General features: G+C 72.0%; 310 protein-coding genes, 1 tRNA gene, 1 pseudogene and 1 riboswitch (1 of these 313 running past the window's edge). Of the genes and pseudogenes, 116 read left to right on the top strand and 196 right to left on the bottom strand.

The features are described from left to right. Positions 1-148 precede the first annotated feature (148 nt). The 3 genes from ACZ470_RS10235 to lanL all read right to left on the bottom strand — a co-directional run bounded on the left by ACZ470_RS10235 (position 149) and on the right by lanL (position 5048). Complete coding sequence (locus tag ACZ470_RS10235; protein WP_468426246.1) at positions 149-283, bottom strand: hypothetical protein; 135 nt, start codon at positions 281-283, stop codon at positions 149-151. Between the two features lie 239 nt (positions 284-522). Then, positions 523-2286, bottom strand: a complete 1764-nt coding sequence (locus ACZ470_RS10230) for a S9 family peptidase (RefSeq protein WP_468426245.1) — start codon at positions 2284-2286, stop codon at positions 523-525. Further along, positions 2283-5048, bottom strand: coding sequence for a class IV lanthionine synthetase LanL (gene lanL / locus ACZ470_RS10225; RefSeq protein WP_468426243.1), 2766 nt, complete (start codon positions 5046-5048; stop codon positions 2283-2285). Before lanL ends, ACZ470_RS10230 begins: the two co-directional genes overlap by 4 nt. A 227-nt stretch (positions 5049-5275) precedes the next feature. Between lanL and ACZ470_RS10220 the strand changes: the two genes are divergently transcribed. Beyond that, positions 5276-7882 (top strand): helix-turn-helix transcriptional regulator, encoded by a 2607-nt coding sequence (locus tag ACZ470_RS10220; protein ID WP_468426241.1) that lies wholly within the window; start codon positions 5276-5278, stop codon positions 7880-7882. Positions 7883-7896: 14 nt separating this feature from the next. Here the strand turns inward: ACZ470_RS10220 and ACZ470_RS10215 are convergent, their stop codons facing one another. Further along, positions 7897-8922 (bottom strand): NAD(P)H-dependent flavin oxidoreductase, encoded by a 1026-nt coding sequence (locus tag ACZ470_RS10215; protein WP_468426239.1) that lies wholly within the window; start codon positions 8920-8922, stop codon positions 7897-7899. 133 nt (positions 8923-9055) lie between these two features. Here ACZ470_RS10215 and ACZ470_RS10210 point away from each other — a divergent pair, with 133 nt between their 5' ends. Beyond that, positions 9056-9679, top strand: coding sequence for an SMI1/KNR4 family protein (locus tag ACZ470_RS10210; RefSeq protein WP_468426237.1), 624 nt, complete (start codon positions 9056-9058; stop codon positions 9677-9679). Positions 9680-9728: 49 nt separating this feature from the next. Here ACZ470_RS10210 and ACZ470_RS10205 read toward each other — a convergent pair whose 3' ends face one another. The 4 genes from ACZ470_RS10205 to ACZ470_RS10190 all read right to left on the bottom strand — a co-directional run bounded on the left by ACZ470_RS10205 (position 9729) and on the right by ACZ470_RS10190 (position 15534). Beyond that, on the bottom strand, positions 9729-10922 hold the full coding sequence (locus tag ACZ470_RS10205) for an MBL fold metallo-hydrolase (protein ID WP_468426235.1): 1194 nt from the start codon (positions 10920-10922) through the stop codon (positions 9729-9731). A 93-nt stretch (positions 10923-11015) separates the two neighbouring features. Further along, positions 11016-11801: an SGNH/GDSL hydrolase family protein gene (locus ACZ470_RS10200; RefSeq protein WP_468426319.1), complete on the bottom strand. Its 786-nt coding sequence runs from the start codon at positions 11799-11801 to the stop codon at positions 11016-11018. 205 nt (positions 11802-12006) lie between these two features. After that, positions 12007-12927: a M23 family metallopeptidase gene (locus ACZ470_RS10195; RefSeq protein WP_468426233.1), complete on the bottom strand. Its 921-nt coding sequence runs from the start codon at positions 12925-12927 to the stop codon at positions 12007-12009. A gap of 2 nt (positions 12928-12929) precedes the next feature. Then, a riboswitch (cyclic di-AMP (ydaO/yuaA leader) is annotated at positions 12930-13093 on the bottom strand. Positions 13094-13386: 293 nt separating this feature from the next. Then, positions 13387-15534 carry an alpha-galactosidase gene (locus ACZ470_RS10190; protein ID WP_468426231.1) on the bottom strand — a complete coding sequence of 716 codons (2148 nt, stop codon included), beginning with the start codon at positions 15532-15534 and terminating at the stop codon, positions 13387-13389. Positions 15535-15660: 126 nt separating this feature from the next. Between ACZ470_RS10190 and ACZ470_RS10185 the strand changes: the two genes are divergently transcribed. After that, positions 15661-16458: a tyrosine-protein phosphatase gene (locus tag ACZ470_RS10185; protein WP_468426228.1), complete on the top strand. Its 798-nt coding sequence runs from the start codon at positions 15661-15663 to the stop codon at positions 16456-16458. Positions 16459-16476: 18 nt separating this feature from the next. On the opposite strand, the gene ACZ470_RS10180 is transcribed toward ACZ470_RS10185, so the two are convergent. The 20 genes from ACZ470_RS10180 to ACZ470_RS10085 all read right to left on the bottom strand — a co-directional run bounded on the left by ACZ470_RS10180 (position 16477) and on the right by ACZ470_RS10085 (position 37651). Further along, positions 16477-16605, bottom strand: coding sequence for a DUF6126 family protein (locus ACZ470_RS10180; protein ID WP_468426226.1), 129 nt, complete (start codon positions 16603-16605; stop codon positions 16477-16479). Continuing rightward, positions 16602-17225, bottom strand: a complete 624-nt coding sequence (locus ACZ470_RS10175; RefSeq protein ID WP_468426224.1) for a helix-turn-helix domain-containing protein — start codon at positions 17223-17225, stop codon at positions 16602-16604. The genes ACZ470_RS10180 and ACZ470_RS10175 overlap by 4 nt, the downstream gene beginning before the upstream one ends. A 64-nt stretch (positions 17226-17289) precedes the next feature. Beyond that, positions 17290-18705: an aspartate aminotransferase family protein gene (locus ACZ470_RS10170; protein WP_468426223.1), complete on the bottom strand. Its 1416-nt coding sequence runs from the start codon at positions 18703-18705 to the stop codon at positions 17290-17292. Next, a complete protein-coding gene (gene dxs, locus ACZ470_RS10165) occupies positions 18702-20615 on the bottom strand; it encodes a 1-deoxy-D-xylulose-5-phosphate synthase (protein ID WP_468426222.1) in 1914 nt (637 codons plus the stop codon). Before dxs ends, ACZ470_RS10170 begins: the two co-directional genes overlap by 4 nt. 28 nt (positions 20616-20643) lie before the next feature. Then, on the bottom strand, positions 20644-21801 hold the full coding sequence (ispG, locus tag ACZ470_RS10160) for a flavodoxin-dependent (E)-4-hydroxy-3-methylbut-2-enyl-diphosphate synthase (RefSeq protein ID WP_468426220.1): 1158 nt from the start codon (positions 21799-21801) through the stop codon (positions 20644-20646). 4 nt (positions 21802-21805) lie between these two features. Then, a complete protein-coding gene (gene hpnH / locus ACZ470_RS10155) occupies positions 21806-22828 on the bottom strand; it encodes an adenosyl-hopene transferase HpnH (protein ID WP_468426218.1) in 1023 nt (340 codons plus the stop codon). 5 nt (positions 22829-22833) lie between these two features. Further along, positions 22834-23475 (bottom strand): phosphorylase family protein, encoded by a 642-nt coding sequence (locus ACZ470_RS10150; protein ID WP_468426216.1) that lies wholly within the window; start codon positions 23473-23475, stop codon positions 22834-22836. Beyond that, the gene (gene shc / locus ACZ470_RS10145) at positions 23475-25514 is read right to left on the bottom strand and encodes a squalene--hopene cyclase (RefSeq protein WP_468426214.1); all 2040 of its coding nucleotides are present in this window, start codon (positions 25512-25514) and stop codon (positions 23475-23477) included. The genes ACZ470_RS10150 and shc overlap by 1 nt, the downstream gene beginning before the upstream one ends. Before the next feature lie 117 nt (positions 25515-25631). Beyond that, a complete protein-coding gene (locus tag ACZ470_RS10140; protein ID WP_468426317.1) occupies positions 25632-26696 on the bottom strand; it encodes a polyprenyl synthetase family protein in 1065 nt (354 codons plus the stop codon). Positions 26697-26760: 64 nt separating this feature from the next. Further along, positions 26761-28245 (bottom strand): hydroxysqualene dehydroxylase HpnE, encoded by a 1485-nt coding sequence (gene hpnE / locus ACZ470_RS10135; protein WP_468426212.1) that lies wholly within the window; start codon positions 28243-28245, stop codon positions 26761-26763. Beyond that, the gene (locus tag ACZ470_RS10130; protein ID WP_468426210.1) at positions 28242-28367 is read right to left on the bottom strand and encodes a DUF6380 family protein; all 126 of its coding nucleotides are present in this window, start codon (positions 28365-28367) and stop codon (positions 28242-28244) included. Before ACZ470_RS10130 ends, hpnE begins: the two co-directional genes overlap by 4 nt. Further along, positions 28367-29317: a presqualene diphosphate synthase HpnD gene (hpnD, locus tag ACZ470_RS10125; protein WP_468426208.1), complete on the bottom strand. Its 951-nt coding sequence runs from the start codon at positions 29315-29317 to the stop codon at positions 28367-28369. Before hpnD ends, ACZ470_RS10130 begins: the two co-directional genes overlap by 1 nt. Next, positions 29314-30225 (bottom strand): squalene synthase HpnC, encoded by a 912-nt coding sequence (gene hpnC, locus ACZ470_RS10120; protein ID WP_468426206.1) that lies wholly within the window; start codon positions 30223-30225, stop codon positions 29314-29316. The genes hpnD and hpnC overlap by 4 nt, the downstream gene beginning before the upstream one ends. Positions 30226-30586: 361 nt before the next feature. After that, the gene (locus ACZ470_RS10115) at positions 30587-31363 is read right to left on the bottom strand and encodes an ABC transporter ATP-binding protein (RefSeq protein WP_468426204.1); all 777 of its coding nucleotides are present in this window, start codon (positions 31361-31363) and stop codon (positions 30587-30589) included. Continuing rightward, positions 31356-32291 carry an ABC transporter permease gene (locus ACZ470_RS10110; RefSeq protein ID WP_468426202.1) on the bottom strand — a complete coding sequence of 312 codons (936 nt, stop codon included), beginning with the start codon at positions 32289-32291 and terminating at the stop codon, positions 31356-31358. Before ACZ470_RS10110 ends, ACZ470_RS10115 begins: the two co-directional genes overlap by 8 nt. A gap of 97 nt (positions 32292-32388) precedes the next feature. After that, entirely contained in the window at positions 32389-33261 is an 873-nt protein-coding gene (locus ACZ470_RS10105; RefSeq protein ID WP_468426315.1) for a glycosyltransferase family 2 protein, read from the bottom strand. Between the two features lie 8 nt (positions 33262-33269). Beyond that, positions 33270-34049, bottom strand: a complete 780-nt coding sequence (locus tag ACZ470_RS10100) for a CDP-alcohol phosphatidyltransferase family protein (protein ID WP_468426200.1) — start codon at positions 34047-34049, stop codon at positions 33270-33272. Then, positions 34027-35088: an iron-containing alcohol dehydrogenase family protein gene (locus ACZ470_RS10095; RefSeq protein ID WP_468426199.1), complete on the bottom strand. Its 1062-nt coding sequence runs from the start codon at positions 35086-35088 to the stop codon at positions 34027-34029. Before ACZ470_RS10095 ends, ACZ470_RS10100 begins: the two co-directional genes overlap by 23 nt. Then, positions 35076-35828, bottom strand: a complete 753-nt coding sequence (locus tag ACZ470_RS10090) for a phosphocholine cytidylyltransferase family protein (protein ID WP_468426197.1) — start codon at positions 35826-35828, stop codon at positions 35076-35078. The genes ACZ470_RS10095 and ACZ470_RS10090 overlap by 13 nt, the downstream gene beginning before the upstream one ends. Next, complete coding sequence (locus tag ACZ470_RS10085) at positions 35825-37651, bottom strand: DUF5941 domain-containing protein (protein WP_468426195.1); 1827 nt, start codon at positions 37649-37651, stop codon at positions 35825-35827. The genes ACZ470_RS10090 and ACZ470_RS10085 overlap by 4 nt, the downstream gene beginning before the upstream one ends. A gap of 285 nt (positions 37652-37936) precedes the next feature. On the opposite strand from ACZ470_RS10085, the gene galE reads away from it, so the two are divergent. From galE to idi, 3 genes are all read left to right on the top strand, one after another. Further along, a complete protein-coding gene (gene galE, locus ACZ470_RS10080; RefSeq protein ID WP_468426193.1) occupies positions 37937-38908 on the top strand; it encodes a UDP-glucose 4-epimerase GalE in 972 nt (323 codons plus the stop codon). A gap of 147 nt (positions 38909-39055) precedes the next feature. Further along, positions 39056-39994: a cation diffusion facilitator family transporter gene (locus tag ACZ470_RS10075; protein WP_468426191.1), complete on the top strand. Its 939-nt coding sequence runs from the start codon at positions 39056-39058 to the stop codon at positions 39992-39994. A 156-nt stretch (positions 39995-40150) separates the two neighbouring features. Beyond that, the gene (idi, locus tag ACZ470_RS10070; protein WP_468426189.1) at positions 40151-40744 is read left to right on the top strand and encodes an isopentenyl-diphosphate Delta-isomerase; all 594 of its coding nucleotides are present in this window, start codon (positions 40151-40153) and stop codon (positions 40742-40744) included. A gap of 18 nt (positions 40745-40762) precedes the next feature. Here the strand turns inward: idi and ACZ470_RS10065 are convergent, their stop codons facing one another. Both ACZ470_RS10065 and ACZ470_RS10060 read right to left on the bottom strand, forming a co-directional pair. Further along, a complete protein-coding gene (locus ACZ470_RS10065) occupies positions 40763-41224 on the bottom strand; it encodes an ATP-binding protein (RefSeq protein ID WP_468426187.1) in 462 nt (153 codons plus the stop codon). A 139-nt stretch (positions 41225-41363) separates the two neighbouring features. After that, complete coding sequence (locus ACZ470_RS10060) at positions 41364-42020, bottom strand: HdeD family acid-resistance protein (protein ID WP_468426185.1); 657 nt, start codon at positions 42018-42020, stop codon at positions 41364-41366. Positions 42021-42089: 69 nt separating this feature from the next. Between ACZ470_RS10060 and ACZ470_RS10055 the strand changes: the two genes are divergently transcribed. Next, complete coding sequence (locus ACZ470_RS10055) at positions 42090-42845, top strand: enoyl-CoA hydratase/isomerase family protein (RefSeq protein WP_468426183.1); 756 nt, start codon at positions 42090-42092, stop codon at positions 42843-42845. On the opposite strand, the gene ACZ470_RS10050 is transcribed toward ACZ470_RS10055, so the two are convergent. Then, positions 42832-43467, bottom strand: a complete 636-nt coding sequence (locus tag ACZ470_RS10050; protein ID WP_468426181.1) for a DJ-1/PfpI family protein — start codon at positions 43465-43467, stop codon at positions 42832-42834. The two genes, ACZ470_RS10055 and ACZ470_RS10050, sit on opposite strands and share 14 nt — an antisense overlap. Positions 43468-43477: 10 nt before the next feature. Then, positions 43478-44446 carry a GlxA family transcriptional regulator gene (locus tag ACZ470_RS10045; RefSeq protein WP_468426179.1) on the bottom strand — a complete coding sequence of 323 codons (969 nt, stop codon included), beginning with the start codon at positions 44444-44446 and terminating at the stop codon, positions 43478-43480. 135 nt (positions 44447-44581) lie between these two features. Between ACZ470_RS10045 and ACZ470_RS10040 the strand changes: the two genes are divergently transcribed. Beyond that, complete coding sequence (locus ACZ470_RS10040; RefSeq protein ID WP_468426177.1) at positions 44582-44713, top strand: LPFR motif small protein; 132 nt, start codon at positions 44582-44584, stop codon at positions 44711-44713. A 105-nt stretch (positions 44714-44818) separates the two neighbouring features. Beyond that, the gene (locus tag ACZ470_RS10035; protein ID WP_468426175.1) at positions 44819-47152 is read left to right on the top strand and encodes a Tex family protein; all 2334 of its coding nucleotides are present in this window, start codon (positions 44819-44821) and stop codon (positions 47150-47152) included. Positions 47153-47311: 159 nt separating this feature from the next. On the opposite strand, the gene ACZ470_RS10030 is transcribed toward ACZ470_RS10035, so the two are convergent. Both ACZ470_RS10030 and ACZ470_RS10025 read right to left on the bottom strand, forming a co-directional pair. Then, positions 47312-48958, bottom strand: coding sequence for an ABC-F family ATP-binding cassette domain-containing protein (locus ACZ470_RS10030; RefSeq protein WP_468426174.1), 1647 nt, complete (start codon positions 48956-48958; stop codon positions 47312-47314). Between the two features lie 49 nt (positions 48959-49007). Continuing rightward, positions 49008-50030 carry an oxidoreductase gene (locus ACZ470_RS10025; protein ID WP_468426172.1) on the bottom strand — a complete coding sequence of 341 codons (1023 nt, stop codon included), beginning with the start codon at positions 50028-50030 and terminating at the stop codon, positions 49008-49010. A 67-nt stretch (positions 50031-50097) separates the two neighbouring features. Here ACZ470_RS10025 and ACZ470_RS10020 point away from each other — a divergent pair, with 67 nt between their 5' ends. Then, positions 50098-51051 (top strand): NAD(P)/FAD-dependent oxidoreductase, encoded by a 954-nt coding sequence (locus ACZ470_RS10020; protein ID WP_468426170.1) that lies wholly within the window; start codon positions 50098-50100, stop codon positions 51049-51051. A 269-nt stretch (positions 51052-51320) separates the two neighbouring features. On the opposite strand, the gene ACZ470_RS10015 is transcribed toward ACZ470_RS10020, so the two are convergent. The 4 genes from ACZ470_RS10015 to ACZ470_RS10000 form a co-directional block, all read right to left on the bottom strand. Beyond that, on the bottom strand, positions 51321-53042 hold the full coding sequence (locus ACZ470_RS10015) for a BCCT family transporter (protein ID WP_468426168.1): 1722 nt from the start codon (positions 53040-53042) through the stop codon (positions 51321-51323). Between the two features lie 76 nt (positions 53043-53118). Continuing rightward, positions 53119-55074 (bottom strand): Xaa-Pro dipeptidyl-peptidase, encoded by a 1956-nt coding sequence (locus tag ACZ470_RS10010; protein WP_468426166.1) that lies wholly within the window; start codon positions 55072-55074, stop codon positions 53119-53121. Between the two features lie 138 nt (positions 55075-55212). Continuing rightward, entirely contained in the window at positions 55213-55692 is a 480-nt protein-coding gene (locus ACZ470_RS10005; protein ID WP_468426164.1) for a macro domain-containing protein, read from the bottom strand. Positions 55693-55734: 42 nt separating this feature from the next. Continuing rightward, entirely contained in the window at positions 55735-57201 is a 1467-nt protein-coding gene (locus ACZ470_RS10000; RefSeq protein WP_468426162.1) for an amino acid permease, read from the bottom strand. A 221-nt stretch (positions 57202-57422) separates the two neighbouring features. Between ACZ470_RS10000 and ACZ470_RS09995 the strand changes: the two genes are divergently transcribed. Continuing rightward, on the top strand, positions 57423-58148 hold the full coding sequence (locus ACZ470_RS09995; protein WP_468426161.1) for a MerR family transcriptional regulator: 726 nt from the start codon (positions 57423-57425) through the stop codon (positions 58146-58148). A 6-nt stretch (positions 58149-58154) separates the two neighbouring features. On the opposite strand, the gene ACZ470_RS09990 is transcribed toward ACZ470_RS09995, so the two are convergent. The 4 genes from ACZ470_RS09990 to ACZ470_RS09975 all read right to left on the bottom strand — a co-directional run bounded on the left by ACZ470_RS09990 (position 58155) and on the right by ACZ470_RS09975 (position 63323). Then, positions 58155-60332, bottom strand: coding sequence for a 3-hydroxyacyl-CoA dehydrogenase NAD-binding domain-containing protein (locus ACZ470_RS09990; RefSeq protein ID WP_468426159.1), 2178 nt, complete (start codon positions 60330-60332; stop codon positions 58155-58157). A gap of 47 nt (positions 60333-60379) precedes the next feature. Further along, positions 60380-61594 carry an acetyl-CoA C-acetyltransferase gene (locus tag ACZ470_RS09985; RefSeq protein WP_468426158.1) on the bottom strand — a complete coding sequence of 405 codons (1215 nt, stop codon included), beginning with the start codon at positions 61592-61594 and terminating at the stop codon, positions 60380-60382. Continuing rightward, positions 61591-62802 carry a CaiB/BaiF CoA transferase family protein gene (locus tag ACZ470_RS09980; protein ID WP_468426156.1) on the bottom strand — a complete coding sequence of 404 codons (1212 nt, stop codon included), beginning with the start codon at positions 62800-62802 and terminating at the stop codon, positions 61591-61593. The genes ACZ470_RS09985 and ACZ470_RS09980 overlap by 4 nt, the downstream gene beginning before the upstream one ends. A 140-nt stretch (positions 62803-62942) precedes the next feature. Next, on the bottom strand, positions 62943-63323 hold the full coding sequence (locus ACZ470_RS09975) for an MmcQ/YjbR family DNA-binding protein (protein ID WP_468426154.1): 381 nt from the start codon (positions 63321-63323) through the stop codon (positions 62943-62945). Between the two features lie 90 nt (positions 63324-63413). Here ACZ470_RS09975 and ACZ470_RS09970 point away from each other — a divergent pair, with 90 nt between their 5' ends. Beyond that, positions 63414-64592 (top strand): saccharopine dehydrogenase family protein, encoded by a 1179-nt coding sequence (locus ACZ470_RS09970; protein WP_468426152.1) that lies wholly within the window; start codon positions 63414-63416, stop codon positions 64590-64592. 19 nt (positions 64593-64611) lie between these two features. Here the strand turns inward: ACZ470_RS09970 and mmpA are convergent, their stop codons facing one another. The 4 genes from mmpA to ACZ470_RS09950 all read right to left on the bottom strand — a co-directional run bounded on the left by mmpA (position 64612) and on the right by ACZ470_RS09950 (position 67069). Next, positions 64612-64758 (bottom strand): morphogenic membrane protein MmpA, encoded by a 147-nt coding sequence (gene mmpA / locus ACZ470_RS09965; RefSeq protein WP_468426150.1) that lies wholly within the window; start codon positions 64756-64758, stop codon positions 64612-64614. 58 nt (positions 64759-64816) lie between these two features. Continuing rightward, positions 64817-65539, bottom strand: coding sequence for an endonuclease V (locus ACZ470_RS09960; RefSeq protein WP_468426148.1), 723 nt, complete (start codon positions 65537-65539; stop codon positions 64817-64819). 77 nt (positions 65540-65616) lie between these two features. Next, positions 65617-65940 carry a plasmid stabilization protein gene (locus ACZ470_RS09955; protein ID WP_468426146.1) on the bottom strand — a complete coding sequence of 108 codons (324 nt, stop codon included), beginning with the start codon at positions 65938-65940 and terminating at the stop codon, positions 65617-65619. 70 nt (positions 65941-66010) lie between these two features. Next, positions 66011-67069: a WD40/YVTN/BNR-like repeat-containing protein gene (locus ACZ470_RS09950; RefSeq protein ID WP_468426144.1), complete on the bottom strand. Its 1059-nt coding sequence runs from the start codon at positions 67067-67069 to the stop codon at positions 66011-66013. Between the two features lie 268 nt (positions 67070-67337). On the opposite strand from ACZ470_RS09950, the gene ssgD reads away from it, so the two are divergent. After that, complete coding sequence (gene ssgD / locus ACZ470_RS09945; protein WP_468426142.1) at positions 67338-67751, top strand: spore wall synthesis regulator SsgD; 414 nt, start codon at positions 67338-67340, stop codon at positions 67749-67751. A 472-nt stretch (positions 67752-68223) separates the two neighbouring features. Here ssgD and ACZ470_RS09940 read toward each other — a convergent pair whose 3' ends face one another. Then, on the bottom strand, positions 68224-68874 hold the full coding sequence (locus ACZ470_RS09940) for a GOLPH3/VPS74 family protein (protein ID WP_468426140.1): 651 nt from the start codon (positions 68872-68874) through the stop codon (positions 68224-68226). 313 nt (positions 68875-69187) lie between these two features. Between ACZ470_RS09940 and ACZ470_RS09935 the strand changes: the two genes are divergently transcribed. The 4 genes from ACZ470_RS09935 to ACZ470_RS09920 all read left to right on the top strand — a co-directional run bounded on the left by ACZ470_RS09935 (position 69188) and on the right by ACZ470_RS09920 (position 75205). Continuing rightward, the gene (locus ACZ470_RS09935) at positions 69188-70813 is read left to right on the top strand and encodes an ABC-F family ATP-binding cassette domain-containing protein (RefSeq protein ID WP_468426138.1); all 1626 of its coding nucleotides are present in this window, start codon (positions 69188-69190) and stop codon (positions 70811-70813) included. A gap of 10 nt (positions 70814-70823) precedes the next feature. Then, the gene (locus ACZ470_RS09930; RefSeq protein ID WP_468426136.1) at positions 70824-73085 is read left to right on the top strand and encodes an ATP-binding cassette domain-containing protein; all 2262 of its coding nucleotides are present in this window, start codon (positions 70824-70826) and stop codon (positions 73083-73085) included. Between the two features lie 154 nt (positions 73086-73239). Then, positions 73240-74016, top strand: coding sequence for a dimethylargininase (gene ddaH, locus ACZ470_RS09925; RefSeq protein ID WP_468426134.1), 777 nt, complete (start codon positions 73240-73242; stop codon positions 74014-74016). 211 nt (positions 74017-74227) lie between these two features. Then, on the top strand, positions 74228-75205 hold the full coding sequence (locus ACZ470_RS09920) for an acyl-ACP desaturase (protein WP_468426132.1): 978 nt from the start codon (positions 74228-74230) through the stop codon (positions 75203-75205). Positions 75206-75395: 190 nt separating this feature from the next. On the opposite strand, the gene ACZ470_RS09915 is transcribed toward ACZ470_RS09920, so the two are convergent. The 4 genes from ACZ470_RS09915 to ACZ470_RS09900 form a co-directional block, all read right to left on the bottom strand. Beyond that, positions 75396-75641 (bottom strand): WhiB family transcriptional regulator, encoded by a 246-nt coding sequence (locus ACZ470_RS09915; RefSeq protein ID WP_468426130.1) that lies wholly within the window; start codon positions 75639-75641, stop codon positions 75396-75398. 129 nt (positions 75642-75770) lie between these two features. Then, the gene (locus ACZ470_RS09910; protein WP_468426128.1) at positions 75771-76565 is read right to left on the bottom strand and encodes a VOC family protein; all 795 of its coding nucleotides are present in this window, start codon (positions 76563-76565) and stop codon (positions 75771-75773) included. Between the two features lie 217 nt (positions 76566-76782). Next, entirely contained in the window at positions 76783-77796 is a 1014-nt protein-coding gene (locus ACZ470_RS09905) for a LacI family DNA-binding transcriptional regulator (RefSeq protein WP_468426126.1), read from the bottom strand. A gap of 86 nt (positions 77797-77882) precedes the next feature. Further along, on the bottom strand, positions 77883-78869 hold the full coding sequence (locus ACZ470_RS09900) for a multicopper oxidase domain-containing protein (RefSeq protein WP_468426124.1): 987 nt from the start codon (positions 78867-78869) through the stop codon (positions 77883-77885). A gap of 201 nt (positions 78870-79070) precedes the next feature. On the opposite strand from ACZ470_RS09900, the gene ACZ470_RS09895 reads away from it, so the two are divergent. Both ACZ470_RS09895 and ACZ470_RS09890 read left to right on the top strand, forming a co-directional pair. Next, positions 79071-81581 carry a ThuA domain-containing protein gene (locus ACZ470_RS09895; protein ID WP_468426123.1) on the top strand — a complete coding sequence of 837 codons (2511 nt, stop codon included), beginning with the start codon at positions 79071-79073 and terminating at the stop codon, positions 81579-81581. Positions 81582-81604: 23 nt separating this feature from the next. Then, on the top strand, positions 81605-83800 hold the full coding sequence (locus tag ACZ470_RS09890) for an OmpL47-type beta-barrel domain-containing protein (RefSeq protein ID WP_468426313.1): 2196 nt from the start codon (positions 81605-81607) through the stop codon (positions 83798-83800). A 10-nt stretch (positions 83801-83810) separates the two neighbouring features. On the opposite strand, the gene ligD (ACZ470_RS09885) is transcribed toward ACZ470_RS09890, so the two are convergent. Then, positions 83811-84836: a non-homologous end-joining DNA ligase gene (gene ligD, locus ACZ470_RS09885; RefSeq protein WP_468426122.1), complete on the bottom strand. Its 1026-nt coding sequence runs from the start codon at positions 84834-84836 to the stop codon at positions 83811-83813. A 74-nt stretch (positions 84837-84910) separates the two neighbouring features. Here ligD (ACZ470_RS09885) and ACZ470_RS09880 point away from each other — a divergent pair, with 74 nt between their 5' ends. After that, entirely contained in the window at positions 84911-85978 is a 1068-nt protein-coding gene (locus ACZ470_RS09880; RefSeq protein ID WP_468426120.1) for an ATP-dependent DNA ligase, read from the top strand. A gap of 1 nt (position 85979) precedes the next feature. Here the strand turns inward: ACZ470_RS09880 and ACZ470_RS09875 are convergent, their stop codons facing one another. Continuing rightward, positions 85980-87170, bottom strand: a complete 1191-nt coding sequence (locus ACZ470_RS09875; protein ID WP_468426119.1) for a zinc-dependent alcohol dehydrogenase — start codon at positions 87168-87170, stop codon at positions 85980-85982. Positions 87171-87368: 198 nt separating this feature from the next. Here ACZ470_RS09875 and ACZ470_RS09870 point away from each other — a divergent pair, with 198 nt between their 5' ends. After that, positions 87369-88376 (top strand): DUF3048 domain-containing protein, encoded by a 1008-nt coding sequence (locus ACZ470_RS09870; protein ID WP_468426117.1) that lies wholly within the window; start codon positions 87369-87371, stop codon positions 88374-88376. A 16-nt stretch (positions 88377-88392) separates the two neighbouring features. Here the strand turns inward: ACZ470_RS09870 and ACZ470_RS09865 are convergent, their stop codons facing one another. Next, on the bottom strand, positions 88393-88857 hold the full coding sequence (locus ACZ470_RS09865) for a MarR family winged helix-turn-helix transcriptional regulator (protein ID WP_468426116.1): 465 nt from the start codon (positions 88855-88857) through the stop codon (positions 88393-88395). A 198-nt stretch (positions 88858-89055) separates the two neighbouring features. On the opposite strand from ACZ470_RS09865, the gene ACZ470_RS09860 reads away from it, so the two are divergent. Genes ACZ470_RS09860 through pcaDC form a run of 6 tightly spaced genes read left to right on the top strand, consistent with a single transcriptional unit; the run spans position 89056 to position 94303 of the window. Beyond that, entirely contained in the window at positions 89056-89811 is a 756-nt protein-coding gene (locus ACZ470_RS09860) for a CoA transferase subunit A (protein WP_468426114.1), read from the top strand. Beyond that, positions 89811-90455: a CoA transferase subunit B gene (locus ACZ470_RS09855; protein ID WP_468426112.1), complete on the top strand. Its 645-nt coding sequence runs from the start codon at positions 89811-89813 to the stop codon at positions 90453-90455. The genes ACZ470_RS09860 and ACZ470_RS09855 overlap by 1 nt, the downstream gene beginning before the upstream one ends. Beyond that, complete coding sequence (pcaH, locus tag ACZ470_RS09850) at positions 90452-91231, top strand: protocatechuate 3,4-dioxygenase subunit beta (protein WP_468426110.1); 780 nt, start codon at positions 90452-90454, stop codon at positions 91229-91231. Before ACZ470_RS09855 ends, pcaH begins: the two co-directional genes overlap by 4 nt. Before the next feature lie 5 nt (positions 91232-91236). After that, positions 91237-91842 (top strand): protocatechuate 3,4-dioxygenase subunit alpha, encoded by a 606-nt coding sequence (gene pcaG / locus ACZ470_RS09845; protein WP_468426108.1) that lies wholly within the window; start codon positions 91237-91239, stop codon positions 91840-91842. After that, positions 91839-93170 carry a 3-carboxy-cis,cis-muconate cycloisomerase gene (gene pcaB, locus ACZ470_RS09840; protein WP_468426107.1) on the top strand — a complete coding sequence of 444 codons (1332 nt, stop codon included), beginning with the start codon at positions 91839-91841 and terminating at the stop codon, positions 93168-93170. The genes pcaG and pcaB overlap by 4 nt, the downstream gene beginning before the upstream one ends. Further along, positions 93167-94303, top strand: a complete 1137-nt coding sequence (gene pcaDC / locus ACZ470_RS09835) for a bifunctional 3-oxoadipate enol-lactonase/4-carboxymuconolactone decarboxylase PcaDC (RefSeq protein WP_468426105.1) — start codon at positions 93167-93169, stop codon at positions 94301-94303. The genes pcaB and pcaDC overlap by 4 nt, the downstream gene beginning before the upstream one ends. Before the next feature lie 158 nt (positions 94304-94461). Here the strand turns inward: pcaDC and ACZ470_RS09830 are convergent, their stop codons facing one another. Beyond that, the gene (locus ACZ470_RS09830; protein WP_468426103.1) at positions 94462-97146 is read right to left on the bottom strand and encodes an ATP-binding protein; all 2685 of its coding nucleotides are present in this window, start codon (positions 97144-97146) and stop codon (positions 94462-94464) included. 263 nt (positions 97147-97409) lie between these two features. Here ACZ470_RS09830 and ACZ470_RS09825 point away from each other — a divergent pair, with 263 nt between their 5' ends. Beyond that, positions 97410-98378 carry a DUF2510 domain-containing protein gene (locus ACZ470_RS09825; RefSeq protein WP_468426101.1) on the top strand — a complete coding sequence of 323 codons (969 nt, stop codon included), beginning with the start codon at positions 97410-97412 and terminating at the stop codon, positions 98376-98378. Between the two features lie 139 nt (positions 98379-98517). Here the strand turns inward: ACZ470_RS09825 and ACZ470_RS09820 are convergent, their stop codons facing one another. After that, entirely contained in the window at positions 98518-99132 is a 615-nt protein-coding gene (locus ACZ470_RS09820; protein ID WP_468426099.1) for a TetR/AcrR family transcriptional regulator, read from the bottom strand. A 170-nt stretch (positions 99133-99302) separates the two neighbouring features. Here ACZ470_RS09820 and ACZ470_RS09815 point away from each other — a divergent pair, with 170 nt between their 5' ends. Both ACZ470_RS09815 and ACZ470_RS09810 read left to right on the top strand, forming a co-directional pair. After that, entirely contained in the window at positions 99303-100097 is a 795-nt protein-coding gene (locus tag ACZ470_RS09815; protein WP_468426097.1) for a phosphatase PAP2 family protein, read from the top strand. Continuing rightward, on the top strand, positions 100094-101020 hold the full coding sequence (locus ACZ470_RS09810; protein WP_468426096.1) for a DMT family transporter: 927 nt from the start codon (positions 100094-100096) through the stop codon (positions 101018-101020). The genes ACZ470_RS09815 and ACZ470_RS09810 overlap by 4 nt, the downstream gene beginning before the upstream one ends. Here ACZ470_RS09810 and ACZ470_RS09805 read toward each other — a convergent pair. The 6 genes from ACZ470_RS09805 to ACZ470_RS09780 all read right to left on the bottom strand — a co-directional run bounded on the left by ACZ470_RS09805 (position 101010) and on the right by ACZ470_RS09780 (position 115518). Continuing rightward, positions 101010-103064, bottom strand: a complete 2055-nt coding sequence (locus ACZ470_RS09805; protein ID WP_468426094.1) for a phosphocholine-specific phospholipase C — start codon at positions 103062-103064, stop codon at positions 101010-101012. The genes ACZ470_RS09810 and ACZ470_RS09805 overlap by 11 nt on opposite strands. A 132-nt stretch (positions 103065-103196) precedes the next feature. Further along, positions 103197-104996, bottom strand: coding sequence for a hypothetical protein (locus tag ACZ470_RS09800; RefSeq protein ID WP_468426092.1), 1800 nt, complete (start codon positions 104994-104996; stop codon positions 103197-103199). Further along, on the bottom strand, positions 104993-108475 hold the full coding sequence (locus ACZ470_RS09795) for a vWA domain-containing protein (protein WP_468426090.1): 3483 nt from the start codon (positions 108473-108475) through the stop codon (positions 104993-104995). The genes ACZ470_RS09800 and ACZ470_RS09795 overlap by 4 nt, the downstream gene beginning before the upstream one ends. Before the next feature lie 66 nt (positions 108476-108541). Further along, the gene (locus tag ACZ470_RS09790) at positions 108542-113548 is read right to left on the bottom strand and encodes a DNA-binding protein (RefSeq protein ID WP_468426089.1); all 5007 of its coding nucleotides are present in this window, start codon (positions 113546-113548) and stop codon (positions 108542-108544) included. A gap of 40 nt (positions 113549-113588) precedes the next feature. Continuing rightward, positions 113589-114467, bottom strand: a complete 879-nt coding sequence (locus ACZ470_RS09785; protein ID WP_468426087.1) for a DUF4132 domain-containing protein — start codon at positions 114465-114467, stop codon at positions 113589-113591. Positions 114468-114642: 175 nt separating this feature from the next. Further along, entirely contained in the window at positions 114643-115518 is an 876-nt protein-coding gene (locus ACZ470_RS09780) for a glutathione S-transferase C-terminal domain-containing protein (RefSeq protein ID WP_468426085.1), read from the bottom strand. Between the two features lie 551 nt (positions 115519-116069). Here ACZ470_RS09780 and ACZ470_RS09775 point away from each other — a divergent pair. The 6 genes from ACZ470_RS09775 to ACZ470_RS09750 are packed head-to-tail and all read left to right on the top strand — an operon-like array spanning position 116070 to position 122854. After that, the gene (locus ACZ470_RS09775) at positions 116070-116858 is read left to right on the top strand and encodes a GntR family transcriptional regulator (RefSeq protein ID WP_468426084.1); all 789 of its coding nucleotides are present in this window, start codon (positions 116070-116072) and stop codon (positions 116856-116858) included. A gap of 43 nt (positions 116859-116901) precedes the next feature. After that, positions 116902-117129: a 4Fe-4S dicluster domain-containing protein gene (locus tag ACZ470_RS09770; RefSeq protein WP_055491243.1), complete on the top strand. Its 228-nt coding sequence runs from the start codon at positions 116902-116904 to the stop codon at positions 117127-117129. Positions 117130-117143: 14 nt separating this feature from the next. Beyond that, on the top strand, positions 117144-118493 hold the full coding sequence (locus ACZ470_RS09765; protein WP_468426083.1) for an ABC transporter substrate-binding protein: 1350 nt from the start codon (positions 117144-117146) through the stop codon (positions 118491-118493). Next, the gene (locus tag ACZ470_RS09760; RefSeq protein ID WP_468426082.1) at positions 118490-119353 is read left to right on the top strand and encodes an ABC transporter permease; all 864 of its coding nucleotides are present in this window, start codon (positions 118490-118492) and stop codon (positions 119351-119353) included. The genes ACZ470_RS09765 and ACZ470_RS09760 overlap by 4 nt, the downstream gene beginning before the upstream one ends. After that, entirely contained in the window at positions 119337-120104 is a 768-nt protein-coding gene (locus ACZ470_RS09755; protein ID WP_468426080.1) for an ABC transporter ATP-binding protein, read from the top strand. Before ACZ470_RS09760 ends, ACZ470_RS09755 begins: the two co-directional genes overlap by 17 nt. Then, positions 120101-122854, top strand: coding sequence for a fumarate reductase/succinate dehydrogenase flavoprotein subunit (locus ACZ470_RS09750; protein ID WP_468426078.1), 2754 nt, complete (start codon positions 120101-120103; stop codon positions 122852-122854). Before ACZ470_RS09755 ends, ACZ470_RS09750 begins: the two co-directional genes overlap by 4 nt. 66 nt (positions 122855-122920) lie before the next feature. Here ACZ470_RS09750 and ACZ470_RS09745 read toward each other — a convergent pair whose 3' ends face one another. Genes ACZ470_RS09745 through ACZ470_RS09710 form a run of 8 tightly spaced genes read right to left on the bottom strand, consistent with a single transcriptional unit; the run spans position 122921 to position 131057 of the window. Next, on the bottom strand, positions 122921-124048 hold the full coding sequence (locus tag ACZ470_RS09745) for an LLM class flavin-dependent oxidoreductase (protein ID WP_468426076.1): 1128 nt from the start codon (positions 124046-124048) through the stop codon (positions 122921-122923). 33 nt (positions 124049-124081) lie between these two features. Then, a complete protein-coding gene (locus tag ACZ470_RS09740) occupies positions 124082-125455 on the bottom strand; it encodes an NtaA/DmoA family FMN-dependent monooxygenase (RefSeq protein WP_468426074.1) in 1374 nt (457 codons plus the stop codon). A 21-nt stretch (positions 125456-125476) separates the two neighbouring features. After that, positions 125477-126688, bottom strand: coding sequence for an LLM class flavin-dependent oxidoreductase (locus tag ACZ470_RS09735; protein ID WP_468426072.1), 1212 nt, complete (start codon positions 126686-126688; stop codon positions 125477-125479). A 37-nt stretch (positions 126689-126725) separates the two neighbouring features. Next, the gene (locus tag ACZ470_RS09730) at positions 126726-127709 is read right to left on the bottom strand and encodes an ABC transporter substrate-binding protein (RefSeq protein ID WP_468426070.1); all 984 of its coding nucleotides are present in this window, start codon (positions 127707-127709) and stop codon (positions 126726-126728) included. 39 nt (positions 127710-127748) lie between these two features. Next, entirely contained in the window at positions 127749-128513 is a 765-nt protein-coding gene (locus tag ACZ470_RS09725) for an amino acid ABC transporter ATP-binding protein (protein ID WP_468426068.1), read from the bottom strand. Next, entirely contained in the window at positions 128510-129532 is a 1023-nt protein-coding gene (locus tag ACZ470_RS09720; protein WP_468426067.1) for an amino acid ABC transporter permease, read from the bottom strand. Before ACZ470_RS09720 ends, ACZ470_RS09725 begins: the two co-directional genes overlap by 4 nt. 21 nt (positions 129533-129553) lie before the next feature. Continuing rightward, entirely contained in the window at positions 129554-130510 is a 957-nt protein-coding gene (locus tag ACZ470_RS09715; protein WP_468426065.1) for an ABC transporter substrate-binding protein, read from the bottom strand. 13 nt (positions 130511-130523) lie between these two features. Then, positions 130524-131057 (bottom strand): GNAT family N-acetyltransferase, encoded by a 534-nt coding sequence (locus ACZ470_RS09710; protein ID WP_468426063.1) that lies wholly within the window; start codon positions 131055-131057, stop codon positions 130524-130526. A gap of 589 nt (positions 131058-131646) precedes the next feature. Between ACZ470_RS09710 and ACZ470_RS09705 the strand changes: the two genes are divergently transcribed. Then, a complete protein-coding gene (locus ACZ470_RS09705; protein ID WP_468426061.1) occupies positions 131647-132612 on the top strand; it encodes an amino acid ABC transporter permease in 966 nt (321 codons plus the stop codon). Positions 132613-132705: 93 nt separating this feature from the next. Here the strand turns inward: ACZ470_RS09705 and ACZ470_RS09700 are convergent, their stop codons facing one another. The 13 genes from ACZ470_RS09700 to ACZ470_RS09640 all read right to left on the bottom strand — a co-directional run bounded on the left by ACZ470_RS09700 (position 132706) and on the right by ACZ470_RS09640 (position 147026). Beyond that, a complete protein-coding gene (locus tag ACZ470_RS09700) occupies positions 132706-134871 on the bottom strand; it encodes a discoidin domain-containing protein (protein ID WP_468426059.1) in 2166 nt (721 codons plus the stop codon). 45 nt (positions 134872-134916) lie between these two features. Beyond that, positions 134917-136500, bottom strand: coding sequence for a glycoside hydrolase family 13 protein (locus ACZ470_RS09695; RefSeq protein ID WP_468426057.1), 1584 nt, complete (start codon positions 136498-136500; stop codon positions 134917-134919). 36 nt (positions 136501-136536) lie between these two features. Next, entirely contained in the window at positions 136537-137397 is an 861-nt protein-coding gene (locus ACZ470_RS09690; RefSeq protein ID WP_468426055.1) for a carbohydrate ABC transporter permease, read from the bottom strand. Beyond that, positions 137394-138344 (bottom strand): carbohydrate ABC transporter permease, encoded by a 951-nt coding sequence (locus tag ACZ470_RS09685; RefSeq protein WP_468426053.1) that lies wholly within the window; start codon positions 138342-138344, stop codon positions 137394-137396. The genes ACZ470_RS09690 and ACZ470_RS09685 overlap by 4 nt, the downstream gene beginning before the upstream one ends. A gap of 6 nt (positions 138345-138350) precedes the next feature. After that, positions 138351-139694, bottom strand: a complete 1344-nt coding sequence (locus ACZ470_RS09680; protein ID WP_468426051.1) for an ABC transporter substrate-binding protein — start codon at positions 139692-139694, stop codon at positions 138351-138353. 136 nt (positions 139695-139830) lie between these two features. Continuing rightward, entirely contained in the window at positions 139831-140829 is a 999-nt protein-coding gene (locus ACZ470_RS09675; RefSeq protein ID WP_398784548.1) for a LacI family DNA-binding transcriptional regulator, read from the bottom strand. 57 nt (positions 140830-140886) lie between these two features. Beyond that, positions 140887-141555, bottom strand: a complete 669-nt coding sequence (locus ACZ470_RS09670; RefSeq protein WP_468426048.1) for a GntR family transcriptional regulator — start codon at positions 141553-141555, stop codon at positions 140887-140889. Further along, positions 141552-142553, bottom strand: coding sequence for a proline racemase family protein (locus tag ACZ470_RS09665; protein ID WP_468426046.1), 1002 nt, complete (start codon positions 142551-142553; stop codon positions 141552-141554). The genes ACZ470_RS09670 and ACZ470_RS09665 overlap by 4 nt, the downstream gene beginning before the upstream one ends. 15 nt (positions 142554-142568) lie before the next feature. Continuing rightward, entirely contained in the window at positions 142569-143459 is an 891-nt protein-coding gene (locus ACZ470_RS09660) for a dihydrodipicolinate synthase family protein (RefSeq protein ID WP_468426044.1), read from the bottom strand. Then, entirely contained in the window at positions 143456-144847 is a 1392-nt protein-coding gene (locus ACZ470_RS09655) for an FAD-dependent oxidoreductase (RefSeq protein WP_468426042.1), read from the bottom strand. Before ACZ470_RS09655 ends, ACZ470_RS09660 begins: the two co-directional genes overlap by 4 nt. Continuing rightward, positions 144837-145136 carry a (2Fe-2S)-binding protein gene (locus tag ACZ470_RS09650; RefSeq protein WP_468426040.1) on the bottom strand — a complete coding sequence of 100 codons (300 nt, stop codon included), beginning with the start codon at positions 145134-145136 and terminating at the stop codon, positions 144837-144839. The genes ACZ470_RS09655 and ACZ470_RS09650 overlap by 11 nt, the downstream gene beginning before the upstream one ends. Then, positions 145133-146296, bottom strand: a complete 1164-nt coding sequence (locus ACZ470_RS09645) for an NAD(P)/FAD-dependent oxidoreductase (protein WP_468426038.1) — start codon at positions 146294-146296, stop codon at positions 145133-145135. The genes ACZ470_RS09650 and ACZ470_RS09645 overlap by 4 nt, the downstream gene beginning before the upstream one ends. A gap of 70 nt (positions 146297-146366) precedes the next feature. Continuing rightward, the gene (locus ACZ470_RS09640; protein ID WP_468426036.1) at positions 146367-147026 is read right to left on the bottom strand and encodes an MmyB family transcriptional regulator; all 660 of its coding nucleotides are present in this window, start codon (positions 147024-147026) and stop codon (positions 146367-146369) included. Positions 147027-147249: 223 nt separating this feature from the next. On the opposite strand from ACZ470_RS09640, the gene ACZ470_RS09635 reads away from it, so the two are divergent. The 3 genes from ACZ470_RS09635 (at position 147250) to ACZ470_RS09625 (ending at position 148842) form a co-directional block, all read left to right on the top strand. Beyond that, a complete protein-coding gene (locus ACZ470_RS09635) occupies positions 147250-147906 on the top strand; it encodes a helix-turn-helix domain-containing protein (RefSeq protein ID WP_468426035.1) in 657 nt (218 codons plus the stop codon). A 31-nt stretch (positions 147907-147937) separates the two neighbouring features. Continuing rightward, the gene (locus tag ACZ470_RS09630; protein WP_468426311.1) at positions 147938-148480 is read left to right on the top strand and encodes a toxin-antitoxin system, toxin component; all 543 of its coding nucleotides are present in this window, start codon (positions 147938-147940) and stop codon (positions 148478-148480) included. Positions 148481-148605: 125 nt separating this feature from the next. Next, complete coding sequence (locus tag ACZ470_RS09625; protein ID WP_468426033.1) at positions 148606-148842, top strand: hypothetical protein; 237 nt, start codon at positions 148606-148608, stop codon at positions 148840-148842. A 70-nt stretch (positions 148843-148912) separates the two neighbouring features. Here ACZ470_RS09625 and ACZ470_RS09620 read toward each other — a convergent pair whose 3' ends face one another. Beyond that, positions 148913-149590 (bottom strand): 4'-phosphopantetheinyl transferase family protein, encoded by a 678-nt coding sequence (locus ACZ470_RS09620; RefSeq protein WP_468426031.1) that lies wholly within the window; start codon positions 149588-149590, stop codon positions 148913-148915. After that, positions 149587-150444 carry a metallophosphoesterase family protein gene (locus ACZ470_RS09615; RefSeq protein ID WP_468426029.1) on the bottom strand — a complete coding sequence of 286 codons (858 nt, stop codon included), beginning with the start codon at positions 150442-150444 and terminating at the stop codon, positions 149587-149589. The genes ACZ470_RS09620 and ACZ470_RS09615 overlap by 4 nt, the downstream gene beginning before the upstream one ends. Positions 150445-150684: 240 nt before the next feature. On the opposite strand from ACZ470_RS09615, the gene ACZ470_RS09610 reads away from it, so the two are divergent. Continuing rightward, complete coding sequence (locus tag ACZ470_RS09610) at positions 150685-151818, top strand: ATP-grasp domain-containing protein (protein ID WP_468426027.1); 1134 nt, start codon at positions 150685-150687, stop codon at positions 151816-151818. 176 nt (positions 151819-151994) lie between these two features. Here the strand turns inward: ACZ470_RS09610 and ACZ470_RS09605 are convergent, their stop codons facing one another. After that, positions 151995-153332, bottom strand: a complete 1338-nt coding sequence (locus ACZ470_RS09605) for a 6-phospho-beta-glucosidase (RefSeq protein ID WP_468426025.1) — start codon at positions 153330-153332, stop codon at positions 151995-151997. On the opposite strand from ACZ470_RS09605, the gene ACZ470_RS09600 reads away from it, so the two are divergent. The 5 genes from ACZ470_RS09600 to ACZ470_RS09580 all read left to right on the top strand — a co-directional run bounded on the left by ACZ470_RS09600 (position 153319) and on the right by ACZ470_RS09580 (position 160098). After that, complete coding sequence (locus ACZ470_RS09600; protein WP_468426309.1) at positions 153319-153570, top strand: helix-turn-helix domain-containing protein; 252 nt, start codon at positions 153319-153321, stop codon at positions 153568-153570. The genes ACZ470_RS09605 and ACZ470_RS09600 overlap by 14 nt on opposite strands. Before the next feature lie 765 nt (positions 153571-154335). Beyond that, the gene (locus ACZ470_RS09595) at positions 154336-155532 is read left to right on the top strand and encodes a sensor histidine kinase (RefSeq protein ID WP_468426023.1); all 1197 of its coding nucleotides are present in this window, start codon (positions 154336-154338) and stop codon (positions 155530-155532) included. Beyond that, positions 155529-156200: a response regulator gene (locus tag ACZ470_RS09590; protein WP_468426021.1), complete on the top strand. Its 672-nt coding sequence runs from the start codon at positions 155529-155531 to the stop codon at positions 156198-156200. Before ACZ470_RS09595 ends, ACZ470_RS09590 begins: the two co-directional genes overlap by 4 nt. A gap of 130 nt (positions 156201-156330) precedes the next feature. Next, on the top strand, positions 156331-158439 hold the full coding sequence (locus tag ACZ470_RS09585; protein ID WP_468426019.1) for an MMPL family transporter: 2109 nt from the start codon (positions 156331-156333) through the stop codon (positions 158437-158439). A gap of 252 nt (positions 158440-158691) precedes the next feature. Further along, a complete protein-coding gene (locus ACZ470_RS09580) occupies positions 158692-160098 on the top strand; it encodes a glycoside hydrolase family 16 protein (protein WP_468426018.1) in 1407 nt (468 codons plus the stop codon). An 89-nt stretch (positions 160099-160187) separates the two neighbouring features. On the opposite strand, the gene ACZ470_RS09575 is transcribed toward ACZ470_RS09580, so the two are convergent. Next, on the bottom strand, positions 160188-161102 hold the full coding sequence (locus ACZ470_RS09575) for a helix-turn-helix domain-containing protein (RefSeq protein WP_468426016.1): 915 nt from the start codon (positions 161100-161102) through the stop codon (positions 160188-160190). A gap of 164 nt (positions 161103-161266) precedes the next feature. Here ACZ470_RS09575 and tkt point away from each other — a divergent pair, with 164 nt between their 5' ends. The 8 genes from tkt to ACZ470_RS09535 all read left to right on the top strand — a co-directional run bounded on the left by tkt (position 161267) and on the right by ACZ470_RS09535 (position 173460). After that, entirely contained in the window at positions 161267-163342 is a 2076-nt protein-coding gene (tkt, locus tag ACZ470_RS09570; RefSeq protein WP_468426014.1) for a transketolase, read from the top strand. 19 nt (positions 163343-163361) lie between these two features. After that, positions 163362-164510, top strand: a complete 1149-nt coding sequence (tal, locus tag ACZ470_RS09565; protein WP_468426013.1) for a transaldolase — start codon at positions 163362-163364, stop codon at positions 164508-164510. Further along, complete coding sequence (zwf, locus tag ACZ470_RS09560) at positions 164507-166120, top strand: glucose-6-phosphate dehydrogenase (RefSeq protein ID WP_468426011.1); 1614 nt, start codon at positions 164507-164509, stop codon at positions 166118-166120. The genes tal and zwf overlap by 4 nt, the downstream gene beginning before the upstream one ends. Then, complete coding sequence (gene opcA, locus ACZ470_RS09555; RefSeq protein WP_468426009.1) at positions 166117-167052, top strand: glucose-6-phosphate dehydrogenase assembly protein OpcA; 936 nt, start codon at positions 166117-166119, stop codon at positions 167050-167052. Before zwf ends, opcA begins: the two co-directional genes overlap by 4 nt. Continuing rightward, the gene (gene pgi / locus ACZ470_RS09550) at positions 167045-168688 is read left to right on the top strand and encodes a glucose-6-phosphate isomerase (protein ID WP_468426007.1); all 1644 of its coding nucleotides are present in this window, start codon (positions 167045-167047) and stop codon (positions 168686-168688) included. Before opcA ends, pgi begins: the two co-directional genes overlap by 8 nt. Before the next feature lie 6 nt (positions 168689-168694). Next, a complete protein-coding gene (gnd, locus tag ACZ470_RS09545; RefSeq protein ID WP_468426005.1) occupies positions 168695-169579 on the top strand; it encodes a phosphogluconate dehydrogenase (NAD(+)-dependent, decarboxylating) in 885 nt (294 codons plus the stop codon). Positions 169580-169584: 5 nt separating this feature from the next. Further along, positions 169585-170169, top strand: a complete 585-nt coding sequence (locus tag ACZ470_RS09540; RefSeq protein ID WP_468426003.1) for a histidine phosphatase family protein — start codon at positions 169585-169587, stop codon at positions 170167-170169. An 897-nt stretch (positions 170170-171066) separates the two neighbouring features. Beyond that, a complete protein-coding gene (locus ACZ470_RS09535) occupies positions 171067-173460 on the top strand; it encodes an ATP-binding cassette domain-containing protein (RefSeq protein ID WP_468426001.1) in 2394 nt (797 codons plus the stop codon). 29 nt (positions 173461-173489) lie between these two features. Here the strand turns inward: ACZ470_RS09535 and ACZ470_RS09530 are convergent, their stop codons facing one another. After that, a complete protein-coding gene (locus ACZ470_RS09530; RefSeq protein WP_468425999.1) occupies positions 173490-173936 on the bottom strand; it encodes a PPOX class F420-dependent oxidoreductase in 447 nt (148 codons plus the stop codon). A 123-nt stretch (positions 173937-174059) separates the two neighbouring features. On the opposite strand from ACZ470_RS09530, the gene ACZ470_RS09525 reads away from it, so the two are divergent. Further along, positions 174060-175289 carry a serine hydrolase domain-containing protein gene (locus tag ACZ470_RS09525; protein ID WP_468425998.1) on the top strand — a complete coding sequence of 410 codons (1230 nt, stop codon included), beginning with the start codon at positions 174060-174062 and terminating at the stop codon, positions 175287-175289. Positions 175290-175293: 4 nt separating this feature from the next. Here the strand turns inward: ACZ470_RS09525 and ribA are convergent, their stop codons facing one another. Beyond that, the gene (gene ribA / locus ACZ470_RS09520; protein WP_468425996.1) at positions 175294-175953 is read right to left on the bottom strand and encodes a GTP cyclohydrolase II; all 660 of its coding nucleotides are present in this window, start codon (positions 175951-175953) and stop codon (positions 175294-175296) included. A 41-nt stretch (positions 175954-175994) separates the two neighbouring features. Here ribA and ACZ470_RS09515 point away from each other — a divergent pair, with 41 nt between their 5' ends. Next, positions 175995-176762 (top strand): creatininase family protein, encoded by a 768-nt coding sequence (locus tag ACZ470_RS09515; RefSeq protein WP_468425994.1) that lies wholly within the window; start codon positions 175995-175997, stop codon positions 176760-176762. A 383-nt stretch (positions 176763-177145) separates the two neighbouring features. Here the strand turns inward: ACZ470_RS09515 and ACZ470_RS09510 are convergent. The 5 genes and pseudogenes from ACZ470_RS09510 to ACZ470_RS09490 form a co-directional block, all read right to left on the bottom strand. Beyond that, a pseudogene (locus tag ACZ470_RS09510) lies at positions 177146-178012 on the bottom strand (lysylphosphatidylglycerol synthase transmembrane domain-containing protein); the annotation flags it as partial. Then, positions 178009-179055: a class I SAM-dependent methyltransferase gene (locus ACZ470_RS09505; RefSeq protein WP_468425992.1), complete on the bottom strand. Its 1047-nt coding sequence runs from the start codon at positions 179053-179055 to the stop codon at positions 178009-178011. The gene ACZ470_RS09505 and the pseudogene ACZ470_RS09510, both read right to left, overlap by 4 nt. Next, the gene (locus tag ACZ470_RS09500) at positions 179052-180269 is read right to left on the bottom strand and encodes a glycosyltransferase family 4 protein (RefSeq protein WP_468425990.1); all 1218 of its coding nucleotides are present in this window, start codon (positions 180267-180269) and stop codon (positions 179052-179054) included. The genes ACZ470_RS09505 and ACZ470_RS09500 overlap by 4 nt, the downstream gene beginning before the upstream one ends. A gap of 35 nt (positions 180270-180304) precedes the next feature. After that, positions 180305-180703, bottom strand: a complete 399-nt coding sequence (locus ACZ470_RS09495; RefSeq protein ID WP_468425988.1) for a 6-pyruvoyl trahydropterin synthase family protein — start codon at positions 180701-180703, stop codon at positions 180305-180307. Between the two features lie 143 nt (positions 180704-180846). Then, a complete protein-coding gene (locus ACZ470_RS09490; protein WP_468425986.1) occupies positions 180847-181824 on the bottom strand; it encodes a zinc-dependent alcohol dehydrogenase in 978 nt (325 codons plus the stop codon). A 108-nt stretch (positions 181825-181932) separates the two neighbouring features. Between ACZ470_RS09490 and ACZ470_RS09485 the strand changes: the two genes are divergently transcribed. Continuing rightward, positions 181933-182706, top strand: coding sequence for a CDP-alcohol phosphatidyltransferase family protein (locus ACZ470_RS09485; RefSeq protein WP_468425984.1), 774 nt, complete (start codon positions 181933-181935; stop codon positions 182704-182706). Here the strand turns inward: ACZ470_RS09485 and ACZ470_RS09480 are convergent. After that, a complete protein-coding gene (locus ACZ470_RS09480; RefSeq protein ID WP_468425983.1) occupies positions 182703-183245 on the bottom strand; it encodes a hypothetical protein in 543 nt (180 codons plus the stop codon). The genes ACZ470_RS09485 and ACZ470_RS09480 overlap by 4 nt on opposite strands. Before the next feature lie 307 nt (positions 183246-183552). Between ACZ470_RS09480 and ACZ470_RS09475 the strand changes: the two genes are divergently transcribed. Together ACZ470_RS09475 and ACZ470_RS09470 are read left to right on the top strand one after the other, a co-directional pair. Beyond that, entirely contained in the window at positions 183553-186405 is a 2853-nt protein-coding gene (locus ACZ470_RS09475; protein ID WP_468426307.1) for an ABC transporter substrate-binding protein, read from the top strand. A 28-nt stretch (positions 186406-186433) separates the two neighbouring features. Then, complete coding sequence (locus ACZ470_RS09470) at positions 186434-187123, top strand: HD domain-containing protein (protein WP_468425981.1); 690 nt, start codon at positions 186434-186436, stop codon at positions 187121-187123. On the opposite strand, the gene ACZ470_RS09465 is transcribed toward ACZ470_RS09470, so the two are convergent. The 4 genes from ACZ470_RS09465 to ACZ470_RS09450 form a co-directional block, all read right to left on the bottom strand. Beyond that, positions 187019-189121: an Hsp70 family protein gene (locus tag ACZ470_RS09465; protein ID WP_468425979.1), complete on the bottom strand. Its 2103-nt coding sequence runs from the start codon at positions 189119-189121 to the stop codon at positions 187019-187021. The two genes, ACZ470_RS09470 and ACZ470_RS09465, sit on opposite strands and share 105 nt — an antisense overlap. Next, positions 189118-189741, bottom strand: coding sequence for a hypothetical protein (locus ACZ470_RS09460; RefSeq protein ID WP_468425977.1), 624 nt, complete (start codon positions 189739-189741; stop codon positions 189118-189120). Before ACZ470_RS09460 ends, ACZ470_RS09465 begins: the two co-directional genes overlap by 4 nt. Before the next feature lie 50 nt (positions 189742-189791). Next, complete coding sequence (locus tag ACZ470_RS09455) at positions 189792-191492, bottom strand: hypothetical protein (protein WP_468426305.1); 1701 nt, start codon at positions 191490-191492, stop codon at positions 189792-189794. A 789-nt stretch (positions 191493-192281) separates the two neighbouring features. After that, positions 192282-193508, bottom strand: coding sequence for a DNA sulfur modification protein DndB (locus ACZ470_RS09450; protein WP_468425975.1), 1227 nt, complete (start codon positions 193506-193508; stop codon positions 192282-192284). A 147-nt stretch (positions 193509-193655) separates the two neighbouring features. Here ACZ470_RS09450 and ACZ470_RS09445 point away from each other — a divergent pair, with 147 nt between their 5' ends. From ACZ470_RS09445 to ACZ470_RS09420, 6 genes are all read left to right on the top strand, one after another. Then, positions 193656-195830: an N-6 DNA methylase gene (locus tag ACZ470_RS09445; RefSeq protein ID WP_468425973.1), complete on the top strand. Its 2175-nt coding sequence runs from the start codon at positions 193656-193658 to the stop codon at positions 195828-195830. A gap of 106 nt (positions 195831-195936) precedes the next feature. Continuing rightward, complete coding sequence (locus ACZ470_RS09440; protein ID WP_468425972.1) at positions 195937-197928, top strand: type I restriction-modification system subunit M; 1992 nt, start codon at positions 195937-195939, stop codon at positions 197926-197928. Continuing rightward, complete coding sequence (locus ACZ470_RS09435) at positions 197925-199139, top strand: restriction endonuclease subunit S (RefSeq protein ID WP_468425971.1); 1215 nt, start codon at positions 197925-197927, stop codon at positions 199137-199139. Before ACZ470_RS09440 ends, ACZ470_RS09435 begins: the two co-directional genes overlap by 4 nt. Then, the gene (locus ACZ470_RS09430) at positions 199136-202318 is read left to right on the top strand and encodes a type I restriction endonuclease subunit R (RefSeq protein WP_468425970.1); all 3183 of its coding nucleotides are present in this window, start codon (positions 199136-199138) and stop codon (positions 202316-202318) included. The genes ACZ470_RS09435 and ACZ470_RS09430 overlap by 4 nt, the downstream gene beginning before the upstream one ends. 140 nt (positions 202319-202458) lie before the next feature. Beyond that, complete coding sequence (locus ACZ470_RS09425; protein ID WP_468425968.1) at positions 202459-202905, top strand: ATP-binding protein; 447 nt, start codon at positions 202459-202461, stop codon at positions 202903-202905. A gap of 179 nt (positions 202906-203084) precedes the next feature. Continuing rightward, on the top strand, positions 203085-204626 hold the full coding sequence (locus tag ACZ470_RS09420; RefSeq protein ID WP_468426303.1) for a serine/threonine-protein kinase: 1542 nt from the start codon (positions 203085-203087) through the stop codon (positions 204624-204626). Between the two features lie 54 nt (positions 204627-204680). Here the strand turns inward: ACZ470_RS09420 and ACZ470_RS09415 are convergent, their stop codons facing one another. Then, a complete protein-coding gene (locus ACZ470_RS09415) occupies positions 204681-209078 on the bottom strand; it encodes a hypothetical protein (protein WP_468425967.1) in 4398 nt (1465 codons plus the stop codon). A gap of 156 nt (positions 209079-209234) precedes the next feature. On the opposite strand from ACZ470_RS09415, the gene ACZ470_RS09410 reads away from it, so the two are divergent. The 5 genes from ACZ470_RS09410 to ACZ470_RS09390 all read left to right on the top strand — a co-directional run bounded on the left by ACZ470_RS09410 (position 209235) and on the right by ACZ470_RS09390 (position 219744). Next, positions 209235-210590 (top strand): lipase/acyltransferase domain-containing protein, encoded by a 1356-nt coding sequence (locus ACZ470_RS09410; protein ID WP_468425965.1) that lies wholly within the window; start codon positions 209235-209237, stop codon positions 210588-210590. A 43-nt stretch (positions 210591-210633) separates the two neighbouring features. Beyond that, positions 210634-212808: a UvrD-helicase domain-containing protein gene (locus tag ACZ470_RS09405; RefSeq protein ID WP_468425963.1), complete on the top strand. Its 2175-nt coding sequence runs from the start codon at positions 210634-210636 to the stop codon at positions 212806-212808. Positions 212809-213428: 620 nt separating this feature from the next. Next, a complete protein-coding gene (locus tag ACZ470_RS09400) occupies positions 213429-216212 on the top strand; it encodes a GTPase (RefSeq protein ID WP_468425961.1) in 2784 nt (927 codons plus the stop codon). A gap of 10 nt (positions 216213-216222) precedes the next feature. Then, a complete protein-coding gene (locus ACZ470_RS09395; protein ID WP_468425958.1) occupies positions 216223-217950 on the top strand; it encodes a GTPase in 1728 nt (575 codons plus the stop codon). Positions 217951-218343: 393 nt separating this feature from the next. Further along, positions 218344-219744: an FAD-dependent monooxygenase gene (locus tag ACZ470_RS09390; RefSeq protein WP_468425957.1), complete on the top strand. Its 1401-nt coding sequence runs from the start codon at positions 218344-218346 to the stop codon at positions 219742-219744. Here the strand turns inward: ACZ470_RS09390 and ACZ470_RS09385 are convergent. Beyond that, a complete protein-coding gene (locus tag ACZ470_RS09385; RefSeq protein WP_468425955.1) occupies positions 219710-220723 on the bottom strand; it encodes an AraC-like ligand-binding domain-containing protein in 1014 nt (337 codons plus the stop codon). The two genes, ACZ470_RS09390 and ACZ470_RS09385, sit on opposite strands and share 35 nt — an antisense overlap. A gap of 293 nt (positions 220724-221016) precedes the next feature. On the opposite strand from ACZ470_RS09385, the gene ACZ470_RS09380 reads away from it, so the two are divergent. Then, a complete protein-coding gene (locus ACZ470_RS09380; protein WP_468425953.1) occupies positions 221017-221526 on the top strand; it encodes a peptidoglycan-binding domain-containing protein in 510 nt (169 codons plus the stop codon). 149 nt (positions 221527-221675) lie between these two features. After that, positions 221676-222659 carry an AraC-like ligand-binding domain-containing protein gene (locus ACZ470_RS09375; RefSeq protein WP_468425951.1) on the top strand — a complete coding sequence of 328 codons (984 nt, stop codon included), beginning with the start codon at positions 221676-221678 and terminating at the stop codon, positions 222657-222659. Between the two features lie 127 nt (positions 222660-222786). Here the strand turns inward: ACZ470_RS09375 and ACZ470_RS09370 are convergent, their stop codons facing one another. Continuing rightward, on the bottom strand, positions 222787-224433 hold the full coding sequence (locus ACZ470_RS09370; RefSeq protein ID WP_468425949.1) for a glycoside hydrolase family 27 protein: 1647 nt from the start codon (positions 224431-224433) through the stop codon (positions 222787-222789). Between the two features lie 282 nt (positions 224434-224715). Between ACZ470_RS09370 and ACZ470_RS09365 the strand changes: the two genes are divergently transcribed. Then, the gene (locus ACZ470_RS09365; RefSeq protein ID WP_468425947.1) at positions 224716-226326 is read left to right on the top strand and encodes a glycoside hydrolase family 43 protein; all 1611 of its coding nucleotides are present in this window, start codon (positions 224716-224718) and stop codon (positions 226324-226326) included. A 205-nt stretch (positions 226327-226531) separates the two neighbouring features. Here the strand turns inward: ACZ470_RS09365 and ACZ470_RS09360 are convergent, their stop codons facing one another. Next, positions 226532-227545 (bottom strand): LacI family DNA-binding transcriptional regulator, encoded by a 1014-nt coding sequence (locus ACZ470_RS09360; protein ID WP_468425945.1) that lies wholly within the window; start codon positions 227543-227545, stop codon positions 226532-226534. Between the two features lie 189 nt (positions 227546-227734). On the opposite strand from ACZ470_RS09360, the gene ACZ470_RS09355 reads away from it, so the two are divergent. Then, a complete protein-coding gene (locus tag ACZ470_RS09355; protein ID WP_468425943.1) occupies positions 227735-228718 on the top strand; it encodes a glycoside hydrolase family 6 protein in 984 nt (327 codons plus the stop codon). 244 nt (positions 228719-228962) lie between these two features. Continuing rightward, positions 228963-230036 (top strand): hypothetical protein, encoded by a 1074-nt coding sequence (locus ACZ470_RS09350; RefSeq protein WP_468425941.1) that lies wholly within the window; start codon positions 228963-228965, stop codon positions 230034-230036. Between the two features lie 13 nt (positions 230037-230049). Here the strand turns inward: ACZ470_RS09350 and ACZ470_RS09345 are convergent, their stop codons facing one another. From ACZ470_RS09345 to ACZ470_RS09335, 3 genes are read right to left on the bottom strand one after another with little or no spacing between them, the layout of a single operon-like run. Beyond that, complete coding sequence (locus tag ACZ470_RS09345; protein WP_468425939.1) at positions 230050-230460, bottom strand: hypothetical protein; 411 nt, start codon at positions 230458-230460, stop codon at positions 230050-230052. Then, positions 230457-230927 (bottom strand): hypothetical protein, encoded by a 471-nt coding sequence (locus tag ACZ470_RS09340; protein ID WP_468425937.1) that lies wholly within the window; start codon positions 230925-230927, stop codon positions 230457-230459. Before ACZ470_RS09340 ends, ACZ470_RS09345 begins: the two co-directional genes overlap by 4 nt. A gap of 38 nt (positions 230928-230965) precedes the next feature. Next, entirely contained in the window at positions 230966-232171 is a 1206-nt protein-coding gene (locus ACZ470_RS09335) for an erythromycin esterase family protein (RefSeq protein WP_468425936.1), read from the bottom strand. Positions 232172-232229: 58 nt separating this feature from the next. Here ACZ470_RS09335 and ACZ470_RS09330 point away from each other — a divergent pair, with 58 nt between their 5' ends. Continuing rightward, positions 232230-232997 carry a TioE family transcriptional regulator gene (locus ACZ470_RS09330; RefSeq protein ID WP_468425934.1) on the top strand — a complete coding sequence of 256 codons (768 nt, stop codon included), beginning with the start codon at positions 232230-232232 and terminating at the stop codon, positions 232995-232997. 110 nt (positions 232998-233107) lie between these two features. Next, positions 233108-234169, top strand: a complete 1062-nt coding sequence (locus ACZ470_RS09325) for a hypothetical protein (RefSeq protein WP_468425933.1) — start codon at positions 233108-233110, stop codon at positions 234167-234169. Positions 234170-234181: 12 nt separating this feature from the next. On the opposite strand, the gene ACZ470_RS09320 is transcribed toward ACZ470_RS09325, so the two are convergent. The 6 genes from ACZ470_RS09320 to ACZ470_RS09295 all read right to left on the bottom strand — a co-directional run bounded on the left by ACZ470_RS09320 (position 234182) and on the right by ACZ470_RS09295 (position 243371). After that, entirely contained in the window at positions 234182-235021 is an 840-nt protein-coding gene (locus ACZ470_RS09320) for a hypothetical protein (RefSeq protein ID WP_468425931.1), read from the bottom strand. Between the two features lie 35 nt (positions 235022-235056). Continuing rightward, a complete protein-coding gene (locus ACZ470_RS09315) occupies positions 235057-236121 on the bottom strand; it encodes an alpha/beta hydrolase (RefSeq protein ID WP_468425929.1) in 1065 nt (354 codons plus the stop codon). A 124-nt stretch (positions 236122-236245) separates the two neighbouring features. Beyond that, positions 236246-236644 carry a hypothetical protein gene (locus ACZ470_RS09310; protein ID WP_468425927.1) on the bottom strand — a complete coding sequence of 133 codons (399 nt, stop codon included), beginning with the start codon at positions 236642-236644 and terminating at the stop codon, positions 236246-236248. A gap of 120 nt (positions 236645-236764) precedes the next feature. Further along, the gene (locus ACZ470_RS09305) at positions 236765-238423 is read right to left on the bottom strand and encodes an N-6 DNA methylase (protein ID WP_468425925.1); all 1659 of its coding nucleotides are present in this window, start codon (positions 238421-238423) and stop codon (positions 236765-236767) included. A 59-nt stretch (positions 238424-238482) separates the two neighbouring features. After that, positions 238483-242931 carry a caspase, EACC1-associated type gene (locus ACZ470_RS09300; protein ID WP_468425923.1) on the bottom strand — a complete coding sequence of 1483 codons (4449 nt, stop codon included), beginning with the start codon at positions 242929-242931 and terminating at the stop codon, positions 238483-238485. Then, positions 242928-243371 (bottom strand): effector-associated constant component EACC1, encoded by a 444-nt coding sequence (locus ACZ470_RS09295; RefSeq protein WP_468425921.1) that lies wholly within the window; start codon positions 243369-243371, stop codon positions 242928-242930. The genes ACZ470_RS09300 and ACZ470_RS09295 overlap by 4 nt, the downstream gene beginning before the upstream one ends. 261 nt (positions 243372-243632) lie before the next feature. Here ACZ470_RS09295 and ACZ470_RS09290 point away from each other — a divergent pair, with 261 nt between their 5' ends. The 5 genes from ACZ470_RS09290 to ACZ470_RS09270 are packed head-to-tail and all read left to right on the top strand — an operon-like array spanning position 243633 to position 251035. Beyond that, positions 243633-244154, top strand: coding sequence for a hypothetical protein (locus ACZ470_RS09290; RefSeq protein ID WP_468425919.1), 522 nt, complete (start codon positions 243633-243635; stop codon positions 244152-244154). Then, positions 244154-245545, top strand: a complete 1392-nt coding sequence (locus tag ACZ470_RS09285) for a hypothetical protein (protein ID WP_468425917.1) — start codon at positions 244154-244156, stop codon at positions 245543-245545. The genes ACZ470_RS09290 and ACZ470_RS09285 overlap by 1 nt, the downstream gene beginning before the upstream one ends. Next, positions 245542-246966 carry a vWA domain-containing protein gene (locus tag ACZ470_RS09280; RefSeq protein ID WP_468425915.1) on the top strand — a complete coding sequence of 475 codons (1425 nt, stop codon included), beginning with the start codon at positions 245542-245544 and terminating at the stop codon, positions 246964-246966. The genes ACZ470_RS09285 and ACZ470_RS09280 overlap by 4 nt, the downstream gene beginning before the upstream one ends. Before the next feature lie 47 nt (positions 246967-247013). Further along, positions 247014-248138 carry an ATP-binding protein gene (locus tag ACZ470_RS09275; RefSeq protein WP_468425913.1) on the top strand — a complete coding sequence of 375 codons (1125 nt, stop codon included), beginning with the start codon at positions 247014-247016 and terminating at the stop codon, positions 248136-248138. Then, positions 248135-251035: a DUF5682 family protein gene (locus tag ACZ470_RS09270; protein WP_468425911.1), complete on the top strand. Its 2901-nt coding sequence runs from the start codon at positions 248135-248137 to the stop codon at positions 251033-251035. Before ACZ470_RS09275 ends, ACZ470_RS09270 begins: the two co-directional genes overlap by 4 nt. A 62-nt stretch (positions 251036-251097) precedes the next feature. On the opposite strand, the gene ACZ470_RS09265 is transcribed toward ACZ470_RS09270, so the two are convergent. Beyond that, positions 251098-251262 (bottom strand): hypothetical protein, encoded by a 165-nt coding sequence (locus tag ACZ470_RS09265; protein ID WP_468425909.1) that lies wholly within the window; start codon positions 251260-251262, stop codon positions 251098-251100. 343 nt (positions 251263-251605) lie between these two features. On the opposite strand from ACZ470_RS09265, the gene ACZ470_RS09260 reads away from it, so the two are divergent. Next, on the top strand, positions 251606-252517 hold the full coding sequence (locus ACZ470_RS09260) for a YceI family protein (protein ID WP_468425907.1): 912 nt from the start codon (positions 251606-251608) through the stop codon (positions 252515-252517). 181 nt (positions 252518-252698) lie between these two features. On the opposite strand, the gene ACZ470_RS09255 is transcribed toward ACZ470_RS09260, so the two are convergent. The 8 genes from ACZ470_RS09255 to ACZ470_RS09220 all read right to left on the bottom strand — a co-directional run bounded on the left by ACZ470_RS09255 (position 252699) and on the right by ACZ470_RS09220 (position 264356). Then, entirely contained in the window at positions 252699-254060 is a 1362-nt protein-coding gene (locus ACZ470_RS09255) for a GH1 family beta-glucosidase (RefSeq protein WP_468426301.1), read from the bottom strand. Between the two features lie 32 nt (positions 254061-254092). Then, positions 254093-254932 (bottom strand): carbohydrate ABC transporter permease, encoded by an 840-nt coding sequence (locus tag ACZ470_RS09250; protein ID WP_468426299.1) that lies wholly within the window; start codon positions 254930-254932, stop codon positions 254093-254095. A 49-nt stretch (positions 254933-254981) separates the two neighbouring features. Beyond that, on the bottom strand, positions 254982-255986 hold the full coding sequence (locus ACZ470_RS09245) for a carbohydrate ABC transporter permease (RefSeq protein ID WP_468425905.1): 1005 nt from the start codon (positions 255984-255986) through the stop codon (positions 254982-254984). Between the two features lie 11 nt (positions 255987-255997). Next, positions 255998-257314, bottom strand: coding sequence for an ABC transporter substrate-binding protein (locus ACZ470_RS09240; protein WP_468425903.1), 1317 nt, complete (start codon positions 257312-257314; stop codon positions 255998-256000). 531 nt (positions 257315-257845) lie between these two features. Next, positions 257846-258895, bottom strand: coding sequence for a LacI family DNA-binding transcriptional regulator (locus tag ACZ470_RS09235; protein WP_468425901.1), 1050 nt, complete (start codon positions 258893-258895; stop codon positions 257846-257848). A 65-nt stretch (positions 258896-258960) separates the two neighbouring features. Next, positions 258961-261402 (bottom strand): glycoside hydrolase family 3 C-terminal domain-containing protein, encoded by a 2442-nt coding sequence (locus tag ACZ470_RS09230; protein ID WP_468425899.1) that lies wholly within the window; start codon positions 261400-261402, stop codon positions 258961-258963. Positions 261403-261432: 30 nt separating this feature from the next. Further along, on the bottom strand, positions 261433-263187 hold the full coding sequence (locus tag ACZ470_RS09225) for a discoidin domain-containing protein (protein ID WP_468425897.1): 1755 nt from the start codon (positions 263185-263187) through the stop codon (positions 261433-261435). Positions 263188-263285: 98 nt separating this feature from the next. Beyond that, the gene (locus tag ACZ470_RS09220) at positions 263286-264356 is read right to left on the bottom strand and encodes a DUF1996 domain-containing protein (protein ID WP_468425895.1); all 1071 of its coding nucleotides are present in this window, start codon (positions 264354-264356) and stop codon (positions 263286-263288) included. Between the two features lie 254 nt (positions 264357-264610). Here ACZ470_RS09220 and ACZ470_RS09215 point away from each other — a divergent pair, with 254 nt between their 5' ends. After that, positions 264611-266410 (top strand): coagulation factor 5/8 type domain-containing protein, encoded by a 1800-nt coding sequence (locus ACZ470_RS09215; RefSeq protein WP_468425893.1) that lies wholly within the window; start codon positions 264611-264613, stop codon positions 266408-266410. Positions 266411-266518: 108 nt separating this feature from the next. Here the strand turns inward: ACZ470_RS09215 and fusA are convergent, their stop codons facing one another. Then, positions 266519-268567, bottom strand: coding sequence for an elongation factor G (gene fusA / locus ACZ470_RS09210; RefSeq protein WP_468425892.1), 2049 nt, complete (start codon positions 268565-268567; stop codon positions 266519-266521). 406 nt (positions 268568-268973) lie between these two features. Between fusA and ACZ470_RS09205 the strand changes: the two genes are divergently transcribed. Then, positions 268974-270386 carry an MFS transporter gene (locus ACZ470_RS09205; protein WP_468425890.1) on the top strand — a complete coding sequence of 471 codons (1413 nt, stop codon included), beginning with the start codon at positions 268974-268976 and terminating at the stop codon, positions 270384-270386. Positions 270387-270438: 52 nt separating this feature from the next. Here ACZ470_RS09205 and ACZ470_RS09200 read toward each other — a convergent pair whose 3' ends face one another. The 8 genes from ACZ470_RS09200 to sucC all read right to left on the bottom strand — a co-directional run bounded on the left by ACZ470_RS09200 (position 270439) and on the right by sucC (position 281049). After that, positions 270439-271326 (bottom strand): C40 family peptidase, encoded by an 888-nt coding sequence (locus tag ACZ470_RS09200; RefSeq protein WP_468425888.1) that lies wholly within the window; start codon positions 271324-271326, stop codon positions 270439-270441. Positions 271327-271477: 151 nt separating this feature from the next. Then, positions 271478-275368: an nSTAND1 domain-containing NTPase gene (locus ACZ470_RS09195; RefSeq protein WP_468425886.1), complete on the bottom strand. Its 3891-nt coding sequence runs from the start codon at positions 275366-275368 to the stop codon at positions 271478-271480. A gap of 170 nt (positions 275369-275538) precedes the next feature. Continuing rightward, positions 275539-275988, bottom strand: a complete 450-nt coding sequence (locus tag ACZ470_RS09190) for a peptidase inhibitor family I36 protein (protein WP_468425884.1) — start codon at positions 275986-275988, stop codon at positions 275539-275541. Between the two features lie 72 nt (positions 275989-276060). Then, on the bottom strand, positions 276061-276975 hold the full coding sequence (locus ACZ470_RS09185) for a hypothetical protein (protein WP_468425882.1): 915 nt from the start codon (positions 276973-276975) through the stop codon (positions 276061-276063). A gap of 221 nt (positions 276976-277196) precedes the next feature. Then, positions 277197-277281: transfer RNA gene (locus ACZ470_RS09180), tRNA-Leu, on the bottom strand. Positions 277282-277424: 143 nt separating this feature from the next. Further along, complete coding sequence (locus ACZ470_RS09175) at positions 277425-278966, bottom strand: aldehyde dehydrogenase family protein (protein ID WP_468425881.1); 1542 nt, start codon at positions 278964-278966, stop codon at positions 277425-277427. A gap of 53 nt (positions 278967-279019) precedes the next feature. Beyond that, on the bottom strand, positions 279020-279904 hold the full coding sequence (sucD, locus tag ACZ470_RS09170; protein WP_468425879.1) for a succinate--CoA ligase subunit alpha: 885 nt from the start codon (positions 279902-279904) through the stop codon (positions 279020-279022). 14 nt (positions 279905-279918) lie between these two features. Then, positions 279919-281049, bottom strand: a complete 1131-nt coding sequence (sucC, locus tag ACZ470_RS09165) for an ADP-forming succinate--CoA ligase subunit beta (RefSeq protein WP_468425877.1) — start codon at positions 281047-281049, stop codon at positions 279919-279921. Positions 281050-281240: 191 nt separating this feature from the next. On the opposite strand from sucC, the gene ACZ470_RS09160 reads away from it, so the two are divergent. The 4 genes from ACZ470_RS09160 to ACZ470_RS09145 all read left to right on the top strand — a co-directional run bounded on the left by ACZ470_RS09160 (position 281241) and on the right by ACZ470_RS09145 (position 287822). Next, positions 281241-282923, top strand: coding sequence for a thiamine pyrophosphate-binding protein (locus ACZ470_RS09160; RefSeq protein ID WP_468425875.1), 1683 nt, complete (start codon positions 281241-281243; stop codon positions 282921-282923). Between the two features lie 10 nt (positions 282924-282933). Next, on the top strand, positions 282934-284166 hold the full coding sequence (frc, locus tag ACZ470_RS09155) for a formyl-CoA transferase (protein WP_468425873.1): 1233 nt from the start codon (positions 282934-282936) through the stop codon (positions 284164-284166). Positions 284167-284170: 4 nt separating this feature from the next. Continuing rightward, entirely contained in the window at positions 284171-286315 is a 2145-nt protein-coding gene (locus tag ACZ470_RS09150; protein ID WP_468425872.1) for an acetate--CoA ligase family protein, read from the top strand. 121 nt (positions 286316-286436) lie between these two features. Continuing rightward, positions 286437-287822, top strand: a complete 1386-nt coding sequence (locus ACZ470_RS09145) for an OFA family MFS transporter (protein WP_468425870.1) — start codon at positions 286437-286439, stop codon at positions 287820-287822. A 130-nt stretch (positions 287823-287952) separates the two neighbouring features. On the opposite strand, the gene ACZ470_RS09140 is transcribed toward ACZ470_RS09145, so the two are convergent. The 19 genes from ACZ470_RS09140 to ACZ470_RS09050 form a co-directional block, all read right to left on the bottom strand. Continuing rightward, positions 287953-289149 carry a sugar phosphate isomerase/epimerase family protein gene (locus tag ACZ470_RS09140; protein WP_468425868.1) on the bottom strand — a complete coding sequence of 399 codons (1197 nt, stop codon included), beginning with the start codon at positions 289147-289149 and terminating at the stop codon, positions 287953-287955. 115 nt (positions 289150-289264) lie between these two features. After that, the gene (locus ACZ470_RS09135; RefSeq protein ID WP_468425866.1) at positions 289265-290644 is read right to left on the bottom strand and encodes a nucleotide pyrophosphatase/phosphodiesterase family protein; all 1380 of its coding nucleotides are present in this window, start codon (positions 290642-290644) and stop codon (positions 289265-289267) included. After that, entirely contained in the window at positions 290641-291810 is a 1170-nt protein-coding gene (gene eboE, locus ACZ470_RS09130; protein WP_468425864.1) for a metabolite traffic protein EboE, read from the bottom strand. Before eboE ends, ACZ470_RS09135 begins: the two co-directional genes overlap by 4 nt. A 3-nt stretch (positions 291811-291813) precedes the next feature. Continuing rightward, a complete protein-coding gene (locus tag ACZ470_RS09125; RefSeq protein WP_468425862.1) occupies positions 291814-292704 on the bottom strand; it encodes a TatD family hydrolase in 891 nt (296 codons plus the stop codon). Further along, positions 292704-293444, bottom strand: a complete 741-nt coding sequence (locus tag ACZ470_RS09120; RefSeq protein ID WP_468425860.1) for an EboA domain-containing protein — start codon at positions 293442-293444, stop codon at positions 292704-292706. Before ACZ470_RS09120 ends, ACZ470_RS09125 begins: the two co-directional genes overlap by 1 nt. Further along, complete coding sequence (locus ACZ470_RS09115; protein WP_468426298.1) at positions 293441-294469, bottom strand: sugar phosphate isomerase/epimerase family protein; 1029 nt, start codon at positions 294467-294469, stop codon at positions 293441-293443. The genes ACZ470_RS09120 and ACZ470_RS09115 overlap by 4 nt, the downstream gene beginning before the upstream one ends. Before the next feature lie 158 nt (positions 294470-294627). Next, positions 294628-295602, bottom strand: coding sequence for an SCO3242 family prenyltransferase (locus ACZ470_RS09110; RefSeq protein ID WP_468426296.1), 975 nt, complete (start codon positions 295600-295602; stop codon positions 294628-294630). 248 nt (positions 295603-295850) lie between these two features. Next, a complete protein-coding gene (locus ACZ470_RS09105) occupies positions 295851-297014 on the bottom strand; it encodes an inositol-3-phosphate synthase (protein ID WP_468425858.1) in 1164 nt (387 codons plus the stop codon). Positions 297015-297163: 149 nt separating this feature from the next. Beyond that, the gene (locus tag ACZ470_RS09100; RefSeq protein WP_468425856.1) at positions 297164-300859 is read right to left on the bottom strand and encodes a ThuA domain-containing protein; all 3696 of its coding nucleotides are present in this window, start codon (positions 300857-300859) and stop codon (positions 297164-297166) included. Positions 300860-301126: 267 nt separating this feature from the next. Next, entirely contained in the window at positions 301127-302125 is a 999-nt protein-coding gene (locus ACZ470_RS09095) for a sugar phosphate isomerase/epimerase family protein (protein WP_468425854.1), read from the bottom strand. Between the two features lie 14 nt (positions 302126-302139). Continuing rightward, a complete protein-coding gene (locus ACZ470_RS09090) occupies positions 302140-303348 on the bottom strand; it encodes a Gfo/Idh/MocA family protein (RefSeq protein ID WP_468425853.1) in 1209 nt (402 codons plus the stop codon). Between the two features lie 80 nt (positions 303349-303428). Next, entirely contained in the window at positions 303429-304469 is a 1041-nt protein-coding gene (locus ACZ470_RS09085) for a substrate-binding domain-containing protein (RefSeq protein ID WP_468425851.1), read from the bottom strand. 16 nt (positions 304470-304485) lie between these two features. Beyond that, positions 304486-305505, bottom strand: coding sequence for an ABC transporter permease (locus tag ACZ470_RS09080; protein ID WP_468425849.1), 1020 nt, complete (start codon positions 305503-305505; stop codon positions 304486-304488). Further along, positions 305502-307019 (bottom strand): sugar ABC transporter ATP-binding protein, encoded by a 1518-nt coding sequence (locus ACZ470_RS09075; RefSeq protein ID WP_468425847.1) that lies wholly within the window; start codon positions 307017-307019, stop codon positions 305502-305504. Before ACZ470_RS09075 ends, ACZ470_RS09080 begins: the two co-directional genes overlap by 4 nt. Positions 307020-307188: 169 nt before the next feature. Beyond that, complete coding sequence (locus tag ACZ470_RS09070; RefSeq protein ID WP_468425846.1) at positions 307189-308370, bottom strand: ROK family protein; 1182 nt, start codon at positions 308368-308370, stop codon at positions 307189-307191. A gap of 219 nt (positions 308371-308589) precedes the next feature. Beyond that, positions 308590-309267 (bottom strand): GntR family transcriptional regulator, encoded by a 678-nt coding sequence (locus ACZ470_RS09065; protein WP_468425844.1) that lies wholly within the window; start codon positions 309265-309267, stop codon positions 308590-308592. 159 nt (positions 309268-309426) lie between these two features. After that, positions 309427-310374, bottom strand: a complete 948-nt coding sequence (locus ACZ470_RS09060) for a beta-ketoacyl-ACP synthase III (protein ID WP_468425843.1) — start codon at positions 310372-310374, stop codon at positions 309427-309429. A gap of 156 nt (positions 310375-310530) precedes the next feature. Next, the gene (locus ACZ470_RS09055; RefSeq protein ID WP_468425841.1) at positions 310531-310698 is read right to left on the bottom strand and encodes an MFS transporter small subunit; all 168 of its coding nucleotides are present in this window, start codon (positions 310696-310698) and stop codon (positions 310531-310533) included. Then, positions 310667-312007 carry an OFA family MFS transporter gene (locus ACZ470_RS09050; protein WP_468425839.1) on the bottom strand — a complete coding sequence of 447 codons (1341 nt, stop codon included), beginning with the start codon at positions 312005-312007 and terminating at the stop codon, positions 310667-310669. The genes ACZ470_RS09055 and ACZ470_RS09050 overlap by 32 nt, the downstream gene beginning before the upstream one ends. 180 nt (positions 312008-312187) lie before the next feature. Here ACZ470_RS09050 and ACZ470_RS09045 point away from each other — a divergent pair, with 180 nt between their 5' ends. The 6 genes from ACZ470_RS09045 (at position 312188) to ACZ470_RS09020 (ending at position 320125) form a co-directional block, all read left to right on the top strand. Next, positions 312188-313159, top strand: a complete 972-nt coding sequence (locus tag ACZ470_RS09045; RefSeq protein WP_468425837.1) for a 2-dehydropantoate 2-reductase — start codon at positions 312188-312190, stop codon at positions 313157-313159. Then, positions 313156-315111, top strand: coding sequence for a molybdopterin oxidoreductase family protein (locus tag ACZ470_RS09040; RefSeq protein WP_468425835.1), 1956 nt, complete (start codon positions 313156-313158; stop codon positions 315109-315111). The genes ACZ470_RS09045 and ACZ470_RS09040 overlap by 4 nt, the downstream gene beginning before the upstream one ends. A 6-nt stretch (positions 315112-315117) precedes the next feature. Further along, positions 315118-317040: an NAD(P)H-dependent oxidoreductase subunit E gene (locus ACZ470_RS09035; protein WP_468425833.1), complete on the top strand. Its 1923-nt coding sequence runs from the start codon at positions 315118-315120 to the stop codon at positions 317038-317040. Beyond that, on the top strand, positions 317037-317897 hold the full coding sequence (locus ACZ470_RS09030) for a 2Fe-2S iron-sulfur cluster-binding protein (RefSeq protein WP_468425831.1): 861 nt from the start codon (positions 317037-317039) through the stop codon (positions 317895-317897). The genes ACZ470_RS09035 and ACZ470_RS09030 overlap by 4 nt, the downstream gene beginning before the upstream one ends. Positions 317898-317904: 7 nt before the next feature. After that, a complete protein-coding gene (gene fdhD, locus ACZ470_RS09025; RefSeq protein WP_468425829.1) occupies positions 317905-318753 on the top strand; it encodes a formate dehydrogenase accessory sulfurtransferase FdhD in 849 nt (282 codons plus the stop codon). 139 nt (positions 318754-318892) lie between these two features. Beyond that, positions 318893-320125, top strand: coding sequence for a DUF4185 domain-containing protein (locus ACZ470_RS09020; protein WP_468425826.1), 1233 nt, complete (start codon positions 318893-318895; stop codon positions 320123-320125). On the opposite strand, the gene ACZ470_RS09015 is transcribed toward ACZ470_RS09020, so the two are convergent. Then, positions 320061-321119 carry a bile acid:sodium symporter family protein gene (locus ACZ470_RS09015; protein WP_468425825.1) on the bottom strand — a complete coding sequence of 353 codons (1059 nt, stop codon included), beginning with the start codon at positions 321117-321119 and terminating at the stop codon, positions 320061-320063. The genes ACZ470_RS09020 and ACZ470_RS09015 overlap by 65 nt on opposite strands. A gap of 150 nt (positions 321120-321269) precedes the next feature. Between ACZ470_RS09015 and ACZ470_RS09010 the strand changes: the two genes are divergently transcribed. The 3 genes from ACZ470_RS09010 to ACZ470_RS09000 all read left to right on the top strand — a co-directional run bounded on the left by ACZ470_RS09010 (position 321270) and on the right by ACZ470_RS09000 (position 325184). Next, entirely contained in the window at positions 321270-322142 is an 873-nt protein-coding gene (locus ACZ470_RS09010) for a LysR family transcriptional regulator (protein WP_468425823.1), read from the top strand. Between the two features lie 300 nt (positions 322143-322442). Next, complete coding sequence (locus tag ACZ470_RS09005; RefSeq protein ID WP_468425821.1) at positions 322443-324269, top strand: AMP-dependent synthetase/ligase; 1827 nt, start codon at positions 322443-322445, stop codon at positions 324267-324269. An 84-nt stretch (positions 324270-324353) separates the two neighbouring features. Next, positions 324354-325184, top strand: a complete 831-nt coding sequence (locus tag ACZ470_RS09000; protein ID WP_468425819.1) for an aldo/keto reductase — start codon at positions 324354-324356, stop codon at positions 325182-325184. Positions 325185-325235: 51 nt separating this feature from the next. On the opposite strand, the gene ACZ470_RS08995 is transcribed toward ACZ470_RS09000, so the two are convergent. From ACZ470_RS08995 to ACZ470_RS08985, 3 genes are all read right to left on the bottom strand, one after another. After that, complete coding sequence (locus ACZ470_RS08995; RefSeq protein ID WP_468425817.1) at positions 325236-325937, bottom strand: SDR family oxidoreductase; 702 nt, start codon at positions 325935-325937, stop codon at positions 325236-325238. A 67-nt stretch (positions 325938-326004) separates the two neighbouring features. Further along, positions 326005-326898: a class I SAM-dependent methyltransferase gene (locus ACZ470_RS08990; RefSeq protein ID WP_468425815.1), complete on the bottom strand. Its 894-nt coding sequence runs from the start codon at positions 326896-326898 to the stop codon at positions 326005-326007. Positions 326899-327069: 171 nt separating this feature from the next. Further along, positions 327070-328788, bottom strand: a complete 1719-nt coding sequence (locus ACZ470_RS08985; RefSeq protein ID WP_468425813.1) for a glycoside hydrolase family 6 protein — start codon at positions 328786-328788, stop codon at positions 327070-327072. A gap of 493 nt (positions 328789-329281) precedes the next feature. Between ACZ470_RS08985 and ACZ470_RS08980 the strand changes: the two genes are divergently transcribed. Next, the gene (locus ACZ470_RS08980) at positions 329282-332197 is read left to right on the top strand and encodes a glycoside hydrolase family 48 protein (protein ID WP_468425812.1); all 2916 of its coding nucleotides are present in this window, start codon (positions 329282-329284) and stop codon (positions 332195-332197) included. Between the two features lie 144 nt (positions 332198-332341). Continuing rightward, positions 332342-334996 carry a cellulose binding domain-containing protein gene (locus ACZ470_RS08975; protein WP_468425810.1) on the top strand — a complete coding sequence of 885 codons (2655 nt, stop codon included), beginning with the start codon at positions 332342-332344 and terminating at the stop codon, positions 334994-334996. A 54-nt stretch (positions 334997-335050) separates the two neighbouring features. On the opposite strand, the gene ACZ470_RS08970 is transcribed toward ACZ470_RS08975, so the two are convergent. Genes ACZ470_RS08970 through ACZ470_RS08960 form a run of 3 tightly spaced genes read right to left on the bottom strand, consistent with a single transcriptional unit; the run spans position 335051 to position 338046 of the window. Beyond that, on the bottom strand, positions 335051-336922 hold the full coding sequence (locus tag ACZ470_RS08970) for a rhamnogalacturonan lyase (RefSeq protein WP_468425808.1): 1872 nt from the start codon (positions 336920-336922) through the stop codon (positions 335051-335053). Between the two features lie 36 nt (positions 336923-336958). Then, complete coding sequence (locus ACZ470_RS08965) at positions 336959-337735, bottom strand: class I SAM-dependent methyltransferase (protein ID WP_468425806.1); 777 nt, start codon at positions 337733-337735, stop codon at positions 336959-336961. 5 nt (positions 337736-337740) lie between these two features. Next, positions 337741-338046 (bottom strand): 4a-hydroxytetrahydrobiopterin dehydratase, encoded by a 306-nt coding sequence (locus tag ACZ470_RS08960; RefSeq protein ID WP_468425804.1) that lies wholly within the window; start codon positions 338044-338046, stop codon positions 337741-337743. Between the two features lie 126 nt (positions 338047-338172). On the opposite strand from ACZ470_RS08960, the gene ACZ470_RS08955 reads away from it, so the two are divergent. After that, positions 338173-338991: a helix-turn-helix domain-containing protein gene (locus tag ACZ470_RS08955; RefSeq protein WP_468425802.1), complete on the top strand. Its 819-nt coding sequence runs from the start codon at positions 338173-338175 to the stop codon at positions 338989-338991. Here ACZ470_RS08955 and ACZ470_RS08950 read toward each other — a convergent pair. After that, positions 338973-339398, bottom strand: coding sequence for a hypothetical protein (locus tag ACZ470_RS08950; RefSeq protein ID WP_468425800.1), 426 nt, complete (start codon positions 339396-339398; stop codon positions 338973-338975). The two genes, ACZ470_RS08955 and ACZ470_RS08950, sit on opposite strands and share 19 nt — an antisense overlap. Before the next feature lie 231 nt (positions 339399-339629). Between ACZ470_RS08950 and ACZ470_RS08945 the strand changes: the two genes are divergently transcribed. Beyond that, positions 339630-340493, top strand: coding sequence for a helix-turn-helix domain-containing protein (locus ACZ470_RS08945; protein ID WP_468425798.1), 864 nt, complete (start codon positions 339630-339632; stop codon positions 340491-340493). A gap of 49 nt (positions 340494-340542) precedes the next feature. Next, positions 340543-341358 (top strand): SAM-dependent methyltransferase, encoded by an 816-nt coding sequence (locus tag ACZ470_RS08940; RefSeq protein WP_468425796.1) that lies wholly within the window; start codon positions 340543-340545, stop codon positions 341356-341358. A 15-nt stretch (positions 341359-341373) separates the two neighbouring features. On the opposite strand, the gene dnaK is transcribed toward ACZ470_RS08940, so the two are convergent. The 7 genes from dnaK to ACZ470_RS08905 form a co-directional block, all read right to left on the bottom strand. Further along, a complete protein-coding gene (gene dnaK, locus ACZ470_RS08935) occupies positions 341374-343251 on the bottom strand; it encodes a molecular chaperone DnaK (RefSeq protein WP_468425794.1) in 1878 nt (625 codons plus the stop codon). A gap of 112 nt (positions 343252-343363) precedes the next feature. Next, on the bottom strand, positions 343364-344107 hold the full coding sequence (locus ACZ470_RS08930) for a glycerophosphodiester phosphodiesterase family protein (protein WP_468425792.1): 744 nt from the start codon (positions 344105-344107) through the stop codon (positions 343364-343366). 78 nt (positions 344108-344185) lie between these two features. Continuing rightward, positions 344186-344614, bottom strand: a complete 429-nt coding sequence (locus tag ACZ470_RS08925; RefSeq protein WP_399447319.1) for an OsmC family protein — start codon at positions 344612-344614, stop codon at positions 344186-344188. A 98-nt stretch (positions 344615-344712) separates the two neighbouring features. Further along, the gene (locus ACZ470_RS08920) at positions 344713-346512 is read right to left on the bottom strand and encodes a vWA domain-containing protein (protein ID WP_468425790.1); all 1800 of its coding nucleotides are present in this window, start codon (positions 346510-346512) and stop codon (positions 344713-344715) included. Next, a complete protein-coding gene (locus ACZ470_RS08915) occupies positions 346509-347570 on the bottom strand; it encodes an ATP-binding protein (protein ID WP_468425788.1) in 1062 nt (353 codons plus the stop codon). The genes ACZ470_RS08920 and ACZ470_RS08915 overlap by 4 nt, the downstream gene beginning before the upstream one ends. Before the next feature lie 95 nt (positions 347571-347665). Then, complete coding sequence (locus ACZ470_RS08910; RefSeq protein ID WP_468425787.1) at positions 347666-349744, bottom strand: phage holin family protein; 2079 nt, start codon at positions 349742-349744, stop codon at positions 347666-347668. A 93-nt stretch (positions 349745-349837) separates the two neighbouring features. Further along, a complete protein-coding gene (locus ACZ470_RS08905; RefSeq protein ID WP_468425785.1) occupies positions 349838-350239 on the bottom strand; it encodes a hypothetical protein in 402 nt (133 codons plus the stop codon). Between the two features lie 84 nt (positions 350240-350323). Here ACZ470_RS08905 and ACZ470_RS08900 point away from each other — a divergent pair, with 84 nt between their 5' ends. Together ACZ470_RS08900 and ACZ470_RS08895 are read left to right on the top strand one after the other, a co-directional pair. Continuing rightward, positions 350324-351097 (top strand): MBL fold metallo-hydrolase, encoded by a 774-nt coding sequence (locus ACZ470_RS08900; RefSeq protein ID WP_468425784.1) that lies wholly within the window; start codon positions 350324-350326, stop codon positions 351095-351097. Positions 351098-351144: 47 nt separating this feature from the next. After that, complete coding sequence (locus ACZ470_RS08895) at positions 351145-351768, top strand: DedA family protein (RefSeq protein ID WP_468426294.1); 624 nt, start codon at positions 351145-351147, stop codon at positions 351766-351768. Between the two features lie 28 nt (positions 351769-351796). Here ACZ470_RS08895 and ACZ470_RS08890 read toward each other — a convergent pair whose 3' ends face one another. The 5 genes from ACZ470_RS08890 to ACZ470_RS08870 all read right to left on the bottom strand — a co-directional run bounded on the left by ACZ470_RS08890 (position 351797) and on the right by ACZ470_RS08870 (position 356177). Continuing rightward, on the bottom strand, positions 351797-352849 hold the full coding sequence (locus tag ACZ470_RS08890) for an MBL fold metallo-hydrolase (RefSeq protein ID WP_468425782.1): 1053 nt from the start codon (positions 352847-352849) through the stop codon (positions 351797-351799). Continuing rightward, positions 352846-354096, bottom strand: a complete 1251-nt coding sequence (locus tag ACZ470_RS08885; RefSeq protein ID WP_468425780.1) for an aminotransferase class I/II-fold pyridoxal phosphate-dependent enzyme — start codon at positions 354094-354096, stop codon at positions 352846-352848. Before ACZ470_RS08885 ends, ACZ470_RS08890 begins: the two co-directional genes overlap by 4 nt. A gap of 108 nt (positions 354097-354204) precedes the next feature. After that, positions 354205-354903, bottom strand: coding sequence for a hypothetical protein (locus ACZ470_RS08880; RefSeq protein ID WP_468425778.1), 699 nt, complete (start codon positions 354901-354903; stop codon positions 354205-354207). A 139-nt stretch (positions 354904-355042) separates the two neighbouring features. Further along, a complete protein-coding gene (locus tag ACZ470_RS08875) occupies positions 355043-355840 on the bottom strand; it encodes an RNA polymerase sigma factor SigF (protein ID WP_468425777.1) in 798 nt (265 codons plus the stop codon). Between the two features lie 196 nt (positions 355841-356036). After that, positions 356037-356177, bottom strand: coding sequence for a hypothetical protein (locus ACZ470_RS08870; RefSeq protein ID WP_468425775.1), 141 nt, complete (start codon positions 356175-356177; stop codon positions 356037-356039). 160 nt (positions 356178-356337) lie between these two features. Here ACZ470_RS08870 and ACZ470_RS08865 point away from each other — a divergent pair, with 160 nt between their 5' ends. The 3 genes from ACZ470_RS08865 (at position 356338) to ACZ470_RS08855 (ending at position 357794) form a co-directional block, all read left to right on the top strand. Further along, a complete protein-coding gene (locus ACZ470_RS08865; RefSeq protein ID WP_468425773.1) occupies positions 356338-356730 on the top strand; it encodes a DUF2795 domain-containing protein in 393 nt (130 codons plus the stop codon). Between the two features lie 71 nt (positions 356731-356801). Then, positions 356802-357227, top strand: coding sequence for a CBS domain-containing protein (locus ACZ470_RS08860; protein ID WP_468425771.1), 426 nt, complete (start codon positions 356802-356804; stop codon positions 357225-357227). A gap of 21 nt (positions 357228-357248) precedes the next feature. Beyond that, entirely contained in the window at positions 357249-357794 is a 546-nt protein-coding gene (locus tag ACZ470_RS08855) for a type 1 glutamine amidotransferase domain-containing protein (RefSeq protein WP_468425769.1), read from the top strand. A gap of 25 nt (positions 357795-357819) precedes the next feature. Here the strand turns inward: ACZ470_RS08855 and ACZ470_RS08850 are convergent, their stop codons facing one another. Then, positions 357820-358107, bottom strand: a complete 288-nt coding sequence (locus ACZ470_RS08850; protein WP_468425767.1) for a DUF6158 family protein — start codon at positions 358105-358107, stop codon at positions 357820-357822. A 61-nt stretch (positions 358108-358168) separates the two neighbouring features. Between ACZ470_RS08850 and ACZ470_RS08845 the strand changes: the two genes are divergently transcribed. Beyond that, the gene (locus tag ACZ470_RS08845; protein WP_468425765.1) at positions 358169-359281 is read left to right on the top strand and encodes a baeRF2 domain-containing protein; all 1113 of its coding nucleotides are present in this window, start codon (positions 358169-358171) and stop codon (positions 359279-359281) included. A 40-nt stretch (positions 359282-359321) separates the two neighbouring features. On the opposite strand, the gene ACZ470_RS08840 is transcribed toward ACZ470_RS08845, so the two are convergent. Beyond that, complete coding sequence (locus ACZ470_RS08840) at positions 359322-360944, bottom strand: ABC-F family ATP-binding cassette domain-containing protein (protein WP_468425763.1); 1623 nt, start codon at positions 360942-360944, stop codon at positions 359322-359324. Between the two features lie 139 nt (positions 360945-361083). On the opposite strand from ACZ470_RS08840, the gene ACZ470_RS08835 reads away from it, so the two are divergent. Then, the gene (locus ACZ470_RS08835; protein ID WP_468425761.1) at positions 361084-361905 is read left to right on the top strand and encodes a class I SAM-dependent methyltransferase; all 822 of its coding nucleotides are present in this window, start codon (positions 361084-361086) and stop codon (positions 361903-361905) included. Positions 361906-361947: 42 nt separating this feature from the next. Then, positions 361948-362118: a hydrophobic protein gene (locus tag ACZ470_RS08830; protein ID WP_073931265.1), complete on the top strand. Its 171-nt coding sequence runs from the start codon at positions 361948-361950 to the stop codon at positions 362116-362118. Positions 362119-362164: 46 nt separating this feature from the next. Here the strand turns inward: ACZ470_RS08830 and ACZ470_RS08825 are convergent, their stop codons facing one another. The 13 genes from ACZ470_RS08825 to ACZ470_RS08765 form a co-directional block, all read right to left on the bottom strand. After that, positions 362165-362485 (bottom strand): gas vesicle protein K, encoded by a 321-nt coding sequence (locus ACZ470_RS08825; RefSeq protein ID WP_468425759.1) that lies wholly within the window; start codon positions 362483-362485, stop codon positions 362165-362167. After that, a complete protein-coding gene (locus tag ACZ470_RS08820) occupies positions 362482-362670 on the bottom strand; it encodes a gas vesicle protein (RefSeq protein ID WP_468425757.1) in 189 nt (62 codons plus the stop codon). Before ACZ470_RS08820 ends, ACZ470_RS08825 begins: the two co-directional genes overlap by 4 nt. Beyond that, positions 362667-363446 (bottom strand): GvpL/GvpF family gas vesicle protein, encoded by a 780-nt coding sequence (locus ACZ470_RS08815; RefSeq protein ID WP_468425755.1) that lies wholly within the window; start codon positions 363444-363446, stop codon positions 362667-362669. Before ACZ470_RS08815 ends, ACZ470_RS08820 begins: the two co-directional genes overlap by 4 nt. Then, on the bottom strand, positions 363443-363778 hold the full coding sequence (locus ACZ470_RS08810) for a gas vesicle protein (protein WP_468425754.1): 336 nt from the start codon (positions 363776-363778) through the stop codon (positions 363443-363445). The genes ACZ470_RS08815 and ACZ470_RS08810 overlap by 4 nt, the downstream gene beginning before the upstream one ends. After that, a complete protein-coding gene (locus tag ACZ470_RS08805; protein ID WP_468425753.1) occupies positions 363775-364920 on the bottom strand; it encodes an SRPBCC family protein in 1146 nt (381 codons plus the stop codon). Before ACZ470_RS08805 ends, ACZ470_RS08810 begins: the two co-directional genes overlap by 4 nt. Beyond that, positions 364917-365504 carry a DNA primase gene (locus ACZ470_RS08800; RefSeq protein ID WP_468425752.1) on the bottom strand — a complete coding sequence of 196 codons (588 nt, stop codon included), beginning with the start codon at positions 365502-365504 and terminating at the stop codon, positions 364917-364919. The genes ACZ470_RS08805 and ACZ470_RS08800 overlap by 4 nt, the downstream gene beginning before the upstream one ends. Continuing rightward, positions 365501-365767, bottom strand: coding sequence for a gas vesicle protein GvpG (locus ACZ470_RS08795; protein ID WP_468425750.1), 267 nt, complete (start codon positions 365765-365767; stop codon positions 365501-365503). The genes ACZ470_RS08800 and ACZ470_RS08795 overlap by 4 nt, the downstream gene beginning before the upstream one ends. A gap of 4 nt (positions 365768-365771) precedes the next feature. Further along, positions 365772-366545, bottom strand: a complete 774-nt coding sequence (locus tag ACZ470_RS08790) for a GvpL/GvpF family gas vesicle protein (RefSeq protein WP_468425748.1) — start codon at positions 366543-366545, stop codon at positions 365772-365774. Beyond that, the gene (locus ACZ470_RS08785) at positions 366542-366982 is read right to left on the bottom strand and encodes a gas vesicle structural protein GvpA (protein WP_468425746.1); all 441 of its coding nucleotides are present in this window, start codon (positions 366980-366982) and stop codon (positions 366542-366544) included. Before ACZ470_RS08785 ends, ACZ470_RS08790 begins: the two co-directional genes overlap by 4 nt. Before the next feature lie 47 nt (positions 366983-367029). Next, entirely contained in the window at positions 367030-367395 is a 366-nt protein-coding gene (locus ACZ470_RS08780) for a gas vesicle protein GvpO (RefSeq protein ID WP_468425744.1), read from the bottom strand. Between the two features lie 70 nt (positions 367396-367465). Further along, complete coding sequence (gene ligD, locus ACZ470_RS08775) at positions 367466-368392, bottom strand: non-homologous end-joining DNA ligase (protein ID WP_468425742.1); 927 nt, start codon at positions 368390-368392, stop codon at positions 367466-367468. After that, a complete protein-coding gene (locus ACZ470_RS08770; RefSeq protein ID WP_468425740.1) occupies positions 368389-370245 on the bottom strand; it encodes a transketolase in 1857 nt (618 codons plus the stop codon). The genes ligD (ACZ470_RS08775) and ACZ470_RS08770 overlap by 4 nt, the downstream gene beginning before the upstream one ends. Next, on the bottom strand, positions 370242-371822 hold the full coding sequence (locus tag ACZ470_RS08765; RefSeq protein ID WP_468425739.1) for an NAD(P)/FAD-dependent oxidoreductase: 1581 nt from the start codon (positions 371820-371822) through the stop codon (positions 370242-370244). The genes ACZ470_RS08770 and ACZ470_RS08765 overlap by 4 nt, the downstream gene beginning before the upstream one ends. 143 nt (positions 371823-371965) lie before the next feature. Here ACZ470_RS08765 and ACZ470_RS08760 point away from each other — a divergent pair, with 143 nt between their 5' ends. Next, on the top strand, positions 371966-372928 hold the full coding sequence (locus ACZ470_RS08760; RefSeq protein ID WP_468425737.1) for an LLM class F420-dependent oxidoreductase: 963 nt from the start codon (positions 371966-371968) through the stop codon (positions 372926-372928). Between the two features lie 20 nt (positions 372929-372948). Beyond that, positions 372949-374040, top strand: a complete 1092-nt coding sequence (locus ACZ470_RS08755) for an enolase C-terminal domain-like protein (protein WP_468425735.1) — start codon at positions 372949-372951, stop codon at positions 374038-374040. A gap of 14 nt (positions 374041-374054) precedes the next feature. On the opposite strand, the gene ACZ470_RS08750 is transcribed toward ACZ470_RS08755, so the two are convergent. Further along, positions 374055-374462, bottom strand: coding sequence for a phage holin family protein (locus ACZ470_RS08750; RefSeq protein WP_468425733.1), 408 nt, complete (start codon positions 374460-374462; stop codon positions 374055-374057). 109 nt (positions 374463-374571) lie between these two features. Here ACZ470_RS08750 and ACZ470_RS08745 point away from each other — a divergent pair, with 109 nt between their 5' ends. After that, entirely contained in the window at positions 374572-374919 is a 348-nt protein-coding gene (locus ACZ470_RS08745; protein ID WP_468425731.1) for a VOC family protein, read from the top strand. Between the two features lie 7 nt (positions 374920-374926). On the opposite strand, the gene ACZ470_RS08740 is transcribed toward ACZ470_RS08745, so the two are convergent. From ACZ470_RS08740 to ACZ470_RS08690, 11 genes are all read right to left on the bottom strand, one after another. Next, positions 374927-376885, bottom strand: coding sequence for a DUF5107 domain-containing protein (locus ACZ470_RS08740; RefSeq protein WP_468425729.1), 1959 nt, complete (start codon positions 376883-376885; stop codon positions 374927-374929). A 40-nt stretch (positions 376886-376925) separates the two neighbouring features. Next, on the bottom strand, positions 376926-377825 hold the full coding sequence (locus ACZ470_RS08735) for an arginase family protein (RefSeq protein WP_468425728.1): 900 nt from the start codon (positions 377823-377825) through the stop codon (positions 376926-376928). A 33-nt stretch (positions 377826-377858) separates the two neighbouring features. Then, on the bottom strand, positions 377859-378413 hold the full coding sequence (locus ACZ470_RS08730) for a GNAT family N-acetyltransferase (RefSeq protein WP_468425726.1): 555 nt from the start codon (positions 378411-378413) through the stop codon (positions 377859-377861). Between the two features lie 55 nt (positions 378414-378468). Next, entirely contained in the window at positions 378469-379401 is a 933-nt protein-coding gene (locus ACZ470_RS08725) for a S66 peptidase family protein (protein WP_468425724.1), read from the bottom strand. After that, the gene (locus tag ACZ470_RS08720) at positions 379398-381362 is read right to left on the bottom strand and encodes a prolyl oligopeptidase family serine peptidase (RefSeq protein ID WP_468425722.1); all 1965 of its coding nucleotides are present in this window, start codon (positions 381360-381362) and stop codon (positions 379398-379400) included. The genes ACZ470_RS08725 and ACZ470_RS08720 overlap by 4 nt, the downstream gene beginning before the upstream one ends. Positions 381363-381366: 4 nt before the next feature. Further along, positions 381367-382671, bottom strand: a complete 1305-nt coding sequence (locus ACZ470_RS08715) for a M20/M25/M40 family metallo-hydrolase (protein ID WP_468425720.1) — start codon at positions 382669-382671, stop codon at positions 381367-381369. Further along, on the bottom strand, positions 382664-383497 hold the full coding sequence (locus ACZ470_RS08710) for a M55 family metallopeptidase (protein WP_468425718.1): 834 nt from the start codon (positions 383495-383497) through the stop codon (positions 382664-382666). The genes ACZ470_RS08715 and ACZ470_RS08710 overlap by 8 nt, the downstream gene beginning before the upstream one ends. Positions 383498-383611: 114 nt before the next feature. Then, a complete protein-coding gene (locus ACZ470_RS08705; RefSeq protein WP_468425716.1) occupies positions 383612-384337 on the bottom strand; it encodes a class I SAM-dependent methyltransferase in 726 nt (241 codons plus the stop codon). 183 nt (positions 384338-384520) lie between these two features. Continuing rightward, positions 384521-386974: a SpoIIE family protein phosphatase gene (locus ACZ470_RS08700; RefSeq protein ID WP_468425714.1), complete on the bottom strand. Its 2454-nt coding sequence runs from the start codon at positions 386972-386974 to the stop codon at positions 384521-384523. A gap of 144 nt (positions 386975-387118) precedes the next feature. Further along, on the bottom strand, positions 387119-389518 hold the full coding sequence (locus ACZ470_RS08695) for an MFS transporter (protein WP_468425713.1): 2400 nt from the start codon (positions 389516-389518) through the stop codon (positions 387119-387121). Between the two features lie 165 nt (positions 389519-389683). Further along, positions 389684-390127, bottom strand: a complete 444-nt coding sequence (locus ACZ470_RS08690; protein ID WP_468425711.1) for an SRPBCC family protein — start codon at positions 390125-390127, stop codon at positions 389684-389686. A 159-nt stretch (positions 390128-390286) separates the two neighbouring features. Between ACZ470_RS08690 and ACZ470_RS08685 the strand changes: the two genes are divergently transcribed. Both ACZ470_RS08685 and ACZ470_RS08680 read left to right on the top strand, forming a co-directional pair. Continuing rightward, complete coding sequence (locus tag ACZ470_RS08685) at positions 390287-391333, top strand: Rv2578c family radical SAM protein (RefSeq protein WP_468425709.1); 1047 nt, start codon at positions 390287-390289, stop codon at positions 391331-391333. Positions 391334-391697: 364 nt separating this feature from the next. Then, positions 391698-391758, top strand: partial view of an alpha/beta hydrolase gene (locus ACZ470_RS08680; protein ID WP_468425707.1) — the beginning only. The gene runs 1520 nt beyond the window's last position; 61 of the gene's 1581 nt are visible here — the first part of the coding sequence; its start codon is at positions 391698-391700; its stop codon lies beyond the right edge, outside the window.

Raw genomic sequence — 391758 nt, 5'->3', positions numbered from 1 at the left:
GAACCAGCAGGTCTCCTCGCAGCGGTCCAGACCCGCCGGCTCCTCCTCCGGCAGCTGCTGAAGGGCGTCCAGCTCGAGCTCCAGCTCCACGTTCATGACGATGTTCCTCTCGATGGATGTGATGGTCTGACGGTTCGTCGGGTGGGGATCAGGTGGTCCAGGTGCAGGTGAACCAGCAGGTCTCCTCGCAGCGGTCCAGACCCGCCGGCTCCTCCTCCGGCAGCTGCTGAAGGGCGTCCAGCTCGAGCTCCAGCTCCACGTTCACGACGGTGTTCCTCTCCATGGATGTGATGGATGTGATGGTCTGACGGTTCGTACGGTGGGGGTCAGGTGGTGGTCCAGGCGCAGGTGAACCAGCAGGTCTCCTCGCAGCGGTCCAGGCCTGCGGGCTCCTCCTCGGCGAGCTGCTGCAGCGCGTCCGGCTCCAGGTCGATGTCCATGGCGGTGCCCTCCTCTCTGTCGGATCTGTCGGATGGGTGGGACGTGATGCGCCGTGGTGCGGCGCTCTCCTCCGAAGGGGCGTCAGAACGCGCCGGTGCGGAGGAAGTCGGTGATGGTCTCCCGCACGGCGGGGCCGGTCCTGCCGCCGGGCGGGTAGTGGCCGGCTCCGGGGATCTCGCGGTACGCGAAGTCGATGCCGGGGCGGCGCCCGAGCGCGGTGAGCCGGTCGCGCAGGTCGCGGGACTGGCCGACCGGGACGACGTCGTCGCGGTCGCCGTGCAGGACGAGCAGCGGGGTGCGGAGCCGGTCGGCCAGCCGCCACACGTCACGGCCGGTCGCGCTCTCGCCGCCGACGGGCGCGGCCAGCCGGGCGAGCAGCGCGCGTACGCCCGGGGAGGCGGCGGCGTGCAGCCGGGGGACCGACAGGAACGGTGCGACGACCGCGCAGCGGGCCCAGCGTCGTGGCGTGTCGGCCGCTGCCAGCAGGGCGAGCCACGCTCCGTAGCTGTTGCCGTAGAGCGAGGGCGGTTCCAGGCCGGCGGCGGACCGGTGGTCGGCGAGCCGCCCGCCGACCCGGCGGACGTCCGCCAGGTCGGGTCCGCCCCAGTCGCCGCGGATCGCGTCGCGGTGGGCGGCCCCGTACCCGGTGCTGCCGCGCTGGTTGAGGGCGACGACGGCGATCCCGGCGGCGGCGAGGCCGTGCAGCAGCGGGTCGTACTCCAGGCGCCACGCGGTCTCCGGTCCGCCGTGGAGCGCCAGCACGGTGTGCGGCCAGGTCCACGGGTCGCCGTGCACCACCGCCTCCAGCGGCCCGTCCGCCCCGGCGAACTGCACGGTCCGGACCGCCGGGCGGTCCGCTCGCGGCCCGGTGGCGGGGGCCACGGGCGGGGCGGTGACCGTCGGCACGGTGACCGGGCCGATGGGCCGGTCCGGTGTGGAGCGGATCAGGTGCAGGCCGCTTCCGGTCCAGCGTGCCTGGTCCCCGAGGGTGCAGGCCGGGCCGGGGAGCATGGTCGTACGGTCGGCGTCCAGGTCGTGGACGAGCAGGTCGCTGGCCGCTCCCCGGTCGGACCTGACGGCGAGCCGGCGGCCGTCGGGCGCGAGGGCCAGGGGCCTTACGCTCCCCGGCAGCGCGTTGAGGCCGTCGGGGGACCGGGTCGGCCGGCTGCCGTCGGCGGGCCGCAGGGCGAGCCGGTACCGGCCGTCGGCGGGGACGGCGGTCACCAGCAGGCCCGATCGCGGGCCGGCGAGGAGCAGCCGTTCTCCCGGGACGGAGCCGGGCAGGGCGCCGGTCAGTCCGGTGGCGGTGTCCAGGACGACGCCGCGTGGGCCGTCCTCGCCGTGGAGCACTCCGGCCAGGGCGCCGCCGTGGTCGTCCAGCCACGCGCCGCCGAGCAGTACTCCGGGGAGGCGTGTGACCTCCTCGAGCCGGGGTCCGGGGCCGGTCAGGCGCCACACCGTGGAGCGTCGGGCGGTGTCGGTGCCGACGAGCAGCGCGAGGCCGTCGGGGCCGGGGCCGGGCAGCAGCCGCAGGGCGGGATGGTGAACGGTGCCGAGCCGGCGCACCCCGTCCGGGGCGTTGATCAGCAGCTCGTGCCGGCCGGAGCCGCTGCGGCAGAGCAGCAGCCGCCCGTTGTCGGTGGGCAGGCACTGGGTGCGCGGGCTGTCTCCGTCGCCCGCGGCGGGCAGCGGCAGCCGACGGGGCGTCCCCCCGGTCAGCGACCACAGCTCAGGGGTACCGCGGCCGGCGTCGTCGACGGCGAGGCAGGCGAGGTGGGTGGCATGGGCGGAGAAGGTGAAGCCGAGGCGGGTCCGTACGGCCGCCGGCGGGGCGAGGGTGGTCATCGTCCGGCCTCCAGGCGGGTGCCCGCCGCAGAGGTGAGCGTGTCGCCGTACGGGAGGTCGGGCAGCCAGGGGCGGGGGCCGCCGTACTGGAGCCGGTGCAGGAAGTCGAGGGCGCCCGACGAGCCGGTCTGGTAGTCGGCGACGACCTCGGTGTGGGTCTCGTCCGGGATGAGCTGCCGCCCGTCGCGCACGGTGTGGCGCGCGTCGATGCAGGCGGCCAGTTCCTCCGCCTGTTCGAGGTAGCGGGGCTCGCCCAGCAGATGGGCGAGGTCGAGCAGGAACTGGCCGTTGCCGGCGAGACCGTGGCAGGCCGCGGCGGAGGTCTGCCAGCGGTACCGCAGGACGGCGACCGCCGCCGCCTCGGCCGCTTCGCGGAACCTGGTCTCGCCCGTCGCCGCCCACAGGCGGACCAGGAAGGTACCGATGCCGGAGGAGCCGCTGCACCAGTTGGGCAGGCGGGTGGCGGCGGTGCTCTCCCCGGTGCCCCACCAGGCGGCGTCGCCGTCCCGGTCGGCGGCGGCCAGCAGCGTGTCGCCCGCCTGGACGGCGAGGTGGCACAGGTCGTCGCGTCCGGTGGCGGTCGCGGTGGTGAGCAGGAAGGTGGCGACGCCGGCGGTGCCGTGGGCGAAGCCGTGGTGGGTGACGCCGGCGAGGGCGGAGTCGAAGTCGGCGGGTATCGGCCAGCGCGCCCCGCCGGTGCGGTCGGCGGCCTCGGCGAGGCCGTCCGCGCACCGCTCGGCCCGGGCGAGGAAGTCGCCGTCGCCGGTCGCCCGCCACAGGTGCAGCTGGGCGAGGCCGGCCCCGGCGGCGCCGTGGCAGACATCGGGGTTGGGCCAGTGCGGCGGTACGCGGGCGGCGAGCGCCGCGGCGCGGGCGGCCATCGCGTCGTCGCCGAGGACGCGGGCGGCGTCGTGGAGCGCCCAGGCGGTGCCGGAGCGTCCGAAGTAGAGGCCGGGGAGGACGGTGGGTTCGGCGGGCAGGGTGCGGTCGAGCCATGCGGCGGCGGTCGCGAGGCCCTCCCGGGCCCGGGTGTCACGGACCGCCATGCGGGTCAGCAGGGCGATCGGCCCTGCGGCGCCGTGCTGCACGGCGCAGGGGTCGGTGGTGGCACCGAACGCGCCGGTGGGCCACAGGCGGGGCGCATCCGGCCGCATGGTGGCCAGCAGGTGGTCCAGTCCGTCGGCGAGCAGCCGCTCCCGCCGCTCGGGGGCGATCCGGGCTCCCTCCCCGGGGGCGTCCGCCACCGGCCGGGGGACGGTTTCCGCCCGCCCGGCGCCGGCGAGCGCGGTGCGGACCTCGTCCAGGCCGGGGCGGCGCGCCGGGTCCTCCCGCAGGAGGGCCAGGATCAGGTCCTGGACGCGCCGCACGGCGGGGCTGCGTACGGCGGCGGTCGCGAGCAGCGCCGCCGTACGGGCCTCCAGTGACCGCTCCGGCACGTCGTCGGGGGTGTCGTCCGGGGCGAACACCGGGTCGGCGCCGGTCGTGAGGTGGAACAGGACCGCGCCGAGGCTGAACAGATCGGCCGTCAGGTCCGGGGCGGGCGCCCACCGTTCGGCGGCCATCTGCTCGGGTGCGGCGTATCCGGGTGTGCCGGCCCGGCCGGCCTGGGTGCCGGGGCGGGTGGCGAGCTCCAGGTCGACCAGGCCCACCTCACCCTGCGGGGTGATCATCAGGTTGTTGGGGGTCAGGTCGCGCAGCACCAGACCCTGGGCGTGGACCGCCGCCACCAGGTCGGTGACGGTGCGGCCGAGTGCGGCGAGTTGCCCAAGGGGCAGGCCCGTCAGTCCGGCCTCGCCGGTGAAGCGCTGGGACACCCAGCGGCGCAGCGGAACGCCGGGGACGACGCTCTGGGCCAGGAAGAGGTCCTGCCGGTGGGTGAACAGGGCGATCCCGCGCGGGGCGAGGCCGAGGGGTCCGAGCAGGTCGAGGACGGCGGCCTCGCGGCGCAGCGCGTCGCGGGCGTCCTCCCCGTTGAGCCGGGCGGCGGTGTGCCGGCGGGCCTGCTTGACCACCACCTCGGCGCCGGTGGTGCGGTCGGTGGCGCGGAACACCCCGCCCTTGTTGGCGTGCCGGATCGCGCCCCGTACCAGGAAGCGGTCGGCGAGCAGCAGGGACCGGGACGTCGGGCCGGCCGGGCGGGCGGGCCGCGGGAAGGGGGTCTCGGCCCACGCCGGCGGGGTGTGGGCCGGCCTGCGCTCGTCGCGGACGGCACTGCCGTCCGGGGCGGTCAACCGGATCTCGTAGCTGCCGTCATGGGACAGCACCCGCCGGCCGCGGAACGCGCCGTAGCGGTAGTGCACCAGGCTTCCGGCGCGGTAGGGCCGGTCGGAGAGGATCTCCTGCCCGGGCAGTCCGGCGGTCGCCCGGTCGAGCGCTTCGGCGATCGCCGGCGCGTCCTCGTCGGAGTCGGGGTAGGCGGTGAGGAACTTGCCCGCGCCGGCCCGGTCGTACCGTCCGGAGACCAGCGCCTCGGCCCGCTCCAGGGTGCCGGCGAACTTGAACGCGCAGCCGAGCCGGAACAGTTCCCCGGCGGCGCGGACCAGCACCAGCGGCGCGGACAGCGGGGTCGCCGAGACATGCAGCTTCCAGCCCTGCGGGCGGGGGCGGTGGTCCGGGGGCAGCAGCCGGGTCCAGAACTCCTCTGCCCGCAGCTCCCATCCGGTCACGCCGTCCCGCTCCATGACCAGGCGGACCTGGCCGGCCAGCGGGAACCCGTCCCCGCCGCCGTCCGGTGCGCCCACCCACTCCTTCTGCCCCGCCACGTCGATCGCTCTCCCCCCGTGCCGTTCCGTCGCGAGCACTACGGTGCTCTGCCGGCGCGGCCCGGCACAGAGCAGACTGTTACTCAACGGGGCGCTGCCACCTACTCATCGCCGCCGGCCGACTCCGGCGCGCCGGGCTGTGCGGGGCCCCTGACGCTGCGACCATGCACATGGCACTGATGTCTGAACCGGGGGGACCGATGTCAGCCGAGCACCGGCGTATACCCATGCCCTTTGTCGGGCGCCGCACCGAACTGGCCGGGCTCCGTGCCGGCTTGCGCCGCACGTCCTGCCGGGCGGCGGCCCTCACCGGCCCGCCGGGGGTGGGCAAGAGCCGTGCGGGAGAGGAGTTCCTGCTGGCGGCCGGTGCGGCCGGCCATCGGGTCTGGCGGATCAGGGCGACCGAGGCCGCGGCGTCCGTTCCGCTGCTGGCGCTCGCGCCGCTGCTGCCGCCGACGCCCTCGGACGACCCGATCGAGCTGTTCCGCGAGGTGGCGCGGCGAGTGACCCGCCCGGGCCCGCGGCCGGTGGTCCTCGTCGACGACGTCCACCGGCTCGATCCGACGTCGATGTCCCTGCTCGGTCTGCTGGCCGAGCAGGCCGGTCTGTTCCTGGTCGCCACCCTGCCGGCCGACGCCGATCTGCCGGAGGTGCTGCGGGCCTGGTGGCGGCAGGGCACCCTGCACCACGTCCCGCTGGGCCCGCTGGACGCCGGTGAGAGGGGCGAGTTGCTGCGCGGGGCGCTCGGCGGTCTCGTGGCCGCCCCCGCCCAGCACGCCTTCGGCGAGGCGGGCGGCGGGAATCCGCTGCTGTTACGGGAGTTGCTGCGGACGGCGGTCGGCGCCGGCGCCCTGCGCGAGGTCGGCGGGGTGTGGTGCCTGGACGGCTCGCTCGACCAGCTGACCGTGGACGGTCTGGTCCCGGACCTGCTGCGCACCCTGCCCCGCGACCGGCGCGCCGTGCTGGAGCTGCTCGCCTGCTGCGGCCCGGTCGGCCTGGACGACGCCCTGCGGACCGCCTCGCCCGAGGCGCTGGAGGAACTCGAGGAGCTGGACCTGGTCACCGTCTGGACCGACGACCGCCGGGCCCAGGCCGCCCTCGCGCACGGCTGGCACGCGCCGCTGCTGCGCGCCTGCACCTCGCTCCTGCGCACGCGGTCCCTGCTGCTGGAGCAGGCGGCCCGGGTGCGTGCGCACGGCGCCCGCCGGAGCGGCGACGAACTGGCCCTGGCCTGCTGGGAGCTCGACGCCACCGGCACGGCCGACCCGGGGCTGCTGGTGCGGGCGGCGACCCAGGCGCTGCGCAGTGACGACGTGGCGACCATGTGCCGCCTGGCCAGGGCCGCGCTGGCGCACGGCCCCCACGTGGACGCCGGGCTGATGCTGGGTGAGGCGCTCGGTCAGCAGGGCGACTTCGACGAGGGCGTCCCGATCCTCCGGGACGCCTTCGCGGCGGCCCGGACCGAGCCGGAGGTGCAGGCCGCCGCCGCGACCCTGGCGCAGCACCTGTTCTACGGTCTCGGGCGGCTCGACCAGGCGCTCGCGGTGCTCACGGAGGCAGCGGGGCGGATCGGTGCCCAGCCGTCGCTCGCCGCCTGCGAGGCGGCCCTGCTGTCGGCGGCGGGCCGCACCGGGGAGGCCGCCGAGGTGCTGGCCCGCCGCGTCTCCCGGGACCGTCCGGCGAGTGCCGCCGGCCAGTCCGGGGTGCTGGAGCTCCAGGCGCGGGTCCGGGTGGAGATGGCGTCGGGCCAGGTGGAGGACGCGGTCGCCACCTGCCGCGAGGCGTACGAAGCGCACCGCCGCCTCACCGAGCGCTCCGCCGTGTACTACCCGGCCCGGAACCTCTATCTGCTGGCCGTGGCCCTGCTGGAGAGCGGCCGGCTCCACGAGGGTGAGGAGGCCGCCCGCGAGGGGCAGGCGGCCCTGCTCAGGATGCCGGTTCCGGCGCTCACCGCCTGGTTCCCGTGGGCGCGGGGCCGGATCGCGCTGGAGCGCGGGCGGGTCGCGGCGGCGCTGGAGCACTTCCGCGAGTCCCGCGCGCAGGCGCGGCTGCGCGGGCAGCCGTTCGTCGAGCAGCGCGCCCTGGCCGGACTGGTGCTGGCCGCCGCCCAGCTCGGGCAGATCCCACCGGAGGCCGCCGAGCTGGACGAGGCGGCGGCCGGGCCCGACTCGCCGCTGCGCCAGCAGGACACGGTCCGGGCCCGGGCGTGGGCGACGTCGTGCGCGGGCAATCTGCCGACGGCGGCCGGGATGCTGCGCCGCGCCGTCGACCGGGCGCTCGCGGCTGGCGAGGTGACCGCCGCGGTGGCGATGCTCGACGACCTGGTGCGCTGGGGAGCCGACGGCGATGCCGACCGGCTCGCGGCCGTGGCGGCCCGTATGCAGGGCCCGCACGCGGCGGCGCGGGCGGCCCTCGCCGTCGCCGTGCGCGACGCCCGGCCGGAGGCGATGGAGGCCGCCGCGGGGCGGTTGCGGGAACTGGGCGCCGATCTGCGGGCCGCCGAGGGCTTCGTGTCCGCGGCCCGCGCCTGGCAGGCCGCCGGGCACGGGACCCGGGCGACCCGCGCCTCCCAGCACGCCCTGGCGCTGCGCCGGCTCTGCGAGGGCGCCGTCACCCCGGGGCTGAGCGCGCTGCCCGGCACGGATCCGCTGAGCACCCGGGAGCGGCAGATCGCCCTGATGGCGGCCCGGGGCAGGACCAGCCGGGAGATCGCCGAGGAGTGCGTGCTGTCCACCCGCACGGTGGACAACCACCTCCTGCGGATCTACCGGAAACTGGGCATATCCAGCCGCACCGATCTGCCGGGCATCCTCTTGTCACCCAGCACGGTCTGACCCGGCCGGGGGGTTCACTCGGCGGACGGAACGGGCCCGCCCGCGCCCTCGGCACCGGAGTTCGTCGCCGGCGTCAGGTGGGCGAGGGCGCGCAGCGTCGCCTCCGCCTCGGCGACCAGCCGGTGGACGAGTTCGGCGGCCGGGGCGATGTCGCGGACGAGGCCGGCGGTCTGGCCCGTCAAGGGGATCAGTTCGTGCGCCGTACCGTCGCGCATCGAGGTCATCACCTTGCCGCGCAGCGCCTCGGCCCGGGTGGCGGCCGCTTCGGGGCCGGCGTTCCCCTCCTCGACGAACGGGGTGCGCAGCGACCGGGGGACGGTCGTGTACCCGCCCTCGGTCGGCGGGGGCAGGATGTGCTCGACGAACGCCACCTTGACGGCGTCCTGGCTGGCGGCGGAGACGATGGCCGCCTTCCAGTCGTCGCTGACCCCGCATTCGGCCGAGGCCAGGAAGCGGGTGCCGATGTTCACGCCCTGCGCCCCCAGGGCCAGTGCGGCGGCGATGCCCCGCCCGTCGGCGACGCCGCCGGAGGCGAGTACCGGCAGCGGCCGGACGGCGTCGACGACCTGCGGCACCAGCGCCATCGTGCTGACATCGCCGGAGAACCCGCCGGATTCGGTGCCCTGCGCGCTGATCACGTCGACGCCGGCCTCGGCCGCGCGCACGGCCTGCTCGACCGTCGTCACCTGCTGGAGAAAGACCGCGCCGGCATCGTGGACGCGGGTCACCAGGTCGCCCGGCTCGCCGAGCGCGAAGGAGAACACCGGTGGGGCCTCGGCGATCACCGCGTCGAAGACCTCGGGGTCGAACGGCCGCCGGGTCATGTTCACCGCGAACGGCCGGTCGGTGAGCTCCCGCAGCCGACGCACGTCGTCACGGACCTGCGCCGGCGTGCGCAGCGTGGTGGGGACACTGCCCAGCGCCCCGGCGTCGCCGACCGCCGCGGCGAGCCGCATGCTCTGCTGCCAGGGCCCTCCGAGCGGCCCTTGCACGATCGGCACCTCGATGCCCAGTACTCCGCACACCGGTGTCCGCAGCATCGCGCCTCCATCCCGCAGGCCCCGATAGAGGGATTTTCCGGACATCCAGCCTAGGCGCGACGCCTCCCGGCCACCTGCCGAACCGAGCAGGTCACCCGGCCGCCCGATCCGAAGGGCTCAGTAGGGTGGCGGGATGGGCGATCCGCGGAATGTGGGGACGGCCTGGCGCCGCCTCACGGACTGGCTGAAGGTGAATGCCCCGGTCTCGTACGCCTCACTGCTGCCGCCCGCCCCGGAGCAGGCCATCGAGGCGGCCGACGCCCGGCTGGGGCTTCACCTCGGCTTCGGTCTCCCCGCCGAGCTGGGCGTTCTCTGGCGGCTGTGCGGCGGAGTGGAGCACCAGTACATCGAGGCCAACGAGGAGGAGGGCGAGGTCGGCTCGGGGGCGTTCCTACCCGGCGGGATCCTGCTCGGCCCGGCGGACGCGCTCAGGGTGCGGCTGCCCGAGACCGGCCGCGGTGACGGATGGGGCGCTCCGGTGGTGCCGTTGCTGACCGGCGCCGAAGCAGGCTCCGGGCACTATGTGGGAGCGGACGACGTCGGCCGCTGGTCGCTGCCCGACAACCTGGCCTGCGACAAGACCGCCCATCCGTCGATCGCCGCCTACCTCGATGCCGTGCACCGCACGCTCACCGAAGGGCCGGCCGATGCCATGGGCCCGGAGGTGCCCGGCCTGGTGTGGGGCTGCCTGATCTGGGACGACCCCGAGGCGCCTCTCCTCGACGACGCGCTGGAGCACTGGCACCCCGTCCACTGACCCGTGCCCCGCCCGGAGGCCGGCCTGGAGGACCGGCCCCCGGCCGACGTCACCGCTCGCCCGCGAGGTCGAGATCGTCGCTGCGCGGTTCCGCCGCCGCCTCGGCGAGCCGGGGGCCGCGCCACGGGTGGGGGATCGGGCGGGACACGGCCCGCCACCACGGCTCCTCGGGCACCTTCCCCGCGGGCTCGAACGGCTCGCCGGGACGGGGGAACGCCACCGCCTGGCCGGCCTCCCCGGCCGCGTCCCTCATCCACTCCCCCGGCTCCGCCCACGCGTGCGGTGCCAGGTTGAAGGTGCCCCAGTGGATGGGCAGCAGCACCCCGGCCGCCGCGCCGCCCTGGAGGTCGAGGTGCGCCCGGACGCCCTCCTCGGGCGTCATGTGGATGTCGGGCCAGAAGTCCGAGTACGCGCCGACCTGGATCATCGTGGCGTCGAACGGGCCGTGGTCGGCGCCGATCTCCTTGAAGCCCTCGAAGTAGCCGGTGTCGCCGCTGTGGTAGATCCGGTGTTCCTCGCCCGCGACCGCCCAGGAGGCCCACAGGGTGTGCTGGGTGTTGCGCAGGCCCCGGCCGCAGAAGTGGCGGGCCGGGGTGGCGGTGAGGGTGAGCCCGCCGATCTTCGTCGCCTCGTGCCAGTCCAGCTCGCGCAGCCGCGTGGCGGACACGCCCCAGCGCTCGAGGTGCGCGCCGACGCCGAGGGGCACGGCGAACAGGGTGTCCGTCCCCGCCAGTGCCTTGATCGTGGGCAGGTCCAGGTGGTCGTAGTGGTCGTGGGAGATCACGACGACGTCGACCGGGCCGAGCGCGGCCAGCGGCAGCGGCACGGGGTGCAGCCGCTTGGGCCCGGCGAAGGGGAAGGGCGAACAGCGCTCTCCCCACACGGGGTCGAACAGGACGCGGTGTCCGTCGATCTCCGCGAGCACGCTGGAGTGGCCCATCCAGGTCAGGCGCAGTCCGGTGGCGGGCGGACGGGAGATGTCGGCGAAAGTGGTCGGGTGCACCGGGATGCCGCCCGTCGGGGCGCGGCGGGAGCGGGCGTCCCTGTCGAAGTAGATCTTCGCCAGGTCGCGTGTCGACCCCGAGGGGCGGATCCGGGCGGCGCCCCCGGGGTTCTGGAACACGCCGTTCTTGAAGTGCGGGGATCTGCGGATGCGCGCCATGCGCTCGCCGCTCGGGTCCGCGCCGAAGGCCTCGGGCCGCAGGGCGCTCGGCCCGGAGCGCTGGGAACGGGAACCGGCCACGGTACCTCCAGGTGGAGTCGGTCAGACATTCCATTATGTGCGGCCGGTCCGGTACCGCGGTGCCGGATACGGCTGTGCCGGACGAGGCGGCCGTCACGCCACCGAGGCGATCCGTTCCCTGATGTCGTCCGGGGACAGCGCCCCCTTGGCGGTCACGTGGTCGCCCGACGACTCCCCGCGCAGGCGGCGGCCGATCCACGGCACCAGGTACTCGCGGGCCCAGTGGACGTCGTCCCGGCGGACCTCGAGGGTGCCGCGGGGCGGCAGGGGCGGCCAGGGCTGTTCCGGGTCGGCGGGAATCTCCATGCCGAGGATCTGTCCCGCGCGGAGCGCGACGCGTGTGTGCCCCTCGGGGGAGAGGTGCAGCCGGTCGGCGTCCCAGGCCCTGCGGTCCTGGACGCTCCTGAGGGACCACAGGTCGAGCACGGGGCAGCCGTAGCGGTCGGCGATGGCCCGCACATGTCCGTTGTATGTCGCGATCTTGCCGCGCAGATGCTTCAGCAGGGGGACGCCGCGGGTGTCGAACCCCGTGGTCACCATGACCGTGCCGGACACGGCGGTGAGCGCGGCGACCGCCCGCTCGAAGCGTTCGGCCACTTCGTCCGGGTCGGTGCCGGGACGGATGATGTCGTTGCCGCCCGCGCAGAACGACACCAGGTCGGGGGCGAGTTCGACGGCCCGGGGCAGCTGGTCCGCCACGATCTGGTCCAGCAGCTTTCCGCGCACCGCGAGATTCGTGTACTGGAAGTCGCCTTCGGGCCTGCGGTCGGCGAGAAGGACGGCGAACCGGTCGGCCCAGCCGACGAACGCCCCGTCGGGTCCGGGGTCGCCGACGCCCTCGGTGAAGCTGTCCCCCAGCGCCACGTACGACCCGATCACTGCTCTGCTGTCACTCTTCGAATCGTCTGCCACAGCGATCCATGATTCACCTTGGAATGTGACCTACGCGACCGTAAGGAAGGGTTGACGTGCGGTGAGATAAGACACCCTCAAAATGTTGGCCAACTCCGGAATACGCCGGAGGCCGGACCCGGGGATCGGGGTCCGGCCTTCGGCGCGCGTGTCAGGCAGGTTGTCTCGGGGGTCAGCCGATGGAGACGCCCTTCGAGGAGAGGTACGCGACCGGGTCCACGTCCGAGCCGTAGTTCGGGGTGGTGCGGATCTCGAAGTGCAGGTGCGGGCCGGTCGAGTTGCCGGTGGAGCCGGAGAGGCCGACCTGCTGACCGCCGGTCACCGTCTGGCCGGCCGAGACGGACAGCGAGGACAGGTGGGCGTACTGGGCGTAGTGGCCGTCCTCGAGCTGGATGACGACCTGGTTGCCGTACGCGCCCGCCCAGCCGGCGGAGACGACGGTGCCCGGGCCGACGGCCTTCAGCGAAGTACCGGTCGGGACGGCGAAGTCGACGCCGGTGTGGTAGCCGCTGGACCACATGCTGCCGGCCACCTTGTAGGCGGTGCCGAGGCTGCCGCCGGGCACCGGCGAGGAGTAGCCGGAGGTGCTCGCGGCCTGGTCGGCGGTGGTGGTCTGCGCGGAGGCGTCCGAGGAGGGCTGCTCGGCCTGCTTCTCGGCGGGCTGCTCGGCCTTCGGCTCCGCGGCCTTCGGCGCGGACGACTTCTTCGGCGCGCTCGGGGCGGCCTTGCCGTCGACGGAGAGCTTCAGGCCGGGGTGGATGAGCGACGGGTCGCCACCGATGGCCTCGCGGTTGTCCGCGTAGAGCTTCTTCCAGCCGCCGTCGACGTGCTCCGTCTCGGCGATCTTGGCGAGGTAGTCGCCGGCCTTCACGATGTACGTGCGGCCGTCGTCGCTCTTTTCGGCGGTGGCCTTCTGGCCTGCCACGGAAAGGGACTGGACTGCCTTTTCGGGGGCGGCCTGCGGCGTGGCGGCGTGCGCGCCGGTGGCGCCGAGAAGCGGCAGGGCGAGTGCGGCGCCACCGGTTCCGGCGACGGCGATGGAGCGGGTGAAACGCTGGGCCTTGGTACGGCGGTGCTTACCCTTCGCGGGCATGACGAATTCCTCTCCGGCGCCTACGAGGTGAGCTGTCGGGTTCGGACTGGAGATGCCCGGCCGCGTTTTCGCGCGGCTTAACCCCAAGCCGTTCCGGGAACCGGAACAGGCAGTCGTACCTGTGGGTCCCCCGCTCCTGCCGTGCACGGGTCAGTGTGTGAAGGCTCCGGGCGGCGGCAGGATTAGGCGTCCGTCCGGATCGGTGGCGAACGTAAGCGACCCGGACGCGAAGGGACAAGCGCGAGGTTCACCGCGAACCCGTTTTTCCGTGATCCACAGGGGGAAATGACGTCACCCAGCGTCAACCGGGATTCTGATTCCGCCGTGAATTCCCTTGTCATTCGCCAGAATTACGTGAGCATGGCGACAACACATCGTCACGGATATGACGATGCTCACGCACCCCTTTCCCATCTCCCTTTCTATCGGGGCACGTTATGGCGAAGCCGCCGAAACTCCCTAATCGGACAGAACGCCTGAATCGCCCGGCCGCAGACGTCGCAGCCGGAACACCGCCGCATCCAGATCCCCCCGCAGACCGGTGCGCAGCCCGTGGTGCAGCAATACGGCACCTCGATGGGTTTCGCCGGTTTCGAGGCATTCGTACGAAGCGTCCGGATCGAGGCCGCGCAGCCGGAGCGCCGGGACGGGCTCTCCGAAGTGCTGCGCCTGGAGGCAGGCCAGGACGACGGCCCGGTCGCCGAGGACGTACTGCACCGCGCTCAGCCCGCCCTCCGGAGGGCGCAGCCGGTACAGGTCACCGCGCTGGACGAGGGGCCGGATCTCCTTGTACAGCGCGACCCACTCCCGCGCCTCGGCGAGCTCCTCCCCCGTCCACCGGGTGAGATCACCGCCGATGCCGAGCACCCCGGCCATGGCGCTGACGAACCGGAAACGCAGCGGGCTGACCCGCCCGTTGAGCATCGCGTTCGGACTGTCGGTGACCCAGGCGGCCATGACCCGGGCCGGGTGGAGCTGGCTGAAGCCGTGCTGGATGGCGAGCCGGTCGAGCGGGTCGGTGTTGTCCGAGGTCCACACCTGGTCGGTACGGGAGAGGACACCGAGGTCGATCCGGCCGCCGCCGCCCGAGCAGGACTCGAAGGCCACGCCCGGATGGGCGGCCCGGAGCCGGTCCAGCAGGGCGTACAGGCCGCGCACATGGTCGGTCCACAGCCGCTGCGGATACGGGTCGTCCGGCCAGCCGGCGTCGGTGAAGCAGCGGTTGAAGTCCCATTTCACATAGTCGACGGGGGTGCCGGAGAGCAGCCCGTCGAGCCGCTCCCAGAGGTACTCCCGGACGTCCTCGCGCGCGAGGTTGAGGACCAGCTGGTTGCGGAACTCCGTGCGCCGCCGCCCCGGCTGGAACTGCACCCAGTCCGGGTGCGCCCGGTACAGGTCGCTGTCCGGGTTGACCATCTCCGGCTCGACCCAGATGCCGAACCGCATGCCGAGCCCGTGCACATGATCCGCGAGCGGCTTCAGGCCGCCGGGGAAGCGGTCGGGGTTGGGCGTCCAGTCGCCGAGCCCGGCGCGGTCGCTCGTACGGGCGCCGAACCAGCCGTCGTCGACCACGAACAGTTCGACGCCCATCCCGGCGGCCCGCGCGGCGAGCGCCCGCTGCTGCTCCTCCGAGATGTCGAACCCGGTGGCCTCCCAGGAGTTGAACAGCACCGGCCGGTCCCGGCCCGCGTCGGGGACGACGTACGTCCGCTGGTAGGCGTGCCACGCGCGGCTGGCGCCGCCGAAGCCGCCGTCGCTCCACAGCCCGGCGAAGACCGGTGTGACGTACGTCTCGTCCGTGCCGAGCATCAGCAGGCCGGAGTCGTCGTGTCCCGCGCCGCCGGTGATCTGCACGCGCGCGTCGGGGAGTTGGGCCACCGCGATGCGCCAGGACCCGGACCAGCCCAGGGCGCAGGCGTAGACCTCGCCGCGTTCCTCGGTCGCGTCGGTGTCGAGCGCCACCCAGGGCAGGTGCTGGTGCCCGGTGTGGCCGCGGCGGCTGCCGACGACCTTCTCGCCGTGGATGAGCGGCGCGCGGGTCAGCCGGGACTCGGCGGCCCAGCGGCCGTGCAGCTGGGACAGCCGCCAGTGCTCGCGGTCGGGCAGGGTCCAGGTGGCGGAGTCCGCGCGCAGCAGCTCGACCGCCGGGCCCCGGTTGTTCAGGGTCACCCAGCGCTCGATCACGTCGTCGCGCATCCGGTAGTGCAGGGTCACGGTCAGTCCGTCGTCGCGGAAGCGCAGGCGGAGTTCGCCGTCGACGGCCTCATGGCCCTCGAAGGCCCATTCGGTGCCGCGCCGCCCGTCGGCGGCGCGCACGGACAGGGCGGGCCGGACGAAACGGGGGCCGCCCTCGACCGGGTACTCCTCGCGCCCGTCCAGCCGGGACTCGAACGGCCAGTCGTCCGGCAGCGGGAGCGCGGCCAGGGCCTCCGCGTCGGCGAGCGCGATCCGCGGGCCCCAGTGCAGATGCACCAGCTCGTCGCGGTCCGTGACATGGAGGGCGTAACTGCCGGTCGGCCCCGACAGGAGCCATGTACGACCGTCTTGGGAGACCTGCGTCACACGAACCTCCAACAGACCCGAACAGATGCGACCAGACACCAACATCATCGGGGGCGTGGGGGCGGCCGGGCAATGCCTGTGGACAACTCATTGCCCCAGGCAGGCATGTCGTATCGTCGTGGGGTGCCCGTCGACGAGCCGAGCCGGCGGCGCCGAGTGGGAGGAGTCCCCGTGACGCAGCAGATCCCGTCGACCGAACCCGAGCTGGCCGGAGTACGCAACTTCCGCGATGTGGGCGGACTGCCGACCGTGGACGGTCGGCGGGTGCGGCACGGGGTGCTGTTCCGCAGCGGGCATCTCGCCCACGCGACCGCGGAGGACGCCGTCTTCCTGTCGTCGCTCGGGCTGCACACCGTCTTCGACTTCCGCAACGCGGCCGACCAGAAGCTGGAGGGGCCGGACGTCGAGCTGCCGGGCGTGCGGAACGTGAACCTCCCGCTCAGCGACCCGGCGGACGGCGCCGAGTTCTGGAAGATGGTGCGCGACGGCGACCTGGACCAGCTGCGCTCGATCCTCGACGGCGGCAAGGGCGCGGACCGGATGATCACGTCGTACCGCACGATCATCAAGGAGCGCACCGCCGAGCACTCCCGGGTGCTGCGCGCGCTCGTGGAGGACAGCGTCCCCGCGCTGATGCACTGCGCGGCCGGAAAGGACCGCGCGGGGCTGTCGGTGGCGGTGACGCTGCTCGCCCTGGGCGTCGAGCGGGACGCGATCGTCGACGACTACCTGAAGTCCAACGCCAAGCACCGCCGCTACAAGGTGCAGCGCAGCGGCAGTTCCGCCTCGGCCTACTCCCCCGAGGTCATGGAGCTGCTCAGCCCGCTGTTCGACGCGCGCGCGGAGTATCTGGCGGCGGCCTTCGAGACCGTCGAGGAGACCTGGGGCGGTGTGGACCCGTATCTGGAGCAGGGGCTCGGGCTCACCCCTCAGGACCGGGAGCGGCTGCGCGAGCGCCTGCTCGACTGAGGCGTCCGGCGGCAGGGCCTACTTCTTCGGGGCCATCTCGAAGAGGAAGTAGATGAAGGCCGCGAAGAGGTGTCCCACCACCACGTAGATGAACAGGCGCACCCACAGGGCGCGGGGGAACTTCTCCTCCATGTCTTTGCCGGTCATGGCGCCTCTCCGTGGGTAGGGCCCAGGCACAGCGCGGCCGTGGGACTCTGCAGCAGGGTGTGGACGAACAGCAGCTCGACCCCGTCGGGGTCCTGGGCGGCGATGCGGTGCGGGGTCAGCGAGTCGAAGTGGGCGCTGTCGCCCGGGGCGAGCCGGTGCAGGGTGTCCCCGAGCCGCAGCCGCAGCCGCCCCTTGAGGACGTACAGCCACTCCTCGCCGGGGTGGACGCGCACGATGTCGCCCTGGGAGCCGTGCGGCACATGGACGCGCAGGGCCTGCATGCCGCGCCCGGCGGCACCGGCCTGCCAGTACGTCCAGCCGCCCGCTGCCGTGGGCTCCATGTCGGCGGCGCGCACCACGGCGTCCCGGTCGGCGGCCGACTCGCCGAGCAGCTCGGACACGGTCGTACCGTAGATGCGGGCGAGGGAGAGCAGCATCGGCAGCGAGGGCTGGCGCTGCCCGGTCTCCAGTCGGGAGAGATGGGCGGGCGACAGACCCGCGTCGCGGGCGGCGGCCTCCAGCGTCAGGGAGGCCCGCCGCCGCAGGGCGCGCAGCTGCGGCGCGACCACGGGGAGCGCGCCGGCCGGTTCGGACGGCGGCCCGGTCTCGGAGGAGCTCATGCCTCCATTCAGCCCGAGCTTTGCCCGTGGGGCAATTTTCTTGCCTCAGAGGCAAAAGCCTCCGTCAGCGGTGGGCGACCGCCTGCTTCACCAGCGTCCTGCCGAACTCCCAGACGAGGCCGCCGTCGTGCGCGTCGTCCATCACCGCGGTGAAGGCGTCCACGAACCGGTCCACGTCCCGCTCGTCGATGATCAGCGGCGGGATCAGCTTGATCACCTCCATGTGGTCGCCGGACACCTGGGTGAGGATCCGGTGCCGTTGCAGCAGCGGGACGACCACCATCTGCGCGAAGAGACCCTTGCGGGCGGCCTGGAGCACGGCCCAGCGGGAGCGCAGCTTCAGCGACCGGGGCCGGCCGAACTCGATGCCGATCATCAGCCCCCGGCCGCGGACGTCGGCGAGGAGCTCGTACTTCTCGGTCAGCGCGGTCAGCCGGGTCCGCAGCAGCTCACCGGTCCTCCGGACGTTCGCGACGATCTGCTCGTCCTCCATGACCGACAGCACCGCGAGGCCCGCCGCCATGGCCTGGGCGTTGGCCCCGAAGCTGGCCGAGTGGACCAGCACCCGGTCCATCGACGAGTAGACCTTCTTGAAGATCCAGTCCCTGCCGATGGTGGCGCCCACCGGCACATAGCCGCCGGAGAGCGCCTTGGCCACGCACACCAGGTCCGGTTCGACCCCGTCCTCGTGCTGGTAGGCGTAGAAGTCGCCGGTCCGGCCCAGTCCGGTCTGCACCTCGTCGGCGATCAGCAGCGCCTTGTACCGCCGCAGCAGTTCCTGCGCGGCCCGCAGATAGCCGGGCGGCGCCTCGTGCACGCCCTTGCCCTGGATCGGCTCCACGATCAGCGCGGCCACGTCCCCCTTGCGCAACTCCCGCTCCAGGGCGTCGAGATCCCCGAGCGGTACGGCGGTGTCGGGGAGCAGCGGGGCGAAGCCGTCCCGGAAGCCCGGCTCGCCGTTGACGGAGAGGGAGCCGGTGGTCAGCCCGTGGAAGGCGTGCTCGCAGTACAGGACGCGCGGTCTGCCGGTGACGAACCGGGCGAACTTCAGCGCGCCCTCGACCGCCTCCGTGCCGCTGTTGCCGAAGAACACCCGGTCCAGGTGCGGGCTGTGCGCGAGCAGCTTCTCCGCCAGCAGCCCGGGCAGCGGCTGGCAGTCGAAGCGGGTGAGGTCGGCGAGGGAGGCGTCCAGGACGTCGTGCAGCGCCTTGCGGACCACGGGGTGGTGGCGGCCCAGGCCCATCACCCCGAACCCGGCGAGCATGTCCAGGTGGTCGTTGCCGTCGGCGTCCCAGAAGTGGGCGCCCTCGGCGCGCTCGTAGACCTTGTCGAAGCCGATGGTGTGCAGCATGCGCGGGAGCTGGTGGTTGAGGTACCGGGTGTGCAGCTCGTAGCGCTCGGCTCCGCGTTCGGCCAGCAACGCGCCGAGGTCGAACCCTCCGGCGCGCGACGACTCCTCTGCCGACTCCGCGGTGGTCATGCCTGGTGCTCCTGTGGGTCCTGTGACGGATGGGCGCGCTCTTCCCGGAGGGCCAGACTCGCGCTGACACGTCCGGCGATCTCGACCGGGGTGAGGCCGATGTCGGCGAGCACCTCACCGCGTTTGGCGTGCGCGAGGAACTGCTCCGGGATGCCGAACCGGCGCACGGGCACGTCGACCTCGGCGTCGCCCAGCGCCAGCGCCACCGCGGAACCGACCCCGGCCGCCCGGCTGTTGTCCTCGACGACGGCCACCATACGGTGCTCGGAGGCCAGCGGGGGCAGGGCCGGGTCGACGGGCTTCACCCAGCGGGGGTCGACGACGGTGCACCCGACACCGCGGGCCTCGAGCAGTTCGGCGGCCTGGAGACAGACGGGCGCCATCACGCCGACGGCCACCAGCAGCACCTCGGGATCGTCCGCGCGGTGCAGCACGTCCAGGCCGCCGATCCGGTCGAGCGCCGGGATCGCCGGTCCCACGGACTCCTTCGGGAATCTGAGCAGGGTGGGCGCGTCGTCGACGGCGACCGCCTCGCGCAGCTGGGCGCGCAGCTGGTCGGCGTCCCGGGGCGCGGCGATCCGCAGCCCGGGGACCACCTGGAGGACGGACATGTCCCACATGCCGTTGTGGGAGGGCCCGTCGACACCGGTGACGCCGGCCCGGTCCAGGACGAAGGTCACCCCGCAGCGGTGCAGCGCCACGTCCATCAGCAGCTGGTCGAAGGCGCGGTTGAGGAAGGTGGCGTAGACGGCGACGACCGGGTGCAGGCCGCCGGTCGCCAGGCCCGCCGCGGACACGGCCGCGTGCTGCTCGGCGATGCCGACGTCCCACACCCGGTCCGGGAACCGCTCGGCGAAGGTGCCCAGGCCGACCGGGTGCAGCATGGCGGCGGTTATCGCCACCACGTCCTCGCGCTCCTCGCCGATGCGGACGATCTCCTCACCGAAGACGGAGGTCCAGGACGGGCCGCCGGACGGCGCGAGGGGTTCGCAGGTCAGCGGGTCCATCACGCCGACGGTGTGGAAGTGGTCCTCCTCGTGGGCGAGGGCGGGTTCGTAACCGCGTCCCTTCTCGGTGAGGCAGTGGACCAGGACGGGTCCGTGGAAGCGCTTGGCGCGGCGCAGCGCGGACTCCACGGCCTTGATGTCGTGGCCGTCGATCGGGCCGACGTACTTCAGGCCGAGGTCCTCGAAGAGGCCCTGCGGGGCGAAGGCGTCCTTGAAGCCCTTCTTCGCGCCGTGCAGCGCCTCGTAGACGGGAGGTCCGACCACGGGCGTGCGCTGGAGCACGTCCTTGCCCCAGGCCAGCACCCGTTCGTAGCCGTCGGTGGTGCGCAGGGCCGCGAGGTGGTTGGCGAGCCCGCCGATGGTGGGGGCGTAGGAGCGTTCGTTGTCGTTGACGACGATGATCAGTGGACGGTCCTTGGCGGCGGCGATGTTGTTCAGCGCCTCCCAGGCCATGCCGCCGGTGAGCGCGCCGTCGCCGATCACGGCGACGACATGGCCCTTCTCGCCCTGCACCCGGCGGGCCTTGGCGAGCCCGTCGGCCCAGCCGAGCACCGTGGAGGCGTGGCTGTTCTCGATGACGTCGTGCTCGGACTCCTCGCGCGAGGGATAGCCGGACAGGCCGCCCTTGCCGCGCAGTTTGGAGAAGTCCTGACGTCCCGTCAGGAGTTTGTGCACGTAGCTCTGGTGGCCGGTGTCCCACAGGATGCGGTCGACGGGCGACTCGAAGACCCGGTGCAGGGCCACGGTGAGTTCCACCACCCCCAGGTTGGGTCCGAGATGACCGCCGGTCCTGGCGACCGCGTGCACCAGGAACTCCCTGATCTCGTGGGACAGTTCGCCGAGTTCCGCCTCGGACAGCGCCTTCAGGTCACGCGGTTGCCGGATGTTCTCCAGAATCGTCACGCTCGGGCCCCCTTCGGTTCCGTGTTGTTCAGCTCACGGTGACGGCCGGCTCCCCCGGCGCGATGCCGCCCTTCTCCAGCTCCTCGGCGATCTTCATCGCCTCCTCGATCAGCGTCTCCACGATCTTCGACTCGGGCACGGTCTTGATGACCTCGCCCTTCACGAAGATCTGCCCCTTGCCGTTGCCCGATGCGACGCCGAGGTCGGCCTCGCGGGCCTCACCCGGCCCGTTCACCACACAGCCCATCACGGCCACCCGCAAGGGCACCTCCATGCCGTCCAGGCCGGCGGTGACCTCCTCGGCCAGCTTGTAGACGTCGACCTGGGCGCGCCCGCAGGACGGACAGGACACGATCTCCAGCCGCCGCTGCCTGAGCCCCAGCGACTCCAGGATCTGGATCCCGACCTTGACCTCCTCGACGGGCGGGGCAGACAGGGAGACGCGGATGGTGTCGCCGATGCCCTCGCTGAGCAGCGCGCCGAAGGCGACGGCCGACTTGATCGTGCCCTGGAACGCCGGGCCGGCCTCCGTCACACCGAGGTGCAGCGGGTAGTCGCACTGCTCGGCGAGCATCCGGTAGGCGTTGATCATCACCACCGGGTCGTTGTGCTTCACCGAGATCTTGATGTCCCGGAAGCCGTGCTCCTCGAAGAGGGACGCCTCCCACAGGGCGGACTCGACGAGCGCCTCGGGCGTGGCCCTGCCGTACTTCTGGAGCAGGCGCCGGTCCAGCGATCCGGCGTTGACGCCGATCCGGATGGGGGTGCCGTGGTCCTCGGCGGCCCGCGCGATCTCCTTCACCCGGTCGTCGAACTGCTTGATGTTGCCCGGGTTCACCCGGACCGCCGCGCAGCCCGCCTCGATGGCCGCGAAGACGTACTTGGGCTGGAAGTGGATGTCGGCGATCACCGGGATCTGCGACTTGCGGGCGATCGTCGCCAGCGCGTCGGCGTCGTCCTGCGTGGGACACGCCACCCGGACGATCTGGCAGCCGGACGCGGTCAGCTCGGCGATCTGCTGCAACGTCGCGCCGATGTCGGACGTACGCGTCGTCGTCATCGACTGCACCGACACGGGGGCGTCCCCGCCCACCGCCACCGGTCCCACCTGGATCCGCCGTGACGCGCGACGCCCGGCGAGCGGCGGCAGCGGCACCTCGGGCATGCCGAGGGAGACAGCGGTCATGGCGTCACTCCCGGTTTCCGGAGACGGTCTCGCGCATGGCGCGCAGCGACTCCTTGAGGGATCCCATGGTGGCGAGGACCGCGGTGGGCTCGTAGCCGCAGTGCGCCATGCAGTTGGCGCAGCGCGGGTCCTTGCCGCGGCCGTACTTGTCCCAGTCGGTGTCCTCGATCAGCTCCCGGTACGTCGGGACGTAGCCGTCGCTCATCAGGTAGCAGGGGCGCTGCCAGCCGAACAGCGAGTAGTTGGGGATCGCCCACGCGGTGCACGGGAAGTCGACCTTCCCCTCCAGGAAGTCCAGGAACAGCGGGGAGTGGTTCAGCCGCCAGCGGCGCCGGTTGCCACCCGCGAAGGCCTTCCTGAACAGCTCCCGGGTCTGCTCCACGCCCAGGAAGTGCTCCTGGTCGGGGGCCTTCTCGTAGGCGTAGGCCGGCGAGATCATCATCTCGTCGACCTTGAGGTCGTCGTTGAGGTAGTTGAGCACCTCGACGACGGTCTGCGGGGTGTCGGTGTTGAAGAAGGTCGAGTTGGTGGTGACCCGGAAGCCGCGCCGCTTTGCCTCCTTGATGGCCGCCACGGCCTCGTCGAACACGCCCTCCTTGGCCACGGACTCGTCGTGCCGCTCCCGCAGCCCGTCGATGTGCACGGCGAACGCGAAGTAGGGCGAGGGGGTGAACTTGTCCATCTTCTTGCGCAGCAGCATGGCGTTGGTGCACAGGAAGACGTACTTGCGCTTGGCGACCAGCTGACGCACGATCTCGTCGATCTGGGGGTGCATCAGGGGTTCGCCGCCGGCGATCGACACCATCGGGGCCCCGGACTCCAGTACCGCTCCCACGGCCTGCGCGACGGGCATCCGCTGCTTGAGCACCCCAGCCGGGTGCTGGATCTTGCCGCACCCCTCGCACTTGAGATTGCAGGCGAAGAGCGGTTCCAGTTCGACGATCAGCGGAAACTTGTCCCGCCGACGGAGCTTCTGTTCGGCCAAGTATGTAGCGACCTTGATGGACTGACGCAGCGGCATGGCCATCTGGCTCACCTCCTGGGGAGCAGCAAGGAACGGTGCCATTCATAGAAAGCCGGGAGTACGGAACGAAGAACACGGAAAGCAGATATTCCACCGCGCACCGTGCCGATCCGGACGAGTTCGTGTTCAGGAGCGTCCACCACCACCCGGACGGCCGCAACCGGGCGCTCGCCCACCCGGACGGCGGTCAGCAGCGTGGCCGCCGACTCCATGTCGACCGCGATCGCGCCGGTCGCGAGCAGATCGGACCGTTCGTGACCGCGGACGACATGGTCGGATCCGGTGAGCGGGCCGGTGTGGACGGTGCGCCCGGGTACCGCCCGCACCAGTTCCTTCACCAGCAGTTCCGTCCCGACGCAGGGGACGTTGCCGCGCGGGTCCCGGGTCTCCTCGGCGACGACCAGGTCACCGGGGTGCATCCCGGGGGCGAGCCCCGCGCAGAAGCCCGTGGCCAGGACGGCCGCCTCGCCCAGGGCCGGGTCGCCGAGCACCCGGGTGACGGAGCGCTCGGCCGCCGCCGGGCCCATGCCCGTGCGCAGCACGGTGACCGGCCCGCCCGCGGTGCCGCGCTCACGCCTGCGCAGGGCGAACTGCTCGATGCCGAGCGCGCAGGCGATCAGCAGCGGCGCCGGGGCGGGCTGGGCGCTCATCAGCTTCCCTTCGCCTCGGCGAGCGACTGCTCGGGCCCGGCCTCCGTCACGGCCGGTTTCGCGGTGAAGGGCTCCCCGTGCACGTACCGGCCGAGCGCGGTGAGCGGGAAGACCTGCCGGTAGAGGTGGTAGTTGATGGAGAAGTCCCAGGGGAAGCCGGTGCCGGTGAAGTACGGCTCGTCCCAGGAGCCGTCCTCGCGCTGGGTGGCCGCCAGCCACGCGATGCCGCGTTCGACGGCCCCGGACTCCCTCTCCCCCGCCGCCAGCAGGGCCATCAGCGCCCAGGCCGTCTGCGAGGCGGTCGAGGCGCCCCGGCCGCTCCACTCCCGGACGTACCGGTAGGAGCGCAGGTCCTCGCCCCAGCCGCCGTCCTCGTTCTGCACTCTCTCCAGCCAGGCCACGGCCCGCCGGATCGCGGGGTGCGAGCCGGGGATCCCGGCGGCGGTCAGGGCGGGTACGACGGAGCCGGTGCCGTAGATGTAGTTGACGCCCCAGCGGCCGAACCAGGAGCCGTCCGCCTCCTGTTCGGCGAGCAGCCACTGGATGCCGCGCCGGGTGCGCGGATCGTGGGCGAGCCCCTCGACGGCGAGCATCTCCACGACGTGCGCGGTGACGTCGGCCGACGGCGGGTCGATGACCTCGCCGAAGTCGCAGAACGGCAGCCGGTTGGGGAACGGGCTGGTGTTGTCGACGTCGAACGCGCCCCAGGCGCCGTCGCGCGACTGCATCCCGAGGTTCCAGCGGACCCCGCGCCCGATCGCGCTGTCCAGCCGCTCGGGATCGTGGTGCTTGACCCGACGCAGCGCGAGGACCACCTCGGCGGTGTCGTCGATGTCGGGGTAGTTGTCGTTGTGGAACTCGAACGCCCAGCCCCCGGGGGGCAGATGGGGCCGGCGTACGGACCAGTCGCCGGGCCGCACGATCTGCTCGCCCAGCATCCAGTCGGCGGCCTTGACCAGTTGCGGGTGGTCGGCGGGGAGTCCCGCGTCCGCGAGCGCGATGGTGGCCAGGCAGGTGTCCCACACCGGTGACTGGCAGGCCTCGATCATCCGGGCCCCGTCCTCGCGCCACACCGCGAACCGGTCCAGGGACTCCAGGCCCGCGCGCATCACGGGGTGCCGCAGGTCGTAGCCGAGCAGGTGCAGCGCGATGACCGAGTACACGGCCGGGGGCTGGATGCCGCCCCAGCAGCCGTCGTTCTCCTGCCGCTCGATGATCCAGCGGGCGGCGGTGTTCATGGCCGCCCGGCGCAGCCGGCGCGGTACCGCCCGGCGCAGGGTGTGCAGGGCCTTGTCCAGCCGCTGGAAGGCGCCGTCCCAGGTGTTGGCCGGGGCGAGCGGCCGGGGAGGGTTGGGGCGGTGCGGGTCGGTGTGCAGTTCGTCCAGCGGGAACGGGGCGGGGCGCACCGGCCGTTTGGCGGAGACGATCGTCAGCGGCACGATGGTCTGCCGGGCCCAGCAGCCGAAGTCGTAGATGTTGAGCGGCACCCAGGACGGGAACCAGATCAGCTCCGGCGGGAGTTCGGGCAGGTCCTCCCACTTCCACCAGCCGAACAGGGCGAGCCAGATCCGGGTGAAGACCCGGGAGGCGGCGATGCCGCCCCGTTCGCGGATCCAGGCGGAGGCCTTCGCCATGTGCGGGGCGTCGGGCGGATCGCCGGCCAGGCGCAGCGCGACGTACGCCTCGATGGTGGCGGAGAGTTCGCCGGGTCCGCCGTGGAAGGTGGCCCAGGTGCCGTCCTCGCGCTGCTCGCCGCGGATGAACAGGGCGGCGGCGCGGGTGGTGTCCTCGTCGCGGATGCCGAGGAACTGGCGCAGCAGCAGGTCCTCGGCGTCCATCGTGACGTTGGTCTCGAGGTCGCCCTTCCACCAGCCCTGGTCGTCCTGCCGGGACAGCAGGAAGTCGGTGGCGCGCCGCATGGCGCGGGCGGCGATGTCGGGTACCCCGGCCGCCTCGGGGGTGTCGGTGTCGTTTTCGCTGGCCGCGGTCACGCGGGGAGGCAGGGCCGCCCCGGTGCTTCCGTCGGTCGTCGCTGTCATGGCTTCCCCTTCGTGCAGTCCTGCGAATGGTGTCTGCTGTGGGTCCGCCGTCGGCCGGTGCTGTTCTCCCCGCAACACCGGCCGGCGACTACGCGAGGGCTATTCGACCGATAGTGATCATCTCTTTCGTACGACGACGAAGTCCGCGAGCGCCGCGAACCGTGCCCGTACCTCGTCGGGCATGTCGACGGCGTCGAGGGCCTCGATGGCGATGGTGTGCTGACGGCGTGCCTCGTCGGCGGTCCAGTCGCGGCCGCCGGCCTCCTCGATGAGGGCGGCACGGGCCGCGAACTCCTCCTCGGAGAAGTTCGCGAAGTCGCTGCTCTTGGCGTCGGCGGCGAGGATCTCACCGAGCCGCTCGGAGGCGGGGCCGCCCGCCGCGAGGGCGGCCACGACCGGGAGGGACTTCTTGCGCTGGCGCAGGTCGCTCCAGGTCTGCTTGCCGGTGGCCTCCGGGTCGCCCCAGATGCCGAGAAGGTCGTCGACGGCCTGGAAGGCGAGGCCGAGGTGGTAGCCGTACCTCTCCAGGGCGTCGGCGGTGCGGTCGTCCGCGCCGCCGAGCACCGCGCCGATGGAGCTGGCGCAGGCGAGCAGGGCGCCGGTCTTGTTGCCCTCCATCTCCAGGCACTCCTCGACGCTGACGCGGTCGCGGTGCTCGTAGGAGATGTCCTGGGCCTGGCCGTCGATGAGCGCGCGGCTCGCGGTGGTCAGCCGGCGGGTGGCGCGGCCCGCCTCGACGGTGCCGAGTTCCAGCAGCACCTCGTTGGCCAGGGCGAACAGGGCGTCGCCGACCAGGATGGCCTGGGCGGGGCCGTGCACCTTCCACACGGTGTCGCGGTGCCGGCGCTGTTCGTCGCCGTCCATCAGGTCGTCGTGCAGCAGCGAGAAGTTGTGGACCAGTTCGACGGCGACCGCGCCGGGGACGCCGGTCTCCGGGGCCGCCCCGGTGACCTCGGCGGACAGCACGGCGAGGGCGGGGCGCACGGCCTTGCCGCCGTCGCCGTCCGCGGGCCGGCCCTGGACGTCGATCCAGCCGAAGTGGTAGGCGGCGACCGTGTCCATGGGAGGCGCCAGGCGGTCGACGGCCGCCCGCAGTACCGGCGTGGCCAGGGTCCGGCCGCGCTCCAGGAGCGCGGACACGTCCACCGCGGTCCTTCGAGCGGCCTGCGAGGCCGGGGGCACAGTGGGCACAGTCTCTCCTCTTGTTGCGGTACCGGAGGTGCGGGGCTCGGGAGCGCCGCGTTCCTCAGCGTTCATCGCGCCCCCCTCGCAGAGCGACGCCGGTCCCCTCCGGGAAGCGGGAGTGCGCCGCCTCCTCGAGTGCGAAGAGGTGCCGGGGGCGGGGCCGGCCGAGGGCGCCCAGCGCGGCGTCGGCCGCGCCGACGCCGCTGCGGACCGCACTCTCCATGGTCGCGGGCCACCCGGTGGCGGTCCACGCTCCGGCCAGGTACAGGCCGGGTGCCTTGGTGCGGGCGCCGGGCCTGAGGCGTCCGACGCCGGGGGCGGGAGCGAACGTCGCGGTGCGCTCCCGGGTGACGAAGAAGTCCTCGACCCGGGCCTGACGGGTGCGCGGCAACAGCCGTTCCAGTTCGGGCAGATAGCGCTCGCGCAGCGCGGCGACCGGCCGGTCGATGTCGTCCTGGGCGACCGACTGGGACAGCGCCAGGTACTGACCGCGCTTCAGCCCGGAGGCGTCGGTGCGGTCGAAGACCCACTGCACGGGGGTGCCGAGGGCGGCGAAGAAGGGCCGGGCGAGGACCGTGCGGTCGTAGACGACGTGGATGTTGAGGATGGGCGCGGTGCCGATGCCGAGCAGCCGCTCGGGGGCGTCGAGGGCGCCCGCGGGCAACAGGTCGTACGCCTCCCGCTGCGGTACGGCGAGGACGACCGCGTCGGCCCGGATCGTCTCGCCGGGAACCTGAACGCTCCATCCTCCGTTCCCGTTTACGGAGACGGAGGTGACCCGTGTACGGACCTCGGTACGCACGCCCGCGGAGTCGAGCGCCCTGCGGGCGAGCCGGTCGTGCAGTTCGCCCAGCGGCACTCGGGCCCAGCCGATGTCGGCCGCACCCGGGTCGGACAGCAGACCGGTCTTGAACACCATCGCGGCGAGCGACAGGGACGCGTCGCCCGCGACCGCGTTGAGGGTGGCGACCCCGACCAGGTCCCACAGGGCCTCGACGGCACGCGCCGACTGGCCGTGCGCGGCCAGCCAGCTGCCGAAGTCCTGGGTGTCCAGGGTCGGATCGGCGAGGTCGAGCCCCTTCAGCGCGAGCGCGGCACGGCCCACCCTGGCCCGGTCGGCGAGCGAGAGGTGCGGATAGGTGGCGAGGCTGCGCCCCAGGTGGAGGGGCACGGGCAGCGCGTCGCGCCGCAGCCTGCCGAGACGCCGCCCCTCGGGGCGCGTGACGTCGAGCACGGGCACGTCGAGACGGTCCTGGAGCGGTGCCAGCTCCGCTCCGCCGATCCGGTCGAGGAACCAGCGGTAGGCGGTGCAGCAGCGCAGGTACACGTGCTGGCCGTTGTCGACGGTCAGGTCGCCGCGCTGGAAGGAGAAGGCGAGCCCGCCCAGGCGCGGGCGGCCTTCGAGCAGGGTGACGCCCACCCCGGCGTCGGCGAGCGCGAGCGCGGTGGTCACGCCGGCGAGCCCGCCGCCGACGACGACGGCGTGCCGTCCCGCCGGAACCGGGTCGTCCGTGAGCGGACCCGCGGAGCGTGTGCCGTGGCTCATGCGCCTCCCCCTGTCCGGCCGGAGTGCCGCTCGAACCGTGGACGACCGGCCGTCTCAGTCTGGGACGCGGAGTCGCGGCGGAGGGTTGCCCGCCGTTTGCCGCCGGGGAGCGAGGTCTCCATCAGGCGCGCCTCCTGACGGTCCGCCGGGTCACATGGCGGGTGTCCAGGCCGGACAGCCCACGCACCGCGACGTACGCCTTCTCGCGTCCGGGCAGGGAGACCCGGCCGCGCAGCACGGCCGCGGGGTCGCGCTCGATGCGGTCCAGGAGGCGGCGGTAGATGCCGGCCATGGCGGCGACGCAGGCGCCGCTGCGCCGGTCGAGCATCGGGAGCAGCCGGTAGCCCTCGGCGAAAAGGGCGCGGGCCCTGCGCACTTCGAAGTGCACCAGGCCCGCGAAGTCGGACCCCTCCGGTGGTGTCGGCCCGTCGAACCCGGCCGAGCAGCCGAATTTGGCGAGGTCGTCCGCGGGCAGATAGGTGCGCCCGCCCTCGGCGTCCTCGCGGACGTCCCTGAGGATGTTGGTGAGCTGGAGCGCGAGACCGAGCGTGTCAGCGTACTCGGGTGCGCGTTCGACGCCGCGCGCGCCCGGTTCGGTGCCGAACACGCCGAGCGAGAGCCGGCCGATGGCGCCCGCGACACAGCGGCAGTAGACCTTGAGGTCGTCCCAGGTCTCGTAGGTCTCGCCGCGTACGTCCATCTGGACGCCGTCGATCAGTTCGTCGAGGCCGCCGAGCGGGATCGGGAAGTGCTCGGCGGCGTGGGCGAGGGCGACCGCGACCGGGTCGGTGTCGTCCTCGTCGACCGCGCCCTCGCGGATCCGGGTGAGCAGCGCCCGGGTGTCCTCCAGCCGGGCGACCTTGACGTCGTTGGCCAGCGGGCCGTCGCCGATGTCGTCGACGCGCCGGGAGAACGCGTACAGCGCCGACATCGCGCGCCGCTTGGGCGTCGGCAGCAGCCGGATGCCGTAGGCGAAGTTGCGGGCCTGCTGTCCGGTGACGGCCTCGCAGTAGCTGTAGGCGGCGAGTACCGGTGCGGACGCGGGTGGTTGCGGCTCCACGGCCCGGATCACCCCTCTCCTCGCAGAGTCACGCCCGCCTCGCGCAGCAACTGGACCTTGCCGGGCTTGGGCGGGCCGGGAAGTACGTCGTATTCGGCGGCGGCGATGGCGCGGAGCGCCGCCCTTCCTCCCGCCACGAACCCCGCGAGCAGCAGCTTGAGTCTGCCGTGGACGCTACCCACGAGGGGGGCGCCTTCATTCAGCAGCTCGCGGGCGCGTTCCGCCTGGTACGCCACCAGGGCGCGCACCGATGCGCCGGCGGTGGGCGCGGCGAGGTCCGCCTCCCGGACGTGGAAGCGCTTCATGTCCGTGGCGGGCAGATAGACGCGGTCGCGGCCGAGGTCCTCGGCGACGTCCTGAAGGTGTTCGATGATCTGGAGGGCCGTGCAGATCGCGTCGGAGCGCCGGATCCGCTCGGGGGTCGAGGTGCCGGTGACGGCGAGGACGAGGCGGCCGACGGGATTGGCCGACAGCTCGCAGTAGGCGAGCAGGTCGTCGTAGGTCTCGTACCGCTTGACCAGCTGGTCCTGGCGGTTGGCGGCGATCAGTCCGAGGAAGGGCTCGGGGGTCAGCGCGTGACGGCGGACGGTCGGCCGGAGCCGGCGCAGCAGCGGATGGCCCGGCTCCGGGCCGGCCGGGTCGAACACCCGGTGAAGATCCGCCTCGAAGGCGTCCAGCAGCACCAGCCGGTCGCCGGCGTCCTCCTCGGACACCCCGAGGAGACGGGCGTCGGAACCGCCGGGGGCCAGATCGCCGTCACCGATGTCGTCGACCAGTCGGGCGAAGCCGTACACCGCCATGAGGTCGGCACGCCAGGACCGGGGCAGGAAGAAGGGGGCCACGGGGAAGTTCTCGGCGGCGGCCTTGTCCAGGGTGGCGCGCTCGGGGTCGACGGCAGGTGCCGTGGCCGCCGGCGTCATCGCGGACTGCCATGGGCGGGGACGGCACACGCTGCGCTCAGCCGGGGAGTCTCCGTAGCCATTGCCGTCACATCTCCCGTTCTACACTGCTGACCCAATACACACTATTTCGGACACGCCGCCCAGGCTTTCGCCCGGCGGCATCGTTGGATGGTGTCGGGCATTATGGCCCTGATTGCCGCCTTTCGGGGACCGGTACAGCTTACGTTGTACAACGGCACGTGCACCGGCGGGGGTCACCGCCCCACAGGACAACACACCGTTCGGCGTCAAGATTCCACGGGGCGGCCGGAGTTGACGTTTCCTTTGCAGACGCCGGGCCCCGCCGGACAGTTGCGGCGGGGCCCTGGCGCGTACCGGTCTACTTGCCCGTGAACTTCTCGTACTCCCGGAGCACCTCGTCGGTGGGGCCGTCCATGCGCAGCTCACCGCGCTCCAGCCAGAGCACGCGGTCGCAGGTGTCGCGGATCGACTTGTTGTTGTGGCTGACCAGGAAGACCGTGCCGGCCTGCTTGCGCAGCTCCCGGATGCGGGCCTCGGAACGCTTCTGGAACTTGCGGTCGCCGGTGGCGAGCGCCTCGTCGATCATCAGGACGTCGTGGTCCTTGGCCGCGGCGATGGAGAAGCGCAGCCGGGCCGCCATGCCGGAGGAGTACGTCCGCATCGGCAGCGTGATGAAGTCGCCCTTCTCGTTGATCCCGGAGAAGTCGACGATCTCCTGGTACCGGGCCTTGATCTGCTCGCGGGACATGCCCATGGCGAGCCCGCCCAATATGACGTTCCGTTCGCCCGTCAGGTCGTTCATCAGCGCCGCGTTCACGCCGAGCAGCGAGGGCTGGCCGTCGGTGTAGACCTTGCCCTGCTCGGCGGGCAGCAGTCCGGCGATGGCCCGCAGCAGGGTCGACTTTCCGGAGCCGTTGGAGCCGATCAGGCCGATGGCCTCGCCCCGGTAGGCGACGAACGAGACGCCGCGCACGGCGTGCACCTTGCGCACGCCCCGCTCCTCGCCCCGCTTCACAATGCGGCTGAGCGCCGCCGTGGCGCTGCCCTTGCCGGTCTTCGCACCGTTGACGCGGTAGACGATGTGCAGGTCGTCCGCGATGACCGTGGGAATTCGCTCGTTGGTGGTGTCAGCCACGGCCGTACCGCTCCTCCGCCTTCCAGAAGTACACGAAGCCGACCACACCGGCCAGCAGCGCCCAGCCCACCGCGAAGGCCCAGATGTGCGGGGGCAGGTACGAGGACCCGTACTCGTCGATCATCGCGAAGCGGACCAGGTCCATGTAGACCGCCGCCGGGTTCCACTGGAGGACGTCCGCGAGCCAGCCGGGGACGTCCTTGTCGTGCAGCATCGCCGGGATGCTGAACATCACGCCCGACGCGTACATCCACGTCCGCAGCACGAACGGCATCAGCTGCGCCAGGTCCGGCGTCTTGCTGCCCATCCGCGCGAAGATCAGCGCCAGCCCGGTGTTGAACACGAACTGGAGCAGCAGCGCCGGCACCACGAGCAGCCAGGACAGATCCGGGAAGCTGCGGAACGCCAGCATCACGGCGACGAGGACGATCATCGAGGCCAGCAGTTGCTGGAGCTGCTGGAGCGCGAAGGAGACCGGCAGCGAGGCCCGCGGGAAGTGCAGCGCCCGCACCAGGCCCAGGTTGCCTGAGATGGCCCGCACACCGGCGAGGACCGAGCTCTGCGTGAAGGTGAACACGAACACGCCCGTCACCAGGAACGGCACGTACACGTCCTTCGGGATGCCCCGGTTGGCGCCCAGCAGCAGGCCGAAGATGAAGAAGTACACGGCCGCGTTCAGCAGCGGGGTCGCCACCTGCCACAGCTGCCCGAGCTTGGCCTGGCTGTACTGCGCGGTCAGCTTCGCCCGGGAGAAGGCGAGGATGAAGTGCCGCCGGTCCCAGAGCTGACGGACGTACTCCCTGAGGGACGGCCGGGCGCCGCTGACGGTCAGCCCGTACTTGGCGGCGAGCCGGTCCGCCGTCAGGCCCTCGTCGGGCGACACGGGCGCGCCGACCGCGACCGTGCCGTCGTGCGTGGTCTCACTCACTAGTGGAAAACTTTCGTCCTCGAGATGCGCGGCCCGCGGTGGGCCTGACATGTGCCGGGGAGCCTGGGTCGGCCCCATGTTCCCGGATACGAGCTTGTCAGATGACGGGGGGCCGGCCCAGTCGGGTCAGCCGCCACACCGTACGCCACTTCATGGGCCGGCGGGGACCGCAGGGGGTGGCCCAGCCCTCCCGAAAACCACCGAACCACGCCTTCAGCGCGGGCCGCGAGGGACGGCGCAGCAGAGTGAGGAGCATCCAGACGCCCAGATAGACCGGGACCAGGAGCGCGGGGAGGTTGCGACGGGCCAGCCAGACCCGGTTGCGGGCGACCATGCGGTGGTAGACCGCGTGCCGAGACGGGGCGGTGGTCGGGTGGTACAGCACCATGTCGGACCGGTAGTCGATCAGCCAGCCGGCGTCGAGGGCGCGCCAGGCCAGATCGGTCTCCTCATGGGCGTAGAAGAACTCGTCCGGGAGACCGCCGACCTCGGCGAAGACCTGGGTGCGTACGGCGTTGGCGCCGCCGAGGAAGGTGGTGACGCGGGAGGAGCGCATCGGGTCGGAGGCGCGCAGCCGGGGCACGTGGCGGCGCTGGGTGACGCCGGTCTCCGGGTCGGCGATGCGGAAGCTGATGATGCCGAGCCGGGGGTCGGCCGTGAAGGCCTCGCGGCACAGCTCGGCGGTGTCGTGGCCGGCCAGCAGGCCGTCGTCGTCGAGGAACAGCAGGACGTCGACGTCCCGGCCGCCGGGGCCGAAGGCCTCGATGCCGACGTTGCGGCCGCCGGGGATGCCCAGGTTCTCCGGCAGCTCGACGGTGCGTACGCCCTCGGGGACGTCGGGGACGGGCGAGCCGTTGCCGACGACCACCACCTGGACCGGGTCGCCGTCCTGCTTGGCGACCGAGTCCAGCAGCGCGCGCAGCTCGTCGGGGCGGTTGCCCATGGTGATGATCACCGCGCCGACCTTCATGCCGACGCTCACTTCAGCCTGCTGGAGGCGAGGACGGACACCAGGTGCAGCAGGGTCTGCAGCAGGGCGATGCCGGCCAGGACGGCGGTGCCGAGGCGGGTGAAGAACAGGTCGTCGCGGACCGCGTCCGCTATCGCGAGGACCAGGATCAGCAGGGACGCCTCGATGCCCAGGATGAGCCGGTGGAACTTCAGGGCGGCGGCGGCCCTGCGGGCCAGCGCCATGCCGGAGGAGCGCGGCTCGGACGCGGCCTCCTTGACGGGCGGCAGCCCGCCCTGGTGGCGGGCCACGCCGACGAGGTCGGTCTCCGCCTTGATCAGGATCGCGCCGAGCGCGGCCAGGGTGCCGAGGAAGGCCCACAGCCAGTCGATGCGGCCCGGGCCCCACAGGTCGGCGGCGCGCAGCCCCAGCCCGACCAGGACGGCGGCGTCGCACAGATAGGCGCCCACCCGGTCGAGGTAGACCCCGCCGAGCGAGTACTGCTTCTTCCAGCGGGCGATCTCGCCGTCGACGCAGTCCAGCAGGAGGTACATCTGGACCATGACCACGCCGAGGACGGCCCCCGTGATCCCCGGCACCAGCAGCGCCGGGGCCGCGAGGACGCCGAAGACGGTCATCAGGTACGTGAGCTGGTTGGGCGTGACCCGGGTGTTCACCAGGTAGCGGTCCACCCGCAGGGACACCTCTCGCATGTAGAGGCGCCCCATCCAGTGCTCACCGCTGCGCCGGTCCTTCACCCCCGCGGGGTGCACGACCGGACGGAGTTCAGCTACCGATGGCCTTGACATAGTCGGCGTATACGTCCTTGATCTGTTCGGTCTTCAGGTCGAGATGTTCGAGGATGGTGAAGCGTCCGGGACGGGTCTCCGGGGCGAACTCGACGGCGCGCACGAACTCGTCCGCCGTGAACCCGATCTCCTCCGGCAGCACCGGAAGCCCGTGGCGGCGGAGCACCTCGGCCATGAAGGCCGATTCCTCGTGCGCCCCGCGCAGATACATCGCGAAGGCGGCGCCCAGTCCGCACTGCTCGCCGTGGGCGGCGGCCCGTTTGGGGTAGAGCAGGTCGAAGGCGTGGTTGATCTCGTGGCAGGCGCCGGAGGACGGGCGGGAGTCGCCCGACACGGACATGGCGATGCCGGTGAGGACCAGCGCCTCGGCCAGTACCTGGAGGAAGCCGTCGTCACCGACGCCGCCCGGGTGCCGCAGCACCGCCTCGCCGGCCTGCCGGGCCATGGCGGCGGCGAGGCCGTCCACCTTCTCCCCGTTGACGCGGTGGGCCAGTTCCCAGTCGGCGACGGCGGAGATGTTGGAGATGGCGTCGCCGATGCCGGAGCGGACGAAGCGGACCGGGGCCTCGCGGATGACGTTGAGGTCGATGACGACCGCGATCGGGTTCGGCACGCCGTACGAGCCGCGCCCCGCGTCGTTGTCGAGGGTCGCGACCGGCGAGCAGAGGCCGTCGTGCGCGAGGTTGGTGGCGACGGCGACCAGGGGCAGTCCGACGCGTGCCGCGGCGAACTTGGCGCAGTCGATGATCTTGCCGCCGCCGAGGCCGACGACCGCGTCGTAGTGGCCGGCCTTTATGTCGCTCGCCAGCCGGACCGCGTCGTCGATGGTGCCGCCGCCGACCTCGTACCAGCTGGCGCCGGGCAGCGAGGGCGCGAGCCGCTCGCGCAGCCGGGCGCCGGAGCCGCCGCTGACGGCGATGGCGAGCCGGCCCGACTGCGAGATGCGCTCGTCGGCGAGGACACAGCCCAGGTCGTCGAGGGCACCCGGGCGGATGTCCACGACGACCGGTGAGGGGATGAGCCGGGTCAGTACTGGCACGCGATCTCCCGTCCGCGGGCGAGATCGTCGTGGTTGTCGATCTCCACCCACTTGACGTCGCCGATCGGCGCCACGTCGATCCGGAAGCCGCGGTTCACCAGCTCCTGGTAGCCGTGCTCGTAGAACTGCTGCGGGTCGGTCTCCCACACCGTCCTCAGCGCGTCGGCCAGCTCGGGGGCGGCGTCGCCCTCGATGAGGGTGACGCCGATGTACTCGCCGGTCGCCTCGGCCGGGTCCATCAGCTTGGTGATCCGCGTCATGCCCTTGTCGGGGTCGACGACGACCTTCATCTCCTCGTCGGCGAGGTCCTTCACCGTGTCGAGGGCCAGGATGATCCGCTTGCCCTCGCCCCGCGCGGCGAGCAGGGTCCGCTCGACGGAGACCGGGTGCACGGTGTCGCCGTTGGCGAGGATCACGCCGTCCTTGAGGGCGTCACGGCCGCACCACAGGGAGTAGGCGTTGTTCCACTCCTCGGCCTTGTCGTTGTCGATGAGGGTGAGCTTGAGGCCGTACTTCCGCTCCAGGGCCTCCTTGCGCTCGTACACGGCCTCCTTGCGGTAGCCGACGATGACCGCGACCTCGGTCAGGCCGATCTCGGCGAAGTTGCCGAGGGTGAGGTCGAGAACCGTCGGTTCGCCCTCTATGCCCGCGGGCCCCACCGGCACCAGCGCCTTGGGAAGGCTGTCGGTGTAGGGGCGCAGACGCCGTCCGGCGCCGGCCGCCAGCACGAGGCCGATCATGCGGGTTCTCCTTCATCGTGTACGGCGGGCGCGCCACCCTGGTGGGCGGCCACCCAGAAGCGGATGCTCTCGACGAGCACCACCAGGGCCACGGTCACGGCGAGGACCGTGAGCGCGACCGTGAACTGCGAGGCGGTGAGCAGCGCCGCCAGGACGGCGACCGCGAGCGTGCGGCCCTCGTGCCCCCCGATCACCCGCACCAGCCAGCGCGGGGACGCGCCCGCGTTGCCGCGGATCCGGTAGACCGTGTCGTAGTGATGGTAGGCGACCGCGGCCACCAGCCCGTAGGCCGCCGGAAGCGCTCCGTTCACCTCCGCTTTCGCCGCCAGAGCGAGGACGGTGCCGTACTCGGCGGCGCGGAAGAACGGGGGGACGAGCCAGTCGAGGGCGCCCTTGAGCGGGCGGGCGACGGCGAGGGCCGACGTCAGGACGTGGAGGCAGGCGGCGACGATCGTCCACGGGCCGCCGAAGCCGGTGAACGCGGCCGTGGCGACGACGGCGAGGCCGCCGAGCAGGGCGGCGGCGGGGGCGGTGAAGCCGGGCAGGCGGCGGGCGGGGTTCTTCAGCGGGGCGGCGAGCGCCTGGGCGAGCGGGCCGGAGTCGGCGAGGTCCGCCAGCGCCCCCGCCGCCCGGTCGGTGCGGCGGGCCTTGCGGGTCAGCGAGCGCAGGACGCGGCCGGCCGTGGTGTACGTCGCCGCGAAGGCGCAGCCGATGAGCAGGGCGTAGAAGGTGATCCGGGGGGTGGTGACGGCCGTCAGGACGGCGATCATGGCCCAGCGTTCACCGATCGGCAGGACGATCATGCGGCGCACCCAGACCGTCCAGCCGACGCTGTCCAGCTTGTCGGAGAGGGCGGCGGTGGGGCTCGTGTTGGCGGTGGCGTCGTGGTTGGCCTCGTTGAAGGAGAAGTCGACCACGTGCCGGCAGGTCTGGAGGACCATCGCGCCGAGGGCGAGGGCCCATACGTCGTCACCGCCGCGGGCCGCGCCGAGGGCGAGGCCGGCGTAGTAGGCGTACTCCTTGGCCCGGTCGAAGGTGGCGTCGAGCCAGGCGCCGAGGGTGGAGTACTGGAGGGAGTAGCGGGCGAGCTGGCCGTCGGTGCAGTCCAGCACGAACGAGGCGATGAGCAGCACGCCGGCGGCGACGAAGCCGCCGCGGGTGCCGGTGGCGGCGCAGGCGGCGGCTATGAGCGCGGTGAGCAGGGACGCGGTGGTGACCTGGTTGGGGGTCAGTCCGCGGCGGGCGCACCAGCGGGCGATGTAGCGGGAGTACGGGCTGATGAAGTGGGTGGTGAAGAAGCCGTCGCGGGCCTTGACCGCCGACTTCAGGCGTACGGCCTCGTCGTCGACGGCGGCGACGGCCTGCCGGGCCTCGTTGCGGGCCTGGGGGTCGGCGGGGACGGTGGCGACGAGGCTGCCGAGTTCGGGGCGGTGCACCTCGGCGCCGTCGGCGTCGAGGGCGGTGACGACACGGTCGGCGAGGCTGTCGACGAGGGTCGTGCCGCTCCCGGGTGCCTCCCCGGCGGAGTTCTCGCGGGCCATCGCGCGGGTCAGGGCCTGGCGGCCGGCCGGCTGGGCGGTGACGGCGCCGGGGATCGCGGCGAGCGGGAAGCGGGGGTCGGTGAGGCCGAGGCGCAGCGCGTGCACATGGCCCACGAAGCGGGCGTCGACCACGGCGACCCGGTGCCCGGCGGGGACTCCGGCGAGCAGTGTCTCGGCCTCGGCGGTGCCGGACGCGATCCGTACATCGAAGCCGAGGGAACGCAGATCGCCCTCGAGTGACGAACCGGGGACCGGCGGACCGGTGAGGATGGCGGTCGACAACCGAGCTCACTCCCTGGGTTCCGACGCGTCGACGCCGGTCATGTACACGATGAGGCGCCCGTACGGAGCCTCCGGGCGGCATGTCGGCAGAGGCTATCGGATACCCGGAAGCCCGTGTTCACCGCCTGTTCGACGGATGGATCAACGGGGTTCGCCCGCGTCCCCGCCGCGATCATCATCGGTGATGCGGGGCCCGGCCCACAAACCGCGCTACCAGAACAGGCATTTGTCCCGAATCCGTACACGGGTCGGCCGCCCGGCGTGCCCGGCATAGGGTGGGCGACCATGACATGGCTGATCACCGGCGGGGCCGGTTACATCGGGGCACATGTGGCGCGGGCCATGACCGGTGCCGGGGAGCGGGTCGTCGCGCTGGACGACCTCTCGGCCGGGGTGCCGGCGCGGCTGCCCGCCGACGTGCCGCTGGTCAGGGGCTCCTCGCTGGACGGCGAGCTGGTGCGGCGGGTGTGCGCGGAGCACGGGGTGACGGGTGTGGTGCATCTCGCCGCGCGCAAGCAGCCCGCCGAGTCCGTGGCCCGGCCGACCCGTTACTACCGGGAGAACGTGGGCGGTCTCGCGACGCTCCTGGACGCCGTCGCCGAGGCCGGCGTCGAACGCTTCGTCTTCTCCTCGTCCGCGGCCGTCTACGGGGACCCCGGTGTGGACCTCATCACGGAGGACAGCCCGTGCGCCCCGGCGAACCCCTACGGCGAGACCAAGCTCGCCGGGGAGTGGCTGGTGCGGGCGGCGGGCCGGGCCCACGGCATCGGCACGGTGTGCCTGCGCTACTTCAACGTGGCGGGCGCGGCGGTGCCGGAACTGGCCGACACGGGGGTGTTCAACATCGTGCCGATGGTCTTCGACCGGCTCACCCGCGACGAGGCCCCGCGCATCTTCGGCGACGACTACCCGACGCCGGACGGTACGTGCGTCCGTGACTACATCCACGTGGCCGATCTGGCGGAGGCGCATCTGGCGGCGGCCCGCGGGCTGTCCGGCGGGGACCTCTCGGGGGACCTGACGGTCAACATCGGCCGCGGCGAGGGCGTCTCGGTGCGGGAGCTGATCACCGTCATCGGCGAGGTCACCGGCGACACCCGGGCCCCGCTCGTCGAGGGCCGCCGTCCGGGCGACGCGCCCCGCGCGGTGGCCTCGGCCGCCCGCGCGGCGGAGCGGCTGGGCTGGACGGCCCGGCGCTCGGTGCGGGAGATGATCGAGTCGGCGTGGCAGGGGTGGCTGCTGCACCAGGGCCGCTGAGCGCCGCGCGACGGTTGGTCCATCGTCTGACCTGCGGATGGTTTCCGCAGGTCAGGGCACATGACAACGGTGTTCAGTGCCGCGTTGCGCATACCCCCTCCCCGTAGTTCACTGTGATCCGGACGGGGTCACTGGAAGGGGCCATTCATGGGGGCTGGGCACGACCACGGGCATGCGCACGGCGCGCCCGTCGGCGCCACCGCGAGCGCGCGGTACCGCGGCAGGCTGCGGGCGGCGCTGGCGATCACGCTCGGCGTCATGGTGGTCGAGATCGTCGGCGGGGTGATGGCCGACTCGCTGGCGCTGGTGGCGGACGCCGCCCACATGGCGACGGACGCCCTGGGGCTCGGCATGGCCCTGCTGGCCATCCACGTCGCGAGCCGCCCGCCGAGCGAGCGCCGCACCTTCGGGCTCGCCCGCGCGGAGATCCTGGCCGCGCTGGCCAACTGTCTGCTGCTGCTCGGCGTCGGCGGCTATGTGCTGTACGAGGCGATCGAGCGGTTCGTCACCCCGGCCGGCACCGAGGGCGGTCTGACGATGGTGTTCGGCGCGATCGGCCTGGTCGCCAACATGGTGTCGCTGACGCTGCTGATGCGCGGGCAGAAGGAGAGCCTCAATGTGCGCGGGGCCTTCCTGGAGGTGGCGGCGGACGCGCTCGGCTCGGTCGCGGTGATCCTCGCCGCCCTGGTGATCGTCACCACCGGCTGGACGGCCGCCGACCCGATCGCCTCCCTGGCGATCGCGGTGATGATCGTGCCCCGGACCGTGAAGCTGCTGCGCGAGACCCTGGACGTGCTGCTGGAGGCCGCGCCGAAGGGCGTCGACATGCGGCAGGTGCGGGAGCACATCCTGGGCACGGACGGCGTCGAGGACGTGCACGACCTGCACGCCTGGACGATCACCTCGGGGATGCCGGTGCTCTCGGCGCACGTGGTCGTCAGCTCCGAGGTCCTGAACGCCATCGGGCACGAGAAGATGCTCCACGAGCTGCAGAACTGCCTGGGTGCGCACTTCGACGTGGAGCACTGCACCTTCCAGCTGGAGCCCGGCGGACACGCGGAGCACGAGGCGCGACTCTGCCACTAGCGCCTGTTCGGGCGCGCCGCCGCGCATCGGCGCGCCGGGGAACGCAGCCGTCCGCCCCCGTGTCGGCGTCCTTGGACATGCGGGCGCGCCACAGAGTGCCGGGAGTGCCGGATTCGTGCGGCAGACTGGGGCGCGAAGACCGAGTGAAGGATGGGTATGCCGATCACACCTGCCACCGCGACGAACAGCCCGTCGAACGGCGCCGCCGAGCCGATTTTGCTGGAACTGGTCGACGAGGACGGCGTGACGATCGGCACCTCGGAGAAGGTCGCCGCGCATCAGCCACCGGGACGGCTGCACCGGGCGTTCTCGGTGTTCCTGTTCGACGAGCGGGGGCGGCTGCTGATCCAGCAGCGGGCGCTGGGCAAGTACCACTCCCCCGGCGTGTGGTCCAACACCTGCTGCGGTCACCCCTACCCGGGTGAGGCGCCGTTCGCGGCGGCGGCCCGGCGGACCTACGAGGAGCTGGGCGTGTCCCCGTCGCTGCTCGCCGAGGCCGGCACGGTCCGCTACAACCACCCGGACCCGGCCTCGGGCCTGGTGGAGCAGGAGTACAACCACCTCTTCGTCGGCATGGTGCAGTCGCCGCCGCGGCCGGATCCGGAGGAGGTGGCGTCCACGGCCCTGGTCACCCCGGCGGAGCTGGCGGAGCGCCACGCGAGGGACACCTTCTCGGCCTGGTTCCCGACGGTCCTGGACGCGGCCCGCCCGGCGGTCCGCGAGCTGACGGGCGCGTCGGCGGGCTGGTGACGGGCCGGGGGCACCGGCCTAAGGCAGCCGTGTGGGCTTGAGCGGCAGGGCGGCCCAGATCACCTTGCCGCCGGTCGTGGTGTGCTCGATGTCGCACGCCCCGCCCGCCTCGCGGGTGATCTCGCGCACCAGGAGCAGTCCGCGGCCTCCGGTGCGGCCGTGGTCGGTCTCCAGGGCGGTGGGCCGGTAGGGGTGGTTGTCCTCCACGGACACCCGGACCCACTCGGCGCCGACGGCGACCTCGACCGCGAGCATCGGGGACAGCAGCGCCGCGTGCCGTACGGCGTTGGTGACCAGCTCGGAGACGATCAGCAGCAGCCCCTGCACCACTTCGTCCGCGACCGGCACCCCCTGGCGCATCAGCAGGTCCCGCACGGCGTGGCGGGCCTGGGGGACCGAGGCGTCGACGGCCGGGGCGGTGAACCGCCAGACACCTTCGTACGGCAGCGGATCGCCGCTCTCACGCTCGATTGTCACCACACGTCGAGTGTTGGTACCGCTCGGCTCCGCACCTCGTCGCTGAACAGAAGTCAGCGGATATCGAGCGTTTCCGACCGCCTGCGCATGACCCGGTCGCTCGCGGGACCGTTCCGGTACGCCGCTGTGCCGTTTCGGCGAACTATTCGGGTTGTACGGGTTTGACTGACCGGTGCTCCCCGCCGTGCGGCGTCTCCCCCGCCGTCGGCGCGGTCTCCTCGCCGGCCAGCCGGTCGGAGACCATGCCGACGATCCGGCGTCCCCCGTAGCCGGTGGCGATCAGCCCGAGCCCGTCGAAGAGCAGGGAGAGGGAGAAGAACGTACCGATGACGTACTGGCTGCTGCTCGGCCAGGTGCCCAGCACCAGGACGCCGAGGAGCAGCCCGAAGGCACCCTGCACCAGGGTCCAGCCGAACTGCGGCCCGCGCACCACCAGGCTGCCCACCAGCCGGAACAGCCCGCCGGTGAGGAAGAGCAGCGCGGCGAACATGGTCAGCGCCTCGGCGGCGGCCTCCGGCGTCTTCAGCACCACCACACCGGCCGCGATGTTCAGCGCCGCGACGACCACCCCGAGCCAGAAGAAGTTGGTGTGCCGTGCCTGGACGGCGTGCAGCAGCCCGACCACGCCGCCGATCAGCAGCAGCCAGCCGAACAGCAGCATCGTGGTCAGGGTGGCGACGCCCGTGTAGACGAGACCGATCAGGCCCGCGACGACGAGGACCACCCCGAGCACGGCGAGCCAGCTGAAGCCGCGGCTCAGTTTCGCGGCCTCGCCCCGGGGCTTGGTGGACTTGGCCATGACTGCCTCCTCGCTGCCGTTCCCCCTCCCCCAGTCTCCGCCCCGACCGGGGCGGATAGCATCCGGCGCATGGAGCCCCAGCTGCTGCACACCGTCACCGACCGGGTCGCCACGGTCGTGATCCGCAATCCGGCCAAGCGCAACGCCATGACGGCCGCGATGTGGGGTTCCCTTCCACCCCTGCTGGAAACGCTGGCCGCCGACCCGGACGTACGGGTGCTGGTGCTCACCGGTGAGGGCGGGACCTTCTGCGCCGGCGCCGACATCTCCACGCTCCGGGGGTCGCCGCTGGAGGCGCAGCGGCTGGCCGTGGCGGCGGAGGAGGCGCTCGCCGCCTTCCCCAAGCCGACCCTGGCGGCGGTCCGCGGCCACTGTGTGGGCGGCGGGGCACAGCTGGCGGCGGCCTGCGATCTGCGGTTCGCCGGGGAAGGGGCGCGGTTCGGGGTGACACCGGCGAAGCTCGGCATCGTCTACCCGGCCTCCGCCACCCGGCGGCTGGTCTCCCTGGTCGGCCCGGCCACCGCCAAGTACCTCCTGTTCTCGGGCGAGCTGATCGAGGCCGGGCGGGCGCTGCGCACCGGTCTGGTGGACGAGGTGCTGCCCGAGGACGAACTGGACGAACGGGTCGGGGAGTTCACCCGGATCCTGGCGTCCCGGTCGCTGCTCACGCAGGCCGCGGCGAAGGAGTTCGCGAACGGCCGCACCGACCGGGACGCCCACTGGGAGGAGCGGGCGCGGGAGAACGGCGACACCGCGGAGGGCGTCACCGCGTTCCTGGAGCGCCGGCCGCCCCGCTTCACCTGGAGCGTGTCTACGTCAGGATGAAGCGGCTCTTCGACCGGAACTCCTCGACCAGGTGCGCGGGCGCCTTCTGCGGGGAGCCCGCGTCGTAGGGCGGCTGCGGGTCGTACTCGGTGAGCAGCTGGACCGCCTGGGCGTGCTCGTCGCCGGCGATCCGGCCGAGCAGGGTGAGCCCCATGTCGATGCCGGAGGAGACACCGGCCGCGGTGACGTACTTGCCGTCGGTCACCACCCGCTCCCCGGTCGGCTCGGCGCCGTACCGCTTCAGGTGGTCCAGTGCCAGCCAGTGGGAGGTGGCCCGGCGGCCCCGCAGCAGTCCGGCCGCGGCCAGCAGCAGGGACCCGGTGCACACGGACGTGGTCCAGGTGCTGGACGCGTCGGCGGCGCGCAGCCAGTCCAGCAGGGTCTCGTTCTCCATCTGCGGCGTCTGTCCGGGGCCGCCGGGGACGACGACGATGTCGGGGTCCGGTACGTCGGCCAGGGTCCGGTCCGCGGTGATCGCGAGCGCGCCGGTGTCGGTGCGCACGGGCCCGGTCCGCTCGGCGACGAACACGGTTTCGGCGTCCGGGAGGCGGCCCAGTGTCTCGTACGGGCCCACGGCGTCGAGGGCGGTGAAGCGGTCGAAGAGGACGATGGCGATCTGCATCGGTTGCCTTTCAGGTGTGGGCGGGTGAGGGGGCGGGCCGGAACCGGCGGCGGTACTCCGCCGGTGACACCCCCAGGGTCCGGACGAAGGCGCGCCGCATCGCCTCGGGTGTGCCGTAGCCGCTGGCGCGGGAGATCTCCTCGACGCCGTCGCCGGTGTCCTCCAGCAGCCGCCGGGCGTGTTCGAGCCGTACGCGGTCGACATAGCGGCCCGGTGTCATGCCGGTCTCGGTGTGGAAGGCGCGGGCGAAGTGGCGCGGTGAGAGGGCGGCGCGGGCCGCGAGCGCCTCGACGGTCAGATCGGCGTCGGGGTGCTCGGTGACCCACTGCTGAACCTCGCGCAGCGGCTCGCGCCGCGCGGTCTGGGCGGCGAGCTGGGCGCTGAACTGTGCCTGGTTGCCGGGCCGCCGCAGGAACACCACCAGGTGCCGGGCGACGGTGAGGGCGGCCTCCCTGCCCAGGTCCTCCTCGACCAGGGCGAGGGCGAGGTCGATGCCCGAGGTGACGCCGGCCGAGGTGGCGACGTGGCCGTCCCGGACGTAAATGGGGTCGGGGTCGACCTCGACGGCCGGGTGGTCCTCGGCGAGCCGGTCGCAGTAGGCCCAGTGGGTGGTGGCGCGGCGGCCGTCCAGCAGTCCGGCTCCGGCGAGCAGGGCGGCCCCGGTGCAGACGGAGACCAGCCGCTCGGCACGCAGTCCGTGCCGGCGCAGCCAGTCGGTCAGCGCCGGGTCGGGCCGACGGGTGCCCTGACCGCCGGGCACGAGCAGGGTGTGCGGCTCCGGAGCACCGTCCAGGGCCCGGTCCGGTACGACGGTCAGCCCGCTGGTCGTCCGCACGGGGGCGCCGTCGAGGGAGGCGGTGCACAGACGGTAGGTCCCCGGCGTGTGCCTCTCGGCGCCCGCGAAGACCTCCACGGGGCCGGTGACATCGAGGCTCTGCACGCCGTCGAAGAGGACGACGAGAACGGTTCGCTGCGCCATGCCGTCGATTCTTGGCGGTGCCCGTGACGGCCGCAACGACGAGTTCCCCACCTTTCCTGCCATGCATGTTGAAGCGTTGACGAGGTACCCGTGCCGTACCCGGCCGGGAAGGCCGGGAGAGGAAAGGGGAAACACGTGTTGCGTGCCATCGCAGATGTACTGCGCCAGATAGGCGGCGCCATCGCCACCGTCGTGACGCTGCCGTTCCGGGCACTGGCCCGGCTGTTCGGCGGGGCCTCGTCCTCCGCCCGGGGGCACCGCGCCTGACGCCGCTCGTGCGGTCTTGGGGCGAGTCGCCGCCCTGATCCCCGATTGTCGGCGCCACCTGCCACAATTGCCGCGCAACCTCAGTGGAGAAGGCGGTACGGGAACGTGACGACACCCCTCACAGGGTCCATCGAAGGCAGGATCGCCGAGGAGCTCGGCGTACGGGAGCGGCAGGTCAAGGCCGCGGTGGAACTGCTCGACGGCGGTTCGACCGTGCCCTTCATCGCCCGCTACCGCAAGGAAGCGACCGAGATGCTCGACGACGCGCAGCTGCGCACGCTCGAGGAGCGGCTGCGCTATCTGCGGGAGCTGGAGGAGCGTCGTACGGCGATCCTGGAGTCGGTGCGCGAGCAGGGCAAGCTCACCGACGAGCTGGAGGCGCGGATCAGGGGCGCGGAGACCAAGGCGCGCCTGGAGGACATCTATCTGCCGTTCAAGCCCAAGCGGCGCACCAAGGCGCAGATCGCCCGAGAGGCGGGTCTCGAGCCGCTGGCGGAGGGGCTGCTCGGTGATCCGGGCGTCGAGCCCCTCGCCGCGGCGGCCGCGTTCGTGGACGCGGACAAGGGGGTGGCCGATCCGCAGGCCGCGCTGGACGGCGCGCGGGCCATCCTCACCGAGCGGTTCTCGGAGGACGCCGACCTGATCGGCGAGCTGCGCGAGCGGATGTGGGTGCGCGGGCGGCTGGCCGCGAAGGTCCGGGAGGGCAAGGAGGAGGCGGGCGCGAAGTTCTCCGACTACTTCGACTTCGCCGAGCCGTTCACCGAGCTGCCCTCGCACCGGATCCTGGCCATGCTGCGCGGCGAGAAGGAGGAGGTCCTCGACCTCGTCCTGGAGCCGGAGGAGCCCACCGACGGCCCGTCGTCGTACGAGGGGATCGTCGCCCACCGGTTCGGGATCGCCGACCGGGGGCGCCCGGCGGACAAGTGGCTGGGCGACACCGTCCGCTGGGCCTGGCGCACCCGCATCCTGGTGCACCTCGGCATCGACCTCAGGCTCCGGCTGCGGACCGCGGCCGAGGACGAGGCGGTGCGGGTCTTCGCGGCCAACCTGCGCGACCTGCTGCTCGCCGCCCCGGCGGGTACGCGCGCGACGCTCGGCCTCGACCCCGGTTTCCGTACGGGTGTGAAGGTCGCCGTAGTGGACGCGACCGGCAAGGTCGTGGCCACGGACGTGATCCATCCGCATGTCCCGGCGAACCGGTGGGACGAGGCCATCGCGAAGCTGGCGCGGCTGGCGAAGGAGCACGCGGTCGAGCTGATCGCGATCGGCAACGGCACGGCGTCCCGGGAGACCGACAAGCTCGCGGGTGAACTCATCACCAAGCACCCCGAGTTGAAGCTGACCAAGGTGATGGTGTCCGAGGCGGGCGCCTCCGTGTACTCGGCCTCCGCCTTCGCCTCCCAGGAACTGCCCGACATGGACGTGTCGCTGCGCGGCGCGGTGTCGATCGCGCGCCGGCTCCAGGATCCGCTGGCCGAGCTGGTGAAGATCGACCCGAAGTCGATCGGCGTCGGCCAGTACCAGCACGACCTGTCCGAGGTGAAGCTGTCGCGTTCGCTGGACGCGGTGGTCGAGGACTGTGTGAACGGCGTGGGTGTGGACGTCAACACCGCGTCGGCGCCGCTGCTGGCCCGGGTCTCCGGCATCACCTCCGGGCTCGCCGAGAACATCGTGGCGCACCGGGACTCCAACGGGCCGTTCCGGTCGCGCGGTGAGCTGAAGAAGGTGTCGCGGCTCGGCCCGAAGGCGTACGAGCAGTGCGCGGGCTTCCTGCGGATCCTCGGCGGCGACGACCCTCTGGACGCGTCCAGTGTGCACCCGGAGGCCTATCCCGTGGTGCGGCGCATGGTGAAGACGTCCGGTGAGGAGGTCGCCTCGCTGATCGGCAACACGGCGGTGCTGCGGTCGCTGAGGCCGCAGGACTTCGTGGACGAGACGTTCGGTCTGCCGACGGTCGGCGACATCCTCAAGGAGCTGGAGAAGCCGGGTCGCGACCCGCGACCGGCCTTCAAGACGGCGGTCTTCAAGGAGGGCGTGGAGAAGATCTCCGACCTGTCCTCCGGGATGGTGCTGGAGGGTGTCGTCACCAATGTCGCCGCGTTCGGGGCGTTCGTGGACGTCGGTGTCCACCAGGACGGTCTGGTGCATGTGTCCGCGATGTCGAAGACGTTCGTCAAGGACCCGCGGGACGTGGTGAAGCCGGGTGACATCGTCAAGGTGAAGGTGCTTGATGTGGACATCCCGCGCAAGCGGATCTCGCTGACGCTGCGGCTGGACGACGAGGCTGCGGCGCAGCGCGGGGAGCAGCGGCAGGGGGGTCGGCCGCCCAAGCAGCGGCAGCAGCAGGGGCGGTCCGGGTCCGGAGGGAAGGGGAAGTCTGCGGCTGCTCCCGCGAACGGGGCGATGGCCGACGCGTTGCGGCGGGCCGGGTTGGCGTAGGCGCGGCCCAATTGGGGCTGGGCGGGGGTGGGTGTGCGCGGGCCGGTGCTTACCGGGTGCCGCCCGCGCCCACCCGTGCCGCCCTGGGGGTACCTCCCAGGCCCTCAAGGCACTGGGGGAGGCACGACTGCCCGCGGAGAGGCGGGCGGATGCCCGCAGCTATGCGGACGTCTCCGTCACCTTGCCGTTCGTTACCTCCAGGCGCCTTGTCACCTTTACCGCGTTCAGCATGCGGCGGTCGTGGGTGACCAGGAGCAGGGTGCCCTCGTAGGCGTCGAGGGCCGACTCCAGCTGTTCGATGGCGGGCAGGTCGAGGTGGTTGGTCGGCTCGTCGAGGACCAGGAGGTTGACGCCCCGGCCCTGGAGGAGGGCGAGGGCGGCGCGGGTTCGTTCGCCCGGGGAGAGGGTGGCCGCGGGGCGCACCACGTGGTCCGCCTTGAGGCCGAACTTGGCCAGCAGGGTGCGGATGTCGGCCGGTTCCAGGGCGGGGACCGCCGGGCGGAACGCGTCGAGCAGGGATTCCGGGCCGTGGAACAGCGCGCGGGCCTGGTCGACCTCGCCTAGCAGGACGCCCGAGCCCAGGGCGGCGTGCCCGGCGTCGAGCGGGACGCGGCCCAGCAGGGCGCCGAGCAGCGTGGACTTGCCCGCGCCGTTGGCGCCGGTGACGGCGACCCGGTCCGCCCAGTCGATCTGGAGGGAGACCGGGCCGAGGGTGAAGCCGCCGCGGCGCACCTCGGCGTCCCGCAGGGTGGCGACCACCGCTCCGGAGCGCGGGGCCGACGCGATCTCCATGCGCAGTTCCCACTCCTTGCGGGGCTCCTCGACCACGTCGAGGCGTTCGATCATGCGCTGCGTCTGACGCGCCTTGGCGGCCTGCTTCTCGCTGGCCTCGCTGCGGAACTTGCGGCCGATCTTGTCGTTGTCGTTGCCCGCCTTGCGGCGGGCGTTCTTCACGCCCTTGTCCATCCAGGCGCGCTGCATCTGCGCCCGGTCCTGGAGCGCGGCCCTCTTGTCGGCGTACTCCTCGTACTCGTCGCGGGCGTGCCTGCGGGCCACCTCCCGCTCCTCCAGATAGGCCTCGTAGCCGCCGCCGTAGAGGTTGATCCGCCGCTGGGCGAGGTCGAGTTCGAGGACCTTGGTGACGGTGCGGGTGAGGAACTCGCGGTCGTGGCTGACGACGACCGTCCCGGCGCGCAGCCCGCTCACGAAGCGTTCGAGGCGCTCCAGGCCGTCCAGGTCGAGGTCGTTGGTCGGCTCGTCGAGGAGGAAGACGTCGTAGCGGGAGAGGAGGAGGGAGGCGAGTCCCGCGCGGGCCGCCTGGCCGCCGGAGAGCGAGGTCATCGGCTGGTCCAGGCCGACCTCCAGCCCGAGGGAGCCGGCGACCTCCTCGGCGCGCTCGTCGAGGTCGGCGCCGCCCAGGGACAGCCAGCGCTCCAGACCGGTGGCGTAGGCGTCGTCCGCGCCGGGAGCGCCGTCCACCAGGGCCTGGGTGGCCTCGTCCATGGTGCGCTGGGCCTCGGCGACCCCGGTGCGGCGGGCCAGGAAGGCGCGTACGGTCTCGCCGGGCCGGCGCTCCGGCTCCTGCGGCAGGTGCCCGACGGTCGCGGTGGGCGGGGAGAGGCGCAGCTCGCCCTGCTCCGGTGCGGTGAGTCCGGCGAGCAGGCGCAGCAGCGTGGACTTGCCCGCGCCGTTGGCACCGACCAGGCCGATCACGTCGCCGGGGGCGACGACGAGGTCGAGACCGGAGAACAGGGAGCGGTCGCCGTGCCCGGCGGCGAGGTTCTTGGCGACGAGGGTGGCAGTCATCAGACCGCCGATCCTAACGGCCGGGTGGAGTGCGACGCGCTCCGGTTTCTCACCGCCCCACCTCCGTCACCAGGACCGTCCCGCCGGTGCGGGCCACGAGGAACGCCTCCCCCTTCAGGGCCCTGCCGTCCAGCGGAACGCGGTGGCGGCCGGGCTCCAGGACGCCGTCGAAGAGGTCCTGGGTGTGGGTGCGGGAGAGGCGGTCGATCCGGTACGCGGTGAGGCGCACCCTGCACGACGAGGTGACCTCCAGCTCCGCCCCGTCGGCGGTGGCGACGAGTTCCGTCAGGCGGTGCCGGTCCCGAGGGCCGCGGTCCAGTGCCTGTTCGGTCTGGGCGACGAGCAGCGGAACGACGGGGGCGAGGCCGTCCACACAGGGCACGTCGACGCCGGCGGCGGCGAAGGCGCGGCGGACGGCGTCGCGTTGCCCGTCGCTCACCGACCGGCCGAAGAGCACGGCGCCGTAGCCGCGCAGTTCGTCGGCGGGGACGCCGTCGGCGTCCTGGGCGATGTCGGCGCCGATGCCGATGGTGCGCAGCGCGGCGGCGAGCTTGGCGAGCAGGGCGACACGGGCGCCGATCAGCAGGACCCGGCGACGGCCGCCGGGGGCGGCCCCGTCGAGGAGGGCGGCGAGGGCCGTACGGTACTCGGTGCCGCGGAAGCGGAACGGGCCGATGCCGTGGTAGCCGTTGAGGTCCAGGTCGGCGTGCTCGTCGGTCTGCCAGGCGAAGTCGCGCCAGATGAAGTCCTCGCCGTCCCGTTCGATGACCGCGGTCACCGCGCCGCAGGCGAGGTCCTCGCACTCGGGGCAGCCGTAGACGATGTACCGGCCTGCGGGCAGCGGGGCCTCGGTCTCCAGCAGCAGGCCGCGGACCTGGTCGGTGAAGATGGCGGGCGGGACGTCGGAGGCGAGCGGGGAGACCGCGTCCAGGTCGGAGAGGCGGAAGAGCAGCGGGCGTCCGTCGACGACGAAGTCGACGAAGTCCCGGTGGACTTGGTAGTCACCGTTGGCGAGGAGTCCACCGGCCCTCATCGCCGGTGCCAGGCCGAAGGTCGCGTACTCGGCAGACATGCCGTGAGTATTCCCACCGGGGGACGGACCTGAGCACGGCATGACATATTCCGCTACCGTCCCCCCGATGGGAACCGAACTGGACTGCGATGTGCTGGTGGTCGGCGGTGGCGTCGTCGGGCTGACGACGGCCGTGGTCCTCGCCGAGCGCGGCGTACGGGTACGGCTGTGGACGCGGGACCCGGTCGAGCGGACCACCTCGGCGGTCGCGGGTGCGCTGTGGTGGCCGTACCGGATCGAGCCGGTGGCGTCGGTGCGGGCGTGGGCGCTGCGGTCGCTGGAGGTGTACGAGGAGCTGGCGGCGCGCCCGGGAGCCACCGGCGTACGGATGGTCGAAGGGGTGCTGGGCGAGACGACGCTCGACGACGTCGGTTCGTGGGCCGCCGCCCGTCTGCCGGGGCTGCGCATGGCGACGGCCGGGGAGTATCCCGTCGGGTCGGGCGTGTGGGCCCGGCTGCCGCTCATCGACATGTCGACCCATCTGCCGTGGCTGCGGGAGCAGTTCCTGGCGGCGGGGGGCGCGGTCGAGGCGCGTACGGTGACGGAGCTGGCGGAGGCGGGGGCGCCGGTGGTGGTCAACTGCACGGGGCTGGGGGCGCGGGAGCTGGTGCCGGATCGCTCGGTGCGGCCGGTGCGGGGGCAGTTGGTGGTCGTGGAGAACCCGGGGGTCCGTACGTGGACGGTCTCCACGGGGGCGGACGGGGCGATGGCGTACCTCTTTCCGCAGCCGGGGCGGCTGGTGCTGGGGGGCACGGCGGAGGAGGACGCGTGGTCGATGGAGCCGGACGCGGGGGCGGGCGAGGCGATCGTGCGGCGGTGTGCGGTGTTGTGTCCCGCGGTCACCGGGGCGCGTGTTCTGGAGCACCGGGTGGGGTTGCGGCCCGCCCGGGGCGCGGTGCGGCTGGAGCGGGTCGCGCTGCCGGGCGGGCGGGTGCTGGTGCACAACTACGGTCATGGGGGCGCGGGGGTGACGGTGGCGTGGGGCTGCGCGGAGGAGGCGGCAGCACTTGCCGCCCGCTGAACCCGCCGGGGGCACCGTGGGGTTGACCGGCGCTGGCAAGGTGCCGTCGCGCCCCACCCGTGCGGGAGCAGGCGGCACTACTTGCCGCCCGCTGGACCAGCCCGGGGCCGCGTCCGGCCACCCGGCGCCGGCAAGGTGCCGTCGCGCCCACCCTCCCCCACTCTCGGCTTCGCTCGAGCGGGAGGTACCCCCATCGCCCTGGGGGTACCTCCCAGTCCCTTAAGGCACTGGGGGGCACGACTGCCCGCCGATGGTGAGGCTCCCTGGGGTCAGTGTTTGCCGATGGGGTCGCCTTCTACGTCTGGGCCTCGGCCCGGGCCCACGCGGAGTTCGAATTCGCCGTCGTACTTCTTGTGGCCCTCGATGACCGCGAGTTCCACCGCCTCGGAGCCCATCTCGCCCCGCACGATGAGCGGGTCGCGGCGCAGGTCCCGCATGAGGGCCACGCACATGAAGATCATCACGATGACGAACGGCGCCGCCGCGAGGATCGTGAGGTTCTGGAGGCCGGTGAGCGCGTCGCCCTGCCCGCTGCCGACGAGCAGCATGATCGCCGCCACCGCGCCGGTGACCACGCCCCAGAACACCACCACCCAGCGGGTGGGTTCGAGCGCGCCGTGCTGCGAGAGGGTGCCCATCACGACGGAGGCCGCGTCGGCGCCCGAGACGAAGAAGATGCCGACGAGGATCATCACCAGCAGGCTGGTGACGGTGGCGATCGGGTATTCCTGGAGCACGGCGAAGAGCCGGCCCTCCGGGGTCGTCTCGTCACCGAGCCGGTTCTGCTCCTGGAGCCTCATCGCCGAGCCGCCGAAGATCGCGAACCAGATCAGGCTGACCGTGCTGGGGACGAGGATGACCCCGCCGATGAACTGGCGGATGGTCCGGCCCCGGCTGATCCGGGCGATGAACATGCCGACGAAGGGCGTCCAGGAGATCCACCACGCCCAGTAGAAGACGGTCCAGCTGCCCAGCCAGTCGGCGACGCCCTCGCCGCCGCTGATCTCGGTGCGGCCGGCCAGGTCGGGCAGGTCGCCGAGGTAGGCGAAGACCGAGGTCGGCACCAGGTCGAGGATGAGGATCGTCGGGCCTGCGGCGAACACGAACACGGCGAGGATCAGGGCCAGCACCATGTTGGTGTTGGACAGCCACTGGATGCCCTTCTCCACACCGGAGACGGCGGAGGCCACGAACGCCACGGTCAGCACCGCGATGATGCCGACCAGCAGTCCGGTGCTGACCTTGTCCATCCAGTCGAGCTGCTCCACGCCGGAGCCGATCTGGAGCGCGCCGAGACCCAGCGAGGCGGCCGAGCCGAAGATCGTCGCGATGATGGCGAGCACGTCGATGACCCGGCCGCCGACGCCGCCCGCGTGCCCCGCGCCGATGAGCGGCGTGAACACGGCGCTGATGGTCTGGCGGCGGCGCCTGCGGAAGGTGCTGTAGGCGATGGCGAGGCCGACCACCGCGTAGATCGCCCACGGGTGGAGCGTCCAGTGGAACAGGGTGGTGGCCATGGCCGTCTCCATGCGGTCGCCGGAGTCGGCCGGACTGGTGCCCGGCGGGGGCGTGGTGTAGTGGGCCAGCGGTTCGCTCACGCCCCAGAACATCAGGCCGATGCCCATGCCCGCGCTGAACATCATGGCGATCCACGACACCGTGCGGAACTCCGGCTTCTCGCCCTCGGCGCCGAGGTGGATGCGGCCGTAGCGGCTGGCCGCGAGCCAGAGGGCGAAGACCACGAAGCCGGAGGCGGCCAGCATGAACGCCCAGCCGCCGTTGTGCATCAGCCCGCCGAGCATGCTGCTGGATGCGTCCTCGAGCGAGTCCGTCGCGATCGCGCCCCACAGCACGAACGCGAGGGTGAGGACGGCCGTGACGCCGAACACCACCCGGTCGGTGCGTGGGCGCCCACGGCCCGGCAGGCCCGCTTCGGATCCCGGCAGCGGGCCCGCCGTGTCGTCCTTGTCGCTGTGCTGGTCATGCGTCACAGGCGGCACCTTTCATCAGAGCCGTTGGGCGGAGAGCACTCCTCCCGATACGCCCCTACCACCTTTGGCGCAAAACTCACCTCATTCGCGGGACCCGGTCGACGGTGGCGCCCGGTCGGCTCACCCCCTCCAGGACGGTGGCGGGGTCGGTGGCACGCGATCCGGCGGTGGCACGGGCGAACGCGGCCGTTCCGCCGACGAACGGGACCCGGGCGGAGGTGCGGGCCAGGTCGACGGTGAGCGTCGGGGTGTCGGCCGGGGGGTCGATCAGGCCACGGTCGGTACCGGCGACGATCAGCGCGAGGCGGTGGCCCTCGGGGACGACGTGGTCGGTGGCCGCCAGGTCGAGGGTGATCGTGTACGGCGTGCCGGGGGTGAGCGGCTCGCCCTTGCCGTCGTCGGCGTGGTTGCCGAGGTCGGCCCAGCCGCGGCTGACGATCGTGTACTCGACGTCGGTGGTCCGGGCGCGGGTCTCCCGGTAGCAGGAGCTGTCGCCGGCGGTGCTCGCGCCCCAGCAGGTGCGCTCGGGGAGGGTGGTGATGCCCTCGCCGTCGTCGGCGTAGTCGCGGATGGTGTCGGGGCCGAGGTCCACGAGTACGGCGGAGAGGTGGGCGGTGGGGGTGCTGGGTGTGGCGGTGACGGTGACCTCGGAGGAGCCGGACAGCCGCAGGTCGCGGGTGAGCGGACCCGTGACGAAGCCGGCCTTGTCCGGGGTCGATGTGTCGACATGGGCGGCCCAGTCGGTCTCGCTCAGCCCCGGGTCGTCGGTGAACGCCTCGGTGCCCTTGCCCCGGCTCAGGCCGAGGGTGCCGACGCCGGCCTCGCCGCCCTTGGCGGGGCGCAGGGTCGTGGTGTGCGTGCCGCGCGGCGGCCAGGTCGTCGAGGTGACCCACTGGTCGGGGGCGCGTTCGATGTCGGCCATCGGTTCGCGGTCGATGCCGTTGTCGTAGCCGAGGAGTTCGTGGTCGAACCAGCGGTGCAGGGTCTCGACCCATTCGGCGCGGCGGAAGTCGAAGGGGTCGACGTGGCCGGTCCCGGAGAGCCAGATCTTGCGCTCGACACCGTTCGCGGCGAGGGCGTCCCACCAGGGGCCGACGTGCTGCATGCGCACGTTGAGGTCCTGCGTGCCGTGCACCAGGAAGACGCTGGCCCTCACCTTCTCGGCGGCGCGCACGTAGTCGCGTTCGGTCCACAGCGGGGTCAGGTCGCCGGTGCGCGGGGCGCCCTCGACGAGTTCACGCTGGACGGTGGCGCACTTGGCGCGGGCGTCCGGGCTCTCGACGTACTGGGAGAGCCAGTCGGGGCCGGAGTCGTAGAGCGGGGCACCCCGGGTGAAGTAGTAGTCGTACCAGGAGGAGATGGCGGCGATCGGGACGATGGTCTCCAGGCCCTCGACACCCGTGGCGGCGACGCCGTTGGCGATGGTGCCGTCCCAGCTCTTGCCGATCATTCCGGTGCGGCCGTTGGTCCAGTCGGCCCTGGCGCGTTCGGTGCCGGTGCGGCTGGTGTACGCCGTGCCGCGGCCGTTGAGCCAGTCGACGACAGCCTTCGCGGACTGGATGTCGGAGCGGCCCCCGACGTCCACACAGCCGTCGGACCGGTTGGTTCCGGCGAGGTCGACGCCGACGACGGCGTAGCCGCGCGGCACGAAGTAGTTGTCGTAGAACAGCGGCATGCCCACGATGTCGCCGTTCGCGTCGTATGTCTTCTTCTGGCTCTCGTTGCCGCGCCCGCAGCAGGAGTAGTACGGGCTGGCGTCCATGATGACGGGAACCTTCCGGCCGCGCTGTGCGGGTTCGCGGGGCCGGACGATGTCGACGGCGACCCGGTCGGTCCTGCCGTCCCGGTCCTCGTCGAGTCCGGTGTCCACCCAGACGGCTTCGCGGACGGCGTTGTCGTAGGAGTGGACGGGCCGGCTCTCGCGCGGTGGCGCGGCGTGGGCAGCCGTGGGGGTGAGAAGTGTGGCCGTCAGGGCGGCGGTGGCCGCCGTCGCAAGTGATCTCCAGGTCGTGAAGCGCGTGCGTTTCGGCATGCGCGGGACGGTACATGGGTGAACCCGGGTGCAGTAGAGGGCGATTGACGCCCCGTGAGGTCGCGGGTGGCTGGAATCGCGTGCGGTGGCGCCCGGGGGGACGCGGCGGCTCTCGCGCGGGAGCGGTGACGGGTCCGCTCAGCCCTCGTGGTCGTACACCGTCACCGGTATGCCGTGCCGTACCAGCCGCTCGGTGATCAGCGGCTCGACGCGGGACCATGTGCCGCCGGCCAGGCCGCAGCCGATGCGGGGCATGTGCACCGAGGCGTTCAGCTCGGTCACCCGGTCGGCGAGGCCGCCGAGCGCCGTGTCGATCGCCTCGTAGCGCACGGGCACGCCCTTGCTGCCCGTCCGGGTGCCCCGCTGGCCGACCATGTTGGCCACCCATATGTAGCGCTCGACCTGGACCAGTTGGACCGCGCCCAGCGCGAAGTCGTTGGACGCGCGGGCCCGGTGCCAGGCCCGGTACGCCCGCTCCGGCTCGGGCCAGCGGCGCGACAGCGCGAGGACGAAGCCCTTGCCCCAGCCTCCCATGTCGTTGCAGACATGGGCGATGACCTTGACGCCCTTCACCGACGGCGCGGTGGCGTCACCCCGGACATATGTGATCCCCGACATGACGCCACCGTAGGCCCTGCCACTGACAGTGGCCCCGGCCTGCTACTTCGTCAGTTGCGACAGCTCCCGGTCCGCGTTCCGTGACACCCGGCGGCGGACGCCGAACCAGCCGCCGACCAGCATCGCGGCGATCAGCGGGACGAGCAGCAGCGTCTTGCGGCCGACCTCCGGGTCGTTCCACATGAGGCCGAGGACGGACACCAGGAAGGCGATGGTCACGATCTCGGTGACCGGGCTGCCCGGGAGCCGGAAGGACGGGCGGGCGACCAGTCCGGCGCGGGCGCGGCGGACGAAGACCAGGTGGCAGATCATGATGATCACCCAGGTGCTGATGATGCCGAGCGAGGCGACGTTCAGCACGATCTCGAACGCCTGGGCCGGCATGAGGAAGTTCAGGCCCACACCGAGCACACACACCGCGCAGGTCAGCAGGATGCCGCCGTAGGGCACCTGGCTGCGGTTCATGCGGGCGGTGAACTTCGGGGCGGAGCCCGCCATGGCCATGGAGCGCAGGATGCGGCCGGTGGAGTACAGACCGGAGTTCAGGGACGACATCGCGGCGGTGAGGACGACCAGGTTCATCACGTCACCGGCCGCCGGGACGCCGATCTTCGACAGGACGGTGACGAAGGGGCTCTCACCGGCCGAGTACATCGAGCCGGGCAGCAGCAGGGCGAGCAGCACGACCGAGCCGACGTAGAAGAGGCCGACGCGCCACATGATGGAGTTCACCGCGCGCGGCACGACCTTCTCCGGCTCGGCGGTCTCGCCCGCGGCGACGCCGACCAGCTCCAGCGCGGCGTACGCGAAGATCACGCCCTGCATGACGAGGACGACCGGCAGCACGCCGTGCGGAAGGATGCCGCCGTTGTCGGTGATCATGTTCAGGCCGGGGGTGCCGCCGCCCACCTCGTGCTGGGTGGCGAGGAGGAAGACGCCGACGAACATGAACGCGACGAGGGTGGCGACCTTGACGATCGCGAACCAGAACTCCAGCTCGCCGAAGATCTTCACCGAGATCAGGTTCACCGCCAGGACCACGGCGAGGGCGATCAGCGCGAGCACCCACTGCGGGATGTCGGTGAACGCGCTCCAGTAGTGCGTGTAGAGCGCGATCGCGGTGATGTCGGCGATGCCGGTCGTCGACCAGTTCAGGAAGTACATCCAGCCGGCGACGTACGCGCCCTTCTCGCCGAGGAACTCGCGCGCGTACGACACGAAGGAGCCCGACGACGGCCGGTACAGGACCAGCTCGCCCAGGGCGCGGACGACGAAGAAGGCGAAGACGCCGCAGACCAGGTAGGCAAGCGCGAGCGCCGGGCCCGCGTCGTGCAGGCGTCCTCCGGCGCCCAGGAAGAGTCCGGTGCCGATCGCGCCGCCGATGGCGATCATGTTGACGTGGCGGGCCTTCAGGTCCTTGCTGTAGCCGGCGTCGCCCGCGTCCGCGGGCGCCGGGGCCGCGGCGGTGCCCCCTGCGGCCGTTGCCGTGTTCACGGCGTCCTTGCTCACGAAGTGGTTCCACTCTCTGGTGCGCTCGGGCGGATCGCGCCCGGGTGTCCGTATTGCCTCGGCCGGCGCGCTCGGATCAGGGCACAGACCGAGGGGGCACCTTTCCCGATCCGCGCCGCCGCATGCGATGGCGCACGTCACACCGGGGGACTTCTCACACGGTCCGCCGCACGTGCCGGCTCGGGTGTCACAGCACTGGTGGGACAGCGATACTGCTGCACATGACGACCGAGACCGAGCAGCCGCTCACGATCGACGAACTGGCGGTCCGGGCGGGTGTCACCGTGCGCACGGTCCGCTTCTACGGCACCAAGGGGCTGCTGCCGCCCCCGGTGATCGGGCCCCGGCGGGTCGGTCATTACGGGCGGGAGCACCTGGCCCGGCTGGAGCTCATCGAGGAGTTGCAGAGCCTGGGCATGACGCTGGCGGCCATCGAGCGCTACCTGGGGCAGCTGCCCCCGGATCTGAGCGCCCGGGACCTGGCGGTCCAGCGGGCGGTGGTGGCGTCCTGGGCGCCCGAGGCGGTGGAGACGGTGTCGCGGCGGGAGCTGGAGCGCCGGGCGGGGCGGGCGCTGGACGAGGAGGACCTGGAACGGCTGGCGGCGATGGGCGTCGTCGAGCGGGACGGCGCGTCGGACTCCGGCGGCGGCGAGGGGTTCCGGGTCGACGCCGGGCTGCTGCGGCTGGGCGTGGAGCTGCTGGACGTACCGCTGTCCCGCGAGACGGTCCTCGCCGCCCGTACCGCGCTCGTCGAGCACTCCCGCGCGGCCGCCCACGAGCTGTCGCGGCTGCTGCGCGACGCCGTGGCGGACCAGGACGCGCGGGATGTGCGGTCCCTGTCCGCCCGGATGCATCCGCTCGTGGTGCAGGCGCTGCTCACCACCTTCCAGCGGTCACTGAAGGAGGAGCTGCGGGAGTGGCTCGACGAGGAGGGTCGACCCCGCTGAACGGGGTCAGCGGGCGTCCTTGAACACCTCTCCCCTCTCCGCCTTCTCCACCAGCAGCGCCGGCGGGGCGAAGCGCTCGCCGTAGCGCTCGGCGAGCTCACGCGCGCGGGCCACGAATCCGGGCAGGCCGCCTTCGTAGCCGTTGATGTACTGGAGGACGCCGCCGGTCCAGCCGGGGAAGCCGATGCCGAGGATCGAGCCGATGTTGGCGTCGGCCACGGACGTCAGCACGCCCTCCTCCAGCAGCCGGACGGTGTCCAGCGCCTCGGAGAACAGCATGCGTTCCTGCATGTCGCGGAACGGGATCTCGTGTCCGGGCTTGGTGAAGTGTTCGCGCAGGCCGGGCCACAGGCTGCCGCGCCCGCCGTCCTCGCCGTACTCGTAGAAGCCGGCGCCGCCGCTGCGGCCCGGGCGCCCGAACTCGTCGACCATGCGGTCGATGACCGTCTCGGCCGGGTGCGCGGTCCAGGTTCCGCCCGCCTCCTCGACCGCCCGCTTGGACTCGTTGCGGATCTTGCGCGGGAGGGTGAGGGTCAGCTCGTCCATGAGGGAGAGCACCTTGGCCGGGTAGCCCGCCTGGGCCGCCGCCTGCTCGACGGAGGCGGGCTCGATGCCCTCGCCCACCATGGCGACGCCCTCGTTGATGAAGTGGCCGATGACGCGGGAGGTGAAGAAGCCGCGCGAGTCGTTGACGACGATCGGGGTCTTGTTGATCTGCCGGACCAGGTCGAAGGCGCGGGCCAGCGCCTCGTCACCCGTGCGCTCGCCCTTGATGATCTCGACCAGCGGCATCTTGTCGACGGGCGAGAAGAAGTGCAGTCCGATGAAGTCGCCCTGGCGCTCGACGCCCTCGGCGAGGGCGGTGATGGGCAGGGTGGAGGTGTTGGAGCAGAGCAGCGCGTCGGGGGCGACGACGTGCTGGATCTCCTGGAACACCTTGTGCTTGAGGGAGGTGTCCTCGAAGACGGCCTCGATGACCGCGTCGCAGCCGGCGAGGTCGGCCGCCTCGGCGGTGGGGGTGATGCGGGCGAGCAGCGCGTCGGCCTTCTCCTGGCTGGTGCGGCCCTTGGCGACGGCCTTGGCGCACAGCTTCTCGGAGTAGCCCTTGCCCTTGACGGCGGCCTCCAGGGAGACGTCCTTCAGGACGACCTCGATGCCCGCGCGGGCGCACGAGTACGCGATGCCGGCGCCCATCATCCCGGCGCCGAGGACGGCGACCTTGGTGACCTTGCGCGGTTCGACGCCCTTGGGGCGGTTGGCGCCGGAGTTGACGGCCTGGAGGTCGAAGAAGAACGCCTGGATCATGTTCTTCGAGGTCTGTCCCGCGGCCAGTTCCACGAAGTAGCGGGCCTCGATGACCTGGGCGTTCTCGAAGTCGACCTGGGAGCCCTCGACGGCCGCGGCGAGGATGTTGCGCGGGGCCGGGTAGGGGGCGCCGTTGGTCTGCTTGCGCAGGGTGGCGGGGAAGGCCGGCAGGTTGGCGGCGAACTTCGGGTTGGCCGGGGTGCCGCCGGGGATGCGGTAGCCCGGCCTGTCCCAGGGCTGGGCGGACTCGGGGTTGGCGTCGATGAAGGCGCGGGCCTTGGCGAGCATGTCCTCGCGCGTGTCGGCGACCTCGTCGACCAGGCCGTTCTCCAGGGCGCGGCGCGGGTTGTACTGGGTGCCCTGGAGGAGGACCTTCAGCAGCGCGTCGGCGATGCCGAGCATCCGGACGGTGCGGACGACGCCGCCGCCCCCGGGGAGCAGGCCGAGGGTGACCTCGGGGCAGCCGATCTTGGAGCCGGGGGCGTCGAGCGCGATCCGGTGGTGGCAGGCCAGGGCGAGTTCGTAGCCGCCGCCGAGGGCCGCGCCGTTGATCGCGGCGACGACGGGCTTGCCGAGGGTCTCGATGCGGCGCAGGTGCCGCTTGATGGCCATGCCGCCGTCGAACAGGTCCTGGGCCGTCTCGGGGGTGACCCGGATGAGGTCGCGCAGGTCGCCGCCCGCGAAGAAGGTCTTCTTGGCGGAGGTGACGATGATGCCGCGGATGGTGTCCCGCTCCGCCTCCAGGCGGTCGGTGATCACGGCGAGGGAGTCGCGGAACGCCTGGTTCATGGTGTTCGCGGACTGGCCGGGGTCGTCGAGGACGAGGGTGACGACGCCGGTTCGGTCCTGTTCCCAGCGGATGGTGGTGCTCTCGGTCATGAGGGTGTCTCCGGGTCTTCGGGGAAGTCGGGTGCGGTCGCCGGGATTCAGATGCGCTCGATGACGGTGGCGATGCCCATGCCGCCGCCCACGCACAGCGTGGCGAGGCCGTAGCGCTTGTCCTGGCGCTCGAGTTCGTCGACGAGGGTGCCGAGGATCATCGCGCCGGTGGCGCCGAGCGGGTGGCCGAGGGCGATGGCGCCGCCGTTGACGTTGACCTTGTCCAGGGACAGGCCCATGTCCTTCACGAAGCGCAGTACGACCGCCGCGAAGGCCTCGTTGATCTCGACGAGGTCGATGTCGTCGATGGTCAGGCCGGCCTTGGCGAGGGCCTTGCGGGTGGCGGGGGCGGGACCGGTGAGCATGATGGTGGGCTCGGATCCGGACACGGCGGCGGAGACGATCCGCGCGCGGGGGGTGAGTCCGTAGCGCTCGCCGACCTCCTTGGAGCCGATGGCGACGAGCGCGGCGCCGTCGACGATGCCGGAGGAGTTGCCCGCGTGGTGGACGTGGTCGATCCGCTCGACCCAGTGGTACTTCTGGAGCGCCACGGCGTCGAAGCCGCCCAGCTCGCCGATGTCCGCGAAGGACGGCTTCAGCTTGGCCAGCGAGTCGGCGGTGGTGCCGGGGCGCAGGTGCTCGTCGTGGTCGAGGACGGTGAGGCCGCTGCGGTCCCGCACCGGGACGACGGACCGCTCGAAGCGGTTCTCCTTCCAGGCGGTGGCCGCGCGCTCCTGCGAGAGGGCCGCGTACTCGTCGACGTCGCGCCGGGAGAAGCCCTCGATGGTGGCGATGAGGTCGGCGCCGATGCCCTGCGGCACGAAGTTGACGGCGAGGTTGGTCATCGGGTCGTTGAACCAGGCGCCGCCGTCGGAGGCCATCGGCACCCGGGACATCGACTCGACGCCGCCCGCGAGGACGAGGTCCTCCCAGCCGGACCGCACCTTGGCGGCGGCCATGTTCACCGCTTCGAGCCCGGAGGCACAGAAGCGGTTCTCCTGGACGCCGGCCACCGTGTCGGGCAGCCCGGCGGCGACGGCGGCGATGCGGGCGATGTCGGACCCCTGGTCGCCGACCGGGCCGACGACGCCGAGCACGATGTCGTCCACGGCGGCCGGGTCGAGGTCCGGGAAGCGGTCGCGGATCTCGTGGATGAGGCCGACGACCAGGTCGATGGGCTTGGTCCCGTGCAGGGCGCCGTTCGCCTTGCCGCGCCCGCGCGGGGTGCGGATCGCGTCGTACACATACGCTTCGGTGCTCACGAGGGGGCCTTTCGCTGAGGGTTCGAGGGCTGCGAGGACATCGAGGACTTCGGGGACTTCAGGTGCGGGGACCGCGCGGGTGAGGACAACAGCCGGGGTACGTCCCAGTCACGGGCCACGTCGTCGGTGTCGGCGCCGGGCCGGGCGGGGCCGGTGCGGACGCCGGTGGGGGTCGCGGAGAACCGCGGGGCCGGCGCGGGCTGGGTGATGCCGTCGTGGTCGGTGAAGGTGGAGCGGGCGGCGAGATGCGGGTGGTGCGGGGCCTCGCGCAGGGACAGCACGGGCGCCACGCACGCGTCGGAGCCCTCGAAGACGGCCGTCCACTCGTCGCGGGTGCGGGACTTGAAGCGGGCGGCGACCTGTTCCCTCAGCTCCGGCCAGCGGGTGACGTCGGTGTGGGCGTCTGCGGCGCCGTCGACGCCGAGGAGGCGCAGGAACTCGGCGTAGAACAGCGGCTCCAGCGCGCCGACCGCCATGTACCGGCCGTCGGCGGTCTCGTAGGTGCCGTAGTAGGGACAGCCGCCGTCGAGGAGGTTGGCGGCGCGCCGGTCCTGCCAGGCGCCGGCGGCCAGCATGCCGTGGATCATGGCGGAGAGGTGGGCGGTGCCGTCCACGATGGCGGCGTCGACGACCTGCCCGGTGCCGGTGGCGCGCGCGTGGTGCAGGGCGGCGAGGACGCCGACGACGAGGTAGAGGGAGCCGCCCGCGTAGTCGCCGAGCAGGTTGGCCGGGACGGCCGGGGGCCGGTCCGGGTCGCCGATCATGCCGAGGGTGCCGGTGAGGGCGATGTACGCGATGTCGTGTCCGGCGCGGTCGGCGAGGGGTCCGTGCTGGCCCCAGCCGGTCATCCGGGCGTAGACCAGGCGCGGGTTGCGGGCGTGGCAGTCAGCGGGTCCGACGCCGAGGCGCTCCGCGACGCCGGGGCGGTAGCCCTCGATGAGGACGTCGGCACGTTCGGCGAGGTCGAGGACGCGGGCGGGGCCGTCGGGGGCCTTGAGGTCGACGATCACGGAGCGCTTGTTGCGGTTGGTGACGTCGAGGGCGGGGTCGATCCCGAGGGGCGTGCCGCCCGGGCGGTCCACGCGTACGACGTCGGCGCCCAGGTCGGCGAGGAGCATGGCGGCGAACGGGCCCGGCCCGATCCCGGCCAGCTCGACCACGCGCACGCCGTGCAGCGGTCCGTGTCCCGGCGTCTTCGCCTCCGTCATCGCGCCCCCATCGGCTGTGACACCACTGATGTAACACCAGTGATGTTAAGAACGCGTTCCACCCGACACAAGAGCGGGCGAGCAAGCGCTTAGCCACTCTACGGCGCGGCGGCCGGTTCCGCCCGTGGCCGCGCACCCCTTCAGCGTGCGTCGAGTTCCGCCGCGAGTCGCTTCGGGGCGATGGTGCGGTAGCTCTCCTCCACCCAGTCGCACAGCAATTCGGCGGCCGGGGCTCCCTCGGGTTCCAGCGGGACGCGCACCCAGCCGGCCTTCCCCAGTCCGTACCCAGCGGGTTCCGCGCCCGGGCAGGCCAGCGCGTGGGCATGCGCCGTCTCGTCCCTGAGCTTCACCGTCACCCCCAGGGGGTAGCTGCCGTCGTCGACACCGAGGAAGACGAACACCTTCTTGTTGACCTTGGCGACGGTCTCGCCCCAGGGGTGCTCCTCGGCCGCTCCCGGCAGCCCCAGGGCGTAGTCGCGCACTTTTTCCCACTTCTTCAGGGCGTTCGGGGGCACGGCCATCGGTTTCCTCCGGGCTCGTCGTCGGGCTCCGCACCCCTCACGCTAGCCTCGGCCACCGACAGCGGCGCGGCTGCACGACCAAGGGGTGTCATGAGCAGGCTGAACAGGACGGACCGTCCGTACGACATCGTGCTCTTCGGAGCGACCGGCTTCGTCGGCACGCTGACCGCGGAGTACCTCGCCGCTCATGCCCCCGCCGGGCTGCGCTGGGCGATCGCCGGCCGCGGCACGGAGAAGCTGGAGCGGCTGCGGGAGCGGCTGCCCGGCGGCGCGGAGGTCGGACTGCTGCGGGCGGACGTGTCCGACCCGGCCTCCCTGCGCGCCCTCGCCGAGCACGCGCGCGTGGTCGCCACGACCGTGGGGCCCTATGTGGAGTACGGCGAGGAACTGGTCGCCGCCTGCGCGGACACCGGCACGGACTATGTCGACCTCACGGGTGAGCCCGAGTTCGTGGATCTGATGTACGTCCGGCACGACGCACGCGCGCGGGAGACCGGGGCGCGGCTGGTGCACGCCTGCGGCTTCGACTCGGTGCCGCACGACCTGGGCGCGTACTTCACCGTGCGGCAGCTGCCGGAGGGGGTTCCGCTGACCGTGGACGGCTTCGTCACCGTCGAGGCGGCGTTCTCGGGCGGGACGTTCGCCTCGGCGCTGAACCAGTTCGCCCGGCACCGCGGGCTCCGCGCGGCGGCCCGCGAGCGCAGGCACCACGAACCGCGGCTGGTGGACCGCCGGGTCTCGGCCCCGACGGGAGCGCCGCGCTTCGCCCCGGAGGTCGGCGCGTGGGCCCTCCCCCTGCCGACCATCGACGGCCAGGTCGTACGCCGTTCGGCCAGGGCGCTGGACCGCTACGGCCCCGACTTCCGCTACCGGCACTACGCCGCCGTCCGGCGACTCCCGGTGGCGGTGGGCGGGGTGGCGGCCGTCGGGGCGGTGGCCACGGCGGCGCAGGTCCCGTCGCTGCGGCGCCGGCTCTCGGACCGGCTGAGGCCCGGTGACGGGCCGGGCCCGGAGAAGCGCGCACGGAGCTGGTTCAGCGTCCGCTTCGTCGGCGAGGGCGGCGGGCGGCGGGTGTACACGGAGGTCGCGGGCGGCGACCCGGGCTACGGCGAGACGGCGAAGATGCTGGCCGAGGGAGCCCTCTGTCTGGCCTTCGACGACCTGCCGCCGACGGCGGGTCAGGTCACGACGGCGGTGGCGATGGGCGACGCGCTGACCGGGCGCCTGCGGTCGGCGGGCATCCGCTTCCGCGTCGCCGCGAGGCGCTGACGGCCCGGCCGGCCGGCACCTACAGCGGCCACTCGACCAGGGTGTAGATCATCCCGACGATCCAGCCCAGTCCGGCGAGCACGGCGAGGGTGAGACCGATGATCACGGCCCGCTCGACGGGCCGTCCGTCGGCGGCAACGGGCTTGGGGGCACGGTGCGTTGTCATGCCCACAAGCCTGCCGGGGCGTACGCCGTCCGGGCATCCGTACGCGTACTCAGTACGGCTACTCAGATCGGAGTGCCGGGGACGGGGCCGGGTCGGGGGCGGCCTCGCGCAGTGCCCTGCGGCACAGTGCGTCGGCCCTGCGGGTGGTCTCCGGAAGGCGGTGGGCGGGGGCCAGGGCGAGGGTGTGGTCGCAGGCGTTGTCCAGGCTCACGCGGTGGCCGACCGAGACGAAGACCGGTTTGACGCCGTTCCTGGTGCGCAGGGCGCGGCCGACCTCCTCACGGCCGGCGAGCAGCGGGGAGGTGCTCCCGCGCGGGGTGTCCGGTTCGTCGTGGGTGAAGGTGAAGGGGTTCTTGGCGACGCCGATCGTCGGCAGCCCGGTGAGGACGCCGAGGTGGCTGGCCAGGCCGAAGCGACGGGGGTGGGCCAGGCCGTAGCCGTCGCAGACCACCAGTCCTGGCGGGCACGGCAGTGCCTCGAGGGCCGCGAGGACGGTGGGGATCTCCCGGAAGGCGAGCAGTCCGGGGACGTACGGGAAGGAGATCCGGCCGAGGGCCGTGGACTCGGCGACGACGTCGAGGGTCGCCGCGTCCAGGACGACGGCCGCCGCGGCGACGACGTCCCGCTCGTCGTCGTACGCCACGTCGACGCCCGTGACCCGGCCCGAGCCGGGCGGCGGTCCCGGTTCGTCGAGCACCACCCGCGCGCGGAGCCCGTCCTGGACCGCGCGGGCCTCTTCCTCGGTCACGGGCCAGTCGGCCGGTGTGCGTACGGTCGTCATGGTGCCCCTGAGCCTACGGGGCGGGGGTGCTCCGCGCGGAGGGCGCCTCCCGGCCGCCCCCTCCGCGCGGAGGCGGCTCACTTGCCGAGCGCCCGCTGGAGCTGGCCCTTGTTCATGTTCGAACGGCCCTCGATGCCGCGCTTCCTGGCCTCCTCGTACAGCTGGTCGCGGGTGGGGCCCTGGGAGCCCTTGCCCGACCGCTGGCCGCCCCGCTTGCCGGACGACATGTCCTGCGTGGAGGTGCGGCTCGCCGTCTTCGACTCACCGGAGCGGGCGCGCTCCTTGTTCACCGTCCGGGAGGCGATCTCCTTGGCGCGTCCGGTGCTCTCGCCCCGGTCCTCGGCGCTCTCCTTGATGTGCTCGTACTGACGCTCCCGCTTGGGGCTGGACCCGCGTGGCATGTCGCTCACTTCCTCTCGCGTACGGCACACGGGTACCCACACCGGAGCTCTTAAGGGCGCGCCGTTCGCGTCAGTGCTCCAGACGGGCGGCCCGGCCCTTCTCCCCCGCCGCCCAGCAGCCGTGGTCGGGTGCGCAGTCGACGGTGTCGTACGAGCCGGTGTCGACGGTCCGCCAGGTGCGGCCGGCGTCGGTCGTCAGGTCGGTACCGGTGGGGCCGACCGCGAGGGCGGCGGTGCGGCTGTGCGGGAGCCAGGCGACACCGGAGCGGTAGGCCGGCGGGGAGCCGGCGGCGGGGCGCCAGGTGCGGCCGCCGTCCGAGGTGCGCGCGGCCGCGTCGGGCGAGCCCTGGTCGGGCCGGAAGTCGCCGCCGACGGCGAGTCCGTGGGCGCGGTCGCGGAAGGCGAGGGCGAAGACGCCCCGCGCGGGGTCGCCCCCGGGGATCGAGGTGTCGGTGACCGTCCAGGTGCGGCCCCGGTCGGCGGAGTGCAGCACACGCGCGCGTGCCGCTCCTCCGGTGGCCAGCCAGACGTCCTTCGGCCCGGCGGACACCAGGCACTGGCCGCTCGCCGCGAAGCCGGCCTCACCCTCCAGCGCCGGGGGCATCCCGGTGTCCGGCAGCACCGTCCAGGAACGGCCGCCGTCCCGGGTCGACAGGATGCGGAACCTCCCGTCCACCGGATCGCTCATCGCCAGCCCGTGGCGGTGGTCGAAGAAGGTGAGGCAGTCGTAGAAGGCGCGGGCGTCGGTGTTGCGGAAGGACTCCGTCCAGGTGGCTCCGCCGTCGTCGGTGCGGTACACGCGGGACGCCTCGCCCTCGCCGATGGCCAGCACCACGGCCCGCCGCGCGTCGAACGCCTCGATGTCCCGGAACTGCAACTCCCCCGCGCCCGGCGGGGAGACGTTCCGCCAACTGCCGCCGCCGTCGGTGGTGCGCAGGACGGTGCCGCCGGTGCCGGCCAGCCAGGCGGTGTCGCGGCTGACGGCGGACAGCCCGCGGAACCTGACGTCCGGGGTGCCGGTGTCCTTGAGCTCCCAGTGCGGCGCGGTCCGCCGGTCCGGTCCGTGCGCCTCGGCGGGTACGGCCGTCAGGGCGGCCAGGGCGGCCGCGCACACGGCCGTCGCGGTCACCCGGCGGTGTGTTCGTCTCGTCCGTCTCGTCGGTCGCGTGCTCCCCAAGCGCCTCATGGCGGGCGAAGCTAGCCCACCGACCCGGTGGCGTCCAGAGGGCGTTGGGGCGCGGCGGGCGGGTGAGGAGAGCCGTGTCACTCGGCTGCATGAAGGCGGTGACAGAGGTCACTCGCCTTTCGTGCACGGATTGGCTCATTCCGTCGTCTCTTCCAGTAGCCGACCCGATCCGCCCCCGAAGCCCGTCCAGCCGTCACGAGGGAGCAAGGCGTTGTCCACCGTCATCGAGCAGACCGTCGAGGCCCGTCTCGTCGCCGCCGCGCCGCGGATGCCGAGCATTCCCGCGACCCTTCACTACGACCGCGACGACCCGTTCGCCGTCCGCATGACCTTCCCCGCGCCCGCCACCCTGGAGGGCGTCGAGGTCTGCTGGACCTTCGCCCGTGAGCTGCTGGCCGCGGGCATGGAGGAACCGGAGGGACAGGGCGACGTACGGGTGCGGCCGTACGGTTACGACCGCACCGTGCTGGAGTTCCACGCCCCGGAGGGGACCGCCGTCGTGCATGTCCGCTCGGGCGAGCTGCGCCGGTTCCTGGAGGCCACCGACGAGCTGGTGCCGACCGGTCTCGAGCACCTCCGGCTCGACCTGGACCACGATCTCGCGGAGCTGATGCGCGACGCGTGAGGAGCACGGCTGACGCCCGCCGCCGCTCAGGGCGTTGAGCATGCCGCACACGGGCCCGGGGGCCCGCGTGCGGTGCCTCCCCGTGCCGAGCGGTTCCCGCGCGGCGCGGGCGATGCCACGTGGATGCCGTCGGCGAGCTCCCTCACGGTCTCCGGGTCGACGGCCCCCGGGGGCGAGGATCCCGCCGACACCCGCGTTCATTCACCGGTGGGGTACCGGGCTGCGGAAGGATCGGCGGGCGGCCGGATCGCGGGCCCTGGGGGATGTCCGCAAAGTGGCGTCGTCGCGCCCGGAGGGCGGGCCTCGCGGCGGGAGTGCCGGGCGGACGCCCGCGTACTGGTGGCACCGACACCGCTCACCGGCGCTCGCAGGGTGCCGCTGCGCCCACCCGTGCCGCCCAAGCGGCACGACTGCCCGCAGTTGCGCGGGGCCGTACTCGGGGTGTTCGCCCGGTTGGGGACTCCCTGAGGGCTCAGCCGGCGGTCGGGAGGGGGGACGTCTGGGCGGTGGCGGTCAGGGTGGTCCGGAGTTCGCGGATGATTCCGGCCTGCGCCGGTGTCGCCGCGCGGGCGGCGAGGCGGTCGACGCGGTGCTCCCGGTCGGCGCGGGCGCCGACCGGGAGGAGGGTCCTCAGGCCGGCCGCCGCCCCCAGGGCGACGGCCGTCGCGTCCCGCTCGGGGACGTCCTCGGGCGGCGTCGGCCCGTCGAGGATCTCCCGCGCCTGCCGCCGCAGGGCCCGTACCCGGGCCGCGTCGGCCAGCACGTACTCCACCGAGGGGAAGACCCCCAGGATCCGGTGCTTCTCGGCGCGCAGCACCCCCTCGGCCACCAGCTGCTCCCGGACCGCGTCGAGGGTGTGGCGGGCACGCAGCGTCACCCAGGTGCGCCAGGGGTGCGGGCAGGACTCGCTGACCAGCTCGAGGAGCCCGTCGAGCACCGGGTCACCGGTGCGGGAGTCCAGGTCGAGCGGGGTGACGATGCCGTCGTCGTCGATCAGCAGACCGCTTTGCGCCAGCTCGGCGAGGGCACCGGCCCGTACCAAAGGGGGCGCGATCTCCCCCGGGGCGGTGTCCCAGGCCAGCAGGCAGAGGCGGGCCGGCAGTGAGAGCGGGCCGTTGGGCACGGGGCCTCCTCGGGGCCGTGACGTCGTGCTCCGAAATTCCGTTGACAGCCGTTCCGGGCACTCCTACGGTGTACAGCGGTCCTGTTGCCGTCGATTGGAGAAGGACGTTGCTCGTCTGAGGTTCTGAGACACCGCGTCACACCGCACAGGTGTGTACGTCGCGTGCGACCTCGGCGTTCGAGCCGTCCTTGCGGTCCCTTCGGAACAGGGCTCTTCTCATGCCCAGGCCTTCCCTCCCGGCTGCCGGTCGTCGTCCCGCGGTGTCTCGATACGCGTTTGCCCCTGATCGCCCCGAGCAACCGCGGAGGCCCGCATGTCACCATCCATCACCTGTACGTCCCTCGCCTTCACCTGGTCCGACGGCACCGCCGTCTTCGAGGATCTCGACGTCGCCTTCGGCCCCGGCCGCACCGGGCTCGTCGGCGTCAACGGGTCCGGGAAGTCGACCCTGTTGAAGCTGATCGCCGGGGAGCTCACCCCGGCCGACGGCGCCGTCCGCGTGGCCGGCGAGGTGGGCTACCTGCCGCAGAACGTGACGCTCGACACCGCGCTCCGGGTCGACGAGGCGCTCGGTATCGCCGCCCGGCGGGCCGCGCTGCACGCCATCGAGTCGGGCGACGCCGCCGAGGAGCACTTCGAGGCCGTCGGCGACGACTGGGACGTCGAGGAGCGCGCCCTGGCCACCCTCGGCGAGCTCGGCCTCGGACACATCGGTCTCGACCGCACCGTCGGCGAGGTGTCGGGCGGCGAGTCGGTGCTGCTGCGACTGGCGGCGCTGCTGCTGCGCCGCCCGGAGGTGCTGCTGCTCGACGAGCCCACCAACAACCTCGACCTGTACGCCCGCCGGCGGCTGTACGCGGCCGTCGCGGGCTGGCCGGGCGTCATGGTCGTGGTCAGCCACGACCGTGAACTGCTGGAACTGGTCGACCAGATCGCGGATCTGCGGTCCGGTGAGGTCACCTGGTACGGCGGCAACTTCTCGGCCTACGAGGAGGCCCTGGCCGTCGAACAGGAGGCGGCCGAGCGCATGGTGCGGGTCGCCGAGGCGGACCTGCGCAAACAGAAGCGTGAACTGATCGACGCCCAGGTCAAGTTGGCCCGCAGAAAGCGGTACGGGCAGAAGATGTTCGAGCAGAAGCGCGAGCCGAAGATCGTCATGGGGGCGCGCAAGCGAGCGGCGCAGGTGTCCGCGGGCAAGCACCGCATCATGCACGAGGAGAAGCTGTCCGAGGCCAGGGAACGCCTCGACGACGCGGTGGACGCCGTACGGGACGACGACGAGATCAGGGTCGACCTGCCGTACACGGCCGTGCCGCCGGGCCGGGCCGTGCTCACCCTGCGCGACCTGGAGCTGGTGTACGGCGCCCGCGTGGAGGGGGGTTTCGATCTCCACGGTCCCGAACGGATCGCGCTGATCGGGCGCAACGGCGCGGGCAAGACGACGCTGCTGCGCACGATCGCCGGGGAGCTGGAGCCGGTGTCGGGCGAGGCGACGGCGCATGTTCCGCTGCGGTTCCTGCCGCAGCGGCTCGACGTCCTCGACGCGGAGCTGACCGTCGCCGAGAACGTGGCCCGGTTCGCTCCGGGCGCCACCAACAACCGGATCCGGGCGAGACTCGCCCGCTTCCTGTTCCGGGGCGCACGCGCCGACCAGAAGGCGGCGACGCTCTCCGGCGGCGAGCGGTTCCGGGCGGCGCTGGCCGCGCTGATGCTGGCGGAGCCCGCGCCGCAACTGCTGATGCTGGACGAGCCGACCAACAACCTGGACATGGCGAGCGTCCGGCAGCTGACCACGGCGCTGGAGTCGTACGAGGGTGCCCTGATCGTGGCCAGCCACGATCTGCCGTTCCTGGAGTCGATCGGCATCACCCGATGGCTGTTGCTGGAGGAGGGGGAGCTGAAGGAAATCACGACAGAAGCTGTCGGGTATCCCGCCTAGCGTCGGCGGTATGAGCCAGTCCAGCGAGTACATCACCATCACCCGAGCCGGGGAGAACAACCTCAAGGACGTCACGCTCCGCATCCCGAAGGGCCGGCTGACCGTGTTCACCGGCGTTTCGGGGTCGGGGAAGTCGTCGGTCGTCTTCGACACGATCGCGGTCGAGTCGCAGCGGCAGCTGAACGAGACGTTCACCTGGTTCGTCCGCAACCGCCTGCCGAAGTACGAGCGGCCGCACGCGGAGGCCCTCGAGGACCTCACGCCCGCGATCGTCGTCGACCAGCGGCCCATCGGCGGCCACTCCCGGTCGACGGTCGGCACGATGACGGACGTGTACTCGGTGCTGCGGGTGCTGTTCTCCCGGCACGGCACACCGAGCGCCGGTCCGGCGACGGCGTACTCGTTCAACGACCCGTCGGGCATGTGCCCCGAGTGCGACGGCCTGGGCCGGACCGTACGGCCCGACTGGGACCGCATCCTGGACGCGGACCGCTCCCTCGCCGAGGGGGCGGTCCGCTTCCCGCCGTTCGCCGCCGGGACCTGGCAGGGGCAGGCGTACACCAACAGCGACGACCTGGACCCGGACAAGCCGGTGCGGGAGTTCACCGCCGCCGAGCGGAAGTTCCTGATGCGGGGGCGCCCGGGCAGCAAGGTCACCGTGAACGGCACGGGCGGCACGTGGACCACCGAGTACGAAGGGCTCGCCGACCGCTTCGAACGGCTCTATCTGAAGCGGGACCTGGCGGGGATGAGCCAGAAGACCCGGGACATGGTGCGGGAGTTCCTGGCCGAGGGCGTCTGCCCCGCCTGCCGGGGCGCCAGGCTGAACGAGGCGGCGCTGGCGTCGATGATCGGCGGCCGGTCCATCGCCGACTGCGCAGCGATGCAGGTCACCGATCTCATCGCGGTGCTGCGCGGGATCGACGACCCGGTGGCCGGACCGATCGCCGGGGCCGCCGTCGCCGCGCTGGAGCGGATCGAGACGATCGGCCTCGGCTACCTGAGCCTCGACCGGGAGACGTCCACGCTCTCCGGCGGCGAGGGACAGCGGCTGAAGACGGTCCGGCACCTCGGGTCCAGCCTCACCGGGATGACGTACATCTTCGACGAGCCCAGCGTCGGGCTGCACCCGCGCGACGTCCACCGGCTCGGGGAACTGCTGCTCCGGCTGCGCGACAAGGGCAACACCGTGCTGGTCGTGGAGCACGACCCGGACGTCATCACGCTGGCCGACCACGTCGTCGACATGGGGCCGGGGGCGGGCTCCGAGGGCGGCAGGGTGGTGTTCGAGGGCACGCCGCGGGAGCTGGCCGCCTCGGGCACCCTGACGGGGCGGTGCCTGGGACGGCGTACCGCGGTCAAGGAGGCGGTGCGGGAGCCGACGGGCGAGCTGTGGGTGAAGGGGGCCGACCGGCACAATCTGCGCGAGGTCACCGTGCGGTTCCCGGTCGGTGTGCTCACCGCGGTGACCGGCGTGGCCGGGTCGGGCAAGAGCACGCTGGTCGCCGAGTTCACCGACGCCCACGACGCCGTCGTGGTCGACCAGTCCTCGATCGGCATCTCCGCGCGGTCCACCCCCGCCACGTACCTGGGGATCATGGACACGGTGCGGAAGATCTTCGCGCGGGAGACCGGCGCCGAACCCGGGCTGTTCAGCTTCAACTCCGGCGGCGCCTGCGGGACCTGCGGGGGCCGCGGGATCATGTACACCGATCTGGCCTTCATGGATCCGGTGACGACGACGTGCCCCGCCTGCGAGGGGCGGCGGTTCAAGGACGAGGTGCTGCGGCTGACCGTCGACGGCCGCTCCGTCGCCGATGTGCTGGGGATGACGGCCGAGCAGGCGCTCGGCTTCTTCCACGACACCGGCGTACGGCGCCGGCTGCGCGCGCTGCGGGACGTCGGCCTCACCTACCTCACGCTGGGCCAGCCGCTGTCCACCCTGTCCGGTGGTGAACGGCAGCGGATCAAGCTGGCCACCCGGCTGCACCGTGAGGGGGTGGTGTACGTGCTGGACGAGCCGACGACCGGACTGCACATGGCGGACGTGGACGGCCTCGTCGGTCTCCTGGACCGGCTGGTGGACGCGGGCAACACCGTCGTCGTCGTGGAGCACAACCTCGATGTCGTCGCACGCGCCGACTGGGTGATCGACCTGGGCCCGGGCGGCGGACGGGACGGCGGCCGGGTGGTGTTCGAGGGCACACCGGCCGAGTTGCTCGTCGCCGAGGGGTCCTTCACGGGGGAGCACCTGCGGCGGGCCGGCCGGTGAGGCCGGTTACCGGTGGGTCATTTCCTGGCCGCCGGGGTGGCCCGGCCGGGATTCGCGCTGCATGATGGCTGCGCCGACGTCCGAGGGAACCGGGCCGGCCACGGACGCCCTCGGTGCGGCCGGAACCTGTCCCATCCCATACGGAGTCACGCTCGTGCCCAGCAAGAAGGCCCTCGTCCGCCGCCCCTCCCCCCGTCTGGCCGAGGGGCTGGTGACGCACATCGAGCGGGAGGGCGTCGACGTCGACCGCGCGGTGGAGCAGTGGGAGGCGTACACAGAGGCGCTGCGCGCCCACGGCTGGGAGACGATCGAGGTGGACCCGGCCGACGACTGCCCCGACTCCGTGTTCGTGGAGGACACGGTGGTGATGTACCGGAACGTGGCGCTGATCGCCCGGTCCGGTGCCGAGTCGCGGCGCGCGGAGACCCTCGGCGTCGAGGAGGCCGTGGCGTCCCTGGGCTGCTCGGTGAACTGGGTCTGGGAGCCGGGCACGCTGGACGGCGGCGACGTCCTGAAGATCGGCGACACGGTGTACGTGGGCCGGGGCGGGCGCACCAACGCGGCCGGGGTGCGGCAGGTGCGGGCCGCGTTCGAGCCGCTGGGAGCACGGGTCGTGGCCGTGCCGGTCGCCAAGGTGCTGCATCTGAAGTCCGCGGTCACGGCGCTGCCGGACGGGACGGTCATCGGGCACATCCCGAACATGGACGCGCCGTCGCTGTTCCCCCGCTTCCTGCCGGTGCCTGAGGAGTCCGGGGCGCACGTGGTGCTGCTCGGCGGGGACAAGCTGCTGATGGCGGCGAGCGCGCCGAAGACCGCGGAGCTGTTCGCGGACCTCGGGTACGAGCCGGTGCTGGTGGACATCGGCGAGTTCGAGAAGCTCGAGGGCTGTGTGACATGCCTCTCGGTGCGCCTGCGGGAGCTGTACGCCTGACCGGCGGTCCCCTCACCCGTACGGCGCAACGACCTGCGGCGCCATGCCCGTGCGGGCCGGTACGCCACTCCGGGAGAACCCCGCTGATCAGCGGTCTTTACGGCACTCTTAACCTACGGCTTCGTAACCTACGGGTTCGTAGCCTACGATTCCGTAGGTTCCCGGCCCGCTCGCCGGTCCTTCCGTATGTCACCGTCCCCTGGAGTCACCTGTGTCGATCACTTCTCCCCACCTCGGCAGCCCTTCGGTCTGGACCGACGCCCGGCTGTTGTACGCGCTGGAGGAAGTGGTCGAGAAGGAACTCAACCGGCATCTGAAGGTCGCCAAGGACTGGATGCCGCACGAGTACGTGCCGTTCAGCGACGCCCGTAACTTCCCCGGCTTCTTCGAGGACGGCGAGGCCTGGGACAAGGAGCAGTCGAAGGTCACCGAGGTCGGCCGGATCGCGCTGGTGGTGAACCTGCTGACCGAGGACAACCTCCCCAGCTACCACCACGAGATCGCCACGCTGTTCGGCCGGGACGGCGCCTGGGGCACGTGGGTGCACCGCTGGACGGCCGAGGAGGGCCGGCACGGCATCGTCATGCGGGACTACCTGCTGGCCTCCCGGGCGGTGGACCCGGACAAGCTGGAGCAGTTCCGCATGGCGCACATGAGCGAGGGCTTCGAGTCGGACAACCGGCACTCGATGCTGCACTCGGTCGCCTACGTCGCGTTCCAGGAGCTGGCCACCCGCATCTCGCACCGCAACACCGGTCACCAGTCCGGTGACCCGGTCTGCGACCGCATGCTGACCCGCATCGCGACCGACGAGAACCTGCACATGGTGTTCTACCGGAACCTGCTCAAGGCGGCCTTCGAGATCGCGCCCGACCTCACGATGCAGGCGGTCCGTGACGTCGTCGTGAACTTCCGGATGCCCGGCCACGGCATCCCCGGGTTCGAGCGGGCGGCCGCGCAGATGGCCATCGGCGAGGTGTACAACCTGCGCATCCACCACGACGACGTGCTCCAGCCGGTGCTCCGCTTCCTGAAGATCATGGAGATCGACGGGCTGGGTCCCGAGGGCGTCAAGGCCCAGGAGGAACTGGGCCTGTTCATGGGCGGCCTGGACGCGGAGGCCGCGAAGTTCGACGAGAAGCTGGCGGCCCGCAAGGCACGGATGGCGGCCCGCGGGACGCGCGTCTGAGTCGCGTCGTCCGCCCGGAGGACGCGCCTCGCGGCGCCCGGTGCGAGCTCTGGGGGTCCCCCGACCGAAGGCTGGGGCGAGTGCCGGGCGGACGCCCGCGTACTGGTCGTACTCGGGTGTTCGCCCGGCGCGGCGAGAGGGCGTGCCAGGCTGCCGGGCGTCGCGGGGCCGGCGCCCCTGCGGACACTCCCTAACGGCCCGTGCGGCGCAGTTGCAGGCGTTCCTTTTCCGACAGGCCGCCCCAGACGCCGAAGCGCATGTCGTGGGCCAGGGCGTATTCGAGGCAGGTGGCGCGGATCGGGCAGAGGCCGCAGATGCGCTTGGCGTCGCGGACCGAACTGCCGGGCTCGGGGAAGAAGAAGTCTCCCCCGGTCTGCGCGCACAGCGCGTCCTCCTGCCAGGTCAGGTCGGGCGACGGGAACGTGTCGATGTGCATGACCGGAAGCGTGCCGTACGGCGAAAAACGTTCGATCAACGCCGGATCAACGCAGGACCCGATGGGCCCTCCGTGACCGCATGATGATGACGGCGCGGGATCCGGCGCGCACGGCGGCGCGCCGGTGCGTCATGTCTCGCGCGGATCGCCCCTGAGCACCGCGAAGCGCGCGCCGTACGGATCCTCCAGGCGGGCGAGCCGGCCGACACCGGCGAGCGAGGTGGCGGGCATCCGCACGCCGCCGCCCAGCTCGACGGCCCTGGCGACGACGGCGTCCGGGTCCTCCACCCCGATGTAGGGCAGCCAGTAGGGCTCCCCGGTCCGCGCCTCGACCGGGTCGTCGGCCAGCGGGACCAGCCCGCCGAACATGCCGTCCTCCCCCGTCCCGGCGGGATTGACGGAGGTGTAGACGCCGCCGGGGAAGGTCACCGCCGAGGTCTCCCAGCCGAGGGTGGCGTGGTAGAAGGCGGCGGTGCGGGCGATGTCCGGGGTGTACAGCTCGACCCAGCACAGGGTGCCGGCCTCCCCGGCCGCGTCGAGGCCCTTGCGCCGGGCCGGCTCCCAGATCCCGAAGGAGACGCCCGTCTGGTCGGTGAGGATCGCCGTCCTGCCCTGTTCCATCACGTCCACGGGCGGCATGGCCACGCCGCCGCGGGCCTGCTGGGCGGTCTTCGCGGTGGCGTCCGCGTCGGGGCTCTGGAAGTAGACGGTCCACGCGGGTGGGCCCTGGTCGGGTGTGGTCTGCATTCCGCCCGCCACGATGCGCCCGGCCAGCTCGAAGAAGCCGTAGCCGCCGGCGTCGGGGCCGGCCGAGCGGAACTCCCAGCCGAACAGGCCGCCGTAGAAGGACGCGGCGCCGTCGATGTCCGGGGTGCCGACGTCGATCCAGTTCGGGGCGCCGTTGACAAAGTTGGTGGTGAGCATGGTGCCTCCTCCTCCGGAGAGTCTTCCACCGCCCACTGACAATCGCCGTCCTGAGCACCCGGACGGGTACAGATTTCCTCGCCCCTGGACCCCCGCTCCTCAAACGCCGGAGGGGCTGACTTTCAGCCCCTCCGGCGTTTGAGGAGCGGGGTCCGGGGCGGAGCCCCAGTTTCGGGACGGGAAGGGGCGGCGGGGGCGAATCACCGCCGTGGAACCCTCAAGCGGACGCCCGTCGGATCAGTGTCGTCGGCAGGACGACACTGGAGGGGCCGCCGCGGTCCAGGTCGCGCAGCAGGAGCCGGACCATCAGCCGGCCCATCTCCTCGATGTCCTGGCGGACCGTGGTCAGCGGCGGATCCGTCTGCTCCGCGATCGGCAGCATGTCGTCGAAGCCGACGACCGCCACGTCCTCCGGCACCCGCCGCCCGTGCTCGCGCAGCACCCGCAGGGCGCCCGCCGCCATGAGATCGTTGGCGGCGAACACCGCGTCCAGGTCGGGACGGCGGTCGAGGAGCTCACGCATCGCCCGCTCACCGCTCGCGGGGGTGAAGTCGCCCTCCACGACCAGCCGGGGATCGGTGTCGGTCCTGACGTCCCGGAACCCGTCGAGCCGGTCCACGGCCGAGGTCTGGTCGAGGGCACCGGTGATGTGGGCGACGCGGCTCCGGCCGAGGCCGATCAGATGCCGTACCGCGTCACGCGCGCCGCCCCGGTTGTCGCTGTCGACGTAGACGACACCGCCCCGGCCGCCGTTGAAGTCGGGCCGGCCGCCGAACACGGCCGGCAGCCCGGCCCGCTGGATCAGTTCGGGCAGCGGGTCGTCGATGTGGAGCGAGAACACCAGCGCGCCGTCGACATGGCCGCCGGCGAGGTAGCGGCCGACGCGGGCGTGGTCGTCGCGGTCCTCGGTGAGCAGCAGGACGAGCTGGTTGTCGTGGGCCGTCAGTTCCTTGCTGATGCCGCGCAGTTGCCGGGCGAAGAAGGGGTCGGCGAAGACCCGGGTCTCCGGTTCGGCGACGATGACGGCGATGGCGTCGTGCCGCTTCGTCACCAGGCTGCGGGCGGCCTGGTTGGGGACGTACCCGAGTTCTTCCACCGCCTGCCTCACCCGCTCGGCCAGGGGTGCGCGCACCCCGTCGGAGCCGTTGACCACGCGGGAGACCGTGGCCCGGGAGACCCCCGCCCGGGCGGCCACCGCCTCCAGCGTGGGGCGCGGCACTGTCTCGGTCACTTGGGCGCTCCTCACCTGCGGCTGCGGGAAAGGATAGCCCCGGCCCGCCCACCGGCGAGAGCGCCCGCCGACCATGTCCGGCGCGGTCAGTGCTCGTGCGTCGGCTCCTCCTCGGAGGCGGGTGCGTGAGCGTGCTCGTGCGGGTCGTAGCCTGGGATTGTGCCGTCCGGTTTCTTCACCAGGAACAGGCCGACCATGCCCATGTCGGAGTGGCTCTGGACGTGGCAGTGGTACATCCAGGCGCCCGCTCCGACCCCCTCCCCCGCGATGATCTGGAAGCCGAAGGAGTCGGCCGGGCCGCAGATCTTGTTGTCGATGACCTGGCTCGGGTCGTCGGGGCCGGTGAGCATGCCGGTGCGGTTGTCCGCCCAGCGGTGACCGTGCATGTGGAAGGTGTGGTAGTACTCGCCGTGCGTGATCATGACGATCTCGACGCGATCGCCCACGGTGGCCTCGAAGTTCGGTCCGCTGTGGGCCGGTTTGTTGTTGATCGACATGTCGTTGAAGACGATGGTGTGCGTGGCGTCCGGCAGCACGTCGTCCTTGCGGCGCACGATCACCGGGCCGTACAGCCCGTTGCGGACACCGCCGGTGCCGTGCGCCGTGCCCACGACGTGGTCGTGGTAGTGCCAGTAGCCGGCGCTGCCCGCCCGCCAGGTGCCGTCGGAGCGCCGGCCGGGCTTGTGGGTGCGCCAGGTGTAGGTGCGGGTGGCGCCGGGCTGGACGTCGCTCTTGTTCTGCTTGGTGCCGTCGCTGGAGATCTCGTAGTCCAGGCCGTGGACGTGCAGGCTCACCGGCACGTCCATGGTGTTCTCGAACTCGATGTGCAGCGTGTCGCCCTCGTTGAGCTCGATCAGCGGGCCCGGGATGGACGCCTTGCCCTTCTCGAAGCCGTAGCCCATCTGTCCGCCGTCCAGCCGCTCGGCGTACATCTTGATGCGCCGCACCTCGCCCCCGGCGGGCGCGGTCCTCGCGGGCCTGGCCGCGCTCACGGCCTCGGGCGCGATGGACAACGATGTCGCGACGGCCGCGCCGCCCAGGAGTACCCGCCGGTTGAAACCGCGTCTGTCCATGCCGAACTCCCCACGTGGCTGTCATGAACCTGTGAAACCGTAGCGGCCGCCCGGTCGTTTATCCACACTCAGGACAAAGTTTGGTTCATTGCTGCGATAGGTATTGGCGTCTGGCGCAAAGAGGTCTAGCTTCCTTGACGCTGTTGCTGCGACCGAGGAGGGGTGGGTGGTCACGTGCGGTCCACATCGCATCAAGAACCCATGCGCTTACGAGGGTTGAGCACGAGAAGCACCGCAGGCGCACGAAGGACGAGAACGAGACGACGTGTCTGGGCGGCCACCGTGACCGCCGGTGTCGTCGCCGCCGGACTGCTGTCGGGTCCCGCCGCCAGCGCCCGCACGGCTCCGGATCCGTCCCTGACAACGATGTCCATCAAGTCGCCCCCGGGCGGCGCGAACGTACGTGTGCTGCTGTTCCACGGTTCGGCGGCCGGCGGTGACGAGTCGCCCCTGGTGAACGCCGGGATCGCGGCGATCGAGAGGATAGGGCTGTCCGGCCCGGCGGACCAGCGGTTCGCCGTCACCGCCACCGACGACGCCTCGGTCTTCACCAACGCCAAGAAGCTCGGCCGCTTCAACACCGTCGTGTTCCTGACCGGCGGCGGGGACGTCCTCGACCCGGACCAGGAGGCGGGCCTGGAGGCGTACATGGAGGCCGGCGGCGGTTTCGTCGGTCTGCACGACGCGGCCCGCGCGGAGCCGTACTCGGACTGGTTCACCGGTCTGATCGGCGCCCGCCCGGCCGCCTCGAGCCCCGACAAGGTGCAGCGGGCGACCGTGGAGGTCGGCGACCGGGCGCATCCGGCGACCAAGAGCCTGCCGCAGCAGTGGAAGCGGCTCGACAAGTGGCTCAACTGGGTGGAGAACCCGTCCGGCGACGTGCACACGGTCGCCAGGGTGCGCGAGACCACGTACGCGCCCGGTACGAGCGCCAACGGCTGGGACCATCCGGTCAGTTGGTGTCGTGACTACGACGGCGGCCGGTCCTTCTACACCGGCATGGGCGGCACGGTGTCGTCGTACGACGAGACCGACTTCCGCGACCACCTGCGCGGCGCCCTGCTGTGGACCACCCGGCTGGTGCGGGCCGACTGCAAGGCCACGATCACCGGCAACTACAAGGCGGAGCGGCTGACCCAGCCCAACCAGCCGGGCCAGAACGACCAGATCGGCGAACCGCACGGACTGGTCACCGCCCCGGACGGCCGGGTGTTCTACATCGGCCGGGGCGGCGCCGACGCCTCGCAGCCCGTGGTCACCGACTGGAACGACCCCGATATCGGCAAGGGCAAGGGCGAGATCCACGTCTACGACCCGAAGACCAAGAAGGTCACCCTCGCCGGCGCGCTCACCGTCTTCGGAAACAAGGGCGGCGGCGACGAGCTGAGGAAGGTCGAGGAGGGCCTGCTCGGCATCGAACTCGACCCGGCGTTCGAGGACAACGGGTGGGTGTACCTGCACTACACGCCCCACTCCGAGATCAACCGGGACACCCACATGGCCGAGCGGCGGGTCTCCCGCTTCACGCTCGACCAGGCCACCAACAAGCTGGACCTGGCCGGCGAGAAGGTGCTGCTGAAGTGGCCGGTGCAGATCCACAGCTGCTGCCACGCGGGCGGCGGGATGGCCTGGGACTCCAAGGGCAACCTGTACATCGCCACCGGTGACAACAACTCCAGCGGCTTCAGCGGCGGTTACTCGGGCAACAACCCCGAGCCCAACTTCAAGGGCGTGTCCTTCGCGGACGCGCGCCGCACCGCCGGCAACACCAACAACCTCAACGGCAAGATCCTGCGCATCCACCCCGAGCCGGACGGCACGTACACCCTCCCCGAGGGCAACCTGTTCACCGGCAAGGAGACCGCCGAGGGCGGCGGGAAGACGCGCGGCGAGATCTATGTGATGGGCGTGCGCAACCCGGCGCGCATCTCCGTCGACAAGGAGACCGACGTCCTCTACGCGGGCTGGGTCGGCCCGGACGCCGGCTCCCCGTCGCCCACCTGGGGTCCGGCGAAGTACGACACGTTCGCGGTGATCACCGAGGCGTCCAACCGCGGCTGGCCGTACTGCATGGGCAACAAGCAGCCCTACCGCGACCGCAATCTGCCCGATCCGTCGAAGCCGCTGGGCTGGTACGACTGCGACGCCCCGAAGAACGAGTCGCCGAACAACGACGGTCTGGTCAATCTGCCGCCGGTGACGGGCAACAACATCTGGTACTCGCCGCAGGGCGGCGGCCCCGACTTCCCGCGCGACGAGAACGGCATCCCGTCGTACGAGCAGAGCGAGGCCACGTACCAACTGCCCTGGCTGAAGGGCGGTGGCCAGGCCGCGATGAACGGCCCGGTCTACCGCTACGACGCCGACAGCGCCAGCGACGTCAAGTGGCCGGCGTACTGGGACGGCAAGTGGTTCGTCGGTGACTTCTACGACGCCGACCAGCCGCGCAACGCGGTGCTCATGGACCCGAAGACCCAAGGCGACGGCGGTCTTCCGGTGCACTCGGAGTCCCTGAAGAAGATCGTGCCGGTCGGCAACGACGGCATCAAGAACCTGATGGGCTGGAAGTTCGGCCCGGACGGCGCGCTGTACGTCCTCGACTACGGGCGCGGCTTCTTCACCTCCGACGCCAAGTCCGCGCTGTGGCGGGTCACCTACACGGGCGGCGGGCCCACCCCGGCCGCCGGTCAGCTGGCGAGGAAGGCCGAATGAGACCAGTGATACGGAAACGACGCATGTGGGCCGGCCTGCTGGCCGCCCTGCTGATGGTGCTCGGCCTCCAGACGACGACGTCCGCGGCCGGAGAGTCCGGCTCCACGGCCGGCGAGGCGGCGGCGGAGCAGGTGCTCACCTGGACCGCCGGTGACAGCATCACCGAGTACACGTCCGCGCCGACGACCGCGGTGGCCGGCCCGGCGACCATCGTGTTCGAGAACAGCGCGGCCACCGGCAACACCACCGGAATGCCGCACACGCTGACGTTCGTGACCTCCGACCCGGAGTTCAACAACGACGTCCAGCTGAACATCCTGGCCAATCCGGCCGACGCGCAGGGCGGCCGGCACACCGCCGAGGTGACGCTCACCCCGGGCCGCTACTTCTACCACTGCACCATCCCCGGCCACGGCGAGATGCAGGGCATCCTGACCGTGACCGAGGGCGGCGGTGAGGACACCACGGCGCCCGAGGCCACGGCGAGGGTGACCGGCTCGCAGAACGACAAGGGCGAGTACGTCGGTTCGGCGAGCGTGACCCTCGAGGCCACCGACGAGGGCTCGGGCGTGGACCGGATCGAGTACGCCATCGGGGCCGACGGCGCCTGGCTGCCGTACACCGCCCCGGTCGTCGTCGACCAGGTCGGCGCCCACACGGTGCGCTACCGCGCCCTGGACAAGGCGGGCAACGTCTCGGCGGAGAAGAGCGTCGCCTTCACGGTCGTCCCGCCGCCGACGGACGACACCACCGCGCCGGAGACCTCGGCGACGGTGGACGGCGAGCGGAACGACGACGGTGCCTACATCGACATGGCGACGGTCACCGTCACCGCGTCCGACACCGGTTCCGGCGTCAACACCATCGAGTACGCCATCGGGGCCGACGGTGCCTGGCAGCCGTACACCGGCCCGGTGATGGTGCACGAGGTGGGCACGCACACCGTGCGCTACCGCGCCACCGACAAGGCGGGCAACGCGGCGGCGGAGAAGAGCGTGGAGTTCACGGTCGTCGCCGCTCCCCCGCAGGACACCACCCCGCCGGCGACCGGTGTGACCGTGGAGGGCACCAAGAACTCCGACGGCGCCTACGTCGGTGACGCCACCGTGACCATCAGCGCCGACGACGGACACGGCGGTTCCGGTGTCGCGGGCATCGAGTACTCCCTCGACGGCGGGCCGTACCTGGCCTACACCGGGCCCGTGGTCGTCGACCGGGCGGGCCGGCACACGGTCGCGTACCGGGCGAGCGACAACGCCGGCAACACCTCCGAGCCGCTCACGGTGAGCTTCACGGTCGTGGCGGACGGCGGGGTGCCCGCGCCCAACTGTCCCGAGTACGACGAGCGGTTGACGGTGATCGTCGGCACGGTCGACTCGGGCGTGCCGAACCGGGTCACCAACAACCGCTGCCGGATCGGCGAGCTGATCGAGGACGAGAAGGAATGGACCTCGCAGGCGCTGTTCCTGAAGCACGTGCAGAGCGTGCTGGACGACCTCAAGGCGGAAGGGGTCATCGACCAGCGGGAGTACCGGGCCATCAACAAGGCGGCCCGCCAGTCCGGCATCGGCAGGCCCGGCCAGACCGAGGGCTACCGCAAGATCCTGGACGGCAGCGAGGAGTCGTTCGCCAAGTGGGAGCAGGTGGGCGGCGGTTCGTTCGCGCTGAACCCGGACGGGTCGATCACCTCCGGCACCACCCGGGGCGGGCTCGGCATGCTGTGGTTCCCCGAGCGCAAGTACGGCGACTTCTCGCTGAAGCTCCAGTGGCGTGACGACGCCCCGGGCACGGGCAACGCCAACTCGGGTGTGTTCGTGCGGTTCCCGGAGATCCACGACCACCCGGAGGAGCCCCGGCCGGAGTGGGCCGCCATCAAGTACGGTCACGAGATCCAGGTGTTCGACTCGCCGACCGGCGACATGTACAAGACGGGCTCTGTCTACGGCTTCGACCGGGTGGGCCTGGCCGGCGCGGGCGTGACGCAGAAGGGCACCTGGAACGACTACGAGATCCGCGTGGTGGACCAGCACTACTCGGTCTACCGCAACGGTGTGCTGATCAACGAGTTCGACAACACCGGCGGTCAGCTCTTCGAGCCCCCGCGCTCGGACGACCCGGGCACGGACGGGCGGCGGTTCGCCTCCGGCTACATCGGACTCCAGGTGCACGGCACGACGGACGTCGTCTCCTACCGGGACGTCCGGATCAGGGAGCTGTAGACCCGGCGGGTCAGGAGGCCGAGGGCTTCGGCTTCCTGGCCCGGCTCGGCTGCACCCGGCTGGGCTCCCCCGGCATCTTGGGGTACTCGGGCGGGTACGGCAGATCGCCCAGGCCGTGGTCGTGTTCGTCGCGGCGGGCGAGTTCGAGCAGGGGCTCCAGTGAGAACGCGTGATCGTCCATGTCCGCGTGCACATCGCCGAGTTCGGCGAAGCGCGCGGGCATGGTCGTGATGTCGAAGTCCTGCGGATGCGCCACCCCGACCTCCTCCCAGCGCAGCGGCGCCGAGACGGGGGCGTGCGGGCGGGGGCGTACGGAGTAGGCGGACGCGATGGTGCGGTCGCGGGCGGTCTGGTTGTAGTCGACGAAGATGCGCTCCCCGCGCTCCTCCTTCCACCATTTGATGGTGACCCGGTCCGGCATCCGGCGTTCCAGCTCGCGGCCGACGGCGATCGCGGCCCGCCGCACCTGGGTGAAGGTCCAGCGCGGCTCGATGGGCACGAACACGTGCAGGCCCCGGCCGCCCGAGGTCTTGGGCCAGCCGCGCAGTCCCCCGAACTCGTCGAGCACGGCGCGCAGTTCACCGGCGGCGCGGGCGGCGTCGTCGTAGTCGGTGCCGGGCTGCGGATCGAGGTCGATACGGAGTTCGTCGGGATGGTCGACGTCGTCGCGCCGCACCGGCCAGGGGTGGAAGACGAGCGTGCCGTACTGGGCGGCCCACACCGCGGCGGCCTCCTCGGTGGGGCACATCTCGTCGGCGCTGCGGCCGCTGGGGAAGGTGATGTGCGCGGTGGGGATCCAGTCGGGCATGCCCTTGGGGGCGCGCTTCTGGTAGAACCACTCGCCGGTGATGCCGTCGGGGTAGCGCTGGAGGGTGGTGGGCCGGTTGCGGAGGGCGCGCAGCAGGCCGGGGGCGACGGCCTGGTAGTAGCGGGCCACGTCGAGCTTGGTGTAGCCGCGCTCCGGGAAGAAGACCTTGCCCGGACTGGACAGCCGTACGGTCCGGCCGCCCACTTCCAGTTCCACCGCTTCCGCCATGCGAGCCACGGTAGGCGTACCCGGCACGGCTCGCACTCCGTGCGGCGACGCATGTGAGCGCGCAGAATCGGAGCATGGATCTGCCGGTGATGCCGCCCGTGAAGCCGATGCTCGCCAAGTCCGTGGCGAAGATCCCGCCCGGCATGCTGTACGAGGCGAAGTGGGACGGGTTCCGGGCGATCGTGTTCCGTGACGGGGACGAGGTCGAGCTGGGCAGCCGCACGGGCAAGCCGCTGACCAGGTACTTCCCCGAGCTGGTGGCGGCGGTGCGGGAGCGGCTGCCGGAGCGGTGCGTGATGGACGGGGAGATCGTGATCGCGCGGGAGGGGCATCTGGACTTCGACGCGCTCACCGAGCGCATCCATCCGGCGGACTCGCGGGTGCGGATGCTCGCCGGGCGGACCCCGGCCTCCTTCGTCGCCTTCGATCTCCTCGCGCTGGGGGACGAGTCGCTGCTGGGGGTTCCACAGGGGGATCGGCGGGCACGGCTGGCCGGGGTGCTGGAGGGGGTGCGTCCGCCGGTGCATCTGGCGCCGGCGACGACCGACACCGAGGTGGCGCGGGGGTGGTTCGAGCAGTACGAGGGAGCGGGCCTGGACGGGGTGATCGCCAAGCCGCTGGACCAGCGCTACCGGCAGGACGAACGGGCCATGTTCAAGATCAAGCACGAGCGCACGGCCGATGTGGTCGTCGCCGGGTACCGGTTCCACAAGAGCGGCCCGGTGGTGGGCTCGCTGCTGCTCGGGCTGTACGACGACCGGGGCCGCCTCCAGCACGTCGGCGTGTCCGCGGCCTTCGCGATGAAGCGGCGCGCGGAGCTGGTCGAGGAGCTGGAGCCGCTGCGGATGGACGACGTGGCGGACCATCCGTGGGCCGCGTGGGCGGACGAGGCGGCGCACGAGACGGCGCGATTGCCCGGTGCGCCGAGCCGCTGGTCCGGGCGGAAGGACCTGTCGTGGGTGCCGCTGCGGCCGGAGCGGGTGGCCGAGGTCGCCTACGACCACATGGAGAACGGGCAGCGTTTCCGGCACACCGCCCGTTTCCGCCGGTGGCGGCCGGACCGCACCCCGGAGAGCTGCACCTACGCGCAGTTGGAGGAGCCGGTCCGCTACGACCTGGCCGAGATCCTCGGCAGCCCTTGAGTCAGGGCTGCATCAGTACCTTGACGGCGCCGTCCCGCTTGTTCTGGAACATCTCGTAGGCCTCCGGTGCCTCGGCGAGCGGCATCCGGTGGGTGGCGAAGTCGTCGACACCGAGCGGGTCCTCGTCGGTGAGGTAGGGGATGATCTCGTCGCTCCAGCGGCGTACGTTCGCCTGGCCCATCCGCATCTGGATCTGCTTGTCGAAAAGGGTGAGCATGGGCATCGGGTCGGCCATGCCGCCGTAGACGCCGACGATCGAGATCGTGCCGCCGCGGCGCACCATCTCGATGGCGGTGTGGAGGGCGGCGAGCCGGTCGACGCTGAAGCGTTCCGCCATGGGGCCGCTCAGTTTGCGGGGCAGTACCGCCGAGACGTTCTGCACCATGCGGGCCGCGGCACTGCCGTGCGCCTCGGTGCCGACGGCGTCGATCACGGCGTCGGGGCCGCGGCCGTCGGTCTGGTCGCGGATGGCGGTGACCAGTTCCTTCTCGTCGTCGAAGGACCGCAGGTCGAAGGTCTCGACGCCCCGCTCGCGGGCCCGTTGCAGCCGTTCCGGGACCAGGTCCACTCCGAACACCCTCCCGGCGCCCTTGACCTGGGCGACCCGGCAGGCCATGTCGCCGATGGGGCCGAGTCCGAGGACGGCGACGCTGCCGCCCTGCGGGACGCCGGCGTAGGCGACCGCCTGCCAGGCGGTGGGCAGCACGTCGGAGAGGTAGACGAACCGGTCGTCGGACGGCCCCTCGGGCACCTTGATGGGCCCGTACTGGGCCTGCGGGACCCGCAGGTACTCGGCCTGGGCGCCCGGCACCGCTCCGTAGAGCCTGGTGTAGCCGAACAGGGCCGCGCCCATGCCCTCGGCGCTGATCTGGGTGGTCTCGCACTGGGTGGGCAGTCCGGTCAGGCACATCCAGCAGTTGCCGCAGGCGATCTGGAAGGGCACCACGACCCGGTCGCCGACCTGGAGGTCGGGCACCGCCGCGCCGACCTCCTCGACGATCCCCATCGGCTCGTGGCCGAGGATGTCGCCCGGGGTCATGAACGGGGTGAGCACCTCGTACAGGTGCAGATCGGATCCGCACAGTCCGGTGGAGGTGATGCGGATGACCGCGTCCGTCGGTTCCTCGATCCGTGGGTCGGGCACGTTCTCCACCCGTACGTCCCGCTTCCCCTGCCAGGTCAGTGCCCTCATTGCCGCGCGCTCCCTCCGTGCCGGCCGGTGTGTCGCTCGTGCGGTGGCCGCCCGGGTACCCGAGCGGCCGGATGCCGAACCGCGGGTCGCTGAGCCGATCGGCGGAACATGTCGCGCCGGACCACCGCTGATCAGGTATGGCCAGCGACGATCAGAAAAGCGCACAATCAAGACACCGGATGATATGAGGCAGGCGCGGTGGCAGCGGTGGGCACGGAACGAGGGGCGCGCAGACGGCGTGGCACGGGGGCGCGAGTGGTGCTGGCCGCCGTGCTGGCGGCCGGTCTGGTGGCGGGGTGCACGGTGGCGGACGGCCCCGATGACGACGGGCGCGGAGCGCCCCGGCCGTCTCCGACGGAGTCACGGGAGACCCGGCCGGGCGAGCCGCAGCGCCCTCCGGTGCTCGCCGTGAAGATCGACAACGCCCCTGCCGCGCGGCCCCAGACGGGCCTGGGCGACGCCGACGTGGTGTACGTCGAGCAGGTGGAGGGCGGGCTGAGCCGGCTGATGGCGGTGTACGCCACCCGGCTCCCCGAGTCGGTCGGACCGGTGCGCAGCGCCCGCGAGTCCGATCTGGAACTGCTGCGCCAGTTCGACCGGCCGGTGCTGGCCTTCTCCGGGGCGCAGGGCAGGCTGCTGCCGCGGATCGAGCGGGCACCGCTGGAGGCCGCCACACCCGAGTCGGTGTCCGGTGCGTACGTCCGTGGGACCGGCCGGGCCGCTCCGCACAACCTGTATCTGCGACCGGGACGGATCATGGACGAGGCGCCCGGGGAGGAGTCCCTCACCACCGGCTTCCGCTACGGCCGGCCCCCGGCGGACGGCAGGCCCGAGGACGAGCTCACGGTGCGCTACCCGGCGGCCCGCTTCACCTTCACCTGGTCCGACGCCCGCGACGGCTGGCTGGTCTCGATGGACGGCGCCACGGCACCCACCGGGGAGGGCGAGCGGGCGGCGCCCGCGACGGTGGTCGTGCAGTACGTGACCGTGCGCCGGTCCGGGTTCCGGGACTTCCTCGGCAACAACACCCCGTACACCGAGACGGTGGGCTCCGGACGGGCCACCGTGCTGCGCGACGGACGCGCGTACGAGGCACGCTGGGAGCGTCCGGCCGCCGAGGACGGCACCTCGTTCACCACCGAGCGGGGCCGGCGGATGAACTTCGCGCCCGGTCAGGTGTGGGTGGTGTACGCGAACGCGGACTGAGCACCGGTCGCCCGGATCAGTGCGGGGCGGTCAGGGAGGGGGCGGGGTCGCGCAGCCCCTCGGCGGCGTCCGCCACGCGCCGGATCAGATCGATGAACACCGCCCGCTCCTCGGGGTCGAGCGGGGCGAGGAGGACCTGGTTCATCCGCGCGGTGCGCACGGTGAGCCTGCGGTGCGTGCGCACACCGTCGTCGGTGAGGCGCAGCAGGAAGCGGCGGCCGTCCTGCGGGTCGCGGACCTTGTCCAGCAGTCCGCGCCGGATGAGCCGGCCGATCACCTCGGCGACGGTCGAGCGGTCAAGACCGACCCTCTCCCCCACCGTGCGCTGGTCCAGCCCGGGCTCGGCGACGAGCGCGTTGAGGACCGCGAACTGCGGCGAGGTGATCTCCTCGGAGACCATCGTGTTCCACAGCAGGTAGTGCGCCTGCTGGAGCCGCCGGGCCAGGTGCCCGGGATGGGTGGTGAGGTCCACCGCGGCCATGTGCGCTCCCACGGTCGTTTTCGTTGGTGCACGGAACAGTACCCCGGCCGGCTCGACTCCTTTCCCCATCCGCGAGGTGCGATTTTCCGGGCCATTGACGCTCCCTGTCTCTCGATGGCAGCGTGGGGCCACCTCGTGGAATTACTCAGTGCCCTGACCAACTCGGTCGGGTCGCCTGGAAGGGATGAGGTTCCTCGGATGGACAAGGTGGTCGCCTCGGCTGCGGAGGCGGTGGCTGACGTGCCGGACGGCGCGTCGCTGGCGGTGGGCGGCTTCGGCCTCAGCGGTGTGCCGAACGTACTCATCCAGGCGCTGTACGAGCGGGGCGTCGACGGCCTGTCGGTCGTCTCGAACAACTGCGGGGCCCTGGAGTCCGGGCTCGCGGTGCTGCTGGCGGCCGGCCGGATCGCCCGGGTGACCGGCTCCTACATCGGCGCGAACAAGGAGTTCGCACGGCAGTACCTGGCCGGTGAGCTGGAGGTGGAGCTGATACCGCAGGGCACGCTCGCGGAGCGGCTGCGCGCCGGGGGCGCCGGCATCCCGGCGTTCTACACGCCGGCCGGGGTGGGCACCCAGGTCGCCGAGGGCGGTCTGCCCCGGCGCTACGACGGCTCCGGCGGGGTGGCTCTGGCCTCCCCCGCGAAGGAGGTACGGGAGTTCGACGGCACGGAGTACGTGCTGGAACGCGGCATCCGCACCGACTACGCGCTGGTGCGGGCGGCCAGGGGCGACCGGCACGGCAACCTGGTGTTCGGCAAGTCCGCCCGCAACTTCAACCCCCTGGCCGCGATGGCGGGCCGGGTGACGGTCGCGGAGGTGGAGGAACTGGTCGAGCCCGGCGCGATCGACCCGGACGCGGTGCATCTGCCGGGCGTCTTCGTGCAGCGGGTGGTCGCCCTCACACCCGAGCAGGCGGCGGACAAGCCGATCGAGCGGCGGACGGTGAGCAACTGATGGCCTGGACACGGGAGGAGATGGCGGCGCGGGCGGCCCGGGAACTGAGCGACGGCCAGTACGTCAACCTCGGCATCGGTCTGCCCACCCTCATCCCCAACCACCTCCCGCCCGGTGTCGAGGTGGTGCTGGAGAGCGAGAACGGCATCCTGGGCACCGGTCCCTACCCCACCGAGGACACCGTCGACCCGGACCTGATCAACGCCGGGAAGGAGACCGTCACGGTCCTCCCGGGCGCCTCCTTCTTCGACTCGGCGCTGTCGTTCTCGATGATCCGGGGCGGGCACATCGACGTCGCCGTCCTCGGCGCGATGCAGGTGTCCGGTCGCGGCGACCTGGCCAACTGGGCGGTACCCGGCAGGCTCGTCACCGGCATCGGCGGCGCGATGGACCTGGTCCACGGCGCCCGCACGGTGATCGTGGTGATGACCCACACCGCCAAGGACGGCACGCCGAAGATCGTGCCGGAGTGCACGCTGCCGCTGACCGGCAAGGAGTGCGTGGACCGGATCATCACCGACCTCGGCGTCCTCGAGGTCACCGCCGACGGGCTCGTCCTCGTCGAGACCGCACCCGGCGTCACCGCCCGGGAGATCACCGCCAGGACCGGAGCCGAACTCACCCTCGGGGAGGGCCTGTCGTGACCGACGCTCTGACGCAAGCCGACATCGACCGGGAGATCGCGGCCGAGCACGCGGCGTACGAGAAGCGGGTCGCCGACGGCGCGCCCGTCGAGCACCACCCGCGCCGCGACTACGCGCCGTACCGCTCCTCGGTGCTGCGCCACCCGAAGCAGCCGCCGGTCGCCATCGACGTCACCCAGGACCCCGAGCTGGTGGAGCTGTCCTCCCCCGCCTTCGGGGAACGGGACGTCACCGAGACCGACAACGACCTCACCCGGCAGCACACCGGCGAGCCGATCGGGGAGCGCATCACCGTCTCCGGCCGGCTGCTGGACCGCGACGGCCGGCCCGTGCGCGGGCAGCTGGTGGAGATCTGGCAGGCCAACTCGGCCGGACGGTACGCCCATCGGCGCGAGCAGCACGACGCCCCGCTGGACCCGAACTTCACCGGCGTCGGCCGCACCCTCACCGACGCGGACGGCCGCTACCGCTTCACCACCGTCCAGCCGGGCCCGTACCCGTGGCGCAACCACGTCAACGCCTGGCGCCCGGCCCACATCCACTTCTCCGTCTTCGGTGCGGCGTTCACCCAGCGGCTGGTGACGCAGATGTACTTCCCCAACGACCCGCTCTTCCCGTACGACCCGATCCTGCAGTCCGTGACCGACGACGCGGCACGGCGGCGGCTGGTCGCGACGTACGACCACAGCCTGTCGGTGCCGGAGTTCTCTCTCGGCTACCACTGGGACATCGTGCTGGACGGGCCCCGGGCCACCTGGATCGAGGAAGGGCGCTGACCACGATGACGAGGATCGACACCACCGGCCCGGACGGCGTGCCGCCCACCCCCTCGCACACGGTCGGCCCCTTCTACGGCTACGCGCTGCCGTTCCCCGGCGGCGAGGACATCGCGCCCGCCGGGCACCCGGACACCGTGACCGTGCACGGGTACGTGTACGACGGCGAGGGCCGGCCCCTGCCGGACGCGCTGCTGGAGCTGTGGGGGCCGGACCCCGAGGGGAACGTGCCGACGGCGGACGGTTCGATGCGGCGGGACCCGGCGAGCGGCGGCTTCCTGGGCCGCAACGGCGTGGAGTTCACCGGCTTCGGACGGATCCGGACGGACGCGAACGGCCACTGGTACGCCCGTACCCTGCGCCCGGGGGCGCGCGGCCGGAACGCTCCGTACCTCAGCGTGTGCGTCTTCGCCCGCGGTCTGCTGGTGCACCTGTTCACCCGGATCCATCTGCCGGGCGACGAGGCGGCGCTGGCGGCGGACCCCCTGCTGTCCCGGCTCGACACCGGCCGCCGCGACACGCTGGTCGCGGGCGAGGAGGGCGACGGCACGTACCGTTTCGACATCCGCCTTCAGGGCGAAGGCGAGACGGTCTTCCTGGAGTTCCAGTGACATCAGCCGATTCCGACACCGGTCTGCTCGCCCCCGGGTGGGCCGGTGCCCCGGCCGCCGCCGAGACGACGGACACGGCGGTCCTGCGGGCGCTGCTCGACGCCGAGGCCGCCCTGACCCGGGCCCAGTCCGCACTGGGCCTCGCCCCGGCGGAGGCGGCGACGGCTGTGGGGGAGGCAGCCGATCCGGACCGGTTCGACGTCGCGTCCCTCGCCGAACAGGCCCGGGGCGGCGGAAATCCGGTGATTCCGCTGGTCGCGGGGCTGACCCGGGCGGTGGGCGAGGAGTACGGCCCGTACGTGCATCGGGGGGCGACCAGCCAGGACATCCTGGACACGGCGATGATGCTGGTCGCCCACCGCACGCTCGGCCCGGTCCTCGCCGACCTCGACCGCTGCGGGCGAGCCCTCGCCGGACTGGCCGCCCGGCACCGCGACACCCCCATGCCGGGCCGGACGCTCACCCAGCACGCCGTACCGACGACGTTCGGGCTGAAGGCGGCCGGGTGGCGGTCGCTGGTGCTGGACGCACGGGACCGGGTGAGGGCGGTACGGGACTCCCTGCCCGCACAGCTCGGCGGCGCGGCGGGGACACTGGCGGGGTTCACGGCGTACGGGGCCGGGGACGCGACCGCGCTGCCGGGTGCGTACGCCCGTGAACTGGGCCTCGTGGAACCGCGGTTGCCCTGGCACACGCTCCGGACACCGGTGGCCGATCTCGCCGGTTGTCTCGCCTTCGCCGCCGGTGCCCTGGGAAAGCTCGCGGCGGACGTCCTCACCCTCTCCCGTACCGAGATCGCGGAGGTCGCCGAGGGCAGCGGCGGCGGCTCGTCCGCCATGCCGCACAAGGCGAACCCGGTCCGCTCGACGCTGGTCGCGGCCGCCGCCCGGCGGGCGCCCCAGCTCGCGGCCACGCTGTACGGCTCACTGGTGGCCGAGGACGAACGGCCGGCCGGGGCCTGGCACGCCGAGTGGGAACCGCTGAGGGATCTGCTCCGTCTGGTGGGCGGTGCCGCCCGGGACGCCGCCGAGCTCACCGAGGACCTGCGGGTGCGCCCGGACACCATGCGTGAACACCTGGGCCTCACCCACGGTCTGATCGTCTCCGAGCGGCTCTCGGCCGAGCTGGCGCCGGTCCTCGGCCGTGCCCGGGCCCAGGAGCTGCTGACGTCGCTGGCCCGGCGGGCGCACGAGGAGGGCCGCGAGCTGGGCGAACTGCTCGCCGCCGAAGTCGAGTTGAAGGAGGTCGACGTCTCCTCGCTCATCGACCCCGCCCGTTGCACCGGCTCCGCCGGTGCCCTCACCGACCGTGCCCTGGAGCGACGTTGACCGACACCCTCCTCAACCACCGCGTCGAAGGCCCCGTCTCCGCTCCCCCGCTGCTGCTGGGCCCCTCGCTCGGCACGTCGTACGCCCTCTGGGACAAGGTGGCGCCCGAGCTGTCGACCGCGCACCGGGTGGTCCGGTGGGACCTGCCGGGGCACGGCGGTTCGGCGGCGGGGCTGATCGGTCCCGGTGCGACCGTCGGCGATCTCGCCGATCTGGTGCTCGCGCTCGCCGACTCGCTCGGCATCGAACGGTTCGCGTACGCGGGTGTCTCGCTGGGCGGGGCGGTGGGGCTGCATCTGGCGGTGCACCGTCCGGACCGGCTCTCGTCGCTGGCCGTGATCTGTTCCTCGGCGCACTTCAACGGCGCCGGGCCGTGGGAGAAGCGGGCCGCGCTGGTGCGGCGCGAGGGGCTGGCCGGGCTCGCGGAGAGCGCCGGCGCCCGCTGGTTCACGTCCGGGTTCACCGTGCCGGAGCTGGTCCGGGACCACCGGGAGGCCGACCCGGAGGCGTACGCCGCCTGTTGTGACGCGCTGGCCGCGTTCGATCTGCGGGAGCGGCTCGCCGAGGTCAGCGTGCCGACGTTGCTGGTGGCCGGCCGGGAGGATCCGGCGACGCCCCCCGAGCATCTGCGGGAGATCGCGGACGGCGTGCCGGACGCCACGCTGGTGGAGCTCCCCGGGGCCTCGCACCTGGCGCCGGCCCAGTGCCCGGAGGCGGTGCTGACCGCGTTGCGGACGCACTTCGGCGGGGGCGCCCGGCTCGGCATGGAGGTGCGCCGGGCGGTGCTGGGCGACGCGCACGTGGACCGGGCGCAGGCCCGGCAGACACCGTTCACCGCCCGGTTCCAGGACTTCATCTCCCGGTACGCCTGGGGCGAGATCTGGACCGACCCGACCCTCACCCGTCGCGAACGGAGCATGATCACCCTTACGGCGCTGGTCGCCCACGGTCACTACGACGAGTTCGCCCTGCATGTCCGCGCGGCCCGCCGCAACGGGCTCACCCCCGAGGAGATCGGGGCGGTGCTGCTCCAGACGGCCGTGTACTGCGGGGTTCCGGCGGCGAACTCGGCGTTCGCGACCGCCCAGCGGGTGCTGGCGGAGGAGGACGCGCAGCCGGACCACCGGGCCTAGGGGGTGTCTCGTCGATCAGGCCGGATCAGCGAGCGGCGTCTGGTGCCGTGCATCGCAAGGCGGAGGAGGGAGTCGATGCGGAGCATCGGCGAGTGACGACAACGCGGCGATGCGCGGTGCCAGACGTCGGGAGCCCGGCATGATCGGCGAGACACCCCCTAGCGCGGTCCCACGGTGGTCCCGAGTTCCTCGGCTGCCCTTCTGGCCAGTCCGTCCGCGCCGCAGGAGCGGGCCAGGGCGAGGCCGCGTTCGAGGTCGGGGACGGAGCGGGCGAGGATGCCGTACTCGACGCGGGCCGCCGCGTGTTCGTACTGGCAGGGCGAGGACTCCAGGTAGGTGACCGCCTGGGCGGCGAGGCGGACCGCGCGCTGGCCGGTCTCCAGGGCGGCGGCGACGCGCAGGGCCTCCCCTATGGCGGTGTCCGTGCCGAGGCGTTCGGCCTTCCGGCGGACGTCGACGGCCAGCCGGGCGGCGCGGGCCGGGTCCTCGGTCGCGAGGGCGCGGGCGAGGTCCGCGGCGCAGAAGACGTGCACGGGGTTGTGGTGGCCGCGGGCCGCGGCCGCCTTCTCGGCCGCCTCCAGCTCGTTGACGCCGTCCTTGGTGCGGCCGACGGCCAGCAGCAGCCGGCCGCGCACGGAGCCCGGGTCGGGCAGTACGACGGTGGTCGGGTAGGGCGGTGCGAAGCCGTGCCGTTCGGCCACCTCCCAGGCCTCGTCGACGTGGCCGCGGGCGAGCAGGGTGTCGACCAGGTTGCAGGTGGCCGTCCAGTACAGGGGCAGTCCGCGGCCGACGCGTTCGGCGAGGCGCAGGGACTCGCGCAGGGAGGCCTCCGCCGCCTCCAGCCGGCCCCGCCTGCGGTGGGCGAGACCCACGTAGGCGTGGGCGAGGACCAGGTGGCCCCCGCTCCAGCCGGCCGTCTCGTAGGCGTGCAGGGCCTCGTTGTAGAGGCTCTCGGCGCGGTCGAGGCGGTCCGTGTAGGCGTAGGAGCTCGCCAGCATCAGCAGGAGTTCGACGCCCCACTCGGCGTCGGTCCAGCCAAGGCCCGGCGCGAGGCGGCCGTTGACGAGGGCGCGGTCGCAGACCTCGACGACCTCCTCGGCGTTCTCGCCGCGCATCATGGCGTCGAAGCCGCGCAGGATGAGCAGCGCGCGTTCGGAGTTGTCGCGGCCGGTGCAGGTGGCGGCGAGTTCGGCCAGGCGCTCGGAGCGGCCGGGCGAGCCGGTCTCGCCGGCGATGAGCCCCTCCCACATGAACCGCACCGCCTGGAGCCGCATATGGGCGGGGCCGGGTTCCAGCCGGGCGGCCTCCGCCTCGACGGTGCGGACGGCCTCCTCCATCTGGTCGTTGTGCAGCAGCGCCTGGGAGAGGCGGACCACGGCGTCCACCCGTTGGTCGGCGTCGAGTCCGGGCATGCCGAGGGCGGCCCGCAGATGGCCGATGGTGCGGGCGGGCGCGGTGAGGAAGGTGGCGCAGCCCAGTTCGTACAGGACGTGCGCGTGGACCTCGGGGCGGGGCGGTTCCTCCAGGGCGCGTTCCAGGCAGCGGCGGGCGGCGTCCGGGGCGCCGACGGCGAGGTGTTCGCGGGCGGCCTCGCGCAGTTGCCGGACGAGTTCCTCGTCGTCGTCCGGGTGCACTTCGAGGAGGTGGCGGGCGGCGGTCGCGGCGCCGCGTCCGGAGTCGGTGACGATGCGGGCGGCGATGCCGTGCATGGCGCGGCGCAGGGCGTCGGGGATGGAGTTGTAGACGGCGGTGGCGATGAGGGGGTGGACGAATTCGAGGTCGGCGGCGCCGGTGCGGCCCGTGACGGGTTCGGGGGTGGTGAGGATGCGGGCGCTGCGCAGGAGTTCGGCGCAGCGGGCGGCGTCGTCGTGGGTCAGGGTGGCGAGCCGGGCCACCAGGTCGACGGTGATGTCGTCGCCGAGGATGGCGGCGGCCCAGGCGAACCGGGTGGCGTCTATGCCGAGTTGTTCCAGGCGGGCGACGAGTCCGCCGCCGCGGGCGGAGCGGTTCAGGTCGCGCAGTTCACCGGCGTGGGCCTCGACGGGTTCGAGTTCGCTGTCCTGGACCTTGGCGAGGAGTTCGACCGTCTCGTAGGGGTTGCCGCCGGTGACGGCCCACACCTCGCGGCAGAACGCGGCGTCGGCGTTCTCGCCCAGGGTGGCGCGGGTGAGTCCGGCCGCGGCGTCCGGGGTGAGGGCGCTGAGGGTGGTGACGGGTCCGTCGGCCGCCGCGGCGACGGCGTCGAGGTGCCGGGCGCTCGCTCCGGAGATCTCGCCGGGCCGGCGGGCGACCACGACGAGGACGGAGAGGTCGGCCAGCCGTTCGGCGAAGGAGGCGAGCCAGTACAGGGTCTCCTGGTCGGCCCAGTGGGCGTCGTCGATCAGCAGCACCAGCGGCCAGTCCCGGCGGGCCAGCCGTCGCACGGCGGCGACCAGGCCCTCGCACACGCCCTGCGGGTCGGCGTGCCGGTCACCGGGGTCCGCTATGCCGAGGGCGGGGCCGGCTATGTCGTACCAGTCGCCGAGGTACTCGCGGGCCTCCTCCGGCAGCATCGACACCAGTGCGGGCTGGAGGAGTTGGCGTACGACGTTGAAGGGGACGGAGCGCAGGGTCTCGCCGCCGCGGGCCGACCACACGGTGCAGCCGCGCCGCTCGGCGATCCGCCGGGTCTCGGCGAGCAGGGCGGTCTTGCCGAGCCCGGCCTCGCCCCGGAGCACGAGCAGGCCGCCCGGCGAGGAACGGTCCGCGCACAGGGTGTCGACGGCCCGCGTGATGGCCGCGACTTCCTCGTCACGCTCCCACAGGGCAGCCGAGGGGGCGGCCGGGGGCCGTACCTCCGTCATCCCGCTACCTCCCCGAGTCGCCCGAATGACGTACAGACATCGAGCGTAGCCGCCCGGCCGCCCGAGCGGTGGCCGCTCACGCGACGTGTTGCCGTGACGGGTGACACCGCGCCACCGGGTCGACGCGTTCCACCCCTCACCAGGTCTCTTGATGGTCAACTCCTGTCAAGGGGCGTGGAGATGCGCGTTCCCGGAGCGCGCCGCGCGGACATGTGACGGGGCTCTCTCATACGGCTTTCACCGAGGCCTCATACGGTGGGGGCATGACGCAGGTGACTCCTCCCGGGTGGTACCCCGACCCCGGGCAGACGAATGACGGGCCGGCCACCGAGCGCTGGTGGGACGGCGGGGCCTGGACGGACCAGGTCCGCCCGGCGGGGTCGGCAGCCGCCTGGGTTCCCCCGGCGCCGAGCGGTGCGGCCCACCCGGCCTACCCGGCGTATCCCGCCGCGCCGCCGCCCGGGCGGGGGCGGGGGCTGCGGATCGGGATAGCCGTGGCCGTCGCCGTCGCCGTCCTGGCGAGCATCGGGGTGGGCGTGTTCGCACTGACGGACGACGGCGGGGACGGCGGTACGGCGACCTCGCAGGGGCCGGGCGGGCGGGACCGCGGGCCGGACGGGGGCGGCTCCGGCGGGCAGGACGGCGACTCCGGCGGGTCCGGGGGTGAGGAGTCCGGGCCGGACGGGTCCGAGGCGCCGCGGATCGAGAGCGGGTCCGTGACCGACGGGCTGAGCGGGATCAGTCTGCCCATCCCCGACGGCTGGTACGGCCAGGAGTTGCAGGTGGGGGCCTCGGTGACGTCGGAGGACTCGTACGACTGTCCCGGCGACACCTCCAAGACCTGCACCAAGGGCGGGGCGTACTCGGCCCCGGCCCTGGCGCTCGGCGCCAAGGGCTCCACCGCCGAGGAGGTCGCGAAGGCGGACATCGCCGCCAACGCCGAGGAGAGCTACGGCGGCACCGCCTACGGGAAGATCACCTCGCACGACGTGCTCGCGTCCAAGGCCGTGACCGTGGCCGGGCAGAAGGGCTATCTGGTGCGCTGGAAGGCGGTCACCAGCAAGGGCTCCGACGGGTACGTCCAGTCACTCGCCTTCCCGTCCCCCGGGCAGCCGCAGCAGATGGTCGTGGTCCGCTTCGGGGTCGACACCGACCAGACGGAGGCGGTCCTCGACGAGATCACCGAGGGCATCGAGGTGTCGTCGGGCGGCGGCAACGGCCAGGACGTCTGACCCGGCCCGCGCCTGACGGCCGGGTGGGGCACCCCTCCGCTCAGAGGGTGCCCCACCCCGCCGGGGTGAGCGCCGCCCCCGTCCCCACGGTGCGGCGCCGCCGGGTCGCCGTCCCGTCCCGGGAGCGGCGGCCCGCGTCTCAGTCGAGGCCGAGTGCCGGCAGCACGGCGGCCTCCACGAACCGGAGCAGATAGTCCGGGTCCGCGTTGCGCCCCTCCAGCACGGGCCGGACGCGCAGCACACCGAAGATCTGTGCCGGGATGTACTCCAGCGCCGGATTCCCGGCGGAGACCTCCCCGCGTTCGACACCGCGCCGCAGGATCTCCTCCAGTGCGCTGATCTCCGGGTCGACCAGTGCCTCGCGCAGCGCCTGCGCCAGTTCCCGGTCCTGGGTGACCGCGTGCCCGAGCGCCTGGAGCAGTGTGGCGTCCTTCGGTGACCACTCCCCCGCGCACCGCGCCGCCTCGCGCAGGTCCCCGGCGAGGGTGCCGGTGTCGATGCCGGCGAACCGCGCCTGCCCGCTGGAGCGCAGGGCGGCGGCGACGAACTGGGGCTTGGTCCGCCACTGCCGGTACAGCGTGGACTTGCTGCACCGCGTACTGGCGGCGACGCCTTCCATGGTGACGGCGTCATAGCCGCACTCGCGGATCTGGTGCAGCACGGCGTCGAAGAACTCCCGCTCACGCTCCGGCGTGATCTTGGAGCGGCGCGAGGTTCCGACCTGTCCGGGTCGGTCCGCGTCCTGCGACGTCATCGGCTCGGCTCCTGTCCTTCGAGTGAGGCGTACATCATCGATACGCCAGTGTACCGGTACGCGAACGTATCGGTACACTTCCGTATCGGTACGGCCCCGTATCGATGAGAGTCGGTACCCGCGCGCACCACCGCACACCACCGCACCACCGTCAGCGAAAGGGCCGGGGGATGAATGCCCGCAAGGAGCCTGAACCGGCCGGGTCCGACGCACCGCGCCCGCCACTCGTCCGTGAACTCCTCCTGGTGGCGGGCCTCTTCCTCGTCTACAAGCTCGGCCGGCGGCCGGCCACCGGCCACACCGCCGAGGCGTACCGCAACGGCCACGAGGTGTGGGACCTGGAACGCGCGCTCGGCCTCCCCGGCGAGGGCGCGGTGCAGTCCCTGCTGCTGCACGGCGAGGGGCTCGCGCACACCGCGAACGTCTACTACGCGGCCGTCCACTTCCCGGCCACCGCCGCCTTCCTGATCTGGCTCTACCTGCGCCGCCCGCGCCACTACGTCTGGGCGCGCCGCGTCCTGGCGGCGGTGACCGGCGCCGCGCTGGTGCTGCATCTGCTGTTCCCGCTCGCCCCACCGCGGATGCTCGCCGCCACGGGTCTGGTGGACACCGCGCGGGTGTACGGGCCGTCGGTGTACGGCCCGCCGGAGACCGACGGGCTGTCGAACCAGTTCGCGGCGATGCCCTCGCTGCACTTCGGGTGGGCGCTGATGGTGGCGGTCGGACTGATCGTCGCCACGCGCGCGTGGTGGCGGTGGCTGTGGCTGGCGCATCCGCTGCTGACGCTGCTGGTGATCGTGGGCACGGCGAACCACTTCTGGCTGGACGCGCTCGTGGCGGCGGCGCTGCTGGGTCTCGCCCTCGCGGTGCTGCGCCTGCCGCGGCACACGCCGGCGGGAGCGGGACGCGTCCGGGCCCGTCATGTGTCGGCGAAGGACCGGGCGCTCGTGGGGGCGGGCCGATGAGCGCCGTCCTGGTGGCCGTTCTGCTGTCCCTCGTCTCCGCCGTCGCCTACGCCGCGGCGGCGGTGGCCCAGGAACGGCTCGCCTCCCGGTCCTCCGGTACCGGCCTGCTGCGGCTGCCGGCCGACGGCTCCTGGTGGTGGGCGGTCGCGCTGAACGCCTCGGCCGCGCTGCTGCACGTGGTGGCGCTCAAGTACGGCCCGCTGACCGTGGTCCAGCCGCTCGGCGCGCTCACCCTGGTCGCGGCGGTCCCCATGGGGGCGCGGATCGCGGGGCGGCGGGTGAGCGCGGTCGAGTGGCGGGGTACGGCGTTGACCCTCGCCGGTCTGGCGGTCGTGCTGGTCACGGCGTCCGGACCGGCGCCCGACGACGTGCTGAGCGTGACCGAGGCACTGGTCGTCGCGGGTGGCACGGCGTCCCTGATCGGCCTGTTGGCGTGGCCGGGTTCCCGGCCCGGTCTGCGGCACGCGACCGCGTCGGGCGTCGCCTCCGGGGTGGCCTCGGCGCTCACCCAGACCGTGACGGTCGCGGTGACGGACCGGTCGGGTCCGCTGCTCGACGCGCGGGTGGTCGTGGTGGCGCTGCTGGTGGCCGCGTTCGCGGTAGGCGGTCTGCTCCTGTCGCAGACCGCCTACCGGGCCGGCCTGGGCGCCCCACTCGCGGTGGTCACCCTGACGAACCCGCTGGCAGCCGCGACAATCGGCTTCCTCCTACTCGGCGAACACCTCCGCGGCGGCCCGCCAGGCATCCTCACAGCCCTGACCGGCACAGCCCTGGCCTCCTGGGGCGTACTCCTACTGACCAGAGCAACCCCGCAAACTGCGGGCAGTCGTGCCGCTGGGGCGGCACGGGTGGGCGCAGCGGCACCCCATCAGCGCCGGGCTGCGCAACACCCCCCGCCCGCCCCAACGGCAGTCAGTCCGTGACGATCGCCGGATCGCTGACCCCCACCCTGCCGTTCTCGACGTGCCCCACGAACCGCCGCAGATACCCCGGCTCCGCCGCAGAGGTGACCGTCAGGTCGTACCAACGCCGGCTCCGGCCCAGATCGACGGTGCGGTGCACAGTCGCGCCCCCGCGGATGGTGACGGTCGTGGCCCGCCCCCCGTAACCGTCGGCCAACCGCAGCCGAACCACCCCCGACCCCCCGTTGACGAACGTCAGCCGCACATCGTCGCCGACATGACGCGCGGTGACCTCGCACCCGGCTTCCCCGTTCGGCCCCCGGAAGACACGGAGGAACCCGTTCGGGCCGTGCACGGTCAGGTCGTACGAGCCACCGGAGTACGCCGAGTTCCAGGTGTCCGCGAGCTCCTTCCCGGCCTCGGTCGTATAGGTCCAGGGCCCGTCGGCACGGTTGCCGGACGTGACCAGGAAGGCCGCGCCCGCCCCGGCACCGGAGGCGAAGGTCAGCGTGAACTTCCCGGCCGCCGCGTCGACGGAACCGTCGACCGCCGGGGCGTACTTCAACGGGCGGGCGGGGCGCAGTCCCCGCTCCTGGCGGGGCATGCCGGCGTCGGCCGGGGGCGTGGGCCGGTAGTCGGGGTGGCGGTCGCGGTCCGGCGGCTCGTAGGCGTCGGTGTCCGGAAGCCGGGCCGGCCGGCTGTCCTTGCGGGAGAAGTCGAAGGCGGACGTCAGGTCGCCGCAGATCGCGCGCCGCCACGGCGAGATCTGGGGCTCGCTCACACCGAAGCGGCGCTCCATGAAGCGGATGATCGAGGTGTGGTCGAAGGTCTCGGAGCAGACGAACCCGCCCTTGCTCCAGGGTGAGACGACGAGCATCGGCACGCGCGGGCCGAGCCCGTAGAAGCCCTCGCGGTGGGTGGCGCTGCCCGGGAACACGTCGAGCGAGACATCGACGGTGGACCGGCCCTGCGCGGCCGACTTCGGCGGCAGCGGCGGCACCATGTGGTCGAAGAAGCCGTCGTTCTCGTCGTACGTGATGAACAGCGCGGTCTTCGCCCACACCTCGGGGTTGGACGTGAGCGCGTCCAGGACCTGGGAGATGTACCAGGCGCCGTAGTTCGAAGGCCAGTTGGAGTGCTCGGAGAAGGCCTCGGGAGCGGCGATCCAGGAGATCTGCGGCAGCCGGCCGGCCTTCACGTCGGCGCGGAGCCGGTCGAAGTAGCCGTCGCCGTTCTTGACGTCGGTGCCGGTGCGGGCCTTGTCGTACCAGGGGTCGCCGGGCCGGGCGTCGCGGTACTTGTTGAAGTAGAGCAGGGAGTTGTCGCCGTAGTTGCCGCGGTAGGCGTCGGAGATCCAGCCCCAGTGGCCGGCCGCGTCCAGGCCGTCGCCGATGTCCTGGTAGATCTTCCAGGAGATCCCGGCCTCCTCCAGCCGCTCGGGGTACGTCGTCCAGTCGTAACCGAGTTCGTCGTTGCCGAGGACCGGGCCGCCGCCCTTGCCGTCGTTGCCGGTGTGGCCCGACCACATGTAGTAGCGGTTGGGGTCGGTGGAACCGATGAAGGAGCAGTAGTAGGCGTCGCAGACGGTGAAGGTGTCGGCGAGCGCGTAGTGGAAGGGGATGTCCTCGCGGGTCAGGTACGCCATGGTGGTGGTGCCCTTGGCGGGCAGCCAGCGGTCGTACTTGCCGTTGTGGTAGGCGTCCTGGCCGTCGGACCAGCCGTGCGGCAGTCCTTCCAGGAACTGCATGCCGAGGTCGTCGGCCTCCGGGTGGAAGGGCAGGACCTCCGTGCCGTCGCCCTTGGTCTGGTGCCAGACCGATCTGCCGCCGTCCAGGGTCACCGGGTGCGGGTCGCCGAAGCCCCGGACGCCGCGCAGCCTGCCGAAGTAGTGGTCGAAGGAACGGTTCTCCTGCATCAGGACGACGATGTGCTCGACGTCCTCGATCGATCCCGAGCGGTGGTTCGCCGGGAGCGCGGCGGCTCGCTCGATGCTCGCGGAGAGCGCGCCGAACGCCGTTGTGGCGCCCGCGAGTTGGAGGAATCGGCGCCGGTTGACTTCGGGCATGGGTGAGGCCTCTCGGACGGTGCCGGACGATGACGGGGTGCGCGCGAATGGAGTGTTCCAGGAGCGGCGAACGTGAGGGAAGGGTGCGATGGCGCCCGTGTGAATGTCGTCGGTACGTGACGTTCGAACGGCTCAGCCGCGCCAGCTCCTTCGGCGCAGGGCCGCTTCGGTGCCGGCGAGGTAGACGGCGGTGGTGAGCCATTGGGCCGCGTACCGGTCCTGGTCGTCCTCGGCGAGGCGGCCGAACGCGTCGCGGGTGCGCCGGGCGGCCACCGCGCCGAGCGTGACGAGCAGGTCCGCGCCGGTGGCGAATCCGTTGCGGCGCAGCACGGCCGCATGGCCGTGGATGTCGTCGGCGCGGGCGGGTTCGGCGGCGGACCGTCGCCCGCCCACGACGGCCCGCTCGATCAGGTGCCGGACGCGCCAGAGCGGTGAGTCCTCCGTGGCGGCGGCCGAAGGGTCGGGCGGGAAGGGGAGGTCCGGCGGGAAGTGGCCGTCGTGGAGGTGGTCGTAGCCGAGATCGGCACGGCCCCGCCAGTCCTCCGGGAGGCGCAGGGTCGCCTCGGTGCCGGGTACCGGGGCGACGGCGAGCGGGCGGAGCGTGGTGACCCGGTCGGGGTCGAGGCGTCCGACGACCCGGATCCGCAGCCCCGGATGTGCGCCGAGCCGTCGGAAGTTGGCGGTGTGGGCGAGGGCGGGATGGCGGTGGGCGGGGGCCAGCCGGACCGGCGAGTCGTCGCCCTGGGGCCCCGGCTCCGGCCCCGGCCCCGGCAGTACGCGGATCAGCAGGTCCGCTCCGTCGGTGGCGAGGATCTCCACGTCGCGGACGGTCAGTGGTCCGGTCTGCCCGGCCCCTCCGGGGTCACCGGCGGCGGGCACCGGGAACGGCTCGGTGGCGGACACCGGCGCCGACGCGGTCTCCGGCCAGGGTCGTCCGGCGGCGAACGTGGCACGGACGCCCTTCTCCGGCAGCAGACGGCCGTCCGGCGCGACGACCGCGCCGGAGAGGATCAGGCCCCCGCGGGACAGCCGGAGGTGGTCGCTCAGGAACGACCGGATCGCGACATGGGCGGTACCGGCCCGGAGCGCCCTGGCGGGTCCACCGGGCTTGACGTCGGGGAGCGTGTACCAGCGGCCGTCGTCGTCGACGAGATGGGTGACGACCCCGCCGCGACCGCCCGGCCCGATCACCGGTTCACGGCAGACGCCGTACAGCCGCAGCGGCCCGTCGGGACGGTGGTGGTGGCGGACGTCGCCGATCAGCGCCGGGTCCGGGTCGGCGGCCTTCAACCGGTGGGTGACGAGGAGGAGTTCACCCAGGGCGGCCACCAGTGCGGTCGGGGCGTGGGCCCGGTGCGGGTCCCGCTCGTCACGCAGACAGCGTACGACGCCCAGGGCGGCGGTCTCCGCACGGTGCAGCCCCGCCAGCCGAGCCGTATGGCCGGCGCGCAGCAACTCGGCCTGAAGTACCGCCCCGGCACCGGTTGTTCCGGCGGACAGCACCGCCGCGGCAGCCGACCAGAGTCCGGCGGCGGCTCGGATCTGACCGGCGGAGGGTTCGCGCCGTTCGGGTTCGGCGGGTTCGGAGGTTTCGGGACGTTCGGGCGCGTCGACGGCGGTCGAAGGGGTGGCGACCGGGCAGATGCTCAATATCGCGGCCCGGTGCACGCAGCGGGGCGCCAGCAGGCAGGTGCAGTGGGCCTGTCCGGCGTCGGTGACGATGCCGGACGGGGCGGGTGTCAGCGTCACCCACGCGTCCTCACCGCAGCGCACGCGGAACGTGCCGTCCTCGACGGTGACCGGGGTCGCGGACAGCGCTTCGACGGCCGCGTCCAGCCGGCCGCGCAGCCGCGTGGTCAGGCTCTCCACCGCGGAGGCCGGCACCTCCGGTACGACCGGTGGCAGTGAGGTGTTGGGACAGGAAGGGGTCATCGAGTCGCTCCACGGACGCGTTCGCCCACCCAGCGGGCGAGCGAGAGGGGACTGAGGGCGGCCACCGGCATTCCGGCCGCGACGAGTCGCCGGGCGATCGGCACCGAGTAGCGTGGAGCCCCGCTCCCGTCGAGCGCGGCGCAACCCAGCAGATGGACACCGGAGGAGACCAGGGACCGGACCTCGGTCAGCAGACCGTCGGCCCCGCCGCCTTCCTCGAAGTCGCTGACGACCACCATCAGCGTGCGGTGCGGCACCTTCACGAGCGAGCGGGCGTGCGCGAGGCCGGCCGCGATGTGTGTGCCACCTCCGACCTTCACCTCCAGCAGCAGGGACAGCGGGTCGGTGACCCGGTCGGTGAGGTCGACGACCTGCGTGCTGAACGTGAGGAAGTGGGTGGAGAGCATGGGCACACCGCCGAGTACGGCAGCGGTCAGTGCCGACCAGATGACCGAGGCCTCCATCGACCCGGACACGTCGACGACGAGGATCAGCCGCCAGTCGCTCTGCCGGGAGCTGCGGGTCCGGAAGACCGGCCGCTCAGGGACGATCTCGACCCTGCCGTCCTCCAGCCTGCGGCTGTGGACGAGGTTGGCCCGCAGGGTACGGTCCAGGTCGAGCCGGCCGCCGGGGCGCCGGGTGGGTCGCGGTGTGCTGAGGCCGGTCAGCGTGGGGCGCAGCCGGGTGGCGAGTTCCCGGGTGAGTTCCTCGACCAGGCGTTTGACGAGCCGTCGCAGAGGGGCGATCCGCTCCTCGGGCATCCCGCGGGCCAGCGTCAGCACGGCGGACAGCAGCTCCACGGAAGGCCGTACCGAGTCCGGGTCGAGGTGGGCGATCACATCCGTACGGCCGTTCGCGGCGGCCCGTCCCAGGACCTCCTCCCGGATGTCCGCGCCGAAGAGCGCTTCGAGTTCCTCGGCCCAGTCCCGGACGCTGGGGTAACTCGGGCCCCGGCCACCGGTGAGCTCGTCCGTGTCCTCCTTGCCGTCGTCAGAGGTCGCCACCCCGGCCTCCTCCACGCCGTCCGCGCCCTCGTCCCCGGTCGGCTCCTCCGCTCCGAACAGCTCGTCCAGGGCCCGGGCGTACGGCATCAGGCCCGGGGGGAGCTTCGCCGTCTCACTGCCGAGCAGCAGCCGCCAGCGGTCGGCGGGGCCGAGCCGTCGTGGCTCGCGCTCCGCGTCGTCGGGGCCGGACACCGGCCCGCTCACCGCGCGTCCCGGCCCGTACGGTTCGGGAGTGTCCGTGGGCGCGGGGCTCACCGTCAGGCCCAGCCCGCCCAGCAGGGCGAGCCCCTCGTGGTCCGCCTCGGCCCACCGGCCGACCAGTGCGGCGGGCGCGGTGAGCCGCAGGTCGGGGCGGTCTCCCAGCCGGCCGGTCACGGCCGTCAGCAACCGCCTCCGGCCCTCCCCCGTGAGCGCCCGGAATCCGCCGCGCAGCGCGGGAAGCCGGTCGAGGAAGCGGCGGTCGCTCATCGTCTCGACGCGCTCCAGCAGCGGGTCGAGGGCCGTGGGTACGGACTCGATCAGTGGTCCGGCGGCGACGAGCAGTCCGGTGAGCCGGCGCTCCAGCCGGTGCCGGCTGTCCGGTGTCGTGGCCGAGTCGACCCAGGCGGCCAGCCTTCCGCCCAGCAGGTCCGAGCCGTCGAGGTCGAGCAGCACCCGGGCGGCGAGAGCCGCTCCCTGGACGAGCGGGGACCCGGTGTGCGCGAGGTCGTACAGCTCGCCGTCCAGGCGCAGGCCGAGCCGGTCCTCACCGCTGCGGACGGCCAGGGTCACGATGGCCACGGCGTCCTCCGGCTCGTCGCTGCCGGCCAGCCCGGGGAGGGCGCGCACGGCGGATTCCAGGACGACGTCGGAGAGGGCCGTCGCCCGCTCGCGGATCGGCTCGGTGGTGCCGGGCAGGTGCTCCCGGCGTATCGACTCCAACAGGTCGAGGGCTTCGAGCAGTTCGGGAAGGGTGGCCGCGGCGGGCAGGACCGTCGCGGCCTCCGTGAGGCCGTCGGCGACCAGGTCCGGCAGGGCGCAGCGGGCCGCGGCGCCCACCAGGCCGATGACCCGGGCGGGGGTGGGTCCGCCGGAGGCGGACGCGCGGCGGTGGTTCTCCCGGAGGATGCCGTCGGCCGCCTGGGCGGCGGTGACGCCTCTGACGCCCACCAGGTCGAGCCGGGCGGCGACCGACGGGGTCCAGGCCGCCCGCCAGCGTGTGGTGAGGGCGCTCCCCTCCCCCTCGGCGGATACCTCCACCGGCTCCGCGTAGCCCACCCCGCACTCCTTGAGCCGCTGGAGCAGGATCTCGCGCCGGGCGTCGAGTGAGGAGCGCAGCGGCGAGAGCCGGATCTCCCGGCGGGCGGGACTGGCCGGTCCGGGCAGCCGCAGCGCGGCGAGCTCCGCCTCCACCCAGGGCCCGAGCCCGGAACGGGGGGTACCGGGGGCGAGCTGCCCGCGCTCCGTGCCGACCAGCACCGGTTCCAGGACCTTGCCGAGGGGTTGGCCGTGGCCCAGTACGGACGTCACCGCTTCCAGCAGTTCATCGCGGCCGGGTGCGGGGAAGCCGCGCAGGGTGCCGAGGTCGCAGGCCACGCGCAGGGCCTCGATGGCCTCGCCGGTTCCCGCGGTGTGACCCGAGGCGCGGATCTCCCGGCATATCTCGATGACGACCCGCGCGGCGGCGTCGCGTATCCCGCCCGGATCACCCCCCGCGTCGAGCACCGCCTGCTGCCAACGCGGATCGCGGACGCCGGCCGGGTAGCCGGAGCGGGAGTCCAGCAGGGCGAAGGCGTACGGCACGAGCGACGTGACGACCGACGGGCCAGGGGAGCCGGTGTCGGCGGCGGTGTCCTCCTCCCCCTCGTCCGCCAGGGCGGGAGCGTGGAAGGCACCGATCACCGCGGCCACCCGGCGCTTGCCCGGCGCGGCGACGATCCGCCGCATGTACGCCTCGCGGGCCAGGTCGAGGGGCGTGGGGCCGCCCCGGGCCTGCCGCACCGCCCAGCCGAAGCCGAGGGCGGCCCGGCGCACGGCCTCCGGGGCACCACCGGCGGCCGGCACCTCCACGACGCGGTCCCACAGGTCGGCCGCGTCCGGTCCGGCCGCCGCCGCGCCGGACACGGGACCGGCCGACCACGCCGGGTCCGCGAGGGGCAGATCGCAGCAGATCACCTCCGCGCCGCGGTCCCGTGCCCAGCGGATCGCCGCGAGTTCGGGCGAGAAGTCGGCGAGGGGGTAGAAGTGCAGCCGCCCGTCCTCGTAGGCACCGCTCAGTGCCACCGGCGCGGTGGTGCGCGGATCGGAGAGGTACGGCAGCCACGGCTGGAAGTCGGCCGGCAGTTCGACGCAGACGACCTCGGGGTCCGCCGCGTCCAGCAGCCGGGGTACGGCGACGGCCAGTGCGGGACTGTGGTGCCGTACACCGATCAGATACGGCCGTGTGCGGGCCGCCAGTGCGGCCACCCCGGTGGCCGTCTCTTCTCTTGCGTTCATGGGTCCAGTCGAGCGGTTCGGCGGGGACGGCCGTACGCGACGGCCGTCCCCTCTTCCCGGCGGTACTCAGCGACGGCGCTTCCGCGGTCGCGGCACCTCCAGTTCCTCCAGCTGCGGTCCGTCCCCGTCCTGGACCCGCTGCCAGGCCTCACGGTAGAGACCGGCGACGGGCCGGAGGGGCACCACGACGCCCAGGACGGGCTCCTCACCCTCCAGCAGGTCGTACATCGGCAGCTTCCACCGCTCCAGCGGGAGATGCGGGTTGCTGAGCTGGGTCCAGCCACCGGGCAGGAACAGGGAGCGTCCGGCCTTGGAGCGGTTGCCCTCGATGACGAGGTCGGTGGCGGCGAGTTCGGCACGGGCGGCCCGGAGCCTGGCCGTTCCGCCGCGCTGCCCGCCCCAGCCGGTCCAGCGCGCGGTGTTGCGGTCGGTGGGGTCCGGCAGGGCGAGCAGCATCAGGTAGAGGACGGCGGCGTCCTCGCCGATGCCGTACCGCTTGGCCACGTCCGTGACCAGGTCGGGTACGGACCTGGCGGGGTCCTGCGGCCACCACGTCCCGTCCGTGTCGCGCCCGCCCGCCACCGGGTCGCCGGGGTCGGCCAGCAGCTCGGCGAACGGCCGGTCGTGGACCAGGCGCAGCGCGGTCTCCTGGGCGTTCGGCCGTTCACCCGTGAACAGGGCCGTCAGGTGGGGGTCGTTGCCGGACGCGTCGAGCAGCGCGGGCCGGAGGGCGGGAAGGAACCCTTGCCGCTCCGTGCCCAGGACGACCGCGCCGTAGCGCACGAAGTCCTCACCGGTCTCCGTGGGATCGCCGGCGGCCCGCCGGTACGCCTCCCAGTCGATCCGCCGGTCGAGGGCGATCAGCAGGCCGTCGTGGGCCAGCCGTTCGCGCAGCGCCGTCAGTACGCCGGGCAGGGTGGCGCGAACCGGGTCGCCGGAGGGGAGACGGTGGGCGAGCCACGCGGCCAGGGCCACCGCGCCCTTGAGGACCGTGCCGTCGAAGCCGGGTCCCCCGGTGGATTCGAGGTAGTAGCGGCCGAGGGTCCAGGTCAGGTCCTTGGCCAGATGGGGCTCGGTGGCCATGTCGACGAAGCCCTGCAGTGCCGCGGCCGGTTCCCATCCCGGTGACACCACGGTGCGGACCGCGTCGTGGAGCACCTCCTCGGGTATGGGGGTGCGCCGGCCCAGCCGCTCGTTCCAGACCTCGGCCGCGCGGGCGACGTCGGGGCCGTCCGTCCACAGCCGGGCCGGATCGGCGGGGAGCAGCGCCGCCACGACGGCCTGCCGGGCGCCCGCGTCGAGGGACTTCAGTTCCCCCTTGGCCACGCGCGCGTCGGCCGACTTCACCCCGATCGTCTTCAGCGTCGCGGAGGGCACGGCCTCCCGCTTGTCGTCGATCCTGGGCAGGCCGGCGACGACCAGCCGGGCCATGGTCGGGGTGACCCCGGTGAGCCGCGCGAACTCCTCGGCGGCGGCGGGGAACCAGGGCGCCGGGCCGCGCTCGGCCAGCTCGGCGCGGAAGGCCGCGGCCCAGCCCGCCGGTCGTCGTACCGGCTCCGGCACGAACGGCCCGGCGGCGACCAGGGTGTACGGCGCGGGTGTCTCGAACCGGCCGGACGGATCGTGGAAGACCGCTCCGTAGCGCAGGCCCCTGGGGTCGTCGCCGGTGTCCCATTCACTGAGGTAGCGGAACGGGTGGCTGGGGAAGAGCAGGAACGCGCCGCCGTCGAGGTCCAGCACGGTCGTGTCCGTGTGGCCCTGCACGGCGTCGGGTCCCTCGAACAGGCTCCGGTCCAGCCGCAGTCGCACGCGGCGCCAGTGGTCGGGGTTCAGCTCCGTGAGTTGCTGCGCGTCGAGTTCCTCCAGGAAAGCGTCGAGTGCGTGTCGGTGCTCCTCCAGGACGGCCTCCGAACCGGCCCGCAGCGCGACGATCGCGGGCAGCTCGGGCAGGCCCCGGGCGTCCAGCTTCTCCAGCGACCTCTGTTCGGCCAGCTCGCGGTGGGTGCGGCCCGGGGGAGCCGGCTCGGCCTGGCCCCGCAGCGACCGGCCGAGCAGGTTGGGCAGGTCGTAGAGGGAGTGGTCGTAGCGGTAGTACGAGCTGCGCCAGCCCAGGCCGGTCAGACCGACGCCGTTCAACGCCGCCTCGAGCAGTTCGTCGCCCGCCTTGGGCCGTGGTTCCCGCTGGACGACTCCGGCGATCGCGGCGTCGAGGCGGGCCAGCGCCGCGTCCAGGATGCGCTGCTGCTCGGCGGCGTACCGCACCAGACCGGTGATGCCGGCCCGCAGCGCCTCGTGCCCGACCTCCGGCAGGAGCGTCCGGACCAGTCCGGGCACCAGGTCGGCGCCCTCGGTGCCCTCGGCGTCCTGCCGCGGCTCCGACACGCCGGCGGCCAGCAGTGCGGCCGCCGTGTCCTCGTCGATCCGGCGGAGCGCCGCGGAGCCCTGGAGGTCGCGCGGCCGGAGCAGATGCCAGTAGCGCAGGGGTGGCAGCAGCGGGGTGCCCGCGGTGAAGGGACCGGGCGTCTGGTGCTCCGGCGCCCGGGCGACCACCGTGCCGTCGGTGTCGAGCAGTTCGATGCCGCTCCAGTCCCGGATCACGGCCAGGGGCCGGTCGGCGCCCGGGAACAGCAGGGCGTGCAGCGGGACCCTGTCACGGTGCTCCGGTACGACGACCGAGCGTCCGGCCAGGTCCTCGCCCCGGATCCGGCCGTCGGGCAGCTTGGTCAGACGCCAGCCGAGGAGCCCGTCCACGGGGACGCCCACCGGGCCCGGTTCCGCGCCGGGGGCGGGCCGCAGCCAGGACTTCTCCAGCATCGCGATCTGTGCCGCGGTGTCCGGGTACTCACCCAGCCACTCCGGGAGTCCGGGCTCGCCCACGGTGTCGTCCACCGGGTCGTACGCCCGCCAGGTGGGTCGCCCGTCCTCGGTTTCGGAGGCTTCGGCATGGGCCCACACCCAGTACGACGTCCCGTCACCGATCAGCAGCCCCCTGTTCGGGACGACCGTGCCCCCGCGGCGCACGACGCCGCGGCCGGTGGTCCGGCCGCCGCCGGGCAGGGGCAGGGAGACCGGGTGGACCTCCCCGTCACGCGCGCCCGCCTCGTAGGGGAAGGAACCCCATACGGAGCCTTCGACCGACACGGGTGACGACGAGGTGCCGTCGGTCCAGTAGCCGTCGCCGCTGGACGCGGAGTTCGCGTACCACCAGACGAACAACTCACCGTCGACGTAATGCAGGTTGACGCGCGCGAACCGGTCCGGTGCGGGACGCAGCTCGTGGCTGAGCACCGTGCCCTCGGCGTCGATCACCCGGACCTGGTCGCCGGAGAGGACGACGAGGTGCGGCCAGGCGTCGGCGACCCGGATCTTCCGTGCCTCCTTCGGCGACGCGGGGTTTCCGATCGCCTCTTCCCAGGCGGGCCAGCCGAGTTCGTCGAGGATGCCGGTGCGCAGGGTGCGGGCGAGGGCCGGCGCCATGCCGGTGGCGAGTGCGTCCCGTACCGCGTCCTCGGCGACCGCGAGCACTTCTCCGGGCAGCCAGCTCAGGGTGTTCAGGGCGTTGCGCCAGCCGGACATCCCGGGCAGTTCCGTGGTGAGGTACCTGCGGCTGACCTCGCTCACCCATTCGGCGAGCATGGGCCGCCCACCGGGGGACTTGGCCAGGGTGAGGACGGTCTCCTTGTGGGTGTTCCTGTCGTCCTCGGGGCAGCCGCGCCGGAACGCCGGGCGGAAGCGGGCGTCGGCCTCCAGCGCGACGAGATCGCGCCGGTCGTCGCACGCGGCCCACGCGTTCAGGTCGAGACCGCGCCTGTCGTCGGGCTCCGCCACCGGGATGCGCAGGGAGAGGAGCTGGTCGAGGAGGTTCACGTCGCTGACCGGGGCCGGAAGCGTGTCACCGGAGTCGACCAGTTCGGCACGGAGCGCGTCGGCCATGCGGTCGACGAGCGGACGGAGCCCTTCCGGGGCGAGACGGCCGTGGGCGGCCTTGCACAGCTCGAGGAATCTGCGTGTCCACCCGGCCGTACCGTCGGAGGGCCGCACGTCGGCGGGCAGCGCGGGGTCGCAGAGCCCGGCGGTGGCACCGGACTTCTCCAGCAGGTCCAGCCACTGGGGCAGCTCCGCCCCCTCCCACTCCGCGGGCATGAGGTCCAGCAGGGTGCCGCGGACGGCGGGTTCCTGCTTGGTGAGCTGGACCAGGGCCTGCCGGTGGGCCTTCCACCAGCCGGGCGGTGCCTTGACCGTGCCCGGCAGAGCGAGCATGTCGCGCAGATAGGCCGTCTCCTCCGCCTGCGCGTTCTTGCCCGCGACCGCCTTCGCCAGTTTGCGCAGCTCGGCCGCGCCCGGGCTCGACGGCGGCAGCCCGTGCGCCGCCAGCCGGACGAAGAGCCCCCGCAGGTGCCGGAACGCCGTCGCGGCCGGGACCCGGGAGGTCAGGCCCTTGGCGTAGCTGGAGAGGACCTTCGTCGGTACGGCGTCGGCCAGGGCGAACTCCAGGAAGACGGCGTCCATGCGTGCCTCGTCGAACGGCAGCGCGTGGGCCGTCTCGGCCTTGCGCGCGTTGACGAACATCATGGACGCGTACGCCTTCTCGCCGGCGGCCAGGAACACCCGGCCCGCCTGTTCGTAGAAGGTCGGCAGGAAGTGCGGTACGGAGCCCGCGAGCCGTTCCCCGATCGACTCGTAGGTGGCGCGGGCCCGCTTCGCACGGGATCTCACCGTCCGCGCCACCTTGTCCATCTCCTCCACCAGGGACATGGCCAGGTGGCCGTCCGAGGGGTGGTGGACGAGCACCCAGTCGGGGAAGCCCAGGGCCCGGTGCTGCCCGATGCCGACCTCCACCGGCTCGCCCTCGGGCACGAGTCCCAGGAAGCCGGTGCCCGGCCCCCCGGTGGGGTCCTCGGCGGTGAGGCGTACGACGATCCGGCCGTCCAGGCCCGGATGCCGGTAGGCCTGGGTGAACATGGGCACGGCCCGCTCGCCGCCCCCTGTGGTGCCCGGCGGCAGCACCGCGCCGGCGCGCAGCAGTTCCTCCACGTCCGCCGTCGCCCCGCCCTGTGTCGTCCCGTCGCTCATGATCGTGTGCCTTTCGTGGGTGTGCTGACCGCCGTGCCGTTCACTGGGCGCCCTCCCTGTTCACGGCGCGGCCGGCGTGCAGGGCGGCGGCCATGCGCATGCCCTCGGACCAGGCGACGGGGCCGACCTCGGTCAGCGGGAGGCAGCGGTGTCCGTCCTCGTCGCTCCAGGTCAAATGGCCGGTCCAGGCCTTCTCCTCGGCGTAGGGGTCGCTCATGCCGACCGAGGCGGTGAAGATGCGTCCGGCGTCCCTGATCCGGTCGACGACGGCGCTACCGACGATCTTGTAGCCGAGGGACGTGGCGCGGGCGGAAAGATGGAACCACGAGCGGTACTCGGCCTCGGCGAACTCGGTGATCCTTTTGGCCGCGCCGTCGATCCCCTCGGGCTTGTGCCAGGTGGCGCGGTGGAGCTGCTCGACGCCCTGAACCACTCCCAACTCGGCGGCGAACGCCCGGAGTTCCTCCAGGTCGGGCAGGAGGACCGGGTGGGGCATCGTCACCGTGCGGGGAGCCAGGCGGACGGTCTCGCCGTCCAGGTTCACCACCCGCAGTTCGCCCGAGTCGTCGGCGTCGCGCAGGAAGCCGACCTCGTCGGGGCCGTCACCCACAACAACGATGTCACGCAGCGCCGCCTGCCAGGCCTCGTCGGGCCAGACCCGGGCCAGCAGACCGGTCGGCACCGGCAGCGAGGACACCATCCAGGTGGTGACCTGTGCCGCGCACTCGGCCGTGTGCCGGTCCAGCCACTCGGCGAACCGCTGGAGTTCGATCACTTCGGGACGGTCCCGTATCTCCGCCGGCAGGGCCCTCTCCGGTTTCCGCTCCCCCGGGGACTCCTCTCCCGACGCGGTCCGGGCCACCACCCGGCCGTCCATCAGGGCGACTTCGTATGTGCCGCCCGCTGCCAGCCAACCCATGAGTTCTTCGCCTCTCCCACCACTCGCGTACCGGCACAGCGCCCCCGGCGGCTCCGATCGGCGCGCCCCGCTGCGACGTTGATCGAAAGACTAGGGGCACCCACCGACAATCCCCCGGCGAACGCTTCGGCGTGAAGGCAGGCGTGCGGGTCGGCGTCGACGAACCTCCGTGCGGTCAGCCGGGCTGTCGTGCCGGATCCTGTGCCTCCCGTGGTGCGTACGCGGCCCAGTCCACGATCTGCACCGCCGCGCCGGCGGCCTCCTGGCCCCGGCAGTGGGCGTGATGCCTGCGGGCGATGCCGTCGAGGTCGAGGTGGGAGCCGAAGGCGGGGTGCGCCGCCAGCCGTCGTGCGTACGCCCACAGACGGGGGTGGTCGGTGATCCGGTGCACCGCCGCGGCGTCCAGGTGGTGGCGGTGCACGGTGTCCAGCTGCACCAGCGTCACCCACAACTGCACGTCTGCGAGGGTGAGTTCGTCGCCCAGCACCAGCTCGCCGGAGGCGAGCCGCCACTCCAGCAGGTCCAGTGCGCGCAGCAGGGTGGCCAGCGCGGTCTCGCGAGCCGCGGGGTCACCACCGGGCTGCCCGGCGCGCTGGGCGGTCGCGGTGATGCCCTGCTCGCAGAGCCGGCCCACGGCCTCGATCGCCGCCTCGGCGCCGCGCGGGTGGAGATCGGGACCGTGAACGCCGAACTGCCGGGCCAGGTCCCGCAGGATGTCGGGGGTGTGGGTGCTGACGATCCGCCCGGTCCAGTCGTCGCTGAGGACCGGCGCCACGGCCGGACCGGGGTGCTGGTGGGAACTGGCCTCGTACAGCGGGCGCAGAGCCCTGTGCCCCCCGCCGGGTGCGTCGGGCACGGCGGCCAGCGGCGTCACCGGGAGGACGTCGTCGAGGCCGAGCAGACTGTGCGTGACGGCGATCCGCAGACAGTGCGGACAGGCCGGTGAGAGGTGGAGCCGGTAGCGGTGCGGCGCCGCGTAGTAGCCGCTGCGCGCGTCGCAGCCGATCCTGCTCCGGAAGGACGGCACGGCTGTCGGGGATGTGGCGGACATGCGTCTCCTGGGGTTCTCGGTCCCCGCGTACGGCAGTTGCGGCATGCGGCGGTCACGGCATACGGAGGCCACGGCACGCGGCGGCTTCGGCGCATGCCGGGAGGCGGTGCTGACGCGGGAGGGTCAGGCGTGGGCGCGGGCTCGGCCGCCATCGCTGAGGGAACCCGCCGCGCCGCACACACGCATGAGATCGATGTGGCGGCGGGTCGTCAGCAGGGGCAGCGGCCGGACGGCGACACGGACGGCGTCACTGCCGAGGTCCAGTGCGGCGCGACCCATCATTCCCTACCAATTCACTAGGATTCCTGTAGGGAGTCTCGGGCCGCGTCCCAGTCGCGTCAAGAGGGCCGGTCGCGGGGCGGATCCCGCGGGCGGCGAGCGGCGCGGACCGCGTCATCCGTGAACCGCATGCCACTCCCAGCCCCGGAGCCCTGGCGGATCTCCCCTTCTGCCTACCGAAAGTCCAGGTCAGCGGCGTATCCGGCGGTGTGTCAGGTGGCGCAACAGTTCCGCAACACCACAATCCCTACCGGATGAGTATGGTTTCGGCCATGCCTCCGACCGACCGCATCCGGGACCACGCCGGCCAGGGCGCGACCACCGTCGCGGCCCACCGCGCGCGACGCCGGCTGCGCGCGGACCGGGCGCGCCAGCTCGCCGATCTCCTCCGCCGGCAGATCCTCGTCGGCGGCTTCCCCTCCGGCACCCTCCCCCACGAGTCCACCCTCGCCACCGACTACGGCGCCTCCCGCAACACCGTCCGCGCGGCCCTGGACCTCCTGCGCGCCGAGGGCCTCGTGGAACGCCAGCCCGGCGTCGGCACCGTGGTCGTGGCCCGCAAGTACCCCCACGGGCTCGACCGCCTGATGGGCCTCGCGGAAACCCTCCACGAGCACGGCCGGGTCACCAACGAGGTCCGTACCATGGGCCCGGCCCCGGCGCCCGTCCCCGTCGCCGAGCGCCTCCGCGTGCCACCCGGCACCGACGTCCTCTACATCGAACGTCTGCGCCGCCTGGGCGGCCTCCCCCTGTCCCTCGACCTCACTTACATCCCCCTGGACATCGGCACCGCCCTGCTCGGCTGCGACCTGGAGAACACCGACGTCTTCCGTCTCCTGGAGTCCCTCACCGGCCGGCCTCTCGGCCACGCCGAGATCACCCTGGAGGCGGTCAACGCGGACGCCCACTCCGCCGCCGTGCTCCAGGCTCCGCGCGGCGCGGCCGTCCTCATGCTGGAACGCCTCACCCACCTCGCCGACGGCCGCCCGGTCGACCTGGAGTTCATCCGCTTCCGCGGCGACCGCATCACGATGAGCGGCCTGCTGCACCGCTCCCTCTGACGCACCTCTCCCCTTACCGAGTCCGACCTTCCCGGAGACAGCCATGCCCTTGGCGCCCCAGCGGGCCGATGTGCCCGTGACCATCGACGAGTCGAAGTGCATCGACGGCTGCACGCTCTGCGTGGACATGTGCCCGCTGGACTCCCTCGCCATCGACGTCAGCAGCGGCAAGGCGTACATGCACGTCGACGAGTGCTGGTACTGCGGCCCGTGCGCGGCCCGCTGTCCCACCGGAGCCGTCACGGTCAACATGCCCTACCTGCTCCGATGAGAGGCCCCACCACCATGAAACGCACGGCAGTCGCAGCGTCCGCGGTCGTCCTGCTGCTCCCGCTCAGCGCCTGCGGCGGTGACGCCGAGGCCGGCGACGGCTCCACCGTCACCGTCACCGTCGGCTACCAGTCCAAGACCATCAACACGGTCACGGCCGGCACGCTGCTCCGCTCCCTCGGCTACTTCGAGAAGCAGTTGAACTCGCTCGGCGACGGCGTCACCTACAAGGTCGTCTGGCAGGACTTCGCCACCGGTGCGCCCATCACCGCCCAGATGACCGCCGGGAAGATCGACATCGGCTCGATGGGTGACTTCCCGCTGCTCATCAACGCGGCCCGCGGCAAGCAGCTCGGCCGCCCCACCCATCTGGTCTCGGTCACCGGCTACAACCTGCGCGGCGGCCTGAACACCATCGTCACGGCGCCCGGCTCCGAGCTCTCCTCCCTGGCGGACCTGAAGGGGAAGAAGGTCTCCACGAGCGTCGGCTCCGCCGCCGACGGCACGCTCGTGCGAGCCCTGCAACGCGCCGGCGTCGACCCCGACAAGGACATCGAGAAGCTCAACCAGCAGCCCGCGGTGGGCGCTTCGGCCCTCGCCGCGGGCAGCACCGACGCGCTGTCGCAGTTCGTCGCCTGGCCGGGCCTGCTCGCCCACCAGGGCAAGGCGAAGGCCCTGTACGACGGCGCACAACTGAACCTGCCCACCTTCCACGGTGTCACCGCCCGCGAGGACTTCGCGAAGGAGCGGCCGACCGTGCTGGAGGCCTTCCTCAAGGCGCAGGCACAGGCGACCGACTACCTGAACGAGCGTCCCGTCACCGCCGCCGAGAAGGTCGCGGGGGCCACCGGCCTGCCCGCCGAGGTCGTCTACCTCTACAACGGCGCCCACGGCATCGCCACCTTCGACCCGGCCCTCAAGCCCCGGCTCGTCTCCGCGCTGAAGCAGGACGTGTCGATCCTGGAGTCCGCGAAGCTGACCGGTGGTGTGGACGTGGACGTGGACTCCTTCGTCGACGACCGTTACGTGCGGAAGGCCCTGGGGACGACGTACGCCGAGCGGCTCGCCGCCACGCCCCCGCCCGCCGCGAGCGAGGTGTGGCCGAAGGGCTCCGCGCGGACGCGTACCTTCAAGTCGCCCACCGAGCTGCTGAGTCACGTGTCGGCCAACCAGGACACCGTCCGCGCCGCCTACGTCCCCGACGCCACCACCGGCACCCTGTGGTTCGCGGACCGGGCGGTGTGGGTGGCCGACGGCGAGAAGCTGCTGCCCTTCGTCGCGTCGGCGACCGCGCGGGACTACGTCGACGGTCACGGCGGCGCGCGCGTCGTCACCTATGCCGAGGCGCTGGAGCGGGCGTCGTGACCCGGTATGCGCTGCGCGGGCTGTCCCTGGCCGTCGGCCTCGGCCTCTGGCAGCTGCTGACCAGTCTGAACGTCGACGTCTGGCTGCGCTTCTCGCAGTTCCCCACGGTCACCGACGTGGCCCGCGCCTTCACCGACCGGCTGTCCGGACCCGACTACTGGACCGATCTGACCGACAGCCTCACCCGTATCCTCACCGGTTTCCTGCTGGCCACCGTGCTGGGTGTGGCGACCGGCGTTCTCGTGGCCCGCTCGCGGCTCGCCGAGGACCTGCTCGGCCCGCTGCTGGAAGTCGTCCGCCCCGTCCCGGCCATCGCCCTGGTCCCCGTGGCGATCCTCCTGTTCCCCTCCAATGAACAGGGCATCGTCTTCATCACCTTCACCGCCGCCTACTTCCCGGTCCTGGTCTCCACCCGGCACGCGGTGCGCGCACTGACCCCCGTGTGGGAGGAGGCGGTGCGCACCATGGGCGGCGGCCGGTGGCGGATCCTCGGCTCGGTCGTCCTGCCGGGCGCGCTGCCCGGCATCTTCGGCGGCCTGTCGGTCGGTATCGGCGTCTCGTGGATCTGTGTCATCTCGGCCGAGATGATCTCCGGCCAGTACGGGGTCGGCTACCGCACCTGGCAGGACTACACGATCGTCGACTACCCCGGGGTGTTCGTCGGCATGGTCACGATCGGCGTGCTCGGCTGGGTCACCTCCACGGCCGTCGAGTTGCTGGGCCGCCGGCTGACCCACTGGCTGCCGCGCACGTCGTACGTCCCCGGCGGACGGGCCCCACGCCGGGCGCGCCGCGCCACGGCCCTCGTTCCGGCCGGACCCAGGACCAAGGAGAACGTCTCCCATGACCAGCTCGTCTGACGTGCGTGCCCCGGAACGCAGCGGCGCGGGGCTGGCCCTGCGCGAGGCCACCCTCGGACGGCCCGGCGCGCCCGTGCTCGACGAGGTGGACCTCCACGTGGCGCCCGGCGAGATCCTCACCGTCGTCGGCCCCTCCGGCTGCGGCAAGTCGACGCTGCTGCGCACGCTGGCCGGGCTGTTGTCGCCCTTGGCCGGAGAGGTCACCCAGGACGCGGGCCCCCTGACGGGTCCCTCCGCCGACCGGGCGCTGATCTTCCAGGAGGACGCCCTCCTGCCCTGGCGCACCCTGCGCGCGAATGTCGAACTACCCCTTGCCATCAAGGGGTTGTCCCGCTCCGAACGCCGTACCCAGGCCGAGTCCTGGCTGACCCGCGTCGGGCTGTCCGAACAGTCCCGGCAACTGCCGCACCGCGTCTCCGGCGGCCAACGCCAGCGCGCCCAACTGGCCCGGGCCCTCGCGAGAGCGCCCCGTGCCGTCCTGATGGACGAGCCGTTCGGCGCCCTCGACGCCCAGACCCGCGCCGGCATGCAGGACCTGCTGGTGGAGGTGCTGCACGGCACGGGCGCCACCGTCGTCTTCGTCACCCACGACGTGGACGAGGCCCTCTTCCTCGGCGACCGCGTGGCCCTGCTCGGCGCGGGCCGCCTCATCGCCGTACGGGACGTACCGCGCCCGCGCGAGCGCGCCGCACACGACGATCCCGCGCGGATCGCCCTGCGGCGCGAAGTCCTCACCTCACTCGGTTCTTGAAAGGCACCCTGGTGGACACCCCCCTGGAGATCCCCGCCCTCACCGACGCGGACGAGATCCGCTGCGACGTGCTCGTGATCGGTGGCGGCACCGCCGGCACCATGGCCGCCCTGACCGCCGCCGAGCACGGCGCGGACGTCCTGCTGCTGGAGAAGGCGCACGTCCGCCACTCGGGCGCCCTCGCCATGGGCATGGACGGCGTCAACAACGCCGTCATCCCCGGCCGGGCCGAGCCCGACGAGTACGTCGCCGAGATCACCCGCGCCAACGACGGCATCGTCGACCAGTCCACCGTCCGCCAGACCGCCACCCGAGGGTTCGCGATGGTGCGGCGGCTCGAGTCGTACGGGGTGAAGTTCGAGAAGGACGAGCACGGCGAGTACGCGGTCCGCCGGGTCCACCGCTCCGGCTCGTACGTACTGCCGATGCCGGAGGGCAAGGACGTCAAGAAGGTCCTCTACCGGCAGTTGCGCCGGCGCGAGATGCGCGAGCGGATCCGGATCGAGAACCGGGTGATGCCGGTGCGCGTGCTCACGGTGGAGGGGCGCGCCGTGGGCGCGGTCGGCCTCCACACCCGCACGGGCGCCTTCGTCACCGTCCGCGCGGGCGCCGTCATCCTGGCGACCGGCGCGTGCGGCCGCCTCGGCCTGCCGGCGTCCGGCTACCTGTACGGCACGTACGAGAACCCGACGAACGCGGGTGACGGCTATGCGATGGCGTACCACGCGGGCGCCGAGCTGACCGGCATCGAATGCTTCCAGATCAACCCGCTGATCAAGGACTACAACGGTCCGGCCTGCGCGTACGTCGCCAACCCGTTCGGCGGCTACCAGGTCAACCGGCACGGCGAACGCTTCGTCGACTCCGACTACTGGTCGGGGCAGATGATGGCCGAGTTCGCGGCCGAGGTGGCGAGCGACCGGGGTCCGGTCTACCTGAAGCTGAGCCATCTGCCGGAGGAGTCGATCTCGGCCCTGGAGTCGATCCTGCACTCGACGGAACGCCCGACGCGCGGCACCTTCCACTCGGGCCGCGGCCACGACTACCGCACCCACGACGTCGAGATGCACATTTCCGAGATCGGCCTGTGCGGCGGCCACTCGGCCTCGGGCGTACGGGTCGACGACCACGCCCGTACGACCGTTCCCCGGCTGTACGCCGCCGGGGACCTGGCCTGTGTCCCGCACAACTACATGATCGGCGCGTTCGTCTTCGGGGACCTGGCGGGCGCGGACGCGTCCCGGTACACGCCGTACGAGGGGGAGTTGCCCCTCGACCAGCTCAAGGAGGCGCACGAACTGATCTACCGTCCGCTGCGCAACCCCGAGGGTCCGCCGCAGCCCCAGGTCGAGTACAAGCTGCGGCGCTTCGTGAACGACTACGTGGCCCCGCCGAAGTCCGGCGCCCGTCTCTCCTTGGCCCTGGAGGCGTTCGAGCGGATGCGCGCCGACATCGCCGCGATGGGTGCCCGCACCCCGCACGAGTTGATGCGCTGCGCGGAGGTGAGCTTCATCCGCGACTGCGCGGAGATGGCCGCCCGGGCCTCCCTGGCCCGCACGGAGTCCCGCTGGGGCCTCTACCACGAACGTCTCGACCATCCGCGTCGTGACGACGCGTCCTGGTTCCACCACCTCGATCTGCGCAAGTCTCCCAGTGGTGCGATGGAGTTCACCGCGCGTCCCGTTGCTCCCTATCTGGTCCCTGTCGACGAGTTCAGGCCGGTCGGCGGCCCCTCCCGTCGTCTCGGCGAGGTCCACCCGGAACAGGTGGCGATCGCGGGGGCCCGGGAAGCGGCGCCGGTGGCGATGCGGCAGGAGCCCGCCGTCACCGGCACAAGGGCCCACTCCGGTACCGGCGCGGACGTGCCGGCCTCACCGCGCCTGCTCGAACTCCTCTCCCTCGCGGAGGACGAACCCGCGCTCCCCGCCCTCACGCCCTACCTGACCGACCCCGACCCCACCGTCCGCCGAACGGCCGTCACCGTCCTGACGGAGACGGTGCCGCCCGGCACCGGACCGGCGCTGGCCGCCGCGCTCGCGGACACCGACACCGGCGTCCGCGCCGCCGCTGCCGCCTCACTGAGCGAACTGGTGGAGACGCTGGCCCCCGAACCGGCACTGCGCGACGGTCTCGCCGCCGCCCTGTCCGGCACGGACCCCGTCGCCCGCGCCACCGCACTGGACGCCCTGCGGGTCCTGCGTCTCGGTGACACCGGGCTGTTCGCCAACTCCCTGTCGGACTCCGACATCATCGTCCGTGTCGCGGCGGTGCGCGCGCTGGTGTCGGTCGACGCCGCCGGAGAGCTGGCCCGCGCGGCGACCGCCGACCCGTCCCGCGAGGTCCGCGTCACCATCGCCAAGGCCCTGGCCACCGTCCCCGGAGCGGACGTGGTCCACTCGGCCCTGGCCGGGCTCGTCGACGATCCCGACGCCCTGGTGCGTGCGGCCGCCTACGAAGCACTGGGCACGACCGGCTGCCCGGCTCCCCTGGCCGCACGCGCGCGGGCCGCCTTGTCCGACCCGGCCTGGCAGGTGCGGGCCGGCGCCGCCACCGCGCTGTCCCTCGCCGGCCCCGGCGTCGCGGTCCCCGCCCTCGCCAAGGCCCTCACCGACCCGAACGCCGACGTCCGCAAGGCCGCCGTGGTGGCACTCACCGGCCATCGTGCCACCGAGGACGCCCGGGCGGCCCTGACCACGGCGACGACGGACCCGGACGCGGACGTCAGGGCCTATGCGGCCCGGGCGCTGTGACGCCCGAAGTCGGGGGTGCCGGCCATGAGCCCGGGGACCGTGGCCCCGGGCTGCCGGGCCTCCCCGTCACCTCCGGCTCCACTCCCGCGCGAGCAGCTCGTACGACCTCACCCGGTCGGCGTGGTCGTGGGTGATCGTTGTGATGAGCAACTCGTCGGCGCCGGTGGCCTCTTGGAGCTGCGCCAGGCGGTCGGCCACGCGTCCCGGTGAACCGACGAACCGCGTGTCCACCCGGTCCCGCACCAGCTCCCGGTCCTCGTCGCTCCACTCGAAGGAGCGGGCCTGCTCGGGCGTCGGGTACTCGATGGCGCCCTCGGCTGTGCGGATACTGCGGACCCAGGCCGCGTAGCCGGTGGCGAGCTCGCCGGCCGTCTCGTCGTCCTCCGCCACGACCACGTCGGCCGAGACGCTGACGTACGGCTTGTCGAGGAAGTCGGAGGGCTGGAAGAAGGCCCGATAGCCGTCCACGGCCTCCAGCACGGTGGCGGGGCTGACGTGGTAGTTCGCGGCGAACCTCAGCCCCCGCGCGCCCGCGACCTCGGCGCTCCGGCCGCCGCTGCTGCCCAGGATCCACAGCTCGACGTCGGCGCCCTCGCCCGGCACGGCGTGCGCCTCGACGCCCTCCGGGGAACGGTAGGTGCCGGCCAGCAGGGCGAGGATGTCGTCGATCTGCTCGGCGTAGTCCTGCGACTCGGCACCGGGCAGCAGGAGCAGCTTGCGCTGCAGGGCGACGCGGGGCGAGCCGAGGAGGCGTTCGAAGGAGAAGCGGGGCGGGATCAGCAGGCCGTTCGGGGCCCGGCCGTCCACGACGGGGGTGACGGTCGCGGGGGCCGCGGCCGGCTGTCCCGGCGGGCGGCCGCCCGAGCGGCCCAGGCCGAGGTCGAAGCGGCCGGGATGCAGGGCGTCGATCAGGCCGAACTCCTCGACCGTGCTGAGCGCGGTGCGGTGGCCGAGCTGTACGGCACCGGAGCCGAGCCGGATCGTGGAGGTGGCGGAGGCGGTGAGTGCGAGGACGACCGCGGGGGAGGCACCGGCGACGCCCGGGTTGAGGTGGTGCTCGGCGAACCAGTAGCGGCTGTATCCGAGGCGCTCGGCGTGCTGTGCCAGGTCGATGGAGTTGCGCAGGGCGTCGGCGGCCGTCGAGCCGGACGGTATCGGCACCAGGTCGAGGATGCCGAGGGGGATGTCAGACATGGGCGGGCTCCTCGGTGACGGACAGGACGAACTTCACGACGCCGCCCGTTCCTCGCGGACGGCATCGGGGTGGGCCAGGCCGAGGTGGTCGCGGAGGGTCGGGCCCTCGTACTCCGTGCGGAACACGCCCTGTTCCTGGAGCAGCGGGACGACCTTGTCGGCGAACTCGTCGAGGCCGCCCGGGGTGATGTGCGGGACGAGGATGAAGCCGTCGCTCGCGTCGGCCTGCACGAACGCGTTGATGGTGCGGGCGATCGTCTCCGACGAACCGATGAAGTTCTGCCGGTTGCCCGTCTCGATGACCAGGTCGCGGATCGACCAGTTGTGCGCGGCGGCGAGCTCCCGCCACTCGCGGGCGGTGGCCAGCCGGTCGCGGTACATGCGGACCTGGGCGCGGCCCTGGGAGATGTGGTCGTCACCGGTGTCGGGGTCGATGTCGGGGAGCGGCCCGTCCGGGTCGTAGGAGGACAGGTCCCGGTTCCAGACGAACTCCAGGTGCCTGAGGGCGGTGGCGCCGCTGACCTGCCGGCGGCGCACCAGCCTGGCCAGTTCCTCCGCCTCGGCGTCGGTGTCGGCGAGGGTGAAGGTGGCGGCGGGCAGGATCAGCAGCTGGTCGGGGCGGCGGCCGTACTTGGCGAGGCGCTTCTTGACGTCGGTGTAGAAGGCCCGGCCCGCTTCGAGGGTGGCGTGCCGGCTGAAGATGGCGTCGGCTTCGGAGGCGGCGAACTCGCGGCCCTCCTCGGAGTCGCCGGCCTGGAAGATCACCGGGCGGCCCTGCGGGGAGCGCGGCACGTTGAACTGCCCGTGGATGTCGAAGTGCTGTCCGGTGTGGACGAAGGCGCCGGCCTTGGCGTCCCGCAGGAAGGTGCCGGTCTCCTGGTCGGCGAGGATCTCGTCGCCGTGCCAGGAGTCGAAGAGTTCGTTCGCCGTGGCCAGGAACTCCTTGGCGCGGGAGTAGCGCTCCTCCCGCGGAAGGAAGCCACCGCGGCGGAAGTTCTCGCCGGTGAAGGCGTCCCAGGAGGTGACGACGTTCCAGGCGGACCGCCCGCCGGAGAGGTGGTCGAGGCTGGCGAACTGGCGGGCGACCTCGTAGGGCTCGTTGAAGGTGGAGTTGATGGTGCCGGTCAGTCCGAGGCGGTCGGTGACGGCGGCGAGCGCGGTCAGGACGGTGAAGGTGTCGGGGCGGCCGACGACGTCCAGGTCGTAGATCCTTCCGCCCTGTTCGCGGAGCCTGAGCCCTTCGGCGAGGAACAGGAAGTCGAACTTGGCGCGTTCGGCGGTCTGCGCGAAGTGGACGAAGGAGCTGAACTCGATGTGGCTGCCGGCGCTCGGGTCGCTCCACACGGTGGTGTTGTTGACGCCGGGGAAGTGGGCGGCCAGATGGATCTGCTTCGGCGGCTTGCTCATGGTCGTGGTCGTCCCTCCGGCTCAGGCGGTCGCGATGGCGGAATAGCGGTTGGCGGGGCGTGCCAGGCCCAGCAGGCCGCGCAGGGTGCCGGCCTCGTAGGCGCGGCGGAAGGCGCCCCGGCGCTGGAGTTCGGGGACCAGCCCTCGGGTGATCGCCGGGAGGTCGTGGCCGGTGACGGCGGGGCGCAGTCGGAAGCCGGTCAGTCCGGCGCCGCGCAACTCCTGTAGTAGGTCGGCCAGTTCGGAGGGCGTACCGGTGAAGATGTGGGCGTCACTGGTGTACGGCTGTCCCGCGAGCGCGTCGAGCCGTTCCCGTCGTGCGGTCGCGGTGGCCGGATCGTCGTCGAGGAAGACCACCAGGTCGCCGAAGACATGGAGGGGTTCGGCGGCCCGGCGCGCCGCATGCTGCTCGGCGCGGATCCGGGCGACGATCGCGCGGGCCTCGTCGGTGTCGTGCGGGGTGACGTAACCGATGTCGGCGGCGCGGGCCACGAGCCGGTACGGGACGGTGTCGTGGGCGAGGGCGCTGACGATCGGCTGGCCCTGTGGTGGGCGGGGTGTGATGGAGGGGCCCCTGACGCTGAAGTGCCTGCCCTCGAAGTCGATGTAGTGCAGCTTGTCGCGGTCGATGAAGCGGCCGGTGGCGGCGTCCCGGATCTCGGCGTCGTCCTCCCAGCTGTCCCACAGGCGGCGCACGACCTCCACGTAATCGGCGGCCTCGTCGAAGAGGTCGGCGACCAGTTCCCGGGTGTCCGGGTGGTCGTAGGCCTCGATGCGCGGGATGGTGCGGCGGCCGAAGTGGGCGGCCTCGTTCGGGCGGGCGGTGATCTGCACGCGCAGTCCGGCGCGGCCGGTGCTGATGTGGTCGAGGGTGGCGATGGCCTTGGAGATGTGGAACGGCTCCGTGTGGGTGGAGACCACCGTCGGCACCAGACCTATGTGCCGGGTCAACGGTGCGACGCGGGAGGCGATGAGGACGGCGTCGAGGCGGCCGCGCACCTGGTCGGTCCGCTCGTCCGGGTCAAGGAAGTGGGAGGACTGCGGGCCGAGGCCGTCCTCGATGGTCACGAAGTCGAGCAGACCGTGCTCGGCCTCGGCGACCAGATCGGCCCAGTATCCGGCCGTGAACAGTGCGCGCGGGCGGGCCACCGGCTCGCGCCAGGAGGCGGGATGCCAGCCGGTGCCCTCCAGGGCGACGGCAAGGTGCAAGGGAGAGGGAGGTGTTGGGGACACGGGTGGGTGGCCTTCCTGGAGGTCCGTGACGAGTCGGCTACTTGTTGGTCCTGGGCAGGCCGGGCGGATTGATCTCGGACTTGGTCACGGCCTCGTCGGTCAGTCCCCAGCGCTCCAGTACCTTCGCGTAGGTGCCGTTCTCGATGACGTGGTTGAGGGCGTCGGCGAGCGGCTCGACCAGTCCGCTGTCCTTCTTGGTGGTCGCCGCGATCAGGCCCTGAAGGGTGGCGCCCGCGCCGGAGTGGGTGCCGACGACCTCGGTCCTGCCGGTGGTGGCCGCGTGATACGCGGCGGTCGGGTTGGGGCCCAGGTAGAGGTCGATCCGGCCGGACTGGAGGGCGAGGTAGGTGTCGCTGTCGTTCTGGTAGTACTTGACGTCCACCGGCTTCCGGCCGGCCTTCTCGTTCTCCTCGCTCCATTCGACCAGCAACTTCTCCTGGTTGGTGCCGCTGCTCACGGCGACCGTCCGGCCGGCCACGTCCTCGGGGCCGGTGATCCTCAGCCCGCTGCCCTTCTTCGCCTCGAAGGCCAGGTTGTCCTCGCGGTAGGTGGCGAAGTCGTACTTCTCCTTGCGTTCCTCGGTGACGGTGATGTTGCTGAAGCCGACGTCGTACTTGGCGCTGTCGAGGCCGACGAAGATGTTCTCCCAGGAGACCGGGTTGATGTGCAGCTCGAGGCCCAGGACGTCGGCCACCAGAGAGGCGATGTCGGGTTCGACACCGATGACGGTCCTGTTGTCGGTGGCGTAGAAGGTCAGCGGCGCGGCGGAGCCGGACGAGTCGACGACCTCCAGGGTGCCTCTCTCGCGGATCTCCCGCGGTACCTCCGCCGCTATGGAGTCGACCTTTTCGGTGGTGACGCGGTTCTGGTCAGGGGTCAGGTTGATCTTCGTCCTGCTGCCCGACGTCGCCGCCACCTCGGTCGTGCCGCCGTCGTCGGGGTTGCCGCACGCGGCGAGGACGAGGGCGGCGGTCAGTCCCAGCGCGGCCGCGGTGGTGCGGCGGGTGATCGAGGTGGACATGGTCGTGCTCCTTGCTCGTGGAAAGGGGTGCGGGGTTGGTCAGAGGACCTTGGAGAGGAAGGCGCGGGTGCGCCGATGCCGCGGGTTGTCCAGGACGGCCGTGGGCGGGCCCTGCTCCACGACGACGCCGTCGTCCATGAACACCACGGTGTCGGCGACCTCGCGGGCGAAGCCGATCTCGTGGGTGACGACGATCATGGTGGTTCCGGTGCGGGCCAAGTCCTTGATGACGTCGAGGACTTCACCGACCAGTTCGGGGTCGAGCGCCGAGGTGGGCTCGTCGAAGAGCAGCACCTTCGGTTCGAGGGCGAGCGCGCGGGCGATGGCCACGCGCTGCTGCTGGCCGCCGGAGAGCTGCCGCGGGTAGGCGCCGGACCTGTCGGCGAGGCCGACCCGGTCGAGGAGCCTGCGGGCGGTCTCCTCCGCCTCACGGCGGGGGCGGCGCAGTGCGGAGACGGGCGCCTCGATCAGGTTCTCCAGCACGGTCAGATGCGGGAAGAGATTGAAGTTCTGGAAGACGAACCCGATGTGGGTGCGCTGCTTCAGTACGTCCTTCTCCTTCAGCTCGTACAGTTTGCTCCCGGAGCGGCGGTAGCCGATGAGCTCGCCGTCGATGCTGATCCAGCCGCTGTTGACCTTCTCCAGGTGGTTGATGGTGCGCAGCAGTGTGGATTTCCCGGAGCCGGACGGCCCGAGGATCACGGTGACCTCACCGGCCCGGACCCGCAGGTCGACGCCGCGCAGTACCTCCAGGGGTCCGAAGCTCTTGTGGACGCCGTGGACGTCCACCATCACCTCGCTCATCGGCTGTCTCCCAGGGGCTTGAGCGGTACGACGGGCCGGTCGCGCCGGGCCGCGGCGGCACGCAGGTCGTATGCGAGGCGGCGGGCGCGCTGGAGCGGGGTCGGTGGCGGGGTGCGGTTGGCACCGCGGGCGTACCGGCGCTCGACGTAGTACTGGGCGATCGACAGCAGGGACGTCAGTACGACGTACCAGGCGGTGGCGACCAGCAGCAGCGGGATCACCCGGCCGTTGCGGCCGTAGATGACCTGCACCTGGTAGAACAGCTCGCCGATGGACATCACGTAGACCACCGAGGTGCCCTTGAGCAGGCCGATGATCTCGTTGCCGGCCGTGGGCAGGATGGCGCGCATGGCCTGCGGGAGCACGATGCGGCGGATCTGGCGCAGCCGGGGGATGCCCAGCGCGGCGGCCGCCTCCAGCTGCCCGTGGTCGACGGAGACCACGCCGCCGCGGACGATCTCGGCGGCGTAGGCGGCCTGGTGCAGCGTCAGCCCGATGATGGCGGCGCCCATGGTGCCGATGACGCTGTTGCTGTCGACGGACCAGAACACCGGGCCGAACGGGACGCCGAGGCCCAACCTCTCGTACAGCGCGCTCAGATTGAACCAGAACACCAGCTGGACGATCATCGGGATGGACCGGAAGATCCAGATGTAGCTCCAGGCGACGGTCCGCAGGACCGGGCTGTGCGAGAGCCGCATGAAGGCCAGGACGGTGCCGAGGAGAAAGCCCAGCACGGTGGCGTAGGCGGTGAGCTGGAGGGTCACCCACACCGCCTGGACGATCGTCTCGGACAGGACGTAGTCGCTGAAGACGCCCCACTCCCAGACCGGGTTGGTGGCCAGGCCGTGCGCGAACTGGGCGACCAGCACGATGACGGCGAGGACGGCGGCCCAGCGGGCGTAGTGGCGGGCAGGTACGACCTTGAGGGAGACGGGATCGTCCGGGGTGGGCGGGGCCTGGGGGCCGGTTCCCGGGGTGGCCTCGCCGGGCGGCGCGGTGTCGGTGGTGGATGCCATCGTGATGTTCCTGATCGGCTCTTATGCGTGCTCGGGCGGGTTGATCCGCGACGTGTCGATCGCGGAGGCGGACGTGCCCCACTTCTTGAGGATCCGGGCGTAGGTGCCGTCCTTGATCAGCTCGTTGACGGCGGCCTGGAAGGCCTTGGTGAGCGGGGAGCCCTTCTTGAAGGCGAAGCCGACGTCGAGGCGGTGGAACTCGCCGAGGAAGGTGGTCCGGGACGCGGGCTGGGCCGCCTGGTACCGCAGACCGTTGATGGTCGACATGATCACGTCGACACGGCCCTGCTGGAGAGCGGTGAGCGTCGCGGCGTTCTCCGAGTACACCTTCACGTCGTACGGCTTCTTGCCGGCCTGCGCGCACACCCCCTTCTGTGCGGTGAGGGTCGCCTCGAAGGTGGTACCGGCGCCGGTGCCGATGGTCAGCCCGCACAGCTGGGTGAGGTCGGTGATCCTCGTGCCGAGCGCGGTGTCGCCCTTCCTCACCGCGAAGCCCTGGCCGTCGTTGATGTAGGTGACGAAGTCGATGGTCTTCAGGCGTTCGCTCGTGACCCCGAAGTTGCCGGTGCCGACGTCGTACTTGCCGCTGCCGAGGGCGGGCAGGATCGTCTCGAAGGAGGCGTCCTGCCGTTCCAGCTCGACGCCGAGCACTTTGGCCACGGCGTCGGCGAGGTCGATGTCCTGGCCCGCGGGGGTCTTGTCCGCGCCGTTGGGGTAGTACGCCCCGGGCGGGAATCCGATCGAGCTGCCGACGCGGAGCCTGCCCGACTTACGGACCTCGGCGGGCAGCAGGGCGGCGACGGAGTCCACCGTGCGTACGGCGGCGACCGGGTCGTCGGTCGGCGCGGCCGAGGCCTGGGCGGCGGCCGGTGTGGTGCCGGAGGTGTCGCCGGAGCCACAGGCGGTCAGTGTCAGGAGCGGCAGCAGCGTGAGGGCGGCTGCGAGGCGCAGGCGAGCTCTGATCCCGGGGAGGTTCACAGGTCGGGGCCTTTCATGTGCGCGACTGGATGTCGAGGTGCTTCTCGAAGGGCAGCGGGCCGATGGTTTCCGGGTCGGCCTCGGTGTCGAACAGCGGCGTGTATCCGGTGGCCAGGTACAGGCCGCGGGCCTCGGGCTGGCGGGGCCCGGTGGTCAGGTGGATCCGCCGGTAGCCGCGTGCGCCCGCCTCGCGTTCCAGCTCGGCGACGACGTGCCGGGCGAGGCCGCGTCTGCGGTGGGCGGAGTGGGTCCAGATCCGCTTCAGTTCGGCCGTGGTCGCGTCGTACCGCCGGAAGGCGCCGCCCGCGACGGGCTCGCCGCGCTCCAGCAACAGGAGAAGCAGGCCGCCGTACGGTTCGGTGAACTCCTCGTCGGGGTAGCGGGCGAGCTCGGCGTGGGCGTCCTTGCCGTAGCGGGTCGAGTACTCGTGGCCGAGCTCCAGCAACAGGGGTCTCACGCGCGGGTCGGAGACCGTGACATGAAGGGACGTCACATCGGGCGGTGGCAAGGGGGCAGCGACGCCGGGGAACTTCACGGGCACGGGCATGGCCTTTCAGGGGTGCGGCGGCACGCGGGCATGGCGGAATCGCCCTGCGTACGGGCATGAGCGAACAGACCGTCGGGCAGAAGGGTCGGTGCGGTCGTGACGACGTCGGGCGTCGGGGAAGCAGAGCCGCGGCAGCGCGCGTGAAGGGAGAACTCGGCCCGCGACGGGGTCACCGAGGGAGGGAAGGGCCGGTCAGCCGGCCCGCTGCCGCGTCAGGCGCAACACGCGGCGGACCACACTCGACCGAAGTCGATGTGATCGCGCGAGACCAAGCGCTCCTGGGCAGTCATGCGACCAATTGAGCAGGACATCGCGCTGTCCGTCAAGACGTGCCCGGATGCCGGACCGGCCGGAACCGGCGTTTACCGGTGCCCTGTTGACACAAGGACGCCATGGGCACATACGATCGACGGCGGGTCGGCTCCGCGATGCGCGGTGCCGCCCCGGCCGCGTTGAGGGACGCGGCGCATGTGACGACGCCGAGCCCCGGCCGCACGGTACGCACGCGGCGCCTCCGCCGTTGCGCCCCCTGCGAGTGCCACCGGGTGGTCACCCACGCCTGCGATCCCCTCCCCCGGAGAGCCCCTCGATGGTCACGCCTTCCGAACTCACGCCGGCCCCTGCCACGAAACCCCCGAAACAGGCGAGCGCCCACGGCCCCGACGTGCCGCGGATCGTGCCGCGCCGACACGTCGGCCGGTGGCTTACCGCTGCCGTCGCGCTGCTGCTGTTCGCGATGGTGCTCAACTCCGTCGTCCGCAACGACGCCTTCCAATGGGAGGTGGTGGCCCGGTACTTCACCACCTCCGCCGTGCTCGACGGACTGCTGCTCTCCCTGTGGCTGACGGCTGTGGTGATGGTGCTCGGCTTCGTGCTCGGCACGGTGCTCGCGGTCATGCGGCTGTCCGCCAACCCGGTACTGCGCACACTGAGCTGGGGCTATGTGTGGATCTTCCGGTCCACGCCGCTGCTGGTGCAGCTGCTGTTCTGGTTCAACATCGGCGCCCTGTATCCGACGCTGGGCCTCGGCGTCCCGTTCGGCCCTCAGTTCCTCACCGTCAAGACGGTCAACCTGCTCGGCCCCACCCTGACCGCCGTCATCGGCCTGACCCTGCACGAGACCGCGTACGCCGCCGAGGTGGTGCGCGGGGGCATCCTCTCCGTGGACTCCGGGCAGACGGAGGCCGCCCAGGCCCTGGGACTGAGCAGGCGCCGCACTCTGCGCCGGATCGTCGTCCCGCAGGCGATGCGCTCCATCGTGCCGACGGCCGGGAACATGCTGATCGGCACCCTGAAGGGCACCAGCATCGTCAGTGTGCTGGCGGTGCACGACCTGCTGTACTCGGTGCAGCTGATCTACAACCAGACCTACCAGGTCATCCCGCTGCTGATGGTCGCCACCCTGTGGTACATCGCGGTCACCACCGTGCTCGGCGCGGGCCAGTTCTACATCGAGCGGTACTACGCGCGCGGCAACTCCCGCGCCCTGCCGCCCACTCCGCTGCAACGGCTGCGCGGACACCTGACCGCACTACGCGGCCGACTGCGCGCATGACGGGGCAGACGCGTCGCGCCGCGCTTCGCCGGGCCGCGGACCCATGTGTACGAGCAGGTCCGGGCGGCGAAGCGCGGGGCGGTACGGACACGGCTAGGAAAGGTATGCCTCCACTTCGCTGAACTGGGCCGCCGGCCAGCCGGTGTTGCCGGTGACGTGCAGCCGGACGTAGCGGATGTCACCGCTGACCGGGATCGTCACCGTGTTGCCGGTGGCCGGGTCGAAGCGGTAGTCCTTCGGGGCGGCCACCGTCGAGTACGCCGAGCCGTCGGTGCTGCCCTGCACGGACAGGGTCTGGGTGCGGGCCTGCCACGCGGCCTGCGGCGGCAGCTTCAGCACCAGCCGGCGTACGGCCTGCCGGGATCCGAGGTCGACCGTCAGGGACTGCGGGAAGGCATGGTTGGCGGACTCCCAGTAGGTGTTCGCGTCGCCGTCGACCGCCTTGCCCGGGGTGTAGACGTCCTGGGAGCCGGTGGCGGTGGCGGGCCGGCCCTCGGCGAGGTTGCGGTCGGGGTCGGGTTCGGGGTTCTGCTCACCGGGCCGCGGCCAGGTGGAGCAGTCGGACCAGGTGCTGCTCCACCCCGAGTTGCCACCGCCGTCGGTGACGGTGAAGGTGCCGGAACCGGTCGGGTAGGGGCAGTTGTAGACGCCGGCCGAACCGACGCCGGTCGCCGTGACGTCGCGGAAGGTGGCGGCGCCCTGGGTCTCCGCCTGCACGACGACCGTACCGACCTTGTTCACGGTGGCGCCGTCGATGGTGATGTTCTTCGCCGCGTATCCGCGTCCGCTGCCGGAGACGAACTCGAAGGCGCTGTAGGGACTGTCCGTGACGGTCGTGTTGGTGATCCTGACCTGCGCCTCGATGGCGCTGTCGTAGGAGTCGACGCGCAGGGCGCCCATCGGGTGGTTCCAGTTGGGGTTCATGGCGCCGGTGCGGACCAGGGTGTTGCCGTCGACCGTGATCGTGCCGGCCAGCGGGTGGAAGGGGTCGAGGAACTTCTGGTTGGAGATCGCGATGCCGCTGCCGAGGGCGTTGGTGTCGGAGATCAGGTTGTTCCGGACGGTGATGTCGGTGCCGCCGTAGATCGCGATGCCGTTGGCGAGGTTCGGCTGCGTGATGGTGTTGTTCTCGAAGCTGCTGCCCGTGTTCGGCGCGTACAGCGACCACATGGCGAGCGCGTCGTCGCCCTGGTTGCGCAGGAAGTTGTCGCGGACCTTCACGCCGCGCGCGTTGCCGTTGAGGTTGAGGCCGTCGGCGGTCATGTCGAGGAAGCGGTTGTTCTCGACGACGAGGTTGTCGTTGGTGCCGGTCAGCCAGAGGCCGACCTTGAGGTGCTGGAGCCACATGCCGGAGACGGAGGAGTTCGGGCCGAGGGAGCCGTTGACGAAGTTGTCGGGGCTGGAGTCGACGCGTTCGGTGACCTCGCCGATGACCGCGAAGTCCTTGATGTGGACGTTGCCGGACGAGCCCGACTGGTCGATGAAGCGGGAGGTCCGCACGATCGAGTGCCAGTGTCCGGCGCCCCGCAGGGTGACGTTCTGCACCCCGCTCAGGGAGGAGGTGAGCCGGTACTCGCCCGGCGGTATCCACACCACTCCCCCTTGCGCGGCGGCGATGGCCTCCCGGAACGCCTGCGTGGAGTCGCCCCGGCCGCTGGGGTCGGCGCCCTTGTCGGTCACGGAGACGGAACCGGCGGGCCGCGCGGCGGGCGCCGCCGCCTGTTCGAAGTCGGCCACGTCGACGGTGACCTGGACGCCCGTGGCCTGGAGGGCGACCTTGTCGCCGGCCTGGACGTCACGGCCGAGCAGCAGCCGGGAGTTGGCGTACAGGTGGTGCGTCCTGGCGCCGGGGATCCAGGGGGTGTCGACGTAGGAGTACTTGGACGTCACCGGCAGGGTCTGCGCCAGCTTCTGGCCGTTGACGTACACGTCGAGCGAGCCCGACTGGCCGTCGGGGACGCTGTACGCGACGTTCACCGCGTTGGCCGCGCGCGGCACCGTGAACTCGACGCGCCGGCCGGGGTCGAGGCGTACCGCCTGGCGGCCCGACGCCTCCGAGGCGAGGGTGCCCTGGGTGTGGTCGGGGCCGATCCTCGTGCCGGTGGTGGTGGCGGACTCGGCCTCGACGGAGGTGAAGGGGAGGGTGGCGCCGGCGGCGGCGTGGGCGGGGGCGGGTGTCAGGGCGACGAGGGTGCCGGCGGCCAGGGCCACCGCCGTGGCGACGGCCGGGGCACGTCTCACGGTGCTGGAGGTGCTCATGTGCTGATCCCTTCGGTGTGGGGTGGGGGAACAGGCGGTGCGGTCTCAGGTGCGCAGCCAGACGGCGGTGTCCTTGGGGAGTCGTCCGTCGTCGGTGAGCGGACCGCTGCCGAGGAGCAGCGCGGTGTGTGCGGGGAGGTCGGCGGGCTCGTCCGCGAGGTTCACCAGGCAGATCGCGGCGCCGTCCGCGCGGGTGAAGGCGAGGACGCCGTCGGGGGTGGGCAGCCAGGTGAGCGGGCCGTCTCCGAGGAACGGGCGCAGACGGATCGCCTCGCGGTAGAGGGAGAGCATCGAGCCGGGGTCGCGGGCCTGCCGGTCGGCCGCGTACGTCGCCCAGCCGGCCGGCTGCGGCAGCCACGGTTCGCCGCCGAACCCGGCGTGCGGCGCGTCGGCCGTCCACGGCAGCGGCACCCTGCACCCGTCGCGGCCGGGGTCGGTGCCGCCGGAGCGGGCGTGCATGGGGTCCTCGATGCGGTCGAGGGGGATGTCGGCCTCGGGCAGGCCGAGTTCCTCGCCCTGGTAGACGTAGACCGCGCCGGGCAGGGCCAGGGACAGCAGGGCGGCGGCGCGGGCCCGGCGGGTGCCGAGGGCCAGGTCGGTGGGGGTGCCGAAGGCCTTGGTGGCGAAGTCGAAGCCGGTGTCGGCGCGACCGTAGCGGGTGACGGTGCGGGTGACGTCGTGGTTGCACAGCACCCAGGTGGCGGGGGCGCCGATCGGCGCGTGCTCGGCGAGGGTGTCCTCGATGGAGGTGCGCAGCCGTGCCGCGTCCCAGGGGCAGGTCATGAAGGAGAAGTTGAAGGCGGTGTGGAGTTCGTCGGGGCGGAGGTAGCGCGCGAAGCGCTCGGTGTCGGGCAGCCAGACCTCGCCGACGAAGACGCCGCCGTACTCGTCGGCGACGGCCCGCCAGCCCCGGTAGACGTCGTGGAGTTCGTCCCGGTCGACGTAGGGGTGGGGATCGCGGCCCTCGACGAAGTCGGGCAGCCGGGGGTCCTTCACCAGCAGCGCCGCGGAGTCGATCCGGACCCCGGCCACGCCCCGCTCGAACCAGAAGCGCAGGATGTCCTCGTGCTCCTGGCGGACGGCGGGGTGGGACCAGTCGAGGTCGGGCTGTTCGGGTGCGAAGAGGTGGAGGTACCAGTCGCCGTCCGGCAGCCGGGTCCAGGCGGGACCGCCGAACTCCGACTTCCAGTCGTTCGGCGGGAGTTCGCCGTGGTCGCCGCGGCCCGGACGGAAGTGGAACAGGGCCCGCTCGGGGCCGCCCGCGAGCGCCGCCCGGAACCAGGGGTGCTGGTCGGAGACGTGGTTCGGCACGATGTCGACGATCGTGCGGATGCCCAGTTCCCGCGCCTCGGCGATGAGCTTCTCCGCCTCGGCGAGGGTGCCGAAGGCCGGGTCGATCGACCGGTAGTCGGCGACGTCGTAGCCGCCGTCCTTCATCGGGGACAGGTACCAGGGGTTGAACCACAGGGCGTCCACGCCCAGTTCGGCGAGGTACGGCAGTTTCGCGCGGACGCCGGCGAGGTCGCCGGTGCCGTCTCCGTCGCCGTCGGCGAAGCTGCGGACGTACACCTGGTAGATGACGGCGGAGCGCCACCAGTCGTCGTTCCGGGCAGGGGTGGGCTGTCCCACTGTGCGTGCCTTTCTCTTCTGTGGATGATTGCGGTGTCAGCCCTTGGTGCTGCCCGCGCTGATTCCGGCGATGATGTGCCGCTGGAAGACGAGGAACAGCGCGACCATGGGGATGCTGGCGATCACCATCGCGGCGATGAGCACGGTCAGCTGGATGTTCTGCGACAGCTGGACGAGGGCCACGCTGATGGGCTGTTTGTCGGTGTCGGAGAAGACCATCAGCGGCCACAGGAAGTCCTGCCACACCGCGACCAGCGCGAAGATCGACACCACGCCGAGCACCGGGCGCGACATGGGCAGCACGATCGACCACAGGGTGCGCAGCTTCCCCGCGCCGTCCATCTCGGCGGCCTCGAGCACATCCCTGGGCAGCTGGTCGAAGAACCGTTTGAGCAGGTAGAGGTTGAAGGCGTTGGCGACGGCCGGCAGCCAGATGGCGAGCGGGTCGTTGAGCAGCCCGAGGTCGGCCACGGTCAGGTACTTCGGTACGACCAGGGCCTGGGCCGGGACCATCAGCGTGGCGAGGATGCCGCCGAGGATCAGCTTGCCGAAGGCGGGCCGGAGCCTGGACAGGGCGTAGGCGGCGGCCGTGCAGAACACCAGCTGGAAGAACCAGGCGCCGGCCGCCTGCACCACCGTGTTCCACAGGTGGGTGGGCAGCTGCATCAGCTCCCAGGCGTCGGTGTACCCGCTGGTGCTCCAGCTCTCCGGGACGAGCGTGGGAGGGGTGCGGGCCACCTCGTCGGGGGACTTCATCGCGCCGCTCGCCATCCAGTAGACGGGGAAGAGGAAGGCGAGCACGAAGAGCAGGACGATGCCGGTGAACACGGTCCAGTAGACGGCCTTGCCGCGCGGACGGGCCAGTACGGCCGGGGACACCAGGGTGCGAGTGCTCATGCGGTCTCCTCCCCGGAGCGGGTGAGACGGAGGTAGACGGCGGAGAACAGGCCGAGCAGGGCGAGGAGCATCACGCTCAGCGCGCAGGCGCCGCCGAAGTCGTTGTAGAGGAAGGCGTACTTGTAGATGAGGTAGAGGACGGTCACGGTGGAGTTCTCGGGGCCGCCGCCGGTGATCACGAAGGGTTCGGTGAACACCTGCATGGTGGCGATGATCTGAAGCAGCATCAGCATGAGGATGACGAATCTGGTCTGCGGGATCGTCACATGGCGGATGCGCTGGAGCAGGCCCGCTCCGTCCAGTTCGGCCGCCTCGTACAGCTCGCCGGGGATGGACTGGAGGGCGGCCAGGTAGATGAGGACGGTGCCGCCCATGTTGGCCCAGGTGGCGACGAGGACCAGGGAGACCAGGGCGGTGTCGGCGCCGTTGGACCAGTTCGAGGTGGGCAGGTGGAGGAAGCGCAGCGCCTCGTTGGCGAGGCCGGTGCCCGGGTCGTAGAACCACTTCCACAGCAGCGCGCTGACCACGGGCGGGATCATCACCGGCAGATAGACCACGACCCGGAAGAAGGCCTTGGCGTGCCGGAGTTCGTTGAGCACGAGGGCGAGCACGAAGGGGATCGCGAAGCCGATCAGCAGGGCGAGCAGGGTGAAGGTGAGCGTGTTGCGCCAGGCCGCGCCGAACTCGGGGTCGTTCAGGACCCGGGTGAAGTTGGCGGTGCCGACCCATTCGGGGTCCGAGCCGGGCGTGTACTTCTGGAAGGCGATCACGATGGCGCGGATCGCCGGGTACCAGGAGAACAGGGCGAAGCAGACGAGTCCGCCGAGGAGGAAGCCGTAGGCGCGCAGGTGGTCGGTGAGGCGGCGCCGCCTCCGGTCCCCTGCCGGGGACGGCGCCTTCACCGGTCGGACCCGTACGGCCGGGGCCGGCCGTTCAACCGTCTTCATCGCCGGTCAGCCCCGGGCCAGGATGCCGTCGATCTTGCCGGAGGCGTCCTTCAGGAGCCGGTCGATGTCCGCGTCCTCCTTGGTGAGGACGGCGGAGACGACACCGTCGAGGACGGAGTAGAGCTGCTGGGCGTGCGGTGGTTCGATCTTCATGTCCAGTTGCTGGTTGCCGTCGAGGAAGGACTGGTAGTTCTCCACCGGGACATTGGCGTTCGCCTTCTTGACCTGCTGGTCCTTGGCGTCGGCGGCGCCGGTGAACAGGCGGGGTTCGGGCAGGCCGACCGGGGCGTCGTTCTTCTTGGCCCGGGCGTAGTCGCCGAGGAAGCCGTCGCCGGGGGTGAGGAACATGTGGTCCAGCCACTTCAGGCCGGCGCGGATCTGCTCGGGTGAGGCCTTCTTGTTGAACATGTAGCCGTCGCCGCCGATGAGGGTGCCCTCGCCGCCGGGCATGGGGGCGATGGCGATGTCCTGGTACTCGGCGCCCTTCTCCTTGACCAGGATCGGTATGTTGTCGGGCGCGGCGAGGTACATGCCGAGCTTGCCGGCGCCCATCATCTGCTGGACGTCGTTGATGACGAGCAGCTGCTTGCTGCCCATCGACTCGTCCTTCCACCGCATGTCGTGGAGTGTTTGCAGGACGGCGCGGCCCTCGGGGGTGTCGATGGTGGCCTTCTTGCCGTCGGGGCTCACCACGTCGCCGCCCTGCGCGTACAGCTCGGCGGTGAAGTGCCAGCCGCCCTGGTTCTGGGCGCTGTAGTCGGCGTAGCCGACGGTGCCGTCACCGAGTGCGGCGATCTTCCTGGCGGCGTCGCGGACTCCGTCCCAGGTGGTGGGCGGCCGGTCCGGGTCGAGTCCGGCCTTCTCGAAGAGCTGCCGGTTGTAGATCAGGCCCATGGAGTAGCCGGTGCGCGGGATGCCGTAGATCTTGCCGTCGACGGTGTAGATGTCCCGCAGCTGCTGCTGGATGGTGTCGTAGCTCTTCAACTCCTTGATGTACGGAGTGAGATCGGCGGCCTGGCCGATGTCGACGACGTGCCGTGCGTCGGTGAAGTACGTGTAGAAGACGTCCTCCATCTGCCCGCCGGCGAGTTTGGCGTCGAACGTCTTCGGGTCCTGGCAGGGGAACGCGTCGTGCGGGACGACGTCGATGTCCGGGTTCTGCTTCTCGAAGGCGGCGATGTCCTCCTCGAAGAACTGCCGGTCGACCTTGGCGCTCTTGGGCGGCATGCAGTTGACGGTGATGCGGGTCTTGCCGCCGGCGGCTTCGTCGTCGTCCGAGCCGCAGGCGGTCAGCGCGAGAGCGCCTACGCCCAGGGCGACGAGGGTACGACGGATCCCGGTGCTTCTCATCGGTGGACCCCTTAAGGGACAGGAGTGAGTGAACCCCTCGGAACAGGAGCGGTGGGCGGGGCACACTCAAGCACCGACGACAACATCCCGCAAGATGTCGCGCAGAATTTGAAATTATTCGACAGTCGAGTGGATCTCAGGAACGAGGTGCCTGGGCGGTCGACCCCCGCACCACCAGCTCGGGTTCGAACAGCAGCTCCTCGGGGGCCACCGTGCTGCCGCTGATCTGCGCGTTCAGCAGTTCCACCACCGCCTTGCCCATGGCCTCGATGGGCTGCCGGACGGTGGTGAGCGGGGGCTCGGTGCAGTTCATCAGCGCCGAGTCGTCGTATCCGACGACGGATATCTGTCCGGGCACGTCGAGTCCCTTGCGACGGGCGGCCCGTACGACACCGAGGGCGAGGGGGTCGCTGGCGCAGATGAAGCCGGTGACGCCCCGCTCGATGAGCCGGGACGCGGCGGCGTGACCGCCCTCGATGGAGAACATGGCGCGGGCGACGTGCTCCTCGGGGACCTCCCCGGCGACCGCGCGGGCGGCGGCCAGCTTGCGCGCCGAGGGCATGTGGTCACCGGGGCCGAGCACCAGCCCGATGCGTTCGTGGCCGAGCGAGGCCAGATGCCGCCAGGCCTGCTCGACGGCCACGGCGTCGTCGCACGACACGGCGGGGAAACCGAGGTGCTCGATCGCCGCGTTGACCAGGACGACCGGAATATTGCGTTCGGCGAGCCGGCGGTAGTGGTCGTGGGGCGCGTCGGCCTGGGCGTAGAGGCCGCCGGCGAACACCACGCCGGACACCTGCTGCTGGAGCAGCAGGTCCACGTAGTCCGCCTCGGAGACCCCGCCACGGGTCTGGGTGCAGAGCACCGGCGTCAGGCCGAGCTGGGCCAGCGCGCCCCCGATGACCTCCGCGAAGGCCGGGAAGATGGGGTTCTGGAGCTCGGGCAGGACCAGGCCGACCAGCCGGGCGCGCTCACCGCGCAGCTGGGTCGGCCGCTCGTAGCCGAGCACGTCCAGGGCGGAGAGCACCGCCTGCCGGGTGGCCTCGGAGACTCCCGGCTTGCCGTTGAGCACCCGGCTGACCGTGGCCTCGCTGACCCCGACCTTCTTCGCCACCACAGCAAGTCGTCGTGTCATGTGCGCAAGAGTAGCGCAAGAAACGCAAGCGGCTTGCGTTGCGCCGCAAATTCTCTGTCAAGGTGCCGCCCAGAGCCCCCGAACATGTCCGAGGTGCCGGGTCATCACGGCGCGTACGGCCTCGGGGTCCCGGGCGAGCAGCGCGTCGAGTATCTCCAGGTGCTCCTCGGCGGACGCCTCCAGCCGCCCCTGCTCCACCAGCGCGGTCAGCCCGTACAGCCGGGCGCGCCGGCGCAGGTTCCGGACGACCTCGACGAGGTGGCCGTTTCCGGCGAGTGCCAGCAGCCCGAGGTGGAAGCGCTGGTCGGCCTCGATGTACGCGATGAGGTCGCCGGCCGCGGCGGCGGAGACGATCTCCTCGGCGACCGGCCGCAGTGCCTCCAGCGCCACCGGGTCGGCCGTGGCGGCCAGTTCCGTCGTCGTCGGGATCTCGATCAGGGAGCGGATGTGGGTGTACTCGTCGAGCTGCCGGTCGGAGACGGCGGTGACCCGGAAGCCCTTGTTGGGCACGGTGTCGACCAGCCCCTCGTTGGCGAGGTCGAGCATGGCCTCGCGTACGGGGGTGGCGGAGACACCGAAACGGGCGGCGAGCCCGGGGGCCGAGTACACCTCACCGGGTCGCAGTTCACCGGCGATCAGCGCGGCCCGCAGCGCGTCCGCGACCCGCTCGCGGTAGCTGGGCTTCCGCCCGCCCAGGGCGGGGAGGGCGGGACCGGTGGCGTTCACAGGACGAACCCCGCGGGGAAGGGGTCCGTCGGGTCCAGCAGGTACTGCGCGGTGCCCGTGATCCAGGCCCGGCCGGTGAAGCTGGGCAGCACGGCCGGGCGGCCGGCGACCTCGGTGGTGCCGAGCAGCCGGCCGGTGAACCGGGTGCCGATGAAGGACTCGTTCACGAACTCGGTGTGCAGCGGGAGTTCGCCGCGGGCGTGGAGCTGGGCCATGCGGGCGCTGGTGCCGGTGCCGCAGGGCGAGCGGTCGAACCAGCCGGGGTGGATCACCATGGCGTGCCGGGAGTGGCGGGCGGTGGCGTCGGGAGCGGTCACCTGGACATGGTGACAGCCGTGGATGGACGGGTCCTCGGGGTGGACGGGTTCTCCCCCGGCGTTGATCGCCTCCATCAGGGACAGCCCGGCCGCGAGGATCTCGTCCTTGCGGGACCGGTCGTAGGGCAGCCCGAGCCGGTCCAGCGGCAGGATGGCGTAGAAGTTGCCGCCGAAGGCGAGGTCGTACGTGACCGTGCGTCCGTCGGGCAGGGTGGCCTCCCGGTCGAGGGCGACCGCGAACGACGGGACGTTGCGCAGGGTCACGGCGGTGGCGGCCCCGTCCTCCACCGCGACCTCGGCGACGACGACCCCGGCGGGGGTGTCCAGGCGGATGGTGGTGACCGGTTCGACGACCTCGACCATCCCGGTCTCGACGAGCACGGTCGCGACGCCGATCGTGCCGTGCCCGCACATCGGGAGGTAGCCGGAGACCTCGATGTAGACGACGCCCCAGTCGCAGTCGGGCCGGGTCGGCGGCTGGAGGATCGCGCCGCTCATCGCGGAGTGTCCGCGCGGCTCGTTCATCAGCAACCGCTTGATGTCGTTCCGGTGTTCACGGAAGTACAGGCGCCGTTCGTTCATGGTCGCGCCGGGGACGGTGCCGATGCCGCCGGTGATCACCCGGGTGGGCATGCCCTCGGTGTGCGAGTCGACGGCGTGCAGAACGAGCTTGCTGCGCATGTCCGGTCCGCCTCCCTACGCCAGTCCGGCCGCGACGGCCTTCTCGGTGGCCGCGCGGACGGCCGCCTCCTGCCCGGGTTCCAGCGGTACGCGGGGCGGGCGGCAGGGGCCGCCGTGGCGGCCGACGAGGTCCATGGAGAGCTTGATCGACTGGACGAACTCCACCCGTGAGTCCCAGCGCAGCAGGGGGTGCAACTGCCGGTACAGCGGCAGCGCGGTGTCGAGGTCACCGTTCACGGCGGCGCGGTAGAGCTCCACGCAGGACCGGGGCAGCGCGTTCGGGTAGCCGGCCACCCAGCCCTTGGCGCCGGCGACGGCGAGTTCCAGCAGGACGTCGTCGGCGCCGATCAACAGGTCCAGTTCGGGGGCGAGTTCGGCGATCCGGTAGGCGCGGCGGACGTCTCCGGAGAACTCCTTGACGGCCTGGACGTATCCCTCGCCGTGCAGCCGGGCGAGCAGTTCCGGCACCAGGTCGACCTTGGTGTCGATGGGGTTGTTGTAGGCGACGACGGGGAGTCCGGCCGCGGCGACCTCGGCGTAGTGGGCGAGGACCGCACGCTCGTCAGCGCGGTAGGCGTTGGGCGGCAGCAGCATCACGGCCCGGCAGCCGGCCTCGGCGGCCTGCTCGGTCCAGCGGCGGGCCTCCGCGGACCCGTAGGCGGCGACGCCGGGCATCACGCGCTCCCCGCCGATCGCGGCGACGGCCGTCTCGACGACCCGGGCGCGCTCCTCGGGAGTGAGCACCTGGTACTCCCCGAGCGAGCCGTTCGGTACGACGCCGTCGCAGCCGTTCTCCACGAGCCAGGCGCAGTGCTCGGCGTAACGGTCGAGGTTCACGGAGAGATCGTCGTTCAGCGGCAGCGCGGTGGCGACGAGGACGCCGCGCCAGGGACGGTGGTCGGTCATGAGGATCCTCTCTCGGTGTGCTCTTCGTGCTCTTCGTGCTGTTCGGCGAGTACACCCAGCGGCACGGGCCGTGCGAACGGCCGCCGGGACGGGGTGGGTTCGCGTCCGGCGAGGCCGGCGACCGCCGGTCCGCACATCCGGCCCTGGCACCAGCCCATGCCGGCCCGGGTGAGCAGCTTGACGGTCCGGGCGTCCCCGGCGCCGAGGGCGAGCGCCTCGCGGACGGCGCCCGCCGTCACCTCCTCGCAGCGGCAGACCACGGTGTCGTCGGTGATCCGTTCGGTCCAGCGGGCGGGCGGGGCGTGCACGGCGTCGAGCGCGGCGGCGAAGCGGCGCATCCGGGCGCGGACCTTCGCGGCGGGCGCCCACTCCCGCGGATCGGGTACGGAGCCCCGCAGCCGGGCGGCGATCGAGCGGCCGGCGATGTGCCCCTCGGCCAGGGCGAGGGCCGCCCCGCCGATGCCGGTGGCCTCGCCGGCGGCCCAGACTCCGGGTACGTCGGTGCGCTGTTCCCCGTCGACGGCCACGGTGAGTCCGTCGAGCCGGCAGCCCAGGCTCTCCGCGAGGTCGGTGTGCGGCAGCATGCCGTGGCTCACCGCGAGGGTGTCGCAGGGCAGACGGCGTGCGGTGCCGGGCCGGACACGGCCGTGCGCGTCGAGCGCGGCGACGGTGACGCCCGTCAGCCGGTCTCCTTCACCGTGGGCGCGGAGGACGGTGTGGCGGGCGAGGAACGGTACGCGGTGTCGCACCAGGCGGGCCGCGTAGCCGGCGGCCTCGGGCAGCTTGGGGGCCAGGGTGACGGCGTGCCGCGGCAGGCGCCCGGGGTCCGCGGACTCCACCAGCGCGGCGACCGACACGCCCGCCGCCGCGAGGCCGGTCGCCACCGGCAGCAGCAGCGGACCGGTCCCGGCGACCACGGCGGTGCGGCCGGGTACGACGAGCCCGCCCTTGAGCACGGCCTGGGCGCCGCCCGCGGTGACGACACCGGGGAGGGTCCAGCCGGGGAAGGGCAGTACGGTCTCGTATCCGCCGGTGGCCAGGAGCACGGCGGTGGCGTGCACCTCGGCCGGCTCGCTCTGCTCCGGTCCGAGCAGCGCGTGCACGGTCAGACCGTCGGCCGTCCGCTCCACGGACCACACATGGTGCTCCGTCAGCACCCGCGCCCCGCTCGCGGCGAGTCCGTCCCGCAGCCGGGTCCAGGTCCGCCACTGGTGGTGCAGGGCCTCCGGGCGCTCCGCGCGGAGGCCCGCGGCGGGCTGCCGGTAGAACTGGCCGCCGGGTTCCGGCGCCGCGTCGACGACGGCGACCCGCACACCGCGTCCGGCCGCCGCGAGGGCCGCGGCCAGGCCCGCCGGGCCCGCGCCGATCACCGCGAGGTCAGTCCGCATGGCCCGTCCCCTCCTGACTGCGGATCACGTCGCCGGGCCGGGCCGGGACCAGGCAGGCCCGCTGGTTGGGGCGGTCGTTGACGGTGACCAGGCAGTCGAAGCACACCCCGATCCCGCAGAACACCCCGCGGGGGCGTCCGGTGCCGCGGGTGGTGCGCCAGGAGGTGATGCCGGCGGCCCACAGCACGGCGGCGATCGTCCGGCCGGGCAGCGCCTCGATCGGCCGTCCGTCGAACGTGACGGTGAAGCCGGGTTCGGGCCGCGCCCCGGCGAGGTCCAGCGGGTTCACTCCTCGGCCTCCTCTGCCGTACGGGGGAATCGGTCGGGCCGGAAGGGGGTGAGGTCCAGTTCCGGTGTCCGTCCGGTCAGTGCCTGGGCGATCAGCAGCCCGGTGCCGGTGGCCAGCCCGATGCCCGCGCCCTCGTGCCCGCACGCGTGGAACAGTCCGGGCACCCGGGGATCGGGGCCGATCGCGGGCAGGTGGTCGGGGAGGTACGGCCGGAAGCCCGCGTACGCGCGTATGGCCCGTACGCCGGACAGGAAGGGGAACAGGCGGGTCGCCCCCGCCGCCAGCGCCCGCACCGCCGGAAGGGACAGGGACCGGTCGAAGCCGACCCGCTCCCGGCTGGCGCCGATCAGCACCGGGCCGGCGGCCGTTCCCTCCACCACGGGAGAGGTCTGGAGCGCCGCCGAGTCGCTGGCGACGTCGGCCACGTAGTCGGCGGCGTACACCTTGCGCCGGATCCGGGGCGGCAGCGGCTCGGTGACCAGTACGAAGCCGCGCCGGGGGAGCACGGGCAGCCGGACCCCGGCGCGGGCGGCGAGTTCGCCGCCCCAGGTGCCGGCCGCGTTGACGACGGCGGGGGCGTGCAGGTCGCCGCGGTCGGTGCGCACCCCGCGCACCGTGCCGTCGGCGGTGCGCAGCACCCGGGTCACCTCGCGGCCGGTGAGCAGCCCGGCCCCGGAGGCGCGCAGCAGGTGGGCGGCGGCCAGGGCGGGCATCACCTGGGCGTCCTGGGGGTAGTGGACGCCGCCCGCGAGTCCGGGCGCCAGGTGGGGTTCCAGGTCGCGGAGCCGGTCGGCGGGGACGGGTTCGGCGGCCACTCCGGCCGCCCGCTGTGCGTCCGCGAACGTCCGCAGACCGTGGAAGGCCTCAGGCGTCCGGGCGACGACCAGTCCGCCCTTGGCCTCGTACTCGACCGCCCGGCCCAGCTCGCGGGCCGTCTCGGCCCACAACCGGTTGGAGAGCAGGGCGAGTTCCAGTTCGGGGCCGGGCTCCTTGTCGGAGACGAGGAGGTTGCCCTCGCCCGCGCCGGTCGTGCCGCCGGCCACCGGGCCCCGGTCCACGACGGTCACTTCGAGGCCCGCCCGGGCCGCGTACAGGGCGCAGGCGGCGCCCGTCATCCCGGCGCCCACTATCACGACATCGCAGGTCAGCGACTCGTTCATATCAGTACTATGTCACACAGCACTGTGGCTGGGAACAGTGCGCACCGACACGGTCGTTCGGCGGGTCCGCTCAGTCGGCGGCGGGGACCACTCTGAGGTGGGAGGCGGCGCGGCGGGCCCTGCGGTCCCCGGACGGGGCGCGGCGGGTCTCGCGCAGCACCAGCGTCAGCCGGAAACAGTCCATCTCATCGAGGGCCGGCGTGGTCTCCACGACGATGCGGCAGTCCGTGGCGCCCCAGCGCGGATCGGGGTGCAGCAACGGCCGTACGGCGCCGTCGTGCTGGGCGGCCCGCTCACCCACGACCCGCAGCCAGTGCGGCACTCCGTGCCGGTAGGCGGCCTCCATGATCGGGTCCTGGGCGATGTCGCGGCGGATGGCCTGGAGTCCGCGGTCGTGGCCGTACCGCTCGACCGTCCCGGCGAAATGGGCCAGCATCGGCAGGCACCAGCCGGACTCGTGGTCGCCCAGCACCGTGGCGGCGTCCGGGTGGAAGAGGACGAACCGGAGGAAGTTGTCGCAGGGCTGGGCCGTGGGGTGCGCCTCGACGTCCTGGAAAAGTGTCCGGAAAGCAGTGTTGGTGAGCCGCACGTCCCACCGGTGGTCGACCACCATGGAGGGGAACGGAGCCGCCTCCAGGAGCGCGGCGTAGTCCTCCAGATAGGCGCGGGCCTCGGGGGTCTCGGGGGCGGGCCGCGGTGCCGGCCGCTGCCCTCCTGCCTGATATGCCATCGGGAGGTCACCCCTCTTGCCTGTGCGGCCCTGACGCGGCGCCCCGATCCTGCTGCCCGCACGCGAGACGTGTCAACTATCGTGGCATTTCATGCCGGTTGACGGCTGAAATTGGCCACAGTTGTGGCGAGACCTGGATGTGAGTTCGAAGCAGCGGCTAGTCTCCGTGAAGTTCACGGCAATCGCTTGTGAGAAGCCTGTGAGAGACCTAGGAGATCTTTCGGTGACGGGTGGCTTCGAGGGTCCGGGCGCCACGCCGACGACCGCGCTGCCGGCCGTCGTCGCCCGCGTCACCGCACTCGCGAACCGGCTCGGCGTGGCGCACGCCGAGGTCTTCGACACCGGCCGGCTGTCGGTCGCCTCCGGGGTCCCGGAGGCCGTGGTCAAGGCGCTGCTGAGCGGCCGCTCGGCGGGCGAGCCCGATGTGCAGGCGCGGTTCGTGCAGCGGCTGGACCTGCTGCGCCGCACCCGGCTGAAGCCGAACGGCCGCAAGTACACGCAACAGGAGATCGCCGACGGCGCGGGCATGTCCCGGCAGCAGGCCGGCGCCCTGATCAACGGCGACCGGCGGCCCACCATGGAGCACTGCGACGCCATCCAGCGGTTCTTCCGGGTGCACGCCGGTTTCCTCACCGCCGAGGACCCCGAGGCGCTCACGAGCGCCCTCCAGCACACCGAGCAGGAACTGCTCCAGAAGCTCGCGGACCGGGAGCGGGCGGCGGCGGCGCCGGCCGACGACCCGCTGGAGCGACTGCTCCAGGACCACGGGGTGCGCGGGATCGCCTGGCGGGCCGCGCAACTGCCCACCGACCAGCATCGCGACAAGGTCGCCGAGTGGCTGGACATGCTCCTGGAGAGTGTCCAGCGGCCCAAGGCCTGACCCGGGGAGAACAGTGGGCATCGGCAGGGAAATGCGCCGTCTGTGCGGCGAGCTGCTCGCGGAGCTGACGCTTCCCGCCCCGGCGCGGCCCGCCGATCTGTACGCCGCCCTGTGCGAGGCGATGAGCAGGCGCCGCGGCCGGCCGGTCCTGTTCCGTACGGCGGCCTTCCCGCCCGGGACGGCGAGCGGGCTGTGGCTCGACATGGCGGACCAGGATCTCGTGGTGATCGAGGAACGCACCGCGCCGGACCATCAGTTGGTGATCCTGGGTCATGAGCTGTGGCACATGCAGGCCGGCCACTGCGGTCGCCACCATGTGCCGGGCGCCGGGGTCGCGACGCGCCTGCTGGACCGTGCCCTCGACGAGGACGTCCTGCGGGCGACCGTCCTGAAGGTGGCCGCACGCACCCGGTTCGACCTCGCCGAGGAGAAGGAGGCCGAGGCCTTCGGCCTGCTGCTGGCCAGCAAGTGCCGGACACGGCTGACCGGTTCGTCGCTGCGGGGGCCGGTGCAGCGGGATCGTCTGGTGGGCCGGATCGAGGCGTCGCTGGGCTATCTGGGTCCGCAGGGCTGAGCGGACACGCCCCGGCGTGCGAGCCCGCCGGGCGGGCGAACCGGGCCGTGGTGGAACCCGATTGTCAGTGGTGGGCGGCAAGCTGGGGGGAAACGCACCGACCGCGACACGGGGAGAGCCGAGCGATGCCCACCGCCGTACTGACCGACCGCGAGCGCACCGCCGTCCAGGCCTATCTACGGCTGCTGCACACGGTGCGCGCAGCCCTCGACACCCAGTCGGTCCCGCCGGGCCCTCCCGGGCCCCCGCTGGTGCCCCCCTCCGTACTCGCCGAGGCGGAGACGGCCCTGGCCCGAGCGGGCCTGACCGGCAACGAGGAGGCGTTCTTCCGGATGCTGCGCGACTGGCACCCTCAGGCCTAGGGCGTGCCGGTCGCGGGGCGGGCGCGACGTTGCGGACACCCCCGGGGTTTCCCCGGGGGAGTCGGCCTGCTCAGCCGTGTGCGACGGTGACGGCCGTCGCGATCAGGTCCTTCTCGGTGATCCAGCGGCCGGTGAAGTGGTCCGCCACGCGGGTTCCCACACGCGGGCCCGGGACCAGGAGGGTGGCGCGGAAGCCGCCGCGGGTGGGGGCGCCGGGGTCGGGGAAGAAGTCGAGCTCGGCCTCCAGGAAGTCCAGCCACTTCCCGGTGAGCGGGAACCACGCCTTGTAGACGGACTCCTTGGCGCTGAACAGCAGCCGGTCCCAGTGCACCGCCGGCAGTTCCCCGGCCAGGGCGCCGATCCGTTCGGCCTCCCGCGGCAGGGCGACGGAGGGCAGCACACCCTCGGGCAGCGGCGCGTGGGGCTCGGCGTCGATGCCGAGGGAGGCCAGGTCGGCGTCGCGCACCAGGGCGGCGGCGCAGTACCCCTGGCAGTGGGTCATGCTGCCGGTCAGCCCCGCGGGCCAGACGGGGGCGCCCCGCTCGCCGGGCAGCACGGGCTGGGCCGGCACGCCGAGCTTGTCCATGGCGCGGCGGGCACAGGAGCGTACGGCGGTGAACTCCCGGCGTCTTTTGAGGACGGCGCGTGCCAGCAGGGCCTCCTCCTGGGGGAACAGCGGGGCGTCGGTCCCCTCGTCGCCGTAGGCCTCCACGGCGACCACGGTCCGCGGCAGCAGTTCCTCGATCATCGCCCCTCGTCCTCCCTCGGCACGATCCGGCGCAGCCGCCCCGGTGGCTGTTCCCGCGTGCGCCACTCACGCGGATAGCCCACCGACACCTCCTCGAAGCGGACACCGTCCTGCCAGGTGGTCCGGGGGATGTGGAGATGGCCGTAGACCATGGTGTGGACGGGGAAGCGCCGGTGCCAGTCGTCGGTCAGCACGGTGCCGCACCACATGGCGAACTCGGGGTACCAGAGGATGTCCGTGGGGTGGCGGTGCAGCGGGTAGTGGTTGACGAGGACCAGCGGCAGACCGTCCGGCACCTCGGCCAGCCGGCGTTCGGTCTCGGCGACCCGGGCCCGGCACCAGTCCTCCCGGCTCGGGTAGGGGTCGGGATGCAGCAGGCCCTCGTCGGTGCAGACGACGCCGGTGCCGTGCGCGTACTCCAGTCCCTCCTCCTTGGTGGCGCACCCGGACGGCAGGAACGAGTAGTCGTACAGCAGGAACAGCGGTGCGACGGCCACCGGCCCGCCGGGTCCCTCCCACACGGGGTACGGGTCCTCGGGTGTGATCACCCCGAGGTCCCGGCACTGCTCGACGAGGTGGTCGTAGCGGGCGACGCCGCGCAGCGTGACCGCGTCGCTCGGGTGCGTCCACAGCTCGTGGTTGCCGGGCGCCCAGACGACCTTGGCGAACCGGCCGGCGAGGGTCTTGAGGGCCCAGCGGACGTCCTCCACGGTCTCCGCCACGTCACCGGCCACGAGCAGCCAGTCCTCGTCCGACTCCGGCCGCATCGCCTCGACCAGGGCACGGTTCTCGCTGTAACCGATGTGCAGGTCACTGATGGCCCACAGCTGTCCGCCGCCGCTTGTCCCCGACATCACCCGTCGCCCCTTCAGCCGTCACGAACGCCCTCACGAACGAGATCACATCCGTGCCGCCGGAACAAGCGCGACCCGTCATCCGGGTGTGGTACGGGAACGACTCCCGAAGCCCTATGATCTGCCCATCACCACCGCCGTGAAAACGCCCTTCGCACAGGGCGGTTCGGTGACCCTCCACACTCCTGCCCGGGCAACGGGCCGCCGAGCCCTGCCCGCGAACCGTGAAAGGCGGCCTGCATGGTCTCTCGCGTACGCGTCTGGATCAACCGCACGTACGCGGAGAACGTGTTCTTCATGGATCAGCTGAGGAGAAATCCCGGCGACCGGGCCGTCGAGATCCACGCCACGCACGGGGACCCCGACTCCCCCGTGCTGGCCGCGGCCGACACCGCCGAGCCGGAGCCCGAGGGGCTGTCCCCGGCGGCGTACGTCGAGTACGCGCTCGCCCAGTGCGAGCGGCGCGGCATCGATGTGTTCGTGCCCCGGCTGCACCAGTCGGCGATCGTGGCGCACCGCGCCGAGTTCGAGGCGGTGGGTACGGCGCTGCTGGCTCCGCCGCCCGAAGCGGTGGCCGTGTTCCGGGACAAGGTGATCGCCTATGAGGCGGTCCAGGCGATCGGGGTGCCCGTGCCGCCGTGGTGGCGGGTCCGCAGTGCGGACGAACTCGTCGCGGCGGTCGACGAGTTGGAGGGGCGCGGCCACCGGGCCTGCTTCAAGCCCGCGTCCGGCGCGGGCGGGGTGGGCTTCCGCGTGATCACGCGTGCCCCCTTCTCACTCACGCAGCTGAGCGGCTTCCCGAGCCCGTATGTGCCGCTCGGCCTGGTGCTGGACGCCCTGCGGGAGGCCGACGAGCCGGTGGACTGGCTGGTGATGCCGCGGCTGGAGCAGCCCGAGGTGTCGGTGGACTGCCTGACCGGGACCGACAACCGGGTCCGGCTGGCGGTGGGGCGCACCAAGAACGGCCGGCGACGGGGCTTCACGCTGCACGAGCAGTGGCTGGAGCCGGCCAGGCGGATCGCGGAGGGGTTCGGCCTGCACCACCTGTCGAACATTCAGTTCCGGATGCTCGGCGAGCGGCCCGTGCTCATGGACGTCAACACACGGCCGGCGGGCGGGCTGCACCAGCTGTCGCTGTGCGGGGTGAACGCCCCGTGGGCGGCGGTGCGGCTGGCGCTCGGCGACGACCCGGGGGAGATCACGCCGCCGTTCCTGGGCCAGGACTACACAGTGGTGTCCGGTCCGCGTCCGCTGCGGCCGGTGTCGCTGCCGAAGCAGCGGTCCGACGCGTCCGTGGCCGCGCCCGCGCTGGGGGCCGTACCGGCTCCGGCGGGGTCCGTGGAGGCGCGGACGGCGACCGGAGCGCGCCCCTAGAAATTTTCTCGGGGAAATCTCGGCCGGGGGTGTATCAGGGGCCGGGCAGCGTGCTCTTGATGGTGAAGGCGACTTGGGGAAGCCGCCAGGGGGAAGCACGGGGGAACCGGGGGGCTCGGGTCGGTCGGCCGCTGTCACGGGGGGCGACCGGCCGGCCCGAAGCCATGTCCGGAGTGCTATCCGAGATAGGCGAGGCCGGGGTGGACGGCGGTGTAGCCGTCGACGAGACGGCGGGCCACGTTCACGGAGTCGACGAGCGGGTGCAGCGCGAACGCCTTGACGGCCGTCGCGCGGGAACCCGACCTGGCGGCGGCGAGCACCTCGCGTTCGACGGCCTTGACGGCGCAGACCAGAGCGGTGGCGTGAGCGGGCAGCGGATCGACGGAGACAGGGTGCGCGCCATGGGCGTCCACGAGGCAGGGGACCTCGATGACGGCGTCCCCGTCCAGCGGTGACAGGGTGCCGCGGTTGCGGACGTTGAGGATCAGGGTGGCGCGTTCGTCGCGGGCGATGGCCCGCATCAGGGCGAGCGCCACGTTCTCGTAGCCGCCGGACAGGTCCTCGGGCTCGCGTTCGCCCGCGCCCGCGGCCTCCCGGTTCTCGGCCATGTAGGTGGCCTCTCGTTCGGCACGGGTGCGGTCCCACAGGTCCAGGGCGGGGACGGCGGGGTCGGCCGCCCCGGCGTAGAACCTCGCCTGCTGGTCGTGCAGGAACGCGCCCCGGGTCCGCTCGGCCCGCCGGTAGGCGTGGACGGTCTCACGGTTGAAGTAGTAGTAGTGCAGGTACTCGTTGGGGATCGCGCCCAGGGACCGCAGCCAGTCGGTGCCGAACAGCCTGCCCTCCTCGAAGGAGCCGAGCAGCGCGGGGTCGGCGAGCAGGCGCGGGAGTTCGTCGCGGCCGGCGATCCGCAGACCGCGCACCCAGCCGAGGTGGTTGAGGCCGACGTAGTCGATCCACGCCTCCTGCGGTCGCGCGCCGAGCACCCGGGCGATGCGGCGGCCGAGGCCGACCGGGGAGTCGCAGATGCCGATGACCCGGTCGCCGAGGTGGCCGGACATGGCCTCGGTGACCAGTCCGGCGGGGTTGGTGAAGTTGATGACCCAGGCGTCGGGGGCGAGGCGGGCCACGCGGCGGGCGATGTCGACGGCGACGGGCACGGTGCGCAGACCGTAGGCGATGCCGCCCGCGCCGACCGTCTCCTGGCCGAGCACGCCCTCGGCGAGGGCGACCCGTTCGTCGTGCGCCCTGCCCTCCAGGCCGCCGACGCGGATCGCGGAGAAGACGAAGCGGGCGCCGCGCAGCGCCTCGTCGAGGTCGGTGGTCGCGGTCACCTCGGGCGCGTCGGGCACGTCGGCGGCCTGCTCGGCCAGCACCCGGGTGATCGCGCGCAGCCGCCCGGCGTCCACGTCGTGCAGGACGACCCGGGTCACCCGGCCCTCGGCGCGGTCCTTCAGCAGCACCCCGTACACCAGCGGCACACGGAATCCCCCGCCGCCCAGAATCGTCAGCTTCACATCCGCACCCTTCCCACCACGACGAACGTGGACGACCCTACTCGCGGCGCGGGCGCCCCGGCCCGACCGTCCGCTGTCCGTGCTCGCGGCCTTCGACCACCGGCATCCGGCGCTGCCCCTGATGGACATCGGCCGCCGGGCCGGGCTCACAGCGACCACCGCGCACCGGCTGGTGGGCGAGCTCACGCGCTGGGGCGGGACGCGTCGGGGACGTACCAGTCGGGCCGCGGCTGTGTGACCCGGCCGCGCTCGCCCCGCGCGGGCTCCATCAAATGGCTGTCCGAGCGCTCGTCGGCCGGTGTGCCGCTCCCACCCCGTACACGGTCACCGAACCACCGCTGCCGCGGCGGATGCCGGCCGAAGCGCGCGACTCGGGCGTCGCGGTGAGCGGCAGTCAGATCACCCGGTGACGGCGCCGGTGCGCGGCCCCGAAGGCACGGTCACCTCCACCGTGTCGGCCGGCGGGCCACTCTCCTCCCTACACCCCGTACACCGTCACCGAACCGCCGCCGCTGCCGCGGCAGATGCCGGCCGAGGCGCGCGGCTCGGGCGTCGCGGTGAGCGGCAGTCAGATCACCCGGTCGCGGCGCCGGTGAACGGCCCCGAAGGCACGGTCACCTCCACCGTGTCAGCCGGTGTGCCGCTCCCCTCCCTACACCCCGTACGCGGTCACCGAGCGGGCGCTTCCGCCGCGGATGCCGACCGAGGTGCGCCGCTCGGGCGTCGCGGTGAGCGACCGTCAGATCAGCCGGAGCGCGCTGTCGATGGCGGCGCCGGTGCGCGGCCCCGACGGCACGGTCGCCTCCGCCGTGTCGGTCGTCGTCCCGCGCACCGACGCCCGCGTCCCCGCGCCGGCCCCACCCTCCGCCTCGCGGGCCGCAACATCTCCCGGGCCCTGGGGCCGGACCCGGCCGCCCCCGCCCGGCGAAATCCCTCTCACCGGTGAGGACCGGGCCGCCGGACCTCGTGATACTGGGACGGCCCCCGCCCCGAGGAGCCGTCCATGTCCTTCCGGTCCGCCTTCGCGCCGGTCGTCGTGCGTTGGCGTACGGCGAGCCCGTACGCCCTCGACACGGCGCTCGCCGCGGTCGTGCTGTTCGCCGTCTCCCTTCAGTGGCTCTTCCCCGACGAGGGCGACGACCCGCTGACCTGGCAGGGCTGGCTGCTGGGCGCCGCCACGGCCGTGCCGCTGATCTGGCGGCGGCGGGCACCGTGCACCACCGCGTGGGCCGTGTCGGTCGCCACCCCCGCGCAGGCGCTGTACCACGCTCCCCCGCCGGACGTCATGTACGGCGGGATGGTCGTGCTGTACACCATGGCCGCCCAGACCAAGCCCTGGCAGCGGCGGCCGATGCTCACGGGCTGGGTCGTCGGGGTCGTCGTGACCATGCAGCATCAGGCGGACAAGGAGCCCTTCGAGTACGCCTTCCATCTGATGGGCCTCGTCTGCGCCTACGCCCTCGGGGTGCTCGCCCGCGTCCAACGCGCCTACACCACCGAGCTGGAGGACCGGGCCCGCCGGCTGGAGCGGGAGCGGGCCGCGGACACCGCGCGGGTCCGGGCCGAGGAACGCGCCCGCATCGCCCGGGACATGCACGACATCCTGGCGCACGCCGTGAGCCTGATGGTGGTGCAGGCCGAGGCGGGGCCGGTGGTGGTGCGCAAGGATCCGGAACGCGCGGAGGCCACCTTCGACACCATCGCCTCGACCGGCCGGGACGCCATGGCCCAACTGCGCAGGATCCTCGGCGTATTGAAGGAGGAGCGGCCGGGCGGGGAGGTGACCGCCCGGCTGCCGCAGCCCGGCGTGGCCGCCCTGCCGGGGCTGGTCCGTCAGGTGCGGGAGTCCACGGGGCTGCGCACCGAGCTGCGCACCACGGGCGAACCCCGCCCGCTGTCCTCGGACACGGAGGTCGCGGCCTACCGTGTGGTCCAGGAAGCGCTCACCAACACCGTGAAGCACGCCCGTGCCTCGCGCGCCGTGGTGGAGCTGGACTGGGCGGAGGACCAGGTGACCCTCACGATGACGGACGACGGACGGGGACCGTCCGCGCCGGTCGGCGGACACGGGCTGATCGGCATCCGGGAGCGGGCCGCCGCCTGCGGGGGCAGCGCCGAGACCGGCAGCGCCCCGGACGGCGGCTTCCGGGTCGTCGTACGCCTTCCCGTGGCCACCGACCGGGAAGGGGCCCTCGGGTGAGCATCCGGGTGGTCGTCGCCGACGACCAGGAGCTGGTCCGGGCCGGCTTCGGCATGATCCTCGACGCCCAGGACGACATCGAGGTGGTCGCCGAGGCCGGTGACGGCGAGGAGGCCGTCGCGGCGGTGCTCCGGCACGCCCCGGACGTGCTGCTGCTCGACATCCGCATGCCGGTGATGGACGGCCTGGAGGCGGCCCGGCGGGTGTGCGCGCAGTCGGGCTGCAAGGTCGTCATGCTGACCACGTTCGACCTGGACGAGTACGTGTACGAGGCGCTGTACGCGGGTGCCAGCGGCTTTCTGCTGAAGGACGTCCGCCGGGACGACCTCGTGCACGCGGTGCGGGTGGTCGCGGCCGGTGACTCGCTGCTCGCCCCGGCGGTGACCCGGCGGCTCGTCTCGGACATCGTGCGGAGCCGCAGGGAACGGGCCGCCGCCGAGACGGCGACCCCGCAGCGGCTGGACGCCCTCACCGCCCGCGAGGTGGAGACCCTGCGGCTGCTGGCCCGCGGCCTGTCCAACGCGGAGATCGCCACGACCCTGTTCGTCAGCGAACACACCGTCAAGACCCATGTGAGCAATGTGCTGAGCAAGCTCGCTCTCCGGGACCGGGTACAGGCGGTGATCTGCGCGTACGAGACGGGTCTGATCACTCCGGGCTCCCCCTGAGGAGTGAGTGCGGGGGCCGTCTCCCCCGTACGGGCGAGGGCCGCAAACCGCTCGCTCCGGCGATCCGGTGACCCACCCTTCGGCACGAGTCTGAGGTGTGTTGACACACCATCACTCGCCGGGAGGGACTGTGCTTTCCGCACTCGCCCGGGCGGCCACCCGCCGTCCCTTGACCGTGATGCTCCTGTGGGGGCTCTTTCTGCTGCTGGGCTTCGGGCTGGGGACGGGCGTGTTCGCGCGGCTCTCCGACAACGTGCCCGAAGTGCCGGGAACCGAGTCGGAGTCGGCCGCCCGCTACCTGGACGAGGTGGACCCGGCTGGCGAGTCGATCACCGGCGTGGTGGCCGGCACCGCCGTCTCCGACCCGGAGCTGCGCGCCGACGTCGAACGGACCGTGGCCGACCTGCGGATGGTCGCCGGGGTCGCGGCCGTGCCCGACCCGTACACCACGCGCGGTCTGACCGCAGGGGACGGGCAGGCGCTGATCATCCCCGTCACCCTCGAGGGCGGTCTCGACGACGGCGCCGAGGAGCGGACGCTCGACGCGGCCGCCGACCGGATCCGGCAGATCGAGGCCCCCGACGTCCATGTGAGCGGCGGTCCGCTGCTGGGGCAGCAGCTCGGCGAGCGGGCCCAGGAGGACGTGAAGAACGCCGAGTTGATCTCCCTGCCGGTGGTGCTGGCGCTTCTCCTGGTCGTGTTCGGCGGGCTGCGGTCGGCCCTGCTGCCGCTGGTCGTCGCGGTCGGCGGGATCGCGGGGGCCTTCCTCGCGCTGTTCCTCTTCAGTGAGGTCACCGACATCTCCGTGCACGCGATCCAGGTGACGACGATGCTGGGGCTCGGTCTCGCCGTGGACTACGCGCTGCTGATGCTGGTGCGGTTCCGGGAGGAGCGCCGGCACACCGAGGACGTCGTCGAGGCGGTGCACCGCACGGTCGCGGCGGCCGGGCGGACGGTGCTGTTCTCCGGGCTCACGGTGGCGGTCAGCCTGACCGGGCTGCTGGTCTTCCCGAGCGTGTTCCTGCGCAGCATGGGCCTCGCCGTCGCCGCCGTGGTGGTCATCGACATGCTGGCCGCGCTCACCCTGCTGCCCGCGCTGCTGGCGAGGTTCGGCGGGCGGATCGCCCCGGCGAAGGAGCGTCCGGAGGGCGAGGAGGGCCGGCTCTTCGCACGGATCGCCCGCTTCGCGGCCCGGCGCCGGATCGCCGTACTGGCCGTGGCCGTACCGGTGTTGCTGGTCCTGGCCCTGCCGGTGGCCGGGATGAGGATCGACCTCGGGGACGCGCGGCAGCTGCCGGCGGACACCGAGGCCCGGCAGTTGCACGACACCGTCGCCGGTCACTTCCCGCCGGGTACCGGCGTCACACCGGTCACCGTCGTCGTACGGCCCGGCGCCGACACCGCGACCGTCGAGGGCATCCGCGCGCTGTCCCCGGCCACGGCGGTCCGTGAACTTCCGGGCGGTGCCACGGTGCTGGAGATCCGGCCGCCCGGCGCGGCCGACGGCGAGGAGGCGACCGAGCTGGTCGAGCGGGTACGGGAGGTGCGCGGCGGTGAACCGGTCGAGGTCACGGGGCCCGCGGCCCGGCTGGTCGACTTCCGCGAGATGCTGGCGGAACGGGCACCGTGGGCGGTCCTGACCGTCCTGGCCGGCATCTTCCTGCTGCTGTTCGCGTTCACCGGTTCCGTGCTGCTGCCGCTGCGCACCGTCGTGACGACGCTGCTGAGCCTGGGCGCGGCGCTCGGGGCGGTGGTGTGGGTCTTCCAGGACGGTCATCTGGCGGGGCTGCTGGGCGCCGAGGGCCTGGGCGCGCTGAGCCTCACCGCGCCGCCGCTGATCATCGCGATCGCGTTCGGACTCGCCATGGACTACGAGTTGTTCATCCTGGCCCGGATGCGTGAGGCCCGGCAGCGGACCGGCGACGACGCGGAGGCCGTGGTGGACGGGCTGCGCCGCTCGGGCCGGGTGGTCACCTGCGCGGCGCTGCTGCTGGCGGTCGTCTTCGCCGCCTTCATGACGGGCGGCTTCTCGCCCATCCTTCAGATCGGTCTGGGCGTCACCCTGGCCGTCCTCATCGACGCGACCGTCGTGCGGATGCTCCTGGTCCCGGCCACGATGTCCCTCCTCGGCCGCCGGGCCTGGTGGGCCCCGGCACCGCTGCGCCGCCTTCACGACCGCTTCGGCCTCCGGGAGGAGCCGGAGGAGGCGCCCCGGCCGCGGGTGCCGACGCCCCTTTAGGGCGGGGGGAACCGCGCGAGGAACCACGCAGCCCCCGCGCCCCTTGAAGGGGCGCGGGGAACCGCGCGAAGGACCACGACGTCCAGGGCGCCCCTTGCACCCCATTCGCGTCAATTCGAGAGGTGAACTCTCCCCGCCCGCAAGGACTTTCTCGGTTACACCTGTTGACGACGGCGGAGCCGCAGCGCACATTGACGTCATCCTGAGAGCGCTCTCACGAGCAACCCCCCGTACCCGAGAGGGCATCCCCACATGAGTGTCACCTCCGGCACACCCCGCACCCTCCGCAGACCTCGCCCGCTGCGCCGGGCGCTCCTCGCCGTCGTCGGCACGCTCGCTCTCGCCGCGGGCGCCACGACCGCGGCCGGCACGTCCGCGAGCGCCTCCGTGCCGCCTCCGCCGTCGGGCTGGACCCAGGTCTTCGCCGACGACTTCAACGGTCCCGCGGGCAGCGGTGTCAACACCTCCAACTGGCGGTACGCGACCGGCAAGGGCTACCCGGGCGGCCCCGCGAACTGGGGCACCGGTGAGATCGAGACGATGACGTCCAGCACGGACAACGTCTCCCTCGACGGCAACGGCAACCTCCGCATCACCCCGCGTCGCGACGCCTCGGGGAACTGGACCTCCGGCCGCATCGAGACCAACCGCACGGACTTCCAGCCCCCGGCCGGCGGGAAGCTGCGCGTCGAGGGCCGCATCCAGGTGCCGAACGTCACCGGCGCCGCCGCCAGGGGCTACTGGCCGGCGTTCTGGATGCTGGGCTCCCCGTACCGGGGCAACTACTGGAACTGGCCCGCCGTCGGCGAGCTGGACATCATGGAGAACACCCAGGGCAACAACACCGTGTTCGCCACGATGCACTGCGGCACCTCGCCGGGCGGCCCGTGCAACGAGACCAGCGGCATCGGCGGTTCGACCACCTGTCAGGGCACGACCTGTCAGGCCGGCTTCCACACCTACCGGATGGAGTGGGACCGCTCGACGAGCGTGGAGGAGATCCGCTTCTACCTCGACGGCAACAACTTCCACACCGTGCGGGAGAACCAGGTCGACGCCACGACCTGGACCAACGCGACGAACCACGGCTACTTCATCATCCTCAACGTGGCGATGGGCGGCGGCTTCCCCGACGCCTTCGGCGGCGGTCCCGACGCGAACACCCGGCCCGGTCACTCGATGCTCGTCGACTACGTGCAGGTGCTGACCTCCGGCGGGGGCGGCACCACTCCCCCGCCGACCGGCAACCGCGACGCCTACGGCACCATCCAGGCCGAGTCCTACGACGGCCAGGGCGGCGTCATGACGGAGACCACCTCGGACACCGGCGGCGGCCAGAACGTGGGCGCACTGGCCAACGGTGACTGGCTCCAGTTCAAGGGCGTCAACTTCGGCTCCACCCCGGCCCGGCAGTTCTCCGCGCGGGTGGCGAGCGGCGCCGCCTCCGGCGTCAGCGGACTGGTCGAGGTGCGCCTGGACAGCCGGGGCAACGCGCCCATCGGCAGCTTCGCGGTGGGCAACACGGGCGGCTGGCAGTCCTGGCGGACGATCCCGGCGAACATCAGCAATGTGACGGGCACCCACGACGTCCATCTGACCTTCACCAGCGGCCAGCCGTCGGACTTCGTGAACGTCAACTGGTTCACCTTCGGCCACTGATCCCACCCCCCACACCGGCCCTTCCCGGCCGGAACGGTACGAGGGCCTCACCGTGCGTGGGGCCCTCGTACGCGTGTCCGTGGGGCGCGCTACCGCTGCTCCGCGCGGAACGCCGCCGGTGTCGTGTCGGTGTGCTGATGGAAGAACTTGGAGAAGTTCGCCGCGTCCGGGAACCCGACGGCCGCCCCGACCCGGCCGATCGGCAGGTCGGTGTGGGCGAGGAGACGCTTGGCCTCCAGGATCACGCGTTTGTCGATGAACGCCTTGGGCGTCTCCCCGGTGGCGGCGCGCACCGCGCGCACCAGGGTGCGGCGGGAGTAACCGAGCGCGTCGGCGTAGGCGCTGACGCTGTGGTTGGTGGCGAAGCCGTGCTCCACGGCGTCCCGGAACAGGGTGAAGGTGGTGTCGGTGACCTGCCGGGACGCCTCCGCCGAGCTGGCGGCGAGATGGGCCAGGCGCAGCAGGAACGCCGTCAGGGAGTGGCGCAGTACGGCGGTGTGCAGACTCAGCGGCAGGGTGGCGGTGTCCTCGTACTCGCGGCGCAGCTGGTCGAGGGAGGCCCTGAGCGCGGCGAGCCGGGGCGGGTCGGGGCGGAGCAGGGGCTGTTGGTCGTAGCGGTAGAGACCGGTGGCCTCGACGGTGGCACGGGGGAGGAAGCCGGGCTGCATGGCGAGGACGGTTCCGCGGTACTCGCTGTCGCGGGAGAAGCGGTGGACCTGCCCCGGGCGGATCCACAGCAGATCGCCCGCCGTCGCCTCGTACTCGGTGAAGTCGATCATGTGCCGGACCGGTCCGCCGTCGAACAGCATCACGATGTGGAAGTCGATGCGGTGCACCCGGTCCAGCGGTGCGTCGGCGCGCCAGGCGCGGCCGGGGCCCATCGGGGCGATCTGCATGCCGACGCCGAGGACGCTCCGGTCGACCGGGAAGGGGAAGGTTCTGATCCCGTCGCCGTCGTCGTCCCCGCCGCCCCGCTCTCCGCCCCGCGGGCTGCTTCCTGCCATGTCTCCCATGTCCGCCATATTCCTGCCGCGCCCGCCTCGACCGTGCGCCCGGTGTCCCACTTTCACCACAGGCTGGCACACCGGAACCTGGCCCAGGAAAAGTCAGACTTTTACTTTTGAACGCGTCACGCAGTTCCGACGCTCGGATCGAGGACCTCTTGAAGATGAGCACGCAGACACCGGACACCCTGGAATGGACCGAACTCGACCGGCGTGCCGTCGACACCGCCCGCCTGTTGGCGGCGGATGCCGTGCAGCGGGTCGGGAACGGGCACCCGGGCACCGCGATGAGCCTGGCCCCGGCCGCCTACACGATCTTTCAGAAGGTGATGCGGCACGATCCGGCCGACCCCGAGTGGACGGGCCGTGACCGTTTCGTCCTGTCCCCCGGACACACCTCGCTGACCCTCTACACCCAGCTGTATCTGGCGGGCTACGAGCTGGGCCTGGACGACCTCAAGGCGTTCCGCACCCACGGCTCCAGGACCCCGGGCCACCCGGAGTACGGCCACACCGCCGGCGTCGAGACCACCACCGGCCCGCTGGGCCAGGGCGTCGCCAACGCCGTCGGCATGGCGATGGCCGCCCGCTACGAGCGGGGCCTGTTCGACCCGGACGCCCCCGAGGGGGAGTCCCCGTTCGACCACACCGTCTGGGCGATCGTCTCCGACGGCGACCTCCAGGAGGGCGTCTCCGCCGAGGCCTCCTCCCTCGCCGGCCACCAGCGGCTCGGCAATCTGGTGCTCCTCTACGACGACAACCACATCTCCATCGAGGGCGACACCGCCACCGCCTTCTCCGAGGACGTGCTGGGGCGCTACGAGGCCTACGGCTGGCACGTGCGGCGCGTCGAGCCGCGGGAGAACGGCGACATCGACGTGCACGCCCTGTACGCGGCGCTGCGGGCGGCCCAGGCGGAGACCGGGCGGCCCTCCATCATCGCGATGCGCACGATCATCGCCTGGCCCTCCCCGAACGCCCGGAACACCGAGGCGTCGCACGGCTCGGCACTCGGCGCGGACGAGGTCGCCGCCACCAAGCGCCTCCTCGGCTTCGACCCCGAGCGCGCCTTCGAGGTCGCCGACGACGTCCTCGCCCACACCCGCCGGGCACTGGACCGGGGCGCCGAGGCGCACGCCGCCTGGGACAAGCGCGTCGCCGCCTGGCGCGAGGCGAACCCGGAGCGTGGCGAGCTGTTCGAGCGGATCGTCGCCGGACGGCTCCCCGAGGGCTGGGAGGACGCGCTGCCGGTGTTCGAACCCGGCAAGGCGGTCGCCACGCGGGCCGCGTCCGGCAAGGTGCTCCAGTCGCTCGGCGCGGTCCTGCCCGAGCTGTGGGGCGGCTCCGCCGACCTGGCGGGGTCCAACAACACCACGATCGACAGGAACAGCTCCTTCCTGCCGAGGGGCAACCCGCTCCCGGAGGCCGACCCCTACGGCCGCACCGTCCACTTCGGCATCCGCGAGTTCTCGATGGCCGCGGCGATGAACGGCATCGCCCTGCACGGGAACACCCGGATCTACGGCGGCACCTTCCTGGTGTTCTCCGACTACATGCGCAACGCCGTCCGCATGTCCGCGCTGATGCAGCTCCCGGTGACCTATGTGTGGACGCACGACTCCATCGGCCTGGGCGAGGACGGCCCCACCCACCAGCCGGTCGAACACCTGGCCGCACTGCGTGCCATCCCCGGCCTGAACGTGGTCCGCCCCGCCGACGCCAACGAGACCGCGATCGTCTGGGCCGAGATCATGAAGCGGTACGCCACCCGTCCGGCCCCGCACGGCCTGGCGCTCACCCGTCAGGGCGTACCGACCTGGGAACCGGACCCCGACGCGGCGAAGGGCGGCTACGTGCGGGCCGAGTCGTCCCTCGGGACCCCGGAGGTGATCCTGATCGCCACCGGCTCCGAGGTCCGACTGGCCGTCGCCGCGCGGGAGATCCTCGAGGCCGAGGGGATCGGCACCCGGGTGGTGTCGATGCCGTCCGTGGAGTGGTTCGAGGAGCAGCCGCGCGCCTACCGCGAGCGGGTTCTGCCGCCGTCCGTGAAGGCCCGCGTTGCGGTCGAGGCCGGAGTGGGACTCACGTGGTACCGGTTCACGGGTGACGCAGGACGCATCGTCTCCCTCGAGCACTTCGGAGCCTCCGCCGACGCGAACACCCTGTTCGCCGAGTACGGCTTCACCCCCGAACACGTCGTCGCCGCCGCCAGGGAATCGCTGGCCGCCGCGCGCGGTTGACGCGACCGCGAGAAAGAAGATGATCACTGTGAGCGAAGCAACCGCGAGCGCGGAAGCACTGAGGAGACTGTCCGAGGAGGGTGTCTCGGTCTGGCTGGACGACCTGTCGCGCGAGCGCCTCACGTCCGGCGGCCTCGCCCGGCTGGTCGAGGCCGGGACCGTGGTCGGAGTCACCACCAACCCGTCGATCTTCCAGGCCGCCATCGGCTCCGGGGCGGGCTACGAGGAGCAGCTCGCCGACCTGGCCGTGCGGGGCGTCACCGTCGACGAGGCGGTACGGATGATGACCACCGCCGACGTCCGGGCCGCCGCCGACGTCCTGCGGCCCGTGTACGAGGCCACCGGCGGCCGGGACGGCCGGGTCTCCATCGAGGTCGACCCCCGGCTGGCGCACGACACGGCGGCCACCGTCGCCGAGGCGCGGCAGCTCGCCTGGCTGGTGGACCGGCCCAACGTCATGATCAAGATCCCCGCGACGAAGGCCGGGCTGCCCGCGATCACCGAGGTGATCGGCGCCGGCATCAGCGTCAACGTCACGCTGATCTTCTCCCTGGAGCGCTACCGCGAGGTCATGGACGCCTACCTCGCCGGTCTGGAGCGGGCCCGGGCCGCCGGGCTGGACCTGGCCTCGATCCACTCCGTCGCCTCGTTCTTCGTCTCCCGCGTCGACAGCGAGATCGACAAGCGGCTGACGGTGCTCGGCACGGACGAGGCCCTGGCCCTCAAGGGCCGGGCGGCGCTGGCGAACGCCCGGCTCGCCTACGAGGCGTACGAGGAGGTGTTCGGCGGCGGGCGCTGGCTGGCGCTGGCCGGCGGCTCCCGGGCCAACAAGCAGCGACCGCTGTGGGCGTCCACCGGGGTGAAGGACCCCGCGTACAAGGACACCCTGTATGTGGAGGAGCTGGTCGCACCCGGCACCGTCAACACGATGCCCGAGGCCACGCTGCGGGCCACCGCCGACCACGGGGTGGTCCGGGGCGACACCGTCACCGGCGGCTACGCCCAGGCGCGGGCGGATCTGGCCGCCGTGGAGCGGCTCGGGATCTCGTACGACGAGGTGGTGCGCCGGCTGGAGGACGAGGGCGTCGCGAAGTTCCGGGACGCCTGGCAGCAGCTGCTCGACGCGGTGACGAAGTCGCTCGACAGCAAGGGAGTTGACGCGGAATGACCGACGGGACGACCGAACCGACGACGGACGCTCCACAGGAGCCGCCCGAGGAGCAGGAGGTCCTCAGGGCGCTCCCCGCGCCCCCGGCCGACTGGGCCAACCCGCTGCGCGACCCGCGGGACCGCCGGCTGCCCCGGGTGGCGGGCCCCTCCGGCCTGGTCATCTTCGGAGTGACCGGCGACCTGTCCCGCAAGAAGCTGATGCCGGCCGTGTACGACCTCGCCAACCGGGGTCTGCTGCCGCCCGGCTTCTCGCTGCTCGGGTTCGCCCGCCGGGACTGGGAGGACCAGGACTTCGCCGAGGTGGTGCACGACGCCGTCAAGGAGCACGCGCGGACCCCGTTCCGCGAGGAGGTCTGGCAGCAGCTCGCCGAGGGCATGCGCTTCGTCCCCGGCGACTTCGACGACGACAACGCCTTCGACCAGCTGCGCAAGGCCGTCGACGAGCTGGACGCCTCCCGGGGCACCAGCGGGAACTACGCCTTCTATCTCTCCGTACCGCCGAAGTTCTTCCCGAAGGTCGTCCAGCAGCTGAAGAAGCACGGGCTGGCCGACGCTCCCGAGGGGTCCTGGCGGCGCGCGGTGATCGAGAAGCCGTTCGGGCACGACCTGAAGTCGGCCGAGGAGCTCAACGCGATCGTGCACGAGGTGTTCGACCCGGAGCAGGTGTTCCGGATCGACCACTACCTGGGCAAGGAGACCGTGCAGAACATCCTGGCGCTGCGCTTCGCCAACCAGATGTTCGAGCCGATCTGGAACCGGTCGTTCGTCGACCATGTGCAGATCACCATGGCCGAGGACATCGGCATCGGCGGCCGAGCGGGCTACTACGACGGCATCGGCGCCGCCCGCGACGTCATCCAGAACCACCTGCTCCAGCTGATGGCGCTCACCGCGATGGAGGAGCCGGCCTCCTTCGACGCGGCCTCGCTGCTCACCGAGAAGCTGAAGGTGTTCCGGGCCGTGCGGCTCCCGGACGACCTGGGCCTGCACACGGTGCGCGGGCAGTACGCGGGCGCCTGGCAGGGCGGCGCGAAGGTGCGCGGCTATCTGGAGGAGGAGGGCATCGACCCGTCCTCCACCACCGACACCTACGCCGCGATCAAGCTCGGCGTGGACAACCGCCGCTGGGCGGGCGTGCCGTTCTATCTGCGCACCGGCAAGCGGCTGGGCCGCCGGGTCACCGAGATCGCGGTGGTCTTCCAGCGGGCCCCGCACTCCCCCTTCGACTCCACCGCCACCGAGGAACTGGGGCAGAACGCGGTCGTCATCCGGGTCCAGCCGGACGAGGGCATGACGGTCCGGTTCGGCTCCAAGGTGCCGGGGACCTCGATGGAGCTCCGGGACGTGACCATGGACTTCGCGTACGGCGAGTCGTTCACCGAGTCCAGCCCGGAGGCGTACGAGCGGCTCATCCTGGACGTCCTGCTGGGGGACGCCAACCTGTTCCCCCGTCACCAGGAAGTGGAAGAGTCCTGGAAGATCCTCGACCCGATCGAGGAGTACTGGGCGTCGAACGGCCGGCCGGCGCAGTACGCCTCGGGCAGCTGGGGACCCGCGGAAGCCGACGAGATGCTCGCACGAGACGGACGGAGCTGGCGCAGGCCATGAAGATCGACCTGACCGACACCACGGCAAGCAAGGTCAACAAGGCGCTGGTGCAGGGCCGCCGCGCCATCGGCACACCGGCCGTGGGCATGGTCCTGACGATGGTGATCGTCACGGACGAGGAGAACGCCTACGACTCGATCAAGGCCGCCGAGGAGGCCTCGCACGAGCACCCCTCCCGCACCCTGGTCGTGATCAAGCGGCACACCCGCAACCCGCGCGAGCGCACCCACCCCCGGCTGGACGCCGAGGTCCGGGTCGGCTCCGAGGCCGGCACCGGCGAGACGGTGGTGCTGCGGACGTACGGCGAGGTGTCCGAGCACGCCGACTCGGTGGTGCTGCCGCTGCTGCTGCCGGACGCGCCGGTGGTGGTGTGGTGGCCGGCGGACGCGCCCGAGAACCCGGCGAAGGACCCGCTGGGCGCGCTGGGCCAGCGCCGGATCACCGACCTGTACGCGGTCGAGAATCCCATGGCGGTGCTGGAGGCCCGCCGGCGCACCTACGCACCCGGCGACACCGACCTCGCCTGGACCCGGCTGACCCTGTGGCGTTCAATGCTGGCGGCGGCGCTGGACCAGGCCCGGTCGACGGTGACCTCGGCGACCGTGGAGGCCGAGGCCGACAACCCGGCCGCCGAGCTGCTGGCGCGCTGGCTGGAGGCGCGGCTGCGGGTGACCGTCGACCGGGTGGTGACCGCCGGGCCCGTCGTCACGGCGGTCCGGCTCGGCACGGCGGACGGCGAGATCGTCATCGACCGTCCCGAGGGTCCGCTCGCCACACTGACCCTGCCGGACCAGCCGCCGCGCCGGCTGGCGCTGAAGGTCCGTCCCACCTCCGAACTCATCGCCGAGGAGCTCAGGCGCCTCGACGCGGACGAGATGTACGCCGTCGCCCTGCGCGGCGAGGCCACCGAGGAGATCCCCGCCCATGTCTGACGTCCCCGAGCCGACCCGGCGCCCCCAGTGGACCGCCCTGGACGACCACCGCGCGGACGCGCTGCCGCAGCCCGACCTGCGCGAGCTGTTCGCCGCCGACCCCTCCCGCGCGGAGCGCTATGTCGTCCACGTGGGCGATCTGCGCATCGACTACTCCAAGCACCTGGTCAACGACGAGACGCTCGCCCTGCTGCGCGAACTGGCCGAGGCCACCGATGTGTTCGGCCTGCGTGACGCCATGTTCCGCGGTGAGCGGATCAACACCACCGAGGACCGTGCCGTCCTGCACACCGCCCTGCGCGCCCCGCGGGACGCGGTCGTCGAGGTCGACGGGGAGAACGTCGTGCCGGCCGTGCACGCCGTGCTCGACAGGATGGCCGACTTCGCCGGCCGGGTCCGCTCCGGCGAGTGGACCGGCCACACCGGCAGGCGCATCCGCAACATCGTCAACATCGGCATCGGCGGCTCCGACCTCGGCCCGGCGATGGCGTACGAGGCGCTGCGCGCCTTCACCGCACGGGACCTGACGTTCCGGTTCGTGTCCAACGTGGACGGCGCCGATCTGCACGAGGCGGTGCGGGACCTGGACCCGGCGGAGACGCTGTTCATCGTCGCCTCCAAGACGTTCACCACCATCGAGACGATCACCAACGCCACCTCCGCCCGCTCCTGGCTCGTCGACGCCCTCGGCGACGAGAAGGCGGTCGCCCGGCACTTCGTCGCCCTGTCGACCAACGCCGGGAAGGTCACGGACTTCGGCATCGACACGGCGAACATGTTCGAGTTCTGGGACTGGGTCGGTGGCCGCTACTCCTACGACTCGGCGATCGGCCTGTCCCTGATGATCGCCATCGGCCCGGACCGCTTCCGGGAGATGCTCGACGGGTTCAGGATCGTCGACGAGCACTTCCTCAACGCCCCCGCCGAGGCCAACGCCCCCTTGCTGATGGGCCTGTTGGGCGTCTGGTACAACAACTTCCTCGGCGCCCAGTCGCACGCGGTGCTGCCGTACTCGCACTACCTGTCGAAGTTCACCGCCTACCTCCAGCAGCTCGACATGGAGTCCAACGGCAAGTCGGTGGACCGTCAGGGCCGCCCCGTCGTCTGGCAGACGGGACCGGTGGTGTGGGGCACGCCCGGCACCAACGGGCAGCACGCCTACTACCAGTTGATCCACCAGGGGACGAAGCTCGTCCCGGCCGACCTCATCGGCTTCGCCCGCCCGGTCGCCGAGCTGAGCGACGAACTCAAGGCCCAGCACGACCTGCTGATGGCCAACCTGTTCGCACAGGGCCAGGCCCTCGCCTTCGGCAAGACCGCCGAGGAGGTGCGGGCGGAGGGCGTGCCCGAGGAGCAGGTGCCGCACCGCACCTTCCAGGGCAACCACCCCACCACCACGATCCTGGCCACCGAACTGACCCCCTCGGTGCTCGGCCAGCTGATCGCGCTGTACGAGCACAAGGTGTTCGTCCAGGGCGCGATCTGGAGCATCGACTCCTTCGACCAGTGGGGCGTCGAACTCGGCAAGGTGCTCGCCAAGCGCGTCGAGCCCGCCCTCACCGAAGGCGCCGACGTTCCCGGCCTCGACCCGTCCACGGCCGCGCTGGTGGCCGCCTACCGCGAACGCAGGAAGTGAACTGACATGCAGATCGGTCTTGTTGGTCTGGGCAAGATGGGCGGCAACATGCGCGAGCGCATCCGCAACGCCGGCCACACCGTCATCGGGTACGACACCAACCCCGAGCTGTCCGACGTCGCCCACCTCTCCGACCTCGTCGACCGGCTCGACGGGCCGCGCGCGGTGTGGGTGATGGTGCCGGCCGGCGCCGCCACCCAGCACGTCGTCGACCAGCTCGGAAGCCTGCTCAAGCCCGGCGACACCGTCGTCGACGGCGGCAACTCCCGGTGGACGGACGACGAGAAGCACGCCAAGGAGCTGGGCGCCCGGGGCATCGGCTTCGTCGACGCGGGCGTCTCGGGCGGGGTGTGGGGCCTGAAGAACGGCTACGCCCTGATGGTCGGCGGCGACGAGGAGCACGTGGAGCGGCTGAAGCCGATCTTCGACGCGCTCAAGCCGGACGGCCCCTACGGCTACGTCCACGCGGGCAAGGTCGGCGCCGGGCACTTCGCGAAGATGGTCCACAACGGCATCGAGTACGCGATGATGCAGGCGTACGCCGAGGGCTGGGAGCTCCTGGAGAAGGTCGACTCGGTGGACAACGTCCGAGAGGTGTTCCGTTCCTGGCAGGAGGGCACCGTCATCCGGTCCTGGCTGCTGGACCTCGCGGTGAACGCCCTCGACGACGACGAGCACCTGGAGCGGCTGCGCGGCTACGCCGAGGACTCCGGCGAGGGCCGCTGGACCGTGGAGGCGGCCATCGACAACGCGGTGCCGCTGCCCGCGATCACCGCGTCCCTGTTCTCCCGGTTCACCTCGCGGCAGGAGGACTCGCCGCAGATGAAGATGGTCGCGGCGCTGCGCAAGCAGTTCGGCGGGCACGCCGTCGAGTCGGCCGAGAAGGCGTAACGCCGGTGGGGGATCTGTTGCTGGCGCGGCACGGCGAGACGGAGTGGAGCAGAGCGGGCCGGCACACCGGCCGGACCGATCTGCCGCTGACCCCGGCCGGTGAGGCCCAGGCCAAGTCCCTCGCGCCGCTGCTCGCCGGGCGGACCTTCGGGCTGGTCCTCACCAGCCCGCTGGTCCGCGCCCGGCGCACCGCGGAACTGGCGGGCCTGACCGGCGCACTGCCGGAGCCGGACCTGCGGGAGTGGGACTACGGCGCGTACGAGGGGATCACCACGGCGGACATCCACCGCTCCCGGCCCGGCTGGGACCTGTGGACCGACGGGGTGCCGCCCGGCCGGGAGTTCCCCGGTGAGTCCCCGGAACAGGTCGGGGAGCGCGCGGACCGGGTGCTGTCCCGGGTGGCCCGGGCGCTCGACGAGGGGGATGTGATGCTGGTGGCCCACGGCCATCTGCTCCGGGTCCTGACCGCCCGCAGGCTGGGCCTGCCGCCGTCGGCCGGGCGACTGTTCCGCCTGGAGACGGGCACGCTGAGCCGCCTGTCACTGGAGCACGGCGCCCCGGTGATCGCGGAGTGGAACACCCGGCCGTGACACGGGCCCGCCCGCGTGCGGCGAAGACGGGGGCCCAGCCCTCCGGGATGCCGCCGCGGGCGGAACGCGGAATCCCCCACATGCCCGACACGCGGCCCGCCCCCACGTAGCGGCGGCGGCCTCGGCATCGCTCGGCCTCACCGCGGCACGGAACCGCTGGACGGGCAACCTCGGCCCCGGTCCCCGGCGAGCGACGAGAACGAGCGCCCGGCCTGCCGGGAGCCGGAAGGCGGCCCGACGGTGGAAACCCCACCCTCCGCACGGCCCACCCCCACGAACGCGCGGCACCGCTCGAACTCGCCACACCGCCACCGCGACACGGAACCGGCGCGCCGACGCCCTCGTCCCCGGTCCCCACCGGGCAACGAGGACGAGACGCCGACCCCCAGGATGCCGTCGACGGACGGAAGGCGGCCCGACGACGGAGCCCCCACCCTCCGCACGGCCCGCCCCAGCGGAGAGGCATCGGCACCGCTCGGCCCGCCGCGCCGTGGCACGGAGCCGGTGACATGGCCCGTCGCCCGTGAGCGCGGCTCCGCGTCGGGGCGGCAGCGCTCATCGCCCGCGCGGGTTCGTGCCGCGTGCTGGGCGGACCGGCGCGTTGCGGGCACCATGGCCGCGGTGGCCGCCGTCACGCCGGACGGGCGCGGAGCGGCCGACCGTACGCGTTCCCCGACCGGTCAGGAATCAAGAAGCACAGGTGGCCGCGGGCCGCCTAGCCTAGCCTTGGCGCGACACCGCGGGCGGGACACGCCCGACGGGCAGGGCGGCGGACCGTCGCCGCGACCGCGCCGACGGGGCCGACCGGACGCACTGCCCGACACCGGTGGGACCGACCGAACCGGGGAACGCCGGCGGGGGGCGCGAACGCGGTCCCCGCCCGACGGATGGAGAACGATGAGCATGGCCACGAGGACGGACCAGCAGCCGGCCGAGCCGCACGCCGCCGACAGCCACGATCTGATCCGCGTGCACGGGGCGCGCGAGAACAACCTCAAGGACGTGAGCATCGAGCTCCCCAAGCGCCGGCTGACGGTGTTCACCGGTGTCTCCGGCTCGGGCAAGAGCTCCCTGGTGTTCGACACGATCGCCGCCGAGTCGCAGCGGCTGATCAACGAGACCTACAGCGCCTTCCTCCAGGGCTTCATGCCGAACCTGGCCCGGCCCGAGGTCGACGTGCTCGACGGCCTGACCACCGCCATCACCGTCGACCAGCAGCGGATGGGGTCCGACCCCCGCTCCACCGTCGGCACCGCCACGGACGCCAACGCGATGCTGCGCATCCTCTTCAGCCGGCTCGGCACACCGCACATCGGCCCGCCCGCCGCGTACTCCTTCAACGTCGCCTCGGTCTCGGCGAGCGGCGGCTTCACCGTCGACCGCGGTGCCGACAAGACGAAGACCGAGAAGGTCAGCTTCAGCCGCACCGGCGGCATGTGCACGCACTGCGAGGGCCGGGGCAGGGTCTCCGACATCGACCTCACCCAGCTCTACGACGACTCCAAGTCGCTCTCCGAGGACCCGTTCACCATCCCCACCTACACCGGGGACGGCTGGGTGGTGCGCGTCATCGCCGAGTCGGGCTTCTTCGACAAGGACAAGCCGATCCGCGAGTACACCAAGAAGGAGCTGCACGACTTCCTGTACCGCGAGCCGACCAAGGTGAAGATCAACGGGGCCAACCTCACCTACGAGGGACTGATCCCGAAGATACAGAAGTCGTTCCTGTCCAAGGACCGCGAGTCGATGCAGCCGCACATCCGGGCCTTCGTGGACCGCGCGGTCACCTTCGCCGAGTGCCCCGAGTGCGACGGCACCCGGCTCAGCGAACTGGCCCGCTCCTCGCGGATCGGCGAGATCAACATCGCCGACGCCTGCGCGATGGAGATCCGCGACCTGGCCGAATGGGTCCGCGGGCTGAAGGAGCCGTCGGTGACTCCGCTGCTGGCCAAGCTCCAGCACACCCTCGACTCGTTCGTGGAGATCGGCCTCGGCTACCTCTCGCTCGACCGGGCCTCCGGCACACTGTCCGGCGGTGAGGCGCAGCGCACCAAGATGATCCGCCACCTCGGCTCCTCGCTGACCGACGTCACCTACGTCTTCGACGAGCCGTCCATCGGCCTGCACCCGCACGACATCCAGCGGATGAACAACCTGCTGCTGCGGCTGCGGGACAAGGGCAACACGGTGCTCGTGGTGGAGCACAAGCCGGAGACGATCGCCATCGCCGACCACGTCGTGGACCTCGGCCCCGGCGCCGGCACGGCGGGCGGCACCGTCTGCTTCGAGGGCTCCGTCGAGGCGCTGCGGGCGAGCGACACCGTCACCGGCCGCCATCTCGACGACCGGGCGCGGCTGAAGGAGACGGTCCGCAAGTCCACCGGCGCGCTGGAGATCCGCGGCGCGACCGCCAACAACCTCCAGAACGTCGACGTCGACGTCCCGCTCGGTGTGCTCTGCGTGGTCACCGGTGTCGCCGGCTCCGGCAAGAGCTCGCTCATCCACGGTTCCGTCCCGGCCGCCGAGGGCGTGGTCTCGGTGGACCAGACGCCGATCCGCGGCTCGCGCCGCAGCAACCCCGCGACCTACACCGGACTGCTCGAACCGATCCGCAAGGCGTTCGCCAAGGCCAACGGCGTGAAGCCGGCTTTGTTCAGCGCCAACTCCGAGGGCGCCTGCCCCACCTGCAACGGCGCCGGCGTCATCTACACCGACCTGGCGATCATGCAGAGCGTCGCCACGACCTGCGAGGACTGCGGGGGCAAGCGGTTCGACGCGTCGGTGCTCGAGTACCGCTTCGGCGGCCGTGACATCAGCGAGGTGCTCGCGATGTCGGTGGCCGAGGCCGAGGAGTTCTTCCGCGCGGGCGAGTCGCGGATCCCGGCCGCGCACAGGATCGTCGAGCGGATGGCGGACGTCGGGCTCGGCTACCTCACCCTCGGCCAGCCGCTCACCACCCTGTCCGGCGGTGAGCGGCAGCGGCTGAAACTGGCGGTCCACATGGCCGACAAGGGCGGTGTATACGTCCTCGACGAACCGACGACCGGTCTGCACCTCGCCGATGTGGAGCAGCTGCTCGGCCTGCTGGACCGGCTCGTCGACTCCGGAAAGTCGGTGATCGTCATCGAGCACCACCAGGCGGTCATGGCGCACGCCGACTGGATCATCGACCTCGGCCCGGGAGCCGGTCACGACGGTGGCCGGATCGTCTTCGAGGGCACCCCCGCCGACCTGGTCGCGGCCCGCTCCACCCTCACGGGCGAGCACCTCGCGGAGTACGTCGAGGGCTGAGGCGCTCGCCGTGCGGCGCCGGGGCGGCTCTACGCTCCGGCGCCGCGCGGGATGCCGTACGCCCGTTCCACCCGCAGCCGCAGCACGAGCCGTCGGTCGCGGACCATCGCGGCGCGGTAGGCGTCCCAGTCGGAGTGCTCGCCGTTGATGTCGCGGTACAGCCGGATGAGCTCCTCCACCGTCTCGTCGTACAGGTTCCCGGCGACGGGTGACAGGTCGGCGGTGCCCTCGGCGACCGTGTAGGCCCAGCGGTCCCCGCTGGTGACGTGGTAGGAGGCTCTGGGGTCCCGCCGCAGGTTGCGGGTCTTGGCGCGGTCGTCCGTGAGCGAGACGCGGACGATCCGCTCCTCGGGGTAGTAGGCGTGCATGACGTTCGACAGCTGGGGCCGTCCGTCGCGCTTCAGGGTGACGAGCACTCCGCCCGACTCCTCGGAGAGCAGGGCGAGCAGTGCGTTCTGTTCGGCGTCCTGGGTCATGACTCGATCAACGCCGCTCGGCGGGCCGGCGTTCCCGGTGCGAGACGTCCGATGGGGTGAGTTCCGAGCCGGTCGCGGCGGGGTAGTTCCGGTGGGGTGTGCCGGGACTCCTGGAGGAGAGCGATGACGGTGCTGCGGCAGGAGGCCGATCCCGGGGAGGCCGGGCTGGACGCGGGGGCGCTGGAGCGTCTGGACCGGCATTTCGCCCGCCGGGTCGACGACGGACGGCTGCCCGGGTTCCTGGTCGCCGTCGCCCGGGGCGGACGCGTCGCGCACCTCACGGTGTACGGGGCACGGGACGTCGCGGCCGGGCTGCCCGTGGAGAGCGACACACTGTGGCGGATCTACTCCATGACCAAGCCGGTGACGGCTGTGGCGGCGCTGATGCTGGTGGAGGAGGGCCGGCTGTCGCTGGACGACCCCGTGGGCCGTCATCTGCCGGCGTTCGCGGAGCCGCGCGTGTACGAGAGCGGCTCCGGCGACCGGGTACGGACCCGCCCTGCCTCCGGCCCCCTCCTCGTACGGCATCTGATGACCCACACCGCCGGGCTGACCTTCGCCTTCTACCACGCCCACCCCGTCGACGAGCTGTACCGGGCCGCCGGTCTCGAGTCGTCGGTGGCGCCGGGCGCGGACCTCGCCGGAACGACCGACGTGTACGCGAGTCTGCCCCTGCAATTCGATCCGGGGACGCAGTGGAACTACTCGGTCGCCTCGAACGTGCTGGGGCGGATCATCGAGGTCGTGTCGGGCCGCCCGCTCGACGTGTTCCTCGCCGAACGCGTCTTCCGGCCGCTCGGCATGACGGACGCCGGCTTCCAGGTCACCGACGCACAGGCGGAACGCCTCGCGGAGATGTACGGGGAGACGGACGACGGCGGCATCGAACCCATCCCGGGACTGCCGCTGCGGGGCCGCCCCCGGTTCCTGTCCGGCAGCGGCGGCATGGTGGCCTCCGCCCACGACTGGCACCGTTTCATGGAACTGCTGCGCCGGCGCGGCGAACTCGACGGCACGCGTCTGCTCGCCCCGGCGACCGTGGACCTGATGACCCGCAACCACCTCCCCGGCGGCGCCGATCTGCGTGCCTTCGGCAGCCGGCCCGCGCACGACGAACCCGGCAACGAGGGCGTCGGCTTCGGGCTGGGCGTCTCCGTCGTCATCGACCCGTCCCGCACCCAGGCGCCGTCCGGCCTCGGCAGCTACGGCTGGAGCGGGGTGGCCACCACCACGTTCTGGGTCGACCCGGGCCGTGACCTGACCGTGCAGTTCCACACACAGGTGCGGCCCAGGTCCTCCCACACCGTCTTCCGCGACCTCAAGCGGCTGACGCACGAGGCGGTGACGGGCTGACGTCTCAGGACAGGTGCGCCACGGCGTCCAGATGGGGCAGGTGGTGGTCGAGCCGCTCCCGCTTGGTGCGCAGATAGGTGATGTTGTTCTCGCACGGCGGTATCAGCAGCGGCACCTGCTCGGCGACCTGGATGCCGTGCCGTACCAACGCCTCGCGTTTGCGGGGGTTGTTGGACATCAGCCGCACCGACCGCACGCCCAGGTCCTGGAGAATGCCCGCGGCGACACCGTAGTCGCGGGCGTCGACCGGCAGGCCGAGCGCGAGATTCGCCTCGACCGTGTCCAGGCCCTCCGCCTGGAGGGCCATCGCGCGCAGCTTGCCGAGCAGGCCGATGCCCCGGCCCTCGTGTCCCCTCAAGTAGACGACCACGCCCGCCCCTTCGGCGACGACCGCGCGCAGCGCCGACGCCAGCTGGTCGCCGCACTCGCAGTGCTGGGACCCGAAGGCGTCCCCGGTCAGGCACTCCGAGTGCAGCCGGGTGAGGACACCGTCCGTGCCGAGGTCGCCGTACACCAGGGCGACCTGCTCGTCACCGCGGTCGTGGTCCAGGTAGCCGATCGCCTGGAACTTTCCGTACACGGTGGGCAGCGGCGCATTCACGACGCGTTCCACACCGGTCCGCCGAGGGGACTTCTTGCCGAGTACGCCTACTTTTTCTGTCATGATTCCCGAGTTCCTAAGCAGAGACGAAAGGCCGTGACGATATGGGTGGTTCGGAAAAGCGGTCGGCGGCATACGGCCCGGTGCACGGTCTGTTGCCGGCGGATACTACTGAGGATGTACGGAAGCGGGGAGCCGGCGTCTCACACCGGTTCGCGGTACTTCCCGTCGGGAGTTTCGAGCAGCACGGTCCGTTCCTTCCGCTGGCGACCGACACGCTGGTCGCGTGTGCGATCGCGCGGGAGATCGCCGACGCCCATCCGGTGCACCTCCTCCCTCCGGTGACGATCTCCTGCTCGCACGAGCACGCGGCCTGGCCGGGGACCGTCTCCATCTCCTCCGTGACCCTTCACGCGGTGATACGGGACATCGCCGACTCGCTCCGCCGGTCGGGCGTGGACGCCCTGGTACTGGTCAACGGGCACGGCGGAAACTACGTGCTGGGCAACGTCGTTCAGGAAGCCTCCGCGCGCGGCGAGCGGATGGCGCTGTTCCCGGCCGCGGAGGACTGGGAGACGGCGCGCGAGCGGGCCGGCGTCGCCACCTCGCTCCTCACCGACATGCACGCCGGCGAAATCGAGACCTCCATCCTTCTCCACACACATCCCGAATTGCTCCGCCCCGGTTATGAGACCTCCGACCACGTAGCGGACGACCGACGCCATCTCCTCACCACCGGTATGTCCCCCTACACCGATTCCGGCGTCATCGGCCGCCCGTCCCTGGCCTCACGGGAAAAGGGCAGAAAACTCCTGGCCGCCCTGGTGGATTCGTTCGAACCATATTTCTCCCTACTGACCAAGCCCTCTTGATGCCCGTCGGGCGCTTGCGATCGAGGCTGAGGCTCAACTCCCAGCCGTTCCCGCGCCTGAGGACAAGGCCGAGGGCCAACTCCCAGCCCGTCCGGCGTTTGAGGACGAGGCCGAGGCTCAACTCCCAGTCGTTCCGGCGCCTGAGGACAAGGCCGAGGCCCAACTCCCAGCCCGTCCGGCGTTTGAGGACGAGGCCGGAGGCCGACCGGGGGTCCGGGGGCGGAGCCCCCGGGGACGGGACGGGAAGGGGCGGCGGGGGCGACACCACCACGGTCACCACCCCGCAGCCCCACCCACCACCGACCAACCAGCACCACAACCCCCGGCAGGCTGGCCACAAGACTGAGCACCCCGTACACGACCGCGACGGTCAACCCCCGCCCCGCCCCAAGCCCCGCCGCCCCGAACGCCCACGCCGTGACCCCCTCCCGAGGCCCCCACCCACCCACGTTCAACGGCAACCCCATAGCCACCAACGCCAGCACGGCAATCGGCAGCAACTCCGCCACAGACGCCCCCGCCCCGGCAACATCCGCAGCGAGAACGAACATCGCCACATACCCCGCCAACACAACAACGGAGGAAACAACAACCCCCGGCGCGTTGCGCCGCGACAACAACCCCGCACGAGCCTCCGCGAGCATCCCCCCGCCAACCCCCCGCCCCGACCCCGGCCCCGACCCCGGCCCCGGCGCCCGATTCATCCGCACCGCCAGCCCCACCGCACAAGCCCCCACCACCGCGAGCCCCACCACAGGCGCGCCCTGCCGCACTTCGTCCAGCACCGGCGACGGCATGCTCACCAGCACCACCGCCCCCACGGCGAACAGCGCGAACTGCCCGGCGGTACGCTCGAGCACCACCGCCCGCACCCCCCGCCCCAGATCCCCGGCGCTCTGCCCGTGCCGCACGGCCCGATGGACGTCCCCGAGGACACCCCCGGGCAGCGCCGCGTTGAGGAACAGGGCACGGTAGTAGTCGGCGACGGCCGCCCCGAGCGGCAGCCGAATCCCGATCCCCCGGGCGACCAGCGCCCAGCGCCACGCGCTGAACACGGTGGTCACCAGCCCGATCCCGAGCCCCGCGAGCAACGTCGGCCCGTCGATGCGGCGCAGCCCCTCCAGGAGCACCCCGGTGTCGAGGCGCCAGACCAGCACCGCGAGGATCACGACACCGCCGAGCGTGCCGAGACGGGTGCGCACGGCGCGCGTGCCGAGCCGGGCCGCGATGCCACGGAACCCCCCACTCATGCGGCCCCGTCCACCGGCCGGCACAGCGCGAGCAGATCGCTGTGGTGGACGACGACCCGCAACTCCCCCGCCGCACACGCCGCCAGCCGCGCGGCCAGATAGCCCTCGGCGCGCTCCGCCAGTTCCGGCCGCTCCTCCACCGCCGCGCCGACCCAGCCCCGCAGCCACTGCTCGGTCAGCGCGGCCTGCCCGGGGCCGAGCCGCCACGGGCTCGGGTTCAGCCGTACGGTCGCGCCGTGCTCGGCGAACACCTCGGCGGCGACGGTGACCGCGTCCGGGCCGAGCAGTCCGCCCCGGCGCTGGTGGGCGTTGAACGCCTCGGTGATCTCCTGGTCCATCGGGTGCGGCGCCGTCAGTTCGACACGTCCGGCCACCGACAGCGTCAGCAGTGCCGGACAGCCGGCCCCGGCGCAGGCGGCGGCGAGGGCGCCGACCTCCTCGCGGGTGAGGACGTCGAGCAGCGCGGACGCCGTCACCAGCGAGGCCCCGGCCAGCGCCTCCGGGGTGAGCCGGGCGACATCGCCGCGCCGGGTCTCGACGGTGACATGACTGCCGTCGGCGGCGGAACGCGGGGAGGCGACGGCGGCGAAGTGCAACAGATAGGGGTCCCGGTCGTGCAGGACCCAGTGCTGGGCGCCGTCGAGATGGGGGGCGAGCCAGCGGCCCATCGAGCCGGTGCCGCAGCCGATGTCGTGGACGACGAGACCGTCCGCCCGCCCGGGGAGGTTGGCGAGCCGGATGCGCAGCGGGTCGAGCAGGTCGTGCGAGCGGGCGGCGGCGTCGGCCGGTTCGCGCAGTTGGAGCCACTCGGGGGCGTAGCGGGGCGGTTCCTCGTCGCCGTTCGCCCGCAGCCGCAGGGTGGCGCGTTCTCCGGGGCGGGGCGCGGGCCCGGCGCCGGGGATGACGGCCGACGGGCCCGCGGAGGTGGTCTCGGGTTCCACGATGCCTCCTCGTGCGCCGGGTGCCGCTCCAGTGACGGCCCGGGGGCCCGGCTGCGCCGGGATCGTCCCGGAGTGCTGTGTGGTGGTCGCCGGTTCGGTCATGCGGCCCTCCGGGGTTCGGTGGGAAGCCGGCGCAGTACCGCCGCCAGGCTCTGTGCGGTGCTCGCCCAGCCGGCGAGCGCGGCCCGCCGGCTGCGGGCGGCGGCCTTCAGCCGGCGTCTCACGTCCGCCTCGCCGAACCAGCCGCGCAGTTCGGCGGCGATGGCGGCGGGGTTCTCCGGCGGGACGAGGATGCCGGGCACGCCTCCGTCGGGTGCACGGCCGACCGCCTCGGGCAGTCCGCCGACGTCGGTCGCCAGCACCGGAATGCCGCGTGCCAGCGCCTCGGTGACCGCCATGCCGTACGTCTCGGCGTACGAGGTGAGCACCATGAGGTCGGCGGCGGCGTAACTGGCGTCGAGCGCCGCGCCGGACCGTGGTCCGGTCAGCTCCAGCCGGCCCTCGAGGCCGTGCTCGCGGATGAGTGCGCGCAGGTGGGCGACGTACTCGGGATCGTGCCCGAGTCCGCCGACGAGCGCGCAGCTCCACGGCAGGTCGGCCACCGTCGCCAGTGCCTCCACCAGCCGGTGCTGTCCCTTGCGCGGGGTCACGGCGGCGACGCACAACAGCCGGGAGACGCCGTCGGTGCCGGGCGCGAGGGGCGCGATGTCGGCGCCGGGGGCGGCGACATGGACGCGTTCGGGCGCCAGTCCGTGGTGGGAGACGAGCCGGCGTACGGCCCAGTCGCTGGTGGCGATCACGGCGGGCACCGCACGCAGCACCGCGCGCTCGCGGGTGTCCAGTTCGGCGGCGACGGCCGCGTCGAGCCCGGTCTCGTCGCCCAGCGGAAGATGGACGAGCACGGCCATGCGCAGCCGTCCCTCCTCCGCCTCGGGTACGACGATGTCGGGCACGCCGCAGGCGACCAGTCCGTCGAGCAGGACGACGGCGCCGTCAGGCAGTTCGCGCAGGGTGCGGGCGAGTGCGGCGCGGGCGTCGGCGTCCGGGCGGGGCCAGTCACCGGCCACGGCGTGCCGGTGCACCTGCCAGCCGAATCCGGGCAGGTCCAGGCAGACGCGCCGGTCGTAGGCGTTGCCGCCGCTCGGCGCGGCCGGGTCGTCGACACCGCCCGGCATCACGAAGTGCACGGAGCGCAGGGACATGGGGATGATCCCGCCGTTCCTCGAGAAGGACGCCTGCCGGGGAACGTAGTCCAGACGGCCGGTACCGGCCCGGTCCGTCGTCGTGTCCGCCACCTCGACGGTCCTACCGGGCATGTCCATGGTCCCGGGCCTGTCCATGGTCGTGTCGGTCACAGGGCACGCTCGTAACCCGCCCAGGCGATGTGGGACTCGTGCAGCGTGACGGCGATGGCGGCGATGCCCTTGGCGCCCTCCCCGAGCGCGCCCTTGTGGATGCGTTCGGCGAGCCGGTCGGCGATGACCTTCGCCAGGTACTCCGTGGAGGTGTTGACCCCCGCGAAGTCGGGCTCGTTGTCGAGGTTGCGGTAGTTCAGCTCGGCGACGACGGCGCCGAGTTCCTGCGTGGCCAGGCCGATGTCGACGACGATGTTGTCCTCGTCCAGCTGCTCGCGCCGGAACGTGGCGTCCACGAGGAACGTGGCCCCGTGCAGGCGCTGTGCCGGTCCGAAGACCTCGCCGCGGAAGCTGTGGGCGATCATGATGTGATCGCGGACGGTGATGCTGAACAACGGACGACCCTCCAGGTGCGGCGCGTCTGCTCCCCGGCCGGTCTCCGCCGGGGATGCCGTGTAGTACGGCCGACTGCCTTCCCGTGTTCAGCCCTCTCTACGTCTTTTCTCAGGTCAGGCGTGCCTGTCCCGTTACGGGACCGCTACGGGACGTCGTAGCGCACGCGGTGGCACAGTGCCGGGATCTCGCCGGAGGCGAGCGCCGGCATGACCTCGGGCAGTTCCTCGAAGGCGGACTCGCCGGTGACGAGGGCGTCGAGGGCGGGATCGGCGAGGAGTTCCAGGGCGAGGGCGAGCCGGTCGGCGTAGCCACGGTGCGCGCGGGCCGGCGAGACCGTGCCGACCTGGCTGCTGCGGATGACGAGCCGCCGGGAGTGGAAGGCCTCGCCCAGCGGGAGGCTCACCCGGCGGTCGCCGTACCAGCTCAGTTCGACGACGGTGCCCTCGGCGCGGAGCAGTTCGAGCGCGTGGCTCAGTCCCTGTTCGGTGGCGCTGGCGTGGACGACCAGGTCGCACTCGCCCAGGGCGTCCCCGGGCAGCGCGAACCCGACGCCGAGCGCCTCGGCGGTCTTCGCCCGCGCGGGGTCGGCGTCGACGAGCTGGACGCGCACACCCGGGAACCGTGCCAGCAGCGCGGCGACCGAGCAGCCGACCATTCCGCCGCCGACCACGGCGATCCGGTCGCCGACCAGCGGCGCCGCGTCCCACAGGGCGTTGACGGCGGTCTCCACGGTGCCGGTGAGCACGGCCCGCCCGGCGGGTACGTCGTCGGGCACGGGTGTGACGGCGGCGGCCGGGACGACGTAGCGCGTCTGGTGCGGGTACAGGCAGAACACAGTGCGCCCGACGAGCGCCTCCGGCCCCTCCTCCACCACGCCGACGTTGAGGTAGCCGTACTTCACGGGAGCCGGGAAGTCGCCCTCCTGGAACGGCGCCCTCATCGCGGCGTGCTGGCTCCGGGGCACCCCGCCGCGGAAGACGAGCGTCTCCGTGCCCCGGCTCACCCCGGACCAGAGCGACCGCACCAGCACCTCGTCCGCGCCGGGCGCGGGCAGGGCGACCTCACGGATCGACCCTCGGCCGGGTGAGTCGAGCCAGAAGGCACGTGCGGTGCGGTTCATCGAAGTCCTCCTGAACGATCGGGAAGCTGCACGCGTACCGAGTGGTGCACAGGCCGCGCACAAGGTAGCGGCGTTGATCGACTCTGTCACACGGCCGGAGGATGTTCGGTGGCCCTGAACCACAGTTACGACGCGAGGCTCGTACAGCAGGAGACCGCCGTGGGGGCGGGCGTACAGATCCTGTTGCTGGCCCTGATCGGTACGGCGATCGGCATGGGCCCGGCGGGCTGGCTGACCGGTCTCGCGTTCGCCGTCGCCACCTGGGCGGTGCTCTCCCGGGCCCTGCACCGGTCCCGGCTGCGCTCCTTCGGCGCGGCCAACCGGGTCACCCTCGGCCGGGCCACCCTCGTCGGCGGGGTGACCGCGCTGGTCGCCGACTCGTTCCAGGACTCGCCTCCCGTCTCCCTCCTCGTCGGCCTCACCGCCGTGGCCCTGATCCTCGACGGCGTCGACGGGAAGGTGGCCCGCCGGACCGGTACGTCGACCGCGCTGGGCGCCCGGTTCGACATGGAGGTGGACGCGTTCCTGATCCTGGTGCTCAGCGTGTACGTGTCGGCGGCGATGGGCCCGTGGGTGCTGCTGATCGGTGGTATGCGGTACGTCTTCGTGGCCGCCGCGCGGGTCTGGCCGTGGCTGACCGCCCCGCTCCCGCCGAGCACCGCCCGCAAGACGGTGGCCGCGCTCCAGGGTGTGCTGCTGCTGGTGGCGGGCGCAGCACTGCTCCCGCCCACGGTCAATGTCGCGGTGGTGGCGCTGGCGCTGGGCCTGCTGGTGTGGTCGTTCGGCCGGGACGTGCTGTGGCTGTGGCGGACGTCCCGGACGGCGACGGCCCCCGCCGCACCCGACGTACGGCGGGAACTGGTCGCGAGCACCCCCTCCTAATCGACTCCCGCCGCGTCTAGCAGCCGGACCAGGTCCTTGCGCCCGTAGCCGAGCCGGCGGGCCCGGTCGGCCGCCATCAGCACCAGGTGCGCGACGATCTTCGCCGCGTATCCGTTCCGGTGGTCGGCGTCGAACCATTCCTGCGGCTTCTCCACACCCAGGCTGTTCATCACGAGCCCGTGCTCCCGGCGGACCTCCGCGACGGTGCCCGCGGCCGCGTCCAGTAACGTCTTCCCCGGCCGCTCGCACTCCAGGGCGAAACAGCCCCAGTCGACCGGCACACACCCCTCCGGTGGACTCGCCCTCAGCCCCGCGTACCGCTCGTCCGCGAACCCGGTGTGCTCGAACTCCTCGTGCACCAGGGAGAAGCGGTGGAACCCGGGCGGTACGGGAGGCGGTGGCGGCGTGTACGCCCACCCCGCGTCCTCGTACAACTGCCGCTTCACCTCCTCCTCTTCGGCGTGTGTCACGGTGAACCCGTTGTCCTCGTTGCGCCCGGTCGTGGTGCCGTCGGGGTTGCGGTGGAAATGCAGGCCCATGATCTGCTCCAGTCGTCCGTGTCGTGTCGTCTTCGTCAGTGCGGGAGATGTCCCCGTCACCGGATCGAACGGACCACCCGACCCGCACGTGCCCGCATCGCACAGCTTCACCCGATCGCGTGACCCCACCCCCTCCGGCGGCCTCACCACCGCCCCGACGACCGACCGTTCGACCCGCGACGGTTGTCAGCGCTGAGAGTTATCCTCACAAAGCGCTTGCGACACATGTGTCTTACGACCACGGGGGGTGTCCATGCACGGCCGCGACCAGAACTTCCCTCAGGACTGCCCGGGCGGTCACCCGGGCATGTCGACCGAGGCGGGGATCGACGTCCAGCGACAACTGGAGTCCCTGATCCAGGACTTCCGGACGAGTGATCCACCGATGCCGGTGATCGTGCTGCACGCCGAGGACTCCGCCGACGACGACCGGGTCACCGAACTCGTCGACGAGCTGAGCGAAGGACAGCAGCGTCACGGTACGCGCCTGGCGGTCGCCCCGACGGAGCCGCAGCCGGGGGATCTCGATCCGACCACCCGGGCCGCGCGACTCCTGGTCGACCTCGGCGACTCCCGGAAGTGGGGTGACCGGTCCGCCTCCTACCGCCCCTACTCCTTCCCCCGCCTCAACCTGGTGCGCGCCCTCCAGGAGGCCACCGACGATCCGGAGATGAGCGCGCACTGGCCGACCGCCCCCGGCGGCACCCCGGACGGGAACGCCCAGCGGGAGCGGGCACAGACACATCTGCTGCGCATCCTCGCCCGGCAGCGCTGGCGTCCCCGCAGACCCACGCGCCGGAACCGGCAGATGCTGCTCAGCGACGTGCAGCAGTTCCTCCCCATGGGCGTCCTGGGCGCCTTCACCGCGCTGCTCACCCGCCCCGAGTGGTACATCGCCGTGCTGGCGGGCATCGGGCTGATGGTCGTCCTCGCGGGCCTGAACCACGTCCCCGGGCGTGCTCCCCTCTTCCTGTGGCTGCGCAGGGAGAGCCGGTGGTTCCTGACCACGACGTTCCTCCAGTCCGCGGCCCGCCGTCAGTCGACGAGCGTGCGGCTGCTGCGTCCCGTCCGCTCCTGGCGGGCGATAGCGGCCCGCGCCTACGACGTGTCCGAGGCCATGCGCGAGGGCGGCCCCTTCCCCCTCCAGCTGTATGTACTGGCGCTCTTCGAGGACCTGCGCGACAACCACCGGCGGGGCAGCTGGGACCTGCGGGGCTTCAAGCGGACGCGCCCGCCGGTGCTGTTCCTGCGCCGGGCGGGCCGGGAGAACGGCGGCATAGAGCTGATCAGGGCGGTCAGCGACGTCCGCAGCCGGCGCAGCGAGCTCGACCCGCTGCTGATCGTGGCGGGCGTGGCGGCGGACGACGCGGCACTGCTCGACCGGAGCCCGGACGCGAACCCTCCGGCCAACCCGCCCGGGTCCCCACCCCAGCCGTCCCGTCTCCCTCAGCGGTTGCGGCAGTGGTACGACGAATGGGCCGGGAACCTGCGGGCCGATCAGTCCCCGAGCAGGACGAACGCCCTGCCATGGGTGCTCAGGATTCCCCTGCCTCCCGGCGAGCTGGTGCAGCTGCGGCAGGCCGACTGGCGGTGCGTCAGGGCCGGCCACCGACCGCCCCTGGCCCGGGTGGTGTGGTCGGTGCACAGCCTGCTCCTCGTCCTCGCGCTGGTCGTCACGGCGGGCGTCGTCCACGCCCGCGAGCTGCACCGGACGTACTGCTCGGCGGGTCTGCTGACCGCCGACCGCGACACCGAGCGGCGTCCCGCGCCCGGCGGCGGCACGGAGTGCGTCGGCATAGCCACCGGGGACGTCCGGTTCGGCGCGCACCTGAGCGGCGGCAGCACCGGGGAGGGCAAGCGGCTCCAGGAGCTGGAGAGCCTGGTGCGCGCGGAGAACGCGGAGGTGCTGCGCGACCATCCGGACGCCTACGTCACGCTGGTGTACGCGGGACCGCTGAGCTCCTCCTCGGTGGACCCGTCCCTGGTCAAGGGCGCCGAGGAGCTGACCGGCGTGTATCTCGCGCAGCGCGTCGTCAACGAGAACTACACGGTGAAGCTGCGGGTGCTGCTCGCCAACGGCGGCGCGGACATGGGGCACCAGCGCGTCACGGCCGACGCGATCGCCGAGTACGCCGACCGGGACCCGACCGTCGTCGGCGTCGTCGGTTTCGGCCGTGACCTCCAGAGCAGCCCCGACGTGACGCGCCGGCTGCACGCCGTGGGGCTGCCCGTCGTCTCCGGCACCAACTCGGCGACGTATCTGCCGAAGGAGTTCTCCAACTGGTTCAGCCTCGCGGCCCCCGACGAGCACCAGGCCGAAGCCCTCGGTCTCGTCGCCCGGCAGCTGCGCGCCCGGGACACGGCCCCGCGCGCCCTGGTCCTGGCCCGTGACACCAAGGAGTCGCAGGACCGCTACACCAGCGAACAGGCCCTGTACGGCGGCCGGATGCTGAAGCGGGAGGGCTTCCGGCTGCTGCCCGCGCAGCGCTACCGGGTGGCGAACGGCAAGCCCGAACTGAGGCTGCACGCGGAGAGCATCTGCCGGGGCGAGGACGTGCCCTCGGTGATCTACTTCGCCGGCCGGGTCGAGGACATCGGCCCGTTGATGACGCAGCTGAGCACCGAACCGGGCTGCGCGAACAGGGAGATCTCCATCCTCACGGGTGACGACCTGAGCAAGGCCAGATTCTCCGGCACGGGCGGTCGCGACGGCGTGGCCCCGCGGATCACGCTGTACCACGCGGCCCTGGCCGAGCTGGAGCAGGCCGCGTCCAGGACCGCCTTCTACGAGGACGCGTCCAACTACCTCCCCTGGCTGAAGGACGGAGGGGCCAGCTACGACGCCGCGGACTTCGCGAGCGGCCAGACGGCCCTCTCCCACGACGCCACGCGCGCCCTGTACTGGGCGGCCAGCCTCGGCGACGTACGCCAGAGCCGCGCGGCGACCTGGGTCAACCTCAGGGACGTCAAGCTCGACGGCATGGCCACCGGGACGATCGACTTCACCGACGCCCCCCTGTACGACGAACGGCACGGCCACAGCATCGTCGTCAAACGGGTCCAGAGAACCGCCGAGGGCGTCTCACAGGCGGAGGTCCTGTGCAGCAGACCGGCAGGCAGCACACAGCCGCTGAGTGTGAAGGAGTGCGCGATCGAGTGAGCGGGCGAAGGTTGTTACGCTCCCGGGCGTGAGGATTCCGGGACCCGAAGAGATCCGCGCGCTGCACGAGAAGCACGCGCCCACCGCCGAGGCGTTCGCGCTCGTCCACACCCACTGCGAGATCGTGTGGAGCGTCGCCGAGCGGCTCATCTCGACCTCGGGTGCCGACGTCGACGCCGAACTGGTCCGCGCCGGCTGCCTCCTCCACGACATCGGCGTCTACCGCCTCTACGGGGACGACGGCCACCTGGACCACGCCAACTACATCCGTCACGGCCTGCTCGGCCACGAACTCCTCACCGAGGAGGGCTTCCCCGAGCCCCTGCGCCGCTTCTGCTCCCACCACACCGGCGTGGGACTCACCCGGCAGGACATCGAAGACCAGGCCCTCCCGCTCCCTCCCGCCGACTACCTCGCGGAGACACGGGAGGAGCGCCTGGTGATGTACGCGGACAAGTTCCACACCAAGTCCCGCCCGTCGGCGTTCCTCACCCCCACCGAGTACGCCGCCCACGTCCGCCGCTTCGGCGAGGAGAAGGTGACGGCGTTCGAGTCCCTACGAGCGGAGTTCGGCGACCCGGACCTCACTGGCCCGGTGCCGGTGCGCCACCACTCAGTGCCGACGCCCGGCGGACCCGGCGGCGTTGGGCCTGCGCGGGTTGAAGACCCAGACTCCCTGGGACTGAGTGGCACCCAGCACCCTGCCGACGTCCAGTAGCCACGGGTTCGCCTTCTGGAAGGGCGCGAAGTTGTCGTTGGAGACGATCACTCCGCCCACCTCTTCGGCGATGCTGATGACGAGGGCGTCTCCCCGGCCCTCGGTGCCCGCCGGCGGTTGCACCACCGTGCCGGCGGCGATCGCCTCCTCGACCAACGGCCGCTCCTCGGGGGTCACATCGTGCCGCAGCGTCGCGTCGACGACGACGTGGATGTCCCGGTCGGCGTTCTTGAAGCGGAGCGACTTGATAGCGGCCTGAAGCGCCTGGAAGCTCGGCCGTCCCCCCGCGGAGCGTGGCGGACGGCCGTTCCACGCGAGGTTCGAGCCGTCCACGACCAGGGCCGCGGCGGGCTGCTTGCCGGCCTTGACCGACTGGGCGAGCGACGCGGGCGTGGGCCGGACCGCCGTTCCCGCCGCCGCCGTGCCGTTCGGCCGGCCCTGCGCCGGGACCGCCGGCACGGACTGGGGATGCGTCGGCCGGGGCGCCTCGCGGCCGGTCGTACGCAGCGAGAAGAGGTCGTTGAGCTCCTTCTCGATCTCCGGCGGGACGGTGCTGTCGCCGAAGACCCGGACCTCGCCTTCGAGGATGGGCTGCCCAGTCTTCTGGAGCGTGGCCCTGACCGCCAGCAGGCCTTCCTTGCTGTAGGTGTACTCCAGGTCGAACACCCCGTCCTCGGCCGCCCGGGAGTGGTGTGGCGGGTAGGTGAGGACGAGTTCGGTGAGTTTGACGTTGTCGGGATGGTTGACGGGTCGGTCGGGATCGCCTTCCCACACCTCGACGGTCAGTTTGGACACGCCGTCCCTGGACGGCTGGTAGGACTTCTTCCGCTGCTGCGGAAGGCGCTGGTTGCGGTCGATCAGCGCGCTGAACTCACGCTTGCCGTACTGGTCCTTGGTGACCGTGCCGAGGGCGTGCGTGTTGACGACGCGGATGATGCTCTTCAGCTCACCGTCCATGGCGGCAGCGCAGATCGCGGCGCCCTCGGCGACCGCGGTCATCGGGTGGCAGAGATCCGCGCCCACGAGTTCGCAGTCCAGCGCCTCGGCCACGGCGTCCCGCACGGCCGGGATCTGGCTGCTGCCACCGATCATCAGCACGGCCTTGAGCTCGCTCGGATCGATGCGGGCCTGGGCGAGACACTCCTCGACAGGATCGAGAGCACGGCTGATCAGGTCCTGGATCGCGGTGGAGAACTCGTCCTGGCCGATCTCCACGGCCAGCCCGTCCGGAGTCGTGATGCGCACGGACTCCTGGGACGACAGCAGGATCTTGTTCCGCTCGATGTCGAGGGAGAACTGCCGCTGCTCGGACTCCGACCACTTCCTGCGCGCCGGTGCGCGGTCGAGCACCATGCGACGCAGGCGCGCGTCGATCTCCAGACCGCCGAGCTTGTTGACACCGCGGCTGGCCTTCTCGTCGAAGAACCCCTCGTCGTGCAGCAGCAGGGTGGCGTCCATGGTCCCGCCGCCCCAGTCGAAGACGAGGAACTCCCCGTCCTCCTCCATGGTGTGCGCGTAGGCGATGGCGGCGGCCGTGGGTTCGTTCAGCAGCGTCTTGACGGAGATGCCCGCCGCACGCGCCGCTTCCCGGGTACGGAAGCGAGCCGCTCCCGTGGCGTTCGCCGGTACGGTGATCACGGCCTCGCCGATCTCCGTCGCGGCCTCCTCCTCGGCGGCGGTGGCCATGGAGCGGAACACGCCGGCGGCCGCGGTGGTGGCGGCGAACCGTCGCCCGCCGACCGTCACGAGGGGCTCTTCGCGCAGCAGCCGCTTGCACGCCTCGACGGCCTGTTCGGAGCGCAGTTTGGCCTCCCAGCCGAACAGGGCTCCGGTACGGAGGGAACTGGTGCCCACCACCGAGGGGTAGAGCTTCTCGAAGCCGGGCCGCTCCCAGTCGGCGTCGAGTCCCTGGCCGCCGAGTTCCAGGATCTCGACGTACTCGCCGTTCCACTGGGCGGCCACCGAGTTGGTGGTGCCGAAGTCGATGCCCGTCGTCATTCTTCCTCCCCCGCTACCGGGCCGGGCACCCGCCGAAGGTGTCCGGCCAGAATGACCTTTCCGGTCAGTTCGTCAACGTATGCCGGGCGCAGCACCTCGAACGACTCGCCTTCACCCTCGGTGACGACGAACCGGTCGCTCTCCTCGGGTTCGGTCACCCGGAGGATGCGCAGGGCCCGCAGGTGTTCCCGCATGGCCCCGTCCAGCAGGTCGCCACCGGGTGCCGTTCGCGCCCATACGAGGGCGTCGATCTCCGCGAGGCGCCCCGTGAACTGTGTGCGGGTGCGGAACTCGTCGAGGACCGCCTTGCGCACCGCCACGTTCAGACCGGTGGACGGTTCGGCCCGGCCGACCCGCTCGACGACTCCCTGGATGATCGTCTTGGCGTCGATGGGCTCCGGCGCTTCAGGTACGGACTGTCCTGGGGCGACGGCGGGCTCCCCCACTGACTGCTGCTGCCGCTTCTCCTTACGGCGCCTCAGTCCGCCGGGTCTGTGCGGCGCGTCCGTGTGACTCCTGCCCGGCTGTATCTGCCCGCAGTGCGGACAGGGACGATGGGCACGCTCGTTCTTGGGGATCTTCTCCCCACGGCGTGCCGTGGTCTTCTTCTTCGCGGCCATGGACTGGTTGCGCCTCGCTCAGCGTCGTGCGTTCTGTCAGGGAAGGACCGTCAGCGGGTGGACCCGTGCCGGTCGAGATGCGGTGGGGTGCTGCGGAAGTCGTCGAGCAGTTCGACGGCCGCCAGGGCGCGGATGGACTCGAGGTCCGCGCCGCTCGTGAGGGCGGTCCGGCGTGCCATCGGCTCCAGCGGCGGCACCAGCCGCCCGGGCACGGTGTCGGGCAGGTCGTACCGATGGCGGTCGAGGGGTATCTGGAAGAAGACGTCGAACCCGGCCTCGTGACGCGCGGCCTCGTGAATGCGGTCCTCCGCCAGGTTGAGCCGGGCCTGAGCCGCCTGGTCCCCCTCTTGCTCGTACTCGCGGAAGAGGGCACGGCAGTGCCGCTCCCAGCCTTCCTCCCCGTGGTCCAGGCCGAGTTCGAGGAACGGGTTCGTCATCATCCCCCGTTGGTTCCTCGGCGTGGCCTTCCAGGTACGCACATGCGTGAGATTGCGCCCGGCGACGGGGTCACCGTTCTCCGCGGCCTTCTCGGCGTACGTCTCGGCAAGCGCCAGCCGCTCCCTCGCGGCACGGTCGTTGTCTGCCTCGGGCGACGTCACGGCGGCGACGTACGCGGCGACGGTGTACGCCTCGTCCATGAGGTCGGCGGGGAGGCGAGAGGTGTTCTTGCGTTCCCGCACGAAGGACTCGGCCTGACGGCCCGCCCCTTCCAGGTCTCCGGACTTCAGTAGGTCGTAGGCGCGGTTGAGGGCGACCAGGGCGTAGAAGTCGCTGCGCCGGGGATCGACGGACGCGGTCGGCCGCCACAGCGCGGCCATCAGCTTCCACAGTCCCCGGTCTCGGACGGTGTCGCCGTCCCACTGACCGACGAGCGCCCCGGACCTGAGGTCGCGCAACTGGATCTGCTGGGCGCGCGGCAGCGCCGCGTCCAGAGCGTCCAGGGACGACAACTGACCGTCCCTGACCACGTCGTACAGCAGGTCCCACACGTCCTCGGGTTCCCGCCTCATGATCGTCTCGTCGGCCAGGAACGCCCTGCGGCGCAGCATGCCGTGCCACCCGAGCCGTTCGGCCTCCTGCGGGCCGATCGAGTTCGGGGTGAGGCGGGCCCGCAGGTAGAGCGCTTCCTCCCCGTCGCGTGCCTGCCAGGGCTCGTCCTCGGCCAGCAGGCCGCCGTGGTCCACGAGGTCGTCGAGGACGGACAGCGGAGCCCATGGGAGAACGTGACCGAGGACCGCGTTCGGCAGGGGAATCGCGCCTCGGGTGGCCGCTGTGGCGAACAGGGAGAACGCGGGGCCACCCGAGACCGCGCGGGACCTGGTGCCGATCAGCTCGAGGCCGGGAGCGGTCGAGCACAGGATCCGGCAGCGTTCCGTTCCCGGCTCGTTGAGCCAGCGCACCTCGGCGGCCCACAGGCTTCGCAGGTGTCCGAGGACCCGTTGCGGCTCCAGGGCGGTGAGTCCCGCACGGACAGCCGGGAGCAGGGTCTCGCGGTCCGGTGTCCCGGCGACGGCCCGGCCCAGCGTCTCCCGCTGGTGGTCCGTCAGCGCGGCTGCCTCCACGATGTCCCGCAGTACCGCCAGTACCGCGTCGACGGCTTCGCCGCCGTTGACGCCGAGCCAGCGCCACTTCCGCTGGGCGAATCCGGTCGCGCCGGCCTGGCCCTGGCTCGACCGGCGCTCCCGCGCTCTGGCCAGGCGTTCCTTCTCGGCGGCTATCGCCGCGCGGCGGGCGGCTACCGGGTCGGTCATGTCGTACACGCCGACACTGTAACCGTGCACGAAACCTTCACACACCCCTCCCCTGAACAGCGAATCCGCAGGTGGCATCCTGCCGGGCTCCCGGAGTGCGGCGCCCGGGTGGAAGCACGCCCCGCCCTGCCTCAGCCGACCCTCTTCCACTCCTGGCACCGGTTGGTCTTGAAGTACTCGCCCTTGTTGAGCGTCACGCGTCCCGGGCCGTTGAGGTTGTTGTTGGCGATGATGGAGTCGAACTCGCCGCTGGCGTCCTCGGCCCGTTCCCAGTAGCAGCCGAACTGGCCCTCGGGACCGGCCGTCTTGTAGGTGCCGGGCCTTGATGTCCTCGCCGACGAGGTACTCGCCCTCGCCGGAGAAGCTGGTCGGCGGGCCGGGTTTTGTGGTCTTCTTCGGCTTCGCGGTCACCGTCTCGGTCGCGGTGACGGTGACGGTGGGGGCGGGTTCGGCCTCGGCGGTTTCGGTGACGGTGACCGTGGGACGAGGGGCCGCCTTGGTGTCGGCGGCCGCCGCCTCGCCGACTTCCGTCGGGCCGCCGCCCGTGCCGATACCGACGCCTATGAACAGGGAGACCAGGGCGACCCCTCCGTACTTCAGCCATCGTCTGCGGCCGCGTGAGGGCTGTCCGGGACCGGTGGGCGTGCCGAGGCCGAAGGGGCCGGCTCCCTGCGGAGGGTGGTCGGGGAGCGGAGGAGGCTGGTGGTAGGTCATGGCATCGTCCATTTCAGGGATGTGTGTGGGTGCGTTGCTGGGGGGCGCCGTCGCGCGTCCGGGCGTGCGCCCGGCTCAGAAGCCGCGAATCCTGCGGCCCGCCTCGGTAGCCGGGTAGAGGATCGCCTCGGCGACCCGGCCGCCGGAGTCCTTGACGCCGCCGCTGAAGTTGAGGCGTCCGGACGTGCCGGTCTTGGCGGCGACTCCGTCCCAGTACTTCGCCTCCCGCTCCCAGCGGACGTCGTCGAGGAGGCGGACCAGGTCGTCCGAGCGGAAGGCGGACGCCGTGTCGGTCCACGGCATGGTGTGGTGGGCGGCGATGCCGATTCCGGCGAGGACGGCGGGCGCGGTGATGGCGCTGCGCGAGGTGAAGTGGTGGGCGTGGCGGGCGATGAGCTGGGCGAGGACCGGTACTACGGTGGCCTCGACCTGCTCGGGCCGGTACGCCGCGGGCAGTTCGTCCTCGTGCACCGATTCGGCGGACCGCTGGAGACCGTTGCGCCCGTAGAGCGTGGTGACGACGAGGGCGCGCAGCGCGGAGAGGGTGACGACCTCGCGGTCGCCCGCGGACACCTGCCGCTTGCTGACGTTCACCAGCCGCGCGAAGGGCACGCGCTGCCCGTCCACGTCGACGTTCACCGCGTCCGCGACCAGGTGCGCGAGCCGGGTGCCGTAGTCACGCTGGTCCATGGACATGGCCAGGTTCTTGGCGACGGCCACGCCCTGCACGTTGCGGTCGTAGAAGATCTGCCGCGCGTCGGCGGGGGCCAGGTCGATGTACAGCTCGAACGGCAGGCGCACCTGCGCGAGTTCGGGGTAGGTCAGGCCGTACGCCTCGGGGTCGTCGTAGAGGTCGTGCCAGGCGGTGGTCTGGGTCTCGCCGTCGATGGCGATGACCATCGTGCCGGGCGCGACGGTGAGGGTGCGCAGGCCGCTGCCGGGGACGAGTTCGTCGCTGAGCGCGGCGAGCGGTCCGGCGTGCCAGAGGGTGACCGGCGGCGTGGACCAGGCCGCGCCGAGCTCGCCCTTCAGTCCGGCGGCGATGTACTCGGCGTACGGACCGACGTTCTTGCCCTTCTGGGACGACTTCAGCGTGCGCTGCACGGTGGCCCGCAGTTCGGCATGGCGCCGCACCAGACCGGAGGCGGCCTTCAGCCTGCGCGGGTCCTCCTCGGCGCGGGGCGAGGGCACGAGCTGGACGAGCGTCGGCACGGACATCGTTCCGACGACGGCGTCGGCGCGGAACGGCATCACCGTGAGCTGGGTTCCTTCGACGACGGCCGTCGGCATGGTCAGAAGCATGGGACTCCCCCCGGAGCGCTTGCGGCTTCCACTCGGAAGCAAGACCAGAGAAGCATGACAGTGAAAGCATCGTCAATCACGTTGACAGATTTGACGGACGCTGTAGGTTGTTGACTGCTCACTCCAGAGAGGCTCAGGACTCCCGCCATGCCCCAGTCATCCGCGCAGGTGACCGCCGCCGAGATCTCCCGCATCGCGGGGGTCACGCGCGCCACGGTCAGCAACTGGCGCCGCCGGCACGAGGACTTCCCCGCGCCGTCCGGCGGCACGGACAGCAGTCCGCTGTACGACCTGGAGTCCGTGCGCGCCTGGCTGGCCTCGCGCGGTCACGCCTCTGCCGCGACCCCTTCGGAGGAGCTGCGTACGACGCTGCGTCTGCGGACGCAGAGCGGTGGCAGCGGTACGTCGGAGGGGTTGCTGCTCCTCGTCCTCGCGGCGGCGGGGCATTCGACGGAGGAGCTGACGGCCGCCACGGAGCTGTCGGACGCGGATCTGGTCGCGCACGCGCAGCGTGACACGGCGACGGCGGCGGACGCCGTGCCGGCCGCGGACCCGGTGCGTTTCGAGGCGGGGGACGCGGCGGTACTGCGCGCGCTGTACGTGTGTGTACGGGACGAGGGCGGCGAGGCCGCGTTGGGTGTGCTCGCGGAACGGGAGCTGGAGGACAGCGCCGCGTCCGGCGCGTACGTGACGCCCGCGCCGCTGGCCGACCTGCTCGCCCGCCTGATCCCCGGTTCCCCGTCCAGTGTCCTGGACCCGGCCTGTGGTGCCGGCACCCTGCTGGCGGCCGCAGCCCGGCGGGGTGCGCGTGAGCTGTACGGCCAGGACAACCTGCCCGTGCAGGCCCGGCGCAGTGCCGTGAGCCTGATGCTGACGGCCCCGGAGGCCACGGTCACCGTGCGCGCCGCCGACAGTCTCCGCGCGGACGCGTTTCCGGAGCTGGTCGCGGACGCGGTGCTGTGCAATCCGCCGTACGGCGTCCGGGACTGGGGGCACGACGAGCTGGCCTACGACCCGCGCTGGGCGTACGGCGTACCGGCCCGCGCGGAGTCGGAGCTGGCGTGGGTGCAGCATGCGCTCGCGCATCTGGCGCCCGGTGGGTACGCGGCGCTCCTGCTGCCACCGGCCACGGCCGGGCGTGCGTCCGGGCGACGCGTGCGGCAGGAGCTGGTGCGCAGTGGGGCGCTGCGGGCGGTGATCGCGCTGCCGGTCGGTGCGTCGGTGCCGTTGCACGTCGGGCTTCAGGTGTGGGTGCTGCAACGGCCCGAGCCGGGCGGTCCGGAACGCAAGTCGGTGCTGTTCGTGGACACGGCAGCGGCCGGGGCGGCGGGCAGCGGTACGGCGTCGGGCCGTACGCGGGGCGGGAGCCGGTCCGCCTCCTTGGACTGGCCGGGCGTCACGGCGCGGGCGCTCGGCGCGTGGCGGGCGTTCACTGAGGCCCCGGACGCCTTCGAGGGCGAACCGGGTGTCGCGCACGCGGTCGGTGTGGTGGACCTGCTCGACGACGTGGTCGATCTGACCCCGGCCCGGCTCGTACGGGCGTCACGGGCCGAGGTCGATCCGGCGGAACTGTCGGCGGAGGTCGACGCCACCCGCCGGGACCTCGCCCGGGCCGCGAAGGCGCTCGCGCGGGCGGCCGGTCACGAGGAGTGGAGCGCGGCCGGGGCGGCGGCGCGGGAGTGGCGGACGGCCACGGCGTCCGACCTCGCGCGCGGTGGGGCGCTCACGCTGCTGCGTACGGTGCCGGAGGGGACGCGGGGGCGTACGGAGGAAGCGAGCGGGGAGCGGGCTGCGGGCCGTGCGGTGCTCATCGGGTCGGACATCTCCAGTGGTTCGGGTCCCACGGGCGACCCGGCGGAGCTGCGCAGCGACACGGCTCCCTTGATCGCCGTGGGGGACGTTCTCGTACGGGCGGTCGTGGGCGGGGACGGGCCGATGGCCCGGGTGGCGGGCGAGGAGGACGCCGGCGCGCTGCTCGGCCTCCACGTCCACCTGTTCCGTCCGGATCCCAAGCGCCTGGACGCCTGGTTCCTCGCCGGGTTCCTGGGCGCGGACGAGAACATCGCGGGCGCGTCGACCGGCAGCACGGTTCTGAGTGTCAGCCCGGGGCGGCTGCGGGTGCCGCTGCTGCCGCTGGAGGAGCAGCGGCGGTACGGGGAGGCCTTCCGGCACGTGCACGCGCTCCGGGCGGAGGCTCGGCGGGCGACGCGGCTCGCCGAGGAGACGGCGCGGTTGCTGGCGGGCGGGCTCACGGGCGGGCAGTTGTTGCCGTCGCGGGAGGCGGCGGAGGTGCGCGACGAGGGTGGCGATTCGCCCCATTAGGCACGCGCGTCTTCACACATAGACCACACTTGTCGGACCGTCCCGGCCGGCTGATCGGCTCGGGGCGGTGGGGTTGGGACATTTCGGAAGGAATCCGGGGATCCAGTTGAACAGCAGTAAGCACACGGAGTTGGCGAACCACGCGTGGTCCGTCGCCGACCTCCTGCGGGGGGACTACAAGCAGTCCGACTACGGCAAGGTCATCCTGCCGTTCACGGTGCTGCGGCGACTGGAGTGCGTGCTGGAGCCGACGCGTGAGAAGGTCGCGGAGATCGCGGAGCAGCACAGGGAGAGCGAGATCGACCCGGACCGCTTCCTGCGGCGGGCGTCGGGGCATTCGTTCTACAACCGGTCGAGCCTGACCCTGAAGAAGATCGCCGCGGATCCTCAGAACGCGGCGCAGAACCTCCAGGTGTATGTCGGGGCCTTCTCCGACAACGCACGGGGTGTGCTGGACCGGTTCGAGTTCGCGCAGCAGATCAAGCGGCTGGACAGTGCCGGGCTGCTCTACCAGGTCATCGGCAAGTTCACGGACCTGGACCTGCGTCCCGAGGTCGTGCCCAACCACAACATGGGCTACATCTTCGAGGAGCTGATCCGCCGGTTCGCGGAGCAGTCGAACGAGACGGCCGGTGAGCACTTCACGCCCCGTGAGGTCATCCAGCTGATGGTGCGGCTGCTGGTCGCTCCGGACGGGGACGCGTTGCAGCTGCCGGGTGCGGTGCGCACGGTCCTCGACCCGGCCTGTGGCACGGGCGGCATGCTCTCCGCGATGGACGACCTCATCAAGGAGCTGAACCCGGACGCCACGGTGGAGGTGTACGGGCAGGAGCTCAACCCCGAGTCGTGGGCGATCTGCCGGTCGGACCTGATGATCAAGGGGCAGGACCCGGAGAACATCGCGTTCGGCAACTCGTTCTCGGATGACGGGCATGCGCGGAAGTCCTTCGACTACATGCTGGCCAACCCGCCGTTCGGCGTGGAGTGGAAGAAGGTCAAGGACGAGGTCGAGCACGAGCACAAGGCGCTGGGCGAGGCCGGCCGGTTCGGGGCGGGGCTGCCGCGTATCAACGACGGGTCACTGCTGTTCCTCCAGCACATGATCTCGAAGATGAAGCCGGTGGATGTGAACGGCGGGGGCGGTTCGCGGCTCGCGATCGTCTTCAACGGTTCGCCGTTGTTCACGGGGGCGGCGGGGTCGGGTGAGTCGGAGATCCGGCGGTGGATTCTGGAGAACGACTGGCTGGAGGGCATCGTCGCGCTGCCGGACCAGTTGTTCTACAACACGGGTATCTCCACGTACTTCTGGATCCTGACGAACAGGAAGAGCCCGGACCACAAGGGCAAGGTCGTGCTGCTGGACGCGCGCGACCAGTGGCAGAAGATGCGGAAGTCGCTGGGCGACAAGCGGAAGGCTCTGGGCACGGAGCACATTGCCGAGGTCGTCAAGCTGTACGGGGAGGCGCTCGCCGTGGCGGGGGATGCGGAGCATCCGCTGCACGGCAAGGTGAAGGTCTTCGCGAACGAGGACTTCGGATACCAGCGGATCACGGTGGAGCGTCCGCTGAAGCTGCGGTTCGAGGTGACGGAGGAGACGCTGACGGCGCTGGAGGCGTCCAAGGCGATCCAGAAGCTGCCGCAGGCTTCGGCGTTGACGGATGCGTGCAAGTCGCTGGTCGGGGCGAGCTGGGGTACGAAGCAGGATGCATGGCTCGCGTTGAAGGACGCGGTGGTACAGGCCGGCGGGACGTGGCCAACGGGGGCGCCGTTCAACAAGGCGCTGCGGGATGTGCTTGGGGTGCGGGACCCGGAGGGTGAGGTGCAGCTCATCAAGGAGCAGCCTGAGCCGGATGCGGAGCTTCGGGACTACGAGAACGTGCCGTTGGGGGAGGACGTCCAGGAGTACTTGGCACGGGAGGTTCACCCGTATGTGCCGGATTCGTGGATCGACCACACCAAGACGAAGGTCGGGTACGAGATCCCGTTCACGCGGCACTTCTATGTGTATGAGCCGCCACGGCCGTTGGCCGAGATCGACGCGGAGTTGAAGGCGTTGGAGGGGGAGATTCAGGGGCTGTTGGGGGAGGTCACGGAATGACATCGCCGGAGCAACGCCTCAAGTTCCTGTACCAAGTGATTGACAAGCGCGCGGGAATCGACGAGCTTCCACTGCTCGCCGTATCAATTCATCATGGCGTCGTACCGCGCCAAACCCTTACTGATGACCTGCCTCGCGCCGAGGACTTGAGCAACTACAAGGTCTGCGAGGAGGGAGATATCGTCCTCAATCGAATGCGAGCGTTCCAAGGCGCAATCGGCGTTAGTCTGGTCCGCGGTCTTGTAAGCCCCGACTACATGGTCCTGCGACCGCACGCTACGACCGAGGTGCGGTACCTTCACCACCTATTCCGGTCTCACTGGTTCACCGGACAAATGAGCGCACGGCTGCGAGGAATTGGCGGCACCGAGAACGGCACCGTACGCACACCGAGAATCAATCCTGACGACCTTGGTGACATTCGTGTTTCCCTTCCCTCACTCGAGGAGCAGCGCCGTATCGCCAACTTCCTCGACGTAGAGATCGAGAAAATTGATAAACTAGTATCTAAGAAGCGTCGCCTCGTTGATCTACTCAATGAGAGAGTTGACACTCGCATACTGCAATACGTCGGAGCTTCCCAATTGGCAACCACCAAGGGGACTCCGAAGTTGCCGATTCGCAGAGCTCTGACAAAGGTAGTTCGCCCACCGCACTCAGGCGTCGGCGCTATCACCGCCTACCGAGACGGCCAAGTGACAGACCGCAACTCTCGACGCCCCGAAGGTTACACTCTATCCGCATCTACAGATCCGCAAGGTCAGTACGTGGACGTGGGTGACGTAGTCGTTCACGGCCTGGACGGATTTGCTGGCGCCATTGGAACTTCTGAAGCACAAGGAAACTGCAGCCCCGTATATCACGTGTGTCAAGTTACAGAAGACGGTAACTCGACGTTTATGGGGCGCCTCCTAAGGGTGCTTGCACTTCAAGGGTACCTAGGGGGCTTCGCAATCAGCACTCGTGAGCGTGCCGTCGATTTTCGCAACTGGGACCTTTTTGGCCGCATCCCGATCCCGGTTGTCCCAGCGAATGAGCAGCAGGAAATTGGCGAGCAGATTCAGCATATCCGACCAATTCGAGAGGCAGTTGACCGCTCTTCGAAGCTTGCCGCAGAACGCCGCCAAGCCCTCATGACCGCCGCCGTAACCGGCCAGTTCGACGTAACCACCGCCAGCGGCCGCAATGTGACCGAAGGAGTCGACGTATGAGCCCCGTGCACGACGAGTCCTCCTTCGGGGCTGCCATCGTCGCCGCCCTCTGCGAGCGCGGTTGGCGGGAGGCGAATCCCGAGGACTATCAGGCCGACCTCGGGCTCGACACCAACGAGTTGTTCACCTTCATCGGGGCGACTCAGCCCGACGAGTGGTACGAGCTGCTCGCGGTCTACGGCAACAACACCAACGAGGCCCAGCGCGGTTTTGCGCAGCGGCTCGACCGGGCCATTGCTGATGACGGGCTGCTCCACGTCCTCCGGAACGGCGTCAAGGACCGAGGTGTCCGGCTCCGCGTCGCCTACTTCAAGCCCAACCTCATCTCCGCCGACTCCGTACTCAACGGCTACCGGGCCAACCGTCTCACCGTCGTCCGCGAGCTCCCCTACGCCACCAAGCAGGCCGACTGGGGTCACCGCCTCGACCTGACCCTGTTCCTCAACGGCATCCCCGTCGCCACGGCCGAGTTGAAGAACCCGCTCACCGGGCAGGGTGTCGAGCAGGCCAAGGAGCAGTACCGGACGGACCGTGACCCGACCGAGCTGATCTTCACCCGCCGCGTCATCGCGAACTTCGCCGTCGACCCGGACCTGGTGTTCGTCACCACGCAACTCCGAGGTAAGAACACCCAGTTCCTGCCCTTCAACACCGGCTCGAACGGCCCCGGACAGCCCGGCGGAGCCGGAAACCCCGCGCCCACCGCCCACGGCACGTACGCCACCTCCTACCTCTGGGAACAGGTCTGGCAGCGGGACAACTGGCTCGACCTCCTCCAGCGCTTCGTGCACCAGCAGAAGGAGAAGACGCCTGGCGGCGGCGTCACCAAGAAGACGATCTTCCCCCGCTTCCACCAGTGGGACGTGGTCCGCAAGCTGACCGCGCACGCGTCCATTCACGGCGCCGGCCAGAACTACCTGGTGATGGCCTCCGCCGGCTCGGGCAAGTCGAACACCATCGGCTGGCTGGCCCACCGCCTCAGTGACCTGCACGCACGCACCGACCCGAGCGTCCTGAGGCCCGATGCCCTCGCCGAAGGCCGTATCAAGCCGGGCGAGCCCGTCTTCGACAAGGTCATTGTCATCACCGACCGCCGGAACCTGGACGCCCAACTCCGGGAAACTGTCGGCAGCTTCAGCCAGACCGACGGCCTGGTGGTGAAGGTCGACGAAAAGCACGGCGCGAAGAGCGAACAGCTCGCCCGAGCCCTTTCCCGGGACACCGGGAAGATCGTCACCGTCACCCTGCACTCGTTCCCGGCGCTGCTCGACTACATCAAGCGCAACCCCACCGAGATCAAGGGCACCCGCTTCGCGATCATCGTCGATGAGGCGCACTCCTCGCAGTCCGGTGACGCCGCCACCGCCGTGAAGTCCGCTCTGCGCGACCTCGGCCTGGACGCCGACTCGGACGACGAGGGCGCGACCACGGTCACCGTCGACGACCAGCTCAAGGCAAAGGCCGTCGCACGCTCCCGTGCCGCCAACCTCTCCTACTTCGCCTTCACCGCCACACCCAAGTCCAAAACCCTCGAACTCTTCGGCACGGAAGGCGTCGAGAACGGCAAGACCGTCTACCGCCCCTTCCACACCTACTCCATGCGCCAGGCCATCGAGGAAGGCTTCATCCTCGACCCCCTGCGCAACTACGTCACCTACAACACCTACTGGAAGCTCGCGAACCTCAACCGCGATGAGAAGGAGGTCGACCCCTCCAAGGCGAACAGCCTGCTCGCCCGGTTCGCGCTCATGCACGAGCACACGGTGTCCCAGCACGCCCAGGTGATCGTCGAGCACTTCCTCGCCCACACCCGCGGCCGACTCGGCGGACGGGCCAAGGCCATGGTGGTCACAGCGTCCCGCCATTCCGCCGTTCAGATGGCCCGCGCCATCCGCAGTTACATCGCCGACCGCGAGTACGACACCAAGTACCCGGACCTGGGCGTGCTCGTCGCGATCTCCGGTTCCCTCACCATCGACGGTGAGGAGACCACCGAGGGCAAGGAGAACGGCGGTATCTCCGAGGCCGCGCTGCCGAAGGCGTTCGGCTACACCCGTGCCGACGACAAGGCCGCGAAGGCCGGCGGCAAGGGGCAGCAGGAGTACCGGATCCTGGTCGTCGCCGAGAAGTACCAGACCGGCTTCGACCAGCCGCTCCTCACGACGATGTACGTCAACAAGACGCTCACCGGCATCGCCGCCGTGCAGACCCTCTCCCGCCTCAACCGCACCGCCGAACGCAAGTCCCAGGCCGACCTCGCCGTCCTGGACTTCGTCAACGAGGCCGAGGACATCCAGGACGCCTTCCGCCCGTACTTCGAGGAGGCGCACACCCTGCCCTCCGACCCGAACCTCCTCTACACGGCCCAGAGCCGCGTCATGTCCGCGCCGATCATCTCGGAGCAGGACATGGACGAGTTCGTTGCCGCGTACCTGGAAGCGGAGAAGAAGGCAGGCGGCGTCCAGTCCAAGTGGGAGAAGCTGCATGCCGAGCTTTACCGGCTCCTCTCCCCCGCCGTTGCCCGCTTCACCGCTCTTCTGGAGAGCGAGGAGGAGGACGACGTCGACACGGCCGAGGAGTTCCGCGCCAACCTCAACGACTACGTCCGCAAGTACGGCTTCCTCGCGCAAATCGTGCCCTACCGCGACGCCGAGTTGGAACGCCTGCATCTCTACGGGCGCCACCTGCTCAACCGACTCCCCCGCCTCGCGGACGGCGGCGTCGACATAGGCGAGGTCGACCTCAGTCACCTGCGCGTCGAGAAGACCGGCGAGCACGACGTGTCCCTCAACCCGGAGGGCCCCGCCGAACTCAAGGGCTTCGGCGACGGGGCCGGCGGTGCGAAGGATGCCGACAAGTCACTGCTGTCCGAGCTGATCGAGAAGTTCAACTCCAAGTTCGGCACGGAGTTCACCGAGGAGGACGTCCTCCCGGCCTTCAACGCGACGAAGAAGGACCCCAAGGTCCGGGCCGCGGCCGTCGTCAACGACGAGGAGAACTTCGGGATCGTCTTCGACAAGAAGTTCGAGGAGAACATGATGGATCATGTCTCCACCATCGACACGCTCGGCAAGCGGTACTTCGGTACCGACCGGGACTTCAAGTCCAACCTCGACCGGAGCGCTCGCCGCGCGGCCTGGCGGATGATCCGCCGGGAGGAAGGGTTGGACGACTTCTGAGCCGAATAGGGCCCGGTGCGAGGCACGCACCGGGCCCCGCTCCGTACGTCAGCGGCCTGCGGCCATCCGCACAAAGCCAGCCCCCGGAAGCAGCGCGTCACCACTGGTCACGCTAGGCCACAGCCCGCCACCGTGAGTGCATGACCGCAACACAATCACCCGTGACGGTGCACCAGTTCACGATGCGCTTCAGCTCAACCCCGCGCGGTGCCCGCCTCGCCCGGCGCATGTGCGAGCACTGCCTCGACGCGTGGGGCGTCCCGTACGACAGCGACGCCCACGACGTCGTCACGCTCGTCGCCGCCGAGCTGTGCGCCAACGCCGTACAGCACGGGCACGTCCCGGGCCGCGACTTCCACGTGCGCCTGACCGCCACCCCGGCCGCCCGCACCGTACGGATCGAGGTCACCGACACCCGAGGCGAAACCGTCCCCGACCTCCCCGCCGCCGACGCCTCACCGGACGGCGAGAGCGGGCGCGGCCTGCTGCTCGTCGCCGCACTCGCCGACCGCTGGGGCTGCTCGCCCCGCGCCGGGGGCGGGCCCGGCAAGACCGTCTGGGCGGAGTGCACCGCCTACCCCGCCTGACCTGATCACATAACCAGCACCCGCCCTGGTTGGACGCACACGCCCCCGCCCGGAAGACTGAACCCCGACACATCACAGACTCTTCGGGCACTGCACGGGAGCGGGGGCGGGACCAGGTGCCGGACGTACGACGGATCGCGGAACGCTACGAACTGCTGGAGCAGTTCAACAACGGCGGCATGGGTGACGTCTGGCGCGGCTACGACGCCGTACTGGACCGGCCGGTGGCCGTGAAGCTGATCCGGCCGCAGGCCGTGACGTCCCCGCACGTGGCGGAGGAGTTCGAGAAGCGCTTCCGGCGCGAGGCTCGCGTCACCGCGCGGATCCAGCACCCGGGCGTGCCGCAGGTGTACGACGCGGTGCTGGACGAGTCGTACGAGCAGCTGTTCCTCGTCATGGAGCTGGTCGACGGCGTCCCGCTGACCGCCTACGTGCGCCCCGACCAGCGGCCGCCCCTCCCCCTCAGCTGGGCGGTGTCCGTGGCGGCACAGGTGGCGACCGTGCTGTCGTACGCGCACGAGGTTCCCGTCGTCCACCGTGACCTGAAGCCGAGCAACATCCTCGTAGCCCGCGACGGCACGGTGAAGGTGCTGGACTTCGGCATCGCGGCGATCCTGCGGACGGACGTCACCAAGCTGACCGCGACGGGCAGCCCGATCGGCACGCACCAGTACATGGCACCGGAGCAGGTGCGCGGCGCCCGCGTCACACCACGCACCGACCTGTACGCGCTCGGGTGCGTCCTTCACGAACTGCTCTGCGGGCGGCCGCTGTTCGCCGGGGACAGCGAGTGGCAGCTGATGATGCAGCACGTCAACGCGGCCCCGACACCGTTGCGGCAGGTGCGCGCCGACGTGCCGGAGGCGCTGGAGGAACTCGTCCTGCACCTGCTCCGCAAGGCGCCCGAGGCGCGTCCGGCGGATGTGCAGGAGGTGTACGAGCGGCTGCGGCCGTTCCTGCCGGCGCCCGGTGAGGAGTCCGCCCCGGCGGAGGCGGGCCCCTCCGGGGCGCCCGATCCGACCGGGATCTTCCGCCGTCCGTACGCACCCCGCGCGCGTGCGGGTACCTCGAGCGCTCGGCCCGCAGCGGCCCCGGACGCGCCGCCCGCCGTTCCCGCGGCCGAGCGGGAGGCGCTGCGGGAAGAGATCCGCGAGGTGTACGCGCACTACCGCGCGCTGCTGGAGGAGGAGCGGTACGCGCAGGCCGCCGAGGTGGTGGGCGAGATGATCGAGCCGGCCGCGCGTGCGCTCGGCTCCGACAGCAAGCCGGTGCTCGGGCTGCGGATGCGCCGCGCGGTGAGCCGTCAGCTGGCCGGTGACCACCGGGCCGCCCTGCCCGAGTTCGAGGCGCTCGCCGACGCCTACGCGCGCGTGAGCGGTCCGAGCAGCGAGGAGGCCCTGGACAGTCGCGCCCAGGCGGCACGTTGCCGTGGTGAGCTCGGCCAGGTCACCGAGGCGCTGGCCGGGCTGAACGGCGTACTGGATGCCGTACGGGCCGTCGACGGCGACGTGAGCGAGAACGCGGTGGAGCTGCGCCGCGACATCGGCATGCTCCTCCTCGCGCAGCAGCGGGCGGCGGAGGCGTACGACGTCCTGGAGCCGCTGCACGCGGATCTGTGCGTGGTGTTCGGGCCGGACGACGAGCTGACCGCCGAGGTGGCCGAGACGCTGGCCGTGATCCGTCTGGACCTCGACGGCGGGCCCTCCGCCTCGCCCTCCTGAGGCGGCGGGGCAGCGTGGCGTGTCCGTGCGGTCGGCCGACCGCCGACGGTGGCCTCATCCCGCCAGCACGGCACCCAGGCCGGTCAGGCGCAGGACGAACCAGTGCTCGCGCACGAGGACGTGTACGCGGTCGGGGGCGGAGGTCGTCAGGTCGCCGGCCGGCCCCGGCAACGGAATGGTGATCGGTTCGCTGGCGGGCCGGGTCGGGTTCCAGACACGCAAGGTGTGGTCCGAGCACGTGGCCACGACGAGGTCCTGGTCGGCACGGGCCAGCCGGGTCAGGTGGGTGAACGGCGTACCGTCGTGGTTCAGTTCGGGGGCGGCGTCCTTGCCGTCGGTGCGTTGCAGGTCCCAGATCTCCAGCCCGGTCCGGAAGTCTTCCGGGTCCTGTACCGGCACCGCCAGCTGCCAGTGCCCGGAGGGAGTGCACACCGCCACGGGAGGCAGGCCGGGCACCGGCGGGCGAGTCGTCTTGCCCACCCGGTCCGCCCAGTTGGCGGACGAACCGTGCAGCACGATCACTCCGTAGTCGGTCATCGCCGCCAGGAGCGCCCCCGCCTGTGGCCGGACGCAGGGCACCGCGGTCATGTCCGGCCCGGCCGACCCCTTCCGCAAACCGTCGAGGACGTGGGTCCGGTCGCCCGGCAGCCACAGCAGCGCCTGGGGCGCGGAGTTGTCGTAGTTCACCACGAGTGCCGTCATCCAGCCGGGTGCCGTGGCGGTCCGCAGTGAGGTCACGGGCCCGTCGAGCCGGCGCAAGGCCTCCACGGTGTCGCCCGAGGTGATCTCCTCCCGGGTTCCGGCGTCGACGAGGCGCAGCCGACGACCCTCGTGCTCGACCACGACGACGACCGGCCGTCCGTCCGGCAGTACCAGCGGAGCGACATGGTCGACCAACCTTCGGGGCGGCCAAAGTCGAGCCCTTTCCCGTCCCCGCGTGTCGGCGAGCCACGCGCCGCCCGTGGCGCCCGCCACGGCCAGGCCCCAGGGCAGGCCGTCGGGTTGCTGCGCGAAGGCGGCGACACGGCGTGCCCGCCTGCTGTCGTAGTCCGGCTGGCCAGGCGATCCGCCGCTGTCGGAGGTCCACAGGCGCACCGCGCCGTCCCACCCGGCGGAGGCGAACAGGTCGGGGCCCCGGCCGGGCCGCACCCGGGTGACCGTGTACGACCCGCCGACGTACGGGGAGTCGCGCCGTCCGCCCGACGACTGCCCTTCCCAGTCCACCGGCACCACCTGGGTGCCGGAGGAGCCCCGGGGACCTGGCTCCTCGGGCAGGGCGGACATGCGGTTCGTCAGGACGCGCAGTACGGAGCCGGTGTGCGGGTCGAGGACCGTGATCCGCGATCCTCCCCCGGCCACCGCGAGGAGGGTGCGGCCGTCCGGTCCGGTGAACGGCGACAGGGCCCGCACTCCACGCACCTTGCCGGGAAGCACCCGTCGGGGGGCGAGCCGCTCCACGTCCCACAGCCGCACCGTGCCGTCGTCCCCGCCGGAAGCGGCGAACGTCCCCTCGTCCGATGTGCCCAGGGACGCGAGCGCGTGGACGGTGCCGGTGTGGCCGCGCAGTACACCGGCGGCCTCCGGTCCCCGCGGCCCGTCCAGGTCCCAGCGGCGGACGGAGCAGTCGGCGCCGGCCGACAGCAGGAACCGGCGTCCGTCGGCCAGGGGTACCGCGGCCACGGCGGTCACGCGTCCCACGTGTCCCGTCAGCACGGTCGCGGTCGCACTCCAGTCGTCGGTGCGCCACAGCCGTACGGACCGGTCCTCGCCCGCGGAGACCAGCACGGGGCTCGGCCCGCCGTCGAACGCGGTGAGGCACAGCACCGTGTCCGCGTGGCCGCTCAGGACGAAGGGGGTCCCGCTGCCGCCGTCCACGTCCCACACGTACAGGTCGCGACCGGCCGCCGCGACCAGGAGCGGACGTCCGTCGGAACCGGTGAGCCCGGTCAGTGCCGTCACGGTCTCCCGTGGACCGGTCAGCACCATCCTCGTCTCACCCGTGTCCGGCTCCCACAGCCGTACCGTCCCGTCCCCGCCGGCCGAGGCGACCACGGCTCGCCCGTCGGCGGTGGTGAGCGTCTGGAGGGCCAGCACCGGGCCCGCATGGCCGTGCAGCACCACGCTGAAGTCGTCGGGGGCCGTGGAGGCGCCCTCCAGCGTCGCCCGCACGGTGGTGTGGCCCCGTAACCAGCCGATGAGGGCGGGCTCCTCGAACATGGCCGTCATCAGCAGCACGCGCATCCGGCCCCGCGGTGACAGCGGGAGGAGACGGTGCGCGGCCCGGAGGTACAGCCGGGCCACGGGCAGGGTGAACCGTTCGGGCAGGACCCGGACGGCCGCGGCCATGCGTGTGGGGTCGGCGCAGACGAGGAAGCCGGGATCGCGCATCACCTCCGGCAGCCGGCGCGCCGCGAGCGCGTGCGCTGGGAGGTGTCTTCGCAGGTAGGGGTGGGCGGACTCCCAGACGGCCGGCCCGCGTCCGGGCAGTGTGGCCAGCAGGGCCCGGGTGATCCTGGCGTGCGCGTCCCAGGGTGAGGTGCGGCGGACGTGGTCGATGAGCGCCTGGTGGTAGAGGCGGTACACGGTCTGGCCCGACTCGCCGGACTCCACCACGTGGAACCCGGCGTGCTCAAGCACCCAGGCGATGTCCTCGTCCCCGTAGCGCGCGCCCCGGTCGGACAGTGCCTCGGCGACCTTCGGCCACAGATCCCGGCGCGGCATCCCGGCGCCCTCCGCCCAGGCGAGGGGGCGCAGGAGGTCACGCAGTCGTTCCGGGTCGGGAGAGCGCTCGAACTCCTCGTCCAGGACGGCTGTCAGGTTTCCGGCCAACAGCCGGTGCAGATCGGGGCGTTCGTCCGGGCCCGAGTGTGCCAGCACGCGCAGCAGGGCGCGGGTGGCGACCCGTGCGTAGAGGAAGATCCCGCCGCTGGCGTCGGTGATCCGCTGTGCCCATGCGGAGGCGAGTTCCTCCCGGCCGCGCAGCGGGGAGTGCTCGGCGCCCAGCAGGCGCCGCCGTGCGTAAGCGGCGAGGTCGGCGAGGGTCTCCGGCTCGTCGTCGAGTACGGCCGTCTCGTCGGGTGCGAGTGCCCGCAACAGCGGGCCGGCGCCCGCCGTGACCGCCCTGCCGCCCGCCCGGTGCGGACGCGTGCCGACCAGGACGCGTACGCCGGGCAGGTCCGCGAGCGGGCGCAGCAGGTCGGCGGCGATCGGCACCGCCTCGGCCGGCTTCGCCTCGTCGAGCCCGTCGAGGACGACCGTCACGCGCCGGCCGAGTTCACCGACCTGCCGCACCACCTGCGCGGCCGGCAGCCAGCCGTCGCCGTGCGTGGGCAGGTTCAAGGCGTCGGCGACGGCGCGCAGGCAGTCGTCCAGGGTCTTGTTCCGGCAGGACAGCGCCAGATCGACGGAGCCCAGGGGCGGGAGCGCCGAGCTGGGGGTGTCGTGGAGCGCGCCCTCCTCCTCGGCGGCGGCGCGCAACGCGGGCACCGACAGTGTGGCGATCCGGCCGAGCAGCGCGGACTTGCCCGTGCCGGGCGATCCGGTGATCGCGAACAGGCCGCGCTCGGCGTGCTCCAAATAGGCGATGACGCGGCGCAGCAGCCGCTCGCGGCCGCAGAAGTACCAGCCGGTCTCCCCCACTTCGATGCCCCGGGCGGAGAGCACGAGGTGCTGGTCCACGTCCGCCGAGCGCAGTCGGCGCAGGCGCTTGGTCTCCACGTCCTCGTCGGGGACGGTCGCCGACGGGTGCAGAGGGTTGCGCAGTGCGGGGACGGGGGCGCCGAGCGCGCGGAACGCCGTCGCGGCGTCGTGGTCCGACAGGACCCGGGTGATCGCGTCGGCGAGTTCGTCGGAGCGGATGGTCTCGTCGTGTTCCGTCCAGCGCCGGTCCTCCGGCCCGTGTCGTACGACGTGCTCCAGTGTTTCCGCGAACAGCCCGTCCTCGGCGCTGTCGTAGCCGCGGGCCGACGCGATCACCGCGAATCGCCGCTCCGGTCCGGCGGCGCTGGTGCGGTCGAGTACTTCGCAGATCTCCGCGGCGACCCTGGAAGCAGCGGTTCCGCCGGCACAGCAGTCGAGGAGGATCAGGACCTCGTGGAACTCCCGGTGGGCCAGGAAGCGGGCCAGGGCCCTCGCGGTGATCGCGCTCAGCTCGTCCAGACGCGTGCCCGGGGAGTCGGCGGCGACCAGGAAGTGCTCGCCCGCGTCGACGCAGCCGTGGCCGGTCCAGTAGAGGACCAGCCGTGAGCCGCCTGCGTCCCAGGCGCGCAACCGCTGGGTGATGGTGGCGAAGTCGCCGCCGACCGCCAGATCCGGCAGCTCGTGACCGTAGCCGAGGCCGCGGAACAGCCGGTACAGGCGTTCCACACTGGCCGGCACATGGCTCAGCCTCGGCCAGCTCGCGTCCTGGTAGTCACCGATGCCGACCAGGACGAAACGGCCGTCGTCCGTCATGCACGCCACCGCACTTGCCGCTCCCCGTCGCCGTGCCCCCTGGTTTCCGACGGTGCCCGTGCGCCATTGACGGGTCGGGCCCGTGGGCGCGGTCGTAGCATGAGTCTGCCGTCGGCCAGCCGCATGGTACGGCCGAATGAACAGCGGGGGGAATCGGTGCCGACACTTCCGGTGACGGACCTGGTCGTGGTCCTGCCCGGCATCATGGGCAGTGTCCTGGCCAAGGACGGGCGCGAGGTGTGGAACCACACGCTCGCGGTGGCCGGACGGCACGCGCTGGGCCGGTTGAACGAGGTGCGGGCACTGACCCTGCCGCGCGACATCGGGGACGCCGACCCCGAGGACGGTGTCGAGGCGGTGAGGCTGCTCAAAGGGCTGCACATCCTGCCGGGTGTCTCCGCGATCGACGGCTACGGCACCCTCCTGGCCTTCCTGGAACGGCGGTTGCGGGTGTCCGAGCGGGACGGCAACCTCCTGCCGTTTCCCTACGACTGGCGGCTCTCGGTCCGGCTGAACGCGCGCAGGCTCGCCGCCAGGGTGGAACCGGCACTCGCCGCGTGGCGCGAGCGTATCGGCGACCCGACGGCGCGAGCCGTGTTCGTCGCCCACTCGATGGGGGGCCTGGTGGCCCGCTACTACCTGGACGTCCTCGGCGGCGACCGGCACGCCCGCGGACTCGTCACCATCGGCACGCCCTACCGGGGTTCGGTGAACGCCCTCACCTCGCTGCACGGGGGTGTGGCACCGCGTCTGGGCCGGCTCTCCGAGCCGTTCACAGGACTGGCCCGTTCCATGCCGTCGCTGCACCAGCTTCTGCCGACCTGGCGGTGCCTGGTCGGCGCGGACGGTACGCGCTCCGCCCTGGACGGCGTCCATGTCGACGGCGTGGACGGGTATCTGGCAGTCGACGCGCTGCGGTTCCACGAGGAGCTGGACCGTGCCGACGGTGACGGCTACGCGCTGCATGTCTTCGGGGGCTACCGTCAGCCCACGCGCCAGTCCGCGCGGCTCGGCGACGGTCACCTCGACGGCTTGCGGGACGTGGACGGCACCGACCACTTCGGTGACGGCACGGTCCCCCGGTTCTCCTGCTTCCCGGTCCAGTCGTCCGACGACTCCGCAGTACGCTTCTTCGCACAGAAACACGGGGCGTTGCAGAACGAACGGGCGCTGCTCAACCAGGTGGAAGCCCTGCTCACCGCGCGCGATCCACGCGAGTTCCTCGACGGTGGGCAGGAGTTGACGGTCGATGTGCCCGAGGTCGTCGCCGGGCCGGAGTGTCCCGTCGAGGTGACGGCCGACGACGACCGGCTGCTGCTGTCTGTCGCGGCCGAGGACGTCGAGACGGGCCGGACCGGCGCGCGCAAGTCCCTGCGCAACCACGGGGACGGCCGCTACGGCACCCGTCTCACCCTGCCCGGCCCCGGGACCTGGCGGGTGACCGTGGGAGACCCGGTGAACACCGGACGGGTGCACGACGTGAGCAGCGTGGTGCTGGCGGCCCAGCCATGACATGTGCCGACGTGGCACGGTTTTTCTTCACTAGGATTCACACATGCCCCAGCTTGCCTTCGACATCGGCTTCTTCGCCGAACTCCCCAAGCTCCAGCCGCCGGTCAGGAAGGGTGTCCTGGACGCCTGGGAGAAGTTCGGCCGGCTCACCCTCGACCAGCTCTTCAAGGACCAGGGGCTGAAGCTGGAGAGCCTGACGAAGGCGAAGGACAAGCAGATCCGGACGATACGCATCGACCAGTTCTGGCGCGGTGTGGTGCTCGCGCCGCCGTCCGGGGACACCTTCGTCCTGTTGCGGGTCATGCCGCACGACAAGGCCATCGACTGGGCGATGAAGCAGAGGTCCAGCATCAACGAGGTCACGCGCGCGGTCGAGATCCGGGACGCGGCGACCCTGGACGAGATCACGCCCGCGTACGAACGGGTGGCGGAGTCGTCGCCGAAGCCCCGGCTGTTCGCGAAGTTCTCCGACGGTGACCTGACCGCGCTCGGCATCGACGCCGAGACGCTGCGGCAGGCCCGGTCGCTGGTGGACCAGGAGCAGTTGGACGTCTTCGCGCCGCTGCTGCCGCAGGACCAGCGGGAGGTGCTCCAGTACCTCGCGGCGGGCTGCACGGTGGAGGAGGTCTGGCAGGACATCGTGGCGCCCGCGCTTCAGGCCTCCGCGCAGCCGGTGGACACACGGGACTACGAGACGGCGATCCGGCACACGCGGGCCCGTATCGCGCTGGTGACGGCCCCCGAGGAGCTGCGGGACATCCTGGAGAAGCCCTTCGCGGCCTGGCGGGTCTTCCTGCACCCCTCCCAGCGGAAGGTCGCCTACCGGGCGTCGTACTCGGGACCCGCGCAGGTCACGGGCGGGCCGGGCACCGGCAAGACCGTCGTCGCGCTGCACCGGGTCAAGCACCTGCTCGGGCATCTGCGGGACGGCGACCGCATCCTGCTGACGACGTACACGAACGCGCTCGTCAACGCCCTCCGTTCGGGCCTGGAGTCGCTGGTGGACGACCCGGAGCTGCGCGAGCGGGTGGACATCTCGACGGTGGACGGGTTCGCGAGCCGTGTCATGACGGAGGCACCGGACGCCGTGACCCTGCGGCCGCTGATGAGCAACGAGGAGGTCAGCCGCTGGGGAAAGGCCGCCAAGGCGACGGGCTTCACCGGCAGCGCGCAGTTCCTCGCGCAGGAGTACCGGCATGTCGTCCTGGCGCAGGGCATCACCACCCTGGCCGAGTACGAGGCGGCGGACCGGCGGGGGCGCGGCAGCAGGCTGACCGCGGCCGAACGGCCGCTGGTGTGGGAGACGGTGGAGCGGTTCACGGCCGGTCTCGCGGCGGACGGGTGCCGCACCTGGCTCCAGACGTGCGCGGACGCGGCGCGGCTGCTGGAGGAGAAGGGGCCGCAGTACCGGCACGTGGTGGTGGACGAGGCGCAGGACCTGCATCCGGCGCAGTGGCGGCTGCTGCGCGCCGCCGTCCCGGTCCGCCCCGACGACCTGTTCATCGCGGGCGACCCGCACCAGCGCATCTACGACTCCAAGGTGTCGCTCAAGTCGCTCGGCATCAAGGTGACCGGGCGGTCGGTGAAGCTGCGCAAAAACTACCGCAGCACGCAGGAGATCCTGCGCTGGTCCACGGCCCTGCTGGTCGGGCGTCCCATCGCCCAGCTGGAGGACGAGGGCCGCAACGAGACGCTGCTGGGGTACCGCTCCGCCCTGCACGGTGACGGGCCGGATGTGCGAGGCGCGGCAAGCGAGGAGGCCGAGCTGGACGCGCTCGTCGACCGGGTACGGGCGTGGATGGACGCGGGGGTCGGCGCCGGGGAGATCGGGGTGAGCGCCCGGTTCAACAAGACGTGCGCGAAGGCGGTGGCGCACCTGAAGGACGCCGGGATCCCCGCGGTGACGCTGCGCAACGTCTCCGGCGACGTCGCGGCGGGCGAGCGGGCGGCCGTACGGGTCGGGACGATGCACTCGTTCAAGGGGCTGGAGTTCCGCTGCGTCGCGGTCATCGGTGTCACTGACGAGGCGCTGCCCTTTGCGAAGGCGGTCACGCCGCCTGAAGTGGATCCCAAGCAGCACGAGACGGACATGATGTCCGAGCGCTGCCTACTGTTCGTGGCCTGCACGCGCGCGCGAGACAGTCTCTCCGTGTCCTGGTCGGGCGAACCGAGCACCTTTCTGACCGAGGCGGGCGTGACGAAGCAGCAAGCTGTCTGAGCTGTCCCTGCCGTGATTCCCCCTCCCTCCCAAGCCCGGCTAGATTTGCGTTGATGTGGTCAACAGAAAGACCCCTACCCCGTCTTCGGCATATTCGTGTACGGTTACGCCCGCTGCCGCTTGCCCTCTGTCACGATGAGTGGGCGCAGCGACACGTGAGGGGGTTCCCGTCCGCCGGGCAGGGCGGGTCGCGGGACGTGTACGAGGGATGAAGGGGCAGGGGCAGTGAGCCAGGGGCTGGTCGACGGCAGGTTCCGCACCGGACAGGTCACCGGCAGGGGCAACATGGGGGGAGGCTCACCGCGCCGAGGACCTACCGCGCAGCTGCGTACCGCCTCGCCATCGGATCGTACGAGCGGAGGGGGCTCAGCAGTCCCGAGCCTCGATTCTCCCGAGCCCCCGCCCGCTGCCCGAGTTCAGACACCACCGCCCCACGAGGAGTAGTGGTGAATGACAGGGCAACTCTCAGAGCTGAGGTGTTGGCCCTCCTGCTCGAGCCATTGGGTGTCGACGCCACGGCTGGGTCCTCCTCGCTCGGGCGGCTCACCGAGGGCGTGGGGGCGGTTGCCCAGGCGTGTGGCTGTGCAGATCTGCCACCGTACGGGAGCACTCTTCGCTGGGTGTCCGAGGCCGTGGCGGCATGCGTCGAGGAACAGGAACTGGTCCGTCTGGCATCGGCGCGAGGCCGGACTCTGCCCCTGGGCGAGGCCCGAGCTCTCCGGGAGTTGATGGGACTCGACGGACTACGGCCTCACCTCCAGGCGCTTGAGGGTGTGACGGTGGAAGCGCTTCGGGCCGACCTCGCGGCTGTGACGCTCGCGGAGCGGGTACTGCCTGGAGTCCTTGAGCAGTGCCGTCGCGCGGATCAGGATTGGCCCAAGGAGATCTGGCGTTCGATCCTTGAGATAGACATCGATCGCGCGGTGACCGACTTGCGTCAATACCGCCGAGGCAGTCGGCAAGCGGCAGGTGCACGTGAACTCGTGCTCAACCACAGTGTCTCGGCAGCTCGCGATCTACAGAATCGTGATCTCGTGGCGCGGCTCGAGAAGGTGCAGGACTTCATCGCCGCGAAGGGGCCGTACGAGGCAGTCCTGTCCGCACAACCGGACTGGTGGCGCTGGCTCGGGCCGGACACGCGGTTCACGTTCCGACAGGATCGGTGCGATGCCCTGCTCTGGGCGATCGAGGCTCGCGACACCGGCGCCGTCTCCCGGAACACTCTGGAAATGCTCGCGGACGACAGCGCACGGGCAGTGATCGAGCATGGGCTCGCGTCGACATTCGTGAGCACGACCGCTTCCCTCGACGCGCCGGCCACGAGTTCAGCGGAACGGCTCGTGACGGGGCTACTGGCGGTTGCTTCCCGGACCGGCATCGACAAGCTGCGAGCTCTCGAGTCCTGGTACACGGACAACATCGAGTTGTTCGATCGCGTGGCAGCGGCCATGGACGCGCGGCAATCGGAACCGCATCTCCGCGAGGCCCTTGAGTCGCTGGTCGGCGAGCTGGAGCTTCCGTCAGGGGCGGTGGATCGGAGTCGCTCGGACTACCGCGACATCCAGTCCACCCTTCGGGCCGAGGTCAAGGCTCGCCTTCGGCGAACGACGTACTCCGCCCACGCAGTTGAGAGCGAGGAACTCGTCGGGGCCATCAGCCGCATCGGGGCGCTTGAACGCGAACTGCGCGATGCCGTGCGGACCATGCCCGCGATCAAAGGCAAGCTGCTCGTGGCCATCACCGGAAGGACCAAGTCCGGGAAGACCACGCTCCGCAAAGCTCTGACGCGTGATGCGGACCGAACCGGTATCGGGCGAGGGGCGCACCGCACTACGCGGAAGACCTCCGCGTTCGAGATCGGCTCCGTGACCTATCTCGACACGCCCGGCGTCGCCGCCAAGGACGACGATCTCGACGCCCAACGCGCCCGGGCCGCGTGCGACAACGCCGACGCGGTCGTTTGGAACTATGCCGACACGCTTCGCGACGAGGAGTCCGCCGAACTCCAACGGCTCCTCCTCTCGGGGAAGCCGCTGCTCGCCGTCGTCAACGTGAAGGAACGAGTCAACACTTCTGACCGTCTTCAGCTCTTCGCCCAGCGTCCGGAGAGAACGTTCGCGTCGGCGACGGGGCACGCCGTCCGGATCGAGCAGGTCTGCAGAGCGGTCGGGGTCACACCGCCCGTCGTCCTCGCGGTCCATTCCGCTGCCGCGCACGAAGCGTTGTCCACGGGAGATCGTGAGCTGGGAGACAGGGTCCTTCGGGCGAGCAGATTGCCCGAGCTGGAGGAGTCCCTCGCCCAGCTCCTGGCCGAGCGCGCGATTCCGCTTCGTGCCGTTCGGCTGGCCGAAGGCGTGCGGGCGCCGCTCGCCGCGCTCCACGACCGGCTGATCGAGGAAGTCCCCCAGATCGATCTCGCACTTGGCCAACTCGAACGCTCGGCGCCGAATGAACGGGCCGCCTTGCTCGAAGCTTTCAAGATCGCGGGCCGGAACACCCGCGACCAACTCGAAGCCATGCGTCACCGTGCCAAGGAGCGGTTGCCGGATGTGGTTCGGGAGCTGGGCGGCGAGGATCACTCCCAACGGTGGAGCGATTTCATCACCGGTCTCGAATTGGAGGGTCTTGTCGCGAGTCTCGAGAGCGAGTTCGAGCAGGAGATACGGAAACGTGAACGGGTCCTGCGCGCGCGGGCAAGCACCGCGGAGCCTCAGGACGACGAGCGCCTGCGTGTTCGGCCGCGTCCTGATACGACGCTCGGGAGACTGAGCGCGGCTGCGGCCAAGGGGGCGGCGACAGCGCTCTTGAATTCCCTCACTGCCCATGGGATCCCCAAGAAGGCCGCTGCGGGTGCCGCCACGGCCAACCCTGCGGCGCTTGTGGTGAGCTACGTGGTGGAGCCCCTGGTCGGGGCGGCGAAGGCGGTGAGCCACGAGGTCGATCGCACACGGCAGGCGAAGGACAAGTGGACGGGCAGAACCACGGTCGAGGCCGAGGCCAGGCTCGATGAGCTGTTCGGCAGGGTCGAGGCACAGTTGGCTCGAATAGTCGACGACGCGACGGCTCAAGTCGGCGCCCAGTTCGAAGCGCAGTCCGCTGACATCCGGCGCACACGCGAGCGGTTCGAGCAACTCGGTCGGCTGCGGGTGGCCGTACGGTCCGCTCTTGATTCGATCGATCTCGTCCTGGTGCGCCGCCTTCTGGCCCTTGCCGGCGGCGACCCGGCGGCGATCCGTCTGGCACGGCGGACGCCAGGAGTCGAGTTTCGCGTATGGACCGATGAGTCCCGCATCACGGAATTGCGGGCGTGCCTACAGGAGCGACCCGTGGATGTCCTCACCGAGCGGATCGAGGTCTGCTCGGAACCCAGGATCGGAGAAGGCGATGGGATCTCGGATGACTGACGGGGATCCGATGGACACGTTCGACAGCGACGGGCATTCGATCGCCCGTGTACTCGCGCTGAGTACACGGGCTGAGGAGGTCCTGGACGCTCACCCTCGGACCCGGGGCCTGACAGCAAGCCTGCCCCGTGCGGACAGCAGCCCGCTGCGGATCGCGCTCCTGGGTCCGTACAGCGCTGGGAAGTCGATGCTCATCGCCGCACTGCTCCGGCTCCCGTCGGCCGCTGTCGATGAACTTGTCGACGCGGCGCCCAAGACGCAGGAGCCGACGCCGTACCCATGGAACGGCGTGACACTCGTCGACCTGCCCGGAACGCTGTCGGGCAACGACGAGCATTCCGATGCGGCACGACACGGCGTGCGTGGTGCGGACGCGCTGATGATCGTGACCACGAGCGAACTGCCGGGCGAAGCGGAGACCAAGGCCATTCTGCAGGCGCTCCATGCCGACGGCTTCGCTGACCGAAGTGTGGTCGTCGTGAACAAGATGAACGCCGAGAACAGTGATCGCGACGTCATCCTCGACGAGATCCGCAAGCGGCTCGGTCCCTTCGCCGAGCGGGTCCCGATAGTCCCGACCGACGCGCGCGACTACGTCGACGCGGTCAACGACCCCGAACTCACGGCCGCTCACCGTGAGCTGCTTGTCGCGGAGAGCGGCATCGACGCTCTCACAACCGAGTTGCGGAGAATGATCGCTCCCGGTGTCAACGGTGTCCGGCCCAAGGCGCAGGCACTCGAACTCCTCCGGGTTCTCGCGGACGCCGAACAGAAGTGGGTACTGGACGGCGAGGAACTCGGCGCCGCGGAGACCGCGCAGAAGGTCGCGGACTCGGTGTGCCGGGCAAGGGAGAGCGTGCTGAGCACGCTGGAGAGGGAGAGCGAGGTCGTCGCTTCCAAACTGAGAGCCGCGGGAAGCAGGCTCGCTGCCGCCGTCTCGGAGAAGGACGGCAATGCCTCCTCCGACATCGCCGGGGACGTCGTCGGGGAACTGGTGCTTGCGAGCAGCGAGTTCGACGCCAAGTTTCTCTCATCGATGAACACAGCGTTCCACGCGCTGGTCTCCGAATACGGAACCGATGTGCCTGAACCTGAAGTCTGGGTGAATGGCCTCGACTCTCCCGAGACGGTGGTCGACGCGTCCCCGGATGACGAATCGCCGTTTGCCGGTGCGGTCAGGGAAGCCGCGGAGAAGGCCGCGAAAGCGGGCACCAGCATGCTGCACGAGTGGATCGGGAAGGTCGCAGACGGCGGCAGCGGGCAGGGAAGCGCAGCCTCCAAGATCGTGACCTGGCTCAACCAGAGTCGAGTGGGCCAGAAATTGTTCGACGCCAATGGGGAGATCACCAACGGCGTGGGCAAGTTCAAGCCGTGGGGCAAGGTCAAGGCAGCCAACAAGGTGGTCACTGCGGCCGGCAAGGTGCAGTGGGCGCTGATGGTCATGGGGCCGTTGATGGACGTGAAGAGTATCGCGCAGGACCAGGGCAAGTGGATGACCATCGACAAGCGCCGGAAGGCGATCAGGGATCACTTCGACGAAGAGGCACTCAGACAGCGGACCGGTCTCACTGACGCCGGTAAACAGCACCTGAGCGCGTGGATCGCCGAGGTGGAACAGTCGCTCAGCGGCCTCACCCACCCGGGGGCGGAGATCCGCGCTGCGCGTGAAACAGCGTTGGAGGGAATCCAGAGCCTCCGCGACGAGGCCGAGAAGCTCGTCAGGCCGACCGCCGGCTGACCCCGACAAGCCGGTGTCCCGGTGGTGATCCGCCACCACGCGACCGCCGGAACAACACGGTTCAGGCTCCCGCGCACATAGCCGGCTCGGTGACGGCGATCTCGATGCAGTCGTCACCCAAGCTACGGCTGTGACTGGACTTGAACCCGCCACAGCGCGCTTCGGACCGTGGACTCCTCTCGACCTCCGCCTCATGCAACGCCGGAGCCATAACGATCCGCGCCGCCATCAGCACCTACCAGCAGGGCGGACCTCCCCTCGCGCACCTCCAGGAGCCACAGGTGGGCGCGGTCGTGGGCGGCCGCATCGAAGGCATCGCATCCGCCCTGCACCACCCCCGCACTCTCGAAGACGTCCGCCGCCGAATGACCAGCACAGGAAGCGCACATCACCATGGCTGAAGAAAGCATCGCCCGCCGGCCCACCGCCGTGGTCATCGGCGCCAGCGCCACCGGCCTGTTCGCCGCGGCAGTCCTCAGGGACTTCGCCGACGTCACCGTCATCGAACGCGACCGCCTCCCCGACAGACCCGAACCACGCAGAGGCGTTCCCCAGGCCCGCCACGCCCACCTGATCTGGAGCGGAGGAGTCAAGGCCATCGACGACCTCCTCCCCGGCCTCATAGGCGAGATCGTCGCCCACGGCGGGCGCCTGGTTCACATCATGGGCGACATGGTCTCCCGAGCCCCCAACGAAGTATGGTTCCGCCGTTTCGCAGCCACCCATCACCGCAACCTGGTCTGCTCCCGCGACCTCTTCGACTTCGTCCTGCGAAACCGCGTCCTGGCCGACGAGCGCATCACACTCCGCCAAGAGACCACCGCACTCCGCCTCGAAGGGAACGCCACCACCGTCACCGGCGTCCGTGTACGCGCCGGCCGCGAGGAAAGCACGCTCCGCGCAGACCTGATCATCGACGCCTCGGGCCGAGGCTCCCGCGCGCCGCAGTGGCTCACCGAACTGGGAGCGCCGAGCATCAGGGAGCGAGAGGTCAACGCCGGCGTCGCTTACGCCACCCGCCTCTACGAAGCTCCCAAGGCCACCCGGGACATCAACTTCCCCCTCATCAACGTGCAGGCCAACCCGGCCAAAGCACCAGGGCGCGGAGGCATCATCCTGCCCATCGAGGACAACCGCTGGATCGTCACACTGGCCGGCACGCGCGGAGGCGAACCCACCGACGATCCCGATGCCTTCGTCGACTTCGCCCTCAGCCTCGACGACCCCATCATCGGTGAACTCGTCAAAAACGCCGAGCCACTGGGGGACGTCACCAACACCCGTGCCACGGCCAACCGGCGTCGCTATTACGAGCAGGTCACACGCTGGCCGGACGGCTTCCTCGTCCTCGGTGACGCCATCGCCGGCTACAACCCCGTCTACGGCCACGGCCTCACGGTCGCCGCCCAGTGCGCCCTGGCCGTCCGCGACACGCTCGGCGCCACAGGACCAGGACACCCGGGCCTCGCACGCCGTCTCCAGCGCGCTGCCGCACGACCAGTGGCCGCCGCCTGGGACCTGGCCGTCGGCCAGGACGCCCTGTATCCGGGAGCCACCGACACCCGGCCCAACAGCGTCGAACGTCTCCTCGCGCGCTTCGTCGACAAGGCCGTGGAAACCGGCGCACGCAATCCGCGCGCCATGGCGGCCCTGCTCGACGTCATGAGCCTGGAGCGACCCGCGACCCGCCTGTTCTCGCCCGACATGCTCATCCCCATGCTCATCGGCCCCAGGAGGCCGCACCTGCAAGGCCCACCCCTCACTGAGGCAGAGCGCAGGACCGCTCTGCCGTAGTGCGGTGCTTCCTCGCGGCGGTGCGGGGGTGGTTCTGGTCGCGCCAGTCCCTGGGCGAGATTCCGTATGCCCGTTTGAACACCTTGCTGAAGTGGGTCGCGTCCGGGAAGCCCCAGCTCCGGCCTATCGCCGCGATGGTTCGCAGCCGTCCGTTCGGGCCGGCCAGGTCTCGTCTGCATTCGGCGAGGCGGCGGGTGCGGATCCAGTCCCCGAGGCTGATACCCGAGCGGGACAGCACGGTGTAGAGGTGACGTACGGAGATGTCGTGTGCGGCCGCTATCCGTGCCGCCGACAGATCGGGGTCGGCCAGGTGGGCGCGGATGTATTGAGTGATCCGCAGGCCGAGTGTCGCCTCCAACGGGGCTTTGGCCAGGCCCGCGTTGCCGCGCTGGGACGTCAGGACGGCACGGAGGAGTTCGACGCTGGGTTCCACGACGGCGTCCGCAAGGGTGCCCTGGTGCAGTTCGTCGCTGACGGCCAGCTGGGAGAAGTAGGTGAAGGCGAGCCTCGCGACGGGGTTGTCGGATCCCATGGTGACCGTGCTGGTGTCACGTAGTAACCGGTCGGGGAGCGCGAGGGCCGCGCGGGGGAACCGCAGGAAGTGGTGGTCGACTCCCTCGTCGAAGAGCAGGGTGTAGGGAGCGATCGATTCGTAGACGGCGAACTCCCCCGGCCTCAGCACGCATTCGCGGCCGTTCTGCGCCACCAGGCTGGTGCCCGCCATCTGCAGGCCGACGAAGACGGCGGGCTCCTCGTCCTTCCGGGCCAGCCGCTCCGTACGACGGACGGTGACCGCGGTCGCCTTCGCGGAACAGATCCTGAGAGGTCCGACGGCGCCGAGACCTATGCGAACGGAGATGTCCTCAGCCGGAGGGCCGTGGTCGATGTCGACCGCCACCACGGATTCCCACACCGCGTTCCGGACCACTTCCTCCCGGTCCCGCGGCGGAATGAACGCGGTGTCCAGGACCGGGCTCATGACGCAGACCCTCGTCCGCGTCGGTCACAGAGACGGCCTGACAGCACCTCGGTCGGTTCCCCCACAAGTCCCCCTCGGCACAGACGGTTCCGGACATCAGTTTGTCGGGATTCCCGCTCGCGGTGCAACGCGCTCGGCGTGTACACGCGGGGCCCGAGGCTTAGGCGGCTGCCGCCCGTGCACTGCTGACCAAGTTCCGTGCAGGGACGACAAAGTCGGATGCTCATCCCGGTCCTAAGGTCCATGGGCGACGCCGTCACTGAGACGGCATCACCGACCAGAAGGACTGCACCGTGCAACGAGTATCCACGACGCTCCGCAAGCGGATCGGGGCGTTGGGAGCCTTGGCTCTCCTCCTCGGCGGCGGCCTGACGGCCACCCCGATGATGACTGCGCCCGCCCACGCCGCCTACGGTCCGTGCAACACGGCGGTGAAGCGCACCGATGGGCTGGCCGTCTACAACTACTACCGAGTTCCCGCGCGCACCGACAACGGAATCAACTGCTACATGCGGTATGGGACGGGCAGCTCGAACGCCGTGAAGGCGCTCCAGAGGGCGATCCTGCGCTGTTACCCGGGCACCTATGCCGCCGACCGGATCAGCAACACCGGTGGGGCGGACGGGTCCTACGGCACCGGCACGGTGGATGCCGTTCGGTGGCTCCAGGCGAACCGCCTCGGCGTGACCGCCGACGGCGTCTACGGGCCGGACACCCGTCGGGCGATGAAGTGGCCGGACTACTTCCGCGATCCCGACGACGGGAGCGTCGATTTCGTCATGTGCTACAACCCGCCGTTCTAGCCTCGGCATCGCATGACGGCCCGCCGGGTCCTCCGGCGGGCCGTTCCTGCTCTTCGGGCCGACCGTGGCCGCGTGGGCGTTTATCGCTCGTTGATCCGGCGCGGCGACTCTGTGCCCCGACGCCCATGAGTCGGGCCGGGGAGGGAACCGTGTTGGAGGAAAGCGCGTTCCGGACGATCGACGTCGCCGAGGCGGACCGGTTCGACGCGTGGTGGCAGGTGATGAACCGGACCATCTGCCCCATGGACATGAGCCGGGAGGACACCCGGCACTTCCTCGGGGAAATGCGCCTGCTGACACTCGGGAACGTATCGGTCTGGCCCGCCACTCTGGACCCGGTCCGGTGGCGCAGGACACCCAGGCTGATCCGCCGGTCCGACCCGGAGTGCTATCACCTCTCCCTTCCCCTGCGCGGCACCATAGGCGTCACCCAGGACGGGCAGGAGGCCGTGCACGGCCCGGCCGACATGTACGTGGTGGACACCTCGAAGCCATGGGACTGCCACACGGGTTCGCTGGAGGCGATGGGGGTGGAGGTGCCCAAGAAGCTGGTGCCGCTGCCCTCGACCGAGGTCGGCCGGATGGTGACGCGACGATTACCGGGGCGGGAGGGACCGGGCGCGCTCCTGCTCGGCTTCCTGACCCGGCTCACCTCGAACTCCGGCTCCTTCCGGGAGGCCGACGGGCCCTGGCTGGAAACGGTCGTCGTGGACCTCCTCGCCGCGACGCTCGCCCACCAGCTCGACGCCGCCGACACCCTCCCGCCCGAGACCCGCGCCCGTAACCTGGTCCGGCAGATCCGCGCCTACATCCTGCGGCATCTGCACGATCCGGATCTGACCCCGGCGGCGGTCGCCGCCGCCCACCACATCTCCGTCAGTCATCTGCACCGGCTCTTCCGAAGCGAGGACACCACGGTCGCCGCCTGGATCCGCCACCGGCGACTGGAACGCGCACGCCGCGACCTCCTCGACCCGGCCTTGCGCCGGACACCGGTCCACGAGATCGCGGCCCGCTGGGGCTTCACCCACCAGGCCGTGTTCAGCCGCTCGTTCCGCAGCGTCTACGGCGTCTCACCCCGCGACTGCCGCGAGGCAGCGCTGGCGGAAGCCGACGGTCGATCTGTGCCGTAACCGTACGGAGCAGCGGCGACACCACCTGGTCACCCACCGGGATGCTCGCCGCAGGCGGTGCCGTGCAGGGTGTAGGTGCTCGGCGGGAGGGTGTTGTCGCTCCGGCCATGGCCCGGTGCCGTGTCGCTCACGCGCGGGTCCACTTCTGGTTGGCCTGGCCGTTGCAGGTCCACAGCACCAGCGGGGTCCCGTTGGCGGTGCCGGCCCCGTTGGCGTCGAGGCACAGTCCGGAGTGGACGTTGCGGATCGAGCCGTCGGAGCCGACGGTCCACTTCTGGTTGTTCTGGCCGTTGCAGGGCCAGGTGATGACACGGGTGCCGTTGGTGGTGCCCTGGTTGTAGGCGTCCAGGCACTTGTCGCCGTAGACGCGGATCTCGCCGCCCGCCCATGTGGTCCACAGCTGGTTGGCGGCCGTGTGGCAGTCCCACAGCAGAGTCGCGGCGCCGGCGGCCGTGGAGGCGTTGTCCACGTCCACGCAGCGGCCGGAGGCGTTGCCCCGCAGGCGTGAGGTGGTGGCGGCCAGCGGGCTGCCGCCGCTCACCCGGTACGCGGCGACGCCGTGCGCGGGGACGCTCGCCGAGATCTGCCCGGACGTGCTCGACGTGCCGCCGGTCCACAGGTCGGTGAGGGTGAACGATCCTCCGCTCAGGCCGATCTGGGCGGCCGTCGTGGTGACCGTCGCCGCGCTCCCACCCCGGTTGAACAGCCCCACCGCGACCGAACCGTCCGCCAGGGGCTTGGCGAACACCTCGGTGTTGCCGTCGTCGCGCACCCTGCGTCCGCCCGCGCCCAGCGAGTCCTGGTTCACCGCCAGCAGGCGCGGGTTGCGCAGGATCGCGCTGACGTCGGCGGACATCGTGCGGATGTCGTTGCCGGCCATCAGCGGTGCACTCATCAGCGCCCACAGGGCGAAGTGGGAGCGGGACTCGGTCAGTGACAGGCCGGGGCGGCCGACGACCAGCATGTCGGGGTCGTTCCAGTGCCCCGGGCCGGACTGTGCGGCCAGCGGCGCATTGACGTCCAGGACGTTGCCGACGCCCATCGGGTAGCTGTTGGTGTTGCCGTTCTGCCAGATGTCGAGCAGGTCCTCTGTCGTCCGCCACAGGTCGGCGACCTCGCCCCAGTTGTACGTGGACCCCGTGATGGCGTGGAAGCTGTTGGGGTTGATGCTGTAGACGATCGGCCGACCGGTGGCACGCAGGGCATCACGCATCAGCTTGAACCGCGCGACCTGCTCGTCACGCGTGCCGCTCGAGGAACACCAGTCGTACTTGAGGTAGTCGACCCCCCACGAGGCGAACGTGGCGGCGTCCTGGACCTCGTGACCCCGGCTGCCCGTCGAGCCCGGGTACGTGCCCACGGTCTGCGCGCAGGTGCGCTCGCCCGGCACCTGGTAGATGCCGAACTTCAGGCCCTTGCCGTGGATGTAGTCCCCGAGGGCCTTCATCCCGCTCGGGAACTTCGTCGGGTTGGCCCGCAGGTTGCCCTGCGCGTCACGCTGCGGGTCGAACCAGCAGTCGTCGACCACCACGTACCGGTAGCCGGCGTCCCGCATGCCCGAGGACACCATCGCGTCGGCGGCCTGGCGGACCTGGGCCTCGGTGATCCCGCACCCGAAGCTGTTCCAGCTGTTCCACCCCAGCGGTGGGGTGAGCGCCGGACTGCCCGGCGCGGCCGTGGCGGTGGACTGCGCTGAGGCCGTCACGGACGCGGTCACCGTCAGCACGGCGGCCGTGAGGAGGCGGAACAGTCGTCCGCCTGATCGTCTGGGCACCGGGACTCCTAGAGCAGGGAAGGAGAGGAGAAAGGAGGGTTCGAAATTTCGGTCGACGTTCGGAAACTTCGAGTGCCCCACGGATACTAGAGAGGCGACCGTTCATGTCAACACCCTCTGTAGAAACGGGGTTTGGCGCGTAATCGGCTCACGACTGATGCGGAAGGGTTGACGGGGTACGCCGGCCTCCTATCATCCAGATTGCTCGACAAGTCGCACTATGTTCGATATCTCGAATGCGACAGGGCCACTCCGACCGCTGAACTCGAGGTGATTACCTCCATGGATCTGTCATGGTCGCATCAATCTTTCACGCGTCGCCGCACGCTGGCGGCCGCCACCGGCCTGGCCGCCGGCGCCCTCCTTCCCCCTGGGCCCGCCCTCGCGACCGCGGCGCAGTACACGAATCCGGTGATCTGGCAGGACTTCGCGGACATCGACATCATTCGCGTCGGCGACACCTACTACGCCTCGGCCTCGACGATGCACTACTCGCCGGGCGCGCCCGTTCTGCGGTCGTACGACCTGGTGAACTGGGAGATCGCCGGCCACTCGGTGCCCGTCCTCGACTTCGGCGCCAAGTACGACCTGAGCGGCGCCCGCGGCTATGTCAGAGGAATCTGGGCATCGTCACTGGCCTACCGGCCCAGCAACAGGACCTTCTACTGGCTCGGCCAGATCGACTTCGCCCGGACGTACCTCTACACCGCCACCGCGGTGGAGGGGCCGTGGAACAGGCTGACGACGATCAGCACCCCCTACTACGACGCCGGGCTGCTCGTCGACACCGACGACACCCTCTACGTGGCGTACGGCAACACCACCATCAGCGTGGCCCAGCTCTCCCCCGACGGCCGCAACCAGGTCCGCACGCAGGAGGTGTTCAGGACACCGTCCAGCGTCGGCACCTTGGAAGGCGCCCGGTTCTACAAGATCGACGGGCGGTACTACATCTTCCTGACCCGCCCGGCGAACGGTCAGTACATCCTCAAGTCCTCGAGCGGCCCCTTCGGCCCGTACACGATGCGGCAGGTCCTCCTCGACCTGCGCGGACCGATCCCCGGCGGCGGCGTCCCCCACCAGGGCGGGCTGGTGCGGACGCAGAGCGGCGCCTGGTACTACATGGCCTTCGTCGACGCCTACCCCGGCGGCCGCATGCCCGCCCTGGCACCGGTCACCTGGACCGCGGACGGCTGGCCCGTCGTACAACTCGTCAACGGCGCGTGGGGCACCACGTATCCCAGTCCGGCCGTACCCACTCCGCCCCGCCAGGTCACCCCGATGACCGGCGTCGACACCTTCGACGGTGCGACCCTGAAACCGAGGTGGGAGTGGAACCACAACCCCGACAACACCAAGTGGTCGGTCGGCGACGGCCTGACGCTGCGGACCGCGACCGTCACCCAAGACCTGTACTGGGCCCGCAACACCCTCACGCACCGAATCCAGGGCCCCACCTCCACCGCCACGGTCCAGCTCGACCACTCCGCGATGCGGGACGGCGACCGGGCCGGGCTCGCGCTGCTGCGTGACTCCTCCGCCTGGATCGGCCTCAAGCGCGACGGCGGTGCGACACGGGTGGTGATGGTCACCGGGCTGACCATGGACAGCAACTGGAACACCACCGGCACCGGCACCGAGATCGCGAGCGCGCCCGTCTCCGGCGGCCGCGTCTGGCTGCGCGCGAACGCGGACGTCCGCCCCGGCGCACCGCGCCCCGGAACCTTCTCCTACAGCGCCGACGGCATCACCTTCACCCGCCTCGGACCCGCCTTCTCCATGGGCAACGACTGGCGGTTCTTCATGGGCTACCGGTTCGCCCTCTTCAACCACGCCACTCAGGCCCTCGGCGGCGCGGTCCGCGTCACGCGGTTAGAGCTGTCCACACCCTGAACCGCCCTGAACCACCCTGAACCGATCCATCGACCGCACCGCCCGGCCCTCGGCCCCGGCCCGACCAGGAGAACCGTGAACCCGCTGAAACGGCTCGGCCTTCGCCGGGCATCCGTCCTGAGCGTGCCGGCCGCGACCGTCCTGCCCGCCGCGTCCGAGAGCAACCCGTTCGGACCGGGGCCCGCCCCTCCCGGACAGTGGGGAGTCAGGCGCTGGCCCGGACGGTCAGGCGGGTGGGGAGGACCAGCGGGGTGGGGTCCTGGCCGTTGACGAGCGCGACGAGCATACGCGCCATCTCCCGTCCGAGAGCCTCTATGGGCTGATGGACGGTGGTGAGCGGCGGATCGGCGATCCGGGCGACCGTCAGGTCGTCGAAGCCGACCACGGAAACGTCGGCGGGGACCCGTCGGCCGGCCTCCCGCAAGGTGCGCAGCGCTCCCGCCGCCATGTTGTCGTTGGCGGCGAACACGCCGTCCACGTCGGGGTGTTCGGCCAGCAGCGCGGCCATGGCGGCGGCTCCGCTGGGCTCGGTGAAATCCCCCTCCAGCGGCGGGAACGGATCGAGACCGGCGCCCAGCATGGCGTCCCGGTAGCCGCGGTACCGGGCGCGCCCGGCCTCGGTGTCCAGACGCCCGCAGATCACGGCCACGCGCCTCCGGCCGAGTGAGACGAGATACTCGGTCGCCTCGCGAGCTCCGCCGACGTTGTCCACGTCCACGTAACACCGGGGAGTCGAACCGACCGGGCGCCCACCGAACACGACGGGCATCTGCGCCTCGTCGGCCATCCGGGTCAGCGGATCGTCCTCGCGCAGCGCCATCAGCATGACACCGTCCGCGCCCCTGGACCGCAGGAGCTCCTCGACCCGCTTGCGGCCCCGGTCGGAAGCGGCCAGGCACAGCATCAGATGCAGGTCCGCCTCGTCCAGGGCGGCCGACGCCCCCACGATCACCCGGGCGAAGAACGGATCGGCGAAGATCGACGGATCCTCCCCCGAGACGACCAGGGCGGCCGCTCCCGTCTGACGAGTGGCCAGGGCGCGGGCGGTCGGATTGGGTACGTAGCCGAGTTGCCGCACGGCCCGTTCGACAGCCTCGCGCTTGGCGCGGCTGACGTGCGGGGCGTTGTTGAGGGCGCGGGAGGCCACGGAGCGGGAGACGCCGGCGCGTTCGGCCACCTCATCGAGCGTCGGATGCCGACGCGGCGCTGCTTCTGCCATGGCTCGTGAGTCTTTCACAGGCGGGGAGCGCACAGGGACGCAGAACTGGGACCGCTTCCAGTGTGAGTGGCCTCCAGGACCGGCGGCCCCTTGTGAAAGTCGAATGCTGCGCCGCCTATTGACACCTCAACCACCCACCCACACGATTGGGACCGCTTCCAGTGGGAGCGCTCCCAGAGCACACCTCCTATGAAACGAGGTACTGTCTTGAGCCGCACACTCCGCACCCTGATGGCAGCGCTCTGTGCTCTGCCGCTGGCGTTCGCCGCCGCACCGTCCGCCCACGCGGCCGACCCCACCACCATGACCAACGGGTTCTACGTGGACCCCGACTCGAGCGCGAGGCGGTGGGTGGCCGCCAACCCCGGCGACGGCCGGGCCGCCGCGATCAACGCCTCCATCGCCAACACACCGATGGCCCGCTGGTTCGGCTCCTGGAGCGGCACCATCGGCACCGCGACAGGTGCCTACGTCGGAGCGGCGGACCAACGGGACAAGCTGCCCATCCTCGTCGCCTACAACATCTACAACCGTGACTACTGCGGCGGGCACTCCGCCGGCGGAGCCACCTCGCCGTCCGCCTACGCCGGCTGGATAGCTCAGTTCGCCGGAGGCATCGGGGCCCGCCCGGCCGTCGTCGTCCTCGAACCGGACTCCCTCGGAGACTACGGCTGCATGACCCAGGCCCAGATCGACGAACGCGAGGCCATGCTCGCCGGTGCCCTCGCCGAGTTCAACCGCCAAGCCCCCAACACGTGGGTCTACATGGACGCCGGCAACCCGCGCTGGGCCGACGCGGCGACCATGGCCCGGCGCCTCCACGAAGCCGGCCTCCGACAGGCCCACGGCTTCTCGCTCAACGTCTCCAACTACATCACCACCGCCGAGAACACCGCCTACGGCAACGCCGTCAACAACGAACTGGCCGCCCGCTACGGCTACACCAAGCCGTTCGTCGTGGACACCAGCCGCAACGGCAACGGCACCAACGGCCAGTGGTGCAACCCCTCCGGCCGCCGCATCGGCACGCCCACCCGGACGGGCGGAGGCGCCGAGATGCTCCTGTGGATCAAGACCCCGGGCGAGTCCGACGGCAACTGCGGTGTCGGAACCGGTTCCACGGCCGGCCAGTTCCTCCCCGAGGTCGCCTACAAGATGATCTACGGCTACTGATCCAGGACTCCCGCCGCCCCCACAGGCGACCGGCAGTCCGCGGGGCGGCGGGCACTGACTGATCGGCGCGAGGCCGTCGGCTTGCTGGAGGGCGTCATCAACACGTTTGCGGGAGATGACATCCACGGGTGATACTCCGTCTCCCTCATCTCTCCCCCGTGAAGGACGCTGCCCCGATGCGTGTGCTCGTGTGTCCGCAAGGCGCCCTGGTGGCGGTCGTGAACCGGCAGGACGGTGCGTGATCGTGGAGGTCGCTCGTGTCGTCGTCCTCGCGGTCGTCGTGGCGGTCGGTGTCGTCTACTACCGTCGGCTCATGGGTGGGCCTGCCTCCTCGCAGCGTTCGTCGCGGCGGGCCGAGGCGTTGGGGTTTCTGCCGCAGTCCGAGCAGAACGCCCAGCAGGCCGCCGCCGACGCGGAGTTGGAGCGGGCCAAGGCCGCCGCCGCGCGGGGCCGTTGGGAGCCGGCGGCGCAGTTGCTGGCGCGGGGCAGGGAGCAGCGTGACTGGGGGCGCCGTTCGTTCCACGCCGACGTGCTCGGTTCGCACCGGGCGGCGCGTCAGGGGAGTTGGCTGGACGCGTGGGAGGCCGCGGTCGGGCCGGACGATCCGGACGTGTCGCTGGTGCGGGCGCGGGCGACGGTGGCCCTGGCCTGGCATCTGCGGGGTGGCGGCTGGGCCAAGGACACCAGCCGGGAACAGTTCGCCGGCTTTCACGAGACGCTGGCGCGTGCGCGGGAGTTGAACGCGCGCGCGGCGGAATTGAACCCCGACGACCCCTCGCCGTACGTCTCCGAGATCTGGACCGCGCTGGGCCTCGGGCATTCGAGGGAGAGGATGCGCCGGATCTGGAAGGAGGTCACCGCCCGGGATCCGTATCACTTCGGGGCGCACTGTGCGGCGCTTCAGTACTGGTGCGCGAAGTGGCGTGGCTCGGAGGATCTGGCCGTGTCGTTCGCCCGCGAAGCCATGGCCGGGGCGCCGCGTGGCAGCCTGCTCAGCGCGCTGCCGCTGATCGCGTGGTACGAGCACCGTGACGACGACACGGAGGACGACGACTTCCGGGCGCCCTACCTGGTCGCCATGGTCGACGCGGTCCTCGCGGACGTGGCCGAGGCGCCGCAGGGCCACCCGGACACGGCGTCCGTACGGCATCTGCTGGCGTACTTCCTGACCCGGCAGGGCCGCCACGAGGCGGCGTTGCTCCAGTTCCGGCTGGTCGACGGGTATGTGGGCGCCCTCCCGTGGCGGTACTGGGACGACCCGGCCGCCGTGTACTGCCTGTGGCGGAACCGGGCGGTCAAGGGCGTGCGGCGGGGCTGAACGCCGCCGCCGGCTACCGCAGGAGTGACTTCGGCTCCCGCAGGGCGTGCCACAGTCCCGCCCCGAGGGGTACGACCGTCATGGCGAAGAAGACCCAGAACAGGAACTCGGCTCCGGGCGCGAGGTCGTAGACGGTGCCGTCCTCCCACTGGCAGTAGGCGCGCGGTGGGAACGGGGTGGAGATTCCGGAGACCTCCCCGTCGCCGAGGATGCCCTTCCCCATCGGCTCCTTCGGGCAGGGCGCGGTGTCCGGGAACAGGAAGGCGTCGTCCGCCGTCATGATCACGGCCCAGGTGAGGGCGCCGAGCGGCACCGACCAGAACACCGAGGTCCGAACCCACGAAGGCAGCAGCGGATGCGCAAGCAGCCCGCGCAGCGCGACCCAGCCGACCACGAGCCCGGCGAAGACCAGGAGCAGCGTCATGAGGCCGTCGCGCTCATCCTGGTACGGGATCCGGGTGCGTACAGGGTGCCGATGGCGAGCAGGACGGCGGCCACGGTGAGGGACAGGGTCGCCCAGTTCATCCACACGTAGCCGGGATCGCTGGAGTAGACCGAGCCGTCGTGGCGGACGCAGTCGAAGCGGAGCGGCAGGTACGAGGAACGGTGGTGGGAGAGCCCCTGCGTCGTCTCCTGGTCGAAGCCGTCGCGGCAGGCGGGGGCCGGAACCGAGTTGGCGCCGTCGCCGAAATCCTGCTCCGACATCAGCACGGCGAAGAATCCCAGCGTGTAGACGGCGGCGGCCGCCCACGCGGCCGCTGCCGCCGCGCGGCCCAGCAGATGTCTGGCCCACGGCTGGGGCCGGCCGGGGAGCGCCATCGCCACGGCCCCCACCGCGGCGATGAGCGCGGCGACGGCACACAGCGCGGACACACCCAGACCCACCAGCACGCCCGTCACTCCCCCTTGAGACCAGTGTCGGCAAGACCCTAGCCCCGCGGGACATCCCTGACGTACACGACCCCGTCGGTCCGGGTCAGTTGGGCCGGGTCGAGTGGGGCATACCCGAAGTAGGGGGACACACGGGGAGCGGGGTGCGCGTCGGCGAGGGCGGTGGCCAGTCGGGGGGCGTCGACGACGCAGCGGTCCTCCGGGAGCGCGTACAGGAGTCCTTCGAGGGTGTCCGGGGGCGGGGTGTCCACTCCGTGGTGCCGGATCGTGCCGAGGGCCGTGGCCAGGAGGGCGTACTGCTCGCCGAGTTGAGCGCTCACGAGTGCGCCGGCGCTCCACCACTCCAGCAGCGGGTGGTCCCACATGCGCATGGTGCTCCTGCTCCGCTGGAGGTGGCTGTTGTGGGCGTTGACGAGTACCGGGCCGCGTTCGGCGAGGGCGAGGAGGTTGCCGGCCATCATGGCGTCCCGTGTGGCGAGCAGCCGCGGCATGCGGGCCGGTGAGGTGTCGGCCATGCAGGAGTGGTACCGCAGCAGGCCGGTGGCGGTACGTCCGTACAGACGCGCCCGGTCCCAGTCGTCCCGCGAGGTCGTGGTGAGCAGGTGGGGCAGCTGTGTGTCGAGCAGCGCCACCAGGTCGTCGGCGACCAGTCGCAGTTCCTTGGCCTCGGCGGAGCGGCCCACGGACTGGGACGGGTGCGTCATCACCGCCTCGTTCGTCCACGGCTCGTCGGCGCCGAGCAGCTGGTCGAGGGTGTCCGCGGTGCAGGGGAGCAGGTCGCTGTCGACGTGGGCCGCGAGGTGGGCGTGGAGTGCGGTGAGGGACTGACGAGGGCTCGCGGCGCCGGTGATCTCCAGCGGGCCGTCGAAGCCGGCGAAGCGGACGCGCTCCGACTCGGGCCGGTCCTCGTTGTACGCCCGCATCCAGCGGACCAGTTCGCGGTTGCCCGGGAATGCTCCCCACTCGTGGCTGAATCCGTGCTCCATGGCCTCGTCGAGGGTGCCCGTGCCCGAGGTGACGTAGGCGTCGACGGCCAGGCCCCTCACGCAGTCGCTCTCGATGGCGATCGTCCGGTAGCCCTCCTGCTCGACGAGCTGCCGGAAGAGTTCGTTGCGCAGTTCGAGCAGGGTCTCCTCGCCGTGTGTGGGCTCGCCCAGGGCGAGGAGTCGCGGGCGGGTCGGGAGCAGCTTCATGACGGCTGCGGCCTCGACGGCGTGGGCGATGTCCGTGATGTCGGTTGCCATGCCTTCAACGGTATCGTTGAACTTTCGATGGAAACTTGGGCGCGTTATCGTGCGCCCTGTGGGGCGAAACCTTCAAAGCGGTGAGAAGCTCAGGCCGATCGACCTGGCTCGGCGGCACGGTCTGTCCACGCAGGCCGTCCGGAACTACGAGGAGGCCGGAATCCTCCCTGCCGCCGGCCGCACGGCGCACGGTTATCGGACCTACACCCCGCTGCACGCGCAGGCCCTGCGCGCGTTCCTCGCCCTGGCGCCGGGACACGGCCACCGGACGGCGACGGCGATCATGCGGGCGGTGAACGAGGGGGCGGTCGATGAGGCGTTCCGGCTGCTCGACGAGAGTCACGCCCAACTGCTCCGCGACCGGGAGACTTTGCACACCGTGGAGAGCGCGCTGCGCGACCTCTCCCCCCGCGCGGACACCGAGGCGTCCCGCCCCCGCCGTTCGTTCATCGGACCGCTGGCCGAGGAGCTCGGCATCCGGCCGGCGACCCTGCGCAAGTGGGAGGCCGCCGGGCTCGTACGCCCGCGACGCGACCCGCTGACGGGGTACCGCGTCTACGACGGGGCGGACGTACGCGATGCCCGGCTGGTCCATCAACTCAGGCGGGGCGGCCATCTGCTGGAGCAGATCGCCCCGCTGATCGCCCAAGTGCGGGCGGTCGGTGGGCTGGAGCCGCTGGAGGGGGCGCTGCGCGACTGGCACGGCCGGCTGTCCGCCCGCGGCCGGGCGATGCTCACCGGGGCCGCCGAGCTGGAGGCGTACCTCCGTGAACGCGAAGAGGGTGGCTCAGATCGGCGCAACGAGTCGCCCGAGTCGGCATGTTGAGGGCCCCTCCAGCTCAACTGCTCGTTGACATCGCCAACAGGCATGCCTCATTCTCTTGTCAACATCGAGATCGTTCCCGGTAGAAGTGCCCGCGCCCGGAGGCCAGCACCATGTCCCGTCCCCGTCCCCGACGCCTCGCCCCCGTAGCGCTGTTGATCGTCTCGGCCCTCACGCTCGCCGGATGCGGTTCCGACGAGGAGCCGTCGGCGCCGTCCTCCTCCGTACCCGTGTCCGAGGCGGAAGAGAGCAAGAGCACTCCCGAACCGGACGACGACGAACCGGCGGAGGACGACACCTCGCTCGCCGACTTCCTCCGCTCGGCGAAGGTCGACGACGCGCTCGTGAACCGTCTGGGCGAGGTGGGCGACGCCAACGGCTACGGTCTGGGGGAGGGCGTCGAGACGAGCCTGGAGGAACGGCGGCAGTTGGCGACCGCCCAGGTCGGCACCTGCCGCGATGTGGCCGTGGGGCACCGCACCTGGGAGGGGATCCGGGCCTCGGACGAGAGCTCGGGCGCGACCGAGGAACAGGCCGCGGCGATGGCGGACTTCCTGCGCGAGGAGTTCTGCCCGCACGTCGCGCCGTACAAGGAGCCGCCGTTGCCGAAGCAGTCCCTCGGCGGGCCCGAGGAGGACGCCAAGGGAGGCCGGGGGCTGGCCTCGCCGGTGTCCTGGTGGGACACGCGGTACCGGCGCGTCTCGTGGTCCGACGAGTGCGCGGCCCAGACGGGACAGCCCATCGGGGACCCGGTCGCCTACCGCCTGTCGGACGACGCCGTCGTCTGCGCCATCGTTCCGCCGGCGGAGAAGCTGAAGAAGCACCTCATCAACGTGGACGTGGTGTTCGCCGAACCGGTCGGCGAGAAGCGGGCGCGGGACGCCGCGCTCTCCCTGCTCCCGATCGACGCGGTGGCCGAGGACAAGGAGGAGGGCACGAACCCCGACTGGTCGTACCTGGAGGGCGGCTGCCTCAGCCTCAACATACAGAGCCAGCACCTCAAGGATCTCGTGACCGGTCTCATGGACGACCCGGAGCCGTGGGCGCACGCCGTCCACTACTCCGACGGCGCCACCACCGACGGCGCGGTCGGCCCGTACACCGGCGAGATCAAGCAGGTCTCGCTGTCCACGGGGAGGAACGAACCGACGGCGTCCGGCGCTCTGACCTGCTGATCCGGGGGGCGGCTACTTCAGCCCGAACACCAGGAGCAGGGCGGCCACGAGGAGTGCCCCGATCGTCGTCTGCACCAGCGTCAGGAACTGGGGGACTCCGTCCTTCCGCAGCCCGCTTCGCACGCTCTCCCACACGGTGGGCTTCAGTCCCTTGACGATGAACAGGTCGTGTCCGAGGGAGGAAATGACGCCCGCCGGCGTGGAGGGATCGTCCGCGGAACCGAGCCAGTCCTTCGAGAGCATCGCCTCGACGTCGGGAATCAGGCTCTCCAGTCCCTCATCCACCAAGGCCTGTTTGCAGAAGCCGCACAGGTGCGACGACAGCACCTTGATGCGCGCGTCGTTCAGAGCGGCCGTCACATCGCAGGGACAGCCCTTCGTCCCGACGTGCACGGAACCCCTCAGCCTGGGACACACACCGGCCAGGGCCTCCCGAATGGTCAAGGTCAGGGCGAACTCCAGCAGGGACGGTGGCGCCATCCAACGCTTCCAGTTTCCGAGAGCGATGACGGAAACCTGCTTCCGTCGCATCGAGTAGAAGTTGTCGTGGAACCGGGCACCCGTCAGGAGGACGACCCGGCCCGGAGGATGCTCCTCGACCCGGAAGGTACGGCAGTAGTCCTGCTGAAGACTCACATGCCGTTCCCAGAACTCCGCGCTCTGCCGGCGTACCCGCTCTCGATCGACTCCCTTGCTCCCATTCAATTCGGCGATGAAGGGGTCCCTCTCGTCCTTGGGGAGGAATTCGAAGGTGAAGCTGTTCTGGAGTGTGTTGAGCTGGAGGATGAAGTACTGGAGCGCCGTGCTGTTGACACCATCCAGGCATGAGATCAGCCCGATACGGTTCGACAACGTTCCCCCTCTGGAATGCGAGACCTCGTGCGGGTTCAGTCGCCGGCCCGCAGGGCGCCGAGGAGCATAGGCAGGGACGCGTGCAGTTCGCGTTCCCAGTACGCCCAGGTGTGGGTTCCCGGGCCGTAGAAGTGGGTGGTGACGTGTTTCGCGCCCACGCGTTTCAGCTCGGCGGCGAGGGCGTGGTTCTGCCGGTTGAAGTCGGCCTCGAGGGCGCTCGTGCTGCCCGGTGGGTCCAGGGGGCCGGTGGTGCCGTCGCCGCAGGACAGGTAGACGGGGACCGACTTGAGCCGCTCGGCGAGGTGGACCGGGTCGTGGGCCTGCCAGATGCCGCGTTGGGCGACGGGGTCGCCCCAGACGCGCAGCGGGTCGTTGCCCTGGCCGGCGAAGAAGCCCATGATGCGGTCGACCGACTCGTCGTTCAGGAGCGGGTGGGCGGAACCGGAGTACGCGGCGGTCGCCTTGAACATCCCGGGATGCCGGGCGGCGTAGAGCAGGGCGCCCTGACCGCCCATCGACAGGCCGGCGACGACGCGGTTCCGTCCGGCGCCCCAGTCGCGCTCGAGGAGGTGCCGCAGCTCGACCGTGTGGAAGGTCTCCCACGCGGGGTCGCCGCCCTCGCCGTGGTTCCACCAGTCGCTGTACCAGCCGTTCCAGCCGGCCTCCGGCATGACGACGAGTACGTCACGCAGGCTGTCCGTCTCCGCGACGTCCGTCATCGCGGTCCACGAGGTGTAGTCGCCGCAACAACCGTGCAGGAGCCACAGGGTCGGCCAGTGCCGGCGTCGGTCGTCGGGGTTCCAGCCGTCGGGGGTGAGGAGGCGGACGCCGACCGTACGGCCGCCCAGGGCCGCGGATCGCACCGACAGGTCCACCTGCCGCTCCGCGACCCGGGTGACGGCGACGACCTCGGCGCCGCGGGGGTCCGGGGAACGGGAATCCCCGGTTGAATCCCCGGCCGCCGCCTTCCCGCCGGCGGTGGGTGCCGGTGGCACGGCGCCGAGCGCCGGTGCGGTCGGTACGAGGGTGGCCAGCACCGTGGCGAGGACGAGCAGGGCTCTGGACCGGAGGGGCAGGACGGCGGACGTGGTCGCTGACAAGGAGGCTCCCGGGGTGCGATGCGTCGCTGCGAGAACGGTTCGACCGGAGGGACAGGGAAGGTCGTCCCAACTGCCCTTCCCCCGAACGGCCGTGACGATGCACGGCACCGACGCGTCGGCCGGGCTACAGCCCCGACCGGGCCAGCAGGACCGGCAGGGCCTCCGGTTTCACCTTCTGTACGGAGCGCACCTGTCCGAGGCCGAGTTCCTCGCGGCCCACCGGGTCGCGGTGGAGCGCCTTCGTCGCCTCGGTCAGCAGGGTCACGGGGACCAGGAAGGGAACGTCGGGGTCCTCGTCGTCCGCGCGGGGTCTGTCGTCGGCCTCGGCCACGGCGGCGACCGCCGAATCGGGCTGGGCGAAGAAGAACCAGAGGCGGTCGCCCGGCTCCATGCGGTAGCGGCGGCTGAGCCAGAGCTCCAGTTCCGGCTCCTCCTCGGCCAGTTGGAGCATCGTCTCCTTGTCGGAGGGCTCCCCGTCCAGCGTGTCCTTGCGCGGATTGAGGATGTAGATCCAGTCCGCCATGGAATCCCCTTCGGTCAGGACACTCGGCCCACGTAAAGACACACCGTGCAGCGTCTCATCGTGCCAGACACTCGGGGTATGCGCGTACACGTTTTCGACACGGAGATCCCGACGGAGGTGTCAGGCGTCGGGTTTCAGGGCGCCGTTGCCGAGTCCGTCGCGCGCCAGAGCGGTGATCTCGCGGCTGAGCTCCGCGATCCGCCGTGACCGCTCCTCGAACTCCCGCAGCGCGTGGAAGGCGGACCCGTACCCGCGCTGCGTGGTGATGTCCATCTGCGGGATACGGGCGCCCTTGCTGTCGAGCCGGAAGGTGCCGCTGGCGGTGGTGGAGCGACGGCTGTTGGCGGCGCTGTGCAGGAAGCCCTGGAGGAAGTCCGTGTCCAGCTGGTCGCTGACGGAGACCGGTTCCGGGTCCGCGTACTCGACCAGCCCGGCCCGGATCAGGTCGGCGACGCTGACGCTGGGGCCGTCGAGGGCGCCGGTGCCCTCACCGGCGACCAGGGCGGGAAGCAGTTCGGCGAGGCGCCGCACCTGTTCGGTGAGCTCCCGGCGCAGGGTGTCGTACTCCGTCACGTAGTCGCGGTGGGACTCGGCGACGTGGCGGCTCGGGGTGAGGTCGACCAGGTCGTCGAGCAGATCGATCTGGGGGACCTCGGTGATCTGCTGGGGCCGCGGCTCCAGGGGGTCGTCGGGGTCGTTGGCCGTGAGGTCGACCATGCGTACGGAGGTGGCCGCGTCGTCCGGCGTCGGTGGGCGGCGCAGGTGCCACAGGTGCACGGGGAGGGAGTGCGCGGCGGCCGTGCCCGGGGCCAGCGCGGTGACCTGGGTGAGGATGCCGCGGCGGACCAGCTCGGCCCGGATGCGGCGGCCCGCCTTGCGGTAGGCCACCGAGGCGGGCATGACCATGACGACGCGGCCGCCGGGCGCGGTGTGCGCGTAGGCGTGCTGGAGCCAGGCGAGCTCGCCCTCGGCGCGGGAGGGCGTGCCGAGCTCCCAGCGCGGGTCGAGGAGGAGGTCCTCCCGGCCCCAGTCGGTGTCGCTGACCGGCGGATCGCAGACGACGAGGTCGGCCTTGAGGTCGGGCCACTGGTCGGTGCGCAGGGAGTCGCCCCGCTCGACCTCGGTACGGGGCAGTCCCGCGAGGTCGGCCCGCGACTGCGCGAGGCGTGCGCTGCGGGTGTCCACCTCCTGACCGCATCGCCTCGCGCCCTGTTCGGCGCCGACGGTGAGGAGGAGGGTGCCGATTCCGCAGGCGGGATCGAAGAGCACCGCGTCGGCGGCCACGTCGCCCACGAAGTGCCGGACGGCCCGGACCACTCGGGGCGAGGTCACCTGGTCCGAGCCCGCCCGCCGTACGGACTCCGTGAAGCGCTCGGCGAGGCCGTTGACCACGTCGGCGGCGGAGCCGCTTCCGGCCATGTGGCGGGCGAGCCGGACCGCCTGGTCGGGCAGCGCGGCCGGCGGCTTCTCGTCGGGGGCGGCGAGGGCGTGCGCCACGTCCGCGAGCCCGGCGAGGATGTCGTCGCCGTAGGCCCCCCGCAGCACCTGCCACAGCTGGACCTCGTCGGTGACGTCCTGTCCCTTGCTCTGCTTGTCCAGCCAGGCCTGCACCTCGGCCAGGTCGAACAGGGGGCTGTTGGCGCCACCGCCGACCGGTGCCGGGAAGTCGTCGTACCGCCGCCGCCAGTTCGACACGGCCGCGCGGGTGACACCCGCGAGACGGGCGATCTCGGAGCCGGTGACCAACGGGTTCGTGGGCGTGGCCGGGGTCTGTGGCATACCGACTACGGTACACAGCGCTCCGGCCGCGCTTCAATGACAGACGGCCGTTGACGACGTCAACGGCGGCCCGGGCATGTCTCCACGAAGTCGGCCTCGGGTACCTGTGCCTCCCATTCCTCTCGGGTCAGACCGCCGCCCGCGGCCCGGCAGGCCATGCCGAGGGTGTCGGCCGCCGTCCCGGGGTGGGCGCCGAGGTCGACGACGTAGGCCAGACCCGCGCTCGTCGTGATCATCGTTCGCCCGCGCGGCCCGCCCAGGACCACTTCGTCGACGCCCTCGCTGTGGCCGCTGAACGTGAAGGCCAGGTGCGGCCGTTCGGGGTCGGCGACGCTCCACAGGCGGACCGAGCCGTCCTCCCCCGCGCCCGCGAGGAGGCTGCCGTCGGGATGGAAGGCCAGCTGGGCGAACTTCGCCCGGTCCGTGTCCAGCGGTTCGGTCTCACTGGGCCCGTGTCCGCCCCGCCTGTTCCCGGCCTCCCACAGGTGTACCCGAACCTCGGCCTCGGTGCTGGAGGGCACTACGGCGACGGCCGCCACCACGTCGCCGCGCGGGGAGTACGCCACCCTCGCGCCGCCTTGGTAGAGGAAGCCGTCGTCCGACAGGGCGGTCGTCCCGCCGGTGGCGGGGTCCCAGAGGCGCAGATCGGTTCCCACGAGCAGGAGTCGGCGGCCGTCCGGGGAGAAGACGGCGTCACGCGGGACGCGAAGCGTGCGGGAGGCGGTCGCCGTGGGCCGGGCGGGGTCCGAGACGTCCCAGACACGCACCTGTCTCAGGTCGTTGACGGCCAGCAGCCGGCGGCCGGGGGCGAAGTCGAGCGTGGGGTTCACCGCGCCCCGGTGGGTGCCGCGCAACGTGCCGGCGATCCGGGGGCGGGCCGGGTCGGACACGTCCCAGAGGGTGACCTCGCGATCGTGGTTCATGGCCGCGAGCAGGGTGCCGTCCGAGCTGAAGTCGAGGTCGGCGAGGACGTCACCGGTGCCGATCACCGTTCCGCCGCCGACGGTTTCGTAGCGGTCCTCCACAGGGTTGTCCCACTGGGCGAGCCGCCGTGGCTCGGATGGATCGGACAGGTCCCACAGGCCCATCCGGGCGCCCCTGGCCACGGCCAGTGTCGTGCCGTCCGCTGCCAGGGCCAGCTCGTCGCCGTCCGGCAGCACGTCCAGGACACGCGGTGGGTGGACGTCGGCGAGATCCCGGTGGATGACCTCGCCGTAGCTCGCGGAGACCAGCGACCGGCCGTCGGCGCCGAACCTCGCCGTGCCGACGTACCCCGAGTGCCCGTACAGGCGGGCCTCCAGGGTCGTGTCCCGTGGATTTGCGACATCCCACAGGGCGACGCTCTTGTCCCAGCCCGCGCTGACCAGACTCCGCCCGTCGGGGGAGAAGTCGAGCGAACTGACCAGGTTGCTGTGAGCGGTGCGCGTGTCGACGACCTTCGGATCGCCGGGCGCGCGGACGTCGACCAGTTCGATGACACGTTCGCCGCTCACCGCCAGCAGCTCACCGTCCGAACGGAACGCCAGTGCCCCGCCGGCGTCCTCCACCTTGCCCCGGGGCCGGGGTGACCGGGGGTCCGAGACGTCCCACAGCCGCACGTCCCCGTAGCTGTCGGCGGTGGCCAGTAGGCGGCCGTCCGGGCTGAACGCCACCCGGTCGCTCTGCATGGACTCCCGCTGTGGCAACGCCGGTCTGCTGGCGGTGAGTTGTCGCGGGGAGCGGGGGTCGCTCACATCCCACAGGACGAGCGCGCCCCGGCCGACGTACCGGGACCAGCCGATGCTCGCCACCGTGGTTCCGTCCGGGCTCAGGGCGAGCGCGGACGGTCCGGCGGTCCTGTCCTCGACTCCCTTCGCGCGGAGCACCGCCGCGGGCCGGGGTCCACTGCCCTCCGAGAGGTCCGCGAGGTTCCACAGGCGCACCTCGCCGTCCCCGCACACGGCGACGAGCGACCGGTCGCCGGGGCCGCCGAACGCCACCGACTCCTCCGTGTCGTCCTCAGGGAGTGGACAGGGCAGCCGTGCCAGCGGGGTGCGGGGAACGGGGTCGCGGGTGGTGTCCCAGACCGTCAGGGCGTGCTCGCCCGGCGTCGCCAGCATCCGTCCGCCGGGGGCCAGTACGGCATCGGTCGTCGTCACGGGCAGCTCGGACACCCCGCGGAACGCGCTGCCGGTCAGGGTGTCGTAGAGCGTGCGGCGGGCGTCGGCGCCGGGGCGCAGGGCGTAGGCGGCGAGCCCCAGCCGCAGGGCCGCACGGGGGTCGGAGGAGGCGAGACCGTTCGCCTCGGCCAGCAGTCCGCGGGCCGCGGCCACGCGTTGCTGCCGCTCCGCGGAGCGCTGCTGGCGGACCGCGGCGACGGCGGCCACGAGGGCCAGGCACAACGCGACGGCCACGGCGGCCAGGGCTCGCTTCAGCAGCATGGTCCGGCGCCGCTCCCTGCGCAGTTCACTCGTGGCCGCCGCCTGCCCGGCCGCGAGGAACTCCGTTTGCAGCTTGGTCAGTTCGGACCGCTCACCGAACTCGGCCGCCGACTGGAGGCGGCTGCCCCGGTAGAGAAAGGCGGCGTCACGGCCGGCGGCTTCCCATTCGTCGGCGGCGATGGACAGTTGCTGCCGCAGCAGCAGGTCGGCGGCGTCCTCCTGGATCCACTCGCGCAGCAGGGGCCAGGCCCGGAGCAGCGCCTCGTGCGCGATCTGCGCCGTTTCCTGATCCACCGTCAGCAGACGCTCCCCGGCGAGCTGGTCGCGGATCGCGGTCGATCCGGGCGGCAGCGCCCCGAGCGGGACCCGGTGGCGCAGTACGGCGGCTCCACCGTCCGGGGGGAGGTGGACCAGGCACAGCAGCAGTCGGCGCATCGTCGTCCGCCCCTGGTCGTCCAGGGACTCGTAGACGCGCCGGGTCGCGGTGGCGACCGACTGCCAGATGCCTCCCGTCGCCTGGTACCCGGCGAGGGTGAGCCGGGCTCCGCTGCGCCCGCGCCAGGTCTCCCGCAGGGCGTGGGCGAGGAACGGCAGCCCCGTCGCCGCGTCGTTCGCGGAGCGGCCCGCACGGAGGTCGTGCAACAGCCGGTCCGTCAGGCCGGGGTCGACGGTCAACCCGACGGCCGCCGCCGGACGCTCCACGATGGCGCGCAACTCCCGTTCGTGCAGTGGCGGCACATGGAACTTGGCCCGTGCCAGCGCGCGTTCGAGTCCTGGATGTTCCAGGCAGCTTCCGTAGTGGTCCGCCCGCAGACCGAGGACGACCCGGGGGCGCGGGCCGGGTCCGTCCGCGGTGAGGAGGGAGACGAACGCCGCGCGCTCGTCCGGGGCTTCGCAGCGGGTGAAGAGCTCCTCGAACTGGTCCACCACCAGCAGCCCGCAGACGGGCCGTCCGTGCGGCGGGGCGGGGAAACGACCGCGCTCCAGCTCCGTCCGCACCTCGTCCCCGTCCCGTCCGGTGACGCCCGCCCACGCCTCGGCCAGGGCGCGGAAGGGGTGCGGTCCCGGGGCGGGCAGCAGCAGTGCGGGGCCGGGTGACGTGGTACGGGTCTCGAGCCCGGCGAGCAGGCCGGCGCGCAGCAGCGACGACTTGCCGGCGCCGGATGCGCCGACCAGTACGGCCGTGCCGCCGTCCGGCAGCTCCTCGACCAGTTCGATCAGCCGGTGGGTGAGTTCCTCGCGTCCGAAGAAGTGTGCGCTGTCCTCGGCCCGGTAGGGCTCCAGTCCCGGGTAGGGGCACGGCAGGTCGGCGGGCGGCTCGGCCGCCCCCGCCGCGGTGGGGTTCGGCGGGTAGGCGCGGTTGCGGGCGAGGACCAGTGAACCGAGTGTGCCCTCGCTCCGGCGGGCCGGGTCGACCCGTGCGTCGTCGGCGAAGGCCTCGTCGAGCGCGGCGTGCAGCCGGTCGGCGGTCAGCCACAGCGGTCCCGCCGGGTCGCCGTCGTTGAGCAGGTCGAGCAGCCGGCCGGTGAACAGGGTGTGCCGTTCGCCCTCGGGGGCGAAGGACAGCGCGTAGTGCGAGGCCGAGGAGAGCAGGAAGCTGCCGCGAGGCGCGGCGGAGGAGAAGGCCCGGCGCGCCCCGCCCTCGGACGGCGGCGCGTCGCCGCGACCGGAGAAGCAGCAGTCGAGGACGACGAGGCTGCCGTTGCCCCGGACGCCCAGCAGGTCGCGGATGGTCCGGTAGGAGACGGACCGCGCGACGTGCCGGGCGGACCGGGTCTCCCTGGTGGCGAGGTACAGGTCGTCGCGTGGACCCAGCAGTCCGTGTCCGACATAGTGGAAGAGAACGGGTCCGCCTCCGGCGGCCGACGCCTCCTCGACCGCGTCGACCACTTCCGCGGCCCCGGCGTGGGCCGGGACGCGCACGACGTGTTCGGGGGCCATGCCGCACACGTCGATCAGGGTGCGCCGCAGATCGTCGAGCGTGGTGTCGATGGAGGGCAGGTCGGCCAGTTCCGACCCACGGGCGTGGTTCCCGGTGCCGAACAGCACCGCACGCGCGCCGGGGGCGGCGAGTCCGCCGGCCGTCATGTCGTACGGGAGTCCGGGGCGTCGCCGTCCTGCGTGTCCGCGTCACCGTCCTGCCGGGCTTCGTCGGCCGGGGGGCGTGCCAGGCGCTCGGCCAGCTCGGCCGCCTCCTGCGGGCTCAGCGAGCGGGCCTGGCGGGAGGACAGGGTGATCCGGGTGCCGTCGGGCCGGGTCACGCTGATCGTGTGGCTGCTGCGGCGGGTCTGCAACCACGCCACGAGCGCTCCCGCGAAGACCGCGGCGACACCGCCGGGCTCCAGGACCGCCACCAGCGCGTCGACGGCCGGCCCCATCGTCCGGTCCGGGGCGTCGCCGCCGTCCCGTTCGGCGCGGTCGACGCGTCCCCTGAGCTGCGGCACGTCCGTGAGCCACGTCCTGAGTTCCGCCGCGGCGCCTGCCGAGTCGTCCGTACCGTTCCCGTTCTCGTCACCGTGCACCGTCACGACGAGCCGCATGGTCCCCCCGGGGTCGAACGTCACCTTCGGACAAGGAGTCAAGGAGTGAGGGCGTCCCTCGGGCGTCCTCTCCTCGCCCCGTGGACAGCATGCCCCACCGGGGCCACGTGCGGCACGTGTTCCCCGCCGGAGTCACCGAGTCCGCGCCGTCGTTCCCCGATGTCCTCCGTGACGACGGGCGTTGTCAGTGGGGGCCGATAGATTCGATCTCGTTCCGCCGCTCTGGCGTGGACGTCCCCTTTCGCATGCATGGGAGATGGTGCGTTGTCCGTCTGGGAGAAGTCGAGTACGGCGCGGGTGGTGCCGTCCGCGCGGCCGCGGAAGCTCGCGAAGGTGCCGTTCGTGGAGCTGGCCGACGGGCGGCTCCAGGGTGTGGTGTCCAGCGGGTCGGACATCGGGCGGGTGTATGTGTCGTCGGTCGAGGCGGGGACGTACGCGTTCGCGTGCAGCACCAACAACAACCGGCCCTGCGGCGGGGCGCGCGGGTGGTTCTGCAATCACATACGCGCGCTGGTCGGTGAGGCCGTGCTCCAGTACGGCGCCGAGCGGGTGGGCCGGTATCTGAAGGTCGAGGTCGCCGGTGGCGCGTCCGCCGACGCGGACTCGCTCACCGACGCGATGACGGCCACCCGGCCGGGTCAGGGGGACAGTTCGGCGGCGGCGCAGGTGTTCAGCAGGTTCCTGCGGCACCTGGCGTATCTCGAACTGGCGCCGAGCACCGGCCCGTTGCCCGAGATGCAGTGGTTCCCGACGACGAGGGCGGTGGCCTGATGCATGCCGGTCTGCTGACCGATACCGTCGACGGACTCGACGAGGTCCTCGCCGCCGTGGACGGTTTCGACGAGGTTCTGGTCGCCGGTCTGCTGCGTCCGCAGCCGGCGCAGGCGGGCGGGCCGGCCGCGCTCGCCGATGCCGTCGCCGGGTCGCCGCTCGCCGCGCGGGTCGCCGAGGCGGCCGAGAAGACCGCCGCCGGGGCCGCCGGGGAGGACCACTTCGTCGCGCTCGCCGCCGCTCGCACGGCACTGCTCGGTTCCGTGCACGACGCGCTGCTCCTGCGGGTCGAGGAGGCCGTCGGGCGGGCGCGCGTGGAGGAGGGCGCCGCTTCGGCCGGTGGTGCGCAGGACGCGGTCAATCTGCTCGCCGCGGCGCGTAGTTGGCTGTGCGATCTGGCGCGGGCCGGATGGCAGGGCATCGACCACGAACTGGTCGGCGGGGCCGCGCCCGTCGTGTCGGCGATGCTGCCCGACCCGGCGCTGCGCCGCCTGGCCACGCTCCTCGACGGCTTCGCCGCCGAGCTCGCCGCCTCCTGCCCGGGGGCGACCCTGGAGCGCGTGCCGGTGCGGCGGTGGGCGGACCTGTGGTCGCGCGCCATGCTGCTGACGGTGCCCGGAGCGGCGTCCGCTCCCGCCGTCACCGAGGTGTCCGGCCGACTGCTGCCGCTCGGTGTCGACGTGCAGGAGCACGCCACCGCCGTACAGGCGCAGGTGCACGCGGTGTTCGAGCCGGCGGACGGTGGCACGCCGCGGCTGGTGCGGGCCTCGGTGTCCGCGCCGAAGCCCGACACCGTCGTCGGGGCGGGGCTGTGGCAGTTGCTGCGGCCGCACATGTCGCTGCTGGCCGCGGTGAGTGAGGGACACGCCGTGGACGTGGACGCGATGCCCATGACCGGTGAGGGCGATCTGCTGTGGGACGACGCCCGGGCCCGGGCGGGCGAGCCCGCCGAGGTGTTCGCCACGGCGCGGGTGGCGCTGCCCGCGGCCGGTGCCTTCGCGACCGCGCCGCTGGACCGGCATCCGGCCCGGATCGCCGTGCCGGTCCTGCTGGAGGGCTACGCGGTGGAGGAGGACGAGAGCGGGGTGGCCTTCCAGGTCGCCGGGCAGCGTCTCCCCGTCGACACCGACCGGGTGCCGGCCGCCGGTCCGCTCACCCCGGAGGTCGTCGCCTCGTCGGGGGCGTGTGTCGGGCTGATCCGGTGGGACGCCGGGCGGTTCCTCATCCAGCCGCTCGCCGTGGAGCGGACGGTGCGGAAGAAGTCCGTCGCCGTGCACGCCGGGGCCTGGGCCGGGGGCACGACCGACAAGGCCGGCGTGCGGGCCGAGAAGGCCGCCACCGATGCCGTGACCGTGCTGCGCGAGCGCGCCGGAAGGCTGCTGCGGAAATGAGCGAGCGGACCATCGAAGGGGCCCCGGCGCCCGACCCGGACGAGAACCGGCGGCAGGTGCTGTACTGGCGGCTGCTGGCCCGGCTCTTCGACCCGGAGGAGCAGGCCGGACTGGAGTCGGCGAGTCTCGCCGTGGTCGAGGACATCGGCCTGCCGGCGGCACTGCTCGACCCGGGGGCGTCCGTCGACTCCGTCGTGCAGCGGCATCCCGAGCTGGCCGCGGAGTTCGACGGGTTGATGACACCCGAGCCGGACGAGGACGGGGCGCGCGACCGGGCCGCCGAGGTGCGCCGTGCGGCGCTCGCGTCGAAGGTGCTGCTGAACGTCTTCGCCACCGGCTCCGGCACCGTCACCGCCGAGCAGCTGGCGCGCTGGCAGTCCGACGCGGGCTGGCTGGAGCGGGCACTGGGCTGCCGGCCCGGCGACCTGCGCGGCGGACGCGGTGGCGCCAACCGTGCGGGAGCGGGGCCGGGCGTCAGCCCGACCGGTACGGGCTTCGGCGGCCCGACGCCCGACCTGAGCCGCCTGATCCCGGAGATCGGGCCGGAACTCGGCTCCATCGAGGCCGGGCTCGTCAAGCGCATGCATCTGCGTGAGGTGCTGGCCGATCCCGCGCTGGCCTCCCGGCTCACCCCGAGCATGTCGCTGATCGAGCAGTTGCTGCGCGACAAGAACAACCTCTCCGGTGTCGCCCTCGCCAACGCCAAGGCACTGATCCGGCGTTACGTCGACGAGGTCACCGAGGTCCTGCGCACCCAGGTGGAGAAGGCCACGGTCGGTGACATCGACCGGTCCGTCCCGCCCAAGCGGGTCTTCCGCAACCTCGACCTGGACCGCACCATCTGGAAGAACCTCACCAACTGGGACCCGGAGGAGGAGCGGCTCTACGTCGACCGCCTCTACTACCGGCACACCAGCCGCAAGACGACTCCGCAGCGGCTCATCGTGGTCGTGGACCAGTCGGGTTCGATGGTCGACTCGATGGTCAACTGCACCATCCTGGCGTCCATATTCGCCGGGCTGCCGAAGGTGGACGTCCACCTGATCGCGTACGACACGCAGGCGCTGGACCTCACGCCCTGGGCGCACGACCCGTTCGAGACACTGCTGCGCACCAAGCTCGGCGGCGGCACGGACGGCACCGTCGCCATGGCGCTCGCCCAGCCGAAGATCGCCGAGCCGCGCAACACCGTCGTGGTGTGGATCTCCGACTTCTACGAATGGCGCACGGAGGAGCTGTTCGAGAGCATGGCCGCCATCCACCGCTCGGGGGCGAAGTTCATCCCGGTGGGTTCGGTGACCAGCTCCGGGCGCGGCAGCGTCAACCCGTGGTTCCGGGAGAAGTTCAAGGACCTCGGTACGCCGGTGATCTCCGGCCACATCAAGAAGCTCGTGCACGAGCTCAAGACGTTCCTCACCTGATCACCGTCCACATCCGCGCTGTGATCACCGTACGAAAGGCTTCCCTCATGTCCGACCTGCTGCGCGCTCCCGCCGAGATCAAGTACGCCGAGGAGCTCGACTGGCTGGAGTCGATCGACGACAACCCCAAGCCGTTCTCGTGGCGCCTGTCCCCGAAGATGGTCCGCCTGTTCATCCTCGGCTCCGAGCGTGCCGACGGCCTGGACCGGGAGGTGTCGCAGAAGTGGTTCGGTGACCGGAGCTTCGTCGAGCGGTCCATCGTCACCCTCGCCTCCGACCGCGGTCTGCTGCTCATCGGCGACCCCGGCACCGGCAAGAGCTGGCTGGCGGAGCTGCTGTCCGCCGCGATCTGCCGCAACTCCACGCTGGTGGTGCAGGGCACGGCGGGCACCACCGAGGACCACATCAAGTACTCCTGGAACGTGTCGATGGTCATCGCCAAGGGCCAGTCGCGGGAGTCGATGATCCCCTCCCCGATCATGACCGCGATGGAGGCCGGCGCCATCGGGCGCTTCGAGGAGCTGACCCGGTCCACGAGCGATGTGCAGGACGCGCTGATCTCGATCCTCTCCGAGAAGTACATCTCCGTTCCGGAACTGGAGAGCGGCGGCGGTGACGACAACATCGTCTTCGCCAAGCCCGGCTTCTCGATCATCGCCACGGCCAACAGCCGCGACCGGGGCGTCAACGACCTGTCGTCCGCGCTGAAGCGGCGTTTCAACTTCGTCCGCATCCCGGTCGTCACGAACAAGAAGAGCGAGGCGGAGATCGTCCGCTTCCGCACCGAGGAGCTGCTGCGCCGGCACTCGCTGGACCTGGACGTGCCGCCGACCCTGCTGGACGTCCTGCTCCAGAGCTTCGCCGACCTGCGCGCCTCCGCGGCGGCGGCCGGCAGCGACGACGAGAAGCTGGAGTCCGCGCTGTCGACGGCCGAGCAGATCGGTGTGCTGGAGGACGCCGTCCTGCACAGCAACTTCTTCGGCGAGCGCACCCTCACCGCCCGTACGCTCGCCTCCTCGCTGGTCGGCTCCCTCACCCGGCGCGAACCCGAGGACCTGGCCATCCTCAACAAGTACCTGCACGGTGTCGTCGAGCCGCGCAGCAAGGAAGAGGGCGGCTCCTGGCCCGAGTTCCTCGAGGGCGGCCGCGACGCGATCGCCACCCTGTCATGAGCGGCCCCCGGGAGAACGGGACGTTCGCCGGGCTGCGCGGCCAACTCCAGGAAGCGGCGGCCGCGTTCGCGGGCGGGCCCGACGCGCTGGAGGGCATCCTCCTCGGCATGGTCGACGACGTCGACCGGGCGGTGCGCGAACCGCTGGAGATCTTCCCCGTCTGTCACCACTCCCCCGCCTCGGCCCTCGCCATGGCCCGCCGCCTGCGCGAGAAGCAGCCCAAGGTGGTGTATCTGGAGCTGTGCGAGGACATGGCGCCGCTCCTGACCGAGCTGCGCAACTGCCGGCTGCCGGTGGCGGTGCAGGCGTTCGCCGGCGACGTCGACGGCTTCCCCGCGGACTGGGCCCCGCTGTCGGTGGTGGCGCCGGTCACGGAGGCGTCCGCCGAGTACCAGGCGATCGCGTACGCCCTGGACACACCGGGTGTCGAGCTGGTGCTCGTCGACCGGTCGGCGGACCACGTCTTCCAGTGGGACCGGAGAGGCGAGCAGGCGCGGGAGGGGGCGGAGCCTCCGGAGGAGGCCGAGGCCGCGCTGCACGGTGAGGCCGTCGGCGTCGAGATCGGCGACCTGCGGCCCCGCTTCGCCGAACTGGAGGAGCATCTGCTGCGCCACGGCAAGGTGCGGCACTGGTCGGAGTGGTGGCACCAGTACGTCGAGGTCCCGCTCGGGGAGAGCGACCACGACACCTACCGCCAGGTCATGTTCCTCATCGGCAGCCTGTTCCGGCGGCTCGCCCCCGGCGACGGCGCCCGCGTCCGGGTGGACGAGGACCGTGAGCGGTACATGTGGACCCGGATGCGCGAGCATCTGGCGGCCACCGGCACGGACCCGGAGGACTGCCTGTACGTGTGCGGGGCCTTCCACGCGGCCAGCCGCGTCGAGGAGTTCGGCGTCCACGGCTCGGACTCGTTCACGATCTCGCCGCGCACCGCCACCACCTGGCAGTACGGGCTGATCCCGTCCAGCCACGCGGCGATCGAGGCGCAGTTCGGCCTCGCCGCGGGTTCGGTGTCGATCGCGGCGACGGAGTGGGCGAAGAGCCTGAAGCGGACCCGGGTCAAGCCGTACCGGCTCCAGGGCCAGGCGGGGGCGAAGAAGTCCGCCGCGAAGAAGGCGGCGGTCCCGGCCACCGTACCGGCTCCGCAAGCAAACACCGCGGACCGGCTGTCCGGGTTCCTGCGCAGGCCGCCCGTGCTCGACGGGCTGGACGAGGCCGAGCTGCTCGGCTGGTCGGTGGACATCGTGCGCGCGGCCCGGCGCAACGGCTATCTCGCCTCCACCGCCGACGCCATCGCCGTCTTCGAGACGTCGATCCTGCTCGCCGGCATGCGGGACCGGGCGAAGCCGACGCCGTACGACTTCCAGGACGCGGCGGTCACCTGCATCGAGAAGGACAGCGTGCCGGGGCGGCGGGACGTGCGGCGGCTCGTCGAGATCATGATGGGCGGCGACCGGATCGGGCAGGTCGGGTACGACTCCCTGCCGCCGCTCGCCCGCGATGTGTACGACCGGCTCGCGCCGCTGGAGCTGAAGCTCGAACAGCGTGGGGTGCGCCGGGCGCTGCTGGACATGGCCTCCCGGCCGGAACTCCGGGCGTGCTCGGACGTGCTGTGGATGCTGCGGCGGCTGATGCCGCAGGGCGCGGCACGGCCGATCATGGGTGAGCGGCGGCTCGGGGAGCGGTCGATCCAGGAGTCGTGGGACCTGGCCCTCGGCACGCACCAGCGGGCCCTGATCGAGCTGGGCTACGAGGGCGTCAGCCTGGAGCAGGTCCTGGAGCAGCGGCTGCGGCGCGACGCGTACGGGCCGCAGGCGACCACGGCGACCGTGCTGGCGGCGGTCGAGGACACCCTCCTGTACCTGGGCAGCCGCCGGCTCGCCGACGAGCTCGGCACGCACGCGCTGAAGGTGCTCTCCGCCGAGCGCAGTGTGGACGGGGCGCCGGAGGTGCTGCGCCGGGTGCGGGCGCTGCTGGCGTACTACCGCACCAGTGAGCCGGTGCTGCCGTCGTGGGTCGAGTCGTTCGTCAAGACCGGTTACGCGCACTACTGCACGCTGCTGCCGACGGCGTTCCGGGACGAGGACGCGACGGTGGGTCAGGTCGCGGCGATGCTCGGCTTCCTGTTCAGCATGGAGAGCCTCGCGCTGTCGCTGGGCTGCGACCGGACCCAGCTGGAGCTCGCGGTCGCCCAGTCGCACCCCGACGACCCGTCGAAGACGGCCCTGCTGTGGGCGGCGCAGGTCCAGCTCGGCACCCTGTCCCGGGCGGAGCTGCGGGCGCGGTGCGACGAGCTGCTGGACAACCCGCTGGTGGTGCCCGCCTACCCGCGCTACCTCAGCGGCTTCGTGCACGCGCTGGAACCGGTGCCGGGGCTGGCGGACGTGGTCGTGGAGGCGGTGTCGAACGCGTTCGGCCGGCTGCCGGACGCGGTGCTGCTGCCCTGGCTGCCGCTCCTGATCACGACCCTGCGCTCCGGCGCGGCGGACCTCGCCCCGCTGATGGTCCGCGAGGCCGGACGGATCTTCCCGGGGCGGCTGGCGGCGCTGGACGCGTGGGTACCGCCGTGGCGGATGCCGGCCACGGACCCGTTCGTCGCGAAGCCGGTGGCGGCCGTCCGGCGTGGCGCGGCCCTGCTCACGGCGCACCCGGGGACGTGCGACGCGGTGGCCGGGTTGCTGGGCTGCGACGGGGGCTGGGTGCCGTCCGAGGTCCCGGCCCTGTCGGGCGCGGCGCTGCTGACCGCGCATCCGGAGACGTGCGACGCGGTGGCCGAGCTGCTCGGCTGCGACGAGGGCTGGGTGACGGCGGCCGGGTCCGGCCCGTCGGGCGCCGCGCTGACGATCCGGCACCCGGAGACGGCGCGGGCCCTGGAGTCCCTGCTCACCGGCACCTGACAGGTCGCGGCCGGGTACCGGGCCAATCCGGGACCCGGCCGCACCTGCCCGGCGGGAGACCGTCAGCCGTAACAGGCCGGCAGCGGTTCAAGACCCTCCGGCACCCCGTACTTGATGACCGCCGTGTACGCCTCCGCGATGTCGCAGCCCTTGTCGAACCACGGGAACGCGAACAGGCTCCAGACCACGACGACAACGGCGAGCGTCCAGCGCATCCCCTTCGACATGCATGCGGTATTCCACCCCGCATGGCGGAATATGTCGTACCGCCTCCGGTACCGGTGCCGGTGTACGGCGCCCACGGAGTGTGCGGGCTCCGTGAGGGAACCGCGAGCCGTGCGTGAACACCGCGCCGACGCGGGTGGTCTTCGCCACAGCACCGATGCAAAGCAGCGAGGCCCGGACACCGTCCATGGCCTGCGATCACGGCGCTTCTTCGCGATTCCGGCACGCCGGAACCACTTTTCGCACCCCGGCCTCGGTGGCGAGCCACCCCGCACCACCTGTCTATGATCATTGAAGATTGGACCTCATCGCGCCTGCAATGACGTACGAAGAAAGGTGAACAGCATGGCCCTCGGACTGCTCCGGCGTCGGCGTTCCCGCGCTTCCGGTGCCGCACCGGGCCTCTCGGTGGCCCTGCCGGCCGGTGCGGGCGCGTACAGCTGCGAGGTGGTCGACCCCCTCGGGCAGCCCATGGGCGGCGCCGAGGTCACGGTGACCGCGCTGGACAGCCACCGCGTCGTCGCCCAGGGCACCACCGATCCGTACGGCCTGTTCGTGGCGACGCTGCCGCCGGGCTCCTACAGCGTGATGGCCGCGGCGGAGGGCCTCATGCCCGCCCGCAGCAACGTCGACATAGCCGCCGGGGCGGTCCTCCCCCCGGCGCGCATCGCGCTGCTGCCCGCACGACAGCCCGAACTCCCGTCGCCCGGAACCTGGTTGTTCGATCCCCCGCACACCGCGATCCGGTTCATCGCCAAACATGTCGGCATGGCCCATGTCCACGGCCGGTTCACCCGGTTCGACGGCGGCATCCGCGTCGCACCGGACATGAACGACTCCCAGGTCTCGGTGCGCATCGACGCCTCCAGCATCTCCACGGGCAACAGGACCCGCGACAACCACCTGCGCTCCGCCGACTTCCTCGACGTCGCGCGCTACCCGTACATCGACTTCACCAGCACCCGGTTCGTCTACCGGGGCGGCTCCAAGTGGACGCTTCAGGGCACCCTCACCATGCACGGCACCAGCCGCACCGTGGGACTCGACACGACGTACCTCGGTACGGTGAACGGCGGTTACGAGCAGGAACTGCGGTGCGCGGCCCTGGCGAAGGCGGAGCTGCACCGCGAGGACTTCACCCTCAACTGGCGCTCGATGCTGGCCCGGGGCATCGCGGTCGTCGGACCGACCGTGCAGCTGGAGCTGGACGTCCAGGCGATGTACCGCACCGCCGAGACCCCCACGCCCCCGGAGTAGCCCCCGCGCCGGCCGGTTCGACGACCGGCGGAGTCCAGGAGGTCGAGGGTCGACATCTACCGCCGCGAGGGCGACATCGAACTGAGCTCGAGGACTGAGCGGTCGCCGCGGCGCCACGCGGCCCACCGGTCACGGGTGGGCGCGCGTGGTCCGGCCACGCCCACCCGTGACGCGGGGTGGGTCAGGCCGCGCGCCGTGCGCGGTCGCCGTGTCCGCGGATGATCTCCGCGTAGCGGTGACCGGAACCCTTGATGGTGCGGGCCTGGGTCCCGTAGTCGACGTGGACGAGGCCGAAGCGCTTGTCGTAGCCGTATGCCCACTCGAAGTTGTCCAGCAGCGACCAGGCGAAGTAGCCGGCCAGCGGGGCGCCCTTGCGGGCCGCCGAGGCGCAGGCCGCCAGGTGGGCGGCGAGGTAGTCCTGGCGCTCCGGGTCGTCGATCGTGCCGTCCGGGCGGACGACGTCGGGGAACGAGGAGCCGTTCTCGGTGATGTACAGCCTGCGCGCGCCGTACTCCTCCGTCAGGCGCAGCAGCAGCTCCTCGATGCCGCCGGCGTCGATCTCCCAGTCCATGCCGGTGCGCGGGACGCCGTCGCGGCGGACGGTACGGACGCGGGGGGCCGGGCCGGTCGGGTCGTCGGCGACCGTCTGGGGGAAGTAGTAGTTCAGGCCCAGCCAGTCCAGGTCGGCGCCGATCAGCTTCATGTCGCCGGGCTGCTCCGGGAGTTCGACGCCGTACACCTCCCGCATGTCCTCCGGGAATCCCCTGCCGTGGACCGGGTCGAGCCACCAGCGGTTGGTGTGGCCGTCCATGCGGCGGGCCGCCGCGAGGTCCTCCTCGCGGTCGGTGGCCGCGTGGATGGTGGAGAGGTTGTTGACGATGCCCACCTGGGCCCGCGGGGACGCGGAGCGGATCGCCTGCATCGCCAGGCCGTGGCCGAGGAGCAGGTGGTAGGAGGCCCGGACCGCCGCCGTCAGGTCCGTCAGGCCGGGGGCCATGACACCTTCCAGGTGGCCGATCCAGGCCGAGCACAGGGGCTCGTTGAGGGTGGCCCAGTGGGTGACGCGGTCGCCGAGCCGTTCCGCGACGACCGAGGCGTACGACGCGAAGTGCTCGGCGGTGGACCGCGCCTGCCAGCCGGCGTTCCGGTCCTGGAGCACCTGCGGCAGGTCCCAGTGGTAGAGGGTCACGGACGGGGTGATGCCCGCCTCCAGCAGGGCGTCGATCAGCTCGTCGTAGAAGGCCAGCCCCTTGGCGTTGACGGGTCCGTCGCCGCCCGGCACCACGCGGGGCCAGGCGATGGACAGGCGGTAGGCGTTGGTGCCCAGCCGGCGCATCAGGTCGATGTCCTCGCGCCAGCGGTGGTAGTGGTCGCAGGCGACGTCGCCGTGGTCGTCGTTGTCGATCTTCCCCGGGGTGTGGGAGAAGGTGTCCCAGATCGACGGTGAACGGCCGTCCTCCGCCACGGCTCCCTCGATCTGGTACGCCGATGTGGCCGTGCCCCACAGGAAGTCGTGCGGGAGTGCGGCGAAGTCGATGCTCACGTAGGTCCTTTCGTTCTCTTCGGGGGTGGTGGTCACTTGACCGCTCCCGCCGTCAAACCGGCCACCAGGTAGCGCTGGAGCAGCAGGAAGCCGGCCACCACGGGGACGCTCACGACCAGCGAGGCGGCCATGATCTGGTTCCAGTACACGTCGTTCTGGGTGGAGTAGCCCTGGAGGCCGACGGCGAGGGTGCGGGTGGTTTCGTTGGTCATCACCGAGGCGAACAGGACCTCGCCCCAGGCGGTCATGAAGGCGTAGACGGCGACCGCGACGATGCCGGGGATCGCCGCCGGGACCACGACCCGGATCAGCGCCTTGAGCGGGCCGCAGCCGTCGACCAGGGCCGCCTCGTCCAGGTCGCGCGGCACCGAGTCGAAGTAGCCGATCAGCATCCAGATGGAGAAGGGCAGGGAGAAGGTCAGATAGGTGAGGATCAGTCCGCCGCGGGAGCCGAACAGGGCGATGCCCGTGGCGTTGCCGATGTTCACGTAGATGAGGAACAGGGGCAGCAGGAAGAGGATGCCCGGGAACATCTGCGTCGACAGGACCGTCACCGAGAAGACCCGCTTGCCCCGGAAGTCGTAGCGGCTGACCGCGTAGGCGGCGAAGACCGCGATCACGACCGAGCAGACGGTCGCCGCGCCCGCCACGATGAGGGAGTTCACGAAGTACTTCGCCAGCGGGACCGTCGACCAGATGTCGATGTACGGGCGGATCGTCAGACCGGTCGGGAGCCAGCGGAACTCGCCGGTGACGTCCTGGAGCGGTTTGAGCGAGCTGGAGACCATGACGTACACCGGCAGCAGGACGAAGCCGGTGAGCAGGGTCAGGAAGACGCGGCGCGTCCAGAGGAAGGACGGCGGCACGGCCATCGGGGACCGCTGTGCGGTCGTACGGGACCGGGGGGCGGCCGTCGGGGAGCTAGACACGGGCGGACCTCCGCCGTTCGCGCGACGTCAGGAACAGGTACACGCCCGTCACCAGCAGCAGGAAGAGCAGCAGCAGGACCGACATGGCGGAGCCGGTGCCGAAGTTCCAGGTGACGAACGACGACTGGTAGATGTGGATGGAGACCAGGTCGGCGGCCTCGGGGGCGGCCTTGCCGAAGAGGACGTACGGCGTGTTGAAGTCGTTGAACGTCCACAGGAACAGCACCAGGACCAGCACCTGGTTGACCGGACGCAGCGACGGCAGGGTGATGCGGCGGATCTGCTGCCAGACTCCGGCGCCGTCCAGGGCGGCCGCCTCGTACAGCTCCTTGGGGATGTTCTGGAGGCCGGCCATGACGATGAGGAAGGCGAACGGCCAGCCCTTCCAGACGGAGACGACGAGCAGCGCGATGAAGCTGTTGTCGCCGATCAGCCAGAAGGAGGGCTTGTCGGTCAGGCCGAGCTGGTCGTGCAGGACGTGGTTCACCAGGCCGTTGTCGTGCTGGAACATGAACGCCCAGGTGATGACGGCCGCGTAGACCGGCAGGGCGTACGGGACCAGGAAGATCGCGCGCAGCAGGCCCCGGCCGCGGAAGGTGTCCTGCATGCAGATCGCCGCCACCGTGCCGATGAACCAGCACAGGCCGACGGAGAGGAGGGTGAAGGCGCAGGTGACGAGGAAGGAGTGGAGCAGCGCCTCACCGACGGGGGCGTTGAAGTCCACCGACATCTTGTAGTTGTCGAGGCCGGTCCAGGGCGCCGTGGTCCAGTCCCGGATGTAGAACTGGGTGAGCTCCTTGAAGCTCATCACGATGCCGATGACCATCGGCACCAGGTGGACGAGGAGTTCGAGCAGCAGGGCCGGCAGGAGCAGCAGGTACGGCAGTCCGATGCGGCGGATCCGCCCGGTGCGGCGGCGGGGTCCGCGCGCCGCACCGGGGGAGGTCTTGCCGACCGTGCGCTCGCCCGGCCCCGCCGAGGCGGTCGTGGTGGTCATGGTCCGGGCGCTCACTTCGTCGGCATCTGCTGCTGAGCCTTGGCGAGCTTGGCCTTCACCGACTCGGTGGTCACCTCACGGCCGGCGGCGGCGTCGGCGAACAGTTCCTTGACGGCCGTACCGACCGCCGTCTCGAACTGCGACTCGTCGGGCACCTGGGGCAGCGCGGCGGCGCTGGTGGCGAGTGTCTCGCGCAGTACGGCGGTGGCCTGGGTGTTGAACGCCGGGTCGGACTGGGCGGCCTTGACCGGGGGGATGGAGCCGTAGGCCTTGTTGAGGATCTTCTGCTCGGCGTCGCTGGTCATGAACTTCACGAACTGGGTGGCGCCGTCGACGTTGTCGCTGTTCTTGAAGACGGCCATGTTGATGCCCGCGACCATGGAGTTGGTGTTCGCGCCGGTGCCGGGGGCGCCGGACGGGACGGGTGCGGGGGCGACGCCCCACTGGTCGTCCTTCATGCCCATCGTCTTGAAGGTGGCGGAGGCGGTCTGCCAGAGCACCATCGCCGTCTTGCCCTTGGCGAAGTCGCTGAGGGACTGGTTCTGCGCGTACTCGGCGTTGCCGGGGGCGATGACCTTGTCCTTCGCCATCAGGTCGACGTACTGCTTGACGGCCGCGACGGCGCCGTCGGAGGTGAAGTCGGGCTTGCCGTCGGCGGTGAAGAAGTCGGCGCCGTGCTGCTTGCCGAGGACGAAGACCTGGTGGATGTTGTTCGACAGGTTGGAACCCTCGGCGCCGAGGCCCCACTTGCCGTCCTTGGAGATCTTCTTGCCGGTCTCGACCAGCTCGTCCCAGGTGGCCGGGGGCTTGCTGATGCCCGCGTCGGCGAACATCTGCTTGTTGTAGTAGAGCGCGTAGGCCATCGAGTACAGCGGGACCGCCGCCGGGTCCTGGCCCTCGACGCCGGTCGAGCCGAGCGCGGAGTCGACGAAGCGGTCCTTGCCGCCGATCTTGTCGAAGTTCTTCGCGTCCCAGGGCAGCAGGGCGCCGGTGGCCTGGAGCGAGGCGCTCCAGGTGTTGCCGATGTTGAGGACGTCGGGGCCCTGGCCTGAGGTGGTGGCGGTGAGGATCCGGTTGAGCAGGTCGGACCACGGCACGACCTCCAGTTTCACCTTGATGCCGGTCTCCTTCTCGAACTTGTCGAGTTCGGGCTGGAGGACCTTCTTGTCGACCTCGACGCTGGCGCCCTGGTTGGAGGCCCAGTAGGTGAGTTCCTTGGGCGAGTCGTTGGACCCGCCGCCCGTGGAGGAGCCTCCTCCGCAGGCCGAGGCGGCGAGAGCGAGAGACAGCGTGACGGCGCCTACGGCCGCGGCTCGGATGCTGCGCATGGCTTCCAGGTCCCTTTCCGGGAGGCGAGAAGTCAGAGGCCGGCTTCGTGAAGCGACACCCGTTCGCTTCACGAACCCCCTCATGGCTTAATTTACGACGTGAGTTAAACCTCAAGAGAAGCGGGCGTCAAGGTGTCGCGCAGGGTCGTTCGGCAACGGTTGTGTCTCGACGGCACGATGGCGGCCGTCCGCCGGGGCACCGGTTCACGCCGGTGGGGGTACCGCGTCACGTTCACGCCGGTGAGGGTGCCGGGTCAAGTTCACGCCGGTGAGGGTGCCGGGTCAAGTTCACGCCGGTGAGGGTGCCGGGTCAAGTTCACGCCGGTGAGGGTGCCGCTGCGCCCACCCGTGCCGCCCCAGCGGCACGACTGCCCGCAGCTGCGTGCAATCCCCTCCCCCGGCAAACGCCGCCAGCCCTCACCCCCTAGGGGCGCGGGGAACTGCGCGACAAGCCACGGACGGCCCGCGCTCGCCCACCGGCCCCCAGCCCCCAGCCCCCCGGGCTGCACTCCCCGCCCCGCCGGCCAGGCGTTACGCCGAGTCGCGTACCACCAGTTCCGGGTCGAAGATCAGCGACGTCGGCTCGCCGCGCCTCCCCCGGATATGGTCGTCGAGGAGACTCGACATCGCCGCCGCCATCTCCTCCACCGGCTGCCGCACCGTGGTCAGCCGTGGCCGGCAGGTGACGGCCACGCTGGAGTCGTCGAAGCCGACGACCGCGACATCTCGAGGCACCCGCCGCCCGTGGTCGCGCAGCACCTGGACCGCCCCCTGTGCCATCAGGTCGTTCGCGGTGAACACCCCGTCCAGATCGGGGTGTTCGGCGAGCAGGGACGTCATCGCCGACATCCCGCTGTCGACCGTGAAGCCGCCCTCGGCGACCGGCACACAGGCGTGCCCGTGCCGGGCCAGGGTGTCCCGGAACCCCGCCAGGCGCTCCTGGCTCGCGGCGACGGCCAGCGGGCCGGCCACGGTGACGATCCGGCGGCAGCCCCGGGCGAGCAGGTGCTCGGCGGCGAGCCTGCCGCCCTCGCGGTGGGCGAGGTCGACGTAGCTGAGCGGTACCGGACGTCCGGGCCGGGCGAACAGCACCGCCGGCAGCCGGGCGTCGGCGAGCAGCGCGGGCAGCGGGTCGTCGGGGTGGGTGGACACGACGAGCGCGCCGTCCGCGCCGCCCTGCCTCAGATAGTTCACGACCTCCTGCCGGGCCCCCGGGGTCTCGGCGAACATCAGCACCGGATGCATGGAGCGCGGCCGCAGGTGCCCGACCACACCGCCCACCACACGGCCGAAGAACGGGTCGGCGAACACCCGTGTGGCGAAGGCGATCTGCTCCCCCTCTCCGCCGTCGGCCCCGTCCCCCGCGCCGGAGACCACCAGCGCCACGGTCGCGGTGCGCCGGGTGACCAGTTGTCTGGCGGCCTGGTTGGGGGCGTAGCCGGTCCGCTCGATGGCCCGGCGGACCACGTCCTGGATGGCGGGGTCCACGTTGCGGACGCCGTTGACCACCCGGGAGACAGTGGCCCGGGAGACGCCGGCCTCCCGTGCCACGTCCTCCAGGGTCGGGGCCTGTCTGCTCATGACCGCACCTTAACCGGCGGGTCCGCCCACCCGGTAGAGCGCTCTCCCGCCCCTGGTCCGGGGTGTCATCCGGCGGTGCCGACCTCCACCTCGCCCGCCAGCGGCAGTTCCCCCGCCGACCGCCCGGCCAGCACCCGGCAGGGCCCCGGTTCCGTGCGCCAGGCGTGCTCCGCGACCGACCAGTGCCGAAGCGCCCGCGCCGGGATCCGCACCCGTGCCGTCACCGCCTCCCCCGGCCCGGCGTGCACGGCCGCGTATCCGGCGAGCCACCGCGCGGGGCGGTCGACCGGTCCGGGCGGCCGGGCGAGGTAGACCTGGACGACCTCCCGGCCCGCCCGTCCCCCGGTGTTGCGCACGCGCACGCACACCGTCAGATCCTCGCCCGCCCGCCACGACGCCGGGACGGTCAACTCCTCGTACGCCCAAGTGGTGTAGCCGAGCCCGTGGCCGAACCAGTAGGCCGGGGTGCGGTGTTCGCGCAGCCAGCCGCGGTAGCCGATGTGCAGGCCCTCGTCGTAGGAGAGCCGGCCGTCGACCGGGAGGGTGCGGACGACGGGCGCGTCGGTGAGGACGGCCGGCCAGGTGGTGGGCAGCCGGCCGCCCGGCTCGGCCCGTCCGAAGAGCACGTCGGCCAGCCCTCCGCCGCCCTCCTGACCGGGGAACCAGGCCAGCAGGACCGCGCCCGCCGCCTCGCGCCACGGCATCTCCACCGGCCCGCCGCTGTTGACCACGGCGACCGTGCGCGGGTTGGCTGCGGCGACGGCGTGGACCAGCGCGTCCTGGGTGTCGCCGAGGCCGAGTCCCGTCCGGTCGCGGCCCTCGGACTCGCCGTGCTCGGTGGTGCCGACGACCACGATCGCCGCGTCCGCCGCACGGGCCGCGCGGGCCGCCTCGGCCAGGGACGCGGCGACGTCGGGGGCAGGCGGGGCGGCGCTGACGACGGTGGCGCGGCCGGTGCCGGGCGCCAGTTCGCGGCGCGCCACCAGGAGGGCGTCCCGGCCGGCCACCAGGTCGGCGGTGGCGTACCGGGCGGGCGGGTCGACGTGGACGATCGCCGGGTCGTCGGTCGTCGGCGGGTACTCGCCGTCCAGGAGGACCCTCCCGTCGAGGGTCAGGCTCATCCGCCCGAAGCCCGCGACGCCCAGCGTCCAGGAACCCCCGGTGCGGGGGTGCAGCCGGGCGCTGATCTCGACGGTGTGCGCGCCCGGCACCAGGCGCGGCTCCAGCAGGCGTCCGCCGCCGCGCCGCTCGGCGTACAGCTCGCCGCCGTCGGAGTCCAGCACGCGCAGCAGCACGCCGGGCCGGCCGGAGCGGGGGTCGGTGCACAGCGTGGCGTCCAGCGCGGGCGCCGGGCCGTCCGGGCGGGGGCCCGGGACGTGGACGACGCGGGCCCGGCCGCGCAGGGCGGCGCGGATCCCGTCGAGGACGGACACCTCATGCTGCGGGAAGACGCCCGCGCTGCCGCCGCCCTGGGTGCGGGTCCGTACGGCGTGCTCGCCGAACACGGCGACCGTTCCGAGGCGGTCGGGGTCCAGCGGCAGCACACCCCGGTTGCTCAGCAGGACCGACCCGGCGGCGACCGCCCGCCGGGCCAGGGCCCGTACGTCCCGGGTGCGGACGGGGACCCGGGCGGGCGGCCGTTCGTCGCCGAGGGCGCCGCAGCGGGCGGCGAGCCGCAGCAGCCTCCGCGCCTTGTCGTCGACGGCCGCTTCGGGCACGCTGCCGTCGGCCACCGCGCGGGCCAGGGCCTCGCCCCAGGGGCCGTCCGGACCCGGCATGGCGAGGTCCAGGGCCGAGCGCGCGGTGTTCACGGTGTCGCGCACGGCTCCCCAGTCGGAGACGACGACACCGTCGAAGCCCCACTCGCTCTTCAGCGGGTCGGTGAGCAGCCCGCTCGCGGTCATCGTGGTGCCGTCGACCTTGTTGTAGCCGGCCATGACCAGCCGGACCCCGGCGGCCACCGCGGCCTCGAAGGGGGCGAGGTACACCTCCCTCAGGGCGCGCTCGCCGACGCGTACGTCGACGGTGAGCCGGTCGGTCTCGGAGTCGTTGGCCACGTAGTGCTTGGCCGTCGCGGCCACCCCGTGGGCCTGGACGCCCCGGATGAGGGCGGCGCCGATACGGCCGGTGAGTTCGGGGTCCTCGGAGAAGCACTCGAAGTGCCGGCCGCCCAGCGGGCTGCGGTGCAGATTGAGGGTGGGGGCGAGCAGCACGTGGACGCCCTTGCGCCGCGCCTCGGCGGCGAGGAGGCCGCCGAGGCGTTCGACGAGTGCCTCGTCCCAGGTGGCGGCGAGCGCGGTGGGGCACGGAAGCAGCACGGAGGTGCCACGCTCGTCCCACGACTGTCCGCGTACGCCCGCCGGACCGTCGGACATCACCAACTCTCGCATTCCCACGCCGACTTCGGCGCGCGTGCGCCAGTTGGTGGCGCCGCTGAGCAGCAGCGCGCGGGCGCGCGGCGTCAACTTGCCCAGCAGCCGGTCGATGTCGTCCTCGCTCGTCCCCACCCGGGTCCCCACCCTTCTTGTCGCAGCGCGTCAGCTGAAGACGCCGAACTCGTACAGCGAGTAGCCGTAACCGGTGCCGCGTCCGGTGCCGTTGACGCGGACGTAGCGGCCGGTGCCGGTCACGTCGAGGGTGTCGACGCCGCCGTTGCCGTCGGTGACGGTGTGCACGGTCCGCCAGTTCTGCCCGTCGTCGGAGGTCTGGATGGTGTACGCCTTGGCGTAGGAGGTCTCCCAGTGCAGCTGCACGTGCCGGAAGGCGGTGCGGGTGCCGAGGTCCACCTGGAGCCACTGCGGGTCGCTCCAGTCACTGGCCCAGCGCGTCTCCGGGTTTCCGTCCACGGCGTTGGCCGCGGGGCACGGGCAGTCGCCGTAGCTCGGCTGGAACGACGAGGCGGTGGCCGGCCTGCCCAGGGCGACGTTCGTGCCGTCCACGGCCGGTGGCACGACCCGCGCCGAGAGGGTCTCCACTCCGACGTTGCCCTTGCCGTCGCTCGCCTTGACGTACAGCTTCCACACGCCGGGGCGGTCGGGAGCGGTGACCTTCAGGCGTCCACCCCCCAGGTCGGTGAAGGGCAGGGTGGTCAACTGCTTGCTCTGGTCGATGTAGTTGCTGTTGGCCTGCACCTCGTACGTGATCGGGTCGCCGTCCGGGTCGGTGGCGCGCGTGGTGAGCACCAGGTCCTTGCCCGCCTGCACCCGGCCCGCGTCGCCCTCGACGCCGAAGCCGGAGATCACCGGTGGTGTGTTGTCGCCGGAGCCGGCACCGCCGTACGCCCGCTTCACGGCGTAGTACGACAGCCGCTTCTGGCCCGCCGGGAGGAGGTTGAACCAGATGCCGCCGAAGTCGTACTCGGTGCCGTAGTGGAACAGCGTCGCGCCGAGGGCGACCCCGCGGTGTCCGGTGACGCAGTTCCACGCCTTGGTGTAGCCCTCGGCCTTGGCCTGGTCGGTGGGCTCCCTCGGTACGCCGTTGGCGTCGTCCGGCACCTCCCACTCGCCCGCCGGTCCGGACTCGGTGACGATGTACGGCTTGGTGTAGCCGCCCTGTTCCCAGGCGGCCCGGACGTCGCAGACGGCGTCGTAGGAGTTGACGGCGTACAGGTCGAGGTCGGGGGCGTTCTTCTTGTAGTACGGCCAGGCGCCGACCCAGGCGTCGGTGGAGGTGACCGGGTGGTTCGGGTCGACGGAGTGGATCCTCTTCGCCACGTCGTTGACGAAGGTGGTGTAGGCGTCGCGCTGTCGCTCGAGTTCGTCGCCGCTGTAGCAGTTCTGAAGGCCGAGCACGGACTCGTTGCCCACGTTCCACATCAGCACGCCCGGATGGTCCTTGTACTCCTGCACCCACCGGGGGAACTCGGCGAGCATCCGGTCCTTGTACCCGGTGTCGGTCACGTAGTTCACGCAGCCGCCGCTGCCCGGTCCGCCGCCGGGCTGGAGCCAGAAGCCGGCGATGACCTTGATGCCGTGGGCGGCGGCGGAGTCGAGCAGGGGCCTGCTGCTCGCGTCGGTGCCCCAGGTGCGGATCGTGTTGACGCCCATGGACTTCAGGTCGGGCATGTACCGGCCGGCGTCGGCGACGGAGGGGCCCCAGGTCAAGCCCTTGACCTGGTAGGGGCTGCCGTCGACGGTCAACTGCCAGTCGCCCTGGCCGCCGGTGACCTTCACGACGCTGCCGGCGGCGTGCGCCTGCGGGGCCGGCAGGGCGGTGAGGGCGCCGAGGGTGAGGAGGGCGGCGGTCAGTGGAGCGGTGAGTCTGCGGGTGGCGGGAGTGCGGGGTCGGCTCATGTGGGGTCTCCCGAGTACGGGGTTACGGGGTTACGGGGTTGGGGGCGGCCCGGCCATGGCGGGGGAAGCGCACGGCCGGGCCGTGGGGCTCAGGCGGGTCAGGGGAGTTCGTAGTGCTCGTTCAGCGCGGCCCCGGCCTCGGGGTGGGTCTCGTCGTAGCCGCGCGCGTTGCACTGGAGACCGCCGACGATGCAGTGGTCGACCATGGCCTTCAGGGTGCGCTCGTCCCAGGCGTTGAAGAAGTCGTAGTGGAACGAGTGGCTCGGGCCACTGGCCAGTCGCACCCGCGACAGATCGCCGTTGACCGGGAAGGCCATCTTGAACTCGATCATCGGCAGGGCGACCGGGTGACTGGCCGGGCAGATGTTGTTGTTCGTGCCGGGGTTGACCACCGGGTAGGACATGTGGCTCTGGTGGTCCGGTGTGTCCAGGTTGCGGCCGTCCCAGCAACTGGGAGCCTGGAAGCGGATGTTGACCTGGACGTCCCGGCGGTCGGGGCAGTCGGCCGGGAACTCGACGTTGAAGAAGCTGTCACCGCACTCCCAGCCCTCGACGAAGCCCGGGTGGTCGCGGAACTCCTGGGCGCTCTGCGTGGGGCTGCCGACGACGTACCGCAGGCCCTTGGGGAAGGGGCGGACGCTGGTGTAGTCGGTGACGCCGGCCTTGTAGTAGATGACCTGCAGGCCCACCGGCAGCACCGGTTCGTCGCCGTCGTACATGGTGGGCATCCAGTACGCCGAGCGGTCGCCGGGGGCGAGGCAGGTGGTGGACCCGGCGTCGAGCGAGGCCGTGGTGCTGTGGGCATTGGTCGTGGTGTTGCCCATGAAGGTGTGGTCGTGCGACCTGCCGGGCTGCTGCGGGTAGACGATCGGGTCGTCGGGTGCCGTGTGGGTGACCGAGCAGTTGGCCTGGAACTCGTGGAAGTAGCGGTGCGGCGGTTCCTTCGTGGACGGGGTGACGCCGGTGACCGGCGGGTTCGCGGGGATGTAGCCGTCGCCGTCCGGGTCCTCGGGCGAGGCGGCGGTGGAGACCGCCATGGTGTGCCCGGCGTGCGTGGTCGGGGCGGTGTCGGTGTCGGCGTTGGCCGCGACCGTGCCGACCCCGAGCGAGGTCAGCAGTAACGCGCTCGCGATCAGGGTGCCGGACAGAACTCTTGATCTCCGTGGCATGGAGACCTCCTGAGAAGGTCGGGGAAATTCTCGGAGAGCGCTCTCCCACGGACGGAGTGTTGAGTGCGGGACGGAAGGTGTCAAGGGATGCGGTGCGAGGATCAACGGCCTCCGCACGCTCACTTGTTGAACACATCAAAGGTTCCACGGTCATAACTCTTGACGTGTCTCGCACACGGATGAAGCATGCACACCCAGAGAGCGCTCCCACACCCCCACTTCGTTCACTTTCCGAACAAGGAGAGAGCCGCCCCATGCCCGCTTCCCCCACCAACTCCGCCACGCCCGAACCCTCCGGGGTCCGGCGCCGGGCCCTGCTGGGCGCCGCCGCGGCCGCTCCCGTACTGGCCGGCCTGTCCGGGACGGCCTCCGCCGCGCCCGCGCCGCGGCGCAGGAAGCCGCGCCGGCTGAAGGCCGGCGGCGACCTCGGCCCGAACGTGATCGTCTTCGACCCGTCCACCCCGGGCATCCAGGCCCGCCTGGACGAGATCTTCCGGGAGCAGGAGCGTGCCCAGTTCGGCACCGGCCGCTACCAACTGCTGTTCAAGCCGGGCACGTACAACGGTCTCAACGCCCAGATCGGCTTCTACACCTCCATCTCCGGGCTCGGCCTCTCCCCCGACGACACCACGATCAACGGTGACGTGACGGTCGACGCCGGCTGGTTCGACGGCAACGCCACGCAGAACTTCTGGCGTTCGGCGGAGAACCTGGCGGTCGTCCCGGTGAACGGCACCAACCGGTGGGCGGTGGCGCAGGCCGCGCCGTTCCGCCGGATGCACGTACGCGGCGGGCTCAACCTCGCGCCGTCCGGCTACGGCTGGGCGAGCGGCGGCTACATCGCCGACAGCCGTGTCGACGGCACGGTCGGCCCGTACTCGCAGCAACAGTGGTACACCCGGGACAGTGCGGTCGGCGGCTGGACCAACGCCGTGTGGAACATGGTGTTCTCCGGTGTCGAGGGCGCCCCGGCGCAGAGCTTCCCGGACCCGCCGTACACCACGCTCGACAGGACGCCGCTCTCCCGCGAGAAGCCCTTCCTGTACCTCGAAGGCGACGAGTACCGCGTCTTCCTGCCGGAGCTGCGGACCGACGCGCGCGGTGTCACCTGGGGCAACGGGACCCCGCGCGGCACCTCCCTGCCGCTGAACCGCTTCTACGTCGCCAAGCCCGGCGACTCGGCGGCCACCTTCAACCAGGCACTCGACCAAGGCCTCAACCTGCTGCTCACGCCGGGCATCTACCACGTGGACCAGCCCGTACGGGTGAGCCGCCCCGGCACGGTCGTCCTGGGCCTCGGCTACGCCACCCTGATCCCCGACAACGGCGTCACCGCCCTGACGGTCGACGACGTCGACGGCGTACGGCTGGCGGGCTTCCTGATCGACGCCGGGCCGGTCGACTCGCCCGTTCTGCTGGAGGTCGGCCCGGAGGGCGCCTCCCGTGACCACTCCGCGAACCCGATCACCGTGCAGGACGTCTTCATCCGGGTCGGCGGTGCCGGTCCCGGCAGGGCGACCACCGGCATGGTGGTCAACGCCCGGCACACCATCATCGACCACACCTGGGTCTGGCGCGCCGACCACGGCGACGGCGTCGGCTGGGAGACCAACCGGTGCGACTACGGCGTCGTCGTCAACGGCCACGACGTCCTCGCCACCGGCCTGTTCGTCGAGCACTTCAACAAGTACGACGTGCAGTGGAACGGCGAACGCGGCCGCACGGTCTTCTTCCAGAACGAGAAGGCGTACGACGCCCCCGACCAGGCCGCCATCCAGAACGGCTCGATCAAGGGCTACGCGGCCTACAAGGTCGGCGACCACGTCACGACCCACGAGGGCTGGGGCATGGGCAGCTACTGCTACTACAACGTGAACCCGAGCATCGTCCAGCACCACGGCTTCGCCGCCCCCGACCGGCCGGGCGTGCGCTTCCACCATCTGCTGGTGGTGTCGCTCAGCGGGAACGGGCAGTACGAGTGCGTCATCAACGACACCGGTGCCCCGACGTCCGGCACCAACACCGTGCCTTCCATGGTGGTGTCGTACCCCTGATCCCGGCGCCCGCGGCACGCCCCGACCGACGCCGGGGGTCGGGTGTGCCGTACGGCGGCGGTGGCGGCCCCTTCCGGCTGAGCTGCGGGAGGGGCCGCCGTTCACGCGTTACCGCGTCGGCGCGGGGGCCGGTGCGGGGGCGTACCCGGTGGGCCGGGTGGTGAAGGTGCCGCGGCCCTGGGTGCGGCTGCGCAACCGGGTCGCGTAGCCGAACAGTTCGGCCAGCGGCACGGTCGCGGTGACGACCGCGGCGCCCGCCCGGGTGACCGAGCCGGTCACCCGGCCGCGGCGGGCGGCCAGGTCACCGAGGACTCCGCCCACCGCGTCCTCGGGCACGGTGACCGTGACCTCGACGACCGGCTCCAGCACGACCATCGCGCAGGCCCGCAGGGCGTCCCGCAGTCCGAACCGGCCGGCCGTGCGGAACGCGGTGTCCGACGAGTCCTTCACGTGGGTCGCCCCGTCGGTGAGGGTGACCCGCAGGCCGGTCACCGGGTGACCGCCCAGCGGTCCCTCGGCGAGGGCGTCCCGGCAGCCCGCCTCGACGGCACGGACGTACTCCTGCGGCACACGGCCGCCGACGACCGCCGAACGGAACTCGAAGCCGTCGCCGGGCGTGTCCGACGGCTCGACGTCGAGGACGACATGGGCGAACTGCCCCGCCCCGCCGTCCTGTTTGACGTGCCGGTACACGAACCCGGACACACCGCGACCGACGGTCTCCCGGTAACTGACCCGGGGGCGGCCGACGTTGACGGCCAGACCGTGATCACGCCGGACCTTCTCCACCGCGACCTCCAGATGCAGTTCGCCCATGCCGGACAGCACCGTCTGACCGGTCTCCGGGTCGGTGCGCACGACCAGCGAGGGGTCCTCCTCGGCGAGCCGCGCCAGTGCCGACGCCAGACGTCCGGTGTCCGTGCCCTTCAGCGCCTCGACCGCCACGGAGACGACCGGCTCGGCGACCCCCGGAGGCTCCAGGACCAGCGGGGCGTCCGGCGCGCACAGCGTGGAGCCGGCGCGGGCGGACTTGAGTCCGACCACGGCGACGATGTCGCCGGCGACGGCCCGGTCCAGCTGGGCGTGCCGGTCGGCCCGGACGCGCAGGATGCGCCCGACGCGCTCGGTGCGGCGTGCGGTGGCGTCCCACACGGTGTCTCCCTTCTCGATCGTTCCCGCGTAGACGCGCAGGTAGGTCAGCCGTCCGGTGGCGGTGGCGTTCACCTTGAACGCCAGGGCGGCCAGCGGTGCCGCCGGGTCGGCGGCCCGCTCCCGCTCCGTGCCGTCGTCGTCGGTGCCGCGGACCGGCGGCACGTCGAGCGGCGACGGCAGATAGGCGAGCACGGCGTCCAGCAGCGGTTCGATGCCCCGGTTGCGGTAGGCGGAGCCGCACAGGACGACGACGGCGTCACCGTCGCGGGTCAGTTCCCGCAGGGCCTCGGTGAGCGTGCCGGTGCCGATCGCGCCCGTGTCGCAGAACTCCTCCAGCGCGCCGGGGTGCAGTTCGGCGACGGCCTCCTCCAGCAGCCGGCGCCGTCTGCGCGCCTCGTCGAGCAGTTCGTCCGGCACCGGTGCCGCGTCGCGGGCCTCGCCCTCGTCGGTCCAGGTCAGGGCCCGCATGCGCAGCAGGTCGACGACACCGGTGAAGGTGTCCTCCGCGCCGATGGGCAGCTGGACCGCCAGGGGTGCGGGGTGCAGTCGCTCCCGGATGGAGGCGACGGCGGCGTCCAGGTCGGCGCCGGCCCGGTCCATCTTGTTCACGAACGCGATGCGCGGCACACCGTGCCGGTCCGCCTGCCGCCACACCGACTCGCTCTGCGGTTCCACACCGGCGACCGCGTCGAACACGGCGACCGCGCCGTCGAGGACGCGCAGGGAGCGCTCCACCTCGTCGGCGAAGTCGACGTGGCCGGGGGTGTCGATGAGGTTGACGCGGTGACCGTCCCAGGCGCAGCTCACGGCGGCGGCGAAGATGGTGATGCCCCGGTCGCGTTCCTGCGGGTCGAAGTCGGTGACGGTGGTGCCGTCGTGCACCTCTCCGCGCTTGTGCGTGGTGCCGGTGGCGTACAGGATCCGCTCGGTGACGGTGGTCTTGCCGGCGTCGACATGGGCGAGGATGCCGAGGTTGCGGACGGTGGCGAGTGGGTTGGTGCGCATGGCCCGTGGCCTTTCGGATGTTTCCGGAGTGGGCGGCGCGATTCCCCGGCGCACGACGTCGGACGCCCTTTGAGGTGTGGGGCGTCGGGGATCAGGCGTGCGTCGCGGGCATCCGGTGCCGGCCGCGCAGCGGGCACCGGACGGAACGGGACACCAGGATCACCACGGACCGACGGGACCGGGAACGGGGAGCGACAGCGGCGGCGTGATCACGCACGGCCCGTCTCCCCTCACTGGTCATGAGCGCACCGCCCGACGGCCGGGCGGCGCGTGCTCGGTGAGTGTAGGGAGGAAGGGGAGGGCGGGGCCACGCAATATTCGGCGTCTCACATTGCGGTATGTCGTTCCTGAGAAATGAGATGTCTGAGATCGTCGGTGCAACCGTCCCACCTGGAAAGACCGTGAAATGCCCGCACCAACCACCAGTCCGGCCCCGGCACCCGTCAACTCGCGGTCCCGCGTCCTCATCGCGAGCCTCATCGGCACGACCATCGAGTTCTACGACTTCTACATCTACGCGACCGCCGCCGTACTGGTCTTCCCCGAGCTCTTCTTCCCCAGCAGCGACCCGACCACGGCACTGCTGTCGTCGTTCGCGGTGTTCGGCGCCGCGATGGTCGCCCGCCCGATCGGCGCCGTGGTCTTCGGACATCTCGGTGACCGGCTCGGCCGCAAGGGCACCCTGGTCGCCTCGCTCCTCACCATGGGCATCGCCACCTTCCTGATCGGCGTGCTCCCCACCTACGCCCAGGCCGGCTGGATCGCCACCGCGCTGCTGGTGCTGATGCGGCTCGCGCAGGGCTTCGCGCTCGGCGGCGAGTGGAGCGGTGCCGCCCTGGTCGCCACCGAGAACGCCCCGAAGGGCAAGCGCGCCCTCTACGGCACGTTCCCGCAGCTGGGCGCCCCGCTCGGCTTCATCATCGGCAACGGCCTCTTCCTGATCATCGGCGCGCTGCTGCCGTCCGCGGCGGGCGCCGACCCGTCCCAGCCCTCGGACGCCTTCCTGAGCTGGGGCTGGCGGGTGCCGTTCCTGTTCTCCGCCGTGATGGTGGCGATCGGCCTGTGGGTGCGGATGCGCCTGGTGGAGGCGCCGGTGTTCGCCAGGACCCGCGAGGCCGGGCTGGTGCGGAAGCTGCCGCTGGCCACCGTCTTCCGCGGCCATTGGAAGCAGCTGGTCCTCGGCACCTTCTTCATGCTGGCGACGTACGTGCTCTTCTACCTGATGACCACGTTCTCGTTGAGCTACGGCCGTACGCCGGAGGACGCCGCCGTGCCCGGACTGGGGTACGACTACACGACGTTCGTCCTGATGATGATCTTCGGGGTGCTGTTCTTCGCGGTGTTCACCCTGGTGTCCGGCCCGCTCGCGGACAAGTACGGCCGGCGCGCCACGCTGATCCTGGTCACCGCCGGGATCCTGGTCTTCGGTCTGATGTGGGTCCCGCTGATCGGCATGGGCACGCTGGGCGTGGTGCTGTGGCTGGTGCTCGGCTTCACGCTGATGGGCATGACGTTCGGGCCGATGGGCGCGCTGCTGCCGGAGCTCTTCCCGACGAGCGTGCGCTACACGGGCTCGGGCATCTCCTACAACGTCAGCTCGATCCTCGGCGCGGCCGTCGCCCCGTTCATAGCGGTGGCCCTGTGGGAGACCGGCGACGGCTCGCCGTGGCTGGTCGGCGTCTACCTTTCGACGATGGCGCTGCTGACCCTGGTCGCGCTGCTGCTCGGCAAGGAGACGAAGGACGTCGCGCTCGACGAGGGCGAGGCCGCCGTCACCTCCGACGGGGACAGGACGCCGGCCGTCACCGCGGCTCCCTGAACCGTCCGGCGTCCGCGGCCCTCATCCGGAGACGGATGGGGGCCGCGGTGCGTCATGGTGTCGGTGGCACCGTCGTCCCGCAGTCGGGTACGCCGTCGAGCCACGCCGGTCCCTTGATGTAGATGTTGGTCACCCACGCCTTGTAGTCCGGCAGATACGACCACACGTCGTTGGTGTAGCCGTCGGAGGTGACCAGTTCGGCGTGCTTCTGGCACTGGACGCGGATGGTGGTCGAATACGGGAAGGCGTAGACGCGGGCGGCGCTGGTGGAGGGTTCGGCCTTGGTCCACACGCCGGTGCCCCACGTCTGGTGGATGTGACCGGTGACCGCCCCGGTGTTGACGCGGACGGCGCCGAAATAGCCGCTGAGGCGGACGTCACTGACCATGATCCTGGTGCCGGATTCCCTGGCCTCGACCATCTTGCCCGCGCCCAGGTAGATGGCGATGTGGTGCAGGTCCTGCGAGGTGCCCCAGGCGAGCAGGTCGCCCGGGAGCAGCGGGGCCAGGCCCTGGGCGGCGGTGAAGCGGGCGGCGGCGCGGTGCGTGTAGTGCTGCTGGCCGGCGATGCCGTTGAGGATGTCCGAGCCCGCTGCCTCGGCGTAGGCGTGGCGGACCAGGCCCGAGCAGTCGAAGCCGAACCGTTCGGGGTCGTGCTCGCTGTCCGGGTCGGTCGGGTCGACCTGGCCGTACGTGGGGCCCGGCTGGGGGCCGTGCCCGCCGCCCCAGGTGTACCAGGTGCCGGCCGCGACCTCGGCGCAGGCGGCGGCGATGGCGCGTTCGGCCGCCGCGGAGGCTCCGGGTGCGAGGACGCCGCAGGCGTCGGCGGACGCACGCTGGACGGGCGTCGCGGTGTTCGCGGCGGCGGCGGACACCGGCGCCCAGAGGAGGAAGGCCAGTAAGGCGATCAGTGTGCGGATGAGACTGGTCCGGCGGACCATGCCGGGACCCCCGTTTCCTGTAGGTGGTGCGGGAGTGGTCGTACAGCAGCCTGCTGACGGTGCGTCGCGCCTGTCGAGATCCGGGTGTCGCCTCCCGCCAACGGGCAACGGGAAACACCCGGGAAACCCCCCGTGAGCAGGTGAGTCGCCGTCACCCCCGGCCGTCGCAGGGCGCCCCGTCGGTGAACGGGACACCGGGCAGGAGCTTCGCGCGCGTCTCCGCGTCGACGCTCGCGCTCAGCCGGCAGATCCGCGCCAGCCGGGCCCCGGGGTCCAGGTCCCACAGTCGTGCGGTGCCGTCCGTGCCGGCGCTGGCCACCGTGCGCCCGCCGGGGGCGAAGGTCACGCTCCACACCGCGTCGGTGTGGCCCGTCAGCGTCGCCCACGGACGCCGCCCGGCGACGTCCCACAGGCGCACCGTACGGTCGTTGCCGCTGCTGGCGAGCGTGCGGCCGTCGGGGGCGAAGGCGATGCCCCGGGCGGAGCCGGTGTGACCGGTCAGGACGGCCGCGGAGCGGCGTTCGCGGACGTTCCACAGCCGTACGGTGCCGTCGTTGCCGCTGCTGGCCAGCGTCCGCCCGTCGGGGGCGAAGGCCACGCCGCGCACCGCGCCGGTGTGGCCGTTCAGCGTGCCGAGCGGGCGGTGCGAGGAGACGTCCCAGAGCCGTACGGTCAGGTCGTCGGCGGCGCTCGCCAGCATCCGGCCGTCGGGGCTGAAGGCGACGCCGTTGACGAAGTCCCGGTGGCCGGTCAGCGTCGCCAGCGGCGCGCGCCCCGCCACGTCCCACAGGCGCACCGTACGGTCGGCGCCGGCCGAGGCGAGACTCCGGCCGTCGGGGGCGAAGGCGACGGAGTGGACCTGACCGGTGTGGCCGGTCAGGGTGGCCAGCGGCCCGTGAGCGGCCACGTCCCACAGCCGGATCGTGCCGTCGGAGCCCGCCGACGCCAGGGTGCGTCCATCGGGTGCGAAGGAGACCGAGAAGACGGCCTCGGTGTGTCCCCGGAGCGTCGCCAGGAGCCGGCGCCGGCTCACCTCCCACAGGCGTACCGTGTGGTCGGCGTCGGCGGTGGCCAGCAGTGTCCCGTCGGGGCTGTACCGGGCCTGCCAGACCTCCGTGAACGGACGGGCCGTCAGCACCGGGCCGCCGAGGTTCCACAGGACCACGGACCGGTCGAAGCCCGCCGTGGCGAGCACGGTGTCGTCGGAGGTCACGGCCGCCCCCATCACGTAGTCGGTGTGCCCGGCGAGCACCGCGGTCTGCCGGCCGCTGCGGACGTCCCACAGCCTGGTCGTCCCGTCGCCGACCGCGCCGACGACCGTGGCGCCGTCGTGCGTGTACGCGACGGCGTTGATGTCGTCGCTGCTCCCGGACAGCGTCGCGCCGAGCCGGCCGGCGCGTACGTCCCACAGCCGTACGGTCCGGTCGACGCCCCCGGAGGCCACCTCCGCGCCGTCCGGGGAGAACGCCGCGCCCAGCACTTCGTCGGTGTGACCCTCGAGCACGGCGAGGGGCCGGAACCGGTCGGTGTCCCACAGCCGCACGACGCGGTCGGCTCCGGCGGAGACCAGGGTCCGGCCGTCGTGGGCGTGGTCCAGGGCGTTGACCGTCCCCTTGTGCCCGCTGAGGGAGGCGATGACGCGGGGTGTGCGCGCGGTGTCCCACAACTGGATCGGCCCGTCCGCGGTCGCGACGGCGAGGCGGCTGCCGCGGGGGTCGAAGGACAGCGCCCGTGCCCCCTTCGTGCTGTCGGCGAGCACGGCCCTCCTGCGCCGCTCGGGGATGTCCCAGAGGCTCACGGGCCCGCGTGTCGACGTCGCCGCGAGGGTGCGGCCGTCGGGGCTGAAGGCGACCGACCGGACGGGCCCGGACACGGTGAACGTGGCGGTCGTGCGGCGGTCCGACACCCGTCGAAGGATCACGGTCCCGTCGGAACTGGCCGTCGCCAGGAGCCGGTTGTCCGGTGCGAAGACCACCGCGTTGACCGGCCCCCGGTGGCCGCCCAGCCGGCCGGAGAAGGGCTGGGACTGCGTGCTCAGCAGCGCGCCGCGCGCCTCGGTGGTGGCGTGGGCCCGGTAGGCCTCCCCGGCCAGCAGCATCGACGCCTCCGGCTGGCCTCCGGCGAGCGACGCGGACCGTACGGCGAGCGCCTGGGAACGGGCGACGCGTTCCTGGTCGAGGGCGCTCTCGCGCTGCTGGTAGGCGAGGCCGCCGGCGCTCAGGGCGAGCCCCAGCAGGACGACGAGCGTGGCGAGCATCGACTGCCGGAGCCGGACCTGGCGCCTGGCCTGCCTCTCGTGGCCTTCCTGCTCGGCCAGGCTCGCCCGGAGGAACGCCTCCTCACCGGGGCCCAGTCGGCGTCGGCCGTCCAGTTCGTCGGCCCAGGAGCGCACGGTGCTCAGCCGGGTGCCGCGGTACAGCGCGGACGGATCACGGCCTTCGCGCTCCCATTCGGCGGCGGCGTGCGCGAGTTGCTGGTGGAGCAGCAGCCCGGCGCGGTCGGCGTGGATCCAGTCCCGCAGTCGTGGCCAGGCGTGCAGCAGGGCCTCATGGGTGATCTGGACCGTGTCGCTGTCCATGGTGACGAGCCGGGCCCGTACGAAGGCGTCGAGCGCGGTGGCCGCGCCGTCCGCGTCGGCGAACTGCTCCATCAGGGCGGCCCGGCTCGTCCGGCGGCGGGTCGCCCCGCCGCCGTCCGCGACGTACACCAGACGGGACAGGACACGGCGGATCGTCTTCTGCTCGGCCGGATACAGCCGGGCGAAGACGTTCTCGGCGGTCCGCGCGATCGCGCCCTGGATGCCGCCGGCCCGCTCGTACCCGGCGACGGTCAGCACGGTCCCCTCGCGGCGCTGCCAGGTGGCCAGCAGGGCGTGGGAGACGAGGGGGAGCACGCCGGAGGGGGTCACGTCGGCTCCGCTGTCCCGCACGCTGCCGCCCGGCTCGTCACGCAGTCCCGCGTCGCGCAACAGCAGGGGGACCAGGCCGGGTTGGAGGGTCAGTCCGGCGAGTTCCGCGGGCCGGGTGACGGACTCCCGCAACTCCCCCACGGACATGGGCGGCAGCACGAACAGCCCGTCGGTGAGGACCGGGGCCAGTTCGGGGAGGTCGAGACAGTTGCCGGTGAAGTCGGCCCGGATGCCCAGCACCACGACGGCGGGACCGTGCGCGCTCTCGTCCGGCCGGGCGGCCGCCAGCGCGCGGAGCACCCGGACGAAGGTGCGCCGCTCGTCCTGGTCCGCGCAGAGGGTGAAGAGTTCCTCGAACTGGTCGACGATCAGCACCGGCCGGCAGGGCGGGGGCAGGCGTTCCCCGGGTGGCGGCGCCGGCGGGTCGTCCACCATCGCGCGTATGGCGTCGAGCACCGCGTCGGGGTTCTCGCGCATCTCCTCGACGGTGACGGCGAGGTCCCCGCCCACCGCCTTCGCGGTGCGTTCCAGGAGTTCGTCCAGGGGCCGTGAGGTGGGGGTGAACGTCACCACCGGCCACCGGTCGGCACCCGGCATGGGGAAGTCACCACGCCGCAGGGCGGGCACCAGTCCGGCGTTGAGCAGGGACGACTTGCCCGCGCCCGAGGGGGCGACGAGCATCAGCGGGCCGCTTCCCACCCGTTCGAAGACCCGTTCCACCAGTGCGGCCGTCGCGCGCTCCCGGCCGAAGAACCATTCCGCGTCCTGCGGGGTGAACGCCGACAGGCCGCGGTACGGACACACCCCGTCGGACTGCCGCTCGGAAGCGACGGCCTCGGCGCCGCTGCCGCTGTCGGCGGGCGGTCCCTCCTGGACCAGCCTGAGCAACTCACCCTCGGCGCCCAGTACTCGGTCACAGATACGGGCGATGTCGGCGGTCGCCCGTTTCGTGCCGGTCTCGATCTTGCTGAGGTAGCCCTTGCTGTAGTGCGTCTGCCGCGCCAGGTCGGTCAGCGACAGGCCGCGTGCCTGTCTGAGTCGTCTTAATTCCGCGGGGAAGGAGTGCGTGGTCGGCGCGTTCCGGTCCCGCTCGTTACCGTGGTCAACTTCATGCCCATGCTGCGGATCTCCCACGGAGTCCCCCATGCGGTGCGGCCGTGAGACGGTGGAAGTCCAGGTTACTGCCGGGGGAATAAGGGCAGCCAAACCTTTCACCCGGTATGGCGAAAGCGCGAACGTCCGGAACCATGGAGCGGTTCCGGACGTTCGGTCCCCGTCGCACGGACGGGTCGGGGTGGGATCGGTCAGGTCAGGAAGGCCCCGCAGGCGCTGCGGGCCACCCACCGGTGCGAGGAGATGGTGTCGTTCGCGTTGACCCCGTTGGTGAACCGGTTGTCGGTCAGGTTGTCGGCGTACAGCTCGCCCGGCGCGAGGCAGGCGTGCCCGCCGCCGTAGCCGGAGTTCTCGTAGAACGCGACGTGGTCGAGGCCACCGGTGAAGCCGCGGTTCATGACGGACGTGGCCCTGTCCTGCGAGCCGACCCACCAGTCGCTGTTGCCCGCGGTGCTGATCAGCTGGGCGCCCGAGCAGTCCAGGTTCTCCCAGGCGTACATGTAGCCGTTGCGCGGCCCCCACTTGCTGTCGCAGCCCGGTCCGGCGACGGTGTTCCCGGCGGCCTGCGAGGTGGTGGCGGGTACGACGACGCCCAGGGCGGTGAGCCCGAGGAGGGCCGCCGTGACGGTGAACTTGCGCATGCTGTTTTCCCCTCGTTGTGGTGATGATGTGGTGCGGTGGCAGGGCGCTGTCCGCCCGGGAGCGGGAAGTGGTCAGCCCCGCTCCGGAACGATGCGCACCGCCCGGTCGTAGGCCCGCTGACCGAGGTGCCGGTAGGTGTCGATGTCCTTGCCGAACCGGTCGCGCAGGCGGTCCAGGTAGTACGTCTCCCGCGCCGTGGCCACGGCGCGCAGGGAGGTCTCGCGGGCACAGGTCGCGTCGGCGACGGCGGTCCTCCGCTCGGCGGCGAACGCCTCCTCGGCGCGGGCCGCGCCCAGCCGGGCGGTGTCGGCCCGGACGGCTTCTCGGGCCGCCTGGGGGTCCTCGTGGGGCAGGCCGGCCCGCTTCATGCATCGGGACCAGGCCCGGACCGCCGAGGTCAGGTGACGGTCCTCCATCAGCTCCTTGCCGTAGAGGGCGTTGAGGCCGGTGGCGATCCTGCCGGTGCGGTACCACTCGGCCGGGTCGCCGTAGAGTGCGCGCTCGGCCTCCTCCATGCAGCCGCCGACGCGTTTGCGGGTCTCCCCGCCGCCCGGCAGCGCCGCCGTGAGCATGCGGGCACCGCCGCCGCCGTCGAGCGCGGTGTCGAAGGCGGCGCGCCGGGACGGGGAGAGGCTCCGGCGGTAGGTTCCGTTGGGGTTGCGTTCGTGGAAGCGAAGACTCTTCGCTTCGATCCGGCCGCCGTACCCGTACGTACGGGCCCAGGCCACGTCGTCCTGCACGTAGCGCACCGGGCGGCTCTCCCGGAGCGTCAGGCCACGGTCCTCCCAGTAGGTGAAGCCCTGGCGGTTCATGCACTGCTTGGTCAGACGTTGGTGCGCGTCGGCGACGCGCAGTTCCTGTTGCCAGGTCAGTGCCGGGGGACGCGGTTCCTGTCGTGCCCGGCCGTCGCCTCCGTCGCCTCCGTCGGCGCATCCGGTCGCGACGGCCGCCACGACCGCGCACACGGACACGAGTACCCATCGCATGGACCCCGCCCCCCTTCGCCGCCGTTCGCTGACGGACCCAGAGTTGCCCCGCTGCCGGCGGAGGTCGACGGGTTTCCTGTTGCCCGCCGGGGCCGTCGACCGGGAAACACGGCGTGAGCAGGGGTAACGCGGGGAGGGAGGCAACGCGGTGGGGACGGTCGGAAGCGCGACAACGATCGATGGCCCCGACCGCTACGGTCGGGGCCATCGATGGTGTGAAGTGTCCGAGGGGGGACTTGAACCCCCACGCCCGATAAAGGGCACTAGCACCTCAAGCTAGCGCGTCTGCCATTCCGCCACCCGGACCAGGTGTCTGCCGCCTCGCGGGTGTTCCCCGCGGCGACATGGACAACCATACCAAGGTTTCGCAGTGCCTTTCACCTGCGTTTTCCGTGCCCCGGGCGGTGGTGGTCCGGGGTGCACGGTGTGTGTCCGGGCGGCTACTCGCCTCAGGGCATGAGCTGGTGGTCCGGGAAGTTGCCGGGCAGGCGCTCCTCCGCCGGTCCCCGGGTCACGGCGCGGACCAGCAGGTCGCCGCCGACGAACGCGCCGCGCCAGGACGCGCCGAAGCCGCCGAACAGCTCGTCCCGGTCGCCGCGGGAGCGCGGGACGCCGTGGCCGACCTTGAAGGCGCGGATCTGCGGGGCCAGCCTGTCGTAGGTGGACCGGTCGTCCGTGGACAGGGTGGCCACCAGGGCGCCGTTGGAGGCGTTCATGGCGGCCAGCAGTTCGGCCTCCGTGTCGACCAGGACGATGGTGTCGACCGGGCCGAACGGCTCCGCGTGGTGCAGCGGGGAGGAGGGGGGCGGGTTCAGCAGCGTGACGGGCTGCACGTACGCGGAGGTGTCCTGGCCGGGCAGGAAGCGGGCCTCGGACGGGGTGCCCCGGTGGAGCGGTACGGCGCCGCGGTCGATGGCCTCGGCGACCTGGTCGTGCAGCTCCTTCGCCTTGGCCGCGTTGATCAGCGGTCCGAAGTCCAGCCGCGGGTGCGGGTCGGTGGGGTGTTCGACGGCGAGCGGGTGGCCGACCGTGACCGTGCGGACGGCGGGGAGGTAGGCGGCCAGGAACTCGTCGAAGAGACCGCGCTGGACGACGAAGCGCGGATAGGCCGTGCAGCGCTGCTTGCCGTAGTCGAAGAGTTTGGGGATCACCGCGCTCAGGGTGTCCCAGTCCGAGTAATTCCAGACGCCCCAGGTGTTGAGTCCTTCCTGTTCGAGGATGTGCCGTTTGCCGAGGTCGGCGACGGCCGTGGCGACCGCCGCGCCGGTGTCGCGGCCGCCGACGAAGGAGACGCAGCCGACCTCGGGCGCCCGCACCAGCGCCTCGGACAGCTCGCTCCCGCTGCCGCTGACGAGGGTGACGGGGATGCCCTCGCGGGCGGCGAGTGCCGAGGCCAGGGTCAGACAGGCGACGCCGCCGTCGGTCGGGGTCTTGGCGATGACCGCGTTGCCCGCCAGTGCCTGGACCAGCATGGCGTGAACGAGCACGCTCATCGGGTAGTTCCAGCTGGCGATGTTGGAGACGGGCCCCTCCAGCGGGGCCCGGCCTTCGAGCATCCCGTCGATGCCGTCGACGTACCAGCGCACCCCGTCGATGGCACGGTCGACGTCCGCCCGCGCGAGCCGCCAGGGCTTGCCGATCTCCCAGACGAGCAGCAGTGCGAGCAGGTCGCGGTGCTGGGCGAGGGCGTCGAGGGTGGCCGCGACGCGGGCCTTGCGCTCCGGCAGCGGGATGTGGCGCCAGGCGCGGTGCTGGTCGAGCCCGGCGCGCACGGCCTGCCGGGCGGTGGCCCGGTCCAGGCGTGGCGGGCCCGCGACGGGGCTGCCGTCGACGGGGCTGACGGCGGGCAGGGCCCGGCCGTCCGGCTGCCAGGCGGCGTTCCAGAGGTTGAGGACGCGGTCGTCGCGGAAGGCCTCGGGGGCGACGGTCAGGCAGCGCTGCCAGGCGTCGGCCCAGGAGGTGCCGGATTTGAGGGTGAGGGTGGGTGGCATGCGTTCGCTCCGCTCTCGGTGCACGGTCGAGAGAAAGGGGGCTTTCGAGGGCCTCAGTGGTCGGCGTTCAGGACGGCGAGCACCTGCCGGGCCGTCTCCGTGGGTGTGCCGCCGACCCTGACTCCGGCCGCCTCCAGCGCCTCCTGCTTCGCCCGCGCCGTACCGGACGAGCCGGAGACGATCGCGCCGGCGTGGCCCATGGTGCGGCCCTCGGGGGCGGTGAAGCCGGCGATGTAGCCGACGACGGGCTTGGTGACGTGGTCGCGGATGTACGCGGCCGCGCGTTCCTCCGCGTCGCCGCCGATCTCGCCGATGAGGACGATCAGGTCGGTGTCGGGATCGTCCTGGAAGGCGGCGAGGCAGTCGATGTGGGTGGTGCCGACGACGGGGTCGCCGCCGATGCCGACGCAGGTGGAGAAGCCGATGTCCCGCAGCTCGTACATGAGTTGATAGGTGAGCGTGCCGGACTTGGAGACCAGTCCGATGCGGCCCGGCTTGGTGATGTCGGCCGGGATGATGCCCGCGTTGGACTGGCCGGGGGTGATCAGGCCGGGGCAGTTGGGGCCGATGACGCGGGTCCCCTTGCGCCGGGCGTGGGCGAGGAAGGCGACGGAGTCGTGGACGGGGATGCCCTCGGTGATGACGACCGCGAGGCCGATGCCGGCGTCGGCGGCCTCGACGACGGCGTACTTGGCGAAGGCGGGCGGTACGAAGACGACGGTGACGTCGGCTCCGGTGGCGTCGATGCCCTCGGCGACCGAGCCGAAGACGGGGACGGCGCGCTCGTCGAAGTCGACGGTTCGGCCGGCCTTGCGGGGGTTGACGCCGCCGACGACGTTCGTGCCGGCGGCGAGCATCCGCCGGGTGTGCCGCATGCCCTCGCCGCCGGTCATGCCCTGGACGAGGACCTTGCTCTCCTTGGTGAGGTGGATCGCCATGTCGTCCGGTCTCCTCAGGGTGTGGTGGCGAGGTGGGCGGCCCGGCGCGCGGCGCCGTCCATGGTGGTGACCTGTTCGACGAGCGGGTGCGCGTGCTCGTCGAGGACGGCCCGTCCGCTGGCCGCGTTGTTCCCGTCGAGCCGTACGACGAGCGGCTTGGTCAGCCGTACGGTGTCCAGGGCGCGGACGATGCCGTCGGCGACCGCGTCGCAGGCGGTGATGCCGCCGAAGACGTTGACGAAGACGGATTTCACCGACGGGTCGGAGAGGATGACCGACAGGCCGTCCGCCATGATCTGCGCGGAGGCGCCTCCGCCGATGTCGAGGAAGTTGGCGGGGCGGGCTCCGCAGCCGGCGACCACGTCGAGGGTGGACATGACGAGCCCGGCGCCGTTGCCGATGATGCCGACCTCGCCGTCGAGTTTGACGTAGTTGAGGCCCTTGGCGGCCGCGGCGGCCTCCAGCGGGTCGTGACGGGTTTCGTCCTCGGCTCCCCAACGGGCCTGGCGGAAGCGGGCGTTGTCGTCGAGGGTGACCTTGCCGTCGAGGGCCATGACGCGGCCGTCCCGGGTGCGGACGAGCGGGTTGACCTCGACGAGCAGGGCGTCCTCGCGGACGAGGACCTCCCACAGCCGTACGAGGACGTCGACGGTCTGCGGCGGCAGGCCCGCCGCCTCGGCGATACGGGACGCCGTCGCCGGGGTGACTCCTTCGGCGGGGTCGACGGGGACGCGCGCCACGGCCTCGGGGCGGGTCGCAGCGACCTCCTCGATGTCCATGCCGCCCTCGGCGGAGGCGATGGCGAGGAAGCGACCGGCGGCGCGGTCGAGGACGTAGGAGACGTAGAACTCCTCGGCGATGTCGACGGGCTGGGCCAGCATCACCGCGCCGACCGTGTGTCCCTTGATGTCCATGCCGAGTATCTGACGTGCCGTGAGTTCGGCGGCAGCCGGGTCGGCGGCGAGCTTGACGCCGCCGGCCTTGCCGCGTCCGCCTGTCTTGACCTGCGCTTTGACGACGACTCGGCCGCCGAGCCGACGGGCGATCTCGCGGGCCTGTTTGGACGAGTCGGTGACCTCGGCCCGCGGCACCACGATGCCGTGTTCTGCGAAGAGTTCCCTTGCCTGGTGTTCGTACAGGTCCATCTCGGCTCCTGTCTGCGAAGTCGCCGGAAGGTCCGAAGAGGGGTTGGAGACCGGCGACTGAAAAGTGCCGCGCACCCCCTGGACACCACCCATCGGATGCGGGATAACAAGCTTCATACAGTATTCGTCGACTGTATGCAATGTACCGCGAGACCGTTCCCCAACCCCTAGGAAGGGACAAGGACTTCGCCATGCCCGACGACACCCAGGACGTCATCTCCGGCGGTCATCTCGTCGCCAAGGCCCTCAAGGCCGAGGGCGTCGACCGCATCTACACACTGTGCGGCGGCCACATCATCGACATCTACGACGGCTGCGTCGACGAGGGCATCGAGGTCGTCGACGTACGGCACGAACAGGTGGCGGCCCATGCCGCCGACGGGTACGCGCGCGTCACCGGCAAGCCCGGCTGCGCGGTCGTCACCGCCGGGCCGGGAACGACCGACGCCGTCACCGGAGTGGCCAACGCCTTCCGCGCGGAGTCCCCGATGCTGCTGATCGGCGGTCAGGGCGCGCTCACCCAGCACAAGATGGGGTCCCTCCAGGACCTGCCGCACGTCGACATGATGAGCCCCATCACCAAGTTCGCGGCGACCGTGCCCGACACGGCACGCGCGGCGGACATGGTGTCGATGGCCTTCCGCGAGTGCTACCACGGCGCCCCCGGCCCCTCCTTCCTGGAGATCCCGCGCGATGTGCTGGACGCCAAGGTGGACGCGTCCAAGGCGCGGGTGCCGCGGCAGGGCGCGTACCGGGCCTCGACCCGGTCGGCCGGCGATCCCGAGGCGATCGAGCGGCTCGCGGATCTGCTGGTGCACGCCGAGAAGCCGGCGATCCTGCTCGGCAGCCAGGTGTGGACGACCCGGGGCACCGAGGCGGCCATCGAGCTGGTGCGCACCCTCAACATCCCCGCGTACATGAACGGCGCGGGGCGCGGCACGCTCCCGCCCGGGGACCCGCACCACTTCCAGCTCTCCCGGCGGTACGCCTTCTCGGGCGCCGACGTCATCGTGATCGTCGGTACGCCCTTCGACTTCCGCATGGGCTACGGCAAGCGGCTGTCCCCCGACGCGACCGTCGTGCAGATCGACCTCGACTACCGCACCGTCGGCAAGAACCGCGACATCGACCTCGGGATCGTCGGCGACGCGGGGCTGGTGCTGAAGTCGGTGACCGAGGCGGCCTCCGGGCGGGTGAACGGGGGCGCGTCCAAGCGCAAGGAGTGGCTGGACGAACTGCGGGCCGCCGAGCAGACCGCGCTGGAGAAGCGGCTGCCGCACCTGCGGTCGGACGCCTCCCCCATCCACCCGTACCGGCTCGTCAGCGAGATCAACGACTTCCTCACCGAGGACTCGATCTACATCGGGGACGGCGGCGACATCGTCACCTTCTCCGGGCAGGTCGTGCAGCCCAAGTCACCCGGGCACTGGATGGACCCGGGACCGCTGGGCACCCTCGGCGTCGGCGTGCCCTTCGTGCTCGCCGCCAAGCAGGCCCGGCCCGACAAGGAGGTCGTCGCCCTGTTCGGCGACGGCGCCTTCTCCCTCACCGGCTGGGACTTCGAGACCCTGGTCCGCTACGACCTCCCCTTCGTCGGCATCGTCGGCAACAACTCCTCGATGAACCAGATCCGTTATGGCCAGGCCGCCAAGTACGGCAAGGAGCGCGAGCGGGTCGGCAACACCCTCGGCGACGTCCGGTACGACGAGTTCGCGCGGATGCTGGGCGGTCACGGCGAGGAGGTCCGCGACCCCGCCGACATCGGCCCCGCGCTGCTCCGGGCCCGCGAGTCGGGCAAGCCGTCGCTGATCAACGTCTGGGTGGACCCGGACGCGTACGCCCCCGGAACCATGAACCAGACCATGTACAAGTGAGGTGCACCCCATGACCGCCAAGGCACTTGAGGGCATCCGCGTCCTCGACATGACACACGTCCAGTCCGGGCCCTCCGCGACCCAGCTGCTGGCCTGGCTCGGCGCGGACGTCGTCAAGCTCGAGGCACCGACCGGTGACATCACGCGCAAGCAGCTGCGCGATCTGCCGGACGTCGACTCCCTCTACTTCACGATGCTCAACTGCAACAAGCGGAGCATCACCCTCAACACCAAGACCGAGCGCGGCAAGGAGATCCTCACCGAGCTGATCCGGCGCTCGGACGTCATGGTCGAGAACTTCGGGCCGGGCGCGATCGACCGGATGGGGTTCACCTGGGACCGCATCAAGGAGATCAATCCACGGATCGTCTATGCCTCCATCAAGGGGTTCGGGGACGGCCCGTACACCAACTTCAAGGCGTACGAGGTCGTCGCGCAGGCGATGGGCGGGTCGATGTCGACCACCGGGTTCGAGGAGGGGCCGCCGCTGGCGACGGGGGCCCAGATCGGGGACTCGGGCACGGGCGTGCACGCGGTGGCCGGCATTCTCGCCGCGCTGTTCCAGCGGGAGAGCACCGGGCGCGGGCAGCGGGTGAACGTGGCCATGCAGCACGCGGTGCTCAACCTCTGCCGGGTGAAGCTGCGCGACCAGCAGCGCCTGACCCATGGTCCACTCGCCGAATATCCCAACGAGGACTTCGGCGACGAGGTTCCCCGGTCCGGGAACGCGTCCGGCGGCGGGCAGCCCGGCTGGGCGGTCAAGTGCGCTCCGGGCGGCCCGAACGACTACGTGTACGTCATCGTGCAGCCCGTCGGCTGGAAGCCGCTGAGCGAGCTCATCGGCCGGCCCGAGCTGGCCGACGACCCCGAGTGGGCGACGCCGGAGGCCCGGCTGCCCAAGCTGAACAAGATGTTCCAGCTGATCGAGGAGTGGTCCTCGACGCTGCCCAAGTGGGAGGTGCTGGAGCGGCTCAACGCGCACAACATCCCGTGCGGGCCGATCCTGTCCACCAAGGAGATCATCGAGGACAGCTCGCTGGTCGCCAACGAGATGGTCGTCACCGTCCCGCACCCCGAGCGCGGCGAGTTCGTCACCGTCGGCAGCCCGCTGAAGCTCTCCGACTCCCCCGTCGACGTGGTGGCCTCCCCGCTGCTCGGCGAGCACAACGCAGAGGTCTACGTCGGTGAACTGGGCCTCGGGGACGAGGAGCTGCGCCTGCTCAAGTCGAACGGGGTGATCTGACGTGATGGCCGAGGACCGGGCGCCGAAGGTGCGCGCGCTGCTGGACGCGGTGCGCTCCGAGGGGCGCACCGCGCTCACCGCGCCCGAGGGCAAGGTGATCGCCGACGCGTACGGGATCGCCGTACCCGGTGAGGAGCTGGCGACGGACGTCGACGAGGCCGTGGCGTACGCGGCGCGGTTCGGCGGACCCGTGGTGATGAAGATCGTGTCACCGGACATCCTGCACAAGACCGACGCCGGCGGTGTGATCGTCGGAGTGGAGGGGGCCGCGGACGTACGGGCGGCGTTCCACCGGATCGTCGAGAACGCGCGGGCGTACGCCCCGGATGCGCGGATCGAGGGCGTGCAGGTGCAGGAGCTGCTGCCGAAGGGGCAGGAGGTCATCGTCGGCGCGGTCACCGATCCGACGTTCGGGAAGGTGGTGGCGTTCGGGCTCGGCGGGGTGCTCGTCGAGGTGCTGAAGGACGTCACGTTCCGGCTGGCGCCGGTGGACGCCGACGAGGCGCTGTCGATGCTGGACTCGATCCGCTCGGCGGAGGTCCTGCGCGGGGTGCGGGGCCAGGAGGGCGTGGACCGGTGGGCGGTCGCCGAGCAGATCCGGCGGGTGTCGCAACTGGTCGCGGACTTCCCGGAGATCGCCGAGGTGGACCTCAACCCGGTGATCGCCACGGCGGACGGCGCGGTCGCCGCCGACATCCGTGTGATCCTCTCCACCGAGGAGCCCAAGGAGCGGCGCCGTTACTCGCGCGAGGAGATCCTCACCTCCATGCGGCGGCTGATGCAGCCGCGTTCGGTGGCGGTGATCGGCGCGTCGAACGAGTCCGGCAAGATCGGCAACTCCGTGATGCGCAACCTCGTCGACGGCGGTTTCGCCGGGGAGATCCATCCGGTGAACCCCAAGGCCGATGACATTCTGGGCCGCAAGGCGTACAAGAGTGTCACCGACGTTCCCGGTGAGGTGGATGTGGCGGTCTTCGCGATCCCCGCCAAGTTCGTGGCCTCGGCGCTGGAAGAGGTGGGGCGCAAGCGCATCCCCAACGCGGTGCTGATCCCGTCCGGGTTCGCGGAGACCGGGGAGCACGAGCTCCAGGACGAGATCGTGGCCATCGCCGAGCGGCACGGCGTCCGGCTGCTGGGGCCCAACATCTACGGCTACTACTCGACCTGGCAGGACCTGTGCGCCACGTTCTGCACGCCGTACGACGTCAAGGGCGGGGTGGCGCTGACGAGTCAGTCGGGCGGCATCGGGATGGCCATCCTCGGCTTCGCGCGGACCACGAAGACGGGCGTGTCGGCGATCGTCGGACTGGGCAACAAGTCGGACCTGGACGAGGACGACCTGCTGACCTGGTTCGGGGAGGACCCGCACACCGAGTGCATCGCGATGCACCTGGAGGACCTCAAGGACGGGCGCGCGTTCGTCGAGGCCGCGCGGCAGACGGTGCCGAAGAAGCCGGTCGTGGTGCTGAAGGCGGGGCGTACGGCGGCGGGCGCGAAGGCCGCGGGCTCGCACACCGGCGCCCTTGCGGGCGACGACGCCGTGTACGACGACATCCTGCGGCAGGCCGGTGTCATCCGGGCGCCGGGGCTGAACGACATGCTGGAGTACGCGCGGGCGTTGCCCGTGCTGCCCACCCCGCAGGGCGACAACGTCGTGATCATCACCGGGGCCGGCGGCAGCGGGGTGCTGCTGTCGGACGCGGTGACGGACAACGGGCTCTCGCTGATGGAGATCCCGGCCGATCTGGACGCGGCGTTCCGGGAGTTCATCCCGCCGTTCGGGGCCGCGGGCAACCCCGTGGACATCACCGGGGGCGAGCCGCCGTCGACGTACGAGGCGACGATCCGGCTGGGTCTCGAGGACCCGCGCATCCACGCGCTGGTGCTCGGCTACTGGCACACGATCGTCACTCCTCCCATGGTGTTCGCCGAGCTCACGGCGCGCGTGGTGGCCGAGTTCCGGGAGCGGGGGATCTCCAAGCCCGTGGTGGCGTCGCTCGCGGGGGACGTGGAGGTCGAGGAGGCGTGCCAGTACCTCTTCGAGCACGGTGTCGTGGCGTACCCGTACACGACGGAGAAGCCGGTGGCCGTGCTCGGTGCGAAGTACCGCTGGGCGCGGGCCGCCGGGGTGTTGGGGGGCGGTTCATGAGGTGAGTGAACCGGGGGGCCGGTCGGCGGTGCGCGCCGGCCGGTCCCGGGTCCCGAGCGCGCACGAAAGGCATTGGACAGGGGGCGCTGGCCAGAACTTTCGACGCAAGGGGTGCAACAACGTGACAACCACCGACGTTACACAGGTCGCCGCCTATCGGGAGGTGACCGACAGGAACGGACGCGTCTACCGCGTCGGCGAGTCCGACGTCGACATCATGGGGCGCAAGCGCAAGTGGATGGTGATCCTGCCCTGGATCGGCATGATGGGCATCTCCTCCGCCGAGTACGCCTTCGCGTCGGCCGAGGACACGCTGCACGAGGCCCACCACTGGTCCAGCGGCAGCATCTACTGGATGATGACCGTCTGGGTGTTCTGCCAGGCGGCGGTCGCCTTCCCGGCGGGGCGGCTGCGTGAGAACGGCAGGCTGCCGGCGCGCTGGGCGATGATGCTGGGCTCGGTCGGCACACTGCTCGGCTATCTGTCACTGGCGTACGCGCCGCACGTGGTGCTCGCCTTCATCGGGTTCGGCATGTTCAGCGGCATGGGCGCGGGCATGGTGTACGCCACCTGCGTCAACATGGTCGGCAAGTGGTACCCGGAGCGCAAGGGCGGCAAGACCGGCTTCGTCAACGGCGGATTCGCCTACGGTTCGGTGCCGTTCGTCTTCATCTTCACCGGCTTCATGGACGGCTCCAACTTCCGCTGGGTGCTGGTCTCGGTCGGCGTCTTCCTCGCCGCCGTGGTGGCGGTCGCCGGCTTCTACTTCCGGGACCCGCCGAAGAACTGGTGGCCCGCCAGTGTCGACCCGCTCAACCCGCCGGACGACCCGAGGGCCCGGCGTTCGCTGGAGAAGAACCCGCCGGCCGACAAGCAGTACTCCCCGATGGAGGCGTGGAAGACCGGCCGGGTGGCGCTGATGTGGTTCTGTCTCGCCTGCACCTCCGGCGTGAACATCTTCGGCATCGCCTTCCAGGTCGACATCGGTGAGGACGCGGGTTTCGCGGCCGGGATCGTGGCCACGGCGATGTCGCTGAAGGCGATCGTCAACGGCACCGGGCGCGGCGTCATCGGCTGGCTCTCCGACCTCTACGGCCGCAAGCAGTGCCTGCTCTACGTGTGCGCCATCCTGGGCCTCGCCCAGTTCGGCATCATCTGGTCGGCCGAGATCAAGAACCTGCCGCTGTTCCTGATCTTCTCCGCCATCTCGGGCTTCGGCGGCGGTGCCATCTTCCCGATGTTCGCGGCGCTGACGGCGGACTACTTCGGCGAGAACAACAACGCCACCAACTACGGCATGGTCTACAGCTCCAAGCTCGTGTCCGGTCTGGGCGCGGGCATGGGTTCCGTGGTCGTCGGCGCCTGGGGCTACAACGGCGCCTTCACCCTGGCCGGCTGCATCTCGCTGTTCGCCGGCTGCGTGGCGATGTTCCTCAGCCCGCCGGGGCGGTCGAGGACCAAGCGCATCACGCCCAATCCCCGGCCACTGGGCGACGAGACGACCTGACCCGGGGGTCCCTCCCGACGCCGCGTGCCGTCCCCACCAGCGAAACAGCGCATCGAAGGCTTCCCTCACACGGACCGGGCGGCCCCTCCCACTGCACGCGGGAAGGGCCGCCCGGTCCGTGTCCGTGGTGTCAGCAGCGGCGCTTGCGCAGGGCCGCCATGTTGTCGTAGCTGATCTTGGCCTCGCGCAGCGACTGCGCGGGGTCGGTGGCGCTCGGGGAGTTGTCGTCCTCGACCATCGGGTTGCGGTAGTTCGTCTGCCCGACCCGCGAGAAGAACGTCGTGTAGTCGATGTCCCCGGTGCCGAAGGGCACCATGTCCCAGCCCATGCCGTTGGTCGTGCTGACGACGCCGTCCTTGGCGTGGAACAGCGGGTAGCGCTTGTTGTTGCGGGCGACCAGGGCGGCCGGGTCGAAGACGCTCTTGCGGGTGGAACCGTCGTGGGCGGTGTAGGTGTGGAACTTGTACTGGGCGACGTGTGCCCAGAAGATGTCCATCTCCAGCCAGACGGCCTTCGGGTCGGTGACCTTCAGGAAGTACTCCAGCTTCCGGATGCCGGAGCTGCGGGTCGGGCGGCCCTGGTCGTCCAGGGGGCCGCCGTCGAGCAGGAAGCCGTAGGCGCTGTCGTGGTTGTGGGTGTAGAGCTTGATGCCCTCGCGGCGGGCGATCTCCCCCATGGCGTTCCACTTGTCGGCGGCCACGTCCCAGTCCGCGCGGTAGGAGCTGCCGGTGGGGTCGCCGCCGGTGCCCATGTGGTCCAAGCCGAGGATGTTGGCGATCTCCAGGTGCTTCTTGAAGGTGTCCAGGTCCGCCGTCGTGAGCGGCCAGGAGGACGGAATGAAGCCGTGGTTGCCCTGGGCGCGCAGGCCGTACTCGTCCAGCCAGGACCGCAGCAGCCTGGCGCCCTCGACGGATTCCAGGTCGGCACCGCCGGGCGCGTTCGCGTGCTGGCGGTAGCCGGCGAACTCCACCTGGCGGTAGCCGTGACGGGCCAGCTGCTTGAACACCTCGCGGAAGCCGGAGGGCAGGTCGCTCGCGAGCGGGTCGCGGGCGGTGGCGTCACGGACGGTGTAGAGGATGATGCCGCGCTTGTGCGCGGGGACGAGCACCTGGCCGCGTCCGTGGTCGTGTCCGTGGTCTCTGTCCCGGTCCTGGGCGAGGGCCGGTGCGGCGCCGAAAACGGGGGCCGCGACGGCGCCGGCCGCCACGGCGGTGCAGGTGCTGAGGAAACGGCGGCGGCCAACACCGAGGCTGCGGCGCAGACCCTCGTCGGGGACGTCGGCGGCGGTGGCGGCCTCGGTGCGGGAGGCGTCGGAGTACAGGGTCACGAGTGGCCTGCCTTCTCTGTCGTGGCCGGTTCCGGTCCCGCCGGGACCGGCCGTTGTCAGTGCCGTGTGTTTCACTCTCGGTAGTCGGATATCGGCGGCCGTGCGTGGTGCGGTGTCAGCCGAGTCCGGCGAGCCGGAGCAGGAGTTGTTTCACATCGGTGGCCGCGACGCGGTCGCCGACAGCGCGGGGGGTGGAGCAGATGAGGAGCGGACCGTCGTCGTCGCTCGCGGGGAGGCGGCCGTGGCTGCCCCGAATAGGTGAGGGGTCCAGGGGCACGACCGCCATGCGGTAGCGCATGCCGAGCTTCTTGCGCGCCAGTGCGGTGGCCGCCTTGACCTTCACGTAGGGGTCGAGGGGATCCATGAACAGCTCGACCGGGTCGTAGCCGGGTTTGCGGTGGATCTCGACGAGCTGCGCGAAGTCGGGCGCGCGGTCGTCGTCGAGCCAGTAGTAGTACGTGAACCAGGCGTCCGGTTCGGCGACGGCGACGAGTTCGCCGGCGCGCGGATGGTCGAGGTGGTGGGCCTTCTTGCCCTCGTCGTCGAGGAGGTGCTCGATGCCGGGCAGTCCGTCGAGGGCCGCGCGGGTGGCGTCGAGGTCCTCGGGGCGGCGCACGTAGACGTGGGCGAGCTGGTGGTCGGCGACCGCGAAGGCGCGGGAGGCCATCGGGTCGAGGTACTCCATGCCGTCCTGGGTGTGGACCTCGAGGAGGCCGGCGCGGCGCAGGGCGCGGTTGATGTCCACGGGCCGGTTCACGCGGGTGATGCCGTACTCGGACAGCGCGACGACGGTACGGCCCTCGGCTCGGGCGTCGTCCAGCAGCGGGGCCATGGCGGCGTCGAGGTCGGCGGCCGCCTTCAGGGAGCGCGGGTCGTCGGGGCCGAAGCGCTGGAGGTCGTAGTCGAGGTGAGGGAGGTAGCAGAGCGTCAGGTCGGGATGCCGGGTGCGCATGATGTGGCGGGTGGCGTCGATGATCCACTGGCTGGAGACCAGGTCGGCGCCGGGGCCCCAGAAGTGGAACAGGGGGAACGTGCCGAACTTCTCGGTGAGTTCGTCGTGCAGGGCGGGCGGCCGGGTGTAGCAGTCGGGTTCCTTGCGGCCGTCGGCGTAGTACACGGGGCGGGGGGTGACGGTGATGTCGGTGTCGGCGCCCATGGCGTACCACCAGCAGATGTTGGCGACGGTGTAGCCGGGGTGGGCGCGGCGGGCGGCGTCCCAGAGCTTGTCGCCGGCGACGAGGCCGTTGTGCTGCCGCCACAGCAGTACGTCGCCGAGCTCGCGGAAGTACCAGCCGTTGCCGACGATGCCGTGCTCGGAGGGCATCGTGCCGGTGAGGAAGGTGGACTGGGCGGCGCAGGTGACGGCGGGCAGGACGGTGCCGAGCGGAGCCCGCGAGCCGGACCGGCCGAGCCTCTTGAGGTGGGGCATGTGGTCGAGGAGACGGGGGGTGAGGCCCACGACGTCGAGGACGAGAAGGGGGGTGGGGTCGCTCATGGGAGTTCCTTCAGGCCGAGGTCCGTCAGGAGGTCGCGGGCCAGGGTGAGTTCGGCGGCGATGCCGTCGGCGAGCTGGGTGCGGCCGCGGGGGCGCAGCTCGGGCGGGAGGGCCTGCCAGGTGTAGGTCTCGACCTCGAGGTGGCGGGTGAGCGGGTGCGGGCCGCCGACGAGCCGGGTCAGGACGGATTTCAGGACGGGCAGCGTGGAGGCGAGGGGCGCGGTGGGGGCCGCGTGCAGCGGGACGTGGAAGTGGGCGCGCCAGGGTGCGCCGTCGGGCAGGGTGTCGCCGGCCAGGGCCTCGTCGAGGTCGTCGGTGCCGCGCAGGCCGGCGAGGGTGGAGGTGCGGGTCTGGTGCAGGAAGCGGGGTTCGGCGAAGGCGGCCAGGGCCTCGCGGACCTCGGGGAGGTGGGGCTGTTCGGCGTGCAGGGCGGCGGAGAGCTGGGACTTGACCACGGACACACCGGCCCGGGTGAGGTCGTCCAGGGCGGTGTGCGGGTCCTCGAAGGAGGTGGCGAGGTGGCAGGTGTCGACACAGATGCCGACGCGGTCGTGGCCGATCGCGGTGAGCGGGGCGATGGCGTCCCTCGTGGTCTCGACGACGCAGCCGGGTTCCGGTTCCAGGGCGACGCGGATGGAGCGTCCGGTCAGTTCCTGGAGCGCGTCGAGGCGTTCGGCGAGGGTGCGCAGGGCGGTGCGGGCCGTCTCCGCGCGCCGCTCGTCGTAGGCGGTGCGCCAGGCCAGCGGCAGGGTGGAGATGCTGCCGTCGGTGACGTCGTCGGGGAGCAGCCCGGCGAGGACACGGGCCAGGGCGGTGGTGTGTTCCAGACGCTCGGGGTCGGCCCAGTCCGGCTTGTAGACGCGGTACTTGACCTCCTCGGCGCCGAAGCCCTCGTAGGGGAAGCCGTTGAGGGTGACGACCTCCAGGCCGCGCCGGTCGAGTTCGCAGCGCAGTCCGCGCAGGGCGGACGGGTCGGTGACGAGGGCGTGGGCGGCGTCCTTGGCGAGCCACAGGCCGATGCCGAGCCTGTCCCGGCCGAGGCGGCGGCGGACGGGCTCGCAGTGGTCGCGGAGCTGGGCGAGGACGCCGTCGAGGGTCTCGGCGGGGTGGACGTTGGTGCAGTAGGCGAGGTGGACGGTGGAGCCGTCGGGGTGGCGGAAGCGCATGGCTCACGCCTCCGTGCCGGCGTCGCCGGCCGGGCCCGGCTCGTCTCTCGGTGTGCCGCGCAGGATGGAGTTGCCCTCGTGGGTGGCGTCCGTGGCGTCGACGTCGAGGTCGAGCCGGCCGCTGAGTCCGTAGAAGGCGACGGGGTTGCGCCACAGCACCCGGTCGACGTCGTCCTCGGTGAAGCCCTCGGCGAGCATCAGGTCGGCGACCTTGCGGGTCTTGAGGGGGTCGCTCTTTCCCCAGTCGGCGGCGGAGTTCACCAGGACCTGCTCGGGGCCGTAGGAGCGCAGGATGGCGACCATCCGCTCCTCGTCCATCTTGGTGTCCGGGTAGACGGAGAAGCCGAGCCAGGCGCCGCTGTCCTTGGCCTCCTTGACGGTGGTCTCGTTGAGGTGGTCGACCAGGACCCGGTCCGTGGGCAGCGCGGACTCGCGGACGACGTCGAGGGTGCGGCGCAGTCCGGCGAGCTTGTCGCGGTGCGGGGTGTGCACCAGCGCGGGCAGGCCGTGGTCGGCGGCGAGCTGGAGCTGGGCGGCGAGGGCGGTGTCCTCGGCGGGGGTCATGGAGTCGTAGCCGATCTCGCCGACGGCCACCACGTTGTCCTTGACGAGATACCGGGGCAGCGCGTCGAGGACGGGTGTGCAGCGCGGGTCGTTGGCCTCCTTGGGGTTGAGGGCGAGGGTGCAGTGGTGGGCGATGCCGTACTGGGCGGCGCGGAAGGGTTCCCAGCCGAGGAGGGAGTCGAAGTAGTCGAGGAAGGAGGCCGGGGAGGTGCGGGGCTGACCGAGCCAGAAGGAGGGTTCGACGACGGCGCGGACGCCCGCGGCGTACATGGCCTCGTAGTCGTCGGTGGTGCGCGACGTCATGTGGATGTGGGGGTCGAAGATGCGCATCAGGACTCCTTGCCGTGGGGGTCGTCCGTGCCGTGCGTCGGGGTGGCGGGGGCGGACTCGGTCAGGGCCAGAACGCGGTGCAGGTCCTCGGGGACGGTGCGGCCGGCGGCGGTGCGTTCCGCGGCGTAGTCGCCGAGCATGCGGGCGAGTTCGCCGTCGCCCCGGGCGCGCCGGTCCAGGTCCGCCACCTGGTCGAGGCCGACACCGGTGAAGAGGCACTTCAGTACGGCGTGCCGCCAGGCGTGGGCGTCCAGGTGGCGGGCGCCGTAGGGGCCGAGGGCGGCGGCCACGAGCCGGGTGTCGTTGGTGCGCAGGGCGTCCTCGACCAGCGGGAGGGCGTCGGGGCCGTCGGGCACGAGGTGGGGCAGGGCGTGCAGGACGGCGCGGCGTTCGTCGGCGGTGCCCTGGAAGTAGACCCGGGTCAGGGCGTCGGCGTCCGCGTGGGCCGCGTGCAGGATGAGGACGCGGGCGGCGTCGGCGTGGGCGGGGCCGCAGCGGCGGCCGGCCTCGGCCAGGCGCAGCTCCCACACGGAGATGGGCCCGTGGGTGCCGGGGTGGGCGGCGGCCTCGTCCAGGGCCTGGTCGAGCCAGGCGCGGGCGGCTCCGCCCAGCCGGCCGGCGAGGGCGCGGCGCAGTTCGGCGGGCGGCGTGAGGGCGGGGGTGGTGCCGTCATCGGGGGTCGCCCGGTCGCCGGTGGTGTCTGCTTCCGGGGTGGCCGGGGTGGCGCGGGGGCGGGTCATGGGGTGCTGCTCGCTTCTGGGGTGGCGGAGGGATCGCCGTGCGGTGGGACGGGGACGGAGGGGGTGGCGGTGGTCGTCGCGGTCCGGGCGGCGTGGTGGAGGAACGGCAGGGAGTGGGCGGCGAAGTGGGGGCCCGCGTGGGAGTGGCGGGGCAGTTCGACGACCGTGAGGCCCTGGTAGCCGGTGGCGGCGAGGGCCGCGAGGACGGGCGGGAAGTCGATCTCGCCGTCCCCGAAGGGGAGGTGTTCGTGGACGCCCCGGCGCATGTCCTCGATCTGGACGTGGCGCAGCCAGGGGCCGGCGTCGCGCACGCAGTCGGCGGGAGGGAGGGGTTCGAGGCACTGGCAGTGGCCGATGTCCAGGGTGAGGCCGAGGGGCTCGGGGTCGCCGAGCGTGCGGCGCAGGTGGTGGAAGTCGGCGAGGGTGGCGAGGAGGTGGCCGGGTTCGGGTTCGACGGCGAGCGGGACGCCGATGGTGGTGGCGGCCTCCAGGACGGGGGTGAGGGTCTCGGCGAGGCGTTTCCAGGCGGTGTCCTCGTCGGTGCCGTCGGGGACGATGCCGCTGAAGCAGTGCACGGCGTGCGCGCCGAGGTCGGCGGCGACACGGACGGCGCGTACGAGGAGGTCGACGCGGCGGGCCCGGTCCTCCGGGTCGGGGTCCAGCAGCGACGGGCCGTGTTTGCGGCGGGGGTCGAGCACATAGCGGGCGCCGGTCTCCACGGTGACGCCGAGCCCGAGCTCGTCCAGCCGGTGCGCGACCCGTCGGGTGCGGGCGGCGAGGTCGGGGGCGAGCGGGTCGAGGTGCATGTGGTCGAGGGTCAGCCCGACGCCGTCGTAGCCCAGGTCGGCGAGGAGGGCGAGGGCGTCGTCGAGCCGAAGGTCGGCGAGGCCGTTGGTGCCGTAGCCGAAGCGGAACGGGGGGCTGACGCCCCGGCTCGTGTCCGGGTTCCGGGCCGTGTCCGGGGCCGGGCGGCCACCCGCGTCCCGGCTCGGCCCCGGGGCGGGGCCCCGGCCCTGCTCGGGCAGGTCCCGGCCCGCGACCCGGTTCGAGTCCCGGCCCGGTTCACGGGCGTCCCCGCTCCCCTGCCGGGCCGGACCGCCGCCCACGTGCCGGCCCGGCTCCGGGGCCGGAACCCGGCCCTTCTCGGGCAGGTCCTGGCTCGCGGCCCGGTTCGGGTTCCGGCTCATGTGATGCTCACCTTCCTCATGCCGGCTCTCCTGGCGAACATCCGGCCGGCCGGGGCGAGGGCCGCGACCAGGACGGATGTGACGGCCGCGCCGGAGCGGGCGGCGAGCGCGGCCTGGAGCGGGATCGTGGCCCGGATGCCGCCGCCGACGGCGCGCTGGGTGAGCGGGGGTGAGGGGTTGAGCGCGGCGTGGAAGTAGGGCCGGGCGGCCGTGACCGCGTAGGCGGCGCCCAGGGCGGTGGCGAGGACGCCGGTGGCCCGGGGCGGGGTCGCGGCGGGGCTGGAACCCGGCAGGCCGGGGGCGGCTGCTGCCCGCCGGTCTGCCGGGGGTCGGGTGCGGCGGTGGGTGACCAGCCGGGTGAGCGCTCCGGTCGTCGCGAGGGCGGCCAGCGGTGCCAGGGCCGAACCGCCGGTGGTCTCGCGGCGGGACACGGCCGTGACCGCGAGGGTGTGGCTGCCGAGCAGCGCGGCGGACGGCAGTGCGGTCCGGGTGCCGCCGCCGGTCGCGGCGGCGCCCAGGAGCAGGTCCAGTCCGCGGGCGGCGGCCATGGCCGCGGGACCGGCGGGCGTGTGCTTCAGGGCGAGGTCGTACGCCCAGACGGTCGCCGCCAGGGGCGCGGCCACCGCGAGGGCGGGCCGGCCGGCACGGGCGGCGAGCAGCAGACCGGCGCCGGTGAGGCCGCAGGCGGCGGTGAGGGCGGCGGCCGGCTTGATCCGTCCGGAGGGGATCGGGCGGTGCGGGCGTTCCACGGCGTCCTCGGCGCGGTCCGCCCAGTCGTTCAGGACCATGCCGGCCTCGTACAGGCAGACGGAGGAGCCGATGGCGAGCAAGGTCCGCGGGCCGGGGCGCACGCCGGCCGCCGCCGCGCCGGCCAGGGCATCACCGGGGACGGTGAAGAGGGCGGGCAGGCGCAGCAGTTCGGCCCAGGCGCCGACGCGGTCCGTACCCGGGCGCGGGGTGCGGGACGCCACACCATCCGTGGGGACCGGCCCCTCCCCGGCCGAGCCCACCAGAGCGGCCCCGGCGACGGTGAAGAGGGCGGGCAGCCGCAGCAGTTCGGCCCAGGCGCCGACGCGGTCCGAGCGAGGACGGGCGGTGCGGGACGCGGCGCCGCCGCCCTGCGCGCGTCCCGTCGTGGTCCGGTGCGGGTGCGTTGTGGTTGTTCGCGCAGTTCCCCGCGCCCCTGGGGGGTTGTCCTGCACGCGCGTCGCCCGGCGGCTCATCGGTGGGCCTCGGGAGCGGCGGCTGCGTCGCGCAGGCGCCCGGCGAGGCGCCTCAGCTCCGCGTACTGCTCGGCCAGGGACGACGGGCCGTCCCCGACCGGGTCCTTGAAGTAGAAGCCCAGTTCGCCCAGCGGGCCGGTCAGGCCCTTCTCCCGGGCGCGGACGACCAGTCGGGCCAGGTCCAGGACGAGCGGGGCGGCCAGCGCGGAGTCGCAGCCCTGCCAGATGGTCTGGAGGATCATGCGGGAGCCGAGGAAGCCGTCGAAGGCGATGTGGTCCCAGGCCGTCTTCCAGTCGCCGAGCGCCGGCACGTCGTCGATGTGGACCTCGCCCTCGGGCGCGGCACCGAGGGTGTCGGCGAGGACGCGTTCCTTGCCGGCGTTCTTCGCGGCGGCGGCAGCGGGGTCGGCGAGGGCGGCGCCGTCGCCGCCGCCCAGCAGGTTGGTGCCGGACCAGGCACGTACGGCGAGGGCGCGCTGGAGGAACATCGGGCCGAGCACGGAACGCAGCAGGGTCTGTCCGGTCTTGCCGTCACGGCCCGCGTACGGCAGGCCCGAGGACTCGGCGAGCGACGCCAGTGCCGGGTGGTGCAGGCCCGTGGAGGGGGTGAAGTTCACGTAGGGGCAGCCGGCGCGCAGGGCGGCCGCCGCGTAGAGGGAGCTGGGCGGCAGGGAGCCGTCGGTGGGGGCGGGCTCGGTGGAGGCGACGTTCACCACGACGGCGCCCGCGAGGCCCTGGCGGCGCACGAAGTCGCGGATGTCGGCCGCGAACACCTCGATCCACTGGTCCTGGGTGCGGCCGGTGTCGCCGGGCAGGGGGCCGCCCGGCCTGATCTCCCGGTCGGCGGCGACGAGTTCGGCGTGCACGGCGGACGGCAGGCCGTGCGGCAGGACACCGCCTTCGGCGAGGTGCTCGGCGCGTTTGGGCAGCGGGCAGTCGACGGTGTCGTGGCCGCCGAAGACGAGGGACGACAGCGACGGCAGACCGCAGGAGGTGAAGTCGGGGGTCTCGGTGACCATGCCGGTCGGCGGGTGGAGCCCGGCGGCGACGGCGGCGCAGCCCGCGATCGCGGTCGTGGCCACGGATCCGCGCGCCCCGATGAACCAGACGCCGAAGCGGGGGGCCGGGGACGGGGTGGGGAGGAACGGTTCGGCGGACATGGGCAGCCTCCTTGTCGTACGCGAACCCGGTGCGAGCGCCGGAAGGGGGACCTGCGGGCGCGGGGGCCCGTCGAGCGGCCGGGCGCGGGGCCCGGCGGGACGGCGGGCGGAGGTCCGGCGTCCTCCGCCCGCCGCCGTTCCGGTGGCCCTTAGGAGGGCAGTTCCTTCAGCTGGATGTCGCGGAAGGAGACCTGGTCGTCGGCGCCGTGGTTCTGGAGGCCGATGTAGCCGTCCGTCAGGCTCCGCTCGGGGTCCTTGTTGGTGAAGTCGTTGATCTTGACTCCGTTGAGGAACACCTGGAGGCGTTCGCCCTGGACCCTGATCTCGTAGGAGTTCCACTGGCCGGGCGGCCGCAGGACCTGGTCACGGGCCTTGATGTCCGCGGACTTGAACGAGTAGACGGAGCCCGTGGTGCGGTCGGGCGCGTCCGTGGCGTCGATCTGGATCTCGTAGCCCTTGTTCACCGCGGACCAGGGGTCGTCGGAGGCCGGGAAGCCCACGAAGATCCCGGAGTTGTCGTCGCCCCGCATCTTCCAGTCGAGCTTGAGCGAGTACGACTTCAGCTCCTTGGCCTGGTACCAGAGCAGACCCATGCCGCCCTCGGACTCCAGGGTGCCGTCCGTGACGTTGAACTTCCCGGGGCCGGCCTGCTTCCAGCCGTCCAGGGTCTCGCCGTTGAAGATCTCCCGGTAGCCCTTGTTCGGCTTGCAGTCCGCCTTGACCTGGCCGGTGGCGTACTGGAGTCCGCCGAGCAGGTGGGCGCGGAAGGCCTCGTCGGCGTACGACTCCTTGGTGTGGCCGCCGCCGGTGTAGAAGGACCGGCCGCCGCCGTAGCTCTGGCACCAGGCGATCGGGTGGTCACCCTTCATGGAGCCGCCCTGGTACGTGGTCTCGTCGAGGGTGGCGAGGACCTTGGCCTGCTCACGCGGGTTGGTGCGGTAGTTGTACCACTCGTCGGTGCGCTCCCAGGTGTCGCCCAGGTGCGCGGTGGACGGGTGGTCGTGGTCGTGGACGCGCACGGTGGCCTTCTGGATGGCCGGGTGCGAGTCGAAGTAGGCGCCCACGAGACCGCCGTAGAACTCCCAGTCGTACTCGGTGTCGGCGGCGGCGTGGATGCCCATGTAGCCGCCGCCGTTCGCGACGTAGTTCTCGAACGCCTTCTGCTGCTCGGCGTTGAGGACGTCGCCGGTGGTGGAGAGGAAGGCCACCGCGTCGTACTTGGCGAGGTTGGCCGTGGTGAACTGCCCGGCCTCCTCGGTCGAGGTGACCGAGATGCCGGCCGGTCCGCCGAGCTCCTTCAGCGCGGCGACGCCCTCGGGGATGGAGTCGTGCCGGAAGCCCGCCGTCTTGGAGAAGACCAGGACCTTCTTGCCGGCCTTGAACGGCTCCTTGGAGAACTCGAAGTCGTCGACGTCGTACAGCGCGCCGTCGCCGCCCCGGAAGACCAGGTAGATCTCCGAGGTGCGCGCGGGCAGCGAGCGCAGCGGCACGTCGACGTTCTGGAACGTCTCCCAGCTGCCGGTCGGCGGAATGTACGCCGAGCCGTGCAGCTTGCCGGTGGGCGAGCCGGTGCGCAGCTCGATGAAGCCGCCGGAGCCGCCGGAGGAGGCCCGTACGGTCATCTTCTTCTGCCCGTCGAACCGGTAGGGGCTGAAGGAGATCCAGTCGCCGTCGTTGATGTCACCGACGGTCTTGCCGCCGTTGGCCTGGGTCTTGTCGAAGATGTTCACGCCCGACTGGGTGGTGAAGTGCTCGGCCTGGCGGTGCAGCGGCTGGATCACGGTGCGCGCGGTACCGGTCAGGGCCTCCTGGCCGTTGGCCCCGCCGTCGGTGTAACTGGCGCCGACGACACCGTAGATGTTGGCGTTGGGGTCGTGACCGCCGTCCCCGGCGGGCGGCTTGAGGGTGCCCTCACAGCCCGTCTCGCTGGTCAGCTCGTGGGCGTGGGAGTCGTGGCCGAGGCTGTAGGCGACCTTGACCTTGGAGCAGTCGATGGTCTCCTCGGGGTCGGTGACGGTCACCTTGAACGGGACCGGCTCGCCGAAGGGGGCCAGACTGCCGTTGCCGGGAACGTCGATCCTCACCTTGGGTTCGGTGTTGCCGACCACGATCCGGACGCTGGCGTTGCCGGTGTTGCCCTCGGGGTCCTTCGCGGTGAAGGTCGCGGTGTAGGTGCCGACCTTCTTGTACTGGTGCGTGGGGTTGAGCCCCTCGCCCTTGGTGCCGTCGCCGAAGTCCCAGCTGTACGTGAGGTCCGGGGAGTCGGCGTCCTTGGCGGAGGCGGTGAAGGCGACCTTGAGGCCGGCGGCGCCGGAGGTCTTGTTCGCGCTCACCTCGGCGATCGGGGAGAAGCCGTCCTCGGCGTTCTCGATCCGGTACAGCGCGGAGTTCTCGTCGCCCTGGAACCAGGAGACGCCGTAGTCCAGGACGTAGAGCGCGCCGTCGGGGCCGAACTCCATGTCCATGATCTGGGTGCCGGTCCACGGGAAGTCGTTGATCTTCGCGACGGACCCGTCCTCGTTCTGCTCGATCCGCTTGATCCAGCGCCGGCCGAACTCACCCGCGAAGAAGTCGCCGTCGTACGCCTCGGGGAACTTCACGCTGGAGTCGAGCTCGGGGTCGTAGCGGTAGACCGGGCCGGCCATCGGGGACTCGGAGCCGCTGCCGAACTCGGGCACGGAACCGCCGTCGTACGGGATCCAGGCGGCCTGGGCGGGCGGCAGGTCCACGAGACCGGTGTTGTGCGGCGAGGTGTTCTTCGGCGCGGCGCAGTCGAACTTGTCGCCGGAGGCGCCGGTGGCGAAGTCGTAGTCGACGTAGGCGTCGTTGTCGCCGGTGCAGAACGGCCAGCCGAAGTTGGCGGCCTCGGTGACCTTGGCGAACTCGACCTGTCCTGCCGGGCCCCGGTTCGGGTTCGCGGCGCCCGCGTCGGGGCCGTAGTCGCCGACGTAGACGATGCCGGTCTTGTCGTCGACGCTCATCCGGAACGGGTTGCGGAAGCCCATCGCGTAGATCTCGGGGCGGGTCTTCTCGGTGCCCGGGGCGAAGAGGTTGCCCTCCGGGACGGTGTACGAGCCGTCCTCGGCGACCTTGATGCGCAGGATCTTGCCGCGCAGGTCGTTGGTGTTGCCGGAGCTGCGGCGCGCGTCGAAGGCCGGGTTGCGGTCCGGGCGCTCGTCGATCGGCGTGTAGCCGTCGGAGGCGAAGGGGTTGGTGTCGTCGCCGGTGGACAGGTAGAGGTTGCCCTCGGCGTCGAAGTCGATGTCGCCGCCGACGTGGCAGCAGGTGCCGCGGGAGGCCGCGACGTCGATGACCTTCTTCTCGCTCGCCAGGTCCAGCGTGCCGTTGGGGTTGAGGACGAAGCGGGAGAGGCGGTTGACGCCGTCGAACTTCTTGAAGTCCTCGGCGGTGCCGTTCTCCGGGGCGTCGCCCGCGGGGGTGTCGAGCGGCGGGGCGTAGTAGAGGTAGATCGCCCGGTTGTTCTCGAAGTCCGGGTCGACGCCGACGCCCTGGAGCCCCTCCTCGTCGTGGCTGTAGACGTCGAGCCTGCCGGCGACCTTGGTGACGCCGCCCTGGTCGGTGAGGCGCAGCGTGCCGTCGCGCGAGGTGTGCAGGACGCTGCGGTCCGGGAGCACGGCGAGCGACATCGGCTCGCCCATCTCGGGCTCGCCCTTGGCGAGCGGTACCTGCTGGAACTGCCCCTCGGCGGCGGCCGGTTCGTCGGCCGACGGCTGGGCACCGGCGACGGTCGCCGGGGTGCCCACGGCCAGCATCAGGCCGGTGGCCAGGGCGAGAGCGGTGCGGAGCCTCGTCGTCTTCTTGCCTCTGAATCTGCTTCTGTGCACGAAGTCCCTCCGGGAACGGGTGGGCCGTACGGAACGGGTGCGTAGACGTGCGGTGCGTGCGGGCGCCGGGGTGCGCCGTCACCCCGGAGGCGTGGGTGTCCTGAACACTTCAGGGACGGTAACCGCGTTCTTCCTGGGCCAACACCCCTTGGGCCGAGGTCGGTTGAACTTTTACCCAACTCAGGACAAAGCGGGATTCGGGCAGGGCGGACCGGGGACCGGCGGATGCGCCGGCCCCCGTCCCCGACATGCCGTCGGACGTGCGGATCAGCTGTTGAACGCGGCGTCGAAGGACGCGCTGGGCGGCTCGAAGTCGAAGGCCTTCAGGCGCGTCAGCGCCTCGGGGGCGCCCTGGAGCCGGTCCATGCCGGCGTCCTCCCACTCGACGGAGACGGGGCCGTCGTAGCCGATGGAGCGGAGCATGCGGAAGACGTCCTCCCAGGGGACGTCGCCGTGGCCGGCGGAGACGAAGTCCCAGCCGCGTCGCGGGTCGCCCCAGGGCAGGTGGGAGCCGAGGCGGCCGTTGCGGCCGTCGAGGCGCTTGCGGGCCTCCTTGCAGTCGACGTGGTAGATCCGGTCGCGGAAGTCCCACAGGAAGCCGACCGGGTCGAGGTCCTGCCACACGAAGTGGGACGGGTCGAAGTTGAGGCCGAAGGCCGGCCGCCGGTCGACCGCCTCCAGGGCGCGTACGGTCGTCCAGTAGTCGTAGGCGATCTCGCTGGGGTGGACCTCGTGGGCGAACCGCACGCCCTCGGCGTCGAACACGTCGAGGATCGGGTTCCAGCGGTCCGCGAAGTCCTGGTAGCCCCGCTCGATCATCGACTCGGGCGCGGGCGGGAACATGGCGACCAGGTGCCAGATGGCGGAGCCGGTGAAGCCGATGACGGTGTCGACGCCGAGGAGGGCCGCGGCACGCGCGGTGTCCTCGATCTCGGCGGCGGCCCGCTGCCGTACGCCCTCGGGCTCGCCGTCGCCCCAGATGCGGGCGGGCAGGATCGCCTGGTGGCGTTCGTCGATGATGGCGTCGCACACTGCCTGGCCGACCAGGTGGTTGGAGATGGCCCAGCACTTGAGGCCGTACTTCTCCAGGAGCTGGTGGCGGGAGGCGACGTAGGACGGGTCGGCGAGCGCCTTGTCCACCTCGAAGTGGTCGCCCCAACAGGCGAGTTCGAGCCCGTCGTAGCCGAAGTCACGGGCGAGTCGGCAGACCTCCTCCAGCGGCAGGTCCGCCCACTGGCCGGTGAACAGCGTGAAGTCGCGGGGCATCCGTATCCGTCCTCTCAGGCGGCGATGGGTGTGTAGACGGAGTTCTTCTCGGCGCTCTCCTCCACCGCGGCCAGGACGCGCTGCACCTGGAGCCCGTCGGCGAAGGAGGGTTCGGGCGTACGGCCCTCGGCGACCGCGTGGACCAGGTCGCGGGCCTGGTGCACGAAGGTGTGCTCGTAGCCCAGGCCGTGGCCCGGCGGCCACCAGGCCTCGAGGTAGGGGTGCTCGGGTTCGGTGACGAGGACGCGGCGGAAGCCGGCGTGTGTCCCGGGCTCGGTGGCGTCGTGGAACTCCAGCTCGTTGAGCCGCTCCAGGTCGAAGGCGAGCGAGCCGCGCTCGCCGTTGAGTTCGATGCGCAGGGCGTTCTTGCGTCCGGTGGCGTACCGGGTGGCCTCGAACGAGGCGAGGGCACCGGAGGTGAACCGGCCGGTGAACAGGGCGGCGTCGTCGACGGTGACCTGACCGGTGCCGGCGGCGGACACGGCGGCCAGGCCGCTGCTGGGCGCGGTGGGCAGCGGCCGCTCCCGTACGAAGGTCTCGGTGAGCGCGGAGACGCCCGCGAGCCGCTCGCCGGCCAGGTACTGGGCCAGGTCGACGATGTGCGCGCCGAGGTCGCCGAGCGAACCGGAGCCGGCCTGCTCCCGGCGCAGCCGCCAGGTCAGCGGGAACTCCGGGTCCACCAGCCAGTCCTGGAGGTAGGCGACCCGCACGTGGCGCAGCTTCCCGATCCGGCCCTCGGCCACCATCCGCCGGGCCAGCGCGGTCGCGGGGACCCGGCGGTAGTTGAAGCCGACCATCGCCAGCTGTCCCCGGGCCGCCGCCCCCTCCGCGGCCCGGGTCATCGCCTCGGCCTCTTCGACGGTGTTGGCGAGAGGCTTTTCGCACAGCACGTGCTTGCCCGCGGCGAGCGCGGCCAGCGCGATCTCGGCGTGGCTGTCGCCGGGGGTGCAGATGTCGACGAGGTCGACGTCGTCCCGCTCCACCAGGGCGCGCCAGTCGGTCTCGGTCTCCGCCCAGCCGTGGCGGTCCGCCGCCGCTCTCACCGCTTCGGCGTCCCGGCCGCAGATCACGGCCAGTTCGGGGCTGAGCGGCAGGTCGAAGACGCGTGGCGCGGTGCGCCAGCCCTGGGAGTGGGCGGCGCCCATGAAGGCGTAACCGACCATGCCGATGCGCAGCGGTGGCTTCCCCGTCTCCGCCCCTTCGGACGCTTGCGGCTGTGCCATTCGGATGTCCTCCTCGTCGTCGTGTCGGGCGGGGGTGGGCCCCGCCCGGGGGGCTGGTCAGGCCCGTGGGGCGGGGCTCCTCACTTGAAGCCGGTGGCCATGTACTGGTCCACGTTCTCCTTGTCGACGACGGCCGAGTAGCAGGTCACCGACGAGGGGATCTCGAACTCGGCGAGGCCGCCGACGCCCTTGCCCTGGCCGAGGGCGCGGGCGAGGTCGATCGCGGAGGCGGCCATCGTCGGCGGGTACAGGACAGTGGCCTTCAGGACACCGTTGTCGGCCTTGATGGCCTCGAACGCGGAGAGCGCGCCCGCGCCGCCCACCATCAGGAACTCGTCGCGCCCGGCCTGTTCGATGGCGCGCAGCGCGCCCACGCCCTGGTCGTCGTCGTGGTTCCACAGCGCGTCGATCTGCGACTGCGCCTGGAGCAGCTGGGCCATCTTGGCCTGGCCGGACTCGACGGTGAACTCGGCGGCCTGGCGGGCCACCTTCCTGATGTTGGGGTAGTTCTTCAGCGCGTCGTCGAAGCCCTGGGTGCGCTGCTTGGTCAGCTCCAGGTTGTCCAGGCCGGCCAGCTCGACGACCTTGGCGTTCGGCTTGTCCTTGAGCTTCTCGCCGATGTAGTGGCCGGCGTTGAGGCCCATGCCGTAGTTGTCGCCGCCGACCCAGCAGCGGTACGCCTGCGGGGTGTTGAAGATCCGGTCGAGGTTGACGACGGGGATGCCGGCGCGCATCGCCTTCAGCCCGACCTGGGTGAGCGCCTTGCCGTCGGCGGGCAGGATCACCAGGACGTCGACCTTCTTGTTGATGAGGGTCTCGATCTGGCCGATCTGCTGGGCGGTGTCGTTGGAGCCCTCGGTGCTCTCCAGGGTGACGTCGGAGTACTTCTCCGCCCGCTTCTTGGCGTTGTCGTTGATGGCGTTGAGCCAGCCGTGGTCGGCCTGCGGTCCGGCGAAGCCGATGGTGACCTGCTTGCCGGGCTTGTCGTCGGCGGCCGGCTGGTTGTCGGCAGCCGGCTCGTCGTCGCTGGACTCGTTGCTGGTGCAGCCGGTGACGAGGACGCCGGCGGACACGGCGGCCGCCCCGAAGAGCAGCCCTCTGCGACTGGTGAACTCTGGCATGGCGGTGAACCCCTTCTTAGGTCGTGCTCGCGGTACGGCGCTGGACCAGCACGGCGGCGACGATGATCGCGCCCTTGGCGATCTGCTGGACGTCGCTCTGCAGGTTGTTCAGGGCGAAGATGTTCGTGATGGTGGTGAAGATCAGGACACCGAGGACGGAGCCGACGATGGTGCCGCGGCCTCCGGTGAGCAGGGTGCCGCCGATGATCGCGGCGGCGATGGCGTCGAGTTCGTAGAGGTTGCCGTTGGTGTTCTGGCCGGAGCCGGCCAGGACGATCAGCAGGAAGGCGGCGATGCCGCAGCACAGCCCGGACAGCAGGTACAGGTAGAGCCGCTGGCGGCGTACGTCGATGCCGGCGAGCCGGGCGGCCTCCGGGTTGCCGCCGACGGCCACGCTGCGGCGGCCGAAGGTGGTCCGGTTGAGCACCAGCCAGCCGACGACGGTGACCGCGGCGAACACCAGGACCAGCGGTGGGATGCCGAGGACGTAGGAGTCGCGCTCACCGAGGTCGAGGACCCCGTCGACGGTGACGACCTGCGTCCGGCCGTCGGTGATCTGGAGGGCGAGTCCGCGGGCCGAGGCGAGCATGGCGAGGGTGGCGATGAACGGGACCATCCCGCCGTACGCGATCAGCACCCCGTTGACCAGGCCGCATCCCAGTCCGACGAGGACGGCGGTGAAGAGGATGCCGCCGAAGCCGTACTCCTGGGTGGCGACGGTGGTCGCCCACACCGAGGCGAGGGCGACGATCGCGCCGACCGACAGGTCGATGCCGCCGGAGATGATGACGAAGGTCATGCCGACGGTGACGACACCGATGACGGAGGCCTGGGTGAGGACGAGCTGGAGGTTGCGGGTGTCCAGGAACTCGTCCGGTTTGGTGATGCCGCCGATGAGGATCAGTACGGCGAGCACGCCGAGCAGCGACAGCGTGCGGACGTCGGCGCGGAACAACACGGCGCGCCAGGCGGGTGTTTCGCCGGCCGACGGCACCTTGGGGGCGCTGTCCCGCGGCGGGGAGACGGGCTGCGTCATGACGCCGGGCTTCCTTCCATGACCAGGTCGAGTACACGGTGTTCGTCGAGTTCGCGGGCGGGTGCCGTATGGACGACGGTGCCCTCGCGCAGTACCAGGACGCGGTCGGCGAGGCCGAGGACCTCGGGCACCTCGCTGGAGACCAGCAGTACGGCGAGGCCCTCGTCGGCCAGCCGGCGGACGACCGCGTACAGTTCGGCGCGGGCACCGACGTCGACGCCCCGGGTGGGTTCGTCGAGCAGTAGCACCCGGCAGCCGCGCAGCAGCCAGCGGGCGAGCACGGCCTTCTGCTGGTTGCCGCCGGACAGGGTGCGCACGGGCACGTTGGGGTTGTCGGGCCGCAGGGAGAGTTCGCGGACCGCCGCGCGTGCCGCGCGCAGTTCGGCGCCGCGGTCGATCCAGCCGGCCCTCGCGAAGCGGGACATGGAGGAGACCGACACATTGCGGGTGACGGACTCCAGCATGAGCAGGGCCTGGGCCTTGCGTTCCTCGGGGGCCAGCCCCAGTCCGGCGCGTACGGCGGCGCGTACGCTGCCCGGCCGCAACGGCTGCCCGTCGACGAGGACCCGGCCGGTGTCGGGCCTGCGGGCGCCGTAGATCGTCTCCAGGATCTCGGAGCGTCCCGAGCCGACGAGTCCGGCGAGCCCGACGATCTCCCCGGGACGCACCTGGAGGTCGAGCGGGGCGAACTCTCCCTGGCGGGACAGTCCTTCGACGGTGAGCACCGGGTCGCCCTGCGGGGCGGCGGTGGGCCGCTCCGGGAAGACGTACTCGACGTTGCGTCCCGTCATCAGCGCCACGACCTCGCGGGTCGGCGTCGACTTCGCGGGCAGCCCGCCGGCGACGGCCCGGCCGTCCTTCAGCACGGTCACCCGGTCGCCGATCCGCCGGATCTCCTCCAGGCGGTGCGAGATGTAGACGACCGCGACGCCGTCGGCGGTGAGGTCGGCGACGATGCGGAAGAGGTTGTCGACCTCGTCCGGGTCGAGGGCGGCGGACGGCTCGTCCATCACGATGAGCCGTACGTCGTGGGAGAGCGCCCGCGCCATGGACACGATCTGCTGCTGTGCCGCGGGCAGTTCGCCGACCAGCCGGCCCGGGTCGATCTCGGGGTGTCCGAGCCGCTTGAGCAGCTGGGCCGTCGAGGACTTGGCCGTGCCCGGCCGGACGACGAAGCCGGCGGTGGTCGGCTCGTGTCCCAGATGGACGTTCTCGGCGACCGAGAGGTGCTCCACCAGGTCGAGTTCCTGGTAGATGGTGGCGATACCGAGGCGCATGGCGGCGATCGGCGAGCGCAGGGTGACGTCCTCGCCGCGCCAGCGGATGGTGCCGGTGTCGGGCTGGTGCGCGCCGGCCAGCACCTTGATCAGGGTGGACTTGCCGGCGCCGTTCTGGCCGAGCAGGCAGTGCACCTCGCCGGCCTGGACGTCGAGGTCGACGCCGTCCAGGGCCCGGACTCCGGGGAACGACTTGGTGATGCCGGACATGCTGAGCAGCGGTGGTTCAGGTGCCATGCGGATTTCCCCTCGGCGGGCGTTCGGGCCGGTGTCAGGGCGATCCCCTTGCGGGGCAAGCGTTTTCAGGCAGGGCGGAGCAGAGCGGTGGCGGTGCCTGGTGCGGGTGGGCCGTTCCGGTGATGGGCACGAGCGGTGGAGCGGATGCGGTGGAACGCGGTGGTGCTGCCTACGCGGGTGAGAACAGGTGGTCGCTGATGAGCCGGGCCGCGCCGATGACTCCGGCGGTGGGTCCCAACTCCCCCAGCACGATGGGCAGGTTGCCCGTGGCCAGGGGCAGCGAGCCGCGGTAGACCTGGGTGCGGATCGCGGCGAGCAGGGTGTGGCCGAGGCCGGTCACCCCGCCGCCGATCACCACCAGGCCGGGGTTGAAGAAGCTGACCAGGCCGGCGATGACCTGGCCGGTGCGATTGCCGCCCTCACGGATCAGGTCGAGGGCGGTGGCGTCACCGGCCGCGGCCGCGGCGGCGACGTCGGCGGCGCTGAGCGTGCCGTTCGCCTCCAGCCGGGTCGCGAGTTCGGCGGAGAGCCGCTGTTCGGCGGCCTCCGTCGCGTCCCGGGCGAGGGCCGCGCCGGAGAAGTGTGCCTCCAGGCAGCCCCGGTTGCCGCAGGCGCAGGGGCGGCCGTCGGGCACGGCCTGGATGTGCCCGATGTCGCCCGCGCTGCCCGTCGTACCGCGGTAGACCTCACCGCCGACGACGATGCCGCAGCCGATGCCGGTACCGATCTTGACGCAGAGGAAGTCGGCGACGGTGCGGGCGACGCCCGCGTGCTGCTCCCCCATGGCCATCAGGTTCACGTCGTTGTCGACCATGACCGGGCAGCCGAGGTCCTGGCTGAGCGCCTCCCGCACGGGGAAGCCGTCCCAGCCGGGCATGATCGGCGGAGCCACCGGGATGCCCTCGGGGAAGCGGACCGGGCCCGGGACGCCGATGCCGGCGCCGTCGAACCCCTCCGCGAGCCCCGAGGCCCTCAGCTTCGCCGCCATGGACAGCACCTGCTCGAAGACCGCGACCGGTCCCTCGCGTACGTCCATGGGCTGGTTGATGTGCCCGAGGATCTCCAGTTCGGCGTTGGTGACGGCGACGTCGACCGATGTCGCGCCGATGTCGACGCCGAGGAACCTCAGGTGCGGGTTGAGGCGGATGTTGTGGGAGCGCCGTCCGCCGCGCGAGGCGGCGAGTCCGTCGGCCACGACGAGTTCCGTCTCCAGCAGCCGGTCCACCTCCACGGCCAGCTTCGACCGGGAGAGGTCGACCTGGTCGCCCAGCTGGGCCCGGGAGTTGGGTCCACCGTCGCGCAACAGCCTGAGCAGTCGTGCCTGATGGGCGTTCGCGGGTCGCGCTGTCATGCGTCTCACGAGCCCCTCCCCGCCTCATCGGCCTGTGCGCGCCGGATTCCGGCCACGTGTGTGGCGTGCTTTCGGATGGGAAAGTAGCAGCGCCTGCCGGAGGTGGGAAGAAGTCGCGCAGGAATTGCCCCCTACTTTTTCCACTCACAGGACAAAGGAGTCCGTGAGGGGGCCGGGAAATCTGCCACAAAGAGGGTGAAAGGGTGTGATACCGGCCGCTCAGGATTGAGTGCGCGCGTGGTACGAGCGCCGGGTGTGCTCGGTGTGTTCACGCATCAGCCGGGTGGCCAGTTGCTCGTCGTGGGCGGCGATGGCGGCGATCAGTTCGCGGTGCTCGACCCAGGACTGCCCGCCGCGCTGCCGGGCGACGGGTGTGTAGTACCAGCGCACGCGCCGGTCGACCTGCGCGGCGAGTTCGGCGAGCACGGCGTTGCCGGCCAGCTCCATGACCTTGGCGTGGAAACGGGCGTTGAGGACCACGGCGGCGTCCACGTCGTCGGCGTCGACGGCCCGGAGGCCCTCGGCCAGGATCTCCTCCAGGGCCTCGACGCCCGCGCTGTCGGCGTTGCTCGCGGCCAGCCGGGCCGCCTCGGCCTCCAGCAGCGTACGGACGGTGAGGAGTTGGTCGGCCTCCTCCTCCGTCGGCTCGTGCACGAACGCGCCCTGCGCGGGCCGGAGATCGACCCAGCCCTCGGTGTTGAGCCGCTGCAACGCCTCGCGCACCGGCTGGCGGGAGACACCGAGATGGCCGGCGAGCTCGCTCTCCACGAGATGCTGGCCGGGCTGGAGGGCCCGGGTGGTGATGAGTTCGAGCAGCGCCTCGTAGACCCGGTCGCGCAGCGGGCCGGGCCGTTCGAGCCTGGGCACGGCACCCTGGGGCAGTCCGGTCGACAACATCGCGGTCCCCCTCCTCGGCAGTTCCGTGCGCCGACGCGAACGCCGGTGCACCGCGACGCCAGTAGTGATTGTCTTTCGTCTACAGTCTACGGCGCACACATGCCAGGGGGGCGAGGAGTTGGCCACGTCACACCCGTGCGGCGGACGGCCAGGCGTCGCTCACGGGCAGCGCACGACCTGCCCCGCGTACGAGAGGTTCCCGCCGAAGCCGAACAGCAGCACCGGGTCGCCGGCCGACACCGCGCCCTGTTCGACCAGTTTGGAGAAGGCGAGCGGGATGCTCGCGGCCGAGGTGTTGCCGGACTCGGTGACGTCGCGGGCGACGACGGCGTTGACGGCGCCGAGCCGGCGGGCGAGGGGTTCGATGATCCGCAGGTTGGCCTGGTGCGGCACCACCGCCGCGAGGTCCTCGGGCGCCAGTCCGGCCTGCTCGCAGGCCCGGCGGGCGATGGCCGGCAGCTGGGTGGCCGCCCAGCGGTAGACGGTCTGCCCCTCCTGCGCGAACCGCGGCGGCGTGCCCTCGATGCGCACCGCGTGTCCCATCCCGGGCACCGAGCCCCACAGCACCGGGCCGATGCCCGCCTCCTCGCCCGGGGCGCAGCCCTCCACCACGGCGGCACCGGCCCCGTCGCCGACGAGCACACAGGTGGTGCGGTCGGTCCAGTCGGTGACGTCGGACATCTTGTCGGCGCCGACGACCAGGACCCGGCTCGCGCCACCCGCCCGTACGGCGTGGTCGGCGGTGGCGAGGGCGTGGGTGAACCCGGCGCACACCACGTTGATGTCCATGACGGCGGGCCCGGGCATGCCGAGGCGGGCGGCGACCCGGGCGGCCATGTTGGGCGAGCGGTCGATCGCCGTGGACGTGGCGACCAGGACGAGGTCGATGTCGGCGGGTGTCCGGCCGGCCGCCGCCAGTGCCTTGGCGGCGGCGTGCGCGGCCAGTTCGTCGACGGGCTCGTCGGGACCGGCGATGTGACGGGTGCGGATGCCCACCCGGCTCGTGATCCACTCGTCGCTGGTGTCGACCATGTTCACCAGGTCCTCGTTGGTGAGCACCCGGGCGGGCTGGTAGTGGCCGACGGCGGCGATGCGCGAGCCGATCATGGGTGGGTCCCCCTCGGTGGTCGGATGCGGGATGCACCAGTCTGATCAGTGACTCACCGGTACGGGGGCGGGCGATGCGACAGGAAACGTGTGCCGCGCTTGTCGGCTTTCGTCATGCCCCGGGCGGGAGGATGAGGTACGCCCGGGGCCCCGCGGTCACCCGGTGAACAGCTGGGTCGCCTTCCGCACGAGTTCGTACAGCCCGTAGGCGAGCGGCACCCCGACCCACAGCCAGGCGAAGGTGATCAACCCTCGGCGCTCGGCTCCGGTTCCGGTTCCGGTTCCGCCCGTGCTAGGCGGACTCTGGCTGCTCTCGCCGGTCATCGGCGGCCTCCTCGGGCGTCTCGGCGGCGGGGACGTGGTGGCGGGGATGGACGGGACGGACCAGTTCGTTGGCGACGAAGCCGACGACGAGCAGCCCGATCATGATGATCAGTGACACCCCGTAGAGGGAGGCGCCGTGCTTGCCCGCCTCCTCCTGCCGGTCGGCGACCCAGTTCACGATCAGCGGCCCGAGCACGCCGGCCGTGGACCAGGCGGTGAGCAGCCGGCCGTGGATCGCGCCGACCTCGTAGGTGCCGAAGAGGTCCTTCAGATACGCCGGGATCGTCGCGAAGCCCCCGCCGTAGAAGGAGAGGATCACCAGCGCGCACAGCACGAACAGCGGCTTGGAGGAGTCGCCCAGCAGCGCGATGAGCGCGTACATCAGCGCGCCGGCGCCGAGGTAGACCCGGTAGATGTTCTTCCGGCCGATGAGGTCGGAGGTGGTCGACCAGCCGATGCGCCCGGCCATGTTGGCGGCCGACAGCAGGGCGACGAACCCGGCGGCGGCCGTCGCCGACACGGGCGCGGAGGTGTCCGCGAAGAAGTCGGTGATCATCGGTGCGGCCTTCTCGAGGATGCCGATGCCCGCGGTCACGTTCATGGTGAGCACGATCCACAGCAGCCAGAACTGCGGGGTCCGCACGGCGGACCGGGCCGAGACCTGCGGCCCGTCGGGCACGGCGGGCCCGCCGGTCGCCGTGCGCGTGCCGCGCGGCACGCGCACCAGCAGCACGCCGAGCAGCATGAACACGGCGTAGGCCAGCCCGTGCACCAGGAACGCCAGCGCGATGCCAACGTTGTCGGTGCCGAAGGACTCGAGCATCTGCGCCGACCAGGGCGAGGCGATCAGGGCGCCGCCGCCGAAGCCCATGATGGCGATGCCGGTGGCCATGCCGGGCCGGTCCGGGAACCACTTGATGAGCGTGGAGACGGGCGAGATGTAGCCGATGCCGAGGCCGATGCCGCCCACGAAGCCGTAGCCGAGGACGATCAGCCAGTACTGCTCGGTGGCCGCGCCCAGCGCGGAGAGCAGGAAGCCGGAGGAGAAGCAGATCAGGGCGACGGTCATCGCCCAGCGGGGGCCCCGGCGTTCGACGAGGGTGCCGCCGAACGCGGCGGACAGACCGAGCATGACGATGCCGAGTTGGAAGGGCAACGCGCTCTGTGTGCCGCTGAGATCGAGCGCGGACTCCAGGGGCGGCTTGAACACGCTCCAGGCGTAGGCCTGGCCGATGGAGAGATGGACGGAGAGTGCGGCGGGGGGAACGAGCCAGCGGCTCCAGCCCGGCGGTGCCATGGGGGGACTCATGAGTCCCCAACCGTAGGGACGGTCGGGGCGCTTGAGAAGACGGTTGAGCAGACAACCACTGGTGCTGCACAAAGCCTTGCTGGGGCTACCTCCATACTGTAGACAATATTTCGTCGACAGAGATTCGGCAGTCTCCCGCGGTTCCTCGGTATCCCTCGACCGAACGGAGCTCCCATCGCCATGAAAGTCGCAGTCCTCGGCGCCGGGGCGATCGGCGCCTACGTCGGTGCCGCGCTCCACCGTGCGGGCGCCGACGTCCATCTCATCGCCCGTGGACCGCATCTGGCGGCCATGAGGCAGTACGGAGTACGCGTGCGCAGCCCGCGCGGCGACTTCACCGCGCACCCCCGCGCCACCGACGACCCGGCCGAAGTCGGCCCGGCCGACTACGTCTTCCTGGGTCTGAAGGCCAACTCGTACGCGGCGTGCGGGCCGCTGATCGAGCCGCTGCTGCACGACTCCACGGCGGTCGTGGCCGCCCAGAACGGCATCCCCTGGTGGTACTTCCACCGGCACGGCGGACCGTACGACGGCCGCCGGCTGGAGAGTGTGGACCCGGACGGCGCGGTCAGTGCGGTGCTCGCGCCCGAACGGGCCGTCGGCTGTGTCGTCTACGCGGCCACCGAACTCGAACAGCCCGGCGTCGTACGGCATGTGGAGGGCACCCGGTTCTCGATCGGCGAGCCCGACCGCAGTGTCTCGGCGCGCTGTCTGGCGCTCGGCGAGGCCATGCGGGCCGGCGGCCTGAAGTGCCCGGTGGAGCCGGACCTGCGCAACGACATCTGGCTGAAGCTGCTGGGCAACATCTCCTTCAACCCGATCAGTGCCCTCGTGCGCGCCACCATGCGGCAGATGTGCCTGCACGGCGGCACCCGGCAGGTCATCGAGACGATGATGACCGAGACGCTGGCGGTCGCGCGCGCCCTGGGCTGCGAGGTCGGCGTCTCCATCGAGCGCCGGCTCGCGGGCGCCGAGAAGGTCGGCGACCACCGCACCTCCACGCTCCAGGACCTGGAGCGCGGCAAACCGCTCGAACTCGACGTCCTGCTCGCGGCCGTCGTGGAACTGGCGGAGATCACCGGTGTCCCGGTGCCCACCCTGCGCACCGTGCACGCCCTCTCGGACCTGCTCGCGCTGAGGAGCGCCGCATGAGCGAACGCGACCGAACCCCGTCCGACCGGAAGCGACGCGGCCGGAGCCCGAAGACCTACACCCGTCTCACCCACCCGCTCGTCCGGGACTCGCGCGACGCGCCCTTCCGCCGGGCGACCTGGGAGGAGGCCCTGGACCGTACCGCCCGGGGACTGGCGGCGGCGCGCGGCGCGTTCGGAATGTTCTCCTGCGCCCGCGCGACCAACGAGATGAACTACGTGGCGCAGAAGTTCGCCCGGGTGGTGATGGGCACCAACAACGTCGACTCCTGCAACCGTACCTGCCACGCCCCGTCCGTCGCGGGCCTGTCGGCGGCGTTCGGCTCGGGCGGCGGCACCTCGTCGTACGAGGAGATCGAGCACACCGACGTCATCGTGATGTGGGGCTCCAACGCCCGTTACGCGCACCCGATCTTCTTCCAGCACGTGCTGAAGGGCGTCCACAACGGCGCCCGGATGTACGCGGTCGACCCGCGCCGGACCTCCACCGCCGAGTGGGCGGAGAGCTGGCTCGGGCTGAACGTGGGCACGGACATCCCGATGGCGCACGCGATCGGCCGCGAGATCATCCAGGCGGGCCTGGTCAACGAGGCGTTCGTGCGGCGGGCGACCACCGGCTTCGAGGAGTACAAGGCGCTCGTCGAGCCGTGGACGCTGTCCCTGGCGGAGAAGGTCACGGGCGTCCCGGCCGCCGCCATCCGCGACCTGGCGCACGCCTACGCCCGCGCCGAACGCGCCCAGCTCTGCTGGACCCTCGGCATCACCGAGCACCACAACGGCACCGACAACGTCCGTGCCCTGATCAACCTCTCTCTGCTCACCGGCCATGTCGGCCGCTACGGCTCGGGCCTGCAACCCCTGCGCGGCCAGAACAACGTGCAGGGCGGCGGCGACATGGGCGCGATCCCCAACCGCCTGCCCGGCTTCCAGGATCTCCTCGACCCCGGCATCCGGCTGAAGTTCGAGTCCGCCTGGGACACCGTCATCCAGCCGCACTACGGACTGAATCTGACGGAGATGTTCGAGGCCATGGAGGACGGCTCGCTGCGGGCCGTGTACTGCATCGGGGAGAACCCGGCCCAGTCGGAGGCGGACAGCGAACAGGCGGTACGCCGTCTGGGGGAGCTGGACTTCCTGGTGGTCCAGGACATCTTCCTGACGCGGACGGCCGAGCTGGCCGACGTGGTCCTGCCGGCCACCGCCGGCTGGGCGGAGACCGAGGGCACCACCACCAACAGCGAGCGGCGGGTGCAGCGGGTGCGCCGGGCCGTCGTCCCGCCGGGCGAGGCGCGCGAGGACATCGACATCATCTGCGACCTCGCCGCCCGCCTCGGCCACGACTGGAAGTACGCGGACGCCGAGACGGTGTGGAACGAGCTGCGCTCGGTCTCCCCGGACCACTACGGCATGACGTACGAGCGCCTGGAGGAGCACCAGGGCATCCAGTGGCCGTGCCCCAGCCCGGACGCCCTGGAACCTCCCTACCTGCACGGGAGGTTGTGGGCGCCGGACCCGGAACTGCGCGGCAGGCCCGCGCCGTTCGGGATCGTGCGGCACGACCCGCCGGTCGACCTCACCGACGAGGAGTACCCCATCCGGCTGACCACGGGCCGACGGCTCGACTCCTACAACACGGGTGTGCAGAGCGGCGGTTACGCCTCTCCCCTGCGGCGCGGCGAGTACGTCGAGCTGTGTCCGGAGGACGCCGAGCGGTACGGGGTCGTGGTCGGCGAGCAGGTGCGGGTGACCTCGCGGCGCGGTTCGGTGCTGGCGCCGGTGTGGGTGGACACCGGCCTCCGGCCGGGGCTCGCGTTCATGACGTTCCACTTTCCCGACGAGGTGGACACCAACCAGCTGACGATCGAGGCGAACTGCCCGATCGCGGGGACGGCGGAGTTCAAGGCGTCGGCGATCCGGATCGAGAAGCTCCCGGCTCCGACACACGTGAGGTGAGCAAGCGTGGACCTGCACTTCGGTGACAGCAAGCCGACGGACGAGGAGCGTGCGGCCGTCGACGCCCTGCTCGGTCCCCCCGAGTCGTCCTGGGAGGGCGCCGACCGCTCCGACGCGGACCTGCGATGGGCGCGCGGCGGCCGCGAGGCCCGCGACCGCCGCGACCTGCTGCTGCCGGGGCTGCACGCGATCAACGACCGGGTGGGCTGGATCAGCGAGGGCGCCCTGGACTACCTGTGCCGCCGCCTGACGGTCCCCCCGGCGGAGGCGTACGGCGTGGCCACGTTCTACGCGATGTTCTCCCTGAAACCCCGCCCCGCGACGGTCCTGCACGTCTGCACGGACCTCGCCTGCACGGCGGCGGGCGCGACCGCGCTGTGCGCGGACGTCGAGTCCCGCCTGGGACCTGAGTCCGGCGTCCACGTCGAACGCAGCCCCTGCCTGGGCTTGTGCGAGCGAGCACCGGCCGCACTTGTCATACGCGCCGGGGACACCAACTCAGCCCGTCCGGCGTTTGAGGACGAGGCCGTCCAGGCCGATGGGGGGTCCGGGGGCGCAGCCCCCGGGGTCGGGAACGGGAAGGGGCGGCGGGGGCGAGAAACCGCCGTCATCGCCCCCGCCACCCCCGACACCACCGTCCACGCCGCCACCGCCCCCGAAAACGCACCCCCCGAACCCCCACCCACCACCGCCGTCCCCCAGGCCGGCACCCCCACCCTCACCCTCCTCCAACGCATCGGCACGGTCGACCCCACCGACCTCGACGACTACCGCGCGAACGGCGGCTACACCGCCCTCCGCCGCGCCTTCGCCCTCGGCCCCGCCGCCGTCATCCGCGAGGTCACCGACTCCGGCCTCGTCGGCCGGGGCGGCGCCGCCTTCCCCACGGGCCGCAAGTGGCAGGCCACGGCGTCCCAGCCGGACCACCCCCACTACCTCGTCTGCAACGCCGACGAATCCGAACCGGGCACCTTCAAGGACCGCGTCCTCATGGAGGGCGACCCCTACGCGCTCGTCGAAGCCATGACCATCGCGGGCTACGCGACCGGCGCCCACCGCGGCTACCTCTACCTCCGCGGCGAGTACCCCCGGGCCCTGCACCGCATGGAACACGCGATCGCGCAGACCCGCGCCCGCGGCCTGCTCGGCGACGACATCCTCGGCCAGGGCTACGCCTTCGACATCGAGATCCGACGCGGCGCGGGCGCGTACATCTGCGGCGAGGAGACGGCGCTCTTCAACTCCATCGAGGGCTACCGCGGCGAACCCCGCTCCAAGCCCCCGTTCCCGGTGGAGAAGGGCCTGTTCGGCAAACCCACGGTCGAGAACAACGTGGAGACCCTGGTCAACGTCCTGCCCATCCTGACCATGGGCGCCCCGGCCTACGCGGCGATCGGCACGGAACGGTCCACCGGACCCAAGCTGTTCTGCGTCTCCGGCAGCGTGGCCCGCCCCGGCGTCTACGAACTCCCCTTCGGCGCCACCCTCGGCGAACTGCTCGCACTCGCCGGCGTACGCGACAACCTCAGGGCGGTCCTCTTCGGCGGAGCCGCCGGCGGCTTCGTACGCCCCGACGAACTGGACATCCCCCTCACCTTCGAAGGCACCCGGGAAGCGGGCACCACCCTCGGCTCCGGCGTCGTCATGGCCTTCGACGACACGGTCCCGCTCCCCCGGCTCCTCCTGCGCATCGCCGAGTTCTTCCGGGACGAGTCCTGCGGCCAGTGCGTGCCCTGCCGGGTCGGTACCGTCCGCCAGGAGGAGGCGCTGCACCGGATCGTCGAACGCGCCGGCACCGACGCCGCCCCCGACATCGCCCTCCTGCGCGAGGTCGGCCGCGCGATGCGGGACGCCTCGATCTGCGGTCTGGGGCAGACCGCGTGGAACGCCGTGGAATCCGCCATCGACCGTCTGGGGGCGTACGAATGACCGTGACACCGCTGGGGATCCCCCGCCGTCTGCTGGAGTTCACCCTCGACGGCGAGCCGGTCCGGGCGCCCGAGGGATCGACGATCCTGGACGCCTGCCGGGCGGCCGGGAAGGACATCCCCACCCTCTGCGAGGGCGACACCCTGACCCCGAAGAACGCCTGCCGCGTCTGCGTCGTGGAGGTCGAGGGCTCCCGCACCCTCGTCCCCGCCTGCTCCCGCCGGGCCGAGCCCGGCATGGAGGTGCGCACCGGCACCGAGCGGGCCCGGCACAGCCGCAAGGTGGTCCTCGAACTGCTCGCGTCCTCCGTCGACCTGTCGACGACCCCCCGGGTCGCCGCATGGCTCAAGGAGTACGAGGCGAAACCGGACCGCTTCGGCCCGGACGCCGCCCGCCTCAACGAGGAACCGAGGGTCGACAACGACCTCTACGTCCGCGACTACGACAAGTGCATCCTCTGCTACAAATGCGTGGACGCCTGCGGCGACCAGTGGCAGAACACCTTCGCGATCTCGGTGGCGGGCCGCGGCTTCGACGCCCGGATCGCCGTGGAGCACGACGCCCCGCTCACCGACTCGGCGTGCGTGTACTGCGGGAACTGCATCGAGGTCTGCCCCACCGGGGCCCTGTCGTTCAAGTCGGAGTTCGACATGCGGGCGGCGGGTACGTGGGACGAGTCGCGGCAGTCGGAGACGACGACCGTGTGCGCGTACTGCGGTGTGGGCTGCAACCTCACCCTCCATGTGCAGGACAATGAGATCGTGAAGGTCACCTCGCCGCACGACAACCCGGTGACCCACGGCAACCTGTGCATCAAGGGCCGCTTCGGCTACCAGCACGTACAGAACCGGGACTGATGGGGACATGGGACGAGTCACGGAACGACGCAAGGTGCTCCGCATCCGGGACGGGGCGGTCTCCAGCCGCCCCGACACGCTCGTCGCCGAGGAACCCCTGGAAATCAGACTGAACGGCAAACCCCTCGCCATCACCATGCGCACCCCGGGCGACGACTTCGCGCTGGCGGCCGGCTTCCTGGTGAGCGAGGGGGTGCTCGCGACCGCCGCGGACCTGCGGAACATCGTCTACTGCGCCGGGGCGACGGTCGACGGGTCCAACACGTACAACGTGGTCGACGTGCAGACGGCCTCCGGCGTGGTGATCCCGGACCTCACCCTCGAACGCAACGTCTACACCACCTCCTCCTGCGGTCTGTGCGGCAAGGCCAGCCTGGACGCGGTGCGGACGACCACCCGCCATCCCGTCGCCGACACTCCCCCGCTGCGCGTGACGCCGGAGCTGCTGTCCGGCCTGCCCGACCGGCTGCGCGCGTCCCAGCGGGTCTTCGACCGCACGGGCGGCCTGCACGCGGCGGCCCTGTTCGGCGAGGACGGCGAGCTGCTGGACGTACGGGAGGACGTGGGGCGGCACAACGCGGTCGACAAGCTGGTCGGCCGTGCCCTCCAAAGCGGGAGCCTGCCGCTGTCCCGGACGATCCTGCTGGTCTCCGGCCGGGCCTCGTTCGAGCTGGCGCAGAAGGCGGTCATGGCCGGCATTCCGCTGCTGGCGGCGGTCTCGGCGCCGTCGTCGCTGGCCGTGGACCTGGCGGCGGAGACCGGCCTGACCCTGGTGGGCTTCCTGCGGGGCGGTTCCATGAACGTGTACGCGGGAGAGGACCGTATCGCCCTGCGGGCCGCGGCCGCCCGAGGCTGACCGGTCCCCCTCGCTGCACGGCGGCGGGGCCCCTGACGGCGGGGAGCGCCCCCTGCGCCGCGGGGCCCCGCCTCAGTACCGGCCGGGTCAACGGACGCCCCATGGACCGGGACCACCGCACCCACTAACGTCCCCGAGCGTGCCCGACGACGCGGCCCGAGCACGACGGCGGACGGGGACCGGGATCGCGCTGGCGCTGACCCTGGTCCTCGGGGCGGTGCTGGTCACCGGTCCGCCGGAGGACGACGACCGGCCGCCCGGCGACGCCTGCCGGCCCCGTACGGTCGCCTCCTGGACCACCGACGACGCGCTCACCGCGGAGTTCGCCCGCTACGGCGACGACGCCGGCCGCACCGACGACTGGACCGGCGGCGACGGCACCCATTCGGTGCGGCTGCCCGACGGGCGGCTGCTGTGGCTGTTCTCCGACACCTATCTCGGCGGTGTGCACCGTCCGCCCAACCCGGTCGGCGAGTCGTACGCATGGCGGGACACCGGCGCCCCGCTGGTGCGCAACTCGGCCGTGCTCATGCGCGACGGCCGGCTGGAGGCCACCCTGCCCGCCCCGCTCTTCCCCGACCCCGCCCCCGACCAGTGGCGCTGGCCCGTCGCGGCCCGGGTCGAGCCGCGCTCCCCCGGCTCCTCCGAGCGGGTCGTGCGGGTCCTGCTGTGGGTGCGTACGGCCGGACGGTCCCCGTGGATCTACGGCGTGCCCACCGCCACCGAGGTCGCGACGCTCTCCCTGCCGGACCTGCGGACGGAGTCGATCGTGGGGGTGCACGACCAGCGGCAGGTCGCCGACCCGTCCCGTCGCGTGCTCTTCGGCACCACCCTGGTCGAGGAGGACGGCTGGACGTACGTCTTCGGCGGCGACGACGGCCGCGCCGCGTCCCGGCCGGCCTCGCACGCGTATGTGGCCCGCGTCCCGGCCGGCGGGCTCGCGGACCCGGCCGCCTGGGAGTACTGGACCGGCGGGGCGTGGCAGACCCGCGCCCGGCCGCGCCCGGTGCTCGGCGACGGCCGGGGCAGGGGCGTGGGCAGCGCGTTCTCGGTGGTGCGGGACGACGGGACGTACGTGCTGTTCACGATGGCCGCGGGCACCGAGGGGCTGACCACGGTGGCGTCGTACTGGGCGTGCTCCCCGACCGGGCCCTGGCACGGGCCGGCGCACGAGTTCACCCCCGCGCTGCCGGGGGCCGGGACCGCCGCCTACAACCCGCAGACGCACCCGGAGCTGGGCGGCGACGGGCGGCTGGTGCTCAGCTACGACGTGAACTGGCTGGAGACCACGGGCGCGGCGGTGATGCTCAGCCGGAACGTGTCCCTGTACCGACCCCGGTTCGTGACCGTCCGGCTCGGTCCGGCACGGTGATCTCCTCGACCCGGTCGTGCGACCGGCGCTTGGCGATCACCGCGCACACCATCAGCTGCATCTGGTGGAACAACATCAGCGGCAGCACGGCCAGCGAGGCATGTGCCCCGAACAGCACGCTCGCCATGGGCAGCCCGGCGGCCAGCGACTTCTTCGAGCCGGCGAACTGGATGGCGATCCGGTCCTCCCGGCCGAAGCGCAGCGCCTTGGCGCCGTACCAGGTCAGCAGCAGCATCACGGCGAGCAGGACGGCCTCGACGGCGAGCAGTCCGCCGAGCCGGGCCGGGCTCACCTGGCTCCAGATGCCCTGCACCATGCCCTCGCTGAACGCGGTGTAGACGACGAGCAGGATCGAGCCCCGGTCGACCAGCCCCAGCACCTTCCGGTGCCGGGCGACGAAGCCGCCGATCCAGCGGCGCAGCAGCTGCCCCGCGAGGAACGGCACCAGCAGCTGGAGCACGATCTTCATCACCGACCCGGCGGAGAACCCGCCCCCGCTGTTGCCGAGCAGCGTCGCCGCGAGCAGCGGGGTGACGACGATGCCGATCAGCGAGGAGAAGGAGCCGGCGCAGATCGCGGCGGGCACGTTGCCGCGGGCGATCGAGGTGAAGGCGATCGACGACTGGATGGTGGAGGGAACCAGGGTGAGGAAGAGCAGGCCCTGGTAGAGGGGGTCGGTCAGGAAGACCGGGACGAGTCCGCGGGCGGCCAGGCCCAGCACCGGGAAGACGACGAAGGTGCAGGCCAGTACGGTGACATGGAGCCGCCAGTGCCTGAGCCCGTCCAGGGCCTCGTGGGTGGAGAGCCGGGCGCCGTAGAGGAAGAACAGGAAGGCGATCGCGGCCGTGGAGGCGCCGGAGGCGATGTCCGCGCCCGTGCCCCGCGCGGGGAGCAGCGCGGCGAGGCCCACGGTCCCGAGCAGCAGCAGGATGTACGGGTCGATCGGCAGCCGACTCGGCCGGCGCAGGCGTTTCACGGTGCTCCACTTGCTCATCTGCTCGGTGTGCTCAGGCGGTCACGGGTGCCCACGGGTGGCCCCTCCCCATCCTGCTCCTCCCTTCCGTGATCGGGAATCCGGTATACCGCTCTCACTGTCATCGCGTTTCGTGATGAGCGTCGGGTTGAGCGGTCGTAGGCTGCGGTCATGTACGACCCCACGCACCTGCGCACGTTCCTGTCGGTGGCGCAGACGCTGAGTTTCACGCAGGCCGCGCGGCGGCTCGGGCTGCGCCAGTCGACCGTGAGCCAGCACGTACGGCGGCTGGAGGAGGCCACCGGGCGGCAGCTGTTCACCCGCGACACCCACTCGGTGGAGCTGACCGAGGACGGCGAGGCGATGCTCGGCTTCGCCCGGCGGATCCTGGACGTGCACGAGCAGGCGACGCAGTTCTTCACCGGCACCCGGCTGCGCGGACGGCTGCGGTTCGGCGCGTCGGAGGACTTCGTGCTGACCCGGCTGCCGGAGATCCTCGAACGGTTCCGGCACGAGCACCCGGAGGTCGACCTGGAGCTGACGGTCGAGCTCTCGGGCACCCTGCACGAGCAGCTGCGGGCGGGCCGACTGGACCTGGTGCTGGCCAAGCGGCGGCCCGAGGACCCGCGGGGCGAGCTGGTCTGGCACGACGAACTGGTGTGGATCGGCGCGCCGGGGCTGCGCCTGGACCCGAACCGTCCGGTGCCGCTGATCGCGTACCCGCCGCCGGGCATCACCCGGGCCCTCGCCCTGCGGGCACTGGAGCGGGAGGGCCGGGAGTGGCGCATCGCGTGCACCAGCGGCAGCCTCAACGGTCTGCTCGCGGCGGCCCGCGCCGGCCTCGGGGTGATGGTGCACTCGCGCGGACTGATCCCGCCGGGGCTGGTCCGGATACCGGAGCGGGCGGGGCTTCCGGAGCCGGGCGAGGTGGACTTCGTGGTGGTGCACGGCCGGCGCCGTCCCTCCGCGCAGGGCGCGGCGGACGCGCTGGCGGCGGCGATCCTCGCGGGCGGCGACCGGCTCCAGCGCGGCGGGCGGGGGTGACGATCCGGAGCGCCCTCACGCTGACCTCAGTGGGACCGGTGTCGCACTCCCAAGCCCCGGTCATGCGGTCGTACAGATTCGGTGGAGATTACGGCACCGAAACTTACTCGACCGTCAGGAATCTGTCCGACCCTTCCCCATGTGAGCGCTTTTTCCTTCACTGACCAGCGCGAACAAGAGCTCTGCTCACTTCTTCACCCCCTCCCGCCCCCTGTTCGCGTGGGGTAGCTTTCACGGCGCCGTGCGGGACGAGGGCGTCGCCGCACACCAGTCCGAGCGCTGAGGGAGCGGGGAGCGGGATTGCGCGAGTTCACCAACCCCCCATTGGCGTTGGCGCCCCCGGTGGGCGGTCTGGCCGACGTGGTCTTCCGGTATGCCGAGGACGACCCGTCGCACATCGCGCTCGGCCGCAAGGACGACGCCGGGCACTGGCGGGACGTGACCAGCGCCGAGTTCCGCGACGAGGTGCTCGCCCTCGCGAAGGGCCTGCTGGCCGGCGGGATCCGGTTCGGCGACCGGGTCGCGATCATGTCCCGCACCCGGTACGAGTGGACGCTCTTCGACTTCGCGCTGTGGACGATCGGCGCGCAGGTCGTCCCCGTGTACCCGACGTCCTCCGCCGAGCAGTGCTTCTGGATGCTGTACGACGCGGAGGTGACGGCCGCGATCGTGGAGCACGAGGACCACGCGATGACGATCGCCACCGTCATCGACCGGCTGCCCCGGATGCGCCGGCTGTGGCAGCTCGACGCGGGCGCCGTGCAGGAGCTGTACGACGCGGGCGCGCACCTCGACGACGAGGTGGTGCACCGGCACCGGCAGGCGGTCACGCCCGACTCGGTGGCGACGATCATCTACACCTCGGGCACCACGGGCCGCCCCAAGGGCTGCGTGCTCTCGCACGGCAACTTCATGTACGAGGCGGACACCGTCATCGAGCGCTGGGAGCCGGTGTTCCACTCGCGCAGGGGCGACGAGGCGGCGACGCTGCTGTTCCTGCCGCTCGCGCACGTCTTCGGGCGGATGGTGGAGGTCGCGGCGATCCGCGGCCGGGTCCGTTTCGGCCACCAGCCGCAGCTGCACGCCGCGGCCCTGCTGCCCGACCTGGCCGCCTTCCGGCCGACCTTCATCCTGGCCGTCCCGTACATCTTCGAGAAGGTGTTCAACGCGGCGCGGCGCAAGGCCGAGAAGGAGGGGAGGTCCGGCCCGTTCGAGAAGGCCGTCGACGTGGCGGTGCGGTACGCGGAGGCGGTGGAGGCGAAGGCCTGGGGCATCGGGCCGGGTCCGTCGGCGGGCCTGCGCATGCAGCACCAGCTCTTCGACAAGCTGGTCTACGGCAAGGTGCGGGCCGCGATGGGCGGCCGGATCCGCAACGCGATGTCGGGCGGTTCGGCGATGGACCGCCGGCTGGGCCTGTTCTTCGCGGGCGCCGGCGTGCAGATCTACGAAGGGTACGGACTGACCGAGTCCACGGCGGCGGCCACCGCCAACCCGCCCGAGCGCACCCGCTACGGCACGGTCGGACAGCCGGTCCCCGGGGTCACCGTGCACATAGCGGACGACGGTGAGATCTGGCTGCACGGCGACAACGTCTTCCTGGGCTACCTCAACAACCCGAAGGCCACCGACGAGACCCTGCACGACGGCTGGCTGGCCACCGGCGACCTGGGCTCCCTCGACGAGGACGGCTATCTCACCATCACCGGGCGCAAGAAGGAGATCCTGGTGACCTCCGGCGGCAAGAGCGTCTCGCCGGGCGTGCTGGAGGAGCGGGTGCGGGACCATCCGCTGGTCAACCAGTGCATCGTCGTCGGCAACGACCGCCCCTACGTCGCCGCCCTTGTCACCCTCGACCAGGAGGCCGTGGAGCACTGGCTGACGATGCGCGGCAAGCCGCGGCTGTCCCCGGCGGACCTGGTGCGCGACCCGGATCTGGAGACGGAGGTACGGCGGGCCGTGGTCGCCGCCAACACCCTGGTCTCGCAGGCCGAGTCGATCCGTACGTTCCGCATCCTGGCGCAGCCGTTCACCGAGGAGCACGGGCTGCTCACGCCGTCGCTGAAGCTGAAGCGCAAGGCCATCGAGAAGGCCTACGGGGAAGAGGTCGAGGCGCTCTACCGGGCATGAATTCCGCGGTCAGGAATGCGGCGGGGGCCGTGATCGTTGACGATATGAGTACCACCTGACCACAACCCGAAGGATCGAGAGCTCGTGAGCAAGGTCCCCCCGATCATCCTGAACAACGGCGTCGAGATGCCCCAGCTGGGCTTCGGCGTCTGGCAGGTGCCGGACGCGGAGGCCGAGGCGGCCGTCGCGACGGCGCTGGAGGCGGGCTACCGCAGCATCGACACCGCGGCGATCTACGGCAACGAGGAGGGCACGGGCAAGGCCATCGCGCGGTCGGACGTTCCCCGCGAGGACCTCTTCGTCACCACCAAGCTCTGGAACAGCGACCAGGGGTACGACTCCACCCTGCGCGCCTTCGACACCTCGCTGTCGAAGCTCGGACTCGACTACGTGGACCTGTACCTGATCCACTGGCCGATGCCCGCCCGGGGCCGGTACGTCGACACGTACAAGGCGTTCGAGAAGCTGCTCGCCGACGGCCGTGCCCGCGCCATCGGTGTGTCCAACTTCCTGCCGGAGCACCTGGAGCACCTGATCGCCGAGACGTCCGTCATCCCGGCGGTCAACCAGATCGAGCTGCACCCGCACCTCCAGCAGAACGCGACGCGTGAGTACCACGCGGAGCAGGGCATCGCGACCGAGGCGTGGTCGCCCCTCGGTTCCGGCAAGGGGATCCTCGAGATCCCGGCGATCGTGGCGATCGCCCAGAAGCACGGCCGCACCCCGGCGCAGGTCGTGCTGCGCTGGCACCTCCAGCTCGGCAACGTGGTCATCCCGAAGTCGGTGACGCCGTCGCGGATCCAGGAGAACATCGACGTCTTCGGGTTCGCCCTGGACACCGAGGACCTCGCCGCGATCAGCGCGCTGAACGAGGACCGGCGGATCGGTTCGGACCCCGCGGACGTCAACAGCTGACCGCACGCACACGACGGCCTCCCCCGCGTGGGGAGGCCGTCGCGCGTCCGGTCAGTTGGGCTGGCCCAGGGGCCGTACGACCACGGTGTTGACGTCGACGCCGGCGGGCTGGGTCATGGCCCAGACGACCGAGTCAGCGATCTGGTCGGCGGTGAGCAGATGGCCGGGCGGCAGGCTGCCGTGGGAGTCCCAGAACGGGGTCTCCACGCGGCCGGGCGCGATCAGCGTGACGCCGACGCCCCACTCGGTGACCTGCCGCCGGGTGTTCTCGGCGAGCCCGGTCACCGCGTACTTGGTCGCGCCGTAGAGGTTGCCCGGCGTCGGCACGAACCCCGCGACGCTGCCCACCAGCACGATCCGACCGCGGGTCTCCTTCAGCGCGTCGATCGAGGCCCTGATCAGCAGGGCGGGACCGAGGACATTGGTCAGCACCATGTCGGTCCAGCCCGCGGGGTCGCCCTCGGCGACCGAGTCGCCGGTGGCGAACCCGGCGTTGGCGACGACGGTGTCCAGCCGGCCGAACTCCGCCAGCACGGTGTCCACCGCCGTCCGTACGTCGCCGTACTCGGCCGCGTTCCCCGGGAGGGTCAACAGGTCCCCGGGCTCGCCGAGTTCCTTCGCGAAGCGGCGCAGCCGCTCCTCGCCCCGTCCGGTGACGGCCACTCGCTGTCCCGCGTCCAGCAGCCGCCGGGCGACGGCGGCACCGATACCGCTGCCCCCGCCGGTGATGAGCGCGACCGGAGAGTCGGTCATGGAAACCCCCTGTGTGTCGTTGCGTGCCGGGGAGTCCATCACTTGGAGAGCTCTCGAAGTCAAGCCGTCACACGGGCCGCACCGCGGTGTGCACGGTGTGCGCCGCGAGGACGAACACGTCGGGGCGGTGGTGCACGCTCGCCTTGTCGTCGGGGTCGAGGAGACGGTCGAGGGTGGCGCGGTCCTCGGCGTCCAGCTCCTCGCCGAGCATGTCGCGGGTGCGGCCGAGGGTGGCGACCACATGGGCGCGGGCGCGGTCCGAGGCCGGGGCGGGGAGGTCGAGGAGGAAGGTGCGCGAGCGGGTGTGGTGCAGCCCGGCCGAGGTCAGCAGGGCAGGCCAGTCCTCGACGGTGGCCACCGAGCCCGGCAGTTCGGCGCGCATCCGGCTGAACCGCTCCTCCTCCAGCACGTCGATGCGCGCCTGGAGACCGGGCCGGCCGAACCCGATGTCGCGGGGCAGGAACCGGGCGGGCAGACCGCCCTCCAGCACGGCCAGCGTGCCACCGGGCGCGAGCCGTGCCGCGCAGGCCGCGAGCGCGGCGCCCTGGTCGCCGAGGTGGTGCACGCTGCGGCTGGCCCACAGCAGGTCGGCCGGGTAGTCCAGTTCGCCGAGCACCTCGGGCAGCTCACCGGCGAGGGTGCCGAAGCGGTCGGCGGCTCCCTTGCGCTCCGCCCGGTCCCTGGCCCGCTCCAGCAGCGGCTCGGAACCGTCGACGGCGAGGATCCGCGCTCCCGGGAAGGTCTCGGCGAACAGGCACGAGATGACACCGGGGCCGCTGCCCGCGTCCACGATCAGTCCCGGTTCGGTCACCTCCTTCGCCAGCCAGCTGAGGGCCCGCTCGTACAGGGGCGTGAACAGCTCGGCCTGGGATTCGAGCAGGGGGGCCATCTCGGCCCAGTCGATCTCGGTGCCGTCGTGGCCGTGAGGGTGGTTCGGGCCGTGGTGGTGATGGTGCGCCATGGTGGTCAGCCTCTCCGCTCGGATGCCGTCAGGGTGCGCCGACGCACCGGGAACGCGCAAACAATGTTGCCGGTCCCGCAAAAGGAACCCGAGGGATTCCGAGGTGGAGATGTGCGCGATCCGCCGGGCCGGACCTGGCCGGCCCGGCCCGGCGGATCAGTGGTCAGCCCGTCACGACAGCGGCGGGTACGCGTTCTTCATCAGCTCCTGGAACTGGGCGGAGAACCAGTGCCCGGAGATGGGGGCGTTGCCCAGCGCACCCGACATGTTGTTGTCGTTGCGCGGGTTGCCCGTGTACGTCGGGTCGCACATCCGGTCGAAGCCCTTGCCCTCGTCGTTGTCGATGTGCTCGCTCGCCCCGTCGGACTCACCCGGGGGCTTCATCCAGACGTAGGCGTCGATCCCGGGCTCCGGGGAGGCCTTGGGCCGCTCACCGAGGCCGGCTCCCGACTGGTTGCACCAGTTGCCGGTGTTGAAGCGGCGGTCGTAGCGGCCGCCGTCGACGTAGGTGTCCACGCTGGTCGTGGCGCCGGGGCCGGTGGGCCGGTTCGCGCCGCCCCAGCCGTTGCGGGAGGTGTCGATCAGCATGCCGATGTTCGAGTCGAAGCCGAGCGAGACCAGCTGGTTGCGCAGCGCCTGGGCGTACGACAGCTCGTCGACGTAACGGTTCCAGCTCACCCACTTGGACTCGCGCACCGACTTGCCGGCCACGTTGTCGTTGATGGAGAAGTGGTCCTCCTTCAGCGCGCTGTAGTTGGCCGTGTTGGCGATGAAGCCGTGCACGTCGGCGACGGTCGCGCCCTCGGCGGTCGCCGCCTGCTTGAACATCTGCGCGGAGGCGCCGAAGTTGTCGTCCCAGCCCAGCCAGCCGTGGTGGCCGGCGTCCACGTAGTTGTAGACGTTGGCCACGTCGCCGAGCTTGTTCAGGGCGTAGCCGACGCCCTTCACGTAGTTGCCGTTGGCCTTCATGACGTCGCAGTTCTCCGTGGCGGTGGGCCGCGGCGACACGTTGGTGACCAGGTTGGGCAGGGAGTCGATCTCGACCGTGGTGACGATCCGCAGCGAGGCGTACTTCGGGTCGGCGAGGATCTGCGCGATCGGGTCGATGTACTCCGTCTTGTAGCGGTCGATCTCCGTCGGGCCGAGCTCGCCGTTGGAGGCGAGGGCGGCGCAGTCACGGCCGGGCAGGTTGTAGATGACGAGCTGGACGACGAGCTCGCCGGAGCCCTTCTGGGTGAGGGCCTCGTCGAGGTGGTCGCGCAGGCCCATGCCGCCGTTGACCCCGTTGATGGCGGCGGTGCGGTCCAGCCAGACACCGGTCGGCTGGTTCGCGATGCGGCTGCCGCCCGGCTCGGCGGCGGCCTTCGCGGACCACTCGGGGTTCACGTACACCTTGGCGCCGCTGTAGGGGTTGTTCACCCGGTTGCCGGGCGGGTCGGTCGGGTCCGGCGGGTCGGTGGGGCCACCGCCGGAATCGACGTTGCAGGTCACACCGTCGAGGGTGAAGGTGGCGGGGACGGCGTTGCTGCCGCTGTACGTGCCCTGGAAGCCGAAGGTGGCCGAACTCCCGGTGGCCAGGGTGCCGTTGTAGGACTCGTTGGCGGCGGTGACGTTGGCGCCGGACTGGCTCACCTTGGCGTTCCAGCCGTTGGTGACCTTCTGGTTGCCGGCGTAGGTCCACTTCAGCGACCACGACGACTTGGCGGCGCTGTTGTTGGTGATCGTCACCGACGCGGTGAAGCCGGTGTCCCACTGGTTCTGCACCTTGTAGTCCACGGTGCAGGGGACGGCGGCCGCGCCGGTGTCGCCGGGGACGGCGGCGATCGCCGTCCCGGTGGCGCCGGCGACCAGCGCCATGGCGGCGAGAAGCGCGGTTCTGGTGCGACTCATGGTGCGGGTTTCCTATCCGTAGGGGGCTGACCTTCTGGGGCGCGCGCGGACGACCGCGCGGGCCTGGTGCCTTACGGGTGGGGGTGCCGTACAGACCGATTGGGGCAGGCCTGTGATGCCGACCGGTGTTTTCGGGCAGCACGGACGGCACGGGGATCCCACGGGAACGAGCGACCCCGCGTCAGGTGCTCCGCAGGTGCACGGGGATGGCTAAAAGTACTGAACGCGGGGGGTGGCGCATGAGCGGTCTCCTTGCAGCTCGGACGCGTCATGACGAACGCGTCGACTGGTGGAACCGCTCCCACTGGTGCTCATGAAGCTAGCGCCAAGTGACGGCAAAGAACAGAGGGACTGCTGACTTTCACTCAGCTCGGGCCGTCGAATGTTTTCGATTCGCCACAAGGCTTGACCGCTCAGCACCCCATCCTCACTATGGGAGCGCTCCCACTGGTTCAAGCCTTGACATCTCCGAGTCGCAGGAGGAACCAGCACCATGCATCCCCCACCCAGGAGACGCAGAGGCGTCCGGCGGCTGTTAACGGCCGCCGCCGCGGCTCTCGCGCTTCCGCTGACGATGCTCTCGACCGGCTCGACGCCCGCGCAGGCGGCGGCCGTCCAGTGCAGCGTCGACTACAAGACCAATGACTGGGGCTCCGGTTTCACCGCGGAGCTGACCCTCACCAACCGCGGTGCGGACGCCATCGACGGCTGGACCCTGACGTACGACTACGCGGGCAACCAGAAGCTCCAGAACGGCTGGAACGGCACCTGGTCGCAGTCCGGCAAGACCGTGACCGTGAAGAACGCCCCGTACAACGGCCGGATCGCCGCCGGCGGCGCCGTCACCACCGGCGGCCAGTTCTCCTACAGCGGCAGCAACGCCGCCCCCACGTCCTTCGCGATCAACGGCACCACCTGCACCGGGGCCCACCAGCCGCCGATCGCCGTGCTGACCAGCCCGGAGGCCGGAGCCGTCTACACGCAGGGCGAGACGGTCCCGCTCGCCGCCACCGCGGCGGCCGCCGACCAGGCCACGATCACCAAGGTGGAGTTCTACGACGACACCGAGCTGCTGGGCACCGACACCGGCTCGCCCTTCACGCTCTCCGTCGCCGGCTTGACCGTGGGCAGTCATTCGCTGGTGGCGAAGGCGTACGACAGCATGGGTGCCTCCGCCAGCTCCACCCCGGTCGGCATCACGGTCGCCTCGGGACCCGCCGTGGTCGCCACCCCGTCCCAACTCGGCGTTCAGCAGGGCGAGTCGGGCACGTACGAGGTGAAGCTGTCCAAGCAGCCGGCCTCGAACGTGACCGTCACGACGACCCGGGCGAGCGGCAACTCGGGACTGTCGGTCTCGGCCGGCGGCTCGCTCACCTTCACGCCGTCGAACTGGAACACCGCGCAGAAGGTGACGATCGCCGCCGACTCCTCGGGCAGCGGCACGGCGGTCTTCGAGTCCTCGGCCCCGGGTCACGCCAAGGCGGCGGTCACGGTGACGCAGCTGGGCGCCCAGAAGGCGTACGACGCGCGCTTCCTGGAGCTGTACGGGAAGATCACCGACCCGGCGAACGGCTACTTCTCGCCGGAGGGCATCCCGTACCACTCGGTCGAGACGCTGATCGTCGAGGCGCCGGACCACGGTCACGAGACCACCTCGGAGGCGTACAGCTACCTGCTGTGGCTCCAGGCCATGTACGGCAAGGTGACCGGTGACTGGTCGAAGTTCAACGGGGCCTGGGAGATCATGGAGAAGTACATGATCCCGACCCACGCGGACCAGCCGACCAACTCCTTCTACAACGCCTCGAAGCCGGCGACGTACGCGCCCGAGTACGACACCCCGAACGAGTACCCGTCCGCGCTGGACTCGGGTGTCTCGGTCGGCCCCGACCCGATCGCGAGCGAGCTGAAGTCCGCCTACGGCACGGACGACGTCTACGGCATGCACTGGATCCAGGACGTCGACAACGTGTACGGCTACGGCAACTCGCCCGGCAAGTGCGAGGCGGGCCCGTCGGACACCGGACCGTCGTACATCAACACCTTCCAGCGCGGCCCGCAGGAGTCGGTGTGGGAGACCGTCCCGCAGCCCACCTGCGACGCCTTCAAGTACGGCGGCAAGAACGGCTACCTGGACCTGTTCACCAAGGACGCCTCGTACGCCAAGCAGTGGAAGTTCACCAACGCCCCGGACGCCGACGCGCGCGCCGTGCAGGCCGCGTACTGGGCAGACCTGTGGGCCAAGGAGCAGGGCAAGGGCTCCGAGGTCTCCGCGACCGTCGGCAAGGCCGCGAAGATGGGTGACTACCTGCGCTACGCCATGTTCGACAAGTACTTCAAGAAGATCGGCAACTGCACCAGCCCGTCCTGCCCGGCAGGCACCGGCAAGGACGCCTCGCACTACCTGCTGTCCTGGTACTACGCCTGGGGCGGGGCCACCGACTCCTCGGCGGGCTGGGCCTGGCGCATCGGCTCCAGCCACGCCCACGGCGGCTACCAGAACCCGCTCGCCGCCTACGCGCTGAGCGAGTACGCGCCGCTCAAGCCGAAGTCGGCGACGGGCGCGGACGACTGGGCCAAGTCGATGCAGCGGCAGCTGGAGTTCTACCGCTGGCTCCAGTCCGACGAGGGCGGCATCGCGGGCGGCGCGACCAACAGCTGGGCGGGCCGGTACACGACCCCGCCGGCCGGCACGCCGACCTTCTACGGCATGCACTACGACGAGAAGCCGGTCTACCACGACCCGCCGTCGAACCAGTGGTTCGGCTTCCAGGCGTGGTCGATGGAGCGGGTCGCCGAGCTGTACCAGCAGACCGGCAACGCGCTCGCCAAGTCGGTCCTCGACAAGTGGGTCGACTGGGCGCTGTCGGAGACCACGATCAACCCGGACGGCTCCTTCCGGATCCCGTCGACGCTCCAGTGGTCCGGCAAGCCGGACACCTGGAACGCGTCGTCGCCCGGCGCCAACAGCGGGCTGCACGTGTCCGTCGCCGACTACACCAACGACGTCGGTGTGGCCGCCGCGTACGCCAAGACCCTGACGTACTACGCCGACCGCTCCGGCGACACGGAAGCGGCCTCGACCGCCAAGGCGCTGCTCGACGGCATGTGGGAGAACAACCAGGACGCGCTCGGCATCGCCGTCCCGGAGACCCGCGCCGACTACAACCGCTTCGACGACCCGATCCACGTCCCGAGCGGCTGGACCGGCACCATGCCCAACGGCGACACGATCAACTCGTCGTCGACCTTCGAGTCGATCCGCACCTTCTACCAGGACGACCCGGCGTGGTCGAAGATCGAGTCCTATCTGGCGGGCGGCGCCGCGCCCACCTTCACGTACCACCGGTTCTGGGCCCAGGCCGACATCGCCCTGGCCATGGGCTCGTACGCGGAGCTTCTCGAATAGCCCCCGCCGACGCTCCGCGTACCGGTCCCGGCACCTGACGCCGGGGCCACACACGGCCGGGCGGTCCCACTCGCGCACGGTGGGGCCGCCCGGCCCTCGCACGCTCTCCCCACTCCACCCTCCCCCCAAGAGGAAGGAACCTCCGTGCGAAGAACCCGTGTTCTCACGGCCGTGCTCGCGCTGGCGGCCGGTCTGCTCGCGGGCGGTCCGCCCGCCCTGGCCGCCGACGCACCGCCGCCGGCCACCACCCTCGCCGCGGACACCTACACCTGGAAGAACGCGCGCATCGACGGTGGCGGCTTCGTGCCCGGCATCGTCTTCAACCGAGGTGAGAAGGACCTGGCCTACGCCCGCACCGACATCGGCGGCGCCTACCGCTGGCAGGAGTCGACGAAGACCTGGACCCCGCTGCTCGACTCGGTCGGCTGGGACGACTGGGGCCACACCGGCGTGGTCAGCCTCGCCTCCGACTCCGCCGACCCCGACCGGGTGTACGCGGCGGTCGGCACGTACACCAACGACTGGGACCCGGACAACGGCGCGGTGCTGCGCTCCACCGACCGGGGCGCGAGCTGGCGCAAGGCGGACCTGCCGTTCAAGCTGGGCGGGAACATGCCCGGCCGGGGCATGGGTGAACGCCTGGCGGTCGACCCGCACGACAACGACGTGCTGTACCTGGGCGCGCCCAGCGGTCACGGGCTGTGGCGGTCGACCGACGCGGGTGCCACGTGGTCCGAGGTGACGGCCTTCCCCAACCCCGGGAACTACGCGCAGGATCCCAGTGACACCTCCGGCTACGCGTCCGACAACCAGGGCATCGTCTGGGTCACCTTCGACGAGTCGACGGGCGGCGCGGGGACGGCGACGAAGACCATCTACGTCGGCGTCGCCGACAAGGAGAACGCGGTCTACCGGTCGACGGACGCGGGCGCGAGCTGGCAGCGGATCGCCGGCCAGCCGACCGGCCACCTGGCGCACAAGGGCGTCCTCGACGCGGAGAACGGCCATCTGTACCTCGCGTACAGCGACACCGGCGGCCCGTACGACGGCGGCAAGGGCCGGCTGTACCGGTACGCGACGGCCACCGGCACCTGGACGGACATCAGCCCGGTGGCGGAGGCCGACACCTACTACGGCTTCAGCGGCCTGACCGTGGACCGGCAGAACCCCGGCACGGTGATGGCGACGGCGTACAGCTCCTGGTGGCCGGACACGCAGATCTTCCGCTCGACGGACAGCGGCGGCACGTGGACGCAGGCGTGGAGCTACACCTCGTACCCGAACCGCGAGAACCGCTACACGATGGACGTCTCCTCGTCGCCGTGGCTGACCTGGGGCGCCAACCCGTCACCGCCGGAACAGACGCCGAAGCTGGGCTGGATGACGGAGGCGCTGGAGATCGACCCGTTCGACTCGGACCGGATGATGTACGGGACGGGCGCGACGGTCTACGGCACGGAGAACCTGACGAACTGGGACGACGACACGTCGTTCACCATCACCCCGATGGTGCGCGGCCTGGAGGAGACGGCCGTCAACGACCTGATCTCTCCCCCGTCGGGCGCCCCGCTGATCAGCGCGCTCGGTGACGTCGGCGGCTTCCGGCACACGGACCTGACCAAGGTGCCGTCGATGATGTTCACCCAGCCGAACTTCACGTCGACGACGAGTCTCGACTTCGCCGAGTCCAACCCGGACACGGTGGTGCGCGCCGGCAACCTGGACTCCGGGCCGCACATCGCGTTCTCCACCGACAACGGCGCCAACTGGTTCGCGGGCACGGACCCTTCGGGCGTGAGCGGCGGCGGGACGGTCGCGGCCGCGGCCGACGGCAGCCGGTTCGTGTGGAGCCCGCAGGGCGCGGGCGTGCACTACGCGACCGGGTTCGGCACCTCGTGGTCGGCGTCGAGCGGCATACCGGAGGGGGCGGTCGTCGAGTCCGACCGGGTGGACCCGAAGACGTTCTACGGCTTCAAGTCCGGGAAGTTCTACGTCAGTAAGGACGGCGGCGCCACCTTCACGGCCTCGTCCGCGACAGGGCTGCCGAGCGGCGACAGCGTGCGCTTCAAGGCGCTGCCGGGCACGAAGGGCGACGTCTGGCTGGCGGGCGGGGCGAGCGACGGACCGTACGGCCTGTGGCACTCCACGGACGCCGGAGCGACGTTCACCAGGCTCTCGAACGTCGAGGAGGCCGACACCGTCGGCTTCGGCAAGGCGGCACCGGACGCCTCGTACCAGACCCTGTTCACCAGCGCGAAGATCGACGGCGTACGCGGCATCTTCCGCTCCACGGACCGGGGTGCCACCTGGACCCGTGTCAACGACGACGCCCACCAGTGGGGCTGGACGGGCGCCGCCATCACCGGTGACCCGCGGGTCTTCGGCCGGGTCTACGTGGCGACGAACGGCCGCGGGGTCGTCTACGGCGACACCTCGGACACAGGCGGCGGTACGGGTCCGGAGGAGCCTGGTCCGTCGGGCGCCTGCGAGGTGACCTACACGATCACCAACCAGTGGTCCGACGGTTTCCAGGCCGACGTCAAGCTGACCAACACGGGCTCGACCACCTGGAACGGCTGGGCCCTGAACTGGTCCTTCGCGGACGGCCAGAAGATCTCCCAGCTCTGGAACGGGTCCCACACGCAGTCCGGTTCGTCGGTGAGCGTCCGCAACACCGACTGGAACGGCACGGTGGCGGCGGGTTCGTCGGCGGCGTTCGGCTTCACGGCGAGCAAGTCCGCGGCGAATGCCGAGCCCACGGCCTTCAAGCTGGGCGACAAGACCTGCACGGTGCGCTGACCCCTCCGTTCCCCGGACCGCCCGCTCGCCGTGGCGGGCGGTCCGGGGGTTCACTCAGGGGGTGAAGACCGAGGGCCTCGCCGGCGTGGGCATGTTCGCGCCGATGAAGAAGCCCGTGTGCGGGGGCTGGTTGTAAGCCGTGTTCTGCCACGCGAGGGACGTGCGGTACAGGGTGTCGTGGAGGAGGGTCGTGATCCGGCGGTCCGTGTCGTGGGGGGTGGAGTAGATGCGCAGGTTCCTGTTGTCGCTGGTGCGCCAGACCACCTCCTCGCGCCAGTCGCCCAGGATGTCACCGGACAGGACCGGGGTGGCCTTGGTGCCGTTGTTCGACGACACGCCCGAGCCGGTCAGCAGGCGGGTGTCCGAGGACGTGCCGTACTTGTCGATGCGGGTGCCGTCGAGGAGTTCGCGCACCGGGTCGCCGTCCCACCAGGACAGGAAGTTGGCGGAGGAGGGCTTGCGGCCCTTGGTGGCGCCGCCCTCGTCACGGATGCTCCCGTCGGAGGAGGACCACATCTCGGGCCCGGAGTTGCCCGACCAGATGTCCGCCGCGACTCCGCGGCCGTTGTCGCAGCAGGCGCCGAGCTTCCAGCGGACCGCGCCGTTCGCGGGGTTGACGTACAGCGCGGCGGGCTGGCTCGTGGACTCGGAGACCTTGTAGTACTCCAGGCCGGAGGTCGACGGGTCGAGGTCGCCGAGGTGCTGGGCGTCGCCGTGGCCGGTCCTCGTGGTCCACAGGCCGTTGCCGTTGTCGTCGATGGCCATCGAGCCGTAGACGATCTCGTCCCGGCCGTCGTTGTCGACGTCCCCGACGGACAGGGCGTGCGAGCCCTGGCCGTCGTAGCCCTTGCCGCTGTTGGTGGAGGAGTTGGTGTCGAAGGTCCAGCGGCGGGTGAAGGCGCCGTTCCGCCAGTCCCAGGCCGCGACGACCGTGCGGGTGTAGTAGCCGCGCGCCATGATCAGGGAGGGACGGGCACCGTCCAGGTACGCGGTGCCGGCGAGGAAGCGGTCGACGCGGTTGCCGTAGGAGTCGCCCCAGGAGGAGACGTTGCCGCGGGCCGGCACGTAGTCGACGGTGCCCATCGCCCTGCCGGTCTGCCCGTTGAACATCGTCAGGTACTCGGGGCCGGAGAGGACGTACCCGCCGGAGTTGCGGTGGTCGGCCGAGGAGCTGCCGATCACGGCGCCGGTGCCGTCCCTGGTTCCGTCGGCGGTCTTCATGGCGACCTCGGCCTTGCCGTCGCCGTCGTAGTCGTACACCTGGAACTGCGTGTAGTGCGCGCCGGAGCGGATGTTGCGGCCCAGGTCGACACGCCACAGCCGGGTGCCGTCGAGCTTGATGCCGTCGACGATCGTGTTGCCGGTGTAGCCGGACTGGGAGTTGTCCTTGGCGTTGGTCGGCTGCCACTTGAGCACGAGGTCCAGGGCGCCGTCGCCGTCCAGGTCGCCCACGGAGGCGTCGTTGGCCTCGTAGGTGTAGGAGACGCCGTCGGGGGTCGTGCCGCCGGCCGGGGGGCTGATCGGTACGTCCTTGTAGCCGGCGCGGAACTGGATCGCGTGGACGGAGTCGCCCTGCTCGGTCCCGTTCACCACCGCGCGGACGGTGTAGTCGGCGTGGGAGGGCGCGCCGGCGTGGAAGTAGGTGGTGGTGCCGGTGATCGGGGTGGAGTTGACCTTGGTGCCGGCCCGGTAGACGTTGAAGGCGACGCCGTCCGGGTCGGTGCCGAGCCAGCGCCAGCCGACCAGGTTGCCGCTGCCGGTGTGGACGCTGACGACGCCGCGGTCCAGCTTCTCCACCTGCCGTGCGGTGGCGGCCTCGGCGGACGTGTCCGACAGCGCGGTCGGACCGGCGCCGGCCAGTGCCGCCACGGCGAGTGCCGCGGGCAGGACGACGCGGCGTCTGCGGTGCGTGCGGGGGTGCTTCACGGGGACGGACCTCCTCGGAGGACGGACGGGTTCCGTCTATCCGTCGCCGCCGGCGCCCGCCAGGTTGCCGGGCAGGGACCGCCGATACGCCCGGAGGCTGAACACGGGGTCGGGGCGGGGCCGGTCCTGGTCGGGGAGTTCGGCCAGCCGGGCGGCGAAGTCCTCGGCCAGGGGGTCACCGGGGGGCAGGGTGACGAACCAGCCGCGCCGCAGGTCCGCGATGGTGCGGCGAGGGCTGCGGCCCTGTCCGCGCCCCTGGAACCGGGCCTGCCCGGCGGGGAGCAGACCGTGCGCGGCGGCACAGGTCTCGACGGCCTCGGGGGCGTCGCGCACCGGGCTGCGCGGACGGGCGGCGAGGACGGCGTCGATGTCGCTGCCGACGTTGTGCGAGGCGGCCTTGTGGACGGTGGTGACCCAGACCCCGCCGGGCCGCAGCACGCGGGCGCACTCACCGACGACCGCGTGGACGTCCTCGGGGCCGGGCAGCAGGTGCAGCAGCCACACACTGACGACGGCGTCGAACCGGGCGTCCCGGAAGGGCAGCCGGCGGGCGTCGGCACGCACCACCGCGCCCGGCAGCCGGGCTGCGGCCATTCGGGTCATCGGCGGGGAGCGGTCGACGCCCGTCACCCGCAGCCCCTCGCGGACGGCGGCGAACCGCCGGGTCACGATGCCGGTGCCGCACGCCACGTCCAGCAGCTCCCGCGCCGACACCGGTACTAGGCCCATCACGGCCTCGCAGGCGGCCTCCGCGCGGGGTTCACCGCCGCGCAGGACGTCGTACCGCCCCGCCTCCTCGTCGTAGTCCAGCACGCGCCTCAGTGTGCACCGTGTCCGGCCGCCAGGTCCTCCACCCTGCGGGCGAGCTCGAGGTCCTTCTCGGTGACGGCGCCGCCCGCGCTGTGCGTGTGCACGGACAGCGCCACGGTGTTGTAGCCGAGGGTGAGGTCGGAGTGGTGGCCGAGCTCCTCCTGCACCTGGGCGATGTGGACGACCATCGCCGTCGCCGCGAAGTGCGAGCCGAGCCGGTAGGAGCGGGTGAGGCGGTCACCGTCGAGCGACCAGCCCGGCAGCTCGGCCAGCCGGTCCTCGACCTCTTTCCGCGACAGCGGTTCGACGGGCATGGGCTGCGCTCCTTCGCCGGTTCGGATCTCCTGCCGGACTCCCAGGCTGCCACAGAAGCCCTCCCGGGGCCCTGGTCAGGAGCGGGCGGCTCCCCGGTACGGCCGTTTCTCGACTACGGTCCTGGCATGACCACCGTCACGTCCGGTACCGCCTCCCGCACCGCGGGCGTGGGCCCCCTGCTGCGCGCCTGGCGGGAGCAGCGGCGGGTCAGCCAGCTGGAGCTGGCCCTGCGCGCCGACTCCTCCGCCCGGCACATCAGCTTCATCGAGACCGGCCGCTCCCGGCCCAGCGAGGAGATGGTGCTGCGGCTGGCCGAGCATCTGGACGTCCCCGTGCGGGAGCGCAACGCCCTGCTGCTGGCGGCCGGTTACGCGCCCCACTACCCGGAGACGCCGCTGGACGACCCGGCGCTGGAGGTGGTGCGCGCGGGCATCGAGCGGCTGATCACCGGCTTCGAGCCGTACCCGGCGCTGGTGGTGGACGCGATGTACGACGTCGTGGCGGCCAACCGGGGGGTCATGGCGCTGTTCGACGGCGTTCCTGACTCGCTGCTGACGCCGCCGCTGAACGCGGTGCGGCTCACCCTGCACCCGCGGGGGCTGGCGCCGCGGATCCGGAACCTGCGGGAGTGGCGCGGGCACCTGCTGGAGCAGATGCGGCGGCAGATCGCCCTGCACCGCTCCGAGCCGCTGCGCGCGCTGTACGACGAGGTGGCGGGGTACCCCGTGCCCGACACCGCCGGCCGGCCCGAGGAGCCGGCCGAGCCGGTGGCGTACTTCGCGCTGCCGATGGTGATCGAGCACGGCGGGCGAACGCTGTCGTTCGTGTCGTCGATCTCCACCTTCAACACGCCCATGGACGTGACGGTCGCCGAACTGGCCGTGGAGACACTGCTCCCGGCGGACCCGGCGACGGCCGAGTACCTTCAGTCCTGGCTGAGCTGACGCTCCCTCAGGGCCATGTGCTGGAGCAGGGCGAAGCCCGCCACGGTCAGTGCCTGGAGCACCGTCCACACCGCACCCGCCGTGGTCGGCGTGAGCCAGAGCGCGAGGGCGGCGAGACTGACCGCCGTCCAGGCGAGGTTGGCCTCGACGACGATCCGCACACCGGTCGTCGGCGGGTGCTGCCGGGCGGCCAGCAGGCCCACACCGGCCGCGTAGAAGGCGAGGAACCCGCCGAGCGCGAGCAACAGGCCGGATCCGGCGCCGAGGAACCGGCCGAGCGGGCCGGACAGGGCGAGATACGCCAGCGCGTTGGCGCCGGTGACCACGGCGTCGAGGGCAAGGAAGCGGCGCAGCATCGCCTGCGGCTCCACGGTCCGGGCAAGTGCGGCAAGCTGGGTCGCGGACATGATGAGTCACCCTCCGTGAGGATCGGTTTGCGGCGGTCGGCCGGGTCCCGGGCCGGAGTGCGCCGGCCCGGAACCCGGTGCCTCCACGATCCAGGGCGTGCGGCGCCTGGTCGATTACCTGCCGGGTAATGCGGCGGACCAGTGAAACTGGGCGGATTCCGGTGGCCCGTGAGAGTGTCGGAAGAACATGACAGACTGAGCGCATGCCCGGGCGCGTTGGGGAGGCGTGGCGTGAGTGAGCGGCGGGCCGCACCCACCGTGGGCCAGGTGGTTCTGGGAAGGCGGCTGCAGGAGCTGAGGGAGGCGGCGGACCTCTCGCGGGAGGAGGCCGCCCGGATCCTGCGGGTGGCGCCCGCGACCGTACGGCGGATGGAGATGGCCGAGGTCGCGCTGAAGATTCCCTACGTCCAGCTGCTGCTGACCGCCTACGGGGTGCCCGAGGACGAGTCGGAGGCCTTCGTCGAGCTCGCGGAGGAGGCGAACCGGCCGGGCTGGTGGCAGCGGTACCACGACGTGCTGCCCGAGTGGTTCAGCATGTACGTGAGCCTGGAGGGCGCCGCCCGGATCATCCGCTCCTACGAGCCGCACTTCGTGCCGGGCCTGCTCCAGACCGAGGGCTACGCGCGCGCCGTCCTGGAGGCCGGGACCATCGGGAACGCCGGGCACGACGCGGTCGAGCGGCATGTGGCGCTGCGCATGGAGCGCCAGCGGCTCCTGGAGCGCCAGGACCCGCCGCATCTGTGGGTGCTGATGGAGGAGACGGTGCTGCGCCGTCCGGTGAGCATCGACGGCCGGGTGATGCGCGACCAGCTCGACAAGCTGCTGGAGTACTCCGCGCGGGACCGGATCACCCTCCAGATCGCCGAGTTCGCGGACGGACCCCACCCCGGTACGTACGCGCCGTTCTCGCTGTTCCGGTTCGCCGAGCCGGAGCTGCCGGACATGGTGTTCACCGAGTACCTGACCGGCGCCCTGTATCTGGACTCCCGCAAGGAGGTGTCCGCGCATCTGGAGGTCCTGGACCACATGACGGCGCGGGCGGCCTCGACACAGCGCACGGAGAAACTGCTGCGGGAGTGCCGCGAGCACTACTGAGCGAGCACCCGCGAGCGAGCCTTCGCACCTCACGAGGAGAAGACTGCCCATGACCGGATCCGACGCCGCGCCCGTCCGCATCGACACCAGCCGCCCGCACCCGGCGCGGGTCTACGACTGGTGGCTCGGCGGCAAGGACAACTACCCGGTGGACGAGGAACTGGCGCGCCGGATCCTCGCGTCGGACGGCACGGTGCTGCGCGGGGCGCGGGCCAACCGCCGGTTCATGCACCGCGCGGTGCGCACGGTCGCCGAGGCGGGGATACGCCAGTTCCTGGACATCGGCACGGGCATCCCGACCGAGCCCAATCTGCACCAGGTGGCGCAGGGCGTGGCCGCGGAGTCCCGGGTGGTGTACGCGGACAACGACCCGATCGTGCTGCGGCACGCCGAGGCGCTGCTGCGCGGCACCGCCGAGGGCAGCACCCGGTACGTGCACGCCGATGTGCGGGACGCGGACACGCTGCTGCGCCGGGCCGCCGAGTCGCTGGACCTGGGCCGGCCCGTGGCGCTGTCGCTGGTCGCACTGACCCACTACCTGGGCGACGACCCGGACGGCGACGACGTGTACGGCCTGCTGGAGCGGTACAAGGCCGCGCTGGCGCCGGGCAGCTATCTGATCCTCTCCCAGGTCACGCCCGATCTGAGCCCCGAGGCCGTGGGGCAGGCGGCGGAGCACTTCCGGCGCGGCGGTACGCCCTTCCACCCGCGCTCGCTGGCCGGGTTCTCCCGCTTCTTCACCGGCCTCGAACTGCTGGGCCCGGGGGTGATCCCGGTGCACGGCTGGCGCCCGGAGGCGGAGGACGTGGAGGCGCAGGCGGAGGGCATCGTGCCGGTGTACGCGGGGGTCGCCCGCAAACCGTGACCCCGGCGCGGCGGGTCAGGCCGCGCCGTTCTCCCGCCGGCCGGTGTCCTTGTCGTCGTCGACGATCTCCGCGTCGACGACGCCGTCGTCCTCCTGCGGTGAACTCTGCTGCTCGGCGCCCTCCGTGGGGGTGCTCGGCTGGGTCTGCGCGTACATCGCCTGGCCCATCTTCTGGCTGACCGAGGCGAGTTTCTCCACGCCGGCGCGCAACTCGGCGGTGTCGGAGGACTGTTGCTCCAGCAGCCGCTTCACCTCCGTGACGGCCGACTCGACCTCGGTCCTGGTGTCGCCGGGAATCCTGTCGCTGTTGTCCCGCAGGAACCGCTCGGTCTGGTAGACGAGTTGTTCGGCCTGGTTGCGGGTCTCGGCGGCCTCGCGGCGGTTGCGGTCCTCCTCGGCGTACTGCTCGGCCTCGCGCATCATGCGGTCGATGTCGTCCTTGGGGAGGGCCGAGCCGCCGGTGACGGTCATCTTCTGTTCGCGGCCGGTGGCGAGGTCCTTGGCGGAGACGTGCATGATGCCGTTGGCGTCGATGTCGAAGGCCACCTCGATCTGCGGGACGCCGCGCGGCGCCGGGGGCAGGCCGGTGAGGTCGAAGACGCCGAGCTTCTTGTTGTAGGCGGCGATCTCGCGTTCGCCCTGGTAGACCTGGATGCCGACCGAGGGCTGGTTGTCGGTGGCGGTGGTGAAGATCTCCGAACGCCGGGTGGGGATCGTGGTGTTGCGTTCGATCAGCTTCGTCATGATGCCGCCCTTGGTCTCGATGCCCAGGGACAGCGGGGTGACGTCGAGGAGCAGGACGTCCTTGACGTCACCGCGGATGACGCCCGCCTGGAGGGCGGCGCCGACGGCCACCACCTCGTCGGGGTTGACGCCCTTGTGCGGGTCCTTGCCGGTGAGTTCGCGGACCAGTTCGGTGACGGCGGGCATCCGGGTGGAGCCGCCGACGAGGATGACGTGGTCGACGGCGGAGAGCTTCACACCGGCGTCCTTGACGGCCTGGTGGAAGGGCTGCTTGCAGCGTTCGAGAAGGTCCTCGGTGAGTTCCTGGAACTGGGCGCGGGTGAGCTTCTCGTCGAGGTGCAGGGGGCCTTCGGCGGACGCCGTGATGTAGGGCAGGTTGATGGTGGTCTCCGACGAGGAGGACAGTTCGATCTTGGCCTTCTCGGCGGCCTCCCTCAGTCGCTGCACGGCCATCTTGTCCTGCGCCAGGTCGACGCCGTACTGGCCCTTGAAGCGCTTGGCGAGGTACTCCACGAGGCGCTGGTCCCAGTCGTCGCCGCCGAGGTGGGTGTCGCCGTTGGTGGCCTTCACCTCGATGACGCCCTCGCCGATGTCGAGCAGCGACACGTCGAAGGTGCCGCCGCCCAGGTCGAAGACGAGGACGGTCTGGTCGTTCTCCTTGTCCAGTCCGTACGCCAGGGCCGCCGCCGTGGGCTCGTTGATGATCCTCAGCACCTTCAGGCCGGCGATCTCCCCGGCCTCCTTCGTGGCCTGCCGCTGGGTGTCGTCGAAGTACGCCGGCACGGTGATCACCGCGTCGGTGACGTCCTCGCCGAGGTAGGACTCGGCGTCCCGCCGCAGCTTCTGGAGCACCCGGGCCGACAGCTCCTGCGCCGTGTAGCGGGTGCCGTCGACGGAGCCCTGCTCGGGGAACCGCCACCGGGCGTCGCCCATGTAGCGCTTGACCGAGCGGGCGGTGCGTTCCACGTTCGTCACGGCCTGCCGCTTGGCGACCTCGCCGACCAGCACCTCGCCGTTCTTGGCGAAGGCCACGACCGAGGGGGTGGTCCGGGCGCCCTCCGCGTTGGCGATGACGGTGGGCTCACCGCCCTCCAGCACGGCCACCACCGAGTTCGTGGTTCCCAGGTCGATTCCGACCGCACGTCCCATCGCCGTCCCCTTCCGCCGTTCCGCCGGGGGCACCTCTCCGGACCTCACAGACTTCCAGGCTTCCAGCACAAAACTTGAGCGGCCTGTTGTCAATAGTTTGAGCGGATGGTTGTCAACGGACGGTGTGGGCGTCCGTGTGGTCGCGCAGCTCCACGGCGCGCCGGGGACGGTCGGTGATCAGGACGTCCACGCGCGGGTCGCCGAGGAAGCCGCGCAGCGCCGCGTCCTCGTTGACGGTCCACACCATGGTGAACAGTCCGTTGCGTGCCGCCTCGCGCAGCACGGTGGCGCGGGCGAGGCGCCAGTGCGCTGCCACGCCGTGGGCGCCGCAGGCGCGGACCCGACGCATGGGCAGCAGCTCGCCGAGCCGGGTCCGCACCAGGCGGCCCGGGGAGATGTCCTTGCCGTCCCGGCCGAGCGACAGCACGGTGCGCACCCGGGGGCGGGCGGCGGTGATGGCGGCGACGGAGCGGTCCTCGAGGGTGGTGGCGACGAAGCCGTCCTCGCCGAGCAGGGCGACCGCGCGGTCGATCAGCTCCCGCTCGTGGCCGGTCTCCTTGAGGTCCAGATGGGCGACGAGCTTCCCGGCGACCAGCTCCATGACCTCCTCCACGGCGGGCACCCGGTATCCGGCGCGATCGTTCAGCTCGGCGTGGGTGAGCGCGGACAGCGGCGGGCCGGTGGGCCCCACCCGCGGGTCGTGGTGGACGACGAAGACCCCGTCCGCCGTGTGCCGGACGTCGAACTCGACGTACTCGGCGCCGGACGCGAGCGCGTCCTCGTACGCCTCCCGGGTCGCCGGGGCGGCGCGTTCGGAGCCGCCCTGGTGGGCGGAGACGGCGGGGCGTGGCGTCATGGTGGTCGGCTCCCGGCGGTGGACGTGCCGCAGGCCGCCCCGGCTGGAGCGGCCTGCGGTGGTGGCCCGGCGGGCGGGTCAGGCGAGCTTGGCCGTCAGGGTGATGTTCGTGCCCTTCAGGGCCTGGCTGACCGGGCAGTTCACCTTGGCGTCCTCGGCGGCGGCGACGAAGCCGGCCTCGTCCAGGCCGGGGACGGTGCCCTCGACCGTGAGGTGGATGCCGGTGATGCCCTCACCGGGCACGAAGGTGACATCGGCGGAGGTCGTCAGCTTGGTCGGCGGGGTGCCGGCCTTGTCGAGGCCGTTGGAGAGGGCCATCGAGAAGCAGCTGGAGTGCGCGGCGGCGATCAGCTCCTCCGGGCTGGTCTTCCCGTTCGCCTCCTCGGCACGCGACGCCCAGGTGACGGGCTGCTCAGCGATGCTGCCGGAGGAGTCGAAGGCGACGACCCCGCTGCCCTTGAACAGGTTGCCTTCCCAAACGGTGTGTGCGGAGCGCGTGGCTGCCATGACGCATCCTTTCGAAAATGTCCGGCCGTGTGTCCGGCGGTGCTCGGTCCGGGAACCCGTGTCACCGGGTGCCCGCCCCCATCCGATCACATCACGGCTCAACTCACCCGGAAGACGGGCCCTCTCGCGGTGAACGGCAGCCGGGCGCCCCGCGGGATCAGATACGCGTGCTCGCGCCGGACCCGCAGGACGTCGCACCAGCCGTCGGTGATGACCAGGACCGGTGCTGTGGGCGGGAAGTCGTCGGCGCGCTGGAGGAGGTCGACGCCGGGCTGGAGGACGGTGCCGCCGCGGCCGTGCACCCGCACCCGTCCGGCGATCTCGGTGACCGGCACATAGCCCGCGTCGTGCGGTGCCGCGTCGCAGAACACCACGCGGGCCGCCGGTACGTCGCGGGCCTCGGCGTAGGAGGCGATGGCGCCGAGCGCCTTGCCGAGCAGGACGCGGTTCATGGAGCCGGAGGTGTCCAGGACGACGCCGAAGGTGCAGCGGGCGATCTCCTCGGGCGGGAAGTACCGCCCGGCGCGCGGGATGTCGGGGGTGGAGGCCTGCCGCCGGGACGGCCGGGCGTACGACCGGAGCGGCTCCGGGCGCGGCACGAACTCGTCGAACCAGCGGGCGAGGCGGGCGTCCCAGGGCAGCGGCGGATGGCTGAGCGCGCGGATCTCCTCGACGAGGCCGCCGGGCAGGAAGCCGCGCTCCTGCCGGTCGTGCAGGTCCAGGCCCTGGGCGAGACCGCGGCGGTAGAAGCCGTCGAGGTCGACGTGGTCGCGGGGCGGGCCGAGGGGGCCGCCGAGGATGTCGCCGAGCCCCTTGCCGCGCAGGGTGGCCAGCCGGCGCATGCGGCGCAGGTCGACGGCGATCCGGTCGTAGACCTCCTCGGCGGACAGCCCGGCGAGCTCCTTGTCGTACAGCAGGCCCTCCGGCATGGTGCCGACCCGCATCTCGTTCAGCCAGCCGTTGATGACGAAGTCGCAGGCGACGTTGAACAGGTACGGGTCGCGTCCGCCGCAGCGGTCGCCGTGGCGCAGGGCGGCGTGCAGCATCTCGTGGGCCAGGACGAACCGCCACTCCTCGTCCTCGAGCCGGCGCAGCGGGTTGACGTAGATCTCGCCGGCCCCGGCGTCGACGGCGGCGACGGAGATGCCGTGGGCGCGGGCGAGTTCGGCGTCGGCGACGAGGGTCATGCCGGAGGCGATACCGCCGAGCAGGGGGTAGGAGGAGACGAACCAGCCGAGCGCCCGCTCCCAGGGACGCCGTGGGGCCGGCTTGCCGTCGAGGCTGTCGCGGCGGCCGCCCGCCATGTCCATCGCGGCGGACACCGTGCGGGTGAGGGCGGCGGCGAACGCCAGTTGGTGGTCCGGCGGCTGCCCGTACCAGCCGTGCCACTCCTGGAGGTACAGGTCCGCCTCGCCGCCCGCCGTGCCGCAGCGCTCGTACACGGCCGGGACCCCGTCCCGTCGCCAGCCCGCGGCGAGCCGCTCCTCGTCGCCGTCGGGGTACGCGGCGGGCAGGTGGTCGGGCGCCGTGCCGACGGGGAAACCCAGCAGGAAGCGGTTGACGACCACGCAGCGGGCGGCGAGCTCGCTGTGGTCGGGCTGCTCGCGGGTGCCCTTGGCGGCCGGGACGTGGCCGAAGCCGAGGTGGAGGACGGCGTGCGCGAGGGCCCACGCCCAGGTGTCCGGGTCGGCCATGCGGTCCGGGTGGGCGTGCAGGACGGCCTCGGAGTCCACGCGCACCAGCCCGTCCCGGGGCGCGAGTTCGCAGTTCTCCCGGCGGCAGACGTCGAAGTCGACGGCGGCCAGCGCGGGGTTGGCCCGCACCAGGCGGAGCCCGGCGTCGAACGCCTCCCCCGCGAGGTCCCGCTTCTTCGGCCCCTTCGCGCGGGGGCGGCTCACCGGCGCGCCTCCACCAGCCGGGGCATGTCGCGGGCCGCCTCGACGAGGAACCAGGACGGCAGGACGGGGTTGCCGTCGTTGTCGGAGGCGATGACGGTCTGGGCGACCTCGACGGAGATCTCGGCGAGCTGCACCAGCAGCGACTTGGCGCGGTACGCGGTCTGGCGGCCGTTCGCCGACATGTGCTCCTTGGTCGCCGGGAGTTCCTTGACCAGGCGTCCGCGGAAGGACTCGGCGAGGTAGTAGAGCAGGTCGCGGTCCTCGAGTCGGTGCGGCCAGCGGGCCTCGCCCTTGATGACGGCGTCGATGCCGAAGCGGCTGCGCACGATCTTGACGTAGCCGCAGAAGGCCGTGGCGTGCGCGGGGGTGAGGGTGCCGTGCGCGAGGACCTTCAGGGTGTCCTCGTCGAGGTCGCGGCCGAAGGAGTGCAGCGCGTCGGAGAGCATGTGCCAGGAGCGGGGCGTGGAGAAGGGTTCCTCGGTCTTGGGCGGCTTGGACCAGAGGTGGTCGGGGCGGTCGGTGAGGTGGTCGGTGATCCACGGGTGGATGCCGTTGTTGGCGGCCCACACCAGCCAGTCCTTGGGGGACGCCTCCAGGTGGACGTGGGTGAGGCGGTTGACGAGCGCGGAGGCGATGGGGCGGGCGAGCGCGTTGTCGGTGGCGCGGTTGCCGGCGCCGATGACGATGGAGCCCTTGGGCAGCTCGTAGTCGCCGATGCGGCGGTCCAGGATCAGCGAGTAGAACGCCTTCTGCACGTCCGGGGTGGCCGCGTTGAGCTCGTCCAGGAACAGGCAGTACGGCTCGTCGCGGGCGATGGCCTCGGGCGGGCAGAACACCGAGCGGCCGTCCCGGATCTGCGGGACGCCGATGAGGTCCTCGGGGGCGAGCTGGGTGCCCAGCAGACTCACGCACTCCAGCCCCAGACTCTCGGCGAACTCCCTCACCAGGGAGGACTTTCCGATGCCGGGAGCGCCCCAGAGGAACACCGGCCGCACGGTCGCGAGACCGAGCAGCAGCTCCGGGATGCGGGCGGGGGTGACGGTGACGGCTGCCTGCACGCAGCGGCTCCAGGGGTCCGGGGGACGGGCGAATACGGACAGTGTGGGCCGCGGCGATCGCTCACGCAGCCGAATTTCCGGTGCCCGTCGGGCGGTCAGGCGGCCCGCTCCCGGTCCGGCTCCGGCACCCCCGCCTCGTCCGACTCGGTCAGCCAGCGGCGCAGCACCTGGTGGATCCGCTCGGCACCGGCGAGCTCCGCGCCGTCGGGGACCGGCGCGGACAGGGCGAGCGGGGAGAGCAGGAAGGGGCGGGACTGGGCGCCGCCGAGGCCGCCGTGGGAGCCGATCTGCTCCTCGAAGGCGAGGACCTCTCCGTCGGCGGGGTCGTGGAAGGAGTTGACCATGATGTCGGCGGTGTGCGGGAAGGTGTGGGTGCGTCGTACGACGTCGGCGGCGCCGGGGCCGAACGCGGCCAGCGGGCCGGGGTTGTCGTCCAGTCGGTCGAGGGGGATCTCCGCGCCGTAGGCGCCGAGTACGACCCCGCCGTGGCGTTCACTGCGGACGAGGAGGAAACCGACGCCGGGGTGGTTGGCGAGGGTCGGCAGCAGCGCGGGGTGGCGGGCGTCGATCTCCTCCTTGGTCATCCGGTGCGGCACGTCCGGGAAGGAGACCAGGCCGAGGTTGCCGGAGGCGAGCACGACGGGTTCGGAGCCGCGGGAGGGGCGGTAGTGCTCGGCGCCCTCCTCGACGGGCCGGCGCAGCGCCGCGCGGACCGCCGCACGGGCCTCCGCGCCGCTGTGGGTGCGCCGGGCCCGGCGCGGCACGGGCAGTCCGCAGCCGGCCCGCACCAGGTCGCCGAGGGTGAGACCGTAGCGGGAGCGGAAGGTCTCGCCGGGGCTCTGCCCGTGGTCGGAGAGGACGACGATCCGGTACGGGCGGGGGGCGTGCTCGGCGACGTTCTCGATCAGGGCGAGGGCGCGGTCCAGGCGCTGGAGGACCTTCTCGGTGTCCCGGCTCGTGGGCCCGGAGTGGTGGGCGACCTCGTCGTAGGCCACCAGGTCGGCGTAGACGGCGGTGCGGCCGGCCAGCAGGTCGCCCGTCACGGCGGCGACGACGACGTCCCGTTCGACGACGGTCGCGAAGGCCCGTACGAAGGGGTAGAGCCCGCCGCGCGAGACGCGCGGGCGCTGCTTGCGGACCCTGGCCCGGGTGGACTGGCCGATCTCCCGGCCCACCTCGGCGACGAACGACAGCGCGGTGCGTACGGCGTTGGCGGGGTCGGAGAAGTAGGCGAAGTAGCCCGCGCGGGAGCGGGCCGCGGGGCCGCGGCGGCGGGTGGCGATGGAGAGCACCAGGGCCTGTTCGTCGGCGCCGCCGCTGAAGAGGTTGCCGCGGCTGGCCCCGTCGTGGGCGAGCAGTCCGGCGTGGCCGGAGTACTCGATGGCGCGGGCCTGGAGTTCGGCGGCGCTGGTGGGCCGGTTGCAGACCATCACCTCGCGGCGCGCCTTCTCGTACCAGCGGAAGGCGGGGACGTCGTGGTTGCTGCCGTGCAGGATGCCGAGCTGGCTGGCGCCGGTCTGGCTGGACCAGTCGGTGCGCCAGGGGGTGAGGCGGTGGGTGGGGCGGTCGCCGGTGCCGGTGCCGAGCCAGCGCGCGACGGTGGGCATGAGTCCCTTGTCGACGGCGTCCCGCAGGACGTCGTGGCCGACGCCGTCGAGCTGGACGAAGACGGTGCCGGGGGTGGTGGGGCAGGGCGGCGTGGAGCGCCGTCTGCGGTCGGCGAGGCGGTAGAGCCGGCGGCGGTAGGCGTCGTCGTCGCGGACGGCGAGGGCGGCACCCGTGGCGGACGCGACGGCGGACATGACGGCGGCGACCACGACCGCCGTCTCCGGTGCGGCGGCACCGCGTTCGACGGGGTTGACCTGGAGGGCCAGCCACAGCAGGGCGCCGTTGAGGAAGAACACCAGCAGGCCGAGGACGAGCGCCGGGACGAGCAGCAGCAGGCGTACGAGCAGCGGCCAGGCCAGGGCGGAGAGCAGACCGAAGGCGCCGGCGCCGAGGGCGGCGGTGACGGCGATGTCGGTGGCGCTGTCGCCGTCGGCCGAGCGCAGCCGGAAGTCGGGCAGGATGCCGGCGAGCAGCAGCATGGTGAGCGTGGAGACCGCCCACACGGCGACACTCCGTCCGATCTGACTGGCGACCCGTCGCCACCGCCCGCCACGCACGCCCCGCACACCTCACGTCCTGGCCGGTCCCGGCCCGCTGTCCACCCTGTCACAACGGCCGGAGCGGGCGTTTCGTCCCCGGTCGCACCGGCCGGCGACGGCTCAGCGGCCGTCGTAGCCGGCGGTCGGCATCGACAGCCGCCGGTGCACACACGCCTTCATCGCCGCGTCGTACGCCGGCTCCGCGCGGCCCACCGTCTCCACGCGCACCCCGCGCCTGGCACACTCCGCGGTGAACTCCTCGACGGACGACAGCGCGCGTTCCAGTACCCGCAGGCTGGGCGCCACGAACAGATCGGCGCCGGGCCGCACCCCCTCCCACAGCAGGCAGTGGTCGGCGCGCAGTCCCCGGACGAGGAGTTCCCGCGCCAGCACATGGCCGTGTTCGGCGGCCCAGCGGGCGCACATGGCGTGCTGGCTGCGGGAGTCCACCAGGAAGGGATCGGCGTCCAGTTCCTCCAGCGGTGTCAGACTCGCGATCGCCGTCACCCGCACCGGCCCCATGGCGTCCCCCCTCACCTCCGCTTTTCGCCGCCGACCCTACTCCTGCCCGTAGGCTTCGGGGAGTCGCGCGAAGGAGGCGAAGAGGTGCCGGTGGAGGTCACGTGGTGGGGTCACGCCACCTGCACGGTCGAGGACTCGCACACGCGCGTGCTCACCGACCCCCTGTTCGCCCGCCGGCTCGCCCATCTGCGGCGCCGGCGCGGCGCGGTGCCGCCGGCCGAGGCCCGGTACGCGGACGTGGCCCTGGTCTCCCATCTGCACGCCGACCATCTGCACGTGCCCTCGCTGGCCCGGCTCGCCCCGGGCACGCGCCTGCTCGTGCCCCGGGGCGCACCACGCGCGGTGCCGGGGCTGCGCCGGCTCACGCATCTCGACGTGGGCGAGATGGCGCCCGGCGACGTGACGACCGTCGGCGGTCTGGTCGTACGGGCGGTGCCCGCGCGGCACGACGGGCGGCGGCTGCCGGTCGGACCGCACCGCTCCCCGGCCCTCGGCTATGTCGTGGAGGGTGAGGCGCGGACGTACTTCGCCGGGGACACCGGCCTGTTCGACGCGATGGCCAAGGAGGTCGGGCCGGTCGACGTGGCGCTGCTCCCGGTGGGCGGCTGGGGGCCGTACCTCGGCGAGGAGCATCTGGACGCGGGGCGCGCGGCCGAGGCGCTGGCCCGGCTGGGGGCGCCCAGCGCGGTGCCGGTGCACTACGGCACGTACTGGCCGATCGGGATGGACGCCGTGCGCCCGCACGAGTTCCACGCGCCGGGCCACGAGTTCGAGCGGCTGGCCGCCCGGCACGCGCCCGGTGTGACGGTGCACCGGCTGGGGCACGGGGAGAGCGTCCGCCTGGAGGTCGCGCGGTGATCCTTCCCGCCGCCCTGGGTCAGGCGGCCGGTGCGGCACTGCCGTCGGTGGCCGTGCTGGCGGCCGTGCCGGCCGTGGCGCCCGAGTCCACCCAGCAGGCGATCGGGTACCCGTCGCTGTTCCTGCTGGTGCTGATCGGGGCGCTGGTGCCGGTGGTGCCGACGGGCGCGCTGGTCAGTTCGGCGGCCGTGGTCGCGTTCCACCAGACGGCGCCCTTCTCGATGGCGCTGGTGTTCGTGACGGCGTCGCTGGCGGCGTTCCTCGGGGACGTGGCGCTGTACTGGCTGGGGCGGCGCGGGATGAAGTCGAGGAACGGCTCCCGCTGGCTGGAGGCGATCCGGGAGCGCGCCCCGGAGGACCGGCTGGAGCAGGCGCAGCGGAAGCTCGCCGACCACGGGGTGGCGGTGCTGGTGCTGTCCCGGCTGATCCCGGCCGGGCGGCTGCCGGTGATGCTGGCCTGTCTGCTCGCGAAGTGGCCGGTGCGGCGCTTCGTGCGCGGCAATCTGCCCGCCTGTCTGGCGTGGGCGGTGACGTACCAGCTGATCGGTGTCCTCGGCGGCTCGCTCTTCGACGAGCCGTGGGAGGGCGTGCTCGCGGCGGTCGTGCTGACCGTGCTGATCAGCGTGGCCCCGGGCCTGTGGCGGCGGATGCGGGGCACGGAGGCGGGCTGACCCTCCCCCGGTCGGCGCGGCGTCCCGGTCACTCCAGGATGCGGGAGCCGCCCACGGGCAGGTCCCACAGGTTCTCGCGGGGCAGACCGGTCCGCTGCCAGGCGGCGCGGACGCGGACGAGGGGTTCCAGGACCGGTTCCGCGGAGAGGACGAACGTGCCCCAGTGCATGGGGGCCATGTGGCGGGCGCCGAGGTCCTGGGCGGCGCGTACCGCCTCCTCCGGGTCGCAGTGGACGTCCGCCAGCCACCAGCGGGGATCGTAGGCGCCGATGGGCAGCAGAGTGAGGTCGATGCCGGGGTAGCGGCGGCCGATGCGGGAGAACCAGTGGCCGTAGCCGGAGTCGCCGGCGAAGTGGACGCGCCGGCCGTCGGGGTCGGTGAGCACCCAGCCGCCCCACAGGGAGCGGCAGGTGTCGGTCAGGGTGCGCTTGGACCAGTGGTGGGCCGGTACGAAGTCGAAGCGGACTCCGTCGAGTTCGGCCGCCTCCCACCAGTCGAGCTCGGTGACGCGGGTGAACGTGCGGCGGTGGAACCAGCGGGCGAGCCCGGCCGGCACGAACACGGGGGTGTCGCGCGGGAGCCGGCGCAGGGTGGGGGCGTCGAGGTGGTCGTAGTGGTTGTGGCTGATGACGACCGCGTCGACGCGCGGCAGCGCCTCCCAGGCGACGCCGACGGGGGTGATCCGGGCGGGAGTGCCGAGGATGCGGCGGGACCAGACCGGGTCGGTCAGCACGGTGAGCCCGCCGATCCGCAGCACCCAACTGGCGTGCCCCACCCAGGTGACGGCGACCGTGCGGGCGTCGACGCGGGGCAGCGGGCCCGGCGCGTACGGCAGCCGGGCGATGTCGGCGAGGCCGTCCGGGGCGGGCCGCAACGCGCCCTCGCGGGCGAAGCGGGCGAGGGCCTTCAGACCGGGCAGCGGGGACGTCAACCGGTCGTGGAAGGTGCGGGGCCACATCCGGCGTTCGGCGAGCGGACGGGGTTCGGCGAGCGGCGGGTACGAGGGAGCCGGGGCGACGGCGGGCTCGGACCCCGGTTCCGGGCCGGCCGTTCCCGTGGTCGGCTCCGGGTGCCGCGTCATCGGGGAGCCTCCCGTCGCCGCCGGGCGTCGTCGCGGAGTTCGTCGAGGACCCAGGTCAGCCGGGTCAACGCGCTCCGCACCTGGGGCAGTTCCAGGGGGTCGGGCGAACCCAGCGCTTCCGCGCGCAGGTCGGCGGTGTCGCCCAGCAGGGGTGCGGTGGACAGCCGTACGCGCGGGGCCTCGAGATCGTCCCCGAAGCGGTGACCGCCCGGTGCGGGCATGCCGAGCCGGGCGGTGAGGAAGTCCTCCAGTTCCTGGGCGTCGCCGATGCCGCGCGCGGTGAGCGCGGGGGCCAGGGGGGAGAGGTCGGCGTAGAGGTGCCGTCCGCAGCACGGGGGCCGGGCCAGGGCGCCCGCGGCGACGACCGCGCGGTGCGCCGCGGCGGCCACGCGCGCGTGCAGGCGCACGGCGTCGGCGACGCGCGCGGTGACCGGCTCGGGCTCGGCCAGCGCGTGGGCGGCCGCGGCGGCGACGGGGGCGGCGACGCGCGCGTCGAGCGCGGTGAGGATGTCCAGCACGCGCGCGTGGAGCGCGTGCCCCTCCGCGCCCGCCGGGAAGCGGGCCACCGCCGCCGGCCAGCCGGGCGGGAGCAGGGCGCCGGCCAGGTCGGTGACCACGGTGACCCGGTCGGGCAGCATCTCGGCGGGGCTGAGCAGCACGGCGTCGTGCGGATCGTGCAGGGTGTCGCGCCAGGTCTCGTCGCTGACCAGGTGCAGCCCCTCGCCGACGGCGGCCTCCAGGGTCTCGTGCAGCAGCTCGGGCGGGGCGACGGTGGCGGTGGGGTCGTCGGCGACGGAGAGCACGAGCAGGCGCGGGTCGCCGCCCTCGGCACGCAGCCGGCGCACGGTCTCCAGGAGGGCGTACGGGTCGGGGACGCCGCCGCTCTCGGCCGGCGTCGGCACATGGAAGGCGGGGCTGCCGAGCAGGCGGGCGTAGGGCGCCCACCAGGCGGCGCAGGGCCGGGGCACCAGGACGTCGCCGCCGATGGCGGCGGTCAGGGCCACCAGCAGGGCGGGGGTGCCCGGGGCCACGGCCACCCGGTCGGGGGCGGCGTGCAGTCCGCGCCGGTCCCCGTAGCCGCAGGCCGCGTCCAGCAGGGCGGGGCCGCCGCCGACCGGCTCGGCGCCGCCGCGGGAGGCGGCCGCGGCGAGCACGGCGGCCAGTTCGGGCAGGACGGGCAGCCCGTCCTCGGGGAGAGACGGCCCGAAACGGACGGGACCGTGCCCTTCCGCATCCGTCCGCCGCATCGCTACCTCCGCGCAGTCCCTTCGTGCCCTAGGCCAGTCAGTACCCAGCGTGCCGCGTGCCATGGGTGGTGGGGCGGGTCGGGCCGTTCACGGCACGGGTGGCGGGCGTCAGCCGTCGGCGCGGGTGGCGCGGTCCCGGTACAGCCGGTGCGCGGCGGCGCCGAACGCGCCCGCGATCAGCAGACCGCCGGCGGCCAGGGCCGGCACGGAGTCGGTGAAGGCGCCGCCCCCACCGGCGTGGACGCCCTGGTGGGCGGGGGCCGAGGGGTGGGGGCAGGGGGTGCCGCCCTTCGACGGGGTGGGCTTCGGGGCGGTGGGCTTCGGTTCGGGGGCCTTCGGGTCCATGGCCTTGGGATCCTTGGCGCCGGGGTCCACGGTCTCGGGAGGCGTGGCCTCGGGATCCTTGTCCTTCGGTCGGGCGGCCTTCGGTTCGAGGGCGGCGTCCGGTTCCTCGAGAGTGTCCGGTTCCGCGAGTTCGCTGTCGGGGGCGGGGATCTCCGCCCCGGTGCCGAGGTCGTCGCCGAACTCGTCCAGGGCGGTGCCGTCCGGTACGAGCGCCTCCGGGTCGGCGGGTTCGAGGGCGGCGTCCGGTTCGGCGGCCCCGGACCCGGCTCCGGACCCGGTGCTCTGCGGTGCGTGGCCCTCCCACTCGTGCCCCTCCGGTTTCGGACAGGGCGAGGGAGAGGCGGTGGCCCAGGACGCCCTGCCGTCCGGGGCGGCGGTCCCCGCGGACGCGGCCGGTGCGAGCGCCGCGAGAACGGCACCGGTGGCGGCGGCGAGGGACAGGGCACGGGCGGTGCGGGACATGGTGCGGGCTCCTTCGAGCGACGGCGGGACACGCGTCGGGTCGCGCCCCACGGCCATCACAGCCCCATCCCCGCCGCGCCGCGCGCCGCCGGACACCATTGGCGGGACCGCGCACCCCCGAGCGGGTGAAGGGCCCGCGCTACTCCTCGCCCTCCCGCATGACCTGTGCCCGGACCCGGCCGCAGCAGCGGCTGATCAGGCGGGAGACGTGCATCTGCGAGATGCCGAGCTCCTCGGCGATGCTGCTTTGCGTCATGTCGCCGAAGAACCGCATGTAGAGGATGGCCCGCTCCCGCTCCGGCAGCGCGGCCAGCCCTTCCTTGACGGCCTCGCGGTCGACCACGGTGTCGAGGGCCGGGTCGGGGGCGCCGAGGGCGTCGCCGAGCGAGTACCCGTCGTCGCTGCCGGGCAGTTCGGCGTCCAGGGACAGCGCGGTGAAGCTGTCCAGCGCCTCCTGGCCGGTACGGACGTCGTCCTCGGTCAGATGGGCGTGCTCGGCGATCTCGGCCACGGTCGGGCGACGGCCGGGGGTGGTCTGGGACAGGTCCTGGGAGGCGTACCGGACGCGGTTGCGCAGGTCCTGGACCCGGCGCGGGACGTGCAGGGTCCACATGTGGTCGCGGAAGTGCCGCTTGATCTCGCCGGTGATGGTCGGCACGGCGTAGCTCTCGAACGCGTTGCCGAGCTCGGGGTCGTACCGGTCGACGGCCTTGACCAGGCCGAGCGCGGCGACCTGGCGCAGGTCGTCGAAGCTCTCGCCGCGACTGCGGAACCGTCCGGCGAGACGGTCCGCCATGGGCAGCCAGGCCTCGACGATCTCGTCGCGGAGCGCGTCCCGCTCCGGTCCCGCGGGCAGTGCGGCGAGCCTTCGGAAGGCGGCGGCGGTGTCGGGGGCGTCGTCGTGCGGGTGGTGCTTCGCGGTCGCTCGGGTGGGCATGGTGCGTCGCAACTCCCTCGGAGGGTGCTCGGGGACGGACGGTCACCGTGGCGAGCGCACAGTTCGGGGACAGGTGCGCCCGGAGCGGTGCGATGCCGCTGCCACGGACGTGCCTCCTGTCCGAAGCACTGGAACTGCGCATGCCCCGGCGTCGTCCGGCCAAACTCCCCGGCCGGGTTTTCCCGGGCGCGCCGGTTCAGGCCGTCGGGGTGTGGAGCGTCTCCGGGGAGGCGGCGCCCTCGGGCTGTCCGGGTGGCAGCAGGAAGTCCTCGTAGCGGCCCAGCATCAGGATCACGCCGAGCATGAGCAGGGGGATGAGCACGGCGAGCACCGCCATGGCCGGTCCTTTCCAGGAGGCGCGTGGGGGGCGTGCGGTGCGGGTCTCCCGCCCTCCGGCGGCCAAACCCGGGGCCGTCACGATCCGGAACCCGAACACCTGTGTTGCCCTCCGCTCCCCGGGTACGCGGTGCGCACCCCCGAAGCATCTGGAGGGAGACATGCAGCGAGGCAGCGACCGGCTCAGCGTTCACCGGGACGACGAGATGAAGCACGAACTGCAGGGTCTGCTGCGGTCCGGGCACCCCACCCGTACCGAGGAGTGGAACGACCCCGAGCCGTCCGCCGAGGACGACCCCGAGGTCGCGTACGGCCCGGTGACACCGAGCCGCGGACCGACGTCACTGGAGTCGGTGCGGCTGGAACTGGCCAGGATCCTCAGCCGCGGGGCGTTCCCCGCGGGTCCGCGCGAGCTGATGCGGGCCCTGGACCGGCGGCACGCGCCCGACGCGCTCATCGAGGCGCTGGAGCGGCTGCCGCGCAAGGCCCGCTACCACAGCGTCCAGGAGCTGGCCGAGGCGCTGACCCGGTCCCGGCAGACGGAGACCGCGTAGCCGGTTCGTCCGGGGCGCCGCGGCCGGTCCGCGGTGCCCCGGCGGCCGGGATCGGAGGGAGGCCCACGGCCATGGCCGAGTTCGTCAAGGACGTGATGACCCCGGGCGTCGTCGCCGTACGCCCGGACGCCTCGATCGTCGAGGCGGCGCAGCTGATGCGCACCCAGAACATCGGCGACGTGGTGGTGGCCGACGGGCAGCGGGTCGTCGGCGTGCTCACCGACCGCGACATCACGGTCCGGGCGGTCGCCGACGGCGCGGACCCGCTCGGTGTGAGCGCCGGGTCGGTGTGCACCCCGGACCCGTTGACGCTCGCCCCGGACGACCCGGTGTCCTCGGCCGTCGCCCTGATGCGCGAGCACGCGATACGCCGGATCCCGGTCGTCGAGGGCGGTCTGCCCGTGGGACTGGTGAGCCTCGGCGATCTGGCCGAGGCGCAGGATCCCGGCTCGGCACTGGCGGACATCAGCCGTGCGGAGCCGGACGAGAACAGCTGAACGAAGGGACGTAGTGCCATCATGCGAATCGCATTCCTGACCGCGCCCGAGGGCGTCGAACAGGTGGAGCTGACCGAGCCGTGGCAGGCGGCCGTGGACGCCGGTCACGAAGCGGTGCTCGTGTCGACGAGCCCGGGGAAGATCCAGGCGTTCAACCATCTCGACAAGGCGGACACCTTCCCCGTGCAGGAGGTCGTCGGCGAGACGTCGGCGGACTCCTTCGGCGCGCTGGTGCTGCCGGGCGGGGTGGCCAACCCGGACTTCCTGCGGATGGACGACAAGGCCGTCGCGTTCGTGCGGGACTTCTTCGACGGGGGCCGGCCGGTCGCCGCGATCTGCCACGCGCCCTGGACCCTGATCGAGGCCGACGTGGTGCGGGGCCGGGTGCTGACCAGCTGGCCCAGCCTGCGGACCGATCTCCGCAACGCCGGCGCCACCTGGGTCGACGAGCAGGTGAAGATCTGCGACCACGGGCCGAACAAGCTGGTCACCAGCCGTAAGCCGGGCGACCTCAAGGCGTTCTGCGAGGCGTTTCTGGAGGTGTTCGGGGCGGAGCGGACCCCGTAAGTACGGGGCCGGTCCCGCCGAAGGGTCAGGTGCCCGGAGTGGTGGGTGTCGTGGTGTCCGCGGCGCTCCGCTCGCGGGCACCTTCGCGTGTGCGGCCCGCGGCGACCGGGCGGCGCGGGTTGCGGCGCAGATATTCGCCCTCCAGCTGCGCCATCCGCTCGTTGTGGGCCCGCAGCGCGTCGTTGGAGCCGTACAGCAGCGTGTCGTGACGCGTGCGGTGGATGGTCTCCAGCTCCTTCATGAGCTGCTGGTCGTCCAGGCGGTTCGGCTCGACTCCGGTCATCGTGGTGCCCCGCTCGTCGTGTGCGTTCATGCGGTCCGGGTACCCGCCGGTCGGCACAAGCACTACCCCGTACGGCAACCGGGAGGGAGCCATGGAACTCGCATTCCTGAATCCACTCTACGAACGTCCCGGCCCTTGGGCCTCCGTCTACGTCGACACCTCCCGGCACACGGAGCACACCCCGCAGGAGCGGCAGCTGACGGCGCAGGCGATGGCCCGGCAGCTGGCCGAGCAGGGCGCGGACGAGGCGACCTGCGAGGCGGTGCGCGGTGCGCTGGAGGAGCTGCGGCACTCCACGGAGCCGTACGGCCGCGCGATGTTCGCCCGGGACGGCGAGGTGGTTCTCGACCCGCCGCTGGCCAGGTCCCCGCAGCGCGACTGGGCGGAGTGGGCGCCGCTGCCCAGGGTCGCGCCGCTGCTGGAGCTGGCCGGTGAGGACCCGATGTGCATCGTCGCCTACGTGGACCGCAAGGGCGCCGACTTCGAGCTGCGCAGCGCGCTCGGCCGCGACGACGCCGGCGGCGTCACCGGACGCCAGTGGCCGCTGCACCGCACCGGATCCGTCGACTGGTCGGAGCGCCATTTCCAGCTGCGGGTGGAGAACACCTGGGAGCACAACGCGGCGGAGATCGCCGACGCGCTCGCCGTCTGTCACGAGGAGACCGGGGCCGATCTGCTGATCCTCGTCGGTGACGACCGTGAGCAGCGGTCGGTGCACGAGCGGCTGCCGCAGCGGCTGCACGACCTGGTGGTGGAGGCCCCGCGCGGGACCGGGAGCAGGCTGCTCGACGAGGACGTGGAGCGGATCCGCGAGGAGCACGTCCAGGACCGGGCCGCCGCGGAGCTGGAGCGGTTCCTCGCCGCCCGGAGCCCCGACGACGAGGGCCGCGCGGGGGCCGTGGAGGGCGTGCCGGCGCTGGTCGAGGCCGCGCGGGAGCACCGGATCGACGAGCTGCTGATCCGGCCGGACTCGGCGGACGCGCACCGTGAGGTGTGGATCGGTGAGGATCCGGACCAGCTGGCGGTGCGGCGTACGGATCTGAAGATCCTCGGTGAGCAGAACTCGTGGCCGGCGCGTGCGGACGACGCGCTGATCCGGTCGGCGGTCGCCACGGACGCGCCCGCGCTGTCGGTGGCCGCGGCGCGGGGTGTGCGGGACGACGCGCCGGCCGGCGGTCTGGGCGCGCTGCTGCGCTGGAAGTGAGTCCCTACGGGCGGTCCTACGGGCGTTCCTACGGGCGTTCCTAGGGGCGCGCTCGTTCCACCCGGCGTTCGTCCCACACCGGTTCGGGTGTCTCCCTCACCTTGCCGTCGCTGCCGAAGACCAGGAACCGGTCGAAGGAGCGGGCGAACCAACGGTCGTGGGTGACGGCCAGCACCGTGCCCTCGAAGCCCTCCAGGCCTTCCTGGAGGGCTTCGGCCGATTCCAGGTCGAGGTTGTCGGTCGGCTCGTCGAGGAGCAGGGCCGTGACGCCCTGGAGTTCCAGCAGCAGGATCTGGAAGCGGGCCTGCTGGCCGCCGGAGAGCCGGTCGAAGGTCTGCTCGGCCTGGAGGGTCAGCTCGTAGCGGCGCAGGCGGGACATGGCGGCGCCCCGGTCCTGGGAGTGCTCGGTCCACAGGATGTCCAGGAGGGTGCGGCCCTCCAGCTCGGGGTGGGCGTGGGTCTGCGCGAAGTGTCCGGGCAGCACCCGCGCGCCGAGTCTCCAGTTCCCGGTGTGCGCCACGTCGTCACCGGCGAGCAGCCGCAGGAAGTGCGACTTGCCGGAGCCGTTGGAGCCGAGGACGGCGACGCGTTCGCCGTAGAAGACCTCCAGGTCGAAGGGTTTCATCAGACCGGTGAGTTCGAGCCGCTCGCAGGTGACGGCGCGGACGCCGGTACGGCCGCCCTTGAGGCGCATCCTGATGTCCTGCTCGCGCGGGGGTTCGGGCGGCGGCCCGGCCTCCTCGAACTTGCGCAGCCTGGTCTGGGCGGCGCGGTAGCGGGACGCCATGTCCGGGCTGTTCTCGGCGGCCTGGCGCAGTGTCAGGACGAGCTTCTTCAGCTGGGCGTGCTTCTCGTCCCAGCGGCGGCGCAGTTCCTCGAAGCGGGCGAAGCGTTCGCTCCGGGCCTGGTGGAAGGTGGCGAAGCCGCCGCCGTGCACCCAGGCGTCGGCGCCGGCGGGCCCCGGTTCGATGGAGACGATCTTCTCGGCGGCGCGGGCCAGGAGTTCGCGGTCGTGGGAGACGAAGAGGACGGTCTTGCGGGTCTCGGCGAGCCGTTCCTCCAGCCAGCGCTTGCCGGGGACGTCGAGGTAGTTGTCCGGCTCGTCGAGCAGCAGCACCTCGTCGTTGCCGCGCAGGAGGGCCTCCAGCACCAGGCGTTTCTGTTCGCCTCCGGAGAGCGTGCGGACCTCGCGCCACTGCGCCTTCTCGTACGGCACGCCCAGCGCGGCCGTGGTGCAGATGTCCCAGAGTGTCTCGGCCTCGTACCCGCGCGCCTCGGCCCAGTCGGCGAGGGCCTGCGCGTACGCCAGCTGGGCGGCCTCGTCGTCGACCGTCATGATGCCGTGCTCGGCGGCGTCGACGGAGCGGGCGGCCTCGCGGATCCTGGGCGGCGCCACGGACACCAGCAGGTCGCGCACGGTCGTCCCGTCCCGTACGGAGCCGACGAACTGGCGCATGACGCCGAGGCCGCCGGAGACGGTGACGGATCCGCCGTGCGGCTTCAGTTCGCCGGCGAGGAGCCGGAGCAGGGTGGTCTTGCCCGCGCCGTTGGGTCCGACGAGGGCCACGACGGCCCCCTCCCCCACCCGGAAGGACACATCGCCCAGGAGCGCCCTCCCGTCGGGGAGGTAGTACTCGAGGTGCGCGGCTTCCAGGTGACCCATGGTGGGGATTCTGCGGGGCCGTCGACGCGGGTGGCAAACGGGTTTCCGGCGTACCAGGATGTGAAACGCCGGTCTCATCATTCGGCCGGTGCGCGTAGCGTGAGTGATCTCCTACGAGAGTGGAAGGGGTGGACTCGGCATGCCGGAAGCGCGGGAGACCGCCGTCTACACACATGGGCACCACGAGTCGGTGCTGCGGTCGCACACCTGGCGGACCGCCGAGAACTCGGCGGCGTACCTCCTCGGGGTCCTGAAGCCCCATATGCGGATCCTGGACATCGGGTGCGGGCCCGGCACCATCACCGCCGACCTGGCGGAACTCGTCCCCGACGGTCGTGTCACCGGTCTCGACCGGGAGCCGGGCATCCTGGAGCGGGCCCGGGCGGTGGCCGGCGAACGGGGGCTGACGAACACCGACTTCGCGGTCGGGGACGTGCACGCGCTGGACTTCCCGGACGACACGTTCTGCGTCGTCCACGCCCATCAGGTGCTCCAGCACGTGGGGGACCCGGTGCGGGCGCTGCGGGAGATGCTGCGGGTGACCAGGCCGGGCGGGTTCGTCGCCGTACGGGACTCGGACTACGCGGCGATGACCTGGTACCCCCTCTCGCCGGGCCTGGACGACTGGCTGGACCTCTACCGGCGGGTGGCCCGCGCCAACGGGGGCGAGCCCGACGCCGGGCGGCGGCTGAAGTCCTGGGCGCTCGCCGCCGGCTGCGCGGACGTCACCGCGACCTCCGGCACCTGGACCTTCTCGACCCCCGAGGAGCGGGCCTGGTGGAGCGGTCTGTGGGCGGACCGCACGGTGGCGTCGTCCTACGCCGAGCGGGCGGTCGACGGCGGGCACGCCACGCGCGAGCGACTGCGGCAGGTGGCCGGGGCGTGGCGGGAATGGGGCACACGGGACGACGGCTGGTTCACGGTGCTGCACGGCGAAATTCTCTGCCGCAAGGAAGTCTGAATCGCGATTCCCGGGCAATCAGAATGTCAGGAGGTTGACATTATGGTTCCCATTCTTCTTGTTCTGCTGCTGGCGCTGATCCTTTTCGGTGCCGGATTCGCGGTAAAGGTCCTCTGGTGGATCGCCCTGGCGGTTCTGATCGTATGGCTGCTGGGATTCTTCATGCGCAGCACGTCGGCGGGCGGGGGCAGGGGCCGCTGGTACCGGTGGTGAGGTGAGGAAATTCCCCGGGACCCGGTCCCGGGGAATTCTCCGGGGCTCAGTCCCGGGGAAGCAGCGGTCCGAGCGGCCCGAGGTCCAGGTTCAGGTCCTCGGGCCGCAGTCCGTAGCGGTCCCGCAGTTCCTCCATGCGGTCCTCGAGCAGCATGAGGGTGAGCCCGACCCTCTCCTCCTGCTCCTCGGTCAGATCCCCCTCGTCGAAACGGCGCAGCGCCTGGCGCTCCATGAGCTGGCGGAGCAGTTCCACGACGGTGAGCACCAGCTTGATCAGGTCGCGTTCGACCGTGTCCGGCTCCAGGTCCAGCCGCCCGCGCCGACTGCCGTGCGGCTCGACGTGTCCGCCGTCCGGGCCGGCCGTCACCGCGGCTCCTCGAAGGGCGAGGGGACCCGCGCGTTCACGGAGCTGATGAGCGCGCTGAGATCGATGCGGACCAGGTCGACGTCCGCGATGCGCAGCGTGATGTCGCCCTTGATGACGACTCCGCCGGCCAGCAGCCGGTCGAGCAGATCCACCAGGGCTATCTCGCGGCGTTCGACGACGGTCACGGCCCCTCCTCCTCGGCGGTTTCCTCACCCGCGAACGAATAGGCCGCCCAGGGGCCGGTGAGTTCGACACGTATTCCGGGAATCCCGTCCTTGGTCAGGTCCACCTGTTCCACGAATTCCTCGGATTTCACCCGCGGCACGAGATAGGCGGCGTTGAGCACATTGCGCCCGGCGGCGCCGGAGAGCGTGGGATTCTGCGGTGCGTGCAGCCGGGAGTCCTCGGCGGACGCGGAAAGCGTCTCGTGCAGCTGGGTGGCGAACGTCTCGGCCCGTTGCCACAGGTCGTCCTGTGATTTCGTCTCCATGCGCCGCCGGCGCAGATAGTCCCGGCCGGACGCCGGCTTCGGCGCGGGCCCGGCGGGCGCCTCCGGTACCGGTTCCGATTCGACGTAGACCTTGACGCCCCACTCGACCCGGCCCTCCAGCCGGTCCAGCGTGCGCAGGAAGCTCTCCTCGCGCGCCTCGATCATGGACCGTACGCCGCTGTCGTCGCGGAACACGGTGCCGAGGCGCAGCGGCAGCGGGGTGGTGACGGTGGTGAGCGCGTCGATCACGCCCTGGTGGGCGCGGGCGACCGCGGTCAGCCAGTCGAGGTCCTCGAGATGGGAGCGCAGCGGCTCCTCGCCGAAGTCCGCCTCGGGGACATGGCTGACGACCGCGACCAGGCCGTGGTGGGGCACCAGCCGGGGCGGATCGCCCGCGACCCCGGTCAGCTGGGACTGGAGCGGCGTGCCGAAGGGACGGCAGACCGCGTAGACGTACCGCAGTCCGGTCACGGGCTCTCCTCCCGTTCGTGACGGGGTTCCAGCTCCTGGAGCCGGGCCAGCCGCTCACGCAACTCGGCGTTCTCCCGCGTCAGCTCGTCGCGGCGGGCGCGGGAGGACAACGCCGGGTCGGACTCCCACCAGTCGATCCCCATCTCCTTCGCCTTGTCGACGGAGGCGACCACGAGACGCAGCTTGATGGTGAGCAGCTCGATGTCCAGCAGGTTGATGCGGATGTCGCCCGCGATCACGACTCCCTTGTCGAGCACCCGCTCCAGGATGTCGGCGAGGTTGGCGCCGCTTCCCTGGCCGTAGGGCTCGGGGAGCCGGCTGGGGGTGGTCATCGGCGGCTCCGGCTCTCGGGCTCCTCTTCCTCGTACTCGTCCTCGTACTCGTCCTCCGGGTACTCGTCCTCCTCGTAGACGTCCTCGGACTCGTCGGACGCCTCGGGTTCGCCGCCCTCCTCGTCGTCCTCGTCCTCCTCGACGTCCTCTTCCTCGTCCTCCGGCTCGTACTCCTCCTCGGGTTCCGTGCCGGACTCGTCCTCGCCCCCGGGCTCCTCGTCGTACTCGTCCTCGGAGGTCTCGCTCTCCTCCTCGGCAAGGGCGTCCTCGTGGCTGCGGACCACCTCGCCGTCGCGGATCTCGCCCCGCCAGCCGTCCTCGGCCTCGCCCTTGAGGGTGATGAAACGGGCGAAGTTCTTCAGGTCGAGCCGGGCACGGCGGCCCTGGGCGCGCCAGATGTTGCCGGTCTTCTCGAAGAAGCCCGAGGGGTAGTACTCCATGACCAGCAGCACGCGGGTGAGGTTGTCGTCCAGGCGGTGGAAGGAGACGACGCCCTTCGTCGTGCCCTTGGCGCCCTCCGAGGACCAGGCGATCCGGTCGTCGGCGACCTGCTCGGTGGTCGCGGCCTTCCAGCTGCGGTTGGACCAGAGGACCTTCAGACGCCAGTCCGAGGTGGTGTCGTCGGACTTGTCGGCGCTCGTGACGCCCTTGGCGAAGGTGCTGAAGTCCTGGAACTGGGTCCACTGGTCGTAGGCCGTGCGCAGCGGGACCCCGACGTCGATGTACTCCATGATGACGGTGGGCTTGCCGCCCGCCGAGGTCTTGCGCTTGTCCTTGCCGCCGCCGCCCAGGCCCTTGAGTGCGCCCATCACATCGTCCTTGGCCCGTGAGGCGCCGAGTTCGACGGCGCTGCGCAGGGGGCTCTTGCCCTCGGCTATCTTGCGTCCGCCGTCGAGGGCCAGCTTGGCGAAGCCGGGGCTGTTGCCCTCGGCGATGTCGTTGAGCTTGTTGGTGGTCTCGCCCAGCTTCTGGCCGAGGCCGGTCAGCAGGCGGGTGGCCTGGGCCGCGAGGTAGTCCTGGAGTTCGGCCTTGAGCCGGTCGGCCGCCTCGCTGTGGGCCACGTCGGCGAGCGGGCTGCTTGCCGCCGCCCGGCTCGCGCCGTCGCCCGCGGCGGAGCCGGCCCGTCCGAGGGTCTCGGTCATCGTTCACCGCCTCCCTTCGAGGTACGGGAGCGGGCGTCCCGGGAGGCCGCCGCGGTCTTCTTGGCGGCGGTCTTCTTGGCGGGAGCCGTCTTCTTGGCCGCGGCCTTCTTGGCGGGGGCGGCCTTCTTCGCCGGTGCCTTCTTGGCCGCGGCCTTCTTCACCGGACGCTCGGGCTCGGGGGCCGGCTCCTCCCGCGGCTCCCGGTCGTCGTCCTCCGCCTCCTCGGCGTGCTCCCCGGCGTCCGCGTCGGCCGGCTCCTCCGGCTCGGCGCCCGTCAGCCGGTCCCGCATCTCGGCGGTACGGCCGTGCAGCCGGTCGGCGAGGGAGTCGAGCTGCCGCTCGACCAGCGCCCCGGAGGCCGCCTTGCCGACGCCGCGCAGATCACCGCGCACCTGGTCGCCGAGCTCCTTGAACTGAGGGTTGTCCCGCAGCTGCCGGGACACCAGGTCACCGACCATGCGCGGACTGAGATTCAGCTTCTTGCCGGCCACCAGTCCGCCGACGGCCATCGCCATCTTCAGCTTCTTGGTCCGGCCGAGGAGGTATCCGGCCCCGATCGCGAGGCCCAGTGCCGTTCGATTCATCGTGGTGCCGTCCCGTCCCCTGTAGCCGTTCCTGTGCGCATCGCGGTCTCCAACCGGTCGAGGAGTTCGTCCTCCTGCCGGTCGAACTCCTCCTCGGAGATCTCTCCGGCCTCCAGCCGCTCCTCCAGCCGGGCCAGTTCGGCGCGTACCGTGGCGGGGTCGTAGTAGATGCGCTCCGCCTCCCGCAGCACCTGCTGGATGGCCCAGCGGCTGCCGCGCACCGGGGCGAACGGCAGCAGCAGGACCTCCGAGATCAGTCCCATGTCGTCACCCCGCTCCGGTGTCCGTCCCGCCCGCCGCGGTGCCCGCCGGCTCGGCCGGGCCGGGCTCGACGAAGCTGTACGGCGGCAGCGGGCCGTTCAGCCGCACCTCCAGGTGGGGCATGTCCTTGCGGGCCTGCTCCACCGCGGCCAGGAACTCCTCCGCCGTCTCCCGCCTGACCAGGTACGACACATTGGCGAGCCAGCCCGTGGACTCGGGGCCCACGCTCACCGCGTCGGCGGCCGGCTCCAGGGCCCGCTCCAGCGCAACGGCGTCCTCGGCCTCCTTGCCCTTGACCGCGGCGGCGACCATCTCGCCGAGCTGGAGCTTCTGCTCGTAACTGCCGCCACCGGCCTGCCGGTTGGCCTCGGCGAGGGCGCGGATCTCCGGGTTGCCGGCCATGACGTGGTGCAGGACGGCGTCCTCGACGTGGTTGGCCTTGACGTTGTACTCGACCCGGTCGTCCAGCGCCCGCAGCCGTTCCGCGTAGTGCTCGGCGCGCTCGGCGAGGACACCGGTGACGGCGTCGTCGTCCGGCGCGACGCTGCCGAAGCGCATGGGCAGCACACAGCCCGCGGCGCCGGCCTCGCTGAGCACGTTCTGGTGGGCGAGGAGCTCCCTGCGCTTGGGGCGCAGGTCCTCGGGGGCGTCGCTGACCACGGCCGCCAGGTCGCCCTCGCGCAGGACGCGCACCGGCAGCGGCGGATCACCGACGCCGCCCATGCCCTCGGGGAGGCCCGGGTGCGAGGTCGCGGTGATGCCGTAGATGTAGGTGCTCACTCCTGTTCCTCCTTCCGGCGGGCCGACGTGCTCTTGCGGGGCCGCGGACGCGACTCGGTCTCGCGCTCACGCTCGGAGCCGCCCTCACGCGCCTGCCTGAACGCGTCGGAGACGGTTTCGGCGGCGCCGGACAGCGCCCCCTTGGACTTGCCGCGGGCGCCGGACTCGGTGACCTCGCCGACGATCTCGGGCAGGCCCGGGCTCTTGCGGGGTCCGGCCTCCAGGTCGAGGCGGTTGCACGCCTCGGCGAAGCGGAGATACGTGTCGACGCTGGCGACGACGACTCGAACGTCGATCTTGAGTATTTCGATACCGACCAGGGATACGCGCACGAAGGCGTCGATGACGAGCCCCCTGTCCAGAACGAGCTCGAGCACGTCGTAGAGGCCACTGCTGCCGCCTCCGCCGCCGGTCTGTTGTGCCGGTACGACTGTCATGCCGGTTGTTCCTCCTTCTCCGTGGGTGGTGTGGGTGCGGCCGGGGCCTAGCGGCCGCCGGGCCGGGGGTCGGCCCGCCCGCGTTCGTAGCGACGGACGCGGCGGTAGCCGGTGAGCTGCCCCTCGGGGTCCAGCTCGACCTGGTAACTCGCCATCAGGCTCATCGTGTCGGGCACACGCTCGAGTTCGAGGACCTCGACCTCCAGCGCCCACCCCTCCTCCGTCCGCTCGAAGGACGACACGGACTCGGCTTCCATCCCGGTGAGCTCCGCGAGCTGTCCGCGCGCCTGCTTCAGCAGCGCCATCGGGCTCGGCCGTTCGGTGGCTTCGGTGTCGTCGGGCTCGCGGGATTCCTGTGAGTCCTGGGTCCCCTGTGAACCCTGTGGCTCCTCGGTTTTCCTCGTGTTCGACATCTCCTCCCGTGTGGCCGCAAGCGTGTTCGCCAAACCTCTACACATTCACCGAGTTGCCACACGGGGCCTTTCAGCCGCGCAGCGCGGCCAGTCGACGGCGGGCCGGCCCGAGCGCGCGTCCCCGGCGCGGCAGGTCCGCCCACGGGTCGGTGCGTGCCTGCTCGACGGCGTCGGCGACGGTCCAGCGGCGGGCGTGCAGCTCCGGGTCGTCGAGCCCGTCCCAGGCGAGGGGCGTGGCGACGGGGGCGCCGGGCAGGGCGCGGACGGTGTAGGGGGCGACGGCGGTCTGCGCGTAGGCGTTGCGCTGGATGTCGAGGTAGAGCCGGTCGCCGCGGTCCTTCTTGCGGGCGGCGGTGGTGAGCCGGTCGGGGTGGGCGGCGGCGAGGACGTCGGCGACCTCGCGGGCGAAGGCGCGTACGTCGTCGAAGTCGTCGTCGCCGCTCAGCGGCACGACCACGTGCAGGCCCCGGGAGCCGGTGGTCATCAGCCCGGAGGGCAGGTTCAGCCGGTCGAGCAGCTCTCCCAGCGGCCGCGCCGCCTCCCGCACGGCCTCGAAGTCGTCGCCCGGGGGGTCGAGGTCGAACACCAGCCGGTCCGGCCGGTGCACCCGGTCGGTGCGGGACAGCCAGCGGTGCAGCGTGATGCTCGCCTGGTCGACGAGATAGAGGAGGGTGGCGGTGTCGTCGCACACGGTGTGCGTGACGGTGCCGCCCTCCTTCGCGACCTCGGCCCGGGTGATCCAGTCCGGATAGGCGTCCGGGGTGTTCTTCTGCATGAAGGCCGGCCCGTCGATGCCGTCCGGGCGGCGGTCCAGCATCAGCGGGCGGCCCCTCAGATGCGGCAGCATGAACGGGGCGACGGCCCTGTGGTAGTCGACGAGGTCGCCCTTGGTGTACTCCCCCGCGTCCCCGCCGCCGGGGAAGAGGACCTTGTCCGGCCGGCGGATCTCCACGGAGCGACGGCCGGCCCGTACGGTGCGCGACCCGTCGTCGCTCACGACACGACCGCCTCCCCCACCAGCAGCCGGCCGGCCGCCGCGATCGACTCGGCGTCGATGCCCGCGGCGTGCAGCTGCTCCCCGGGGGAGGCCGAGCCGGGCATGTCCCGCACCCCCAGCCGCACCAGACGCGGTACGGGGCGCCCGTCGGCGAAGGCCTCCGCGACCGCGTCCCCGAGGCCGCCCTCGGGGTGGTGGTCCTCGACCGTCACCAGGCAGCCGGTCTCCTCGGCGGCCGTGCGCAGCGTCTCCCGGTCGACCGGCTTCACCGAGTACAGGTCGATCACCCGTGCGGCGATGCCCTCGCCCTCCAGGGCGTCGGCGGCGGCCAGCGCCTCCGGGACGGTGACGCCCGCCGCGACGAGGGTGAGCCGGTCGCGGTCGGAGGAGCGCAGCACCTTGCTGCCGCCGACGGGGAACTCCTCGTCGGGGCCGTAGATCACCTGGCTCGCACCGCGCGAGGTGCGCAGATAGCGGATGCCGTCGAGGTCGGCCATCGCGGCGACGAGCCGCGCGGTCTGGTTGGCGTCGCACGGGTACAGCACGGTCGAGCCGTGCACCGCGCGCATCATCGCCAGGTCCTCCAGGCCCATCTGGCTGGGGCCGTCCTGACCGATGGCGACGCCCGCGTGCGAGCCGACGAGGGCGATGCCGGAGCCGCTGACCGACGCCATGCGGATGAAGTCGTGGGCGCGGGTGAGGAAGGCGGCGAAGGTCGCGGCGTACGGCACCCAGCCGCGCGCCGCCATGCCGACGGCCGCGGCGACCATCTGCTGCTCGGCGATGTAGCACTCGAAGTAGCGCTCGGGGTGTGCCTTGGCGAAGGCCTCCGCGCGGGTGGAGTCGCCGACCTCCCCGTCCAGGGCCACGACGTCACGGCGCGCGGTGCCGAGGGCGGCCAGCGCCTCACCGAACGCGTTGCGGGTGGCCACCTCCTCGCCCTTGTCCCAGCGGGGCAGGTCGGGCCGTCCGGTGTGCCCGGGGAACGATGTACCGGCGGTTCCGGGGGCGGCCGGCGGCTCGACCCGGATGCGCAGATCGCGGGGGCCGCCGAGTTCGGCGATCGCCTCGTCGGCCTCGGGCAGCGGCTTGCCGTGCAGGCCCTCGCGGTCCTGGACCGCCTCGACGCCCTTGCCCTTGAGGGTGCGGGCGAGGATCGCGGTGGGCTGGCCCTTGGTGGAGAGGGCCTCCCCGTAGGCGCGGTCGACGGCGTCCACGTCGTGGCCGTCCACCTCGACGGTGTGCCAGCCGAAGGCCTGGAAGCGGCGGGCGTAGGCGTCCAGGTCGTGGCCGTGGCGGGTGGGGCCGCGCTGCCCGAGCCGGTTGACGTCCACGATCAGCGTGAGGTTGTCCAGGTGCTCGTACGCGGCGTGCTCGGCGGCCTCCCACACCGAGCCCTCGGCCAGTTCGCTGTCGCCGCACAGCACCCACACCCGGTAGTCGGCGTGGTCCAGCCGCTTCCCCGCCATCGCGATGCCGGCGCCGACGGGGAAGCCCTGGCCGAGCGAGCCGGTGGCCGTCTCGATCCAGGGCAGTCGCCGGGGGGTGGGGTGGCCTTCGAGGCGGCTGCCGTTCTTGCGGAAGGTGAGCAGTTCCTCGTCGTCGATGGCCCCGGCCGCCTTGTAGAGGGCGTACATCAGGGGCGACGCGTGCCCCTTGGAGAGGACGAAGCGGTCGTTGCCCGGGTGGTCGGGGCGCTCGAAGTCGTAGCGGAGGTGGCGGGCGAACAGCACGGCCATCAGGTCCGCCGCGGACATCGACGACGTGGGGTGCCCGGAGCCCGCGGCGGCCGCGGCGCGGACACTGTCCACGCGCAACTGCTGTCCGAGCTCGACGAGTTCACCGGTGTTCATGAGTCTCCTTCGGAGGGTCGGTCGGTACGCCTGACGGGGCCGGGCGCGACGTCGGGACCGGGCGGCGGCTGGTCGGGTGGCGGAGTGACGGTGGGCCGGCCCTTCGCGGGCTGCTTCTTCGCGGGCTCACCGCCCGGCTGCTTCTTCGCGGCCTCACCACCCGGCTGCTTCTTCGCGGCCTCACCACCGGGCTGGTTCTTCGCCGGCTCCGCGCCCTGCCGGGCAGACGCCGACGGCTCGGTGCCGTCCCCCGGCGCCCGCTCCCGCCCCGGCTTGCCCGGTACCCGCGCCAGTTCCGGCGACGCCGTGTCCAGCGGCACCGACCAGGACCGTACGAGACCCAACTGGACCGCCTGACGCGGCAGTACGGCGTCGAGCAGCCAGTCGGCCGCGACCCGCACCCGGTTTCCGGGCATCGCCGCGAGGTGGTAGCCACGGGTGACCGCTCCCGCCGCCACCCCGGACAGGTTGACGCCGAGCGGGTTGGCGGCGGCCTTGACGCCGCCCAGGTCCACCACGAACCCCATGTCCTTGTGCCGGTAGGCACGTCGCTCCCCCTCGCCGAACGACGCGGCGACGTTGTGCCCGCACACCTTGCCCTGCCGCCAGGCGTGCTGCGCCGTCATCGGCGTGTACTGACCCGGCTTCTCCAGATCGGGCACCGCGGCCGCGTCGCCGCAGGCGAACACCTCCGGCCGGCCGGGTACTTGCAGGTGCGGGTCGACGAGCAGCCGGCCGCGTTCCATGGGCAGCCCGAGCGACTCGGCGAGCGGGTCGGGGCGTACGCCCACGCACCACACCAGGGTGTGCGTGTCGACGAACTCCCCGTCGGTCAGCAGCACTCCCTCGTGCGTGGCCTCCTTCACGGAGGTGCCCATCCGCACGTCCACGCCCCGCTCCCGCAGCACGGTGTCGGCAGTGCGGGAGAGCCGTTCGTCCAGCTCGGGCAGGACCCGGTCGGCGATGTCGAGCAGCATCCAGCGGGGCCGCATCCCGGTCCGCATGGGGTGCTTGCTGACCTGCGCGTCGGTGAACAGCTGCCCGTGCGCGGCGACTTCGGTGCCGGTGTAGCCGGCGCCGACCACGACGAAGGTGCAGCGCGCGGCGCACCGCTTGGGATCGTCGGTGGCGGTGGCGAGCTCCACCTGCCGGGTCACGTGGTCGCGCAGGTACAGCGCCTCGGGCAGCCCGCGGAAGCCGTGCGCGTGCTCGGCGACACCGGGGATCGGCAGCAGCTTGTTGACGCTGCCGGCCGCGAGCACCAGCCGGTCGTAGGAGAGGGTGCCGCCGTCGCCCTCCGGGCCGGTGTAGTGCACCTGCCGGGCGTCGAGGTCGATGCGGTCGGACTCCCCCAGCACCAGCTTCACGTGCGGCAGCGTGTGGGAGAGGGAGACCGTGACCCGGCGGGGTTCCAGGATGCCGGCGGCGACCTGGGGCAGCAGGGGCAGGTACAGGAAGTAGTCGGTGGGGTTGAGCAGGACGATCTCGGCGCGGCCACGGGCCAGCCTGGAGAGGGTGTGCGCCGTGCGGTAACCGGCGAAGCCGGCACCGACGATCACAATGCGGGGTCGACTCACGGTTCGCCTCCGGCGCTGTCGCGGACGTCGGGAGACTTCCGCGTCCCCCTGGTCGGGGCCGCCAAACGTCCTCCGGTTGCCGCCCGGCCCCCCGGGTACCCGGTCCGCGACCCGAACCGCCCATGTCGCGGAGGCAACCCCCCATGCCCGAGTACGGCTATTTCCTCTCGTGCGAGCAGTACGGTCCCGCCGAGCTGATCGAGCAGGCGCGGATGGCCGAGCAGGCCGGCTTCCAGGCCCTGTGGATCTCGGACCACTACCACCCGTGGAACGACGAACAGGGGCAGAGCCCGTTCGTGTGGTCGGTGATCGGCGCGCTGTCGGAGGCGGTGTCGCTGCCGGTGGGGACGGCCGTGACCTGCCCGACCGTGCGGACGCATCCGGCGGTGGTGGCCCAGGCGGCGGCCACGAGCGCGGTGATGTCGCAGGGTACGTTCCGGCTGGGGGTGGGCACGGGCGAGGCGCTCAACGAGCACATCCTCGGGGACGCCTGGCCGCCCGCGCACGTACGGCTCGAGATGCTGGAGGAGGCCATCCAGGTGATGCGCCGGCTGTTCTCCGGCGAGGAGGTCAACCACCACGGGACGCACTACACGGTCGAGAACGCCCGCCTGTACACGCTGCCCGACGAGCCGGTCCCGATCGACATCTCGGGCTTCGGACCGGCGGCGACCAAGCTGGCGGCCCGGGTCGGCGACGGCTACATCACGATGATGCCGGACGCCCCGATGGTGGAGCAGTACCGCAAGGGCGGGGGCGGCGGGAAGCCGGTCAGCGGCGGCACCAAGGTCTGCTACGGCACCGACCGCGACGAGTGCGTACGTACCGTGCACCGGCTCTGGGCGAACGAGCAGCTGCCCGGCGAACTGGGCCAGGTGCTGCCGTCGCCGAGGCACTTCGAGCAGGCGCAGACCCTGGTCACCGAGGACATGGTGCGGGACGGCCGGGTCTGCGGCGACGACGTGGACGAGCACGTCGCCGAACTGCGGCGGTTCGCCGACGCGGGCTTCGACCGGGTCTACGTCAACCAGATCGGCCCCGATCTGCGCGGCTTCTTCGACTTCTACCGTACGAAGGTGCTGCCGCAGCTCCAGCAGGCCGGCTGACCGCGGGAGGCGGACCGACGATGAGACTGCACCGACCCGGCGTCTCCGTCTACACCGTGCCGACCGACGCCCCCGAGGCGGACGGCACGCTGATCTGGGACTCCACGACCGTGGTGATCGTCGAGGTGTCGGCGGGCGACGCGACCGGCACCGGCTGGACGTACGGCCCGCCGGCGGTCGGCGACTTCCTGAGCGGGCATCTCGCACCCCTCGTGGAGGGCAGGAGCGCGCTGGACATCCCGGCCGTGCACGAGGTCATGTACCGCTCGGTGCGCGGCGCGGGCCGGGAGGGCATCGCGGCCCGCGCGATCTCGGCGCTGGACATCGCCCTGTGGGACCTCAAGGCCCGGCTGCTGGAACTGCCGCTGCTGCGGTTGCTGGGGGCGCGCCGGGAGCGGGTGCCGGTGTACGGCAGCGGAGGCTTCACGACGTACCACGACACCCACATGGCGGCGCAGCTCAACGGCTGGGTGCACGGACAGCGGATCCCGCGTGTGAAGATCAAGATCGGTGAGGGCTGGGGGCGGGAGGTGACCCGCGACCTGCACCGGGTGCGGGCCGCCCGGCACGTCATCGGCGAGCACGCCGAGCTCTACGTCGACGCCGACGGGGCGTACACCCGCAAGCAGGCCGTGCGGGTCGGCCACGCCCTCGCCGAGTACGGGGTGGGCTGGTTCGAGGAGCCGGTGTCCTCGGACGACCTCACCGGACTGCGGCTGGTCCGCGACCACGTGGTGAGCGATGTGACCGCCGGAGAGGACGGGTCCGACCTGCCGCACTTCGCGCGGCTGATCACGTCCGGGGCGGTGGACTGCCTCCAGGTGGACGCGACGCGCTGCGGCGGGCTGACCGGGTTCCTGCACGCGGCGTCGCTGGCGGAGGCCCACGGTCTGGAGGTGTCCGCGCACGGCGCCCCGCACGTCCACGCGGCGGTCGCGGCCACGATCCCGAACCTGCGGCACGTGGAGTGGTTCCACGACCACGTCCGGCTCGAGGACATGTTCTTCGACGGCGCCCTGGACCCCACGGACGGCACGGTCAGCCCGGTCGGAGGTCTCGGCCACGGTCTGACGCTGCGGACGGAGGACATCGCGGAGTACAGGGTCGGCTGACCCCGCGCGACCGGTCAGTCCCGGTGGCGGGGTGCCTCGGGGTCCTCGGGGTCGGACTCCGGCCGCGGCGGTACGACGCCGACGGTGGGCGGGGCGGACGGCACCGGCGGGACGGGCGCGGTGCCGGACGCCGTGGGCCGGGCCGCGGCGCGCAGGACGTAGGCCACGGCGCCCAGGATCACGGCCGTGATCAACGCGGCGGCCCAGCCCGGCAGGACCAGGGCGAGGGCGAGACCCACGGCCAGCGCGACGGCCGCGCCCGCGTACAGGGCGGCGGCCCCGGAGCCGGCGTACAGGGCGGCCCTGCGGCGCTGTCCCCGTGCCTGTGCGCGCAGTTCGTCGCGCACGGCCTCACGCGCCACCCGCGCCAGTTCGTCGGCCAGGTGCTTTTCCGGATGCTCCATGTGCTCCAAGCGCTGCATGGCGGCCGGGTACCCGGGGCCCCGGGGCGCGTAACGCCCGCGGGCGCGGGGTGTGAAGATCACCGGCGCCGGACCCCCGGCCCGGGCCTCCCCAACTAGGCTCGTCCCCATGGAGATTCTGGGTGCCACACTGCGTGTCTGCGTCGACGACATCGAGACCGCCATCCCCTTCTACGAGCGGCTGGCGGGTGGCAGCGCGCTCCGGTTCGAGCGGGGCGGCGTCCAGGTCGCGGCGGTGGGCTGCTTCCTGCTGATGAGCGGTCCCGCGGCCGAACTGGACGTGCTGCGCAGGGTCGCCGCGACCATCGCGGTCAAGGACGTCGAGGAGACCCGCCAGGTGCTCGCGGAGATGGGCGCCGACATCCTCGCGGGTCCCCTCCCCACACCGGTCGGCCGCAATCTGATCGCGCGGCACCCGGACGGGGCGGTCTACGAGTACGCGGACCGCCGCTCCTGACGCGCGGTCACGGCGTGGGCCGCATCCGGAAGTCGTACCGCTCGGGCAGCGGTTCACCGGTGAGCCCGTTCCACAGGCGTCCGACGACCTCGTCCCCCTCCCGCAGGTCGGCGACCTCGAAGCCCGCCTCGAACACGGCGCGGGCCTCCTCGCGCCGCCCCTCGGCGAGCAGCAGCCCCGCCTCGACCAGACGGAACCGGCCCCAGGCCCGGGTCGCGGGCTCCAGCCGGTCCCACACGGACCGGGCCTCGCGGGTGCGCCCCACGGCGAGCAGCGCCTCGATCGCCTCCCGGCCGAGCGCCGCGGTGACGGCGGTCCACCGGCCCTCCTCCTCGCCGGCCTCGCGGCACAGGTCGTCGAAGGCCCGCGCGTAACGGTCGGCGGCGCGCTCGGAGTTGTGGGCCTCCTGGTCGGCGACGGCGAGACAGCGCAGCGCCGGCCACGCGGACGGCGTGTGCCGCAGTCCCCGCTCCCAACTGCGCTCCGCCTGCGCCCGGTCGCCGGCGTGCCACTGGGCGACGCCCAGGTGGTACTCGGTGAGCGGGGTCGCGGGCGCGGTCTCCAGCATGTCCCGCCAGTGCCGGGCGACGAGCGTCCCGCCGGGCGGCCGGGCGCCGGGCGGCTCGGGGAAGGAACCGGCGCGCAGCAGGTGCAGCCAGGGTGCCTGCACCTCGCCCAGGGTGCTCTCGTCGAAGGGGGTGCCGGGCAGCTTCCAGCCGGCCCGCAGTACTTCGAGCGCGCCCCAGCCGGAGCCGGTCGCGAGCCGCTCGCCGGGCTCGGTGTCGGCGTACGGCTTCCAGGCGGCGTACGCGGCGTCGACGTCGGCGCGGGGCAGGACCGCTTCGAGCCGGGTCTCCGCCTCGTCCAGTACGCCGTTCCACTCCCCCTCCGGCGGAGCGGTGAACGGTCCGTACGCCTCCAGCCAGGACACCTCGCTCTCGGCCTCCAGCCGGACGTGTTCCAACTGGGTGCGGGCCAGCCCGGCCTGGATCTCGCAGTAGCCGCCGGTGCCGGGCTCGGTGAGCCACTGCTGCCAGCTCCGCCCGCCGGGACCCCGGCCCCATACGAACAGCTTGCGGCCGCGCAGCACGTCGGTGGAGGTCTGCACGAGGCCGTGGCCGTCGGCGTCCAGCGCGGCGATCCAGCGCCTGCGCTCCGGCGGGACCTCGTAGAAGTAGTCGGCGGCGTAGGTGCTGTGGGGCGGGTAGGTGCGGTCGATCCCGTCGTACTCGGGGACGGGCACCCGGCGCAGTCGCCGCTCGTAGCCGAAGTGCCACGCCTCCTCCGCCGGGGCGAGGACGCGGCACTCCTCGGGGACGGCGATGTTGGACCACCAGTACGTCGGCACGGGCTTCTCGTGCGGGTTGCGGATCCGGACGCCGACGTACAGGAAGTCGGAGCCGTCCGGGAGCCACAGGTCGACCTGGAAGGGCAGGTCGCGCAGTCGCTCCCACTCCCACAGGCGCAGCATCTCGCCGCCGTCGGGGGCGGGGACGAGGGCGGCGTGCACGGGTGAGCAGGACAGGGTGGTGTGGCCGGTGGCGCCGATGTTCCATTCGATGCCGCCGGAGAACCAGGCACCGTTGAGGGCGAAGTTGGCGGGCTGGAACACCGGGTTGCGGTAGAGGAGTTCGCGGCCGGTGGGCTTGTGGACGAGGGAGGCGATCCGGCCGCCGAGGGCGGGCAGCACGGTGGCGCGCAGCCGGTCGTTCTCGATCACGAGGGTGTCGAGGGAGCGGGGTTCGCGCGCCCGGTCGTAGCCGTCGCGGACGGGGACGGGCAGCAGACCGCGCAGGGGCGCGTAGCCGATCTGCCGGGCCATGTCGCGCGGCAGATCCTCCTTGTCGCGGTCCTCGATACGGTGCATCTCGTCGAGGGGCCGCAGTGCGGGCAGCGGGTTGTCGGGGCCCAACCGTGCGGCGGGCAGCGTCAGTACCTCACGTCGGATCGTCGTCACGATCTCCATGGAAGCCGCCCCGGGCGCCGCTGAACAGGGGCAGCACGGGTCAGGTTCGCGCGAAGGCGGACACGACGGTGTCGGTGAGGAGCGCCCCGGCCGTCGCGTCGGGGTCGAGGTCGGGGTCGTAGATGGTGACGGTGAGCCCCACGCAGTGCGGGGAGGTGAGCAACGGGCGGAGCACCGCGAGGAGTTCGTCGTGGTGCAGGCCGTCCGGGTCGGGGCTGTCGACGGCGGGCATGACGGTCGGGTCGAGGACGTCGGCGTCGAGGTGCACCCAGAAGCCGTCGAGTCCGGGTGCGGCATAGGACTGGGCGGTGGCGCGGGCGAGCGTGTCGGCGCCCCATTCGCGCAGGTCGCCGACGGTGACGACGGGGATCTTCAGGGCGGCGAGTTCGGCGCGCTCCTCCTCGAAGTAGTCGCGGACGCCGAGGAACCGCACGTCCTCGTCGCGCAGATAGGGCCTGAGCCCCTCCAGGTCGGTGAGGTCCTCCTGGCCGCGCCCGGTGGCCAGGGCGACCTCCTCGCCGCCGGCCGCGCCGACGCGGTCGGAGTTGCCGGGGTGCCGGAAGTCCGGGGAGGCGTCCACGGCGACCAGCCCATACCGTCCGATCCGGCGCAGCGCGAGCGACGCGCCGAGCTGGATGGAGCAGTCGCCGCCGAGGACGACGAGGAGATCACCGGCGCGCACATGGTGTTCCACCCGGTCGGCGAGCTTGCGGGTGTAGGACGCGAGGGCGGTCGCGTTGAAGACGCCGTCGCCCTCCTGCCAGTCCCCGCGGTCGTAGCGCGGAGGCACCACCACCCCGCCCTCGAAGGCCTTCAGCCGCTGTACGATCCGCTGTTCACGCAGTGCGCCGGCGAGCTTGTGGCAGCCGGGCACGGTGCCGGGGGCGGGCGGACGCAGGCCCAGGTTGGAAGGGGCGTCCACCACGACGATGTTCCGCATGCGGATCATCCTCGCCCACGAGGAGTTCGGTATTCAACGACCAGCCGTCATCTCGCTGGTGATCGCCCAGCGTTCGTGGTCGCGCCAGGCCCCGTCGATGAAGAGCATCTTCGGCGAGAAGCCCTCCAGACGGAATCCGCAGGCGCGGGCCAGGGCGATGGAGGCGGCGTTGCCGGGCTGCACGTTGATCTCCAGCCGGTGCAGCCGCATCGGCCCGAAGGCGTACCGCACCACGAGGTCCAGCCCTTCACGCATCAGCCCGCGCCCCGCCGCGTGCGCGAAGGCCCCATAGCCCAGCGCACCGGACAGGAAGCCGCCCTCGACGATGTTGTTGATGTTGATGAATCCGGCGAGGGCGCCGTCCGCGTCCTTCTCGCAGACCAGGAAACCGGCCTTGGTGGGGTCCTCGATCAGCCGACCCGCGTACGCGGCGTACGCCCCCTGGCTGTCCGGCGGGAACAGCCAGGGGTGGTGCAGGTCCTTGCTCTCCCGGACCCGGGCGGTGAACTCGGCGGCGTCCGCGTGGGTGAAGTGACGGAGCCCCACGCGGCGGCCTTCGGTGAGGTAGCGGGAAGCGGTGTTCGGCACCCTGCCACCCTACGACGGGCCCGGCGGCCCCCGCTCGCCGCGGTCCGGCGGCGGCTCAGTCCAGGGCCGGTTCGTCCAGCGTCAGCGTGCCCGCGTCGGCGTCGAGTTCGGCCGCGACGCCGAACGGAACGGTGAGCGCGTCGTCGCAGTGACCGAACCCGAACTGCTCGGCCACCGGCACCCCGAGGCCGCCGAGCCGGTCGGCGAGCAGCGCCCGCACCCCGTCGTACGGCTCACACTGGGCCCAGGAGCCGAGCAGCAGCCCCGAGACACCGTCCAGCCAGCCGGATCGCAGCAGTTGGGTGAGGTAGCGGTCGAGGCGGTAGGTCTCCTCCCCCACGTCCTCCAGACACAGCAGCCCGCCGCGCGCGGAGGGTCTGGCGTGCGGGGTGCCGAGGTCGGCGGCGAGCAGCGAGAGACAGCCGCCGAGGGTGACCCCGCGCGCCCGCCCGGGGGCGAGCGCGGTGCCGTCGGAGCGGATGGTGCGGACGGTTTCCGGGGCGAGGAGGGTGGCCTTGAGATGGTCCTGCGCCCGGAAGCTCTTCACGAAGTCGACGCCGGCCGCCATCGGCCCGTGCAGGGTGACGAGGCCGAGCCGGACCGCGAACGCCTCGTGCAGCGCGGTGATGTCGCTGAATCCGACGAACACCTTCGGTCCGGCCGCCCGCATCGCCTCCCAGTCGAGCAGGTCGACCATGCGCTGCACGCCGTAGCCGCCGCGGGCGCAGATCACCGCGTCGACGGACGGGTCGCACCAGGCGGACTGGAGGTCGGCGGCCCGGTCGGCGTCGCTTCCGGCGAGGTAGCCGAACTCGCCGTGCCGGTCGAGGACATGGGGCGCCGCCACCGGGTCGAGGTCCCAGCCGCGCAGCACGTCGAGACCGGCCTGGAGCCGCTCCTCGGGCACCGGGCCGCTGGGCGCGACGACGGCCACCCGGGCGCCGGGGGCCAGCCGGGCGGGCCGTCGCAGTGGTTCCGTCCGGCTCACGTGCCCAGCTCCAGCGTCGGGACGCCCGGCGGTTTCATGCCGAACACCTGGGCGTACAGGGAGAGTTCCGCCTCCAGGGCGCGGACCATCGTCTCCGCCCGCCGGAAGCCGTGCCCCTCGCCCTCGAAGGTGAGATAGGCGTGCGGCACGCCCCGGCCGGCCAGTCGGGCCAGGAACCGCTCGCACTGCGCGGGCGGGCAGATCACGTCGTCCAGCCCCTGGAGCATCAGGAAGGGGACGGAGACCCGGTCGGCGTGTTCCACGGGCGAGCGACCGGTGTACCGCTCGGGGACCTCGGCACGCGGGCCGATCAGGGTCTCCAGGTACTGGGACTCGAAGTCGTGGGTCTCGCCCGTGCCCCAGCCGGCGAGGTCGAGCACCGGGTAGATGATGGTGCCGCAGGCGTAGACGTCGGTCGTGGTGAGCGAGGCGGCCGTGGTCCAGCCGCCCGCGCTGCCGCCCCGGACGGCGAGCCGGTCGCGGTCGGCGGTGCCCTCGTCGGCGAGGGCCAGCGCGACGGCGGCGCAGTCCTCGACGTCGACCACGCCCCACTGTCCCCGCAGCCGGTGGCGGTACTCCCGCCCGTAGCCGGTGGAGCCGCCGTAGTTGACCTCGGCGACGCCGATGCCGCGCGAGGTGAAGTAGGCGATCTCCAGGTCCAGTACGAGCGGCACCCGGCCGGTGGGGCCGCCGTGCGCCCAGATCACGTACGGGGGACGCTCGTCCGCGGGGCCGGTGCACCCGGGGTTGTGCGGCGGGTACACCTGGGCGTGGATCTCCCTGCCGCCCGGTCCGGTGAACGTGCGGACCCGTGGCTCGGGGTAGTACGCCGGGTCCACCGCGTCCTGGTGGGGGGCGCCGATCACCCGGGCGTGGCCCGTCCGGGTGTCCAGCTCCACCACCTCGTGGGCGCTGCGCGGTCCGGCCCCGACGGCGACGACCCGCTCGCCGTGTGCCGCGAGGGTGGGCGTGAACTCGGTCCAGTGGCCGACGGCGTCGACCACCTCGCCGGTCTCGGGGTCGAGCACGCCGAGCACGGGTGCGCCCCGGCCGTGCAGGACGGCGATCAGTCCGCTCTCCAGCGGGGCGAACCAGCGGTGGCCCAGCTTCCACAGCGGTCCGCCGAACTCCTCCTCGCGGGGGCAGACGGGCTCCCCGTCGCGGTAGAGGTTCCACCAGCCGGTGCGGTCGCTCGCGTACAGCAGCCGGCCGTCGTGGGTCCAGTCGGCCTGGGCGACGGACTCCTCGGGTCCGCCGGCCACGGTGCGGGCGTCGCCCAGGGTGCCGTCGGCGGTGACGTCGGCGACGACCAGTTCGGTGCCGTCCCACGGCATGCGCGGGTGGTCCCAGCCGAGCCAGGCGGCGCGCCGCCCGTCCGGCGAGAGGCGCGGACCGGTGACGAACCGGTGCCGTCCGTCGCTCAGTTCACGCACGGCGTCCCGGTCGTCGGCGGCGGAGCCGTTCAGCGGTACGGCGGCCAGGACGCGGCGCACATCGCTGGGGCCGTCACCGGTGAACTCCTCCAGGACGCACCACACCTCGCCACGCTCCGGCAGCAGCACCGGCTCGGCCCAGCGCAGGCCCTGCCCGACCGGCGACACCGGGGTGAGCGGGCGGGGCTCAGCGCCCGGCTCGTACCGGTACAGGCGCTGGTCGGCGAAGTTCACGAACACCACGAGCGGGCCGTCGTCCCGGACGGTCCCGGCCCAGGGCCGGCCGCCGTACTCGATGACCCGGGTGCGCACGTTCCACGGCGCGGGCAGGACGGACCGCTCGGTGCCGTCGGCGTGCCGCCGCACCAGGGTGCGCCGGCCCGCCTCGGTGGGCCGGGGCTCGGTCCACCACACCTCGTCCCCGACGAAGCCCGCGAACTCGGGGCCGCCGTCGTGGGCCGCGGCCGTGGCGGCGTCGACGGGCGAGGGCCACTCGCCGTACGGCAGGATCTGCACTGTCTCCCCCATTCGCTCAGGCCGACCGCAGGAACCGGTCGAGGACCCGGACACCGAAGTGGAGCGCCTCGACCGGGACGCGCTCGTCGACCCCGTGGAACAGGGCCTGGTAGTCGAATCCCTCCGGCAGCTTCAGCGGCGCGAAGCCGTAGCCGGTGATGCCGAGCCGGGAGAACTGCTTGGCGTCCGTGCCGCCGGACATGCAGTACGGCACGACATGGCCCTCGGGTGCGAACTCCTCCACGGCGGCCCGCATCCGGGCGAACGTCGGCGAGTCCACCGGCGCCTGGAGGGCGACCTCGTGGTGTTCGAACTCCCAGTCGACGTCCGGCCCGGTGAGCCGGTCCATCGTCGCGCGGAACTCGTCCTCGGCACCGGACAGATACCGTCCGTCGACGTGCGCCACGGCCTCCCCGGGGATCACGTTGATCTTGTACCCGGCGTCCAGCATGGTGGGGTTGGCGCTGTTGCGGACCGTGGCCTCGACGAGCTTGCCCGCCGTGCCGAGCTTGTCCAGCAGGGCGTCCACGTCGGACAGGTCCGTCTCGATGCCGTACACGGCGGCGAGTTCGGTGAGCGCGGCCCGCACGGTCGGGGTGAGCCGCAGCGGCCACTCGTGCTCGCCGATGCGGGTGATGGCGGCGGCGAGGCGGGTCACCGCGTTCTCCCGGTTGACCTTGGAGCCGTGTCCGGCGCGCCCGCGCGCGGTGAGCCTCAGCCAGGCCGTGCCGCGCTCTCCGGCGGCGATCGGGTAGAGCTGCCGGCCGTCGCCGTCGTGGAAGGTGAACGCGCCCGACTCGCTGACCCCCTCGGTGCAGCCCTCGAAGAGGTGGGCGTGCCGGTCGGCGAGGAACCCCGAGCCGTCCTCGGCGCTGGCCTCCTCGTCGGCGGTGAACGCGAAGACGATGTCCCGGCGGGGGCGCACGCCCTCACGGGCCCAGGACCGCGCCACGGCGAGGATCATCGCGTCCATGTTCTTCATGTCGACGGCGCCGCGCCCCCAGACGACCCCGTCGCGGACCTCGCCGGAGAACGGGTGCACGCTCCAGTCGGCGGCCTCGGCCGGGACGACGTCCAGATGCCCGTGGACGAGCAGCGCGTCGGCCGACGGGTCGGTGCCCTCCAGACGCGCGACGACGTTGGTCCGGCCCCGGGTGCGCTCGAGGAGCACCGGCTCCAGTCCCGCCTCGGCGAGCCGCGCGGCGGCGTACTCGGCGGCGGGCCGCTCCTGGCAGTCGCCCCCGCCCCTGTTGGTCGTGTCGATCCGGATCAGGTCCGACGTGAACGTCACGACCTCGTCCAGGGACCGCTCGTCAGCCATACTGCTCCTCCACCGCGGCCGAGGCGATCGTGGTGACCGCCTTGAAGGTGCGGATCCCGTCGTACATGGTCCCGCTGGTGTACGCCACCTTGCGCTCACCGGTCCGGGCGACGCCCGGCACGACTGTGGCGGCCATCGCCAGGTGCTCGGCGTCGAACTCCACCGCGACGGTGAAGGGTCCGCCGTCGACCGGCTCCCGGCGCACGGCCAGCGGGACGGCCTCCTTGGCCGCCGCGCGGATGTCGGCGGCCGTCCGGGCCGGGGTGCGGCACACGGCCGCATACCGGGACACATGGTCCTTGACGGCCACCTTCAGCGCCTCGGGCGCGTAACCGAGCGCGTCCTCGCAGGCCACGTCGTCGCCTGTGACGAGGATCACCGGCACCCCGTACTCGGCGACCACATGCGCGTTGAGCAGCCCCTCGCTGGCCCGTACGTCGTTGATCCACACCCCGGTGATGGAGTTGGCGAGGAAGGTGTGGGCGAGGACGCCCTCCATGCCGGCGCCGGCGTGGTAGCCGATGAACGCGATGCCGTCCACGTCGCCGTGCTGCACACCCTCGACCATGGAGAGGGACTTGTGCCGCCCGGTGAGCATCTGCGCCCGCTCGTCCAGCTGTTCCAGCAGCAGGTTGCGCATGGTCCAGTGGGCCTCGTTGATCAGCACCTCGTCGGCGCCGCCGTCGAAGAAGCCCTGGACGGCGGCGTTGACGTCCGAGGTGAACATGGACCGGCACCGCTCCCACTGGGGAGTCCCCGGCAGCACGTCGGCCGGCCAGGTGACACCGGTGGCGCCCTCCATGTCGGCGCTGATGAGGATCTTCATGCGGGACACGCTACGTGGTTCCGCCGAATCCCGGCCAGCCTGTGGATAACTCTCACCGGTCCAGACCAATGACGGGCCGCCCGGCGCCGGTCCGGGGCCGCCGACCTGCGCGCCTTACACGGCGCGCCCCGTCACGTACCAGGTGGACGGCAGTTCGACGCGGGTGCCGTCGGGGCCGTACTCGGTGGTGGTCAGCGGCAGGGTGCCGCTCGCGAGCACCGTCAGTCCGGCCGCGGTCAGGAACTCGGGCACCGCCGCGTCGGCGACCTCGCCGGGGGCTATCCCGTGCCGCAGGACCGGTGCCAGTTTGGGCGGGGGGCCGTCCGGCCCGGTGGCGAGGCCCCGCAGGACCGCCCCGGCGGCCTCGGAGGGTTCGACGAGGAAGGCACGGCCGCGGTCGCCGACCACCGTCGCGATACCGTCCACGAGCGCCTGCCGGTCGTCGGCCTCGCACTGGTGCAGTACACCGCGCATGTACACGTTGGCGTCGCCGAGTTCGGCGTGCAGGGCCTGCGACTCGCCCTTGTCGGCGGCGTCGAGTTGCCGGTACGCCGCTTGGCCGGCCGGGTCGGCGGCGCGGGCGCGGTCCAGGGCGGCGGGGGACAGATCGGCGCCGAGGACGTGCGGGAAGCGGTCGGCGAGGAAGCGGGTCTGGGTGCCGTTGCCGCAGCCGAGGTCCACCAGGGGCAGGCCCGGATCGGTCAGATGCGGTTCGAACAGGGCGAGATGGCGGGCCACGGTCAGGGCGGGCTCCGCGTCCCAGAACACGGCCCCCTGCCCGTCCGGCGCCTCCCGCCAGAAGCTCTCCCAGGCCTCCCGGTACCGACTGGTCACGCTCATGCCCAACTCCCCAGGGTGCGACGCCGGCCCGCCCCGTGTGGCGGGCCAGTACGGTGTATCGCGCCCCGGGCGCGCGGACAAGCGCACGGCGCATTCCTTCACTTCCGGTACGCCCCGGAGTGCGCGCCCCCGCGCCCCATGCCCGGCGCGCCACGTCCCGCGCCCCGGACGGCCGAGAACGGATCAGCGGCGCGGCAGCGTCAGTTCGAACCACACGCTCTTGCCGGACGTCGTCCGGCTCGTGCCCCACTGGCGGGCGAGGGTGCTGACCACGCGCAGTCCCCGCCCGGCCTCGTCCAACGGGCCCGCGTTGACCAGGGTCGGCAGCTCGTGGTCGTCGTCCTCCACCTCGCACAGCAGCGTGTCGCCGCGCACCAGCCGCAGCGCGACGGGGCGGGCGTGGGTGTGCCGTACGGCGTTGGTGACGAGTTCGCTCACCATCAGCTCGACGCCGTCCACGAGCTTCGGCAGGCCCCAGTCGTGCAGCTGCTCGCGGACCACCGCGCGGGCCCGGCCGACCTCGGACGGCTCGGCGGTGAGCCGCCATTCGGCGACGTCGTCGGGTTCGATGCCGGCCAGACGGGCCATCAGCAGGGCCACGTCGTCCTTGCGGCCGCCCCTGGTGTTGAGGGACCGGATGATGGTGTCGCAGGCGTCGTCCATGGACGCGGCCGGGTGGGCGGCGGACTCGCACAGCGTGGCGAGTCCGACACCGATGTCCTCGCCCCGCACCTCGACCAGTCCGTCCGTGCACATCACCAGCCGGTCGCCGGGTCGCACGGGCACGCGCACCGCCTCGAAGGGCACCCCGCCGACCCCGATGGGAGCGCCCGTGGGCAGGTCGAGCAGTTCGCTGCGCCCGTCCTCGGCGCGGACCAGGACGGGCGGGATGTGTCCGGCGTTGGCGAGGAGCAGTTCGCTCGCGATGGGGTCGTAGACGGCGTACAGACAGGTCGCGAGGTAGGTGTCGCCGAGCCGCTGGGCGAGGTCGTCGAGGTTGCGCAGCAGTTGCGCGGGCGGGAGGTCCAGTGCGGCCATGGTCTGGACGGCGGTGCGCAACTGGCCCATCATGGCGGCCGAGTTCAGCCCGTGTCCCATGACGTCGCCGACGACGAACGCGGTGCGGGCGCCGGGCAGTTTCACCGCGTCGAACCAGTCGCCGCCGACCCGCCCGAGCAGGGTGCCCGGCAGATAGCGGGTGGCGATGTCGCAGCCCGCCATGCGCGGCGGGATGTGCGGCAGCATGCTGTCCTGGAGCGTCTCGGCGACGTTCTCCTGGTACGTGTACATGCGCGCGTTGTCGAGGACGAGGCCCGCGCGGGCGGCGAGTTCGGCGCCGGTGACGCGGTCCATGTCGTTGAAGACCTGCCGCTCCGGATGGCGCAGCAGGATCATGAAGCCGAGGACGACGTGGCGCGCCTTCAGCGGGACGACCAGCATGGAGCGGCCGGTGATCAGCGGCCGGATGTCCCGCTTCTCGAACTGCGAGGCGATGGCGTGCCCCATCTCCTCGCTGATGCGCGGCACGAGGACGGGTTCGCCGGTGGTCATGCACTGGAAGAACGGGGTGTGCGCCGGAAAGGGCATGGCCTCGCCGACGGGCACCACGTCGTCCCAGCGGCCGGGTTCGTCGGTGTGCTCCAGGGCGACCCGGTGCCACATGGTGGTGGTGTCGGGCACACCGTCGTCGAACCCCTCGCCCGCGACGACCTGTTCCCGCAGATAGGTGCCGGCGACGTCGGTGAAGCGCGGTACGACGGCCTTGCTGACCTCGACGATGGTGCGGGAGAGGTCGAGGGAGGTGCCGATGCGGGAGCTGACCTCGTTGAGGAACTCCAGGCGCTCGCGGACGGCGGCGTACTCCAGGTCCTCGCCCTCGTCCCGCAGTTCCTCCGGCACCGGCCGGCCCGCCGCGAGGGCCCGCGCGGCCCGTTCCCGGCGCTCCCGGCGTTCGGCGCGCCGGGGCACACCCCAGTCGGGGGTGACCGGCACCCGGTCGTTCTGGCTGAACTCCAGGATGGGATAGCCCAGTTCGAGTACCTGCGCGACGATGCGGGCGCTGTCGCCGACGCTCATGCTGGGGAGGATCTCGGGGAGCCGGCGGGCGAGGTCCTCGGAGCCTGGGAAGTCGGTGTGCAACGCGAAGCCGGGCGCGATCCGTTCGAAGGCGCCGGCCCCGTCCGTGCGCAGACCGTCCGCGTCGGCGGCCAGCACCAGCAGCCGTTCCCGTCCCGGACCCACCAGCGGATAGGCCCACCACAGCACGTCGACCCGCCCGGCTCCGGCCGCGGCCAGCCGGGCCCGGCCCGCCGCCGGGTAGGACAGGCCCCCGCCGAGTGAGGCGCCGAGGCCGGGCCCCAGACCGTCGTAGGCGGCGTACGCCCCGTACGGGGTGTCCTCGTCTTCCTCGGGCAGGGCCCCGGTCACGGGGAGCAGGTCGACCGCCGGGCGGCCGAGCGCGTCCTCCTTGGCGAGGGAGAACAGGCGCCGCGCGCCCCTGCTCCAGTGGGAGACGAGTCCGTCGCGGTCGACCACGACCACCGCCAGCGGAATACGGCCGGCGCCGTCGTGCTCGGTCGCCGCGCGGTCTGCCGCGAGGCGATCCGGAGGTGCGTCCCGCTCGGTGCCACGATCCATGGCCCAGGCCCTCTCTCCCCCGGCTGCGCAAGATCTGTACCGCAGCCACCACCGTACGGCCACGGTCGGCCGCGATGTGCGGCAATACGGGAATTTCCCGCAGGGTCTCGCACCGGCCCGCGTTTCCCCACGCGGCGGACCGTTTCAGTCCTCGTGTCCCAGCTGGAGGTCGCGTTCGGTGCGGCCTCCGCCGGCCACTTGGAGCACGGTCGCGACCGGTGGGTAACCGGCGGCGATGACGGTGTACTCGCCGGAGGACAGATCGACGAACCGGAAGGTGCCGTCGGGTCCGGTGGTGAGGGTGTCGACGACGTTCCCCGCGGCGTCCAGCAGCGTCACACGGGCCTCCTCCACGGGCCGTCCGCCGCCGGCCCGCACGGTGCCGCGCAGCACGGCGCCGCCGGCCAGTTCGACGTCCTGGCGGGTCTCGCGGGCGGCCTGGACGGTGACGGGGAGGGCGGCGGGGCGGAAGGCGGGGGCGCTCGCGGCGAGCGTGTACTCCCCGGCGACCAGCTCGCTGATGACGTACCCGCCCTCCCGGCCGCTGCGGGTACTGGCGACGACCTCGCCGTGGACGTTGGTGAGGGTGACGGCGGCGTCCCGCACCGGTGTGCCGTCGGCGGTGAGGACGCTGCCGGCGAGACGGCCGGCGCCGCCGAGGACGACGTCGAGTTCGACGGGCCGCTCGCCGACGGTCACGGAGACCGCCTGCGGCTGGTGGCCGCCGGCGGCGGCGATCAGGACGTACGATCCCGGGCCGGGCGTGGCCAGCGCGTACCGCCCGTCCTCGCCGCTGGCGCCCCGTCCGGTCTGCCGACCGGTGACGTCGATGAGGGTGAGCGCGGCGCGCGGTACGGCGGTCCCGTCGGGGTGCTGCACGGTCCCGCAGACGGGGATGCCGCCGGTGTGCGGCGCGCGGGCGTGCGGCACGCGCGCGGTGACGCGCGGTGTTTCCTGGGCCGGGTCGGCGGTGGGGGCGTGGTGGGACACCAGTGGTTTCTCCTTGAGGAAGAAGGCGATGAGCAGGCCGAGGACGAGCACCGGCACCAAGAGGAGGAAGATGCGCGGCATGGCGTCGGCGTAGGCCTGCACGTAGGCGTCGCGCAGCTCGGGCGGCAGCGCGTGGACGAGCTCGGGGGTGATCGACTCGGCGTCGGGGGCGGTGCCCGCGTGGGCGGGGAGGCGGTCCTCGAGCGCGTCGGTGAGCCGGCCGGCGAAGAGCGTGCCGAAGACGGCGGCGCCGACGCTGCCGCCGATCTGCCGGAAGTAGTTGTTGGCGCTGGTGGCGGAGCCGAGGTCGGCGGGGCGCACGGAGTTCTGCACGGCGAGGATCAGCACCGGCATCACCATGCCGATACCGGCGCCGAGGACGGCCATCCAGATGCTGTAGTGCAGCCGGGGCGTGTCGGTGTCCAGGCGGGACAGCAGCCACATGCCGATCACGGAGAGGGCGGCGCCGACGATGGGGTGGCGCCGGTAGCGGCCGGTGCGGCTGATGAGCTGCCCGGAGACGATCGAGGCTCCGACGATGCCGCCCATCATGGGCAGCATCAGCAGCCCGGACTCGGTGGCGGAGGCCCCATCGACCATCTGGAGATACGTCGGAAGGTAGCTGGCGGCGCCGAACAGGGCGACGCCGATCACCAGGCCCACCAGACCGGTGACGTTGAAGACGGAGTCCCGGAACAGCCGCAAAGGGATGAGGGGTTCGGCGGCGAAGCGTTCGGCGACGAGGAAGAGCAGGGTGGCCGCCACGGCGCCCGCGCCGAGTCCGAGCACCACGCGGGAGTCCCAGGCGTACTCGGTGCCGCCCCAACTGGTCAGCAGCACCAGGCAGGTGGAGGCGGCGGTCAGCAGCAGGGTGCCGAGGACGTCGAAGCGGGCCCGCGCGGCCGGTTTGGGGAGCTTGAGCACCAGGGCGACGACGACCATGGTGAGGATGCCGAACGGCACGTTGACGTAGAAGCACCAGCGCCAGGAGAGGTGGTCGGTGAAGTAGCCGCCGAGCAGCGGTCCGGCGACGGACGCCAGTCCGAAGGCGGCGCCGATCAGTCCCATGAAGCGGCCGCGCCGGCGGGCGGGCACGATGTCCGCGATGATCGCCTGGACGCCGATCATCAGGCCGCCCGCGCCGACGCCCTGCACCGCGCGGTAGGCGATCAGCTGGTCCATGGTCGACGCGCGGCCCGCCAGCGCGGAGCCGAGGACGAAGACGAGGATCGCGAACTGGAAGACGCTCTTGCGGCCGAGGAGGTCGCCGAGCTTCCCGTAGACCGGCAGTCCGACGGTGGCGGTGAGCAGGTAGGCGGTGATCGCCCAGGACATCCTGTCCAGGCCGTGCAGCTCGCCGACGATCTTCGGGAGCGCGGTGGCGACGATCATCTGCTCCAGCGCGGCGAGCAGCAGCGCCAGCATGAGCGCGAGGAAGACCAGCCGGACCCGGCGCGGGCTCAGACCCTGTTCGACGACCGGCGCCGGGGGCGGCGGGTCCCCGGCCGGTGGTGCCGTGACCGGCTCGTCCTGCGTCAGAGTGATCCCGCCCACGTGCCGCTCCCCTCGTCGCACCGCCGGACATTTCCCGCGTAAAAGCGACAACTACGAGCAAGCGCGGCGAGTTACGGGACAGAGGCGGTCCGTCGACAGATCACCCGAACCGGTGAGGAGCCAACTCCCCACCGGTTCTCGGGTTTTGAGCGTGCCCGGTGGCGGCTACTTCTCGACCTCGGTGGCCAGCCTGGCCAGCAGGGCGTCGTAGATCCGGGCGAGGCCCTTGGGGGCGAAGGTCTTCTCGAAGAAGCCGCCGATGCCTCCGGCGCCGTTCCAGACGGTGGTCACGACGACCCGGGAGCGGCCGTCGCCGGCCGGGGTGACCCGCCAGGTGGTGACCATGGAGGAGTTGCGGTCCTTCTCGACGAGCTCGCCGTCGGTGGGCTCGGTGACCTCCAGGAGGCAGTCGCGGACGCGCTTGCTGGTGGCCTGGAGCTTCCAGTGCACGAGGGTGCCCTCGCCGTCGCCGCCCTCGCGCACCTCGTACTCGCTGTACTGCTCGGGCAGCAGCTTCTCGCGGGTGCCGCTGTAGTCGGCGAGGGCATCGAACACCGTCTCCGCGTCCGCCGCGACGATCCGCTCCGTAGTGGCCTCGACCTGCGCCATCGCTTTCCTCCAGGGCATGGGTTCTCGGGGTCGGGGCAAGCCAACCACCCCCGTGCCCGGCCGCCCAAATCGGGGTTCCGGTTGTGACCGAAGATGTCGCTCGCACGATCAAGGGAACACTTGTTCTATTCTGTGGCGCAGCGACACCGAGGAGGCGTCATGCGCTGGGAGAACCTCTCACCGGACTCCGAACACAGCCGGGCCGACACCGCGCTGTTCGGCGCGGAGGCGGTCACGACCCGCACCTTCGACACGCCGGAGTTCCGTGGCATCACCTTCCACGAGATCCGGGCCCGCTCGATCGTCAACCGGGTGCCGGGGGCGTCCCGCATGCCCTTCGAATGGACGGTGAACCCCTACCGGGGCTGTACGCACGCGTGCGTCTACTGCTTCGCGAGGAAGACCCACAGCTATCTGGACCTCGACACGGGTCTCGGCTTCGACAGCCAGATCGTGGTCAAGGTGAACGCGCCCGAGCTGCTGCGGCGCCGGCTGTCCTCGCGCGGCTGGCGGGGCGAGCACATAGCGATGGGCACGAACGTCGACTGCTACCAGCGCGCGGAGGGCCGCTACCGGCTGATGCCGGGCATCATCGCCGCCCTGCGCGACCACGCCAACCCGTTCTCGATCCTCACCAAGGGCACGCTGATCCTGCGCGACCTGCCACTGCTGAGGCAGGCCGCCGAGGTGACCGACGTGGGCGTCTCGGTCTCGGTGGGATTCGTCGACGAGGCGCTGTGGCGGACGGTCGAGCCGGGCACTCCCGCGCCGGAGCGGCGGCTGGAGGTGGTCCGGACGTTCACCGAGCACGGCATCGGCTGCGGGGTCCTGATGGCGCCGGTGATCCCTTTCCTGAGCGACCGGCCGGAGCAACTGCGGGCGGCCGTGCGCGCCATCGCGGCCTCGGGCGCCACCTCCGTCACGCCCCTGGTCCTGCATCTGCGGCCGGGTGCGCGCGAGTGGTTCATGGCCTGGCTCGGACAGCACCATCCGTATCTGGTGGCCCGCTACGAGCGGCTGTACGCGGACGGCGCCTACGCCCCGAAGTGGTACCAGCGCCGGATCACCCGTCAGGTGCACGAGCTGGCGGAGGAGTACGGCATCGGCCCCACCCGCGCCGGAATGCCCCGCCGGATCCGCACCGCCGAGCCGGCCGGGCCCACCGGTTCCACACTGACGGAGCCGACCCAACTGACGCTTCTCTAGGGCCTGTCCGGCGGATCAAGTCGGAGGAAACCGCCGGCGCCATGCAGCCCGGGTGAGCGGGGTCTGGTGCGTCCAGCTGCAAGGCGGAGGAGGGAGTCGACGCGATGGGGGTCCCTCCCGCGCGAGCGCAGCCGAGCGTGGGGGAGTCGGCGACCGACGACAACGCCGCGGACGGGCGTGCCAGACCCCGCGTCTCCGGCATGATCCGCCGGACAGGCCCTGGGCGCGTTCGAGCGCATTCAGCGGCCCAATTGGGTCAAGAACCGATAGAAAACGTTCATGTAGGGCCTCATTCCGGGACGATCCGGCGTGAACCGTGAGCCCCGCGGTCCGCAGCCCCTCGGTCCTGGGAGGACCCCCCGTCATGAGAAAACGCGCAGCCGTGCTGTGCGGTGCCGCCGTCGTCGTGGCCGGAAGCCTCACGG

It is taken from the genome of Streptomyces sp. NPDC031111 (assembly GCF_055570675.1).
Note: the sequence above shows the minus strand (reverse complement) of the source record. Positions and strands in the feature narration are given on the sequence as shown.

Excerpts from the sequence above, each read along its gene's own strand:
- ACZ470_RS08925 (WP_399447319.1), bottom strand. The coding sequence starts at position 344,614 with ATGGCAGCCACGCGCTCCGCACACACCGTTTGGGAAGGCAACCTGTTC.
- ACZ470_RS08960 (WP_468425804.1), bottom strand. The coding sequence starts at position 338,046 with ATGCCCGTCGAACCGCTGTCGCGGAAAGAGGTCGAGGACCGGCTGGCC.
- ACZ470_RS10190 (WP_468426231.1), bottom strand. The coding sequence starts at position 15,534 with ATGTTGGTGTCTGGTCGCATCTGTTCGGGTCTGTTGGAGGTTCGTGTG.
- ACZ470_RS09655 (WP_468426042.1), bottom strand. The coding sequence starts at position 144,847 with ATGCGGACTGACCTCGCGGTGATCGGCGCGGGCCCGGCGGGCCTGGCC.
- ACZ470_RS08745 (WP_468425731.1), top strand. The coding sequence starts at position 374,572 with ATGGAGATTCTGGGTGCCACACTGCGTGTCTGCGTCGACGACATCGAG.
- ACZ470_RS09150 (WP_468425872.1), top strand. The coding sequence starts at position 284,171 with ATGGCCGAGGACCGGGCGCCGAAGGTGCGCGCGCTGCTGGACGCGGTG.
- pcaG (WP_468426108.1), top strand. The coding sequence starts at position 91,237 with ATGACGAGGATCGACACCACCGGCCCGGACGGCGTGCCGCCCACCCCC.
- ACZ470_RS09955 (WP_468426146.1), bottom strand. The coding sequence starts at position 65,940 with ATGCCACGCGGGTCCAGCCCCAAGCGGGAGCGTCAGTACGAGCACATC.
- ACZ470_RS08860 (WP_468425771.1), top strand. The coding sequence starts at position 356,802 with ATGGCCGAGTTCGTCAAGGACGTGATGACCCCGGGCGTCGTCGCCGTA.
- ACZ470_RS09765 (WP_468426083.1), top strand. The coding sequence starts at position 117,144 with ATGAAACGCACGGCAGTCGCAGCGTCCGCGGTCGTCCTGCTGCTCCCG.
- ACZ470_RS08715 (WP_468425720.1), bottom strand. The coding sequence starts at position 382,671 with ATGGCTGACGAGCGGTCCCTGGACGAGGTCGTGACGTTCACGTCGGAC.
- ACZ470_RS09160 (WP_468425875.1), top strand. The coding sequence starts at position 281,241 with ATGCCCGACGACACCCAGGACGTCATCTCCGGCGGTCATCTCGTCGCC.
- ACZ470_RS09355 (WP_468425943.1), top strand. The coding sequence starts at position 227,735 with ATGAAACGAGGTACTGTCTTGAGCCGCACACTCCGCACCCTGATGGCA.
- ACZ470_RS08855 (WP_468425769.1), top strand. The coding sequence starts at position 357,249 with ATGCGAATCGCATTCCTGACCGCGCCCGAGGGCGTCGAACAGGTGGAG.
- ACZ470_RS09575 (WP_468426016.1), bottom strand. The coding sequence starts at position 161,102 with ATGGCAGGAAGCAGCCCGCGGGGCGGAGAGCGGGGCGGCGGGGACGAC.
- ACZ470_RS09205 (WP_468425890.1), top strand. The coding sequence starts at position 268,974 with ATGCCCGCACCAACCACCAGTCCGGCCCCGGCACCCGTCAACTCGCGG.
- ACZ470_RS10230 (WP_468426245.1), bottom strand. The coding sequence starts at position 2,286 with ATGACCACCCTCGCCCCGCCGGCGGCCGTACGGACCCGCCTCGGCTTC.
- ACZ470_RS09645 (WP_468426038.1), bottom strand. The coding sequence starts at position 146,296 with ATGAACGAGTCGCTGACCTGCGATGTCGTGATAGTGGGCGCCGGGATG.
- ACZ470_RS09700 (WP_468426059.1), bottom strand. The coding sequence starts at position 134,871 with ATGAGCACCTCCAGCACCGTGAGACGTGCCCCGGCCGTCGCCACGGCG.
- ACZ470_RS09125 (WP_468425862.1), bottom strand. The coding sequence starts at position 292,704 with ATGCGCATCTTCGACCCCCACATCCACATGACGTCGCGCACCACCGAC.
- ACZ470_RS09500 (WP_468425990.1), bottom strand. The coding sequence starts at position 180,269 with ATGCCCGGTAGGACCGTCGAGGTGGCGGACACGACGACGGACCGGGCC.
- ACZ470_RS09515 (WP_468425994.1), top strand. The coding sequence starts at position 175,995 with ATGGGTGGTTCGGAAAAGCGGTCGGCGGCATACGGCCCGGTGCACGGT.
- ACZ470_RS08720 (WP_468425722.1), bottom strand. The coding sequence starts at position 381,362 with ATGGGGGAGACAGTGCAGATCCTGCCGTACGGCGAGTGGCCCTCGCCC.
- ACZ470_RS08875 (WP_468425777.1), bottom strand. The coding sequence starts at position 355,840 with ATGCCCACCCGAGCGACCGCGAAGCACCACCCGCACGACGACGCCCCC.
- ACZ470_RS09890 (WP_468426313.1), top strand. The coding sequence starts at position 81,605 with ATGTGGGCCGGCCTGCTGGCCGCCCTGCTGATGGTGCTCGGCCTCCAG.
- ACZ470_RS09220 (WP_468425895.1), bottom strand. The coding sequence starts at position 264,356 with ATGCCACGGAGATCAAGAGTTCTGTCCGGCACCCTGATCGCGAGCGCG.
- ACZ470_RS08685 (WP_468425709.1), top strand. The coding sequence starts at position 390,287 with ATGCGCTGGGAGAACCTCTCACCGGACTCCGAACACAGCCGGGCCGAC.
- ACZ470_RS10060 (WP_468426185.1), bottom strand. The coding sequence starts at position 42,020 with ATGGCCAAGTCCACCAAGCCCCGGGGCGAGGCCGCGAAACTGAGCCGC.
- ACZ470_RS08780 (WP_468425744.1), bottom strand. The coding sequence starts at position 367,395 with ATGTCGAACACGAGGAAAACCGAGGAGCCACAGGGTTCACAGGGGACC.
- ACZ470_RS09980 (WP_468426156.1), bottom strand. The coding sequence starts at position 62,802 with ATGACGGAGGCGAAGACGCCGGGACACGGACCGCTGCACGGCGTGCGC.
- mmpA (WP_468426150.1), bottom strand. The coding sequence starts at position 64,758 with ATGACAACGCACCGTGCCCCCAAGCCCGTTGCCGCCGACGGACGGCCC.
- ACZ470_RS09060 (WP_468425843.1), bottom strand. The coding sequence starts at position 310,374 with ATGATCGGCTCGCGCATCGCCGCCGTCGGCCACTACCAGCCCGCCCGG.
- ACZ470_RS09450 (WP_468425975.1), bottom strand. The coding sequence starts at position 193,508 with ATGCTTCTGACCATGCCGACGGCCGTCGTCGAAGGAACCCAGCTCACG.
- ACZ470_RS10180 (WP_468426226.1), bottom strand. The coding sequence starts at position 16,605 with ATGACCGGCAAAGACATGGAGGAGAAGTTCCCCCGCGCCCTGTGGGTG.
- ACZ470_RS09200 (WP_468425888.1), bottom strand. The coding sequence starts at position 271,326 with ATGGTCCGCCGGACCAGTCTCATCCGCACACTGATCGCCTTACTGGCC.
- ACZ470_RS08985 (WP_468425813.1), bottom strand. The coding sequence starts at position 328,788 with ATGAGTCGCACCAGAACCGCGCTTCTCGCCGCCATGGCGCTGGTCGCC.
- ACZ470_RS09690 (WP_468426055.1), bottom strand. The coding sequence starts at position 137,397 with ATGAGCACTCGCACCCTGGTGTCCCCGGCCGTACTGGCCCGTCCGCGC.
- opcA (WP_468426009.1), top strand. The coding sequence starts at position 166,117 with ATGAAGATCGACCTGACCGACACCACGGCAAGCAAGGTCAACAAGGCG.
- ACZ470_RS09860 (WP_468426114.1), top strand. The coding sequence starts at position 89,056 with ATGGACAAGGTGGTCGCCTCGGCTGCGGAGGCGGTGGCTGACGTGCCG.
- ACZ470_RS09065 (WP_468425844.1), bottom strand. The coding sequence starts at position 309,267 with ATGTTGTCGACCGGACTGCCCCAGGGTGCCGTGCCCAGGCTCGAACGG.
- ACZ470_RS10050 (WP_468426181.1), bottom strand. The coding sequence starts at position 43,467 with ATGCAGATCGCCATCGTCCTCTTCGACCGCTTCACCGCCCTCGACGCC.
- sucD (WP_468425879.1), bottom strand. The coding sequence starts at position 279,904 with ATGGCGATCCACCTCACCAAGGAGAGCAAGGTCCTCGTCCAGGGCATG.
- fdhD (WP_468425829.1), top strand. The coding sequence starts at position 317,905 with ATGGGACGAGTCACGGAACGACGCAAGGTGCTCCGCATCCGGGACGGG.
- ACZ470_RS08760 (WP_468425737.1), top strand. The coding sequence starts at position 371,966 with ATGCCCGAGTACGGCTATTTCCTCTCGTGCGAGCAGTACGGTCCCGCC.
- ACZ470_RS10170 (WP_468426223.1), bottom strand. The coding sequence starts at position 18,705 with ATGACCACCGCGGAGTCGGCAGAGGAGTCGTCGCGCGCCGGAGGGTTC.
- ispG (WP_468426220.1), bottom strand. The coding sequence starts at position 21,801 with ATGACCGCTGTCTCCCTCGGCATGCCCGAGGTGCCGCTGCCGCCGCTC.
- zwf (WP_468426011.1), top strand. The coding sequence starts at position 164,507 with ATGACCGACGGGACGACCGAACCGACGACGGACGCTCCACAGGAGCCG.
- ACZ470_RS09080 (WP_468425849.1), bottom strand. The coding sequence starts at position 305,505 with ATGACGCAGCCCGTCTCCCCGCCGCGGGACAGCGCCCCCAAGGTGCCG.
- ACZ470_RS09285 (WP_468425917.1), top strand. The coding sequence starts at position 244,154 with ATGCATGCCGGTCTGCTGACCGATACCGTCGACGGACTCGACGAGGTC.
- ACZ470_RS09785 (WP_468426087.1), bottom strand. The coding sequence starts at position 114,467 with ATGGGTTGGCTGGCAGCGGGCGGCACATACGAAGTCGCCCTGATGGAC.
- ACZ470_RS09175 (WP_468425881.1), bottom strand. The coding sequence starts at position 278,966 with ATGCCACCCACCCTCACCCTCAAATCCGGCACCTCCTGGGCCGACGCC.
- ACZ470_RS09730 (WP_468426070.1), bottom strand. The coding sequence starts at position 127,709 with ATGTCCACCTCGATCACCCGCCGCACCACCGCGGCCGCGCTGGGACTG.
- ACZ470_RS09970 (WP_468426152.1), top strand. The coding sequence starts at position 63,414 with ATGAGCAGGCTGAACAGGACGGACCGTCCGTACGACATCGTGCTCTTC.
- gnd (WP_468426005.1), top strand. The coding sequence starts at position 168,695 with ATGCAGATCGGTCTTGTTGGTCTGGGCAAGATGGGCGGCAACATGCGC.
- ACZ470_RS10020 (WP_468426170.1), top strand. The coding sequence starts at position 50,098 with ATGGGAACCGAACTGGACTGCGATGTGCTGGTGGTCGGCGGTGGCGTC.
- ACZ470_RS10215 (WP_468426239.1), bottom strand. The coding sequence starts at position 8,922 with ATGCTGCGGACACCGGTGTGCGGAGTACTGGGCATCGAGGTGCCGATC.
- tal (WP_468426013.1), top strand. The coding sequence starts at position 163,362 with ATGATCACTGTGAGCGAAGCAACCGCGAGCGCGGAAGCACTGAGGAGA.
- ACZ470_RS09480 (WP_468425983.1), bottom strand. The coding sequence starts at position 183,245 with ATGGGCCTGCATTTCCACCGCAACCCCGACGGCACCACGACCGGGCGC.
- ACZ470_RS09265 (WP_468425909.1), bottom strand. The coding sequence starts at position 251,262 with ATGTCGAAGGGGATGCGCTGGACGCTCGCCGTTGTCGTCGTGGTCTGG.
- ACZ470_RS09185 (WP_468425882.1), bottom strand. The coding sequence starts at position 276,975 with ATGCGATGGGTACTCGTGTCCGTGTGCGCGGTCGTGGCGGCCGTCGCG.
- ACZ470_RS10025 (WP_468426172.1), bottom strand. The coding sequence starts at position 50,030 with ATGTCTGCCGAGTACGCGACCTTCGGCCTGGCACCGGCGATGAGGGCC.
- ACZ470_RS09675 (WP_398784548.1), bottom strand. The coding sequence starts at position 140,829 with ATGACACGACGACTTGCTGTGGTGGCGAAGAAGGTCGGGGTCAGCGAG.
- ACZ470_RS08995 (WP_468425817.1), bottom strand. The coding sequence starts at position 325,937 with ATGACCGACTCTCCGGTCGCGCTCATCACCGGCGGGGGCAGCGGTATC.
- ACZ470_RS09390 (WP_468425957.1), top strand. The coding sequence starts at position 218,344 with ATGGCTGAAGAAAGCATCGCCCGCCGGCCCACCGCCGTGGTCATCGGC.
- ACZ470_RS09625 (WP_468426033.1), top strand. The coding sequence starts at position 148,606 with ATGCCCACCGCCGTACTGACCGACCGCGAGCGCACCGCCGTCCAGGCC.
- ACZ470_RS09070 (WP_468425846.1), bottom strand. The coding sequence starts at position 308,370 with ATGACAGCGCGACCCGCGAACGCCCATCAGGCACGACTGCTCAGGCTG.
- ACZ470_RS09810 (WP_468426096.1), top strand. The coding sequence starts at position 100,094 with ATGAGCGCCGTCCTGGTGGCCGTTCTGCTGTCCCTCGTCTCCGCCGTC.
- ACZ470_RS09030 (WP_468425831.1), top strand. The coding sequence starts at position 317,037 with ATGACCGTGACACCGCTGGGGATCCCCCGCCGTCTGCTGGAGTTCACC.
- ACZ470_RS10175 (WP_468426224.1), bottom strand. The coding sequence starts at position 17,225 with ATGAGCTCCTCCGAGACCGGGCCGCCGTCCGAACCGGCCGGCGCGCTC.
- ACZ470_RS08890 (WP_468425782.1), bottom strand. The coding sequence starts at position 352,849 with ATGACGCGGCACCCGGAGCCGACCACGGGAACGGCCGGCCCGGAACCG.
- ACZ470_RS09825 (WP_468426101.1), top strand. The coding sequence starts at position 97,410 with ATGACGCAGGTGACTCCTCCCGGGTGGTACCCCGACCCCGGGCAGACG.
- ACZ470_RS09345 (WP_468425939.1), bottom strand. The coding sequence starts at position 230,460 with ATGACGCTGCTCCTGGTCTTCGCCGGGCTCGTGGTCGGCTGGGTCGCG.
- ACZ470_RS09105 (WP_468425858.1), bottom strand. The coding sequence starts at position 297,014 with ATGTCCGCCGAACCGTTCCTCCCCACCCCGTCCCCGGCCCCCCGCTTC.
- ACZ470_RS09260 (WP_468425907.1), top strand. The coding sequence starts at position 251,606 with ATGGCCCTCGGACTGCTCCGGCGTCGGCGTTCCCGCGCTTCCGGTGCC.
- ACZ470_RS08990 (WP_468425815.1), bottom strand. The coding sequence starts at position 326,898 with ATGGCGCACCATCACCACCACGGCCCGAACCACCCTCACGGCCACGAC.
- ACZ470_RS09455 (WP_468426305.1), bottom strand. The coding sequence starts at position 191,492 with ATGACCGACCCGGTAGCCGCCCGCCGCGCGGCGATAGCCGCCGAGAAG.
- ACZ470_RS08805 (WP_468425753.1), bottom strand. The coding sequence starts at position 364,920 with ATGACCGAGACCCTCGGACGGGCCGGCTCCGCCGCGGGCGACGGCGCG.
- ACZ470_RS09310 (WP_468425927.1), bottom strand. The coding sequence starts at position 236,644 with ATGGCGGACTGGATCTACATCCTCAATCCGCGCAAGGACACGCTGGAC.
- ACZ470_RS08870 (WP_468425775.1), bottom strand. The coding sequence starts at position 356,177 with ATGGCGGTGCTCGCCGTGCTCATCCCCCTGCTCATGCTCGGCGTGATC.
- ACZ470_RS09875 (WP_468426119.1), bottom strand. The coding sequence starts at position 87,170 with ATGAGGGCACTGACCTGGCAGGGGAAGCGGGACGTACGGGTGGAGAAC.
- ACZ470_RS08830 (WP_073931265.1), top strand. The coding sequence starts at position 361,948 with ATGGTTCCCATTCTTCTTGTTCTGCTGCTGGCGCTGATCCTTTTCGGT.
- ACZ470_RS08880 (WP_468425778.1), bottom strand. The coding sequence starts at position 354,903 with ATGTCCCGCACCGCCCGTGCCCTGTCCCTCGCCGCCGCCACCGGTGCC.
- ACZ470_RS09595 (WP_468426023.1), top strand. The coding sequence starts at position 154,336 with ATGTCCTTCCGGTCCGCCTTCGCGCCGGTCGTCGTGCGTTGGCGTACG.
- ACZ470_RS09055 (WP_468425841.1), bottom strand. The coding sequence starts at position 310,698 with ATGACCGGCGAGAGCAGCCAGAGTCCGCCTAGCACGGGCGGAACCGGA.
- ACZ470_RS08735 (WP_468425728.1), bottom strand. The coding sequence starts at position 377,825 with ATGCGGAACATCGTCGTGGTGGACGCCCCTTCCAACCTGGGCCTGCGT.
- ACZ470_RS09420 (WP_468426303.1), top strand. The coding sequence starts at position 203,085 with ATGGGTGACGTCTGGCGCGGCTACGACGCCGTACTGGACCGGCCGGTG.
- ACZ470_RS09805 (WP_468426094.1), bottom strand. The coding sequence starts at position 103,064 with ATGCCCGAAGTCAACCGGCGCCGATTCCTCCAACTCGCGGGCGCCACA.
- ACZ470_RS08885 (WP_468425780.1), bottom strand. The coding sequence starts at position 354,096 with ATGCGGCGGACGGATGCGGAAGGGCACGGTCCCGTCCGTTTCGGGCCG.
- ACZ470_RS09525 (WP_468425998.1), top strand. The coding sequence starts at position 174,060 with ATGACGGTGCTGCGGCAGGAGGCCGATCCCGGGGAGGCCGGGCTGGAC.
- ACZ470_RS09120 (WP_468425860.1), bottom strand. The coding sequence starts at position 293,444 with ATGACCCGCCCCCGCGCCACCCCGGCCACCCCGGAAGCAGACACCACC.
- ACZ470_RS09725 (WP_468426068.1), bottom strand. The coding sequence starts at position 128,513 with ATGAGCGAGGTGATGGTGGACGTCCACGGCGTCCACAAGAGCTTCGGA.
- ACZ470_RS09225 (WP_468425897.1), bottom strand. The coding sequence starts at position 263,187 with ATGAGCCGACCCCGCACTCCCGCCACCCGCAGACTCACCGCTCCACTG.
- ACZ470_RS09755 (WP_468426080.1), top strand. The coding sequence starts at position 119,337 with ATGACCAGCTCGTCTGACGTGCGTGCCCCGGAACGCAGCGGCGCGGGG.
- ACZ470_RS09620 (WP_468426031.1), bottom strand. The coding sequence starts at position 149,590 with ATGATCGAGGAACTGCTGCCGCGGACCGTGGTCGCCGTGGAGGCCTAC.
- ACZ470_RS08865 (WP_468425773.1), top strand. The coding sequence starts at position 356,338 with ATGCAGCGAGGCAGCGACCGGCTCAGCGTTCACCGGGACGACGAGATG.
- ACZ470_RS08710 (WP_468425718.1), bottom strand. The coding sequence starts at position 383,497 with ATGAAGATCCTCATCAGCGCCGACATGGAGGGCGCCACCGGTGTCACC.
- ACZ470_RS09705 (WP_468426061.1), top strand. The coding sequence starts at position 131,647 with ATGGTCACGCCTTCCGAACTCACGCCGGCCCCTGCCACGAAACCCCCG.
- ACZ470_RS08835 (WP_468425761.1), top strand. The coding sequence starts at position 361,084 with ATGCCGGAAGCGCGGGAGACCGCCGTCTACACACATGGGCACCACGAG.
- ACZ470_RS09445 (WP_468425973.1), top strand. The coding sequence starts at position 193,656 with ATGCCCCAGTCATCCGCGCAGGTGACCGCCGCCGAGATCTCCCGCATC.
- ACZ470_RS09215 (WP_468425893.1), top strand. The coding sequence starts at position 264,611 with ATGCCCGCTTCCCCCACCAACTCCGCCACGCCCGAACCCTCCGGGGTC.
- ACZ470_RS09045 (WP_468425837.1), top strand. The coding sequence starts at position 312,188 with ATGAAAGTCGCAGTCCTCGGCGCCGGGGCGATCGGCGCCTACGTCGGT.
- ACZ470_RS10055 (WP_468426183.1), top strand. The coding sequence starts at position 42,090 with ATGGAGCCCCAGCTGCTGCACACCGTCACCGACCGGGTCGCCACGGTC.
- ACZ470_RS09710 (WP_468426063.1), bottom strand. The coding sequence starts at position 131,057 with ATGCCCGTGCCCGTGAAGTTCCCCGGCGTCGCTGCCCCCTTGCCACCG.
- ACZ470_RS09960 (WP_468426148.1), bottom strand. The coding sequence starts at position 65,539 with ATGACGACCGTACGCACACCGGCCGACTGGCCCGTGACCGAGGAAGAG.
- ACZ470_RS09865 (WP_468426116.1), bottom strand. The coding sequence starts at position 88,857 with ATGGCCGCGGTGGACCTCACCACCCATCCCGGGCACCTGGCCCGGCGG.
- ACZ470_RS09640 (WP_468426036.1), bottom strand. The coding sequence starts at position 147,026 with ATGGCATATCAGGCAGGAGGGCAGCGGCCGGCACCGCGGCCCGCCCCC.
- ACZ470_RS09795 (WP_468426090.1), bottom strand. The coding sequence starts at position 108,475 with ATGAACGCAAGAGAAGAGACGGCCACCGGGGTGGCCGCACTGGCGGCC.
- ACZ470_RS09915 (WP_468426130.1), bottom strand. The coding sequence starts at position 75,641 with ATGCACATCGACACGTTCCCGTCGCCCGACCTGACCTGGCAGGAGGAC.
- ACZ470_RS09425 (WP_468425968.1), top strand. The coding sequence starts at position 202,459 with ATGACCGCAACACAATCACCCGTGACGGTGCACCAGTTCACGATGCGC.
- ACZ470_RS09930 (WP_468426136.1), top strand. The coding sequence starts at position 70,824 with ATGAGCCAGTCCAGCGAGTACATCACCATCACCCGAGCCGGGGAGAAC.
- ACZ470_RS10195 (WP_468426233.1), bottom strand. The coding sequence starts at position 12,927 with ATGCCCGCGAAGGGTAAGCACCGCCGTACCAAGGCCCAGCGTTTCACC.
- ACZ470_RS08795 (WP_468425750.1), bottom strand. The coding sequence starts at position 365,767 with ATGGGACTGATCTCGGAGGTCCTGCTGCTGCCGTTCGCCCCGGTGCGC.
- ACZ470_RS09990 (WP_468426159.1), bottom strand. The coding sequence starts at position 60,332 with ATGACCGAGAGCACCACCATCCGCTGGGAACAGGACCGAACCGGCGTC.
- ACZ470_RS09745 (WP_468426076.1), bottom strand. The coding sequence starts at position 124,048 with ATGTCTGACATCCCCCTCGGCATCCTCGACCTGGTGCCGATACCGTCC.
- ACZ470_RS09535 (WP_468426001.1), top strand. The coding sequence starts at position 171,067 with ATGAGCATGGCCACGAGGACGGACCAGCAGCCGGCCGAGCCGCACGCC.
- ACZ470_RS08980 (WP_468425812.1), top strand. The coding sequence starts at position 329,282 with ATGCATCCCCCACCCAGGAGACGCAGAGGCGTCCGGCGGCTGTTAACG.
- ACZ470_RS08690 (WP_468425711.1), bottom strand. The coding sequence starts at position 390,127 with ATGGCGCAGGTCGAGGCCACTACGGAGCGGATCGTCGCGGCGGACGCG.
- ACZ470_RS09010 (WP_468425823.1), top strand. The coding sequence starts at position 321,270 with ATGTACGACCCCACGCACCTGCGCACGTTCCTGTCGGTGGCGCAGACG.
- ACZ470_RS09800 (WP_468426092.1), bottom strand. The coding sequence starts at position 104,996 with ATGACCCCTTCCTGTCCCAACACCTCACTGCCACCGGTCGTACCGGAG.
- ACZ470_RS09360 (WP_468425945.1), bottom strand. The coding sequence starts at position 227,545 with ATGGCAGAAGCAGCGCCGCGTCGGCATCCGACGCTCGATGAGGTGGCC.
- ACZ470_RS09580 (WP_468426018.1), top strand. The coding sequence starts at position 158,692 with ATGAGTGTCACCTCCGGCACACCCCGCACCCTCCGCAGACCTCGCCCG.
- ACZ470_RS09335 (WP_468425936.1), bottom strand. The coding sequence starts at position 232,171 with ATGGCAACCGACATCACGGACATCGCCCACGCCGTCGAGGCCGCAGCC.
- ACZ470_RS09830 (WP_468426103.1), bottom strand. The coding sequence starts at position 97,146 with ATGACGGAGGTACGGCCCCCGGCCGCCCCCTCGGCTGCCCTGTGGGAG.
- ACZ470_RS09290 (WP_468425919.1), top strand. The coding sequence starts at position 243,633 with ATGGGAGATGGTGCGTTGTCCGTCTGGGAGAAGTCGAGTACGGCGCGG.
- ACZ470_RS09075 (WP_468425847.1), bottom strand. The coding sequence starts at position 307,019 with ATGGCACCTGAACCACCGCTGCTCAGCATGTCCGGCATCACCAAGTCG.
- ACZ470_RS08950 (WP_468425800.1), bottom strand. The coding sequence starts at position 339,398 with ATGTCCGCGACCCAGCTTGCCGCACTTGCCCGGACCGTGGAGCCGCAG.
- ACZ470_RS08850 (WP_468425767.1), bottom strand. The coding sequence starts at position 358,107 with ATGAACGCACACGACGAGCGGGGCACCACGATGACCGGAGTCGAGCCG.
- ACZ470_RS09435 (WP_468425971.1), top strand. The coding sequence starts at position 197,925 with ATGACATCGCCGGAGCAACGCCTCAAGTTCCTGTACCAAGTGATTGAC.
- ACZ470_RS09975 (WP_468426154.1), bottom strand. The coding sequence starts at position 63,323 with ATGGCCGTGCCCCCGAACGCCCTGAAGAAGTGGGAAAAAGTGCGCGAC.
- ACZ470_RS09610 (WP_468426027.1), top strand. The coding sequence starts at position 150,685 with ATGGTCTCTCGCGTACGCGTCTGGATCAACCGCACGTACGCGGAGAAC.
- ACZ470_RS09995 (WP_468426161.1), top strand. The coding sequence starts at position 57,423 with ATGACGACCGAGACCGAGCAGCCGCTCACGATCGACGAACTGGCGGTC.
- ACZ470_RS08740 (WP_468425729.1), bottom strand. The coding sequence starts at position 376,885 with ATGGAGATCGTGACGACGATCCGACGTGAGGTACTGACGCTGCCCGCC.
- ACZ470_RS09275 (WP_468425913.1), top strand. The coding sequence starts at position 247,014 with ATGTCCGACCTGCTGCGCGCTCCCGCCGAGATCAAGTACGCCGAGGAG.
- ACZ470_RS09190 (WP_468425884.1), bottom strand. The coding sequence starts at position 275,988 with ATGCGCAAGTTCACCGTCACGGCGGCCCTCCTCGGGCTCACCGCCCTG.
- ACZ470_RS09490 (WP_468425986.1), bottom strand. The coding sequence starts at position 181,824 with ATGAACCGCACCGCACGTGCCTTCTGGCTCGACTCACCCGGCCGAGGG.
- ACZ470_RS09325 (WP_468425933.1), top strand. The coding sequence starts at position 233,108 with ATGTCCCGTCCCCGTCCCCGACGCCTCGCCCCCGTAGCGCTGTTGATC.
- ligD (WP_468426122.1), bottom strand. The coding sequence starts at position 84,836 with ATGGCGGAAGCGGTGGAACTGGAAGTGGGCGGCCGGACCGTACGGCTG.
- ACZ470_RS08905 (WP_468425785.1), bottom strand. The coding sequence starts at position 350,239 with ATGGGGCCGGTGCGGGTGACGGCGATCGCGAGTCTGACACCGCTGGAG.
- ACZ470_RS09090 (WP_468425853.1), bottom strand. The coding sequence starts at position 303,348 with ATGGCACAGCCGCAAGCGTCCGAAGGGGCGGAGACGGGGAAGCCACCG.
- ACZ470_RS08750 (WP_468425733.1), bottom strand. The coding sequence starts at position 374,462 with ATGCAGCGCTTGGAGCACATGGAGCATCCGGAAAAGCACCTGGCCGAC.
- ACZ470_RS09050 (WP_468425839.1), bottom strand. The coding sequence starts at position 312,007 with ATGAGTCCCCCCATGGCACCGCCGGGCTGGAGCCGCTGGCTCGTTCCC.
- ACZ470_RS09680 (WP_468426051.1), bottom strand. The coding sequence starts at position 139,694 with ATGAGAAGCACCGGGATCCGTCGTACCCTCGTCGCCCTGGGCGTAGGC.
- ACZ470_RS09460 (WP_468425977.1), bottom strand. The coding sequence starts at position 189,741 with ATGGCCGCGAAGAAGAAGACCACGGCACGCCGTGGGGAGAAGATCCCC.
- frc (WP_468425873.1), top strand. The coding sequence starts at position 282,934 with ATGACCGCCAAGGCACTTGAGGGCATCCGCGTCCTCGACATGACACAC.
- ACZ470_RS09135 (WP_468425866.1), bottom strand. The coding sequence starts at position 290,644 with ATGAGCGACCCCACCCCCCTTCTCGTCCTCGACGTCGTGGGCCTCACC.
- ACZ470_RS09305 (WP_468425925.1), bottom strand. The coding sequence starts at position 238,423 with ATGCCACAGACCCCGGCCACGCCCACGAACCCGTTGGTCACCGGCTCC.
- ACZ470_RS09880 (WP_468426120.1), top strand. The coding sequence starts at position 84,911 with ATGGATCTGCCGGTGATGCCGCCCGTGAAGCCGATGCTCGCCAAGTCC.
- ACZ470_RS08930 (WP_468425792.1), bottom strand. The coding sequence starts at position 344,107 with ATGACGCCACGCCCCGCCGTCTCCGCCCACCAGGGCGGCTCCGAACGC.
- ACZ470_RS09820 (WP_468426099.1), bottom strand. The coding sequence starts at position 99,132 with ATGACGTCGCAGGACGCGGACCGACCCGGACAGGTCGGAACCTCGCGC.
- ACZ470_RS09615 (WP_468426029.1), bottom strand. The coding sequence starts at position 150,444 with ATGTCGGGGACAAGCGGCGGCGGACAGCTGTGGGCCATCAGTGACCTG.
- ACZ470_RS08810 (WP_468425754.1), bottom strand. The coding sequence starts at position 363,778 with ATGACCACCCCCAGCCGGCTCCCCGAGCCCTACGGCCAGGGAAGCGGC.
- ACZ470_RS09085 (WP_468425851.1), bottom strand. The coding sequence starts at position 304,469 with ATGCCAGAGTTCACCAGTCGCAGAGGGCTGCTCTTCGGGGCGGCCGCC.
- eboE (WP_468425864.1), bottom strand. The coding sequence starts at position 291,810 with ATGCGCTTCCGCCACCCCGACGGCTCCACCGTCCACCTCGCCTACTGC.
- ACZ470_RS09040 (WP_468425835.1), top strand. The coding sequence starts at position 313,156 with ATGAGCGAACGCGACCGAACCCCGTCCGACCGGAAGCGACGCGGCCGG.
- ACZ470_RS10045 (WP_468426179.1), bottom strand. The coding sequence starts at position 44,446 with ATGGCGCAGCGAACCGTTCTCGTCGTCCTCTTCGACGGCGTGCAGAGC.
- hpnE (WP_468426212.1), bottom strand. The coding sequence starts at position 28,245 with ATGAGCCACGGCACACGCTCCGCGGGTCCGCTCACGGACGACCCGGTT.
- ACZ470_RS10100 (WP_468426200.1), bottom strand. The coding sequence starts at position 34,049 with ATGTCAAGGCCATCGGTAGCTGAACTCCGTCCGGTCGTGCACCCCGCG.
- ACZ470_RS09405 (WP_468425963.1), top strand. The coding sequence starts at position 210,634 with ATGCCCCAGCTTGCCTTCGACATCGGCTTCTTCGCCGAACTCCCCAAG.
- ACZ470_RS09780 (WP_468426085.1), bottom strand. The coding sequence starts at position 115,518 with ATGTCCGCCACATCCCCGACAGCCGTGCCGTCCTTCCGGAGCAGGATC.
- ACZ470_RS09740 (WP_468426074.1), bottom strand. The coding sequence starts at position 125,455 with ATGAGCAAGCCGCCGAAGCAGATCCATCTGGCCGCCCACTTCCCCGGC.
- ACZ470_RS08955 (WP_468425802.1), top strand. The coding sequence starts at position 338,173 with ATGACCACCGTCACGTCCGGTACCGCCTCCCGCACCGCGGGCGTGGGC.
- pgi (WP_468426007.1), top strand. The coding sequence starts at position 167,045 with ATGTCTGACGTCCCCGAGCCGACCCGGCGCCCCCAGTGGACCGCCCTG.
- ACZ470_RS09685 (WP_468426053.1), bottom strand. The coding sequence starts at position 138,344 with ATGAAGACGGTTGAACGGCCGGCCCCGGCCGTACGGGTCCGACCGGTG.
- dnaK (WP_468425794.1), bottom strand. The coding sequence starts at position 343,251 with ATGGGACGTGCGGTCGGAATCGACCTGGGAACCACGAACTCGGTGGTG.
- ACZ470_RS08755 (WP_468425735.1), top strand. The coding sequence starts at position 372,949 with ATGAGACTGCACCGACCCGGCGTCTCCGTCTACACCGTGCCGACCGAC.
- ACZ470_RS09720 (WP_468426067.1), bottom strand. The coding sequence starts at position 129,532 with ATGGCATCCACCACCGACACCGCGCCGCCCGGCGAGGCCACCCCGGGA.
- ACZ470_RS08705 (WP_468425716.1), bottom strand. The coding sequence starts at position 384,337 with ATGAGCGTGACCAGTCGGTACCGGGAGGCCTGGGAGAGCTTCTGGCGG.
- ACZ470_RS09250 (WP_468426299.1), bottom strand. The coding sequence starts at position 254,932 with ATGGCCGTGCCGCCGTCCTTCCTCTGGACGCGCCGCGTCTTCCTGACC.
- ACZ470_RS10130 (WP_468426210.1), bottom strand. The coding sequence starts at position 28,367 with ATGGAGACCTCGCTCCCCGGCGGCAAACGGCGGGCAACCCTCCGCCGC.
- ACZ470_RS09475 (WP_468426307.1), top strand. The coding sequence starts at position 183,553 with ATGTCGACCGAGGCGGGGATCGACGTCCAGCGACAACTGGAGTCCCTG.
- ACZ470_RS09855 (WP_468426112.1), top strand. The coding sequence starts at position 89,811 with ATGGCCTGGACACGGGAGGAGATGGCGGCGCGGGCGGCCCGGGAACTG.
- ACZ470_RS09770 (WP_055491243.1), top strand. The coding sequence starts at position 116,902 with ATGCCCTTGGCGCCCCAGCGGGCCGATGTGCCCGTGACCATCGACGAG.
- fusA (WP_468425892.1), bottom strand. The coding sequence starts at position 268,567 with ATGCGCACCAACCCACTCGCCACCGTCCGCAACCTCGGCATCCTCGCC.
- tkt (WP_468426014.1), top strand. The coding sequence starts at position 161,267 with ATGAGCACGCAGACACCGGACACCCTGGAATGGACCGAACTCGACCGG.
- ACZ470_RS10010 (WP_468426166.1), bottom strand. The coding sequence starts at position 55,074 with ATGCCGAAACGCACGCGCTTCACGACCTGGAGATCACTTGCGACGGCG.
- ACZ470_RS08800 (WP_468425752.1), bottom strand. The coding sequence starts at position 365,504 with ATGAATCGAACGGCACTGGGCCTCGCGATCGGGGCCGGATACCTCCTC.
- ACZ470_RS09660 (WP_468426044.1), bottom strand. The coding sequence starts at position 143,459 with ATGACCGACCACCGTCCCTGGCGCGGCGTCCTCGTCGCCACCGCGCTG.
- ACZ470_RS08845 (WP_468425765.1), top strand. The coding sequence starts at position 358,169 with ATGGAACTCGCATTCCTGAATCCACTCTACGAACGTCCCGGCCCTTGG.
- ACZ470_RS10235 (WP_468426246.1), bottom strand. The coding sequence starts at position 283 with ATGGAGAGGAACACCGTCGTGAACGTGGAGCTGGAGCTCGAGCTGGAC.
- ACZ470_RS09630 (WP_468426311.1), top strand. The coding sequence starts at position 147,938 with ATGCGCCGTCTGTGCGGCGAGCTGCTCGCGGAGCTGACGCTTCCCGCC.
- ACZ470_RS10090 (WP_468426197.1), bottom strand. The coding sequence starts at position 35,828 with ATGATCGGCCTCGTGCTGGCGGCCGGCGCCGGACGGCGTCTGCGCCCC.
- ACZ470_RS09240 (WP_468425903.1), bottom strand. The coding sequence starts at position 257,314 with ATGCGCAGCATCCGAGCCGCGGCCGTAGGCGCCGTCACGCTGTCTCTC.
- ACZ470_RS08700 (WP_468425714.1), bottom strand. The coding sequence starts at position 386,974 with ATGGATCGTGGCACCGAGCGGGACGCACCTCCGGATCGCCTCGCGGCA.
- ACZ470_RS09530 (WP_468425999.1), bottom strand. The coding sequence starts at position 173,936 with ATGACCCAGGACGCCGAACAGAACGCACTGCTCGCCCTGCTCTCCGAG.
- ACZ470_RS08840 (WP_468425763.1), bottom strand. The coding sequence starts at position 360,944 with ATGGGTCACCTGGAAGCCGCGCACCTCGAGTACTACCTCCCCGACGGG.
- idi (WP_468426189.1), top strand. The coding sequence starts at position 40,151 with ATGCCGATCACACCTGCCACCGCGACGAACAGCCCGTCGAACGGCGCC.
- ACZ470_RS09505 (WP_468425992.1), bottom strand. The coding sequence starts at position 179,055 with ATGACCGAACCGGCGACCACCACACAGCACTCCGGGACGATCCCGGCG.
- ACZ470_RS09235 (WP_468425901.1), bottom strand. The coding sequence starts at position 258,895 with ATGAGCAGACAGGCCCCGACCCTGGAGGACGTGGCACGGGAGGCCGGC.
- ACZ470_RS10105 (WP_468426315.1), bottom strand. The coding sequence starts at position 33,261 with ATGAAGGTCGGCGCGGTGATCATCACCATGGGCAACCGCCCCGACGAG.
- ACZ470_RS09385 (WP_468425955.1), bottom strand. The coding sequence starts at position 220,723 with ATGAGCCCGGTCCTGGACACCGCGTTCATTCCGCCGCGGGACCGGGAG.
- ACZ470_RS09665 (WP_468426046.1), bottom strand. The coding sequence starts at position 142,553 with ATGCGCAGCAAGCTCGTTCTGCACGCCGTCGACTCGCACACCGAGGGC.
- ACZ470_RS09300 (WP_468425923.1), bottom strand. The coding sequence starts at position 242,931 with ATGACGGCCGGCGGACTCGCCGCCCCCGGCGCGCGTGCGGTGCTGTTC.
- ACZ470_RS09270 (WP_468425911.1), top strand. The coding sequence starts at position 248,135 with ATGAGCGGCCCCCGGGAGAACGGGACGTTCGCCGGGCTGCGCGGCCAA.
- ACZ470_RS09790 (WP_468426089.1), bottom strand. The coding sequence starts at position 113,548 with ATGAGCGACGGGACGACACAGGGCGGGGCGACGGCGGACGTGGAGGAA.
- ACZ470_RS09415 (WP_468425967.1), bottom strand. The coding sequence starts at position 209,078 with ATGACGGACGACGGCCGTTTCGTCCTGGTCGGCATCGGTGACTACCAG.
- ACZ470_RS08940 (WP_468425796.1), top strand. The coding sequence starts at position 340,543 with ATGACCGGATCCGACGCCGCGCCCGTCCGCATCGACACCAGCCGCCCG.
- ACZ470_RS08785 (WP_468425746.1), bottom strand. The coding sequence starts at position 366,982 with ATGACAGTCGTACCGGCACAACAGACCGGCGGCGGAGGCGGCAGCAGT.
- shc (WP_468426214.1), bottom strand. The coding sequence starts at position 25,514 with ATGACAGCGACGACCGACGGAAGCACCGGGGCGGCCCTGCCTCCCCGC.
- ACZ470_RS09900 (WP_468426124.1), bottom strand. The coding sequence starts at position 78,869 with ATGGACAGACGCGGTTTCAACCGGCGGGTACTCCTGGGCGGCGCGGCC.
- hpnC (WP_468426206.1), bottom strand. The coding sequence starts at position 30,225 with ATGACGCCGGCGGCCACGGCACCTGCCGTCGACCCCGAGCGCGCCACC.
- ACZ470_RS09015 (WP_468425825.1), bottom strand. The coding sequence starts at position 321,119 with ATGAGCAAGTGGAGCACCGTGAAACGCCTGCGCCGGCCGAGTCGGCTG.
- ribA (WP_468425996.1), bottom strand. The coding sequence starts at position 175,953 with ATGACAGAAAAAGTAGGCGTACTCGGCAAGAAGTCCCCTCGGCGGACC.
- ACZ470_RS10075 (WP_468426191.1), top strand. The coding sequence starts at position 39,056 with ATGGGGGCTGGGCACGACCACGGGCATGCGCACGGCGCGCCCGTCGGC.
- ACZ470_RS09815 (WP_468426097.1), top strand. The coding sequence starts at position 99,303 with ATGAATGCCCGCAAGGAGCCTGAACCGGCCGGGTCCGACGCACCGCGC.
- ACZ470_RS09395 (WP_468425958.1), top strand. The coding sequence starts at position 216,223 with ATGGACACGTTCGACAGCGACGGGCATTCGATCGCCCGTGTACTCGCG.
- hpnH (WP_468426218.1), bottom strand. The coding sequence starts at position 22,828 with ATGGCCATGCCGCTGCGTCAGTCCATCAAGGTCGCTACATACTTGGCC.
- ACZ470_RS10005 (WP_468426164.1), bottom strand. The coding sequence starts at position 55,692 with ATGTCGGGGATCACATATGTCCGGGGTGACGCCACCGCGCCGTCGGTG.
- ACZ470_RS09775 (WP_468426084.1), top strand. The coding sequence starts at position 116,070 with ATGCCTCCGACCGACCGCATCCGGGACCACGCCGGCCAGGGCGCGACC.
- ACZ470_RS08770 (WP_468425740.1), bottom strand. The coding sequence starts at position 370,245 with ATGAACACCGGTGAACTCGTCGAGCTCGGACAGCAGTTGCGCGTGGAC.
- sucC (WP_468425877.1), bottom strand. The coding sequence starts at position 281,049 with ATGGACCTGTACGAACACCAGGCAAGGGAACTCTTCGCAGAACACGGC.
- ACZ470_RS10030 (WP_468426174.1), bottom strand. The coding sequence starts at position 48,958 with ATGACTGCCACCCTCGTCGCCAAGAACCTCGCCGCCGGGCACGGCGAC.
- ACZ470_RS09280 (WP_468425915.1), top strand. The coding sequence starts at position 245,542 with ATGAGCGAGCGGACCATCGAAGGGGCCCCGGCGCCCGACCCGGACGAG.
- ACZ470_RS09430 (WP_468425970.1), top strand. The coding sequence starts at position 199,136 with ATGAGCCCCGTGCACGACGAGTCCTCCTTCGGGGCTGCCATCGTCGCC.
- galE (WP_468426193.1), top strand. The coding sequence starts at position 37,937 with ATGACATGGCTGATCACCGGCGGGGCCGGTTACATCGGGGCACATGTG.
- ACZ470_RS10210 (WP_468426237.1), top strand. The coding sequence starts at position 9,056 with ATGGGCGATCCGCGGAATGTGGGGACGGCCTGGCGCCGCCTCACGGAC.
- ACZ470_RS10150 (WP_468426216.1), bottom strand. The coding sequence starts at position 23,475 with ATGAGCGCCCAGCCCGCCCCGGCGCCGCTGCTGATCGCCTGCGCGCTC.
- ACZ470_RS09245 (WP_468425905.1), bottom strand. The coding sequence starts at position 255,986 with ATGACCACCACGACCGCCTCGGCGGGGCCGGGCGAGCGCACGGTCGGC.
- ACZ470_RS09465 (WP_468425979.1), bottom strand. The coding sequence starts at position 189,121 with ATGACGACGGGCATCGACTTCGGCACCACCAACTCGGTGGCCGCCCAG.
- ACZ470_RS09365 (WP_468425947.1), top strand. The coding sequence starts at position 224,716 with ATGGATCTGTCATGGTCGCATCAATCTTTCACGCGTCGCCGCACGCTG.
- ACZ470_RS09935 (WP_468426138.1), top strand. The coding sequence starts at position 69,188 with ATGTCACCATCCATCACCTGTACGTCCCTCGCCTTCACCTGGTCCGAC.
- ACZ470_RS10220 (WP_468426241.1), top strand. The coding sequence starts at position 5,276 with ATGCCCTTTGTCGGGCGCCGCACCGAACTGGCCGGGCTCCGTGCCGGC.
- ACZ470_RS09895 (WP_468426123.1), top strand. The coding sequence starts at position 79,071 with ATGCGCTTACGAGGGTTGAGCACGAGAAGCACCGCAGGCGCACGAAGG.
- ACZ470_RS09910 (WP_468426128.1), bottom strand. The coding sequence starts at position 76,565 with ATGCTCACCACCAACTTTGTCAACGGCGCCCCGAACTGGATCGACGTC.
- ACZ470_RS09095 (WP_468425854.1), bottom strand. The coding sequence starts at position 302,125 with ATGCCCCGCGACTTCACGCTGTTCACCGGCCAGTGGGCGGACCTGCCG.